Source organism: Acidovorax sp., assembly GCF_027492855.1.
GTDB lineage: Bacteria > Pseudomonadota > Gammaproteobacteria > Burkholderiales > Burkholderiaceae_C > Acidovorax.
In genome coordinates this window covers 1-340,272 of record NZ_JAPUDY010000008.1, presented here as the reverse complement: position 1 = coordinate 340,272, position 340,272 = coordinate 1, and the positions used below count along the sequence as shown (strand labels likewise).

Sequence of the window (340,272 nt, the reverse complement as noted above, 5' to 3'; positions counted from 1 at the left end):
AGGGCGTGAACCCATTTCTATTCACCTACGTGCTGATCCTGGCGCTGCTGGTGGTGTTCCCGCAGATCGTGACTGCGCCCGTCCTGTGGATGAGGTGAGATGAAGCACCCCCTGAGTCGCTTCGCGCCTTCACCCCTCTCTCGCATTGCTGCGCAATGCGGGAGGGGGACGCCCCCAGCGCTGCGGGGCGGCCCTTGCGCGGGGGCACTGGCCTCGGCCGCGCCAGTACCGTCATCTATGCACTGTGATTCCTTTTCCGCTGTTCCTCACTTCCTCATCGCAATGGAGACAACCATGAAAACTTTCCGCCGTACCCTGCTGGCCGCCCTGTCGGTGGCTGCCGTCGCCTGCTCGTTCCAGGCCGCCGCGCAAGACTTCAAGCCGCGCATCATCCGCTTTGGCTACGGCCTCAACGAAATCTCCAACCAGGGCCGCGCCACCAAGCTGTTCGCCGAAGAGGTCGAAAAAGCCTCGGGCGGCAAGATGAAGGTGCGTGCCATCGGCGCCGCCGCGCTGGGCTCGGACGTGCAGATGCAGCAGGCGCTGATCGGCGGCGCACAGGAAATGATGGTCGGCTCCACCGCCACGCTGGTGGGCATCACCAAAGAGATGGCGATCTGGGACACACCTTTCCTGTTCAACAACGCCAAAGAGGCCGACGTGGTGCTGGACGGCCCCGTGGGCCAGAAGGTGATGGACAAGCTGCAGGAAAAAGGCCTGGTGGGCCTGGTGTACTGGGAGAACGGCTTTCGCAACCTCACCAACAGCAAGCGCCCGGTCAACAAGCTCGAAGACATGGACGGCATCAAGCTGCGCGTGATGCAGAACAACGTGTTCCTGGACAGCTTCAAGACACTGGGCGCCAACGCGGTGCCGCTGCCGTTCTCCGAACTCTTCACCGCGCTCGAAACCAAGACGGTGGACGGCCAGGAGAACCCCTACAACACCATCCTGTCGAGCAAGTTCTATGAGGTGCAGAAGTACCTCACCGTCACCAACCACGTCTACAGCCCCTGGATCGTGCTGGTGAGCAAGAAGTATTGGGACGGCCTCTCGAAGGCCGAGCAGAAGGTGCTGCTCGACGCCGCCAAGAAGAGCCGCGACTTCGAGCGCCAGGACACCCGCGCCGAGGCCGACAAGGCGCTGGCCGATTTGAAGGGCAAGGGCATGTTGGTGAACGAGTTGCCCGCCGCCGAGGCCAACCGCATGCGTGAAAAACTGGGCGCCGTGAACGCCAGCATCGCCGCCAACGTGGGTGAAAGCCTGTGGAAGGACGTGCAGGGTGCGGTGGCACAGGCGCGTGGCAAGTAACGCAAGGAGGGCGCCCTTTGCCCACAGCCTTTGGGCAGACTCAGGGCGGGCGGACCTTCAGGTAGCGATTTTGGGATGGTTTTAGGGCGCTACCGCTTGTCCCGTCTTCAATGGTGCTGCAAAAATAGTAGCAAAAAACAAAAAGCTCCCGAGGGAGCTTTTTGTTTGTGTGCCGTGCGGGGCAGATCAGCGCATGCCGAACTCGCCGCGGGCCAGCACGCCTGCGCGGGCGCCTTGTTCGGCCTGGGCGCTCACCATGCTGCGGTCGGCCGTGGATTGATACGTCGACACGCGCGAACCGGCGGGCTCAAGGCTGCGGGTCTGGGCTACGGTAGAGGCTTCGGCAACCACTTCAGCACGGGTGCGGTTGGTTTCAAACTTCGTCGCGAACTGTGAGCCATCGGCTTCGTCAGCCATGGCGCCAAAGGAAGCGAAAGCAGCCACAGCGGCGAGCGAGAGGAAACGTGCGGTCTTGTTCATGGTGATACTCCAGTGAAATTCAAAAAATAGGGTTCTTCAACTCAACAGTCAGAGGGCAAAGGGCTTAGCCCAGCTCACCCGAAGGAATCTGGCCCGTGCGCACGGCTTCGGCAGCCTGGGCACGCACAGCAGAGCGGTCGGCCGTGGATTGATACGTCGTCACACGCGAACCAGCAGGCTCCTGGCTGCGGGTCTGGGCCACGGTAGAGGCTTCGACAGCCACTTCAGCGCGGGTGCGGTTGGTGTCGAACTGCAGGGCAAATTGCGAGCCATCGGCTTCATCGGCCATAGCGCCAAAAGAAGCGAAAGCAGCCACAGCGGCGAGCGAGAGGAAACGTGCGGTCTTGTTCATGGTGATACTCCAGTGAAATTCAAAAAATAGGGTTCTTCAACTCAACAGTCAGAGGGCAAAGGGCTTAGCCCAGCTCACCCGAAGGAATCTGGCCCGTGCGCACGGCTTCGGCAGCCTGGGCACGCACGGCAGAGCGGTCAGCCGTGGATTGGTATGTCGTCACACGCGAACCGGCTGGCTCGATGGAGCGGGTCTGGGCGACGGTAGAAGCTTCGGCAGCCACTTCAGCGCGGGTGCGGTTGGTTTCAAACTGGGTAGCGAATTGCGAGCCATCGGCTTCGTCAGCGTAGGCACCGAAAGAAGCGAAAGCGGCAACAGCGGCGATGGAGAGGAAACGTGCGGTCGTGTTCATGATCAAAGTCCTTAAAGTTAAAAAAGCGTCTCAAAAAAACCAGGGGCAAACCAACTAAGAAAACTGCCTCAACCCTGGGTTCGGTGAGTCGCCTTGCGGGTTCGGCTCATCGATGGGTTGAACTGTACGCCGATGGAGTTCAGAGAAAAACCATGGAGTCGCAAACTAACTGTTCCAGTATTGGAAACAATCCGTGCGCCGACTTCCTGCGTGGCTCCAAGGGCCTGGAAGGTGGGTGGAGGGTTTTTACCAATTGCGTTGAACATGGGCTCTATGGTGCCCAGCCGAAATCTGTGCGTCGTCTCGTCACCGTTTCGGTTCTTTTCAGTTTGTTTCGCGCCCCGCCCAATGCAACAGTGGCGAAACATAAACACCGCCCTCGTGACACAGCGCGCCAAAAAGCGTGGCAAATCGGGCTTGCGCGGGTTGCGCCCGCAGGGCTTATGGGCTGAAATCTCTCTGTGCCCGTTTGTGTTGTTCCCGCAGTTTTCTTGTCCCGAGGGAGGTTCCAATGACCGTAGTTGCCAAGATTCTTCAATCCAAGTCCGATGCCACCGTCCACACCATTGCCCCCGATGCGCTGGTGTTCGACGCCCTCAAGCTCATGGCCGACAAGGGCATCGGCGCCCTGATCGTGAAGGAGGGGGGGCGCATCGTGGGCATCTTCACCGAGCGCGACTACGCGCGAAAGATCGCGCTGATGGGCCGCACCTCGTCGGTGACGCTGGTGCGGGACGTGATGACCACCGCCGTGTTGTTCGTGCGGCCCGATCAGACCAGCGAGCAGTGCATGCAGCTCATGAGCAACAACCGCCTGCGCCACCTGCCCGTGGTGGAGGGCGAGGCGCTGGTGGGCATGATCTCCATTGGCGACTTGGTCAAGGACATCATCTCCGAGCAGAAATTCATCATCGAGCAACTGGAGCAGTACATCAGCGGCGGCGTGCGCTGATTGCGCGATGAGCAAAAAAGGGCTCTGACCTAGCCGGTCAGAGCCCTTTTGCTTTGTTGCCGTGTGTATGGGTATGGGTGCGAATGCGGGGCGTTCAGGCCGCCTTTTCCACATGCCCCTGGCGGGTGTACAGAAAGTCGATCACAGCCTTGCGGCATTGCAGGTAGCGGGGGTCTTCGGCCAGTTCCACGCGGCGGCGAGGGCGGGGCAGGCCGACCTGCAGCACCTCGCCAATGGTGGCGGCGGGGCCGTTGGTCATCATCACGATCTTGTCGGACAGCAGCACGGCCTCGTCCACGTCGTGCGTCACCACTACCACGGTGCTTTGTGTGCGCGCCACGATCTCCAGCAGCTCATCCTGCAGCTTGGCGCGGGTCAGGGCGTCGAGCGCGCCGAAGGGCTCGTCCATCAGCAGCACCTGGGGTTCCATGGAGAGGGCGCGGGCAATGCCCACGCGCTGCTTCATGCCGCCCGAGATTTCTCCGGGGCGCTTTTGCGCGGCATGGGTCAGGCCCACCAGCGCCAGGGCGGCGTCGGTGCGGGCCTTGAGCTGGGCCTTGCTCTCCCTTGCGCCAAACACGCGTTCCACCGCGAGGTGGATGTTGTCAAAACAGGTGAGCCAGGGCAGCAGCGAGTGGTTCTGAAACACCACGGCGCGTTCGGGGCCGGGGCCCTTGATCTCCTTGTTGGCGCACAACAGGGCGCCTTGGGTGGGAGTGGTCAGGCCCGCGATCAGGTTGAGCAGCGTGGACTTGCCGCAGCCCGAGTGGCCGATCAGCGCCACGAACTCGCCCTTGGCGATGGTGAGGTTGATATTGCGCAGCGCCGGGAACAGGCCCTTGGCCGTCTTGAAGGTCTGCTCGATGCCCTGGACCTCGATGAACTTGGAGGTCAGCGATGGGTTGTTGTTCATGATTTCACCTCTTCGAACGTGAATGCGGTGGCCAGTTGGATGAGCGCAAACTCCAGCGCCAGCCCCACGATGCCGATCACGAAGATCGCGATGATGATGTTCTTGACGTTGAGGTTGTTCCACTCGTCCCACACCCAAAAGCCGATGCCCACGCCGCCGGTCAGCATCTCGGCGGCCACGATCACGAGCCAGGCGGTGCCCACGGCCAGGCGCACGCCGGTCAGCATGTAGGGCAGCACGGCGGGGAAGAGGATCTTGGTAGCGATCTTCCACTCCGAGAGGTTGAGCACGCGGGCCACGTTCATGTAGTCCTGCGGCACGCGCTGCACGCCCACGGCGGTGTTGATGACCATGGGCCAGATGGAGCAGATGAAGATGGTCCAGATGGCGGCCGGGTTGGCGCCCTTGAACACCAAAAGGCCAATCGGCAGCCAGGCCAGCGGCGACACCGGGCGCAGCAGGCTGATGAGCGGGTTGAACATGCGCGACAAGAAGTTGAAGCGCCCGATCACGAAGCCCGCCGGAATGCCCACCAGTGCCGCCATGCCAAAGCCGATGGCCACGCGCTGCAGGCTCATCAACACGTTCCAGCCCACGCCCTGGTCGTTGGGGCCGTTGCGGTAGAAGGGGTCGCTGAAGATCTCCAGCGCCTGCTTCCAGGTTTCGAGCGGGCCGGGGATGCTGTTGCCCGTGGTGGTGGACACCACGGCCCACAGGCCGATGAGCAGCCCCAGGCCACACAGGGGCGGCAGCACGGCCATCCAGAAGCCGCGTGACAGGGCAGCCCAGTCGCGGCCCGCGGGCGTGGCTGCGGGGGTCAAGGTTTTTGGTGCTCTAGCGCTTGTTGCGTGGGCATTTATTGCTTCACTATTCATAGCATTCGGAGCAGCGCCAAGGGCGGCTGCATCGAGCGGAGAGTGGAAGACGGCACTGACCATGGTTTTCTCCTGTGAACAAACAAACGGGCAGGGGATCAGGCTTTGATCTTGAAACCGTCGGCGTATTTGGCGGGGTCTTTGCCGTCCCACACCACGCCGTCGATCAGCTTGCTGGTGCGCATCGGATCTTTGGGCACATTGATCTTCATGGCGCTGGCCACTGATTTGTAGAGGTCGATCTGGTTGATTTGTTTGGCCACGCCCAGGTAGTCGGGGTGGTCTTTCAGCAGGCCCCAGCGCTTGTGCTGGGTGAGGAACCACATGCCGTCCGATAGGTAGGGGAAGTTCACCGCGCCGTCGTTGAAGAACTTCATGTGGTTGGGGTCGTCCCAGGTCTTGCCCATGCCGTTTTGGTAGCGGCCCAGGATGCGCTGGTTGATGGCGTCCACGCTGGTGTTGATGTAGGCCTTCTGCGCCACGGTTTCGGCCATCTTCATCTTGTTGGACAGGTTGGCGTCGATCCACTGGCTGGCTTCGAGCACGGCCATCATCACGGCGCGTGTGGTGTTGGGGTGCTTCTTGACGAACTCGGCGGACGTGCCCAGCACCTTTTCGGGGTGGTCTTTCCAGATGTCTTGTGTGGTGTTGGCGGTGACGCCGATGCCGTCCATGATGGCGCGGTGGTTCCAGGGCTCGCCCACACAAAAGCCGTCCATGTTGCCCACACGCATGTTGGCCACCATCTGCGGCGGCGGCACGGTGATGAGCTTGGCGCCCGACACCGGGTTGATGCCTGCCGCCGCCAGCCAGTAGTGCATCCACATGGCGTGGGTGCCTGTGGGGAAGGTGCCTGCAAAGGTGTATTCGCGCTTTTCCTTGGCCATGAGCTTGGCGAGCGAAGGGCCGTCCACCGCGCCCTTGTCGGCCAGTGCTTTTGAGAGGCTGATCGCCTGGCCGTTGTTGTTCAGGCTCATCAGCACCGCCATGTCCTTCTTGGGGCCTGCGGTGCCCAGGTGTACGCCATAGACCAGGCCGTAGAGCACGTGGGCGAAGTCGAGCTCGCCGTTCACCAGCTTGTCGCGCACCCCGGCCCAACTGGCCTCTTTGGTGGGGATGATGGTGACGCCGTACTTCCTGTCGAAGCCCAGCACCGAGGCCATCACCACGCTGGCGCAGTCGGTGAGCGGGATGAAACCGATCCGGACTTCCTTCTTCTCGGGTGCGTCCGAGCCCTGGGCGTGGACCAGTGCACGCAGCGCGGGGCTGACGCCCACGGCGCCCACGGTGGCGGCTTGCAGCACGGTGCGGCGGGTGGGGCTGGTTTTGAGCAGATCGGTCATGGGGTATTTCCTCCTGGCGTTAAAACAAAAAAGGCGTCCTTCCCCAGCCCGGCTGCATGCGCACGCCGGGCTGGGGGAGGGACGCCTTTGTCCATGGCAAAACCCTTTGGGGGTTTTGTTTTGTGCCAGCACCAGCCCGCCGTTGGGCCCGTGCTGTCGGGGTGGGACCGTCATGGGTCTTGCCAGGTCTAACGCAAGCGGCGTGCCAGCCTGAATTGTGTAAATTGGGTGCTCTGTTTGCTATCTTTTTAATAGCTGCTTGCGCTTGATGAATAGGCGCTAGAGGCCGATTTGTTATTGAAATGTGCCGTGCGGGTGCACCAAGGACGCTGCACTGCGTTTGTGCGGTGCACCATTTGGGGCGATGCGGTGAAATTGGACGCGACCCAGGCGCGGGATGCCAAGCAAGGGCCGCCTCGCAGCGAGGGGGGAGGCGCGCAGCGCCTCAGGGGGATGTTGTCACTGGTTCAGCCCAGCAAGTCCATCACGTCGAGCATGCGCTGGGCCACGTCTGCGAGCTTGAGGCCCTTGTCCATGGCGGTCTTGCGCAGCTTGTCGTAGGCGGCTTGCTCGGTCAGGCCCTGGCGCTGCATCAGCAGGCCCTTGGCGCGGTCGATGGTCTTGCGGTCTTTCAGCTCGGTCTTGGCATCGGCCAACTGGGCGCGCAGGGCTTCTTCATGCTGAAAACGCGCCATCGCCACATGAAGAATGGGGCGGATGCGCTGCGGCGCCAGGCCCGCCACGATGTAGGCGCATACGCCCGCCGCCACCGCGTCCTTCACGTGCGAGGTGTCCTCGTCGTTGGTGAACATCACGATGGGGCGGCGCTCGTCGCGTGTGGCCATCACCACGTGCTCCAGCGCATCGCGTGCCTCGCTTTCGGCGTCCACGATGATGAGATCGGGCTGGAGCTGCGCGATGCGCTCGCTCAGGAACACATCAGAGGGCAGCGTGGCCACCAGATTGAAGTTGTTCTCCAGCAGCCCGATGCGCAGCGCGCGCGAGCGCTCCGCCTGGAGCACGGCGTCCTCGTCGTACGGGTCGGCGACCGCCAGATCCGGGGCGACCACCACGATGCGCAAAGCCTCATTCATGGGATAGGGTGAAAGCAATTTCCATACCCCAAATGCACCCTTGTGCGCACTGAAGCGGTGCGCACGGCGGTTTGGCGTTGGATGGGGTGGGTGTGATGCAGGTCAAGGGCCGCGCGCTGTGGGTCGGTCACATAGGAGACATGGAGTGATTCTTTGTCAATTAAAGGTCAATCTAACGGTGGTTGAAAGTTGCTAATACAAGGGGGCCGCAGGCGGTGCAGGAGGGCATACCCGGTAGCTCCTCAGGGCTGGGCCACATATACCTCCGTCACTTTGATCTTTTGATATGGAGCTTATTGCATGAACAAGCACATTGACCGGCGCAGCTTCCCTGGCCGCCTGACCTGGGCAGCCCTGGTGGCCGCCGCACTCCTTGGTGGGTGTGGCAAGGTGCCGGACACCATCAAAATTGGTGTCGCCCAACCTCTGAGCGGCCCGCTGGGCGCCTTGGGGCAAGACCTGCTCAACGGCGTGAACCTGGCGGTGGACGAGCTCAACAAATCCGGCTACACGGTGGATGGCAAGAAGGTGACGCTGGAGGTGGTGGCGGTGGACGACAAGGCCGACTCCGCCACCGGCAAGGCCGTGGCCCAGCAACTGGTGGACGCGGGTGTGGTGGCCGTGATCGGGCACCTGAACTCGGGCGTGAGCATCGACACCGCGCCCATCTACGCCGCCAAGGACATTGCGCAGATCGCCATCTCCACCAACCCCAAGTTCACGCAACTGGGGTACTCCACCACGTTCCGCATGGTCGCCAACGACACGCTGCAGGCCCGCGCCATCGGCTCGTTTGCTGCCACGCAGCTCGGCTCTGCCCGCTATGCGGCGCTGGACGATGGCACCCCCTATGGCAAGGGCCTGGCCGACGGTGCCGCCGAGCAGCTCAAGGCCGAGAAGAAAGAAGTGGTGGTGCGCAAGTCGTTCGACGACAAGACCACGGCCTTCGACGCACTGGCTGCCGAGCTCAAGGCCGCCAAGGTGGAGGTGATCGTCTCCACGCTCAACGACTTCCAGGCCCTGGCGCTGCTCAAGGCGCTGGGCAAGGTCGACCACACCAAGGTCAGCCTGCTGGGCGGCGACACCATCAAGACCACCGACATGGCCAAGGGCATGGGCCTGGTGCAGGGCATCTACGCCACATCGCCCGTGCTCGAAGCCAAAGAGTTCACCACCGGCAAGCCCTTCCTCGAAAAATACATCGCCGCCTACAAGAAGCCGCCCGCCTACGGCGGCCACTACAGCTACGACAGCATGTACGTGCTCTCGGCCGCCATCCAGAAAGCCAAGTCGGCCGACCCCAAGGACATCACCAAGGCCATGCACAGCATCAATGGCTACGCACCGGTGATCGGCACCATGACCTGGGATGACAAAGGCGAGCAGCGCTACGGCGCCGTGGGTGTGTACGAGCTGCGCAGCGGCAACTGGGATCTGCGCATGCGTTCGGACCGCTGGTAGGTAGCGCTGACAGGCCTTCTGCTGTTGTTGCTTCTGCGCGGGGCGCGAAGGGTCTTTGGGCCCCGGGTTTTACACTCGGGGCATGAGTTTGCTGATCCTCGGTATTGAATCCTCGTGCGACGAAACCGGCGTGGCCCTGGTGCGCTCCACGGGCGATGCCGCCGTCCCCACCCTGCTGTCCCATGCGCTGCACAGCCAGATCGACATGCACCAGGCCTACGGCGGCGTGGTGCCCGAGCTGGCCAGCCGCGACCACATCCGCCGCGTGCTGCCACTGGCCACGGAGGTGTTGAAGGAGTCCGGCCTGGCCCTGACCGACGTGGACGTAGTGGCCTACACACGCGGCCCAGGCCTTGCGGGCGCACTGCTGGTGGGCGCGGGCGTAGCCTGCGCGCTGGGCGCGGCGCTGAACAAGCCGGTGCTGGGCGTGCACCATCTGGAGGGGCATCTGCTGTCGCCCTTCCTGAGCGCCGACCCGCCCGAGTTCCCCTTCGTGGCCCTGCTCGTCTCTGGCGGCCACACCCAGTTGATGCGCGTGGACGGCGTGGGCCGCTACGAGATCTTGGGCGAGACCATCGACGACGCCGCCGGTGAGGCGTTCGATAAATCCGCCAAGCTCATGGGCCTGGGCTACCCCGGCGGCCCTGCACTATCGCGCCTGGCGGAGCAGGGCAGCGCCACCGCGTTCAAGCTGCCCCGGCCTTTGCTGCACAGCGGTGATCTGGATTTTTCTTTTGCAGGCCTCAAGACGGCGGTGCTCACACAGGCCAAGAAGCTGGGCGACGAGCTGGAGGCGCGCAAGGCCGACCTGGCTGCCAGCACCGAGGCCGCCATCGTGGATGTGCTGGTGAAAAAGACGCTGGCCGCGTTGAAGCAAACGGGCTTGAAGCGGGTGGTGGTGGCGGGGGGCGTGGGGGCCAATCGCCATTTGCGGGCGCAACTGAATGCCGCCTGCGCTGCGGCCAAGGTGCGGGTGCATTACCCGGAGTTGCATTTGTGCACGGACAACGGCGCGATGATTGCCATGGCGGCGGCGATGCGCTTGCAGGCGGGGCAGCAGGAGGCGAACACCGACTACGCGTTTGACGTGAAGCCGCGGTGGCCGTTGGATGCGATTGTTGTTGCCGATGCTGCTGCTGTCTGATTTTTGATGGGAAATGGCTGGTGGTGCCTATCTATCAAGCACTTGATGCTGCTATTTTTATAGCAAAAACCTTTCCCCCCACCGTTTGATCTGAGCCTGTTGACGCCTGGGTATTCCCCCACCCGTTCGGGCTGAGCTTGTCGAAGCCAGGGCTTGTGGGTTGATCTGGACGCATGCCTAGGCCGAGGGCGGGAGCCGGGTTATCGCCCCGGCGGGCGACTCACTTTTCTTTGCTTCGCCAAAGAAAAGTAAGCAAAAGAAAGGCGACCCACAGTCTGCGACCCCTGCGCTTCGCTACGGGGCAAACCTGCGTCGGGGCGGTTGCGGGGTGCGCCGTGGAACTCGCTTTGCGCTGCGCGCGCCGCTCGGACAACCACGGCGAGTCAGTTCACGAAGCATGGGCGCTTCGACGCCCATGCCACCCCGCAACCGCCCCGCCGCAGGCGCCGCCAGATGGGGTGGGAGCCAAACATCCAAACAGCCACACGGGCCATCGCTGCGCTCGGCCCCGCCTGCGCAGCGCGTGGCGCTTGCGCCCGCGAGATGGGGCCGAGCGCAGCGATGGCCCGTGTGGATGTCCGATTCGTGGGTCCCTTCTGTATGCGCCTGGGGCGCGCAGGGCGGGGGGTGGCACGCGCGTCGGAGCGCGCGTGCTTCGTGAACTGACTCACCGCAGTTGTCCGAACGTAGCTGCGTAGCAGCGAAGTGAGTTCTGCGGTGCACCCCGTGACCGAGCACCCCAGGTTGCCCCGCAGCGCAGCGAAGGGGTCGCAGACAGCAGGGTCGCCTTTTCTTTGGTGACTTTCTTTTGGCGAAGCAAAAGAAAGCCACTGCGCCGCCGGGCGCACACCCCGGCTCCCGCCCTGAACCCAGGCACACCGCCCAAACCAGCCAACGAGCCCTGGCTTCGACAGGCTCAGCCCGAACGGATGGGGGAGCGCACGGCTTCGACAAGCTCGGCCCGAACGGTGGGAGGAGAGGTTTTGCTATGAAAACAATAGCTATTAGCGCTTGATGAATAAGCGCCATGCCTCATTTTCATTCGCAATATTCAGAACGGATAGTGCCGTGGCGTCGTCTGCACCGTCACCCATCGCAGCTCTGTGAACTCGCGCACCCCCGCCATTCCCCCAAACCGCCCCCAGCCCGAATTCTTCACGCCGCCAAACGGCATCTGGCCCTCGTCGTGCACCGTGGGGCCGTTGACGTGGCAGATGCCTGATTCGATGCGGGCGGCCACGTTCCAGGCGCGGGCCACGTCGCGGCCGAAGACGGCGGCGGAGAGGCCGAACTCGTTGTCGTTGGCGCAGGCAATTGCTTCCTCCACCCCGTTCACGCGCACGATGGGCTTGAGCGGGCCAAAAGATTCCTCGCGATAGACGTCCATGGCGGGCGTGACGTGGTCGAGGATGGTGGCGGCCATCAGCGTGTTCTCGCTTTTGCCGCCGCACACCAGCTTGGCGCCCTTGGCCAGCGCGTCGTCGATCAGCGCGTTGCAGCGCGCCACGGTGGCTAGGTCCACCACCGAGCCAAGCACCACCGGGCCCTTGCGTGGATCGCCCAGTGGCAGGGCTTGCGCGCGCGCGGCAAAGCGGGCCACGAAGTCGTCGGCGACGGCGGCGTCCACCACGATGCGCTCGGTAGACATGCAGATCTGGCCCGAGTTGGCGAACGAGCCGAACACGGCGGCATCCACGGCCGCCCCCACGTCCGCATCGTCCAGCACCACCAGGGGGGCCTTGCCGCCCAGCTCCAGCACCGTGGGCTTGAGGTATTTGGCGCAGGTCTGCGCCACGATGCGGCCCACCTTGGTGGAGCCCGTGAAGTTGACGCGGCGCACCGCCGGGTGGGCCACGATGGCCTCGACCACGGCCCCGGCATCGGCGGGTGCATTGGTCACGAAGTTCACTACGCCAGGCGGCAGGCCGGCCTCTTGCAGCGCCTCGATGATGAGGCCGTGTGTGGCGGGGCTCAGCTCTGAGCCTTTCAGGATCACCGTGTTGCCGCAGGCCAGCGGCGTGGCGATGGCGCGCACACCCAGGATGATGGGCGCGTTCCACGGCGCGATGCCCAGCACCACGCCTGCGGGCTGGCGCACGCCCATGGCCAGGCTGCCGGGCACGTCGGAGGGGATCACCTCACCAGCGATTTGTGTGGTGAGCGCGGCGGCCTCTTGCAGCAGGCCTGCGGCCAGGTGCACGTTGAACCCGGCCCACAGGCCCGAGGCGCCGGTTTCGGCGGCCATGGCAGCGGCAAAAGCGTCGCCCTTGGCTTCGAGCGCGTGGGCGGCCTTGAGTAGCAGCGCGCGCCGCGCATTGGGCCCCAGGGCCGACCAGGCGGGGAAGGCCTTGGCGGCGGCGTCGGCGGCAGCTTTGGCATCGGCCACGGTGGCGGCGGGGGCGGTGGTGGCCACCGAACCGTCGAGCGGATTGCGGCGCTCGAACGTGGCACCGCCGGTGGCCTGCATGCGTTCGCCGTTGATCAGCATGGAAATGGCAGTCATGGAAACAATCTCCTGAACGAGAGGGAATAGGGAAAGAAGAAGGAAGAAGGAAGAAGGAAGAAGGAAGAAGGAAGAAGGAAGAAGGAAGAAGGAAAAGACTCAGGCCACGCCCAGGTAGGCCTGCCGCACCGCATCGGACTGCAGCAAGGTGGCGGCATCGCCAGACGCCACGATGCGCCCGCGTTCCAGCACATAGCCGCGCTGGGCCACCTGCAGCGCCTTGCGCACGTTCTGCTCCACCATGAGCACGGTGACGCCCTGCGCCGCGATGCGCTGCACGATGGCGAGCAGTTCATCGACCATGCGCGGCGCCAGGCCCAGCGAGGGCTCGTCCAGCATCAACAGGCGCGGGCCGCTCATCATGGCGCGGGCCACGGCCACCATCTGCTGCTCGCCGCCGCTCATGGTGCCCGCGAGTTGCTGCGCGCGCTCCCTGAGACGCGGAAAGTCCTCGAACGCCTGGGCCAGCCGCTCGGCGCGTGCGCGTGCGGGCACCAGCCAGCCGCCCAGCTCCAGGTTTTCAGTCACCGTCATCTGTGGGAACAACTGGCGGCCTTCCGCCACCAGTGTCAGACCGCGTTGCACGCAGGCCGTGGCGTTCATTGCGGGCACGGGCTGGCCGTCCAGCAGCACCTGGCCCTGGCGCGGCAGCAGGCCCGCCAGCGCCTTGAGTAGCGTGGTTTTGCCCGCGCCGTTGGGGCCGACGATGACGGTGATGCCGGGCGTGGCCGTGAGCGACAAGTCCTGCAGCACCTGAAAGCCGTGGTAGCCCGTGGCGAGGCCCTGAACCGAAAGCTGTGCGCCGCTCATGCCGTGGCTCCTTGTGCGGCGGTGGTGGCCGGTGTGGTCATTTCATCTCCCAGATAGGCTTCGATCACCTGCGGGTCGCGCACCACCTCAGCGGGTGTGCCATCGGCGATCTTGCGGCCCTGGTGCAGCACCAGCACGCGCTCCACGTACCTGAGCAGCGTGGTCACCGCGTGCTCGATCCACACCACCGTCAGGCCCCAGTCATCGCGCAGGCGGCGAATGCGCTGGGCCATGGCATCGACCTCGGCCTCGGTCAGGCCCGCAGCCACCTCGTCGAGCAGCAAGAGGCGCGGTCGGGTGCCCAGGGCCATGCCGATCTCCAGCAGGCGCTGCTGCGAAGGCGTCACGTCGGCGGCGGGCCGATCGGCCAGGTGCGCCAGGCCCAGCATGGCCAGGATCTCGTCTTCGGTGCGCAGCCCCTCGGGCCCCTGGCGGTGGCGCCCCGCGAACTGCATGCCAAAGCGCACGTTGTCGCGCACCGTCATGTCGGGGAACACGCGCGGCGTCTGGAAGGTGCGCGCGATGCCGTGGGCCGCATAGTGGTGCGGCCCTTTGCCGGTGAGGTTGTCAGTGCCGCAGACAAGCGTGCCCGAGGTGGGCGGCAACACCCCCGAGATGGCGTTGAAGAACGTGGTCTTGCCCGCGCCATTGGGGCCGATGATGCCCACGAGCTCGCCCGCGTGCAGCTTGGCGCTCACGCCGTCCACGGCGGTCAGGCCGCCAAAACGCACGGTCACGGCGTCGATGGTCAGAAGGGCTTCAGCCATGGCTTGCCTCCTTCGCCACGCCGCTGCGGCGCTGCCACAACGTGGCCAGGCCATTGGGCAGATACATCACGCACAGAATCAACAGCAGGCCCAGCACCATCATGTAGCCATAGGGCAGTTGCAGGCGTAGTGTTTCGGCCAGCAGGCTGAACACGATGGCTGCGAGCACCGGGCCGCCAATGCTGGCCGCGCCGCCGATCAGCGCGATCAGCACGGTCTGAAAGCCGATGAAGGGGCTGAACACGGCGGCAGGCTCGATGTACGTCCAGCGCACGGCCATGGCCGCGCCCACGGCACCTGCGAACGCGGCGGTGATGCCAAAGCCTGCGATCTTGGCCAGGCGCGTATCCACGCCCAGCGTCTGCGCGCGCTGCTCGTCGGCGCCAATGCCCGCCAGCGCCAGGCCAAAGCGGCTGCGCTGCACCGCGATGGATGTACCGATGGCGGCGGCTGCGATCAGCAGCACCGTGATGTACACCGTCTCGTTGCTGGGCACCACGGTGAGCACGCGGCCCACCGTGCCCGAGACCTGCTTTTCGACAAAGGTCACGGCGTGGCGGATCAGCTCCGTCATGCCGAAGGTCAGCACGGCAAAGTAGGTGCCGCGCAGGTGCAGCACGGCCGCACCCATGATGATGGCGACGATGGCCGCGATCAGTGCGCCCGACAGGATCACTAGCGGCCAGGGCAGCGTGCCCAGCAGCGTGGCGCTGGCATAGGCCCCGATGCCGAAGAAGGCCGAGGTGGCCAGCGACAGGTAGCGCGTGGCGCCGCAGAACAGCGACCAGCTGGTGGCCAGCGCGATGTACATCAGGCAGCTCAGCAGCACCGAGGCCATGAAGTCGGAGACCAGCCAGGGCAGCGTGCCGACCACGGCCGTGCCCGCGGCCAGCGCCAGCCAGGGCTTGTTGGAATGTAGGGGGGTCATTTTTTAGAGAAGAGTCCGTTGGGGCGCCAGATCAGCACGCCGATGAACACGGCGTAGCTCAGCAGCATCTTGAGAGAGGGGCTGCTGAAGTGCATGCCCAGGGCTTCGACCACTCCCAGCAGCAGGCCACCGGCCAGGCTGCCCGCCAGACTGCCGAAGCCGCCCAGGGTGATCACGATCAACGCCGTCACCGTGTAGGGCTCGCCCATCGACGGGGAGATTTCGTAGGTCATCGACAAGAGCGCACCGGCCACGCCCGACAGGCCCAGGCCAATGCCGAACATCATCGGGTGCAGGCGCCGCGTGTTGATGCCCACCAGCTGTGCCCCGGTGGGCGACTGCATCAGCGCCCGCACGGCCTTGCCCAGCAGCGTGAACCGCAGCAGCGCGATCAGCGCCGCCGACAGCGCCAGCGCCACGCCGAACAGCACCAGCTTGTTCTCGGTGAAGCGCATGCCCGCGATCTGCACCGGGTCGGCCAGGTATTCGTAGCCACGCAGGTCGCCGCCCCAGATCAAGAGGGCGGTGTTCTGCACCAGAAACATCAGGCCAAAGCCCACCATCAGGCTGCGCGCCTCAAACACATCCACGTTGGGCGCGCGCGCCGCCAGGCGCTTGAAGCACAGCGCATGCACCGCCACGCCCAGCGCGAACAGGGCGATGAAGGCAATGGGCATCAGCACCAGCGGCGACCAGCCCCAGGTGGTGTGTGCCCACCAGGTCAGAAAGGCGCCGAGCATCAAAAACTCGCCATGCGAGATGTTCATGATGCGCATCAGCCCATATTGCAGATTGAGGCCCATGGCCACCAGCGCATAGATGCCGCCGGTAATGAGGCCACTGGCGACCAGTTCGGCCCAGGAGGTCAAAGACACAGCGTTACTTCCAGGCAGGTTTGTTGGTGTTGAGTGCTGCGGTGGCGCGGTCCTTGGGCCACACCACCTCGAAGTCGCTGCCCTGCCACTGGCTCACCGTGCCGGGGATGGATGCGTTCTCGCTGCCCGCGAAGCGGATGCCGCCCAGAATGGTCTTGAACTCGTTCTTGGCGATGTGCTCGCGCAGCGCCTTGCGGTCCAGCCCCACCTTCTCCACCGCCTGCTGCAGGATCTGCAGGCCGGCCCAGGCATGGCCGCTGGCCCAGCGGTCGGGCTCTTTGTTGAACTTCTTCACGTGGGCGTCGAAATACGTCTTGGCCTCGGGGCTGGTCTTCACGCTCCAAGATCCCATGCCGATCACGCCTTCGGTGTTGGCCTGCATCACGTTTTTGTACAGCTGGAAGGCCGTGCCCACCGATGCGTAGAAGAACTTGGGGTTCAGCCCCACCTCGCGCGCCTGGCGGCTGGCCAGGATGGTGTCGGGTGGGTAGGTGATGCCGATGAAGGCGTCGGGGTTCAGGTCCTTGATGCCACGCAGCACGGGCGCCAGATCCTTCACGCCCAGCGGGTAGCTTTTGCGCTCCAGCACCTGGATGTTGGTTTTCTTGAGCGCGTTGTTCAGCGCCGCGAAGTTCTCGAGGCCGAACAGGTCGTCCATGTAGACGATGGCGACCGATTTGACGCCGTTGGCCACCAGCATGTCCACCAGCGCGCCCATCATCTTGTCGGGCTGCTGCAAGAGCGAGAAGAAGTAGGGCAGGTTCATGTCGATCAGCTTGCGCGACAGCGCCGTGGGCGCCAGAAGTGGGTAGCCGAAGCGGTTGGCCAGCGGGGCGATGGCGAAGTTGGCGCCCGAACCCCAAGGCGGCAGGATCAGGTCCACCTTGTCGCTGCCCATGAGCTTTTCAAACGTGCGCACGCAGGTTTCGGTTTCGCTGCGGTCGTCGTAGCCGATGAGCTCGATGGGGCGTTTGGCGCCCTTGATGTTCAGGCCGCCCGCTGCGTTGACCTGCTCGGCCCACAGCAGGTAGTTGGGCTCCTGGCTGACCTGGGCGCCTGCGGCCCAGGGGCCGGTGCGGGCGATGGCGTAGCCGATGCGCACGGGGCTGCTGCTGCTACTGCCTTGGGCCCATAGCTGCGGTGCCACGGCCAGTGTGCCGACGGTGGCGGCAGCGTCCTTGATCCATTGGCGCTTGGAGGGTTGATGGGTTGTCGTCATGTCGTGTCTCCTCGGGTGGAGGCCCACGTGGTGCAGGCCGTCGCCAGATCGTAAAAAACAAGGGCCCGGCGTGCTGCGCTGTGCGTGCACAAAAGCCTTGTCTTTGCGTGCAGGTTGCAGCGGGTTTACCCGGATTTCCGTGCAGATACGGGGAATAAGGGGGCGGCCGATAATTCGGCGACAACCACACGGCATCGCCTGTACGACGATTGGAGACACCCATGGCACACACCCTGACCGAGGTATCGACCGACACCGTGGCACCGCGCGACCGCCTGCACCTGTGGGGCGATGCCGTGTGGCGCCTGATTGGCGGCCTGGAATCCGATGCCTTCGGTGACGATGCGTTTGCCGGGCACATCACCTCGGGCCAGGCGGGCTACGTGAACCTGTGCCAGCTCGACGTGAGCCGTCACCGCGTGGTGCGCACCCCCAGCCTCATCCGGGCCAGCGACCGGGCCTACATCAAGGTGGTGGCGCAACTTGAAGGCCGCGCCTGCTTTGAGCAAAACGGCCGCCAGGTGTGGCTTTCGCCGGGCGAGTGGAGCGTGTACGACACCACGCGCGCCTATGCGGTCAGCAACCCCGAGTCCGTGCGCCAGATGGTGCTGATGATTCCCAAGGAACAACTGCCCGAGCGCAGGCTCAAGCTCGACGACCTGATGGTGCAGCGCTTTTCAGGCACCACGGGGGTTTCGCGCCTGGCGTGGGACACCATGCGGGCCGCGTTCTCCGAGCTGCCCACCATGTCCGACGCAGCGGCCGACGGCGTGGCCGATGTGATCACGCACCTGGTGCAGCTATCGCTGCTGGAGCGCAATGGACAAGAGAGCGCCGTGTCGCAGCGCGAGGCGCTGCGCGACCGCATCGGCCAGTACATCGACCGCCACCTGGGCGACCCCGAACTCACCATCGACCGCATTGCGCAGGCGCTCAACTGCAGCAAACGCCACCTGTACAACGCGGTGGCCGATGAAGAGGACACCCTGGCCGCCATGATCCAGCGCCGCCGCCTGGAGGCTTGCCTGCGCGACCTGCGCAGCAGCGCGCAGGCGCAGCGCTCGGTGACGGACATCGCGCTGTCTTGGGGCTTCAGCAACAGCGCCCATTTCAGCCGCGTGTTCCGCGCGCATGTGGGCTGCAGCCCCAGCGCCTACCGGGCGCGGTCTGCTGAGGCCCTTACGCACTGATATTGGTGAAAGCCCATGAAAAAGCGCCCCTGCCGTTTGCGGCAGGGGCGCTTTTTATTCAATGAGCAAAACGGAGTGAAAGAGCGGAACGGAATAGAACAAAACCGTTCACGCTGAGCCTGTCGAAGCGCCGCGCAGGGCTTCGACAGGCTCAGCCCGAACGGTTCTTGGGTTCTTGTTCTGGGTGCTTATCTTGTTTGTGAAATGCGCGCGGCTGTCAGTGAATCGCGAGCGTGGTGGCCTTGCTCACGGGTTCCAGCTTGGCCAGGGTTAGCGTGAGCACGCCGTTTTCCAGTTGGGCGCTGCTGTTGGCGGCGTCGATGTCGGCGGCCAGTTCCCAGGCGCGCTGCACCTGGCGCGGGGCGCCTTCCACGCTGGAGATGCGCACCACATTGCCTTCAATGCTGATCGAGAGTTGCTCGCGGGTCAGGCCCGGCACATCGAGCTGCAAGGTGGTGGTTTTTTCATCCTGGGTGACGTTGCAGCCCGCAGAGCGTGCGGCAACGGGCTCTGCGAGCGCGCCCATCAGAAAACGCTGCAATGCCAGGTCGGCGGAACGGGGAGCCTGGGCGTAGGCGGCGCGGCGGATCACAGGGGTGAAGATCATGAGGGTAACTCCTATACACTGCGCGGCTCTCGACGTGGTTGCCGCATGCCAAGGAGTTGTGTACGGCCACGTGGCTTTTCAAGGGAAGAAGTGGCATGAATAAATTGCAATCCGTGGGCTTGAAATCAGGCGCAGCGGCATTACGTCGGACCGTTTGGGTCGCTGCTGTGGCAGCACTGGCCGGTGCTCTGGCCCCCGTGTCCGCCAGCTGGGCACAGGCCTCGGCGCCTGTTGCGGCGGTGGCACAGGCCAAGCCCATCAAGATTGCCCTCATCGAGAGCCTGTCGGGCCCATTTGCCAACACGGGCGAGGCGGTTTTCCGCAACGTGCATTGGGCGCTGGAGCGCGTGAACGCGCGGGGCGGTGTGCAACTGCCCGCCGCCGTGGGCGGCCCCCGCCCGCTGGCACTAGAGCGCTACGACAGCAAGGGCCAGAACGAAGAGGCCTTGTCGGCATTGCGTGCCGCCATTGATGATGGCGCGCAGGTCATCCTGCAGGGCAACTCGTCGGCCACCGCAGCGGTGCTGATCGAGGCCATCAACAAGCACAACGAGCGTGATCCGAACAAGCGCGTGCTCTTTCTGAACTACTCGGCGGGGGACCCGATCCTCACCAACGAGAAGTGCAGCTTCTGGCACTTCCGCTTTGACGCCCATGCCGACATGCGCATGGCCGCGCTCATGGAGGTGATGCGCGAGGACAAGGCGCTCAAGAACGTGTATCTCATCGGCCAGGACTACAGCTTTGGCCAGGCCGTGCTGCGTGAGGCCAAGAAGCAGTTCGCCGCCCAGCGCCCCGACGTGACCGTGGTGGGCGAAGAGCTGCACCCCGTCGGCCGCGTGAAGGATTTTGCGCCCTACGCCGTCAAGATCAAGAGCAGCGGCGCGCAGGCCGTGGTCACGGGCAACTGGGGGAACGATCTGACCTTGCTGGTCAAGGCCGCGCGGGACGTGGGCTACGAGGGCAGCTTCTACACCTTCTATGGCAATGCGCTGGGCGCGCCTGCGGCCATCGGCGACGCGGGCATTGGCAAGGTGGTGGCCGTGGCCGATTGGCTGCCCAACGTGCCGGGTGCGCAGAGCGAGGCGTTCTACCAGTCGTTCCGCACACGTTTCCCCAAGCCGCAAGACGACTACGTGCACATGCGCATGCAGCTCATGGTGGAGGCGCTTGCGCAGGCCGTCGAGCGCGCGGGCAGCACCGACATCGTGGCCATCGCACGGCAGATGGAAAGCGCCAACGTGCAGCTCTCGGGCCAGGGCGGCAGCATGCGCGCGGCGGACCACCAGTTCCAGCAGGCGCTGGTGGTGGGCGTGATGGACAGGAAGGGCGCGCCGGGCGTCAAGTTCGATGTGGAAGGCTCGGGCTACGGTTTTCGCGTGGTGCGCCAGATCACGGCCGCCAAGGCGCAGCAGCCGCACAGCTGTGTGATGCAGCGGCCTTGATGGGCTGCCGCACCGGCCTGTTTTATTGGGCCGCGTTGCGCGCTGCCGCTACCTCGCGCCCCAAATCGATCACCGCCATTGCGTAGTAGCTTGACCAGTTGTAGCGCGTGATGGCGTAGAAGTTTTCGGTGCCTGCCACGTAGCTGGCTGCATCGTTGCCGTTTTGCAGCTCCACCAGTGCCAGCGGGCCGGTGTGCTGCGTGCCTGCTGTGTCGAGCACGGCGCCCTTGGCCAACATACTGGCGGCGCTGAAGGTGGGTAGGATGTCGGGGGCCAGCAGTTCATCGAGCTGCAGGCGCGTGGCATCGAACTGCACGCCAAAGTGTGTGGGCATGCCCGGCGTCCAGCCGTGGCCCCGGAAGTAGTTGGCCACCGAGCCGATGGCGTCGGTCGGGCTTTTGAACAAATCCACGCGGCCGTCGCCGTCAAAGTCCACCGCATAGCGCACCCAGCTTGATGGCATGAATTGCCCCAGGCCCATGGCGCCCGCGTAGCTGCCGCGCGGCTCGAAGGGGTCGGTGTTGCTGCGGTTGGTAAGGCTCAAAAACTGCTCGAGTTCGCGGCGGAAGAACTCGGTGCGCTCCTTGGCGCGCGGGTGGGCCGAGGGGAAGTCGAACGCCAGTGTGGCCAGCGCGTCCATCACGCGGAAGGTTCCCATTTGCTGGCCGTAGATGGTCTCCACGCCGATGATGCCCACGATGATCTCGGCGGGCACGCCGTATTCGCGCTCGGCGCGCTCCAGCGCAGGCTGGTTTTGCTGCCAAAAGCGCAAGCCCGCGCGGATGCGGATGGGTTCGACGAAGCGGCTGCGGTACACGGCCCAGTTTTTGGCCGTGCCCTTGGGCGGCGGGAGCATGAGCTTGGGCACCTGGGGCAGAAACCGCGCCTGGCCGATGGCCTGGCGCACCCATTCGCGGTCCAGATCGCGGCGCGCGGCCAGGTCGTCGGCGAACTGTAGGGCCTCGGGGCGCGATGCGTAGAGCACGGCGGGCTGCTTGGCAGTCGCGGCTGTTTTTGAGGATTTTTCGGGCTTTGCGCTTACTGGTAAAGCGCAAGCAGCTATCAATATTGAAGCAATGATGGCAAGAGGGTGGAGGGTCTTCGGCATGTCCGGGGGTCAAGGTTTGGGCTTGGAAGGCCAGTGCAGTGTGCGGAACTCGCGCTGCAAGTCGTTCAGGGCGGCTTCGGGGTGGGGGGCGTAGCGCAGGCGCTCCAGGCGCAGCAGCCAGTCGGCCACGGCGGCGGCGGGTTCGCCAAATTGTGCCTGCACGCGCTCGGCCATGGCGCGGGGCGGCAGGGTGGGGGGCAGCGCCAGCCCGGCGCGCGCCAGGCGCTGGCGCGTGCGGGCCAGCAGGCGCAGCCAGGGGTCGTGCTGGCTGCGCTCCCACAGGCTCCAGGCCATGCCGCCCAGGGCGGCGGCGATAACCAGGATGCCGAGCACCGTGGTCAGGTCCTGCCAGCTGGGGGATTCAAAGCCCAGCGCCTTGAGCAGGTCGAGCTGGCGGCTTTGGGTGTAGTTGAGCACCCACTGGTTCCAGCCGTTGTTGACGGCCTCCCACACCGCGCGCAGGTTCTGCGCCAGGCCGGGGCTGATGACGGTGCCCATGGCGGCGGCCAGCGCGCCTTGCGGGGCCCGCAGCCGCTGGAATGCGCCGGTGCGCCCTGGGGCCACGGCGCCCGTGGGGTCCACGCGCACCCATCCGCGTCCGGCGATCCAGACCTCGGCCCAGGCGTGGGCATCGCTCTGGCGCACGGTCCAGAGGTTGTCCACTGGGTTGCGGTCGCCGCCCTGGTAGCCGGTGACGATGCGCGCCGGAACATCGAGCGCGCGCATCAACACCACGAAGGCCGAGGCGATGTGTTCGCAAAAGCCTTCCTTGCGGTCGAACCAGAACTCGTCGGCGGTGTGCTGGCCGTACACGCCGGGGTCCAGCGTGTAGGTGTAGCCGCCGGAGCGCAGGCGCGTGAGCGCGGCGTTGACCAGGGCCTCGGCGTGGTTTGCCGACGGGTTGGCTGTGAGCTGCGGGTCGCTCTGCATCTGCTGCGCCAGCGCCAGCGTGCGCGGGTTGAAGCCGGAGGGGAGCTCGGTGTAGGCACGCAGACTGGAGTCGGGCGTGCTGGGACCGTGGGTGAAGTTGGGGTAGCTTTCGGCCTTGTAGCGCACCACCTCAGTGATGGGGCGGCTGCTGAACCACTGCAGGTCCTGCGTCATGAACGCGGACATGCCTGCGATGGCGGGCTTGTCCACGGCGGCGTCGAGCAGCAGCAGCCAGGGGTGCTTGTGGGGCTCCATGGTCACTTCGTAGCGCACTGGTTCGCCGCGCACCTGCAGGTTGGCAGATGCGCCTGGGCGTGACACAGGGATGTCGCCCTGTCGGGCCGAGAGCGGATGCCATTCGCTACCGTCAAAGGTGCCGAACACGGGGCCGCGAAAATACAGCGCGCTTTGCGGCGGGGCGGCGCCATCGGGGGTGTCGAAGCGCACGCGCAGGGCCACGCTGTCATCAAGCGCCAGCTCGGCGATGTTGCCGATCTTCATCACGCCCGACAGCCCGCTGCGCCCTGCCGTGGTGTCGCTGGGCATGCCCCACAGCGGCGCCATGCGCGGAAACAGCATGAACAGCGCCACCATGACGGGTGCGCCCAGCAAAGCCATGGTGCCGGCCGTGCGCAGCGTTTGCGCAAGCGGCGGGCGGCCCACCGGCATGTGGGCGTTGACCAGGGCAGTGAGCAGCCCGAGCAGCGCCACCAGCATGGCAGCGGCGGTGAACAGCGACTGCGAGAAGAAGAAGTTGCTGAGCATCGTGAAGAAGCCCAGGAAGAACACCACCAGCGCGTCGCGCCGCCCGCGCAGCTCCAGCGTCTTGAGCGCCAGCAGCATCACGATCAGCGTCACGCCCGCGTCGCGGCCCAGGATGGTGCGGTGCGTGTACAGCGTGCCCGCCACCGCCAGCACCAGCAGGGCGGCCAGCACCCAGCGCGATGGCAGGGCGCGGCCCTTGTAGGCCAGCCAGCCGCGCCACAGCAGCAAAGCTCCCGCGAGCAGGCTGGCCCACACCGGCAGCACGTTCACCTGCGGCGCGATCACCCAGGCGATCACGCACAGCAGGAACAGCGTGTCGCGCGCGTCGCGGGGCAGGGCTTGGAGGGTTTGGCGCAGGGTCATTGCCGAACCTTGTTGGTGATATGCCTCAGACTTCGCGCCCATGATCCGTTCGGGCTGAGCCTGTCGAAGCCATGTAGGCACGCGGCAAGCCCTGGCTTCGACAGGCTCAGCCCGAACGGATGGGGCGGTATCTGAGGGATGTAGCTAGCCAGGTGACCACGCGAGGCTCGCCAGCGAGGGATAGGTGATTTGCTACCAAAAATATAGCTATTAGCGCTTGTTGAATAAGCGCTAGAGTTCATTTTGATGCTTGAACGGTTCATGGGCAGTGTTAACACAGGGCCAGTGCCTCCAGGCAGCGCCTGCGGTGGGCGGCGCCGGTGTCGGGGGCGATCTCGGCCCCTGGCAGGCGCAGGCCATAGTCCAGGCCCAGCCGGTCGGCCTGCAGCACCCAGGCCGTCAGGCGCGAGACGCGGGCTTCGTGGTCGGGCAGGGCGGCGTGGGCCAGGTCCAGCCACAGCTCATGGCGCTGGGCTTGCTGGGCGTCGCGGCTTACCAGGTCGTCGGTGCCGGTGGCCAGCGACTTGGCGGCTTTTTTCCACACCACCAGCTTGAGCGGGTCGCCGCGCCGGTAGGCCCGCACGCCGTCGAACTCGCCAATGCCCTGCGATGGCGCGCTGCCGGTGCCGCCCGCGCGGGGCTCGCCAGGGGGCAGCGGGGGCGGGGGCACCTCGGGCGTGGGGTAGACCAGCACCTCGGCAGCGGGGCGCCAGTAGGTCCAGACGCGGAAGGTGCCCAGCGGGTACCGCGTCTCGGCGGTGAGTGTGGGCACGCGGTGCAGGCCCCGGCGCGTGGGCTTGAAAGCCACCTGCACGCTGGCCTGGCCCTGGGCGGGCACGTCCGTCCACGCCCAGTGGTGCGGGGCCTTGCCGGTGCCGTGCACCGACAGCGCGATGCCGTAGCGCGGCGACTTGCGTTCGCTGGACAGCTGCAGCTCAAACGCGGTGCTGGTGCCCATGAAGTGTGGCTCGGGCGCCTTCAGGTGCAGCGTGAGGCCCCGCAGGTTGGCGTGGCAGATGTGCATGCCCGCCACCGCGCTGCCCGCCAGCAGGAAGGTGAGCAAATAGCCCAGGTTGAGCTGGTAGTTGATGGACGCCACCAGCAGCACCAGCAGCGTGAGCGCCAGCATCCAGCCCGCGCCCGTGGGCAGGATGTACACGTTGCGCTGGGTGAGCAGCAGCGTGTCGTTGAGCGGCAGCCGGGCCTGCCACCAGCGCTGAAAGCGCCTGCGCATCGACGCCAGCGGGTTCAGCCGTGCCAGGGCCGCGCGCCAGGGGGCAGCGGGGTGGGTGGAGGCGGATGTCATTTCAGTGGTTCATGGTGCTGCGTGTCGTCAGCAGCCATCGAAACCGGCGCAGTCTCGGCGAGGGACGCCGAGCAAGGGCCGCCCCGCAGCGAGGGCGTCGTCCCCCTTGGGGGAAGGCGCGAAGCGACTCAGGGGGGCTTCCTTCATGGCAACGGCACGGCGTCGATCATGGCGCGCACCTGCTCCACCGCACCGCGCCCGGCGTCGCCCACGGGCACCAGGCGGTGGGCAATGGTCTGCGGCAGGATGGCCTGCACATCGTCGGGCGCCACGTAGTCGCGCCCTTCGATGAGCGCCTGGGCCTTGGCCGCGCGCAGCATCGCAATGCCCGCACGGGGCGACAGCCCCTGCAGAAACCAGCGGCCCGAGCGCGTGGCGGCGATCAAATCTTGCACATAGTTGAGCAGCGGCTCGGCCGCGTGCACCGCCTGCACCTGGCGCTGTAGATCGATCAGCTCGTCGCCCGACAGCAGCGGCAGCAGGCTGCTCACCATGTCGCGCCGGTCGGCACCGGCCAGCAGCAGGCGCTCGGCCGCGCGGTCGGGGTAGCCGATGGAGATGCGCATCAAAAAGCGGTCGAGCTGCGACTCGGGCAGCGCAAACGTGCCCAACTGGTCGTGTGGGTTCTGCGTGGCGATCACGAAGAAGGGGTGGGGCAGGGCGCGGGTTTCGCCCTCCACCGACACCTGCTTTTCCTCCATGGCTTCGAGCAGGGCGCTTTGCGTCTTGGGGCTGGCGCGGTTGATCTCGTCGGCCAGCAGCACCTGGGCGAACACCGGGCCGGGGTGGAACACGAAGGCCTCCTTGCCGCGTTCGTACACCGAAACGCCGGTCAGGTCGCTGGGCATCAGGTCGGCGGTGAACTGCACGCGCGCGAACTGCAGGCCAAAGGTGTGCGACAGCGCATGCGCCAGCGTGGTCTTGCCCACGCCCGGAACGTCCTCGATGAGCAGGTGGCCGCCCGCGAGCAGGCAGGCCACGCAGTCCTGTACCTGGGCCTGTTTGCCCACAATCACCGTGTTAAGCTGATCCAGAAGCGATTTGATCTTGTGCTGTGCATTCATGGCACTGACGTTATCCGAAAAATCACGAAAAATGCGACGCGCGGGGACAAGACAGTGAGCAAGACGGGCTATTTCACCCACCGGGATTGTTGGATGCACGAGATGGGCCCAGGGCACCCCGAGTGCCCTGAACGGCTCGACGCCATCGAAGACCGCCTGCTGATCACCGGCGTGGCCGACGCGCTGGAGCGCTACGAGGCCCCTGAGGCCCCGCTGGCCGACGTCGAGCTGGCGCACGGCCGCATGCACATCGCGGCGCTGCGCGGGCTGTCTGACCGGCTCAACGAAGAACTGATGGCCGGTGGCCCCAGCTACGCGCAGATCGACACCGACACCTCCATCAACGCCCACACCTGGAAAGCCTCGCTGCGCGCCGCCGGGGCTGCATTGGCCGCCACGGATGCCGTGATGGCGGGCGAGGTCGAGAACGCGTTTTGCAGCGTGCGCCCTCCCGGCCACCACGCCTGCCGCGACAAGGCCATGGGCTTTTGTTTCTTCAACAACGTGGCCGTGGCCGTCAAATATGCGCTGCAGCGCTACAACCTGCAGCGCGTGGCGGTGGTGGATTTCGACGTGCACCACGGCAATGGCACCGAAGACATCCTGGCCAATGACCCCAGGGCGCTGATGGTCAGCATCTTCCAGCACCCGTTCTACCCCTACAGCGGCGACCACGACCCGGCCCCCAACATGGTCAACGTGCCTGTGCCCGCCTACACGCGGGGCATGGACATCCGCGAAATCATCGAAATGATGTGGATGCCCCGGCTCGAAGCCTTCAAGCCCGAGATGATCTTCATCAGCGCGGGCTTCGACGGCCACCGCGAGGACGACATGGGCCAGCTTGGCCTGACCGAACAGGACTACGCCTGGATCACCCAGCGCGTGAAGGACGTGGCGCGCCGCTATTCCAAGGGCCGCATCGTCTCGTGCCTGGAGGGCGGCTACGTGATGGGCCCGCTGGCGCGCAGCGTGGAGACGCATTTGCGGGTTCTTGCGGACTTGTGACAATCTCCGCCTTGCCACTTCGGGCCTTTCACCGGGTCCCGCATTCGAGTACGTCCCCATCCGTTCACGCTGAGCCTGTCGAAGCGCCGCTCAAGGCTTTGACGGGCTCAGCCCGAACGGTTACTGCCTGCTGGCCGTTGATTGGTTTGAGGAGCCGATGACATGATGAATTCAGACAGTGTGTTGCAGACCACCCGCGACACGCGCGGCGTGGTCACCCTGACCCTGAACGACCCCACCCGTTTCAACGCACTGGGCAGCGAGATGCTGGCCGCGTTGCAGCAGGCACTGGACGGCGCGGGCCGCGACGACGCGGTGCGCGTGGTGGTGCTGGCGGCAGCGGGCAAGGCCTTTTGTGCGGGCCACAACCTCAAGGACATGGCCGCCAACCCCGGTCTGGCGTACTACCAGAAGCTGTTTGCGCAGTGCAGCCGCATGATGCTCACCATCCACAAGCTCAGTGTGCCGGTGATCGCGCGCGTGCAGGGCATGGCCACGGCGGCGGGTTGCCAACTGGTGGCGCAGTGCGACCTGGCCGTGGCGGCCGACAGCGCCAGTTTTGCCACCAGCGGCATCCACTACGGCCTGTTCTGCGCCACGCCCAGCGTGCCGCTGGTGCGCAACGTGCCCGCCAAGCGGGCCATGGAGATGCTGCTCACCGGGGATTTCATCGACGCGCCCACCGCACTCGCGCAAGGGCTGGTGAACCGTGTGGTGCCCGCCGACGCGCTGGATGCCGAAGTGGAGCAACTGGTGCAGGCCATCCTGCAAAAGCCCCGCGTGGCCGTGGCCATGGGCAAGGCCCTGGTGTACCAGCAGCGCGAGCTGGGCATCGATGGCGCCTATCAACTGGCGGGCCAGGCCATGGCCACCAACATGATGGACGAGGCGGCCCAGGAGGGCGCGCGCGCCTTCGCTGAAAAACGCCAGCCCGCCTGGAAACGTTGAGGCACACCACGATGGACAAACCGATGCTGGACAACCTGGACCTGTGGGTACAGTCATTTTTGAGCCCCACCGTGCTGGTGGAGCTGGCGGCCCTGGCGGTCTGCACGGTTTTGGCCTGGGGGCTGGTGGCGCTGCTGCGGCGCAGCCTGCACAAGGGCGACCCGCGCTCCATCCTGTTTGGTGCGCGCATCGTGGACGGCGCCCTGTTTCCGCTGTTGTTGCTGAGCCTGGCCTATGTGGCACGCACGCTGCTGCACCATTGGATGGAGCTGGCGGCCTTCCACCTCGTCATACCGGTGCTGGTGGCGCTGGTGGTGATCCGCATTGGCGTGAAAGTGTTGCAGGCCGCCTACCCGGACTCTGCCTGGGTGCGGCCCATCGAGCGATCCATTTCCTGGATCGCTTGGCTGGCCATGGTGCTCTGGGTGACCGGGCTCTTGCCGCTCATCCTGAACGAGCTGGACCAGATCCGCTGGAAGGTTGGGGGCACCATGCTGTCGGTGCGCACCATGATCGAAGGGGCTTTGACGGCGGGTGCCGTGCTGCTGATCGCGCTGTGGATTTCCGCCGTGATCGAGGCGCGCCTGCTGCGTTCGGCCACCGGGGCCGAGCTGTCGCTGCGCATGGCTGTGAGCAACGCCGTGCGCGCGCTGCTGGTTTTTGTGGGGCTGATGTTCGCCCTGTCGGCCGTGGGCATCGACCTCACGGCGCTCTCGGTGCTGGGCGGCGCGGTAGGCGTTGGTATCGGCTTCGGCCTGCAAAAGCTCGCGGCCAACTATGTGAGCGGCTTCGTCATCCTGGCCGAGCGCAGCATGCGCATCGGCGACAACGTGCGCGTGGATGGCTTTGAGGGCCGCATCACCAACATCAATGCGCGCTACACCGTGGTGCGCTCGGCCGTGGGCCGCGAGTCCATCGTGCCCAACGAGATGCTGATCACCCAGCGGGTGGAAAACCTGTCGCTGGCCGACCCCCGCGTGTGGCTGTCCACCGTGGTGAGCGTGGGCTACGACAGCAACGTGGAACTGGTGACCCAGTTGCTCACCGAGGCTGCCAACGTCAACAGCCGCGTGCTGCGCGACCCCGCTCCCAGTGTGGCGCTGTCGGCGTTTGGTGCCGACGGGCTGGAGTTCACCGTGGGTTTCTGGATCGCCGACCCCGAAAACGGCACGCTGGGCCTGCGCTCGGACATCAACCGCGCCATCCTGACGGCTCTGCGCGCGAACAAGATCGATATTCCGTATCCCCAGCGGGTTGTGCATGTGCAGGTGGATGGGGGCGCGCCACTGGCCCCGCTGGCGCCTGGCATGCCTGCCACCCCGGTGTCCGCACCTGCATCCTCGGGGTAGGCCGCCCCACAAGGTGCAGGGCATGGGTATCCCTTGCGACAAAAACCGCTGGACAGCGACCCGGCGCCCTGGCCTATAATCCATAAAAAGCACGATCGTTCTTTTTTGATCGTGCAATATCTGTGTTCCGGCCATGTAGCACTTTCGCTGCAGTGCGGCATAGAATGTTCTAGTTTACGTAAACGTCAATTCAACCAACTCTAGGAGCCGCAGCAATGAAGGTCTTGGTCCCTGTCAAGCGCGTGGTGGACTACAACGTGAAGGTCCGCGTCAAGTCGGACAACACGGGTGTGGACATCGCCAACGTGAAGATGAGCATGAATCCCTTTGACGAAATCGCCGTCGAAGAGGCCGTGCGCCTGAAAGAAAAAGGCCTGGTGACCGAAGTCATCGCAGTCTCTTGCGGCGTGGCCCAGTGCCAGGAAACCCTGCGCACCGCCATGGCCATCGGCGCCGACCGCGCCATCCTGGTGGAAACGCCTGCCGACCTCGACCTGCAGCCCCTGGCCGTGGCCAAGCTGCTCAAGGCCCTGGTGGACAAGGAACAGCCTTCGCTCGTCATCCTGGGCAAGCAGGCCATCGACGACGACGCCAACCAGGTCGGCCAGATGCTGGCTGCCCTGGCCGATCTGCCCCAGGCCACGTTTGCCAGCAAGGTCGAACTGGCTGCCGACAAAGTCAGCGTGACCCGTGAAATCGACGGCGGCCTGGAAACCCTGGCCCTGTCGCTGCCCGCCGTGATCACCACCGACCTGCGCCTGAACGAGCCCCGCTACGTCACCTTGCCCAACATCATGAAGGCCAAGAAAAAGCAGCTCGACACCGTCAAGCCCGAAGACCTCGGCGTGGACGTCACGCCCCGCCTCAAGACCCTCAAGGTCAGCGAACCCGCCAAACGCGGTGCCGGTGTCAAGGTGGCCGACGTGGCCGCCCTGGTCGAAAAACTCAAGAACGAAGCGAAGGTGATCTAAATGTCGGTACTCGTTATTGCTGAACACGACAACGCGTCCATCAAGGGCGCCACGCTCAACACCGTGACCGCGGCTGCCGCTTGTGGTGGCGACGTGCACGTGCTGGTGGCTGGCCACAACGCTGGTGGCGCTGCCGCCGCTGCGGCACAGATCGCCGGTGTCTCCAAGGTCATCCACGCCGACGCTGCGGGCCTGGCCCACGGCCTGGCCGAGAACGTTGCAGCCCAAGTGCTCGCCATTGCTGGCAACTACAGCCACATCCTGTTCCCCGCCACTGCTGGCGGCAAGAACGTGGCGCCCCGCGTGGCTGCCAAGCTCGACGTGGCCCAGATCAGCGACATCACCAAGGTGGTGAGCGCCGACACCTTCGAGCGCCCCATCTATGCGGGCAATGCCGTCGCCACCGTGCAAAGCGGCGACAGCGTGAAGGTTGTCACCGTGCGCACCACGGGCTTTGACGCCGCAGCCGCCACCGGTGGCTCCGCTGCCGTTGAAACCGCAGCCGCAACCGCCGATGCGGGCAAGAGCACCTACGTGGGCAGCGAGATCGCCAAGAACGACCGCCCCGAGCTGACCGCCGCCAAGATCATCGTCTCCGGTGGCCGCGCATTGGGCAGCAAAGAGAAGTTCGACGAAGTCATGACCCCCCTGGCCGACAAGCTGGGTGCTGCCATCGGCGCCAGCCGCGCTGCTGTGGACGCGGGCTACGCACCGAACGACCTGCAAGTGGGCCAGACGGGCAAGATCGTGGCGCCTCAGCTGTACATCGCGGCCGGTATCTCGGGCGCCATCCAGCATTTGGCCGGCATGAAGGACTCCAAGGTGATCGTAGCGATCAACAAGGACCCTGAGGCTCCGATCTTCAGCGTGGCTGACTATGGCCTCGAAGCTGACCTGTTCACGGCAGTGCCTGAGCTGGTCAAGGCGCTGTAAGGCGGCGCAACGGCATCAAGGCCCCAAAAGGCATCGCTTGCGATGCCTTTTTTTTGACGAAATTTCGCTTTTTCGGAGACACCCATGAGTTACACCGCCCCCGTCAAGGACATGTTGTTCGGCATCGAGCACCTGGCTCGCATCGAACAGATCGCCCAAATCCCCGGCTTTGAAGATGCAGGCCTCGATACGGCCGCCGCCGTGCTGGAAGAGTGCGCCAAGTTCAACGAGGGCGTGCTGGCTCCGCTCAATTTCGAAGGCGACAAGAACCCATCGAGCTGGAAAGATGGCGTGGTCACCACCACCCCCGGCTTCAAGGACGCCTTCCGCCAGTACGGTGAAGGCGGCTGGCAGGGCCTGCAGCACCCGGCGGACTTCGGCGGCCAGGGCCTGCCCAAAACCATCGGCGCGGCCTGCATCGAGATGAGCAACAGCGCCAACATGAGCTTTGCGCTGTGCCCGCTGCTGACCGATGGCGCCATCGAGGCACTGCTCACGGCGGGCAGCGATGAATTGAAGGCCACCTACCTCGAAAAACTGGTCACTGGCCAATGGACCGGCACCATGAACCTGACCGAGCCCCAGGCGGGCTCCGACCTGGCCCTGGTGCGCTCGCGCGCCGAGCCTCAGCCCGACGGTACCTACAAAATCTTCGGCACCAAGATCTTCATCACCTATGGTGAGCACGACATGGCCGAGAACATCGTGCACCTGGTGCTGGCCCGCGTGGCGGGTGCGCCCGAGGGCGTGAAGGGCATCAGCCTGTTTGTGGTGCCCAAGTTCATGGTGAACAAGGACGGCACGCTGGGCGCGCGCAACGACGCGCACTGCGTGAGCATCGAGCACAAGCTGGGCATCAAGGCATCGCCCACCGCCGTGCTGCAGTTTGGCGACAACGGCGGTGCCGTGGGCTACCTGGTCGGCCAGGAAAACCGGGGCCTCGAATACATGTTCATCATGATGAACGCCGCCCGCTACGCCGTGGGCATGCAGGGCATCGCGATCTCCGAGCGCGCTTACCAAAAGGCCGTGCAGTACGCCAAAGACCGCGTGCAAAGCCGCCCCGTGGACGGCAGCATCAACGCCAGCGCCGCCATCATCCACCACCCCGACGTCAAGCGCATGCTCATGACCATGCGCGCCACCGTGGAAGGCTGCCGCGCCATGGCCACAGTGGCCGCTGCTGCGTTTGACGCCGCGCACCACCACCCCGATGCCGAGACGCGCAAGCAGAACCAGGCGTTCTATGAGTTCATGGTGCCGCTGGTCAAGGGCTACAGCACCGAGACCAGCCTGGAAGTGACCAGCCTGGGCGTGCAGGTGCATGGCGGCATGGGCTTTATCGAAGAAACCGGTGCCGCGCAGTACTACCGCGACGCCAAGATTTTGACCATCTACGAAGGCACCACCGCCATCCAGGCCAACGACCTGGTGGGCCGCAAAACGGCGCGCGACGGCGGCCAGACGGCCAAGGGCATTGCCGCGCAGATCGAGAAAACAGAAGCCGACCTGTTGGCCAGCGGCACGCCCGCCGCCCTGGCCGTGGCCAAGCGCCTCACCGCAGCGCGCAAGGCGCTGCTCGACGTGATCGACTTCGTGGCCGGTGGCACCAAGGCCCACCCCAACGCTGTGTTTGCGGGCAGCGTGCCTTACCTGATGCTGGCGGGCAATGTGGTGGCGGGCTGGCAACTGGCGCGCAGCCTGCTGGTGGCGCAGGACCTGTTGCAAAAGGGACAGGACGAAGCCTTCATGCGCGCAAAAATCACCACGGCCCAGTTTTATGCCGAGCACATCCTCGTAAAGGCTCCTGGCCTGCGCGACAGCATCGTGGAAGGCGCCGCCAGCGTGACCGAGCTGGCGCTGGAATCCTTCTGACGCGGATGTGTATTCACAAATACAAATCCGTTCACGCTGGGCCTGTCGAAGCGCCGCGCGAGGCTTCGACAAGCTCAGCCCGAACGGGTCTGGTTGATCGATTGAACCCGATCCGCATCGCAAGGGATCTTGCTATAAAAAAGATAGCTGTTTGCGCTTGATGAATAAGCGCTAGAGCCCTATTTGATCTAAAATTTTTCAGGAAGTCGTTGCCATGTCCAAACTGCCTCCCGTGTTGCAAAACCTGTCGCTGCCCGTCATCGGCTCGCCGCTGTTCATCATCAGCAACCCCAAGCTCGTGATCGAGCAGTGCAAGGCCGGTGTGGTGGGCTCCATGCCCGCGCTCAACGCGCGCCCCGCTGAGCTGCTTGAAGAATGGCTGGCCGAGATCACCGAAACCCTGGCGGCCTACAACAAGGCCAACCCCGACAAGCCCGCTGCGCCTTTTGCCATCAACCAGATCGTGCACAAGAGCAACGACCGGCTGGAGCACGACATGCAGGTCTGCGCCAAGTACAAGGTGCCGATCATCATCACCAGCCTGGGCGCCCGCGAGGACGTGAACCAGGCCGTGCATGCCTGGGGCGGTGTGGTGCTGCACGACATCATCAACAACAAGTTTGCCCACAAGGCGATTGAAAAAGGCGCCGACGGCCTGATCGCCGTGGCGGCCGGTGCTGGCGGCCATGCGGGCGTGAAGAGCCCGTTCGCGCTGATCCAGGAAATCCGCCAGTGGTTCGACGGCCCCGTCGCGCTCAGCGGCTCCATCGCCAGCGGCGACGCGGTGCTGGCGGCGCAGGCCATGGGCGCCGACTTTGGCTACATCGGCTCGGCCTTCATCGCCACGCACGAGGCGCGCGCGAGCGACGCCTACAAACAAGGCATCGTGGACGGCAACTCGGACGACATCGTCTACAGCAACCTGTTCACCGGCGTGCACGGCAACTACCTGGCGTCCTCGATCCGTGCAGCGGGCATGGACCCCGACAACCTGCCCGAGTCCGACCCGAGCAAGATGAACTTTGGCGGCGACGCCAAGAAGGCCTGGAAGGACATCTGGGGCTGCGGCCAGGGCATCGGCGCCATCAACGCGGTGACCAGCACGGCCGAGCTGGTGGCCAAGCTGCGCCGCGAGTACGAGGCGGCGCGCGCACGCCTCAAGCTGTAAGCGGACGCAGGCCCTGACGCTTGCGATTTGCTATCTAATTAATAGCTTCTTGCGCAATACCATCAAGCGGCAGGGCCTGTTTTGTTTCAATGCTGCGGGCCACTCACAGCCCGTAGGTCAGCTCCCGCGCCTTGCCCCAGAACACGCGGTACATGAAGATCGTGTAGATGATGATCGCGGGCAGCGTGATAGCCACGCCCACGCCGATCACGATCAGCGACTCGGTGGCGCTGGCCGCCTGCCAGACGGTCAGGCGGTCGATCACGATGTAGGGGTACAGGCTGTACGCCAGCCCGAAAAAGGCCAGCACGAAGATCACCACGGTGGCCACGAACACGATCCACCCATAGCCCGCCTCCACCACGCGGGGCGAGCCCAGCACGTGGCGGATGGCGAAGAACGCCGCCACGCAGGCCAGCGGAATGGGCAGCAGGGCAAACAGCTCGGGCAGCACGAACCACTTGGCGAACACGGTGTGGCTGACCAGGGGCGACGCCAGCGAGATGCCCATGAGCGCGAACCCCATGGGCCAGAGCACGCCCTGGCCCCAGCGCATGGCCTTGCGCTGCAGCTCGCCATCGGTCTTCATGAGCAGCCAGCCCGCGCCCAGCATGGCGTAGGCGGCGGGCAGGGTGATGGCGATGCCCGCTGAAAACAGCAGGCCCCAGGTGTCGTTCTTGAAGCCGGTGATGTAGGCGCCCAGCATCCAGCCCTGCGCCAGGGTGGTGACGAGCGAGCCCGCCGCGAACAGGCGGTTCCAGGTGGTCTTGTGCGTGTCGCGCGCCTTCACGCGGAAGTCGAATGCCACGCCGCGCACGATCAGGCCGATCAGCATCACCGTGGCGGGCAGGTACAGCGCCGACAGCACCACGCCGTGCGCCATGGGAAAACAGATCAGCAGCACCCCCACGCCCAGCACCAGCCAGGTTTCGTTGGCGTCCCAGAAGGGGCCGATGCTGGACACCATCACGTCCTTTTCCGCATCGGTGGCAAAGGGCAGCAGGATGCCCACGCCCAGGTCGTAGCCGTCCAGGATCACATAGGCCAGCAAGGCCAGGCCCATGATGGCCATGAAGATCAGCGGAAGGGCCGTGGTCCAGAAGCTCATGTCCATGTCTCTCTCCTTAGATGGGGCGCGGTGCCTGGGGTGCCACTGGCGCGGCTGGGGCTGCGGGCACGGCCGAGTGCTCGGCCATGTACTTGATCACGCCGACATAGGCCAGCAACAGCAGCACATACACGGTGAGGTAGGCAGCCAGCGTGCCGGCCACCATGCCCGGCGGGTGCTGGGCCACGGCCTCGGAGGTGCGGAACACGCCATAGACCAGGAAGGGCTGGCGGCCGATCTCCGTCACGTACCACCCGGCCAGCGTGGCCACCCAGCCCGAGAACGTCATGCTCACCAGGGTGAACAGCAGCAGGCGTGGCAGCGGGGCGGTGGCGCCTTGCTTGCGGCGGCGAAACAGCACAAAGGCGCCCCACCATGCCACGGCCAGCATCAGCATGCCCATGCCCACCATCACGCGAAAGCCCCAGAACACGGGCGCGACGGGCGGGTGCGCGTTGGGAAACTCGTTGAGGCCCTTGAGCTCGGCGTCGATGTCGTGCGCCAGGATCAGGCTCGCGGCCTTGGGGATCTGGATGGCGTAGTCGGTGCGGCCTTCCTTCTCGTTGGGCAGGCCGAACAGTGTGAGCGGCGCGCCCTTTTCGGTGTGCCAGATGCCTTCGATGGCGGCGATCTTGGCGGGCTGGTGTTTAAGGGTGTTGAGGCCGTGCAGGTCGCCCATGAAGATCTGCAGCGGAATGGCGATGGCCACGGCCGTGACGGCGGTGCGCAGCGCCTTGCGCGTGCCCTCGTTCGCCGTGCCTTTGATGAGCTGCCAGGCGCTCACCCCCGCGATCAAAAAGCCCGCCGTGAGGGCCGAAGCCAGCAGCTTGTGGCCCAGGCGGTAGGGGAATGAGGGGTTGAACACGATGGCCAGCCAGTCCACCGCGTGGAACTTGCCGTCGATGATTTCATAGCCCACGGGCGTCTGCATCCACGAGTTCAGGCTCAGGATCCAGAACGCCGACAGCGTGGTGCCGATGGCCACCATCAGCGTGGCGATGAGGTGCACGCGCTCGGACACCCGCCCCCGGCCGAACAGCATCACACCCAGAAAGGTGGCCTCGAGGAAGAACGCCGTGAGCACTTCATAACCGAGCAGCGGCCCGGCGATGTTGCCCACATGCTCCATGAAGCCCGGCCAGTTGGTGCCGAACTGAAAGCTCATGGTGATGCCCGAGACCACGCCCATGGCAAAGGTCAGCGCGAACACCTTGGTCCAGAAGTAATAGGCCTGCCCCCAACCCTCGGCGGCCGGTGTGCCGCGCGTGGCCGAGTGGCGCAGCCTGAAGAACACCAGGAACCAGCACATCGCGATCGTGATGGTCGGAAACAGGATGTGGAAACTGATGTTGGCCGCGAACTGAATGCGCGACAGCATGAAGGTGTCCATGGTCAAACTCCGTGGTTATTCAGACCGAGATGCGTTTAAAAATACAAATCCGTTCACGCTGAGCCTGTCGAAGCGCTGCGCGAGACTTCGACAGGCTCAGTCCGAACGGTTCTTGTCTATTGAGCGCAAACTGGTATCAGTGATCTTTTTGGCTGCGCTGCCTTTTCCGGTCAGTCTGTCCTTCAATTCGAGCACCCGCGTCACGGCTGTGCCCATGCCCATCAGTTGCATCGCCGTCTCGGGTGCGAGGCGCTGCACGTCGTCAAACCAGGTCATGAGCCGGTCGATCAGCTCGTGCATGTCGCGCATGCGTTCCTGGGCATAGCGCTCCTCGTCCGAGGTGGGCTCCTCCAACAGCGCCATGCGCAGCATCGACAGCGTGGGCTCGATCTCGCGGCGGCGGCGCTCCTCGGCCAGCACGCGGAAGATCTCCCACACGTCCTTGGGCGCCTCAAAGTATTCGCGCCGGTCGCCCGGCTGGTGGCTGAGCTTGACCAAGCGCCAGGCCTGCAGCTCCTTGAGCCCCATGCTCACGTTGGAGCGCGAGAACTCCAGCGTCTCGGCAATCTCGTCGGCGTTGACCGGGCGCGGCGACAAAAAGATGAGCGCATACATCTGGCCCACGGTGCGGTTGATGCCCCAGCGACTACCCATTTCTCCAAAATGCGCCACGAATTGACGGTTCAAGGGAGGAAGTGTCTTGATGTAAGTCATGGAAGTGTATTGTGCTCTCTTTTTTCTGAGTTTTCAGTAAATGCTGAAAATTCAGAACCCATTGGTGCATGCATAGGAACCGCAGAGACACCATGGCGACACGGCGGCTGCACGATAGGCATGCAGAAATTGCGCTGGCGACGGACAATACCCGGTTCGCCCCTGGGGGATTACCACCTCCTGACCGGTTGATTCCACCCAGAACAATATGCCCTCCACCACCATCCGCACGCCGCTGATCGACATGGCCAAGGGCCTCGCGTGCGCCGCCATCGTCTGGCACCACCTGGCCTTCTACGGCCCGATGTCGGACATCGCCCAGCCATTGGCTCCCGTGCTGATGGCCTGGCTGTACGACTACGGGCGCATGGCTGTGCAGGTGTTTCTGGTGCTGGGCGGCTACCTGGCAGCGAGCAGCCTGGCGCCGCAGGGCGTGGCACGTTTCGACCATGCGGGCAATGCCATCGCCAAGCGGTTTGTGCGGCTGGTGGTGCCGTATGCCGTGGCGCTGCTGCTGTCGGTGGTGGTGTCGGCGCTGGTGCGCGCATGGATGGAACACCCTTCGGTGCCCGAGCAGCCCACCTTGTCCCAACTGCTGGCCAACGCCCTGCTGCTGCAGGACATCGTGGGCGAGGGCGCCTTGTCGGCCGGGGTTTGGTATGTGGCGATCGACTTTCAACTGTTTGCACTGAGCGTGTTGCTGCTGGCGGGTGTGAAGGCGCTGCCGGGGACGTGGGCGCAGCGGCATGCGGGCCTGCTGGCGCAGGTGCTTGTGGTGGCAGGCGTAGCGGCCTCGCTGTGGGGGTTCAACCGCATGGGCCACCTCGACATGTGGGCGCTGTATTTTTTTGGCTCCTACGGGCTGGGCATGATGGCCTGCTGGGCCGTGCGTTCGCCCCCACTGCGCCAGGGGCACCAGGCGCTGGGCTGGTTGGCGGCCATCGTGCTGCTGGGCGGCATGGCGCTTGCCATTGATTTCCGGGGCCGCATCGTTGTGTCCACGGTCACGGCGCTGTGCCTGGTGCTGGCGCTGCGCAGCGAGCGCCTGCGGTCATGGTCCGGCATGGCGCCGTTGGTGCAACTGGGGCAGATGTCGTATTCGGTGTTTTTGGTGCACTTTGCGGTGTGCCTGCTCGCCAACGCCGTGGTCAGCCATCTGTGGCCGGATTCGCCGGTGCTCAACGCGTGGGGCATGCTGCTGGCTTTTGCACTCTCGCTGGCCGCCGGGCGGGTGCTGTATCTGCGGGTGGAGCGCCACGTACCTTCATGGACCACGGCGCTGCGCTGGCAGGTGGGGCTGGTGGGGACGGGCATGCTGGTGGCGGCGTCGAGCCACTGGGCATGAGGCCGAACAGCCTTTAAAAAACACACCACCGGGCTGCGCTGGGCTTCGACAGACCCGAACGGCATGGGCCGGTGCCTGGCCCCTTGTGTAGGTTTTACCCGAGCCGCTTGCGCTCCCGGCGCTTGCGCTGCCGGTCCAGAAACCAGGCCATGAAGGGCAGGATCAGCATCGATCCGGGGACCACCCAGATGAAAAGATAAGGACTCACGGATGACGCCGATCGCATCACCCCGCGCAGGTGGGCGCGTTCGTCGGCCGTCCAGTTGCCTTGGCGGCGCTGCTGCACCAGCCACACCACCGAGCCCTTCATCGTGGCCATCTCGCGCTGCAGGCGGCTTTTCTCGCGGCTGTTGCCCGCCAGGAACGAGCAAAACCACTCGGGCGCCCGCTCCATGCGGGTCTGGTAGGCGAGGGTGGAGTCCGGGTCGAACGCGCCGGTAGTGGTTGGGGGCGTTTCGGGCGGGGGCGGCGTGGTCATGGCGACCGCCATTGTCACTGCTGGGGCTCGCCACGCCAAGCCGCTTGTTGGGGGCCGTGCCTCAGCGGTGCAATTCGCCCGCGCTTTCGGGCTGGTAGAGGATGTCTTTCACCCGCACCGTCATCGGCTTGCCGCCCGGCCCAGGCCAGGCGAGTTCGTCGCCCACCGACAGGCCCAGCAGCGCGCTGCCCACGGGCGCGAAGATCGAGAGCCGGTCGGCGCTGCCGTCCGCGTCGCGCGGGTACACCAGGGTCAGGCAGAACTCCTTGCCCGTCTCCAGGATGGAAAACTGCACGGTGGAGTTCATGCTCACCACGTTGGGTGGCATTTCATCGGGTGCCACCACGTCTGCCCGGTCCAGCTCGGCCTGCAGATCGGCTTTGCCGGGGAAGACGCTGGCCGGGATGGCGGCCAGCAGGGCCTCGATGCGGTCAACATCGAGTGACGACAGGATGATCTGGGGCTTGCGCGCCATGGCGGTACCTCTGGGGTCAAAGCGCGGGACTGTAGTGCATCGCCAATCTCGCACTGCCACGCGCGGGCATTCGTTGCGCTGTCGAACGTCTGCATAAATCCTGCAATAACTGTATATTTATACAGTTATGAAATCGCACCCACCCGCATCCGAAGACATCCGCATCCCCCTGCACGCCATCCGTGGCCGGGGCGCTGCCACGGCCATGGCGCACCGGTTTGTGCGGGACCAGCGCGAGCCGGTGGACGATGGCTGGGGCTGCGGCGACGAGGGGCTGGAGGGCGGAACGCCCGCACCCGGCACCCGCGTGCACCTGGAGACCGCCCGCAGCGCCCTGTGCGCCAACGACTCGCCCGACATTTTTTTCGAACTCTCGGTGAACCCCTACCGGGGCTGCGAGCATGGCTGCATTTACTGCTATGCGCGGCCCACGCACAGCTACCTCAACCTGTCGCCGGGGCTGGACTTTGAGACCCAGATCATCGCCAAACACAACATCGCCGCCGTGCTGCGCGGCGAGCTTGCCCAGCCGCGTTATGTGCCCCGGCTGCTCAACATCGGCTCGGCCACCGACTGCTACCAGCCGGTGGAGCGCGAGCTGAAGCTCACCCGCAGCGTGATCGAGGTGATGCGCGATGCGCGCCATCCGTTTTCACTCATCACCAAGTCGAGCGGTGTGGAGCGCGACCTGGATCTTTTGGCCCCGCTGGCCGCGCAGCGCCTGGCAGCGGTGTACGTCACCATCACCACGCTCGACGCCACCCTGGCCCGCCGCATGGAGCCGCGCGCCGCCGCGCCGCACCGGCGCCTGCGCACCATCCGCACGCTGGCCGAGGCGGGCGTGCCCGTGGGCGTGAGCGTGGCGCCGCAAATCCCCTTCATCACCGAAGACATGGAGCAGGTGCTGGAGGCCGCGCGCGATGCGGGTGCGAAGAGCGCCTTCTACACCGTGCTGCGCCTGCCCTGGGAGCTGGATGTGCTGTTTCGCGAATGGCTCACGGTGCACTACCCGCAGCGCGCCGCCCGCGTAATGGCGCGTGTGCAGGACCTGCACAACCTCACCAGCGAAGAGCGCGGTGCAGGCAAAACCTATGACAGCGACTTTGCCCGCCGCATGAAGGGCAGCGGCCTGTGGGCCGACCTGCTGCGCCAGCGCTTTGCAGGCACCTGCCGCAGACTGGGCCTGAACCGGGAGCGGGTGGAACTGGACTTGACCCAGTTTCGCCCCGGTTTGCTGCGGGGGCAGAGCAGCTTGTTTTGATGTGCACCGGACGCGTACACAGCTCTACATGCATGCACATACGCAACCCATGGCAAAAAAATTGATTCAAATCGGTGCCTAGCGCTTATTCAACAAGCGCTATAAGCTATCAAATTGATAGTATTTGTACAAAACAAGCGGCAAGAGCGGGCAGTGTTGTTGCGCCCAGCGCGCTGATCACCCCAGCCACACCCGCTGCACCACCTGCGTGTACAGCGGAATGCCCAGCACGATGTTGAGCGGAAACGTCACCCCCAGCGACAGGCTCACATACAGCGATGGGTCGGCCTCGGGGATGGCATAACGCACCACGGCAGGCACAGCGATGTAGGACGCGCTGGCCGCCAGCACCATCAGCAGCACGGCGTCACCCATCGGCACGGCCACCAGCCATGCCAGCGCGAGCGCCAGGCTGGCATGCGCCAGCGGCCCCAGCACCGCATAGGCCACCAGCCAAGGCGATTGCTGGCGCACGGCGGGCAGGTTGCGCGCGGTGGCCAGCCCCATGTCCAGCAGAAACAGGCACAGCATGCCCTTGAACAGGTCGCCCGAAAACGGTTGCATCGCCGCCTGGCCCGCATCGCCTGTCACCAGCCCGATCACCATCGCACCCAGCAACAGCAACTGCGTGCCGTCGGTGAACGACTCGTGCAGGATCTTGCCCACAGACAGGCTGCGCCCCGGCGTGCCCGCCACGCCGCCAACGTTGCCCAGGGCAGGCGCACCGACGATGGCAGGTTGCCAGCCGCCAATGGCGGGTGCCGTGGCTTGCTGCGGCTGCCGCCGCAGCGCATTGGCCAGCATCACCGCCAGGATGATGGCGGGCGACTCCATCAGCGCCATCGCCGCCGCCATGTAGCCGCCGTAGGGCACCGATTGCGACTCCAGGTACTGCGTGGCCGTGACAAAAGTCACCGCGCTGACCGACCCATAGGTGGCTGCCACGGCTGCCGCGTTGAAGCCCGACAGCACGCGCCGCAGCAGCATATAGCCCACCAGCGGCACCACCACGGCCAGCAGCACCGCCAGCCCCAGGCTGCTGGCCACGTTGGGCGTAAAGCCCGACGCGGCCAGTGCGAAGCCACCCTTCAGGCCCAGCGCCATCAAGAGGTAGATCGACAAGAACTTCGAAATGGCCGCAGGCATCTCCAGGTTTGAGCGCACCAGGCCCGCAAACACCCCGAGGGCAAAAAAAAGGACCGCAGGGTCCAGCAGGCTTTGCATGATTCACTTCCTTTGCCGCCGATGCTAGGGGGCAAGCGGTGCAAAGTAAAATCGATTCGAATGCAGCTATCCATAGATAAAACTCTATGAACATCACTTTTCGCCAACTGCGGCTGTTCCTGGCGCTGGCCGAAACCGGCAGCGTCAGCGCAGCAGCCAAGGTCATGCATGTCACGCAGCCCACGGCCTCGATGCAACTGCGCGAGGTGACCCAGGCCGTGGGCATGCCACTGTACGAAGTGGTATCGCGCCGCGTGTACCTCACCGAGGCCGGGCTGGCCCTGGCCCGCACGGCGCGTGCTATTGCTGGCGAGTGGGATGCGTTTGAGCAGCGCGTGTCTGGCGCCAAGGGGCTCACCAGCGGCCGCCTCAGGGTGGCCTTGGTCAGCACCGCCAAGTACTTCATTCCCCGCTTGCTGGGCAGCTTTTGCAAGCTGCATCCGCAGATCGACATCTCGCTCGAAATCCTCAACCGCGACCATGTGATCACGCGGTTGCGCAGCAATCTGGACGACCTCTATGTCATGTCCATGCCGCCTGGTGATGTGCCGTTGGAGGACCAGATCCTCATGCCCAATCCGCTGGTGGTCATCGCCCCGGCGGGGCACCGGCTGGCGCATGGCAAGCGCGCCACGCTGGCGCAATTGCAGGGCGAACGCTTCATCCTGCGCGAAAAAGGCTCGGGCACCCGCATGGCCACCGACGCCCACTTGCGCCAGCTGGGTTTTGTGCCCAGTGCCGTGCTGGAGCTGGGTAGCAACGAGGCCATCAAGGAGTCTGTGGAGGGACAACTGGGCGTGTCCATCGTCTCCCGCCACGCCCTCGGCGCCCATCACGAGGGGTTGGCTGTCCTCAACGTGCGGGGTTTTCCTATCCAGTCGCAGTGGCACCTGGTCTGGCCCCGAGGCAAGCAGCTGTCACCGATCGCGGAGGTGTTCAGGGAGCACTTGCTCAGCGAGGCGAAGGGGTGGATGGGGGCGCAGTCGGCGTGAGCCGAGCTACACCAGCACGTCGCGGATGGCAGGGGTTTTGTCGAACTGCGCCTTGGCGAAGGGGCACAGCGGCAGAACCTTCGTGCCCGTGGCACGCGCCCATTCCACCAGCGCGTTGAGCAGCGCGCGCCCCACGCCTTGCCCGCTGAGGGATGCGTCCACGTCGGTGTGATCAACGATGATCATCGTGGCGTTGGTGCGGCTGTAGGTCATCTCGGCAAGACGCTGCCCGTCTTTCTCGACGTAGAAGATGCCTTTGGCATCGTTCTCCAGGTGCTTGATGGCGTGTTCCATGGCTTCAATGGGGGGAGAGAGGGAGGGCCCCATGTTAGAGCATGAGACTGCCCGCACATGGCACAAGCGGCGGGCCCAAACCCGCTGCCGCGTCAGCCCGCCATCTTGTCGGCGCCTGCTGTTTGTCTGCACCCGGCGAACATGTCCAGCCCCGCGTTGTAGGCGCCTGTTTGCACGTCCATCAGGCCCAGCACCGAGTGGAAGTAGTGGTCGTGGCTGATGCGCCGCTCGGCCAGGTCTTTTTGCAGGCAGCCGGTGGTCAGGTGGGTGCGCGCCTGCAGGGCGGGCGACAGCCAGGTGATCCAGGGCACGTGTTTTTGCACGTCGGGGGCGATGGCGTAGGGCAGGCCGTGCAGGTAGATGTTGTTCTCGCCCAGTGATTCGCCGTGGTCTGCTGCGTAAATCATAGCTGTTTGCGCTTGTTTGTCGCGCGCTGCAAGCCATTGGAGTACGGAATCCAGGAAGTGGTCTGTTTCGACGATGCTGTTGTCGTAGGCGTTCACTACCTGCTGGCGCTCGCACTTTTGTAATGAGGTAGAGGTGCATTCGGGGCCGAACTTCTTGTTCTCGGGCGCCGAGCGCTTGTAGTAGGCGGGGCCGTGGCTGCCCATCTGGTGCAGCACCACCACGGTGCCGCGCTGGCGCTGTTCGGCGGGCAGGGCGGCGATGCGGGCGTCCAGGTCTTTGAGCATCACGCGGTCCAGGCATTCGTTGCCGGTGCACAGCGCGGGGTCGTTGGTTTTGGTGGTGTTGACTTCTTCGACGCGGTCGCACACGCCCTTGCAGCCAGATTGGTTGTCCACCCAGAGCACGGCCAGGCCCGCGTGCTGCAGCACGTCCATCAGGCTTTCGAAGTTGGCTGACCGGGCTTCGTAGCCCGTGCGCCCCAGGTGCGAGAACATACACGGCACCGATGCAGCGGTGCTGGTGCCGCAGGACCAGGCATTGGGGGCGCTCACCAGTTGCTCTTTGCGGGCCGAGAGCCGGGGGGTGGTGTCGCGCTCATAGCCGTTGATGCCGAAGTTCACGCTGCGGCCGGTTTCGCCCAGCACCAGCACCAGCAGCGGCGGCTGGGCCTGCTGGGCGTAGCTTGCGCCCAGCTTGGCATCGCGCCCCAGGGGCAGCAGCTTGCTGGTGTCCATGCGCAGGGGCTTGGTGGCGATGTGGCCCAGCGCGTACACGCTGTTGAGCGGGTTGATCAGGTAGCGCAGCTTGGTGTGGTTGCGCATGGTGGAGGCGAAGTCCTGGAACACCAGCAGCAGGCACACCACGATGACCGCGATGGAGCCCGCCAACAGCAACCCGTTGTGCGTCACCTGGCGCAGCGCGGTCAGGCGGCGAACGGGTTGGCGGTACAGCCACAGCAGCGGGGGCGCGGCCAGGGCCAGCACGGTGCCCAGCATGCGGGCGTTGAGCAGGTCGCCTGCTTCGCCTACGTCGGTCTGCAGCACGTTGGTGAGCATGCTGGCGTCGATGACGACGCCGTAGGCCATCATGAAATACGCACCGAAGGCCGCCATCAGCACCAGCACGACAACAGCGGGCTTGAGCGTCCAGCGCCAGGCCAGCAGGCTCAAGATGCCTGCATTGCCCGCCGCGATGATGGCTGCAAAGGCCAGTGCAAACCCCCAGCCGCGCAGGCTGCTTTGGCCAGACAGCCGGGCCACTTCTTGCCACAGGGGCAGGTTGCAGACGGTGGCCAGCCAGATGCTGATTGCCACCACCACCCAGGCGGGGTGCAGGGAGCGGGCGGAGTGATTTGCAGTGGGCGAGGGGCTTGAGCGCGAGGCCGAAGCGAAGGGCAGCAGGCGCCGCAGAGTCAGAAACATGGCGCGCAGTGTGCCGCCAGTTGCTTAAATCTGCATTAATTTGTTTCCGCAAGTCCCTTCGCGTGGTGGGCCATATGGTCGGCCATGAAGCTTTGCACGAAGTAATAGCCATGGTCATAGCCCGCGTGGCTGCGCAGCGTGAGCGGCTGGCCGATGGCCGCACAGGCGGCTTCCAGCAGATGCGGGTGGAGCTGGTCGGGCAAGAATTTGTCGGCCAGGCCCTGGTCGATCAGGATGCCCGCCGGGTAGGGCGCGATGGGCTGGTGCTGCATGAGCACGGTGGCGTCGTGCTCGATCCAGGTGCCGTGGTCCGCGCCCAGGTAGCCCGTGAAGGCTTTTTCGCCCCAGGGGCACTGGGCGGGCGCGCAGATGGGAGCAAAGGCCGACACCGTCTTGAACCGGCCGGGGTGGCGCAGCGCGAGTGTGAGCGCGCCATGCCCGCCCATCGAATGGCCCGTGATGCCAAGGCGCGTGCCGTCGATGGGCAATTGGGCGGCCACCAGGGGGAGCAGTTCTTTCAGCAGATAGCTTTCCATGCGCCAGTGGGTGCGCCATGGCGCCTGCGTGGCGTCCAGGTAGAAGCCCGCGCCCACGCCGAAGTCCCAGCTGTCTGCTTCGCCGGGCACATTGGCGCCGCGCGGGCTGGTATCGGGCGCGATCAGGGCCAGGCCCAGTTCGGCCGCCAGGTGCTGAGCGCCGGCCTTGACCATGAAAGTCTCTTCGGTGCAGGTCAGGCCCGCCAGGTACAGCACGGCGGGCACGGGGCCTTGGCTTGCCAGTGGCGGCAGGTACACCGAGAACTTCATGGGCAGGCCGATCTCGGCGGAGGCGTGCTGGTAGAAGCGCTGCTCGCCGCCGAAGCAGGTGTGGCTGCTGAGCAGTTCGAGGGGAGTGGTCATGTGAGTTGGCTCAAAAATGATAGCTATTGGCGATTGATAGACGGGCGGTAGAGGCTGTTTTTGCTTGATTGCGGACGCCTTATGCATCACACCCATGATCCGTTCGGGCTGAGCCTGTCGAAGCCTTGCGCGCACGCGGCAAGCCCTGGCTTCGACAGGCTCAGCCCGAACGGGTGGGGGTGGTGCGGTCGTTCGTTCGTTCGGGTGCTGAAAGCTGGCCGCTTGCTTTGCGCTGTGGGTGCCTTCAGCGCCGGTCTGCCGTGTGGGGTCACGCTGCGTACTTGACCACTGAGCGGATCGACTTGCCCTCGTGCATCAAATCAAAGGCTTCGTTGATGTCGGCAAGGCCCATGGTGTGGGTCACGAAAGGCTTCAGTTGGATCTTGCCCGCCATCGCGTCTTCGACCATACCCGGCAGCTCGCTGCGGCCCTTGACGCCGCCGAATGCCGTGCCCAACCACTTGCGGCCGGTGACGAGCTGGAAGGGGCGGGTGCTGATCTCTTGCCCTGCACCTGCCACGCCGATGATCACGCTCTGGCCCCAGCCCCGGTGCGCGCATTCGAGTGCGGCACGCATCACGTTGACGTTGCCGATGCATTCAAACGAGTGGTCTACGCCCCAGGTGGTCATCTCCACGATGACCTGCTGGATGGGCTTGTCGAAGTCCTTGGGGTTGATGCAGTCGGTGGCGCCGAAGGTCTTGGCGAGGTCGAACTTGGAGGGGTTGGTGTCCACCGCGATGATGCGCCCGGCCTTGGCTAGTTTTGCCCCCTGGATCACCGCCAGGCCAATGCCACCCAGGCCAAAAACGGCCACGGTGTCGCCCTCTTGCACCTTGGCGGTGTTCTTCACGGCGCCCAGGCCCGTGGTCACGCCGCAGCCCAGCAGGCAGACCTGCTCGGGGTTGGCGTCGGGGTTGACCTTGGCAAGCGACACCTCGGCCACCACGGTGTATTCGCTGAAGGTGCTGCAGCCCATGTAGTGGTAGATGGGCTGGCCGTTGTAGCTGAAGCGTGTGGTGCCGTCGGGCATCACGCCCTTGCCCTGCGTGGCGCGCACGGCCACGCACAGGTTGGTCTTGCCGCTTTTGCAGAACAGGCACTCGCCGCATTCGGCGGTGTAGAGCGGGATCACGTGGTCGCCGGGCTTCACGCTGGTCACGCCTTCGCCCACTTCCACCACGATGCCTGCGCCTTCATGGCCCAGCACCACGGGGAACAGGCCTTCGGGGTCGTCGCCGCTCAGCGTGAAGGCATCGGTGTGGCAGACGCCGGTGTCGGTGATGCGGATGAGCACTTCGCCCTTTTTCGGCGGGGCCACGTCGATTTCGACGATCTGCAGGGGTTCTCCGGCTTTGAAGGCAACGGCGGCACGGGATTTCATGGGGGTCCTTTCAGGCAATAAACAGTGACGGAAACGTCGTCCAACCAAATATCCAAATATCGATTTCGCTCACCGTTGGCGGTCGACTGCAATGGTGGCTTGACTTTCAGCGAGCTCTCCTCAAGCGTTTACGTCTCATGGAGATTGCTGCGACGAACGCGATCAGTGCGCACGCCCAGCAAGCCACGGGGTTCCCGTAGATGCCGAGCCAAGCAAACAATAGATGTTCAATCAAAGCGTTGCGGCCGTGAAAAGGTGGATACGACGGTTCAATGAGGAGAAAAAAACCGAAGACTGCGAAAACACCGGATGCAACGAAAAGAGCAAGTTCACGAGCAGATGCGCCGGGATCGAAACCTTGTTTCATCTCCGAACGACGAAGAGGCTTCTTGGCTGTCCGGTGTCGTGGCCATGCTTCCCAAAGAATAAAGATGGCCAGAGCGCCGAGGCTTACGAAAACGAAAATTGCGCCAGACATTGGAGTGAAAGTTACCCGTTGTTTATTTCAAGTACGAACGCAGCAGCGCCAGCGTTTCGTCGATGGCTTGTTGCGACGGCGCAGGCTTTTCGGCCAGCGTCTCGCGCACATGGCTGTCGAGCAGGTCTGCCATCAGCCCGTGCACGGCCCCGCGCATGGCGGCCAGTTGCTGCAGGATGGGGGCGCATTCGCTGCCTGCCTCCACGGCGCGCTCCAGCGCCTCGGCCTGGCCTTTGATGCGGCGCAGGCGGGTGATGGCGCGTTGCTTGTCTTCGGCGGAATGGGGCATGGGAAGGCACGGCGGCCAGCGTGCAAAAACGATGGCCAGCAGTCCCGTGTGGGTTGATACTGGGATCTAGTATAAAAGGCTAGCGCTTATTGATAAAGCGCTAGGGGTATAAAAAGTGATTTTACTAGGGGGGAGTATCTATGGATTTTAGCCTTGTAGACTCAGATTGGCTTTGTGCGCGGCCATGAAAAAAGCCCGCAGGCAAGGCCTGCGGGCTTTGGAGGGGGTGAAGCGGCGCGGGGCGCCGCTTCGGGTCAGCGCTTGGCCAGTGGGGGCACGTCGCGGCGTGCCGAGCCGGTATACAGCTGGCGGGGGCGGCCGATCTTGTACTCGGGGTCGCCGATCATTTCGTTGAGCTGGGCGATCCAGCCCACGGTGCGGGCCAGCGCGAAGATGCCGGTGAACAGGTTCACTGGGATGCCGATGGCGCGCTGCACGATGCCGGAGTAGAAGTCCACGTTCGGGTAGAGCTTGCGCTGCACGAAGTAGTCGTCTTCCAGGGCGATCTTTTCCAATTCCTTGGCCAGCTTGAACAGGGGGTCGTTTTGCAGGCCCAGCTCTTGCAGCACTTCGTTGCAGGTTTCCTGCATGAGCTTGGCGCGGGGGTCGTAGTTCTTGTACACGCGGTGGCCAAAGCCCATGAGCTTGACGCCGGAGTTCTTGTCCTTGACCTGCTTGATGAACTCGCCGATCTTTTCCACGCCGCCCTGGGCCTGGATGTCGTGCAGCATGTTCAGTGCAGCTTCGTTGGCGCCACCGTGGGCAGGGCCCCACAGGCAGGCCACGCCAGCGGCGATGGCGGCAAACGGGTTGGTGCCCGACGAACCGCACAGGCGCACGGTGGAGGTGGAGGCGTTTTGCTCGTGGTCTGCGTGCAGGATGAAGATGCGGTCCAGCGCGCGTTCGAGCACGGGGTTGACCTTGTACTCTTCGCAGGGCGTGCCGAACATCATGCGCAGGAAGTTACCTGCGTAGGAGAGGTTGTTCTGCGGGTACATGTAGGGCTGGCCCATGCCGTACTTGTAGGCCATGGCGACCAGCGTGGGCATCTTGGCGATCAGGCGGATGGCGGCGATCTCGCGGTGCTGCGGATTGTTGATGTCCGTGCTGTCGTGGTAGAAGGCCGACAGGGCGCCCACCAGGCCGGTCAGCACGGCCATGGGGTGCGCGTCGCGGCGGAAACCGCGCAGGAAGAACTGCATCTGCTCGTTGACCATGGTGTGGTTGGTCACGCGGCTGGTGAAGTCGACCTTTTGTGCTGCGTTCGGCAGATCCCCGTACAGCAACAGGTGGCAGGTTTCCAGGAAGTCGCAGTTCACCGCCAACTGCTCAATGGGGTAGCCGCGGTACAGCAGCTCGCCCTTGTCGCCATCGATGTAGGTGATGGCCGACTGGGTTGCTGCCGTTGACAGGAAGCCTGGGTCATAGGTGAACATGCCCGTCTGCGCATACAGCTTGCGGATGTCGATGACATCCGGGCCAATGGTGCCTTGGTAGACCGGCAGGTCCACGCTGGGGCTGCCATTGCTGAAGGACAGGGTGGCTTTGTTGTCAGCTAGCTTCATTGTTACTTTCCTTGGGTAGGTTGCCGATAGTGATCCGGTCTTTGGCTTGCTGGGGGGCGCCTTGAGGCTTTCAGGCCCGCGCCGCTACTTTGTCTCAGCATGCCGAGCACTTCACGTGCTTCTTCTGTGTCTTGTTCTCCCGATGGCTCGCGCCGCGCAAGCAGCAGGTCCAGGAGATCGTTGTCTGCCAGGTCCATCAGCGCACGCATGCCCTGCGCGTGGCGCTGGGTCAGCGTCGATTCGTAGCGGGTGAAGAACTGTTCGATGAACAGATCGTTCTCCAGCAAACCGCGCCGGCAGCGCCAGTGCAGCTTGCTCAGTTCCCGCTCGTCCAGCAGCGGCGATGCCGCCCCTGGCGTGGTGGAGATGGTGGATGGAGATTCCATGGCCTGCGGCGTGGGGGGATGGATGATCCGGGTCAGACGGCGCGGCGCACCATCAGTTCCTTGATCTTGCCGATCGCCTTGGTGGGGTTCAGGCCCTTGGGGCACACGTCCACGCAGTTCATGATGGTGTGGCAGCGGAACAGGCGGTACGGGTCTTCCAGGTTGTCCAGGCGCTCGCCGGTGGCGTCGTCGCGGCTGTCGGCGATGAAGCGGTAGGCCTGCAGCAGACCGGCGGGGCCCACGAACTTGTCGGGGTTCCACCAGAAGCTGGGGCAGCTCGTCGAGCAGCTCGCGCACAGAATGCACTCGTACAGGCCGTTGAGCTCGTCGCGCTCTTCAGGGCTTTGCAGGCGTTCGCGGTCGGGGGGCAGGCTTTCGTTGATCAGGTAGGGCTTGATCGAGTTGTACTGCTTGAAGAACTGCGTCATGTCCACGATCAGGTCGCGGATCACGGGCAGGCCCGGCAGGGGCTTCAGAACGATGGTGCCCTGGAGGGTGTTCATGTTCGTGAGGCAGGCCAGGCCGTTCTTGCCATTGATGTTCATGGCGTCGGAGCCACAAACGCCTTCGCGGCAGGAGCGGCGGAACGACAGGGTGGGGTCTTGTTCCTTGAGCTTGACCAAGGCGTCCAGCAGCATGCGCTCGTGGCCGTCGAGTTCGATCTCGATGGTCTGCATGTAGGGCTTGGCGTCCTTGTCCGGATCGTAGCGGTAGATTTGGAATGTGCGCTTTTGCATGGTTCTGCTCTCGTGGGGCTACTTACTGTTTAGAACGTCCGGACCTTGGGGGGAACGCTGTCCACCGTCAGGGGCTTGAGGTTCACCGGCTTGTAGGTCAGGCTGTTGTCGGCGCTGTGCCAGAGGGTGTGTTTCATCCACTCTGCATCGTTGCGGCCGAGCGGTGCCGTGGGGTGGTCGGCGGGGTGTTCGTAGTCGTACACCGTGTGCGCGCCGCGGCATTCCTTGCGGGCGGCTGCCGACACCATGGTGGCCTGGGCCACTTCGATCAGGTTGTCCACTTCCAGCGCTTCGATGCGTGCCGTGTTGAACACCTTGGACTTGTCCTGCAGCGTGACGCCGCCCACGCGGCTGCGCAGTTCGGCGATCTTCTTGACGCCTTCGTCCATGCTGGCCTGGGTGCGGAACACGCCTGCGTGCTGCTGCATCGTGGCGCGGATGTCGCCCGCCAGGGCCTGCGAGTAGATGCCGCCCGTGGAGTTGTCGAGCTGGTTCAGGCGCTCCAGCGTGCGGTCGGCCGCATCGGCTGGCAGTGGCTTGTGCTCCTTGTGCTTGTGGTTGAACTCGACAATGTGGCGGCCAGCGGCCTTGCCGAACACCAGCAGATCGAGCAGCGAGTTGGTGCCCAGGCGGTTGGCGCCGTGCACGCTCACGCAGGAGCATTCGCCCACGGCGTACAGACCGTTGACGACCTTGTTGCCCGTGCCGTCATGGGTGACGACCTGGCCGTTGATGTTGGTGGGCACGCCGCCCATCTGGTAGTGGATGGTGGGCACCACGGGGATTGGTTCCTTGGTGATGTCCACGTTGGCGAAGTTGACGCCGATCTCGTACACCGAAGGCAGGCGCTTGTGGATGGTGTCTGCGCCCAGGTGGTCAAGCTTGAGCAGCACGTAGTCTTTGTTGGGGCCGCAGCCACGGCCTTCCTTGATTTCCTGGTCCATCGAGCGGGACACGAAGTCACGCGGGGCCAGGTCCTTCAGCGTGGGCGCATAGCGCTCCATGAAGCGTTCGCCATTGCTGTTGAGCAAGATGGCGCCTTCGCCGCGGCAGCCTTCGGTCAGCAGCACGCCCGCGCCAGCCACGCCGGTGGGGTGGAACTGCCAGAACTCCATGTCCTGCAGCGGGATGCCAGCGCGTGCTGCCATGCCCAGGCCGTCGCCGGTGTTGATGAAGGCGTTGGTCGAGGCGGCGAAGATGCGGCCCGCACCGCCGGTGGCCAGCAGCACGGTCTTGGCTTCCAGGATGTACAGGTCACCGGTTTCCATTTCGATGGCAGTCACGCCCACCACGTCGCCGTCGGCGTCGCGGATCAGGTCCAGGGCCATCCATTCGACGAAGAAGTTCGTCTTGGCCTTCACGTTCTGCTGGTACAGCGTGTGCAGCATGGCGTGGCCGGTGCGGTCGGCGGCGGCGCAAGCGCGTTGCACGGGCTTCTCGCCGTAGTTGGCGGTGTGGCCGCCGAAGGGGCGCTGGTAGATGGTGCCGTCGGGGTTGCGGTCGAACGGCATGCCGAAGTGCTCCAGCTCATACACCACGTTGGGTGCTTCGCGGCACATGAACTCGATGGCGTCCTGGTCGCCCAGCCAGTCAGAACCCTTGATGGTGTCGTAGAAGTGGTAGTGCCAGTTGTCCTCGCTCATGTTGCCCAGCGAGGCGCTCACGCCGCCTTGGGCTGCCACGGTGTGCGAGCGGGTGGGGAACACCTTGGACAGCGAGGCCACGTTTAGGCCTGCACGGGAGAGTTCGAGGGCGGCGCGCATGCCGGAACCGCCGGCACCGACGATGACAACGTCAAACTTGCGCTTGGTGATGTTGGCTTTTGTATAGCTCATTGTGTACCTTCAATCGCGGGAATCAGAGACGCCACAGAACCTGGATGCCCCAGCCGGCGCAGCCGACCAGCCAGACGATGGCAAAGACCTGCAGTGCCAGGCGCAGCCCCACGGGCTTGATGTAATCCATCAGGATTTCGCGCAGGCCGATCCAGGCGTGCCAGGCCAGTGCAATGATCACGGAGAAGGTCAGCACCTTCATCCACTGGGCCGAGAAGATGCCGGCCCATTTGTCGTAGCCGATGGGGCCCTTGGAAAAAATGACCTGGGCGAGCAGCGCCAGGGTGAACAGGGCCATCAGGACTGCTGTGACGCGCTGGCTGAGCCAGTCGCGCAGGCCGTAGTGGGCGCCGACGACGACGCGCTTGGAACCGTAATTGACGGACATGGGAATTTCCTCTTGTTCTTCGGCGGGCGCTGTCTGGCAGCAGCCGCCGCTTTGATGGGTTGATCGATCAGTACAGGCCGAAGAGCTTGGCGCCCAGCACCAGGGCCAGCGCGATGCTCACCACGAAAACAGCGATGGCCGAGGTCTTGCCGAATTCCTTGTTCACCGCGCTGTGGCTCACATCCATCCACAGGTGGCGCAGGCCCGCCGTGAAGTGGTGCAGGTACGACCAGATCAGCGCCAGGGCCACCAGCTTGATGAACCAGCCGGGCACCAAGCCGATGCCGATGTTGAAGGCCGCCGTGAACTTGGCGAACGAGATTTCGGACGACACCGAGGTGTCGAACATCCAGATGATGAAAGGCAACAGCAGGAACATGATCAGCCCGCTGGCGCGGTGCAGGATCGAAACCCACGCTGCAGGTGTCATGCGGTAGGTGGTGAGATCCTTGAAGGCGTTGATGTTGCGGAATTCAGGCCTTTTTTTGGCTAGTTCGGTCATGTCTGGTGCTTTCGTGGGTGTAACTACTTTGTAACTTGAAGATGCAAAGAACACAAAATTCTATTGCAACGCAACAATGAAGGGTTTGACCCGGTCGGAATTTTCGACGTTATTGCTCAAATGCCAGCGAATTGTCAGTTCAATTCGTTACGGTAGTGGTGGGTGTCGGTCAGATAGAGCCCACGGCGTAACTCCATGGGAACATCGTTATAGGTGTAAGCAATCCGCTCCACGCTCAAAAGCGGCGTGGCGGTGGTGATCTGCAGCAGCTGCGCCTGTTCCGCGTCGGGCAGCACGGCGCGGATCTTCTCTTCGGCGCGCACCATGCGCACGCCAAAATCCATCTCGAACATGGCGTAGGTGGGGCCCTGGTAGTTGGCGAGCTGCTCGGCGGTGAGGCCCTTGAAAGCCTGTCCGGGCAGCCAGATGTCTTCAAGAATGGTGGGCACCCCGGCAAACGACAGGATGCGCCGGGCCTGCATGGCGGCATCCCCGCTGCGCAATGCCAGGGCGCGGGCCACGTCGGCGCTGGCACGCACCCGGCGGCACTCGATCACGCGGCGCTGGGCCGGGCCTTCGACCCTGGCGTCGCCCGTATCGGGCTGCAGCTTCAGAAAACGGTACTGCACATGCTGTTCGGCATGGGTGGCCACGAAAGTGCCCTTGCCCTGGCGGCGCATCACCAGGTTTTCAGCGGCCAACTCGTCGATGGCCTTGCGCACCGTGCCCTGGCTCACCCGAAAGCGTGCGGCCAGGTCCATCTCGCTGGGGATGGCTTCGCCGGGCTTCCATTCGCCTTGCTGGAGGCTCTGCAGGATCAGCCCCTTGATCTGCTGGTACAGCGGGCTGAACGCCGGCGTGGTGGCGCCCGCAGCGCCGGGGGGCGTGGCGGGAGTGTCGGCGGCGAACGGCAGGGAAGACATGGTGGCTTGGGTGCGTGGGTTGTGGTGTGGCGCAGCGGTTGCCACATGACAATCGGACGACAAACGGGGTGCAATCATATCTTATATAAGACATAAGACAAATTGACCGGGGTGTCGAATCGGGGGTAAACTCCAAGGCTGTTTTGCGGGGCACGGGCTGCTGGTAACAGGCGCTGGTGCTTGCGTTGCACACACACCTGTTTTCCTCACTTCCCTGGAGTTTTCATCATGAGCAAGAAGCCTGTTCGCGTAGCCGTCACCGGTGCCGCTGGTCAAATCGGTTACGCCCTGCTGTTCCGTATCGCCTCCGGCGAAATGCTGGGCAAGGACCAGCCAGTCATCCTGCAATTGCTGGAAATCCCGGACGAGAAGGCACAAAAGGCGCTCAAGGGCGTGATGATGGAGCTGGACGACTGCGCATTCCCCCTGCTGGTCGAAATGACAGCCCATGGCGACCCCATGACCGCCTTCAAGGACGCCGACTACGCCCTGCTGGTCGGTTCGCGCCCACGCGGCCCCGGTATGGAACGTGCCGAGCTGCTGGCTGTCAATGGCGCCATCTTCACGGCACAGGGCAAGGCGCTGAACGCCGTGGCTTCGCGCAACGTGAAGGTGCTGGTGGTGGGCAACCCCGCCAACACCAACGCCTACATCGCCATGAAGTCGGCCCCTGACCTGCCACGCAAGAACTTCACCGCCATGCTGCGCCTGGACCACAACCGCGCTGCCAGCCAGATCGCTGCCAAGACCGGCAAGCCAGTGGCTGCCATCGAAAAGCTGACCGTCTGGGGCAACCACTCGCCCACGATGTACGCCGACTACCGTTTCGCCACCATCAACGGCGAAAGCGTCGCCAAGATGATCAACGACCAGGAATGGAACGCCAACACCTTCCTGCCCACCGTGGGCAAGCGCGGCGCCGCCATCATCGAAGCCCGTGGCCTCTCGTCGGCTGCCTCGGCTGCCAACGCCGCCATCGACCACATGCGCGACTGGGCCCTGGGCACCAACGGCAAGTGGGTCACCATGGGCATTCCTTCGGACGGCCAGTACGGCATTCCCAAGGACGTCATGTTCGGTTTCCCCGTGACCTGCGAAAACGGCGAATACAAGATCGTTGAAGGTCTGGACATCGACGCTTTCTCGCAAGAGCGCATCAACATCACGCTGGCTGAGCTGCAAGGCGAGCAAGACGGCGTCAAGCACCTGCTGTAATCCGGCCAGGCCAACGCACGCCATGCAGCCGACGCCACAGGCATCGGGCCTTCGGGCCGCCCAGTCCCCCACGCAGGGGGAGGGCGCTGCACACTCTTTAGCGCATTCCGGCGCACATCCTCGTGATGTGCTGCTGGGAGCGCAGGCGCAAACCGGATTTTTACCGGTATGCGACCACTACAGCGGCGTGGAAGCGCGCATGCGCAAAAGCCTGCAGTTGCAGGCCGAGATGGCGCAGGAGTTCGGTACCTGCGTCTTTGATGTCACCCTTGATTGCGAAGACGGTGCCCCTGTCGGCTTCGAGTCCGAGCACGCGCGGCTTGTGGCCCGCCTTGCGCTGGATGCCGCGCCCACGGCCCGTGTAGCGGCCCGCGTGCATGCGGTGGACCACCCGGCGTTTGCCAACGATGTCGCCACGATTGCGGGCGAAGCAGGCCACAGGCTCTGCCACATCATGGTGCCCAAGGTCGAGTCCGTGGACGATGTGCTGCAGGTGGAGCGCGCGCTGGAGCGCGCATCGGCCGCAGAGCTTCCCATCCATGTGCTCATCGAATCCCCCGCGGCCGTGCACCGGGCCTTTGATATCGCCGCCCACCCCAGGGTGCAGAGCCTGAGCTTTGGTCTCATGGATTTTGTGTCGGCCCACGGTGGCGCGATCCCTGCGCAGGGCATGACATCGGCCGGACAGTTCGCCCACCCGCTCGTGGTGCGGGCCAAGCTCGACATCGCCGCAGCCTGCCATGCCCATGGCAAGGTGCCTTCGCACTGCGTGGTGACCGAGTTCACCGACGTGGCCGCCATGCAGGGCGCAGCCAGCCGCGCCGCGCGCGAGTTGGGCTACACCCGCATGTGGAGCATCCATCCCGCCCAGATACGCCCCATCCTGCAGGCCTTTGCGCCCCAGCAGGATGATATTGAAATCGCTTCAAAAATAATAGCTGCTGCCGCACAGGCTGATTGGGCTCCCATCAGTTTTGAGGGCGTTTTGCATGACCGCGCCAGCTACCGTTTTTACTGGCAGATTCTTGAACGCGCCCATCGCACCGGGCGCGCACTTCCCTCGCCGGTGCGCCCATGGTTTGGTGCATCGGTGGCCGTTCCATCGTGAATTTTTCGGCTTTTTCCCACGCAGGACCTTCCATGAAATCCTTCATCGCCTCCGCCCTCATGCTGTTGGCTCCGGCCGTTGTCCTGGCGCAAGGAGCGCCTGCGGCCAAACCCGAAGCCAAGGCCGCCACCACAAAGCCCGCGGCCAAACCAGCGCCCAAAACGACGGCAAAGTCTGAAAAGAAGACCACCCAGCCCGCCGCCAAGAAGACCAACGTAGCCAAGGCCGAAGCCACCAGCAGCCGCACCCAGCTCAAGAGCGCCACCAGCCAGGTGGCAGCGGGCATCATTGCCGCGGAGGCGGCCCTGTCGCCTGCCGAGTTGGCCATTGCCGAGCGCGTGCACGTGGGCCGCATGCCCTGTGAGCTGGGCGCGTTTGTCACGGTGACGGCGGATGCGGCCACGCCGGGCCACTTTCATGTTGAAGGCAAGGGCTTCAAGTACTACATGTCGCCTGTGGCCACGTCCACGGGAACGGTGCGTCTGGAAGACCAGAAGGGTGGCGCCGTTTGGCTGCAGATTGCCAACAAATCCATGTTGATGAACCAGAAGCTTGGCCAGCGCCTGGCGGATGAATGCATGAGCGCCGAGCAGGTGGTGGTGGCCGAAGCCATCAAGAAGAACCCTCCCGTGAGCGTTCTGGAACCCCTGCCTGCCGCGAAGTAACCCATGGGCCGTTGGCCACCAGCCCAGCGGCCCCGAAGAACCAACGAAACCCTTGTGCGTGCCAGCGCGATGGCCCTTGAGGCCCCCGCAGCCAGGCATGCCGCCCCACTTTAGAACGCAACCGGAGAAAAATGATGTTGAAAGCCTACCGTGACCACGTGGCCGAGCGCGCTGCCCTGGGCATCCCACCGCTGCCGCTGGAAGCCAAGCAAGTCGCTGAACTGATCGAGCTGATCAAGAACCCGCCCGCTGGCGAAGACGCCTTCCTGCTGGACTTGCTCACGCACCGCGTGCCGCCTGGCGTGGACGATGCCGCCAAGGTCAAGGCGAGCTTTTTGGCTGCCGTGGCGCACGGCGACATCAAGGTTGGCCTCATTTCCAAAGCCAAGGCCACTGAGTTGCTGGGCACCATGGTGGGTGGCTACAACGTGCACCCCCTGATCGAGTTGCTGGACGATGCCGAAGTGGCTGGTGTGGCCGCTGAAGGCCTGAAGAAGACCTTGCTGATGTTCGACTTCTTCAACGACGTGGCCACCAAGGCCAAGGCGGGCAACACCAAGGCCCAGGAAGTCGTCAAGAGCTGGGCCGATGCCGAGTGGTTCACCACCCGCCCTGAAGTCGAGAAGAAGATCACCGTCACCGTGTTCAAGGTGCCTGGCGAAACCAACACCGACGACCTGTCGCCCGCGCCCGACGCCTGGAGCCGTCCTGACATTCCGCTGCACTACCTGGCCATGCTCAAGAACACCCGCGAAGGCGCGGCGTTCAAGCCCGAAGAAGACGGCAAGCGCGGCCCCATGCAGTTCATCGAAGACCTGAAGAAGAAGGGCCACCTGGTGGCCTACGTGGGCGACGTGGTGGGCACGGGCTCCAGCCGCAAGTCGGCGACCAACAGCGTGATCTGGGCCACGGGCCAGGACATCCCCTTCGTGCCAAACAAGCGCTTCGGTGGTGTGACGCTGGGTGGCAAGATCGCCCCCATCTTCTTCAACACCCAGGAAGACTCGGGCTCGCTGCCTATCGAAGTCGACGTTTCCAAGCTCGAAATGGGCGACGTGGTCGACATCCTGCCCTACGACGGCAAGATCGTGAAGAACGGCGCAACCGTGGTTGAGTTCAAGCTCAAGAGCGACGTGCTGTTTGACGAAGTGCGCGCTGGCGGCCGTATCAACCTGATCATCGGCCGCTCGCTCACCGCCAAGGCCCGTGAGTTCCTGGGTTTGCCTGCCTCCACACTGTTCCGCCTGCCACAAGCGCCGGTCGCAACCAATGCCGGTTTCACACTGGCCCAAAAGATGGTGGGCCGCGCCGTGGGCCTGCCCGAAGGCCAGGGCGTGCGCCCCGGTACCTACTGCGAACCCAAGATGACCACCGTGGGCTCGCAAGACACCACCGGCCCCATGACCCGCGACGAGTTGAAGGACCTGGCCTGCCTGGGCTTCTCGGCCGACCTGGTGATGCAGTCTTTCTGCCACACGGCTGCTTACCCCAAGACCGTGGACGTGAAGACACACCGCGAACTGCCTGCCTTCATCAGCAACCGTGGCGGCGTGGCCCTGCGTCCTGGCGACGGCGTGATCCACAGCTGGCTCAATCGCCTGCTGCTGCCTGATACCGTTGGCACTGGCGGCGATTCGCACACGCGTTTCCCCATCGGCATTTCCTTCCCTGCGGGCTCCGGACTGGTGGCTTTTGGTGCCGCCACGGGCGTGATGCCCCTCGATATGCCTGAGTCCGTGTTGGTGCGCTTCAAGGGCGAACTGCAGCCCGGCGTGACCCTGCGCGACCTCGTGCACGCGATCCCGTTGTATGCCATCAAGGCCGGTCTGCTCACCGTGGCCAAGGCGGGCAAGAAGAACATGTTCTCGGGCAAGATTCTTGAAATCGAAGGCCTGCCAGACCTGAAGGTGGAGCAAGCCTTTGAGCTGTCCGACGCCTCGGCTGAGCGCTCCGCCGCTGGCTGCACGATCAAGCTCAACCCCGAGCCGATCAAGGAATACCTGACGTCGAACATCGTTCTGATGAAGAACATGATCGCCGACGGTTATGCCGATGCCAAGACGCTGCAGCGCCGCATCGAAAAGGTCGAAGCCTGGCTGGCCAAGCCCGATCTGCTCGAAGCCGACAAGGACGCCGAGTACGCCGCCGTGATCGAGATCGATCTGGCCGACATCAAGGAGCCCATCGTCTGCTGCCCCAACGACCCGGACGATGCCAAGTTCCTGTCCGAAGTGGCGGGCACCAAGATCGACGAAGCCTTCATTGGCTCGTGCATGACCAATATCGGCCACTTCCGCGCAGCTGCCAAGCTGCTGGGCGGCCAGCGCGACATCCCCGTCAAGCTGTGGGTGGCCCCGCCCACCAAGATGGACGAGAGCGAGCTGATCAAGGAAGGCCACTACGCGGCTTTCGGCACGGCCGGTGCACGCACCGAAATGCCGGGCTGCTCGCTGTGCATGGGCAACCAGGCGCAGGTGCGCGAAGGCGCCACGGTGATCTCCACCTCCACCCGCAACTTCCCCAACCGCCTGGGCAAGAACACCAACGTGTTCCTGGGCTCGGCCGAACTCGCCGCCATCGCCTCGCGCCTGGGCTATCTGCCTTCGCGTGAGGAGTACCTCAAGGAAATGGGTGTGATCGACGCCGACAAGGCCAGCGTGTACCGCTACATGAACTTCGACCAGATCGAGGAATACGCAGAAACCGCCAAGTCGGTGCCTGTGGCGGTTTGATGGTCTTTTGATCTGTGCACCAAGGGGTTGAACCCCTTGTCAGAGCGGCCCTTCGGGGCCGCTTTTTTTTTGTGATCTTCTCGGTGCTGAAGCTATCGGACCTGCTTCTTGTCGAGCTTGCGCATGAGTGTGCGCCGGTGCATGCCCAAGCGCCGGGCGGCTTCCGAGAGGTTGAAGCCGGTTTCGGCCAGCACCTCGTTGATGCGCTCCCACTCCAGCGTCTTGATGGAGCTGGAACGGTTGGTCAGTTCGACTTCAGTGTTGCCGTCCTTGAGTCCGAAGGCCGCCTCGATGTCGTCGGTGTTGGAGGGCTTGGCCAGGTAGTGGCAGGCACCCAGCTTCACGGCCTCCACGGCAGTGGCAATGCTGGCAAAGCCGGTCAGGACCACGATGAGCATGTCTGCGCTGGCCGCATTGAGTTTTTGCACGCAAGCCAGGCCTGAAGCCTCGCCCTTGAGCTTCAAATCCACCACCGCATAGCCAGGCGTGTGCTGGGTGAGCAGTGCCTCGACCTCGGACAGGCTGGTGGCCTGCAGCACGCGGTAGCCGCGCCGCTCGAACGAGCGCGTCAGGGTGCGCGCAAAGGCCTCGTCGTCTTCCACGATCAACAGCAGGCGTTGTTGTTGCTCTTCTCCCGTATCCATTGGCATCAGGCTTTGGTTCCAGACAGTGCGATGGCCGCCAGGGGCAGCGTGATGGTGACTTCGGCACCCCCTTCGGGTCGGTTGCGAGCCTCGACGCTGCCGCCCAGCGTGCGCGCCACATTGAGCACCAGGTACAGGCCCAGCCCACCGCCCGGGCGGTCTTTCGAGGACTGGTACGGCGTGCCCAGCTTGGCCAGCATGCTGGGGGCAAAGCCGGGGCCTGTGTCGGTCACGGTGATACACAGCGTGTCCTCGTGGCGCGTGACGGCCAGGCGCACCCAGCCGGGCGAGGCATCGCGCGCATTGTCCAGCACATTAAAAACCATTTGCTTGAGCGTGGTGTCCGACACCATGGGCGTATCGGTACCGAAGTCGTTGTCATAGACGAACTGCGGCATGGAGCGGGTGCTGCGCCACTCCTCGGCCAGGGCATCGACGAAGGTGCGCACGGTGGTCTGCACCGACTCTTCGCCGCGTGTCTCGCCCGCCGACAGCAGGATGCCGCTCACGATGCTTTTGCAGCGCTGCACCTGGGTCTGCATCTCGTGGATGTCTTCCTGCAGCGCAGGATTGGCCGCCAGGCGTTTGTCATGCTGCCAGTCGCCCAGGATCACGGCCAGCGTGGACAGCGGGGTGCCCAGCTCGTGTGCGGCGCCCGAAGCCAGCAGGCCCATGCGAACGATGTGCTCCTCTTCCACCCGGCGCCTGCGCGCAGCCGCCAGGCGCGCATCGCGCTCGCGCAGGTTCAGGTTGATGCGCGTGATGAAGACCATTACCAGCGTGGCGTTCAGCACAAAGCAGACCAGCAGACCTTGCACGTACAGGCTAGACAGGCCTTGGTGCAGGTCCTGCGGCAGCGCCAGGGGCTGGTGGTACATGGCCAGCGCGCCAAAGCACAGGGCCGTGATGACCACGATGGACCAGATGTAGGCGCCGCGCAGCAACACGGCGCCCAGCGTGATCTGTAGCAGGTACAGGAACACGAACGGGTTGCTGGTGCCCCCGCTCAAGTAGAGCTGAACGGTGAGCACGGCCACGTCGATCAACAGGGCCAGGAACAGCTCCACGCTGCGCACTGCACGGCCCGTGCGCAGGCGCAGCAGGCTCACCACATTGAAAACGGCAAGGCAGGCCACTACCACCAGCATCTCGCGCAGTGGCAGCGCCAGGTTGAGGCTGTAGTGCGCCAGCTCGATGGTGAGCACCTGCCCGACCACGGCAATCCAGCGCAGCTCGATCAATTGCCGCAGGTTCTTGATACCGGCAGCGGTGTCGGCCGAGTGCGTGCTGCGCTGCGGCGGGGAGGCGCTGGTCTCAGTGCGAAGGGCGTTGTTGTTCATGGAAGGTGGTGTGGCGGGCCAGGCGGCTCAGGCGGCGCTCGTAGCGTGCCACATACCAGCCAGCACCCGCAACCATGAGCGCCAGGCCATACCAGGTCAGCGCATACACCAGGTGGCTGTTGTGAAACTGGATCACCGTCATGCCCGCGCGGGGCCAGGAGGTGGCGGTGGATGGATGACGGGTTGGCAGCCCAGCGTCCACGAAGAAAGGCGCGGCCTGGGTCAACTGCAGGGCCTGGCTGATGGCTGCCACGTCGCGCGAGTACCAACGCTGCTGCGTGGGGTCATTGCCGCGCAGAAAGCCGCCGTCCGGCTCCGTCATGCGCAGCAGGCCCTGCACCGTTGCAGTGTCAGGTGTAGAGGCTTGCATTGGAGAGGTAAGCCATTGGCTGCGCTGCGCCTGGGGCACAAAGCCCCGGTTCACCAGCACCTGGGTGCCATCGTCCTGCTGCAGGGGCGTCATCACCCAGAAGCCTGCGCCCAGCTCGGTCACGGCCTGTGCCAGCACGGTCTTGTCGGCGAGCCATCGGCCCTGGAGGCTGACGGGCAGGTACTCGTGGTTGGCGGCATTCACCTGCGGCCATTGGCTGGCAGGCAGAACGGGTGTGGGGGCGGCATGCACGCGTTGCTCCACCCGCTCCATGAGCGTGAGCTTCCACGCGCGGCGCTGCACCTGCCAGGTGCCGAGGGCGAGGAACCCCAAAAACAAAGCGATGCCCACGAGCGTGAGCACCGCTTGGCGAAACCGCCGGGCAGGGGCGCCCGGGGCGGCAGAGGGTGCGGCAGGTGTCAAGGCGTGGTGTGCCTCGGCGCCTCAAGCGCCGCCGATGTGGGCGCTGGGTGATCGGGCATCATGTTGGTGTTCATATGGAACATCACCCACAGCGTGCCCGCGATGGCAATGGCCACGAAGACCACGGTGAAGATGGTGGACAGCAAGGTCCAGCCGCCTTCGACCTTGCCGTTCATGTGCAGGAAGCAGACCATGTGCACCAGGATCTGCACCACGGCAAAGCCCCCTAACACCAGCACGGCGGTGTTGCGGTCGGAAATCACCTTGGCCATGACCAGCCAGAAGGGAATGGCCGTGAGGATGATGGACAGCACAAAGCCGGTCATGTAGCCCGAAAAGCTGCTGTGCGGGCCGTCGTCGCCATGATGGTCTTCATGGTGATCGTGTGTGGTGTGTGCAGCGGTGTGTTGTGCGGCGCTCATTTACAGCACTCCCATCAGATAGACAAAGGTGAACACACCGATCCAGACCACGTCCAGAAAGTGCCAGAACATCGACAAGCACATCAGGCGGCGCGTGTTGGCAGGGATCAAACCGTGTTTGCCGATCTGCACCATCAGCACCACGAGCCAGATGAGGCCGAAGGTGACGTGCAGGCCGTGCGTGCCCACCAGCGTGAAGAAGGCCGACAGGAAGGCGCTGCGCTGGGGCGTGGCGCCCTGGTGGATCAGGTGGGCGAACTCATAAAGTTCGAGGCCCAGAAAACACAGGCCGAAGAAGCCCGTGACGGCCAGCCACAGCAGCGTGCCTTTGACATCGCCGCGTTGCTTGCGCAGCATGGCAAAGCCGAAGGTGATGGACGACAGCAGCAGAAAGGCCGTGTTGATGGCCACCAGCGTCAAATCGAACAACTGTGCGCCCGTGGGGCCCGCCGCATAGCTGCGGCCCAGCACGCCGTAGGTGGCAAACAGCGCGGCAAAGATGAGGCAGTCGCTCATCAGGTAGAGCCAGAAGCCCAAGGCCGTGCCGTTTTCGGGATGGGGCTCGTGCGCGAGGTGGTACGCGCGCGGGGCCAGGGCGCCAGCGGCGCCTGCTTGGATGCGGAGTTCAGACATGGCGTGCGAGTTGAAGTGTGCGGGCGTTTTCGGTGTCAATCACTTGGGACGCCGGGATGTAGAAGTCACGCTTGTAGTTGAACGTGTGGATGATCGAAGCCAGCAGCAACGCCGCGAACGACAGGCCCGCCAGCAGCCACATGTGCCAGATCAGCGCAAAGCCGAACACCAGCGACAGGGCCGATATCACTGCACCCGAGCCCGTGTTGGCCGGCATGTGGATGGGCGCAAAGCCGGTGAGCGGGCGCTGGTAGCCGTGTTTCTTCATGTCCCACCAGGCGTCGATCTCGTGCACCACGGGCGTGAAGGCAAAGTTGTAGTCGGGCGGGGGTGAGGACGTGGCCCATTCCAGCGTGCGCGCATCCCAGGGGTCGCCCGTGTGGTCGCGCAGCTCTTCGCGCTTCAAGTAGCTCACCACGATCTGGATCAGGAAACAGGCAATACCGGCCGCGATCATGGCCGCGCCGATGGCGGCGATCACGAACCAGATCTGCAGCGACTGGTCTTCAAAGTGGTTGGCACGGCGGGTCACGCCCATCAGGCCCAGCACATACAGCGGGCCGAAGGCCACCCAGAATCCCACCACCCACAGCCAGAAGGAGCGCACGCCCCAGGTGCGGTCGAGCTTGTAGCCAAAGGCCTTGGGGTACCAGTAGTTGATGCCCGCGAACAGGCCAAACAGCACGCCGCCGATGATCACGTTGTGGAAGTGGGCGATCAGGAACAGGCTGTTGTGCAGCACGAAGTCGGCCGGGGGCACGGCCAGCAGCACGCCAGTCATGCCGCCAATGGCGAAGGTAATCATGAAGGCCACGGTCCACATCATGGGCAGCTCGAAGCGGATGCGGCCCTTGTACATGGTGAACAGCCAGTTGAAGATCTTCGCCCCAGTGGGGATCGAGATGATCATCGTCGTGATGCCGAAGAAGGTGTTCACGCTGGCGCCGGAGCCCATGGTGAAGAAGTGGTGCAGCCACACCAGGTACGACAGGATGGTGATCACCACCGTGGCGTAGACCATCGAGGTGTAGCCGAACAGGCGCTTCTTGCAGAAGGTGGCCACCACCTCGGAGAAGATGCCGAAGCAGGGCAGGATCAGGATGTAGACCTCGGGGTGGCCCCAGATCCAGATCAGGTTCACATAGAGCATGGGGTTGCCGCCCAGCTCATTCGTGAAGAAATTGGTGCCCACATAGCGGTCCAGCGACATCAGCACCAGCGCGGCCGTCAGCACGGGGAAGGACGCCACGATGAGCGCGTTGGTGCACAGAGCGGTCCAGGTGAATACGGGCATCTTCATCAGGCTCATGCCCGGCGCGCGCATTTTGATGATGGTGACGATCAGATTGATGCCCGAGAGCGTGGTGCCCACCCCGGCAATCTGTAGCGCCCAGATGTAGTAATCGAGCCCGGTGCTCGGGCTCTGCGCCCCCAGGTTCGACAACGCCAGCCAGCCCGAGGTGGAGAACTCGCCCAGGAACAGCGACACCATCACCAGCACGGCGCCAGCGGTGGTCATCCAGAAGCTGAAGTTGTTGAGGAACGGGAACGACACGTCGCGCGCGCCGATTTGCAGTGGCACGAGGTAGTTCATCAGCCCCGTGACCAGCGGCATGGCCACGAAGAAGATCATGATCACGCCGTGGGCGGTGAAGATCTGGTCGTAGTGGTGCGGCGGCAGGTAACCCATGTTGTCGCCAAAGGCCATGGCCTGTTGCAGGCGCATCATCACGGCGTCGGCAAAGCCGCGCAGCAGCATCACCAGGCCCAGGATCATGTACATGATCCCGATCTTCTTGTGGTCGATGCTGCAGATCCAGTCGCGCCACAGCGGGCCCCACAGACGGAACTTGGTGATGCCCGCCATGACGGCGATGCCGCCCAGCACAACGGCGATGAAGGTCCACAGCACGATGGGCTCATGCGCCATCGGCACGGCGTCCCAGTTGAGCCGGCCAAGGGCCCAGTGGGAGGGAGAAACGGTTTCGGAGGACATAGGGAGACTCATTGGCGGATGCTGGCGCTTTGTGCGGGGGCGGGTGTGTTGCGGGCGTCCAGCGCGGCCACCACCTGGGCGGCGTTCTGTACGGTGCACACGTCCTGGGGCAGGTTCAGGCCCATGGCGCGCACATAGGCATCGCCACCGTTGGCATCGATGGCCATCATGTGGTGCATGCACATCTTCCCGTCTTCCACGCAGCGGTTGAGCACCTTGTCATACAGGCCTTCTTCCACTGAGGCAAAGCGCTGCACGGGGTCGCGTTCGCTGGGCTTGACCAGGTTCAGGTAGGTGCCTTTGTCCAGGGGCTTGCCCTCGGTCTTGGCTTTTTGCACCCACTGGGCAAAGTCACTGTCGCTCAGGCCGTGGAACTTGAAGGTCATGCCCGAAAAGCCTGCACCGCTGTAGTGCGACGACATGCCCTGGAACACGCCGGGCTTGTTGATCACGGCATTGAGCTCGGTCTGCATGCCGGGCATGGCGTAGATCATGCCGGCCAGATCGGGCACGTAGAACGCGTTCATCGTGGACGTGGCGGTGAGCTTGAACAGGATGGGGCGGTCCACCGGCGCGGCCAGTTCGTTCACCGTGGCGATGCCCAGCTCGGGGTAGAAGAACAGCCACTTCCAGTCCATGGCCACCACCTGTACCTCCATCGGCTTGACGTTGGCGTCCAGCGGGCGCTGGGCGTCGATGCGGTCCAGCGGCCGGTAGGGGTCGAGCTTGTGGGTGCCGATCCAGGTCAGCGCCCCCAGGGCGATGATGATGAGCAGCGGCACCGTCCAGATCACCAGCTCCAGCGAGGTGGAGTGGTGCCATTCGGGGTCGTAGTCGGCCTCGGTGTTGGCCGGGTTGCCCTGGCGGTACTTCCAGGCGAAGAACAGGGTGAGGGCGATGACCGGCACGATGATGATCAGCATCAGCAAGGTGGCGGTGATGACCATCTGGCCCTGTTGGGCGGCGATGTCACCGGCTGGGTTGAGGACAACAGCCTTGCTGCAGCCGGCAAGGCTGCCCAGGGCCGCGATGGCGGCCAGCCAGGTGGGCCCGCGAAGTTGGGGGAGTTGGTGCATGTGGTGAGAACGGCCAGGGCGCTTAATTAAGGGTAAACGCGGATAACGGGATGCCCGCGAATGTAATTGCGCTAGCTTTTTTGTCCATTGGACATTTTGTCCAGGGTCAAAGATTTGCCCTCTGGATGGGGCTGGCGACATGGTCTGAAAAACCTCTGTCCCATCCGCGACATGGTGAAAGCTCACTTGCCGACGATTGCACTTGGGTGTAGAACGAAGCTGTCTTTTCTACACCACGATTAGGAGCCTTGTTCATGAGCAGCCCCGCCTCTGCCACTTACCCTGCGGCCGGTTTTGCAGAAAGCCCCGCCTCTCTCTCGCGGGCTGATACGCATGAAGACGTCACCCCCAGTGAAATCGCTGTGGGCGTGATCATCGGACGCTCGTCCGAGTATTTCGACTTCTTCGTTTTCGGGATCGCCTGCGTTCTTGTCTTCCCGTCCTTCCTGTTTCCGTTCCTGTCGCGCCTGGATGGCACGCTGATGTCGTTTGCCCTACTGGCTGCGGCCTTTGTGGTCCGGCCCGTGGGCACTGCCATCTCCATGGCCATTCAGCGGCGCTGGGGGCGGGGCACCAAGCTGACGATCGCGCTGTTCCTGTTGGGCGTGTGTACGGTCGGCATGGCCTTTTTGCCGGGGTACAAGGATGTGGGCGTAACTGCCGTGGTCGCGCTGCTGGTTCTGCGCATCGGGCAGGGGCTCGCGCTGGGTGGTTCGTGGGACGGCCTGCCGTCGCTGCTGGCCATGTCGGCGCCCAAGGAGCGCCGAGGCTGGTACGCCATGATCGGCCAATTGGGCGCCCCAGTGGGTTTCGTGCTGGCGGCCAGCCTGTTCGCCTACCTGTATGCAAGCCTCAGCACACAGGAGTTTCTGGCCTGGGGCTGGCGCTATCCGTTCTTCGTGGCCTTTGCCGTGAACGTGGTGGCTCTGTTCGCCCGTCTGCGCCTGGTGGTGGGGCAGTCGTACTCCGAGCTATTGCAAGACCGTGAGCTGCAGCCCGTGCCCGTGAACCGGGTGATGCGCGACGAAGGCGGCAATGTGCTGCTGGGGGCGTTTGCCGCGCTGGCCAGTTTTGCGCTGTTCCATCTGGTCACGGTGTTCCCGCTGTCGTGGATCACGCTGTACTCCGACCAGCCGGTCACCCAGATCCTGGGGGTGCAGATCGTCGGTGCTTTCCTCGCGGCGGGGGCCATCATGGTTTCGGGCTGGCTGTCTGACCACCTGGGCCGCCGCAAACTGCTTGGGAGCATGGCCGTGCTGATTGGCGTGTTCAGCTTCATGGCACCCGTGCTGCTCAATTCTGGCGAGGTGGGCAGCACCATGTTCCTACTGCTGGGTTTTGTGCTGCTGGGCTTGTCGTACGGCCAGGCATCCGGCACCGTCACGGCCAACTTCTCGCCGCAATACCGTTACACGGGCGCGGCCCTGTCGGCCGACTTGGCCTGGATCATCGGCGCCGCTTTTGCGCCCCTGGTGGCCTTGTACCTGTCGGCGCAGTTTGGGCTGCTGGCGGTGACGGTGTACCTGCTGTCAGGCGTGGCCTGCACGCTGGGCGCTTTGAACCTGAACCGGCGCATGGAGCGCCGCGACCGTTAAACGCCTGGGAAACTGTCTGCAAAAACCCGGTGGTTGCTGAGGCGGCCACCGGGTTTTTCTATGGGCGGCTACTGCGCTGCAGCCAGCCTTTTTAAGCGCCGTTAAACGGGTCCCGTGTATTCGCCGCGTGCGGGGTAGTTGTTCTTGATCACGAAGTCCAGGGCCTGGACCATCTCGGCGAAGGCTGGCCGCACGAACGGCATGGACTGCACAGACACGTAGTAGATCGACTGGTCCGGGCGGACGAGGTACACGGCCGGTTCTGAGAACAGCGCGGGCTCCTCGATGCCGATCGAGGTTTTGCCACGGCCGCTCGAAATGTAGAGCCCCCAGTTGCGCGCCACGTCGAGCGACAGGCCGTAACCGATGCGCAGGTTGGTGGCACCGATCTTGTCAGCCATGGCCTGGGCCCGCTCTTGTTCGTCGGAGCTGACGGCGATGGTGGTCACGCCCCGCTCTGCAAACGCTGGCACCAGGCGTTCCAGCTCCTTGAGGTAGGTGGCGCACAGGGGGCAGTGCAGCCCGCGGTAGAAGGTGACGAGCGTGAAATGCGCCGGATTTTCATCGGCCAGTCGGAAGAGGTCGCCCTTGAGGGTCGGGAATTCCAGCGCTGGGGCTGTTTGGCGTGGCATGAGCATGGTGATGGTTTCCTGGTTGCCTGCAGATGGATTTGCTTGCAGGACTCTAGTGTTGCAAAATTAGAGCTATGCAAAATGCAGAAAACATGACTCAAAGTACCGGATTGGAGAAAAAAGACCGGCTTGCCGCCTTCATGGGGTCATTCAAGCTGAGTGCCGTGGTCGTTGCTTCTGCCCGCGAAGCGCGGGGGCCTTGCCTGCAGTTGTGTGGTGTGCCTGGCACGCCTGGGCACCGGATCGTCTTGCGCATGTCGGGTGGCAACCCCCCGCCTCCTGACCTGTGTGTCACCGTGGCGATCGACTTTGACAATGCCACCAACCCCCTGATGGCGGCGATCCCGGACGAGGTGACCGTGTTGCTGGAGCATGCCCACGCCCTGCGCCTGACTGCCGGGGCGTTCTGGCAGGAGGTGGGGGGCGAGCGCTGTGGCCGTGCCGCAGCCCTTGATCGGCTGGCTGAAGTGATGGTGCTGATGGTGCTGCGCCAGGTCATCGAGCAAGGCGCCAGCCAGCCGGGGTTGTTTGCCGCGCTGGCCCATCCCAGCCTGCACCGTGCGGTGGTGTCCATGCATGACGAGCCTGCCCGGCCCTGGTCCATCGATCAACTGGCAGACAGCGCAGCGATGTCGCGCACCCAGTTCATGGCCACCTTTCGCCGCGTGGTTGGCATGACGCCCATGGCCTACCTGGGCGCGTGGCGCTTGATTCTGGCCCGCAGGCATCTGGAGGCGGGCCTGTCAGTGAAGGCGGCGGCGCGGCGCGTTGGCTTCAACAGCGTCGAAGGGTTTTCGCGCTCGTTCTCGCGCTCTTTTGGCTATCCGCCCGTGATGGCCAAGCAGGCAGGTTGAGGAAGTGCGGCGGGGCTCAATCCTGCGGACGGAAGCCGATGGTCAGCGATGACGGTACGCGCCCGTCCACATCGCGTGGCAGGGTTTCGGTCTTGTCCAGCGCGCGCAACACAGCGTCGTCCCAGGCCTTGTTGCCGCTGGATTGCACGAGGCGCTTGCCCACGATGGTGCCGTCGGGTGACAGGCGCACCTCCACCTCAGCGCGCGGGTTGCCAGAGATCATGTCGGGGTACACGATGTTGGGCTTGACCTTGGCGGCCACCTTGCCGCCGTAGCTGCCAGATGGACCCGCGTTGCGCAATGCAGTGCCCGTGGCATTCGCTCCCCCCGTGGCCCCTGCCAGGCCCTGGATGCGGCGCAGGTTGGCTTCGCGCTGTTCTGCCAGTTGCTTGGCTTCGGCTTCGGCCTTGCGTTTGTCTTCGGCCAGTTTCTTCTGCTTTTCCTGCTCGGCCTTCTTCTTTTGTTCGGCCTGCTGCTTCTCGCGCTGTTCCTTTTCCCGTTCCTTTTGCAGGCGTTCCTTTTTCTCCTGCTCTAGGCGGTCGCGGCGTTCTTCTTCCTTGCGTTCGCGCTCACGCTTCTCGCGTTCCTGCTGTTGCTCGCGGGCCTTTTTTTCCTGCTCCAGGCGTTTCTTCTCGCGCTCAATGGCGATGTCGGCCTCGCGCGTGTCGGGCGGCTGCACGGTGCGCACGGGTGGGGCTGGAGGAGGAGGAGTTGGCACCGGTGTGGGTGGCGGCGGTGGGGGGTCCACGGCACGTGGTGCGGCTTGGGTGGGCACGGCGGCCCACAGTTCGGCCTCTACTGCGGGCCGATCTGCGGTGCTTTTCCAGTTCACGCCCCAGGTCAGTGCACCGATCAGCACGGCATGCGTCAGCAGCGCCAGCGTGATGGCGCGCAGGCGCGCGGGCGGGCGGGGCGGGTAAAACTGGTCGCGGTCGTCGAGGGCGTGCATGGGCGTCTGAGCAGGGCCGGGTGGTTTCGGTTCAACCACCGCCTTGTTTGACGGACAGGCCCACGCGCTGCACACCCGCCTTTTGTAGTGCATCCATGGCCTTCACCACGGTTTCGTACTGCACGCCCTTGTCAGCGCTGATGACCACGGCACTCTCGGCGCCCTGGCCCTTTTGCCAGCGGCTGGCGGCTTCGCCGATCTCGCGCTGGTTCAGGCTGCGCGTGGCGTCGGGGGTTTTGAACTGGAGCGATCCATCCTTGTTCACGATGACCTGCGCCACCACCTTGGGCGGGTTCTTGCTTTTGCCCACGCTGGGCACGTCGATCATGCCGGGCGTGAGCATGGGCGCCGTCACCATGAAGATGATGAGCAGCACCAGCATCACGTCGATGAACGGGACCATGTTGATCTCGTTGATGGTGCGGCGGCCCCGGCCGCGGGATGCCATGGCGGGCATGGTGTCAGTGCCCCGAGGCCGTGTGGCCCGTGGCGGTTGGCTGCGCGCCCAGGTTGCGCTGCAGGATGTTGGAGAACTCTTCGATGAAGGTCTCCTGTTGCGTGGCCACGCGGTCGATGTCGCGGGCGAAGCGGTTGTAGGCGATCACGGCGGGGATGGCGGCGAACAGGCCGATGGCGGTGGCGACCAGGGCCTCGGCAATTCCGGGCGCCACGGTGGCCAGCGTGACCTGCTCCATGCCCGCAAAGCCGGTGAAGGCGTGCATGATGCCCCACACCGTGCCGAACAGGCCCACGTAGGGCGACACCGAGCCCACCGAGGCAAGGAAGGACAGGCTGGATTCGACCACGTCCATCTCGCGCTGGAAGCTCGCGCGCATGGCGCGGCGTGCGCCATCAAGCAGGGTGCCGGGGTCTGCAATGCGGCGTTCGCGCAGCTTCTGGTATTCGCGCATGCCGCTGGCGAAGATGCGTTCCATGGGCCCGGCCTGCTTGGAGTTCTGGGCTGCGCTGGCGTACAGGTCGTTGAGGCTGGTGCCCGACCAGAACTCGCGCTCGAAATCCTCGTTCAAGGTTTTTACGCGCTTCAAGGCGAACAGCTTGCGGAAGATGGCCGCCCAGCTGGCCACCGACACGCCCAGCAGCAGCAGCATCACGAGTTGCACCACCCAGCTGGCGTGCAGCACCAGGGAGATGATGGACATGTTTTGGGAGTTCATGGTGTGAGTTGTTCCAGAAGGGTGCTCGGAATTCTTGCGGGGCGCAGGGTGGCGGAGTCCACCCACCCGATGCGGATGGTGCCTTCGGTCAGCAACTGAGGGGACAGGTCGGTCATCTGCTCTGATTTTAAGAGCGCTTGCTGCACTATTGTCAACGATGCCCGGCCTTTGTCTTGCAGGGCGGCGGTAACAATGAGTTCGTCGTCCAGCCGCGCGGGGCGGTGGTAGCGAAGCTGCGCACCGGTTACGACAAACATGCCGCCGGTTTGTTCCCGCAATCGCTGCTGGCCCACGCCGAGCGAGCGCAGCCATTCGGTGCGTGCGCGCTCAAAGAACTTGAGGTAGTTGGCGTAGAACACGATGCCGCCTGCATCGGTGTCCTCCCAGTAAACCCGGATCGGAAATTCAAACGCCATGCCGTGTTACCCAAGCAGCGTGCGCAGCCGCGCCACCGACTCCTGCAGTTGCGCCATCGAATTGGCGGTGGAGAAGCGGATGAAGCGCTCGGGCTCTGCCGTGCCAAAGTCGCGCCCCGGCGTCACTGCGATGTGGGCGCGGCGCATGACCTCGAACGCAAAGTCCCAGCTGCAGTTCTTGCCCGAGGGGACGCCCAGGCGCTGTGCGGCCTCTGTGCAGTCGGCCCAGGCGTAGAAGGCGCCGTCGGGCATCACCGGTACCGTGAGGCCCAGCGACTGCAGGGCTGGGATGAAAAAGTCGCGCCGGGCCTTGAACTCGGCGCGGCGGCGTTCGTACTCGGCAATGCTCTCGGCCTCGAAGCAGGCCAGCGCGGCATGCTGCGACACAGTGCTGGCGCAGATGAACAGGTTTTGCGCCAGACGCTCCACCACGGGCACCATGGCCTCGGGCACCACCATCCAGCCCAGGCGCCAGCCCGTCATGTTGAAGTATTTGCTGAAGCTGTTGATGCTGATGATGTTGTCGTCGATGGCCAATGCCGTGTGGCCGAACTCTTCTTCGTACGACAGGCCCAGGTAGATCTCATCGATCATCGTGATGCCGCCCTTCGCGCGCACCACGTCATGGATGCGGCGCAACTCGTCGGGCGCGATCGACGTGCCCGTGGGGTTGGACGGCGAAGCCAACAGCACGCCACGGGTCTTGTCCGTCCAGGCCGCGCGCACCTTGTCGGCGCTGAGTTGGTAGCGCTCGGCCGCCGTGGTGGGCAACAGCACGGCCTTGCCTTCTGCGGCGCTCACGAAGTGGCGGTTGCAAGGGTAGCTCGGGTCGGGCATGAGGATTTCGTCGCCCGATTCGATGAGTGCCAGGCACGCGAGCTGTAGCGCGGCCGATGCGCCCGCCGTCACCGCGATACGGCGCGCAGGCACGTTCACGCCAAATCGGCTCTGATACCAGCCGCTGATGCGCTCGCGCAGTGCATCGAGGCCCAGGGCATTGGTGTATTGCGTGGCGCCGCTGTGCACGGCGCGCGCGGCGGCTTCCTGCACCAGGGGCGGTGCGGTGAAGTCCGGCTCACCGATGTTCAAAAAGATCATCGGCTCACGCGTGCCCGCCACCTCGCGGGCCAGGGCCTGTGCGGCCTTGGCCACTTCCATCACATAGAACGGTTCGATGCGCTCGGCGCGCGTGGAAAACTTCATGGAAAGGCATCCTGCCCGCTCGGGGCGGCGTGGAAGGAAAAAGAAGCGAAACGGCCCCGGCCACGCAGGCGGGGCCCTGCCATCTTCAGGCGGCGCCCGAGGTTGCAGCCTTGTCGGCAGCCACTTCCACAGCGCGCAGTTGGGGCGCCAGGCCGTTGAGCACGGCGTTCACGTACTTGTGGCCGTCGGTGCCGCCAAACTCCTTGGCGAGTTCGATACATTCATTGAGCACCACGCGCCAGGGCACGTCGAGGCAGTGCTGGAACTCGTACACGCCGATCCACATGGTGGCGCGCTCGATGGGCGAGATCTCGGCCATCTTGCGGTCCAGCAGCGGGGTGATCAGCGCGTCCATCTCGGCCGCGTTTGTTATGCAGCCGTGCAGCAACGCGTCGTAGTGCACCGAGTCGGCTTTGTGAAAACCCGCCAGGTCGCGGGTGAATGTGTCGATGGCCGATGCCTCGTTGCCGCCCACCAGGTGCTGGTACAGCGCCTGCAGCGCGAACTCGCGTGCGCGGCTGCGGTTGGACTTGGAGGCCGCCTTGCGCGTGCCCGTGCTCTTGAGGCCGGTGCGGGCCTGCTTGGGAGGGCGGGGCGAAGAGGGCGTGGTGGGGGTGTTTTCGCTCATGACAGCTCGTCCAGCAGGTTGGCCATTTCCACTGCCACGCGGGCCGCATCGGTGCCCTTCTCGGTCTGGCGGGCAATTGCCTGTTCGAGGTTTTCGGTGGTGATGATGGCGTTGGCAATGGGGATCTGGTAGTCCAGCGCCAGGCGGGTCACGCCCGCGCCGGATTCGTTGGCCACCAGTTCGAAGTGGTAGGTCTCGCCACGGATGATGCAGCCCAGCGCAATCAGTGCGTCGAACTCATCGCTTTCGGCCATGGCCTGCAGGGCCACGGGCACTTCGAGCGCGCCAGGCACCAGCACGTGTTTGATGTTCTTTTCTTGCACGCCCAGGGCCAGCAGCTCTGCGCGGCAGGCGGCCGCCAGGGTGTTGGTGATGCCCTCGTTGAAGCGGGCCTGCACGATGCCGATGTGCAGCTTCTTGCCGTCCAGCTTGTCCGCCGTTCCTTTTTCTGCGCCAAACATAATTTATTTACTCTTTCGGAATGAAGCCGGTGATCTCGAGGCCATAGCCCGCCATGCTGGGCATGCGGCGGGGCTGGCCCATGAGGGCCATCTTGTGCACGCCACATTCGCGCAGGATCTGTGCGCCTACGCCGTAGGTGCGCAAGTCCATGCGGCCACGCTCGGGGGCTTGCGCCGCGCGGGCCGTGCCTTCGAACTGGGCCAGCAGCTGGGCGGCGCTTTCGCCGCAGTTGAGCAGCACCGCCACGCCCTGGCCTTGTTTGGCGAGGTACTGCAGGCTGGTGTCCAGCCCCCAGGAGTGCATGGAGCGGTTGATTTCGAGTGCGTCAAGCACCGACAGTGGCTCGTGCACGCGCACGGGCACCACATCGTCGGCGCCCCATTGGCCCTTGACCAGTGCCAGATGCACGGCCTGGCTGGGTTTGTCGCGGAAGGCGTGGGCGGTGAACTCGCCGTAGGCCGTTTGCAGTGTGCGCGTGCCGACCTTTTCGACCAGCGACTCGTTGCGGCTGCGGTATTCGATGAGGTCGGCAATGGTGCCGATCTTGAGGCCGTGCTCGGCGGCAAACAGCTGCAAATCGGGCAGGCGGGCCATGGTGCCGTCGTCCTTCATGATCTCGCAGATCACCGATGCGGGGCTGCAACCGGCCATGGCGGCCAGGTCACAACCGGCTTCGGTATGGCCTGCACGCATCAGCACGCCGCCATCCACCGCCTGCAGCGGGAAGATGTGGCCGGGCTGCACCAAATCAGTGGGCTGGCTGCTGCGGTTCACGGCCACCTGCACGGTGCGGGCGCGGTCGGCGGCCGAGATGCCGGTGGTAACGCCCTCTGCCGCTTCGATGGAGACGGTGAAGGCGGTGCTGTACACGGTGCCGTTGCGCGCGGTCATGGGCGGCAGCTTGAGGAACTCGCAGCGCTCGCGGGACAGCGTCAGGCAGATCAGGCCTCGGCCGAATCGGGCCATGAAGTTGATGGCCTCGGGCGTGACATGGTCGGCGGCCAGGACGAGGTCGCCTTCGTTTTCGCGGTCTTCTTCATCCACCAGGATGACGATGCGCCCGGCGCGCATCTCAGCCACGATGTCCTCGACAGGCGAGATCGGCACGGGGGTGTGAGGGGAGGTCATGGAAGGCTGGGGCTTTCTCTTGGGGCTGCTGGCGGCGTGTTGCAGCACAGGTTCCCGTGGCCGAAGGCAGCGACTACTGCGCCTCCAAGAAACCGCCCCAAAGAACATGCGATGCGGCGCTGCCGCACGTCAAAGGAGCATCTTGCTCCCGAAGGCACGGATTTTAGTGCACTGGGCCCCGGTTCGTATTCAAACGGGGCGGTGCCTGACGCAGATCAGATGGCGCTGCCCTGCAGAACGACATCCGAGGTGGGATAGGCCACACAGGGCAGCACGCAGCCTTCTTCCTTTTCTTCGGCCGTGAGGCCGGGCCATTCGATGGCATAGCGCACCGTGCCCTCCACCAATTGGCCCAGGCAGGTGCGGCAGGTGCCGTTGCGGCAGGAGCTGGGCCAGTCGATGCCGCCTTGCTCCAGCGACAGCAGCAGGGGCTGCTCGGGCCAGGCGTCGCATTGCTGGCCGTCGGGCTCGACCTTGGCGATGAAGAAGGGGGCGGTGGTCGGAGTGTTCATGGACAGTGGTGCTTCAGGGGTTGTGGGGGGCGTGTGCCCACACCAGCAGCAGGTTGTTGGCGGGCAGGGCGTGCCGGGCGGCCAGGTGCAGGCCGGATGCGGCGGCCACCGCCGCGACGTCTTCGATGCGGCGGATGCCCCAGCGGGCGTCTTGTGCGCGCAAGCTGGCATCGAACGCGAGGTTGCCGGGGGCGGTGGGCACTCCGTCCTCCAGATACGGCCCGTAGGTGACGAGGTGCCCGCCCGGCGCCAGGTGGCGGGCGGCGCCCTGCATCAGCCCTGCGCAGCAGGCCCAGGGGGCGATGTGCAGCATGTTGGCGCAGTAGATCAGCTCGAACGATGCGGCGGCGAACGCGGGGCCGTCGCTGGGCCAGGGGTTTTGCAGCACATCGAGCCGCAGCGGCGCGCGCACGTTGTGGGCACCCGCCTGGGCGGCCCAGCCGGTGATGGAGCCGAAGTGGGTGGCCTGCAGGTCGGTGGGCTGCCAGCTCCAGTCGGGCAGGGCGGCGGCAAAGTGCGCGGCATGTTGGCCGGTGCCGCTGGCAATCTCCAGCGCGGCGCCCGTGGGCGCCAGCAGCGCCAACAACTGGGCCAGGATGGGGCCTTGGTTGCGTTCTGCGGCGGGGCTGTGCTGGAGGGGTGGGTTGGACATGGGTATTTTTGGGCTCTGGCGCTTATCTATCAAGCGCTAGGAGCTATCAAATTTATAGTGAATCAGGGAGGGCCGACGTGCAATGTACCGCAGATGGCATGTCCGGACGGGTTGCCTGTTTTTTGAGCGGTGCAAGGAATTCTCTTGTAAATCAAACACTTAAACTCGTCATACAAGGCTTGTTCAGAGTTATCCACAAGATTGTCCAGCGCACACTGGGATAACAAGGCGGTGAAGGGCCTGAAGGAGGCTTGTGGCGAAGGGGCGCACACGGTGGCTGCCAGGGGGTTTCTGCTTGCCTATTGTTTGGGCAATGCAAGGATATCCCTTTTTAATCAATGGCTTAGATGCCTCATACAAGGCTTGTTCAAGGTTATCCACATGATTGTCCAGTGTTGCAAGGGATAACCGTTGCCATGATCGGCAGCATTGCCTAAAAAAGATGCAATGCAGGGCTTTCCGTGACAAATCAAGGACTTGGAGTTGTCATACAGGGCTTGCCAAAACTTATCCACATGATTGTCCAGCGCTGGCAGGGATAACCCGCGGGCCGTGGCTCAGTCCGACACCTTGACGCCTTTCCAGAACGCCACTCGGCCTCGGACCTGTTCGGCCTCGGGCTTGGGGTCTGCGTAGAACCAGGCGGCATCGGCGTTCATCTCGCCATTGACCAGCAGCGACAGGTAGCTGGCTTGGCCTTTCCAGGCGCAGGTGGTCTTGTGGTTGCTGAAGGTGAAGAACTCGCGCTGGAGCGCGCTCTCGGGAAAGTAGTGGTTGCCTTCAACCACCACGGTGTCGTCGCTCTCGGCAACGACCACTCCGTTCCAGACTGCTTTCATAGGGGGTCCTTGGTAAACCTGCCTGACTAGTCACACGCCTCGGCAGCCTGTTGACGCTGACGTTCCCTCTCGCAAAGACCGCTGCGCAGCCTCTGAGAGTTTGTAAACATGCTCCTGATAGATAAGCATTACCAATCTTCATTCACTATGTAGAGACTCACATCACTGCATCTGCCGGCAGGCGCTGCAGCATGGCCAGGCTGTTGGCGATGGTGTTGCGCAGCTCGCGGCGGTCGCAGATGAAATCTACGGCGCCCTTGGTCTGCAGGAATTCGGCGCGTTGGAAGCCCTCGGGCAACGTTACGCGCACGGTGGATTCGATCACGCGGGGGCCGGCAAAGCCGATCAGGGCCTTGGGTTCGGCGATCACGATGTCGCCCACGAAGGCAAAGCCCGCGCTCACGCCGCCCATGGTCGGGTCGGTGAGCACGCTGACGTAGGGCAGGCCCTTCTTGGCCAGGCGGGTGAGGGCCGCGTTGGTTTTGGCCATCTGCATGAGCGACAGCAGGCCTTCTTGCATGCGCGCGCCGCCGGTGGCGGTGAAGCAGATGAAGGGCACTTTCTGCTCGATGGCGGTTTCCACGCCGCGCACGAAGCGTTCGCCCACCACCGAGCCCATGGAGCCGCCCATGAAGTCGAACTCGAAGCAGGCGGCCACCACGTTGATGCTTTTGACCGCGCCGCCCATGACGATGAGGGCATCGGTTTCGCCGGTATTTTCCAGCGCTTCTTTCAGGCGTTCGGGGTATTTGCGGCTGTCCTTGAATTTGAGGGCGTCCACGGGCAGCACCTCTTGGCCGATCTCGTAGCGGCCTTCGGCGTCCAGAAACGAGTCGAGCCGTGCGCGTGCACCGATGCGGTGGTGGTGGCTGCAGTTCGGACAGACGTTCTGGTTGTGTTCCAGATCGGCCTTGTAGAGCACCGTTTCGCAGCTCGGGCACTTGATCCACAGGCCTTCGGGCACCTGGCGGCGCTCGGTGGGGTCGGTTTGCTGGATCTTGGAGGGCAGAAGTTTTTCGAGCCAGGACATGGTGTTCTCCTCTTCAGGGGCTCGGCATGCCGGGCGTTTGGGGCGCTACATGGCATGCCGGATTGAATCTATGGCGTCCCGCACCCGGTTGGGTGCAAGACGCAGGGCAGCATTATGCGTCTACGTGTCCAGCGCCTTGCGGATACCGCGCAGGAAGTCGATGGTGATTGGGACCACCTTGGCGTGTTCCTGGTCTTCGATGAGCTGGATGATGCGGCTGCCGATGACCACGGCGTCCGACACCTTGCCGATGGCCTGCGCCGTGGCCGCGTCGCGGATACCGAAGCCCACGCCCACGGGGATCGTTACATGCTGGCGGATGCGGGGCAGCATCTGCTCGACGGCGGAGGTATCGAGCGCGCCCGAGCCCGTCACGCCCTTGAGCGACACGTAATACACATAACCGCTGGCCACGCGCGCCACCTGGGCCATGCGCTCATCGGTGCTGGTAGGGGCCAGCAGGAAGATCAGGTCCATGCCGTTCGCGCGCAGGTTGGCGGCAAAGGCCTCGCATTCTTCGGGCGGGTAGTCCACGATGAGCACGCCATCGACACCGGCCTCGGCGGCGTCGCGCACAAAGGCGTCCGCGCCGTGGATCTGGTCGTAGCGCTCCACGGGGTTCGCGTAGCCCATCAGCACCACGGGCGTGGTGCTGTTGCGCTTGCGGAACTCACGCACGTGGTCGAGCACCTGCACCAGGCCGATGCCCAGTGCCAGCGCTTTCTCGCCCGCCTTCTGGATGACGGGGCCGTCGGCCATGGGGTCGGAGAAGGGCACGCCCAGCTCGATCACGTCGGCACCGGCCTCCACCATGCCGTGCATCAGTGCGGGCGTGATGTCGGCAAACGGGAAACCCGCCGTGACGTAGGGGATCAGCGCCTTGCGGCCCTGGGCTTTGAGTTGTTCAAAAGTGGTGCTGATGCGGCTCATGGCTTGGCGTCTCCTGCGCCCTTGACGGTGAGACCGCGCATGGAGGGGCGGTCGTAGAAGTCTTCATCCGAGAGGTCGGCCACGGTGCCGATGTCCTTGTCGCCCCGGCCCGAGAGGTTGACCAGAATGGATTGGTCGGGCCGCATGGTGGGGGCGAGCTTTAGGGCATGGGCAAAGGCGTGGCTCGATTCGAGCGCGGGGATGATGCCCTCGGTGCGGCACAGGTGGTGGAAGGCCGCCAGCGCCTCCTTGTCGGTGATGCCCACGTATTCGGCGCGGCCAATGTCCTGCAGCCAGGCATGCTCGGGGCCGACGCCGGGGTAATCCAGGCCCGCGCTGATGCTGTGTGTTTCGGTGATCTGGCCGTTGGCGTCCTGCAGGATGTAGGTGCGGTTGCCGTGCAGCACGCCGCTGGAGCCGCGCTGCAGGCTGGCGGAGTGTTTGCCGCTGTCCAGGCCCTCGCCGGCCGCCTCCACGCCGATCAGGCGCGTATTGGCGAACGGAATGTAGGGGTGGAAGATGCCCATGGCGTTGCTACCGCCGCCCACGCAGGCGATCACGGCATCCGGCTGCGCGGCCGCGATTTTCTGTTCGGCCAGCATGGGGGGCATCTGCTCGATGGCTTCCTTGCCGATCACGCTCTGGAAGTCGCGCACCATCACGGGGTAGGGGTGCGGGCCCGCCACGGTGCCAATGATGTAGAAGGTGTTGTCCACATTGGCCACCCAGTCGCGCATGGCTTCATTCAGAGCGTCCTTGAGCGTCTTGCTGCCGGACTCGACCGGCACCACGGTGGCGCCCAGCAGCTTCATGCGGTAGACGTTGGGGCTTTGGCGCTTCACATCTTCGCTGCCCATGTAGACCACGCATTCAAGGCCGTAGCGTGCGCAGATGGTGGCGGTGGCTACGCCGTGCTGGCCCGCGCCGGTTTCGGCGATCACGCGCGGCTTGCCCATGCGGCGTGCCAGCATGGCCTGGCCGATCACGTTGTTGATCTTGTGGGCGCCGGTGTGGTTGAGGTCTTCGCGCTTGAGGTAGATCTGCGCACCGCCCAGCTCGCGGCTGGTGCGCGCAGCGTGGTAGACGGGTGAGGGGCGGCCCACGAAGTGCTTGAGCTCGTAGTGGAATTCGGCGAGGAAATCCGGGTCGTTCTGGTAGCGGGCGTAGGCTTCGCGCAGTTCCTGGATCGCGTGGGTCAGCGTCTCGCTGACGAAGCTGCCGCCATAGGGGCCGAAATGGCCTGAGGAATCAGGTTGCTGATAGGAATTCATGAGGGTTCTTTGCAAGTTGGGCATCGGCCGCGCGCACGGCGGCGATGAACCGTTGGATTTTTCCGGCGTCCTTGATGCCCTTCAGGGATTGGCCATCGGGGCTGGTCGGGTCTGTGGCCTCGACGCCGGAGCTGACATCAACCGCCAGCGTCTTGCAACGCGGGCGGACTTGCAAAATGCCATCGGTCACGTTTGCAGGCGTGAGTCCACCAGACAAAACGAGGTGAGAGCTGACGCTTGGTGGAAGGAGTGACCAATTGAATGCCTTGCCGCTGCCACCATAACCTTCGACATGGGCGTCGAGCAGGATGGCTTGGGCGTGAGAATAATCGTGGGCGTATTTTACGAGGTCAAAGCGTGCCGCGCCATCGCCGAGGGGAATGCGTGCGGCGCGCAGATAGGGTCGCGCGCCCTGGCCGGTGGCGGCTAGGCAGTCCTGGGGCGTTTCATCACCATGAAATTGAATGGTAGCGCCCGCAATTAAAGCGCTAGCAGCTATCACATTGGTAGCACTCTCGTTCACGAAAAGCAGCACGGGTGTGACGAAGGGTGGCAGGCGCCGGGCCAGTTGTGCCGCCCGCTCTGGCGTCACGGCGCGTGGGCTCGGGGCATACAGCACGAACCCGACGGCATCGGCACCCGCAGCCACGGCGGCATCCACGTCCTGTTCGCGGGTCAGGCCGCAGATCTTGATGCGGGTGCGTGCCGGGGGGAGGGGGGCAATGGCTTGGACTTTCATGGCAGCCAATCATACGCAGCCGTGCGCTGGGGCAAGCCCCAGCGGGCGTCGTAGATCGGGCCCTGGAAATACAAACCGTTGGGGGAGAAGGTTGGTGCCGCTGCATCGCGCGATCGGGCGGCCAGCACCTGTGCCATCCATTCGGGGGGCTGGTCGCCCTGGCCCACGGCAATCAGGCAGCCCATGATGTTGCGGATCATGTGGTGCAGGAATGCGTTGGCCTCGAACTCGAAACGCCAGTAGCAAGGGCTCCAGCCCAGCTCCGGGTGTGGGTCGCTCAGGCCCCGGCGGGTGATGTCGATGCGTTGCAGGGTTTTGACAGGGGATTTGGCCTGGCAGGCCGACGCGCGAAAGGAGGTGAAGTCGTGTTCGCCCAACAGGATGTCTGCGGCCTGCCGCATGGCGTCGTGGTTCAGCGGGCGATAGACCCAGCCCACGCGGCCTGCATCCACGCTGGGGCGCACGGGGGACTGCAGCAGCACATAGGCGTAGCGCCGCGCCACCGCACTGGCGCGGGCGTGAAAATCAAGGGACACGGACTGTGCCCACTGCACGGCAATGTCGGCGGGCAAAAAGGTATTGGTGCCGCGCACCCAAGACGACGCGGGCCGCTCAAGCGGGGTGTCGAAGTGCACCACCTGCATCAGTCCATGCACCCCGGCATCGGTGCGGCCAGCGCACAACGTGCTGACGGGGTGCGTAGCAAAGCGGCCCAGGGCCGCTTCGAGTTTGTCTTGAACCGTGTTGCCAGACAGCTGGCTTTGCCAGCCGCTGTAGGCCTGGCCGTTGTAGCCGACGCCCAGAGCCACCCTCGTCATGGAGTGGCCTGGGGACGGGGTGGGTGGGGATGCGCCTGTCGGTGCGGGTTGTTGCATCAGCCCAGATCGGCCAGCATGCGCTGGGCACGGGCCTTGAGCACGCCGCTGGATTCCGCCACCACTTCTTCAATCAGCGTGCGGGCGCCGTCGGTGTCGCCAATGGCGTTGAACTCTTCGGCCAGCGCCAGCTTGGTGGCCAGTGGGTCGTCTTGCGCGGCCGCCGAGCCATCGTCGGCGAAATCGGGGGCTGGAGCGGGTGCGGCTTTGGCGGCGGGTGCGGCCATGGGCCTGGACGGTGTGTTCAGGTCCAGCGACAGGTCGCCCAGATCGAATTCCATGGGGCTCGCGTCTTTGCCATCGGCACCCGTTAACGGAGCCATTCCCGACGGTGCCATGCTCAGATCATCCGCGCTTGGGAAGTCGATCTGGGCCGTGGGTGGGGAGGGCATGACGGGGGTGGGCGCCGTTTCCTGGGCACTCCACGCCGGTGGTGCTGCAGCAGCAGGGAGGTCTGGCAAATCGAGTTCAGGGCGCAGCGTTGGGGGCTCATCCTCACCAGGCGCTGAATGGAGAGCACTGGCGGTTGCGGCCGCTGCTGCGGCGGCGAAGCCACCAGGCGCAGCGGGTGGCGCATCGGTCAGGGCATCATCGGGCAGGTCCAGGTCGAGATCCAGGTCAAGGTCCGGAGGCAAGGCTGCTGCCGCTGCGGCAGCGGCGTTTCCTGCCCCCGTGAAGGTGCTGGGGAAACCGCCTGGGGGCAGCGATGGAGACTCATCCTCGCCCATGCCGGGGCGGCCACCGGGCTGGTACAGACGGTTTTCGGGGTCCAGATCACGGCCCAGCTCGGCAATGCGCGCCCAATCCGGGCCTTCGCCCTGCGTCAGCTTGAAGACTTCTCCTGCAACAGCCTCCAGGGCCTTGCGGTCCTGGCGTTTTGCATAGATTTCGCCGAGCTTCACATGCACGGAGACGCGGCCTGGGTTATGGCGCACGGCTTCTTTCAGGATTTCTTCAGCTTGCAGGTCGCGGCCATAGGCCAGGTACACATCGGCCTCGGCCACCGGGTCCACATCGCCACCTGCGTCCAACTGGCTGGGCGAATAGGCCATGGAGGAGCCTGTGCTCACATCACTGTTGGCCGTGTCCACGCGCTGGCCGCCACTGGCGCCAAAGAACGAGTCGGGCTGGATGCGGCTTTCGAGGAAGGAGCTGTCCACACCGCCATGCTGGCGGCGGCGCTGCACGACGCGGTATGCGCCAAATCCGAGCAAGCCCGCAATCAGAATACCGCCGCCAATGGGCAACAGGGGGTCGGCCATGAGCCCCTCGAGGAACCCTGGTTCTTCGACAGGCGCCGGGGCAGGCGCTGCTGGCTTGGCAGCAGCAGCGGGGGCTGGTGCGGGCGCTTCTGCTGCGGGCGCAGAGGCAGCAGCTTCGGCAGGCACCGAGGCTTCTGCGGGGGCGCTGGCGGCGGGTGCGGGTGCCGGGGCTTCAGGGGCGGTGGGTGTGGCGGGAACAGCAGGCACTTGCACGGCCACGCCAGCCGGGGCACTGGCCGCGCCTGCGGCTGCAGGGGCAGCGCCGCCAGCTGCGGTAGAGGCTGCGCCCAGCTTGTTGAGGTCGGTGATGTTCTTGGACAGCTCGGCCATCCGTGCGGCAGCGTCGCTCGCCTGCTTGTCCTTGATGACCTGCTCTTCTGCGGCCTTCTGGCCCTTCACGGAGCCCTTGGACAGTGTGAGCTTGTCGGGTGCGGCCGTGGCAGGTTTCTTGTCTTCTACCTGTGCCTGCACGGTGCCAGACGCTGAACGTTGCGCGGCGGCGACTTCGGTGGTGGGCGCAGCGCCCGCAAGCTTGCGGCGGAAATCGTTGAAATCGCGTGCCTGTGCCGAAAGGATTTGGCGCGCCTCGGGGGCCGTGGTGGACTGGGCGGTTGCCTGGTCAGGCATTTGCAGGACGGCGCCTGCCTTGAGAAGGTTGACGTTGCCGTGGATAAACGCTTCGGGGTTGGCACGAAGCATGGCCACCAGCATCTGGTCCAGCGAAACACCTGCGGGCTTGTATGCGCTGGCAATGCGGCCAGCGGTATCACCGGCATGCACGGTTACGCCATCGGCGGGCGCGGCGCGCGGCGCTGCAGCGGCCGGGCGAGGTGCTGCTGGGGCAGCCGCCGCCGTGGGTTCTGCTGCGCGTGGCACGGCGGGTGCGCGCACAGCAGGCGCGGGGGCTGCGGGCGAAATCTGTGGCGAGGCCGTGACCGCAGGCGCCGGACGGCGCATCGTGGGCGGATCAAACAGCATGGTGTAGCTGCGCACGATGCGGCCAGACCCCCAGTTGGCGTCCAGCACCAGGTCGAGGAAAGGCTCGTTCACGGGGCGGTCACTCGACAGGCGCAATACCGCCGTGCCATCGGGCCGACGCTGCAGCTGGATCCGCAGGTTGTTCATCGTGTTCGTGTATTCCATGCCCTGGGCACGGAAGACTTCGGGGGCTGCCGCCGTGGCGCGCAGCGTGTCGGCTTCGGCGGGCGTGATCTGGGGCAGGTCGATCTCTGCGCGCAAGGGTTCACCCAGGGCAGACTGCACGGTGATGCGCCCCAGTGCCAAAGCAGATGCATCGCTGGCGTAGAAGCCAGAGCAAGCTACGGCCGCGGCCGCCAAGACAGAAAATTTCCAACGATGCATGTTTGCCAACAACTGATGAGGATTTTTTGCGGCTCGGGCGAGCGTTGCTTTTTTTGTCATGGTCTGGTCCCCGTCCCGGAGCGTGAAAATATGTAAAAAGCACCATAGCATCAATGTTTTGCACTGACAAGCTGAGGTGGCGCCGAAGCTTTGGGCGGAAGGTTGTCGCACTAATTTGGTGCGTCAAGTTGTTGCCAATTGCCAACGCGCCGTAACCGAGTGTGACGGAACGCTGGGCGCAAAAAAGCGCGCGTGGCGGGTGCCGCGCGCGCTTGTCAAAGGTGCCAGATCAGGCGTCGAGCAGGATGCGCAGCATGCGGCGCAGGGGCTCGGCGGCACCCCACAGCAGTTGGTCGCCGATGGTGAAGGCGCCAACGTACTCGGGGCCCATGGCCAGCTTGCGGATGCGGCCCACGGGGATGGTCATGGTGCCGGTCACGGCCACGGGCGTCAGGTCCTTGATGGTAGCTTCGCGGGTGTTGGGCACGACCTTGGCCCATGCGTTGTCGGCAGCAATCATGGCCTCGATGTCGGCCACGGGCACGTCCTTCTTGAGCTTGAAGGTCAGCGCCTGGCTGTGGCAGCGCATGGCGCCCACACGCACGCAGAAGCCATCGACGGGAATGGCGGCGGAGTCGAAGCCCTCGCCCATGCCGAGGATCTTGTTCGTCTCGGCCATGCCCTTCCACTCTTCCTTGGACATGCCCCAGCCAGGCTCGTCCTGGCTTTTGCCAATACCGAGGTCCTTGTCGATCCAGGGGATGAGCGAGCCGCCCAGCGGCACGCCGAAGTTGATGGTTTCAGCGGCGCTCAGGCTGCGCTGCTTGGCGATAACCTTGCGGTCGATCTCCAGGATGGCGCTCTTGGGGTCGTCCAGCAGCGATCGCACTTCGGCGTTCAGTGTGCCGTACTGCGTGAGCAGCTCGCGCATGTGTTGGGCGCCGCCACCCGATGCTGCCTGGTAGGTCTGGGTGCTCATCCATTCGACCAGGCCTGCCTTGTACAGCGCGCCCACGCCCATCAGCATGCAGCTCACGGTGCAGTTGCCGCCGATCCAGTCCTTGCCGCCGTGGGCCAGGGCGTTCTTGATGACCGGCATGTTGACCGGGTCGAGCACGATGACGGCATTCTTTTCCATGCGCAGGGAGGATGCGGCGTCGATCCAGTGGCCGTTCCAGCCTGCGGCGCGCAGCTTGGGGTACACCTCGTTGGTGTAGTCGCCGCCCTGGGCGGTGATGATGATTTCGCAGCGCTTCAGGGCGTCGATGTTGAAGGCGTCTTGCAGGGTGGTTTCGTTCTTGGCCTGCGCAGGGGCCTTGCCGCCCGCGTTGGATGTGGAGAAGAACAATGGCTCGATCAGGTCGAAGTCTTTTTCTTCGACCATGCGGTCCATCAACACCGAGCCGACCATGCCGCGCCAGCCGACCAAACCTACCAACTTGTTGCTCATTTCAACGCCCTTTCAAATAAAACAGTGCTAGACCAGACTGTTTGCCCCGGCTCGTCTGGCCAGGGAGGGCGCACGACGATTCCGGAGCTGGATCAGCCCTTAATGGTCGTGGTTTTGGTGGTGATTGCGCGCGCAGCCACACCGGCCATGGCGGCGGGTGTGATGTTCAGGGCGAACGGGCGGGCGGCAAACATAGCGCAAGATTGTAGCGGATGCGGCCCGGCGCGCGCAGGCCAAATGGCGGCGGGTGCCAGAAAAGCACAAGGGCGGCACGGGGCCGCCCTTGTCTGCGGCAATGCCCGGTTGGGGGCACCGCCGAATGACGTTAGGTTATGCCAGTGCCTTCACCACCGCATCCCCCATCTGCGCCGTGCCCACCTTGGTTGTGCCTTCGCTGTAGATGTCGGGCGTGCGCAGGCCCTGGGCCAGCACTTTTTGCACGGCGGCTTCGATGCGGCGGGCGGCTTCTTCCTGGTTCAGGCTGAAGCGCAGCATCATTGCAGCGCTCAAGATGGTGGCCAGCGGGTTGGCCACGCCCTTGCCTGCGATGTCGGGGGCGCTGCCGTGGCTGGGTTCGTACAGGCCCTGGTTGCTGCTGTTCAAGCTAGCCGAGGGCAGCATGCCGATGGAGCCGGTGAGCATGGAGGCTTCGTCCGAGAGGATGTCGCCGAACATGTTGCCCGTGACGACCACGTCGAACGCCTTGGGCGCCTTCACCAGTTGCATGGCGGCGTTGTCCACGTACATGTGCTGCAGCTCGACGTCGGGATATTCCTTGTGCACGTCGGTGACCACGTCCTTCCAGAACTGGAAGGTTTCGAGCACGTTGGCCTTGTCCACGCTGGTGACCTTCTTGCTGCGCTTGCGTGCGGCCTGGAAGGCGACGTGGGCGATGCGCTCAATCTCGGGGCGGCTGTAGCGCATGGTGTCGAAGGCTTCTTCGGCACCGGGGAAGTGGCCGTCCACCGCCGTGCGGCGGCCGCGCGGCTGGCCGAAGTAGATGTCGCCGGTCAGCTCGCGGATGATGAGGATGTCGAGGCCCGCGATCAGCTCGGGCTTGAGGCTGGATGCGCCCACCAATTGCTCGTAGCAGATGGCGGGGCGGAAGTTGGCGAACAGGCCCAGGTTCTTGCGCAGGCCCAGGATGGCTTGCTCGGGGCGCAGGGGGCGGTCGAGTGTGTCGTACTTCCAGTCGCCCACGGCGCCAAACAGGATGGCGTTGGCTTCCTTGGCGAGCTTGAGCGTGGACTCGGGCAGCGGGTGGCCATGGGCGTCATACGCCACGCCGCCGACCAGGGCGGATTCCATCTCGAACGGGAGCTCCAGCGCTTCCAGAACCTTCACGGCTTCGGAGACGATTTCGGTGCCAATGCCGTCACCCGGCAGAACTGCGATTTTCATTGATTGCTCTTAATTTGATAGCTTTTAGCGCTTATTCATCAAGCGCCAGGTGCCAATTTGACTAATATTTCAGGACACCATGGTGTGTGCGAGCCAGGGCTTGGTGGCCAGGCGCTGGGCCTCGAAGGCTTTGATCTTGTCGGACTGGCGCAGGGTCAGGCCGATGTCGTCAAAGCCGTTGAGCAGGCAGTATTTGCGAAAGGCGATCACGTCGAACGGGATCTCTTCGCCCTGGGGGCGCACGATGACTTGGCGTTCGAGGTCAATGGTGAGTTGGTAGCCGGGGAAGGCCGCCACTTCGTCGAACAACTGGGCCACGGTGGTCTCGGGCAGCACGATGGGCAAGAGGCCGTTCTTGAAGCAGTTGTTGAAGAAGATGTCGGCAAAGCTCGGTGCGATCACGGCGCGAAAGCCGTATTGGTCGAGCGCCCAGGGGGCGTGTTCGCGGCTGGAGCCGCAGCCGAAGTTCTTGCGCGCCAGCAGCACGGAGGCGCCTGCGTAGCGCGGCTGGTTCAGCACGAAGTCGGGGTTGGGCTTGCGGCTGGCGGGGTCTTGGCCGGGCTCGCCGTGGTCCAGGTAGCGCCATTCGTCGAACAGGTTCACGCCAAAGCCGGTCTTCTTGATCGACTTGAGAAACTGCTTGGGGATGATGGCGTCGGTATCGACGTTCTCGCGGTCCATCGGGGCCACCAGGCCCTTGTGCACGGTGAATTTCTGCATGGCTGCCTTGTCTGTCTTACTTGTTGGCGGCGCGCTCAAGCGCGCCCCCGGCCCGTTGGACGTCCTGGCCCACGCCCTTGACGGTGTTGCATCCGGCCAGCAGCAGGGCGGCGGACAGTGCGATGAGGGTTGCGGCAATTTTCTTCATGGCGGGCTCCTTCAGGCGAATTGGCGGATGTCGACGAAATGGCCGTGCACGGCGGCGGCGGCGGCCATGGCGGGGCTGACGAGATGGGTGCGGCCACCGGCGCCCTGGCGGCCTTCGAAGTTGCGGTTGCTGGTGCTGGCGCAGCGCTCGCCAGGCTCCAGGCGGTCAGCGTTCATGGCCAGGCACATGCTACAGCCTGGTTCGCGCCATTCAAAGCCTGCGGCCTTGAAGATCTGGTCCAGGCCCTCGCGCTCGGCCTGTTCCTTGACCAGGCCCGAGCCGGGCACCACCATGGCCAGCTTCACGTTGCTGGCCACCTTGCGACCCAGGTTCTTCACCACGGCGGCGGCTTCGCGCATGTCTTCGATGCGGCTGTTGGTGCACGAGCCGATGAACACCTTGTCGATGGTGATGTCGTTGATGGGCTTGCCCGGTTGCAGGCCCATGTAAGTGAGTGCGCGCTCGATGGCGCCGCGTTTGTTGGCGTCTTTTTCCTTGTCGGGGTCGGGCACGCGGGCGTCCACGCCCAGCACCATCTCGGGCGAGGTGCCCCAGGTGACCTGCGGCAGGATATCGGCAGCGTCGAGCTTGACCACGGTGTCGAACTTCGCATCGGCATCGGAATGCAGCGTTTTCCAGTACGCCACGGCCTGGTCCCATTCCACCCCGGTGGGCGACAGGGGGCGGCCCTTGACGTATTCGATGGTTTTGTCGTCCACCGCCACCAGGCCTGCGCGTGCGCCGCCTTCGATGGCCATGTTGCACACGGTCATGCGGCCTTCCATGCTCATGGCGCGGAAGACGGAGCCCGCGAACTCGATGGTGTAGCCCGTGCCGCCCGCCGTGCCAATTTTGCCGATGATGGCCAGCACCACGTCCTTGGGTGTCACGCCTTTGGCCAGAGTGCCGTCCACCTGCACCAGCATGTTCTTGGCCTTCTTGGCCAGCAGGGTCTGCGTGGCCATCACGTGCTCGACCTCGGAGGTGCCGATGCCGTGGGCCAGCGCGCCGAAAGCGCCGTGGGTGCTGGTGTGGCTGTCGCCGCACACCACCGTCATGCCGGGCAAGGTGGCGCCGTTTTCAGGGCCGATCACGTGCACGATGCCTTGGCGCTTGTGCATGAAGGGGAAGAACGCGGCGGGCGAGATTGTCGCCATGTTGTCGTTCAGCGTGGTGATCTGCTCTTTGCTGATCGGATCGGTGATGCCGTCGTAGCCGTTTTCCCAGCCCGTGGTGGGCGTGTTGTGGTCGGCGGTACCCACGATGGAGCTCATGCGCCAGACCTTGCGGCCCGCCTCGCGCAGGCCCTCGAACGCCTGCGGGCTGGTGACTTCGTGCACCAGGTGGCGGTCGATGTAAAGGATGGAGGTGCCGTCCTCTTCGGTGTGGACGACATGCTCGTCCCAGATCTTGTCGTACAGGGTGCGTCCCATGGCGTGGCTTTCTTTCTGCTTTCAGGTGGGTGATTGGATTTTAGTGTCGGGGGTCGCGGCGGGCGCGGCAGGCGCGGCCTCTTGTGCGTTGCGGGGTGCCAGGTGCTCGACCAGCAGGCGCGCGGTGACCGGCAGGGCGTCAAAGTCGCGGGCCACCACCCGCAGTTCGCGGTGGGCCCAGGCGTCGGTCAGCGGGATGGCCTGCAGGTTGCCCACGCCGCGCATCAGGGCAAAAGCGCGGTCGGGCAGCAGGCCCACGCCCAGGCCGTTGTCGATCATGCGGCACATGGCATCGAGCCCCGTGACCTGGATACGCTGGCGCAGCGGGCGCCCGGCGGCCGCTGCGGCTGCGCGCATGGCCAGGCTGATGCTGCTGTTGGCATGCAGGCCCACAATGTCCCAGTCGAGAACTTCATCAAAATTGATAGCTGCTTGCGCTGACAGGGCGTGCGCTAGCGGCACAACAAGCACCAAACGGTCTGAGCGGTACGGGCGGCTTTGCAAGCCGGGGCTGCCGCCTGTGTTGACTGTGCCGATGTTGCAAATGCCCAGGTCGGCGGCGCCCTCCTGCACTGCGTTCAGCACGTCGCTGGAGAGGTGCTCTTGCAGGTCGATCTTGATCTGGCTGTGCTCGCGTGCAAACGCGCCCAGGTCTTCGGGCAAAAACTGGAAGATGGCCGAGATGTTGGCGTGCATGCGCACATGGCCGCGCACGCCGTCGGCGTATTCGCTGAGCTCACCCTGCATGCGTTCGAGGCCAAACAGCACCGTGCGCGCATGGTGCAGCAGGCTCTCGCCCGCGGGTGTGAGGGTCACGCCCCGGCTGTGGCGGTAGAGCAGGGCGGTATCTACAGCGGTTTCCAGATCCGACAGGCGCTTGCTGACGGCCGATGCGGCAATGAACTCGCGCTCGGCCGCGCGGCCGATGCTGCCGAGCTCGCACACCGCCACAAACAGTTGCAGCGAGGTGAGGTCGATTCGGCGCGCAAAACTGCGCTCGGAGCTTTTCATGGGTTTTTGTGTTCTGCCACTTCTCGTTTCGAGAAGGTGATGGGTTATTTTCTTATAAAAGACCTTGCATTGCCATCGCCAACCGCGATGTCGTCCATCGCGTGTGCGGTCTTCTTGGTGCGCGCAGACATGAAAAAACCGCACGGGCTTTTCAGCACCGTGCGGTTGTCAGGAGGGGGCGGCAGGCGGTCAGCTGAAGAAGTTCTTCAGTCGGTCCGTCCAGCTCTCGCCGCTGGGCGAGTGGCGTGCGCCACCCTTTTTGAGCGAATCTTCCAGCTCGCGCAGCAGCTTGCGCTGGTGCTCGGTGAGCTTGACCGGCGTTTCCACCGCGATATGGCAGTACAGGTCGCCAGGGTAGCTGGCGCGCACACCCTTGATGCCCTTGCCGCGCAGGCGAAACTGCTTGCCGGCCTGGGTGCCTTCGGGGATGTCGATGGCCGCTTTGCCAGCCAGCGTGGGCACCTCGATCTCGCCACCCAGGGCGGCGGTGATGAAGCTCACAGGCACCTGGCAGTGCAGGTCGTCGCCGTCGCGCTCGAAGATGTCGTGTTTCTTCAGGCGGATTTCGATGTACAGGTCGCCCGGCGGGCCGCCATTGGTGCCTGGCTCGCCGTTGCCCGTGCTGCGGATGCGCATGCCGTCGTCGATGCCCGCAGGGATCTTCACTTCCAGCGTCTTTTGCTTCTTGAGCTTGCCCTGGCCGTGGCAGGTGGTGCAGGGCTCGGGAATGATCTTGCCCGTGCCGCGGCAGTGCGGGCAGGTCTGCTGCACGCTGAAAAAGCCCTGGCGCATCTGCACCGTGCCGGAGCCCGCGCAGGTCGTGCAGGTTTTTGCGCTGGTGCCGGGCTTGGCGCCGCTGCCGTGGCAGGTGTCGCAGCTCTCCCACGATGGGATGCGGATCTGCGCGTCCTTGCCGCGTGCGGCCTCTTCCAGGGTGATCTCCATGGCGTAGCTGAGGTCGCTGCCCCGGTACACCTGGCGGCCGCCCGCACCGCGCCCACGCCCGCCTTGCTGGCCGAACATGTCGCCAAAGATGTCGCCAAAGGCCTCGGCAAAGCCGCCAAAACCTTCCGCACCCGCGCCGGGGCCGCGCATGTTAGGGTCCACCCCGGCGTGGCCGTACTGGTCGTAGGCCGCGCGTTTTTGCGGGTCGGAGAGCATCTCGTAGGCCTCCTTGGCCTCCTTGAACTTCTCTTCGGCAGGTTTGGCCGCATCCCCCTGATTGCGGTCAGGGTGGTGCTTCATCGCCAGCTTGCGATAGGCCTTCTTGATTTCATCGTCCGAGGCGTTCTTGGGAACGCCCAGGATTTCGTAAAAGTCTCTTTTGGACATGGTTCTCCGCCAGGGGAAAAGGGGAACGCCGCGCCGCCTCCGGGGTGAGAGGCAGGGCGCGGCGGCTCAGGGGGAGGGCTGGATCAGCCCTTCTTGACTTCCTTCACTTCGGCGTCGACCACGTTGTCGTCGTCTGCGGGCTTGGCCGACGAGGATGCAGAGGCCGAAGCACCTGCGGCATCGGCGCCGCCTGGGGCCTGGGCGGCTTGTGCTGCCTGGGACTCGGCGTACATCTTCTCGCCCAGCTTCTGGCTGGCGGCCATCAGGGCTGTGGTCTTCTCGTCGATGGCGGCCTTGTCCTCGCCCTTGAGGGCTTCTTCCAAGGTTTTCACCGCGGCGGTGATCGCGTCCTTCTCGGCTGCGTCAAGCTTGTCGCCATGCTCGGCCAGGCTCTTGTTGACGCTGTGCACGGCGGCTTCGCCCTGGTTCTTGGCCTGCACCAGCTCCAGCTTCTTCTTGTCGTCGGCAGCGTTGAGCTCGGCGTCCTTCACCATCTGCTGGATTTCTTCTTCCGACAGGCCCGAGTTGGCCTTGATGGTGATCTTGTTTTCCTTGCCGGTGCCCTTGTCCTTGGCGCCCACGTGCAAGATGCCGTTGGCGTCGATGTCGAACGACACCTCGATTTGTGGCGTGCCGCGCGATGCGGGCGGGATGCCTTCGAGGTTGAACTCGCCCAGCAGCTTGTTGCCGGTGGCCATTTCGCGCTCGCCCTGGAACACCTTGATCGTCACGGCGGGCTGGTTGTCGTCGGCCGTCGAGAAGGTCTGTGCGAACTTCGTCGGGATCGTGGTGTTCTTGGTGATCATCTTGGTCATGACGCCGCCCAGGGTTTCGATGCCCAGGGACAGGGGGGTCACGTCCAGCAGCAGCACGTCCTTGCGGTCGCCCGACAGCACCTGGCCCTGGATGGCAGCACCCACGGCCACGGCTTCGTCGGGGTTCACGTCCTTGCGGGGCTCGCGGCCGAAGAATTCCTTGACCTTCTCTTGCACCTTGGGCATGCGGGTCATGCCGCCCACCAGGATCACGTCATGGATGTCGGACACGGACACGCCAGCGTCCTTGATGGCCGTGCGGCAAGGGGCGATGGTGCGCTCGATCAGCTCTTCGACCAGGGCTTCCAGCTTGGCGCGGGTCAGCTTGATGTTCAGGTGCTTGGGGCCCGAAGCGTCGGCCGTGATGTAGGGCAGGTTGATGTCGGTGGAGGCCGAGTTCGACAGCTCGATCTTGGCCTTTTCGGCGGCTTCCTTCAGGCGCTGCAGGGCCAGCACGTCCTTGGACAGGTCCACGCCCTGTTCCTTCTTGAACTCGCTGATGATGAAATCGATGATGCGCTGGTCGAAGTCTTCGCCGCCCAGGAAGGTGTCGCCGTTGGTGGACAGCACTTCGAACTGCTTTTCGCCATCGACGTCGGCGATTTCGATGATGGACACGTCGAACGTGCCGCCGCCCAGGTCATACACGGCGATCTTGCGGTCGCCCTTTTCCTGCTTGTCCAGGCCGAAGGCCAGGGCTGCAGCGGTGGGTTCGTTGATGATGCGCTTGACGTCGAGGCCCGCGATGCGGCCGGCGTCCTTGGTGGCCTGGCGCTGAGCGTCGTTGAAGTACGCGGGCACGGTGATCACGGCCTCGGTCACAGGCTCGCCCAGGTAGTCTTCGGCGGTCTTCTTCATCTTGCGCAGGATGTCGGCAGACACCTGCTGGGCCGACAGCTTGTTGCCGCGCACTTCGATCCATGCGTCGCCGTTGTCGGCGGGCACGATCTTGTAGGGCATCAGGTCGATGTCCTTTTGCACTTCTTTCTCAGTGAACTTGCGGCCGATCAGGCGCTTCACCGCATACAGCGTGTTCTTGGGGTTGGTGACGGCCTGGCGCTTGGCCGAGGCGCCGACGAGGATCTCGCCGTCTTCCTGGTACGCCACGATGGAGGGCGTGGTGCGGGCACCTTCGCTGTTCTCGATCACGCGCGTGGTGTTGCCTTCCATGATGGACACGCAGCTGTTGGTGGTACCCAGGTCAATGCCGATGATTTTTCCCATGATTTCTCTCCGAATGTTTGATTGGTTTGGATGGCTAGTAACTTGTGGATAACTTTTGGTGCTTCAAGTCATCCGCGCTGATTTATTTGGGGATTTACTTTGGGGCCGTGACGGTGACCAGGGCCGGACGCAGCACGCGCTCGGCGATCACATAGCCCTTTTGCAGCACGCTCACCACGGTGTTGGGTTCCTGGTCGGCAGGCACCACGCTGATGGCCTGGTGCTGGTGCGGGTCGAACTTGGCGCCTGCGGTGGGGTTGATGGCCAGCACCTTGTTGCGCTCCAGGGCCGAGGTCAACTGGCGCAGGGTGGCGTCGGCGCCTTCGCGCAGTTGCTCGGGCGTGGCTTCCTTGATGGCCAGGGCAGCATCCAGGCTGTCGGCCACGGGCAGCAGGCTTTCGGCAAAGCTCTCGATGCCGAATTTGCGGGCCTTGGCCACTTCGTCATCGGCACGGCGGCGGGCGTTTTCGGCCTCGGCCTTGGCGCGCAGGAACTGGTCGGCCAGATCGGCGCTTTTGGCCTTCAGCTCGGCCAGCTCGCCCTGCAGGCGTGCCAGCTCATCGGAGGCGTGGGCAGCCATGGCGGCTTCGACTTCTTCGGGGGCGGGGGCGCTCTGGGATGCGGTGGTTTGGCTGTGGTCTGACATGTCTGGTCTGAAAGTAAATAAACAGGACGCGCGAGAGTTGGGGGCGTTTGGCCACAAATCAAGGCCTGCGGCAGGGGTATGTCCTTGTGGGCCCCAGGTGCAACGCGCTTTGTAGTAAGGCATGTCGGCCCGGTCCCTTGGTTTTGCAAGGGGCCGGGCGTCCATCCGGCATCATTTTGGGGTGCCCTGGATGGGGCTGCGATGCACTAAGTGTACAAGCGGCGAAGGCCGGGCTATAATCGCAGGCTTTCCCTTGCCACACCGCACAACCCAGGAGGGTTGGGACGCAACGGGTGGTCTTACCCAAAAGGAGTATGCATGCGTCATTACGAAATCATTTTGTTGATCCATCCGGATCAAAGCGAACAAGTTCCAGCCATGCTGGAGCGCTACAAGGGCATGATCACCGCTGGCGGTGGCAAGGTGCACCGCGTGGAAGACTGGGGCCGCCGTCAACTGGCGTACCTGATCAACAAGCTGGCCAAGGCCCACTATCTGTGCGTGAACATCGAAGCCGACCAGGCCGTGATGGCTGAACTGGAGCACGCCTTCAAGTTCAACGACGCCGTGCTGCGCCACCTGACGGTTCAGAAGAAGAAGGCCGATACGGGCCCATCTTCGATGATGAAGACCGTCGAGCGCGAAGAAGCCCGCAAGGCCAGCCAAGCGGAATACGCAGCTGCCGGCGGCGAGCGCGGCGAGCGCTGATCCATCCTCGTTGGAGTGGAGAACCGCGTCGTCTTGACCGCATGTATCGCTGAGGCTGAGGCCCTGCGCTACACGCCCGCTGGATTGCCCGCCCTCACGCTGCGGCTCGAACACGAGTCACAGCAAACCGAGGCAGACCATCCCCGCGAAGTCAAGGCCGCCATGAAAGCCGTTGCCTTTGGTGCAATGGCCGAGCGTCTGGCAAGGCAGAACATCGGAAGTCTCTGGACTTTTCATGGATTTCTGGCCAGCCCGCGCAATGGCAAGACCGCAGTGCTTCATATCCAGGATATTCAACAAAATTAATTTTCCAAGGGGTCCGCAATGGCCACGTTCAAGAAGTTCAACAAAGATAAGCGCCCAAAGCGCAACACCCAATCCCTGCTGTTCAAGCGCAAGCGCTTTTGCCGCTTCACGGTGACGGGCGTTGAAGAAATCGACTACAAGGATGTCGACACGCTGCGCGATTTCATCGCCGAAAACGGCAAGATCATCCCCGCACGCCTGACCGGCACGCGCGCCATCTTCCAGCGTCAGCTGAACACCGCCATCAAGCGCGCTCGCTTCCTGGCCCTGGTGCCTTACAGCGACCAGCACAAGATCTAAGGAGCACAACCCATGCAAATCATCCTGCTCGACAAGGTTGTGAACCTCGGCAACCTCGGTGAAATCGTCAAGGTCAAAGACGGCTACGCCCGCAACTTCCTGATCCCCGCTGGCCGCGCCCGTCGCGCCACGGAAGCCGCCAAGGCAGAGTTCGAAGCCAAGCGCGCTGAACTCGAAAAGGCTGCCGCTGCCAAGCTGGCCGAAGCCCAAGCCCAAGGCGAAAAGCTGGCTGGCACCACCGTCAAGCTGACCCAAAAGGCTGGCGTGGACGGCCGTCTGTTTGGTTCCGTGACCAACCACGACATCGCCGAAGAGCTGAACAAGCAAGGCTACAAGATCGTCAAGGCGCAGGTTCGCCTGCCCAACGGCCCGATCAAGGTCGTGAGCGAAAGCACGGTGAACGTTGCTCTGCACACGGACGTGGTCGTGGAAGTGACCGTTTCGGTGTACGGCGAAACCGCCTGAGGCACCTCGGTGTTTCACCAGAAGCCGCCCTCGGGCGGCTTTTGTCTTTGGGTTCGCGGTATTTGTACATGATTGCCCACCGGTAATCCACGGATTACCCACAGGCTTGTCCCCCTGGCTGCTGCTTTGATGCGGCAGATCCAGGGAATGCATTTCATCAGGCTCTGCTCGGAGAAACTTTATGTCTGCTGTCTTTCCCCCGCTGGATGACCAAGGCTTTGCTTCGCCGCCCGACCGTGAGATCGCCCAGTTGCGCACGCCGCCGCACTCCATCGAGGCCGAGTCCAGCGTGCTCGGTGGCCTGCTGCTGGACAACAACGCCTGGGACCGCGTGGGCGACCTGCTGGTGGAGAGCCATTTCTACCGGCATGAGCACCAGATGGTCTATGCGGCCATTGGTGCGCTGATCAACGCCAGCAAGCCTGCTGACGTGATCACGGTGTTCGAGCACCTGAAGAACCAGGGCAAGGCGCAGGATGTGGGCGGGCTGGCCTATCTGAACAACCTGGCGCAATACGTTCCGAGCGCCAGCAACATCCGCCGCTATGCGGAAATCGTGCGCGAGCGCGCCATCCTGCGCAAGCTGGTCACGGCCAGCGATGAGATCTCGACCAACGCCTTCAACCCGCAAGGCAAAACGGTCGAGCGCATTCTGGACGAGGCCGAGGCCAAGATTTTTGCCATTGGCGAAGAGGGCTCGCGCACCAAACAGGGTTTCCAGTCCCTCGACAACCTGGTGATCGACCTGCTCGACAAGGTGCAGGAGATGGCTGACAACCCGGTGGACGTGACTGGCGTGCCCACCGGCTTTGCCGACCTCGACCGCATGACCAGCGGCTTGCAGGCGGGCGACATGGTGGTGCTGGCGGCGCGCCCATCCATGGGCAAGACCTCGTTTGCGGTGAACATCGCAGAGCATGTGGCGCTCAACGAAGGCCTGCCGGTCGCCATCTTCTCGATGGAAATGGGCGCCGCCCAACTGGCGGTGCGTATCGTGGGCTCTATCGGCCGCGTGAACCAGGGCAACCTGCGCACCGGCAAGCTCACTGACGACGAATGGCCGCGCCTGACCGAGGCGATTGAAAAGTTGCGCACGGTGTCGCTGCACATCGACGAGACGCCGGGCCTTACGCCGGGCGAGTTGCGCGCCAACGCGCGCCGCCTGGCGCGCCAGTGCGGCAAGCTCGGCTTGATCGTGGTCGATTATTTGCAGCTCATGAGCGGCTCGGGCTCATCCAGTTCGGACAACCGCGCCACCGAGCTGGGCGAAATCTCCCGGGGCCTGAAGATGCTGGCCAAGGAACTGCAATGCCCGGTGATCGCGCTGTCGCAGCTCAACCGCTCGGTGGAGCAGCGCACCGACAAGCGCCCCATGATGTCCGACCTGCGCGAATCGGGCGCCATCGAGCAGGACGCAGACATCATCATGTTCATCTACCGCGACGACTACTACAACAAGGACTCCAAGGAGCCCAACGTGGCCGAGGTCATCATCGGCAAGCAGCGTAACGGCCCCACCGGCACGGTCAAGCTGTTCTTCCAGAAGAACCAGACGCGCTTCGAAAATCTGGCGATGGGCTCGGGCGACGATTACTGAGTGTCGCCAGCGGAAGGTGTCGTATTTTTCCAAGATGGCCCTGGCGTAATCGATCAAACTGCAGGCAACCAAGGAGTTTTCATGCAGTTTGGATACACGATTCTTTATGTGCCTGACGTACGTGCCACCTTGCAGTTTTACGAGCGGGCATTTGGTTTTTCCACCCGTTTCCTGCACGAAGCCGGCGATTGGGGCGAGCTGGAGACAGGCCCCACCAAGCTGGCGTTCTGCTCGGTGAGCATGCTGGCCCAGATGGGCAAGAAGACAGGGGTGCCCGACCCCGAGCGCCCATGCTCCGAAGTGGCGCTGCTGACGCAGGATGTATCTGCCGCCTACCAGCAAGCGCTGGCCCAAGGGGCGGCGCCGTTGCAGGAACCCACGCAAATGCCTTGGGGCCAGACGGTGGCCTATGTCCGCGACCTCAATGGCTTTTGGGTGGAGCTGTGCACGCCCATGGGAGACGCGGGCTGATTCCATTGCTAAATCAACCGATCACTTTGTCGGCTTCGTTTGCCGTGCGTGATCGATTGAGAAATGGAATGGCTTGCAGCTACGCGTAGCCCTCGGCGCCAAGCAGGGCCAGGCGCTCGGGGTGCGCGCGAAGCTGGCGGGGGGTGCACCCAAGCCAGTGCTGGAAAGACAGATTCATGTGCGACTGGTCTGCATAACCGTGCAGTGCCGCCACTTCCGCCAATGCCATTGTGCTTGCCAGGCTGTGGCAGGTTTGGCGCATGCGGGCCAGGCTGCGCCAGAACTGGGGCGGGTGGTGCGTGGCGCTGCGCAGCAGGCGCTCCAGCGTGCGCACGCCCACACCCAGCTCCCGGGCGGCTTGCCGGACGGATGGGGTGTGCGCCAGCGCGGTCAGGGCGTCCTGCACGCGCGCGTCGCAGTGCGTGGCTTCCAGCAGCCGTGCGCGAATGTCCTCTTCATCTTCCAGTGTGTCGGCAGCGCCTATGCGCGCCAGCAGCGCCTGGTCGATCTGCACCCCGGGGCGCAGCCGGTAGCCGCGCATGGCAGTGCCAGGCTGCAACTGTGCGGTTTCGGCCCGGTGGGCCAAGGTGAACAGGTGCCAATCCACACGCCCATCCGGCATGCGCACGCCGATCCAATCCTGGCAGCCGTCAGGAGGGATCCATGCTTGCAGCGCAGCGGGATCGCCGTCTTCGGGTGCGGCGTAGTCCCACGCGCAGAGGATGGGGTCTGGCGGGTTCAGAGCACCTCGCTCGCAAAGTCTGCCAGGCGCGAGCGCTCGCCGCGTGCCAGCGTGATGTGGCCGCTGTGCGGCCAACCCTTGAAGCGGTCCACCGCGTAGGTCAGGCCTGACGAACCCTCGGTGAGGTAGGGCGTGTCGATCTGCGCCAGGTTGCCCATGCAGATGATCTTGGTGCCGGGGCCCGCGCGGGTGATCAGGGTTTTCATCTGCTTGGGCGTGAGGTTCTGCGCCTCGTCGATGATCACGTACTTGTTCAAAAAGGTGCGCCCGCGCATGAAGTTCATGCTCTTGATCTTGATGCGGCTGCGGATGAGTTCGTTGGTGGCGGCGCGGCCCCATTCGCCTGCGTTGCCGCCGTCGCCCTTGGCCAGAAATTCGAGGTTGTCGTCCAGCGCACCCATCCAGGGGCCCATTTTTTCCTCTTCAGTGCCGGGCAGAAAGCCGATGTCTTCGCCTACGCTCACGGTGGCGCGGGTCATGATGATTTCGGTGTAGCGGCGGTCGTCCAGCACCTGGGTGAGGCCTGCTGCCAGGGCCAGCAGGGTTTTGCCGGTGCCTGCGGTGCCGGTGAGCGTGACAAAGTCGATCTCTGGGTCCATGAGCAGGTTCATGGCGTAGTTCTGCTCGCGGTTGCGCGTGGTCACGCCCCATACGGCGTTCTTGGCCGAGCCGTAGTCCTTGAGGGTCTGCAGCACCGCCGTTTTTTCGCGGATCTCGCTGACGCGCGCGAACAGGCTGGGCTCGCCGGGCGCCTCGAAGTACACGAACTGGTTGATCATCAGCTGCGGCACGATGGGGCCGCCGATGCGGTAGTAGGTGTGTGCGCCGCTTTGCCAGCTCTCCACGTTCTTGCCGCTCTTGGCCCAGAAGTCGGGCGGCAGGGCCAGCACGCCTGCGTACAGCAGGTCGCCGTCTTCCAGCGTCTTGTCGTTCTGGTAGTCCTCGGCGTTCAGGCCCAGGGCGCGCGCCTTGACGCGCATGTTGATGTCCTTGGACACCAGCACCACTTCACGCCCGGTCGGGTGTGACCCTCCCTCAGCGCGTGGCGCATGCAACTTGCTCAGGGCTTCGACCACGCCCAGGATCTGGTTGTCGGCCTTGCCTTGGGGCAGGCTGGTGGGCAGGCTGTAGTCGAGCGGCGCTGTCTGGAAGAACAAATGACCGCCCGCTGCGCGCTGGCCCGTGGAGTCGAGCTTGAGGCCCTTGGCCATGTCGGCGCCCTGGGCGGCGGCGAGCGCGTCGAGTGTGCGGCTGGCCTGTCGGCCGTTGCGGGCCACTTCGGTCATGCCCTTCTTGTGGCCGTCCAACTCCTCCAGCACGATCATGGGCAGGAAGATGTCGTGTTCTTCAAACCGGAACAGGCTGGTGGGGTCGTGCAGCAGCACGTTGGTGTCCAGCACGAAGAGCTTGGTCGGGCCTTGCGCGGCCGATTTTTTGCTGCGCGTGGTGGATGAGGTGGCTGGCGCAGCGCTGGCCGTCGCCGGGGCGGCGCTGGTCGTGCGCGCCTTGCGCCCACCGGCGGCGCGAGCGGTGGTGGGGGCTGGTGCCGCCGCAGGCTCGGGTGTGCGGGCGCGGGTTTCGACCTGGATGAGAGGTGGGGCGCTGGTCAACACGGCAGGTGTGGGTGTTGCGCCATCTGCCTTGCGCCCGGAGCGGGCCGAAGACGTTGTTGCGCGCGCGGGCGTGGCAACAACGGGCTCGTTGGCGGATGCCTGCGACACCCGGGGACGGGCCGTGACTTCAAAGGCTTCTGGCGCGAGGAGTGCAGCGCGCCGGCTGGGGGCGGGGGGCAGGGGCATGGTGGCAGGGCCTCGGTCGGTAAAGAGAGAAAGACGGGTCAGAAAGCAAAAAGCCGCCTGGAGGCCAAGGCGGCTTTTTGGAGTGGGGCAAACGTCGCGGAAACCAGGAGCATCAACCCATTATGCATACTCCGAGCGCCTTGCCGTGGCAAAACGAGCGGGGTGTCGCGCCGATGCTCCAGTGTACGAATCCGTGCGTGCCGGGGCGGGCGGTCAGGCGGCCTTTTTCAGGGTCTTGATGGACTTGACGGTCTTGAGGACCTCGTCCACGTGACCGGGCACCTTGAGGCCGCGCCACTCTTGCACCAGAAGGCCATCGGGGCCGACCAGGAAGGTGCTGCGCTCGATGCCCTTGACCTTTTTGCCGTACATGATCTTGTTCTTGACCACGCCGAACATGTGGCACATTTTCTCTTCGGTGTCGGCGATGAGCTCGAAGGGCAGCTCCAGCTTTTCCTTGAACTCGTCATGCGACTTCATGTTGTCGCGGGACACGCCGAACACGGCGGCGCCAGCTTTCACGAAGTCCTTGTACTTGTCGCGAAACTGCATGGCCTCCGTGGTGCAGCCAGGGGTGTTGTCCTTGGGATAGAAGTAGAGAACCAGAATTTGGCCAAGGTGGGAGGTGTTGGAGACCTTGATTCCACCAGTTGCGTTGGCTTCAAATTCAGGGAGGGGTTTGTTGACAACGATCGCCATATCACTTCAATCTCTCAGGATGTAGTCGTTGATAAGCCGGGGGAATGGGGTGTGTTATTGCTCTTGGTGGTGCCCCCGACCGCAACCGTTGATTTTACCCTGAAATCATCTTCTGGCCAAATGTAAGACAGTGTGTCGGAGTCGGGTGCTGCGCACTTCGGCAAGGCCGTGCATAGGTGCAAGCGGCCCGGTTGTGGCTTGCCGTGGCGCCTTGCCAGCCCTTTGTTCAGGCTTCAAGGATCAAGGCCGCCACCACGTTGCGGCCTTCGCTGGCGAGGATGTTGTAGGTGCGGCAGGCGGCGGGCGTGTCCATGGCCTCCAGCCCCAGTCGGCGGGCGAAAAGCGGGGCCAGCCAGGCCGGTGGCGGAAAGCGGTTGCGCGCGCCGCTGCCAAAGATCACGAGCTCAGCTTCCAGCGTGGCCAGTTGTGCAAAGTGCTCGGCCGTCAGGTCCTCGAAGCGCGCGCAGGGCCATGCCTGGCGCAGCCCCCCGGAGCCGATGATGACGCTGTGGGTGATCTTGTCCGCGTCGATGCCGATCCAGCCGGGGCCGTAGCCGCTGATGGTTTGTGCGTTGGATCGGTCGGGCTGGAATTTCATGGGCGTGGGAATGGGGGGCGAGGCGGGTGCAGCGGAGCGCTGCCGCCAGGGGAACACTTCTGTTCTGTGGTCAAATTATAGGTTTCGCCCAGATGCCAGCCGCCCTGGCTGCCATTGGGTTGTTTCCCGGCCTTATTGCTCCACCGTCAGCGCATGAAAACCGTCCAAAAATCCGCCAAGCTTGCCAACGTCTGCTACGACATCCGGGGGCCGATCATGGACGCGGCCAAGAAGATGGAGGAAGACGGCCACAAGATCATCAAGCTCAACATCGGCAACCTGGCGGTGTTCGGCTTCGATGCGCCTGAGGAAATCCAGCTCGACATGATCCGCAACCTGCCCAACTCGGCGGGTTACTCGGACAGCAAGGGCATCTTCGCGGCGCGCAAGGCCGTGATGCACGAGACCCAGAAGCAGGGCATCAAGGGCGTCACGCTGGACGACATCTATCTGGGCAACGGCGCCAGCGAACTCATCGTGATGGCCACGAATGCGCTGCTGGACACGGGCGACGAGCTGCTGTTGCCTTCGCCGGACTACCCGCTGTGGACGGCCGCCGCCAGCCTGTCGGGCGGCTCGCCGGTGCACTACCTGTGCGACGAGGCCAACGGCTGGATGCCCGACCTGGCCGACATCCGCGCCAAGATCACGCCCCGCACCAAGGGCATCGTGGTCATCAACCCCAACAATCCCACGGGCGCGTTGTATTCGGACGATCTGCTTCGGGGCATTGTCGCCATCGCGCGCGAGCATGGCCTGGTGATTTTTGCCGACGAGGTGTACGACAAGGTGCTGTATGACGGCGCCACCCACACGGCCATTGGCTCGCTGAGCGAGGACGTGCTCACGCTCACCTTCAACTCCTTGTCCAAGAGCTACCGCTCCTGCGGCTACCGCGCGGGCTGGCTGGTGGTGTCGGGCGACAAAAAACCCGCCAAAGACTACATCGAGGGCCTGAACATGCTCTCGAACATGCGCCTGTGCTCCAACGTGCCCGGCCAGTGGGCGGTGCAGACCGCGCTGGGCGGCTACCAGAGCATCAACGAGCTGGTCTGCGAAGGCGGGCGCCTGCGCAAGCAGCGCGACCTGGCGTACGAGCTCATCACCGCCATCCCCGGCGTGACCTGCGTGAAGCCGCGTGCGGCGCTCTACATGTTTCCGCGCCTGGACCCGGCCATCTACCCGATCAAGGACGACCAGCAGTTCTTCCTGGCGCTGCTGCAGGAGACCAAGGTCATGCTGGTGCAGGGCACAGGCTTCAACTGGGCGGCGCCCGACCATTTCCGCATCGTGTTCCTGCCGCATGAGGACGACCTGCGCGACGCCATTGGCCGCGTGGCGCGGTTCCTGGAGCAGTACCGCAAGCGCTGCGGCACGGCCTGACCTCTTTGCCTCCTGAGGTTGCTATATTTTTAATAGCTGCTTGCGCTTGATAAATAAGCGCTACAGCCCATTTTGACTGGTAATTACCCCATGAAACCCATCCAAGTAGGCCTGCTGGGCATCGGCACTGTCGGCAGCGGCGTGTTCAACGTGCTCACGCGCAACCAGGACGAGATCAGCCGCCGCGCTGGCCGTGGCATCGAGATCACCATGGTGGCCGACCTGGACGTGGAGCGCGCCAAGGCGGTGGTGGGCGACGGCATCCAGGTCGTCAACGACGCCCGCGCCATCATCGCCAACCCCGACATCGACATCGTGATCGAGCTCATCGGCGGCTACGGCATCGCCCGTGGCCTGGTGCTGGAGGCCATCGCTGCAGGCAAGCATGTGGTCACCGCCAACAAGGCACTCTTGGCCGTGCACGGTACCGAGATCTTCGCCGCGGCCTCGGCCAAGGGCGTGATGGTGGCCTTCGAAGCCGCCGTGGCCGGTGGCATCCCCATCATCAAGGCGCTGCGCGAAGGCCTCACGGCCAACCGCATCCAGTGGATCGCGGGCATCATCAACGGCACCACCAACTTCATCCTGTCCGAGATGCGCAGCAAGGGCCTGGATTTTGACGTGGTGCTGAAAGAAGCCCAACGCCTGGGCTACGCCGAGGCCGACCCCACCTTCGACATCGAAGGCGTGGACGCCGCGCACAAGGTCACGCTGATGAGCGCCATCGCGTTTGGCATCCCCGTTCAGTTCGACAAGGCGTATGTGGAAGGCATCACCAAGCTCGGCGCGGCCGACATCAAGTACGCCGAACAACTGGGCTACCGCATCAAGCTGCTGGGCATCACCAAGCGTGCCGACAAGGGCATCGAGCTGCGCGTGCACCCCAGCCTGGTGCCATCCAAGCGCCTGATCGCCAATGTGGAAGGCGCCATGAACGCCGTGGTGGTGCAGGGCGATGCCGTGGGCACCACGCTGTACTACGGCAAGGGCGCGGGCAGTGAGCCCACGGCCAGCGCCGTGATCGCCGATCTGGTGGACATTGCCCGCCTGCACACCGCCGACCCCGAGCACCGCGTGCCGCACCTGGCCTTCCAGGCCAACACACTGGCAGACGCCATGGGCACGCTGCCCGTGTTGCCCATGAGCGAAATCACCACCAGCTACTACCTGCGCCTGCGCGTGGCCGACCAGGCTGGCGTGCTCGCCAAGGTCACCGGCCTGCTGGCCGAAGCCGGTGTGAGCATCGACGCCGTGCTGCAGCGCGAGGCCGATGAAGTGGGCGGCGAAGGATCGACACAAACCGACCTCATCATCCTGACCCACGACACCCGCGAAGGCACCATGGACGCCGTGATCGCCCAGATGCAGGCCCTGCCCACTGTGCTGGCCCCCATCACGCGCATCCGCAAGGAGGAGCTGAACTGATGCTGTACGTCTCCACACGCGGCCATGCCGACCGCAAGCATTTCTGCGACATCCTGCTCGAAGGCCTGGCGCCCGACGGCGGCCTGTACCTGCCCGAGCACTACCCCAAGGTCGATGCTCGGGCCCTGACCCGCCTGCGCAAGGCCTACCACGAGCAAGGCTACGCCGAGCTGGCCTTCCAGATCCTGTCGCTCTACATCGACGACATCCCTGCCGCCGACCTCAAGGCCCTGTGCGCCAAGACCTACACCGCCGAGGTGTTCGGCACGGGCGAAATCGTGCCCCTGCGCCACCTTGAAGACGGCCTGTGGCTTGAAGGCCTGTCCAACGGCCCCACGCTGGCCTTCAAGGACATGGCCATGCAGTTGCTGGGCAACCTGTTCGAATACGAATTGAAGCGCCGTGGCGAGCAGCTCAACATCCTGGGCGCTACCAGTGGCGACACCGGCAGCGCGGCCGAATACGCCATGCGCGGCAAAGAGGGCGTGCGCGTCTTCATGACCAGCCCGCATGGCCGGATGAGCGCCTTCCAGCAGGCGCAGATGTTCAGCCTGCAGGACGAGAACATCCACAACATCGCCATCGAGGGCGTGTTCGACGACTGCCAGGACATCGTCAAGGCCGTGAGCAACGACCACGCCTTCAAGGCGAAGTACAAGATCGGCACCGTCAACTCCATCAACTGGGCGCGCCTTCTGGCGCAGGTGGTGTACTACTTCGCGGGCTACATCCAGGCCACCGAAACCAATAGCCAGAAGGTCAGCTTCACCGTGCCATCGGGCAACTTCGGCAACGTTTGCGCGGGCCATGTGGCACGCATGATGGGCCTGCCGATTGCCAAGCTGGTGGTGGCGACGAACGAAAACGACGTGCTCGACGAGTTCTTTCGCACCGGTGCGTACCGCGTGCGCGGCGCGGCCGACACGCACGAGACGTCCAGCCCCAGCATGGACATCAGTAAGGCCAGCAATTTCGAGCGTTTCATTTTTGACCTGCTGGGCCGCAACGGCCAGCGCACCAAGGCCCTGTTCAGCGCCGCGCTGCAAACCTACGGCCGGTTCGATTTGAGCGCCGAGCCGCTGTTTGCCGATGCGGCGGGCAAGTACGGCTTTGAAAGCGGCAAGAGCACCCATGCCGACCGCCTGGCCACCATCCGCGACAACTACGAGCGCCACGGCGTCACCATCGACACCCACACCGCCGACGGCGTGAAGGTGGCCCGAGAGCACCACAAGGATGCCAAGGTGCCCATGATCGTGTTGGAGACCGCACTGCCCATCAAGTTTGCCGAGACCATTGTCGAAGCCCTGGGCCATGCGCCCGAGCGGCCCGCCAAGTTCGCAGGCATCGAAGACCTGCCCAAGCGCGTGCAGGTGATGCCCGCCGACGTGGAACTGGTCAAAGCCTACATCGAGCGCCACTGCGCCCCCGCCGCGCTGGGGTGACGGTGAAGGTGCGGGGGGTAATTTGTATAAAAATTGCCCCTAGCGCTTATCTGGCAAGCGCTAGCAGCTATAAATTGAATAGCTAACCAAGGATGTGCGAATGAAGGTTGTCGGTTTCGCCGGGTTCTCCGGCAGTGGCAAGACCACGCTGGTCGAGCAGTTGATCCCCGAGCTGCGGCTGCGGGGGCTGCGCGTGTCGGTGGTCAAGCATGCGCACCACAGTTTCGACATCGACCACCCCGGCAAAGACACCTACCGCCACCGCGAGGCCGGGGCTTTTGAGGTGGTGGCTGCGTCGGACAAGCGCCTCATGCTGGTGCGCGAGTTCGAGCAGCCCGCCACGCTCAGCGTGCACCACCTGCTGGCCGAGCTGTACCAGGGCGTGGACTGGGTGCTGGTGGAGGGGTTTAAGGATAGCGATCTGCTCAAGGTCGAGGTGTGGCGCGCGCCCGAACCCGGCCAGGCGGCCAAGACCGTGCGTTACCCCGAAGACGACTTCGTGGTGGCCGTGGCCACCGACGCCCCCGAAAGCCTGCCCGTGCCCACACAACTGCCTGTGCTGGACCTGAACGCCCCTGCCCAGGTGGTGGACTGGCTGATCCAGTACGAATACCGCTTTGAGTACAACTGGGAACTGCACGGAGGGCTGCTGCCATGCGCCCCCCAATGAAACCCCTGAAGCCCCTGGCCGACGCGCTGGCTGACCTGCTCGTGCAGGCCACGCCCTTGCCAGGCACCGACACGGTGATCACCTTTGATGCCGATGGCCGCGTGTTGGCGCAGGACTGCGTTTCGGCCCTGCAGGTGCCGCCAGAAGACAACAGCTCCATGGACGGCTACGCCGTGCGTTGTGCCGATGTGGCGGCTGTGGGCGTGGTGCTGCCCGTGTCGCAGCGGATTGCAGCGGGCAGTGCCGGAGAGCCGCTCGTGCCCGGCACCGCCGCCCGCATCTTCACCGGCGCGCCCGTACCCGCAGGCGCCGACGCCATCCTGATGCAGGAAGACTGCGAGGCCTTGGCCGCAGGCGAAGGCCTGGGCCAGGTGCGCATCAACGCTGTGCCAAGGCCCGGCCAGTGGATCCGCAGCGCAGGCGAAGACATCACGCGCGGCGCCGTGGTGCTGTCGGCTGGCACGCGCCTTTCTCCCGCCGAACTGGGTCTGGCCGCCAGCATCGGCTTGCACCAATTGCAAGTGGCTCGCCGCCCGCGCGTGGCGCTGTTCTCCACGGGCGACGAACTCGTCATGCCCGGCGAGGTGCCGCCCGAGCAGATGCGCGCAGGCAGCATCTACAACAGCAACCGCTTCTTCTTGCGCGCCATGTTGTTGCGCCTGGGCTGCGAGGTCACCGACTTCGGCATCGTGCCCGACCGGCGCGACGCCACCATCACCGCCCTGCGCGATGCCAGTGCCGCGCACGACCTCATCTTGACCAGTGGCGGCGTGAGTGTGGGCGAGGAAGACCACATCAAGCCTGCCGTGGAGACGTTGGGCACGCTGGACCTGTGGCAGATCGCCATGAAGCCCGGCAAGCCCTTTGCCTACGGCCAGATTCCGCGAGAGGGTGGGGCGGCGCACTTCATGGGCCTGCCCGGCAACCCGGTGTCTAGCTTCCTGACCTTTGCACTGCTGGTGCGGCCCTTCCTGCTGCGGTTGCAGGGCGTGAAGGACGTTGCTCCTCAATCCATAGCGGCTACCGCTCATTTCACGTGGCCCAAGGCCGATAAACGCCGTGAATTTTTGCGCGTGCGCCACAACGCGGCAGGCGGGCTGGAGCTGTTCAACAACCAAAGCTCGGGCGTGCTCACCTCGGCCGCCTGGGGCGATGGCGTGGTGGACAACCCGGCCGGCCAGACGATTGCGCAGGGCGATACCGTGCGGTACATCGCGTTCTCGGAGCTGCTGTCATGAGAGTGTCGGTGCGGTACTTCGCATCCATTCGCGAAGCCATTGGTGAGGGCAGCGAGGCGGTCGACACCACTGCGGCCACGCTGGGTGCGCTGCGCGACGAACTCATCGCACGCGGCGGCGCCCATGCCAGCAGCCTCGCACGTGGCAGGGCTGTGCGCATGGCGCTCAACCAGACGTTGAGCGACGAATCAGCCACCCTGGCCGATGGTGCCGAGGTGGCGTTTTTCCCACCGGTGACAGGGGGATAAGACCGCCCCCTAGGCAATGCGCGGCATAGCAGCCATGGGCGTCAGTTCATCCTTGAGGTGGAAGGCAGACACGGCCTGGACCAGTTGCTGGGCTTGTGTCTGCAGGCTGCCCGCCGCAGCGGTGGCTTCTTCGACGAGTGCGGAGTTCTGCTGGGTGAACTGCTCCATCTGGCCGATGGTATCGACCACCCTTTGAATGCTTCCGCTTTGTTCCACGGTGGCGGAGGTGATTTCGGAGACGATACCGCTCACGCGCCCGATGGATCCGACGATCTCTTCCATGGTCTGACCCGCGCGGTCCACCAGGGCCGTGCCTTGTCCCACTTGCTCGACGTTGCGGGTGATCAGCGTTTTGATCTCCTTGGCAGCGCTTGCGCTGCGCTGTGCCAGGGTTCGCACCTCGCTGGCCACCACGGCGAACCCGCGCCCTTGCTCGCCTGCGCGAGCGGCTTCGACGGCCGCGTTGAGCGCCAGAATGTTGGTCTGGAAGGCGATGCCATCAATCACGCTGGTGATGTCGCCAATCTTGCGGCTGCTGTCGCTGATGTTTTGCATGGTGGAGACCACCTGGCCGACCACCTCGCCGCCTTGTGCCGCGACGCTGGCCGCAGTCTGGGCGAGTTGATTGGCATGTTTGGCGTTCTCGGCGTTGTTGCGCACCGTGCTGTTGAGCTGCTCCATGGTGGCTGTGGTGTCTTGTAGCGCGCTGGCCTGCTGTTCCGTGCGGACGCTCAGGTCTTGATTGCCTTGGGCGATTTCGGAGCTTGCGGTGGCCACACTGTCGGCACCGCTGCGGATGGTGCCCACCAAGGAGGCCAAACTCGCCTGCATTTGCCCCATCGATTGCAAGAGTTTCCCTTCTTCGCCGGGCTCATCATCGCGGATGGACCGGTTGAGATACCCCTCCGCAATGGCCGTGGCACTCCGGCGGGTCTCATCCAGAATCGAGGCGGTGCGATGCCGCAAATGCAGCAAGCCGCTGAACAGAGCGACGACAAGCACGACGGATGCGCCGGCCGTGACGCTCACCCAGAATTTGTTGGCCGCTTCGGCGTTGGCCACTTCGGCCGCTGTGCGCTGGTCCAGCGCGGCAAGAAATTCATCCACCGGCTTCATGATCTTGGCCTTGTTTTGATGGTAGGCCAGGTCGTGCATCATCTCCCGGGCTTTGTCCTTGTCGGGTTCCGCCTGCCGGGTAAAGCCGCCTTTGCCATCGTCGTACAGGCCTTTGACCATGTTCATGGCAATCGTCTCGGTGCGTACAAGCCCATCGGAGTTGGCTTGCGCCTCTTGCAGCTTCGCCAGTTCCAGCTCAGAGAATCCGGCCTTCTTCATCAGGTCCAGAAGTGCCACCGTATTGCCAGATGACGGAGCTGCCGGGGCGTCTGCCGCCCTGAAATCCCAGTAGATGCGCTCGTAGTTCTGGGGGCGCGGAAGTTTGCCGTTGCGGATGTCCAGGATCTCGAAATACTGCTTTTCCCATTTGGGGTCGCCACTGATCACGTAGGTCCTGGCCAGCCGGGTCAAGTCGTCGGAGCTTTGGCGCAACTCGTCCGCCAAAAGGTAGGACTGGAGCCGCCTGGCGGCGGCTTCGGTGGCCAATGCACTGCTGCGGCTGCTCATGAAAGCCGCTGCGATGGTGATGAGCCCCATCACCAGCAGGATTGCCATGCCAATGGTGTACAAACTTTTGATTTGAATCTTCATGGCAGCCTCACGAGTAAATGTAATAAATTGATACTCATGGTAGTTAAATCCATTGAATTGGCAAGGAGGTAAGCGGCAATCTTCAGAGGCCCTGGCGTGTTGTGTAATTTCCTTTTTACGCGTCTGCGTGGGTTTGCTGGACCAGTGATCGCAGGCGCTGCTCCAGACCGGGCGACGCGGGCATCATCGGTGCCCGCAGCTCGTTGTGCATCTCGCCCGCCTGGGCCAGCACGGCCTTGAGTGCTGCGGGGTTGGGCTCGGCAAAACAGGCCTCCACCCAGGGTTGCAGGGCCAGCCATACGCGGCGGGCCTCGGGGAGGTTGCTCGCTCGCATCCATTCCATCAGTTCCACGAAACGCGGTGTCTGCCAGTGTGCGCAGGCCGAGATGGCGCCCGCGCCGCCCATGGCCAGTGTGTGGAAGATTTGTGCGTCTTCGCCCGTCAGCACCTGCAGGCGGCCATCGGCGATCAGGGCCTGCGTCTTGGCGGGGTTTCCGCCGCAGTCCTTGATGGCCACTATGCGCGGGTGCGCCGCCAGCGCCAGCAGTGTCTCGGTGGTGAGCGTGGCGCCGGTGCGGTACGGAATGTCGTAGATGACCAGGGGCGCCGCGCTGGCGTCGGCCAGGGTGCGAAACCAGTGCAGCAGGCCCTCTTGCGAGGGGCGGATGTAGTGCGGCGCGGACACCAGCAGGCCCGCCAGCGGGTAGCGCGCAAGGGACTGCACCTGCTCCAGCACCTGGCCCTGGTGGTAGCCCGAAACACCCATCGCCACGGGCAGGCCCTGGGCGGCGCTGAGCACTGTCTCCAGCACCTGCAGTTGCTCGGCCTTGTCCAGCGCGGCGGCCTCGCCGGTGGAGCCGCAGGCCACGAAGCCAGACACCCCTTCGGCACGCAGCCGGGCGGTGAGGGCGGCCAGGGCCGGGTGGTCTACGGCGCCGTCCTTGAACGGCGTGACCAGGGCAATCCAGAGCCCGCTGAACAGCGGCTGGCGGGGGGGAGGGGTAACAACGGTGGCGGCAGACATGCGAAACATCCTTTCAGGGTTCGACCAGGGGAAGAACCGTCCGAAGGGAGCGCGCGCGGAATGCCAGGGAGGGAAAAGAGAAAAAGAAAAAAGGGGATTTCTCTACCAGGTGGTTCCGTCGCTCATCCGGACGGAACCACAGCTCCGGTCAGATGAGCTCTGGTTTTTTGGCTTTGACCACGCACTGCAATGCCACCGCGGGTGCGGCAGTCATGGCGAAGGAGGTGTGCGTGGGCATGGTGCGCAGTATAGCGAAGCGGCTGGCGGGCAGGTGCTCAGGGGTTGCCGGGGGCCGGTTCCTGGGGGTCCAGCAGTTCGGGGCACGGCCACACCAGCAGCTCAGCCAGGCGCGTGGTGATCCAGGTGGCCTCGGGCACCGAGACGCCTGATTCCGCCGTGCACAGCCCCGCATGGATGCGCCGCAGGATCTCGGCTTCGGATGGGGCCTGTACGTGATAGAGCGTCTGCGCGTGCTCCACCAAGTGGCCCGCGAGGTCTTCGCACAGCTCGTAGCGGGTGCGCACGCCGTTCGCTTTTTCGGTGAGCCGTCCGCGGGCGTCGGTGTACACCGCCATGAACGAGGGCGGGACGTGGATCTGATTGTCGTCGTCCATGGGCGTTCGTCAGTCGGGCGTGAACAGGCGCTCGAATTTGGCCTGGTCGGGGGCCAGCTCGAAGCTGACCAACTGGCCCATCTTCATGTCCGACAGGCGGCAGGCGGCGAACAGCGTGGTCTTGCCCGCCAGCGCCATCACATCAAGGTCGATGATGGCGTAGGGGTAGGGCACAAAAACCTGGTGCTCGAAAACCTCCTTGTGCGTGTTGCGGGGCGAGGGATAGAGCTTGTACTGGTCGGTGGTGATGGTTTGCGTGGCCATGGCGGAAAAAAGGGGGGCTGCGATGCTGGAGGGGCTGCGGTGCGGGTACAGTGCGGGCGAATCGTACAGTTACTTTATTGAAGCACTCCATGGCACGACCCAAAAGCGAATGGCCGGGCAAGGTCCTGGCGCTGGTACAGGGCGGCAACCTTCCTGCCGCCATCGCACAGATCAAGGTGGCACCGTCGGTGTCCGACGTGACGCGCCTGCAGGCCCTGTTGATCAAGCTACCGTCCTCTCCAGCGCTCACCCAGTTGAACAAAGTGGTGGAAGAAGAACTCGCACTCCTGTCGGCGCCCCGGCTGCACCGTTCGCCATGAACGCGCAGCGCCCCCAGCCTGAATCCACCGATACCATGCCATTGCCCCGCGTTTCCATCCAGACCGAGGACTTCGACCTGTCTGCAGAGATCGCCGCCCTGCGCCTTGAGAACAAGGGCGTGGGCGCGGTGTGCAGTTTTGTGGGCACGGTGCGCGACCGCAACGAGGGCGATACCGTCTCGTCCATGGAGCTGGAGCACTACCCCGGCATGACCGAGAAATCCATCGAAGCCATGGTGGATGAAGCCTTTGGCCGCTTCAACATTCTGGGCGCCCGCGTGGTCCACCGCGTAGGGTTGCTGCAGCCGCTCGACCAGATCGTGCTGGTGGCGGTGACCAGCGCCCACCGGGGCCAGAGCTTTCAAGCCTGCGAGTTCTTGATGGACTACCTCAAGACCCAGGCGCCGTTCTGGAAAAAAGAAGAAACCGCCCAGGGCGCGCGCTGGGTGGACGCCCGCGTGAGCGACGACGCCGCGCTGGCGCGCTGGGGCATCGTGGCATCCAACGCCTGACCGGGGAGGGCCTAACCGTGCGGACGGCCTGGGGCCGCCTCCAACGGTGAGCCGCAGCAGGGCGGGACGGCTCCACCGCCGCCTCTGCGGATGCGCGCTACGTTGCGATTCATCCAATTGCGCACCAGGGTCTGGAACAACCAGCGCTTGAGGCCACCGAGGTTCACGCCGTGCTGGGCGTAGAAGGCGTCGGGGTCGTTGAACACGCCGAAGTCGTGGTTGATACCGTCCTTCTGGATATAGGTGTTGCCACCGCGCCATTCCACCTCGGGGCGCTGCAAGTCGGGCGTGGCGGCGCCGTAGCCGCAAAACGCCCCCCGGTGCGCGGCAAAGCGCTGCTGTAGCGCGCGCAGGTAGGGGGTGTCGAGGATGAAGCCCTCCAGCTCCAGCCAGCGGCCTTCAAACCATACCTCCACCCAACTGTGCACGATGCTGCGCGGCGCCAGGTGGTAGGCGATGCCTGTGATGGCCCCCTTTTGCAGCGCCTTGTCGATGGTGAAGCCGTGCAAGCGGCAGGGGATGCCGCAGGCGCGCAGCAAGGCCATGAACAACGTGCCCTTGGTGTTGCATTGCCCGATGCCGTCTTCGAGAACACGCGAGGCGGGCAGGTCGTCCGCGAGGTTGTAGCCAAAGGCGATTTCGTCGCGCACGAAGTCGTAAATGGCGCCGATGCGCTCGCGTTCAGGCAAGGCCCTCCAGCCGCGGGTTTGGATCAGCGCCTGGATGCTGGGGTGCGTGTGGTCGAGGATGGGCGTTTGGCGCAGCAGGCCAAGGGTATCGAGGGCGGGCATGAAGAAGGGCTCCATCAAAAAAAGGTCAAGCCGCCATTGAAAACTTTGAAGTAACTTTAAGGTCAAGAAAAATCTAGTGAGAGCCACCTTTCCAGCGCGGCACGCAGTTGAAAAAATATGTCCTGGGCCTAAGCTTTAGGGGAATAGGAGAAACACACCCATGCGTCTCGACAAATTCACCACCAAGTTCCAGGAAGCCCTGAGCGATGCGCAGAGCATTGCGCTGGGCCATGACAACGCCTACATCGAACCCGTGCATGTGCTCTTGGCCATGCTGCAGCAGGACGATGGCCCCAAGGCGCTGCTGCAGCGCGCGGGCGCCAATGTGCCCGGCTTGCTGACGGCGGCCGAGGCGGCCGTCAAGCGCTTGCCCCAAGTGCAGGGCAATGACCAGGTGCAGGGCGGCCCCGAGCTGGGCCGCGTGCTGCAGGCCACCGAGAAGGAGGCCATCAAACGCGGCGACCCCTTTATCGCAAGCGAGCTGTTTTTGCTGGCCGTGATCGACAGCAAGGGCGACGCCGCCAAAATCGCCAAGGAAAACGGCCTCACGCGCAAGAGCCTGGAGGCCGCCATCGACGCCGTGCGCGGCGGCCAGAAGGTGGACAGCGCCGATGCAGAGGGCCAGCGTGGCGCCCTGGCCAAATACTGCCTCGATCTGACCGAGCGCGCCCGCCTGGGCAAGCTCGACCCCGTGATTGGCCGCGACGATGAAATTCGCCGCGCCATCCAGGTGCTGCAGCGCCGTACCAAAAACAACCCCGTGCTCATCGGTGAGCCTGGCGTGGGCAAGACCGCCATCGTGGAAGGCCTGGCCCAGCGCATCGTGGCCGGTGAGGTGCCCGAGTCACTGAAAAACAAACGCGTGCTGAGCTTGGATATGGCTGCGCTGCTGGCGGGCGCCAAATACCGTGGTGAGTTCGAGGAGCGCCTGAAGGCCGTGCTCAACGAACTGGCCAAGGACGAAGGCCAGACCATCGTTTTCATCGACGAGCTGCACACCATGGTGGGCGCTGGCAAGGGTGAGGGCGCCATGGACGCAGGCAACATGCTCAAGCCGGCCCTCGCGCGTGGCGAGCTGCACTGCGTGGGCGCGACCACGCTCGACGAATACCGCAAGTACATTGAGAAGGACGCGGCGCTGGAGCGGCGCTTTCAGAAGATTCTGGTGGGCGAGCCCAGCGTGGAGGCGACCATTGCCATCCTGCGCGGCCTGCAGGAAAAATACGAAGTGCACCATGGCGTGGACATCACCGATCCGGCCATCGTGGCTGCGGCCGAGCTGTCCAACCGCTACATCACCGACCGCTTTTTGCCCGACAAGGCGATCGACCTCATCGACGAGGCTGCCTCCAAGATCAAGATCGAAATGGACTCCAAGCCCGAGGTGATGGACAAACTCGACCGCCGCCTGATTCAGCTGCAGATCGAGCGCGAAGCCGTGCGGCGCGAGAAGGATGAGTCCTCGCAAAAGCGTTTTGCGCTCATCGAGGAAGAGATCACCAAGCTGCAAAAGGAGATCGCCGACTACGACGAGATCTGGCAGTCCGAAAAAGCCCAGGCGCAGGGCAGTGCCCATGTGCGCGAGGCCATCGACAAGCTCAAATTTCAGATCGAGGAGTTCACCCGCAAGGGCGACTTCAACAAAGTGGCCGAGCTGCAATACGGCAAGCTGCCCGATCTAGAAAAGCAACTCAAGGAAGCCCAGGCGCAAGAAGCCGGCAAGGACGGCGCACCCGCCGCCCACCGTCTGCTGCGCACGCAAGTGGGCGCTGAGGAGATCGCCGAGGTGGTGAGCCGCGCCACGGGCATCCCCGTGGCCAAGATGATGCAGGGCGAAAAGGACAAGCTCTTGCACATGGAGACCAAGCTGCATGAGCGTGTGGTGGGCCAGGATGAAGCGATTGCCGCCGTGGCTAATGCCATCCGCCGCTCGCGCTCGGGTCTGTCCGACCCCAACCGCCCCACGGGCTCGTTTCTGTTCCTCGGCCCCACCGGTGTGGGCAAGACCGAGCTGTGCAAGGCGCTGGCGGGCTTTTTGTTCGACAGCGAGGACCACCTGATCCGCATCGACATGAGCGAGTTCATGGAGAAGCACTCGGTAGCCCGCCTGATCGGCGCGCCGCCCGGCTATGTGGGCTACGAGGAGGGCGGCTACCTGACCGAAGCCGTGCGCCGCAAGCCCTACAGCGTGCTGCTGCTTGACGAGGTGGAAAAGGCCCACCCCGACGTGTTCAACGTGCTGCTGCAGGTGCTCGACGACGGCCGCCTGACCGACGGCCAGGGCCGCACCGTGGACTTCAAGAACACGGTGATCGTGATGACGAGCAACATCGGTTCGCACCTGATCCAGGCCATGGTGGGGCAGGATTCGGACGACATCAAGGAAGCGGTGTGGGGTGAGCTCAAGAACCACTTCCGGCCTGAGTTCCTGAACCGGATCGACGAGACCGTGGTGTTCCACGCGCTCGATGCGCAGCACATCGCTTCGATCGCCAAGATCCAGTTGCAGTTGCTCGAATCCCGCCTGGCGAAGATGGATTTGCAGTTGCAGGTGTCGGACGCGGCCTTGGCAGAATTGGCCAAGGTGGGGTTCGATCCGGTGTTTGGTGCGCGGCCGCTCAAGCGGGCGATCCAGCAGCGCATCGAGAATCCGCTGTCCAAGCTGCTGCTGGAAGGGCGTTTCCCGCCCAAGAGCGTGATCCCGGTCACCGTGAACCCGGTGCTGGAGCCGGGCGTGTTCCAGTTCGGTGTGCCCGAGCGGGAGTGAGCCCGGTGGGGGAAAGGGTGATCAGCCCTTTCCCCAAGATGTGAAGGAGAGGTGTCGTTTGAATGAATTCGTTGCGGGCGTTGTGCGCCTGTTTTTGCGTGTGGTGGTGATCGCCATGGGGCTGGTGCTGTTTGCCAGCTTGCTGGTGGCGGTCATGGTGTTGGCACTGGTCTGGGTGCTGCGCGCTGGCTGGGCGCGCCTGACCGGCCGGCCGGTGACCCCGTGGGTCATGCGCATGGACCCTCGCACCGGTTTCAGCACCGTGTACCGCTCCACTGAGCGCTGGTCGTCTGGCCGCCGTGGCGCGGCTGCTGCCTCTGCACCTGAAAACGCGCGGGAGGAGGCCCCTGCATCGCGCCGTGGTGGCATCCTGCCCGGCGCTGCCGAGGTCACGGACGTCGAGGCGCGCGAGGTGCGCTGACGGGCCGCCGCGCTGCGTGAATGGGCGCGAGGGCATTGACATGGGGCGCATGCCCTGGCGCTGCTCCGGCTTTTTCCGTGACGCGTTTGTTGGGGCGTCTTCTATGATCGGTCCATGACCCCTGACGATATCCGCGCCCATTTTGATCTTCAACACCAGGCCAGCCGGGCACAGGTAGATGTGCCGCTGCTGGTGCGCCGCGAGCGCCTGCTGCGCATCGCCAAGATGCTGGACGAGCATGGCACGGTGCTGGCAGCGGCTGTGCAGGCCGACTTTGGCATGCGATCGCCGCGCCTGACCGAGGTGGCCGATTTTTTCGTGCTGCGCACCCTGCTGTCACACACACTGAGCCATCTGGCCAAGTGGATGAAGCCCCGAAAGGTGCGCACCCCGATTTACCTGCAGCCTGCCCATGCTTTCATCCAGCGCCAGCCGCTTGGTGTGGTGGGCGTGATTGCCCCGTGGAACTACCCGGTGCAACTGGCGCTGGCACCCGCCATCACGGCGCTGGCTGCGGGCAACCGCGTGATGCTCAAGCCCAGCGAACTCACGCCCCACACCTCGGCCCAACTCGCGTTGCTGGTGGCGCAGTTCTTCGCACCCGATGAGTTCTGTGTGGTGCAGGGCGACGCCAATCTGTCGGCGCTGTTTGCATCGCTGCCGTTTGACCACCTAGTGTTCACCGGCTCCACCGCCGTGGGGCGCAAGGTGGCGCAGGCGGCGGCGCAGCACCTCACGCCCACCACGCTGGAGCTGGGCGGCAAGTCGCCCTGCATCATCGACGGCCACTGCGACATGGCGGATGCGGCGCTCAAGATCGCCCACGGCAAGCTACTCAATGCGGGGCAGACCTGCATCGCCCCCGACTACGTGCTGCTGCCCCGAGGCCGGGAGGGCGAGTTTGCGCAGGCCTACCGGGCGGCGGTGGCGCGCCTGTTCCCCACCATCGAGGGCAACCCCGACTACGCCTCCATCATCACGCCGCGCCACCATGCGCGCCTGCGCACCATGCTGCAGCAGGCGCAGACGCAGGGGGCGGAGGTGCAGACCATCGACCCCGCCGCCGACAAACCCGTGGTTCACACCATGGGCACGCTGGGCGACGGCGCCAGCCGCCAGATGCTGCCTGTGCTGGTGTTCGGAGCCACGTCCCAGATGCAGCTCATGCAGGATGAGATTTTTGGCCCCATCCTGCCGGTGATCTCGTACGAACGCCTGGACGACGCCATCGCCCACATCAACGCCGGGCCGCGTCCGTTGGCGCTGTACTGGTTTGGCCAGAGCGAGGCCGTGCGTGACGATGTGCTGAACCGCACCGTGAGCGGCGGCGTGACGGTGAACGACACGCTGATGCACATCGCACACGACAACCTGCCTTTTGGCGGCGTGGGTGACAGCGGCTGGGGTGCCTACCACGGTGAGCAGGGTTTTCTGCGCTTTTGCCACCAGAAGTCAGTGCTGGTGCAGTCGCGCTGGGCCATGGGCTCGCTGTTCTATCCGCCCTATGGGCCCCGGTTCGACAAGGTCATGGGCTTGTTGCGCCGCTGGCTGTAGCGGCGGCGTCTTCTTGCCGCAGTTCCACCGGCTCTGCCGCTTCGGGCTCGCTGTCCAGTAGGACAACGGGGGGCTGCGGGCGCGTAATGAGCTGCACCATCGCGTCGCGCAATTGGCTGGTGGAGACGGGTTTGTGCAGCAGCAGTGCCGAGGTGGACTGCGCATCGCGCAGGCGCTGGGGTGAGGTGTCGCCCGTCATGATGATGGCGGGCACAGGCGTGCCCAGGTAGGTGCGCAGCGCCTGCAGCACCTGTTTGCCGGTTTCCTGGTGGCGCAGGCGGAAGTCGGTGATGATGATGTCGGGAGTGACATCTTCGAGCGCCTCCAGGGCATCGATGCTGGATTCAGCCGTGAGGCAATGGCAGCCCCAGCTTTGCAGCAGAGACTGCATGCCCAGACGCACGGCTTCATCGTCATCGATGGCCAGCACTTTCAACCCCACCAGGCTGATGGTGGCGTCGGGCGCAGAGGGCGCATCGTCCTCCAGCGCTCCCTGCCAGCGGTCCAGCCACAGCCGAAAGACCGAGCCTCGGCCAGGGAGCGAGCGCAGCTCCACCGCGGTTTTCATCTCGCGTGCCAGCCGCTGCACGATGGCCAGGCCCAGGCCCAGCCCTTTGCGGCGGTCGCGTTCGGGGTTTCCGAGCTGGTGGAACTCCTTGAAGATGTCCTCCCACTGGTGCAGCGGAATGCCGGCCCCGGTGTCCCACACCTCCAGCGCCAGCCGCTTGCCACGTGTGCGGCAGGCGATCAGCACGCCGCCCTTGGCGGTGTAGCGCAAAGCGTTGGAAATGAAGTTGTGCATCACCAGTCCGACCAGCGCGCGGTCGGCAAAAGCGGCTGCAGAGGTTTCGCGGGTGCGGTAAACCAGCCCTGTCGTGTCGGCCTGCGCGCCAAACTCCTGCTCCAAGGCCGTCAGCAGCGGCTGCACCGCGAACGCGGCAGGACGCACCTTCACCACGCCTGCCTCCAGCCGCGAGTAGTCGAGCAAGGTGGTAAGCATCTCGGCGGCTGCATTGGAGGCCGCGTGCGCGTGTTTGAGCACCGTGCGTTGGTGGTCGTTGAGGGGGCTGCGCTCCAGCGATTCCAGAAAAAGCCCCATGGCATGCAGTGGCTGGCGCAGGTCGTGGCTGGCCGTCGCCAGAAAGCGGGATTTGTCGCGATCGGCCTGCTCGGCCGCCTCCTGGGCGGCCAGTGCGCGCTGCGATTCGGCGCGCAGTTGGCTGACCAGGCGATCGTTTTCGAGTTTGAGCGCGATGCTGCGCCGCGTGGCCCGGTCGGCCGTGCGGGCTTGCAGGCAGGTCAGCGCGTAGTACACGCTGGTGAGGAACAGTGCGGGCCACATCGCAGGCCCCCCGGCCAGCGCCACGGCCATCATCACCCCGCCGATGGCACAGGTGAGGTAGGTGACGTAGGCCCGGTACAGCGGCGCCCCCAGGCCCAGCGCCCCCGAAGACACCGTGCTGATGATGCCGATGGCGTAGATCACGCTGTCGGGTGTGCCCCAGTACAGCACCACATAGCCCAGGCTGCCCCAGCTCAGCCCCATGGCGGCCATGCAGGCGATCAGCTTGCGCGCCGCATGCGGCGCGGGGTCGGTGAAGGGCGCAATGCTGCACAGTGCGAGGTACACCCCGCCAATCACCAGGGCATGTGTTGCCAGCCACACGGCGATGGCCTGGGTGTCTGCCACGCTGTCCATCACCCACAGGGTGCCCAGGGCGGTGGCCAGCGACGCCAGCAGCGTCATCGGAAAGTTTTGCCGCAGCAAGGCGACCTGCTCGCGCAGCACTTCGTCGCGCTCCCACACCGGCCAGCCCCAGCGGGTGGGGGGTGGGGCGTGGCGGGGCTGTGGCGGGGCCTTAGAGGGGGGCATGAAGCTGCGGCATGGACAGGCCCAGGCGCTGGGCTGCCAGCAAGGCGGCACTTCGGCTGTTGACACCCAACTGGGCAAAGATGGCGGCCACATGCACGCGCACGGTGTTCTCGCTCAGCCCCAGGTCGCGAGCAATCACCTTGTTGGGCTTGCCGGTGCACAGCAGCGCGAGCACGTCGAGTTGCCGCGCCGTGAGCGAAGGTGCGCTGGGCCCACGCGGGGCGGCGCTGTTGCCGCTGTGGGCGGGAAAGCAGGGCTGGCCCGTCAGCGCGCGGGTGATGACTTCCAGGATGTCTTCGGCATTCGCCGATTTGGGCAGGAACCCGTCGGCGCCCCGGGTGCGGGCCTCATGGACGGCGTCGGGCGCCATGCTGGCGGACACCAGCACGATGCGGGCCTTGGGGCAAGCCTGGCGCAGCAGGCGCAGCCCATCCAGGCCGCTCATGCCGGGCAACTGGATGTCGAGCAGCACCAGGTCGATGTCGGCTTGCTGCAGGGCGCAGGCTTCGGCGATGGAACCTGCCTCCGCAATCGTGCCCACGCTGGGGTGGTCTTGCACGATGAGGCGAAGCCCTGTGCGAAATAGGGAATGGTCATCTACGAGTAAGAGTCGGGCACTCAAATCGGCACTCATCGAGCAAGTATCACGCACAACGCGGTGTTGCGGGCTAGTCCATTTGTGCGATGGACGCACCGTTGTGCACTTTCTAGACTTTCCGTCAAGCATTGAAAAGCACGTTGGGTGCGCACCAGTCAATGCGCACAACTTCGTTTTCATACTTCGTTTTCATAGGGGCTTCTATGACCGCCAATGCCTTGACACACGGTTCCACCTCCGCAGACGTTGCCCGCCGGGGGGGCGAGCGACGGTCGGCTGCCGCTGCTGCTTCTGGCACAGGTCTCGGGGGTAACACGATGGCACACATCGTGGAGGAAAACTGCGCTGACTTGTCGGCCGCTGCCGGTGTGATGATCGAACACCTGGATGCCCAGGCAGGGACCTGGCAATTTTCTGCCGACCAGGGAAAAACCTGGCGTGCGATCCGCACCGATCTGATCAATCGCACAGGTAATCTGGGGTTGGCGTTGGACAGCGATGCGCGCCTGCGCGTGTTGCCTTTTGGCGGCCACCGGGCCACGGGCGCTCGCGTGGCGTTCCATACCGTGCAGCGCAGCCATGGGCAGAGCAGCGGCAGCTATCTGGCCTATGCCTCGGAGGAGCGTGAAACGGGTTCGCGCACGGTGACCCTGGTGCTCAGCCTTGCGGCCATCAATGGCGAGCCGCCCGCCGTGCATGTGCCGCGCCTGCGCAACAAGCGGGCCCTGGCACGGCAGGCCGCGGCTTCTTCTGCGGAGGTAACGCAGCCCCCGCCCCAGGGCCAGATGGCGCTGGCCTGACAGGTGCGCGCCCTGGCCCTGCTGGCCCGTGCAGGGGGCGAAAAGAAGCTGGCGGGCGGTGGGAATGCGATGAAAAGGGGCTGTCGGTAACTGCCCGGACAGGCGGAAAACCTGTTTGCGGCGACAATGCCGGTCCTTTCGTTTTTTCATTCCCTGTTTTCGTTCGGTTTTTTTCATGTCCAGTATCCAGGTTCGTCCCGCCACGCTTCGCGATGCCAAAGCCATTGCCCAGATCCACACCGTTGCTGCCCAAGAGGTCTACAAAGGGTTGGTGCCAGACGAGCAATTGAAATCCATGTCTTCCGTCGATAAGCGCCAGGCCTACTGGCGCGAAGCCATCGAATATTGCGAGCCCCAGGTGCAGGTGGCGATCGATGGCGAGAAGATCGTCGGTTTTGTCGGCTATGACCGTTCGCGCGATGAGAAGTCCCGCCCCACCACCGGCGAAATCTGGGCCATCTACGCAGCGCCCACCCATTGGAACCAAGGCGTTGGCCTGGCACTGTGGGACGCCGCCCGTGACGGTCTCCAGGAAGAAGGCTGCACCAACGTGACCGCCTGGGTGCCGCTGCGCAACGAACGCGCCATTCGTTTTCACGAACTGGCGGGCTTCAAGCAAGAGCTCTCCACCGCCAAGACCGCCGTGATCGGCGGCGTGAAGATCGAAGAAGTGCGCCTGAAGCGCCCCATCAACGCATAGTCCACCAGCCGTCCCAATTCATGATCACTTGGAGCCATCAGGGCCAGCCCCAACAAGCCCGGTGGCGCTCCGAGAGCGGGGCTTTGGCCCCGCGCCGGGTAGTGACCGCCGACGACACCCTGGCGGCCGACACGGCCTACCGCATGGCCTGCGAGGGCACCGGCCTGCTGTGGCAGGGCGATTTTCAGAACGCGCGCATGTTGCTGCAGGCACTCATGCGGCGCACCGATTCCAAGACCGGCAAACACCGCCGTTCGGCCGCCAAGGCCGCCCAGAAAGCGGCCGCTGCCACACCCTCCGAGGCTTTTCACCTGCACCGCCAGGCGCAGGCACAGCGGGCGCGGGTGTTGGCCTCGGTGCTGATCCCGCTGGAGGGCGACTACCAGATTGCGCTGCGCCGCGCGCCCGATTGGCGCGAGGCCTGCACGCAAGCCTGGGGCCCGGCCACCGGGGAGCGCACGGTGGCCACGCTGCGTGAGTTGTTGGGCTTGGTTGGTGCCTACGAGTGGCGCAAGAAGGGGGTGGAGGTGCCTGCACTGGGCGCACCACCGCGCAACCGGATTCACCCGCACTATGGCGTTTTTTCGCCAGTGCGCGGCGAATATGTGGGCTTGGTAGCGGCAGCAGAGCTGCCCGGCAAGCCTGCCCTGGCGTTTGACATCGGTGTGGGCACCGGGGTGCTGTCTGCCGTGCTTGTGCGCCGTGGCGTGCAGCGGGTAGTGGCCACCGACCAGGACCCACGCGCCCTGGCTTGCGCGCACGACAACCTGCAGCGCCTGGGCGTGTCGTCTCAGGTCGAGCTGCTGCAGGTCGATTTGTTTCCGCCCGGCCGCGCGCCGCTGGTGGTGTGCAACCCGCCCTGGGTGCCAGCGCGTGCCAGCTCGCCCATCGAGCAAGCGGTGTACGACGAGGGCAGCCGCATGCTGCGCGGTTTTCTGGCGGGCCTGGCCGAACATCTGGAGCCCGGTGGCGAGGGCTGGCTGATCCTGTCGGACCTGGCCGAGCACCTGGGTCTGCGCCCGCGCGAGCAACTGCTGGGCTGGATCGCCGAGGCGGGCCTGGTGGTTCGTGGGCGGCAGGACGTGCGGCCGGTTCATGCCAAGGTGGCCGATGCCGGTGATGCGTTGCACGCGGCACGGGCGGCAGAGGTCACTTCGCTCTGGCGCCTGGCGGCTGCGGACTGAGGTCGCATACAACACCCCGTGGGGGCCGCGTCAGTCCAGCAGCGCTGGCTGCGTCAAGGCAAAAACGGCGGACAGGGAGTCGGGGGCGTGGGGCAGCAATTGCTCCAGCCGCTGGCGCAGGCTGGCGGCGCGCTCTGCACCTGCAGCCAGGGCCACTTCCTCCAGCATGGCGTCGCCCACATCCAGCATGCTCCAGCGGTCCTTGGCGGCACGCAGGGCCTCGCGAAAATGCTGCGCCAGCACCGGGTCGCGCCGCACGAACAACCGCTCGCAGGTATCGAACAGGTACATGCGCGCACCGGCCAGCGAGCGCAGGGATTCGCCTGGCTCCGGCCGCTGGACGGACGGGCTGGATGGCGGGGTGTGCGCGGGCACATCGGCGGGCCCTGTGAGGTAGCCCTGGCGCATGAGGTTGTCCACGATCTGTGCGCCAATGCCGTTGTACATGGCCTGCAGGTCGGACAGCGGCTTGCCATCGGCCAGCAACAGCAGGGAGCGCTCGCGCAGGCTCAGGGTGCGCACGCCGGGCGAGAGCTCCAGGCGGGCTTTGTCGGTTTTTTGCAGCAGCATGGATAGGGACTCCGGTCTCGGGCGAATGCACGCGATTGCAGCAGCCCGCTGTGACGCCGTGATGACCCTTTGCCGCACAATCCCGTGTGGCCTGCGCCCGTGTTTTGCGGGTGGATAGTGGTTGCTATATTGTTGATAGCTGTTTGCGCTTATTTATCAAGCGCTAGCGCCTGTTTTTATTCATATTTCTGCTGCTTGGCCTTGCTTGCGCATGGCCCTGCAATGCACCCTTGACTGCGATGACCTTGTTGCTTGCCCCCATGGAGGGGCTTCTGGATTTTGTGCTGCGCGATGTGCTGACCCGTGTGGGGGGCGTGGACCGTTGCGTCTCTGAGTTCATCCGCATCACGGGCTCGTTGCTGCCCGACAAGGTCTTTCTGCGCTACGTGCCCGAGCTGCAGCATGGTGGCCGCACGCTGGCGGGCGTGCCCGTGCGGGCGCAGTTGCTGGGGTCCGACCCGGTCTGCATGGCCGAGAATGCCGCGCGCCTGGCCATGCTGGGCCCCGAGGGGATCGACCTGAACTTTGGCTGCCCGGCCAAGGTGGTCAACCGCCACGGCGGCGGTGCCGCGCTGCTGCAGGAGCCGGAGCGCATCGCGGCCATCGTGACAGCAGTGCGCCGTGCCGTGCCCGCGCACTTGCCGGTGTCGGCCAAGATGCGCCTGGGGTTCAACGACACGCACTTGATGCGCGAATGCGCGCAGGCCATGCAGGCCGGCGGGGCGGCCGAGCTGGTGGTGCATGCGCGCACCAAGGCCGACGGCTACCGCCCGCCCGCGTATTGGGAGCAGATTCCTGTCATCCGCGCGGCCGTGACCATTCCGGTGGTGGCCAATGGCGAGATCTGGACGGTGGCCGATGCGCAGCGCTGCCGCGAGGTGTCGGGCTGTGATGCACTGATGCTGGGGCGCGGCATCGTGGCCGATCCGGGGCTGGCCCGTGCCATCCGCGCTGCCGATGCCGGGCAGCCCGGCACCGACACCGTGGTGTGGGCCGATCTGCTGCCCCATCTGGCGGCTTTTTGGCAACTGGTGTGCGACGACCTGGAGCCGCGCCAGCGCGCCGGGCGGCTCAAGCAGTGGCTCAACCTGCTGCGCAGACGCTTTACAGAGGCCGAGGTGGCCTACCAACATGTGCGCACGATGACGGACCAGCGCGCCATCACCGCCTGGGTGGCCGGGCTCGCTGGTGCAGCTGCGTCAGAGTAGATGGTCTGGCGCCAGCGGCCCCAGCAGGTGCAGCATCAGGCGCAGCGGGGCGCTGGCATCTGGCTCGGTGCGGCTATCGGTGCGGTCGCTGCCCGCAGGGGCGCGCCAGATCAACTCGCCTTGTTCGTCCAGCTCGACGCGCCAGGTGGCGTCTTGCAAGCCCGTCTCCAGCCGCGTAAGGGCCTGATGGGATAGTTCGTCGCTGCCGATCAGCAAGGCGATCTCGGTGTTGTGCTTTTGTGATCGCATGTCCAGGTTCATCGAGCCCACCACCAGCAGGCGGCTATCCACGATCAAGAACTTGGAGTGCAGCATGGCGCGCGAGCTGCCGCTGGAGCCTGCCCCCGATGCCAGTGCGCTGCGCAGGCCTGCGAGTTCGCTGCGCATCTCGTACAGCTCCACACCCATGCGCAGCAGCTCGGGCCGGTGGCGCGCGTAGCCCGCGTGGGCAATGGGCGCGTCGTTGGATGCGAGCGAGTTGGTGAGCACACGCACCCGCACGCCGCGTTCGCGGGCCAGGGTGAAGGCCTGTTTCATGTCGGGGCCGGGCACGAAGTAGGGCGAGACGATGAGCAGATCCTGCTGCGCGTGCGCCATGATCTGCAGCAGCCCATCGACCACGCTGTCGTCATCAGGTACAGCCGCCGCGGCTATGGCAGGGGCTTGTTTGGGCGCGTGCTGTTGGGCCAGGGCCTGCAATTGCTGCGAGGGTGAGGGCAGGGGGGCAGATGCCGTGTCCGCAGGAGGCAAGGCGGGGTTTGCGGGAATCTTGGTGGGAAGGTCCGCTAGCACCCCGGCGGGCGCCCACACCCAGGGCAGGGTGTCCAAAGGCAAGGGCTTCTCGTTCCAGGCCTTGGCATTCTGGGCGTTGCGCGTGGGGCTGGCGGCGGGCTTGGTGGTGGGTGCACCGCTCTCGCCATTCGCCGATGGCTTGGCGGGTGCGGGCACGGCGCCGCTGGCCTGCATCGACTCTTTGAGCGTGCGCAACTCGCGGCGGCTGATGAGAGACTGCACCGGATAGGCCAGAGCGTTGTTCCAGTAGCTGTCGAAGCTGCGCGACAGGTCGAGCACTACCGGCCCGGCGGCCAGTACATCCAGGTCCACAAAATTGCCCGCCTCGGCCTGGCCAAAGTAGGCATCGCCCAGGTTGCGTCCACCCGCGATGCCGAGCTGGTTATCGGCGATGAAGAGCTTGTTGTGCATGCGCTTTTGGGCGCGGTCAAAATCACTGAGCATGCCCACCATGCGCCCCAACTGCCAGCCGCGCGGACCGGTGACGGGGTTGAACAGGCGCATCTCCACGTTGGGCACAAAAGCCAGTCGCAGCACCTGCGCGTCTTGGCCGGTGGAGTGAAAGTCATCCAGCAGCACACGCACCCGCACGCCGCGCCGTGCGGCAGCGGCCACATCGGTGAGCAGCCGCGAGGTGCTGGCGTCGGCGTGGATGGCGTAATACTGCAAATCCAGGCTGCGCGTGGCCGCCTGCACCAGGGCCAACCGCCCGCCGTAGGCCTCTTGAGGCCCGCTCAGCAACACAAAGCCAGACTGCGCCTGGGCTTTTGCGGCGCTGCGCTGCTGGGCCACCATTTGCGCCAGGGGCGTGGTGCTGGTGTCGGTCAATGCATGGGACATGGGGCGCTCCACATCAGTGGGCAGACCCGTGCAACTGCATGCCAGGCCGACAACGGCCACGCACAAAACCACCAAAGCCGCCCAGCGGGCCTTGGGGTTGAATCGGGAGAAAGCAGGCATAGAGGGCGCGGTGCTGCGGTTGGGGAATAAGCACTGATATATAGCGCACCGCGCCGCGCTTGTGTGTGAGACAAGGCCACCAAGGGCGTAAACCTTTGTGGCAGGCCCCAGCGAGGAACCGGTGATTTACCAGCTCACCTCGCGATCGGGGGTGGCACTGATCTTGTGGATGGAGAGATCGGCGCCGTCAAATTCTTCCTCTTGCGACAGGCGCAGGCCCACCGTGGCCTTGAGGATGCCGTACACCACCATACCACCCAGCACGGCCCAGGCCACGCCCAGCGTGGTGCCGATCAGCTGGGCGCCAAAGCTCACCCCGCCCAGGCCACCCAGCGCCTTGCTGCCGAAGATGCCTGCCGCCAACCCGCCCCAGGTGCCGCACAGACCATGCAGGGGCCAGACGCCCAGCACGTCGTCGATCTTCCACTTGTTCTGGGTGAGTGTGAACATCAGCACAAAGATGGCGCCGGCCACAGCCCCCACCACCAACGCGCCCAGGGGGTGCATCAGGTCCGAGCCCGCGCACACGGCCACCAGGCCTGCCAGCGGGCCGTTGTGCACAAAGCCGGGGTCGTTTTTGCCCAGCACCAGCGCGGCCAGCGTGCCGCCTACCATCGCCATGAGCGAATTGACCGCCACCAGGCCCGAGAGTTTGTCCACGGTTTGTGCGCTCATCACGTTGAACCCAAACCAGCCCACCACCAGCACCCAGGCGCCCAGCGCCAAAAAGGGGATGTTGGAGGGCGGGTGGGCCGAGATTGCGCCGTCCTTGCGGTAGCGGTTGGCGCGCGAGCCCAGCAAGATGACTGCAGGCAGGGCGATCCAGCCGCCCATGGCATGCACCACCACAGAGCCTGCAAAGTCGTGGAACTCTTCACCCGTGACTGCCTTGATCCAGGCCTGGACGCCGAAATGCTGGTTCCAGGCGATGCCTTCAAAAAACGGGTACACAAAACCCACGATGACCGCCGTGGCCATGAGCTGCGGCCAGAACTTGGCTCGCTCGGCAATCCCCCCGGACACGATGGCCGGAATCGCGGCCGCAAACGTGAGCAGAAAGAAGAACTTGACCAGCGCATAGCCGCTTTGCTGCACCAGCGACTCTGCCCCCACAAAGAAGTGCGTGCCATACGCCACGCTGTAGCCCACCACAAAATAAACGACGGTGGACACCGAAAAATCCACCAGGATCTTCACCAGCGCATTCACCTGGTTCTTTTTGCGGACCGTGCCCAGCTCCAGAAAGGCAAAACCGGCGTGCATGGCCAACACCATGATTGCACCGAGCAGAATGAACAAGGCATCCGTGCCCTGTTTGAGTGCTTCCATAACATCCTCGCGCTAGTAGATTGATCTGTTCTGGTGCGCTTGAGGCCCATGCACCAGCTTTGCACCAAGTTGCAGCAAAAGCCGTGCCAATTTTTGGTGCGATATCGTGCACTGAGTTGGGGCGGAGCGGCAGCGCGATGGCCCGGATAGGTAAAAGAAGGCGGAATCCGTGCACCGAGTTGGGGGGGACTTTGGCTCACTGGCCCGCTTTCCGGTGGGTTTACTGCGGCAACAGATTCTTTCTAAGCCAATGGGAAGAGAGTCCCTTGCGCTGCCGCGATACCTTGCGGGCGGCGGAAGATGATGGCGCACCGTGAGCTGCACCATTTCCATGCGATGGAGGTAATTAGATGATCGGGGGAAGGCCCGTACCTGTGCCGAAAGCAGCTGTCAGAAAGCGTCGCGCCCAGGCACCCTGGCCACGATGCGAAGGTCCGGTCCAACCTTGTCCACCGACAGAAAATTCAGTGCCAACCCTTGAGAGAGTGCATCAAACGGCCCGACATTCGCCATTCCAAGACCGGGGCCCAGCAGCCTCGGCGCCACATACACCAGCATCTCGTCCACCAGCCCTTCGCGAACCAACGAGCCATTGAGCTTGTGGCCTGCCTCCACATGCAATTCGTTGACGCCACGGGAAGCCAGATCGCGGAGCATCGCCGCCAAATCTACCTTGCCTTGGGCGTTGGGCAGATGAATCACGGTGGCACCGCGCGCCTCCAGGGCCGCCTTTTTTTCATCATTTTTAGCTGCCGCGTAGATGTAGCAAGCGCGACCAGCTATGAAAAAATGAGCGTCCAGCGGCGTTTGCAACTGACTGTCCACAATCACCACATGGGGTTGGCGAGGAGTAGCCACCTCGCGCACATCCAGGCGCGGGTTGTCGTCGAGCACCGTGCCAATGCCGGTCAGCACCGCGCAGGCGCGCGCACGCCAGGCGTGCCCGTCAGCGCGTGCGGCTGGTGAGGTGATCCATTGACTGGCGCCGTTGAGCAGCGCCGTGGTGCCATCTAATGAGGCTGCAGTCTTGAGGCGCACCCAGGGTGTGCCTCGCACCATCCTGCTGAAAAACCCAATATTCAGTTCGCGCGATTCAGCGGCTCCGGGGCCCACTTCCACCGCCACCCCCGCCGCGCGCAAGCGGGCAAAGCCTTGGCCAGCCACCAAGGGATTTGGATCAGTGATGGACGCCACCACCTTGGCAATCCCCGCAGCAGCCAGCGCATCGCAGCAAGGCCCCGTGCGCCCTTGGTGCGCGCAAGGCTCCAGCGTGACGTAAGCAGTAGCGCCTCGTACATCGTGCCCGGCCTCCTGTGCCGCACGAAGTGCCATCACCTCAGCATGGGGGCCGCCAGCTTGCTGGGTATGTCCGTGGCCTATTTCTCGCCCGTCCGGCGCCACCAGCACGCAACCAACGCGCGGGTTGGGGTTGGAAACAAAAAGCGCCTGGGCGGCGAGACCAAGCGCTTTATTTATCATCAACTCGTCAGTGCATTGCATTGGCAAATGCTACTGCATGCGTCAACGGGTGATGATGAGCAATTGAGGCGTTACTTGTTCCAGCATTCGGTCATTAAGGGCAACGCCCCGGAGGCAGCTCCTCGGACGCCAGTGTGCGTCAATGTGTAGTTGCCGCATCTGTCCCCCACCTGTGCTCCTGCGGGTGTGGCTGTCAGTGTGTAGGTAGTTCCCGACGCAGTGCCCGCTGATGGTGATGTCGCTGCAATGGTGTACCGACCAGACTGAATCGTAGTAAGCGTTGCGGGAAACGCCGCCGTCAACGGATAGGTACCAGTCGCCGTAGCAGCCCGTTCCATCCATTGAGATGCTTGAAGTAAGGCTGCACGCGCTTCTGCACGGTGCCCGCGTCGTACATATTCGGAATAATTGGGAAGCGCAATGGCGGTGAGAATAGCCACGATGGCGACCACAATCATGACTTCAATCAGGGTGAAGCCTCGGTGCTGCTGATTCATCTGAAATCCATTTTAAATATTAGAAAATCACTGTAGCTGCCGCCAATTGATGGCAGAAGTCGGTTTTGCCAATTGCTTAGTTTTTGCGGGCGGAATGCCAAGCTTAATGATGTCGCCTTTGCCTTTCAAAGAGATACCATGGGGAGACGTGGTTGTACGATTGGTATCGTTGTCTTGTGCAGCTGCGGCTTGATAGAGTCCATCACCATTAGCATCAAGAATTTGTTGCGTGGGTTTCAAACCGAACTGAACGCCCAAGAATGTCCTGTAACCTCGAGTGGGAGTGGAGGTGGGCTGACATGTTTCTCCAGAAGTGTTACCGCCAGATGCGGGAACAATACTGAGAAGGTCAATCACGTCGCTACCATCATAGAAGGTGGGAATGCTCAAAATCCGTTCCCCTGCAATCGGCAGTTCAAAATACCAGCCCTTTTGGGTTCCAGCAAGGGTGTAATTCAAAGCTGCCTGAGTGGTCGGCATGCGCCAGAAGCTTTCCGTGCTGTTGACTCCTTGTCCTGCGATGACCGATGTGCCGAACACCCGTTCTGCAAGCGTAGTGTCTCGCCCGTTCGTTCCAATGACTGTTGGAGTAACTGTCGATGTGTCTATTAGCACTTTACCCATATTAGGGCCAGCAATGGTATCTAACTTGTAGCGTGTGTTATCTAATATCGAGTATAGCGTTTGCACCGTTACATCAGTTCGGTCGCTTTCTGTCACATTTCTGCCCGTTCCAAAAACGACCATCATGCCACCAATGATATTATTGGGCTTAAGATTAGGAGCTGCAGTAATGGGCTGACGATTTGCGGTATTTGCTTTTTCTACGGCAGTGTAAAAAGGAGTACATGCAGTACAACCGGCCGAAGAGAATGCTACTTTCCAGTTGTTGGAATCTACATTTGAGACATCAAATTTCCAGATATTGCCACGCAAATCCCCTGCATAAATCATGTCCACTGTGCCGTCACCATTAACATCCAGCAGCCGTGGTGTGGAAAGCCCATTTGCTGAAGATTCTGTGCCCGTGCTGGCGGCGTTAATTTTTTTGATAGACTTATCTCCATCAAGATATTGAATCAAAAGAACAGGATCTTCGCTACTGCTGTTGTACCCATTGCCTAGGACCACCGCCCAGCGGCCATTGTTCATGCGCGTGATCTGAGTCGCAATTTGTGAATTCGCTTCAGATGTGACGGGATCTCCAAAAATATTCCCAATATCACTATCTGTACCATCAGTTTTATCCATCACGACAAGCGAAGATGCATTGCCGGCTAAAAAATTGGATGTTTCCGACCCCCCCGTGTATCCAGGACGAGTGACGTCCAAAACATAATAACCTTTGCCACCAGCACCCAATGTGCCAACCAACATTGTTTTCCAAGATGGAAGTGCACTGGTCCCCGTATTAACGTCACCCGTGAAAGGCGAGCCATCAACAAAGTAACGGTGACTGTAATTTTGCTTGGACAGTTGCGAGAGACTATTTATGACTCCCTGAGGAATGTAGGAAATTTTTTCGACACCGTCTGCGGCCGAAAAACCGTGCAACATGCCATCATTGCCTCCAACATAAAGCATTGGCATGCGATAGCGTTGAGCATTCGCAAAGGTTCGATATCCATCCGCTGAAAGGCCGTTATTTGGGGGGCCTACGTACCACAGCGTGGAGTTGGCAATGTCACCTTGCCGGGATCGACGGACCCTGAAGGGCTCTGTTACGGTCGTTCCCTCTTTGGTTCTATCGCCTCGAATGTAGTTAAGTCGATCCTGTCCCAATGTATCGACTACGGCATCGACGGTGTTTAACAGATTTTTTTGAGTCGTACTGAGATTGTTCCAGGTAAATGTCGTACCGGCCGCTGTTGTGTCATTGTAGGTCAGAATAAGCCTAGAAGATATGTCGGTTGCCGATAGCTCGTCTAGTTTATCTCCTGTAGTTTTCCCTCGTGCGGGTAGGGTCGAAGTTGTACCCCATGCTGCATTGTCGGAGAGCGCTCCAGTTGCGGCAGCGACTGTTTTTGAACCAATACCACCAATCCAGCCGTCTGCTTCATACGTTGAGAAAAAAGCGGTGGTTCCCTGGTTGCTGATAGAACTGGAGGAGCTCGAAAAACCAGTAATAGGTCTTGTGGAATCTGCAATAATGGTACCAACAATGTCTTTAAAAGCATCAACCAGATCTTGGGATGTCTGTGCGGGGTAAAATTTACCTCTGCTATTAATTGCAGTGTGCCAAAGCTCCTCCTGTCGTCCGGTTTCATTCGTCGTCAATGGATCGCGCCAAAATCTGGTTCCAACAATAGCGCGCGAAAAATCCCCGCCATACATGCCTTGCGCAACGTTGAACATGGGGTTGGTGGCAATGTCAGGCCATGCAGCTGCACCATTATACCCAATGGTATAGGTCACCATGTGTTGCCAGTTTGCAGGGTTATTCTTTGGGTTCCAATATTGCGGAATTGTTGCGGTGGTGGCACCATCTGCAAATGTTTCTGAGCCCGATTTTTTTATGAGTGGAACAACTTGATTGGAAATACCCGATTGGAGATCATGCCTCCAGTAGTAAAATGCCATGTCAGACAATGTGGAAACTCTGGCTGTTCCCCAGTCATCTCTGTAAATGCGGGTTTCTGGTGCTGTTACGTCGTATGATGTACCATCCGGAAATACATGGTTTACTCCATCATCATTGTTGATGGTGTTTGCTGGGTTATTGTTCCAGCCGCCATCTGTCATTAGAATATTGTATGAGCGGCGGCAGGTATGTATGGGGGCTTCGGTAGTTCCGGGATCAAAATTATATGGATTATCGATTCCTGTAGTTTTTAAATATTCGCCTGCAACGCCTTGCATGCGATGTGTGGGAGTATTTCCGCCCGCGACTAGCGTGTTAACCCATTTAATAAAATTTCCACGATGACTGTCGTCGGTAGGATCATCAAGACCGCGCAGCGCTTTCATTGAGTTTTTGCTATTGCAGCTCGCATGGGCGCTAGGTATTGCGTTACAACCCCATAGAGACTGGTAGGCGAGTCGAATGGAGTCGTCTGGCACATTGGCGGGCCTGAAGGTTTCTTTTAGCGCATCTTTCAGTGCTGTAATACCGGTTACACCCATGCTGCCAGAATTGTCAACTGACACGATGATATTAGGCGCAGGCTCTCTGCTCGCTGATCCTGCCGGGTATTGGACAAGATTCAGAAAGTCACCGGCAAGACCTATTTGAGGAAAGCCAATCGTGCCAATAATTACAGCAATGGTAGTTTTCTGAAAGTTATGATTAATTCTCATGTTGTTTCCTGGTGTTGCCGTGATTTATATTACTCGCCAGAGATTGATGGGAATGCTATAATGTTCTGTAAAACTACCTGCGTACTTGGTTTGAGGCCGCGAGCAATTGCCGTAATGCGGAACATGATATTGGCCTTTACCATTTCTGGTTCTGCCCCTGTCAATATGCCGGGGCCTGTTTCCTTAGGGTCATATTTTATGACCTCCACCCAATACCACCCCCCCCTACCGGTCGAAGTGTCGGCCAAAATCGGATTACTCGAGGCTCCTGCGCTTGCTCCTGTGTATTGGCCATATCTGGCACCGATATTGGCTGCAATCATGGCACTCATCATCGTGGAGTCATTCCAAAAATCCTGCGCACTAGTACGAAATTGGCAGATGCCGTTGAAACACTTGGTAGTCTGGGCGTCCAGGGTGAAGGTTAGTGAGTCTAGTTCTATGTGTTCGGTTGGATAAAAAGTTGTACTAACAGCTGCTCGTTGATTTGTGCCCGTTTCAGTGCCTTGGCGTATGTCAATTTCTGCATCTTGCAGCAGAACTTGTGCGGCCTCAAATGCTCTCTGATAATCCGTATCATTTCCCACGATAAGCTCGTTGAAAAACGCTGTTCGCGATGCCCATAGGGCCAGTAGCATCGACATCAGTACCAGTATGATAACGATGAAGAGCGATACACCTTGTTGGTTTTTGCGTGTTCTCATGACTGACTTACGATATGGCCTTCGGCCAGGCATGGTTGCGAATGTGGAATATATTTTTGAAAACCATTCGCAACTTGTTTCCTCGGACTGCAGTTGTGCCATCACATTTGGTATAGCTTGTACCAATGGTGTCAATTATTTGATCGCCCTCTAATTCAAGGCACACTTCAATGCCATGAACTTCCGGCCAATCTGTGGTACCCAAGTTTGCTGCAGAGGCGTAGCGAAATTGAGGCTGGCTATCTGCCACACTCAGTCGCTGTTGAAGATAGCGAATTTTCAGATCTACCAAGTTGCTAACGATTGGCTGCACATTACCAATACTGTTAGAGCATTCTAGGTCAGTTCCATTTTTTCGAAGCTGGCTGAGTATAATAGGGGCTGATGCAATCCCCGGATTACTGCCTATGCAATCACTTGTCAGAAACCCTGTTATTGGTGTGGAGGCGGGGGGAGGGGGGTAAATGAACTCGCTTGCATTGACATACCGTAAAGAGATTGCAAACTGGCTGGCAGTAGGGGTATCCAATCCTGCAATAGGTGGGGTGCTAGAAAGTGAAACGGTGCCTGGTTGTACGAATGTGGCGGCATCGCGAGGGTCTGCCGCCATGTTGAGTGGTCTTCCGCCAGCTTGGCGCAATTGTTGCCCAATTACTCTGAAGGCGTAAGATGCTTGTTGTTGTAGAGTTGTAGTATCGCTAACGGTTGCTGTCACTCCTCGTGAGACCATAATCGCCCCCAAACCGACACTGATTGTGAGCAGGCCAATCGTCAATCCTACAAGTAACTCTATAAGCGTAACGCCTCGTTCATTATTCCGCATACGAGGCAATGATGATGAAGAGGCAGTGCCATGCGCTGTTGAATTGGCGTGGATCATAAGGGCGTTCAAATTTCTGAGCAAAAGACCAGTGTGCCGCTCGGAATGCAGCGCTGGGTGAGATTAATGTATTGCAAATGACATATTTTCCCTGCTGGACAGGCTACAGGGCCAGAGGTTGAGGTGCCTGTTACGGAGAAAATCGCCTTGTATGCGGAAGTTTCTGCCAGGGAGTCCCCTTCTCGGGCACGTTCATTTTCTCGCCATGCCAGCATCACTCCTAGCTGCCTGGCATCACTTCCAGAAATAAAGATGGTTGCATCACCAACTGGCAGGTTCGCTCTTACGCTGCGCAGCCAGCGATCTAAATCATAGGTGGCTAGTTGAGTTGCCGTGCAACTTGTGCCGGGAAACCCTGAGCTGATTGCGCAAACTGGAGGGGTTCCCAAGCTGGATGCCCACGCAATTGAGTAGCTCCCTGCATTCCCTATTGCATTTGGGTTGGCTCTGACTCGCTCGCTGAGATCTTCGACCAGTTTGACGGCTTGGGCACGCCTGACGCCTGTTTGAGTATCAGCCAGCGTGCGCATTTGTATGCCAACAATGCCAAGCAAACCGAGCGCCATTACCACAATTGCAACAAGGGACTCGAGAAGTGTGATGCCTTTTTGAAGACCAGCGGGCCTGCTGCAAGGATCGTTAGCTAACATGAGACGCTTTCTTTGACTGTACGGATTCGTCCGCCTGCCGATACACAAACCGCTGTAGCGGCGGGAGACGCGGCGCCGGTTGATCGAGGAGTAATGGCAAAGCTAGCGGCTCCGAAGCTATTGGCCCGTCCCCAGCGGTCTAGATGAAATGAGGCTGTATTTTCCAAATTCATGACATCCACATTTGGTGGCATCTGAAAGGTTTGAAGAATTTCTTCGCCAGCATCTAAGTTTTGATCATTATTCAGATCAACAAAAATAATCCATCCGCAACTCCATTCTTGATTGTTGGGTGCGAATGTGCAGCCGCCGGTGTTGTTAGCGATTTTGCGAACACTCACTCTGCCACCGCGTTTGATCGCTTCTGAACGAGCTGCATAAAACGTACTAGTCATATTGTTGACGGCTTGACTGGTGCGCCACTGGTCAATTAAGGGGTTGAAGCTTGGCCCTGCCAAGGCCAAAAGTACGGCCAAAATTGTGATGACCACCATCAATTCGATAGCGGTGAAGCCTGTGACCTGATGTCGCATTTGGCGAACTGTATGAGCGCGACGGTGGGAAGTTGCATGCATGCACAGCATCATATTTGGAGTTCGCCAAGTGTGAGGAGGGGGCGGACAGGTGGTTTGATGAGGTAGATGAATGGCGTTCGTGCTGGGCTGGACTGCTCCCGAACTCGATTGCAAGGACTCTATCAACTCTTGCAGGACCGCCCTGGCCATGAAGAGTGGGTAGCGCTTAGAGGGAACCTCTCAATACCCCGACATCCCGCCAACTACTGAACAGATGCACCCTTTGCAGACGCAGATGGCCCGATCCAGCACCTTGAGCATCTCTTGTCTGCGCCTTGAGGGGTAGGCTTTGTCGGCGTACACGTCCCGGCCCGTGTTGTGCTCATCCAGCACCTCTTCGAAGTGGTGTCCATCGTGCTCGCTGGCCGTGCCGGTGGCGATGTTGTGGATGAAGCCGTGCTTGAGATCGACGCTCACGCTGAGCTTGTAGCCAAAGTAGCTCTTGCCGTGTTTCTTGGTATGGGTGGCATCCAGATCCTTTTGCCTGCGCTTGGCATCGCTTCAGTCAGGCGCCTGGCCTTGCGCCAGTCGTTCCTTGTCTTCCTTGCCGATGTGCTGGCGTGGTGCGGGCACCAGCGTGGCGTCAATGGCCTGCCCACCCCGGGCAATGTAGCCATGGCGCTGCAACTGGGCATCCACGCCTTGCAGCAGTGCTGCAGCACCGTCGATTCCGATGCGCTGGGCAAAGCGCCAGATGGTGTTGCGAACTTCAGGGTGCTGCGGGGCGTGATCATGCGGTGGCTGGGACGAGGGTCAGGGACTCAAGGTGGAGTGCGTGGGTTTGAGAGGTTCCCCATTAGTGAATCACTCCATCCCGGTGTAGCACCTTTCGCGTAGTGCGCAGCAGGATACGCAGATCCAATGCTAATGAACGGTGTTGTAAGTACCAAAATTCCAATGCGACTTTCTGGTCAATCGGTAGCTCATCACGGCCATTAATTTGAGCCCAGCCTGTCAGGCCAGGATACAGATGGTGCACACCGTGAGAAGTACGCTGGGCAATTAGGTCGTGTTGATTGTGCAGTGCGGGGCGAGGGCCAACAAAGCTCATTTCTCCCGTTAAGATATTCCAAAGTTGAGGCAGTTCGTCTAAGCTACTGCGGCGTAGAAAACTGCCCGCAGGGGTGAGCCATTGCTCGGGGCTCACCAGCAAATGGGTTGCCACTTCGGGCGTATCGATACGCATGCTGCGAAATTTGGGCATGGCGAACAGCCGGTTGTTGCGGCCGACTCGCTGTGACCAGTACAACACTGGACCAGGAGAAGTGGCTTTGATCCACAACGCCAACAGCAGAAGTGGCAGGATTAATAACATGCTGGCAACCACTGCCAAAAATATATCGATTAATCGCTTCATAAATTCAAGGTGGGTGAAAGAGCTTTGTATAATCCCTCAATTGGAGTGACCTTTGGCTTCCACTTCAATAGCGTGCGAGCCTTATGTATATTGACCTGCAACGTCGATGTTAGTTGGTGCAACATGTCTTGTTTGCGGAGGCAGGCGGCGCCACATTTTAAAAAAATCAATGGTACTGGTACTAGTCGCACTGGTTTTTGCATTGCGGCACACATGTTTTGAATAAGGACTGGGGTTGAAATGTCTTTATCATCGCTGATTAAAAAATCTTGATTTGCTGCGGCTGGATGTAGCATGCAATGTTGAATAAAGTCCACAAGATTATCGATTGCTACAAGGCTACGTAGATTTTGTATACTGCCCAGCGGCAATGGCACTCCGCACCGCACAATGGTGGCCAATCGAGAAAAATTGCCCGGTGCATCGGATCCATAAACTAAGGGTGGTCGAATTACTACGACGTCCATGCCGCTATGTGAAGCTAAATTCAGTAGACCATATTCTGCATCGAGTTTGGATTTTGCATATGGTCCTTGGGGGGCTGGGTTATCGGTCTCAAGAAATGGGTGATTTTGACTGATGCCATGAATGCCAACAGTGCTTATAAAAATAAAACGCTTCACTCCTGCTATTGCAGCTTGGTGTGCCAGCCGCAGTGTGCCTTCGGTATTTGTGCGACGATACTGCATCGAGGCACTAGCGGCAGTGTCATTCAGCATATGCACACGGGCTGCCGCGTGTACTACCAGATCCACGTTTTGCAGTAGGGCGGACCAGTCGGTGCGGCCATCGATATCGCCAACAGTGTGAAATGCGGCTCCCGTGGAGTCACGTAACCGGGTGACGTCGCGACTTACCAGTCTAAGTTGCCATGGGTTTTGAGCTTTTTGGATCGAATGAGTGAGATGTCTTCCGATAAATCCAGATGCGCCAGTAATCAAACAGGTCCTCATGGGGTTTTTCCGCGTCCGGGTAAGAAAAAGGCCATCCAGAGACACATCAGAAAGAACAACACCTGATCGCGTCGCCGTCGTCTACAGTGACTGGCATTCAGTGCCAGTCGTAACAAACCGATCCGTTGACCTCGGCGCCAAGATGCGACAAATGGATGCGTCTCTAGCCCTATTAGCTGCGCAATGAGGCTGGCTTGCCCTAACCCCCAGCCGTTGGCGATGTACGTCGCTCGCAGTAAAATTGCGCGTAGGCCTGTGTTGGCGCCGATCTGGTTGGTGGAATGTTGGCGATAGTGCATATGCGGGTGCACATCAATCATCCACATATACCCCTGCGCGCGCGTCCAAGCATAAATCAGCCAGTCATGAAAGCCTATCGGTTGTATCGCTTTGGCGTGGTCGCGTATCCATGTTTGCAGTTCCAGTGCGAGTTGCCGTGTCAGCACAAAGGTGCAGCCAGGTCCGGCGCCCTCAAATAGAAAATCCCATGCTTGCTGCGGCTGGGCTTTGTCGATCACCGCTTCTTTGCCATTGGACCAAAAGGCGATCACGTTACTTGAATAGCCAGCAGCGCCTGTATGCTGGAGTTGCTGGCAGGCTCGGGCCAGCTTGTTTGGGTGCCAAAGATCATCTTGGTCGGCAAGCGCCACATAGTTAAAGCTGGCTGGGTCAGCATCACGAATGAGCCGGAAAAAATTGGGGGCAGCACTGCCAAAAACTCCTGCGGCGGGTAGAACGGACACTCGCGGATCCCGCTGCGTCATTTGCATTGCCCAGGCTTCGGTTCCGTCGTTGGAGCGGTCGATGCTCAGAACTATGTGCACATTGACGGCATTCTGCTTGAGAATTGATGCTATCTGTTCGGGTAAGAACGCTGCTCCGTTAAATGCAGCCAAGAGAACGAGTATGCGGGGGCGGGGCGTGCTCACGGCGAAGGTCATGCCAGAGTCTTTTGGCCCATGCGATTGCATAGGCCGTCCCAAAGTCCAGTCAATGTGGCTCGTAAGTGCTTGCGCTTTTCGCTCGGCGCTATCTGTGGAAAAATAAGTGTCCAAGCCAATGCCTTAGAAAATATCTCTAGACGAATGGGTACCGTTGCAGCGCGGGAATACAGAGCAATATGAACGGCGTTACGGACCATGTAATAGTGCCGCAGAGGAGAGCGAATGCTCACCTTCTTACCTAGGAATTGAACTGACCCGTCGCCCATCGTGTGTTCAATCACCACATCTCCAGTGCAGATCGTGTGGTAGCCATATTGTTTTTTTGCACGCCAACACCATTCTAAATCAACCCAGTCAATAAATAAACTTTCTTGCATTAGACCGATTTCTCGCAGTGCACTGGAAATTATTAAAGTTCCAGAAGCAATTGCATGCGATACGTGGTGTAGCCCGGGTTGGGGAGTAAAGAATTGGGTGAATGGTGAATGTCTTACAAAGGCTTGTAATGCACCTTTATTTGTATCGAAGTAAGTTGGTGCAATGGCGCCCAATTTAGTGCCTTGTGCTTGACAGGAGTGTAGTGCGGCTAGCATGTCAACCAGGAAGTTTGTAGGGTATATAGTGTCTTGATCACTAAGCCAAATTACGTCAGCTTCTTGCTCTAATGCCTTGCGAATTCCAATGTTTTGTGCGGCTGCAATGCCTATATTTTTACCAAGGGCGATATGCTGAATATTTTCTGGGCTGGGAGTCGTTTTTTTTGAAATGGGTGTGTTGTCTACCTGAATGATATTGGATGTTTGCTGCGCGATGCTTGCTAGTGCAAGCTTGAGATGTTTGATATCGGGACAGTAAGTGACAACGATGCAGAAGATTTTATATTCAGACATGGCGATGCCGATTAGGATTTTTCAGGTAGCGATGATGGTATAAAAATTAGCGCTGCTGGCCGTGTAAAGAGCAGTGCTTAAAAAGAGGCCATATGATCATCCGAGATGCTATAGATAGGTGGTGATTTGGTGATCAAGTCCTGGTTGCAATCCAGATGGTGGTCAACGCACCTGCCAATCCACAGAGGGTGACGCCTAAGAAAAAGCGGCGCCAAGACGGAAATATCTGAGATGCACAAATAAAAAGTAGTCCCATATCGATGCTAACGCGTAGAGACCACAATATTGCCGCGCCAACAACGCCGTAGTGGTTTAGGGCCCACCACAAGCCGACACCGTATGGGAGCAGCTCAAGCAAGTGTATTTTTGCAATGATATCGGTGCGCCCAGCACTTTGTAGCATGGTGAATGGCAAGTGTGCCAATCCGTTGACCAGCACGCCGATAGCCAGCCAGCGCCAAATTGGTGTACTGGCCTGAGACATTTCTGCGCCGACCCACCACTCCAGAAAGAGCGGCCCTGTCCAAGCTATTAACACCATGCCTGGAATCCAGCAAATCAGTAGCAGGATTACTGTTCTCCTAGCAGTTGGGTTGTGATCGTTGGTACTGTGGGTGGTTTGGTTGGCCTGCGCTAACAATGGCAATAACACGGCCATGACGGCAATCGGCACCATGGGCAGGCGTGAGAGCACGTCAAAGGGCACGGTGTAGTGCGTAACGGCAGTTACGGTTGCCAAGGCGGCTATGGCGAAGCGGTCGAAGTAGGACATCAGTGGTCCGACCAGATTGCTCAGCGTCATCCAGCCGCCAAACCGCAGCAACTCTGTGATACTTTTGGTGGGCCAGTGCGATGTGGCATGGAAAAATTCAGGCTTTGCCCACAAGGCCATGCTGGCGGCGCTAACTAAGCGCCCGCCCAATATGCTCCCGATCACCCAGGATAAATCAGTGGTGAACATGGACACGAACCAAGGCAAAAGAAAATTGCCTACCCCTGCAGGAATGCGCACGCTGTTGACCGCGCCAAAGCGACTTCGCGCCTCAAGTACGCCCGCGCTGCAGGTAAACCACATGGTGAAGGGCACTGCCAGTGCCAGCAGCGGTATGGCAGCGAGGACTTGCGCATGCAAATCTGCGGACATCTGAACAAAACTGGCTAGCCAAGGCAGTAGTAACCATAGCAGCAGCGCCCAAAAAAGGGAGAAACCACCTAGCAGACGCCTTGCAGCGCAGGCTAAGGTGGCTTGCTCCTCGCGTGAGGTGCCAGCTTTTTCTGCCGATGCCAGATGCTGGGTCAGTGCCCGTCCTATGCCCAAATCGAGAAAGCCAAAGTAACCCACTAGTGCCCAACTCAGCGCAAGGATTCCGAATCGTTCCTGACCCAAACGGTGCAGAAGACCGGGTACCGTCAGCGCGCCCGCTAGCATGGGCAATACCATTCCCGCGACGTTTAGCCCAATATTGAAGGCATGGTTGCGGCTGTGCATCAGACGTTTTGTTGGCAGTAACCTGGCACGAGTTGGTGCAACAGTGTTTTGATGGCTAGTTCATTAGAATTGCGTGCTGCGCTGTGCAGGGAATGCAGTGATTCATTCAATTCAATCCAGGGGCGATATTCCTCTCGCGCCCGCAAGATGCGCGGATGCACCGTGGGCAGAGGGTGATCGCAAATGAGCAATTCTTCGTAGAGTTTTTCTCCGGGGCGCAGGCCGCTGAATTTGATGACGATATCGCCACTTGGGTGTTGTTCATCACGTATGGTCAATCCCGAAAGTGCGACCATCCTCCGGGCCAGATCCAAGATTTTGATCGGCTCACCCATGTCTAGCAAAAAAACATCTCCTCCCTCGGCCATTGCGCCTGCCTGCAGCACGAGTTGGGCTGCTTCAGGGATAGTCATGAAATAGCGTGTGACTTCCGGGTGTGTGACCGTGATGGGACCACCTGCGGCGATTTGACTGCGAAATAGCGGAATGACGCTACCACTGGAGTTCAGTACATTGCCAAAGCGCACCATCGAGAACCGCGTTGGGGACTGCCATTTTCCGGGTGAGGAAGGCGGAGGCTGGGCAAACGGGTCCTGGGTCGCAACCGTGATTGCCTGGAGAATCATTTCAGACATGCGTTTGCTCGCGCCCATCACATTTGTAGGGCGCACGGCCTTGTCCGTGGAAATGAGTACGAAATGTTCTACCTGATATTCAATGGCGGCTCGTACCATGTTGAGCGTGCCAAATACATTATTGAGAATGCCTTCGCCCATGTTGGCTTCTACCATGGGGACATGTTTGTAAGCGGCCGCATGGTAGATGGATGTAGGGCGATAGATGCGGCAAATTTCGGCTATTCGATCAGGGTTGGAGACGCTTGCCAGCAAGGGATGTAGGGTGCAAGGTATTGCTCTTTGTTGCAGAATTACCTGCAGTTCCTGATGGATGTTGTAGAGTGCAAATTCACTGTGGTCCAATAGCAGCAATTGGCTGGGGTTTTCAGTCGCGATTTGTCTGCACAACTCGCTGCCAATGCTACCTCCGGCGCCTGTTACCAGAATCACCCTGCCTGTCAAATTGCGACTTAGTAGGTCGGGATTGGCGGCTACGGGTTCACGACCGAGGAGGTCCTCAGCATCAAGGTCTTGAAAGTCTGTGACGGTGACTTTGCCACTGGCTAAGTCGGTAAGCCCTGGCAGGGTATGGATACGTACAGGCAGTTCTCGCAGATCTTCAATGATTTGACGCCTGCGTTGGCGTGTTGCACTGGGGATTGCCAAAAGTACGTCAGTTATCTCAAGGTGTTTGACGAGGCTCGATAGCGCCTGAGGGGCGTAGACGGGAATGCTGTTGATGCTTCGTCCGATTTTAGCGTCGTCGTCGTCGATAAATCCGAGCAACTGGTATTGGCGCATTCCTCCGAGTCCCGCTGCTGTTTGTGCCCCGGCGCTTCCTGCTCCATAGACAATTAGCCGGTGTGGCGCCGTGCTTGAATACCCTCTGAGCCAACGCCAACCAAGAGCGCGGCTGGCACTAAGCATTAACAAAAAAATCAGCGGTTGAAGAATGCCGACGCTTCTTGGAACGCCTTCCCACTGCGCGCCCAAGAGGATGGACAGAAGGACGATGCCGTATATAACTACTGCTTTGCCCGTGGTGATCAGTGAAGTGATGCCGGTGTAACGAAATATGGCGCGATATAGTCCTTGGATCAACAGAATGGGGAGCGCTAGCGTCGGCGCCAGGATATACAAAAACCATTGTCGGCCCTCGGGCCAATGCAGGATATCCAGCCGCAAACTGAACGCCATCCACATGGCTAGTATTCCCATACATACATCGATGGCAACGACAAATAACCGTTTGACGGGGCGCGGCCAATCTAAAATGTGATTGAGAAAATATGGAACTTGGGGCATGGGACTATAGAGGCGCAATCCCTGCCCGCTCCAACACATCCCCCACCAATTCCAGTCGCACCAGCGGGTTGTCTAGCTCCATCAGTCGTTGTTTGAGCTCCAGCGGTACAGGGAGCAGTTCGCACCAGCGATTGGCCACCCAGCCGCAGTCATCTAGTTGCGCAGCGGTTGGCGTGATGACATTGAGTGTTTCTGGATCGCGCTGCTGCAGCGTGTGCAGCACTTGAGCTAGTGCATTGGATATCTTTTGGAGGTCTTGTGGCACAGGGACGGTCAGGTCCTGATCAACTTGATCCACATTGGCAATCCACAAGCTTTGCGACAACTGGCTGCGCTGGGTGATCCGAAAACGCTGGCTGCCGTGGCACTGCAAGGTGATCAACCCGGGCCGTGGGTAGTCGATATGCTCGATGACGGCCAATGTTCCGATGTCGTGAAAGCGCTCTTCCGGTGCGCCTGCCTGGCGCACTTCATGGCCTTGGGTGAGTGCGACCACACCGAAGGGGGCGCCAGCTTGGTGGCATTTGCGCACCATGTCCAGGTACCGTACCTCGAAGACGCGCAGCGCGAGCGCGCCTCCCGGGAATAGGACGGAGCTCAGGGGGAAAAGCGGCAGGGATGACAGAGTGAGGAGCCGTGTCATGACAGGGAAATACCTTGGGCCGCTATCATCCCATGACACCGTCGGCTTTCGCTGCGCTCTATTGCTTTTGTCTCATCCATGCTTTACCAGATCGCCTCTTTCCTGCTCGATGTTATCGGTGGGCTGCTCACGGGGGCCTGCCTCTTGCGTCTGTATATGCAGTGGCAGCGCATTTCTTTCTCCAATCCGGTGGGGGGGCTGGTCTTTGCGCTCACGGACTGGCTTATTCTGCCGCTGCGCAAGGTGATAGTGCCCGTGGGGCGTTGGGATGTATCGAGCCTGGTGGCTGCTGCGCTGCTGCAATTGGCGCAGTATTTGCTGCTGACCCTGCTCATGGGGGCTGCATCGGCGTGGGCTTGGTTGCCCTGGTTGGCTTTGTTCGGGCTGGCGCGGGTGGCCGTGTCGGGGCTGATCGGCCTTTTGATTGTCTATGCCGTGATGTCGTGGGTGCAGGCGCGGTCGCCGCTCGCGGATGTCATTGCCCGGCTGTGCGAGCCAGTGCTGCGGCCATTTCGTCGCATCATTCCGCTGGTGGGGGGGATTGATCTGTCACCCCTGGCCGTGCTGGTGCTACTCCAAGTGGTGATGATAGTGCTGGGGCATCTGCAGGCCGGCGTGATGCGGTAGCCCGAAAACCACTGTTGGTTGCCGCATTCAGGACGATCATATCGCCGCTTGTGGAGTAGCGGCGGGCGCATCTTTGAGCGCCCAACAAATCGGGAAATGGCTTGAATGCGGGCCGACTTGGTACGGATGAGGACTAAGCGCGACACTTTGAGAGAGGCGACGGCCTACTTCGCAAAGGCATCGAACTGAAGTTCGCCTTCATCCAGGGGCATTGCTGGGTATGAACGATTTTGGCGCAGCGCCGGATGCTGCTGCAGATGTGTGGCGTGCTACTTCACCCATTGCCAGCTTCGCTAGATTTTCTTAATTTTGGGTTCATGGTGAGCTGGCTAGCCAGACTCTGTTTGGGTGGGGCAGCATCGTCCACGTTGTCGCCGACGTGGTATGGATGTTTCTGGTGGTCGTGATGCGATCGGTTTGGGTTGCGGCGCCGCGAATTTGGTGAGTTGCCAGGCCAAGGATGAAATCTTGGTCTGGCTGTTCTGATGCAACAGCGCCCGGCTGCATTCGAATTTGAGCTAATTCAACACGGTGCAGCTTGAGAAAAATTGGCTTGCGGCTCAGCCCAGCAAGCCAATTTGTGGCTTGGCCAGGAAGGGGGCTGGGTCAGATTGTGTCAATTCAGCGTCATGTATACCCCGAGCACGCCCCCGCATTCGGCCGCCCTTTGCATTCCCTATATAAACGCCGATCGCGTTCGGCGGCGCTTTCTTCTGACGGGCTGCGGTGATGCTTTACCTTGGCGGAGCCCTTTTTCTTGGGCGATGCGTTGGTTGTCGTCTTGACGGTGTCTTTTTGGGGCGCGCTCCGCGCTTCTTCGGAAATAGCCATCAGGCCCAATGCAATGCATACGCAAGGGATGGCCGCGAACCATCGGCGAAGTGAGGCGGTCTTGTTGTTAGTTGCAGGCATGGGTTCTTCGGGGTTTGTGTATATAGCTTTGGGCTTGGCTGCATGGCATCTCGTACGATGTACCGCGTTGCTCCCTCATCTGTCAACTCACATCCTGTCATGCGCCAAGCCCTCCTTAACCTCGAAGAATCCCGCATCCGTGAAATCGCCAATGCGGGCATGGGGCGCAGCGACGTGCTGGCGTTCTGGTTTGGCGAGAGCGACGAGGGTACGCCCGATGTGGTTCGTCAAGCGGCAGCTGATTCGTTGCTGCGGGGCGAAACGTTTTATACGCACAACCTCGGGCTACCGGAGTTGCGTGAGGGGCTGGCCGCCTATGTCAGCCAGCTTCATCGGCCTGTGGGTGCTGATCGCATTGCTGTGACTTCGGGTGGCGTTAATGCGTTGATGCTGGCCGTGCAGGCGCTGGTCGATCCGGGTGATGAGGTGGTGGCGGTGACGCCCGTGTGGCCGAATCTGACGGCGCAACCGCGGATCATGGGGGCAAATTTGCGCTGTGTGTCGCTGCGCCCCCAGGTGGGCGGCGCCTGGGGGCTGGATCTGCAGGAGCTGTTGGCGGCCATTACACCCCGCACGCGGCTGCTGGTGGTGAATGCGCCCAACAACCCGACGGGCTGGACCCTTTCGGTCGATGAACAGCGCGCCATTTTGGCCCGCTGCCGTGAAACGGGCACCTGGATTCTGGCGGACGAGGTGTACGAGCGCCTGTATTACGAGGCGACCCCTAATGGCTGTGCGCCCAGTTTTCTGGATCTGGCGGAGCCTGAGGACCGCCTGGTTGTGGTGTACAGCTTTTCCAAGAGCTTTCTGATGACGGGTTGGCGCCTGGGTTGGCTGGTCATGCCGCCGTCCATGACTCTGCATATGGGCAAGCTGATCGAGTTCAACACCTCGTGCGCCAGCGTTTTCACCCAGCGTGCTGGCGTGGCAGCGTTGGCACATGCGGATGACATCACACCGCGGGTGGTAGCGCATTTGAAGCATTGCCGAGACACCTTGGTCCCCCTGTTGCGGGCGGTGCCGGGCGTGGAAGTGGCTGCCGCACAAGGGGGCATGTACGCCTTTTTCCGCATTGCGGGGCAGGGGGACTCTCTGGAGGTGGCCAAACGGTTGGTGGCAGAGGCGGGGCTGGGTCTGGCACCCGGCAATGCGTTCGGCCCACAGGCCCAGGGTTGGCTGCGCTGGTGCTTTGCCTCCAAAGACCCTGAGCGGTTGGTGCAGGGGGTAGGGCGGCTAAAAACCTGGCTCGGGGTATAATTCGAGGGTTTTGCATGGTGCAAGACGCACGCCAGTGGCCGTTCCAGCTGCTGGCGCAAGTAAAAACCATGGTCCTCCGCTGCTCGTGGTGGGCCACATTCAAGGAAAAACATGATCGCATCCTCCATCAAGGCCGAAGTCGTCAAGGCAAACGCCCGTGCTGCCAATGACACTGGTAGCCCAGAAGTGCAAGTGGCCCTGCTGACCGCCCGCATCAACGAACTGACCCCCCACTTCAAGACGCACGCCAAGGACCACCACGGTCGCCGTGGCCTGCTGCGCATGGTGAGCCGTCGTCGCAAGCTGCTGGACTATCTGAAGGCCAAGGACGCTGACCGTTACACCGCGCTGATCGCCAAGTTGGGTCTGCGCAAGTAATTTTCATTGCATGCGAAAACGCCTGGGTTAGTCCGCTAGCTCAGGCGTTTTTTACTTCGGAGTCGCAAAACAGAGCGAAGCTGTGTCATTCCAATGGAGTTGCCGCCACCGGCTGGTAGGCAGCTTCACTGGAATGGCATCGTGTTCTGAATTGCCCTCCAGACCAATCTGGTAGTGCGCTACCAGCTATTAAAACAGGAGCTGAACATGAGCATTTTCAACAAAGTCACCAAGTCTTTCCAATGGGGTGACAAGACCGTCATCATGGAAACGGGCGAAATCGCCCGCCAGGCCTCCGGCGCTGTGCTGGTGAACATCGATGACACCGTGGTGCTGGCCACCGTGGTGGCATCCAAGGGCGCCAAGCCCGGTCAGGACTTCTTTCCCCTGACGGTGGATTACATCGAGAAGACCTACGCCGCAGGCAAGATCCCTGGCAGCTTCTTCAAGCGCGAAGCCAAGCCCAGCGAACACGAAACGCTGACCAGCCGTCTGATCGACCGCCCAATCCGCCCGCTGTTCCCTGAAGGCTTCTTCAACGAAGTGCATGTGGTGATCCACACGGTGTCGCTGAACCCCGAAGTGGACGCTGACATCGCCGCTTTGATCGCCACCAGCGCTGCCCTGGCCATCTCGGGCATTCCGTTCAACGGCCCCATCGGCGCCGCGCGCGTGGGCTACATCAATGGCGAATACGTCCTCAACCCCGGCCAGACCGCCCGCAAGAACTCGCAGATGGATTTGGTGGTGGCGGGCACTGAAGCCGCTGTGTTGATGGTCGAATCCGAAGCCCAGCAACTGTCCGAAGAAATCATGCTCGGCGCCGTGGTGTTCGGCCATGAGCAAGGCAATGTGGCCATCAACGCCATCCACGAGTTGGTGCGCGATGCGGGCAAGCCCGTGTGGCAGTGGGAAGCTCCTGCCAAGGATGAAGCCCTGATCGCCAAGGTGGTGGCGCTGGCCGACGACAAGCTGCGCGCTGCCTATCAGATCCGCAACAAGCAGGCCCGCACGCAGGCTTGCCGCGAAGCCTATGCGGCTGTGATGGCTGCACTGAAGGCCGATGGCGTCGAATTTGATGCGGTCAAGGTTGAAGGCATGCTGTTCGACATCGAAGCCGGCATCGTGCGCAGCCAGATTCTGGCGGGCGAGCCCCGCATCGACGGCCGCGACACGCGCACCGTGCGTCCCATCGAAATCCGTGGCAGCGTGCTGCCCCGTGCCCACGGCTCATCGCTGTTCACGCGTGGCGAAACCCAGGCGCTGGTGGTGACCACGCTGGGCACCGAGCGCGATGCGCAGCGCATCGACGCGCTGGCGGGTGAGTACGAAGACCGCTTCATGATGCACTACAACATGCCTCCCTTTGCCACGGGCGAAGTGGGCCGCATGGGCTCGACCAAGCGCCGTGAAATCGGCCACGGCCGCCTGGCCAAGCGTGCTCTGATTGCTGTCCTGCCGACCAAGGAAGAATTCCCCTACACGATGCGTGTGGTGTCGGAAATCACCGAATCCAACGGCTCCTCGTCGATGGCATCGGTGTGCGGCGGTTGCCTGTCGATGATGGACGCTGGCGTGCCCATGAAGGCGCATGTGGCTGGTATCGCCATGGGCCTGATCAAGGATGCAAACCGCTTTGCCGTGTTGACCGATATCTTGGGCGACGAAGATCACCTGGGCGACATGGACTTCAAGGTGGCTGGTACCACGGGTGGCATCACGGCGCTGCAGATGGACATCAAGATCCAGGGCATCACCAAGGAAATCATGCAGGTTGCGCTGGCGCAGGCCAAGGAAGCGCGCATGCACATCCTCGGCAAAATGCAGGAAGCCATGGGCGAAGCCAAGACCGAAGTGTCCAACTTCGCGCCCAAGCTCTACACGATGAAGATCAACCCCGAGAAGATCCGTGACGTGATCGGCAAGGGTGGCTCCGTGATCCGCGCGCTGACCGAAGAGACCGGCTGCCAGATCAACATCGAGGAAGACGGCACTATCACCATCGCCGCCACCGATGCAGCCAAGGCCGACGAGGCCAAGCGCCGCATCGAGCAGATCACGGCCGAAGTCGAGATCGGCAAGATCTACGAAGGCCCTGTGACCAAGATCCTGGACTTCGGCGCGCTGATCAATCTGCTGCCCGGCAAGGACGGCCTGTTGCACATCAGCCAGATCGCCCACGAGCGTGTCGAGAAGGTGTCTGACTACCTGACCGAAGGCCAGATCGTCAAGGTCAAAGTCATGGAAACCGATGAAAAGGGCCGTATCAAGCTGTCGATGAAGGTGCTGGCCGAGCGCCCCGCTGGTGGCAGTGACCGTCCGGCCCCGGCCGAGCGCGGTGACCGCGAGCCACGTCGTGACCATGGTCGCGATGGTGGCCGTGACGGCAACCGTCAGCCCGCTGAACAGCAGCAACAGCAATCCCTGCTGTCGGACGGTGCGTCTGAGCAGGTGGTTGGTTAATCGATTTGAATGCTATTGATTTTGTAGCTGCTAGCGCTTGTCAATAAAGCGCTAGCAGCCAAAATCACTTGAATTCTACTTTCTATGGATCGCAATATGCGTGCAGTTGAGATCACGTCTTTTGGCGGACCAGAGGTGTTGTGCCTGGGTGAGCGTCCTGCGCCGCAAGCGGGTGCGGGCGAGTTGTTGATTCGTGTCCGCGCCAGTGGCATCAACCGCCCTGATGTGCTGCAGCGGCTGGGGCACTATGCCCCTCCCGCGGGCACATCGGATCTGCCGGGGCTGGAGGTGGCTGGCGTGGTGGAGTCGGGTGACGCTTTGGCCATGGCCGAAGCAGGCATCCGGGTCGGTGACCGCGTTTGCGCTTTGGTGGCCGGTGGTGGCTATGCCGAATGGTGCGTTGCCCCGGTCGCGCAGTGCCTGCCGGTGCCCGAGGGCATGAGTGATGTCGAAGCCGCATCGCTGCCCGAGACCTTCTTCACAGTGTGGAGCAATGTCTTTGACCGTGGCCGCCTGCAGGCGGGTGAAGCCCTGCTGGTGCAGGGCGGCACCAGCGGCATTGGTGTCACGGCCATTCAGTTGGCCCGTGCCTTCGGGGCGGTGGTCATCGCCACGGCGGGCAGCGACGACAAGTGCGCCGCCTGCCTGACGCTGGGTGCGCACCATGCCATTAACTACAAGTCGCAAGACTTTGTGGCCGAGGCCAAGCGCATCACGCAAGGGCGGGGTGTGGACGTGGTGCTCGACATGGTCGCTGGCGACTATGTGGCGCGCGAAGTGGAGTGCCTGGCGGAAGATGGTCGCATCGTGATCATCGCAGTGCAGGGCGGTGCCAAGAGCGATTTCAATGCGGGGCTGGTGTTGCGGCGTCGGCTCACCATCACGGGCTCTACGCTGCGCCCGCGTCCTGTCGCGTTCAAGGGAGCGATTGCGCGTGCTCTGCGTGAGCATGTGTGGCCTCTGTTGGCGGCGGGCAAGGTGCGCCCGGTCATCCACAGCACGTTTGCAGCAGCGGATGCATCGCAAGCCCATGCCTTGATGGAGTCGAACCAGCATATCGGCAAGATTGTTTTGACGTGGTAACCATGAACAGCAACAAAAAACTCATCGCAGGCAACTGGAAGATGAATGGCGGTCTGACCGCCAACGAGGCCTTGTTGAAAGCCCTCATTGCGGGTTTGGGCGACGTGGCGTGCGACGTTGCCGTGGCCGTGCCCACGCCCTATCTGGCGCAGGTGCAGGTGCTGGCGGCAGGCACAGCGGTCGCTGTGGCGGCGCAGGATGTGTCCCGGCACGAGTCGGGCGCTTACACCGGCGAGGTTTCCGTGGGCATGCTCAAGGACTTCGGTGTGCGTTATGCGCTGGTTGGGCATTCGGAGCGTCGCCAATACCACGGCGAAACGGATGTGGCCGTGGCCGAGAAGGCGCAGCGCGCATTGGCTGCGGGCGTCACGCCCATCGTTTGTGTGGGTGAAACGCTGCAAGAGCGCGAGGCGGGGCAGACCGAGGCCGTGGTCAAGCGCCAACTGGCGGCTGTGATTCACCTCAACGGTCATTGCATCAGCGAAATCGTGGTGGCGTACGAGCCCGTCTGGGCTATCGGCACGGGGCGAACGGCATCGCCAGAGCAGGCGCAGGCGGTGCATGCGGTGCTGCGTGCGCAGCTCTCGGCGGCCAGCGAGCATGCAGACCGCATCCGCTTGTTGTATGGCGGCAGCATGAACGCGGCCAATGCCGCGCAGTTGCTGGCGCAACCAGATATCGATGGTGGATTGGTGGGTGGTGCCTCGCTGAAGGCGCCCGACTTTTTGCAAATCATTGCGGCAGCCCGTTGAGGCTGCGGCGAGCTATTCAATCAGGAGTGAACAGAGAATGAGCATGATCGTGAACGTGATTTTGGCGGTGCAGATGTTGGCGGCCCTGGTGATGATCGGCCTGATCCTCATCCAGCATGGCAAGGGGGCTGACATGGGTGCGGCCTTTGGTAGCGGCAGCTCTGGCAGCCTGTTTGGCGCCAGCGGCAGCGCCAACTTCCTCTCGCGCACCACGGGGGTGTTGGCGGCGGTGTTTTTCGTCTCCACGCTGGCCTTGGCCTATTTCGGCAATGCCCGTCCTGCCAGCTCTGGCAGCGTGCTGGAGACGCCTGCTGCGGTGGTGCCGTCGAGCGCGCCTGCCACAACTGCCTCGGATGCCGCCGTGGCTCCAGCGACGCCTGCTTCGGGCGCAGCGCAGATTCCGACCAAATAATCTGCACTAATTTGGACCTTGAAGGCTGAGGCAGGGTTTTTCCGGAGTAGAATTCCGGATTGTCTGGAAAGCCAAAGCCGCAAGGTTCCTCATGCCATCCAGATACAAAAAACAGCCGTCGTGGTGAAATTGGTAGACACGCTATCTTGAGGGGGTAGTGGCGAAAGCTGTGCGAGTTCGAGTCTCGCCGACGGCACCAAAACAAAGGCCTCCCCCGCATGACCCGCCCTGGGTCCTGTCGGGCAAGGCCACAGCGGTGAGCACATCCTCAAGATGAACCTCGATCAGTACCTCCCCGTCCTTTTGTTCATCCTGGTCGGCATTGCCGTCGGTGTTGTCCCTCTTGTGCTCGGTTACATACTGGGCCCAAATCGCCCGGATGCCGCGAAGAACTCCCCTTACGAGTGCGGCTTTGAAGCCTTCGAGGATGCGCGCATGAAGTTCGATGTGCGCTACTACCTCGTGGCCATTCTCTTCATTCTGTTCGACCTCGAAATCGCATTCCTGTTCCCCTGGGCGGTAACGCTGCACGAGGTGGGCATGGCGGGCTTCGTGGCAGTCGTGATTTTCCTGACCATTCTGGTTGTGGGCTTTGTCTACGAGTGGAAAAAAGGCGCCCTGGACTGGGAATGAGCGGGCTTCAATAAGGACTGATGCAATGATTGAAGGCGTGATGAAGGAAGGCTTCATCACCACGAGTTACGACTCTGTGGTGAACTGGGCCAAGACCGGTTCCCTGTGGCCGATGACGTTTGGTCTGGCCTGCTGTGCTGTCGAGATGATGCACGCGGCGGCCGCGCGTTACGACATTGGCCGTTTTGGCGCGGAAGTGTTCCGTGCCAGCCCGCGCCAATCGGACTTGATGATTGTTGCCGGCACGCTGTGCAACAAGATGGCGCCCGCTTTGCGCAAGGTGTACGACCAGATGTCCGAACCCCGCTGGGTGCTGTCGATGGGGTCCTGCGCCAATGGCGGTGGCTATTACCACTACAGCTATTCCGTGGTGCGCGGCTGCGATCGCATCGTGCCTGTGGATGTGTATGTGCCGGGCTGCCCGCCCACGGCGGAAGCGCTGATCTACGGGATCATCCAGTTGCAGCAGAAGATTCGCCGCACCAACACCATTGCTCGTGTCTGAAGGGTTGATGATGACTGCTGTTGCCATTCGGCCTGAGAAACTCAAAGACAACATCGCGGCGGCACTGGGTGCGAAAGTGCGTCAGATCACAGTGGCTCTGGATGAGGTGACAGTAGTTGTCTCTGCGGCTGACTACCTGGAATCCATGCGCCTGCTGCGCGATGCCGAGGGTTGCCGCTTCGAGCAACTGATCGATCTGTGCGGTGTGGATTACTCCGCATATGCAGATGCCGTGAACGAGGGGGCCCGCTATTGCGTGGTGTCGCACCTGCTGTCCGTCAGTCTGAATCAGCGCGTGCGTGTGAAGGTGTTCTGCACCGACGACGACTTCCCGGTGGTGGATTCGGTTTCCGACCTGTGGAACTCGGCCAACTGGTATGAGCGCGAGGCGTTCGACCTGTTTGGCATCGTGTTCGATGGCCACAACGACCTGCGCCGCATCCTGACCGACTACGGTTTCATCGGCCACCCCTTCCGCAAGGACTTCCCGCTGTCCGGCCATGTCGAGATGCGTTACGACGCAGAACGCCGCCGGGTGGTCTATGAGCCTGTGTCGATCGAGCCGCGCGAGATCACGCCGCGCATCATCCGCGAAGACAAGTACGGAGGCCTGCACTAAGGCGCCCCGCGCCCCACGTGATCTACCATGGCTGAAATCAAGAACTATTCCCTGAACTTTGGGCCGCAGCACCCTGCCGCGCACGGTGTGTTGCGCCTGGTGTTGGAGCTCGACGGTGAAGTCGTCCAGCGCGCCGACCCGCACATTGGTCTCTTGCACCGCGCCACAGAAAAGCTGGCCGAGCACAAGACCTACATCCAGTCGCTGCCCTACATGGATCGTCTGGACTACGTGTCCATGATGTGCAACGAGCACGCTTACTGCCTGGCCATCGAAAAACTGCTGGGCCTGGAAGTGCCTGAGCGCGCGCAGTACATCCGCGTGATGTTCTCCGAGATCACACGCCTGCTGAACCACCTGATGTGGCTGGGTTCGCACGGCAACGACTGCGGCAGCTCCACCATTCTGATCTACACCTTCCGTGAGCGCGAAGACCTGTTTGACATGTACGAAGCCGTCTCCGGCGCGCGCATGCACGCAGCGTACTTCCGTCCGGGCGGCGTGTACCGCGATCTGCCCGACAGCATGCCGCAGTACAAGGTCAGCAAGATCAAGAACGCCAAGGCACTCGAGGCAATGAACAAGAACCGCCAGGGTTCGTTGCTCGACTTCATTGACGACTTCACCAAGCGCTTCCCAGGCTGTGTGGACGAGTACGAAACCTTGCTCACCGACAACCGCATCTGGAAGCAGCGCACTGTGGGCATCGGCGTGGTGCCGCCCGAGCGCGCTCTGAACCTGGGCATGACCGGGCCCATGATCCGTGGCTCCGGCATTGCGTGGGACTTGCGCAAGACCCAGCCATACGATGTGTATGACCGTATGGATTTTGATGTGCCGGTGGGCAAGACGGGCGACTGCTACGACCGCTACCTGGTGCGTGTGCAGGAAATGCGCGAATCCAACCGCATCATCAAGCAATGTGTGGACTGGCTGCGCGCCAATCCAGGTCCGGTGATTACCGACAACCACAAGGTGGCTGCTCCCGATCGCGAATCCATGAAATCCAACATGGAAGAGCTGATTCACCATTTCAAGCTGTTCACCGAAGGTTTCCATGTGCCCGAAGGTGAGGCCTATGCGGCCGTCGAGCACCCCAAGGGCGAGTTCGGCATCTACCTGGTGAGCGACGGTGCCAACAAGCCCTACCGCCTGAAGATTCGTGCGCCTGGTTTCGCGCACCTGGCCACGCTCGATGAAATGGCCCGTGGTCACATGATCGCCGACGCCGTGGCCATCATCGGCACCATGGATATCGTGTTCGGGGAGATTGACCGATGAGTAGTACCGAATCGAAGAACCAGACCGCTGTCATCACCGAGGCCACGCTGGCTCGGTTTGCGCGCGAAGTAGCCAAATATCCACCCGAACAGGCGCAGTCCGCCGTGATGGCCTGTTTGTCTATCGTGCAGCAAGAGCTGGGCTGGGTCAGTGTCGAGAGCGAGGCCGTGATCGCAGACTATCTGGGTATGCCCCAGATCGCGGTGCACGAAGTCACCACGTTCTACAACATGTACAACCAGCAACCGACTGGCAAGTACAAGCTCAATGTCTGTACCAACCTACCTTGCCAGTTGCGCGATGGCCAGAAAGCGCTGCACCATCTCGAAAAGAAGCTGGGTGTGAGCATGGGCGAGACCACGCAGGACGGCCTGTTCACTCTGCAGCAGTGCGAGTGTCTGGGGGCCTGTGCCGATGCACCCGTGATGTTGGTCAACGACCGCACCATGTGCAGTTTCATGGACAACGACAAGCTCGACCAGTTGGTGGACGGGCTTCGCGCTGCGGAAGGACAAGCATGACCAGCGCTGCACAGATCCTCTCGCAGTTCCAAGCCACGGGCGTTCAGACCTGCTTCCACGACCGCCATATCAACCCGCAGATCGTTGCAGGCCTGGACGGCACGAACTGGAGCATCAAAGACTATGAAGCGCGTGGCGGCTACGCCGCGCTGCGCAAGATCCTGGCGCAGGGTGAAGGCGAAGGCCTCACCCAGGACCAGGTGATCGCCACCGTCAAGGAATCGGGCCTGCGCGGTCGCGGCGGTGCGGGCTTCCCCACCGGCCTCAAGTGGAGCTTCATGCCCCGCTCGTTTCCTGGTCAGAAATACCTGGTGTGCAACTCCGACGAGGGCGAGCCGGGCACCTGCAAGGACCGCGACATCCTGCAGTTCAACCCGCACATCGTCATCGAAGGCATGATCATCGCGGCCTATGCGATGGGCATCTCCGTGGGCTACAACTACATCCACGGTGAGATCTTCCAGACCTACGATCGCTTTGAAGCCGCACTGGAAGAAGCGCGCGCTGCGGGCTACCTGGGCGACAAAATCCTGGGCAGCAACTTCAGTTTCCAGCTGCACGCGGCGCACGGCTTCGGCGCATACATTTGCGGCGAAGAGACTGCGCTGCTCGAATCGCTGGAGGGTAAGAAGGGCCAGCCGCGCTTCAAGCCGCCATTTCCGGCAAGTTTTGGCCTTTACGGCAAGCCCACCACCATCAACAACACCGAGACCTTTGCCGCGGTGCCATGGATCATTCGCAATGGTGGCGCTGCCTACCTCGAATGCGGCAAGCCCAACAACGGTGGTACCAAGATTTTCTCGGTCTCCGGCGACGTGGAAAAGCCCGGCAACTACGAGATCCCGCTCGGTACGCCGTTTTCCAAGCTGCTCGAATTGGCCGGTGGCGTGCGCAAGGGCCGCCAGCTTAAGGCAGTGATCCCTGGCGGCTCGTCTGCCCCGGTGCTGCCAGCGTCCATCATCATGGAATGCACGATGGACTACGATTCCATCGCCAAGGCGGGCTCCATGCTGGGTTCTGGCGCTGTCATCGTGATGGATGACTCCCGCAGCATGGTCGAGAGCCTGCTGCGCCTGTCGTACTTCTATTCGCACGAATCCTGTGGCCAATGCACGCCGTGTCGCGAAGGCACGGGCTGGATGTGGCGCGTCATTGATCGGATCCAGCATGGCCAGGGGCGCGATGGCGACCTGAACTTGCTCAACTCGGTGGCAGACAACATTCAGGGGCGCACCATTTGTGCGCTGGGTGACGCAGCGGCCATGCCGGTGCGCGCCATGATCAAGCACTTCCGTCCCGAATTCGAAGCGCTGATCCGCCAAGAGAAGACCCCTCAGGCGTCCACCCCTGCCTGATCGCGAGAAACGCATATGGTTGAAATCGAACTCGACGGGCAGAAGGTAGAAGTCGCTGAAGGCTGCATGGTGATGCATGCAGCCGAAAAGGCCGGCACCTACATTCCCCATTTCTGCTACCACAAGAAGCTTTCCATCGCCGCCAACTGCCGCATGTGCCTGGTGGACGTGGAAAAGGCCCCCAAACCTATGCCTGCCTGCGCCACCCCTGTGACGCAGGGCATGATCGTGCGCACCAAGAGCGACAAGGCCATCAAGGCCCAGCAGTCGGTCATGGAATTCCTGCTGATCAACCACCCGCTGGACTGCCCCATCTGCGACCAGGGTGGTGAGTGCCAGTTGCAGGATTTGGCTGTGGGCTATGGCGGCTCTTCTTCGCGCTACGAAGAAGAAAAGCGCGTGGTGCCTGTCAAGGACGTGGGTCCGCTGATTTCCATGCAGGAAATGAGCCGCTGCATCCACTGCACCCGCTGCGTGCGCTTTGGCCAGGAAGTGGCCGGTGTGATGGAGCTCGGGATGATCCATCGTGGCGAGCACTCCGAGATCACCACGGTCACGGGCGATACGGTGGATTCCGAGCTGTCGGGCAACATGATCGACATCTGCCCCGTCGGTGCCCTGACCAGCAAGCCTTTCCGCTACAGCGCCCGCACTTGGGAGTTGTCGCGCCGCCGCTCGGTGAGCCCGCACGACTCGACCGGCTCCAACCTGATTGTCCAGGTCAAGAACCACAAGGTGATGCGCGTGGTTCCCTTGGAAAACGAAGCCGTCAACGAATGCTGGATCGCCGACCGCGACCGCTTCTCTTATGAAGCGCTCAATGGCGAAGACCGACTGACGCAGCCCATGCTCAAGCAGGGCGGTGTGTGGAAGGAAGTCGATTGGCAGACTGCGCTGGAGTACGTGGCCAACGGTCTGAAGAACATCAAGAACGACCACGGTGCCAACAGCATCGGAGCCCTGGTCAGCCCGCACAGCACGCTTGAAGAGCTGTACCTGGCGGCTGCGCTGGTGCGCGGTATCGGTAGCGACAACATTGACTACCGCCTGCGTAACGCTGAATTTGTGGCCCCTGAAGGTATCCGTTGGTTGGGTACGTCGATCGCTTCGCTGTCCACGCTGCAACGTGTGCTGGTGGTGGGTTCCAACTTGCGCAAGGACCATCCGTTGTTCGCCCAGCGCATTCGCCAGGCTGCACGCCATGGCTGCCAGGTCAATGCAGTGGATTCCAATGTCCATGACTGGGCGCTGCCGGTCCAGCAATGGGTGACGCAGCCTGTCGGACAGTGGGTTCATGCACTGGGTGGTATCGCTTCCGCTGTGGCCCAGGAAAAAGGCATTGCCGCACCCGAGGGCGCAGCTCCAGCGGACGAGGCCGCACAGGCCATTGCACGTTCGCTGCTGGGTGGTGAGCGCAAGGCCGTGTTGCTGGGCAATGCCGCGGCGCACCATGCGCATGCCACACAATTGCTGGCGCTTGCCAACTGGATCGCCGAGAACACCGGCGCGACCGTTGGTTATCTGACGGAAGCTGCCAACACCGTGGGCGCACAGTTTGTGGGCGCCCACCCTGTCAACGGTGGCCTGAATGCAGGTCAAATGCTCTCCGGTGGTTTGAAGGCGGCCTTGTTGCTCAACACCGAGCCGGTTGACGATTCGGCGGCTGGTGCCAAAGCCGCAGCGGCCCTGGCTGGTGCAGAGATGGTGGTCACTTTGAGCCCCTTCAAGGCCAACATGGAGTTCAGTGACGTCTTGTTGCCAATTGCCCCATTCACCGAAACATCGGGCAGTTTCATCAACGCCGAAGGCCGTCTGCAGAGCTTCCATGCCGTGGTGCGCCCCCTGGGTGATACCCGCCCCGCGTGGAAGGTTCTGCGCGTGCTGGCCAACCTGTTGGGTGTGTCTGGTTTCGATTTCGATGCCTCGCAGGATGTGCTGGCTCGTGCCACGAATGCGCCAGCAGGCACCGTCACGCAATTGCCTGCCGAACAGTTGTCCAACGCTGTGAAGGCGGCGGCGCCTGCTGCGGTGGTGGTGGTCGGCGAGCCCGTGGTCGCATCCATTTATCAACTCGACGGCCTGGTGCGCCGTTCCACGTCGCTGCAGCTCACAGCCGACGCGCGCATGGCACGTGAAGGAGAGGCCGCATGATCGACGCGATCTATAACGCGGGCCTGAACCTGCTTTCCTTTGGCTGGTGGACCGCCATCGTCTGGCCGGTGCTCTGGATTTTGATCAAGATCGTCTGCATTCTGGCTCCCCTGATGGGTGCAGTGGCCTACCTCACGTTGTGGGAGCGCAAGCTGCTGGGCTTCATGCAAGTGCGCCACGGCCCCAATCGTGTAGGACCGCTGGGTCTGCTGCAGCCCATTGCCGATGCGCTGAAGCTGCTGACCAAGGAAATCATCCAGCCCACCGCTGCGAGCAAGGGGCTGTTTGTTCTCGGCCCTGTGATGGCCATCATGCCCGCACTGGCCGCCTGGGTGGCGATTCCCTTTGGTCCCGATGTAGCCCTTGCCAATGTCAACGCCGGTTTGTTGCTGGTGATGGCCATTACCTCGATTGAGGTGTACGGTGTGATCATCGCGGGCTGGGCATCGAACTCCAAGTACGCCTTCCTGGGCGCTCTGCGTGCATCCGCCCAGATGGTGAGCTACGAAATCGCCATGGGCTTCTGTTTCCTCGTCGTGATCATGGTGTCGGGTAGCATGAACCTGACCGAGATCGTGATGGGGCAGGGCCGTGGCATGGCTGCCGACAAGGGGCTGACCTTCCTGTCGTGGAACTGGCTGCCGCTGTTGCCCATCTTCCTGGTGTACCTGATCTCCGGCGTGGCCGAAACCAACCGCCACCCGTTCGACGTGGTGGAAGGCGAGGCCGAAATCGTGGCTGGCCACATGGTCGAGTATTCGGGCATGGGTTTCGCGATCTTCTTTCTGGCCGAATACGCCAGCATGTGGCTCGTGTCCATTCTGGCCGCGCTCATGTTCCTGGGCGGCTGGCTCTCGCCCATCGACAGCGCCGTGTTCAACTGGATTCCGGGCTGGATCTGGCTGGGCCTCAAGACCTTCCTCGTGGTGTCCATGTTCATCTGGATCCGGGCGACTTTCCCCCGGTTCCGTTATGACCAGATCATGCGCCTGGGCTGGAAGATCTTCATCCCGGTCACGCTGGTGTATTTGCTGTTTGTCGGCGGGTGGTTGCTCTCGCCTTGGAATATCTGGAAATAAGCGGGGACACCACAAATGACTGCTGCTGTTGCTGCCGCACCTTTTTCGTTCAAGGATTTCTTCAAGAGCTTCATGCTCGTGGAGCTGCTCAAGGGCATGGCCCTCACGGGCCGCTATGCCTTTCGCCGCAAGGTGACCGTGCAGTTTCCTGAAGAAAAGACACCCCTGTCGCCGCGTTTTCGTGGTCTGCATGCCCTGCGCCGTTATGACAATGGCGAAGAGCGTTGTATTGCCTGCAAACTGTGCGAGGCGGTGTGCCCCGCCATGGCCATCACGATTGAATCGGATGTGCGCGCTGACGGCTCCCGCCGCACCACGCGCTACGACATCGACCTGACCAAATGCATCTTCTGCGGATTCTGCGAAGAGAGCTGCCCGGTGGACTCCATCGTCGAGACGCACATCTTCGAATACCACGGTGAAAAGCGTGGCGACCTGTATTTCACGAAGGACATGCTGTTGGCCGTTGGCGACCGGTATGAAGGCGAAATTGCGGCGGCCAAGGCTGCGGATGCCAAATACCGCTGAGCGGTGGTAACCCCTGCCTCTTTGCCAGACTTTCTATAAAGACCCGATTCATGGACGCCAAGACTGGTTTCTTCTATCTCTTCTCGGTGGTGCTGCTGTTTGCGGCCTTCCGGGTGATCACTGCGCGCAACCCTGTGCATGCGGTGCTCTATCTCATCCTCGCGTTCTCGCAGGCGGCGGCCGTGTGGTTGCTGCTCAAGGCCGAGTTCCTGGCCATTGCCCTGGTGCTGGTGTATCTGGGCGCGGTGATGGTGCTTTTCCTGTTCGTGGTGATGATGCTGGACATCCATATCGACACCGTGCGCAAGGGCTTCTGGAAGCACTTTCCCCTGGCTGCAACCGTGGGTGCACTGATCGCCCTCGAAATGGCCGCTGTGCTGATGAGCGGCTTCCGAGGCATGGACGAGCCCAAGGCGGTCGCCGTGGTGGTGGATGCGGCAGGGCAGGTGGTCCAGTATTCGAACACCAAGGCGCTGGGCAAGCTGCTTTACACCCAGTACCTGTATCCCGTGGAAATCGCTGCGGTGATTCTGCTGGTTGCGATGATTGCCGCCATTGCGTTGACGCTGCGCCAGCGCAAGGACAGCAAGGCCATCAATCCTTCGCAGCAGGTCCGCGTGCGCGCCAGCGATCGCCTGGAGGTGGTGAAGGTGGCTGTAACCCAGAAGGCTGCGCCTGAGGTGCCCGCAGAACCTGTTGCCGAGGAGAAAAAAGCATGACGCTGACTTTGGGCCATTTTCTCTCCCTGGGTGCGATGCTGTTCGCGCTGGCAGTGATCGGGATCTTTCTCAATCGCAAGAACCTGATCGTGCTGCTGATGGCGATCGAGTTGATGCTGCTGGCCGTGAACATGAATTTCGTGGCGTTTTCCCACTACCTGGGTGACATGCACGGCCAGGTGTTCGTGTTCTTCATCCTGACGGTGGCGGCTGCCGAGTCCGCCATCGGTCTGGCCATCCTGGTGCTGCTGTTCCGCAACAAGTCCAGCATCAACGCGGAAGACCTCAACACCCTCAAGGGCTGATGAGTCACCAGTATTCCCAAGGTTCTCAAGAATGAGTCAAACCCTCTCTGCTTCAACGCTCCTGGCCGTGCCGCTGGCTCCGCTGGCGGGCGCCTTGCTGGCCGGTATCTTTGGTACGACCTTTGGTGGTAACTGGATTGGCCGCCGCCTGAGCCACACCCTCACGATCCTTGGGGTGCTGGTGGCCTTCATCCTGTCGGCCATGACGCTCAAGAGCGTGGCCCTGGATGGCGCCCGCTTCAATGAGACGCTCTACACCTGGATGGTGGTGGGCGGCCTGAAAATGGAAGTGGGCTTCATGGTGGACAGCCTCACCGCCATGATGATGGTGGTGGTGACCTTCGTGTCGCTGATGGTGCACATCTACACCATCGGCTACATGGAAGAGGACGACGGCTACAACCGCTTCTTCTCCTACATCTCGCTGTTCACGTTCTCCATGCTCATGCTGGTGATGAGCAACAACCTGCTGCAGCTGTTCTTCGGCTGGGAAGCCGTGGGCCTGGTGTCTTATCTGCTGATCGGTTTCTGGTTCAACAAGCCCACGGCCATCTTTGCCAACATGAAGGCCTTCCTGGTCAACCGTGTGGGTGACTTCGGTTTCATTCTGGGCATTGGCCTGATTGCCGCCTACACCGGCACGCTGAACTACAGCGAAATTTTCGCCAAGTCGGGTGAGTTGGGCGGCCTGCCATTCCCCGGCACCGACTGGATGTTGATCACCGTTATCTGCATCTGCCTGTTCATCGGCGCCATGGGCAAATCCGCCCAGTTCCCGCTGCACGTCTGGCTGCCTGATTCGATGGAAGGCCCGACCCCCATCTCGGCGCTGATCCACGCAGCCACCATGGTGACTGCCGGTATCTTCATGGTGTCGCGCATGTCGCCGCTGTTCGAGCTGTCGGACACCGCGCTCAACTTCATCCTGGTGATCGGTGCCATCACGGCGCTGTTCATGGGTTTCCTGGGCATCATCCAGAACGACATCAAGCGCGTGGTGGCTTATTCCACGCTGTCGCAGCTGGGCTACATGACCGTGGCGCTGGGTGCTTCGGCCTACTCGGTCGCGGTGTTCCACCTGATGACTCACGCTTTCTTCAAGGCGCTGTTGTTCCTCGGTGCCGGCTCCGTCATCATGGGCATGCACCACAACCAGGACATCCGGTGGATGGGCGGCGTGCGCAAGTACATGCCTATCACGTGGATCACTTCGCTACTCGGTTCGCTCGCACTGATCGGCACGCCCCTGTTCTCGGGTTTCTACTCCAAGGACAGCATCATCGAGGCCGTGCACTTCAGCCACTTGCCTGCAGCTGGTTTTGCGCACTTTGCCGTGTTGGCTGGCGTGTTCATCACGGCGTTCTATTCGTTCCGCATGTACTTCCTGGTTTTCCACGGCAAGGAGCGCTACGACCAGAATCCAGACGCACACCACGATGATCACCATGGTCACGGCCACGATGACCACCACGAACCGCATGAATCGCCGTGGGTGGTGACGGTGCCTCTGGTGCTGTTGGCGATCCCTTCGGTGGTGGTGGGTTTCATGTTCATCCAGCCCATGTTGTTTGGCGATTTCTTCAAGGACGTGATCTTTGTCGATGCCGCAAAGCACCCTGCGATGGCGAAGCTGGCCGAAATATTCCACGGCCCGGTGGCCATGGCGCTGCACGGTCTTCAGACCGCACCGTTTTGGCTGGCGGTGGCTGGCGTGGCCCTGTCGTACTACATGTACATGGTGAATCCGGCGCTGCCTGCGGCTATCAAGCGCGCCTGCATGCCGATCTATACGCTGCTCGAGAACAAGTACTACCTTGACTGGATCAACGAGAACATCCTGGCCCGTGGTGCCCGGGCGCTGGGCGTTGGTCTCTGGAAGGGCGGCGATCAGGCCATCATCGATGGTGCTCTGGTCAATGGCTCCTGGAAGCTGGTACGCGGAGTTTCCGGCGTCGTCCGTTGGCTGCAGTCTGGTTTTATCTTCCACTACGCGTTGGTGATGATCCTGGGTGTCTTCGTGCTGATGACCTGGTTTGTCTGGGGCGACGCTTTCATGCAGCTCATCAAATAAGGAAAACAACAAATGGGTCTGTTGAGTCTTGCAATCTGGACACCGATTGCCTTCGGTGTGCTGCTGCTTGCCATTGGGCGGGATGAGCATGCACGTGCCGTGCGTTGGCTGGCTTTGCTGGGTGCGCTGATCGGTTTTCTGGTCACGCTGCCTTTGTACGATGGCTTCAAGCTGGGCACTGCCGCCATGCAGTTTGTCGAGAAAGCAGCCTGGATCGAACGCTTCAACGTGCACTACCACCTGGGCGTGGACGGCATTTCGTTCTGGTTCGTGCCGCTCACGGCCTTCATCACTGTGATCGTGGTGATCGCTTCGTGGGAGTCCATTACCGAACGCGTGAATCAGTACATGGGTGCGTTCCTGATTCTTTCGGGTCTGATGATCGGCGTGTTCAGCGCGCTCGACGGCATTCTGTTCTACGTGTTCTTCGAGGCCACGCTGATCCCGATGTACCTGATCATCGGTATCTGGGGCGGCCCCAACAAGATCTACGCGGCGTTCAAGTTCTTCCTGTACACGCTGCTTGGCTCGCTTCTCATGCTGATCGCGCTGATCTACCTGTACAACCAGTCGGGCGGTAGTTTCGACATCGCCACCTGGCACCAACTGCCGCTGAGCGGCCGCGCCCAGACGATGTTGTTCTTCGCCTTCTTCGCGGCTTTTGCGGTGAAGGTGCCGATGTGGCCTGTGCACACTTGGCTGCCCGATGTGCACGTGGAAGCGCCTACCGGTGGCTCGGCCGTGCTGGCCGCCATCATGCTCAAGCTCGGTGCCTACGGTTTCTTGCGCTTCTCCATGCCCATTGCCCCTGATGCGGCACGCGAATGGGCCTGGCTGATGATCGCGCTGTCGCTGATCGCAGTGATCTATGTCGGCTTGGTGGCCATGGTGCAAAAGGACATGAAGAAGCTGGTGGCTTATTCGTCCGTGGCGCACATGGGCTTCGTGACCCTGGGCTTCTTCATCTTCAATGACCTCGGCGTCTCTGGCGGTCTGGTGCAGATGATTGCCCACGGCTTTGTGTCGGGCGCGATGTTCCTGTCCATCGGCGTGCTTTATGACCGCGTGCATTCCCGTGAGATCGCGGCCTACGGTGGCGTGGTCAACACCATGCCCAACTTCACGGCCTTTGCGCTGCTGTTCGCCATGGCCAACTGCGGCCTGCCGGGCACTGCCGGTTTTGTGGGCGAGTGGATGGTGATTCTGGGCGCAACCAAGGCCAACTTCTGGATCGGCCTGGCCTCTGCCACGGCACTGATCTTCGGCGCCGCCTATACCCTGTGGATGTTCAAGCGCGTGTACCTGGGCCCCGTAGCCAATGACCACGTCAAGGAACTCACCGACATCAACAGCCGCGAATTCCTCGTGATGTCGCTGCTGGCGATTGCCGTGCTGGCCATGGGCCTGTATCCACGCCCCTTCACGGACGTGATGGACACTTCGGTCGCGGAACTGCTCAAGCATGTCGCCATATCGAAGTTGAACTGACCAGACTGAACTGAGAGATTCGAGATGATTGACAACATCAGCTGGCTAGTGATTTACCCCGAAATCGTGCTGTTGACCATGGCCTGCGTCATCGCGCTGGTCGATCTGGGTGTCCACAGCGCACGCCGCACCGGCACCTATGTGCTGACCATGCTCACGCTGGCCGTGGTGGCCGCCTTGCAGGCCATGTACGCCAGCAGCGGCAACACCTTCTACGGCTTTGGCAACATGGTGGTCAGCGATGCCATGGGCAACTGGCTCAAGTGTTTTGCCACCGTGGCCATGATGGTCACGCTGGTCTATGGCCGTCCCTATGCGGCCGATCGCGACATGATGCGCGGCGGCGAGATGTTCACCTTGTCGATGTTTGCGCTGCTGGGCATGTTCATCATGATCTCTGGCAACAACTTCCTGGTGATCTACCTGGGCCTGGAACTGCTCACGCTGTCGAGCTACGCGCTGGTGGCCCTGCGCCGCGACAATGCCACGGCCACCGAAGCCGCTATGAAGTACTTTGTGCTTGGCGCCATGGCCAGCGGCTTTCTGCTCTATGGCCTGTCCATGGTTTACGGTGCCACGGGCTCGCTCGATATCGGCCAGGTGTTCAAGGCCGTCAATACCGGCCAGATCAAGCACCAGGTGCTGGTGTTCGGCCTCGTGTTTGTGGTGGCGGGCCTTGCATTCAAGCTGGGTGTGGTTCCCTTCCACATGTGGATCCCTGACGTGTACCAGGGCGCTCCCACGGCCGTCACGCTGATGATCGGCGGCGCGCCCAAGCTGGCCGCCTTTGCCATCACCATCCGTCTGCTGGTGGATGGCCTGCTACCGCTTGCGATCGATTGGCAGCAGATGCTGGCGGTGCTGGCCATTGGCTCGCTGCTGGTGGGTAACCTGGCGGCCATCGCTCAGACCAACCTCAAGCGCATGTTGGCGTATTCGACGATTTCCCAGATGGGCTTCGTGCTGCTCGGCCTGATGTCGGGCGTGGTGAATGGCAACGTCGATGCCACGGCGGTCGAAAACGCCTATAGCGCCTCGATGTTCTACGTCATCACCTACGTGTTGACCACCCTGGCCGCGTTTGGCGTGATCCTGCTGCTGGCACGTGAAGGCTTCGAGAGTGAAGAGATCTCTGACTTCGCTGGCCTGAACCAGCGCAGCCCGCTGTATGCCGCCGTCATGGCGGTGTGTCTGTTCTCGATGGCAGGTATCCCTCCTATGGTGGGCTTCTATGCCAAGCTTTCGGTTCTGCAGGCCCTGTTGGCCTCTGGCCAGGGCTTGTACATCGCCATGGCCGTCTTCGCGGTCATCATGTCGCTCATCGGGGCCTTCTACTACCTGCGCGTGGTCAAGGTCATGTACTTTGATGCGCCTCTGACAGCCTCGAATGTGTCTGCCCCTGTGGATGTGCGCGTGGTGTTGACCATCAACGGTGCCCTGGTTCTGGTGCTGGGCTTGCTGCCCGGTGGCCTGATGGCGCTGTGCGCGGACGCCGTGGTGCGCGCGCTGGCGACCTGACCTTTTCTGCTGCTGATCGTTTCAAGGGCTCGTTTCGCCTGTGTCTCTTACCGGTTCTGTCTGGCTCGTCATCGTGGCGGCCTTTATTGCTGCCAATCTGCCTTTCGTCAACCAACGCTGGCTGGTGGCGGGGCCCGCGGCGGCTGTGGGTAAAAAGCCGTTGATAGGGCGGATCGCGGAATTGGTGGTGCTGTACTTTGTAGTGGGAGCCATGGCGCTGTTGCTGGAGCGCAGGGCTGGCCAGATCGCACCGCAGGGGTGGGAGTTCTACGCCATCACTGGGACGATGTTCTTGACCTTCGCGTTTCCCGGTTTTGTCTATCGCTATCTGCTGCGGCGCCACGGCTAAGCCTGGCGGCGCACGATTGTTGCCATGAAGGTGCTGGACCTCCAATGTCGGGAAGGCCATGTCTTTGAAGGCTGGTTCGGCTCCGAAGACGACTTTCAGAGCCAGAAGCAGCGCGGCCTTGTCCAATGCCCCCTTTGCGCGGACGATCACATTGAAAAGCGATTGAGTGCGCCGCGCCTGAACTTTGGTGCACGGGAGCCATCTGCGGTGACTGCAGAAGCATCGACATCGGCACATCCCGCTACAACGTCCTCAGCTGCCCCGGCTTCGTTCGACACTGCGGCGCTTCCTCCGGCCCTGCAAGCCGCCTGGCTGGAGTTGGCCCGCAAGGTGGTTGCGAGCACAGAGGATGTGGGCCCACGTTTTGCCGAAGAAGCACGGCGGATGCACCATGGCGAAATGCCGGAGCGAGCCATTCGCGGCCAAGCCACCGCCAGCGAGGCCGTGGAACTGCTGGAGGAGGGCATTGCCGTGATGCCCTTGCCGCTGCCTGTGGCGGCCAAGGAAACCCTGCAGTAGCCGTTTGTTTCTTTTTTGGGGCGGATGGGCTACCGCCAATGTTTGAGCATTTTTGGGCTCTAGCGCTTATAAATCAAGCGCAAGCAGCTATCGTTTTGATAGTGAATGCCGTAGCTCGCTGGCAGTAAAAAATCCCTTCTTCTCGTCTCACGCGGTGAATTGAAGCGCCGCGAGGCGCGCATAGACACCGCCTTGCGCCAGCAGCGCCGCATGGGTGCCTTGTTCCACGATGCGCCCGTGTTCCAGCACCACAATGCGGTCCGCGTTCTGTACGGTGGCAAGCCGGTGCGCAATCACCAGCGTGGTCCGTCTGCCCGTGTGGCGCTGCATGGCCGTGTCGAGCGCGGCTTGCACCATGCGCTCGCTTTCGGCGTCCAGGGCGCTGGTGGCTTCATCCAACAGAAGCAGCGGCGGGTTCTTGAGCATGGCCCGTGCGATCGCGATGCGTTGGCGCTGGCCGCCCGACAGCCGTACGCCGCGTTCACCAAGGAAGGTGGCATAGCCCTCGGGCAGCGCCATGAGGAAGTCGTGCGCAAACGCAGCGCGGGTGGCGGCCATCACTTCCTCATCCGTGGCCTCGGGGCGCCCGTAGCGGATGTTGTCCATGGCAGATGCCGAAAAGATCACAGCGTCTTGTGGCACCGTTCCGGTGTGTTCCCGCAGCGTATCGAGTGTCATGTCGCGGATGTCCACACCGTTGAGCAGAATACGTCCGGTCCCGGAATGTGGTGCGCCGGAGGCGCTCCGGTCTACATCGTAAAAACGCTGCAGCAGTTGAAACACAGTGGTCTTGCCTGCGCCACTGGCACCCACCAGAGCCACGGTTTCGCCGGGGGCGAGGTGCAGCGAGAAATCATGCAATGCGGGTTGCTCGGGGCGCGAGGGGTAGTGGAACTGCACGTTCTCAAACCGCACCTCCAGGCCCTGATCCGAGGTGGGCAACGCCTTGGGCACGGCCGGGTCTGCCACGGGCGAGCGGCTGGACAACAACTCCATCAGCCGTTCGGTAGCACCTGCCGCACGCAGCAAATCGCCATACACCTCGCCGAGCACGGCCACAGCGCCCGCGAGCAAGATCACATAGACCACGGTCTGCCCTAAATGGCCCGCGCTCATCTGACCCGCCAGCACGGCCTCAGTGCCGCGATAGAGTCCCCACAGCAGTAACCCCGCATTGGCGATGATGATGAAGGCGACCAGCACTGCACGCGCGCGTGTGCGCTTGATGGCCGTCAGGAAAGCGTTTTCCGTGGCCTGCGTGAAGCGCGCCGTCTCGCGCGGCTCTGCCGTGTAGCTTTGCACCACTGGCACGGCGTTCAGCACCTCGGCGGCGATGGCGCTGGAATCGGCCACGCGGTCCTGGCTGTCCCGCGATAGCCGCCGCACACGCCGGCCGATCCACATGGTGGGCAGCACCACTAGCACCACTGCTATCAGCACCACCGACATCACGTAGGGATTGGTCCACACCAGCATGGCCAGGGCACCAATGCCCATGACGGCGTTGCGCAACCCCATCGACAGCGAAGAGCCAACCACGGTTTGCACGAGGGTGGTATCGGCCGTCAGGCGAGACAGCACTTCACCGGTCTGCGTGGTTTCAAAAAACTGCGGGCTTTGCCGCAACACATGGCTGTACACCGCGTTGCGCAGGTCCGCGGTCACGCGCTCGCCGAGCCAGCTCACCATGTAAAAGCGTGCCGCAGAAAAGACACCCAGCGCAATCGCCACGGCGAACAAGGCCTCGAAATGTCCACGCAATGCCATGGTCTGTGCGCCCTTGTCGCTGTCGCTCGCACCACTCACCAAGCCACCATCGATGAGGCTGCGCAAGGCCATTGGAAACGCCAGCGTGGCCAGCGCTGCGAGCACGAGGAACAGCACAGACAGCGCTATATGAGCGCGATAGGGCCGCAGAAAAGGGAGCAGGCCAGTCAGTGAACGGGGTGCTCCGCGAGCGGGTGTGTGAGGTGCAGAAGTGGATGCCATGACGGCAGTTTAGGGCCGACCGTCAGAGGCGTCTTGTATCGCTGCTTCACCCTTCGTTCTACGTGTTTCGGTATTGCGGGGGTGAAAATATTTCAGGCGTCAGTAAACGGTCAGTGAATTACTCTCGGGGCTGTGGTTCGCTTCTTGCGTCGACTCGATGGCACAAATCGAGTGCTGGCTTGGGATGCGAGCCCATTGCATGGTGTGAGCCATTGTTGCTGCCTGCGGGTACGTAGGCATTTATACATAGGCATTAGTCCCAGTACCTGCGAAAGGGTGGTGAGACATACCATGCGTGGCGATTCAATACACACGGAGACCTTGCTGCAAGGCTCCATTTTTCAGCACCCTACGGAGCGGCCAAGGCGCAATGAGCGACGTCATTCTTGAAACCAAAAGCCTGACCAAAGAGTTCAAAGGCTTCACTGCCGTGAGCGATGTGAACCTGGCTGTCCGCCGGGGCTCCATTCATGCGCTGATCGGCCCCAATGGCGCAGGCAAGACAACCTGCTTTAACCTGCTGACCAAGTTCCTGGAGCCCACTTCCGGTGTGATCCGGTTCAATGGGCATGACATCACCCGCGAACAACCGGCGCAGATTGCCCGGCGCGGTGTGATCCGCTCATTCCAGATCTCGGCCGTGTTCCCGCACCTCACGCTGATGGAGAACGTGCGCCTGGGGCTGCAGCGCAAGCTGGGCACCTCGTTTCACTTCTGGCGCAGCGAGAGCACCTTGCATAAGCTCGATGACCGGGCCATGCAATTGCTGACTGAAGTGGGTCTGGAAGACCTGGCTGACGAAGTCACCGTGAACCTGCCTTATGGCCGCAAGCGTGCACTAGAGATCGCCACCACGCTGGCCATGGAGCCCGAGTTGATGCTGCTTGACGAGCCCACCCAGGGCATGGGCCACGAGGATGTGGACCGCGTCACGCAGCTCATCAAGAAGGTCTCTGCGGGCCGCACTATTTTGATGGTCGAGCACAACATGAAGGTGGTCTCCACCATCGCAGACTGCATCACGGTGCTGCAGCGTGGCGCCGTACTGGCCGAAGGGCCCTACGAAGAAGTTTCGAACAACCCGCAAGTGATGGAAGCCTACATGGGTACGACAGACGGCCAACTGCAGGGAGCGCATTGAGATGGCGACCACAGCATCCAAGACACCTGCGCTTGAAATCAAAAACCTGGAAGCCTGGTACGGCGAATCGCATGTGCTGCATGGCGTGGACATCGTCGTGCAGCCTGGTGAGGTCGTCACGCTGCTGGGCCGCAATGGCGCGGGCCGCACCACCACCATGCGGGCCATCATGGGCCTGACCGGCGCACGCAAAGGTTCGGTCAAGATCAACGGCGTGGAAACCGTGAACATGCCCACGCACCGCATCGCCCACCTGGGCGTGGGCTATTGCCCCGAAGAGCGCGGCATTTTCTCCAGCCTGTCGTGCGAAGAGAATTTGTTGTTGCCTCCCGCACTCAAGACCGGTACGCCCGGCATGTCGGTGCAAGAGATCTATGCCATGTTCCCCAACCTGGCCGAACGCAAGAACAGCCAGGGCACGCGCCTGTCGGGCGGCGAGCAGCAGATGCTCGCCGTTGCCCGCATCCTGCGCACGGGGGCCAACCTGCTGCTGCTTGATGAGATTTCCGAAGGCCTGGCGCCTGTGATCGTGCAGGCGCTGGCACGCATGATCACCATGCTGCGTGAGAAGGGCTACACCGTTGTCATGGTCGAGCAGAACTTCCGTTTTGCTGCACCACTGGCCGACCGTTTCTACGTGATGGAGCATGGCCGCATCGTCGAGAAATTCGGCGCGGCTGAGCTCGATGAAAAGATGCCTGTGCTCAATGAGCTTCTGGGCGTCTGACGCGGACTCGCAAAGTCCATTTTTCCTTTCATCCTCGTTTTTTTCCACCACACCTACAGGAGACATATCCATGAAGAAGCAACTCAAAGTGTTGGCACTGATGCTGGGCGCCGCAGGCCTGGCCACCTCGGCTGCGCATGCGCAAGACAAGGTCAAGATCGGTTTCATCACCGACATGTCCAGCTTGTATGCCGACGTGGAAGGCAAGAACGGCGCGGTGGCCATTCAGATGGCTATTGATGATTTCGGCGGCAAGGTGCTGGGCATGCCCATCGAGTTGCTCACCGCAGACCACCAGAACAAGGCCGACATCGCAGCCTCGAAGGCCCGCGAGTGGATCGACACCCAAGGCCTGACCATGCTGTTTGGCGGCACCAACTCCGGCACGGCACTGGCATCGGCCAAGGTGGCTGCCGAGAAAAAACGCGTGTACATCAACAACGGCGCCGCCAGCTCTGCGCTCACCAACGACCAGTGCACACCTTACACCGTGCACTATGCATATGACACAGTGTCTCTGGCCAAGGGCACGGGCTCGGCCATTGTGGATACCGGTGGCAAGAACTGGTACTTCCTGACGGCAGACTACGCCTTCGGCCACGCCCTCGAAGCCGACACCAGCACAGTGGTCAAGGCCAAGGGTGGCACCGTGGTGGGCAACGTGCGCCACCCACTGAACGCGTCTGACTTCTCGTCCTTCCTGCTGCAGGCGCAGAACTCCAAGGCTCAGATCCTGGGCCTGGCCAACGCGGGCGGTGACACCATCAACGCCATCAAGGCCGCCAAGGAATTCGGCATCGGCAAGACCATGAAGCTCGCCGGCCTGCTGATCTTCATCAGCGACGTGCACAGCCTGGGCCTGCGCAACACCGAAGGCCTGCAGTTCACCACCAGCTGGTACTGGGACCTGAACGACGATACGCGTAAGTTTGCAGCGAAGTTCTTCGAGAAGACCAAGCGCATGCCCACTGAAATCCAGGCGGCTGACTACTCCGCCACCATGAACTACCTGAAGGCCGTGGAAGCCGCCAAGACGGTAGATGCCGACAAGGTGATGGCAACGTGGAAGGGCACGAAGATGAACGACTTCTTCGGTTCGGGCCAGATCCGCGCCGACGGCCGTTACGTGCACGACATGTACTTGATGGAAGTGAAGAAGCCTTCCGAATCCACCAAGCCTTGGGACTACTACAAGCTCGTCAAGAAGCTGCCCGGCGACACGGTGTTCACCACCAAAGCCGAGAGCAAGTGCGCGCTCTGGAAGTAAATCCCTGAGATGGCATCCACGCACCAGGCCGCCGCTGCAAGGGCCGGCCTGGTGTGCTGGCACCGTCTGATCTGAATCCACTCCACCTGTTGCTTCCCATGGAAATCTTTGGTGTCTCATTGCCGGGCCTGTTGAGCCAGCTCCTTTTGGGGCTGGTCAACGGATCGTTTTATGCAATCCTCAGTCTTGGCCTGGCTGTGATCTTCGGCCTGCTCAACGTCATTAACTTCGCACACGGTGCGCTGTTCATGACCGGTGCCCTGATCACCTGGATGGCCATGAATTACTTCGGCATCAACTACTGGTGGATGCTGATTCTGGCGCCGCTGGTGGTGGGGTTGTTCGGGGTCTTGATCGAGCGCCTGTTGCTGCGCTGGATCTACAAGCTCGATCACCTTTACGGGCTGCTGCTCACGCTGGGCCTCACGCTGCTGATCGAAGGCGTGTTCCGTTCCATCTACGGTGTGTCGGGCCTGGGCTACGACACGCCTGAGCTGCTCGAAGGCGCGACCAATCTCGGCTTCATGATCATGCCCAATTACCGGGCCTGGGTCGTGGTCGCCTCGATCGTCGTGTGTTTGGCTACCTGGTACGTGATCGAGAAAACCAAGCTGGGCGCCTACCTGCGTGCTGGTACCGAGAACCCGCGCCTGGTTGAGGCCTTTGGTATCAACGTGCCGGTGATGGTGACGCTGACCTACGCCTTTGGCGCTGCGCTGGCTGCCTTTGCCGGTGTACTGGCCGCGCCTGTCTATCAGGTCACGCCGCTGATGGGCCAGAACCTCATCATCGTGGTGTTTGCCGTGGTGGTGATCGGCGGGATGGGCTCCATCATGGGCTCCATCCTGACCGGGCTGGGCCTGGGTGTCATTGAAGGCTTCACCAAGGTGTTCTACCCTGAAGCTTCCTCTACCGTGGTGTTCGTCATCATGGTCATCGTTCTCCTCATTCGCCCCGCCGGCCTGTTCGGCAAAGAAAAATAAGGGGCTGCCAGCATGAATTCCAAGAACCTCACCCTCATTGGTTATGGCCTGCTGTTGCTGGCCCTGATTGCTGCCCCGTTCCTCGGCGCCTATCCCGTCTTCGTGATGAAGCTCATGTGCTTTGCACTGTTTGCTTCGGCGTTCAATCTGCTGCTGGGCTACACCGGCCTGCTGTCCTTCGGCCATGCGGCCTTCCTGGGCGGTGCGGCTTACGTGGCCGGGCATGCCATCAAGGTTTGGGGGCTCACCCCTGAAGTTGGCCTGCTGCTGGGCACGGCTGGTGGCGCCTTGTTGGGGCTGCTGTTTGGTTGGTTGGCCATCCGTCGCCAGGGCATCTACTTTTCGATGATCACACTGGCGCTGGCGCAGATGTTGTTCTTCGCCTGTCTGCAGGCACCCTTCACCGGTGGTGAAGACGGCCTGCAAGGCGTGCCGCGCGGCAAGCTGTTTGGCGTGATCGACCTCAAGAGCGACCTGGTCATGTACTACGTTGCCCTGGTGATTGTGGCGCTGGCCTTCCTGCTCATCGTGCGCACCATTCACTCGCCGTTTGGCCAGGTGCTCAAGGGCATCAAGGAGAACGAACCCCGCGCCATCTCGCTGGGCTATGACACCCACCGCTTCAAGCTGCTGGCTTTTGTGCTGTCGGCTGCGCTGGCAGGCCTGGCCGGTTCGCTCAAAACCCTGGTGCTGGGCTTTGCCACGCTGTCGGATGTGCACTGGACGGCCTCGGGCCAGGTCATTCTGATGACGCTGGTGGGTGGCCTGGGCACGCTGTCGGGTCCGCTGATCGGCTCTGCCGTGGTGGTGCTGCTCGAAAACAAGATCGGCGAATTCGGCAACCTGCTGGCCGCCCTGACCAGCGTGGAATGGTTCAAGACCCTGGGCGAGTCGGTCACCATGGTCACGGGCTTGATCTTCGTGATCTGCGTGCTGGCCTTCCGTCGCGGCATCATGGGCGAGATCATTGCGTGGCTGGCACAGCGCCGTGCGGGCGGCTCTGCGGCAAAGCACTAACGCGATTGTTGCCACTCGCTCACGGCGGCTGGCTTCTACACCTCAAACCGCTGCTGCCTTCACAGGCGCAGCGGTTTTGCGTATCCAGTCATCTCCAGGTAGCCCCGGCCCACGGGCTTGCCGGTGCTGTCCACCAGGTCGGACAGCCCTTCCCAGTAGATTGCGCCAGTCGATCCGCTGCTGTCCAACTCCTGGTTGTCCAGCAAGGCGCGCACTTCAAAGTGGCCCACAGGCGTCTGCACCCGCCACTGCACGGGGTAGCGTGCGCCGCTCTCCGGGCTGGCCCAGATGCGCTGGGGCGTGAACACCACGGCCTGCGCGCCAAACACCTGCACAGGCTGGCCCGGTGCGCGCCATGAGCCCCCAGCCCACAGCGTCGAGCCGTCCGCGCGCCGCAGGCGGAATGCGGTGAGCGCGCTGCCATCGTGCAGATTCATGCCGATCCAGTCCCAGCCCTGGGCCTCGGGGTGCAGCAGGGCCTCGCTCCACTCATGGTCCATCCACGCGCGGCCTGTGCCTGGGGCCACGGCCATGCGCTTGCCCCCTACCGTGAGGGTACCGCTCACGGCCAGTTGTGGCTGGCTGTAGTAATAGCTGGCCTGCGCGGCATCCGGCCCCTTGCGCGACAGCCCTTGCTGACCCTGCAGCAGCACGGGCTGGGCGCTGTCGAATTGCAGGTTCAAACCGAAATCGCTGCCGACAATCCGGGCGGTGTATCGGCTGGTCATGAAATCTGGCTTCCCGTGCGCGGTGTCGTGGCGTTCCAGCGTCCAGTCGTGCAGGCGGATTTGGGTGTCTGCCTCGCTGGCCTGCGCCACGCCAAAACCCGCGCGCGCAATGCGCTGGTCATGCAGCAGGCGCTGACCTTGCACATCGGTGATGGCCGCATGTGCAAACAGCAACTGCTTGGCCGCAAACGCCGACTGCAGGCCTTGTGCGGCATCCACCCGCGAGCGAAAAAACGTGAGCTGAAACCCCCAGGGCTGGCCCTGCGCCTGTGCATGGCCGGTGATGTACCACCACTCGGTGCGCAGCTCCGGGTGGCTGCCATGGTCGCGCGGAAAACTCAGCGTGCGCGCAGGCAACGCTTGCGCCGTGCCCGGCCACAACGTACCCAGCCCGGCGGCCTGCAGGCTGGCCCACATCAGCCACTGGCGGCGTGGGGCGCTGTGCATGGTGATCGAATCGGCGTCGTGGGTGGCGTTCAGCCGATCAACGCATCCACCTTCTGCTGCGCGGCCGAGCAGTCGCCAAACGTTTGGTCTACCCACCCGGTGTCGAAATACGTGGGCAGGTACCGCTCGCCCGCATCACACAGCAGCGACAGGATGGAGCCGCGTTCGCCCCGCTCGCGCATCTCGCTGGCCAGCGTGAGCATCGCCACAAAATTGGTGCCGGTGGACGGCCCCACACGCCGCCCCAGCAACTGCGACAGCGCACGCATCGCGGCAACAGATTCGCAATCCGCCACGTCGATCATGCGGTCCACCAGCGTGCGGATAAAGCTCGGCTCCACACGCGGGCGGCCAATGCCCTCGATGCGCGAGCCCGGCGCCGTGAGCTGCGCATCGCCCGTGCGGTGGTAGGCGCTGAACACCGAGCCCGCCGGGTCGGCCACGCACACCCCTGTGGCATGCCGCTGGTAGCGCACATAACGGCCAATCGTGGCGCTGGTGCCGCCCGTGCCCGCGCCCACCACAATCCAGCGCGGCACCGGGTGCGGCTCGCGCGCCATCTGCGTGAACATGCTCTCGGCAATGTTGTTGTTGCCGCGCCAGTCGGTGGCGCGCTCGGCATAGGTGAACTGGTCCATGTAGTGGCCGCCCGTCTCCTCGGCAATCGCGCGCGCAGCGTCATACACCGCACCCGCACTGTCCACAAAATGGCAGCGCCCGCCATGGAACTCGATCTGCGCGATCTTCTCGGGCGAGGTGCTGCGCGGCATCACCGCCACAAACGGCAGCCCCAGCAGCCGCGCAAAGTAGGCCTCGCTCACCGCCGTGGAGCCGCTGGACGATTCGACGATGGTCGAGCCCTCGCGCACCCAGCCATTGCACAGCGCATACAAAAACAGCGACCGCGCCAGCCGGTGTTTGAGGCTGCCCGTGGGGTGGGTGGATTCGTCCTTGAGGTACAGGTCGATGCCATGCGCCGCAAATGCGGGCAGCCGCAGCGGGATCAGGTGCGTGTCGGCACTGCGCTGGTAGTCGGCTTCAATGCGGGCGATGGCTTCATGGAGCCAGGGGGAGGGGAGGGTCATGGGGGAATTGTCGTCAATGAGGTGGACCCGACTACGGATGATTTAGAAATGGAATGAGGCGTCACGTTGTATCTCGAGTGGAAACTCTACGCCTTGATCACTGTGGCATGTATCTCGACCAATTGGTCCGTGTACCCCAGCCTTGCCACGCCCAACAACGTGGCTGGAGGAACCTGTCCATCGAACGATTCTGCGACGGCTTTCCAGGCCGCTGAGAGATTGGCTTGTTCCCCGACAACGTAGACGACAAGGTGGCGAACATCAGAAGCTGAGAAACCGTGAACAGCCAGAACGGCGTTCAGGTTGCTTAAGCACTGGAGAGCTTGGGCACTCGGGTCTTCCAGGCCCACCACCTGCCCGTGGCGGTCATGGGGCACTTGACCCGCTATAAACAACTGATTACCTACGCGCTGTGCGTATTGATACTGGGCGGTGGATGGCAGCCCTGCGGCAAGTTCGGCTTCGTTCATGGGTGTGACGCCCAACGTTCGACGTAAGGGGCTGGCCGCAGGCCAGTCCCCTTGACGGAGGGGTTAGGCGCCATGGTATTCACGGCCGCGAGCCCATTCAAGATGGCTACGAAAGTAGAGGCTCAGATGCTGCTGCAGCATTGCCCTTCTTGCCTCGGCCTCTCCACCTTTCTTGTACGCTTTTCGTACTGCGTCCATTTCAACTTTCAGCAATGCCTCTTCCTCTACGGTCGGGCCAACGCGGAGCGGACTGACTAGAACAGGCAATTGGGCAATTAGATCTCGAACCTCGCAGAGCAACGTCCAGTGTTCGGCAAGGTCAACGGCGACGCCTTCTCCACTGGAAGCGGCATGAGCCAGGTCGATAACTGCAGTTCCATGTGGGAGCGTCGGTCTTAGGCGTTGAAGATGTACAACGTAGCTGGACCGTGGAGCGAGAGCCGCCAGCCAAGCCCCCCAATTGGCCTCCCGCCAACCATACGAGAAAAGCAGATCTTGAAGGAGCTCTTCATCCAGTGTGCATGCTGCTCTCCGGAAGAGGTAGAGAAGATCCAGCGGGGCGCAGAGCACTGCAGGGTACTGCGACAAATGCTTCTCATACCCTCGACTGCCGGCGCAGAGCGACCTCAGCCGTGCAAGAACACTCTTGTTGGACAGCTGGAGATAGAAGGGACCATCGGCTCGGTTGAACAGGTGCAGACTGTCCACGGCCCAGTAGTGAGGGCGGCGAGTTGCTTGCATGGAGCCTAACTTTGATGTAGTCGGCAATTCACCGTACATGCCAGTGCTCCTGCTGGATAACATAGCTCGCCCGTATTGAAAAAATCGTTGTAAATCATCGAGTTAGCCAATATTTCTGAATGAACGTACAGGTATAACAAAATCGACAAAGTCGCCGCCTCTCGCGTACTGGGGCTGAGGCGTTGGGAGTATGACAGACGACTATTTGTGCGGCGCGGATCAGTGTCTTCGTTGGATCGGGCGCGGTTGCCAACCACCCCTGATCGAACGATAGGACACGGAACGCGCAAAGGCTTGCCGTACCGTCTTGGCCTTTCTGCCTACCTACCAATCCTCCTTCACCGCCATCACCGCATCCCTCCCCGCTGCCGCTCGCCCCGCTAACCATGCAGTCACGGTGCCCGACACAATAACCGCAGCGCACAACCCCATCAGCCTCCCCCCAGGCACCGCCAAATCCATCGTCCAGTGAAAACTCTGCGGGTTGACCACATGCACCAGCACCACCGACACCGCCAGCCCCAGCAGCACGCCCGCTGCCGCACCCACCGCTGTCCAGGCAGCGCCTTCGCCAGCCACCACGGTCAGGATCTGCCGCCGCGTGAGGCCCAGGTGGGCGAGCAGGCCGAACTCCTTGCGCCGCGCCAGCACCTGGGCGCTGAAGCTGGCGGCCACGCCGAACAGGCCGATGGCGATGGCCACGGCCTGCAGCCAGTAGGTGACGGCAAAGCTGCGGTCAAAGATGCGCAGCGAGCGCTCGCGGATGGCGCCGGAGGATACGAACTCCACCAGCGCCTCCTTTCCGTCCTCCGCACTCATTGCATCGGTTGACGGCGCGTGGCCCGCCTGCGCCGCCGCCAGTGCGCGGATGGATGCTTGCAGCGCCAGGGTGTTCGCCCCATCGCGCGGCCACAGCGCCAGGTCGCTGGTGCGGGCATCGCCGGTCAGGCGCAGCCAGGCGGCGCGGTCCATCACCACGGCGCCCGATTGGCGGGCATAGTCACGCCATATGCCTGCTATAAAAAATGTAGCTGCTTGCGCTTGTTCATCAAGCGCTAGGGGGCTAAAAGCCTTGTAAAGCTCGGGCCAAGCCATGCCAGGGCGCAGGCCGTACAGGTCCACCACCGCCTCGCTGATGTAGATGCCCGTGTGACCCGTGGGCACCGGCAGGGCCTCGCCCACCAGGGGCAGTTGCCGTGCGGGGTCGTCACCCAGCGGACGGCTCAGCACCGTGAGGGCGGGGCGGGTGGGCGACAACTGCAGCAGGCTGGCGCGTTGGGCTTGCACGCGCGCCAGGCCCGGCAACTGGGCCACGGCCTCGGCAAAACCGGCGGGCAGCAGTGCGGCCTCGGTGCCTGCGGCGCCGACGGCCGAGCGCACATACAGCGGCGACGGCAGCACGGCGTCCAGCCACTGCGTCACCGATCCGCGAAAGCTCGACACCATTACCGTCAGCGCCACCGCCAGGCTCAGGCTGGCCACCACGCCGCCCACGGCGATGGCCGCGCTACCGCGCATGCGCCGTGCGCGCTCCAGCGCCAGCAGCGGCAGTGTGTGGCGTGCCGCCAAAGGCTGTAGCGCCGCCAGCAGCCGTGCCATGCCCCAGGGCAGCAAGGCGATGCCACCTACCAGCAGCAGGCCGATGGCCGCATAGGCTGCCAATGGGATACCAAAAACGGATGGAGCGCTTGCCAATAAAGCGCTAGCAGCTATCAAAACGATACCAACCCAACCATTGCTCGCCTGGCTGGCGGTGGTGTCCAGGCCCTTCAAGGTCTGGGCGGGGGGCAGCGCCTGCGCAGCACGGGCGGGCCACCAGCCGCCTGCCAGCGCAGCGGCCACGCCGAGTGCGCCGTACGCCAGCGCGGCGGGGGCGCTCCATTGCAGCGCGGGCTGCACGCCCGCAAAGTAGCCGCCGCCCAGGTCGCCACCCAGCAGTTGCAGCGCGGTGGCGGCCAGGGCCGTGCCCAGCGCAATGCCCGCCGCGCCGCCCACCAGCCCCAGCACGGCCGATTCGGCCAGCACCAGTGCCAGGCGCTGGCGCGGCGTGGCGCCCAGCACGGCCAGCAGCGCAAACTGCGGCCCGCGCTGCGCCACGCTGAGCGCCAGCACCGAGAACACCAGAAAAGCCCCGGTGAACAGCGCCACCAGCGCCAGCACGGTCAGGTTGACGCGGTAGGCGCGCGACAGGTTGCTGATGCGCTGGGCGGCATCGCCCGGTTGCGCCAGTACCAGGTTGGTGGGCCAGCCAGGCTGGGCGCGCAGGGCGCGCTCCCACGCGCTGCGGTCGGTGCCGGGCTGCAGTTGCAGGTCGATGCGGCTGAGTTCGCCCGCGCGGCCAAACAGGTCTTGCGCGGCGCCGATGTCCATCACCGCCAGCGGTGCACCGCCCGCCGCCACAGTGCCCGCCACTTGCACCGAAAGGGGCTGCTGCTGCAAGCCGGTGTGCAGCGTGAGCCTGGGCAAGGCATGCGGTGCGGCCGTGGGCAGGCCCAGCGCCTGCAGCGCCGCCGTGTTGAGGAACACCGTGGCCGGGGCGAAGAGGGCAAAGCGGTCTGCGCCCTCCCAGGGGCGCGGCATGAGCGCAGGCGCCATGGCAGGCAGCAGCAGCGCGTCGGCGCCCAGCACGCGCAGCGGGACGCGGGTGGCGGGCCTGTCCCCTGCCACCTGCGCCGTTGCCGACAACTCCAGCAACGGGCTGGAGCGCGCCACCTCTGGGTGGGTGGCCAGGCGCTCGTACAGCGCCTCGGGCAGGTTGCCCTGCATGGCGCGCAGTTCCAGGTCGGGCTGGCCGTTGACGGCGCGCACGGCCTGCGAGAACTCGTCCAGCGCTGATGCATTGATCACATGCACCGCAAATGCCAGCGCCACGCCCAGCATCACGGCCACCACCGCTGCTGCGCTGCGCCAAGGGTGGTGGCGCAGGTCCTGCCAAGAGAAGGTGCGAAGCAGCGCAAGCATGGGCTGCATTGTGCGGCCTGCAAAAAACAAAAGCGCCCCAGGGTTGGGGCGCTTTGTGGGTAAGGCAGAGGCTAAGAATCAGTCCTTGCGCAGCTTGGCGAGCCAGTGCTCCAGCAGCTTGCCCGCCGCCTCGCGCCCGCCCAGTCCAAAGGCCAGCGCCACAGCCACGGCGATGGAGCCCAGCGTGAGGCCAAAGGCCAGTTGCACGATCTCGTTGGCGATGCCCATGGCGCGCAGGCCCATGGCGATCACCAGGCCCAAAATGGCGAAGCGCGCCACGTTGGCGGGCAGGTTGCCGCCCTCGGGGCTGGCACGGCGGATGGCCGTGGCGGCCACGCCCGAGAGCCAGAAGCCCACCACCAGGATGGCGCTGCCCAGCAGAATGTCGCCGCTGAAGGCGATGAACGTGGTCACCACCTCGCTCACCTGGTGGAAGCCCAGTTGCGATGCCGCTTCGACGGCGCCGAACAGCAGCGCAAAGAACAGCACCACCGTGCCCGCCAGGCGCGAGGGGCTAGTGGCACCCGACAGCGCGTGCGACAGGCCCAGCTTGGCGGGCAGGCTGTCGAAGCCCGCGCTCTCCAGCAGCTTGGTGAGCAGCCCGGCAGCGAACTTGGCCACGTACCAGGTCAGCAGCAAGATGACGGCGGCGGCAATGATGTGTGGCACGGCCGACAAAAGCTGGTGCAGCACCGCCGTGGCAGGGCCCGAGATCGCGTCGATCTTGAGTGCATCCAGCGCCGCGATCAGCGAAGGCACAAACACCAGGATGAACACCAGCGTGCCGCCCAGGCGCGAGATTTGTACGGATGGGTCCAGGCCCACGCGCGCGTTGATGCGGTCGCTGCCCGCCGCAGACAGCAGGTTGGTGACCAGCCCGCGCAGCACGCGCGCCACCACATAGCCCGCAATGGCAATCGCCGCCGCGCCGAAGATGCCGGGCACAAAGGCCAGCAGCCGCGCGAGCAGATCGCGCACAGGGTCCAGCACGCCGTTGAGCTTGAGCGCCGCCAAGATGGCGGGCAGGAAGAACAGGATCACCAGCCAGAACAGCACATTGCCCGCGCTTTTGCTGATGGGGGCCATGCCCGCTTCTTCCGACAGGCGCTCGTCCAGCGTCGTCGCGCCAAGCGCCCGTGTGGTCAGCGCACGCAGCACCGTGGCCAGCAGCCAGGCTGCCAGCGTCAGCACCGCGCCTGCCACCAAGTGGGGCACGTAGCTCACCACGTCTTGCACCAGGCTGGCGAAGGGGGCGGACAGCAGGGTCAGGTCCAGCGTGTTGAGCACGGCCACCAGCGTGGCCATCAGCACCAGCCAGAACACGGCGGTGGCGGCGGGCGTCTCGGCGTCGATGGGCGTGGCCGCGCTCTCGCCAATGCGCTGGTTCACCCGCGCCAGCCGCAACAGCCGCCGCGCGCCCGCACGCGCCATGACGGCCAGCAGCCAACCCAGTACAAGGATGGCCAGCGCACCGAGGATTTGAGGAATGTGCGCGCCCAGCGATTGCTGCAGCGCGGTCGAGAAGGTGTTGAGATCCATTTTTCCCTCTGTTTCCAATTGATAGCGGGGTCATTGTGAAGGTCTGAGCGCTCAGCGCAACCCCTGGGCCATGACCTGCGGATCGATTGGTTTTTTCTTGACATTTGTTTACAGCTGGGGGCTTTTAGCGGATTTGAGCGATTGGAGGTGTCGCTGCGCTGCGCTGCAGCCCCTGCTGGCAGCTGTATCGCCCCCGGCTTTTTGAGAAGGCCCAACACTCTGAGAGGATGGATCTTCGCAAGGCAAGTTAGCCGGCTATGGCCATTCCCTGCGCGCTCAGCCGCAACACCCGGTCTGCCCGCGCCGCCGCCGTATCTGAATGCGTGACCAGCACCAGCGACGCCCCATGCTCGCGCGTTTGCGCCAGCAGCAGGTCCATCACGCGGGCTGCGGTGGTGGGGTCGAGGTTGCCGGTGGGCTCGTCGGCCAGCAGCAGGGCGGGGCGGTGCACCAGGGCGCGGGCGATGGCCACGCGCTGCAGCTGGCCGCCGCTGAGCTGTTGGGGCAGGCGTGCGCCCAACTCGGCCAGGCCCACGGCGGCCAGCATGTGCTGCACGCGGGCGGCGTCGTTCTGGCCCAGCAGCATCAGCGGCAGGGCGATGTTCTGGGCCACGTCCAGGTGCGGCAGCACGTGGAAGGCCTGGAACACAAAGCCCACGTGTGCACGCCGCCATAGGGCGCGGGCGGTGTCGTCCAACTGGCCCAGGTCGGTAGTGCCATGGGTGATGCGGCCGGTGTCCCAGGTGTCCAGGCCCGCCAGGCAGTTGAGCAGGGTGGATTTGCCCACGCCCGAGTCGCCCACGATGGCCACGAACTCGCCGGGCGCCACGCTGAAGTCCACGTTGCTGAATACCGGTGTGGAGCCGTAGTGTTTGCCGAGGCCTTCCACGCGCAGCAGCGTCATGGTGTGCGTAACTCCAGCCGCTGCAGCACGGCCTGCACCAGATGCGCCACGGCGTGGGGCTGGTCGCAGGCGATGGACTGGCGCTGCGGCATGCTGCGCAGCCAGGTGATCTGGCGCTTGGCCAACTGGCGCGTGGCGGCGACGCCGCGTTCGCGCAGCAGGCCCATGTTCATGGGGCGGCCGGGCGCTTGCGCGGCCAGAAAGTCCAGTTCGTCCCACACCTGGCGGTAGCCCACGCAACGCATGGAGGGCAGGTCGGGGTGCAGGTCACCGCGTGCGCGCAGGGCCTGTACCTCGTCGATAAAGCCGCCAGACAACATGGCGTCAAAGCGCTGGGCGATGCGCTCGTGCAGCCAGGCGCGGTTGTCGGGCTCCAAAGAAAAAAGGGCGCTAGCGCTTGCTGGTAAAGCGCTACCAGCTCCTTTTTTTGTAGTGTGAAAGCTCGACAGCGGCTGGCCCGACACATGCCACACCTCCAGCGCGCGCTGGATACGCTGGCTGTCGCCGGGCGCCAGGCGGGCGGCGGTGGCGGGGTCCACGCGCGCCAGCTCGGCGTGCAGCGCGGGCCAGCCTTGCTCGGCGGCCTGCGCCTCCAGCCGTGCACGCACCTCGGGGTCGGCGGCGGGCATGTCGTCGATGCCGTCGAACAGCGCCTTGAAGTACAGCATGGTGCCGCCCACCAGCAGCGGCAGGGCGCCGCGTGCGCGGATCTCAGCGATGAGCCGGGTGGCGTCTTGTACGAACTCGGCGGCGCTGTAGGCCTGCAGCGGGTCGCGGATGTCGATGAGGTGGTGCGGGACAAAGGCGCGCTCGTCCGGCGTGGGTTTGGCGGTGCCAATGTCCATGCCCTGGTACACCAGGGCCGAATCCACGCTGATGATCTCCACCGGCAGGCCCTGTTTGCCCAGCACGGCGGCCAGGGCCAGGGCACCGGCGGTTTTGCCGGACGCGGTGGGGCCCGCGAGGGCGATGACTGGCAGTGCGTTAGGCGTGCTCACGGGCGGCTCCAAACTTTTGCACCAGCGTCCACGAAATCACTGCCAGCACCACCGACCAGAACCAGATGCCATTGACCAGCGGCCACACCGTGCCATCGAGCCGCATGCCCAGCCAGCCCCCAATCGCAAAGGCCGCCAGCATCATCATGAAACCGTTGAGCGCCGATGCCACGCCCGCCGCTTTGGGAAACGGCCCCACCGCGCCGCTTTGCCCGCAGGGCTGGTGGATGCCATGGGCCACCATGAACAGGTAAAACGGCAGCGTCAGGGCCCAGGGCTGTTGCCAGCCCAGCCAGGCCACCAGCGCCATCAGCGTGCCACCGGCCACGCTCAAGCCCCCGGCAATGGCCACCGTGCGCTGCAGGCCATGGCGGGCCAGCAGGCGGCGACACAGAAAGGTGCCAGCAAAGTAGGCCGCGCAGGCCGATGCCATCGCCCAGCCGTATTGCGTGCGTGTGAGGCCCAGCACGTCGATATAAACAAACGAGGACGCCGCCAGAAAGGTGAACAGCCCGCCATAGGTGGCCGTGGTCTGCAGCGAAAACGCCCAAAAGGTGGGGTTGCGTAGCACCTGCAGCCAGGTGCCAGCCAGCGCGCGCGGTTGCAGGGCCTGGGGGTTGCGCTGCGCCAGGGTCTCGGGCATGCGCAAGGCCACCAGGGCCAGCGTGACCACGGCGTACACCGTAAGGGCCAGCAGCGCCGCGCGCCAGCCCAGCCATTCGCTGAGCAGGCCGCCCAGGGGCGCGCAGATGCAGGCCACGATGCCAAGGCCCGTGAGCGCCTTGGACATGGAGCGCGCGCCTTCGAGCGGTGTGTACAGGTCGCGCACGATGGCGCGTGCGCACATCACCACCGCGCCCATGGCGGCGCCCTGGGCAATGCGCCAGGTGATCAGCAGTGCCATGGTGGGCGCAAACGCGCTGCCCAGCGAGGCCACGGTGTAGATGGCGAGGCCAGCGAGCAGGATAGGGCGGCGGCCAAAGCGGTCAGACAGCGGCCCCCACACCATCTGCGAGCAACCAAACGCCAGCAGCAGGCCGCTGAGCGTGAGTTGTGCCGCCGCCATGGGCGCGCCCAGGCTGCGCGTGAGGGCGGGCAGGGCGGGCAGGTAGAGGTCGGTGGTGACGGGCTGGATGGAGAGCAGCAAGGCCAGCACCAGGATGGCCAGGCCGGGGTTGATCGAGACAGGGGAAGCCGCTGGGACGGCAGTGGCGGAAGGGGCAGACATATATGTCTGAGAGTACCAGAAGGGGCATTGCCTTCCGGACTGGGCGCAGCGGCCGCCGCAACACGCGAAGCGCTCTTTACCTCAGCTTGAACAACGATGCCACGGCCTCGCGGTAGAGGCCTCGGCCCACGGCATTGGTGTTGTGGTGCGAGCCGCCCTCCACCAGCACGAAGCGCTTGGGCTCAGCCGCTGCCTCGTACAGCTTGCGGCCCAGGCTGGGCTGGATCAGGCTGTCCTGGCTGCCATGCACCACCAGCAGGGGCGAGCCGATCTCGGACACCTTGCGCACCGAATCAAAACGCTGGGTGATCAGCCCTGACACGGGCAGCCAGCCCCATTTGAAGGTGCTGACCACCTCGGGAATGCTGGTGAAGGTGCCTTCAACGATGGTGCCTTGTTCGTCGGGCACCTGGCGCGCCAGGTCAATGGCGATGGCGCCGCCCAGCGAATGGCCGAAGATGTAGCGGGGCTTATTGGGCTTTGTCTGCGCCAGCCAGTCCCAGGCCGCGCGCGCGTCCTCGGCGGCGGTCTCCTCGGACGGCAGGCCTGCGCTGCTCTGGCCAAACCCCCGGTAATCGATGGCCAGCACCGAAAACCCCAGCGCCTGCATGCGCCGGATGCGGCCTGCGGAGCCTGTGACGTTCCAGCGCGCGCCGTGCAGGTACAGCAGCACCGGCGCATCGGCCTGGCCGACCTGGTCATGAGGCAGCCACAGCCCATGCAGCCGCTCGGCCTTGCCACTGGCGCTGGACTGGAAGTCGATCCACACGTCCTCCATGTCCTCGGTGGATTGCGCGCCGCCCCAACTGCGGTCGCTGGGCTGGAAGATCCATTCGCGCTGCTTGGTATCCAGCGTGGCGCACCCTGCGGTGACCGCAATGGCCAACGCCAGGCAGATGAAAAAGGACGTGCGTTTCATGCAGGGGGCATGACTCCGCTTTGCCACAAAAGTTCTGGCAAGGCGACTCTGCCCCAGCGGGTTTACACCACGCCCTGCGCCAGCATCGCGTCCGCCACCTTCACAAAACCGGCGATGTTGGCGCCGTCGATGTAGCTCACGCTGCCATCGGGGCGTTTGCCGTATTGCAGGCAGGCGGCGTGGATGCCTTGCATGATCTGCAGCAGGCGGGCGTCCACCTCTTCGCGGGGCCAGGACATGCGCTCGGCGTTCTGGCTCATCTCCAGGCCCGAGGTGGCCACGCCCCCTGCATTGCTGGCCTTGCCGGGCGCATACAGCACACCGGCCGCCTCGAAGGCCTTGGCGGCTTCGATGGTCGATGGCATGTTGGCGCCTTCGGCCACGCAAAGCACGCCGTTGCGGATGAGGGTGGCAGCGTCGTTCGCGTCCAGCTCGTTTTGGGTGGCGCAGGGCAGGGCCACGTCCACCTTCACGTGCCAGGGGCGCACACCGGCTTCAAAATGCGCGCCAGTGCGCTTGGCGTAGTCGCTCACACGGCCATAGTGGTGGTTTTTCACGTCCATCAGGATGGCGAGCTTTTCAGGGGTGAAGCCGTCCTCGTCCACGATGGTGCCGCTCGAATCCGACACGGTAACCACCTTGGCGCCCAGCTCCATGGCCTTTTCTACCGCGTACTGCGCCACGTTGCCCGAGCCCGACACCGACACGCGCAGGCCGTCGAACGAGCGGCCGCGTGTTTTGAGCATCTCTTGCGCGAAGTACACGGTGCCGTAGCCCGTGGCCTCGGGGCGGATCAGCGAGCCGCCGAACGACAGGCCCTTGCCGGTGAACACGCAGTCCGAGCGGTTGCTGAGTTTTTTGTACATACCGGCCATGTAGCCCACCTCGCGGCCACCCACGCCGATGTCGCCCGCTGGCACATCGGTGTCGGCGCCCACGTGGCGGAACAGCTCGGACACGAAAGCCTGGCAAAAACGCATGACTTCGCCGGGGCTCTTGCCCTTGGGGTCGAAGTCGCTGCCGCCCTTGCCGCCGCCCATGGGCAGCGTGGTCAGCGCGTTCTTGAAGGTCTGCTCAAACGCCAGAAACTTCAGCACCGACAGGTTCACCGAGGGGTGAAAACGCAGCCCGCCCTTGTAGGGGCCAATCGCCATGCTGTGCTGGATGCGGTAGCCGCGGTTGACCTGCACCGTGCCGTGGTCGTCCACCCACGACACGCGGAACATCACGATGCGCTCGGGCTCCACCAGCCGCTCCAGCAGGCCGTGCTCTGCATAACGGGGGTGCTGGGCAATGAAGGGCCACAGGCTCTCCATGACTTCTGTGACCGCCTGCAGAAACTCGGGCTGGCCGGGGTTGCGAAGGGCCACTTGGGAGAGAAAACTTTCAGCGGACGCGTGTTTCATGGTTCAAAAGACTTTCTGCATCAAAAGGACAAACAACAACGGACAACGGCAGGCGTGCAATGGCGCACTGCAGCATGACATTATGTTCAAAAGTCATACGACTACGCACAATAGTGGGGAATGCAAGGGATTCATGTCATATGTTGGTGCGTTTTTTTGCGCTGGCCCGCCGCAGTTGTCACAAAATGGTGCAAAAAAAGTCATGGCGCTGTCACGGGGTGGCCCCATAGTTCAACGGTTGGTTCTTACAAACAAACGACATAGCGAGGAGAAGAACATGCTGCACATTTCTGGTGCGAAATTGGGCGCGCTGGCCCTGGTGGCCCTGTTGGCCGCTTGTGGTGGCAACGATGAATATCCCACCCTGAGCGGCGACAAGCCGTTGGTCATTGGCCACCGGGGAGCCGCTGGCTACCTGCCCGACCACACCATGGAGGGCTACAAGCTTGCGATCGAGATGGGCGCCGACTTCATCGAGCCCGACCTCGTCGCCACCAAGGACGGCGTGCTGGTGGCCCGCCACGAGCCCAACATCACCGGCACCACCGACGTGTCCACCCGCGCCGAATTCGCCAGCCGCAAGACCAAGAAGGTGGTGGACGGCGTGGAAGAAGAAGGTTGGTTCGCCAGCGACTTCACCCTGGCCGAAATCAAGACCCTGCGCGCCGTGCAGCCCCTGGCCGACCGCGACCAGTCGCACAACGGCAAATACCAGATCCCCACGCTCGAAGAAGTGCTGGACCTCGCCAAGACCGAAGGCGCCAAGGCCGGCCGCACCGTGGGCGTGTACCCCGAAACCAAGCACCCCACCTACCACGTCAACCTGGGCCTCAAGCTGGAAGACCGCCTGCTTGCCGTGCTGGCCAAGTACGGCTACACCACCAAGACCTCGCCGGTCATCGTGCAGTCGTTCGAAGTGTCCAACCTCAAGTACCTGCGCACCAAGACGCAAATTCGCCTGGTGCAACTGGTGGACGCGGACGACGTGAACCCCGACGGCACCATGTCGCTGGTGGCCCCCTACGACAAGCCCTACGACTTTGCCGTGGCCGGAGACAAGCGCACCTTCGCTAGCCTGCTGACCCCGGCAGGCCTGAAAGAGGTCAAGACGTACGCCGACGGCATCGGCCCCTGGAAGCCTTACCTCATTCCCTCCAAACAAGTGGATGCCAACAAGGATGGCAAGCCCGACGACCTGAACGGCGACGGCAAGATCGACGAACGCGACCGCGTGATGATGGCCCCCACCGACGTGGTGAAGAACGCCCACGCCGAAGGCCTGCTGGTGCATGCCTACACCTTCCGCAACGAAGCCAAGCGCCTGGCCTCGGACTACAAGGGCGACCCCAAGGCCGAGTACAAGCGGTTCTACGAGCTGGGCGTGGACGGCGTATTCAGCGACTTCGCTGATACGGCCAAGACGGCGCGGGACAAGTGATGGCCCCCGCCTTTTGGCGGGTAGCCCGACGTCAAAGCCCGCAATTGCGGGCTTTTTTACTGGCGAGGCGGCTCAGTCCGTGGGGGCGTGGATATGGCTTGCGTGCCCCATGCGGCCTATCGTTCAGAACCCCAGCGCAAACCCCATGCTCAACAAGGTGCGGCCTTGCTGCCGCCCCACGGTGGCGTCGATTTGACGGCCCTGCGCCCATTCCCAGCGCACGCCGGTTTGAAAGGTGGGTGCGCTGTGCCGGGTGCCAAAGGCCTCCAGGTGTGGGGTGATGGCGCCCCAGCTGTGTTCCACCGAGGCGCCCCAGGTGGGGCGCCAGGGCTGGGCGGGTTCGCGCTGGGTGCCCAGGTTGGCGTTGACGGTGCCCCAGGGCGCCGCGCAGGTGCCGATGAGGTTGAGCGCCACCAGATTGCCTGGGCTCCGGTGGCGGTGCAGGATGCCTGCGGTGCTGGCCGTGTTGCAGCCCTGGTCTTGGGAGGGGCTCCACAGCCACTTGACCTGCAGGCCTTGTAGCGTCTGGCGCTCGCCCAAGTCGCGCGCCAGCAGTGCGGCCAGTTCCAGCCCTTCGATGGGGGTGAAGGCCGGGGCGGCGTAGGTGGTGCCCCGCTGGCCGCGCTGGCCCTCCCACCACACCTCGATGTGGCCGCGGCCCACTTCGTCTACCCCGGCGTCGTCCACCGACAGAGGGCGCCCCGCATGTGCGGGCCAAGCCAGGCACAGCAGGGTTGCTGCGGCGCCCAGCAGGCGCAGGGGGTGGATGGGCGCGAGGTGCTTCGTCATGGTGCGGGCCGGTGGTTGTGGGCAGTGGCTGGAGGCGGAGGGGGGGCTCTGGCGGGGTCGCAAGCGATGGGGTGGGTCCGCTAGCGGCCGCGCAGGAAGAGCGCGTCCAGCTCTTTCATCGACAGTTGCCGCCAGGTGGGCCGCCCGTGGTTGCATTGGTCGCTGCGGTCCGTGGTTTCCATCTGTCGCAGCAGGGCGTTCATCTCGTCGATGGTGAGCCTGCGGTTGGCGCGCACGGCGCCGTGGCAGGCCATGGTGCCCAGGATTTCATTGCGCGCGCGCTGCACCACGGTGGTGGCGTCGTGGGCGGCCAACTCGGCCAGCACGCTGCGGGCCAGCTCCACGGCGTCGCCCTGCGCCAGCGTGGTGGGCACGGCGCGCACGGCCAGGGTTTTGGGGGAGAAGGGCACCACCTCCATGCCCAGCGTGGCCAGCACGTCGGCCGATTCTTCGGCGGTGGCCACCTCTTGTGGCGTGGCGGCAAAGGTGGCGGGGATCAAGAGCGGTTGGCTGGCGATGCGGGCGCCGCTGTCCACCTGGGTTTTGAGGCGTTCATAGACGATGCGTTCGTGCGCGGCGTGCATGTCCACGATGACCATGCCCTGGGCGTTCTCGGCCAGGATATAGACGCCGTGCAATTGGGCCACGGCGCGGCCCAGCGGCCAGGCCACCTCGGTGTCCAAAGGGCTGGTGGCGGCTGGTGTGCGGCCGATCGGCGCCGCCGATGCAGCAGGGGCCTGGGCCTGGGCCGATGGCGCCCACATGTCACCCACTTCTGCGGCGGGTGCCTCACTGGGCGTGTTCGGTGGTGTATCGCGTGGCCCCCACAGCGCCTGCAGGTCGGCCACGCGGTGGCCGCGTTCTTCAAATTTGATAGCTGCTTGCGCTTGCCAATTGGGCGCTAGAGGCTGTTTTTGCTTGAAATCTTCGGTGCCATCCGCCAAGGAAGCGTCTGGGGTGGCCGTGGGAGTGGCTGAGGCGGCGGCCAGTGCGGCGGCGCGGGGGGCGGCCAGCGCGTTTTCTACCGCATGGCGCACGGCCTGGTGCACCTCGCGGCTGTCCCGAAAGCGCACCTCGATCTTGGTGGGGTGCACGTTCACGTCCACGCGGGCCGGGTCGATCTCGATGTAGAGCGCGTAGATGGGCTGCTTGTGGCCGTGCAGCACGTCTTCATAGGCGCTGCGGGCTGCGTGGGTGAGCACCTTGTCGCGCACGAAGCGGCCGTTGACGTAGCAGTATTGGTGGTCGGGGCGCGAGCGGGCGGCGTCGGGCAGGCCTGCGCGGCCGGTCACGGTGACGGGGCCCACGCGGTGCTGCACGGCCACGGATTGGGTGACGAAGTCTTCTCCCAGCACGTCCGACAGGCGGCGGGCGAGCGCATCCTGGGCATCGCCCTGGCCGGGCACGAAGGTGGCGCGCCATTGCTCCACCAGCTTGCCTTCGTGCCAGATGGCAAAACCCACGTCGGGCCGCGCCAGCGCGTGGCGGCGCACCGATTCGATGCAGTGGGCCAGCTCGGTGGCGTCAGTCTTCAAAAACTTGCGGCGTGCGGGGGTGGAGAAGAACAGCTCCTTCACCTCCACCGTGGTGCCGGTGTTGCGGGCGGCGGGGCGCAGCTCGCCGCTGCGGGCGTCCAGCAAAAAGGCGCTGGCCTGGGCGGCGGGGCGCGAGAGCAGCGACATCTCCGACACCGAGGCGATGGCTGCCAGCGCCTCGCCCCGAAAGCCCATGGTGGCCACGGTTTCCAGGTCGTTCAGGTTGGTGATCTTGCTGGTGGCGTGGCGGCGCAGGGCCACGGGCAGCTCTGCTTGCGGAATGCCGCCGCCGTCGTCTTCCACAGTGATCAGCCGCACGCCACCCGCCGACAGGCGCACGGTGATCTGCGTGGCACCCGCGTCGAGCGCGTTGTCCACCAGCTCGCGCACCACCGAGGCGGGGCGCTCCACCACCTCGCCTGCGGCGATCTGGCTGATCAGCTCGTCGGGCAGGTCGCGGATGGGGCGGCGGGCGGTGGTGGTGATTGGGGCGGGCTGCGCCGCTGCGGGGAGGGTGGTGGTGTCGTCGTTCACCCGGCAGATTTTAGGGCGGGGCTGCGCAGGGGTATCCGGGAGCGGCATAGGTCGACAGGGATAATGCCCGCTGTTTTTTCAACGCCCGGTCCGCCGCCGGCCATCCCATGGAACTGGTCACCTTTCTGATTGACTTCATCCTGCACATCGACAAGTACCTCGAAGCTTTTGTGCAGGCCTACGGCCCCTGGGTGTATGCGCTGCTGTTCCTGATCGTGTTTGTCGAGACGGGCGTGGTGGTCATGCCGTTTTTGCCGGGCGATTCGCTGCTGTTCATCGTGGGTGCGCTGTGTGGGGCGGGGATGATGAGTTTTCCGCTGGCCTGTGCCGTGCTTATTGCGGCGGCCATCCTGGGCGACCAGTGCAACTACTCGATTGGCCGCTTCTTCGGACCAAAGGTGTTCCAGTGGGAAGACTCGCGCTGGTTCAACCGCCGTGCGTTCGACCAGGCACACAACTTCTATGAAAAATACGGCGGCATCACCATCGTCATCGCGCGTTTCATGCCCTTCATCCGCACCTTCGCACCCTTTGTGGCGGGTGTGGCCGAAATGGGCCGCGCCAAGTTCACGGCCTACAACGTGGGCGGCGCACTGCTGTGGGTGCTGGGCATCTGCACGGCGGGCTACTTCTTTGGCAACTTTGCCTGGGTGAAGGAGAACCTGGACAAGATCATCTGGGCGATGATTTTCATCCCAGGCCTGATCGCCATCTTTGGCGCCTGGCGCGCAGGGCGCCAGGTCAAAGCGGTTTGAAATTTTCCTGTTGATGCTATAAAAATAGGAGCTTCTAGCGCTTGATGAATGGGCGCTAGAGGCTTATTTCTTTTGAAATCAACGGCGGTAGCGGCGGCGCTGGTCGCGGTCTTCGCCGATCTCATGCCCCATGAGGGCACTGGCGACATGCCCCCGTTTCAGCGCTCGGCACTCTCAGCCTTCAGCGTTGAGCCCTCAGCGCTATTCCCCAGGCTGCAGGCACAGCGTGAGCAGCAGCGAGGCGGGCTGCACGGCCGTGATCGCATGCAGCGCGCGTGGCGCCAGGTGCACGAAGTCGCCGGGGTGCAACTGCTGCACCACGCCATCGCTGGCGAACTCCACCACGCCTTCGATGCATTGCACGGTGGCTTCGCCCGGCGTTTGGTGCTCTTTCAGGGATTTGCCAACGGGCAGGACGACGCGGATGACTTCGAGCTGGCCTGCTTTCAGGATGGCGGTGGTGATGGCTTCGGGCAGGCGCTCGCCCAGGGGGCGCACGCTGACGATTTGGCCGGATTGGGCGTGGGGCAGTGCCATGGTTTGTCTCCTTGGGTCACTATCGTTCGTCGCCTACTGTGCGCCCACTTGGCGGCCTGCGCAAGGCAGGGAACCACGCAGGCAGGCAGAGGCCGCTCTACACCGAGCGGCTGCGCGCCAGCGGCGGGTTCTTGGCGAAGTAGCGCGTGATGCCGCGCATCAGCGCATCGGCCAGTTGCTCTTGGTAGGCGCTGCTGCGCAGGCGCCGCTCTTCCTCGGGGTTGCTGATGAAGGCGGTTTCGACCAGCACGCTCGGAATGTCGGGCGCCTTGAGCACGGCAAAACCCGCTTGCTCCACACGCGGCTTGTGCAGCTTGGCCATGCCGCCGATCTCGCCCAGCAGCACGGAGCCGAGCTTGAGGCTGTCGTTGATCTGCGCGGTGGTGCTCATGTCCAGCAGCGCGCGCTGCACGGCCTGGTCTTTGGACTGCACGTTGATCCCACCCACCAGGTCGGCCTGGTTCTCTTTGTTGGCCAGCCAGCGCGCGGCGGTGCTGGAGGCGCCGCTCTGGCTGAGCGCGAACACGCTGGCGCCGCGCGCGGCCGGGGTGGTGAAGGCGTCGGCGTGGATGCTCACGAACAGGTCGGCCTGCACGCGGCGGGCCTTTTGCACGCGCACGCCCAGCGGCACAAAGTAGTCGCCGTCGCGCGTGAGGTAGGCGCGCATGGGGTTGCCGCCCACGGTGGTGGCGTTGATGCGGTCGCGCAGCAGGTGGGCCACGCGCAGCACCACGTCTTTCTCGCGGGTGCCTGCGGGGCCGATGGCGCCGGGGTCTTCGCCGCCGTGGCCGGGGTCCAGCGCCACGATGATGATGCGGTCGGTTTCGGTGGCCGTGGCGCGGTTGCCGGGGCGGGCGGGGGCTGCTGGGGCAGGCGCGGGCGCGGCGGCTATCGCGTCGGCGGCGCGCTGCGCGATCAGGTCACCCAGCGGGTCGGCACCGGGATGTATGGGCGCGGGCGCTGGTGTGCGGGCCGCCACGGCCGGGGTTGTGCGGGCAGGGGGCACTGAAGGCGTTGAAGGTGCAGAAGGCGCATCCCGCAGGCGTTCGGCGATCAGGGCCTCCAATGGGTCCACCGGCGCTTCGGGGTACAGGTCGAACACCAACCGGTGCTGGTAGGCCGCCACCGGGGGCAGGGTGAACACCTGGGGCATGGCGGCCTGTTTCAAGTCCACCACCAGGCGCACCACGCCGGGCGCGTTCTGGCCCACGCGGATGCCTGCGATGTTGGGGTCGTCGGGCTTGACCTTGGCCACCAGCTCGCGCAGCGCGGGGCTGAGGTCGATGCCTTCGATGTCCACCGCCAGGCGCGGCGGCGTGGTCACGAAGAACTGCTTGGCCACCAGCGCGCCGTCGGACTCGATGGTTACGCGTGAATATTCGGGCGCGGGCCACACGCGCACCGCCAGGATGGTGGCGCCCCTTGCGATCTGCTGCGTGCCCAGCAGCAGCACCAGGCTGCCCGCCTGCAGCACAGCGCGGCGCGATGGCGTTCTGGCGGGGTGGGCGGGCGTGTCGGGTGCGTTCACAGCGTCTCAGAGTCCTTGCAGCAGGCTGCGCCCTCTGGGGGTGTGGGCGTGCAGCGTGACTTTCCTTTCGGTGTCGTCTATTGCTTCAATGTGGATAGCAAGGTCCGCAAGCGGGGTCAGCGTTGCGGCCTTTTCCGGCCATTCTGCCACCTTGAGGCCCTGGTTGGCAAAAATGTCTCTAAAACCCGCGTCTTCCCACTCGCGCGGATCGTCGAAGCGGTAGAAGTCAAAGTGCCAGATCGCCAGCCCTGCGGGCGCCTCGTGGGGCTCGACCACGGCATAGGTGGGGCTCTTGATGCGGCCTTGCACACCCAGGGCGCGCAGCAGGTGGCGCACCAGCGTGGTTTTGCCGGCGCCCAGGTCGCCGTGCAGGGTCAGGTAGGCGTTGGCCAAGAGCGGTTGGCGGGCCAGTTGCTGGGCAAAGGCGGCGGTGTCTTCTTCGCTGTGCCAGGTGAAATGGCGCGTGATTGGGCCTGCGGTGGCGTCGCCGCTTTCTACAATCTGGCCGGTATGTGGTGCAACAGTCAACTCGTTCCTCAAATGCAGGAGTGGGCCCGCGAGCTGGGATTTTCCCAAATCGGCGTGGCGGGGGTGGACTTGTCCGCCGCAGAGCCCGGTCTTTCGGCCTGGCTGGCGCAGGGGTTCCATGGCGAGATGCATTACATGGCATCGCATGGCCTCAAACGCGCCCGCCCGGCCGAGCTGGTGCCCGGCACGGTGAGCGTGATCACGGCGCGCATGGATTATTTGCCCAGGGACACGGGCCAGGGCACCGAGCAAGGCTGGCAGGCGCACGAGCTGGCGCGGCTTGCGCGGCCACACGAGGCCATCGTGTCGGTGTATGCCAGAGGGCGCGACTACCACAAGGTGCTGCGCGCGCGGCTGCAAAAGTTGAGCGACCGGATCGCCGAGGCCATTGGCCCCTTCGGCCACCGCGTGTTCACCGATTCTGCCCCGGTGCTGGAGGCCGAACTGGCCGCGCGCAGCGGCCAGGGCTGGCGCGGCAAGCACACGCTGGTGCTGAACCGCGAGGCGGGGTCGATGTTCTTTTTGGGCGAAATCTACGTGGACATGGCGCTGCCCGCCAGCGAGCCCGTCACCGCGCACTGCGGCAGTTGCAGCGCCTGTATCGACGTGTGTCCCACGCAGGCCATCATTGCGCCGCACCGCATCGACGCGCGGCGCTGCATCTCGTACCTCACCATCGAGCATGCGGGGCCCATCCCGCTGGAGCTGCGGCCCCTGCTGGGCAACCGCATCTACGGCTGCGATGACTGCCAGCTCATCTGCCCCTGGAACAAATTCGCCCAGGTCAGCCGACTGCCGGATTTTGATGAGCGCAAGGGCTTGTCGGGCCAGCAGCTCACGCACCTGTTTGCGTGGGATGAAGCCACTTTTCTGCGCATGACCGAGGGTGGCCCCATCCGCCGCATTGGCCACGAGCGCTGGCTGCGCAACGTGGCCGTGGCGCTGGGCAACGCGCTTGCGGCCACGGGTGACGATGCGCTGCGCGCCGCCCTGCAGTCGCGTGCCGAGGACGACAGCCCGCTGGTGCGCGAGCATGTGGCCTGGGCGCTGGGTTTGAGTGAAATTGGCGCCTAGCGCTTGATACATAAGCGCAAGCAGCTATCAAAAATATAGTGATAGAGGCGGCTACCGTGCAAGCAGCCCGGTGTCCTTGAGCGTGTCCACCAGCCCTTGTGCGAACCGCGCATACCCTGCGGCATTGGCATGGATCTGGTCGGAGCGCAGGCTGGCATCGGCCAGCACACTGGACCAGCCGTTGGCATGCAGCGGCAGCTTCAACTCGTCGGCGATCTCTTCGTACAGCGCATGGTCGTTCAGCTTGCCTACGGCGGCCATCAGCGACAGCTCGGGCACGGCCACCAGCAGCACCTGGGCGCCGCTGGTGCGTGCCTGGGCGCAGATGCTCAGGATGTTGGCGCGGGTGGCTGCGGTGTTCTGGCGGCGCAGAAAGTCGTTGCCGCCGATGCTCACGATCACCAGCGCGGGCCGGTGTTTTTGCAGCAGGCCCGAGAGGCGATCCAGCGCCTGGGCCGAGGTGTCGCCCGAGACACCGCCGTTGACCACCTCCCAGCCCGTCAGCCGCTGCAGCACGGCGGGGTAGGCCGTGTCGGCCGAGGCGCCCACGCCCGAGGTGAGCGAATCGCCCAGCGCCAGCACCGTGGCGCCGGGCGGCACGGCCTGGGCATGCACGGGCTTGCGGCCGCAGGCGGCCAGCGGCGCCAGGCTGGCTGCCAGCGGCATCAGCAACAGCAGGCGACGGCGGTGTTGCAGGGGCGGTGTGCTTCTCATCGCAAAAACCCCAATGCAAAAGGCAAGCTCAGCATGCCCAGCAGGGTAGACAGAGTCACCAGCCCGGCCACATAGGGCCCGTTGTAGCCCATGCGGGCCGCCAGCACATAGCAGGTCGAGGCGGTGGGCAGGGCCGAGAAGGCCAGCAGCACCGTGGTCTGCAGAGCGTCCAGCCCAAAGAGCCGCGCCAGCGCGAACGCCAGCAGGGGCTGCACCAGGTGGCGGATGGCCAGCACCGACACGCTCAGCGCCTTGCCCCGCGTGAGCAGGCCAAACTGCAGCCCGGCCCCGGCGGCCATCAGCCCCAGCGCCAGCGACGCCGAGCTGATGCGGCTGACCGTGGGCACGGCCCATTCCGGTATCTGAAAACCCAGCAGATTGGCCGCCAGGCCCGATGCGGTGGCGATGATCAGCGGGTTGCGAATCAGCTCGCGCGCAAAGCTGTGGTGGCCGTGCCGCGCCATGGGCCACACTGCCGCCACGTTGAACAGGGGCACACACACACCGATCAGCACGGCAATCATCAAGAGGCCTTGTGTGCCCGCCAGCCGTTCGGCAATCGCAAGGCCAATGAAGGAGTTGAAGCGGAACGCCACCTGTGCGCTGGCGGCATGGTCGCGCACATCCAGGCGCTTGCCCAGCCAGGGCCAGTAAGGCAGGCTGTAGGCCAGCGCAATGCCGATCACGCCCGACAACATGCCCGCGGCAATCAGCCCCGAGGCGGCGCTCACGTCCATCGGGCTTTTGACGATGGACTGGAACAGCAGCACCGGAAAGAGCAGGTAATAGACCAGGCTTTCCACCGGCTGCCAGACCGAGCGGTTGAGGGCGGTGTAGCGGCAGATGAGGTAGCCGCACAGGATGAGCGAGAAATCGGGGAGCAGGAGCTGGACGTAGTTCACATGCCAAGAATACTGGATGTGCGTCAAGTCGTTCGGGTTAGCCCTTATGTGGAATCCGCAGGGTGGGTTGCCGCCCATTGCGCATACCATCGGCGCTGTTTGTCACCCGTATGAAGGAGAACTCAATGCATCGTCGTCAATGGCTCGCGCTGACCGCACTGGCTGCCGCCGCAGGTACCGCTGCCGCCCAGGGCTACCCCAACAAGGTGATCAAGCTGCAGGTGCCTTTTGCACCCGGCGGCACCACCGACATCATTGCGCGCGTGATCGCCGACCCCCTGGGCAAGGCCCTGGGCCAGAACGTCATCGTGGAGAACAAGTCCGGTGGCGGCGGTATTGTGGGCGCGTCAGAAACCGCGCGTTCGGCACCCGACGGCTACACGCTGGGCGTGGCCACGGTGTCCACCACCGCAGCCAACCCCGCCATCAACCCCAAGACGCCGTACAACCCGTTGACGGACTTCACGCCCATCATCAACATCGCGGCCACGCCCAACATCATCGCGGTGCACCCCAGCTTCCCGGCCAAGGACTACAAGTCGTTCGTGGCCGAGGTCAAGAAGTCGCCCGGCAAGTATTCGTTCGCATCGTCCGGCACGGGCGGCATCGGCCACCTTCAGATGGAGCTGTACAAGAGCCTCACGAACCTGTTTGTGACGCACATCCCCTACCGTGGCGCAGGCCCCGCGCTGAACGACACGGTGGCGGGCCAGGTGCCGATGATTTTCGACAACCTGCCTTCGGCCCTTCCTTTCATCAAGGAAAACCGCCTGGTGCCTATCGTGGTGGCCGCGCCCCAGCGCGTGGCAGCACTGCCCAATGTGCCCACCTTCAAGGAACTGGGCCTGGAGCCTGTGAACCGCATGGCTTACTACGGCATCCTGGGCCCCAAGGGCCTGCCCAAGGACGTGGTGGACAAGATCAACGCCGCCGTGCGCACGGCACTGCAAGACCCGGCCGTGAAAAAGCGCATCGAAGACACGGGCTCGATCGTGATCGGCAACACCCCCGAGCAGTTTGCCGAGCAGATCAAGGCCGAGTTCAGTGTGTACAAGGACGTCGTGGCCAAGCAGAAGCTCTCGCTGGAGTAAGCGCGCCGCTTGCGTTTCGCACCCTACAAAGCCGCCCCTGACCGGGCGGCTTTTTTACGTGCTATCGTTTTTGTATGCTTGCCACCAGCCTGAACGCGATCGATGCCTTTGTGGATGCCCTGTGGCTGGAGGACGGCCTTTCGCGCAACACGCTGGCCGCGTACCGGCGGGACCTCACACTGTACGCACAGTGGCTGGCCGCCCAGCCGCCCGCCCTGGCGCTCGACGGCACGGAGGAGCAACACATCAACGCCTACTTCGCCGCCCGCCATGGCGAGACCCGTGCCACCTCGGCCAACCGGCGGCTCACGGTGTTGCGCCGCTACTTTCACTGGGCGCTGCGCGAGCGGCGCATCACGGCCGACCCCACGGTGCGGTTGCAGGCCGCGCGCCAGCCCTTGCGCGTGCCCAAAACCTTGTCACAGGCCCAGGTGGAGGCGTTGCTCAACGCGCCCGACCTGGGCAACCCCCTGGGCCTGCGCGACCGCACCATGCTGGAGCTGATGTACGCCAGCGGCCTGCGCGTGACCGAGCTGGTCACGCTCAAGACCTTTCAACTGGGCTTGAACGAAGGTGTACTGCGGGTGATGGGCAAGGGCAGCAAGGAGCGCCTGGTGCCCTTTGGCGAAGAGGCCCGCGTCTGGCTGGAGCGCTACCTGCAGGAGGCACGCGGCCCCATCCTGGCGGGGCAGCAGACGGACGATTTGTTCGTGACCCAGCGCGGCAGCGGCATGACGCGCGCGATGTTCTGGGTCATCGTCAAAAAATGGGCGCAGGTGGCGGGCATCACCGCGCCGCTGTCGCCACACACGCTGCGGCACGCATTTGCCACCCATCTGCTCAACCACGGCGCCGATCTGCGCGTGGTGCAGCTGCTGCTGGGGCATGCCGACATCTCCACCACCACCATCTACACCCACGTGGCGCGCGAACGGCTCAAGGCCTTGCATGCGCACCACCACCCGCGCGGGTAGCGGGTGGGGCGGGTGAACGCGGGGCTGCGATTACCCTTCGTTCAGAGTTTCTGCCCAGGTCAGGGCTTGCAGGTGGGCCCAGTTGACCTGGCGGTTGGACAGGTGCAGCGCATCGGCGTTTTTGGCAAAGGCCACTTCGTCGCCGCTTTCGCAGGCAATGGTCAGCTCCAGGAAGGGCGCGAACACGCCGGTGCGGCGCAGCAGGGCGTCCATCACGGGTTCGGGCAGGGCCACGGAGTCGAGGGCTTTTTCGAGCGGCACACCCAGCATGGTGTCCAGCAGCGAGAACACGCCCACCACAAAGGCGTTGTCGCATTCTTCGGGCGGCAGCAGCTCGGCGGCCAGCAGCTCCATCAGGCGGCCGCGCACCACGGCGGTCTGGCCCACGGCCGGTGGCGCACCACCGGCGCGCGAGGTGGTCATCAAAAGGGCTGCCCAGCGGAACAGCTTTTTCAGGCCCAGGATCATCACCGCGTGGCGGAACGAGGTGATCTCGCACGACAGGCCGAACCCCGATGAGTTGATGAAACGCAGCAGGTTGAAAGACAGCGTGGGGTCTTTCTTGAGCAGGTCTTCGATCTCGGCCGTGCTGGCCTGTTTGCGCACCAGGTTGATGAGCTGGATGATGGTGGCCTGCGAGGGGCGGATGGTGGTGGCCTTGACCAGCGCGGGGTGGGCGAACCAGTAGCCCTGGAACAGCTTCACGCCCAGATCGCGCATCTGTTCGTACTGTTCGGCGGTTTCCACTTTTTCAGCGACCAGCGTGGCCTTGCTGTGTGTGGTGGCAAATTTGACCAGCGGCGCTGCCAGTTCGGGCTTGAAGGCCAGCATGTCCAGCTTGACGAAGGCGGCCAGCGGCAGCCAGCTGGTGTAGGACCGGCGCAGCGCCTGTTGGTCGAACGCCAGGCGGAAACCACGCGCGCGCAGGGCTTCGAGTGTGGGAATGCGGCCTTCGATCTCCGCTTGTGTGGCGCTTTCGGGCAGGGGCGGGACTTCCAGCACCACCTTGTCGGGGTGGATCAGCTCCAGGTGGCCGCCCGAGAGGCTGTCATGCGTGCAGTTGATGAAGACGGTTTTTTTGCCCACCAGGGCTTCGGTGCCAGCGTAGGAGAGGGCATTGAACAGCAGCGCGGCGTCGCTGGCGGCGGTGTGCGAGTCAGAGGCGGTGGAGCGGTCGAACAATTCGTAGCCATAGACGGCACGGTTCTCGTCCACGATGGCCTGGCGAGCGATGATGGCGAGGTTTTCGTCGACGGGGTCCACCGCAGGGGATGTCGCTTCGGTGGAGGCTTGTTCAGGTGTGATCGACATGAGGTCTTCTATAGTGACGGGCTAGGCGCTGCCTTGATTTTTGTCTTGGTTTTCGTCTTGATTCTAGACCCGCAAGCCCTGTCGCGCACTTTGTTTACTGGTCAGTCGACCATATGGTCGGCCCAGGCGAGCGCTTGCAGGTGCGCCAGGTTGATTTGCTGGCTGGTCAGGTGCAGCAGGTTGGCCGTGCGGTCGAACACCGCGTCGTCGCTGGATTCGCAGGCTTCGGCCAGGGTGAGCAGATCGCCCAGGAAGCCCTCGCGCCGCAGCAGTGCCGCCGCCACGGGCTCGGGCACGTTGAGCAGGCCGATGGCCGACTCCATGGGCATGGAAAGCATCACATCAAGCAGCGAGAAGATGCCCACCACGAAGGCCTGGTCGGCGTCTTCGGGCGGCAGGGTTTGCAGGGCCAGCAGCTCCATGAGGCGCCCCCGCTCCACGGCGGTCTGGCCCACGGAGGACGGCGTGCCCCCCGAGCGTGCGGCGGTGAGCAGCAGCGCCGCCCAGCGGAACAGCTTTTTGAGGCCCATGAGCATCACAGCCTGGCGGAAGGACGTGACCTCGCGTTTGAGGCCAAAACCGGCCGAGTTGATAAGGCGCATCAGGTTGAAGGCCAGGCCAGCGTCCTTCTTGAGGGTTTCCTCGATGTCGTCGGTGCTGGCCTGTTTGCGCACCTGGTTGATGAGCTCAATGATGCTGGCCTGCGTGGGTGTGAGCAGCTTGGTCTCGACCAGCGCGGGGCGGGCGAACCAGTAGCCCTGGAACAGTTGCACACCCTGGCTGGACACCATGTCGTACTGCTGGGCGGTTTCGACCTTCTCTGCAATCAGCTCGGCCTGGGAGTTGCGCCCGGCGTAGCTGATGAGCACGGCCAACTGGTCTGGCGCCAGCACCGACAGGTCGAGCTTGATGTAGTCGGCCAGCGGCAGCCAGGGCGCGTAGGCCGATTGCAGCACCGTGTGGTTGAACGCCAGGTGAAAACCCCTCTCGCGCAGTCCGGCCAGGATGGGCATGCGGGTAGCGACCTCTTCGGCGGCCGTGTGGCCCAGGGGCGGGATCTCCAGCACCATCTTTTCGGGGTCCACCAGCTCCAGGTGGCCGCCTGAGAGGCTTTCGTGGGTGCAATTGACGAAGATGAGCTTTTTGCCCACCAGCTCCTCGGTGCCCGCGTGCGAGAGCGCCGTGAAAACCAGGATCACGTCGGTGGCCGCCGTGTGCGCCGCGCCGCTGCGCGAGCGGTTGAACAGCTCGTAGCCGACCACCACCTGCTGCGCGTTCACGATCGCCTGCCGCGCAATCATGGCGACCGACGACTGGTTGCTGGAAGGCGGGGGCGTGAGGGGGGCCTCGGGGGTGGTGGATGAAGTCATGGTGAGAGTATGGAAGAAAGAGGCGCCCGTGTCAGCGGCAGTCTGCAATGGGCTGCCGTGGTCTGTGGCAACCAGCGCGGCGGATTGTAGGAGCCGCTGCCGGGCGCGCTGTAACCAGAAGCTCAGAGTTGCTGGAGCCAGCGCAGTTCGTTGTCGGTGAACCCGGCCTTGCGGCGGGCGGCTTCGTTGAACGGCGGTTTCAGGCGCGGCGCTTCGTATTGGGTGACCAGGGTGCCGTAGTGGGTTTCCGGGTCATGCCCCGCGCGCTCGCACAGCCAGCGGTACCAGTGGTTGCCGATGGCCACGTGGCCGACCTCGTCGCGCAGGATGGTGTCCAGGATGTCCACGGCGGCCAGCGCGTCGGGCGTACCCACCTGGCGCAGCTTGGCCTGGATCTGCGGCGTGGCGTCCAGCCCACGCGCCTCCAGCGTGCGCGGCACCAGGGCCATGCGAGCCAGGATGTCGTGGCTGGTCTTCTCGCACATCGTCCACAGGCCCTGGTGGGCCGGAAAGTCGCCGTAGTCATGGCCCTGGCTGCGCAGGTGGTTGCGCAGCAGCCGGAAATGCCGCGCTTCCTCGGCGGCCACCAGCATCCAGTCGAGGTAATAAGCCTGCGGCATGCCGCCAAAGCGCCAAACGGCGTCGAGCGCGAGGTTGATGGCGTTGAACTCGATGTGCGCAATGGCGTGGATGAGCACGGCGCGGCCCTCGGGGGTGGCGGGCGAGCGCCGGGCCATGTCGGTGTGGCGCCGCAGTTCCGGCCGTGCGGGGCGGCCGGGCAGGTCGCTGGCGCTGTCGGGCAGTGCCGGGGTATCGTTTGCTATTAAAAGCGTAGCTGCTTGCGCTTGTAAATCAAGAGCTGCAGCCGCTTTTTGTTCAGGGTCTGCAAGGCACAAGACCTGCAATGCACGTTGGCGAAGCTCCATCCTTACAATTCTAGGCCTTGCTTTCTCTGCGCCGCGCCATCGACTGGCGCTTCCCACATTCCAAAACGCAGGCCCCGATGCCTGCCCCCACGGAGACTTTGACATGGCGATTTACGAACTCGACGGCGTGGCGCCCCAGGTACCGGCTTCGGCCTGGGTGGCAGACAGCGCGCAGGTGATGGGCAACGTGGTGCTGGGCGAAGACGCCAGCGTGTGGTTTGGCACCGTGGTTCGGGGCGATACCGAGAGCATCACCATCGGCGCGGGCTCCAACATCCAGGACGCCAGCGTGCTGCATGCCGACTTCGGCAAGCCCCTGGTGGTGGGCGAGCGCGTGACGGTGGGCCACCAGGTCATGCTGCACGGCTGCACCATCGGCGACGAATCGCTGATCGGCATCGGCGCTGTGGTACTCAACGGCGCCAAAATCGGCAAAAACTGCCTGGTGGGCGCGGGCGCGTTGGTCACCGAGGGCAAGGAGTTTCCCGATGGCTCCATGATCATCGGCAGCCCCGCCAAGGCGGTGCGCGAGCTGACCCCCGAGCAGATCGAAGGCCTGCGCCAAAGCGCCCAACACTACATCGACAACGCGCGCCGTTTCCGAAGCGGCTTGCGCAAGATCGGCTGAGCGCGGCATTGCTGCTGCCTGCCACCTTATTTATCCTGGAATCCCTGCGTGTCTGAACTCCACAAGTTTCTTTTTGATGGCCTGCCCGTGCGCGGCATGATCGTGCGCTTGACCGATGCCTGGACCGAGATCCTGCGCCGCCGCGCGGGCAACACGGCCACCGGCGCCTACCCGGCCCCCGTGAGCGAGCTGCTGGGCGAGATGGCGGCGGCTGGCGTGCTCATGCAGTCCAACATCAAGTTCAACGGCGCGCTGGTGCTGCAGGTGTTTGGCGACGGCCCGGTCAAGCTGGCCGTGGCCGAGGTGCAGTCTGACCTGAGCCTGCGCGCCACGGCCTCCATCAATGGCGAGGTGCCCGAGGGCGCGCTGTTGTCGCAGATGGTCAACGTGGGCGGCGGTGGCCGCTGCGCCATCACGCTCGACCCCAAGGACCGCCACCCCGGCCAGCAGCCCTACCAGGGTGTGGTGCCGCTGCACGGTGACCACCACGAAAAGCTCGAGCGCCTGTCGGACGTGCTGCAGCACTACATGCTGCAGTCCGAGCAGCTCGACACCATCCTGGTGCTGGGCGCGAACGAGCAGGTGGCTGCGGGCCTCTTGATCCAGCGCATGCCCATCAAGGGCGAGGGCAACCTGGCTTCGGGCCTCACGCACCGCGAGAACGAAGACCAGATCGGCCACAACGAGGACTACAACCGCATCGCCCACCTGGCCGCCAGCCTGACGCGTGAAGAGCTGCTGACCCTGGACGTGGACACCATCCTGCGCCGTTTGTTCTGGGAGGAAAAGCTGCTGCGTTTTGCGCCGCAGCAGGGCGCCAGCGGCCCGCGTTTTGCCTGCACCTGCAGCCGCGAGCGTGTGAGCAACATGCTGCGCAACCTGGGCGTCGAAGAAGCCGAGAGCATCCTGGCCGAGCGCGACGACATCGAGGTGGGCTGCGAGTTCTGCGGCCAGCAATACCGGTTTGATGCGGTGGATGCGGCGCAGATTTTTGTCGCCCCTGCCGCCAGCCAGCCGCCGGGGCCCACGGGGATTCAGTAAGAGCGTTACTACAACACGCTCTTGCTCCATTTCTCAAGCATCCTCGTCGTTATTGCTTTGCTTTGCTTTGCCTTGCCGCGCTGCACGTGTTGCAGCACTGCCTGCGGCTTCGCATCTGGGCGCCCATGGTTTGAAAATGTAATAAGCCGCAGCACTTGTGAAATCCTGGTGCGGCTGACCATCGTTAACACTCAGCCCGCTTCTCTCTGCCTAAGATTCGTTGGCCTTTGCGCGGTTTCGGCTCCGGCCGCAGCGCGGGGCAGGGGCGCACTGTGCGCCGTGGCAGCGGCACCGAGTCGCAAGAATCTGGTCAGAGAGTGTCATGGAGTTTTTACGCCGCATTCTGGGCGCCCAACGTGAAGGCGCGCTTGCTAGGCCTTCACAACTGTTGTTCGAAAGCACCGCGGCGATGGATGCGCGCCGTGGCGACAGCGTGATTGCGACCCTGGACATCGATGCGGCCATCAACGCCCATGAGCGCTGGAAAGACCGGCTCATGGACTACCTGGAGGGCCGAAGCACCGTGGGGCTGGACCCGGCCCTGGTCCGCCGTACCGACCATAGCGTGGTGGGTCGCTGGTTGCATGGTGAGGGGGGTGAGGTGCTGGGTGATCAGCCCGTCTTTCCGGTACTGATGGCGCGTTACCAGTATTTTCACGAGCAGGCGGCCGTTCTGGTGGAGCTGGCCCAGCAAGGCGAATGGGACCGGGCGGTGCAGGTGCTCAACGGCAGGTACCGCCATGGCTCCAGCCAGGTGGTGTGGTTGCTCAAGGAGCTGCAGCGCGGGCTGGTGCGTTCACTCGCCAAAAAAGGGCGCTAGGTCAGTCCGAACGCGCCGACCGGTGGCTCACCAGGCTGGTGAAGAGGCGGTGCTCGCATTCGGGATCACTGCATTTTTCGCAGTCCCAGGCGCGCAGGCGCGTGGTTGGAGGACGATTTTCCATATCAAATACGGCGCTAGCGCTTATTGGTTGTTCGCTAATAGCTATATTTTTTATAGCATTCAATGCGTTGGCGATACGCCTCTCGCCCTGGCCATACACCACCTGGTACGGCACACCCGCGCGCTCCAGCGTTGCACGCAGCCGCGCGTCGAAGGCTTCCTGTGCGGTGCGTTCCTCGGCGGGGCAGGGCAGGTCCAGTCCCATCAGCAGTGTGAGTGTGGCGGATAGAGGCTCATCAGGCAGGGCCTCCTCGATCTGCGCCGAGCCTGGGGCAATGCGCTGTCGCAACGCCAGCACCAACTCCGGGATGCCCGTGTAAGGGGCTCCCAGCAAGGCGATCAAGGGTGGGGTAGGCACAGAAAAAACAGGGCAGCGCGGGCCGGAGCCCTCGCGCCGCCGGTCGGTCAGCGCGGGGTGAACTGCACGTACACCTCGTTGGGCCTGACCATGCCCAGCTCGCTGCGTGCTTTTTCTTCCACCATATCGAGCCCCTCCTTGAGGTCGTGCACCTCGGAGGTCAGGCGTGCATTGCTCTGGCGCGCCTGGTCATTGGCCGCCTTTTGCAGGTCGATCTGCCGCTGCATCTCGTTGACACGCGGCACACTACCCCGCCCCAGCCAGAGCTGGGCGTGCAACGTCCCCAGCAAGGCCAGCAAGATGATGGGGACGATGCGGGAAGCCAAGGCAGGGCTCGCTCAGGCCAGGGTAGCGGGATCAGCGCAGGTTGTAGAACGCCGCGCGGCCGGGGTACTGAGCGATTTCACCCAGATCTTCTTCGATGCGCAGCAGTTGGTTGTACTTGGCGATGCGGTCCGAGCGCGACAGCGAGCCGGTCTTGATCTGGCCAGCGTTGGTGCCCACAGCGATGTCGGCAATCGTGCTGTCCTCGGTTTCGCCCGAGCGGTGCGAGATCACGGCGGTGTAGCCAGCGCGCTTGGCCATCTCGATGGCGGCGAAGGTTTCGGTCAGCGTGCCGATCTGGTTGATCTTGATGAGGATCGAGTTGGCGATGCGCTTGTCGATGCCTTCCTTCAGGATCTTGGTGTTGGTCACGAACAGGTCGTCACCCACCAGCTGCACCTTGTCGCCCAGGCGTTCGGTCAGGTGCTTCCAGCCGTCCCAGTCGCCTTCGTGCATGCCGTCTTCGATGCTGATGATGGGGTACTTGTCCACCCAGGCAGCCAGCATGTCGGTCCACTGCTGGGCGGTGAGCTTGAGGCCGCCTTCGCCTTCCAGCACGTACATGCCGTCCTTGTAGAACTCGCTGGCGGCGCAATCGAGGCCCAGGGCGATCTGCTCGCCTGCCGTGTAGCCTGCGGCTTCAATGGCCTGCAGGATGAGGCGGATGGCCGCTTCGTGGTTCTCGACGCTGGGGGCAAAGCCACCTTCGTCGCCCACGGCGGTGCTCATGCCCTTGTCGTGGAGGATCTTCTTGAGTGCGTGGAACACTTCGGCGCCCCAGCGCACGGCTTCGCGGAACGTGGGCGCGCCCACGGGGATGATCATGAACTCCTGCAGATCAAGGCTGTTGTTGGCATGTGCGCCGCCGTTGATCACGTTCATCATGGGCACGGGCAGTTGCACGCTGCCCATGCCACCCAGGTAGCGGTACAGCGGCAGGCCGGACTCTTCGGCGGCAGCGCGGGCCACGGCCATGGAGACGGCCAGCATGGCATTGGCGCCCAGGCGGCTCTTGTTCTCAGTGCCATCGAGGTCGATCAGGGTCTTGTCGAGGAAGGCCTGCTCGGATGCGTCCAGGCCCAGCACGGCTTCGCTGATCTCGGTGTTGATGTGCTCAACAGCCTTGAGCACGCCCTTGCCCAGGTAGCGGCTCTTGTCGCCATCGCGCATTTCAATGGCTTCGCGGCTGCCGGTGGAGGCACCCGAGGGCACGGCGGCGCGGCCCATCACGCCCGATTCCAGCAGCACGTCGCATTCGACGGTGGGGTTGCCGCGGCTGTCCAGTACTTCGCGGCCTACGATGTCAACGATTGCACTCATATAAATTCATTCTCCAAGGTTTATTGATTTTTGAGAGGTGTGCCGTTGAGTTCACCTGATTGCAGAACTCTGGGTTCACCATTGTTGAAATCGCGACGTATCACTAGGCTGCGATGCCACCATTCGGTTGTGCCGTTGACCTCATAGCGGCACGCTGTAAAGGTACCGGCGGGCATTGTGATGCGTTCCACCCCAACGAATTTGATTTGATTCTCCTGCGTAAAAGTCACAGGTCCTGGGCGAAACATGTCGTCGCGTATTCCTTGGCCAACGAACGTGCGTGTTTGGCCCACGGCCAGTTCCGCGCGTCGATCTTCATAAGGCGAGCCGTAAGTCGTGGTAATAAACGAGACGGCTCCCAGAGCGGCTTTGGTTCCATAAAGGGCCGCGATTCCTGGGGCCAACGGTTTCAGATATTGAGTGACACTGCTGGTCACCGTAGTCTCCGTTCGTGTCAGAAACTCAATCAGATTGGAGGCTCCGTTGAAATTGGCATTGGTCGAAAGTACGGAACCGGAAACAACAAGGTTCCCTGCACCTTCCTTGAAGTTTAGTTTGTAGGAAGCACCAAGGGCGTAAACACTGTTGTCGAAACAGAGTTCCTTGCTCAATTCGCTAGACGTCGGAGTGTCGTTGCCGCCACCGCAACCGATGAGAGTAAGAGCTGTCGCAACTGTTATGAGTAGAGGCGAGAGGCGTTGAAAGCGCGGCATTCAATTCTCCTTTGTAGTTTTAACAGGCGTTCAACTAAACGCCTTCCACGCACACCATGCGCATGACAGCCGCGCCTTCGCGGGCTGCCTTGGCTTTCTGGTATTCGGGTGTGTCGTAGAAGGCCCGCGCGGCCTCGAAGCTCGGGAACTTCAGGATCACGGTGCGGCCGGGATTCCAGTCGCCCTCCAGCACTTCGACCTTGCCGCCGCGCACGCACACTTCGGCGCCATGGGCCTGCATGGCCAGCGTGCTCCACTTGCGGTACTCCTCGTACTGCGTGGGGTTGGTGACGGTGACGGATGCGATGACGTAACCACTGCTCATGATGTCTCAGGCTCCAAAGTTGTTTTCGAGAAAACCGTTTTTCTTGGTGATGTCGTCGAGCGCCACCAGCGTTTCGAGCAACGCCTTCATGTGCTTGAGTGGCACGGCATTGGGTCCGTCCGACCACGCCTCGGCGGGCTTGGGATGGGTTTCCATGAACAGGCCCGCCACGCCTACGGCCACGCCAGCACGGGCCAGCACAGGCACCATGTCGCGCGCGCCGCCGCTCACGGCGCCCAGGCCGCCGGGCTTTTGCACCGAGTGGGTCACGTCAAACACCACCGGGGCGCCAGAGTTGCGCATCTCGGCCAGGCTGGTCATATCGGCCACAAGGTTGTTGTAGCCAAAGCTCACACCGCGCTCGCAGGCCAGAAAGCGGTCTTCCGAAAGACCGACTTCCTGCGCGGCAGCGCGGGCCTTGTCGATGACATTCTTCATGTCCCAGGGTGCGAGGAACTGGCCCTTTTTGATGTTCACCGGCTTGCCCGACTGCGCCACGGCGCGGATGAAATCCGTCTGGCGGCACAGGAAGGCGGGCGTTTGCAGTACGTCCACCACGCTGGCCACCTCGGCGATGTGCGAGGTGTCGTGCACGTCGGTCAGGATGGGTAATTGCAACTGGCGGCGCACTTCATCAAGGATCTTGAGGCCCGCATCCAGCCCCACGCCGCGCTGGCTGGTGCCGGATGAACGGTTGGCCTTGTCGAACGAGCCCTTGTAGATCAGCGAAATGCCCAAGGCGGTGCAGGTCTCCTTGAGCTGGCCTGCCACGTCGAGCGATATCTGCAAGCCTTCGATGGAGCAGGTGCCCGCGATCAGAAAGAAGCGTTGGTCGAGGCCGGCGTTGAATCCGCACAGTTGCATGGAGTGGCTCCTCAGGCTTTCGCCGCTTGCTGCTTGTGTTCAACCGCCGCCTTGATGAAGGCGTTGAACAGCGGGTGGCCGTCCCAGGGCGTGGACTTGAACTCGGGGTGGAACTGTACGCCGATGAACCAGGGGTGCACGTTGTGTGGCAGCTCCACGATTTCGGTGAGCTGCTCGCGTTGCGTCAGCGCCGAGATCACAAGGCCTGCCTTGCGCAACTGGTCCAGGTAGTTCACGTTGGCTTCGTAGCGGTGGCGGTGGCGCTCGGTCACCACGTCGCCATAGATGCCATGGGCCAGGGTGTTGGCCGACACGTCGGAGCTTTGGGCGCCCAGGCGCATGGTGCCGCCCAGGTCGGAGTTCTCGTCGCGCTTCTTGATGGTGCCATCGGCATCCTTCCACTCGGTGATCAGCGCGATCACGGGGTGGGGCGTGGTGGCGTCGAACTCGGTGCTGTTGGCGTTGGCCAGGCCCGCTACGTGGCGCGCGTATTCGATGGTGGCCACCTGCATGCCTAAGCAGATGCCCAGGTAGGGCACCTTGCGCTCGCGGGCAAACTGGGCGGTGGCGATTTTGCCTTCCACGCCGCGCGCACCGAACCCACCGGGCACCAGAATGGCGTCGTATTGGGCCAGCTTGGCCACCGCATCGGCGCTGTCGATGGTTTCGGAGTCGACATGGTCGATCTTCACGCGCACATGGTTGCGCATGCCCGCGTGGCGCAGCGCTTCGTTCACCGATTTGTAGCTGTCCGACAGATCCACATACTTGCCCACCATGGCGATGGTGACTTCGCCTTGCGGGTGCTCGGTTTCATACACCAGGTCGTCCCAGCGCTTGAGGCTGGTGGGGGGCGTGTTCAGGCGCAGCTTGTCGCAGATCAGGCCATCGAGGCCCTGCTCGTGCAGCATGCGGGGCACCTTGTAGATGGTGTCCACGTCCCACATGCTGATCACGCCCCATTCGGGAACGTTGGTGAATAGCGAGATCTTGGCGCGTTCTTCTTCGGGAATGCGGCGGTCGGCGCGGCACAGCAGGGCGTCGGCCTGAATGCCGATTTCGCGCAGCTTCTGCACGGTGTGCTGGGTGGGCTTGGTTTTGAGCTCGCCCGCTGCCGCAATCCAGGGCAGGTAGGTCAGGTGCACAAAGGCCGCGTTGTTCGGGCCCATGCGCAGGCTCATCTGGCGCACGGCTTCGAGGAAGGGCAGCGACTCGATGTCACCCACCGTGCCGCCGATTTCGACAATGGCCACATCCACGGCATCGGGCGTGCCGATACCGGCGCCGCGCTTGATGAATTCCTGGATTTCGTTGGTGACGTGGGGAATGACCTGCACGGTCTTGCCCAGGTAGTCGCCGCGGCGTTCCTTCTCCAGCACGGACTGGTAAATCTTGCCCGTGGTGAAGTTGTTGGTTTTTTTCATGCGCGTTTCGATGAAACGCTCATAGTGGCCCAGGTCGAGGTCGGTTTCTGCGCCGTCGTCGGTCACAAAAACCTCGCCGTGCTGGAACGGCGACATGGTGCCCGGATCTACGTTGATGTAGGGGTCAAGCTTGATGAGGGTGACTTTGAGTCCCCGCGATTCGAGGATCGCGGCAAGGGAGGCTGAGGCGATTCCCTTACCGAGGGAAGACACCACACCGCCGGTGACGAAGACAAATTTGGTCATGTCTTTTTTGGTGGTGGGAAATTGGGATTATAGATGGCACCCCGGAGATACCCCGGCCGGCGGGGTCACCCCCGTCTGCTAAATTCGCCCCATGAATGAGCTTGCTGGCAAACACATTGTTCTGGGTCTGAGCGGGGGCGTGGCTTGCTACAAGGCGGCCGACCTATGCCGCCAGCTCATCAAAGAGGGCGCCACCGTGCAGGTGGTGATGACCGAGGCGGCCGAGCGATTCATCACGCCGGTCACCATGCAGGCCTTGTCCGGCCGACCGGTGTATGGCTCGCAATGGGACGCTCGCGAGCCCAACAACATGCCCCACATCAACCTGAGCCGTGAGGCCGATGTGGTCCTGATCGCACCCTGTAGCGCCGATTTCATTGCGCGTCTGGTGCAGGGGCGGGCGGACGAACTGCTCAGCCTGTTGTGCCTGGCCCGCCCTGCGCAGCAGGTGCCTTTGCTGCTGGCGCCCGCCATGAACCGCGAAATGTGGGCCCATCCCGCCACCCGGCGCAACCTGGTCCAGGTGGCGCAAGATGGCGCCGTGGTGCTGGGTGTGGGCAACGGCGACCAAGCCTGTGGCGAAACGGGTGATGGCCGCATGCTGGAGCCTGCGGAACTGCTGGAAGAACTGATTGCCTTCTTTGCGCCCAAGGCCCTGGCGGGGCGCAAGGTGCTGGTGACGGCGGGGCCGACCTTCGAGGCCATCGACCCCGTTCGGGGCATCACCAATCTGTCGAGCGGAAAAATGGGTTTTGCTATTGCCCGTGCAGCCCGCGAAGCCGGTGCCGATGTCACCTTGGTGGCGGGGCCCGTGCATGTACCCACCCCGCGCGGGGTGCGCCGTGTGGATGTGCAGTCAGCCCAAGAGATGTTGACGGCGGTGGAGCGGCATGTGCAGGCGGCTTCGGTGTTCATCGCCACGGCTGCCGTGGCCGATTGGCGGCCCGCCAGCCAATCCTCCCAGAAGATCAAGAAGGACGGCTCGGGCCAGACGCCGACCCTGGACTTCGTGGAGAACCCTGACATTCTGGCCACGGTGGCCCGGTCGCCGCATGCCTTGCAGGGCGATCTGTTCTGCGTGGGGTTTGCGGCCGAGAGCCATGATTTGCTGGCCCACGCCACGGCCAAACGCGCGCGCAAAGGTGTGCCACTGCTGGTGGGCAATATCGGCCCGGCCACCTTCGGGCAGGACGACAATGCCCTGCTGCTGGTGGATGCTCAGGGGCACCGCGAATTGCCCCGTGCGTCCAAGCGGGTGCTGGCCCAACAGCTTGTGGCAGAGATTGCCGCACGTTTGCCGCCCGCGCGTTCCTGACGTCTGTCGTTGAGGGGAGGTGCTATGAATCCTGGTTCCATCAAGCCCGAATGGGACACTCCGCCCAACGGAGATTTTGCAAGCTATGTAGAACGCTTGACAGCGCCCAAGCCCGTGCGTGCTGCTCCCTCTGCCGCTTTGTTGGAGGCCGCAGTCCCGCCGCGCACCGCACAGAACAGGCCGGTGGCGAAGGGGCAGCAGGCGCTGCCGCCTGATCTGGGGCAAGTTTTGGCCCCATGGATGGGTGGTTTGCGCATCGTACGCGTCGTGTTGCTGGTTTTGATGGGGCTGCAGGGCGTGGCCTTGGCTCTGTGGGGGCGGGGCTCCATTGGTGGCTTGGTATTCGTTGGAATGGTGTGGTGGGTGCTTGGGTGGTTGCTGAATACGGCACCCAAGGTCCTCCAGATGCCAGGAGCCGCTGCCCGCACGGGGGCGGAATCCATTCAAGAGCGGCTGCGGCCAGCGGGCCAGCAGCGCAACACAGAGAGAAAGAAGAACTAAGTGATGAAGATTGACGTCAAGATTCTGGATGCGCGCATGGCGGATCAGTTGCCGACCTATGCCACACCGGGTAGCGCGGGCCTGGACCTGCGGGCCTGCCTCGATGCACCTTTGACCTTGCAGCCCAATGCATGGCAATTGGTGCCCACCGGTATTTCGGTTTTCATCAAGGACCCGGGCTACGCCGCGCTGATCCTGCCGCGCTCGGGCCTGGGCCACAAACACGGCATTGTGTTGGGCAACCTGGTGGGCCTGATCGACAGCGACTACCAAGGCCAGCTCATGGTGAGCGCCTGGAACCGCAGCGGCGTGGCCTTCACGCTGGAGCCCATGGAGCGCCTGGCCCAATTGGTCATCGTGCCGGTGGTGCAGGCGCAGTTCAATGTTGTTACCGAGTTTGCAGCCACGGAGCGGGGTGAGGGCGGGTACGGCTCGACAGGCAAGGCCTGAAGTGGAGCGTGGGGCCAGTTTGTAAGACGGCGCTTACCGTTCTGCGGGATTGTTACCGGCACGGTGTTGGCCAGTGTGTCTACGCGGCTGCACCCTTGCGCGTTGTTCCAATCAAGGTACAGGTACTGAGGCGCGTTCCTGCCCGCCTGGTGCTCTCCCTTCAAACTGGTCCTTGTGGCCAGCTCTCATGACTTCAGGAGATTGAAAATGCAGCGATTCACCCGTGCTTTTGCCGTAGCTGGCGTTGTGGTTCTGGCTGGTTCCTTGGCCGCATGCGGCCACAACCGGTCGGCGCCAGCGCCACAGTATTCCGGGGGCTATTCCGGTGGATACCAGACGGCGCCCGCTTACCCCAACAGCCCGGCAGGGACGGAGTACGGCCGCGTGTCCAACATCGAAGTACTGCAAGGACGCTCCGAGGGGCGCACGTCAGGTGCTGGCGCCGTGTTGGGCGCGGTGGTCGGTGGGGTTCTGGGCAACCAGGTGGGCAAGGGCTCGGGCCGTGTTGCCGCCACGGCGGTGGGCGCCATCGGCGGCGCCGTGGCAGGCAATGCCATCGAGGGGCGCAATAACCACGAATATGAGCAGGGCTATCGCCTGTCCATTCAATTGGACCACGGCGGCTACCGCGTGTACGACGTGAGCAGCCCTGGCGATTTGCGCATTGGCGACCGTGTGCGCCTGTACAACGGCCAGATTTCGCGGCTGTGACCTGAATAGCCGCGCTGCGACGGCTTGTGCGGGCGCTCTGATTTTGGTCAGAGCGCCCGTTTTTGCGTTGAAGGCTCAGTGCAGCAGCGAGTTGCCGGGCGCCTGGGGCTGCACGCGAAAGAAACCGGTGCCGGCTGTGCCACGGCCAATTTCTTCCTCGGTGGCTTCGCGCACGGCCTGCACCGTCAGTTGCAGGCGCAGCGCGATGCCCGCCAGCGGGTGGTTCCCGTCCAGCACCACATGCTCGGGGTAGATCTCGGCCACGGTGTACAGGGCGGTGCGCGGGGCGTCCGGGTTGCAGCCTTCGGGCAAGGCCATGCCGTCAAACGTCATACCCTCTTCGATTTCTGCGGGGAACAGCGTGCGCGGCTCCAGAAACAGCAATTGGTCGTTGAAGTCGCCAAAGGCATCCTCGGGCTCCAGGTGCAGCGCCAGCGTGGCGCCGGGGCCGTGGCCCTGCAGGGCCTCCTCGATGCGGGGCAGGAGATCATCGCCACCGACCAGGAATTCCACGGGCTCGTCGAGCACGTCAAGCTCCTCGCCCAGCGTGTCTTTCAAGACCCAGGTCAAAGCAACCACACATTGTTCAGTAATTTCCATAGGAGAATTGTCGCAGTTCGACCAACAGCCCTGCAAACGGGCAAAGTTTTTTCTCATGGATACCCAGCAACCCCTTACCCTGCTCGGCGGCCTAACCCCCGCGCAATTCATGCGCCGCCACTGGCAGAAGAAACCCCTGCTGGTGCGCCAGGCCATCCCGCAGTTTGCGCCGCCCGTGTTGCGATCCGAGCTGTTTGCGCTGGCGGCTGAGGAGGGGGTGGAGTCGCGGCTGGTGCAGTTGGTCAAAGGTGCGTGGAAACTGCGCCACGGGCCTTTCAGCCGCCGTGCGCTGCCCGCGTTGCAGCAGCCGGACTGGACCTTGCTGGTACAGGGCGTGGACCTGCACAACGACGCCGTGCATGCGCTGATGCAGCAGTTCCGTTTTGTGCCCGAGGCCCGGCTGGACGATCTCATGATCAGCTACGCCACCAACGGCGGCGGTGTGGGGCCACATTTCGACAGTTACGATGTCTTTTTGCTGCAGGCCCATGGCAAGCGGCGCTGGCGCATCGGCCGCCAGAAAGACCTGACGCTGCGCGACGATATTCCTCTGAAGGTGCTGGCGCAGTTCGAGCCTGAAGAAGAGCATGTGCTGGAGCCGGGCGACATGTTGTACTTGCCGCCGGGCTATGCCCACGACGGGATCGCCGAAGGCGAGTGCATGACGTATTCCATCGGCTTCAAGGTTCCGTCGCGCGCGGAGCTGGCACAAGAGCTACTGGTGCGTCTGGCGGAAGACGCGGGCGATGACGACAAGCCCTTGCTGTACCGCGACGCTGGCCAGGAGGCGGTGGCGCACCCGGCCGCTATTCCTGCAAAGCTGCACGGCTTTGCCCGCGAAGCACTCGCCCGTGCGCTGGCGCAACCCCTGGTGCTGGAGCGTGCACTGGGTGAATACCTCACCGAGCCCAAGTCGAACGTGTGGTTCGCGCCTGGCGATGCCGGGGTGATGCTGGAGGGCGTGCGCCTGGACCGCAAGAGCCGCATGATGTATGACGCGCAACACATCTTCATCAACGGCGAAAGTTATCGAGCATCAGGGCGCGACGCCACTCTGATGCGGCGCCTGGCCGACGAGCGCCAACTGACAGCGCGCGAGCTGGCCCGCGCCAGCGACGATGCGCTGGAGTTGCTTTCCTCGTGGTGCGACGCGGGCTGGGCCCATGTATGGGCAGACCGGGGCTGATCAGGAGACCGTGATGACTGACCTGGCCGCCGCCCCTGCCGAACCGTTGCGCAGTTTGCCCACCGGACGTTTTAGCGGTCGGGAAGTGTTTCAGCAGATGGTGCGTGATGCTTTTGCCACGGCTGCCAGAGACGGGTGGCAGGAGATATTCATCAGCGACGCCCATTTCCATGATTGGCCGCTGGGTGAGCGCGCTGTGGCCGAGGCGTTGCAGGACTGGGCCCGCAGTGGCCGACGGCTCACTATGCTGGCTTGCAGCTATGACGATGTGATTCGACGACACGCGCGGTTTGTGCGTTGGCGTGGCACCTGGGACCACATCATCACCTGCCGCCGCAGCCCGTCGGCCGACCCGCTGGACCTGCCCAGCGCGTTTTGGTCACCCCAATGGGTGATGCACCGGCTGGATCCGGAGCGCTGCGTGGGGGTGACGGGCAGCGAGCCCGATCGCAGGGTGCTGCTGCGTGAATCGCTCGATGAATGGGTGCGCAGCAAAAGCACGCCCGGTTTTCCCTCGACCACGCTGGGCCTGTAGCTGCTCACCTGTTCGCTGTCTGCGCGCCTGTGTTCGCCTGTGTGGCATGAGCAACATGTCATTGCACGCTTTGCGCAAAGCAAGCAGGTGTAAAGCTTTCGTCAGTGTTAGTCAGTATTGACTAAATATCAATATAATCCGCAGTTGCGCCAAAAACAGGTGCAAACCAAGTGCATTGTGCCAATGCGTATCTGGGCTTCGGTAAGCCTGACGCCGTGGCTTTTCAAGATTCTGTTGTCTCTCCAAATAGGAAAATCGAAATGAAGAACTCTCTCGTTCTGGCCGCCCTGATCGCTGCTGCTGCACTCGCCGCTTGTGGCAAGAAGGAAGAACCCGCTCCAGCACCAGCTCCCGCACCTGTGGAAGCCCCTGCCGCAGCCCCCGCTCCTGCAGAACCCGCCGCTCCTACTGCCTCCGACGCAACGGCTCCCGCCGCCGCGCCTGCTGCTGACGCTGCCGCTCCAGTTGTTGACGCCGCCAAGGCTGCTGCTGACGCAGCTGCCGCAGCCGCTACCGGCGCTGCTTCCGCGGCCAAGTAATTTGCTGCACGCCCTGGGTCGGTGTTCAGCCGGCCCATGCCAAGGCCCCGTACCGCAAGGTCGGGGCTTTTTTCATGGTGCATCCGGTAAGGGAGAAGCTTGCACTCTGCGCAAGGGCGTCAGCCCATGCGGGCAGGTGCAACAGCGCGTAGCACCCCGCGCTGCACTCCAATGAGTTTCACGCTCGCCCCATCGTGGAGTCCCAAAAGACTGACCACGACGGGCGGTGATTCAGGGAGAGGAAATTACTTCCAGAGCGCGCACTTGCTCTCGGCTTTGGTGGTGAACACCTGGTCGCCGGGCAGCTTCTTGACGAGCTTGTAGTAGTCCCAAGGCTTGGTGGATTCGGAAGGCTTCTTCACTTCCATCAAGTACATGTCGTGCACGTAACGGCCGTCGGCGCGGATCTGGCCCGAACCGAAGAAGTCGTCCATCTTCATGCCGCGCCAGGTGGCCATGACCTTGTCGGCGTCCACCGTCTTGGCGGCTTCCACGGCCTTGAGGTAGTTCATGGCGGCGGAGTAGTCAGCCGCCTGAATTTCGGAAGGCATGCGCTTGGTCTTCTCGAAGAAGCGGGCCGCGAACTTGCGGGTTTCGTCATTCAGATCCCAGTACCAGCTGGTGGTGAACTGAAGGCCTTCGGTGCTGCGCAGGCCCAGGCTGTGCACGTCGGTGATGAAGACCAGCAGGCCGGTGACCCTCATGCTCTTGTTGATGCCGAATTCCTTGGCGGCCTTGATGGCGTTGATGGTGTCACCACCGGCGGTGGCCAGACCCAGCACCTGTGCCTTGGAGCTTTGTGCCTGCAACAGGAAGGACGAGAAGTCAGACGCATTCAGCGGATGGCGCACGGAGCCCAACACGGTGCCGCCCTTGGCCTTGACCACTGCACTGGTGTCGGCTTCGAGGGCGTGGCCGAAGGCGTAGTCTGCAGTCAGGAAGTACCAGCTTTTGCCGCCGGTATCCACAACCGCCGAGCCCGTGCCCTTGGCCAGTGCGACGGTATCGTAGGCGTAGTGCACGGTGTAGGGCGTGCATTGCTCGTTGGTCAATGCCGAGCTGGCTGCTGCATTGTTGATGTAGATGCGCTTCTTCTCGGCAGCCACCTTCACAGACGCCAGCGCCGTGCCGGAGTTGGAGCCGCCAAACAGCAGGGTCACCCCTTGGGTGTCGATCCACTCGCGGGCCTTCGAGGCTGCAATGTCGGCCTTGTTTTGATGGTCAGCGGTGAGCAGTTCGATGGGCATGCCCAGCACTTTGCCGCCGAAATCGTCAATGGCCATCTGAATGGCCACGGCGCCGTTTTTGCCTTCTACGTCGGCATACAGGCTGGACATGTCGGTGATGAACCCGATCTTGAGTTTGTCCTGTGCGTGCGCAGCCGAGGTGGCCAGGCCCGCGGCGCCCAGCATCAGCGCCAGTGCTTTGAGTTGTTTCTTCATGGGTTTGTCTCCTGAGGGTGTCGTGAAAGAAAACGAAGGAAAACGAACATTGCCGACTGGATAGGCCCGCCCTAGTCGCACGGCAACCCATTGGGTATGAGCGGTGTGGCTGCGATGTCCAGCGTGCTGACTGCCCTGGGGCAGATGTTCAACGCCACCTCAGCCAGCAGCTGTATGGCGCTCAAGGCAGTCAAGCCCCTGCTTTTTTTGGTTTGACTTGTGGTCTCCAAAATGACGTCGCTCATAAGACTGGAATCTCTCGGCAAGAGGTGTACGGGGTTCTCCATCCACCGTTCATTGCGTACGCGCAAGGAACAGCGGCAAGGGAATCCTATCGACGCTGGAGGATTGATTCGTGAATTCTTGTGGCTTGCATGATTTCGAAAATCATGAGAAAAGAAGGGGCACTTGGGTATTCGCGGGACGTTGCGTGAGAGAGGTGCAAGCGGGTCGCGCGCTTGCATCGCAAAGGCATTGGCGCGTTGCAGATAGTTGGGTGGACCGGGCTGTGCCCCGGTCTGACATCAAGGCTGCGCGCGGCCTTGGCGCAGGCCTCATACGCAATCTGGCATCTCTGCAGACAAGCGCGAAAAAATATCCGAGTCAGTGCCCGTTCACACGTTGCCAGTTCGTGCCATGGACTGGATCGGCCACGGCGATGGCCTCTAATGCCCACCCCAGTGCGTCTGCCAGGGCCTGTTGCGCCAGGCTCGGGGTGTTGTTCCTGGCGCTCAGGTGCGCTGCCACCACATGCCGCAGGCCTGCGTGCTGCACGGCCCGCAGAATCTCTGCCGTGGCTGCATTGGCGAGGTGACCATAAGGGCCTGCGACCCGGCGTTTGAGAAATGGCGGGTAGCGTGAGGCCTGCAGCATGTTGGGGTCGTGATTGGCCTCGATCATGAGCGCGTGGCAGCCATGCAGTTGTTGCAACACATGGGTGCTGGCATGCCCGAGGTCAGTCAGGACGGCCAGGTGGGCCGCCCCATCGGAACACCGCAGTTGCAGGGGCTCTCGTGCATCGTGCGGCACCGTGAAGGGCAGTGCCTGGAAGGTGCCCAGATCAATGCCTTGCATGTCGTGCGCCATGCGCAGCAGCCCGTCAAAATCAGGGGCGCCCAGGGCGGCATGGGTGCCTTCGCTCATCCACACAGGGATGCGGTAGCGCACCGCCAGCGCCTGTGCGCAGCCGATGTGGTCGGAATGCTCGTGGGTGATGAAGACGGCGTCGAGGTCTTCGGGCTGTAGCTCGGCCTTAGCCAGCCGGGCTTGCAGTTGGCGGACGCCGAAGCCACAGTCGATCAGCAGTCGGTGCACCTGTGTGCCGCTGCGGCCTTCGACGATGGTGGCGTTGCCCGTGCTGCCACTGCCCAGATTCTTGAAGCGCAGCATGGAATGGTGGCAGCCGGAAAAAACACACCCTGCCGGGGGCTTGGAGCCCTGGGCAGGGTGGTGTGCTGGCGTTTTGCCTGTTCTCTTTGGCTGTTACTTCAGGTCGTCGGTGATCACGCGCACGATGCGTTCGGCGTTGGCCGATGCTTCGGGGGCTCCGGCTTCGTTGAGCACCGATACCGTGGTGGACTGGCCTTCGCTGCGCACGACGATGCGGTACTTCAGCGGTGGCGTTGCGGCCGCAGAGCTGTTGAACAGCTTGCCGAAGAAACCAGGCTCCTTCTTGTCGGTATTGGGGGCCACGTAGCGCACAAAGTAGGTGCCTTCGTTGCGGTTGCGGTCTTCCACCGTGAAGCCGGTGCGGTCCAGCGCCAGGCCTACGCGGCGCCATGCGCGGTCAAAGCCCTCGTCGATCTGGACCACGGGCACGTTGTTGACCGTGGCCATGCGGGCCGTTTGCGCGCGTGGGGCGGGGACGGCGGCGATGGCCTTGGATTGCTCCTGGCTCACGCCCAGCTTGACCATGAGGCGGCGCAGGAATTCGGTTTCCAGCTCGGGGTCGGAGGGGCGGGGTTGCCAGACCGTGCTGTCCTTGGACACATTGCCGTAAACCTCGATCAGCCCGCGGTGGGTGATGTAGATCTCGGTGCCGCCATTGGCATTGCGCTCCAGGCGGGTGCGGAACTTGTCGCGCTCACCGGTGGAGTACAGCGAATCCAGGAGCTTGCCGACGGTGGCACGGATGAAGTCCTGCGGCAGTTTGGCGCGGTTCTCGGCCCAGTCGGTTTCCATGATGCCCACGTTGACCTCGGCCTGGGCCAGGTTGAATCCGTTTTCCTGCCAGAAGTCGCGCACGGGCTCCCACAGTTTGTCGGCGGGGCGGTTGACCACCAGCCAGCGCTGGTTGCCGTCGCGCTCGATGCGCACGTCGCCCAGTTGCACGGCAGCGGCATTGGCCGTGCTCGACGGCTGGGCCGCCTGGCCGGCCTGCATGGCGGCGGCCGAAACGGTGCCCCCAGGGACGGTGTAGCGGGAGTCGCGCGAGAGTTGGGTCAGGTCCGGAGGGACTTCCAGGGTCGAGCCCTTGGCGGCGCTCTTGTAGTCGATCTTGTCGCCTTCCAGGGTGGAGCAGGCAGACAGGGCCATGGCGAGGGCCAACAGGCTCAGGCGGGTGGTAGCAGCTTTCACGCGGAAATCCTCGAAGTGTCTCAGGGAGCCGGGCGCGGCCCGGATTAGATCAGGCCGCTGGTGCGCAGCGCGGATTCGACGATGGCTTCATTGCCGCTGGACAGCGGTGTCATGGGCAGGCGCATGGTGCCGCCACACAGGCCCATGCGGGCCATGGCCCACTTGACCGGGATGGGGTTGGCTTCGACGAACAGGTTTTTGTGCACGGGCATCAGTTGGAACTGGATGTCCATGGCGCGGCGGGTATCACCCGCCAGGGCGGCCACGCACAGCTCATGCATCAGGCGCGGGGCCACGTTGGCCGTCACGCTGATGTTGCCGTGGCCGCCGCACAGCATCAAGGCGATGGCGGTCGGGTCATCGCCCGAGTACACGGCGAAGCCCTTGGGCACGTCGCGGATGAGCCATTGGGCGCGTTCGATGTTGCCGGTGGCTTCTTTGATGCCGATCACGCCGGGCACCTGGGCCAGGCGCAGCACGGTGTCGTGCTGCATATCGGCCACTGAGCGGCCGGGCACGTTGTAGAGCACGACGGGCAGGTCGCCCGTGGCTTCCGCAATGGCCTTGAAGTGTTGGTACTGGCCCTCTTGTGTGGGCTTGTTGTAGTAGGGCACGACCTGGAGCTGGCTGTCAGCCCCCACGCCGCGCGCGAACTTGGCCAGCTCGATGGCCTCGGCCGTGGAGTTGGCGCCGCAGCCGGCCATGATGGGCACGCGCTTGGCCGATTGCTCGACCGCCACGCGGATGATCTCGCAGTGTTCTTCGACGTTGACCGTGGGCGACTCGCCCGTGGTGCCCACCACGCCGATGCAGTCGGTGCCTTCGGCGATATGCCAGTCGATCAGTTTGCGCAGGGCGGGGTAGTCCACGCTACCGTCCTCGTGCATGGGGGTGACGAGGGCGACGATGCTGCCGGTAAGGGGCACGGAAGAAGAGGTCATGTCCGCAGTGATAAACGGTAAAAGAGCATTCTAACTAGCCGCGATGGACAAAAGATGCCGTGAGGGCCCACCAGGCTGCGAGAGTTCCCGCACGGCCGTGATGCGTTGCACGAAACGCGCGGGTTCGTCCAGGAACCCGTCCTCGTAGGCCACCACCCGCAGGCCCTGGCAGGCAGCCAGCAATTCACCGGGCGCGAGCAGGAATTCAGGGCGCGCGGGGCGCCCCACGGTTTCGTTGCCCTGGGCAAAGGTTTCGTAGATCAGCACGCCGCCGGGCGCCACGCTGGCCACGATGGTGGGCAGCAGCGGGCGCCACAGGTAGTGGGTGACCACCACGGCGCCGAACTGCTGGCCGGCAAAAGGCCAGGGGCCGTTCTCGATGTCGGCGCAGACCATCTCGCCCAGCCCGGCGCAGGCCGCAATGGCTTCGGCCGAGCGGTCGACGCCCACCACCGGGTGCCCCTGGCCGTGCAGCCAGCGCAAATGGCGGCCCGCGCCACAGGCCACGTCCAGCGCGGTGCTGCCAGGGGGGATCAGGTGGGTCCAGCGGCGGACCCATTCGGAAGGGGCTTCGGTTCCATGCATGATGCTATTAAATATATAGCTGCTAGCGCTTATTCATCAAGCGCTAGAGGCCAAAAAAGGCTTGAAAACCTGATGGGAGGGTCAGAAACACGCCCACATCTGGTCGGCCAGCATCACCATGAACTCGGGCACCGTGTACATGCCAAACACCACCAGGCACAGCAGCACGGCCACGGCCCAGCCCAGCCAGCGCAGGGCGCGTGGCACGGGTTTGGGGGGCCGGGGGCTGCTGGGGTGCATGGCGGGTGGGTCAGGCAGGCTGCGGTGTTTTGCGGGAGATGGGGTTTTCCTTGACGGGCAGGTTCACCAGCCCGGCAAACACGCCCAGGCCGATGGCGATGTACCAGACGATATCGTAATTGCCCGTGGCGTCATACAGATACCCGCCCAGCCACACGCCCAGGAAGCTGCCGATCTGGTGGCTGAAGAACACGAAGCCGCCCAGCATCGAGAGGTGCTGCACGCCAAAAATCTGCGCAATGGTTGCGTTGGTGGGCGGGATGGTGGACAGCCACAGCGTGCCCATCACCGCCGAGAAGACGTACACCGACAGTGGCGACAGCGGCACGATCAAAAACACGGTGATCGCTACGGCGCGGGCAAAGTAGATGAACGCCAGGATGTACCGCTTGGGCATGCGCTGGCCCAGCGTGCCCGCAAAGTAGGTGCCGAACACGTTGAACAGGCCGATCAGCGCCAGCGCATAGCTGGCCACCTGGGGCGAGAGACCATGGTCCTTGAGGTAGCTGGGCATGTGCACCCCGATGAACACCACCTGGAAGCCGCACACAAAATAGCCCGCCATCAGCAGGTTGAAGCTGGGGTAGCGGAACGCCTCGCCGAGTGCCTGCACCACGGTCTGCTCGCGCTTGGGCGGCGCGGCGCCCTTGAACCCCGGCTCGCGCAGGCCAAAGGCCAGGGGCACGATCAGCAGCACCGCCATCGACAGCGCCAAAAGCGCCTGCTGCCAGCCCAGGCCCGCAATGAGCCAGCCTTCCACCGGCACCATCAAAAACTGGCCGAACGAGCCCGCGGCCGCCGCCACCCCCATGGCCCAGGAGCGGCGCTCGGGCGCAATCTGCCGCCCCAGCACGCCGTAGATCACGGCATAGGTGGTGCCCGCCTGCGCAGCGCCGATGAGCACGCCCGCCGTCAGTGCAAACAGCGTGGGCGTGGGCGACAGCGCCATGCCCGCCAGGCCCAGGCCGTAGAGCACCGCGCAGCCGATGAGCACGCGGAAAGCGCCGAACCGGTCGGCCACCATGCCCGCAAAGATCCCGATCAGGCCCCAGGAGAGGTTCTGGATGGCGATGGCCAGCGCGAACGACTGGCGCGTCCAGCCCATCTCTTGTGTGATGGGCAGCAGCCACAGGCCAAAGCCGTGGCGAATGCCCATGGACAGGGTCACGATGGCGGCGCCACACGCAAGCACCTGGAACATGGACAGTTTGGGGGAATTCGTATGCATGCGCAGGAATGTAGCGAGATTGCATGAAACGCGCTGATACACAGGTGACCAATACAGTTGCCAGCAGGGGCAGCCTTGTGGGGCTGGTTATATATCCAGCTATTGCTGCGCTGCCGCACTACAATCCGCCGCTATGTCTGCCAAACCGTCTTCTGCTTCCGTCAGTAGTGAATATTCCGAAGGCTCGATCCGCGTGCTCAAGGGCCTGGAGCCCGTCAAGCAGCGCCCGGGCATGTACACCCGCACCGACAACCCCCTGCACATCATCCAGGAGGTGCTCGACAACGCTGCCGACGAGGCGCTGGCCGGGTACGGCAAAAAAATCCGCGTCACGCTGCACGCCGACGGCTCGGTAGGCGTGGAGGACGACGGGCGCGGCATTCCATTTGGTATGCACCCCGAAGAGAACGCGCCGGTGATCGAACTGGTCTTCACCCGCCTGCACGCGGGCGGCAAGTTCGACAAAGGCAAGGGCGGTGCCTACAGCTTCTCGGGCGGCTTGCACGGCGTGGGCGTGAGCGTGACCAACGCCCTGGCCACACGGCTGGAGGCCACCAGCTACCGCGAGGGCAAGGTGGCGCGGCTCGTGTTCTCGGCGGGCGATGTGATCGAGCCGTTGGTGGCCCGCCCCTTGGAGGCAGGTGAGCGCAAGCAGGGCACCTCGGTGCGCGTGTGGCCCGACGCCAAGTATTTCGAGTCGAGCGCGCTGCCCATGGGCGAGCTCACCCACCTGCTGCGCAGCAAGGCCGTGCTCATGCCGGGCGTGACGGTGCAGCTCGTCAACGAAAAGACCCGCGACGCGCAGACCTGGCAGTACAAGGGCGGCCTGCGCGACTACCTGATGCAGACGCTCAACGGCGACCCGGTGATCCCGCTGTTTGAAGGCGAGGGTTTTGCCGACCGCAACAACGAGAGTTTTGCCGAGGGCGAGGGCGCATCGTGGTGTGTGGCCTTCACCGAAGACGGCCAGCCCGTGCGCGAAAGTTATGTCAACCTGATCCCCACCAGTGCGGGCGGCACCCACGAAAGTGGCCTGCGCGACGGCCTGTTCAACGCCGTCAAGAGCTTTATCGAGCTGCACAGTCTTTTACCGAAGGGCGTGAAGCTGCTGCCCGAGGACGTGTTCGCGCGCGCCAGCTATGTCCTTTCCGCCAAGGTGCTCGACCCGCAGTTCCAGGGCCAGATCAAGGAGCGCCTGAACTCGCGCGACGCGGTGCGGCTGGTCAGCGGCTTTGTGCGCCCCGCGCTTGAACTCTGGCTCAACCAGCATGTCGAATACGGCAAGAAGCTGGCCGAGCTGGCCATCAAGGCCGCCCAGACCCGCCAGAAAGCCGGGCAGAAGGTTGAAAAGCGCAAGGGCTCGGGCGTGGCCGTGCTGCCTGGCAAGCTCACTGACTGCGAAAGCAAGGACATCGCCCATAACGAAGTCTTTTTGGTCGAAGGCGACTCCGCCGGCGGCAGCGCCAAGATGGGCCGCGACAAGGAAAGCCAGGCCATCCTGCCGCTGCGCGGCAAGGTGCTCAACACCTGGGAGGTGGAGCGTGACCGCCTGTTCGCCAACAACGAAATCCACGACATCTCGGTGGCCATCGGCGTCGATCCGCATGGCCCCAACGACACGCCGGATCTGAGCGGCCTGCGCTACGGCAAGGTCTGCATCCTGTCCGACGCCGACGTGGACGGCTCACACATCCAGGTGCTGCTGCTCACGCTGTTTTTCCGCCATTTCCCCAAACTCATCGAGGCCGGCCATATCTATGTGGCGCGCCCGCCGCTGTTCCGCGTGGATGTGCCCGCGCGTGGCAAGAAGCCCGCCGCCAAGATGTATGCGTTGGACGATGGCGAGCTGACCGCCATCCTCGATAAATGCGCCAAGGACGGCGTGCCCAAAGAGAAGTGCCAGATCAGCCGCTTCAAGGGCCTGGGCGAGATGAACGCCGAGCAACTGTGGGAAACCACGCTCAACCCCGACACCCGCCGCCTGCTGCCCGTGCAACTGGGCGACATGGACTTTGCCGCCACCGAAGGCCTCATCACCAAGCTCATGGGCAAGGGCGAAGCCGCCGCGCGTCGCGAGCTGATGGAACTGCACGGCGATGCGGTGGAGATCGACATCTAAGCTATGCAGAAAAAAGGCGGCTGGCGCTTATCCTTTATTGGTTTGCTGCTATGTTTTGTGCAGCAAGGTGCCCGTGCGGACCTGTGGGCCCATGTGGACGAGCGCGGGGTGACACATTTTGCTGCCGAGCAGGTGGACGCGCGCTATCAGCTGTTTTTCAGGGGCAACGACTTCGACTCCACCCGTGAACCGGCCCATGCCGCGCCCAGGCCCTACGCGCTGCCTGCGGCGGGTGCGCGCCTGCTGGCCTTTTTCGACATTGCGCCTGACTACAAGCGCGTCAAGCACCACCTGCGCGCGGCCTCCAGCCAACATGGTGTGGACTATGAATTGCTGCAGGCCGTGATCGCCACCGAATCCGGCTTTGACGCCACTGCCGTGTCGCCCAAGGGCGCCGTGGGTCTGATGCAGGTGATGCCCGCCACGGCCAACCGATTTGGCGTGAGCGCGGACGCCAGGCGCACGGTGGAGCAAAAACTGGCCGACCCGGCCGTGAACGTGCCCACCGGCACCCGCTACCTGCGCTACCTGATCGACCTGTTTCCCGGCCGCCTGGACCTGGCCGTGGCGGCCTACAACGCCGGTGAGGGCGCGGTGCAGCGCGCGGGCAACCAGATTCCGGCCTTCAAGGAAACGCAAAACTACGTGCGCACCGTGATGGGCCTGTACACCCAACTCAAGCCGCCTGCCCCCGTGCTGGCGCAGCGCGCCGTGCCCGGCCGCGTGCGCATGGAGCTGTCGGGCGGTGCGCAGAACCGGGGCAACCTGCCGCCCACCCGCGTGGCGCAGACAAGCACACCGGGCGCCCCCCAGAACGCGAATCAAGAAACCGTAAGCAACGAATGAGCGACCAACCCACTCTCGATTTCACTACCGCAGGCGATGACGGGGGCGATTCCCTGGGCCTGGCGGGTTATGCCCAGCGCGCCTACCTCGAATATGCGCTGTCGGTCGTCAAGGGCCGTGCGCTGCCCGATGTGTGCGATGGCCTCAAACCCGTGCAGCGGCGCATTCTGTATTCGATGGAGCGCATGGGCCTGTCCTACAGCGGCCCTACACGCAACACGGCGGCCAAGCCCGTCAAGAGCGCCCGCGTGGTGGGCGATGTTCTTGGCAAGTACCACCCGCACGGCGACACCGCCGCCTATGACGCAATGGTGCGCATGGCGCAAGACTTTGCCCAGCGCTACCCGCTGATCGACGGCCAGGGCAACTTCGGCAGCCGCGACGGCGACGGCGCCGCCGCCATGCGGTACACCGAGGCGCGCCTGTCGCGCATCACCAGCCTGCTGCTCGACGAGATCGACGAGGGCACGGTCGACTTTATCCCTAACTACGACGGTTCCGAACAGGAACCGCGCCAGTTGCCCGCGCGCCTGCCGTTTGCGCTGCTCAACGGCGCCAGCGGCATCGCCGTGGGCCTGGCCACCGAAATCCCCAGCCACAACCTGCGCGAGATCGCCGATGCCTGCGTGGCGCTGATCAAGACGCCCTCGCTGAGCCAGGAAGACCTGCTGGCCCTGGTGCCCGGCCCGGACTACCCCGGCGGCGGTCAGATCATCAGCAGCCCCGGCGATATTGCCGACGCCTATCGCACGGGCCGGGGCAGCCTCAAGGTGCGCGCGCGCTGGAAGATCGAAGAACTCGCACGCGGCCAGTGGCAACTGGTGGTCAACGAACTGCCACCGGGCGTGAGCACGCAGAGGGTGCTGGAGGAGATCGAAGAGATCACCAACCCCAAGGTCAAGGCGGGCAAGAAGGCGCTCTCGCAAGACCAGACGCAACTGAAGGCCAGCATGCTGGCCGTGCTGGACGTGGTGCGCGATGAATCCAGCAAGGATGCGCCCGTGCGCCTGGTGTTCGAGCCCAAAACGGGCAAGACCCCGCAGCAGGAGCTGATCACCGCGCTGCTGGCCCACACCAGCCTGGAGACCTCGGCGCCGATCAACCTCACCATGGTGGGCCTGGATGGCAAGCCCACGCAGAAGTCGCTGCGGCTGATGCTGGAGGAGTGGATCGCCTTCCGCCAGACCACCATCACCCGCCGCACGCAGCATCGTCTGAACAAGGTGCTGGACCGCATCCACATCCTCGAAGGGCGGCAGTTAGTGCTGCTCAACATCGACGAGGTGATCGCCATCATCCGCCAGGCCGAAGAGCCCAAGGCGGCGCTGATTGCGCGCTTCAACCTCAGCGACCGGCAGGCCGAAGACATCCTCGAAATCCGCCTGCGCCAACTGGCGCGCCTTGAAGCGATCAAGATCGAGCAAGAACTGAAGGACCTGCGCGAGAGCCAGGGCAAGCTCGAAGACATTTTGAACAACCCCGGCTCGTTGCGTCGCACCATGGTCAAGGAGATCGAGGCCGATGCCAAGACCTTTGCCGATGCGCGCCGCACGCTGATCCAGGCCGAGAAAAAGGCCGTGGCCGAAGTCAAGGTGGTGGACGAACCCGTCACGGTGATCGTCTCGGAAAAAGGCTGGGTGCGTGCCCGTACCGGCCATGGCCACGAGGCCGCCAGCTTTGCCTTCAAGGCGGGCGACGGCCTGTATGGCACGTTCGAGTGCCGCACGGTCGATACCCTGCTGGCCTTTGGCAGCAACGGCCGCGTCTATTCGGTGGCCGTGTCGCTGTTGCCCGGCGCGCGCGGCGACGGCCAGCCGGTGACCACGCTCATTGAGCTGGAAGCAGGCACGCAGTTGCTGCACTACTTTGCAGGCCCGGCCAATGCCACGCTGTTGTTGTCCAACTCGGGGGGCTACGGCTTTCTGGCGGCGGTCGAGAACATGGTGTCGCGCCAGAAGGGCGGCAAGGCCTTTCTTACGCTGGGTGAGGGCGAAACCGTGTGTGTGCCTTCGCACGCCGCGGGCACCACGGGCAGCAAGCCGGTGCCGCCTGCCACGCATGTGGCCTGTGCGTCCACGGGCGGGCGCATTCTCACGTTCGAGATTGCCGAGCTCAAAACCATGGCCAATGGCGGCCGGGGGCTGATGCTGATCGACCTGGAGGACAAGGACCAGCTCGCGGGCGCTGCCGCTTACACGCGCAGCATTTGCCTCGACGGAGTTGGCCGGGGTGGCAAGGTTCGTGATGAGACGCTGGAGATCCGCTCGCTCAACAATGCCCGCGCCGCGCGGGGCCGCAAGGGCAAGGCGGCGGATCTGGGCTTCAAGCCCAATGCGGTGACGCGGGTGGAGTAAAAAAGACGGGAGGGGCTGGCGGGGCTATTTGCCCGCCGCCCCGAGGCGGTCAACCGCCCCAGACCATGCCAAGGGTGTCTTGCGCAGAGCAGAAGACATCGAACCGATCAGCAGCGGTTCGCAGCCTTGTTCAGCGCGTTGCATGAGGCCGCTGCGGCAGCGGGTGTTGCGCCCTTACCGACCATGGGCGTGCAGATGGCGTCCGAATTTGGCGTCTGGCCGAACGTCATGGCTTTTTGGAACCCTGTTGCCGAGTACATGTAGCACTGGTAGGTGACGCCGTCGGTGGTGTTGGCGGTGTAGTTGATGCGCCCGCCGGTTTCGGTGCTCTTGTTGGCAATGGTGAAGGCGCCCACAGCGCGGCCAATGGCCACCGAGGTGCGCTGCTCCAGGCCCTCCTGGGTGATGGTGGCTGCGCAACCGGACAGGCCCAGTGCGATAAGAACGGTGGCGCCAAGGAGCTTGCGGTGGAGCGTGCGAGTGGTCATGCGATGCGTGCCTTTGAAAAATGGATGCCCGCCAGTGTCATGGCTTCGCCGTTGCCTGAGAACCCGACCAAAGGAGGGTGTCGCTGATGCGCGCATGGCGGGCAGAGAACGGCAGTAGGGGCACTATTTCGACAAGGCTCTGCGCCCGTGCGCCGACCGGCTTTGAGAGGGCGGGGTCGCCAACGTGACGCCTTTACGAAGCCTCGGGGCTGCCGGCAATAGGGTCATCCCCGAGCTTTGCATTGAAATTTGTGCATTGGGGGGAAAATGTCAGAAACATTTATTCACAAACCCAAGACTTCAGGAGGCAACGATGCCCAACAATCTTCGGATGGCCCACAAGCTCTGGATGGCCGTGATTCTGATCGTGGCCATGCTGGTGGCGGTGGTGGGTTTTGCCGCATACCGGTCGGCCAAGGTGCAGGCCGAGTCCGATGCAGCCTCCAAGGAGATGGAGTCGCACGTGCAAGCGGCGCTGCGTTGGTCCGGCCTGACCGAAACCAACGCGGCGAGAACCCAGGCGCTCATCGTCAGCAACGACCCGGCGGTGGAGGCCGAGTTCAAAGACGACATCGCAGCCACGTCGGCCCAGATCAGCGAGGTGCAGAAGTCGCTGGAGGCCATGGTCCTGTCGGAGGCCGACAGGCAGCAGATGGCCAAGATCGCCGCAGCGCGCAAGACGATGATCGACCTGCGTGGCGAGGCCCGCAAACTCAAGAGCGACGGGCAGCACGAGCAGGCAGTGACGCTGATTGACCAGAAGTACAACCCGTCGGTGGCGGCTTATATCGGCACGCTGCGCGATTTTGTGCAGCAACAGCGGCAAGGCGCTGAAGACCTCCAAAAGCGCATGGCTGCCGAGCGCTTGTTCACGGTCAAGATTGCAGCCACCGCCGTGGGGCTGTTGCTGCTGGCGATCATTGTGGGGGCCTACTACCTGATCGACAGCATCCGGCGGCCGCTTGCGCAGGCCAACGAACTGGCCGAGCGCATTGCGGGCGGTGATTTGAGCATGCAGGGGGCGGTGACACGGGGTGACGAGTTCGGTGACCTCTTGCGCTCGCTGTACGGCATGAGCGGCGCGCTGGGCCGCATGGTGCACCAGGTGCGGCAGAGCACAGACAGCATCGCCATCGCCAGCGCCGAGATCGCCACCGGCAACCACGACCTGTCGGCGCGCACCGAGCAGACGTCCAGCAATCTGCAGGAGACGGCCGCCGCCATGGAGGAGTTCACCAGCACCATCCAGCAAAGCGCGGGCAGTGCCCAGCAGGCCAGCAGCCTGGCGGCGAGCGCCACCGGGGTTGCGCGCCGGGGTGGCGAGGTGGTGACCAAAGTGGTGGCCACGATGGAAGACATCAACCACAGCAGCAAGAAGATCGCCGACATCATCGGTGTGATCGACAGCATTGCGTTTCAGACCAACATCCTGGCGCTCAATGCCGCCGTGGAGGCCGCGCGCGCGGGCGAGCAAGGCCGTGGGTTTGCGGTGGTTGCGTCCGAGGTGCGCAGCCTGGCCCAGCGCAGCGCAGAAGCTGCCAAGGAGATCAAGCAACTCATCAGCGCTTCGGTCGAGAAGGTTGAAGTCGGTTCGCGGCTGGTGTCGGATGCGGGCGCCACCATGACGGACATCGTACAGTCGGTGCAACGGGTGACCGACATGATCAGCGAAATCACCACTGCTTCGTCCGAGCAAAGCGCGGGGGTGTCCCAGGTCAATCAGGCCATTGGCAATCTGGACCAGATGACCCAGCAAAACGCCGCGTTGGTCGAAGAAAGCGCAGCCGCCGCGCAAAGCCTGCGGGAGCAGGCGGACCACCTTGCGCAGGTGGTGGCGATGTTCAAGGTCAACGCGGCCGCCAGTCGCGGATCTGCTCAGGTCGCCATTGGGATGGCAGGCAGCGCCTAGGCACGGTAAAAAAGAAAGGCATCCGCTGCGGGTGCCGCTTCTTCAGCGCCAACAAAAACGCCCCGCAAGCGCAAGCCTGCGGGGCGTTTTTGATAGGGATGGAGCGGGGTTGTTCAGGCCAGCTCAGCGATCAGTTCGATCTCCACACAGGCTCCCATGGGGATCTGCGCTACGCCGAAGGCGCTGCGGGCGTGCACGCCCTTGTCGCCAAACACCTGGCCCAGCAGTTCGCTGGCGCCGTTGGTCACCAGGTGCTGCTCGGTGAAGTCGCCGGTGGAGTTGACGAGGCTCATCACCTTCACGATGCGCTGGATGCGGTTCAGGTCACCGCCGGTGGCTGCATGCAGCGTGCCCAGCAGGTCGATGGCCACGGCGCGTGCGGCCAGCTTGCCTTCTTCGGTGGCGATGTTCTTGCCGAATTGCGCCGCCCAGGGCTTGCCGTCCTTGCGGGCGATGTGGCCGGAGAGGAACACCAGGTTGCCCGTTTGCACATAGGGCACGTAGGCGGCGGCAGGCACCGACACGGGGGGCAGGGTAATGTTGAGTTCTTTCAACTTGTCGTAAACGCTCATGGTCTTCCTCGGAATGAATGGGGGATGGATGGCGGGGCACAACACGGATGCGGTCGGCCCCTCAGCCGGGTGGGGATAAGTGTTACACAGCAGTGTGCGCCGAATCCATCCACCCTCCATGCCAGCGCCGCATTAGCATCAGCCCATGCCCGCCATAAGCGCTCCTAATGCCGCCACGCTGTCCGGCGCTCCGGCGATGGCGCCTCTGGCGTCTTGGCAAGTGCCTGCCGTGCTGCTGGGGGTGGTTGCGGGGGCAGCGCTGCAGTTGCAGCAGCCTGCGCTGTGGAGCACAGAGGTGTATGCCGCCCTGCTGTGCGCGGCGTTGGTGGTGGGCTGCTGTGCGATGGCGCTTGCACGGCCACGCTGGGCATGGCGCTGGGCCCGCTGGGCGGTGGCCGTCACGACCGCATTGGCGCTGGGCGCTGGCGCCCTGGCCATGTTCGCGGCCAGCGGCCTGCGGGCGGTGGCCTACCTGCAGCAGCGCCTGGACCCTGTGCTGGAAGGGCAAGACATCCGCGTGACCGGGGTCGTGTCGGCCATGCCGCAGTCCAACGAAGCGGGCACCCGGCTGCGCCTGGCGGTGCAGGCGGCGCACCTGAAAGGCGCGCCTGTTGATGTGCCACCCCAGATCGAGGTGGCCTGGTACGGCGGGGCATTTCGCGACGCGGGCGATGCGCTTGATCTGCAGCGCCTGCCGCCCCCCATGCGGGCGGGCGAGCGCTGGAGCCTGACGGTGCGCCTGAAGGCGCCGCACGGCCTGCGCAACCCCCATGGGTTCGACTTTGAGCTGTGGGCGTGGGAGCAGGGCGTTCAGGCCAACGGCTATGTGCGCGCAGGCCCCAAGGACGAACCCCCGGTGCGCCTGGCCACCACCTGGCAGCACCCGGTGGAGCAATGGCGCCAGGCTGTGCGCGATGCCATTCTGGACCGGCTCGGGCGCGGTGCTCAGGATGCCGACGACCCAGGGCGTGCGCGCATCGCGGGCGTGGTGGCGGCCTTGGTCACGGGCGACCAACGCGCCATCGACCGGGCGGACTGGGATGTGTTTCGCGCCACGGGCGTGGCCCACCTCATGAGTATTTCCGGCTTGCATATCACGCTGTTTGCCTGGCTGGCGGCCTGGGTAGTGCGCAGCCTGTGGCGGCGCTCTGCACGCCTGTGCCTGGCAGTGCCCGCGCCGTCGGCCGCGCTGGTGGCTGGGGTGGTGCTGGCGGCGGCCTATGCGTTCTTCAGCGGCTGGGGTGTGCCTGCACAGCGCACCGTCACCATGCTGGGCGTGGTGGCCTTGCTGCAGCTGAGCGGGCGGCGCTGGCCCTGGCCCCAGGTGTGGCTGCTGGCCTGCGCGGCCGTGGTGGTGCTGGACCCCTGGGCTCTGGCGCAGGCGGGCTTCTGGCTGAGCTTTGTGGCCGTGGGGGTGTTGTTTGCTACTAATCCGATAGCTGGTAGCGCTTATGGATCAAGCGCTAGAGGCCATTTTTACTCTTTGCTTCGTGAGCAATGGGTGGTGACCCTTGCGCTCACGCCCCTGGGGTTGTTGCTGTTTGGCCAGGTATCGCTGGTGGGTTTTGTGGCCAACCTGGTGGCGATCCCCTGGGTCACGCTGGTGGTCACGCCGCTGGCGCTGGGTGGTGTGTTGTGGGCCCCGCTGTGGAGCCTGGCGGCGCTCAGCCTGCAGCCATTGGCGGCGCTGCTGCAATGGCTGGCCCAGTGGCCTTGGGCGGTGGTTTTTTTGCCCGCAGCGCCTTTGTGGGCCGGGGTGGCAGCCGTGGCCGGTGGTGCGCTGCTGGCCATGCGGCTGCCGTGGCGCGTGCGGCTGCTGGCGCTGCCTTTGTTGTTGCCTGTGTTCTGGTGGCAGCCTGCGCGGCCTGCCGTGGGGCAGTTCGAGTTGTTGGCGGCCGACATCGGCCAGGGCAATGCGGTGCTGGTGCGTACGGTCACCCACACGCTGCTGTACGACGCGGGCCCGCGCTTCAGCCGCGAGAGCGATGCGGGCCACCGCGTGTTGGTGCCGCTCTTGCGTGCGCTGGGCGAGCGGGTGGATGTGCTCATGCTCAGCCACCGTGACGCCGACCACACGGGCGGCGCGGCGGCGGTGCTGGCCCAGCAGCCCCAGGCCACGCTCACCGGCTCCATCGAGGCAGAACACGCCCTGCAGGCTTTGCGCCCGGCCAAGCCCTGCCTGGCCGGGCAGCGCTGGGAGTGGGACGGCGTGGCCTTTGAAGTGCTGCACCCCATGGCGGGCGACGACGCCCCGGCGCCCCGTGCGCCACGGCCCAATGCCTTGAGCTGCGTGCTGCGCATCGTGGCGGCCGGGCCCGGTGCGCCGGTGGCTTTGCTGGTGGGAGACATCGAGGCCCCGCAGGAGCAGGCCCTGGTGGCGCGGGGCGCTGCGTTGCAGGCAGATTGGCTGCTGGTGCCGCACCACGGCAGCAAGACATCTTCATCGCCCGCGCTGCTGGAGGCTGTGCGGCCGCGCACTGCTTTGGTGCAGGCCGGGTACCGCAACCGGTTCGGACACCCGGCCCCCGAGGTATTGCAGCGCTACCGCGAGCGTGGCATCCAGGTCGTGGAGTCTTCACGCTGCGGGGCGGCCACCTGGTCTTCGTTGCAGCCAGCAGCGGTGGGGTGCGAGCGCGACACCCGCCGACGGTACTGGCAGCACAGCATGGTGCCACGGAGCGATTGAGTTGGGGCGGATGGCGCAGTGCTCTCAGGGGCTGTTGCGAAATGGGCGGGCGCGCAACTTGCTATCCTGTCTGCAGGAGGCACGTTCATGCAGAAATTTGACGAGATGTACGCCATGCTGCCTTTCGATGGCAGCGATGTGCGTGAACACTACAAGCGCTATGCGCAGTGGTTGAGCAAACAGCCCCCTGACGTGATGCAGGCCCGCCGGGCCGAGGCCGAGATGATCTTTCGGCGCGTTGGCATCACCTTTGCCGTCTATGGCGCCAAGGACGAGGGCGGCGCGGGCAACGAGCGGCTGATCCCGTTCGACCTGATCCCGCGCATCATCCCGGCCCACGAATGGAGCAGCATGCAGCAGGGCCTGGTGCAACGGGTTACGGCGCTCAACCGCTTCATCCACGACGTTTACCACGGACAGGACATCATCCGCGCAGGCATCGTGCCTTCCGACCTCATCCTCAACAACGCGCAGTACCGCCCCGAAATGGCGGGGGTGGATGTGCCGAAGAACATTTACGCACACATTGCGGGCATCGACATCGTGCGCGCCCCCAACGCGCAGGGCGAAGGCGAGTATTACGTGCTGGAGGACAACCTGCGCGTGCCCAGCGGCGTGAGCTACATGCTGGAAAACCGCAAGATGATGATGCGGCTTTTTCCCGAGCTGTTCAGCCTGCACAAGGTGGCGCCCGTGGCGCACTACCCCGACATGCTGCTCGAAACCCTGCGCGCCAGCGCCCCCGGCACGGCCGATGAGCCCACGGTGGTGGTGCTTACGCCCGGCATGCACAACAGCGCGTACTTCGAGCACGCCTTTCTTGCGCAGCAGATGGGGGTGGAGCTGGTCGAGGGACAGGATCTGATCGTCAAGGACAAGTTCGTCTATATGCGCACCACGCGTGGCCTGCAGCGGGTGGACGTGATTTACCGCCGTGTGGACGACGACTTCCTCGACCCGCAGGTTTTTCGCCGCAACTCCACGCTGGGCTGCCACGGCCTGATGGACGCCTATCGCGCGGGCAACGTGGGTATCTGCAACGCTGTGGGCACGGGTGTGGCCGACGATAAATCGGTCTACCCCTACGTGCCCGAGATGATCCGCTTCTACCTGGGCGAGGAGCCCATCCTCAAGAACGTGCCCACCTGGATGTGCCGCAAGCAGGACGACCTGCAGCATGTGCTGGCCAACCTGAAAGACCTGGTGGTCAAGGAGGTGCATGGCGCGGGCGGCTACGGCATGCTCATCGGCCCGGCGGCCACGCAGGCCGAGATCGAGGACTTCCGCCGCGCGCTGATCGCCAACCCGGCGGGCTACATCGCCCAGCCCACGCTGAGCCTGTCGAGCTGCCCTACCTATGTGGACGCTGGTATCGCCCCGCGCCACATCGACCTGCGCCCCTTCGTGCTCAGTGGGCGCGAGGTGCAGATGGCCGCAGGCGGCCTCACGCGCGTGGCGCTGCAGGAGGGCTCTCTGGTGGTCAACTCATCGCAGGGCGGTGGTACCAAGGACACCTGGGTGTTGGGCGAGGGCGCACAGCGAGTGCAGCCGCCTTCGCAGACCTTCTCGCAATCGCAGTCGATGGGCGGAATGACGCAAACACAGGAAGGATTTTGAGATGTTGAGCCGCACCGCCGATCATCTGTTTTGGATGTCCCGCTACACCGAGCGGGCTGAGAACACCGCCCGCATGCTCAACGTGAGCTACGAAACATCACTGCTGCCGCAGGCCGCCGACGTAGCGCAAAAAGGCTGGGAGGGGTTGCTGTCCATCAGCGAGCTGATCCCCGCCTACACCGCCAAGCACGGCGAGGTGATGCCCGCGCGCGTGCTCGAATTCATGGTGCGCGATGGCACCAACCCTTCATCCATCCTGTCATGCCTGCGTGCCGCGCGCGAGAACGCCCGTGCGGTGCGTGGGGCGCTGACCACCGAGGTGTGGGAGACGCAGAACCAGACCTGGCTGGAGCTGCACCGGCAGCTCGAAGGCGGCGCCTTCGAGCGCGACCCCGGCCAGTTCTTTGAATGGGTGAAATACCGCTCGCATCTCTCGCGCGGCGTGGTGCTGGGCACCATGCTGCAGGACGAGGCTTTCCACTTCCTGCGCATGGGCACCTTTCTGGAGCGCGCCGACAACACGGCGCGCCTGCTGGATGTGAAGTTCCACGCGGTTGAGCACGACTTTTTTGGCCGTGCCAGCGAGCGCAACCAGGAGAGCGACTTCTACCACTGGAGCTCCATCCTGCGCAGCGTCTCGGCGTTCGAGGTGTACCGCAAGGTCTATCGCGACGTGATCACGCCGGGCCGCGTGGCCGACCTGCTCATCCTGCGCCGCGACATGCCGCGCTCGCTGCATGCCTGCATGCGCGAAGTGGTGGACAACCTGGCGGTGCTGGCCAATGGGCAGTCGGCAGAAACGAGTCGCCGGGCGGGGCGCCTGCTGTCCGACCTGCAGTACGGCCGCATTGACGAAATTTTGGCGACGGGGCTGCACGCGTTTCTCACGCAGTTCCTCGACCGCGTCAACGACCTGGGTGGCGGTATCAGCCGCAACTTCCTGGTGACTGCGGGGGATTGATACGGATTCACGTTCGATCCATAAAAAACCCCCGTTCACGCTGAGCGTGAACGGGGGTTTTTATGTCTGAATGCGTATTGCTATGAGGGGCTGCAGGCAGCGAGTTACTCCAGCCCGTTGCGCTTTTGATCGCGCAGCATGAAGAGGTAAAGGCTTTCGACCTTCTCGCGCGCCCATGGCGTCTTGCGCAAAAACTTGAGGCTGGAGCCCACGCTGGGGTCGCTTTGAAAGCAGCGGATGGGGATCTGTCGGCCCAGTTCGTCCCAGCCAAAATAGTCTGCCAGCGCCACCACCATGGCTTCCAGGGTCACGCCGTGCAGCGGGTTGCGCGGTTGTTTGGCCGGAGTGTGTGGCGCCGGGGGGGCATCTGTTGGCTGCGGGGCGGTGCTCGCAAGGTCTGCAGCGGAGGCGGGTGTGGGCTCGGTGGCGTTCATGGGTGCCAAGCATAAAGCCGCGCGGCGTTGGGGGCGGGCTTGGCCGTGTCAGCCCACCTCTGGCGCACGGCTTTTGCGCTGAAACAGTTCGGCGACCCAGTCCACGAACGCGCGCACCTTTGCGCTCAGGTGCCGATTGGGGGGGTACACCACGTACACAGGCAGCGGCGGCTGGTTCCAATCGGGCAGCAGTTGCACCAGCGTGCCACGTTTCAGGTGGCGTTCTGCCTGCACGTCTGCAATCTGCCCAATGCCCAGCCCCGCCACCACCGAGGCCACATAGGCATTGGCTTCGTTCACGCTCAATTGGTAGGGGCCCGAGATGTCGATGGACTCGGCGCCCTGGCGGAACTCCAGCGGGTAGTGCCGGCCGGTGTGCGGAGAGAAAAAAAGCAGGCTGACGTGTTTGTCCTCGATCTCCAGCGGGTGCGCGGGCGTGCCTTTGCGCGCCAGGTAGGTCGGCGAGGCCACGGTGATGAATTTCAGGTTGCCGATGCGCCGCGCAACCAGCGATTGGTCGTTGAGCTCGCCGACGCGGATCACGCAGTCCACGTTGTCGCCGATCAGGTCCACGATGCGGTCGCTGACACCCAGGTCCACCTGGATGTCGGGGTAGAGCTCGTGAAACTCCGCCAGATTCGGAATGATGAGCAACTGGGCCATCGAGGTGCCCACATCGATGCGCAGGCGCCCGCGTGGGTTGGCGCGCGCGTTGGTCACGCTGGCCTCAATATCGTCCAGATCGGTCAACAGGCGCACCGTGCGGTCGTAGTAGGCGGCGCCGTCGGGTGTCACCGTCACGCGGCGCGTGGTGCGGTTGAGCAGCTTCACGCGCAGGCGCGCCTCCAGCGCCTGCACATGCTTGGTGACCGTGGCTTTGGGCAATGACAACGAATCGGCCGCCCTGGTGAACGTGCCGGCCTCCACCACCCGCACGAATATGCGCATGGCCTGTATCTGGTCCATGGCGTCTCTCCTTGAATTTGAAACTCCGGGGCATTCTCACATGGCCAAACCATTTGATTGTTGGAGTTTTGGAAACAATGCGGTGATGTTTGGCCTGTTTATCCCAGAGGGTCAAGCCACTACCATTTAGTCCATCGTTCATTCATTGGGTACATGCCATGCAGCCCGTCCGCACACACTCACCAGCCTCCACCGCTTCGCCCGCGATTGCATCCGCCCAGGTATCGAAGGCGCCTCCGGTCTGCTCCGACTGCACCATTGAGATGGCCAATGGGCAGAAGGTGGCCGTGCGCGTGTATGGCCGCAAGAAGGCCGGGCAGGTGTCTCCTGTGGTTGTGCATTTTCATGGCGGCGCATTCGTGTCGGGTGATCTGGACAACGGTTGCGCCGTGGCCTCGCTGCTGGAAGGCGTGGGCGCGGTTGTGGTCTCGGTGGCGTACCCGCTCACACCGTTTCCCCAGCCTGTGGATGCAGGGTATGAAGTGCTCAAGTGGGTGCACCGCAACCGCACCAAGCTGGGCGGGCAGGGCGCTTTGGTCTATCTCGCGGGCGAAGAAGCGGGTGGCAACCTGGCTGCCGCGGTAGGCCTGATGGCTCGCGACCAATTGCACCCGCCGCTGGCTGGGCAGATTTTGCTGTCTCCCATGCTCGACCCCTGCGCGGGCACGGCCTCGCTGCGCGAGGCCACGGGCGATGCCACCGGTTGCAAATGGGCGGAAGGCTGGCGCAATTTTCTGCGCCACCCGCGCGATGCGGAGCACCCCTACGCCGTGCCTGCGGGCGCACTCCGTCTGGCGGGCCTGCCGCCCACGCTGGTGCTGGTGGGCGACACCGACCCCATGCACGATGAGGCGCTGGCCTATGCCGCCCGCCTGGAATCGGCTGGCTTGCGGGTCACATGCCATGTGTTTTCGAAAACGGCGCAGTGGCCTGATGCCCTGCTGCAGACCGGCAAGCGCGAATGCCCATGTGCCGATGGCACGCAGGAGCAGTTCCGCCTCTTCTTCGCCGCCACCCGAAGCCCTGCGCAGTCTTGAGCGCGTTCAAGGCCAGCGAGGGCCCCGCGGGCTTGCAACAAAGCGGGCGCCAGTGGCAGAGCGGTGATCGTTGGCAACCCTTCGCCAGCCGTCACCGGCCAAGACATAGCCAACCCGCATGGCGAGGCATTCCAGACCTTGGCCTGCGGGCCTGCGCGCTGGCGCCTATAGTGTGTGGTTTGCGTCTGGTCTGGCCAGGCGTTGCCCGCTTTACCGTTCGTCATCAGGAGCCTTTTGCATGAGCAGCTATCCCAGCACCCAACTTTTCATCGCCGGTCAGTGGCAGGACGCCGCCGATGGCAAAACCATCGCCGTGTTCAACCCCGCCACCGGCAAGGAAATCGGCCGCGTGGCCCACGCCAGCAAGGTGGATCTGGACCTGGCGCTTGCTGCCGCCCAAAAGGGCTTTGAAGCTTGGCGCGACATCCCCGCCGCCGAGCGCGCCAAGACCATGCGCCGCGCCGCTGCGCTGATGCGCGAACGCGCCGAGGCGATTGCCGCCGTCATGGTTCAGGAGCAGGGCAAGCCCCTGGCTGAAGCCAAGGTCGAGACCATGGCATCGGCCGACATCATCGAATGGTTCGCCGACGAATCCCTGCGCGTGTATGGCCGCATCGTGCCATCGCGCAACCTCAAGGCCCAGCAGATGGTGCTGAAGGACCCCGTGGGCCCCGTGGCAGCATTCACGCCCTGGAACTTCCCCATCAACCAGGTGGTGCGCAAGCTGGCCGCCGCGCTGGCTGCAGGCTGCTCCATCCTGGTGAAGGCGCCGGAAGAAACCCCCGCCAGCCCGGCTGAGCTGATCCGCGCGTTTGCCGATGCGGGCGTGCCCGCAGGCACCGTGGGGCTGGTGTATGGCGACCCGGCAGAAATCTCCAACTACCTCATCCCGCACCCCGTCATCCGCAAGGTCACCTTCACCGGCTCCACCCCTGTTGGCAAGCAACTGGCGGCCCTGGCTGGCAAACACATGAAGCGCGTGACCATGGAACTGGGCGGCCATGCCCCCGTGATCATTGCGGAAGACGCCGACCTGGAGCTGGCCATCAAGATCGCAAGCGGCGCCAAGTTCCGCAACGCGGGCCAGGTCTGCATCTCGCCCACCCGCTACCTGGTGCATGAGAGCATCCGCGCCGACTTCGTGGCGGCCTTTGCCAAATATGCGCAGGGCCTGAAGGTGGGCGACGGCCTGACCGCTGGCACGCAGATGGGCCCCCTGGCCAACCCCCGCCGTATCACCGCCATGGCCGACCTGTTGGTCGATGCCGTGCAGCAGGGTGCGCAACTGGTGACGGGCGGCGAACGCATCGGCACCGAAGGCAACTTCTTCCAGCCCACCGTGCTCAACGATGTGCCCCTGTCGGCTCGCATCGTCAATGAAGAACCCTTCGGCCCCGTGGCCGCCGTGCGCGGGTTCGAGAAGATCGAAGACGCGATTGCCGAAGCCAACCGCCTGCCGTTCGGCCTGGCGGGCTATGCCTTCACCCGCTCGCTGAAAAATGCACACCTGCTGGCCCAGCGCCTGGAAGTGGGCATGTTGTGGATCAACCAGGCCGCAGCCCCTGCCGCCGAGCTGCCGTTTGGTGGCTTGAAGGACTCGGGCTATGGCTCCGAAGGTGGCCCTGAAGCCATCGAGGCGCACATGAACACGCGCCTGGTGTCGATCATGAACGTGTGACGGGTTTGTTGCCGCAGTGGACGGACGAGGCCGGGGCTTTTGTCTGCGGCGCAATCCATCTCGCGCAGGGCAGTGATGGTGCGGCACGCGTGTAGCCGGTAGCCCTGGCGCCCGTGCCTCCAGTGGGTGCCCGTGCGGCACCCTCGGGCATCGCATTACCGGCCCCGGCCATCCTGTTCACCACATGGGTGGGTGAAAGCCCTGATTGTGATTTTGGTCACCATGCCCGGAAATAGGGGTATGGACTGCCCATCTTCACGTGACGCCTGTGTGTCCTTCCGCGGCGGTGTGCAACTCGCCAGCAAGCGCATGGCGCAGGCCATGCGCAACCGCGTTGAACTCGATGCGCTGCTGCTGGCATTCGGGTTGCAGAGTGACACGCGCACTGAAACGCTGCTCACCATGAGCGGCCATGTGCTGGTATGCACCCTCGCGCGCGACGCGGCGCAACGCTGGGCGCCTGAGCATGACACGCTGGACCTGCATCTGCGGGTACAAGAGACCTGGGTGGGCCTGGACGGGCCGCAGGCATTGGAGCGCGAGATCTTGATCGCGCTGCTCGCTTCGCCCGTAGGCTTTGGTTATCCCAGCGTGGATGCCCTCATGTCTCAGGTGCGGGTGCGCCGGAACATCGCCTTGGCTGCGCGCAAGACGGCGCTGGCATTCAAGACCGAGGCTGCCGAGCGGCCCGAGGCCTATTGGCACTACGACGAAGACAACGGCTTCCTGCTCCGCCGTGGTAGCCCGCTGATTGAGGCGCTGGTTTGTGCCACCCAGCCCGAGGCAACGGGCAAGCTCTACGATTTCTCGTGCTACCGCGCCACCGAATACGTGATCCTGCTGGGTATTGCAGAGGAGGTGGCCGAGCACCATCCACGCATGCTCGAGCAACTGCAGGTTCGCAACGAACAGCACGCCATACGGTCTGCACTGTTTCATGACGTCTTCCTGGTCGAGTACGGCAGCATGGAGCAGCCGCTTCCCGCACGCTACTACGTACCCGGCGACCGCCTGTGGTTTCGCAACCCTGATGAGCGCTCTTCGGATGTGACGGGCTACGAGGGTTCCTGGGTCATCTACATGGGCGGTGGTCTGTTCAGTAACTTCTGGCAGCGTGACCGGCCTTTCACGCTGGAGTCCAAGTGCCTTGAAATCTACCACTGGCGCCATGGTGTGGTGATGGATAACGCGGGTGAGTTGCAGATGGACGAGGCGCTGGTTGAGGCGTGCCTGCGGCGCACGCAGGCTGAGGCCGAGGCCTCGCAGCAAGTGTTGCAGCAGATGATGCGCATGCGCGATGCCCAGGGCGTCTATGCCGACGGTGGTTGCATTGACTGCACACGCGAATACCCGCGCGGAGTGGCGTCCAGCGCCTGCGAACTGGTGTTGCCGCCGTTGCCCCGGGCGTCCGTGGATGCCCCGTCCTCGCCCGCGCCGCAGTTTGCCGCCGTGGCAAGGGCTTTCCGCTGAGCCGGCGCGCCGGCTCAGGAAACTAACTGCAACGAAAAAGAACGGTGCTGCCTGCGCATTCCCGTGGGCGGTAGGGTCGGATTTGGTCAGAACGTATAGTCCTGCGACACCTGCAGGTTGCGTGGCTGGCCGGTCATGCCTTCACCACGCTGGGCATCAGAAAACAAAAGGCCTCTCTCGTGACCTCCGTCTCTCAACACTACGCCGGTTTTCTCGCGCCAATTTACGTCTGGATGGCCGGCGGCCTGGAGCATGCTTTTGCTTTGGGCGCGAGCGATGTTTCAGAATTCTTGGGCTCCGCTCGCTATGCCGTTGATTTGGGCGCGGGATTCGGAATGCACACGATTCCTCTGGCCCGGGCAGGAACATCCGTCCTGGCCGTGGACACGTCACAAGAGCTGCTTTCCCACCTCGCACTGTGCAGCCCAGGCCAGGCGGTGCAAATGGTTCAGGCGGACCTGCTCGACTTTCCATCCCACTTGCGCGACAGCCCCGACCTGATTCTGTGCATGGGAGATACGCTGACCCACCTTCCCACCCAGAGTCACGTCGAACAACTGATTCGTGCGGTTGCTGCCTCTCTGCGGCCCGGCGGCACGTTCCTCGCCACGTTTCGCGACTACCGAACCCTGCCAACAGGAGACAACAGGTTCATTCCGGTGCGCAGCGACGACTGCCGCATTCACACCTGCTATCTTGAAGAACTGCCCGAGCATGTGCTGGTCCACGACATTGTTCACGAACGTGACGGAGACCATTGGCGTATGCGGGTCAGCAGCTATCAGAAATGCCGCTTATACCCAGGGGCGATTGTTGCCATGGCCACGGATCTGGGTCTAACGTGCAGCGTTGAGCCTGGGCCAAGAGGAATGCTGAAGCTGCGCGCCGATGCCTGAGTGGTGTACATGGGTTTCGGCTGGTTCGGCGGAGAGCTAAAACTCCCACTAAGGATTCTCTGCACGAATCCTCAACGTCTGTGCTTGGTGAGTCCCCAAGCCCGGACAATACAGGCATGAAGCAAAGCAGCCTGGGCCTGAGCAACACCACCAAGCGCACCCGCAAGCGCGAATTTCTCGATTCGATGGAACTGGTGGTTCCCTGGGCTGAACTGGTCTCGCTGATCGAGCCCTACGCGCCCGAGAGCGGGCGCCGGGGCCAGCAGCCTTTTGCAGTGCAAACCTTGCTGCGCATCCACTTTATGCAGCAATGGTTCAAGCTCAGTGACCCGGCGATGGAAGAAGCCCTGCACGACGTGCCAGCCTTTCGGGACTTCGCAGGCCTGTCCCGCTGGGACGAACACATCCCCAGTGAATCGAGCATCCTGCGCTTTAGGCACATGCTGGAGCGCCACAAGCTGGCAGATCAGATCCTGGACACGGTCAATGCCGTACTACAAGCCAAAGGGCTGCAGCTCAAAGCAGGCACGGTGGTGGATGCCACGCTGATTGCCGCTCCCAGTTCCACCAAGAACCAAAGCGGCGAGCGCGATCCAGAGATGCACCAAAGCAAGAAGGGCAACCAATGGTACTTTGGGATGAAGGCCCACATTGGTGTGGATGCAGACTCAGGCCTGGTGCATACGGTGCGGGGCACCAGTGGCAACGTGGGTGACGTGGTGCAAGCCAACAGCCTGCTACACGGGCAGGAGACAGACGCCTTTGGTGATGCGGGCTACCAGGGGGCGGACAAGCGGCCTGACGCCACAGAGGACGTACGCTGGCACATTGCCATGAAGCGCAGCAAGCGCCAGGCACTGGACAAAGACAACGCAGTGGATGCCTTGATCGAGCAGCACGAGAAGATCAAGGCCAGCATTCGGGCCAAGGTGGAACATCCCTTCAGAGTGCTCAAGCAGCAATTCGGGTACGTGAAGGTGCGTTACCGGGGGCTCAAGAAGAACACGGCGCAGATCGTCACGCTGTTTGCGCTCTCAAACCTGTGGATGGCAAGGCACAAGTTGATGGCGATGGGGCAGGTGCGCGTCCAAGGGGCGTAAGACCCCAAGACCGAGGGCAAATGGCCCCTGCGCGGCACCCGCACGGGTGCTGAGCCCACCGAATTACGCAAGGCGAACGCAGTTTTAGCTCGGGCTCCGTGGTGGCACAGTCACAACCGATTCGTGAAGAGCTTCCCTAAGGCGTACGCATAGCCAGAAAAACCCGGTTCACAATCAAACCGTGGCTTGGAGCTTGCTCCTGTTTTGATAGCTTCTTGCGCTTATCTAATAAGCGCAAGAGCCCATTCTGGCTTGAAGTTCTTCAGGCCAGAATCTTCCAACCACTTCAGAACCGGTACGTCGACGTCAGCGTGTACGTTCGCGCCTGCCCATAGAAACAATCACCCCGCGCCAGGCACTGGGTGATGTGCACCTTGTCCGTCAGGTTGACCACGTTGAAGGCCACGCGCCAGTCGCCTGCGTCGTAGGCGACCATGGCGTCGGCCAGGGTGGCGGCGGGCGTGCTGATGGCGCTGGTGCCGCTCCATTGCGAGCCGGTGTGGCGTACGCCCGCGCCCACTGTCCAGCCGCCGCGGCCCGTGCTGGCAAAGCGGTGGCTCAGCCAGGCCGATGCGGTGTGTTTGGGCACGCTGGCCACGGGCAGGCCCTGGTCGCCCGCGTTGCTGCGGCTGATTTTGGCGTCGGTGAAGGCGTAGCCTACGGTGAAGTCCCACTGGCGCGCCAGGCTGGCTTGCACCTCAGCCTCGAAGCCCTTGACCTTGACCTCGCCGATCTGCAGGCTGTTGAGCGGGTTGGTTGGGTCGGAGGTCTTGCGGTTCTTCTCGCGCAGTTGGTACACGGCGGCGAAGGCGCTGATGCCTTGGCCGGGCGGCTGCCACTTCACGCCCGCCTCCCATTGCTCGCCGCGCTGGGGCTTGAAGGGGGTGCCGTAAGCGTTGGCGCCGCCCAGCGGCTGGAAGGATTCGGAGTAGCCTGCATAGGGCGCCCAGCCACCGTCCATCTGGTAGGTGACGCCAGCGCGTTTACTCCAGGCTTTGTCGCTCACCGCTGAAGCGGGGCGGCCTTCCGTGTCGCTCTTGGCGTTGTCGTGGCGCAGGCCCAGGGTGGCCGTGAAGCGGCCCCACTTGATCTGGTCCTGGGCGTAGAAGCCCAACTGGCGCTGCGCCACGCTGGGCAAACGTGCCAGGGCGGATGCCGACGGCGCTGTGAAGTTGCCGTACACGGGGTTGTAGACGTCGATGGCGGGCGCCACTGACCGCCAGTTTTGCTGGCCCCAGTGGTTGCGCTGCACGTCCAGGCCACCGAGCACGGTGTGTTCGGTGTCACCCCAGCGCAGCTTGCCCTCGACCTGTGTATCGACCAGCAGCATGCGCGCGTTGCCCAGCGTCCACGAGGCATCGCGCAGCACGGTGCGGTTGTCGGCGTTGAATACGGGGCGGCTGGGGCGGCCCTGAGCGGCATTGGCCGTAAAGCTGGTGTACAGCGTGCGGTAGTCCACGTTGCTTACGCTGCGGCGCAGGTTCTGACGCACGGTCCAGGCGCTGTCGATCTGGTGGCTGAAAAGGTAGCCCCAGGACGTGCCTTCGGAGTTGTAGCGGTCCCAGCCTGGCTCGCTGATGAAGGTGGAAGTAGGAATCTGCCCAAAGCGGTTGGGCAACTGCGTGCCCTGCCAGGGGAAGAAGCCGATCAGCGATCCGCTCTTGTCCTTTTGGTGCGTGAGCTGCAGCGTGAGCGACGTGGCTGCGCTGGGTTTCCAGGTCACGGTGGGGGCGATCACCACACGGTCGTCGCGCACATGGTCTACCTGCGTGTCGCTGTCGCGGCCCACGGCGACCAGGCGGTAGAGCCATTCGCCATCCTGCGTGAGCTTGCCGGTCATATCGGTGGCGATTTGTTTGCGTGCGTTGCTGCCCAGTTGCACCTGCACTTCACGCAGGGTTTCGGCCTGTGGGCGTTTGCTGGTGAGGTTGAGCACGCCACCCACGCTGCCCTGGCCATACAGCACCGACGAGGGGCCGCGCAGGAACTCGACACGCTCCAGCGTGTACGGGTCAGGCCGGGTGTCGTTCCAGTAGCCGATGAAGCGCACCATGCCATCGAGGTATTGCGTTACGTCGCCGCCGCGTGCCTTGAAGCTGTCCTGGCGGCTGTCGAAATAGTTCGACACCGCCCCTGCCGTGTACGCCGTGACCTGGCGCAGCGTTTGCACGCCCTGGGCTTCCATCTGGTCGCGGGTGATTACGCTGATGGCCTGCGGGGTTTCGATGAGGGGCGTGTCGGTTTTGGTGGCCGACAGCGCGCGCTTGGCTACAAAACCTGTGACGGGGGCGGTGGGGCTTTCGCGCTCGTTGCCCGCACTCACGGTGACGGGTGCCAGGGCTTTTTCGGCGGTGGGGGCTGCGGTGCCCGCGGGCGTGGCTTGTTGTGCCTGTGCGGCGCCGCACAGTGTAAGCAGTGCCGCGTGCGCGATGGCGGTGCGGCAGGCGGTGAGGCCAGGTTTCATGGCGCTATCTTTCCGAGGGTTAGAAAAAGAAAAAAGGGGCAGTGGCTGGGCGCGTGCGCTGTCATCAGAACGTGTAGTCCAGCGACACCTGCAGGCTGCGCGGTTGGCCGGGCGAGACGGAACCAAAGCCTGCGGCGGTGGCGGAGCCGTCGATGTAGTAGCGGCGGTTGCCAGCGTTTTTGAGGTTGGCCTGCAGCCGCACGCCGCCCGCAAACTGGTAGCCCACGGCCAGGTCCACCACGGTGTAGCCGGGCAGGCGCCACTTGTTGTCGTTGGCGGTGAACTTGTCGCCCTGGTGCACCAGGCCGCCGCCCACCCACAGGCCGGGCAGTTGCGGCACGCGGTATTGCGTCCACAGCGATGCAGTGCGGCGCGTGGCTCTCTCGACGCGGTTGCCCACGTTGGTGCCCGCCGTGGTGTCGGCCAGCACCTTGGGGTCGTGGAAGCTGGTTTGGGCGGTCACCGTCCAGCCGGGGGTGATGCGGCCTTGCAGCTCCAGCTCGATGCCCTTGACGCGCTGGCGCGCCGTGAGCACCGAGTAGCCGGGGTGCGCCGGGTCGTTGGCGGGGGCGTTGGTCAACTCCAGGTCGAAGGCCGACACGGTGGTCATCAGGCGCTGGTTCAGCCATTCTTGCTTCCAGCCCACTTCAAACTGCTTGCCCTCTGACGGCGGCGCGGCGCGGTCGCCCCAGAGCAAGGTGCCGGAGTTGGCCTGGAACGAGCGCGCATGGCTTGCATAGAACATGCTGCCTGCGCGGGGCTCCCAACTGAGCGCTGCGCTGGGCTGGGTCTTGTTGACGTCGGTGGCGGGCTTTGTGTAGGCGTCCTTGAGGCGGTCATGGCGCAGGCCCAGCAGCAAACCGAAGTCGCCCAGCACCATGCGGTCTTGCACGAACACGCCGGTGTTGCGTGCGTCCGATGCCAGCCGAGGCACGCCGGTGGCGGCCACGGGCGGCACCCGGCCCGCGACGGGGTTGTACAGGTCGATGGGGCCCAGGTTGCCGGTGGCGCGCGCGCCGTAGATGCCCTGGATACTGCGCCAGTCCATGCCCGCCAGCAGCGTGTGCTGCACCGGGCCGGTCTGCACCTTGGCCCGCAGCTCGGCCAGTGCGGTGTCGGACGGATATTCTTGCCCTGGCGCGATAAAGTAGCCGCGCGCTACCTTGCCGTTGGTCACGGGGCCTATGGGCGATGGCAGTTTCACGTTGCGGTGGGTCTCGTTGCGCGAGAGGTACACCCGGCCTTCCAGCCCGTTGGCAAAGCGGTGCTGCAGTTCGGTGGAATAAAAGCGCAGATTGCCGTCGGTGGTCAGCCAGCGTTCGCCGTAGAAGGCGCCCACGGGCAGCGTGTCGGCGCTGCGCGGGTTCTTGGGGTCGGGCACCGCCAGGCCTGCGACGGAAATGCCTTCAATGCTTTGGGTCTCGGCCTGTGCGCGCCAGACGGTGTCGGGCGTGACCTGCCACTCCAGGCTGCCCGCCACGCCTTGTTTGCGCGGTGTGTTGCCATCCACAAAACTGCCGCCCCGGCTGGCGCCGCCGTCCAGCCGGTAGCGCAGCGTGCGATCGGCATTGAGCGGGCCGGTCAGGTCGAACTCGGCACTGCGCCAGCCGTAACTGCCTGCGCCCATCTTCACGGTGCGCAGCGGATCGGCCTGGGGCCGCTTGCTCACATAGTTGACGAGGCCGCCGGGGGCCACCTGGCCGAACTCCAGTGCGGCCGGGCCTTTGATGACTTCCACACGCTCGATGTTGAACAGCGGTGGGTCGAGCAGGTGAACGAACTTGGCGCCGTCGCGCAGGTAGTTGTAGGTGTTGTTGGCCCACAGCCCCCGAATGGCGAACTGCGAATACGAGCCGAAATACTCGCTGCGCGAGGACACGCCTGAGGCGTTGCGCAGCACGTCGCGCTCGGTGGTGGCCATTTGCTGCTCCAGCAGTGCGCCGTCGATCACGCTCACCGAGCGCGGCGTCTCCAGCACCGACAGGCCCAGGCGCGAGCTGCTTTGCGCGCGGCGCGCAGGCGTGGCAGCCGCGCCAGCGGTGGAATCGACGACATCCACCTGCCGCAGCGAGGGGGCGGGCGTTGTGGTTGCTGTTGCTGACGTGTCGGTGGGGGTTGGCGCTGCGCTGGTTTGCGCCAGTGCGCTGCCGCACACAGCAAGCAGTGCGGCCTGGGCAACGGCAGTGCGCAGGAGATTGGGTTGGATCATTTTGCTATCTATTTGGTAGCTATCTGCGCTCTTCTATCAAGCGCCAGATGCCGATGAGAGCTGATTGGCTACATGTCTCAGAGACCCCAGCATCCGTTCGGGCTGAGCCCGTCGAAGCCAGGGCTTGCCCCGAGCGTGCAAGGCTTCGACAAGCTCAGCCCGAACGGATAAAGGGACATGACGTCTGAGGCAAGTCGCCAATCAGGCGATGGGATGCATAAAGTAATCAGCGTGACCGTGCCACCCCCGCCGCAGGCGCCAGCCAGCAAAGGGGCGGGCAGCGGCCCAGGCGCTCAGTGGCCCTGGGGTGCGGGCGGCAGCGCGGGTGATGCCATGCCGTCGGCCAGCACAAAAGTCAGCGTGGTCACGTAGCTGGCCTCGCCGTATTTCTCGCCCTGCAATTCGCCGGGCGTCTTATCGCTGTGCTTCACCTCGGCCACGTACTGGCCCTTCCAGGGGGTGACGAAGCTCACGGTGCCGTCTTCGGCCGTGTCGGCTTCGCGCGTCCAGCCCGAGGGGGCGGCGAGCTGCACCTTGGCCTTGGCCAGGGGCGCGCCCTTGAACACCACCTTGAACTGGCCGGGCTTGCCCGTGGGCACCAGGTCGAGCGGGGCGGTGGGGGCCACAGGCTGCGCCAGGCTGGCCACCCAGCGGGCCGAAGGCTGCCAGTGCATGGTGGCCAGGTTGCGCTTGCTGCGGTCGACCAGCGGGTAGGTGGCGGCGGCGAACAGCGTGTCGGGTGTGCCGGTCACGGTGTAGTGAAAACCGTCCTTGCGCAGTTGGCCATCCACGCGCTGGGCTGTGGTGCCGGTGCGCTGCTCCAGCGCAGGCACGCCCTTGAACTGGTCCAGGCGGCCAGGCGAGGCTTCGCGCAGGTTCTCGTTGAACTCGCCAAAGTGCAGACGCGCCTGGCCTGCGGTGTTCTCCAGCCACACCTGGTGGGCGTGGGCGGTGAGCGAGGCGCAGGCGAGCAGGGTGGCGAGCACTGGTGCTTTGAGGTGCAGGGACGATGGCATGGTGGTTTTCCTTTCGGTGGTTTCAGTCAACAATAAAAAGAGGCAAGCGCGCAGAGCTTCGCCCCCGCATGTGGCGGGGCGGCATGCGCTGCGGTGAGGTGTTGGCTGCCTGCGCCCGGTGGTCAGGCGCTGGGTGGCTGGGGGTGCGTCAGGAATCGACGCTGGTGCTGTGGAACGGCCCGCGCGGCCAGCAGTACCAGCCCATCACCGCCACCGGAATGCCCAGGCCCACCCAAGACCACCAGTCGCCCCAGGTGTCGGACACCAGGGCCGTGATGAGGCCGGTGGTGGTCAGCACAGCCATGGCGATGGGCCCGCCCCACAGCGACCAGAATGGGTTCGGCTTCATGCGCGGCCCTCGGTGCGGGGCAGCGGGCCGCTGGTGCGCGCAGCAGCTGTTGTGGGCAGGCTGGGGCCTTGCACGGTGGCGGTAGGCGTGGCGATGGTGTTGTTGCTGGCGCTGTTGGCCTGTACGCCTTTGCGCAGCCACAGGTACAGCCCGCTGCCCAGCACCACGATGGTGGCAATGTCGAGCAGTGCCCACAGGATCTTCATCGGCATGCCGCCGTAGTCGCCAAAGTGCAGTGGCTGCGACACCAACAGTGCCGTCAGGTACCACGGCAACTGGGGCGTGGCCGTGACCTCGGCCGTGCGCGCATCCACCAGCACTGGCTTGAGCAAGCGCGAGGTGAGCGGCTCGTTGCCACGCAGGAAAAACGTGTTGTGGTGCGGGCTGGAGAATGCCGTGCCCGGAAACGCAATGAACGACAGCTTGGTGCCCGGCGCCTGGGCCTGTGCCACCTCCAGCGCCTGCTGCAGCGGGCCGCGCTCTGCGGTGGGCACGGTGGGTTGGCCTTCGTAGGGTTTCAGCAGCGCCGAGAGCTGGTCGTACTGCCAGTATTTGATGAGCAGATCGGCCCACGTGTTGATCATGCCCGTGCCACCCACCACAAACGCCCACACCAGCGTGACGATGCCCAGCAGGTTGTGCAGGTCCAGCCATTTCACACGCGTGGAGCGATCACGCCGCACCTCGCCAAACGCCAGCTTGCGCATAAAAGGCGCGTACAGCACCATCCCCGTGACGATGGCCACCAGCAGCAGCAAGCCCATGAACCCCAGAAACAACTTGCCCGGCAGGCCCGCGAACAGGTCCACATGCAGCTTGAACATCACGTACATGAAGCCTTCGTCAAAACGCGGCTGACCCAGCACCAGGGCCGTGCGCGCATCTACCGCAACGGACTTGAAGTCTTCGGTGGGTGCGGGCGTGGGCGTGAGGGTGACGAACCAGAGCTTGTCGTCGTCTTCGGGCTGCGATGCGAACTGCACCACACGCTCGGGGTGCAGCGCCTGCGCGGCCGCCAGCACCTTGTCGAGGCTGGCGCGCGGCGTGTCGGCAGGCATGTGAGGCGCCTCGACCTCGGTGCCCAGTAGGTGTCCGATTTCGTGGTGAAAAATCAGCGGCAGGCCGGTGATACACAGCAGCAGCATGAAGACGGTGCAGACCAGGCTGGACCACTTGTGGGTCCAGCTCCAACGGCGCAGGGCGGTGGGGCTCAGCATGGGGCGAGGGTGGGGTCGCAAAGGTTGAACCGACGCACACCCACACGACCACCACCCCACTGCGCGGGAGCGGCAATGGAGGCAGCAGAAGGTGCAAAGAAATAGGAGTGGTTCAAGCCAGACAACCCGAAAACATCGAAGTGGACGGTGGGTGCTGGCTACAGCCTGAGAACAAGGCTAGGAGAGAGGCTGTGGCTTGCGAATATTTGATTTTACATTGCAAATGGGAATTGTTTGTATTTGCGATTGTCCTGTGGTTTAAAAAATTGAGACAACACCCCAAAGCGATGCAAAAGGGGACTCGAGAGACCTGATGGAGCTCTTTGCAGATCTGGTGGTCTGTTGCTCCTGCGCAAAGGCTAAAGTGCTACGTTTGGTCAGATCTGAGCACCAGATACTTCCGCCCGATCCTCAGTGGAGCTATGCACTTAAACGAAATTTCACGACCGGAGCTCGAACGGAGGCTTGTTGCAATGGTGTGCTCTTCAAGCCACTTGATGGCAGCGCTATCGGCAGTCCGTTCCCTTGGGTTGAAATCCTGGTGCATCGGCGCGGGCGCTGTGCGGTCTCTCGTGTGGGACACCCTCCATGGATTTGAAACCCCTTCAGTGCTTGAAGACGTAGATGTTGTTCACTTCGATGGCGGAGTTCCCGGTCCGGAGGAAGATGCTTGCCTCGAAAGCCGCCTGCGCTCGCTCATGCCGACGTTGCAATGGGAGGTCACCAATCAGGCCACGGTGCATCATTGGTTTGTCAGCAGTCTTGGGCAGGTGGTGTTTCCCCTTGGCTCCCTCGAAGAAGGCGTGTCAACGTGGCCAGAGTTTGCGACCTGCGTCGGCGTCTACCTGGACGATGACGGGTCAATAGGTGTGATTGCCCCACATGGACTTGACGATCTGTTTGCGCTTCGCGTTCGGCACAACTCACTCAGAGCGAGCTTCGCGGTCTATCGGCAACGTGTGGAATCGAAGCGGTTTAGAGAACGATGGCCGCTGCTTTCTATTGACGCATGTTGAAGGCAATGCGGCTAGGGCGCTCATGAAGACCAGTGCACTAATCTCGCGCAAACAAACCGACTCCGTATCGTGGTGTCAGCCACAGGTGCCTACGCTACGCCAGCGCAAGCCCGCCACCCCGCTGCGGGGCGGTTTAACCCTGCCGATAGGCACCTACAGCTTTTAGCCCTATGCTTATTTCTGGCCGCTTCCAACTCCGTCCCTTCGTTGAATCCGATCTCCCTTCCTTCGTCGAGGCAGTTCTGGAGTCCGTCGACACCGTCGGGCAGTGGATGTCATGGGCCCATGCCAACTGCACAACCGCCGATGCTGCATCCTGGTTTGCGCATTGCGAGGCCGAGCGGGAGAGCGGTTCCAGCTACGCGTTCGGCATTTTCGACGCCGACTCACATGCCCTTGTGGGCGGCTGCGGTCTCAATCAATTCAACTTACTCAACGGCTTCTGCAACCTCGGTTATTGGGTCCGCCAGTCATGGCAACGTCAAGGCGCTGCGCTCGCCGCCGTTCAGGCGCTCAGCCGGTTCGCATTTGCAGAACTCCAGCTAGGCCGCGTTGAAATCGTCGTGGCCCAGCACAACACGCCCAGTCTTCGCCTGGCTGAGCGGTCGGGCGCGGTGCGAGAGTGCCTCGCGCGAAATCGGCTCAAGGTGCATGGCAACTTCACCGATGCCTATGTTTTTTCCCTCATTCCGCCAGGCGTTTGAAGTCTCCACCAAGGCGCAAGCCGCCCCCACGCCCAAAGTTTGCTCTATGAACACAATTGCACAGCCGTTGGAAGTTCGTCGTCTCGGTGTACATGACGCCGCTGTGTTTTCGGCTTTACGACAAGAGGTCACGCGAGAAAATCCCGTGCCCATGGGTTTGACGTTCGAGGAAGAACTCACGCGCACGTTGGATGGTTTTCGAGCGCAGCTCTCTTCACCCCTCCCCAACGCTGTGTTTGGCTGTTTTGTGGAGGGTGAACTTGCTGCAACAGCCGCCGTGAGCCGTGCAGGCCTGTTTCCTTCTTCGCATCACAAGATGGTGATGTGGGGCGTATTCACGTCCCCTCGGCACCGTCGCCGAGGACTCGGCCGACAGATCGTAGACGCAGCGCTTCAACACGCCTTTGGTAGCGGCGTGCATCGTGTGAACCTGCAGGTGTACGTGCCCAATGAGCCAGCGATTGCGCTTTACAAGGCGCTGGGCTTCGTGGAGTACGGCACTGAATCCGAGGCAGTGTGTCTTGATGGTCAGTATCACGACGGCGTTCATATGACGCTTGTGAAAGACCGGTAGGGTGATATTTTGCTATTAAATATATAGCAAAATATCTTTTCCCATCAGACGGTAGAGGCCAAATTAATTCTGAATATTTTGGCTATTTGACCTCTGCCGCCCCCCCACCCTCAGAACCTCGTCCGCAGCGTCACCTGCAGCGCGCGCGGCGAGCCGGGCAGGATCAGGCCGTCGGTGCTGCCGTGTGATGACACGTAGAACTTGCGGTTGGTGAGGTTCTTGATGTTCACGTCCACATCCCACTGGCCCAGCGTGTACTGCAGCGCGGCGTCGAGCGTGGTGTAGGCGGGCAGGGTGACCCGGTTGCTGAGCGAGGTGAAGCGTGCGCCCACGTGGTTCACGCCGCCGCCCAGGCGCAGGCCGTGGCCCAGGTCTTTCATGGCCCACAGGAAGGCCGAGTTGCGCGGGGTGAGCGCGGCGACCTGGCCTTGCACCGCGATGGAGGTGGTGGGCAACTGGGCGGTGTTGACCTTGGCCAGCGACTTCGTCATGCGGCCGTCGAGCCATGCGTAGCCCGCGCTCACGTCCCAGCGGCCGGGCAGGCGGCCGCTGGTGGTCAGCTCCAGGCCGTTGGTGCGCTGCGTGCCCACGTTGATCTGGCGCGAAGGGTTGGTCGGGTCGGTGTTCTTGATGTTGGTGCGTTCCAGGTTGAACAGCGCACCGGTGATGTTCAGGCGGCCATCGAGCAGGTCGAGCTTGACGCCGATTTCCTTGTTCTGCGTGATCTCGGGCTCGGCGCCCGTGTTGCTGGCCGACAGTGCAAAGGTTTCAGCCGAGGGCTGGAACGATTTGCTGTACGACACGTAGTAAGACACCGCATCGCTGGGCTGCCAGACCAGGCCCGCGCGGGGGCTGAATTTTTTGTCGGTGCGCGACAGCGAAGAGAGCTTGCGGTCGAACGCGGTCTGCTGCTTGTACACGTCGTAGCGTGCCCCCACCAGCGCCTTCCACTGTGGTGCCAGCGTGATCTGGTCTTGCCAGTACAGCGCGGCTGTGTCTTGTGTGGTGTGGCTGGGGATGGCGCTGTCGGCGGTGTAGCCGGAGGCTGGAATCACCGGTGCGGCCACGCCTGCAGGGTTGAGGATGGAGACGCGGTCTGCGCCGCCCGACACCGACTGGACCCGCTTTTTCTGCTGGCCCAGCTCCATGCCCATCAGCCATTCCTGCTTGAAGCCGCCGAGCTGGTTGCGCCAGGTCACGTCGGTCTGGTTGAAGAGGCCTTTCTCGTCGCGCAGGATGAACGAGTGCGTGCGGCCCACCGTCATGTCCACGGGGTTGACGGAGCCTCCGGGCACGGTGTTGTAGCGGTCCAGCGTGTAGTCGTAGGCGCGCGTCACGTTGCGCACCGACCACGCGTCGTTGAAGCGGTGGTTGAGTGTGGCGGCCAGCGACTGCATGGTGCTGGTGGAGGTGTCGTCTTGCGCGGCGTTGCGCGAGCCGTAGTAGGTGCTGGCGGCCACATTCACGGGGCGGCCGTTCAGGGCCGGGATGCCGAAGTCGGTCACGCGCTTGTCGCGCGCGTTGGTGTATTGCAGCAGCAGATCGGTTTGTGCCGCGAGCTTGAGTGCGAGCGATGGCGCGAAGTTGTGGCGCTTGACGAACTGCTGGTCGCGGTAGCTGCCCGAGTCTTCGACGGCAGCGTTGATGCGGAAGGCGGCGGTGTCGCTGATGCCCACGTTCACGTCGGCCGTGGCGCGGCGAAAGTCAAAGCTGCCCAGGCCCAGGCTGGCTTCGCCCCCGGTCTGGCCGAATTTCGGCTTCTTGGTCACGCGGTTGATCAGCCCGCCCGACGAGCCACGTCCATACAACACGGCGGCCGGGCCCTTGAGCACTTCGATGCGTTCGATGTCGGCCAGGTCGCGGAAGTAGAGCGCATCGTCGCGCACGCCGTCGACAAACTGGTCGGCGATTGCGCTGAAGCCCCGGATCACCACCTGGTCACGCTGGCCATCGCCGTGGCTCATGGCCACGCCGGGCACGTTGCGCAGCGCGTCTTCCATCGATCGCGCGCCCTGGTCGCGCAGCAACTGGCCGGGCACTACGTTCACGGATTGGGGCACGTCGCGCAGCGGCGCGCTGCCCTTGGTGGCTGTGCTGGTGGCGGCGGGCGAATAGCCGTCATCCGCGCCGGACGATTGCACGGTGACCTCACCCAGGGTTTGGGTTTGTTGTGCGTTGGCCAGGCTGGCCATCATCAAAGAGGCCGCCAGGGCCATTGGGTGCATACGCATGGTTTTCTTCTCCTCGGTTTTGAAATTTATGCTATCAAATTAGTAGCTGTTAGCGCTTATGAATAGGGCGCTAGAAGCCTAAATTGCTTGATTTATGGCAGCAGAAGGGGCAGGCCGCTGACTGCAGCGTGCTCAGCCTGAACGGATCGGTGTGAAGGAAGGGGTGTCTGGGGCCGTCACCAGCCCCCGGCCCAGGCAGCCAGGCCTGCGGCCAGTGCCACACCGGCGAGCAGGGGCGTGCGCTGGGGTTGCCAGGTGACGGCGGCGGTCACGGCCACGGCGGCAATAGACAGTGCAACCGTCCATGCGGCCACGCCCAGCGAGGCCGGTGCGCTGCCCGCCGGGCGGGCTGCCAGCCACAGCGAAAAACCCAGCAGCAACCACCCTGCGCGGCGCAGGTGCAGCAGGTGGCGCGCCGTGCCTTCGCGGCCCAACGCATCCTCGTGGTGGCGGTCCATGCCGAGTGCTATGGCCGACCAGGCGGCAAAACAAAGAAGAAAGGCAGACATGGTGGATTAGGCCCCCGAAGTCGAAACATCTGGCGCAGCGGGCAATGCCGCTGCCGGGGCTGCGCGTTGTGCCTTGGCCGCCGCAGCTTTGCCCCGGTGCACGCGGCCTGGGCGCAGCCGCCACGACAGCCAGCCCAGCAGCAAGCCGGTGAACAGGAAAGCCAGGTCCATACTGGCCCATATCCATTCGCCCGCAGGCAGCGTGATGCCCAGGTGGGTGTGGGTGGTCAGCGCATTGATCACCGGGAGCAGGGTCCACACCAGGCCCGCCGCACCCAGCGGCACCGACCAGCCCATGCGGTTCTCCCGCACCAGGGTGCTGGCCAGGGCCCACAGCAATGTGAGGCCCCAGGCGCTGAAGAACCAGGCCAGCTCGGTGTCGGCACGGTCTTCGATGCCCACGGGGATGAGCCGGTTGGAGGCCAGAAAAACCCCGCAGGCCAGCGGCAGCCCGGCCAGCGTGGCAATGTTGATACCGACCACCAGGCGCTCGCCAAATGGCGTTTTGACCGGTGCCGTTGCCGTGGCGGCGGCGCCCTTGCGCTGGGCCTGGGTTTGCGACTTGGCGCTGCGCTTGACCGACCACAGCACCATGCCCGTGGCGATCATCAGGCTGCCCAGCAGGCCAAAGCCGAACAGTGCCCAGCGCAGGCCCACATCGGCGAAGCGCGCCACATGCAGGCCAAACAGCACCCCGTAGGTTTTGGCGGCGGGGCCGGTGGCATCGGACTGGTCCAGCCACTGGCCGGTGCTGGCGTCAAACAGCAGGCGCGGCGGGCGGTATTGCAGGCGGTCGCCTTCGTGGCGCGTCACCTCGACCACGGCACGGCCATTGGCGTCGCGGCGTGCTTGCACGCGGTCAATGCGCCCGCCGTCCCAGCGGGTGCGGGCGGCCTCCAAAATGGGTTGCAGCGCGATGGCGGGCAGGGGCTCTGCCTTGTCGCCAGCGCCACGGCGGGGGCGGTTTTCGGCCTTTTCGCCCTGCAGGTCGGCAAGGTAGGCGTTGGAGTCAACGCCTTTCTCGTTTTTGTAAACGGTGGCGATGCCCGCAGGCATGTACAGCGTGTGAAAGAGCATCAGCCCGCTGAAGGTGATCATCAGATAAAACGGCAGCACCAGCACGCCGGTGACGTTGTGTGCGTCCAGCCAGGCGCGTTGTCCACCCTTGGTGGGGCGGAAGGTGAAGAAGTCCTTGAAGATGCGGCGGTGCGTGATCACGCCGGAGATGAGCGCGACGAACATCATCATCGTGGCCACGCCTACCACCCAGCGGCCCTCCTGGGTCCAGCGCCCCTTTTGGGCCGTGCGCAGCTCGAAGTGAAAGCGGTAGAAGAAGTCGCCGCCCATGGTCTGGCGCGTCTCGATGGCCTCGCCGGTCTGCGGGTTCATGCGCTGGCTCTCGAAGCGGCTGCTGCCGGCGGCGCGCCACTGCATGTTCACGGCCGGGTCGCGTTCATCGGGCAGGCGCAGATTCCATTGCGTGACATCAGGCGCCTTGCGTGCGAGTGCGTCCAGCGACTTCTGTGCGACCTGTGCCATCTGCGCATCCGCCATATCGACGCGGGGCAGGCCGTGCATCTCGGGGCGCATCCACAGGCTGAACTCGTTTTTGAAGAACGACAGCGTGCCCGTGAGAAAAATCGCGAACAGCAGCCAGCCCAGGACCAGCCCCGCCCAGGTGTGCAGCCACGACATGGCCTGGCGAAAGCCCTCGCGGTCGTTGGGCGCCTTGGGCGTGCGTGCGGTGGTGTGGGTGTTCATGCAGCGGCTTTCATCCATTGCGGGGCCATGGCGCAGGCGCCCAGCACCAGTGCGGGCAGCAGCGTGCCGCCCCAGGCGCCCCAGGCGGTGCGCGCGTAAAACGCCCAACCCGCGGCCATGACATAAACCACCCAGGCGAGCATGGTGGCGGTGAGCACGGCTTCGACACGCGGCATGAACGGCACCAGTGCAAGCGACAGCGCTGCGGTGAAACCGGCAGCCAGCGCATAGCCGCCACCCACGGCGGCCACGGCACGGGAGGCAATGGCCAGGCGGTAGCGCCAGTCGATGCGGGCCGCCTTCATGGCCGTGCCGCCGCCGCTGCACTGGGGGCGGCGCTGCGGTCAGAAAGTGAAGGAGGCAGAGGCCCCGCAAGGCGGCAGGGGCTGGCGGCGCGGCGCAGCATCAACAAAGGCTCCAGACAGGGTTAGGGTACAAAAACGTACTAACGCTGGCTGCAGCAGGCGGCGGGCCTGGTTGACTGGCTGGCTAGGAATCGATCAGGAAATCGCTGCGCCCAAAACAACATGTGCAACACATGGTGTGTGCTCAAGACCTGCTTCAGGTGGGCGGCAAAAAGGGCGAGTGCCGATCGCAGGCGTGCATTCTACTTTTGTTGAGAAGCATTCGCATTTATAAATAAAGAAATCTGCTCGCTTTGATGTGCGTTTGCAACAAACTGTGAGACAAGGGCCTGGTTGAGCGGCGCGGGAGCGACTGCGCAGTCCAGGCCTGTACGTTTTGCGGGCACAAAAAAACGGGCCGAAGCCCGTTTTTTTGATTTCTTCTACTTTGCTTTTTTCGTGGAGCGCTCTGGAGAACTCTTTTTTGCCGGAACTCAGTCTGCGTCGCCCATCTGGGACTGCAGGTAGTTTGGCAGGCCGACCTTGTCGATCAGGTCGATCTGGGTTTCAAGGAAGTCGATGTGCTCTTCAGTGTCGTCCAGAATCTTTTGCAGCAGGTCGCGTGAGACATAGTCGCGCGCCGTTTCGCAGTAGGCAATGCCTTCCTTGATGGTGGCCTGGGCGCCTTGCTCCGAGCGCAGATCGCATGCCAGGATTTCGGGCACGTCCTCACCCACTTGCAGCTTGGCCAGGTCCTGCAGGTTGGGCAGGCCGTCGAGCATGAAGATGCGGTCCATCAGCCAGTCGGCATGTTTCATCTCGCCGATCGACTCGGAGTATTCCTTCTTGGCCAGCTTGTCGAAGCCCCAGTGCTTGAGCATGCGGTAGTGCAAGAAGTACTGGTTGATGGCCGTGAGTTCGTTCTTGAGCTGGGCCTGCAGATGGCCAATGACTTGTGCGTCGCCTTGCATGGGGGACTCCTCGTTTGTTTGTTTGTTGTTTGTGCTGGTTCGGCCCCGATTGTCGTGACCCGAATCAACGGGCGCAAGGCAATCCCCTGTGAAAGCGCAATGGCTGCGTTTGATGTTGAGTTGTGTTCGCGTTCACAGTGATGGGCGGGCGTCTTTTATAGTCATGGACAATTGAATTCATTAAATCAATTAATTGGATTGATTTCTTTGAAGCGCCTAAACTTTGGCCCCGTCTAGTTAACCAACCATAAGGAAGCAGCAATGTCCCTGATCAATACGCAAGTTCAGCCCTTCAAAACCACCGCTTACGTCAACCGTGACGGCAAGGGTGAATTCATCGAAGTGTCGGAAGCCAGCCTCAAGGGCAAGTGGTCCGTGCTGATCTTCATGCCTGCAGCTTTCACCTTCAACTGCCCCACCGAAATCGAAGACGCTGCCGACAACTATGCTGAGTTCCAGAAGGCCGGTGCCGAGGTGTACATCGTGACCACCGACACGCACTTCTCGCACAAGGTGTGGCACGAGACCTCCGACGCCGTGGGCAAGGCCAAGTTCCCCCTGGTCGGCGACCCTACGCACCAGTTGACCAACGCTTTCGGCGTGCACATCCCTGAAGAAGGCCTGGCACTGCGCGGCACCTTCGTGATCAACCCCGACGGCGTGATCAAGACCCTGGAAATCCACTCCAACGAAATCGCCCGCGACGTGTCGGAAACTTTGCGCAAGCTCAAGGCTGCCCAGTTCACCGCCGCCAACCCCGGCCAGGTGTGTCCCGCCAAGTGGAAGGAAGGCGCCAAGACGTTGACGCCTTCGCTGGACCTGGTCGGCAAAATCTGATCGACTGACTTCTTCGGCAGAGCCTCTTCGGGGGCTCCCCAGCCGGACAGCGTCGTGGCGCGTGTGCGCCATGCCGTCCGGCTTTTTTACGCCCGCAATTCGGGGCGGGGTTGCCACGAGCGGCCTCAGCCCCCATCTACAACAACACTAAATTCAAAGGACACCACCATGCTCGACGAACAACTCAAGACCCAGCTTTCCGCCTACCTGGAGCGCGTGCAGCAGCCGTTTGAGCTGGTGGCATCCCTGGACGACAGCGACACCGCCCGCGAAATGCGCGAGCTGCTGACGACCATCCAATCCCTGCGCAGCGACAAGATCACGCTGCGCACCGACGGCAACGATGCGCGCAAGCCCTCGTTCAGCCTGCAGCGCGTGGGCGCCACCAACAGCCTGCGTTTTGCCGGCCTGCCCCTGGGCCACGAGTTCACCTCGCTGGTGCTGGCCCTCTTGTGGACCGGCGGCCACCCGCCCAAGGTCGAGCAGGACGTGATCGACTCCATCAAGGCCCTGGAAGGCGACTTCAACTTCGAGGTCTATATGAGCCTGAGCTGCCACAACTGCCCGGACGTGGTGCAGGCGCTGTCGCTCATGGCCGTCGTCAACCCCCACATCAAGACCACGGTGATCGAAGGCGGCGCTTTCCAGCAGGAAGTGACCGAGCGCGAGATCATGGCCGTGCCCATGGTGTTCATGAACGGCCAGGTCTTCGGCTCGGGCCGCATGTCGGTCGAAGAAATCGTGGCCAAGCTCGACACCGGCGCTGCCGCCCGTGATGCCGCCAAGCTCAGCGCCAAGGCGCCCTATGACGTGCTCATCGTTGGTGGTGGCCCTGCGGGCGCAGCAGCGGCCGTGTATGCAGCCCGCAAGGGCATCCGCACCGGCGTGGCGGCTGAGCGCTTTGGCGGCCAGGTCAACGACACGCTGGCCATCGAGAACTACATCTCGGTGTTGGAGACCGACGGCCCCAAGTTTGCCGCCGCACTCGAAGCCCACACCCGCGCTTATGACGTGGACATCATGAACCTGCAGCGCGCCGACAAGCTGATCCCCGCCGCCGAGCCCGGTGGCCTGGTCGGCGTGCAACTGGCCAACGGCGCCACGCTGCAGTCCAAGACGGTGATCCTCTCTACCGGCGCCCGCTGGCGCAACGTCAACGTGCCTGGCGAGGCCGAGTACAAGAACAAGGGCGTGGCCTATTGCCCGCACTGCGATGGCCCGTTGTTCAAGGGCAAGCGCGTGTCCGTCATCGGTGGCGGCAATTCGGGTGTCGAGGCCGCCATTGATCTGGCGGGCATCGTGCAGCACGTCACGCTGGTCGAGTTCGCCGACCAGCTCAAGGCCGACGCCGTGCTGGTTGCCAAGCTCAAGAGCTTGCCCAACGTGACCATCCACACCAACGCGCAGACCACCGAGATCACCGGTGCCGACGGCAAGGTCAATGGCCTTAAATACAAGGACCGCGCCACGAACGTGGAACACCTGGTGGCGCTGGAAGGCGTGTTCGTGCAGATCGGTCTGGTGCCCAACACCGAATGGCTCAAGGGCACGGTGGAGCTGTCCCGTTTCGGCGAGATCATCGTGGACGCGCACGGCCGCACCAACCTGCCCGGCGTGTTCGCGGCGGGCGACTGCACTACGGTGCCGTTCAAGCAGATCGTGATCGCAGCGGGCGAAGGGTCGAAGGCCGCGCTGAGCGCGTTCGACCATCTGATCCGCATACCCGTGCCTGCCTCGGTGCAGGAGCCAGCCTTGGCTTGATTTGTATAAAAAATGGCTCTCGCGCTTATCCATTAAGCGCTAGTTGCTATCAATATAATAGCATTCAATCCGCCCAGGCGAGGCGGCCGCTTTTTCTGGGGAAAAGGGTTTTGAGGCCCGTCGCTCTTCGTTGTTCGCCATGAAGTAGGCGCATTCAAATGCGTTGCATGGGGGTATTTGTGGATTTGTATTGAGAATTATTCTCATATAAAATCAGCCTCCATGCATTCATGCCAGCCAAAGCTGGCCCACCACAGTCGCGTGCGGCCATGCTTGGAGCCAGCGCTAGCTTGCCGAATCGACCGCAGAAGAAGGGCTCCGCCGTGGCGTATCCATCCGTATCTCTTTAGCCTCGCTTCGCGGTTTGGCTTGTCGCCAGCATCCGGCCTTCCGCGCAGGCTGGACGCTCATTTCTGATCGTTTCTTCCTGCTTCACGGAGACCCCCATGAGCCATGCTTCCAACGCCGCCCCTCGTGATGAGGAATACAGCCTGCCTTGCGCCGAAGCCCTGTTGGCGGGCACTCTGGCGCTGATGACGGGCTATGTGCAGGTCTGCTGTGATGGCCACCGCGAGGCCATGGGGCGCAAGATCGTCAACAACCTGGAAATGTTGGGGCAGCTCGAATCACTCACGCCGCATTTCCGCGCCATGCTGGGCAACCTGCAGGGCCGCTGGGTGCTGCAATGCCAGGTGGCGGGCGCCGAGGCAGAGCCCACCAGCGCGCTGACCGCTGCCGAGCAGCGCCGCGCCCTGTGGGTGGCAGCGCCAGAGGCTCTGCAGTAAACGCCCGCGCCACGTTGGACGCGTTTTTCACGCCTCCGCTCTCAATACACCAGCTTCTCCGGCCTGACTTCCTGCAGGATCGTGGTGGCGATTTCCTCGATGCTCTTGGTGGTGGTGGACAACCAGCGGATGCCTGAGCGCCGCATCATGGCCTCGGCCTCGGAGACTTCCATGCGGCAGTTTTCCAGGCTGGCGTAGCGTGAATTGGGGCGGCGCTCGTTGCGGATCTCGGACAGGCGCTCGGGCTGGATGGTCAGGCCAAAAATCTTTTTGCGATGGGGCTCCAACGCGGGCGGCAACTGGCGGCGCTCGAAGTCCTCGGGGATCAGCGGGTAGTTGGCGGCTTTCAGACCACATTGCATGGCCAGATACAGGCTGGTGGGGGTTTTGCCGCTACGGCTCACGCCCACCAGGATCACGTCGGCACCGGCCAGGTCGCGGTTGCTCTGGCCGTCGTCGTGCGCCAGGCTGAAGTTGATGGCTTCGATGCGGTCGGTGTATTCCTTGCTGCGGCTCACGTCACTGAAGCGGCCCACGCGGTGGTGGGATTTGATGCCCAGCTCTTTCTCCAGCGGGTGCACGAAGGTGCCGAACATGTCCAGCAGCATGCCCTTGCAGCCTTCCTGGATGACCTTGAGCACTTCCATGTTGACCAGGGTGGTGAAGACCACGGGCTTTTTGCCTTCGACTTCGCCGGTGTGGTTGATCTGCCGCACGGCCTGGTGGGCTTTGTCCACGGTGTCGATGAAGGGCAGGCGCACATGGCGCGGCTTCATTTCGAACTGGGCCAGGATGGCATTGCCGAAGGTTTCGGCGGTGATGCCGGTGCCGTCAGAGACAAAAAATACGGTGCGCGTGTGCATGGAGCCCCTTTTTTTGGATAGAACTTGCGCAAACAGGGTTGCCGCCCGAAGTAGGGGGCTATACCCCGTTCTGTGTCAGTCGCGGGAAAGCGTCAGCCCGCTGCCAGAAGCCCGGGCCTACAATTGTCACAATTATCCAATTCTCACCATGCACTTCGTCGGCCTACAACCACAACGACAAAGCCGCTGCCCGTGCATGGCCGCTCGCCCGTTGCTCCCTGAGGGCAGGCGCGCAGACCCGGTTTCAACTTCTGGAGCTTTCCCATGTCTGCACTTTTCAGCCCGACCGCCCTGGTCGTACCGTTTGAAAACCTGAGAATGACCGATGTCGAGGCGGTAGGCGGTAAAAACGCCAGCCTCGGCGAGATGATCTCCCAACTGCCGCAGGGCGTGCGCGTGCCCACGGGCTTTGCAACCACGGCGCATGCGTTCCGCCAGTTTCTGGCCCACGATGGCTTGGCTGACAAGATCAGCGCCAAACTCAAGACACTGGACACGGAAGACGTGCGCGCGCTCGCCGCTGTGGGCGCCGAGATCCGTGCCATGGTCGAGGCCCAGCCTTTCCCGGCCGACCTGCAAAAGGCCATTGCCGACGCATTTGCCCAGCTCAGCGCGGGCAACCCCAGCGCCTCGTTTGCCGTGCGCTCGTCCGCCACGGCCGAGGATTTGCCCGACGCATCGTTTGCCGGGCAGCAGGAAACCTTCCTGAACGTGGTGGGCATTGACGACGTGCTGCACAAGATGAAGGAAGTGTTCGCGTCGCTGTACAACGACCGCGCCATCTCCTACCGCGTGCACAAGGGTTTCGAGCACGACGTGGTGGCCCTTTCGGCTGGTGTGCAGCGCATGGTGCGCTCCGACCTGGGCGCCGCAGGCGTAATGTTCACCATCGACACCGAATCCGGCTTCGAAGAAGTCGTCTTCATCACCAGCAGCTACGGCCTGGGCGAGACGGTGGTGCAGGGCGCGGTGAACCCCGACGAGTTTTATGTGCACAAACCCATGCTCAAGGCGGGCAAAAAGGCGCTGATCCGCCGCAACCTGGGCAGCAAGCTGATTCAGATGGTGTTCTCCACGCCCGAAGAAAAAGCCGCCAGCGGCAAACTTGTCAAGACGGTGGACGTGCCCACCGAGCAGCGCAACCGCTACTCGCTGACCGACGCCGACGTGGAGCAACTGGCGCGCTACGCGCTGGTGATCGAGCAGCACTACGGCCGCCCCATGGACATCGAATGGGGCAAGGACGGCACCGACGGCCAGCTCTACATCCTGCAGGCCCGCCCCGAGACGGTGAAGAGCCAATCCAAGGGCCAGGCCGAGCTGCGCTACAAGCTCAAGGGCCAGGGCACCGTGCTGGCCGAAGGCCGCGCGATTGGCCAGAAGATCGGCACCGGCCCCGTGCGCCTGGTGCACAGCATTACCGAGATGGACAAGGTCCAGCCCGGCGATGTGCTGGTGACCGACATGACCGATCCCAACTGGGAGCCGGTGATGAAGCGCGCCAGCGCCATCGTTACCAACCGGGGGGGCCGCACCTGCCACGCCGCCATCATTGCGCGCGAGCTGGGCATCCCGGCCGTGGTGGGCTGTGGTGACGCGACCGACCTGCTGAAAGACGGCACGCTGGTCACGGTGAGCTGCTCCGAGGGCGACACGGGTCGCATCTATGACGGCCTGCTCGAAACCGAGGTCACCGAAGTCCAGCGTGGCGCCATGCCTCCCATCAAGACCAAGATCATGATGAACGTGGGCAACCCCCAACTGGCATTCGACTTTGCCCAGTTGCCCAATGAGGGCGTGGGCCTGGCGCGCCTGGAGTTCATCATCAACAACAACATTGGTGTGCACCCCAAGGCGATCCTGGACTACCCCCAGATCGATGCCGACCTGAAGAAGGCGGTGGAATCCGTGGCCCGTGGCCATGCCAGCCCGCGTGCTTTCTACGTGGACAAGGTGGCAGAAGGTGTGGCCACCATTGCCGCAGCCTTCTGGCCCAAGCCCGTCATCGTGCGCCTGTCGGACTTCAAGTCCAACGAATACCGCAAACTCATTGGCGGCAGCCGCTACGAGCCCGAGGAAGAAAACCCGATGCTGGGCTTCCGTGGCGCGGCACGCTACATCAGCGAAGACTTCGGCGAGGCCTTTGCGATGGAGTGCGAGGCGCTCAAGCGCGTGCGCAACGACATGGGCCTGACCAACGTGCAGGTGATGGTGCCTTTTGTGCGCACGCTGGGCCAGGCCGAGCGCGTGACCAAGCTGTTGGCCACCCACGGCCTCTCGCGCGGCAAGGACGACCTCAAGGTCATCATGATGTGCGAGGTGCCGAGCAACGCCATCCTGGCCGAGCGTTTTCTCGAATTTTTCGACGGCTTCTCCATCGGCTCCAACGACCTGACCCAGCTCACCCTGGGCCTGGACCGCGACTCGGGCCTGGAGCTGCTGGCGCAGGATTTCGACGAGCGCGACCCCGCCGTGGAGGCGCTGATCCACCAGGCCATCAAGGCCTGCCTGGCGCAGGGCAAGTACATCGGCATCTGCGGCCAGGGCCCCAGCGACCACCCAGATTTTGCGCAGTGGCTGGCCAAAGAGGGCATCTCGTCGATCTCGCTCAACCCTGACAGCGTGATCGCCACCTGGCAGCAACTGGCGGGCTGACGCACCAGAGCCGAGGGCTGCATGTTCCATCCGCACTCGCACCACCTGCCTCAGCGCCCTTGATGCCGTGTCCGTGATGCAGCCCCCGCCTCCTCCTCCACCCCGGCGCCCTGCGGACGTTGAGATGGCGGGGCCGTTTCCGCCGGATCTGCACGACGTGCGCCACCTGTGGCTCAAAGCAGTGCTGCTGCTGCTGTGGGCCCTGGTGTCGTTTGGCACCACCTACTTCGCCAGAGACCTGCAGGTGCTGGTGTTCGGCGGCTGGCCTCTGGGTTACTGGATTGCAGCCCAGGGCGCCGTGCTGGTGTTCATCGGCATCGTGGTGGCCTACGGCTGGGCCATGAACCATTTCGAGCGGCAGGACCTAGCCCGCCGCGAAGCGCTGGAAACTCCGCCCGCCAGCGCCACAGACCGCAGCCATGGCTGAGCAAAAGCCAGGCAGTGCCGACTCCGACCGCGCCTATCTGTGGCGGTTGCATCGCATCCTGGCGTTGTATGTGGTGGGGGTGCTGGGTTTTCTGGCCCTGATGACCTGGGCCGAGCGCCAGGGCTTGTCGCGCCACTGGATCGGCCCGATTTTTTTGTTTCTCACCGTGATGGTCTATGCCGGCATCGGCGTGTATGGCCGCACCACGGACCCCGAGGACTACTACGTGGCGGGGCGGCGCATTCCGCCCATGTACAACGGCATGGCCACGGCGGCCGACTGGATGAGTGCCGCGTCCTTCATCAGCCTGTCAGGGGCGCTGTACCTGCAAGGCTTCTCGGGCACGCCAGGGCAGGCCGGTGGCCTGGCCTACCTGCTGGGCTGGACTGGCGGGTTTTGCCTGGTGGCGATGCTGATTGCGCCGCACCTTCGGGCCATGGGGCTGTACACCGTGCCCGACTTCTTTCACGTGCGTTTTGGCGGCCGCTGGCCGCGCATGATTGCCGCGCTGGCGGCGGTGCTGTGCTCTTTCACCTACGTGGTGGCGCAGATCTATGGCGTGGGGCTGATCGCCTCGCGCCTGACCGGTGTGCAGTTCGAGATCGGCATCATGCTGGGCCTGGGGGGCGTGCTGCTGTGCTCGTTCCTCGGGGGCATGCGTGCCATCACTTGGACGCAGGTGGCGCAGTACGTGGTGCTGTTGCTGGCGTTCATGATCCCGGTATCGTGGCTGGCTTACAAGCAGTTGGGCAACCCATTGGCACCGCTGGTATATGGCGAGCAGATCAGCAAGATTGCCGACCTAGAGGCCCAGTTGCTGGATTCCCCCGCCGAGCACCAGGTGGTGCAGGCCTATCTGCAGCGTGCCAAGGATTTCGAGGCGCGCCTGGAGGATGTTGAAGGAGCGTTGGAGCGCGAACGCGAGAAGGGGCGGGAGCGTGTGCGTGCCCTGCGTGCCCAGAATGCCGATGTGGGCCTGATCGTCTCGGCCAGCCGCGAATTGGCCGCGCTGCCGCGCGATGCCGTAACCGCCCGCGAACGCTGGACCCGCGAAATGCGCGAAAATTACGAGCGCGCCCGTCCCCTGGGCGGGTTGCCGCCGCAAAGCCAAGCTTATGTGGGCGACCCCAACGGCACCCCGCAAGAGCAGAGCGATTACGAGCTCACGCGCCGTAACTTCCTGGCGCTCATGTTCTGCCTGATGGTCGGCACGGCAGGTTTACCGCATTTGTTGACCCGCTATTACACGTCGCCCTCGGTATCGGCAGCGCGCGCATCGGTGGGTTGGTCGCTGTTTTTTATCGCCTTGTTGTACCTGAGCGCACCCGCACTGGCCGTGCTTGTGAAATTCGAAGTCATGCAGAACCTGGTGGGCAGCAGTTTCGAAACCTTGCCCAATTGGATGGCGCAGTGGGCGCGAGTGGATAGCTCTTTGTTGTCGGTGGAAGACGTGAACGGCGACGGCTTGGTGCAGTTCGGCGAGATCCGGCTGGGTGCCGATCTCATCATGCTCGCCACGCCCGAGCTGGGCGGACTGCCGTATGTGGTGTCAGGGCTCGTGGCAGCCGGGGGCTTGGCGGCGGCGCTGTCCACCGCCGATGGCTTGCTGCTCACCATCAGCAATGCGCTGGTGCGTGACTTGTACTTCCAGGGCACGCGGCGCCGGGCCTCACCTGAGCAGCGGGTGATTCTGACCAAGTTCACCTTGCTCGCTGTCGCTCTGTCGGCCGCCTTCGTGGCCGCGCTCAAGCCGTCCGAAATTCTGCCCATGGTGTCCGCATCGTTCTCGCTGGCGGCGTCGGCCTTCGTGCCCGCCATGGTGCTGGGTATTTTTTGGCGCGGCACCACACGGCAGGGCGCGGTGGCAGGCATGCTCGGCGGGCTGGCGGTCACGGTGTACTACATGCTGTCCCATGTGTCCGCCCTGCAGGTGCTTCCCCGCTGGTTGTTGGCTGACGGGCTCTGGTTCGGCATCCAGCCGATCTCCGCAGGCGTGTTTGGCGTGCCGTGTGGTTTGCTGCTCACGCTGGTCGTGAGCTGGCTGACACGGCCTGCGCCAGCGCTGCCACGTATCCGGTCTGAGATGTGAGCAGGATCAAAGTTAAATTCGAAATGTCATTTATTTGTGTGTAAACCCCGATTTCCATAGGGGTCAAAACATGGGATTCTGGTTTGCATGCGGTGTCCATTTGCTACAAGGGCGCCGCAGCCAATGCAACAACCAGGAGAGGCATGGTTCTCGTCAAAACCCAGGCTGGACAGGATGCACTCAAGAATCGCCATGGCAGTTTGAGTTCGCGCCAGCGTTCGGCCTTCATTCTTTTTGATGGCAAACGCAGCACGGGTGAAGTCCTGGCTGCCACCGCTGCCATGGGGATTACGCAGGACGATGTGGACCTGATGATTGCGCAGGGCCTTCTTGGACCACAGTCAGGCCAGCCCCTTGCAGTTGCTGCAGTTGCCACCGTGGAGGCCGCTGCCACCGATCTGGGAACCATTGCTTCTTCCGAAGAAGGTTCTGGGCGTTCTCCCAAAGAGCGCTACCAAGCGGCTTACCCGGTGGCCACTGAACTGACGGCGAGCTTGGGCCTGCGTGGCTTTCGCCTCAATCTGGCGGTGGAAGGGGCGGGTAGTTTCGAAGACCTGGCAGCTTTGGCGCCCAAGATCCGCGAAGCGGTGGGCGATGCCAAGTTCGAGCGATTGGACAAGGCATTGTTCGACTGACCCGCACTCGGCGGTCGAGGGCCTGACCCCGCCGCACCAGCGCTTCTTTTCCCTTCATCGTTTCTGGCAAATACACATGCCGGAGTTGTTTTGCGCCAGATCGTCGCCATCGGGGCGCTAGGCGCTGGCTGAACGCCTCAATACTGGCGGTTCCGGCCCTACGCATTCACCGGGAACACCCTAGGGCCGCTGCGGCCCTGCGCCGATAATCTTCAGCCATCAACACCCTGCGGGGCCAGGAGACCAAGGAATGACAGGGATGAATGTCAGTCAGCGCATTGCCGCCAGTTTTGCGTTGATCATTGCCGTGATGCTGGGCATGGCCGCCACGTTCTATGTCCGGGCTGAGGCAAATCAGATAAGGGCGCAGCGGGTCAAGCAATTCGATCTGGAGGGCGTTGTCGTGGCTGCGCGTCTGCGCTCGGCCATCAACGAGCACCATTTGATATCGCAGGATCTGGTCTTCAACAGCATCGGTCGCGATGTGCGCCAGAACGGTAGCTTCAAAGTGGCCAGCGAGAAGCTTGCGGCGGCAGCCGATGAAATCAAAAAAGGCTTGGAAGCTTATGTACCGACCATCTCCCTAAGCGAAGACAGGGATACATTCCGAGAACTGCAAGCTGATTGGAAAATCTACCTTGAGCGCCAGCAGCAGTTGATGGCGCTTCTTGAGAGCGGTCAACAAGCTTCGGCACTGCAGCTTTCCAGGCAAGAGGTCGAACCCGCTTGGCGCAAGCTGCGCGGAGACTTGATGAACATGGTTGATCTGAACCAGCGGGAAATCGTCAAGGCCATGGATCAGGTGGAGCAGATTTCCACCGACAACAAGCGCTTGGCCCTGTGGGCGTTGTTGCTGGCTGTGGGTCTTGCCGTTGTCTGTGGTGTGCTTCTGAGCCGCTCCATACGGGAGCCCATCCAGGACATTCTCGCTGGCATGAAGCAGCTGGGCAGCGGCGACCTTTCGGGCCGCCTGAACCATGGCCGTCGCGATGAATTCGCGCGCATCGAGGAAGGTTTCAACGCCATGGCCGATTCGCTGCGTGACCTGGTCTCGCAGACGCAGCGCTCGGCAGTGCAGTTGACGACCTCGATCACCGAAATCGCGGCAACCTCCAAACAGCAGCAAGCCACCGTCACCGAAACAGCGGCCACAACCAGCGAGATTGGCGCCACTTCGCGCGAAATCTCTGCGACTTCGCGAGAGCTGGGGCGGACGATGCGCGAGGTTTCTGCGGCCACCGAGCAGACCGCGACGGTGGCCGGTGCCGGTCAGATGGGTGTGGCACGGATGGCCGAGGTGATGCATCAGCTGACCGGCGCCGCCGAACTGGTGAGTGCCAAGCTGGCGCTGCTCAACGAGAAGGCTGGTGGCATCAACCAGGTGGTCACCACCATTGTGAAGGTGGCAGACCAGACCAATCTGCTGTCGCTGAACGCAGCGATTGAGGCGGAAAAGGCCGGTGAATATGGCCGCGGGTTCTCTGTGGTGGCGACCGAGGTGCGCCGCCTTGCCGACCAGACGGCAGTGGCGACCTACGACATCGAGCAGATGGTGCGTGAAATCCAGTCTGCGGTGTCGGCTGGCGTGATGGGCATGGACAAATTCTCTGAAGAGGTGCGCCGAGGTAATGCCGAGATGGGCCAGGTGGGAGAGCAACTCTCGGAGATCATCCAGCAGATCCAGGCCCTGGCACCGCGCGTGCAATTGGTCAGCGAGGGCATGCAGGCTCAGTCCGGTGGCGCCGAACAAATCGAGCAGGCGCTGAGCCAACTCAGCGAGGCCAGTACCCAGACGGTCGATTCGTTGCACCAGGCGGGCCTTGCGATTGATGGCATGAACGATGTTGCGCACGCCCTTCGCCAGGGTGTCATTCGCTTCAAGGTCTGATTCATGAACGAGCGCGCTGGCGGCGAATTGCATCTGCTGTTCAGCCTGGGGGCTGACCGCTATGCACTGCCTGCGTCTGATGTGGACGAGGTGCTGCCGCTGCAGCGACTGAAACAATTGCCTGAGGCGCCGGCCTGGGTAGCGGGCTTGCTCGCTTGTCGTGGTGAGATGGTTCCGGTGCTGGATCTGTGCCAGCGCGTGCTGGGACGACCTGCCAGCGCGCGCACCAGCACGCGGCTGGTTGTGGTTCAGCACCCTGAGGCTTTCCGTGGGTGCAGGCTCGGTCTTTTGCTAGAACAGGCCAGCCGGTTGCATAGGTTGCAGCGCGAAGACGCCAAGCCGGTGGATCTCGCAGGCCAGCCCGACTATCTGGGGGCTGTGCAGGCATCCGCACCACATGGTTTGGTGCAGCGCATCCGCGTTGCCGGCTTGTTGCCGCCCGACGTGGCGGAATTTCTGTTGAACGCCGATGGTTGAACGCATCGAACAACTGCTGAAGATGCTGATCGGCCTCGATGTCGATGCGATCGGCCGCAGCGCGTTGGAGCGCGCGCTGCGTGAACGCTTGGCGGCCAGCCAGCTCGACCCGGCGGGCTACTGGGATCTGCTAGAACGCTCGACAGCCGAGCAGCAAGCGTTGATCGAGGCCGTCGTTGTGCCCGAGACCTGGTTCTTCCGCTATCCAGAGGCCTTTGCACTGCTGGTTGAGCGCGCCCGCGCGCTGCGTGCGGCGCGTGGTGCGCAGCAGCCGCTGCGCATTCTTAGCCTGCCCTGCTCGACCGGCGAGGAGCCCTATTCGATTGCGATATGCCTGCTGGACGCGGGCTTTGCGCCGTCCGAACTGCACGTTGATGCTTTCGACGTGAGCCTGCGTGCGCTCGACATCGCCGCCGTGGCACGTTATGGCGCCAACGCCTTTCGCAGTGCCGACCTGGGTTTTCGCGAACGGCATTTTCGTGCCGAGGACCGTAGCCACCTGCTGCTCGACCCCGCGCGGTCTCTGGTGAACTTTCGATCTGGCAACCTGCTCGATGTGGGCCTAGCGCTGGAAGCGCAGAGCTACGATTTTGTGTTTTGCCGCAATTTGTTGATTTATTTCGACCGGGAGACGCAGCTGCGGGCACTGGCGCGGCTTGAGCGTTGGATGGCGCCGGAGGGGTTGCTTTTTGTTGGCCCCGCCGAGGCAGGCATGATCAGGCAACAAGGCATGCTGGCGGTGGACCGCGCGCACAGTTTCGCTTTCAACAAGCGCCGTGAGATGGCCGTGGCACCGCCACCGGCGCAGCGGCCTGCAGACCGCCCCGTGGCGGCCGTGCGGCCGCCAGTGCGCGTGGCCGCAGCCGCCGTGCGACGGGCGCCAGTCCCGGCTGAGAAGGTGGCCACCGCCTTGCCAGATCCCGCCGCACAGACCGGCTTGGCGCAGATTGAGCGCTTGGCAAACACTGGGCGGGTGGCGGAGGCGTTGGCAGCCTGTGCCCAGCAATTGCAGCGTTTCGGCCCTTCGGCCTCGCTGTTTTATTGGTGGGGCCTGCTCTGCGACAGCGACCATCGTGCCGCTGAAGCGGAGCGCTATTACCGCAAGGCGCTGTACCTGGAGCCACACCATCCCGAAGCTTTGGCCCATCTGGCTGCGTTGCAGGCAGCGCGTGGTGACCAAGCGGGTGCGCTGCGCTTGAAGCAGCGGCTGACTCCTTCACCGAGAGGGCGCCATGCAAACCGCTGAAGCCCAGGATTTTGATGCCTGCTGGCAGCGCATTGGTGTGCAGGGCGACCGCACTTGCGAGAGGTTGGCCGTGCATGTGCACTGCCGCAATTGTGAGCGCCATGCCGAAGCGGCGGTGCTGCTGCTTGATCGCTACACGTTGCAGCTGCAAGACGCTGGCGGAGGACAGGCTGAGGCCGCTTCGGCGGCTGCGGTTCGCCCGGCGCTGCTGTTTCGGGTCGGCCAGGATTGGCTGGCGCTCGATCCGGCCCGTTTGATGGAGGTGGCGCCAACCAGCGCCATCCACAGCCTGCCACACCGCCACAACCGCGCGTTGCTGGGTGTCTGCAATGTGCGCGGCGTATTGGTGCCCGCGCTGGCCCTGGGCCCCTTGCTGGGCCTGGAGGCGGCAACCGCCGCGGCCGCGCCCGGCGCGCGGCCGCGCCATTTGATCCTGGATGCTGCCGGGGGAGCGTTGGTGCTGCCGGTGGATGAGGTTGATGGCGTGTTGGCCATCCCCGAAGACCTGCTGATGCCGGCCCACAAGAACAGCAGCCTGGCAGTGAGCCGGTTGGCATTGCATGTCTTTCAGTGGCGGCAGGGAAGCGTTACCTGGCTTGATGCGCAGCGTCTCGTGCAGGCCATGCAGGAGAGCCTGGGATGAGTCTGGAGGAGTACAAAGACCATTCGATGCTGGAGCTGTTCCACATGGAGGCCGAGGCGCAGACCGAGGTGCTCAATGCGGGCCTGATGGCGCTGGAGCGCGAGCCCTCGGATCCTGCGTCGCTGGAGGCCTGCATGCGGGCGGCGCATTCGCTCAAGGGCGCGGCACGCATTGTGGGGCTGGACGCTGCGGTGCAGTTGTCCCACCGGATGGAAGATATTCTGGTGGCAGCCCAGCAGGGCGATCTGCACCTGAATCCAGAGCGCATCGATGCCCTGCTGCGCGGTGCCGACATGCTCTTGCGCCTGAGCGGCGGCGAGGCGGCCGATGGGTTGCCGGGCCTGTTGGCGCACCTGGAGGGCACGGGTGCGCCAACGCAGACCGAGGTGAGTCCGCCGGGGGGGGAGGCGCCCCCTGCAGCCGCTGCTGGAGAATTGCCGGAGCCTGCCGAGATGGCGCCGGAGCAGCGTGAGCGCGTCCTGCGTGTTTCGGCCGAGCGGCTTGACTTGCTGCTCGACCTGGCTGGCCGGTCGCTGGTGGCCGTGCAGCGGGCGCAGCCACTGGGCGAGCGGTTGACGCGGCTGCGCAGACAGCAGCAGCAGGTCGGCCAGTCGCTGAGCGGGCTGCGCGAGGCGCTGTTGGGCCACGCGCTGCCGCCAGCGGCGCAGGCGCTGCTGTCCAGCGCCCGCAACGGGCTGTTGGAAGCCGAGGCCCAGTTGCAACGCCTCAGCACCGAACTTGACAACTTCACCTGGGATTTTGGCCAGCGCAGCCACCGGCTCTACGACGCTGCGCTGGCGTCGCGCATGCGCCCCTGCGCTGACCTGATGGCCGGCAAGGCGCGCATGGTGCGTGACCTGGGCCGCCAGCTCGGCAAGCAGGTGCGGCTTGAATTGGATGGCGAGGGTACGCAGGCCGATCGCGACGTGTTGGAGCGGCTGGAGGCACCGTTGATCCACCTGCTGCGCAATGCCGTGGACCACGGCATTGAACCCCCAAACGAGCGAGTGGCGCTGGGCAAGCCCGCTGAAGGGCGGGTGCGGCTGCGCGCGCGACATTTTGCCGGGCGCTTGTTGCTGGAGCTGGAGGACGATGGCCGAGGGGTCGACCTGGAGCAGGTGCGCGCGGCTGTGTGCAAGCGCGGCCTGGCCAGCGCCGAGATGGCCGAGCGGCTGGGTGAGGACGAATTGTTGGCCTTCCTCTTTCTGCCCGGCTTCAGCATGAGCGAGGTGCTCAGCGAGGTGTCGGGCCGGGGCGTTGGCCTGGACGCCGTTCAGCACGAGCTGCGCAGCCTGCGCGGCAGCGTGCGTCTGCGCCAGCGCGCGGGGCAGGGCAGCCTTTTCCAGTTGGAGTTGCCGCTGACGCTGTCGGTGCTGCGCAGCCTGGTCGTTGAGGTGGGCGGCGAAGCCTATGCGTTGCCACTGGCCAAAGTGGAGCGTGTGCTGAGCGTGGCCCCGGAGGCGATCACCCTGATCGAAGGCCAGCAACACATTTGGCACGAAGGCCGCCACATTGGTCTGCTGGCGGCAAGCCAATTGCTGCAGGTGCCAGGCGTGCCGCGCGACGCGCCAAATCTGCCTGTGGTGTTGTTGCCCGGGCTGGACACCTGCCACGCCGTGGCCGTGGAGCGCGTGGTGGGCGAGCAAAACCTGGCGGTAACGCCCATCGACCCCCGGCTGGGCAGGGTGCGGGGCCTGGCCGCTGGGGCACTGCTGGACGATGGGGCGCCCGTGCTGATTTTGGATGTGGACGAGCTGCTGCACTCGGCGGGCAAGCTACTCGGCGGAGGGCAGGTGGAGCGCGTAGCGAGGCCCGAAGGCCAGGCCGCGTTGGTGCGCAAGCGGGTGTTGGTGGTGGATGACTCGCTGACCGTGCGCGAGCTGGAGCGCAAGCTGCTGAGCAGCCGTGGTTACGAGGTGAGCGTGGCGGTGGATGGCATGGACGGCTGGAATGCACTGCGCGGCAGCAACTTCGACCTGTTGGTCACCGACATCGACATGCCGCGCATGGACGGTATCGAACTCGTCACCCTGCTGCGCAGCGACCCACGCCTGCAGTCATTGCCGGTGATCGTGGTGTCGTACAAAGACCGGGAGGAAGACCGCCGCCGTGGCCTGGAAGCCGGTGCAGACCACTACCTGACCAAGTCGAGCTTCCACGACGAAAGCCTGCTCGACGCGGTGCACATGCTGGTGGGGGACGCACACCCATGAAACTCGCCATCATGGCCGACAGCCCCAGCCTGACCCAGGCCTTGCGCCGCCTGATCGAGCCGCTGCACCAGCAGGCATGGCAGGCGCTCAGCCTTGACGAGGCCAGCCAGCACCTCAGTGCGGAGGAGCCGCCAGATCTGCTGCTTCAGCAGCTCGATAGCGAGGCAGACCTTGAGTGCGTGCGCCGCCTGCAGGCCATCATGCCCTGTCCCGTCCTGCTCTTTACTACCTTGGCGGAACCGCGTGCGGACCTGGTGTTTGCTGCGCTGGGGCTTGGTGCCCGCGACGTGGTGGACCTTCCCGGCCTGGGCGCCAGATCTGACATGGACAGCGAGCGTCTGTTGCGCCGCATCCGCAACATCGGTCTGCTCAGCGGCAGTTTCATGGCAAGCACCGACGCGGCGACGGCATCGGCGCCCTTGCAGGCGTCTGCACCACGTGCCATGGCCGAGCCATGGCCCACCTTGGTGGCGATTGGCGCTTCGGCGGGCGGGCCTGCCACGATCAACACGCTCTTGGGCAACCTGCGCGCCAACTGCCGCTGCGCCATCGTTCTGGTGCAGCATCTGGACGACAGATTCTCAGCCGGCATGGCCGAATGGCTGGCGCGCGAATGTGCGCTGCCGGTGCGGCTGGCACGGGCCCGCGAGGCGCCGCAGCCGGGCGCTGTGTTGCTGGCGAGCGGTAACAGCCATTTGTGTCTGGAGCATGGTGGCGAGTTGGTCTATTCCGACGAACCGGCCGGGTTGCCGTACCGGCCATCGGTCGATGTCTTCATGCACAGCGTGGCCAGGTATTGGCGTGGGCCTGCCGTTGGCGTGCTGCTGACGGGCATGGGTAACGATGGTGCGCAGGGGCTCAAGGCCATGCGTGAACGAGGCTTCACCACCATTGCCCAGGACCGGGCCAGCAGCGCTGTCTGGGGCATGCCCAAGGCGGCGGTCGAAATCAATGCAGCGACAGAGGTGTTGCCGCTGTCGCGTATCGCAGGGCGCCTGCAGGAGCTGTGCCCGTGAACAAGAAACTTGAGGAGAATGCGATGACGACAGGTATCGATTCGAAGCCTGATCGCCCGGCAGGTGCTGACGTTGGTGACGTGATGGTGCTGCTGGTCGATGACCAGGCCATGATTGGCGAGGCGGTGCGGCGCATGCTGGCTGGCGAGGCTGGTATTGATTTCCACTACTGCAACGCCCCCGGCGATGCCCTGGCCGTGGCCGAACGTATCCGTCCGGCGGTCATCCTGCAGGACCTTGTGATGCCGGGTGTGGATGGGCTGGACCTGGTGCGTGGCTACCGCGCTCTCGACACCCTGGCCGACACACCCATCATCGTGCTGTCGTCCAGGGAGGACGCCCGGGTGAAGAGCCAGGCCTTTGCGGCCGGGGCCAACGACTACCTCGTCAAGCTCCCCGACGCCATCGAGCTGATTGCGCGCATCCGCTACCACGCACGTGCCTACATGGCGCTCAAGCAGCGCGACGAGGCCAACCGCGCGCTGCGCCTGAGCCAGCAGCAATTGCAGGAAACCAACCTGGCGTTGCAGCAACTGATGAAGTCCGATGGCCTCACGGGGCTGTCCAATCGCCGCCATTTCGATGAGTTTCTGGAAACCGAATGGCTGCGCGGCCGCCGCTTGCGCAGCGAGTTGTCGCTGCTGCTGATCGATGTGGATCAGTTCAAGCTGTACAACGACCACTACGGCCACGTGATGGGCGATGACACCTTGTGCGCGGTGGCGGGAGTGCTCTCCGAAGTGCGCCGGCGTGCCACGGACCTTGCGGCCCGCTATGGCGGCGAGGAGTTTGCACTGGTGCTGCCGGAGACATCGCTCAACGGCGCACTGCTGCTGGCCGAGAACCTGCGGCAGGCCATCGAGGCACTGGCAATACCGCACCAGGTGCAGCCAGGGGGTTCCGTGGTAACCGTCTCGGTGGGGGTCGCCATGCTGGTGCCGAGCGAAGCCCACGAGCCGGTTGAATTGGTCGAGCGGGCCGACCGCGCGCTCTATCAGGCCAAGAACAATGGGCGCAACCGTGTCGAGGTGGCCCCGGAATAGGCAATGGTCAGTTCGCGCGGCCCCTGCAAGGCGCCGCGGCAGGTTTTCCGGGGCAGCGGCGGACACAAAAAAAGGCCCGAAGGCCTTGTTTTGGTGAGCAAGCTCAAGTAGTTGCTGGTGGGCAGCGGCTCAGCGGCCGACCTTCAGCAGTTCCACGTCGAACTTCAGCGTGGCGTTCGGTGGGATCACGCCACCGGCGCCACGGGCGCCGTAGCCCAGGGCGGCGGGGATGATCAGCGTGCGCTGGCCGCCGATCTTCATGCCCTGCACGCCTTCGTCCCAGCCCTTGATGACCATGCCAGCGCCCAGCGAAAACTCGAAGGGGTCGTTGCGGTCGCGGCTGGAGTCGAACTTGGCGCCTTGCTCGCCGTTGTTGTGGAGCCAGCCGGTGTAATGCACCGACACGTTCTGGCCCTTGGTGGCTTCGGTGCCTTCGCCAACGACGGTGTCTTCGTATTGCAGGCCGGATGCGGTGGTGGTCAGTGCCATGGGGAAATTCCTTGAATGCTATTAAAAATATAGCTTCTAGCGCTTGTGTATAGAGCGCTAGAAGCCAATTCGACCCCTATTTTAGCGAATGCCCCGCGTATGCAGGGGCAGGCGCCATGTGGGCCAGCGAAAGAGGAGGGGCTTAAGCCTTCTTGGCGCGGCCTGCCACCCAGCGGGTGGCAAAGGCCTGCACGTCCGACAGGCGCTTGAGCAGGTCGGCGCCCGAGGGGGTGACGGTGTAGCCGTCGCTGCCGTGGTCCACAAAACCGGCTTCACGCAGCTCTTTGATGCGGGTGTTGAGGGTGTTGGGCGTGATGCCGCCCACGCTGTCTTGCAGCAGGCGGAAGGTCTGGGGGTGGCCGTCTTTCAGTGCCCACAGCACGCGCAGCGCATAACGGCATTCGAGTTTTTCGAAAAGCTGGTTGATGGACGCATTTTCTTTGGAGCTCATGGACGCTTCTCCTCGCGCAAATATTGAATTCAGGTTCGGTGCGGGGGGCTGCTTGCCGGACCCGCTGATGCGCTGAGACTATAGCGCGGAACCCATTTTGCTACAAGTTTAGTAGCTCCGAACGCACGGTACATATGCGCTAAGGGCGAAAAATACGATGTTGCGTATCAAACTGTTGCGACGGGGCCACGGTTTTGGGGCGGTGCTACCCGTGCCCCAGCCCCGCCAGATGACCCACCAGCAATTGAGCGGCTGGAGGAAGGAATTGGGCGCTGCGGTAGCAGATGGCAAACCGCCGCTGGGCCCAGGCGTCACTCAGCGGCACGATGCGCACGGGCGCCAATTGGGCAAACGGCTCCGCCACTTCACGCGGCACCACGCTGATGGCGAGGTTGGCGCGCACCACCCGCAGGGCTGCGTCAAAGTTGGACACCAGCACCCTGTGGGCCAGCGTTCTACCCTCTACAGCGGCCGCGCGCGCCAGCAGCACCTGCACCGCACTCAGGGCGGGCATGCTGACGAACTCATGCTCCAGCACATCGGCAAAGCGCACGCTGTCTAGCTGTGCCACGGGATGCGAGGTATGGGCCACCACGGCCAGGTGGTCGCTGCGGTAGGCACTGGTTTCCAGGCCCGAGAGGTCGGCTGCGTCCCAGCAGATACCAATGGACGCGCTGCCGTCGCGCACGCCCTGCACCACGTCGGGGCTTACGCGCTCTTCCAGGCTCACCTGGATATCGCGGTGCGCGGGGTCTTGCAGAAAAGCCGCTACGTCGTCGGCCAGCGACTCGGCCATGACGGATGCGGTGACTAGCATGCGCACATGGCCGCGCGTGCCGGTGGCATAGGCCGCCATGTCGCGCTCGATCTGCCCCATGCTGGCCAGCATGGTGCGCGCATGCTCCAGCAGGGTTTCGCCCGCCGGTGTGGGCACCACGCCCCGGCGCTTGCGCAGCAGCAGGGGCGTGCCCACCGTGTCTTCGAGCTGCGCCAGCCGTTTGCTGATGGCCGAACCCACGATGGACTCCTGCTCGGCCACACGCGCAATGCTGCGCTGCTCGCACACGGCGGCAAACAGGCGCAGGGTTTGCAGGTCCAGGTCGCGCATGCTGTTGTCTTCAGGTCTTTGGTGTTCCTTTTTGGAATCATATGGCTTCCTAAATGTATTTTCTGATTCTGTTGGGAATTTCTAAAATCCACGGCAGACCTCCACCAGAAAGAGACATCCTGTGAGCACCTTGCCGATTCAGCCAGACCTGCCGCGTGCCGTGGTCCGCGAAGTGGGCCTGCGCGACGGCCTGCAAAGCATTGCCACCGTGGTGCCTACCGCGCACAAGATCGAATGGATCAACGCTGCCTACGCCGCAGGCATGCGCGAGATCGAGGTCGGCTCCTTCGTGCCCGCCCGCCTGTTGCCCCAGCTGGCCGACACGGCCGAGGTGCTGGCCCACGCCAAAACCCTGCCGGGCCTGATCGCCTCGGTGCTCGTGCCCAACTACAAAGGTGCCGAGCGTGCGCTTGAATGCGGCGCCGACCTGATGGTCGTGCCCTTGTCAGCCAGCCACGCCCACAGCCTGGCCAATCTGCGCAAGACGCCTGACGAGGTCGTCGCCGAGGTGGCGCGCATTCGCGCCGCGCGTGATGCCAGCGGCAGCCGCACCCTGATCGAGGGCGGTGTGGGCACGGCCTTTGGCTGCACCCTGCAGGGCGAGGTCGCTGAGAGCGAAGTGCTGCGCCTGATGGTGGCCTTGCTGGATGCGGGTGCCGACCGCGTGAGCCTGGCTGATACCGTGGGTTATGCCGACCCGGCATCAGTGGCCCGCCTGTTTGAAAAAGCGCGTGCGCTGGTGGGGGATCGCCTGGCCTGCGCTCACTTTCACGACACGCGTGGCATGGGCCTGGCCAATGTTTATGCGGCTTGGCAGGCGGGCATCACGCGCTTCGACGCCTGCCTGGCCGGTATTGGTGGTTGCCCGCACGCGCCGGGCGCCAGCGGCAACGTCACGACCGAGGACTTGGTGTTCATGCTGGAGCGCATGGGCGTGGCCACAGGCATCGGCGTGGGTGCGCTGCTGGCGCTGCGCCAGCGCGTGGCGGGCTGGCTGGAGGGCGAGACCCTGCACGGCACGCTGTGGCAGGCAGGGCTGCCGCAGAATGCCGCACCCGCTGCGCTGCGCGAAGCCGCAACCGCAACAGCCTGATCTTCTTATCCATTCTCCGAACATGAACGACACACCAACCGCACCATCGTCCCCCCGCCTGCCGCTCGAAGGCCTGCGCGTGGTGGAGTTCACCCACATGGTCATGGGCCCCACCTGCGGCATGGTGCTGGCCGACCTGGGGGCCGAGGTCATCAAGGTCGAGCCCGTGGACGGCGACCGCACGCGCCACCTGCTGGGTGCGGGCGCGGGCTTCTTCCCCATGTTCAACCGCAACAAAAAGAGTATCGCGCTGGACCTGCGCAGCCCAAAGGGCCTGGAAGTCGCGCGCAAACTGGCCGCCTCGGCCGATGTGGTGGCGCAGAACTTCAAGCCCGGCGTAATGACGAAATACGGGCTGGACTACGCAGCGCTGAGCCAGCTCAACCCGCGCCTCATCTACGTGAACCACACCGGCTTTTTGCCTGGCCCCTACGAGCACCGCACGGCACTCGACGAGGTGGTGCAGATGATGGGTGGCCTGGCCTACATGACTGGGCGCCCCGGCGACCCGCTGCGCGCGGGCAGCAGTGTGAACGACATCATGGGCGGCATGTTTGGCGCCATCGGCGCCATGGCGGCGCTGATGCAGCGCGGCATCACCGGGCGCGGGCAGGAGGTGGACTCGGCGCTGTTCGAGAACAACGTGTTCCTGGTCGGCCAGCACATGATGCAGTACGCCGTAACGGGCCAGCCCGCCGCCCCCATGCCCGACCGCATCTCGTCCTGGGCCGTGTACGACGTGTTCAGCGTGAAGGACGGTGGGCAGATTTTTCTGGCCGCTGTGAGCGACGCGCAGTGGCAGACCTTTTGCGACGCCATGGGCTATGCCGACCTGAAGGCCGACGCCAGCCTGGCCACCAACAACAACCGCGTGCGCGCCCGCCCCACGCTGATGCCCGTGCTGCGCGAGCGTTTGGCCGCACACACGGCGGATGAACTTGCTGCGATCTTCGAACGCCACGGTCTGCCGTTCGCACCCATCCGCCGGCCCGAAGAATTGTTTGACGACCCGCACCTGCAGGCTACGGGCGGTCTGGCCGACATCACGCTGCCCGATGGCGAGCGTGCGGGCCAGACGGCGCAGATCACGCTCATGCCGCTGCGCATGGCGGGCGAGCGGCTCGACGTGCGATGCGACCCGCCCCGCCTGGGCCAGCACACGGCCGAGCTGCTGCAATCCCTGGGCTACACGCCCGAGGATGTGACGGCGCTGCAGGCATCCGGCGCCGTAGCCTGACCTTTTCACCATGCGGCGCAGACCGCAGCCCTGGATTCCATGACAACGACCGGAGACAACACCATGCAAAAAATCACCCCCACCATTGCTTCACCCCGCGCCGTGGGGCTCCTCTCGCGCCGCCAGGCCCTGGCCACCGGCGCGATGGTGCTGGGTGCTGCGACCTGGGGCCTGCCCCGCAGTGCCCGCGCTCAGGGTGACGGCAAGCCGCTGCGCGTGATCATGCCGGTGTCGGCAGGTTCGGGTGCTGATGGCGCCATGCGTGCCATCAGCAACAGCCTGGCCAAGGCGCTGGGCCAGCCGGTGGTCATCGAGAACCTGCCGGGTGCGGGCGGCATCACCGGCACCACGCAGATCGTGCGGGCACCCAAGGACGGCTCTGTGATCGGCGTGGTGTCCAACAACCATGTGGTCAACCCCAGCGTCTATAAGAACATCCCGTTCGACTCGCTGGCCGACATCACACCCATCACTATCCTGGGCGCCACGCCCTTCGTGCTGGTGGCGCATCCCTCGGTGCCTGCCAAAACGGTGCAGGAGCTGATCGCCCTGGCCAAGGCGAAACCCGGCGTGCTCAACTACGGTTCGTCGGGCAACGGCACCATCCTGCACCTGGGCGCGGCCATGTTTGTTGACCAGGCCAGGCTCGACATCAAGCACATTCCCTACCGGGGCATGGGCCCGCTGATGAACGACATCCTGGGCGGCCAGGTGCAATTGGGCGTGGTTGCGGTGGCGCCAGCCGCAGCGCACATCAAGTCGGGTGCATTGCGCGCGCTGGGCGTGACCACGGCCAGCCGGGTGGCGGCACTGCCCGGCGTGCCCACCATCGCCGAGCAAGGCCTGCCGGGCTTCGAGCTCGACGGCTGGATCGCCCCCGTGGCACCCACCGGTCTGCCCAAGGCCGAGTTGGCCCGCCTGTACAACGGCTTCAAGTCCGCGATGGAGATGCCCGAGGCGCGTGATGCGCTGATTGCCCAGGGCTACGAGATCCGGCTCACACCGCCCGAGCCCGCCGCCGCGTTCTTCCGCAGCGAAGCGGCCCGCATGGCGCAGGTGGTGAAGAACGCCAATGTCAAGATCGACTGAGCTGGATCGCCTCGGCATTTCTAGACACTTTTCATCTGGACCATCCGATGTCACATGCCTTGATGGGCTCCCGTGCTCTGAATGCGCCTACCTCGCGGGGATTCGCCCGCGAAACGCCGAAACACGCGCCGGAACGCTGCTGGATCGGCATAACCCACGCGAGTCGCGACTTCGTCGACCGAGACGTTGCTGGTTTCCAGCATGTGCGTCGCATGCGAGACGCGCAATCGCTGAACAAGTTCGTTGGGGGTCATGCCCAGTCCGGCATGCACGCGCCGAGCCAGGGTTCGGGATGAAACTGCTGCAACATTGGCCAGTTCCGCCAGCGTAATTTGTCGGTCCAGGTTGTCGATGATGAAACGCTCAACCTTTTGAAGGGCTGGATCAGACACGCGCAGATGTTCCATCACCATGTAGCGTGCCTGTGAGGGCCGGTTGTCAAGTACGAGGTAGCGGGCTACCCACTGCGCCAGCGAAGGACCTGCGATGCGGGCGATGATCGCCAACATCAGGTCAGCATGGGCAAAGGCCGAACCTGCTGTCAGTGCACCAGGCGCTTCGACCACCATTCGGTCCGCCGCCAATGAGACGGCAGGAAACCGGCGAGCGAATGCAGCGGCGAGCCACCAAGTTGTGGTTGCCCGCTGGCCGTCTAACGCCCCCGTTTCGGCCAACAAAAACGTGGCCGAGCAAGACGCTGCGAGCATGACTCCTTTGCTCGCCGCGCGCCCCAGGGCCGCAGCGCCACGCTGGGTATCGTTTTGGGACAGCAGCCGTTCGATCGAAGTTTCGGTAGCGGAAAACCACCCTGGCACCACAAGGACATCCGATGCCCCCATGCCGCGCAAGCTGAATGCGCCATCAACAGCAATGGTGCGATTTGCCCCGGATTGCACCGGCTGGCCATCAAGCGACACCACGCGCTGGCGCAGCAGCTTGGCCGCGTGCGGCGCATCAACCACGCCACTGGCAGCCAAACGCGCTGCCGAACCCACGATGTCGATTCCCACGCCCAGAGAGCTTTCCGCCACACCGTCGAATATCAGATGGGTAATCATTGTGGCAATTATGGACCTAACATAGTCATTTATGCCACTTCCCGAAATTTGATCGACCGCTACGCTTGCGGGTATGACTACCTTTGATGCGAATGCGCGCCTTGCCCAAATCCATGAAGCCTCCACGCCCGGAGCGCAAATAGGACTGGACTCCTCGTGGTGGGGGTTCGGTGGTCTCCATGGTGGATTGGCGCTGAGCTTGTTGACAGCCGCGATGCGTGACAGATCACCGGGGCGCGTATTGCAGCAGTTCAGTCTCGGGGCGATTCCGACATGCCCTGCGCAAGCCATTCATGCTGGACGTATCGGAGTCTTCTGCGGGAAAAACAGTGTCCTGGCTGGACGCGAACGCAACCGAAGAAAGTCGCGTTGCTCTATCGGCCAGCGCGTTATTCGCTGTCCCTGGCCCAGAGAGCGGGAAGGCCATCGCGCCACGGATGCCCGTTGTGCCACCCCCATCGCAGTGCCCGGTTTTCACAGTACCCAACGAATTCGTGCCGTTTGCACGCCACACCGAGATCCGGCCCGTAGGCAAGGTTCGACCGTTCAGCGGCGCCGTTGAACCCGAACTTATCGCTTGGCTGCGCTTGGTCGATGACGACCTCCCGCCCGATGACGCCCGGCTGATTGTGCTGATGGACGGGCTTGCGCCGTCTTACGCAGCGGTACTCCATGCGCCCGTGGCCCTGCCTACCGTCACGTTCACTGTGACGCCGGGCAGCGGTCTGGCCCTGGCTTCGTCGCCCTGGGTGCTGCTGCACGCGCGCACTGATGTTTGCCGAAGGGACGGCTGGTTGTTGGAGCGCCTGGACGCGTGGACACCCGATGGCGCGCACCTCGGTTCGGCCGAGCAGTTGCGGGTCGTTATGAGCAGAACCTGAAACCACTGAGTCACGCAAGGAGAATACCCATGGACAGCTACATCATCGGCGCAGCGCGCACGCCGCGCGGTAAGGGCAAGATCGGTAAGGGCGCGCTGACCGGCGTTCACCCGCAGGAACTGCTCGCGAGCGTTCTGAGGGCGCTGCCCGACAAAGCTGGTTTCGACGTGCGCGATGTGGACGACGCTGTGATCGGTGCCGTCTCCCAGATCGGAGCGCAGGGAGCGAACATTGCACGTAACGCGGTGCTGGCCGCTGGGTGGCCGCAGGAGATTGGCGGCGTCTCGCTGAATCGCTTCTGTGGCTCGGGCTTGCAGGCTATTCATTTCGCGGCCATGGGTGTAGCCTCCGGCGCGCAACAACTGGTGGTGGCGGGCGGTGTGGAGAGCATGTCGCAGTTCGGCCTAGGCGCCGACGGCGGCGGCCAGGATGGCGGCAACATCAAGTTGCGCGAGCGCGTGTTCCAGGTACCGCAGGGCATAAGTGCCGACCTCATTGCCACCCTGGAGGGCTTTAGCCGGGAAGAACTCGACGCCTGGGCATTGCGCTCGCAGCGCCGTGCCACACTCGCCATAGAAGAGGGGCGCTTCGCTCTCTCGCTCGTTCCCGTCCATGATCCGCTGACGGGAACTTTGTTGCTGGCGCGCGATGAGTTTCCGCGCCCGGATAGCACGGCGCAAGGGCTGGCGGCGCTACCGGCTTCCTTCGTGGCGCTGGGCGGGGCGGCTGTCGGTGCGAGGGGCGAAACCCTCGACCAGATTGCCCTGGCCGCCTACCCGCAGGCGCAGACGATTCACCACGTTCACACGGCGGGCAATTCCAGCGGCATCGTCGATGGGGCGGCTGCCGTCGCCGTGGCATCAAGTGACTACGTCAAGGCCCACGGCCTGCGGCCGCGCGCCCGCATCCGCGCCGTATCCTCCATCGGCAGCGAACCGCTGATCATGCTGACGGCGCCTGCGGCGGCGAGCGAGAAGGCGCTGAAGGCGGCAAACCTGCAGGCCGGTGACATCGATCTGTGGGAAATCAACGAAGCCTTCGCTGGCATCGTGCTGCAGACAGTGCGCCGGCTCGGCATCGATCCAGACCGCGTGAACGTCAATGGTGGCGCTATTGCTCTGGGCCACCCGCTGGGAGCCACGGGTGCCATCTTGATCGGCACGGTGCTCGACGAACTGGAACGCCGCAATGCATCGACCGCCGTGGTCGCCATGTGCATTGGCGGCGGCCAAGGGGTCGCTACGGTCATCGAGCGTATGTAGTTCTAGACAGCGGCCCACGGCACCACAAACCCATCCAGCGAAGAGCGCCGTTCTCGGCGTTTTGGTTTGCCTTGCCGCTGGAGTGGCTGATTGTGGGCTACGTGATCTGGTGGCTGGGCGTCTGCGCGCCGTCGATACTCTGAAGAGCGGCTGTCTCTGGTGGCCGCGCTGAAACCCGAAACAACTTTGGGGATCAAGCCTTCAGCTTGAGCAGATACACCATCACCCGTGCGGTGGTCAGGTCCAGCTCCATGAACTCCGTCAAATCCTTGCCGGTGAGCCAGGAGGGCTCCCACCGATTTTGCTTGAGCGTGCGCGACCAGGACTCGTGCTGGGTGGCCGCTTCGACGGCCGCCGCCATCTCTGCCATGCGTGCGGGCGTGATGCCCTTGCCTGTGAACACGCCGCGCCAGTTGGCCATGACGGCGTCCAGACCTTGTTCGCGGAACGAGGGCAGGCCAAAGGCGCTGCGGCGGGATGACACGCCAATGGCCCGCAGCTTGCCCGCCGCAATGGCATCGCTGAACTCGCTGTAGCCCGACAAGCCCATGGCGGCGCTGCCGGATGTGATGGCTTCGACCACATCTGCGCCGCCTGGGAACGGCTTGTACACCAGGTTTTCGGTGCTGGCCTTGGTGGCGCGGGCCAGCACACCCGCAAAAATATGGTCCACGCCGCCAGCCGACCCTCCGGCCACGGGCACGGCCTTCAGGTCTGCCCGCATGGCGGCGGCGAGGTCCTTGGTGTTCTTGATGGGCGACTTGGCCGCCACGGCAGCCACCAGGTAGTCGCTGGTCAGGCGCGCAATGGGCTGTATCTGGCTCATGTCTACAGCGGGTTTTTGCAGCGCCACCGCTCCCACCATCACCATGCCGCCCATCAGCAAGGTGTTGGCATCATTGCCATATTTCTCCGCATATTTGGCCAGGCCGATGGTGCCGCCCTTGCCGCCAATGTTCTCGTACTCCACTTGGTCGGCCGCGCCCACGGCGGTCAGCGCGGCGCCCAATGCCCGGCCGGTCTGGTCCCAGCCGCCGCCAGGGTTGGCGGGGATCACGATGCGCAGCGTGGAGGCGAGCTTTGGGGCTTTGGCGGGTGCGTTGCGCGCTGCCGCCTGGGCCCAGGCGGAGGTGGTCAATGGGGCAACACCGAGCGCACCGATGGTTGCGCGGGCAAGAATTTGGCGGCGGTTGATGGGGGTCATGCGGTGGCGGAAAGAATGGGAAGGCAGATCGTTGCGATGGCCTGTGCTGCTATGCAAAAAGGGGCAAGCCCTTGTGCTGGAGATTGCCGAACTGCACCGCAATCTCTTTGTGCCATATGGCAATGGTCGCTACCCAAACTGTCAGTCCGCTGTCGGTAGCATCGGGGAAAACGCGGGGTGGTGGTGGTGTCTGCTTGCCGCCTCTGCCATGAAAAACGCCCTGCGCCGCAGTTGCGGGGCAGGGCGTTGATGGCCTGCGGCCTGGGCAGGCCGCAGTGCTGAGGTGCCGTTTACAGCGAGTCGATGAAGCTGCGCAGCTTGTCCGAACGGCTGGGGTGCTTCAACTTGCGCAGCGCCTTGGCTTCGATCTGGCGGATGCGTTCGCGCGTTACGTCGAACTGCTTGCCCACTTCTTCCAGCGTGTGGTCGCTGGTCATCTCGATGCCGAAGCGCATGCGCAGCACCTTGGCTTCGCGCGGCGTGAGGCCGTCGAGGATGTCCTTGACCACGTCGCGCAGGCCGGCCTGCATGGCGGCTTCGATGGGGGCGGTGTTGGCGCCGTCCTCGATGAAGTCGCCCAGATGGCTGTCGTCGTCGTCGCCGATGGGGGTTTCCATCGAGATCGGCTCCTTGGCGATCTTCATGATCTTGCGGATCTTGTCCTCGGGAATCTCCATCTTGGCCGCCAGGATGGACGCATCGGGCTCGAAGCCGAACTCTTGCAAGTGCTGGCGGCTGATGCGGTTCATCTTGTTGATCGTCTCGATCATGTGCACCGGGATACGGATGGTGCGCGCCTGGTCGGCGATCGAGCGGGTGATGGCCTGGCGAATCCACCAGGTGGCGTAAGTCGAGAACTTGTAGCCACGGCGGTATTCGAACTTGTCCACCGCCTTCATCAGGCCGATGTTGCCTTCCTGGATCAGGTCCAGGAACTGCAGGCCGCGGTTGGTGTACTTCTTGGCGATGGAGATCACGAGGCGCAGGTTGGCCTCGATCATTTCCTTCTTGGCATCGCGCGAGGTGGCTTCACCTTCGTTCATGCGCTTGTTGATGCCCTTGAGCTCGGTCAGCGGAACGACCACGCGCGACTGCAGGTCCATCAGTTTTTGTTGCAGGTCCTGGATCGGGGGAATGTTGCGCCCGATCACGACCGACCAGGACTTGCCCGCAGCGGCCTGCTTTTCGACCCACTGCAGGTTCAGCAGATTGGGCGGGAAGTCCTTGATGAAGGTTTCCTGCGGCATGCCGCACTTGTCCACGATGATGCGGCGCAGCTCGCGCTCCTTCTTGCGCACGTCGTCCACCTGGCCGCGCACCATGTCGCACAGCTTCTCGATGGTCTTGGCGGTGAAGCGGATGGTCATCAGCTCGGCCGACAGGGCGTTCTGCGCCTTCACATAGGCAGGCGTGCCATAGCCTTCCTTGTCGTAGACCTTGTGCACTTTTTCAAACAGCTCGCGCAGCTTGTCAAAGCGCTCCAGCGCCTGCTTCTTGAGTTCCTCGAGCTTCTTGGTCAGCGCCTTGCTGCCGCCCTTGCCGTCGTCGTCATCGGCTTCGTCGAATTCGTCGAAGTCTTCTTCGGCCACATAGTCGTCGGCCTCGTTGGGGTTGGAGAAGCCGTCCACGATGGTCGAGATGACGACCTTGCCTTCGCGGATTTCTTCGCCCATGTTCAGGATTTCGGCGATGGTGGCGGGCGATGCACTGATCGCCTCCATCATGGCCATCAAGCCGCCTTCAATGCGCTTGGCGATTTCGATTTCGCCTTCGCGTGTGAGCAGCTCCACCGTGCCCATTTCGCGCATGTACATGCGCACGGGGTCGGTGGTGCGGCCGAATTCCGAGTCCACGGTGGACAGGGCGGCTTCGGCGGCTTCTTCGGCTTCTTCTTCGGTGGCGCCTGCGGGGGCGTTGTCGGTGATGATCAGCGCCTCGGCGTCGGGCGTCTGTTCGTACACGGCCACGCCCAGGTCGTTCAGCGTGGTGATGACGGCTTCAAGGGTTTCGGCATCGACCAGCTTGTCGGGCAAGTGGTCGTTGATTTCAACGTGTGTGAGGTAGCCGCGCGTCTTGCCCAGCTTGATCAGGGCTTTCAGGCGCTGGCGGCGCTTTTGCATGTCTTCTTCGGATAGGACGGTTTCGTCCAGGCCGAACTCCTTCATCAAGGCGCGTTCCTTGGCCTTGCTGATTTTCATGCGCAGCGGCTTGACCTTTTCGACGGCGGCGACCGTTTCAGTGGTCTCCTCGACTTCGCCTTCCAGGTCCGATTCGATGTCGGACAGGTCGGTGTCATCGCTGTTGTCGTCGCCAGCAGAAGCCTTGGGCTTGCGGCCACGCTTGGCGGGGGCCTTGGCTTCAGCGGCGCCTGCGGCCTTGGCAGGGCGGCCGGGGCGCTTCTTGGGGGTTTCTTCTTCGTCGGCGGCAGCGGCGACAGCCTTGGCGCGGGCAGGTTTTTTCTTCAGCAGCTCATCGGCGGCTTTGATCAGCTCGGCGGTACTTTTCACGGGCACGGTTTTGACTTTCTTGGCCGCTGGGGCAGGCGCGGGCGCGGACTTTTTGGCCGCAGCCTTTGCAGGTGCCTTGGCAGCAGTGGTGGAAACAGCCTTGGCGGCAGTGCCTGGAGCAGACTTGGGCGGCTTCGCGGACTTTTGAGCGGGCATGGAACAACCTCAAAATCAAAAACGGACACAAAGAAATCGCAAGCGCCACAGATCCCGGCGCGGGTGGCAACGCGAAGCTGAAAACAGGCTTCGCGTTTTGAGGGGAGGCCCTCAGCGGCAAGATGTCTGGGCGATCATTTGGTGTGCAGTCCTTGCGATAAGTGGGCCCATACACGCAGTAGTGCGCGTTTGTCACGGTGGCCCGGCTCGGAGGTGCTGCTGTCGCTCTTGCCAATAACTAACCCTACATTATACCGTCGGCGCGAATTTCAAGCGGCTTTGGCCCCCGCGCCCTGTAAAGCGTTGCGCTTTTGTTCCAGCACGCGGTAGCGCTCCAGCGCCGTGGGGTCTTGCGCCACCTGCAAGACGAGCAGCTTTTGCTGCTCCTTGATGTCTTCGATCTGCATGCGGTTGAGCAGGTCGCGCAGCTCCAGCCGCAGTTCCTGCAGGTCGCCCTCCGTCTGGGCGTGGGAGCCGGTCATCACCTTGACGGCCAGGGCCTCGCATTCGTGCTCGCGCAGGTTTTCGCGCAGCACGGCCCAGGCCAGTGGGCCCTGTTCGTGGAACAGCGCCTCCAGCCAGGTGAACAGCGGGCCGTGGGGCGATGGCTGGGCGCATAGGGTGGCGTGGTCGTCATGGGTCAGCTCTTCCAAAAACGCCATGTGCGACAGCAGCAGCCGGGCTGCGTGGTCCGCGCGGCTGGCCGCCGGAGTGCGCGGCAGGCGCGGCTGGGGTGGCCAGGGGGCGTCTTTGTCGCGTTTTTTCCAGCCGCCGCCGCTTTTCCAGTCGCCTCCCTTGCGAAACGAAGAGGAGCTTGGGCCGCTGTAGTGCTGCTCATAGCCACCACCGGGGGGCTCGCTGGCAGAGGGCCAGTGGTCCCCATCCGGGGGGCTGTTGTGGTCCCAGGCGGGGGCGTCGTCCGGGTGAGGCTGGGGGCGGGCGTTTTGGCGCTGGGGGTTGCCCGCGTGGGCCGGCCGTGCGCCCTCGCGGGCCGAGCCCTGGCTCCACAGGTCCGACAGATCCCGTGCATCGAGCTGGGTTTGCTCGGCCAGCTCGCTCAGCAGTTGACGCTTGAGAACGCCGTCCGGCAGGGCTGTCCACAAGGGGCGGGCGTTGCTGGCCATGTGGGCGCGGCCCTCGGCAGTGGAGAGGTCGCAGCCCTCGCTGGCGGCATCGACGAGGAAGCGGCTCAGCGGCACGGCATCACCGACCTGCTGGGCAAAGGCGTCGGCGCCGTGGGCGCGGATGAAGCTGTCGGGGTCGTGCTCTGCGGGCAGAAACAAGAACTTGATGCTGCGCGTGTCGGTGGCGTGGGGCAGGGCGCCGTCGAGTGCCTTGCGGGCGGCGCGCCGCCCGGCGTTGTCGCCGTCGAAGCTGAAAACCACCGCGTCGGTAAAACGCAGCAGTTTTTGCACATGTTCGGGCGTGCAGGCCGTGCCCAGCGTGGCCACCGCGTTCGGAAACCCGAGCTGCGCCAGCGCCACCACGTCCATATAACCCTCGGTGACCAGGGCGTAGCCTGCCTCGCGGACGGCGGTGCGGGCCTCGAACAGGCCATACAGCTCGCGCCCCTTGTGGAAGACCGGTGTTTCAGGCGAATTGAGGTACTTGGGTTTTTCGTCGCCCAGCACCCGCCCGCCAAAGCCGATGCATTCGCCTTTGACGTTGCGGATGGGGAACATGACCCGTTCGCGAAAGCGGTCATAGCGCTTGCCGCCGTCCTCGTCATTCGCGATGACCAGCCCGCTTTCTTCGAGCAGCGGGTCGTCGTACTGAGGGAACACGCTGGCCAGGCTGCGCCAGCCCTCGGGCGCATAACCCAGGCCGTAGCGCTTGGCCACGGTGCCCGAAACGCCCCGGCCCTTGAAGTATTGGATGGCCCGCTGCGACTCGCGCAACTGGCGGCGGTAGGCATCTGCCGCTTTTTCGAGCACATCGCTCAGCGTGGCCTGCTTTTGGCGGGCGGCGGCGGCTCGTTCGCGCTCCTGGGGGGAGACGTCGTCGTCAGGGACTTGCAATCCCACACCCTGGGCCAGGTCTTGCACGGCCTCGACAAAGCCCATGCCTGCGTGCTCCATCAGAAAGCTGATGGCGTTGCCATTTTTTCCGCAGCCAAAGCAGTGATAGAACTGTTTGGCGGGGCTGACGCTGAACGAAGGGGACTTTTCGCCGTGGAAGGGGCACAACCCCATGAAATTGGCGCCGCCTTTCTTGAGCTGCACGTAGCGGCCCACGATGTCAACCACGTCGACACGGGCAAGCAGCTCCTGAATGAAAGACTGAGGGATCGTCACGCGGTGTATTGTCCGCGTAAACTGTTCGTTACTAGATATTGCAGGATGGGCGTTCGGCATGGCATTCATGGCGTGGCGACAGGCAGCGGGTATTGGGGCGCAGCGGAAGTGGCGTGGCGGTGTGGCTGCGGTTCTGCTGGCGATGGCCCTGGGGATGTTGTTGGTGCCCCGCCTGGCGCAGGCAACCACGGTTTTGCGGGTGCTGTCATGGCCTGGGTATGCCGACCCTGACGTGGTCGCTGTTTTCGAGAAGCGCCATGGGGTCAAGGTCGAGATCACCACGGTGGCGTCCGATGAGGTTCTGCGGGCCCAATTGGCCAGCCCCAACGGCGCCGGGTTTGATCTGGTGGCCGCCAACACCGCTGAAATTGCTCGGTTGGTGGGTCAGGACATGCTGGTCCCGCTCGCCGTTGGAAACATCCCGAACGCCGCACGCCAACTGCCTCGGTTTCGCCAACTGCAATCCATCGCGGGCATCACCCAGCGTGGCGAGGTGTATGCGATGCCTTACACGTACTCCGAGATGGGACTGGTGTACGACCGCCAGCAGTTCAGCACGCCGCCGCAGTCGATTGCCGCGCTGTGGGACCCGCGCTGGCAGGGCAAGGTGTTGATGTTTGATGGCAGCAGCCACGGGTTTTCGCTGGCCGCCATGTACCGGGGCCTGGCGCCGTTTCGCATCGATGACGCTCGTTTCAGCCCGCTGGCCAAAGACCTGGTGGCCCTGCGCCGCAACGTTCGCTCGTTCTACAGCCTGCCCGAGGAATCGGTGGAGCTGTTTCGCAAGCACAAGGTGGCCGTGATGCACGCCAACTACGGCCAGCAGCAGCTCAAGCAGTTGCGTGATGCGGGGCTGGACGTGGGCTATGTGGTGCCCAAAGAGGGCGCGCTAGCATGGCTCGATTGCTGGGCCATTACCCGCCGTTCCACCAAGGTGGCCCTGGCCACGGAGTGGATCAACTACATGCTCGACCCGGCTGTGAGCCGCGAGTTCACGCGGCGCCAGGGGCTGGCCAATACGCTGGATGAGCCGCCCGCGCTGTCGGGTGATGTTCCCATGGGGCCCATCATCTGGCTGGAGCCGGTGGAGAACGAAGCCCGGCGCGCGCAGTTGTGGCAGCGCATTGTGTCGGGCGACCGGCCCGAAAGGTTCTGACGGATGAAGAACGGGATGCGCATGAAATGGGGCATGGCGCTGCGCCTGGGGGCGTTGCTGGCTTCGTTCAGTGTTTTTGCCGCCATTCTTGCCAGTTACTACACCTTTGATTCGAGCCGGGAGCGCTTGCAGGGTCGGGCGGAGAGCTCCCTGATGGCCACCACGCAGGTGCTTGCGCGCCACATGCAGGCCGGCTTTGGCACGGTGGCGATCGACACTTCATTTTTGGCCAACGTGGCGGCGGTGGAGCTGGACCGGGAGCACTTGGCCGCAGTGTTCAAGGCCCGCCTGGCGGCCCATCCCAGCTACCTGCAGGTGCGTTTGATCAGTGCGGACGACCATGGGCTGGAGTTGGTGCGCATCGATCGCCGAGACGGTGTGCCGGTGCGCATAGGCGACGAGGCCCTTCAGGAAAAAGCGCATTTCCCGTTCGTTTTCGAAGCGCTGGGGCTGGCGGTAGGCCAGGTGTATGTGTCTGAATTCGGTATCAACCACGAAGGCGCGTCCGAGGAGGACGCCTTGCCGGTGTTCAACATGGCATCCCCCGTGGTGCAGGACGGGCGGGTGCGGGCGGTGGTGGTGGTGCGCGTGGCGGCAGAGCCGTTTTTGAAGAACTTCAAAGCCGCGCTCCCTGCGACCTACCAGTTTTTCCTTAGCAACCGGTGGGGCGACTTTCTGGTGCACCCCGACGTGGCCCAGACCTTTGGTTTTGACCGGGGGCAGCGCATCTTGATCCAGGACGCGTTTGCCCCGGTGACTGCGCTGGTCCAGGGGCACGTGCAAGAGGTAGTGCACAGCCAGTCGGGCCCCGAGGACGAGGATGCCCGTGTTTTTTCGTTTGTCCGCATGCCTTTTGGCAGCGAGGACGAAGGGCGTTTCATGGTGGTGGGCCTCTCGCAGCCCTTGGCGGCCGTGCAGGGCGAGGTGGTGGAGCTGGGCCGCAGCATCCTCAAAATTTTGCTGGTGCTCTGTTTGGTGGGGGTGGCCTTGGCCGCCTGGGTGTCGCGTGTGGTGACCCAGCCTTTGCAGGCGATGGCGGCGGCTACACAGGCGTTTTCGCGGGGGGTTTCGCATGGAGCGCTGCCCGTGCAGCGAAAGGATGAAGTGGGCGAGCTGGCCCGCAGCTTCCACGACATGGAGCAGCAGATCAGCCGCCAGATCACCGAGCTGAACGCCAGCCGCGACGCCATGGCCCATCTTGCGCACCACGATGCGCTCACCGGCCTGCCCAACCGCCGCATGTTCGAGCAGCGCCTGACGCAGGTGCTTGAAATCTCTCGCCGCAGTGGCCGGGGCTGTGTCCTGCTGTTTGTGGATCTGGACGATTTCAAGGCCATCAACGACTCGCATGGCCATGCCATGGGCGACCTGGTACTGCAGGCCGTGGCCCGCACCATCACCGGGGCCGTGCGCCAGGTCGACTCCGTGGCCCGGCTCGCGGGCGACGAATTTACCGTGTTGTGTGAGAACGTGGACTCCGAAGAAATTGCGCTGCAGATCGCCGCCAAGCTGGAGCAGGCCTTTGCGCCACCGCTTGACATCGACGGCCAGCCCTTTGCGGTGCGCGCCAGCGTGGGCATGAGCCTGTTTCCGCGCGATGCCCAGGATGCCGGCAAGCTGCTGGCCAGCGCCGACGCGGCGATGTACCGTGTCAAACAAAGCCACCGGCGAAGGGTTTGAGTCAGCCTGCGGCCGTAGGCTGCGTTCCGTGTCCCGTTCATCCCAACCCGCGACCCGTTGCCCATGACCTCCATCTTTGACCAGCACCTGCCCCGCACCGAAGCCAACTTCGCCGCCCTGTCTCCGCTGTCGTTCATCGAACGCACAGCCGAGGTCTACCCCGACCGCCTGGCCATCGTGCATGGCGCGCTGCGCCAGACCTGGGCGCAGACCTACACCCGCTGCCGCCAGCTCGCCAGCGCCCTGGTGCAGGCAGGCATTGGCAAGAACGACACCGTGGCCGTGATGCTGCCCAACACCCCGCCCATGGTGGAGGCGCACTTTGGCGTGCCCATGGCGGGTGCTGTGCTCAACACCCTGAACACCCGGCTTGATGCCGAGGCGATTGCCTTCATGCTCGACCACGGCGAGGCCAAGGCAGTGATCGTGGACCCAGAATTCACCGGCACCATGGCCAAGGCACTGGCCCTGCGCACCGCCGCCACGCCCATCCGCGTGATCGAGGTGCAAGACGCGCTTTATGGCCCTGCCGTGCAAAGCCTGGGCGGCACCAACTACGAGGATTTTTTGGCCACGGGCGATGCAGCGTTTGCCTGGAGCCTGCCCGCCGACGAGTGGGATGCGATTGCACTCAACTACACATCCGGCACCACCGGCAACCCCAAGGGCGTGGTCTACCACCACCGGGGCGCGGCCACCAATGCCATCAGCAACGTGCTCGAGTGGGACATGCCCAAGCACGCGGTGTATCTGTGGACGTTGCCCATGTTCCACTGCAATGGCTGGTGTTTTCCGTGGACCATCGCGGCCCGCGCGGCGGTCAACGTGTGCCTGCGACGTGTGGACGCGCAGGCCATCTTCGACGCTATCCGCCAGCACGGCGTCACCCACTACTGCGGTGCGCCCATCGTGCACGGCCTGCTGGTCAACGCGCCCGACGCGATGAAGGCCAACGTGCCCGCAGGCATCAAGGCCATGGTGGCGGGCGCTGCGCCCCCGGCGTCGATGATCGAAGGCATGGAGAAGATGGGCTTCGATTTGACCCATGTTTATGGCCTGACCGAGGTGTATGGCCCCGCCACCGTGTGCGCCAAACACGCGGCCTGGGACACACTCGACATCGGCGAGCGCGCCCGCCTCAACGCGCGCCAGGGCGTGCGCTACCACCTGGAGCGCGACGTACGCGTGCTCGACCCCGAGACCATGCTGCCCGTGCCGCAGGACGGCGAAACCATGGGCGAGATCATGTTCAAGGGCAACATCGCCATGAAGGGTTACTTGAAGAACCCCAAGGCCACCGAAGAAGCCTTTGCAGGCGGCTGGTTCCACAGCGGCGACCTGGCCGTGCAGTACCCCGACGGCTACATCAAGATCAAGGACCGCAGCAAAGACATCATCATCTCGGGCGGCGAGAACATCTCGTCCATCGAGGTGGAAGACGTGCTCTACCGCCACTCCGACGTGCTGGCCGCAGCCGTGGTCGCCAAGCCCGATGCGAAGTGGGGCGAGACGCCTTGTGCGTTTGTGGAGCTGAAAGCCGGTGCCCAGACCACGCCCGAAGACATCGTGGCGCACTGCAAAAAACACCTCGCAGGCTTCAAGGTGCCGCGCGCCGTGGTGTTTGGCGAGCTGCCCAAAACCAGCACGGGCAAGATCCAGAAGTTCGAGCTGCGCAAGCTGGCAGGGTCCGCGGCGGCTATCAGCGTTTGATGCGAAAGCGCCCTCATGCCCTTCATTCCAATGCACAAAGAAAACTGCGCACACTGAGCTGGCCGAAGCGCTGAGCGGGGCGTTGACGGGCTCTGCCCGAAAGGTTGTGTGGCACGATTGTTTTGCTATATTTATGATAGCTGATGCCGCTTGCTAATCAAGCGCTAGGACCGTATTTCCAAACCTTAGCCCCGCAAAAGCCGTGCACGCTGAGCCTGGCGAAGCGTCGCGCAAGGCTTAGGCAGGCGCAGCCCGAACGGCTGTGTTGTTTGGTTGTTTGCTATATTTACGATAGCATTTGACGCTTTTAAATAAAGCGCTGGAGCCGTATTTAATCCAAAAAAGAACCAGCACAGCGCTGGCTCAGGTGCATGTCAGCGCTCCTGCGCTTCCACCTCCCGCCAGGCCCGCGCCGATACGCCCAGCTTTTGCGCAAACACCCGCGACAGTGCCGAAGGGTTGGCATAGCCCAGCTCGTGGGCAATCGACTTGAGCGAGCGGCCGCTCTTGAGGTGTGACTGCGCCAGCGTCAGCCGCCAGTGCGCCAGGTAATCCGCCGGGGTGTCGCCCACTACCGCTTTGAAGCGTGCGGCAAACGCGCTGCGCGACATGCCCGCCTGCTGCGCCATCTGTGCCAGGCTCCAGGCTTGGCCCGGTGCCTCGTGCAAGGCCGTCAGCGCGCGCGCCAGCGACGGATCGGCCAGGCCCGTGAGCAGGCCGGGTGGCATCCGCGCCTGCTGCGGGTGGTCCAGCAGCCAGCGCAGCAGTTGCAGCAGCACCACCTCGAACAGCCGGTCCGCCAGCACACGGTGGCCGCAGCGCAGGCGGTCGGTTTCGGCAAACAGCAGCGCCAGGGACTGCTCCAGCCCATCCACCCCACTCAGGGGCAGCACCACCAGCGGCGGCAGGGCGCGGGCCAGCGGGTGGCTGCTGCCGCCGTCAAAGTCCAGCGCAGCGCAGGTGAAGTCCGAGCCCTCGGCGGGGGCGTTGTGAAAAAAATGCCCCAGCGGGCGGGGGTAGAACAACAGGCTGGGCTCAGTCACCTCCAGCCGCTCGGGCGGGCCGGCCTGCGGCTGGTGGGTCACCACCATCTCGCCGCGCCGCAGCACATGCAAAAAACCCCGCCCTGGCACGGCCGCAAAGTGCGTCACGCCACACAGCGGGCCGGTGTGAAACAAATGCGCCCGCACCCGAAAGCGCTCCAGCAGCGACGACAGGCGGTCAAACGGGGTTGATGTGGGTGTGACCGGTGGGGAAGGGCTGTCTGCGGCTTTCATACGGGCTTTGGATGATTTGGTATGAATGGTGGATTATTGGTGCCCAATGGTATCGACTATCGGCAGACACTGCCCATGTGCTGTGAAGCGCACCGGCGCCTGCCAGTGGCGGGCGCCACCTCTCACCCCATCCATCCACCACTGGCTTTCAAGGAAAACACCATGACCACCATCACCGCCCGCATCCCCCTTGTTGATCGCTCCACCGCCAGCGGCCCAGCCCGCGCCGTGCTTGATCAGATCCACAGCGCTTTCGGCACCACGCCCAACATGTTCCGCGCCGTGGCCAACTCCCCCGCCGCGCTGCAAAGCATGTGGGGCTCGTTCGGCGCGTTGGGCGGCGGCACCCTGGGCGCCGCACTGGGCGAGCAGATCGCCGTGGCGGTAGCTAACCGCAATGGCTGCGAATATTGCCTGGCCGCCCACACCGCGCTGGGTCGTATGGCGGGCGTGGGCGACGACGCACTGGCCGCAGCGCAGTCGGGTGAATCCGCCGACCCACGCACCGCCGCCGTGCTGCGCTTTGCCTTGAAGCTGGTGAACGAACGCGGCCAGGTGGACGCTGCCGACGTGCAAGCGCTGCGCGCCCAGGGCCTGAGCGACGAGCACATCGTCGAGATCGTGGCCCACGTGGCGCTGAACCTGTTCACCAACTACGTGAATGTGGCGCTGGCCGTGCCGGTGGACTTCCCTGCCGTCAAGCTGCGCCCTGGGCGCTGAACCCCTGTGAGCGCACCGGGCCTGCCTGGGCGCCACCACCACACGCCACCCTTGCAGCATGAGGCTGATGAATCCCCCGGCTGGAGGCCAACACCCCCAATAATGCAGCCCATGCCGTAAAGCAGCGAAGAAGTTGCGAAATGGAGTGCAGTCCAACCGGGGGAGTCAATGGATTCTGTGCTGTGGGTGGTGGCCCTGGGCGCCGTGGTGGCAGGCTTTGTACAAGGCCTTGCGGGCTTCGGCTTTGGCATGGTGGCCATGTCCTTTTGGGCCTGGACGCTGGAGCCGCGCCTTGGCGCCGTGCTCACGGTGTGTGGCGCACTCACGGGCCAACTGGTGGCGGCTGCCACCGTGCGCCGGGGTTTTGACCGCGTGCGGCTGCTGCCCTTCGTGTTGGGCGGCCTGGCGGGCATCCCCATCGGCGTGGCCGTGCTGCCAAGGCTGGACATGGACGCCTTCAAACTGGTGCTGGGCACACTCTTGGTGCTGTGGTGCCCGGCCATGCTGATGGCCAAACAGCTGCCCCGCATCGCCCGCGGCGGGCGCGTGGCCGACGCGCTGGTGGGCATGGCTGGTGGCGTGATGGGCGGCCTGGGCGGCTTCACCGGCGTGCTGCCCACCCTGTGGTGCACCCTGCGCGGCCTCAACAAAGACATGCAGCGCGCCATCATCCAGAACTTCAACCTGGCCATGCTGCTGGTGACCTTTGTCACTTACCTCGCCACCGGCCTCATCACCCGCCAGGCCCTGCCCCTGCTGGCCATTGTGATTCCCGCCATGCTGGTGCCTGCGTTGCTGGGCACCCGGCTGTACCACGGCATCAGCGAGGCGAGGTTTAGACAGATCGTGCTCTCGCTGCTGACGCTGTCGGGGGTGGCGATGTTGGTGTCAGGGGTGCCCAGGGTGTTGGCACAGTTGGGGTAAATTTGCTCATCTATTGATAGCTGCTTGCGCTTTATAGATAAGCGGTAGAGGCTAATTTGGCAAGAAATTTTGCTCTTTGCGCTCAGCGCAGCGATTGGTCACTCAGCCTCCGTACGCCATCGCATCCAACGGGCTGACGGTGCCACCTGCGGCCACCTTCAGCACATGGGTGTAGATCATGGTGGTGGAAACGTCCGAGTGGCCCAGCAGTTCCTGCACCGTACGAATATCGGTGCCAGATTGCAGCAAATGCGTGGCAAAGCTGTGGCGCAAGGTATGAACAGTTGCATGTTTGGCAATGCCAGCCTGTGTACAAGCCTGCTTGAGCTGACGTGACAAGCGCTCTTCGTACAGATGGTGACGCCGCTCGACCCCCGTGCGCGGGTCAATGGACAGCTTGGGCGACGGAAACACCCAGTGCCATGCCCAACTTTGGCCAGCGCGGGGGTACTTTTCATCCAGAGCATGCGGCAGATGCACCCCACTGCGGCCGGCAGCACGGTCAGCCGCCCAAAGGGCGCGTGAAGCCGCCAACTGGTCGCGCATGGCCGTCACCAAAGAGCGCGGCAGCATCACTACCCGGTCTTTGTCTCCTTTGCCGCTGCGCACAACGATCACGTGGCGATCAAAGTCCACATCTTTCACGCGCAGGGAAAGCCCTTCGGCCAAGCGCATGCCCGTACCGTAAAGCAGGCGCGCCAGCAAGCCTTCACAGCCCTGGACCAACCCCAATATCAACTGCACCTCCGTGGCGGAAAGAACTACCGGAATGCGCTTGCGCTCTGGCGGGCGGCCAATCTGCTGCATCCAGGGCAAGTCCATGCTCAATACATCGCGGTACATGAACAACAAGGCATTCAGCGCCTGTCGATGCGTGGCGGGCGACACTTGCCGCTCGTTGGCAAGCATGGTGAGAAATGCCTGCACTTCAATAGAGCCCATGTCCTTGGGGTGCCTCATGCTGCTTTGTTGGGCCGACCACAGGATGAAAAAGCGTGCCCAATACAGATAGGCCTTCTCGGTCTTAAGGCTATAGTGCATATAGCGAATGCGCTCGCGCACTTGATCGAGTAGCCGCTTGGATGCTAGAGGCGGGGCGGCGGCTTTGTCGATTTTGTTATACCTGTTCATTCATCCAGTATCTTGATCTAACTTCATGATGTCAAACGGTTTTTTTGCAAGAACTGATCGATGTTATCCGCCGGGGGCTTGGTCATATCCGGCAGTTTGCCGACTACATCAAAGTTAGGCATCACAGGGCCCACGGCGGTTGTACTCGACCTATCTGCCCCCGCTTGGACACCGACACATGATCATCACCGCCGCTACGCCGCAGGAACTAGTCAACTGGTTTCACACACGCCAGGAGGAACAGCGCGTCCTTTGCGTAATGCTTGCTCCTGCGCAGGACGATCAGCGCAAAGTTTCCCAGTTGATCGCCGAGTTGTTCGAGGCTGACGCTGCCTTAGGTGAAGAAGTTGCCTTCTTACTCATTCACCCAACCGCCAATACTCCACTTGGTCTCGACAAGGGTTACGGTAGTTTTGCAACGCTCCGCGGAAGCGCGTTTCCCTCTCACACAGGGCGACGCGGACTTGCTTACTCTCTAAGAGACGCCGAAGTCTTTCGAGACATGAGCAACGAGGGTGCGCCATATCGACAAGAGGTCGCCGACAAGTCTGCGCGGGCTATGGCCTTGTTCGTCCCGGAATTCATGAAACTGTTCGGTGTTTCACAACGCGACCTCCCTGCCATGTGCGTCCTGGTGAAGGGACTTGATGAGTCAATCATCCTCCCCCTCGGCAAAGAGTGGACGAGAGAATCGCTCCTTGAACTGCTCGGACGTATCCGAGACGTTGGTGATGCGTTGCCCAACTTTCTTAACGAGTATCAGTCACTTGCAGACGCGGTGCCCGCAAAGCTCCTTTCGGCCTCCGAGGCGAAGCGAGAGATTGATGCGAAGATCTCACACATTGTTGAGATCCTCGAACGGCTCGCGCGTCGCCATCGGGGCACCGAAGGGGATAGGACTTTGATCGCTGACTTTGTTGCGCGAGGCTGCCCAAGCGCTAAGCAACTGCAAGACGTTCTCGGGCGTCTCTCATTCTGCTCGACTGATCGATACCTGAAGGATGGACAGGTCGGAAAGGCTCTGGCTTTGATGAGCAAAGTCGATGCAGTGCGCGATGGACTGAGCCAAGACCTCCAAGCTCGGAGATATGTCCTTTCAATCGCAGATAGAGCCAGGCAACTTGTTGAAAGGCGAGAGCAATTGTTCTTTGCAATCAATGATCTGCGCAACGCCCGCATTGCAACCACGTCGGCGGCCGGTTCCGGATCATTGGGTCGCGTGCGATCAACCCTTGAAGGAGTAAATCTCACGGGAGACCTGGGCGAAAAGTTGTTTGCAGCTATTGACTGGGTCCGAAAGCTTGTAGGCGCATAGGCAGACGCACGGTGATGCCTAACCCATCACTCAAGCGGGACGCGCCTTAGCTTCACGTTAGGCATCACAAACGAGAACATTAGGTGCTCCATCCTCCGAAATACACCGTGCGCAGACTCCAACCCACTGACGCTCCTTCCTTCTACGCGGCAGTACGGGAGTCGATCGACGAACTCACCTACTGGATGCCGTGGTGCTCAAAGGACTACTCCCTGTCCGACGCCGAGGCCTGGATGCAAACAACCAGAGACATGTGGGCCGCTGGTGCCGAGTACCCTCTCGGAATCTTCGACGCCAATACCGGCGCAGTTGTCGGTGGAACTGGCGTGAATCACATCAATCGTGCCTACCGCATCGGAAACATCGGGTACTGGGTCAGCTCAAAGCGAACCGGGCAAGGAGTCGCAAGGTTCGCGGCACATCAGTCTGCAGTTCTCGGCTTCGGGGACCTTGGCCTTACTCGCCTGGAGATAGTGGTTCTCACGCACAACAAGGCAAGTCAGCGTGTTGCCGAGACAGTTGGCGCAAAGCTCGAATGCGAAGCGAGAAACCGCTTGTACTTTCAGGGGACGCCCCAAAGCGCCTTCGTCTACTCACTCGTGCCTGAGGACCTCCGGTGATGCCTAACCCGTCGCTCAACCGGACCCGCAACGGCATGCCACCTACGGGCCTCATTTCATTCTGGCCCTCCGGCGTCCTGCCGTCGCGGGCCGGTTAGCTCGAACTACAAGGGCTTCCCCATAAAAGTCAAACGGATTACCGCGTTTGCCAGACAACCGGTAAGGCACCACGAACTTGGGCGCCATCAGGCGAACGGTGTGGCCAAACTTCTGGAACTCGCGCGCCCGGTGATGGGCGCCGGAGCAGGCCTCTACGCCGATGAGGCACGGCGGCAAAGCGGCGAGAAGCTCAAGCAACTTGGCGCGCGGCACGCTGGGGCGCACCAGCGCGGGCTGGCCTGTGGCATCAACGCCATGAACAGCAAAGACGTTCTTGGCGAGATCGATGCCGATAGTGACAATGGCAGACATGGACTTCCCCTTCCAACAAACGAGTGAGTTGATGAGAGATTGCACTTCCCATCGTGGCACTTTGATGCCGTACTCCGCAATTGCGCGGATCACTCGGGACGGGGAAGTCCCTTTCATTCGTTAGACCTTTACCCCATGAAAAAATTTGCCCTCGGCTTTCTTAGTTGCCTAATTGTTGTTGCTGGTATTGCCATCCCATACTTTTGGCCCCCTGAGCTTTCGCTTGTGTTTAACAGCGTGTTCTGGTCCTCACTGCTAATGCTCGCGAATTCTGGTTTGTTGGTTGGGTATCTTTATCTTCGTGGCGGCTCCTCGCAGGGAACACATTTCTTCTTCGCGCTATTGCTAATTCTGTCCGCCTCTCTTATGTACACAGGCTTTGAACAGATTGCTGCCAACACAGCGAAATGGGAGCCATTAATGCGGACTAACTATCCCACCTTGTTCGTTCTTCTTCTTCAATTCATCAGCTACACGAAAAACATCGTTGCATTTGGGTTTGCAGCCCTTGGGGCGAGTGTTGCTGCAAATGTTATTACCGCCAGGTTCAAACCCAAGGTCTAACATGGCGCTCAACCTCGCTCCCTTCGGTCGCTGGACGCTGCGCGATAAAGCCGCGCAGCGCCGGTTAGCTCTACTACAAGGGCTTCCCCATAAAAGTCAAACGGATTTCCAACCGTGATGCATCGCGCAGCGATGGATCACGGAATGTGTTCTTGACTTGATTTCATCGCCACCTTCTGCGCCAGCCCTGCGTTGCCCAATCGAGCAAAGGATGCGGACAGCGAAACTACAAACGGTCATTGATGCTGCTTGTCGCAGCGGACCCTGATGAAAGACGCGCGCGGGGGACCCATTCGTTAGCCGAGGATGCACCATGAGCTGGCCTTGCTGCTCGATGCTTTTGACGGGCACAAAGCGCATGTGGGGACGGGTGACGGCTTCGCAAATGGCAGCGGCGTCTGCCGCATCGTTCTTAGCGCGTTTGCCAGACAACCGGTAAGGCACCACGAACTTGGGCGCCATCAGGCGAACGGTGTGGCCAAACTTCTGGAACTCGCGCGCCCGGTGATGGGCGCCGGAGCAGGCCTCTACGCCGATGAGGCACGGCGGCAAAGCGGCGAGAAGCTCAAGCAACTTGGCGCGCGGCACGCTGGGGCGCACCAGCGCGGGCTGGCCTGTGGCATCAACGCCATGAACAGCAAAGACGTTCTTGGCGAGATCGATGCCGATAGTGACAATGGCAGACATGGACTTCCCCTTCCAACAAACGAGTGAGTTGATGAGAGATTGCACTTCCCATCGTGGCACTTTGATGCCGTACTCCGCAATTGCGCGGATCACTCGGGACGGGGAAGTCCCTTTCATTCGTTAGAGCCCACAAGTCATGATCTTCTTGCGAACTCTCTTGTCAATTGGCTGGCTGGCGCTCGGAGCTTGGTTTGGGCATTACATCTGGCTCCAGGCGAAGCTGGCTGGTGGATCTGGGTACCTTGTGCACGTCGGAATTGGGCGGCAGGTCTTCTTCGAGGCAGGCTGCGCCACTGTTTCGGTCATTGCCGCTTTTTGTGTTTTAGTGCCAAAGACAGCCCGTAGAATCTCTCGATGGCTGGCTGTTGCGAGTGGCTCTATCTACTCGCTTCTGTTGGTGGGAATTTTGCTTGGGTTATATCCCTTGGTACACCTTCTCTTGCCAGGTTCGTTCGCAACGGAATCCGGCCCTATGTTGTTAGGTGTCGTCCTTTCAGCAATCACTTGGGTAGTAAGTAGGGATGGGCTCTAACAAGTTGGTCAACCGGACACGCTCTGGTCGGCTTCGCCTCCCGGCGCGTGCCGGTTACCTCCGGCGTTGGGCTTTTGGTTGCCTTCAATCAGCAATGTTGCAAAGTCTCATGAAACTAAGGATCCTCTGCACGGATCGGGCGGAAAGTGTGCGCTGCGGATCGGGGTGGGCTGCAAGGCGCAAAGCGCAGCAATGGCCGTAGCTATTGCGAGCATTTGCAACGCGGCAGACCGCCCGAGGCCGCAGATGCACACGGCGCGGTGATTTATGCCGAGGATCCCAAGCCTTTCATAGAAAAACGCTGCCGACAAGCCGAGCAGCGTCCTCTCATGTCAAATGTTCAATGGCAGAGAGTGAGTGAATGAATGAAAAGGGGTCGGGCGGATAGCCCCGCCTCAATCTCCCATCACCACCCCCTCACGCCGTGGGTCTGCCCCACCCAACCACAGCTTCTTGCCATGCGCGTTCCCACGCGTGATGGCCTGCAGCCCGCTCGTCATGTTCATCTCGCGCACTTCGGCGCCACGGGCGCGCAGGGCTTCGACGGTGGCGGGCGGGAAGCGCTTTTCCTCCAGCAGCGTGGGGCCGTTCATCGAGCCGAAGTTGGGCAGGTTGATGGCTTGCTGGGGCAGCAGGCCCCAGTTGAAGACGCCGTACACCGTTTTGGCGGTGTAGTGGATGATGGCCGCGCCGCCGGGGCTGCCGCCGCTCATCAGGAGCTCGCCGGTGGCTTTGTCGAACACCAAGGTGGGCGCCATGGATGAGCGGGGGCGTTTGCCGGGTTGCACGCGGTTGGCGATGGGCTGGCCTTGGGCGTCGGTGGGGGCAAAGCTGAAGTCGGTGAGCTCGTTGTTGAGCAAAAAGCCTTTGACCATTTGCCGCGCGCCGAACTGGTCTTCGATGGTGGTCGTCATGGCCACGGCGTTGCCGTAGGCGTCGACGATGCTGATGTGGCTGGTGCCATATTCGGGCTGGTCGGGCATGGGGGCGTAGCTGGTTTTGGCTGCGCCGGGGTTGCCGGGTTGGGCGACCTTCATGCTTTGTGTGCCGATGAGCTTGGCGCGCTCGGCCAGGTAGGCGGGGGCGAGCAGGCTGCTCCAGCTACCGGCGGGGGGCTTTACAAAATCGGGGTCGGCCACGTAGAGGGCGCGGTCGGCAAAGGCCAGGCGCGCGGCTTCGGTGTACAGGTGTAGCCAGTCGGCACCTGGTGCTGGTCCTTGCAAGCCGTCTTGCAGCGGCTTGGCGGCGGCGTCGGTGTTTTTGAGGATGCCCAGGATCTGGCCGATGGCGATGGCGCCCGAGCTGGGTGGCGGGAAGCCGCACACGCGGAAGTTCTGGGTTTGGACCTGGTAGTCGTGGCACAGCGCCTCGCGCTTTTTGGGCTGGTAGCCGGCCAGGTCCGCCATGCTGAGCTTGCCGGGGTTGGTGGAGTGTTTTTGCACTTTGTCGACGATGGCCTGGGCGATTTCGCCTTCGTGCAGGGCCTTGCTGCCTTCGGTGGCGATTTTGCGCAGCACGGCGGCCAGCTCGGGGTTGCGCAGGTTAAAGCCCACGTCGCGGGCGTCGCCGTTGGGTTTGTAGAAGTAGGCGGCGGCCACCGGGTCTTTCTTGAGGTGGGCGTCGGCCTTGGCCAAGGTGTTGAGCCGCGCGCTGACCTTGAAGCCGCCTTCGGCCAGGGTGATGGCGGGCTGGAACAGCGTGGCCCAGGGCAGCTTGCCGTGCTGTTTGTGCGCCATCTCCAGCATGCGCACGGTGCCGGGCACGCCGACGGACCGGCCGCCCACCACGCCGTCGTAGAACGGCACGGGCTTGCCGTCAGCGCCGAGGAAGAGTTTTTCGTCGGCTGCGGCGGGCGCGGTTTCGCGGCCGTCATAGGCCTCCACCGCCTTGCCGTTGCTGTGCAGCAAAAAGGCGCCGCCGCCGATGCCGCTTGATTGCGGCTCGACCAGCGTAAGCACCATTTGCACTGCGATGGCGGCATCCACCGCCGTGCCACCGGCTTTGAGGATTTGGTAGCCCGCGTCGGTGGCCAACGGGTTGGCGGCGGCCACGGCGAACTTCTCGGTGGCCCAGCCGGGTTTTTCGGTGTAGCCCGAAGCGCCTTCGGGCTGGGCGGGCACGGTGTAGGCGGACTGTGACGGGGCGCTGGCACAGCCCGCCAGCAGCGCGGCGAGCGCGATGCTGGTCATGAGCGGAGCGGGGCTGAGCTTGCGGGTGGGCGGAAGGGCGGATGTGGTTGTCGTGGACATGGGCGTCTTCTCCTTCGTGGTGGCAAACAATCGGCCATCGTACGGGGTGAGGCCGGGGTTGGGGAGGCGGGGTTACATGGGGCTACAGACCCGGATTTAGAGTATTTTTAGGCTCTAACGCTTGTTGAATAAGCGCAAGCAGCTATCGAAATAATAGCATTTTGGCGGATGCTGTGTGCGCACCCCGGGTGTGCAGCGGAGCTCAGGCGGGCACGGGGCCTGCCTGGCCGTCTTGCACCACGAAGCGGGCGAGGGTGCTGGCGCCGCTGTCGGCGCGCAGGGGGTCGTCGAGCACGCGCAGGGTGGTGGTCCAGCGTTTGGGGGTGATGTCCGCCAGGCCGTAGCCGCGCTGGTCGCAGCGGGCCAGCAGCACATGGGGGTTGTGGCGCATCACGGCGTTGACCTTGTCTTGCGTGGTGCCCGAGCGCGAGCTGATGGAGGTGCCGCAGAACTCGCTGGCGATGATGGGCGAATCGGGCCGCTCGGTGTTGGCGTGCACGCGGCACACGTAGTTCTGGTGGATGTCGCCGCCCAGCAGCACGGTGTTGCGCGGCGCATGGCGCGCCACGGCCTGCAGCAGGCGGGTGCGGCTGGCGGGGTAGCCGTCCCAGTTGTCGGTGGAGGCGGTGCCCGAGGGGTAGTGGCGTGGCGAGAACAGCGTTTGTTGCGCGATCACACTCCAGCGCGTGGCGCCGTGGGCGGCGGCATCGGCGGCCAGGCCGGTGTCCAGCCATTGTTCTTGCGCCGCGCCCAGCAGGGTGCGGGTGGGGTTGGCCAGTTCGGCGCAGTCGCGCACGGCCCCGGCGCTGGCGGATTCGGGGGCGCGGCAGGCCTGCCAACTGCGGTACTGGCGGTTGTCGAGCAGGTGGATGTGCGCCAGTTGGCCCCAGCGCAGGCGGCGGTAGATTTGCAGCGTGTCCCAGCGAGTGTTGGGGGCGGCGCGGCCCAGGCTGGCCGCGCGCAGGGGCATGTTCTCGTAGAAGGCCTGCCAGGCGGCGCCGCGCATTGGCAGGAAGTCGGCAGCGTCGCCCCGGCCCGCATGCCCGGTGCCTGCGGCGTAGTCGTTTTGCACCTCGTGGTCGTCCCAGGTCACAGCCCAGGGGCAGGCGGCATGGGCGGCCTGCAGGGCGGGGTCGCTTTTGTGCAGGGCGTAGCGGTCGCGGTAGTCGGCCAGCGTGCTGGCGTGGCGCAGGCCGTGGGTGCGTGCCAGGTCGGTGGTGTTCTTGGGCGTGGCGTATTCGTAGATGTAGTCGCCCAGAAAAAGCACCAGGTCCGGCTGGTCGGCAACCAGGTGGCGCCAGGCGGCGTAGTGGCCGTGCTCCCAGCGCTGGCAAGAGGCAAAGGCGATGCGCAGCGTATCGGGCAGTTCGCCTGCCGCTGGCGCGGTGCGCGTGCGGCCCACCGTGCTCACGGCGTCGCCCAGCATGAAGCGGTAGTGGTACCAGCGCCCTGGCGCCAAGCTGCGCAGCTCCACATGCACGCTGTGCCCAAGCTGCGGCAGCGCGGGGGCTTCGCCTTTTTGCACGATCTGCGCAAAGCGGGCATCGTGCGCCACCTCCCACCGCACGGTGTGGGCGGCTTGCATCTGCGCAGGCTGGGTCAGCACCAGGCGCGTCCAGAGCACCATGCCATCGGGCGCCGGGTCGCCGCTGGCGACGCCGAGGGCGAAGGGGTTGGATGGCAGCGACGGCGGGTTGCTCCACGCCCAGCGGGGCAGTGTGGTGGCGGTGGCGGCCACTGCCGTGTACCGCAAGAAGGTTCGCCTCTGTTCTGGAGTCATTGCCGCGGTCCTTGGCGCTGGGCGCTGCCTGCAGCAACTGGCGCGGCCCAGGCAAGGGGCGCTGAGCAAAGACCGCCCCGCAGTGAGGGTGTCGTCCCCCTTCTTGAGGGTGAAGGCGCGGAGCGACCCAGGGGGGAGACAGTCAAGCCGCCATCACCCGGTTTTTGCCCGACCGCTTGGCCAGGTACATGGCCTGGTCGGCGCGGCGGATCGCGTCGGCGCTGCTTTCGGTTTCACCCAGCTGGGCCACACCGGCGCTGAAGGTGATGAGGACCTTCTCGGCCCCTTGCAAAAAGAAGCGTGTGGTCAGCTCGCGCTGCAGCCGCGTCATGGCGGCCACGCCGCTTTCCACCGCCGTGTCGGGCAACACGATCACGAATTCCTCGCCGCCATAGCGGGCCAACAGGTCTTGTGGCCGCATCACGTCGCGCGTGACCTGGGCCAGGTGCACCAGTGCCGCGTCGCCGCCAGAGTGGCCGAGCCGGTCGTTGATGGTCTTGAAGTTGTCGATGTCCAACAGCGCCAGGCACAGCGGCGAGCCCAGGCGGCGGGTGCGGGCGATCTCGCGCTCCATGGCCTCGTCCAGGCCTTTGCGGTTGAGTGAGCCCGTCAGCGGGTCGTGGCGGGCCTGGGCGCTGGCGCGGTCGAGTTCTTCTTGCAGCTTGGCGACTTCGGCGCGTTTGGCCTCGGTGCGCTCGCGCAGGTCCTGCAGTTCGTCGTGCGTCACGCGGCTGTCCAGCGCCATGGCGCGGGTGGCGCTCATCACCTCCTGCAGCACCGGGGCGATGTCTTGCAGCGTGCTGGCCTTGCCGATCAGGTCCGCGCAGCGCTCCATCGTGCTTTGGTAGGTGGTGCTGGAGGCCGTGATTTTGACCAGCCGTTCGATGAACGTGGCCAGCATGTCCTTCATCTGCTCCTGGGCTTCCATGGAGCGGGCCTTGGCCTCTGTCTGCTTGAAGATCACGTCCTTGAGCCGCCGCTGCACATCGTCCAGCCGCCGCAGCGTGAGCGGCGGGGTGGATGCCGTCATCAGCGCCTCAGCCTGGCCGTGCAGCCACTGGTCGTCCACGCTGAGCACGGAGATGTTTTCGAACACCATGTGCAAAAGCTCTAGCAGGCATGCGCGGATGGCAGCCTGGTCTTCGGTGGCGAACGACAGCCGGTAGGCGAAGCTGCCCATCATCTGCTGGGCCGTGGCGACCTGGGGGGTGGGTTCGCGCAGAAAGGTGACGAGCTGCCGCGCCATCTCGATCACCTTGGCGTCGTCTTCTCCCAGCGCTGGCACGGTGTTGTCGATGAGGCGGGCCAGCGTCTCGGCAAACTCTGGCGGCAGCTCGCCCAGGGCTGTGGGCGCATCGGCGGTTTCGATGGGGGTGGCCGTGGTGGCGGTGCGGCCCAGGTTGGCATAACCTACCATCACGCTTTGCAGCGAGGTCCAGTCCTTGGTGATGATGGCCCGCTCGAACTGGCTCAGCAGCCGCTTCTGGGCCGGGGTCTGGGCGGGGAGCACCCGCTGGATGTTGCTCAGCGGCCCCTCGGGAAAGGGCTGCGGGCTGTGGGTGCCTGCAATTTCGTCGTACAGCGCCAGGTACTTGTCGGGGGTGGGTTGCAACCGGCGCGCGGCCAGTTGCTTGAGCGTCTCGCGTGCGATCTCGGAAGGTGGTCGGTCGGCCATGTGAGGGCACCAGTGTCAGGGGCAGGGATGCGCAAGTGTGACACAGCAGACGGCTTTTTTGTGCAGGGCGACGCGGTGCGCTTGGCGCCGCCTGCTGGGGCTGGCCGGTGGCTTAGTTGACCATCACGAGCTTGCCCATCACCCCGCGCGAGCCCATGTGGGCGTAGGCGGCGGGCAGCTCGGCCATGGGCATGGTGCGGTCGATCACGGGTTTGATCTTGCCTTGGGCATACCACTGTGCCAGCTCGCCCATCATGGCGGCGTTGGCCTTGGGTTCGCGCTTGGCGAAATCGCCCCAGAAAACGCCCACGATGGATGCGCCCTTGAGCAATGCCAAGTTGAAGGGCAACGCCGGAATAGGCCCCGAGGCAAAACCCACCACCAGGTAGCGCCCGCGCCAGGCGATGGAGCGGAAGGCGGGCTCGGCAAAGTCGCCGCCCACGGGGTCATAGATCACATCCGGGCCTTTGCCGTCGGTGAGCGCCTTGATGGCATCGCGCAGGTTGTCTTTGCTGTAGTTGATGGTTGCATCGGCCCCGATGGAGGTGCACAGCGCACATTTTTCATCGCTGGAGGCGGCGGCAATCACCCGCGCGCCCATGGCCTTGGCGATTTGGATGGCCGCAGTGCCAACGCCCCCGGCGGCGCCCAGCACCAACACGGTTTCGCCCGCCTTGAGCTGCGCGCGGTCCACCAGCGCGTGGTGCGAGGTGGCATAGATCATGATGAATGCGGCGGCATCCACATACGAGAACCCATCGGGCAGCGGCATGCACAGGGCGGCGGGCGCCAGGGTGTGGGTGCCAAAGCCGCCGGTGCCTGACAGGCAGGCCACGTTCTGGCCCACCTTGAGGTGCGTGACGCCTTCGCCCACGGCTGCGACCACTCCGGCATATTCAGAGCCCGGCACAAAGGGCAGCGGGGGCTTGATCTGGTATTTGTTCTGCACGATCAGCAGATCGGGGAAGTTCAGGCTCGCAGCCTTGATCTCGATGAGCACCTCGCCCGCCTTGGGCGTGGGGGTGGGCAGTTCGGTCCAGGTGAGCGCCTCAACGCCGGTGGGGTTGGTGCAGAGCCAAGCGTGCATGGGGAAAGTCTCCTGTCTATCTGTCTTGCCGATGAATGCACCGCATGATAGGTGGGGCTGCGGCAGGCGGGATGTCCCACGAGCGACGGGCAGGTGGCCTGCCAGGCGAGAGTAGGGGAGATGAGAGGGCGCGGACACCACGCCCCACCTACAATCCTTTGCAACCGCCTTACCGTGACCATGAAAATTCTGATTTCCAACGACGATGGCTACCAGGCCCCCGGCATCGTGGCGCTGCATGACGCGCTCAAGACCCTGGAGGGCGTGGAGGTGGATGTCATCGCCCCCGAGCACAACAACAGTGCCAAGTCGAACGCGCTGACCCTGCATTCGCCCTTGTACGTCCACAAGGCCGCCAATGGCTTTCGCTATGTGAATGGAACGCCCGCCGACTGCGTGAACATTGCCCTCACCGGGCTGCTGGGCTATCGGCCCGACCTGGTGGTGTCTGGCATCAACAACGGCGCCAACATGGGCGACGACACCATCTATTCCGGTACGGTGGGCGCGGCCATGGAGGGGTATCTGTTCGGTATCCCCGCCATTGCGTTCTCGCAGGTGGACAAGGGCTGGGGCGAGCTGGAAGCCGCCGCCGCCAAGGCCCGCGAGATCGTGGCGCATATGCGCGCCCAAAGCCTGGTGGGCGGAGCCCCCTGGTTGCTGAATGTAAACATTCCGAACATGCCGCTGGATGCGCTGCGGCCCGTCAAACTGTGCCGCCTGGGGCGCCGCCACGCGGCTGAGCGCGTGATCGTGCAGGAGAGCCCCCGGGGCGAGGCGATGTACTGGATTGGCGGCGCCGGGGACGCCAAGGACGATGCCGAGGGCACGGATTTTCACGCTACGGCGCAGGGCCATGTGTCCATCACGCCGCTGAAGGTGGACCTGACCGACCACGACAACCTTGGCCAGTGGGCGAAGGCTGCGTCCTATATGGCAGCTGCAGGGGCGGCCCCCGCCCCCGGCGTGTGATGCAGCAGCGCCGCCCAGGGTTTCCGGCCAGGTTGCCGGGCGCTGGCAACGCCACGGGCAAGCCCGCAGCACCGGTGTCTGGGCCCGCGCCTGCCGCTGCGGTGCGTAAGCCTGTGGCCATTGCTCCGGTGGGCGTGGGGCTGGATTCTTCTGCCATCCGTGCCCGCATGGTGCAAAAGCTCGCTGCGGGCGGCGTTACCTCGGCACCCGTGCTGCAGGCCATGGGTGCGGTGGAGCGCCACCGGTTCGTGGACAGCGCGCTGGTCAACCAGGCCTATGAAGACACCAGCCTGCCCATCGGGCTGGGTCAGACCATCTCGAAACCCAGCGTGGTGGCGCGCATGTGCGAGCTGTTGCTCGGCGCCGAGGGCGCGCGCGCGGCCGGCCTGGGCCGGGTGCTGGAGATTGGCACGGGCTGCGGCTACCAGGCGGCGGTGTTGAGCCTGCTGGCGCGCGAGGTTTATACGCTGGAGCGGCTGCGCGGCCTGCACGACAAGGCGCGCGACAACCTGCGCCCGTTTCGGCTGGCCAACGTCCACTTGCTGTTTGGTGACGGCATGCTGGGCTATGCCAAAGGCGCGCCTTACGCGGCCATCATTGCAGCGGCCGGCGGCGATGCCGTGCCCCAGGCCTGGTGCGATCAGTTGGCCGTGGGCGGACGGCTGGTGGCGCCCATTGCGCTGTCTGCCGGGCAGCAAATGTTGTTGGTTATCGACAAAACTCCGCACGGATTGAAACAAAGCGTGCTCGAGCCGGTTCACTTTGTCCCTCTAAAATCGGGGATTGCGTAAAGGGAATTGCTTATGTTCGTATCGCGTGGTCTTGTGGTGGGGTTTACCGTGGCAGTGGCGGGGCTGGTGCTCTCCGGCTGCGGTACCAGCATGAACAAGGCTCCTGTGGAAGATCGGGGCACCTCCTCATCCTCCGCGCCAGCGTCGGCGGCACAGCCCGGCGTGGTGGTTGGCACCCCTATCAAGCCATTGCCTGGGGCTGAAAATGCAGGCAAACCGGGCTACTACACGGTCAAGCCGGGGGATACCCTGATTCGCATCGGGCTGGAGTCCGGCCAGAGCTGGAAGGATATCGCCCGCTGGAACAACCTTGAAAACGCCAATCTGATCGAAGTGGGGCAGGTGCTGCGCGTGGCGACGCCCGTTGCAGCGGCTACCGCCGTAGCGTCCGACACCGGCGTGGTGACACGGCCCGTGACCTCTTCGGCCGTGGCGCCCAGCGCGCCTGCGCCTGCATCTGCTGCCAGCGCTGCCAAGCCAGTGCCCCCCGCTGCGTCGGGCGTGGTGGTGGCTGTGGCGCCCGCCACGCCAGCGCCTGCTGCAGCGCCTGCGGGAGAAGATGACCTCGCCTTCATCTGGCCTGCTCCAGGTTCACTGATTGCAGGTTTTGACGAGGTGCGCAACAAGGGCTATGACATCGCAGGCAAGGCGGGTGATCCCGTGCTGGCTGCTGCTGATGGCCGTGTGGTCTATGCCGGTGCGGGCTTGCGTGGCTATGGCAATCTGGTGATCTTGAAGCACAACAACACCTTTTTGACGGCTTACGCGCACAACCAGTCGCTGCTGGTCAAGGAAGACCAGAGCGTGCGCAAGGGGCAGAAGATTGCCGAAATGGGCAACACCGATGCAGACCGCGTCAAGCTGCATTTCGAGATCCGCCGGCAAGGCAAGCCCGTGGACCCTTCGCGCTATCTGCCCGCCCGTTGATCCCGATGGTGGCTGATCTGCCGCAGGGCGGCGAGGATCTGCTCGCCGATGAGTCGGAGGCGCTGGCCGACACCAGCAGCGAGTTGCGCCACATGCTGGTGGGGGCGCAGCAGCATGCCGCCCGGCTGGACAAGGCACTTGTGGACCTGGTGCCCGAGTTCTCCCGCAGCTACCTGCAGCAGTTGCTGGCGCAGGGGCTGGTCAGCCTCAATGGCAAGCCGGTGCAGAAGGCCGCCGCCCGCGTCAAGGCGGGGGACCAACTGGTGCTGGAAATGCGGCCAACGCTGCAAAGCCAGGCCTTCCGCCCCGAGCCCATGGCCATTGACGTGGTCTATGAAGATGCGCACCTGCTTGTGGTGAACAAGCCTGCGGGCCTGGTGGTGCACCCGGCGCCAGGCAACTGGAGCGGGACCTTGCTCAACGGTTTGCTGGCCCGCGACGACAAGGCCCTGCTGGTTCCGCGCGCTGGCATCGTGCACCGGCTCGACAAGGACACCAGCGGCCTCATGGTGGTGGCCCGCGACCGTGCCACCATGGATGCCTTGGTAGCGCTGATTGCCGAACGCAAGGTCAAGCGGCAGTACCTCGCCATAGCGCATGGGGCCTGGACAGGCGCCAAGAGCCGTTCGGTCGATGCCCCCATCGGGCGCGACCCGCGCAACCGGCTTCGGATGGCTGTGGTGGACCTGGCGCTCCATGCGGGCAAGTCCGCGCGGACCGATGTGTTGTGGCTGGACGGAGCCGACCAGGGTTGCTGGGTGCAATGCACCTTGCACACAGGGCGGACGCATCAGATCCGGGTGCACATGGCGTTGCTCAAGCACCCGCTTGTCGGGGACAGCCTGTATGGCGGAAACCCCCTGGGGGCCATGCAGCGCCAGGCGCTGCATGCGTACCGGTTGGCGTTCGTGCACCCGATGACCGGCGATGCGATGGAGTTCCATGCGCCGGTGCCTGAGGACATGCGGCAGGCGCTGTCTTCTTGGGGCCTGGGCTACAATGCGCCCTGATTGCCAAACCGGCCTCTAGCCCGAAGACGGAATCCCGCCGGGCTCTTGCGTTGCGCCAACGTCTTTGCGCGACGCTCCATTTTGATTGTCCCCTGCTGTTGATGTGACACCCGTTGCAACGCGTGGCACTTTTCCAGGAATCGCTGAACCATGAACACGGTGGATGCCAAAAGGGTCCTCGAAACTGCGCTGATCTGCGCGCAACAGCCCGTGCCCGTGCGCGAGCTGCGGGTGCTTTTCAACGACGCGCTCGGGTCCGACACGCTCAAAGTTCTGCTGCAAGAGTTGCAGCTCGACTGGGCACAACGGGGGGTGGAGTTGGTGCAGGTGGCCACAGGCTGGCGCTTTCAGAGCCGCCCGGAAATGCGCGAATACCTGGACAGGCTGCACCCCGAGAAACCGCCGCGCTATACGCGGGCGACCATGGAGACCCTGGCCATCATTGCTTATCGCCAGCCGGTGACCCGTGGCGATATCGAAGACATTCGCGGTGTGACGGTCAACAGCCTGATCATCAAGCAACTGGAAGACCGGGGCTGGGTGGAAGTCATCGGCCACCGGGAAACGGTGGGGCGCCCCGCGCTGTTCGCAACCACGCGCCAGTTTTTGGACGATATGGGCTTGCAGTCGCTCGATCAGTTGCCGGTGCTGGATGACCCGACGGGCAACGCCAATGTGCTGGAGGCCATGGCAGCAGCGGCCCAGGGCGTGATCGAGCCCGAGCTGGAGCCTGAAGCGGAACCCGTGGCTGCCGGGCTGGTGGACGGGGCGGCAGATGAGGCTGTGGTTGAAATGGAAAGTGTGCCAGAGCCCGCGCTGGCATCTTCCGCGCCGCAGAGCGGCGGTCTGCCGCTGGTAGATGATTTTTTTCAGGACGCGGAGACGGATCTCCGTGACGATGACGCTGATACCCCGGACGGTATCCAGGAAAACAATTGATGAACGACTCGACCCACGAAAATCCGGACGCTGTGCCGGAGGCTGACCCTGCCGACCCTGCGCCGGTTGCCAAGAAACCGGCCGCCAAGCGTGCGCCGCGCAAGAAGGCTGCGCCAGTGGTTGCCGATGCAGCCACGGCCGAGCCTGAAACGGCTGCAGCGGTAGCAGCAGCACCAGAGCCATCGCCAGCAGTGGCCGCAGAGCCCGTGGCTCCTGCCGTTGCCGATGCAGATGCTTCCGAAGCCGAACGTGCAGCGCCCCGCAGCGAGGGGCGGCATTCTTCTGGTGAGCCCAGGGGGCGTTCGCCCCGCCCGCAGGACGCTGGCCGCGACAAGCGCAAGGCTGCTGCGCCGGTAGAGGGTTATCAGTTTGAGGATGTGGTGTCGGGCCGCTTCGATGAGGATGATGCCTCGGCGGACGCCGTGCCTGCCAAGCGGGTGCTGCTGCCCCAGGTCGAAACGCCCAAGCTCCACAAGGTGCTGGCTCAGGCGGGGCTGGGCTCGCGGCTGGAGATGGAGCAGCTCATCCTGGAGGGGCGCATCTCGGTGAACAACGAGCCCGCCCATATCGGTCAGCGCATCCAGTTCGGCGACCAGGTCAAGGTCAACGGCAAGCCAATTCGTTACCGCATCGACCCGCCGCCTGCGCGCGTGATCGCGTACCACAAGCCCGTGGGCGAGGTGGTGACACATGACGATCCGCAAAACCGGCCCACCGTTTTTCGCAAGCTGCCGCGGTTGATGCAGGGCAAGTGGCAGTCCGTGGGGCGGCTCGATCTGAACACCGAAGGGCTGCTGCTGTTCACCAGCTCGGGTGAGTTGGCCAACAAGCTCATGCACCCCCGCTTCGGCCTGGAGCGCGAGTATGCGGTCCGCGTGCTGGGCGCGCTCAGCAACGAAGAGAAACAGAAGTTGCTGGACGGCGTGCGCCTGGACGACGGCATGGCCTCTTTTGGCTCCATCGAAGATGGTGGCGGTGAGGGCTCCAACTGCTGGTACCGGGTCACTATTTCAGAAGGCCGCAACCGCGAGGTGCGCCGCATGCTGGAGTCGGTAGGGCATGCCGTGAGCCGACTGATCCGCATCCGCTACGGCGCCATGGTGCTGCCACGGGGGCTCAAGCGCGGTGCCTGGCTGGAGCTGGATGAAAGCGATATTCGGGCCCTGGTTCAGGCGGCAGGCGCTGGGCGCTCTGAGTCTGCGGAAGGGCGTGCGGACGCAGGCCCTGGGGCGGGACGCGGCGGCAATGGCAATGCGCGCAACCGGGGCCGCAACGGTCCCCGTGCAGGAGATGGCCCCCGGCGGGACATGTCCCAGGGCGGCGGCGGTGCGGGCCCTCGTGGCCAGAAGCCCCGGCGTGACGGTGGCGGTGGGCAAGGGCAGGGCGCACGTGGCAACAGTGCCCAAGGTGGTGACCGTCAGCGGGGCTCAGCCCAGCCCGATCCCATGAAAACCTCCGTGGGCTACATCGGCATGGACAGTCTGTCGCGGCATCGCCAGGACAAACGCCGCCCTGGTGGCGGCGGTGGCGGCCCCCGGCGCGGTGGCGGGCGCTGAGCCAGCGCCAGGCTTCCACGGTTAGAATCGAGGGCTTTGTCCGGTGGACAAACGAATCACAGCAACATTCATATTCAGGAAAATCAACATGGCTATCGAACGCACTCTCTCCATCATCAAGCCCGACGCAGTGGCCAAGAACGTCATCGGTCAAATCTATGCACGCTTTGAAGCCGCTGGCCTCAAGGTGGTGGCTGCACGCATGGCCCACCTGTCGCGCCTGGAAGCCGAACAGTTCTACGCCGTGCACAAGGCACGTCCTTTCTTCAAGGATCTGGTGGACTTCATGATCTCCGGCCCCGTGATGATCCAGGCCCTGGAAGGCGAAAACGCAATTTTGAAGAACCGCGAACTGATGGGCGCCACCGACCCCAAGAAGGCAGAAGCCGGCACCATCCGCGCCGATTTCGCTGACAGCATCGATGCCAACGCAGTGCACGGCTCCGACGCTGCCGAAACGGCTGCCGTGGAAGTGGCTTTCTTCTTCCCTGGCCTGAACATCTACTCGCGTTGATATGGTGATCCCCATGCCTGTTCCCGCAACTGTGGGATGTCTGCGCCATGGGGACGGTTGTGTCCGGCCCATCGAAAGGCTGGCGCAATGACCACCAACCTGCTGGAGTTCGACCTCGACGGTCTCGCTGCTTTTTGTGAGCAACTGGGGGAAAAGCGGTTTCGCGCCACCCAGTTGTTCCGCTGGATTCACCAGCGAGGCGCGAGCAATTTCGACGCCATGAGCGACCTGGCCAAGGCCTTGCGCGACAAGCTCAAGGGCTGTGCGAAGGTTGAGGCCTTGCCGGTCATTTCCGAACATGTTTCGTCGGATGGCACGGTGAAGTGGCTGTTTGACGTGGGTGATGGCAACGCGGTCGAGGCCGTATTCATCCCCGAGGACGATCGCGGAACGCTCTGCGTGTCATCCCAGGCTGGGTGCGCGGTGGGGTGCCGGTTTTGCTCCACGGGGCACCAGGGCTTCAGCCGCAATCTGACCACGGGCGAGATTCTTGCCCAGTTGTGGTTTGCCGAACACTCCTTGCGCAAGCGTTTTGCCACTGAAGACCGCGTGATCTCCAACGTGGTCATGATGGGCATGGGGGAGCCGCTGCAGAACTATTCAGCCTTGGTGCCCGCCTTGCGCGTGATGCTGGACGACCACGGCTATGGCCTGTCGCGTCGGCGCGTAACGGTGTCGACATCGGGTGTTGTTCCCATGATGGACCGGCTTTCCCAGGATTGCCCTGTGGCCTTGGCGGTGTCGTTGCATGCCCCGAACGACCCCTTGCGCGACAACCTGGTCCCGCTCAATCGCAAGTACCCGATCCACGAGTTGTTGGAGGCCTGTGGCCGCTACCTGGCGCATGCCCCCCGTGACTTCATCACGTTTGAATACTGCATGCTCGATGGCGTCAACGACCAGTTGGAGCACGCGCAGCAACTGATCGAACTGGTCAAGCGCACCGGGATTCGCTGCAAGTTCAATCTGATTCCGTTCAATCCATTCCCTGCGTCGGGGCTCTTGCGCTCGGCGCAAAATCAGGTCGTTGCCTTTGCCAGGGCGCTGAGCGATGCAGGGATTGTCACGACGGTGCGCAAGACACGGGGCGATGACATTGATGCGGCCTGTGGGCAATTGGCGGGCGATGTCAAGGACCGCACACGTGCCGCGGAGCGCATGGCAAAGCAGCGCACAATCGTGCTCAAACCGGTGACTTGATCAGACGACGATCGATAAACTTCAAGGAGGCTCTACATGGCGGGATTGGTTGGACGCTGGCGGCATTTTGGTCGCTGGACACTCACGGCATGTAGTGCGGTGGTTTGTATGGTGGTGCTTCAAGGATGTGCAACCAACAATTCTGCCGCCATCAGCGATGCGGATGCCGGTTTGGTGACACCCTCCGACGAGCCAGAAACAAGGCGCCGCGCGCGCATTCGCCTGGAGCTGGCGGCCAATTATTTCGAACTGGGTCAGACGACTGTTGCGCTGGATGAAGTCAAGCAGGCGCTCGCGGCAGACCCCAGCTACGCCGATGCCTTGAACCTGCGTGGCCTGATCTTCATGCGGTTGAATGATTTCCCGCAGGCGGAGGACAGTTTTCGCCGTGCGTTGGCGCTGCGGGGCAATGACCCCAATGTGCTGCACAACTATGGCTGGCTGCTGTGCCAGCAGCAGAAATATGCAGAAGCCGACACATATTTTGGCCGGGCGATTGCCAACCCGACCTATACGGCGCGTGGCAAGACGCTGATGGCGCGTGGACTGTGCCAGTCGGGTGCAGGCCAGTTTGCAGAAGCCGAGCAGTCTTTTCAGAAGGCGTATGAGCTGGATGCGGGCAATCCGGTGGTGGGCTACCACCTGGCCGCCTTGTTGTTGCGGCGCAATGAGCTGACCCGGTCGCAGTTTTATATTCGACGGCTCAACAACAGCGAGTTTGCCAACTCCGAATCGTTGTGGCTGGGTATTAAGGTGGAGCGTGCTTTGGGCGACTCCGTGGCAATGAGGCAACTGGCGAGTCAGTTGCGCAAGCGGTTCCCGGATTCGCGGGAGTTGGGTGCTTACGAACGCGGGGCTTTCAATGAGTGAGGCAGTGGAGAGTGGTGGTGGTTTGACGGCGGGTGGTTTGCTTCGCGAAGCCCGCCTGGCATCTGGAATGCACATAGCGGCGCTGGCGGTAGCGCTGAAGGTTCCTGTCAGCAAGCTGGAAGCCCTGGAGGCAGACAATTTTGCGGTGTTGCCCGACACCGTGTTCGTGCGGGCTTTGGCGTCCAGCGTGTGCCGGACTCTCAAGGTAGACCCCGCGCCCATCCTGGCGCTGTTGCCGCAAAGCCCTAGTCCCAGCCTGTCCGCCGACAGTGCCGGGATCAACGCGCCGGTCAAGGGCAGTGCGGGCAAGTCTTCTATGCCTTCGGCTTCGTTCTCTAGTGGCAGCGGCGGCTCTGCCTCCCGGCCCGTGGTTTTTGTGGTGCTGGCGTTGTTGGTGGGCGCATTGGCCTTGTATTTCTTTCCTGGGCAGCAGGAGGGCGCTTCATCACCGGATGCGCCATTGGCAGCGGCGCCTGACGCGGTTCCCCAGGGAACCGAAGCGCAGGCGGTTGCTGTTGCCCCGCCCCCCGCAGAGCGCCCTGCGGAGCTGGTTTCGACAGCCGTTCTGGCTGTTCCTGCTGCGGCTGCTTCTGCCACCAATGTGGCGCCGTTGGTGGTCCCTGCCGCTGCGGCGCTGGCCTCGGCTTCGGCACCTGCTGCGGTGGCAAGCGCTGCGGCGTCTGCAGACGCGCCCACTGGCGCGTTGGTGTTGCGCGCGCGCGGCGAATCCTGGGTGCAGGTGAAGGATGCGGCGGGCGCGGTGGTTTTGCAGCGCAATCTGACGGCCGGAGAGGCGGTGTCGGTATCGGCGCCGCCCCCGCTGGCGGTTGTTGTGGGGCGCGCTGATGCCACAGAGGTGACCGTGCGTGGCAAGCCGTTCGATTTGACGGCGGTGTCGCGCGAGAACGTTGCACGTTTCGAGGTGAAGTAAGTGCTGAAGCCTTTGCATGATTTTGGCCCGGTAGCGGTCGCAGCCCCTTTGCCCCGCCGGTCGCGCCAGGCAAAGGTTGTCTGGGGCTCCCGGATCGTCACGGTGGGTGGAGATGCCCCTGTGCGCGTGCAGTCCATGACCAATACCGACACCGTGGATGCCATTGGCACCGCGATCCAGGTCAAGGAGTTGGCCCAGGCTGGGTCTGAGTTTGTCCGTATCACCGTCAACACCCCCGAAGCGGCAGCAGCGGTGCCCTATATCCGCGAGCAGTTGGATCGGATGGGCGAGAGCGTGCCGCTGGTGGGCGATTTCCACTACAACGGACACCGTCTTCTCACCGATTTCCCCGACTGCGCGCAGGCACTCTCCAAGTACCGCATCAACCCCGGCAACGTGGGCAAAGGCGACAAGAAGGACAAGCAGTTCGGCCAGATGATCGAAGCGGCCGTGCGCTGGGACAAGGCCGTGCGCATTGGCGTGAACTGGGGCAGTCTCGACCAGGATTTGCTCGCCAGCCTGATGGACGCCAACAGCCGACGCGCCCAGCCTTGGGAGGCGCGGCAGGTGATGTATGAGGCGCTGATTACATCGGCCATCGAGTCCGCCCGGTTGGCTGAAACCATGGGCCTGAGCGGCGACCAGATCATTCTCTCGTGCAAAGTCAGCGGTGTGCAGGACCTGATCGCCGTTTACCGCGAGTTGGCGCGCCGCTGCGACTACGCGCTGCACCTGGGCCTGACCGAGGCGGGTATGGGCACCAAGGGAACGGTGGCGTCCAGCACGGCACTGGGTATCCTGCTGCAGGAAGGCATTGGCGACACCATTCGCGTATCGCTCACGCCGCAGCCCGGCGAGGCGCGCACCCAAGAGGTGGTGGTCGCGTCCGAGATTCTGCAATCGCTGGGCCTGCGCGTGTTCGTGCCCAGCGTCACGGCCTGCCCCGGCTGCGGGCGCACCACCAGCACCACGTTCCAGGAGCTGGCCAAACAGATCGACGACTACCTGCGTGCGCAAATGCCCGTGTGGCGCGTGCGCTATCCGGGCGTGGAGGGTATGAAGGTGGCGGTGATGGGTTGCATCGTCAATGGCCCTGGCGAGAGCAAACATGCTGACATCGGCATCAGCCTGCCCGGCACGGGCGAAGCCCCGGCGGCACCTGTGTTCATCGACGGTGAAAAGGCCTTGACGCTACGCGGTGAGCGCATTGCGCAAGAGTTTCACGCCATCGTCGAGCAGTATGTCGAGCGGCGCTACGGCAGTCATTGATTTGCTATAAAAATTATAGCTGTTGGCGCATGTTTTTAGAGCGCTAGAGCCTCATTTCATTCAAATATTCAGGAAATCCCCGCAGTGAGCAAAGTGCAGAAGCTGAGCGCCGTCAAAGGCATGAACGACATCCTGCCCGCCTCGGTGCCGCGCACCGAGAAGCTGCCGACCTCCGCACGCTGGCAGTGGTTCGAGGCGGCGGTGCGCAAGGTGCTGGCCCGCTACGGCTACCAGTACCTGCTGACGCCCATCGTCGAGCCCACGGCGTTGTTCGTGCGCGGGCTGGGTGAGGTGACGGACATCGTCGAGAAGGAGATGTATTCCTTTACCGACTCCATGAATGGCGACAAGCTCACCCTGCGCCCCGAGGCCACCGCTGGTATCGTGCGCGCCATGGTGGAGCACAACGCGCTCTACAACGGCCCGCTGCGCGTGTGGACGCAGGGCCCCATGTTCCGCCACGAGCGTCCGCAAAAGGGCCGCTACCGCCAGTTCAACCAACTGGACGTGGAGGCACTGGGTTTTGCCGGGCCGGATGTGGATGCGGAAATCATCCTGGTGGCCCGCGCACTGTGGCGCGAGCTGGGCCTGGTCGAAGGCCAGCATGTGCGGCTGGAGATCAACAGCCTGGGCCAGAGCGCCGAGCGCCGCGAGCACCGCGAGGCACTGATCCGCTACTTCGAGCAGCACCAGGACCAGCTCGACGAAGAAGCGCGCCGCCGCCTGCACAGCAACCCGCTGCGCATTCTGGACAGCAAGAACCCGGCGATGCAGGCATTGATCGAAGCCGCCCCTAAGCTCATGGATTTTCTGGGCGAGGCCTCGCGCGCCCACTTCGACGCCGTGCGCGCCGTACTGGAGGCCGTGGGCCTGGAGTACCGCGTCAACCCGCGCCTGGTGCGTGGCATGGACTATTACAACCTGACCGTGTTCGAATGGGTAACCGACCAGTTGGGCTCGCAAGGCACGGTGTGTGGCGGCGGGCGCTACGACGGCCTCATTGAGCAACTGGGCGGCAAGGCTGCCCCCGCCGTGGGCTTTGGCCTAGGGATAGAGCGGCTGTTGTTGCTGGCCGATGAGCTGAATCTGCCCATGCCCTCTACGGCGGCTGATGTCTATGCCATCGTGCCTCCCGGCACCGCGTTGGCCCCCGTGATCGTCACGCTGGAGGCATTGCGTGCTGCCGGGCTGAATGTGGTGCAACATGCGGGCGGCGCGGAAGGCGCGGGCAGCATGAAATCCCAGTTCAAGAAGGCCGACGCCAGTGGCGCGCGCCATGCACTCATCTTCGGTGAAGACGAGCTCGCGCGCGGCCAGGTCACCGTCAAGGCCTTGCGCGACGGCAGCGGCGCCCAGGCCGAGCACTCCCTGGCCGACGTGGCGCAATGGGCCGCCACCCTACAATCCAACGCTTAATTTGAAACGCTGATTTTTATGGCCAAACATCTCGATCTTGAAGAACAAGAGCAACTTGACCAGCTCAAGCATTTCTGGAACACCTGGGGCACGCTGATCAGCTCGGTGGTGCTGGTGGTCGCGGGCTCCGTTGCCGCATGGAACGGCTACCAGTACTGGCAGAACCGGCAGGCCACCCAGGCGGCCGCACTTTTTGATGCGGTGGACGTGGCCGCTAAATCGGGTGAGAAGGCGCGCCTTGAGCAGGCCTTTGGCGATCTGAAATCCAAGTATGCAGGCACCACACAAGCCGGGCAGGCGGGCTTGCTGGTCGCCAAGTCTATGCAGGATGCCGGTAATTCCGATGGCGCGAAAGACGCATTGACCTGGGTGGCAGAACAGTCGAAAGATGAAGGTCTGAAGGCGCTGGCGCAGTTGCGTCTGGCCAGCGTGCTGATGGAGCAGAAGAACTATGACGAGGCCCTCAAGCAGGTGTCCGGCAGCTTCCCTCCCGAGTTCGCGTCTGTCGTGGCGGATCGCAAGGGTGATGTTCTGCAGTTGCAAGACAAGCGCCAGGAAGCCATTGCCGAATACACCAAGGCCTACAAGGGTCTCGAAGAGGGTGTCGAATACCGTCGCCTGGTCGAAATCAAGCTCAATGCGCTGGGTGTTTCGCCACAAGGCGCAACAGTGATTGCGGCCACCAACTCCCCTGTGGAAGCCAAGTAAACATGACATTGACTCCAAATGCGGTGTCTGGCCGCCCATCCTTCATGCGCGCCACGGCTGTGGCCATGCTTGTTGTGGCACTGACCGGGTGCTCGTTGTGGAGTGGCGGCAGCAAAAAACCCGTGCCCGCCGACTTGGGGGCGAATGTCGCTGTGCTGGGTGTTCGGCAGGCGTGGACTGCCCGCGTGGGCAATGTGGCCGGTTTGCCGCTGGAGGCGCATGTTGCAGGCCATGTGGTGACGGTGGCCTCTGCCGATGGCGTGGTCGCCGCCATTGATGCCCGCACCGGTGGTGATATCTGGCGCACGGCGCTGGGCACGCCGTTGTCGGCCGCAGTCGGAAGCGATGGCAAGTCGGCGGCTGTGGTGTCGCGCGATAACGCGCTGATCATGGTGGACTCTGGCCGCGAACGGTGGCGCGAAACGCTCGCCGCCCAGGTCTTTACGCCGCCCCTGGTGGCTGGTGGGCGTGTGTTCGTGTTGGCCGCAGACCGTTCGGTATCCGCCTATGACGGAGCCACCGGGCGTAAGCTGTGGGCTCAGCAGCGCCCCGGTGAGGCGCTGGTTTTGCGGCAGGCAGGCGTGCTCTTGGCGGTGGGCGATACCCTGGTGGTGGGGCTGTCTGGCCGACTTGTGGGCCTGAACCCCGACAACGGAAGCGTGCGTTGGGAAGCACCCATCGCCAGCGCGCGTGGCACCAACGATGTAGAGCGCCTGGTGGAGCTGGTTGGACGCACCAGCAAGGTTGACGACAGCGTGTGCGCACGGTCATTCCAAGCCGCTGTGGGTTGTGTGAATGCGGGTCGGGGAACTGTCGCGTGGACGCAGCCCGCCAACGGTGCCGAGGGGGTCCACGGCGATGCCGAGGCGCTTTTCGGAGTCGAGAGCAATGGCACGGTGGCCGCCTGGCGCCGAAGCGATGGCTCGCGTTTGTGGGGGAGCGACAGGCTCAAGCACCGCCAACTGACGGCCCCGCTGTTGCTCGGACGTTCCGTGGTGATTGGTGACAACACAGGCTTGGTGCATTTGTTGTCCCGCACGGACGGCTCGCCACTCAATCGCATTGCCACGGATGGTTCCGGCATTGCGGCAGCACCCGTCATGGCGGCAGACACTTTGGTGGTTGTGACCCGCAACGGCAGTATTTACGGATTCCGTCCGGATTGATCGGTCTTATTCAATGAAGCCAGTTATCGCCCTCGTGGGGCGTCCGAATGTCGGTAAATCCACGCTTTTCAACCGTCTGACCAAGTCCCGCGATGCCATCGTGGCTGACTTTGCCGGGCTTACGCGTGACCGGCATTACGGCAATGGCAAGCAGGGCAAGCACGAGTACATCGTCATCGACACCGGTGGCTTTGAGCCTGATGCCTCCAGCGGCATTTACCGTGAAATGGCCAAGCAGACCCAGCAGGCGGTGGCCGAGGCCGATGTCGTCATCTTTGTGGTTGATGCCCGCGCAGGCGTGTCCGCCCAAGACCACGACATCGCCAACTATCTGCGTCGCCTGGGCAAGCCTTGCGTGCTGGTCGCCAACAAGGCCGAAGGCATGCTGCAAGGCGTGCAACTGGCCGAGTTTTACGAGTTGGGGCTGGGCGAGGTCTATCCGGTGTCCGCAGCGCACGGCCAGGGTATCCGCAGTCTGGTGGATATTGCCCTGGAGCCGCTGCACCTGCCCGAGCCCGAAGAGTCGGACGCCGATGCGGACAAAGGCGTCATCAAGCTGGCCGTGGCGGGCCGCCCCAATGTGGGCAAGTCCACGCTGATCAACACCTGGCTGGGTGAGGAGCGGCTGGTTGCGTTTGACATGCCAGGAACGACCCGTGATGCGATCACGGTGCCGTTTGAGCGCAATGGCCAGCGTTTTGAGTTGGTGGATACGGCGGGTTTGCGTCGCAAGGGCAAAGTCTTCGAGGCGATTGAGAAGTTCTCGGTGGTCAAGACGCTGCAGGCGATTGAGTCTGCCAGCGTGGTGCTGCTTTTGCTGGATGCGACCCAGGGCGTGACGGACCAGGATGCCCATATCGCTGGCTATATTCTGGAGAGCGGCCGCGCCGTGGTGTTGGCCGTGAACAAGTGGGACGCGGTGGACGACTACCAGCGCCAGTTGTTGGAGCGCTCTATCGAGACCCGGTTGGCTTTCTTGAAGTTTGCTTCAATGCATTTCATCTCGGCCAAGAAGCGCCAAGGCCTTGGCCCCCTCTGGACATCCATCGCCCAGGCGCACCGGGCGGCTACCTGCAAGATGTCCACGCCCGTGCTCACCCGTCTGCTGCTGGAGGCGGTGCAGTTCCAAAGCCCGAAGCGGGCGGGCATGTTCCGCCCCAAGATGCGCTATGCACACCAGGGCGGCATGAACCCCCCTGTGATTGTCATTCACGGGAATTCTTTGGAGCATGTGACCGACGCCTACAAGCGTTTTCTGGAAGGGCGCTTTCGCAAGGAGTTCGATTTGGTGGGAACGCCCCTTCGAATCGAGATGAAGACCTCCCACAACCCGTTTGCCGACAAGGAAGAGGGTTAAGACAAAGTCACGAGTCAAGAAGGGACATGCTGAAAACCGGCCGGGGCAGGCCCTGGGCTGTGGTAAGGTGCTGGTTTACAACAACATTTTGAACACGGAGAATATCGTGAGCAATAAAGGCCAGCTTTTGCAAGACCCCTTCCTGAACGCATTGCGTCGGGAGCATGTTCCAGTGTCCATTTATTTGGTCAATGGCATCAAGCTGCAGGGGCAGATTGAATCGTTTGACCAATATGTGGTTTTGCTGCGCAACACAGTGACCCAGATGGTTTACAAGCATGCGATCTCTACGATCGTTCCAGGCCGGGCAGTCAACTTTTCCACGGCAGATACGCCTGATGCAGACAGCGGCAACGCTTGAGTTGTTGCTGTCTGACCGGTCTTTAATTCTGAATCAGGTGGGACCAGAGGGCGGTTTGCTTTGAGTTCGGCTACGCCCCTTCAGGCAAACATCGCCCCCGTCTTGTTGGTGGGGGTGGACTTTGGACTCCCTCACTTTGACGGCGAACTGGAAGAACTGGGTTTGCTGGCGCAGACGGCCGGCATGCAACCGGTTGCTCGTATCACCTGTAAGCGCAAAGCACCCGATGCTGCGCTGTTTGTGGGTAGTGGCAAGGCCGACGAAATTCGCACCCTGGCCCAGATGCATGGTGCTGTGGAGGTGCTGTTCGACCAATCCCTCAGTCCCGCCCAGCAGCGCAATCTTGAGCGCCACATAGAGCTTCCCGTCAACGACCGCACGTTGTTGATCCTGGAGATCTTTGCCCAGCGCGCGCGCAGCCATGAGGGGAAGTTGCAGGTGGAGCTTGCCAAGCTTCAGTATGTGAGCACCCGGCTGGTTCGGCGTTGGTCGCACTTGGAGCGCCAGACAGGTGGTATTGGCGCTCGTGGTGGCCCAGGCGAAAAGCAGATCGAGTTGGATCGCCGCATGATTGGTGATGCCATCAAGCGTACCAAGGAGCGTTTGGTCAAGGTCAAGCGACAACGATCAACACAGCGACGGCAGCGAGAACGGCGGGATACCTTCAATATCTCGCTGGTGGGCTACACCAACGCAGGCAAATCGACGCTGTTTAACGCCTTGGTCAAGGCCCGCGCCTATGCGGCCGACCAGTTGTTTGCCACGCTCGACACCACAACCCGGCAGCTGTACCTTGCCGATGCGGGCCGATCTGTTTCGCTGTCTGACACGGTGGGCTTCATTCGTGATCTGCCACACGGTTTGGTGGATGCTTTCCAGGCGACGCTGCAGGAGGCGATTGATGCGGATCTGCTGCTCCATGTGGTGGATGCGTCCAACGCGGATTTCCCGGAGCAAATGGCGCAGGTCGAGCGTGTATTGCATGAGATTGGCGCGGCCGATATTCCCCAGATACTGGTGTTCAATAAGCTCGATGCGCTCGCCAGTGAGCGACGCCCGCCAGATTTGCAGGATCAGTACGAGGTTGCCGGACATTTGCTTCCCCGGTTGTTCGTGAGTGCCCGGTCGGGCGAGGGGCTGGAAAATCTGCGCCATGCGCTCTCGGAAAAAGTGCTTGCCACGCAGTTGGACATGACCCCAGGTGACGCCATTGAATTGCCGGATGTGATGCCTTGATTGGGCACAATGACGGATTGACTGATGCCATCAGAGAACCAGAGACTTCGCGCATGAATTTTCAGAATCGAACCCTACGCTGGGCTTCACTGCCAGACCGTATTCGGGGCATGTTCAACCTGAATGACCCCCGTTGGGGTCGCGGTGATGACAAGCCGGATGAGGGCGCTCGTCCTGACGATCGGCCCGCGGCTCCACCACCCGGTCCCCGGGGAGGTGATCAGCGTCCCAACAACGGGCAGCAGCCCCCGGATCTCGATGAACTCTGGCGCGACCTCAATCGCAAGCTGGGGGGGCTGTTTGGCGGCAAGAATGGTGGGGGCCGTGGCACCGGCAATGGCGGTTCAGGCGGTGGATTCCAGCCTGACATGAAGAGTGCTGGCGTGGGTGTCGGTCTGATTGCTGGCATCGTCTTCGTGATCTGGATGGGAACGGGTTTCTTCATCGTTCAGGAAGGCCAGCAGGCCGTCATTACCCAGTTCGGAAAGTACAAGAGCACTGTGGGGGCTGGCTTCAATTGGCGCCTGCCGTACCCTATCGAGCGTCACGAGTTGGTTTTCGTCACCCAGATCCGCTCCGCAGATGTGGGCCGCGACACTGTCATCAAGAGCACGGGCTTGCGAGAGTCCGCCATGCTCACCGAAGACGAAAACATCGTTGAAATCAAGTTCGCAGTGCAATATCGCCTGAGCGATGCGCGGGCTTGGCTGTTCGAAAGCAAGAACCCGTCAGATGCCGTCGTGCAAGCTGCAGAAACGGCAGTGCGTGAAGTGGTGGGCAAGATGCGCATGGACACGGCGCTGGCCGAAGAGCGCGACCAGATCGCTCCGCGTGTTCGCACGCTGATGCAGACGATCCTCGATCGCTACAAGGTGGGTGTAGAGGTGGTTGGCATCAATCTGCAGCAAGGGGGCGTTCGCCCGCCGGAGCAGGTGCAGGCCTCGTTTGACGATGTCCTGAAAGCGGGACAGGAGCGCGAGCGTGCCAAGAACGAAGCGCAGGCATACGCCAACGACGTCATTCCACGCGCAGTCGGTTCGGCCTCTCGTCTGAACGAAGAGGCTGCGGCCTACAAGGCGCGTATCGTGGCCCAGGCGCAAGGCGATGCGCAGCGGTTTTCTTCGGTTCTGGCCGAGTATCAGAAGGCGCCGCAAGTCACGCGGGACCGGATGTACCTGGACACGATGCAGCAAATCTACGGCAATGTCACTAAGGTCCTGGTGGAGTCGCGCCAAGGCTCGAACCTGCTGTATTTGCCGCTCGACAAGATCATGCAGAACGTTGCGAGTGGGGCAGGGTCTTTGGATGCACCTGCTGCCGGTGCCGCCCCTGCGGCTGCGCCCACAGTGCCTGCGGCCAATCTTTCCAATGATCCCCGGGCACGAGACTCCAATCGCACCCGTGAACGTGAATCTCGCTAGGAGCAGTCTGTGAACAGAGTCGGATTTATTGCATCCACTTTTCTGGTGGTGCTTGCGCTCATGAGCTCCATGCTTTTTGTTGTGGATCAACGGCAGTTTGGTGTGCTTTATGCCCTGGGGCAGATCAAAGAGGTGATTACCGAACCAGGTCTCAACTTCAAGTTGCCTCCGCCGTTCCAGAACGTGACGTACATCGACAAGCGTCTTCTGACATTGGACAGCACGGACACTGAGCCGATGCTGACCGCCGAGAAACAACGTGTTGTGATCGACTGGTATGTCCGTTGGCGCATCTCCGAGCCCACGGAGTACATCCGGAATGTGGGCCTGGATGAGAGTGCTGGTGCCATGCAGCTCAACCGTGTGGTTCGAAATGCCTTTCAGGAAGAGATCAACAAGCGCACCGTCAAGGAGCTTCTTTCGGTCAAGCGTGAGGCGTTGATGGCTGATGTCAAGCGCGAAGTACTCGATACCGTGCGCGGCGCCAAACCTTGGGGCGTGGATGTCGTCGATGTCCGCATCACCCGCGTCGACTATGTGGATGCGATCACGGAATCCGTGTACCGGCGCATGGAGGCAGAGCGTAAGCGTGTAGCGAACGAGCTGCGTTCCACGGGTGCCGCCGAAGGTGAAAAGATACGCGCTGACGCGGACCGCCAGCGTGAAATCACCATTGCCAACGCATACCGTGACGCGCAGAAGGTCAAGGGCGAGGGAGATGCCGAGGCTGCCCGTATTTACGCAGAAGCCTTTGGGCGGGATCCGCAATTTGCGCAGTTCTATCGCAGTCTTGATGCCTACAAGTTGAGCTTCAACAAGAAGAGTGACGTCATGGTGCTCGACCCTTCTTCATCGGATTTCTTCAAGGTCTTCCGTGGCGGCACGCCAACTGCTGCGCAGGCAGCTCCCCGCAAGTAAGCCCAGGTTGACTCGTTTCTCCTTGGGTTTGTGAATGACGTGGGACAGTCTTTGGGGCGCGTTGGCCTTGGTTCTATTGATTGAAGGGCTGCTGCCTTTTCTTTCTCCGCAAGGCTGGCGACGCACCGTATTGCAGATTGCTCAGTTGCAGGATGGCCAGATACGCTTTTTCGCGTTGTTGGCCATTCTGGCGGGTACAGCAATGCTGCTTTGGCTTTGACGGCCGCCATGGCGTCGCCAGGAGATTCCTTGGGGACTCTTCGCCGGTGCCGGTAGAATCACGGTTTTAACAGCCTCCCCTTTTCTCCATGTCTGCTTGGGTCCTTCCGGATCACATTGCCGATGTCTTGCCGTCCGAAGCGCGGCACATCGAAGAATTGCGTCGCGGGCTGCTTGATACAGCGCGCTGTTACGGCTATGAGCTGGTCATGCCGCCGCTGATGGAGCACCTTGAGTCGCTTCTGACCGGCACCGGCGAAGCGCTCGACCTCCAGACCTTCAAGCTGGTGGATCAGCTCTCAGGCCGTTCTTTGGGGCTGAGGGCTGACACTACGCCCCAGGTTGCCCGCATCGACGCGCATCTGCTCAATCGCAAGGGGGTCACACGCCTGTGCTACTGCGGGCCAGTGCTGCACACCCGCCCCGACCGCCCCCATGCCACCCGCGAACCACTCCAGTTTGGTGCTGAGATCTATGGCCATGCTGGGGTTGAGGCGGACTTGGAGGCCTTGCAGCTTGCCAGGGAGTGCCTGCGTGTTGCCGATGTCCGTGACACTACTATTGATCTGGCCGACGTGCGCATTGTCAGGAGCCTTCTGGCAGGCGTGGCGGTCAGTCCGCAACTGCTGAGTGCCATTCATGCAGCTTTGGCCGCCAAGGATGCCCAGGAACTGGCGGGGCTGACCCGTGACTTTCCAGCGGCTTCCAGGGAAGGTCTTCTCGCGCTGCTGCAGCTCTATGGAGACGCATCGATTTTGGTCGAGGCTGAAAAGACTCTCAGGCGCACGCCTGGTGTGCCAGAAGTGCTATCGAATTTGAAGTGGCTGGCCTCCCGCCTGGAGGGGGCCGCAGTGACCTTCGATCTGGCCGATTTGCGCGGGTATGCCTATTACAGCGGTGCCCGTTTCGCGATCTATGCCAATGGGGCCAGCGACGCCTTGGTCCGTGGTGGCCGATATGACGAAGTTGGTGCCGTTTTTGGACGCAATCGTCCCGCCGCTGGGTTCAGTCTGGATATCAAGCAAGTCGTGAGCGTGGTGTCGCCGCGCGCATTGAAGGCCGCCATTCGCGCCCCCTGGGGTGAAGCTGCGGACGTCAATGCTGCCATTGCCCAATTGCGTGCTGCAGGCGAGACGGTGGTATGTGTTTTGCCGGGGCACGAAAGCGAAGTGGATGAGTTCCACTGCGACCGTGAACTGGTTCAGGTTGCGGGCCAATGGGTCGTGCAGGCTGTTTGAGCAATTGTCATTTGAATTGGGTTTGAGATGAAAGCAACCAAAGGTCGCAACGTAGTGGTGGTCGGTACCCAGTGGGGCGACGAAGGCAAAGGCAAGTTGGTCGATTGGCTGACGGAAAGCGCGCAAGGAGTCGTCCGATTCCAGGGAGGGCATAACGCAGGCCATACGCTGGTGATCAACGGAGTGAAAACTGCGCTGCACCTGATCCCCAGCGGCATCATGCGCCCAGGGGTCAAGTGCTACATCGGTAACGGCGTGGTTCTGTCGGCCGCCAAACTGTTCGAGGAAATCGAAGGTCTTGAAAAGGCCGGTGTCGAAGTGCGTTCACGCCTGCGCATCAGTGAGGCCTGTCCTCTGATCCTGCCGTTCCATGCGGCCATCGATGTGGCCCGCGAGGCCGCACGTGAGCAGGGGGGCGCCGAGAAGATTGGCACCACGGGTCGTGGCATTGGCCCGGCTTATGAGGACAAGATTGCCCGCCGCGCTTTGCGCGTACAGGATCTGAAGTACCCTGAACGTTTTGCCGCCAAGTTGCGTGAGTTGCTGGATCTGCACAACCACATGCTCACCACCTATCTGGGCTCGGCGAAGTTCGTGTTTGGTGATGCACTGAAGCCCTACATCCAAGATGGCAAGGTTCAGTTCGACGTGGTGTATGCCGAAGCCATGCGCCATGCGGAATTGCTCAAGCCCATGATGGCGGACGTATCGTGCGAGCTGAATGAGGCCCATCGCGCTGGCGCCAATCTTCTGTTCGAAGGCGCCCAAGGCACGTTGCTGGATGTCGATCACGGCACCTATCCCTATGTCACGTCGAGCAACTGCGTCGCCGGTAATGCGGCAGCGGGCTCCGGCGTTGGGCCAGGAATGCTTCACTACATCCTGGGCATCACCAAGGCCTATTGCACCCGTGTGGGCGGCGGCCCCTTCCCGACGGAGCTAGATTGGGAGGTGCCCGGCACCCCCGGTTACCACATGAGCACAGTGGGTGCTGAAAAGGGTGTGACCACGGGCCGCAGCCGACGCTGTGGCTGGTTCGATGCTGCATTGCTCAAGCGCAGCGCGCAGGTCAATGGTCTCTCGGGCCTTTGTATCACGAAGCTGGATGTACTGGATGGATTGACCGAGTTGATGCTGTGCACGGGCTACGAACTGGATGGCGAGCGTATCGAATTGCTGCCGATGGGCGCGGAAGACATCGCTCGCTGCACGCCCATCTATGAAACGCTGCCAGGGTGGAGTGAATCCACCGTGGGCGTGACCGATTACGCGAAATTGCCAGAAAGCGCACGCCGTTATCTGGAGCGCATTGAGCAGGTAACGGGGGTGCCGATCGACATGATCTCCACCAGCCCTGATCGCGATCACACCATCATGATGCGCCATCCCTATGTTGCGGATTGAGCATCGCCTTCATCGCATCGTTGCTGCAGCGCCAAAAGCCTTTTATTCAGGAGCCATTCCATGTTGACCGAAGACGGAAAACATCTTTATGTCAGTTACGACGAGTACCACAGCCTCATAGAGAAACTGGCACTCAAAGTACACCAATCGGGGTGGGCGTTCGATACGATTCTTTGCCTTGCCCGGGGTGGATTGCGTCCGGGCGACATCCTGAGCCGTATTTTCGACAAGCCTCTGGCCATCATGTCCACAAGCTCCTACCGTGCCGAGGCTGGCACTGTGCAGGGCCATCTCGACATCGCGCGCTTCATCACCACGCCAAAGGGCGAGATCGCTGGCAAGGTGCTGCTGGTTGATGATCTTGCCGACTCAGGCCACACGCTGCATGCGGTGATCGACATGCTGAAGACCAACTATGCACCCATCACGGAGTTGCGCAGTGCGGTGATCTGGACCAAGGGCCTGTCAACCTTCACTCCTGACTACTCAGTGGAGTTTTTGCCCACAAACCCATGGATTCATCAGCCGTTCGAAGGCTACGACAGCCTTGGCCCAGAGAAGTTGCTGGAGAAGTGGCGGGTTTGAAGAGAGAAAGATGGAGATTTTTCTAAATCTCCATCTTTCGCTTTGAAAGCCATGCTATAGTCGAGGGCTTCGCTTCTGAGAGTCGCTGGCCCGGTTTGCTGGGTTGCGCAGCTGATGGTTGCGAAGTGGTTTGAGAAAG

The 340,272-nt window shown here is 63.4% G+C and carries 315 protein-coding genes, 1 tRNA gene and 3 pseudogenes; 152 read left to right on the top strand and 167 right to left on the bottom strand.

Features of this window, described 5'->3' with window-relative positions; all coding sequences use genetic code 11:
• The first annotated feature begins 294 nt into the window (after positions 1 to 294).
• Complete coding sequence (locus Q0105_RS02500) at positions 295 to 1,311, top strand: TRAP transporter substrate-binding protein (protein ID WP_298208377.1); 1,017 nt, start codon at positions 295 to 297, stop codon at positions 1,309 to 1,311.
• Between the two features lie 186 nt (positions 1,312 to 1,497).
• Here the strand turns inward: Q0105_RS02500 and Q0105_RS02495 are convergent, their stop codons facing one another.
• From Q0105_RS02495 to Q0105_RS02485, 3 genes are all read right to left on the bottom strand, one after another.
• Positions 1,498 to 1,791: a DUF4148 domain-containing protein gene (locus Q0105_RS02495; RefSeq protein ID WP_298208375.1), complete on the bottom strand. Its 294-nt coding sequence runs from the start codon at positions 1,789 to 1,791 to the stop codon at positions 1,498 to 1,500.
• A gap of 64 nt (positions 1,792 to 1,855) precedes the next feature.
• Positions 1,856 to 2,143 carry a DUF4148 domain-containing protein gene (locus Q0105_RS02490; protein ID WP_298208373.1) on the bottom strand — a complete coding sequence of 96 codons (288 nt, stop codon included), beginning with the start codon at positions 2,141 to 2,143 and terminating at the stop codon, positions 1,856 to 1,858.
• A gap of 64 nt (positions 2,144 to 2,207) precedes the next feature.
• On the bottom strand, positions 2,208 to 2,495 hold the full coding sequence (locus Q0105_RS02485; protein ID WP_298207743.1) for a DUF4148 domain-containing protein: 288 nt from the start codon (positions 2,493 to 2,495) through the stop codon (positions 2,208 to 2,210).
• Between the two features lie 511 nt (positions 2,496 to 3,006).
• On the opposite strand from Q0105_RS02485, the gene Q0105_RS02480 reads away from it, so the two are divergent.
• Positions 3,007 to 3,447 (top strand): CBS domain-containing protein, encoded by a 441-nt coding sequence (locus Q0105_RS02480; protein ID WP_298208370.1) that lies wholly within the window; start codon positions 3,007 to 3,009, stop codon positions 3,445 to 3,447.
• Positions 3,448 to 3,541: 94 nt separating this feature from the next.
• Here Q0105_RS02480 and Q0105_RS02475 read toward each other — a convergent pair whose 3' ends face one another.
• The 4 genes from Q0105_RS02475 to Q0105_RS02460 all read right to left on the bottom strand — a co-directional run bounded on the left by Q0105_RS02475 (position 3,542) and on the right by Q0105_RS02460 (position 7,672).
• Entirely contained in the window at positions 3,542 to 4,360 is an 819-nt protein-coding gene (locus Q0105_RS02475; RefSeq protein ID WP_298208368.1) for an ABC transporter ATP-binding protein, read from the bottom strand.
• Complete coding sequence (gene ntrB, locus Q0105_RS02470; protein WP_298208366.1) at positions 4,357 to 5,298, bottom strand: nitrate ABC transporter permease; 942 nt, start codon at positions 5,296 to 5,298, stop codon at positions 4,357 to 4,359. The genes Q0105_RS02475 and ntrB overlap by 4 nt, the downstream gene beginning before the upstream one ends.
• Before the next feature lie 35 nt (positions 5,299 to 5,333).
• Entirely contained in the window at positions 5,334 to 6,578 is a 1,245-nt protein-coding gene (locus tag Q0105_RS02465) for a CmpA/NrtA family ABC transporter substrate-binding protein (protein ID WP_298208364.1), read from the bottom strand.
• Positions 6,579 to 7,045: 467 nt separating this feature from the next.
• The gene (locus Q0105_RS02460; protein ID WP_298208362.1) at positions 7,046 to 7,672 is read right to left on the bottom strand and encodes an ANTAR domain-containing protein; all 627 of its coding nucleotides are present in this window, start codon (positions 7,670 to 7,672) and stop codon (positions 7,046 to 7,048) included.
• 300 nt (positions 7,673 to 7,972) lie between these two features.
• On the opposite strand from Q0105_RS02460, the gene Q0105_RS02455 reads away from it, so the two are divergent.
• Positions 7,973 to 9,133, top strand: a complete 1,161-nt coding sequence (locus tag Q0105_RS02455) for a branched-chain amino acid ABC transporter substrate-binding protein (protein ID WP_298208360.1) — start codon at positions 7,973 to 7,975, stop codon at positions 9,131 to 9,133.
• An 82-nt stretch (positions 9,134 to 9,215) separates the two neighbouring features.
• Positions 9,216 to 10,277 carry a tRNA (adenosine(37)-N6)-threonylcarbamoyltransferase complex transferase subunit TsaD gene (tsaD, locus tag Q0105_RS02450; protein WP_298208358.1) on the top strand — a complete coding sequence of 354 codons (1,062 nt, stop codon included), beginning with the start codon at positions 9,216 to 9,218 and terminating at the stop codon, positions 10,275 to 10,277.
• Positions 10,278 to 11,328: 1,051 nt separating this feature from the next.
• Here the strand turns inward: tsaD and Q0105_RS02445 are convergent.
• The 6 genes from Q0105_RS02445 to Q0105_RS02420 all read right to left on the bottom strand — a co-directional run bounded on the left by Q0105_RS02445 (position 11,329) and on the right by Q0105_RS02420 (position 17,379).
• A complete protein-coding gene (locus Q0105_RS02445) occupies positions 11,329 to 12,780 on the bottom strand; it encodes an aldehyde dehydrogenase (protein WP_298208356.1) in 1,452 nt (483 codons plus the stop codon).
• 99 nt (positions 12,781 to 12,879) lie between these two features.
• The gene (locus Q0105_RS02440; protein ID WP_298208354.1) at positions 12,880 to 13,590 is read right to left on the bottom strand and encodes an ABC transporter ATP-binding protein; all 711 of its coding nucleotides are present in this window, start codon (positions 13,588 to 13,590) and stop codon (positions 12,880 to 12,882) included.
• Positions 13,587 to 14,357, bottom strand: coding sequence for an ABC transporter ATP-binding protein (locus Q0105_RS02435; RefSeq protein ID WP_298208352.1), 771 nt, complete (start codon positions 14,355 to 14,357; stop codon positions 13,587 to 13,589). Before Q0105_RS02435 ends, Q0105_RS02440 begins: the two co-directional genes overlap by 4 nt.
• Positions 14,350 to 15,285, bottom strand: a complete 936-nt coding sequence (locus Q0105_RS02430; RefSeq protein ID WP_298208350.1) for a branched-chain amino acid ABC transporter permease — start codon at positions 15,283 to 15,285, stop codon at positions 14,350 to 14,352. The genes Q0105_RS02435 and Q0105_RS02430 overlap by 8 nt, the downstream gene beginning before the upstream one ends.
• Positions 15,282 to 16,160, bottom strand: a complete 879-nt coding sequence (locus tag Q0105_RS02425; protein WP_298208348.1) for a branched-chain amino acid ABC transporter permease — start codon at positions 16,158 to 16,160, stop codon at positions 15,282 to 15,284. Before Q0105_RS02425 ends, Q0105_RS02430 begins: the two co-directional genes overlap by 4 nt.
• A gap of 4 nt (positions 16,161 to 16,164) precedes the next feature.
• Positions 16,165 to 17,379: an amino acid ABC transporter substrate-binding protein gene (locus Q0105_RS02420; RefSeq protein WP_298208346.1), complete on the bottom strand. Its 1,215-nt coding sequence runs from the start codon at positions 17,377 to 17,379 to the stop codon at positions 16,165 to 16,167.
• 221 nt (positions 17,380 to 17,600) lie between these two features.
• Between Q0105_RS02420 and Q0105_RS02415 the strand changes: the two genes are divergently transcribed.
• The gene (locus Q0105_RS02415) at positions 17,601 to 18,569 is read left to right on the top strand and encodes a helix-turn-helix domain-containing protein (protein ID WP_298208344.1); all 969 of its coding nucleotides are present in this window, start codon (positions 17,601 to 17,603) and stop codon (positions 18,567 to 18,569) included.
• Between the two features lie 217 nt (positions 18,570 to 18,786).
• On the opposite strand, the gene Q0105_RS02410 is transcribed toward Q0105_RS02415, so the two are convergent.
• Entirely contained in the window at positions 18,787 to 19,176 is a 390-nt protein-coding gene (locus Q0105_RS02410; protein WP_298208342.1) for an Hsp20/alpha crystallin family protein, read from the bottom strand.
• A gap of 95 nt (positions 19,177 to 19,271) precedes the next feature.
• Here Q0105_RS02410 and Q0105_RS02405 point away from each other — a divergent pair, with 95 nt between their 5' ends.
• The gene (locus tag Q0105_RS02405; RefSeq protein WP_298208340.1) at positions 19,272 to 20,621 is read left to right on the top strand and encodes a branched-chain amino acid ABC transporter substrate-binding protein; all 1,350 of its coding nucleotides are present in this window, start codon (positions 19,272 to 19,274) and stop codon (positions 20,619 to 20,621) included.
• A gap of 22 nt (positions 20,622 to 20,643) precedes the next feature.
• Here the strand turns inward: Q0105_RS02405 and mltB are convergent, their stop codons facing one another.
• The 4 genes from mltB to Q0105_RS02385 form a co-directional block, all read right to left on the bottom strand.
• On the bottom strand, positions 20,644 to 21,606 hold the full coding sequence (gene mltB, locus Q0105_RS02400) for a lytic murein transglycosylase B (RefSeq protein ID WP_298208338.1): 963 nt from the start codon (positions 21,604 to 21,606) through the stop codon (positions 20,644 to 20,646).
• 132 nt (positions 21,607 to 21,738) lie between these two features.
• Positions 21,739 to 23,787, bottom strand: a complete 2,049-nt coding sequence (locus Q0105_RS02395; RefSeq protein WP_298208336.1) for a DUF3488 and transglutaminase-like domain-containing protein — start codon at positions 23,785 to 23,787, stop codon at positions 21,739 to 21,741.
• 271 nt (positions 23,788 to 24,058) lie between these two features.
• Entirely contained in the window at positions 24,059 to 25,093 is a 1,035-nt protein-coding gene (locus Q0105_RS02390; RefSeq protein WP_298208335.1) for a DUF58 domain-containing protein, read from the bottom strand.
• Between the two features lie 143 nt (positions 25,094 to 25,236).
• A complete protein-coding gene (locus Q0105_RS02385; RefSeq protein WP_298208333.1) occupies positions 25,237 to 26,157 on the bottom strand; it encodes a MoxR family ATPase in 921 nt (306 codons plus the stop codon).
• 102 nt (positions 26,158 to 26,259) lie between these two features.
• On the opposite strand from Q0105_RS02385, the gene Q0105_RS02380 reads away from it, so the two are divergent.
• From Q0105_RS02380 to Q0105_RS02350, 7 genes are all read left to right on the top strand, one after another.
• Positions 26,260 to 27,165: a histone deacetylase family protein gene (locus Q0105_RS02380; RefSeq protein ID WP_298208410.1), complete on the top strand. Its 906-nt coding sequence runs from the start codon at positions 26,260 to 26,262 to the stop codon at positions 27,163 to 27,165.
• Positions 27,166 to 27,327: 162 nt separating this feature from the next.
• Complete coding sequence (locus Q0105_RS02375) at positions 27,328 to 28,113, top strand: enoyl-CoA hydratase (protein WP_298208331.1); 786 nt, start codon at positions 27,328 to 27,330, stop codon at positions 28,111 to 28,113.
• A gap of 11 nt (positions 28,114 to 28,124) precedes the next feature.
• On the top strand, positions 28,125 to 29,462 hold the full coding sequence (locus Q0105_RS02370; protein ID WP_298208329.1) for a mechanosensitive ion channel domain-containing protein: 1,338 nt from the start codon (positions 28,125 to 28,127) through the stop codon (positions 29,460 to 29,462).
• 215 nt (positions 29,463 to 29,677) lie between these two features.
• A complete protein-coding gene (locus Q0105_RS02365) occupies positions 29,678 to 30,433 on the top strand; it encodes an electron transfer flavoprotein subunit beta/FixA family protein (protein ID WP_298208327.1) in 756 nt (251 codons plus the stop codon).
• Positions 30,434 to 31,366 (top strand): FAD-binding protein, encoded by a 933-nt coding sequence (locus tag Q0105_RS02360; protein ID WP_298208325.1) that lies wholly within the window; start codon positions 30,434 to 30,436, stop codon positions 31,364 to 31,366.
• Positions 31,367 to 31,450: 84 nt separating this feature from the next.
• The gene (locus Q0105_RS02355) at positions 31,451 to 33,241 is read left to right on the top strand and encodes an acyl-CoA dehydrogenase (RefSeq protein ID WP_298208323.1); all 1,791 of its coding nucleotides are present in this window, start codon (positions 31,451 to 31,453) and stop codon (positions 33,239 to 33,241) included.
• A 214-nt stretch (positions 33,242 to 33,455) separates the two neighbouring features.
• A complete protein-coding gene (locus Q0105_RS02350; RefSeq protein ID WP_298208321.1) occupies positions 33,456 to 34,409 on the top strand; it encodes a nitronate monooxygenase family protein in 954 nt (317 codons plus the stop codon).
• 103 nt (positions 34,410 to 34,512) lie between these two features.
• Here Q0105_RS02350 and Q0105_RS02345 read toward each other — a convergent pair whose 3' ends face one another.
• From Q0105_RS02345 to Q0105_RS02335, 3 genes are all read right to left on the bottom strand, one after another.
• On the bottom strand, positions 34,513 to 35,523 hold the full coding sequence (locus Q0105_RS02345; protein WP_298208319.1) for a cytochrome d ubiquinol oxidase subunit II: 1,011 nt from the start codon (positions 35,521 to 35,523) through the stop codon (positions 34,513 to 34,515).
• Between the two features lie 10 nt (positions 35,524 to 35,533).
• Positions 35,534 to 36,907, bottom strand: a complete 1,374-nt coding sequence (locus Q0105_RS02340) for a cytochrome ubiquinol oxidase subunit I (RefSeq protein WP_298208317.1) — start codon at positions 36,905 to 36,907, stop codon at positions 35,534 to 35,536.
• Positions 36,908 to 37,003: 96 nt separating this feature from the next.
• Positions 37,004 to 37,621, bottom strand: coding sequence for a GbsR/MarR family transcriptional regulator (locus tag Q0105_RS02335; RefSeq protein ID WP_298208315.1), 618 nt, complete (start codon positions 37,619 to 37,621; stop codon positions 37,004 to 37,006).
• Positions 37,622 to 37,829: 208 nt separating this feature from the next.
• Here Q0105_RS02335 and Q0105_RS02330 point away from each other — a divergent pair, with 208 nt between their 5' ends.
• Positions 37,830 to 38,966 carry an acyltransferase gene (locus tag Q0105_RS02330; protein ID WP_298208313.1) on the top strand — a complete coding sequence of 379 codons (1,137 nt, stop codon included), beginning with the start codon at positions 37,830 to 37,832 and terminating at the stop codon, positions 38,964 to 38,966.
• Positions 38,967 to 39,060: 94 nt separating this feature from the next.
• Here Q0105_RS02330 and Q0105_RS02325 read toward each other — a convergent pair whose 3' ends face one another.
• Positions 39,061 to 39,444, bottom strand: a complete 384-nt coding sequence (locus Q0105_RS02325; protein ID WP_298208311.1) for a hypothetical protein — start codon at positions 39,442 to 39,444, stop codon at positions 39,061 to 39,063.
• 61 nt (positions 39,445 to 39,505) lie between these two features.
• Positions 39,506 to 39,919 carry a nucleoside diphosphate kinase regulator gene (gene rnk / locus Q0105_RS02320; RefSeq protein ID WP_298208309.1) on the bottom strand — a complete coding sequence of 138 codons (414 nt, stop codon included), beginning with the start codon at positions 39,917 to 39,919 and terminating at the stop codon, positions 39,506 to 39,508.
• 127 nt (positions 39,920 to 40,046) lie between these two features.
• On the opposite strand from rnk, the gene Q0105_RS02315 reads away from it, so the two are divergent.
• Positions 40,047 to 41,180, top strand: coding sequence for a PA0069 family radical SAM protein (locus Q0105_RS02315; RefSeq protein ID WP_298208307.1), 1,134 nt, complete (start codon positions 40,047 to 40,049; stop codon positions 41,178 to 41,180).
• A 177-nt stretch (positions 41,181 to 41,357) separates the two neighbouring features.
• Here Q0105_RS02315 and Q0105_RS02310 read toward each other — a convergent pair whose 3' ends face one another.
• Positions 41,358 to 42,404: a sodium-dependent bicarbonate transport family permease gene (locus Q0105_RS02310; RefSeq protein ID WP_298208305.1), complete on the bottom strand. Its 1,047-nt coding sequence runs from the start codon at positions 42,402 to 42,404 to the stop codon at positions 41,358 to 41,360.
• Positions 42,405 to 42,490: 86 nt separating this feature from the next.
• Between Q0105_RS02310 and Q0105_RS02305 the strand changes: the two genes are divergently transcribed.
• Positions 42,491 to 43,396 (top strand): LysR family transcriptional regulator, encoded by a 906-nt coding sequence (locus Q0105_RS02305; protein WP_298208303.1) that lies wholly within the window; start codon positions 42,491 to 42,493, stop codon positions 43,394 to 43,396.
• 6 nt (positions 43,397 to 43,402) lie between these two features.
• On the opposite strand, the gene Q0105_RS02300 is transcribed toward Q0105_RS02305, so the two are convergent.
• The 13 genes from Q0105_RS02300 to Q0105_RS02240 form a co-directional block, all read right to left on the bottom strand.
• Positions 43,403 to 43,690: a GNAT family N-acetyltransferase gene (locus Q0105_RS02300; protein ID WP_298208301.1), complete on the bottom strand. Its 288-nt coding sequence runs from the start codon at positions 43,688 to 43,690 to the stop codon at positions 43,403 to 43,405.
• 92 nt (positions 43,691 to 43,782) lie between these two features.
• A complete protein-coding gene (locus Q0105_RS02295; protein WP_298208299.1) occupies positions 43,783 to 45,519 on the bottom strand; it encodes a phosphoethanolamine--lipid A transferase in 1,737 nt (578 codons plus the stop codon).
• Positions 45,520 to 45,554: 35 nt separating this feature from the next.
• Positions 45,555 to 46,418: an S-formylglutathione hydrolase gene (fghA, locus tag Q0105_RS02290; RefSeq protein WP_298208297.1), complete on the bottom strand. Its 864-nt coding sequence runs from the start codon at positions 46,416 to 46,418 to the stop codon at positions 45,555 to 45,557.
• 268 nt (positions 46,419 to 46,686) lie between these two features.
• Positions 46,687 to 47,802, bottom strand: coding sequence for an S-(hydroxymethyl)glutathione dehydrogenase/class III alcohol dehydrogenase (locus Q0105_RS02285; protein WP_298208295.1), 1,116 nt, complete (start codon positions 47,800 to 47,802; stop codon positions 46,687 to 46,689).
• A gap of 106 nt (positions 47,803 to 47,908) precedes the next feature.
• On the bottom strand, positions 47,909 to 48,280 hold the full coding sequence (locus Q0105_RS02280; protein ID WP_298208293.1) for a hypothetical protein: 372 nt from the start codon (positions 48,278 to 48,280) through the stop codon (positions 47,909 to 47,911).
• A gap of 22 nt (positions 48,281 to 48,302) precedes the next feature.
• Positions 48,303 to 48,569 carry a metal/formaldehyde-sensitive transcriptional repressor gene (locus Q0105_RS02275; protein ID WP_298208291.1) on the bottom strand — a complete coding sequence of 89 codons (267 nt, stop codon included), beginning with the start codon at positions 48,567 to 48,569 and terminating at the stop codon, positions 48,303 to 48,305.
• A 254-nt stretch (positions 48,570 to 48,823) separates the two neighbouring features.
• Positions 48,824 to 50,134 (bottom strand): citrate synthase, encoded by a 1,311-nt coding sequence (locus Q0105_RS02270; protein WP_298208288.1) that lies wholly within the window; start codon positions 50,132 to 50,134, stop codon positions 48,824 to 48,826.
• Between the two features lie 2 nt (positions 50,135 to 50,136).
• Entirely contained in the window at positions 50,137 to 50,520 is a 384-nt protein-coding gene (locus Q0105_RS02265; RefSeq protein ID WP_298208286.1) for a succinate dehydrogenase assembly factor 2, read from the bottom strand.
• Positions 50,521 to 50,552: 32 nt separating this feature from the next.
• A complete protein-coding gene (locus tag Q0105_RS02260) occupies positions 50,553 to 51,257 on the bottom strand; it encodes a succinate dehydrogenase iron-sulfur subunit (protein ID WP_298208284.1) in 705 nt (234 codons plus the stop codon).
• 29 nt (positions 51,258 to 51,286) lie between these two features.
• Positions 51,287 to 53,092 (bottom strand): succinate dehydrogenase flavoprotein subunit, encoded by a 1,806-nt coding sequence (gene sdhA / locus Q0105_RS02255; RefSeq protein WP_298208281.1) that lies wholly within the window; start codon positions 53,090 to 53,092, stop codon positions 51,287 to 51,289.
• A 22-nt stretch (positions 53,093 to 53,114) separates the two neighbouring features.
• A complete protein-coding gene (sdhD, locus tag Q0105_RS02250; protein WP_298208279.1) occupies positions 53,115 to 53,480 on the bottom strand; it encodes a succinate dehydrogenase, hydrophobic membrane anchor protein in 366 nt (121 codons plus the stop codon).
• A gap of 67 nt (positions 53,481 to 53,547) precedes the next feature.
• Complete coding sequence (gene sdhC, locus Q0105_RS02245) at positions 53,548 to 53,982, bottom strand: succinate dehydrogenase, cytochrome b556 subunit (RefSeq protein ID WP_298208277.1); 435 nt, start codon at positions 53,980 to 53,982, stop codon at positions 53,548 to 53,550.
• Between the two features lie 134 nt (positions 53,983 to 54,116).
• The gene (locus Q0105_RS02240; protein ID WP_298208275.1) at positions 54,117 to 54,905 is read right to left on the bottom strand and encodes a GntR family transcriptional regulator; all 789 of its coding nucleotides are present in this window, start codon (positions 54,903 to 54,905) and stop codon (positions 54,117 to 54,119) included.
• A gap of 228 nt (positions 54,906 to 55,133) precedes the next feature.
• Here Q0105_RS02240 and Q0105_RS02235 point away from each other — a divergent pair, with 228 nt between their 5' ends.
• From Q0105_RS02235 to acnB, 4 genes are all read left to right on the top strand, one after another.
• A complete protein-coding gene (locus Q0105_RS02235; RefSeq protein ID WP_298208273.1) occupies positions 55,134 to 56,120 on the top strand; it encodes a malate dehydrogenase in 987 nt (328 codons plus the stop codon).
• Positions 56,121 to 56,142: 22 nt separating this feature from the next.
• Complete coding sequence (locus Q0105_RS02230; RefSeq protein WP_298208271.1) at positions 56,143 to 57,228, top strand: aldolase/citrate lyase family protein; 1,086 nt, start codon at positions 56,143 to 56,145, stop codon at positions 57,226 to 57,228.
• A 32-nt stretch (positions 57,229 to 57,260) separates the two neighbouring features.
• A complete protein-coding gene (locus Q0105_RS02225; protein WP_298208269.1) occupies positions 57,261 to 57,893 on the top strand; it encodes a hypothetical protein in 633 nt (210 codons plus the stop codon).
• Between the two features lie 134 nt (positions 57,894 to 58,027).
• Positions 58,028 to 60,625, top strand: coding sequence for a bifunctional aconitate hydratase 2/2-methylisocitrate dehydratase (acnB, locus tag Q0105_RS02220; RefSeq protein WP_298208267.1), 2,598 nt, complete (start codon positions 58,028 to 58,030; stop codon positions 60,623 to 60,625).
• A 92-nt stretch (positions 60,626 to 60,717) separates the two neighbouring features.
• On the opposite strand, the gene Q0105_RS02215 is transcribed toward acnB, so the two are convergent.
• From Q0105_RS02215 to cyoA, 7 genes are read right to left on the bottom strand one after another with little or no spacing between them, the layout of a single operon-like run.
• Entirely contained in the window at positions 60,718 to 61,269 is a 552-nt protein-coding gene (locus Q0105_RS02215) for a response regulator transcription factor (protein WP_298208265.1), read from the bottom strand.
• A 5-nt stretch (positions 61,270 to 61,274) separates the two neighbouring features.
• On the bottom strand, positions 61,275 to 62,609 hold the full coding sequence (locus Q0105_RS02210; RefSeq protein WP_298208263.1) for an ATP-binding protein: 1,335 nt from the start codon (positions 62,607 to 62,609) through the stop codon (positions 61,275 to 61,277).
• Positions 62,584 to 63,402, bottom strand: a complete 819-nt coding sequence (locus Q0105_RS02205) for an SURF1 family protein (protein ID WP_298208259.1) — start codon at positions 63,400 to 63,402, stop codon at positions 62,584 to 62,586. The genes Q0105_RS02210 and Q0105_RS02205 overlap by 26 nt, the downstream gene beginning before the upstream one ends.
• Positions 63,399 to 63,824 (bottom strand): cytochrome o ubiquinol oxidase subunit IV, encoded by a 426-nt coding sequence (cyoD, locus tag Q0105_RS02200; protein WP_298208258.1) that lies wholly within the window; start codon positions 63,822 to 63,824, stop codon positions 63,399 to 63,401. The genes Q0105_RS02205 and cyoD overlap by 4 nt, the downstream gene beginning before the upstream one ends.
• The gene (gene cyoC, locus Q0105_RS02195; RefSeq protein ID WP_298208257.1) at positions 63,825 to 64,457 is read right to left on the bottom strand and encodes a cytochrome o ubiquinol oxidase subunit III; all 633 of its coding nucleotides are present in this window, start codon (positions 64,455 to 64,457) and stop codon (positions 63,825 to 63,827) included.
• Positions 64,450 to 66,453 (bottom strand): cytochrome o ubiquinol oxidase subunit I, encoded by a 2,004-nt coding sequence (gene cyoB, locus Q0105_RS02190; RefSeq protein WP_298208256.1) that lies wholly within the window; start codon positions 66,451 to 66,453, stop codon positions 64,450 to 64,452. Before cyoB ends, cyoC begins: the two co-directional genes overlap by 8 nt.
• An 8-nt stretch (positions 66,454 to 66,461) precedes the next feature.
• On the bottom strand, positions 66,462 to 67,529 hold the full coding sequence (gene cyoA / locus Q0105_RS02185) for a ubiquinol oxidase subunit II (protein WP_298208255.1): 1,068 nt from the start codon (positions 67,527 to 67,529) through the stop codon (positions 66,462 to 66,464).
• A gap of 254 nt (positions 67,530 to 67,783) precedes the next feature.
• On the opposite strand from cyoA, the gene Q0105_RS02180 reads away from it, so the two are divergent.
• Entirely contained in the window at positions 67,784 to 69,124 is a 1,341-nt protein-coding gene (locus Q0105_RS02180) for an MFS transporter (protein WP_298208254.1), read from the top strand.
• A gap of 101 nt (positions 69,125 to 69,225) precedes the next feature.
• Here Q0105_RS02180 and Q0105_RS02175 read toward each other — a convergent pair whose 3' ends face one another.
• Positions 69,226 to 69,762: a peroxiredoxin-like family protein gene (locus Q0105_RS02175; protein WP_298208253.1), complete on the bottom strand. Its 537-nt coding sequence runs from the start codon at positions 69,760 to 69,762 to the stop codon at positions 69,226 to 69,228.
• 86 nt (positions 69,763 to 69,848) lie between these two features.
• Between Q0105_RS02175 and Q0105_RS02170 the strand changes: the two genes are divergently transcribed.
• Positions 69,849 to 70,610, top strand: coding sequence for a helix-turn-helix domain-containing protein (locus Q0105_RS02170; RefSeq protein ID WP_298208251.1), 762 nt, complete (start codon positions 69,849 to 69,851; stop codon positions 70,608 to 70,610).
• A gap of 16 nt (positions 70,611 to 70,626) precedes the next feature.
• On the opposite strand, the gene tolA is transcribed toward Q0105_RS02170, so the two are convergent.
• The 26 genes from tolA to grpE form a co-directional block, all read right to left on the bottom strand.
• Positions 70,627 to 71,559: a cell envelope integrity protein TolA gene (gene tolA, locus Q0105_RS02165; protein WP_298208249.1), complete on the bottom strand. Its 933-nt coding sequence runs from the start codon at positions 71,557 to 71,559 to the stop codon at positions 70,627 to 70,629.
• A gap of 31 nt (positions 71,560 to 71,590) precedes the next feature.
• A complete protein-coding gene (locus Q0105_RS02160; protein ID WP_298208247.1) occupies positions 71,591 to 72,016 on the bottom strand; it encodes an ExbD/TolR family protein in 426 nt (141 codons plus the stop codon).
• 4 nt (positions 72,017 to 72,020) lie between these two features.
• Complete coding sequence (gene tolQ / locus Q0105_RS02155; RefSeq protein ID WP_298208245.1) at positions 72,021 to 72,734, bottom strand: protein TolQ; 714 nt, start codon at positions 72,732 to 72,734, stop codon at positions 72,021 to 72,023.
• Positions 72,731 to 73,150 carry a tol-pal system-associated acyl-CoA thioesterase gene (gene ybgC, locus Q0105_RS02150; RefSeq protein WP_298208243.1) on the bottom strand — a complete coding sequence of 140 codons (420 nt, stop codon included), beginning with the start codon at positions 73,148 to 73,150 and terminating at the stop codon, positions 72,731 to 72,733. The genes tolQ and ybgC overlap by 4 nt, the downstream gene beginning before the upstream one ends.
• 6 nt (positions 73,151 to 73,156) lie before the next feature.
• Positions 73,157 to 74,353, bottom strand: a complete 1,197-nt coding sequence (locus Q0105_RS02145) for a pyridoxal phosphate-dependent aminotransferase (RefSeq protein ID WP_298208241.1) — start codon at positions 74,351 to 74,353, stop codon at positions 73,157 to 73,159.
• A gap of 85 nt (positions 74,354 to 74,438) precedes the next feature.
• A complete protein-coding gene (nusB, locus tag Q0105_RS02140; protein ID WP_298208239.1) occupies positions 74,439 to 74,981 on the bottom strand; it encodes a transcription antitermination factor NusB in 543 nt (180 codons plus the stop codon).
• Positions 74,978 to 75,442 (bottom strand): 6,7-dimethyl-8-ribityllumazine synthase, encoded by a 465-nt coding sequence (ribH, locus tag Q0105_RS02135; RefSeq protein ID WP_298208237.1) that lies wholly within the window; start codon positions 75,440 to 75,442, stop codon positions 74,978 to 74,980. Before ribH ends, nusB begins: the two co-directional genes overlap by 4 nt.
• 7 nt (positions 75,443 to 75,449) lie before the next feature.
• Positions 75,450 to 76,571 (bottom strand): bifunctional 3,4-dihydroxy-2-butanone-4-phosphate synthase/GTP cyclohydrolase II, encoded by a 1,122-nt coding sequence (gene ribBA / locus Q0105_RS02130; protein ID WP_298208235.1) that lies wholly within the window; start codon positions 76,569 to 76,571, stop codon positions 75,450 to 75,452.
• Between the two features lie 215 nt (positions 76,572 to 76,786).
• On the bottom strand, positions 76,787 to 77,083 hold the full coding sequence (locus Q0105_RS02125) for a 2Fe-2S iron-sulfur cluster-binding protein (protein ID WP_298208233.1): 297 nt from the start codon (positions 77,081 to 77,083) through the stop codon (positions 76,787 to 76,789).
• Between the two features lie 13 nt (positions 77,084 to 77,096).
• Positions 77,097 to 77,735: a DUF938 domain-containing protein gene (locus tag Q0105_RS02120; RefSeq protein ID WP_298208231.1), complete on the bottom strand. Its 639-nt coding sequence runs from the start codon at positions 77,733 to 77,735 to the stop codon at positions 77,097 to 77,099.
• Between the two features lie 557 nt (positions 77,736 to 78,292).
• Positions 78,293 to 78,574: a DUF427 domain-containing protein gene (locus Q0105_RS02115; protein ID WP_298208229.1), complete on the bottom strand. Its 282-nt coding sequence runs from the start codon at positions 78,572 to 78,574 to the stop codon at positions 78,293 to 78,295.
• A gap of 157 nt (positions 78,575 to 78,731) precedes the next feature.
• Entirely contained in the window at positions 78,732 to 79,604 is an 873-nt protein-coding gene (gene accD / locus Q0105_RS02110; protein WP_298208227.1) for an acetyl-CoA carboxylase, carboxyltransferase subunit beta, read from the bottom strand.
• A 120-nt stretch (positions 79,605 to 79,724) separates the two neighbouring features.
• Complete coding sequence (trpA, locus tag Q0105_RS02105) at positions 79,725 to 80,534, bottom strand: tryptophan synthase subunit alpha (protein WP_298208225.1); 810 nt, start codon at positions 80,532 to 80,534, stop codon at positions 79,725 to 79,727.
• Positions 80,531 to 81,805, bottom strand: coding sequence for a tryptophan synthase subunit beta (gene trpB, locus Q0105_RS02100; RefSeq protein ID WP_298208222.1), 1,275 nt, complete (start codon positions 81,803 to 81,805; stop codon positions 80,531 to 80,533). Before trpB ends, trpA begins: the two co-directional genes overlap by 4 nt.
• Entirely contained in the window at positions 81,783 to 82,544 is a 762-nt protein-coding gene (locus Q0105_RS02095; protein WP_298208221.1) for a phosphoribosylanthranilate isomerase, read from the bottom strand. The genes trpB and Q0105_RS02095 overlap by 23 nt, the downstream gene beginning before the upstream one ends.
• Complete coding sequence (gene truA, locus Q0105_RS02090; protein ID WP_298208219.1) at positions 82,541 to 83,362, bottom strand: tRNA pseudouridine(38-40) synthase TruA; 822 nt, start codon at positions 83,360 to 83,362, stop codon at positions 82,541 to 82,543. The genes Q0105_RS02095 and truA overlap by 4 nt, the downstream gene beginning before the upstream one ends.
• A 56-nt stretch (positions 83,363 to 83,418) precedes the next feature.
• On the bottom strand, positions 83,419 to 86,043 hold the full coding sequence (locus tag Q0105_RS02085; RefSeq protein WP_298208217.1) for a FimV/HubP family polar landmark protein: 2,625 nt from the start codon (positions 86,041 to 86,043) through the stop codon (positions 83,419 to 83,421).
• Positions 86,044 to 86,332: 289 nt separating this feature from the next.
• Positions 86,333 to 87,493 (bottom strand): aspartate-semialdehyde dehydrogenase, encoded by a 1,161-nt coding sequence (gene asd / locus Q0105_RS02080; protein WP_298208215.1) that lies wholly within the window; start codon positions 87,491 to 87,493, stop codon positions 86,333 to 86,335.
• A gap of 330 nt (positions 87,494 to 87,823) precedes the next feature.
• Entirely contained in the window at positions 87,824 to 88,894 is a 1,071-nt protein-coding gene (leuB, locus tag Q0105_RS02075) for a 3-isopropylmalate dehydrogenase (protein WP_298208214.1), read from the bottom strand.
• A gap of 69 nt (positions 88,895 to 88,963) precedes the next feature.
• The gene (gene leuD, locus Q0105_RS02070) at positions 88,964 to 89,614 is read right to left on the bottom strand and encodes a 3-isopropylmalate dehydratase small subunit (protein ID WP_298208212.1); all 651 of its coding nucleotides are present in this window, start codon (positions 89,612 to 89,614) and stop codon (positions 88,964 to 88,966) included.
• A 16-nt stretch (positions 89,615 to 89,630) separates the two neighbouring features.
• Complete coding sequence (locus Q0105_RS02065) at positions 89,631 to 89,762, bottom strand: entericidin A/B family lipoprotein (RefSeq protein WP_063461163.1); 132 nt, start codon at positions 89,760 to 89,762, stop codon at positions 89,631 to 89,633.
• A gap of 11 nt (positions 89,763 to 89,773) precedes the next feature.
• The gene (gene leuC / locus Q0105_RS02060) at positions 89,774 to 91,195 is read right to left on the bottom strand and encodes a 3-isopropylmalate dehydratase large subunit (RefSeq protein ID WP_298208208.1); all 1,422 of its coding nucleotides are present in this window, start codon (positions 91,193 to 91,195) and stop codon (positions 89,774 to 89,776) included.
• A gap of 21 nt (positions 91,196 to 91,216) precedes the next feature.
• The gene (locus Q0105_RS02055; protein WP_298208206.1) at positions 91,217 to 92,206 is read right to left on the bottom strand and encodes a LysR family transcriptional regulator; all 990 of its coding nucleotides are present in this window, start codon (positions 92,204 to 92,206) and stop codon (positions 91,217 to 91,219) included.
• A gap of 189 nt (positions 92,207 to 92,395) precedes the next feature.
• Positions 92,396 to 93,538: a molecular chaperone DnaJ gene (gene dnaJ / locus Q0105_RS02050; RefSeq protein WP_298208204.1), complete on the bottom strand. Its 1,143-nt coding sequence runs from the start codon at positions 93,536 to 93,538 to the stop codon at positions 92,396 to 92,398.
• Positions 93,539 to 93,621: 83 nt separating this feature from the next.
• On the bottom strand, positions 93,622 to 95,577 hold the full coding sequence (gene dnaK / locus Q0105_RS02045) for a molecular chaperone DnaK (RefSeq protein WP_298208202.1): 1,956 nt from the start codon (positions 95,575 to 95,577) through the stop codon (positions 93,622 to 93,624).
• A 94-nt stretch (positions 95,578 to 95,671) separates the two neighbouring features.
• Complete coding sequence (grpE, locus tag Q0105_RS02040) at positions 95,672 to 96,223, bottom strand: nucleotide exchange factor GrpE (protein WP_298208200.1); 552 nt, start codon at positions 96,221 to 96,223, stop codon at positions 95,672 to 95,674.
• 318 nt (positions 96,224 to 96,541) lie between these two features.
• Here grpE and rpsF point away from each other — a divergent pair, with 318 nt between their 5' ends.
• The 6 genes from rpsF to Q0105_RS02010 all read left to right on the top strand — a co-directional run bounded on the left by rpsF (position 96,542) and on the right by Q0105_RS02010 (position 100,070).
• Complete coding sequence (gene rpsF, locus Q0105_RS02035) at positions 96,542 to 96,931, top strand: 30S ribosomal protein S6 (protein WP_094285575.1); 390 nt, start codon at positions 96,542 to 96,544, stop codon at positions 96,929 to 96,931.
• Positions 96,932 to 96,946: 15 nt separating this feature from the next.
• On the top strand, positions 96,947 to 97,237 hold the full coding sequence (priB, locus tag Q0105_RS02030) for a primosomal replication protein N (protein WP_298208197.1): 291 nt from the start codon (positions 96,947 to 96,949) through the stop codon (positions 97,235 to 97,237).
• Positions 97,238 to 97,255: 18 nt separating this feature from the next.
• Positions 97,256 to 97,537 carry a 30S ribosomal protein S18 gene (gene rpsR, locus Q0105_RS02025; RefSeq protein WP_005795932.1) on the top strand — a complete coding sequence of 94 codons (282 nt, stop codon included), beginning with the start codon at positions 97,256 to 97,258 and terminating at the stop codon, positions 97,535 to 97,537.
• A gap of 12 nt (positions 97,538 to 97,549) precedes the next feature.
• A complete protein-coding gene (gene rplI, locus Q0105_RS02020; RefSeq protein ID WP_298208195.1) occupies positions 97,550 to 98,002 on the top strand; it encodes a 50S ribosomal protein L9 in 453 nt (150 codons plus the stop codon).
• Positions 98,003 to 98,183: 181 nt separating this feature from the next.
• Positions 98,184 to 99,599, top strand: coding sequence for a replicative DNA helicase (gene dnaB / locus Q0105_RS02015; RefSeq protein WP_298208193.1), 1,416 nt, complete (start codon positions 98,184 to 98,186; stop codon positions 99,597 to 99,599).
• 81 nt (positions 99,600 to 99,680) lie between these two features.
• Positions 99,681 to 100,070 carry a VOC family protein gene (locus Q0105_RS02010; RefSeq protein ID WP_298208191.1) on the top strand — a complete coding sequence of 130 codons (390 nt, stop codon included), beginning with the start codon at positions 99,681 to 99,683 and terminating at the stop codon, positions 100,068 to 100,070.
• Between the two features lie 79 nt (positions 100,071 to 100,149).
• Here the strand turns inward: Q0105_RS02010 and Q0105_RS02005 are convergent, their stop codons facing one another.
• The 4 genes from Q0105_RS02005 to Q0105_RS01990 form a co-directional block, all read right to left on the bottom strand.
• On the bottom strand, positions 100,150 to 100,692 hold the full coding sequence (locus tag Q0105_RS02005; RefSeq protein WP_298208408.1) for a helix-turn-helix transcriptional regulator: 543 nt from the start codon (positions 100,690 to 100,692) through the stop codon (positions 100,150 to 100,152).
• A 116-nt stretch (positions 100,693 to 100,808) separates the two neighbouring features.
• The gene (locus Q0105_RS02000; protein WP_298208189.1) at positions 100,809 to 102,611 is read right to left on the bottom strand and encodes a PhoH family protein; all 1,803 of its coding nucleotides are present in this window, start codon (positions 102,609 to 102,611) and stop codon (positions 100,809 to 100,811) included.
• Positions 102,612 to 102,824: 213 nt separating this feature from the next.
• Positions 102,825 to 103,310 (bottom strand): peroxiredoxin, encoded by a 486-nt coding sequence (locus tag Q0105_RS01995; protein ID WP_298208187.1) that lies wholly within the window; start codon positions 103,308 to 103,310, stop codon positions 102,825 to 102,827.
• Between the two features lie 226 nt (positions 103,311 to 103,536).
• Positions 103,537 to 103,908 carry an Mth938-like domain-containing protein gene (locus tag Q0105_RS01990; protein WP_298208185.1) on the bottom strand — a complete coding sequence of 124 codons (372 nt, stop codon included), beginning with the start codon at positions 103,906 to 103,908 and terminating at the stop codon, positions 103,537 to 103,539.
• A gap of 153 nt (positions 103,909 to 104,061) precedes the next feature.
• On the opposite strand from Q0105_RS01990, the gene Q0105_RS01985 reads away from it, so the two are divergent.
• From Q0105_RS01985 to moaD, 6 genes are all read left to right on the top strand, one after another.
• Positions 104,062 to 105,291, top strand: coding sequence for a pyridoxal phosphate-dependent aminotransferase (locus Q0105_RS01985; protein ID WP_298208183.1), 1,230 nt, complete (start codon positions 104,062 to 104,064; stop codon positions 105,289 to 105,291).
• 90 nt (positions 105,292 to 105,381) lie between these two features.
• Positions 105,382 to 106,716 carry a homoserine dehydrogenase gene (locus Q0105_RS01980; RefSeq protein ID WP_298208182.1) on the top strand — a complete coding sequence of 445 codons (1,335 nt, stop codon included), beginning with the start codon at positions 105,382 to 105,384 and terminating at the stop codon, positions 106,714 to 106,716.
• On the top strand, positions 106,716 to 108,161 hold the full coding sequence (thrC, locus tag Q0105_RS01975; RefSeq protein WP_298208180.1) for a threonine synthase: 1,446 nt from the start codon (positions 106,716 to 106,718) through the stop codon (positions 108,159 to 108,161). Before Q0105_RS01980 ends, thrC begins: the two co-directional genes overlap by 1 nt.
• 100 nt (positions 108,162 to 108,261) lie before the next feature.
• On the top strand, positions 108,262 to 108,831 hold the full coding sequence (mobB, locus tag Q0105_RS01970; RefSeq protein ID WP_298208178.1) for a molybdopterin-guanine dinucleotide biosynthesis protein B: 570 nt from the start codon (positions 108,262 to 108,264) through the stop codon (positions 108,829 to 108,831).
• Positions 108,816 to 110,069 (top strand): gephyrin-like molybdotransferase Glp, encoded by a 1,254-nt coding sequence (gene glp, locus Q0105_RS01965; RefSeq protein ID WP_298208175.1) that lies wholly within the window; start codon positions 108,816 to 108,818, stop codon positions 110,067 to 110,069. Before mobB ends, glp begins: the two co-directional genes overlap by 16 nt.
• The gene (moaD, locus tag Q0105_RS01960) at positions 110,066 to 110,317 is read left to right on the top strand and encodes a molybdopterin converting factor subunit 1 (RefSeq protein WP_298208173.1); all 252 of its coding nucleotides are present in this window, start codon (positions 110,066 to 110,068) and stop codon (positions 110,315 to 110,317) included. The genes glp and moaD overlap by 4 nt, the downstream gene beginning before the upstream one ends.
• A 9-nt stretch (positions 110,318 to 110,326) precedes the next feature.
• Here moaD and Q0105_RS01955 read toward each other — a convergent pair whose 3' ends face one another.
• The 4 genes from Q0105_RS01955 to Q0105_RS01940 all read right to left on the bottom strand — a co-directional run bounded on the left by Q0105_RS01955 (position 110,327) and on the right by Q0105_RS01940 (position 113,926).
• Positions 110,327 to 112,024, bottom strand: coding sequence for a methyl-accepting chemotaxis protein (locus Q0105_RS01955; RefSeq protein ID WP_298208171.1), 1,698 nt, complete (start codon positions 112,022 to 112,024; stop codon positions 110,327 to 110,329).
• Between the two features lie 115 nt (positions 112,025 to 112,139).
• Complete coding sequence (gene dapA / locus Q0105_RS01950) at positions 112,140 to 113,048, bottom strand: 4-hydroxy-tetrahydrodipicolinate synthase (protein ID WP_298208169.1); 909 nt, start codon at positions 113,046 to 113,048, stop codon at positions 112,140 to 112,142.
• Between the two features lie 275 nt (positions 113,049 to 113,323).
• On the bottom strand, positions 113,324 to 113,662 hold the full coding sequence (locus tag Q0105_RS01945) for a hypothetical protein (protein ID WP_298208167.1): 339 nt from the start codon (positions 113,660 to 113,662) through the stop codon (positions 113,324 to 113,326).
• A gap of 9 nt (positions 113,663 to 113,671) precedes the next feature.
• A complete protein-coding gene (locus tag Q0105_RS01940; RefSeq protein ID WP_298208165.1) occupies positions 113,672 to 113,926 on the bottom strand; it encodes a hypothetical protein in 255 nt (84 codons plus the stop codon).
• 89 nt (positions 113,927 to 114,015) lie between these two features.
• On the opposite strand from Q0105_RS01940, the gene Q0105_RS01935 reads away from it, so the two are divergent.
• Both Q0105_RS01935 and Q0105_RS01930 read left to right on the top strand, forming a co-directional pair.
• Positions 114,016 to 114,246, top strand: coding sequence for a hypothetical protein (locus Q0105_RS01935; protein ID WP_298208163.1), 231 nt, complete (start codon positions 114,016 to 114,018; stop codon positions 114,244 to 114,246).
• A gap of 35 nt (positions 114,247 to 114,281) precedes the next feature.
• Positions 114,282 to 114,758 carry a molybdenum cofactor biosynthesis protein MoaE gene (locus Q0105_RS01930; protein WP_298208406.1) on the top strand — a complete coding sequence of 159 codons (477 nt, stop codon included), beginning with the start codon at positions 114,282 to 114,284 and terminating at the stop codon, positions 114,756 to 114,758.
• Positions 114,759 to 114,769: 11 nt separating this feature from the next.
• Here Q0105_RS01930 and Q0105_RS01925 read toward each other — a convergent pair whose 3' ends face one another.
• Complete coding sequence (locus tag Q0105_RS01925) at positions 114,770 to 115,549, bottom strand: transglutaminase-like domain-containing protein (RefSeq protein WP_298208161.1); 780 nt, start codon at positions 115,547 to 115,549, stop codon at positions 114,770 to 114,772.
• Between the two features lie 160 nt (positions 115,550 to 115,709).
• Here Q0105_RS01925 and clpB point away from each other — a divergent pair, with 160 nt between their 5' ends.
• From clpB to Q0105_RS01910, 3 genes are all read left to right on the top strand, one after another.
• Entirely contained in the window at positions 115,710 to 118,316 is a 2,607-nt protein-coding gene (gene clpB, locus Q0105_RS01920) for an ATP-dependent chaperone ClpB (RefSeq protein WP_298208159.1), read from the top strand.
• A gap of 58 nt (positions 118,317 to 118,374) precedes the next feature.
• Complete coding sequence (locus Q0105_RS01915) at positions 118,375 to 118,737, top strand: hypothetical protein (RefSeq protein WP_298208157.1); 363 nt, start codon at positions 118,375 to 118,377, stop codon at positions 118,735 to 118,737.
• Positions 118,738 to 118,851: 114 nt separating this feature from the next.
• Positions 118,852 to 120,291, top strand: a complete 1,440-nt coding sequence (locus Q0105_RS01910) for a coniferyl aldehyde dehydrogenase (protein WP_298208155.1) — start codon at positions 118,852 to 118,854, stop codon at positions 120,289 to 120,291.
• Here the strand turns inward: Q0105_RS01910 and Q0105_RS01905 are convergent.
• Positions 120,263 to 122,164 (bottom strand): hybrid sensor histidine kinase/response regulator, encoded by a 1,902-nt coding sequence (locus tag Q0105_RS01905; protein WP_298208153.1) that lies wholly within the window; start codon positions 122,162 to 122,164, stop codon positions 120,263 to 120,265. The two genes, Q0105_RS01910 and Q0105_RS01905, sit on opposite strands and share 29 nt — an antisense overlap.
• Entirely contained in the window at positions 122,151 to 122,786 is a 636-nt protein-coding gene (locus tag Q0105_RS01900) for a response regulator transcription factor (protein ID WP_298208151.1), read from the bottom strand. Before Q0105_RS01900 ends, Q0105_RS01905 begins: the two co-directional genes overlap by 14 nt.
• Before the next feature lie 293 nt (positions 122,787 to 123,079).
• Here Q0105_RS01900 and Q0105_RS01895 point away from each other — a divergent pair, with 293 nt between their 5' ends.
• The 3 genes from Q0105_RS01895 (at position 123,080) to Q0105_RS01885 (ending at position 125,446) form a co-directional block, all read left to right on the top strand.
• A complete protein-coding gene (locus Q0105_RS01895) occupies positions 123,080 to 123,562 on the top strand; it encodes a hypothetical protein (RefSeq protein WP_298208149.1) in 483 nt (160 codons plus the stop codon).
• Between the two features lie 175 nt (positions 123,563 to 123,737).
• On the top strand, positions 123,738 to 124,262 hold the full coding sequence (locus tag Q0105_RS01890; protein ID WP_298208147.1) for a GNAT family N-acetyltransferase: 525 nt from the start codon (positions 123,738 to 123,740) through the stop codon (positions 124,260 to 124,262).
• 20 nt (positions 124,263 to 124,282) lie between these two features.
• Positions 124,283 to 125,446, top strand: a complete 1,164-nt coding sequence (locus tag Q0105_RS01885; protein ID WP_298208145.1) for a class I SAM-dependent methyltransferase — start codon at positions 124,283 to 124,285, stop codon at positions 125,444 to 125,446.
• A gap of 30 nt (positions 125,447 to 125,476) precedes the next feature.
• Here the strand turns inward: Q0105_RS01885 and Q0105_RS01880 are convergent, their stop codons facing one another.
• Positions 125,477 to 126,016 carry a hypothetical protein gene (locus Q0105_RS01880; protein ID WP_298208143.1) on the bottom strand — a complete coding sequence of 180 codons (540 nt, stop codon included), beginning with the start codon at positions 126,014 to 126,016 and terminating at the stop codon, positions 125,477 to 125,479.
• Positions 126,017 to 126,255: 239 nt separating this feature from the next.
• Between Q0105_RS01880 and Q0105_RS01875 the strand changes: the two genes are divergently transcribed.
• A complete protein-coding gene (locus Q0105_RS01875) occupies positions 126,256 to 127,224 on the top strand; it encodes a tRNA-dihydrouridine synthase (RefSeq protein WP_298208141.1) in 969 nt (322 codons plus the stop codon).
• On the opposite strand, the gene Q0105_RS01870 is transcribed toward Q0105_RS01875, so the two are convergent.
• The 17 genes and pseudogenes from Q0105_RS01870 to Q0105_RS01790 form a co-directional block, all read right to left on the bottom strand.
• Positions 127,216 to 128,856 (bottom strand): phospholipase D-like domain-containing protein, encoded by a 1,641-nt coding sequence (locus Q0105_RS01870; RefSeq protein WP_298208139.1) that lies wholly within the window; start codon positions 128,854 to 128,856, stop codon positions 127,216 to 127,218. The two genes, Q0105_RS01875 and Q0105_RS01870, sit on opposite strands and share 9 nt — an antisense overlap.
• A gap of 246 nt (positions 128,857 to 129,102) precedes the next feature.
• Positions 129,103 to 130,305, bottom strand: coding sequence for an ammonium transporter (locus Q0105_RS01865; RefSeq protein ID WP_298208137.1), 1,203 nt, complete (start codon positions 130,303 to 130,305; stop codon positions 129,103 to 129,105).
• A 390-nt stretch (positions 130,306 to 130,695) separates the two neighbouring features.
• Positions 130,696 to 131,805 carry a bifunctional diaminohydroxyphosphoribosylaminopyrimidine deaminase/5-amino-6-(5-phosphoribosylamino)uracil reductase RibD gene (gene ribD, locus Q0105_RS01860; protein ID WP_298208136.1) on the bottom strand — a complete coding sequence of 370 codons (1,110 nt, stop codon included), beginning with the start codon at positions 131,803 to 131,805 and terminating at the stop codon, positions 130,696 to 130,698.
• Between the two features lie 50 nt (positions 131,806 to 131,855).
• Positions 131,856 to 132,281: a type IV pilin protein gene (locus Q0105_RS01855; RefSeq protein ID WP_298208134.1), complete on the bottom strand. Its 426-nt coding sequence runs from the start codon at positions 132,279 to 132,281 to the stop codon at positions 131,856 to 131,858.
• 27 nt (positions 132,282 to 132,308) lie between these two features.
• On the bottom strand, positions 132,309 to 135,578 hold the full coding sequence (locus Q0105_RS01850; protein ID WP_298208132.1) for a PilC/PilY family type IV pilus protein: 3,270 nt from the start codon (positions 135,576 to 135,578) through the stop codon (positions 132,309 to 132,311).
• Positions 135,579 to 135,607: 29 nt separating this feature from the next.
• Entirely contained in the window at positions 135,608 to 136,282 is a 675-nt protein-coding gene (locus Q0105_RS01845; RefSeq protein ID WP_298208130.1) for a PilX N-terminal domain-containing pilus assembly protein, read from the bottom strand.
• A gap of 7 nt (positions 136,283 to 136,289) precedes the next feature.
• The gene (locus Q0105_RS01840) at positions 136,290 to 137,162 is read right to left on the bottom strand and encodes a prepilin-type N-terminal cleavage/methylation domain-containing protein (RefSeq protein WP_298208128.1); all 873 of its coding nucleotides are present in this window, start codon (positions 137,160 to 137,162) and stop codon (positions 136,290 to 136,292) included.
• A gap of 8 nt (positions 137,163 to 137,170) precedes the next feature.
• Entirely contained in the window at positions 137,171 to 137,812 is a 642-nt protein-coding gene (gene pilV, locus Q0105_RS01835) for a type IV pilus modification protein PilV (protein WP_298208126.1), read from the bottom strand.
• Positions 137,806 to 138,387: a GspH/FimT family pseudopilin gene (locus tag Q0105_RS01830; RefSeq protein WP_298208124.1), complete on the bottom strand. Its 582-nt coding sequence runs from the start codon at positions 138,385 to 138,387 to the stop codon at positions 137,806 to 137,808. The genes pilV and Q0105_RS01830 overlap by 7 nt, the downstream gene beginning before the upstream one ends.
• A gap of 252 nt (positions 138,388 to 138,639) precedes the next feature.
• Positions 138,640 to 139,101 (bottom strand): annotated as a pseudogene (locus tag Q0105_RS01825) (transposase); the annotation flags it as partial.
• A gap of 82 nt (positions 139,102 to 139,183) precedes the next feature.
• Entirely contained in the window at positions 139,184 to 139,744 is a 561-nt protein-coding gene (locus Q0105_RS01820) for a sugar transferase (RefSeq protein ID WP_298208122.1), read from the bottom strand.
• Positions 139,741 to 140,685 (bottom strand): NAD-dependent epimerase/dehydratase family protein, encoded by a 945-nt coding sequence (locus tag Q0105_RS01815; protein ID WP_298208120.1) that lies wholly within the window; start codon positions 140,683 to 140,685, stop codon positions 139,741 to 139,743. The genes Q0105_RS01820 and Q0105_RS01815 overlap by 4 nt, the downstream gene beginning before the upstream one ends.
• 8 nt (positions 140,686 to 140,693) lie before the next feature.
• A complete protein-coding gene (locus Q0105_RS01810) occupies positions 140,694 to 141,638 on the bottom strand; it encodes a glycosyltransferase (RefSeq protein WP_298208118.1) in 945 nt (314 codons plus the stop codon).
• Complete coding sequence (locus Q0105_RS01805; protein ID WP_298208116.1) at positions 141,635 to 142,531, bottom strand: glycosyltransferase family 2 protein; 897 nt, start codon at positions 142,529 to 142,531, stop codon at positions 141,635 to 141,637. The genes Q0105_RS01810 and Q0105_RS01805 overlap by 4 nt, the downstream gene beginning before the upstream one ends.
• A 133-nt stretch (positions 142,532 to 142,664) precedes the next feature.
• Complete coding sequence (locus Q0105_RS01800) at positions 142,665 to 144,020, bottom strand: oligosaccharide flippase family protein (protein WP_298208114.1); 1,356 nt, start codon at positions 144,018 to 144,020, stop codon at positions 142,665 to 142,667.
• Positions 144,020 to 145,942 carry a nucleoside-diphosphate sugar epimerase/dehydratase gene (locus tag Q0105_RS01795; protein ID WP_298208112.1) on the bottom strand — a complete coding sequence of 641 codons (1,923 nt, stop codon included), beginning with the start codon at positions 145,940 to 145,942 and terminating at the stop codon, positions 144,020 to 144,022. The genes Q0105_RS01800 and Q0105_RS01795 overlap by 1 nt, the downstream gene beginning before the upstream one ends.
• Positions 145,943 to 145,946: 4 nt before the next feature.
• Positions 145,947 to 146,585: an LON peptidase substrate-binding domain-containing protein gene (locus tag Q0105_RS01790; protein WP_298208110.1), complete on the bottom strand. Its 639-nt coding sequence runs from the start codon at positions 146,583 to 146,585 to the stop codon at positions 145,947 to 145,949.
• Positions 146,586 to 146,663: 78 nt separating this feature from the next.
• On the opposite strand from Q0105_RS01790, the gene Q0105_RS01785 reads away from it, so the two are divergent.
• Positions 146,664 to 147,212, top strand: a complete 549-nt coding sequence (locus Q0105_RS01785; RefSeq protein ID WP_298208108.1) for a YggT family protein — start codon at positions 146,664 to 146,666, stop codon at positions 147,210 to 147,212.
• Between the two features lie 627 nt (positions 147,213 to 147,839).
• Here Q0105_RS01785 and Q0105_RS01780 read toward each other — a convergent pair.
• Positions 147,840 to 148,124 (bottom strand): hypothetical protein, encoded by a 285-nt coding sequence (locus tag Q0105_RS01780; protein WP_298208106.1) that lies wholly within the window; start codon positions 148,122 to 148,124, stop codon positions 147,840 to 147,842.
• A gap of 57 nt (positions 148,125 to 148,181) precedes the next feature.
• Between Q0105_RS01780 and Q0105_RS01775 the strand changes: the two genes are divergently transcribed.
• The 23 genes from Q0105_RS01775 (at position 148,182) to Q0105_RS01665 (ending at position 170,110) form a co-directional block, all read left to right on the top strand.
• A complete protein-coding gene (locus tag Q0105_RS01775; protein WP_298208404.1) occupies positions 148,182 to 149,381 on the top strand; it encodes a pyridoxal phosphate-dependent aminotransferase in 1,200 nt (399 codons plus the stop codon).
• 111 nt (positions 149,382 to 149,492) lie between these two features.
• Positions 149,493 to 149,759 carry a 30S ribosomal protein S15 gene (gene rpsO, locus Q0105_RS01770; RefSeq protein ID WP_005793232.1) on the top strand — a complete coding sequence of 89 codons (267 nt, stop codon included), beginning with the start codon at positions 149,493 to 149,495 and terminating at the stop codon, positions 149,757 to 149,759.
• Between the two features lie 207 nt (positions 149,760 to 149,966).
• Complete coding sequence (gene pnp / locus Q0105_RS01765; protein WP_298208103.1) at positions 149,967 to 152,222, top strand: polyribonucleotide nucleotidyltransferase; 2,256 nt, start codon at positions 149,967 to 149,969, stop codon at positions 152,220 to 152,222.
• 96 nt (positions 152,223 to 152,318) lie between these two features.
• Complete coding sequence (locus Q0105_RS01760) at positions 152,319 to 153,305, top strand: NAD(P)H-quinone oxidoreductase (protein ID WP_298208101.1); 987 nt, start codon at positions 152,319 to 152,321, stop codon at positions 153,303 to 153,305.
• A gap of 2 nt (positions 153,306 to 153,307) precedes the next feature.
• On the top strand, positions 153,308 to 154,057 hold the full coding sequence (gene tpiA, locus Q0105_RS01755) for a triose-phosphate isomerase (protein WP_298208099.1): 750 nt from the start codon (positions 153,308 to 153,310) through the stop codon (positions 154,055 to 154,057).
• A gap of 37 nt (positions 154,058 to 154,094) precedes the next feature.
• The gene (gene secG, locus Q0105_RS01750) at positions 154,095 to 154,469 is read left to right on the top strand and encodes a preprotein translocase subunit SecG (protein ID WP_298208097.1); all 375 of its coding nucleotides are present in this window, start codon (positions 154,095 to 154,097) and stop codon (positions 154,467 to 154,469) included.
• 114 nt (positions 154,470 to 154,583) lie between these two features.
• A tRNA-Leu gene (locus Q0105_RS01745) sits at positions 154,584 to 154,668 on the top strand.
• Between the two features lie 74 nt (positions 154,669 to 154,742).
• Complete coding sequence (locus Q0105_RS01740) at positions 154,743 to 155,102, top strand: NADH-quinone oxidoreductase subunit A (RefSeq protein WP_298208095.1); 360 nt, start codon at positions 154,743 to 154,745, stop codon at positions 155,100 to 155,102.
• Positions 155,103 to 155,127: 25 nt separating this feature from the next.
• Positions 155,128 to 155,607 carry an NADH-quinone oxidoreductase subunit B gene (locus Q0105_RS01735; protein WP_007849129.1) on the top strand — a complete coding sequence of 160 codons (480 nt, stop codon included), beginning with the start codon at positions 155,128 to 155,130 and terminating at the stop codon, positions 155,605 to 155,607.
• Positions 155,608 to 155,617: 10 nt separating this feature from the next.
• Positions 155,618 to 156,226: an NADH-quinone oxidoreductase subunit C gene (locus Q0105_RS01730; protein ID WP_298208092.1), complete on the top strand. Its 609-nt coding sequence runs from the start codon at positions 155,618 to 155,620 to the stop codon at positions 156,224 to 156,226.
• 27 nt (positions 156,227 to 156,253) lie between these two features.
• Positions 156,254 to 157,507, top strand: a complete 1,254-nt coding sequence (locus Q0105_RS01725) for an NADH-quinone oxidoreductase subunit D (protein ID WP_298208090.1) — start codon at positions 156,254 to 156,256, stop codon at positions 157,505 to 157,507.
• Positions 157,504 to 158,028: an NADH-quinone oxidoreductase subunit NuoE gene (nuoE, locus tag Q0105_RS01720; protein ID WP_298208088.1), complete on the top strand. Its 525-nt coding sequence runs from the start codon at positions 157,504 to 157,506 to the stop codon at positions 158,026 to 158,028. Before Q0105_RS01725 ends, nuoE begins: the two co-directional genes overlap by 4 nt.
• Complete coding sequence (gene nuoF / locus Q0105_RS01715) at positions 158,025 to 159,383, top strand: NADH-quinone oxidoreductase subunit NuoF (protein WP_298208086.1); 1,359 nt, start codon at positions 158,025 to 158,027, stop codon at positions 159,381 to 159,383. The genes nuoE and nuoF overlap by 4 nt, the downstream gene beginning before the upstream one ends.
• Before the next feature lie 15 nt (positions 159,384 to 159,398).
• Positions 159,399 to 161,534 carry an NADH-quinone oxidoreductase subunit NuoG gene (gene nuoG, locus Q0105_RS01710; RefSeq protein ID WP_298208084.1) on the top strand — a complete coding sequence of 712 codons (2,136 nt, stop codon included), beginning with the start codon at positions 159,399 to 159,401 and terminating at the stop codon, positions 161,532 to 161,534.
• Entirely contained in the window at positions 161,531 to 162,613 is a 1,083-nt protein-coding gene (gene nuoH / locus Q0105_RS01705) for an NADH-quinone oxidoreductase subunit NuoH (protein WP_298208082.1), read from the top strand. Before nuoG ends, nuoH begins: the two co-directional genes overlap by 4 nt.
• 15 nt (positions 162,614 to 162,628) lie before the next feature.
• Positions 162,629 to 163,141 carry an NADH-quinone oxidoreductase subunit NuoI gene (gene nuoI / locus Q0105_RS01700; RefSeq protein ID WP_298208080.1) on the top strand — a complete coding sequence of 171 codons (513 nt, stop codon included), beginning with the start codon at positions 162,629 to 162,631 and terminating at the stop codon, positions 163,139 to 163,141.
• 50 nt (positions 163,142 to 163,191) lie between these two features.
• Entirely contained in the window at positions 163,192 to 163,860 is a 669-nt protein-coding gene (locus Q0105_RS01695; RefSeq protein ID WP_298208078.1) for an NADH-quinone oxidoreductase subunit J, read from the top strand.
• Positions 163,857 to 164,165, top strand: a complete 309-nt coding sequence (gene nuoK, locus Q0105_RS01690; protein WP_005793248.1) for an NADH-quinone oxidoreductase subunit NuoK — start codon at positions 163,857 to 163,859, stop codon at positions 164,163 to 164,165. The genes Q0105_RS01695 and nuoK overlap by 4 nt, the downstream gene beginning before the upstream one ends.
• A 31-nt stretch (positions 164,166 to 164,196) precedes the next feature.
• Positions 164,197 to 166,236, top strand: coding sequence for an NADH-quinone oxidoreductase subunit L (gene nuoL / locus Q0105_RS01685; protein WP_298208076.1), 2,040 nt, complete (start codon positions 164,197 to 164,199; stop codon positions 166,234 to 166,236).
• A gap of 12 nt (positions 166,237 to 166,248) precedes the next feature.
• On the top strand, positions 166,249 to 167,724 hold the full coding sequence (locus Q0105_RS01680) for an NADH-quinone oxidoreductase subunit M (protein WP_298208074.1): 1,476 nt from the start codon (positions 166,249 to 166,251) through the stop codon (positions 167,722 to 167,724).
• Positions 167,725 to 167,748: 24 nt separating this feature from the next.
• Positions 167,749 to 169,242 (top strand): NADH-quinone oxidoreductase subunit NuoN, encoded by a 1,494-nt coding sequence (gene nuoN / locus Q0105_RS01675; protein ID WP_298208072.1) that lies wholly within the window; start codon positions 167,749 to 167,751, stop codon positions 169,240 to 169,242.
• A gap of 40 nt (positions 169,243 to 169,282) precedes the next feature.
• Positions 169,283 to 169,591 carry a DUF2818 family protein gene (locus Q0105_RS01670; RefSeq protein WP_298208070.1) on the top strand — a complete coding sequence of 103 codons (309 nt, stop codon included), beginning with the start codon at positions 169,283 to 169,285 and terminating at the stop codon, positions 169,589 to 169,591.
• A 24-nt stretch (positions 169,592 to 169,615) separates the two neighbouring features.
• The gene (locus tag Q0105_RS01665; RefSeq protein WP_298208068.1) at positions 169,616 to 170,110 is read left to right on the top strand and encodes a DUF1178 family protein; all 495 of its coding nucleotides are present in this window, start codon (positions 169,616 to 169,618) and stop codon (positions 170,108 to 170,110) included.
• Positions 170,111 to 170,257: 147 nt separating this feature from the next.
• Here Q0105_RS01665 and Q0105_RS01660 read toward each other — a convergent pair whose 3' ends face one another.
• Positions 170,258 to 172,099 (bottom strand): ABC transporter transmembrane domain-containing protein, encoded by a 1,842-nt coding sequence (locus Q0105_RS01660; protein ID WP_298208067.1) that lies wholly within the window; start codon positions 172,097 to 172,099, stop codon positions 170,258 to 170,260.
• Between the two features lie 370 nt (positions 172,100 to 172,469).
• On the opposite strand from Q0105_RS01660, the gene Q0105_RS01655 reads away from it, so the two are divergent.
• The 5 genes from Q0105_RS01655 (at position 172,470) to Q0105_RS01635 (ending at position 177,234) form a co-directional block, all read left to right on the top strand.
• Complete coding sequence (locus Q0105_RS01655; RefSeq protein ID WP_298208065.1) at positions 172,470 to 173,240, top strand: ABC transporter ATP-binding protein; 771 nt, start codon at positions 172,470 to 172,472, stop codon at positions 173,238 to 173,240.
• A gap of 1 nt (position 173,241) precedes the next feature.
• The gene (locus Q0105_RS01650; protein WP_298208064.1) at positions 173,242 to 173,967 is read left to right on the top strand and encodes an ABC transporter ATP-binding protein; all 726 of its coding nucleotides are present in this window, start codon (positions 173,242 to 173,244) and stop codon (positions 173,965 to 173,967) included.
• Between the two features lie 70 nt (positions 173,968 to 174,037).
• Positions 174,038 to 175,234, top strand: a complete 1,197-nt coding sequence (locus Q0105_RS01645) for an ABC transporter substrate-binding protein (protein ID WP_298208062.1) — start codon at positions 174,038 to 174,040, stop codon at positions 175,232 to 175,234.
• Positions 175,235 to 175,332: 98 nt separating this feature from the next.
• A complete protein-coding gene (locus Q0105_RS01640; protein ID WP_298208060.1) occupies positions 175,333 to 176,217 on the top strand; it encodes a branched-chain amino acid ABC transporter permease in 885 nt (294 codons plus the stop codon).
• A 12-nt stretch (positions 176,218 to 176,229) separates the two neighbouring features.
• Complete coding sequence (locus tag Q0105_RS01635) at positions 176,230 to 177,234, top strand: branched-chain amino acid ABC transporter permease (protein WP_298208058.1); 1,005 nt, start codon at positions 176,230 to 176,232, stop codon at positions 177,232 to 177,234.
• 59 nt (positions 177,235 to 177,293) lie between these two features.
• Here the strand turns inward: Q0105_RS01635 and Q0105_RS01630 are convergent, their stop codons facing one another.
• From Q0105_RS01630 to gdhA, 10 genes are all read right to left on the bottom strand, one after another.
• A complete protein-coding gene (locus Q0105_RS01630; protein WP_298208402.1) occupies positions 177,294 to 178,379 on the bottom strand; it encodes a carotenoid 1,2-hydratase in 1,086 nt (361 codons plus the stop codon).
• 59 nt (positions 178,380 to 178,438) lie between these two features.
• On the bottom strand, positions 178,439 to 179,494 hold the full coding sequence (locus tag Q0105_RS01625; protein ID WP_298208056.1) for a PLP-dependent cysteine synthase family protein: 1,056 nt from the start codon (positions 179,492 to 179,494) through the stop codon (positions 178,439 to 178,441).
• Positions 179,495 to 179,580: 86 nt separating this feature from the next.
• A complete protein-coding gene (locus Q0105_RS01620) occupies positions 179,581 to 179,964 on the bottom strand; it encodes a RidA family protein (RefSeq protein ID WP_298208054.1) in 384 nt (127 codons plus the stop codon).
• A gap of 1,065 nt (positions 179,965 to 181,029) precedes the next feature.
• Complete coding sequence (locus tag Q0105_RS01615) at positions 181,030 to 183,675, bottom strand: ABC transporter permease (RefSeq protein ID WP_298208052.1); 2,646 nt, start codon at positions 183,673 to 183,675, stop codon at positions 181,030 to 181,032.
• Positions 183,676 to 183,744: 69 nt separating this feature from the next.
• Positions 183,745 to 185,205, bottom strand: coding sequence for a mechanosensitive ion channel (locus tag Q0105_RS01610; protein ID WP_298208050.1), 1,461 nt, complete (start codon positions 185,203 to 185,205; stop codon positions 183,745 to 183,747).
• A gap of 247 nt (positions 185,206 to 185,452) precedes the next feature.
• Positions 185,453 to 186,109, bottom strand: coding sequence for an ABC transporter ATP-binding protein (locus tag Q0105_RS01605; RefSeq protein WP_298208048.1), 657 nt, complete (start codon positions 186,107 to 186,109; stop codon positions 185,453 to 185,455).
• Complete coding sequence (gene miaA, locus Q0105_RS01600) at positions 186,106 to 187,107, bottom strand: tRNA (adenosine(37)-N6)-dimethylallyltransferase MiaA (protein ID WP_298208046.1); 1,002 nt, start codon at positions 187,105 to 187,107, stop codon at positions 186,106 to 186,108. Before miaA ends, Q0105_RS01605 begins: the two co-directional genes overlap by 4 nt.
• Complete coding sequence (locus Q0105_RS01595) at positions 187,094 to 188,335, bottom strand: multidrug effflux MFS transporter (RefSeq protein ID WP_298208044.1); 1,242 nt, start codon at positions 188,333 to 188,335, stop codon at positions 187,094 to 187,096. Before Q0105_RS01595 ends, miaA begins: the two co-directional genes overlap by 14 nt.
• 76 nt (positions 188,336 to 188,411) lie before the next feature.
• Positions 188,412 to 189,254, bottom strand: a complete 843-nt coding sequence (locus Q0105_RS01590) for an alpha/beta fold hydrolase (protein WP_298208042.1) — start codon at positions 189,252 to 189,254, stop codon at positions 188,412 to 188,414.
• A 62-nt stretch (positions 189,255 to 189,316) separates the two neighbouring features.
• Positions 189,317 to 190,660 (bottom strand): NADP-specific glutamate dehydrogenase, encoded by a 1,344-nt coding sequence (gene gdhA / locus Q0105_RS01585; RefSeq protein ID WP_298208040.1) that lies wholly within the window; start codon positions 190,658 to 190,660, stop codon positions 189,317 to 189,319.
• Positions 190,661 to 190,937: 277 nt separating this feature from the next.
• Here gdhA and Q0105_RS01580 point away from each other — a divergent pair, with 277 nt between their 5' ends.
• Positions 190,938 to 192,098, top strand: a complete 1,161-nt coding sequence (locus Q0105_RS01580; RefSeq protein ID WP_298208038.1) for a glycerophosphodiester phosphodiesterase — start codon at positions 190,938 to 190,940, stop codon at positions 192,096 to 192,098.
• Positions 192,099 to 192,221: 123 nt separating this feature from the next.
• Here the strand turns inward: Q0105_RS01580 and Q0105_RS01575 are convergent, their stop codons facing one another.
• Together Q0105_RS01575 and mutL are read right to left on the bottom strand one after the other, a co-directional pair.
• Positions 192,222 to 192,887 (bottom strand): hypothetical protein, encoded by a 666-nt coding sequence (locus Q0105_RS01575; protein ID WP_298208036.1) that lies wholly within the window; start codon positions 192,885 to 192,887, stop codon positions 192,222 to 192,224.
• Between the two features lie 80 nt (positions 192,888 to 192,967).
• A complete protein-coding gene (gene mutL, locus Q0105_RS01570) occupies positions 192,968 to 194,956 on the bottom strand; it encodes a DNA mismatch repair endonuclease MutL (protein ID WP_298208034.1) in 1,989 nt (662 codons plus the stop codon).
• Positions 194,957 to 195,063: 107 nt separating this feature from the next.
• Here mutL and Q0105_RS01565 point away from each other — a divergent pair, with 107 nt between their 5' ends.
• On the top strand, positions 195,064 to 195,711 hold the full coding sequence (locus tag Q0105_RS01565) for a DedA family protein (protein WP_298208033.1): 648 nt from the start codon (positions 195,064 to 195,066) through the stop codon (positions 195,709 to 195,711).
• A gap of 201 nt (positions 195,712 to 195,912) precedes the next feature.
• Here the strand turns inward: Q0105_RS01565 and Q0105_RS01560 are convergent, their stop codons facing one another.
• The 3 genes from Q0105_RS01560 to tsaE all read right to left on the bottom strand — a co-directional run bounded on the left by Q0105_RS01560 (position 195,913) and on the right by tsaE (position 198,304).
• Complete coding sequence (locus Q0105_RS01560) at positions 195,913 to 196,248, bottom strand: cupin domain-containing protein (protein ID WP_298208029.1); 336 nt, start codon at positions 196,246 to 196,248, stop codon at positions 195,913 to 195,915.
• A gap of 97 nt (positions 196,249 to 196,345) precedes the next feature.
• Complete coding sequence (locus tag Q0105_RS01555) at positions 196,346 to 197,776, bottom strand: N-acetylmuramoyl-L-alanine amidase (RefSeq protein WP_298208027.1); 1,431 nt, start codon at positions 197,774 to 197,776, stop codon at positions 196,346 to 196,348.
• Positions 197,777 to 197,782: 6 nt separating this feature from the next.
• Positions 197,783 to 198,304: a tRNA (adenosine(37)-N6)-threonylcarbamoyltransferase complex ATPase subunit type 1 TsaE gene (tsaE, locus tag Q0105_RS01550; RefSeq protein WP_298208025.1), complete on the bottom strand. Its 522-nt coding sequence runs from the start codon at positions 198,302 to 198,304 to the stop codon at positions 197,783 to 197,785.
• A 12-nt stretch (positions 198,305 to 198,316) separates the two neighbouring features.
• Between tsaE and queG the strand changes: the two genes are divergently transcribed.
• Positions 198,317 to 199,378 (top strand): tRNA epoxyqueuosine(34) reductase QueG, encoded by a 1,062-nt coding sequence (gene queG / locus Q0105_RS01545; protein WP_298208023.1) that lies wholly within the window; start codon positions 198,317 to 198,319, stop codon positions 199,376 to 199,378.
• Positions 199,379 to 199,429: 51 nt separating this feature from the next.
• Here queG and Q0105_RS01540 read toward each other — a convergent pair whose 3' ends face one another.
• Positions 199,430 to 200,092, bottom strand: coding sequence for a GDSL-type esterase/lipase family protein (locus Q0105_RS01540; RefSeq protein WP_366145901.1), 663 nt, complete (start codon positions 200,090 to 200,092; stop codon positions 199,430 to 199,432).
• On the bottom strand, positions 200,089 to 200,994 hold the full coding sequence (locus Q0105_RS01535) for an AEC family transporter (protein ID WP_298208020.1): 906 nt from the start codon (positions 200,992 to 200,994) through the stop codon (positions 200,089 to 200,091). Before Q0105_RS01535 ends, Q0105_RS01540 begins: the two co-directional genes overlap by 4 nt.
• Before the next feature lie 125 nt (positions 200,995 to 201,119).
• On the opposite strand from Q0105_RS01535, the gene Q0105_RS01530 reads away from it, so the two are divergent.
• Both Q0105_RS01530 and xerD read left to right on the top strand, forming a co-directional pair.
• Positions 201,120 to 202,085: a tripartite tricarboxylate transporter substrate binding protein BugE gene (locus tag Q0105_RS01530; protein WP_298208018.1), complete on the top strand. Its 966-nt coding sequence runs from the start codon at positions 201,120 to 201,122 to the stop codon at positions 202,083 to 202,085.
• Positions 202,086 to 202,159: 74 nt separating this feature from the next.
• Positions 202,160 to 203,059: a site-specific tyrosine recombinase XerD gene (gene xerD / locus Q0105_RS01525; protein WP_298208016.1), complete on the top strand. Its 900-nt coding sequence runs from the start codon at positions 202,160 to 202,162 to the stop codon at positions 203,057 to 203,059.
• A 30-nt stretch (positions 203,060 to 203,089) separates the two neighbouring features.
• Here xerD and Q0105_RS01520 read toward each other — a convergent pair whose 3' ends face one another.
• The 3 genes from Q0105_RS01520 to Q0105_RS01510 form a co-directional block, all read right to left on the bottom strand.
• Complete coding sequence (locus tag Q0105_RS01520) at positions 203,090 to 204,370, bottom strand: HDOD domain-containing protein (RefSeq protein WP_298208013.1); 1,281 nt, start codon at positions 204,368 to 204,370, stop codon at positions 203,090 to 203,092.
• 101 nt (positions 204,371 to 204,471) lie between these two features.
• Entirely contained in the window at positions 204,472 to 205,740 is a 1,269-nt protein-coding gene (locus Q0105_RS01515) for an HDOD domain-containing protein (RefSeq protein ID WP_298208011.1), read from the bottom strand.
• 122 nt (positions 205,741 to 205,862) lie between these two features.
• The gene (locus tag Q0105_RS01510) at positions 205,863 to 206,666 is read right to left on the bottom strand and encodes a ferritin-like domain-containing protein (RefSeq protein WP_298208009.1); all 804 of its coding nucleotides are present in this window, start codon (positions 206,664 to 206,666) and stop codon (positions 205,863 to 205,865) included.
• A gap of 103 nt (positions 206,667 to 206,769) precedes the next feature.
• On the opposite strand from Q0105_RS01510, the gene Q0105_RS01505 reads away from it, so the two are divergent.
• The 3 genes from Q0105_RS01505 (at position 206,770) to Q0105_RS01495 (ending at position 209,155) form a co-directional block, all read left to right on the top strand.
• A complete protein-coding gene (locus Q0105_RS01505) occupies positions 206,770 to 207,294 on the top strand; it encodes a gamma carbonic anhydrase family protein (RefSeq protein WP_298208007.1) in 525 nt (174 codons plus the stop codon).
• Between the two features lie 48 nt (positions 207,295 to 207,342).
• Positions 207,343 to 208,335: an Hsp33 family molecular chaperone HslO gene (locus Q0105_RS01500; protein WP_298208005.1), complete on the top strand. Its 993-nt coding sequence runs from the start codon at positions 207,343 to 207,345 to the stop codon at positions 208,333 to 208,335.
• Between the two features lie 388 nt (positions 208,336 to 208,723).
• The gene (locus Q0105_RS01495) at positions 208,724 to 209,155 is read left to right on the top strand and encodes a hypothetical protein (RefSeq protein ID WP_298208003.1); all 432 of its coding nucleotides are present in this window, start codon (positions 208,724 to 208,726) and stop codon (positions 209,153 to 209,155) included.
• A 1-nt stretch (position 209,156) separates the two neighbouring features.
• On the opposite strand, the gene Q0105_RS01490 is transcribed toward Q0105_RS01495, so the two are convergent.
• Genes Q0105_RS01490 through Q0105_RS01460 form a run of 7 tightly spaced genes read right to left on the bottom strand, consistent with a single transcriptional unit; the run spans position 209,157 to position 214,852 of the window.
• Positions 209,157 to 209,636, bottom strand: a complete 480-nt coding sequence (locus Q0105_RS01490) for a hypothetical protein (protein ID WP_298208001.1) — start codon at positions 209,634 to 209,636, stop codon at positions 209,157 to 209,159.
• A 47-nt stretch (positions 209,637 to 209,683) separates the two neighbouring features.
• A complete protein-coding gene (locus Q0105_RS01485; RefSeq protein WP_298207999.1) occupies positions 209,684 to 209,962 on the bottom strand; it encodes a septum formation initiator family protein in 279 nt (92 codons plus the stop codon).
• Positions 209,963 to 209,993: 31 nt separating this feature from the next.
• Complete coding sequence (gene eno, locus Q0105_RS01480) at positions 209,994 to 211,280, bottom strand: phosphopyruvate hydratase (protein WP_298207997.1); 1,287 nt, start codon at positions 211,278 to 211,280, stop codon at positions 209,994 to 209,996.
• 20 nt (positions 211,281 to 211,300) lie between these two features.
• Positions 211,301 to 211,993 carry a hypothetical protein gene (locus Q0105_RS01475; protein WP_298207995.1) on the bottom strand — a complete coding sequence of 231 codons (693 nt, stop codon included), beginning with the start codon at positions 211,991 to 211,993 and terminating at the stop codon, positions 211,301 to 211,303.
• Between the two features lie 34 nt (positions 211,994 to 212,027).
• Positions 212,028 to 212,318 (bottom strand): DUF1330 domain-containing protein, encoded by a 291-nt coding sequence (locus tag Q0105_RS01470; RefSeq protein WP_298207993.1) that lies wholly within the window; start codon positions 212,316 to 212,318, stop codon positions 212,028 to 212,030.
• 6 nt (positions 212,319 to 212,324) lie between these two features.
• Positions 212,325 to 213,182, bottom strand: coding sequence for a 3-deoxy-8-phosphooctulonate synthase (gene kdsA, locus Q0105_RS01465; protein WP_298207990.1), 858 nt, complete (start codon positions 213,180 to 213,182; stop codon positions 212,325 to 212,327).
• Between the two features lie 11 nt (positions 213,183 to 213,193).
• Positions 213,194 to 214,852 carry a CTP synthase gene (locus tag Q0105_RS01460; protein WP_298207988.1) on the bottom strand — a complete coding sequence of 553 codons (1,659 nt, stop codon included), beginning with the start codon at positions 214,850 to 214,852 and terminating at the stop codon, positions 213,194 to 213,196.
• A gap of 91 nt (positions 214,853 to 214,943) precedes the next feature.
• Here Q0105_RS01460 and coaBC point away from each other — a divergent pair, with 91 nt between their 5' ends.
• From coaBC to Q0105_RS01440, 4 genes are all read left to right on the top strand, one after another.
• A complete protein-coding gene (gene coaBC / locus Q0105_RS01455) occupies positions 214,944 to 216,167 on the top strand; it encodes a bifunctional phosphopantothenoylcysteine decarboxylase/phosphopantothenate--cysteine ligase CoaBC (RefSeq protein WP_298207986.1) in 1,224 nt (407 codons plus the stop codon).
• Positions 216,168 to 216,191: 24 nt separating this feature from the next.
• Positions 216,192 to 216,668, top strand: coding sequence for a hypothetical protein (locus Q0105_RS01450; RefSeq protein ID WP_298207984.1), 477 nt, complete (start codon positions 216,192 to 216,194; stop codon positions 216,666 to 216,668).
• A gap of 3 nt (positions 216,669 to 216,671) precedes the next feature.
• Positions 216,672 to 217,118, top strand: a complete 447-nt coding sequence (gene dut / locus Q0105_RS01445) for a dUTP diphosphatase (protein WP_298207982.1) — start codon at positions 216,672 to 216,674, stop codon at positions 217,116 to 217,118.
• A gap of 207 nt (positions 217,119 to 217,325) precedes the next feature.
• Positions 217,326 to 217,829 (top strand): glycine zipper 2TM domain-containing protein, encoded by a 504-nt coding sequence (locus Q0105_RS01440; RefSeq protein ID WP_298207980.1) that lies wholly within the window; start codon positions 217,326 to 217,328, stop codon positions 217,827 to 217,829.
• A 75-nt stretch (positions 217,830 to 217,904) separates the two neighbouring features.
• Here Q0105_RS01440 and Q0105_RS01435 read toward each other — a convergent pair whose 3' ends face one another.
• Positions 217,905 to 218,429, bottom strand: coding sequence for a peptidylprolyl isomerase (locus Q0105_RS01435; protein ID WP_298207978.1), 525 nt, complete (start codon positions 218,427 to 218,429; stop codon positions 217,905 to 217,907).
• Positions 218,430 to 218,484: 55 nt separating this feature from the next.
• On the opposite strand from Q0105_RS01435, the gene Q0105_RS01430 reads away from it, so the two are divergent.
• The 3 genes from Q0105_RS01430 to Q0105_RS01420 all read left to right on the top strand — a co-directional run bounded on the left by Q0105_RS01430 (position 218,485) and on the right by Q0105_RS01420 (position 220,689).
• The gene (locus Q0105_RS01430) at positions 218,485 to 219,615 is read left to right on the top strand and encodes a cupin domain-containing protein (RefSeq protein ID WP_298207977.1); all 1,131 of its coding nucleotides are present in this window, start codon (positions 218,485 to 218,487) and stop codon (positions 219,613 to 219,615) included.
• Between the two features lie 13 nt (positions 219,616 to 219,628).
• Positions 219,629 to 220,150, top strand: coding sequence for a hypothetical protein (locus tag Q0105_RS01425; protein WP_298207974.1), 522 nt, complete (start codon positions 219,629 to 219,631; stop codon positions 220,148 to 220,150).
• A 260-nt stretch (positions 220,151 to 220,410) separates the two neighbouring features.
• A complete protein-coding gene (locus Q0105_RS01420) occupies positions 220,411 to 220,689 on the top strand; it encodes a hypothetical protein (RefSeq protein ID WP_298207972.1) in 279 nt (92 codons plus the stop codon).
• Between the two features lie 245 nt (positions 220,690 to 220,934).
• On the opposite strand, the gene Q0105_RS01415 is transcribed toward Q0105_RS01420, so the two are convergent.
• The 7 genes from Q0105_RS01415 to Q0105_RS01385 form a co-directional block, all read right to left on the bottom strand.
• The gene (locus Q0105_RS01415) at positions 220,935 to 222,131 is read right to left on the bottom strand and encodes an ABC transporter substrate-binding protein (protein WP_298207970.1); all 1,197 of its coding nucleotides are present in this window, start codon (positions 222,129 to 222,131) and stop codon (positions 220,935 to 220,937) included.
• A gap of 603 nt (positions 222,132 to 222,734) precedes the next feature.
• The gene (locus tag Q0105_RS01410; protein WP_298207968.1) at positions 222,735 to 223,520 is read right to left on the bottom strand and encodes an MBL fold metallo-hydrolase; all 786 of its coding nucleotides are present in this window, start codon (positions 223,518 to 223,520) and stop codon (positions 222,735 to 222,737) included.
• A gap of 93 nt (positions 223,521 to 223,613) precedes the next feature.
• Complete coding sequence (bamC, locus tag Q0105_RS01405; RefSeq protein WP_298207966.1) at positions 223,614 to 224,708, bottom strand: outer membrane protein assembly factor BamC; 1,095 nt, start codon at positions 224,706 to 224,708, stop codon at positions 223,614 to 223,616.
• Between the two features lie 44 nt (positions 224,709 to 224,752).
• Entirely contained in the window at positions 224,753 to 225,649 is an 897-nt protein-coding gene (gene dapA / locus Q0105_RS01400) for a 4-hydroxy-tetrahydrodipicolinate synthase (protein WP_298207964.1), read from the bottom strand.
• Positions 225,650 to 225,679: 30 nt separating this feature from the next.
• Positions 225,680 to 226,234 (bottom strand): class I SAM-dependent methyltransferase, encoded by a 555-nt coding sequence (locus tag Q0105_RS01395; protein WP_298207962.1) that lies wholly within the window; start codon positions 226,232 to 226,234, stop codon positions 225,680 to 225,682.
• Positions 226,235 to 226,315: 81 nt separating this feature from the next.
• A complete protein-coding gene (locus Q0105_RS01390; RefSeq protein WP_298207959.1) occupies positions 226,316 to 226,474 on the bottom strand; it encodes a hypothetical protein in 159 nt (52 codons plus the stop codon).
• Positions 226,475 to 226,484: 10 nt separating this feature from the next.
• Positions 226,485 to 227,702, bottom strand: coding sequence for an MFS transporter (locus tag Q0105_RS01385; protein WP_298207957.1), 1,218 nt, complete (start codon positions 227,700 to 227,702; stop codon positions 226,485 to 226,487).
• 133 nt (positions 227,703 to 227,835) lie between these two features.
• Between Q0105_RS01385 and Q0105_RS01380 the strand changes: the two genes are divergently transcribed.
• Genes Q0105_RS01380 through parC form a run of 3 tightly spaced genes read left to right on the top strand, consistent with a single transcriptional unit; the run spans position 227,836 to position 233,021 of the window.
• A complete protein-coding gene (locus Q0105_RS01380) occupies positions 227,836 to 229,821 on the top strand; it encodes a DNA topoisomerase IV subunit B (protein ID WP_298207954.1) in 1,986 nt (661 codons plus the stop codon).
• A gap of 3 nt (positions 229,822 to 229,824) precedes the next feature.
• On the top strand, positions 229,825 to 230,667 hold the full coding sequence (locus Q0105_RS01375) for a lytic transglycosylase domain-containing protein (RefSeq protein ID WP_298207952.1): 843 nt from the start codon (positions 229,825 to 229,827) through the stop codon (positions 230,665 to 230,667).
• The gene (gene parC, locus Q0105_RS01370) at positions 230,664 to 233,021 is read left to right on the top strand and encodes a DNA topoisomerase IV subunit A (protein ID WP_298207950.1); all 2,358 of its coding nucleotides are present in this window, start codon (positions 230,664 to 230,666) and stop codon (positions 233,019 to 233,021) included. The genes Q0105_RS01375 and parC overlap by 4 nt, the downstream gene beginning before the upstream one ends.
• 107 nt (positions 233,022 to 233,128) lie before the next feature.
• Here parC and Q0105_RS01365 read toward each other — a convergent pair whose 3' ends face one another.
• Positions 233,129 to 233,509 (bottom strand): hypothetical protein, encoded by a 381-nt coding sequence (locus Q0105_RS01365; protein ID WP_298207948.1) that lies wholly within the window; start codon positions 233,507 to 233,509, stop codon positions 233,129 to 233,131.
• A gap of 313 nt (positions 233,510 to 233,822) precedes the next feature.
• Here Q0105_RS01365 and Q0105_RS01360 point away from each other — a divergent pair, with 313 nt between their 5' ends.
• Positions 233,823 to 235,418: a methyl-accepting chemotaxis protein gene (locus tag Q0105_RS01360; protein ID WP_298207946.1), complete on the top strand. Its 1,596-nt coding sequence runs from the start codon at positions 233,823 to 233,825 to the stop codon at positions 235,416 to 235,418.
• A 113-nt stretch (positions 235,419 to 235,531) separates the two neighbouring features.
• Here the strand turns inward: Q0105_RS01360 and Q0105_RS01355 are convergent, their stop codons facing one another.
• Positions 235,532 to 235,990: a RidA family protein gene (locus tag Q0105_RS01355; protein WP_298207944.1), complete on the bottom strand. Its 459-nt coding sequence runs from the start codon at positions 235,988 to 235,990 to the stop codon at positions 235,532 to 235,534.
• 196 nt (positions 235,991 to 236,186) lie between these two features.
• Between Q0105_RS01355 and Q0105_RS01350 the strand changes: the two genes are divergently transcribed.
• The 3 genes from Q0105_RS01350 (at position 236,187) to Q0105_RS01340 (ending at position 241,254) form a co-directional block, all read left to right on the top strand.
• Positions 236,187 to 238,676: a DNA internalization-related competence protein ComEC/Rec2 gene (locus Q0105_RS01350; RefSeq protein WP_298208398.1), complete on the top strand. Its 2,490-nt coding sequence runs from the start codon at positions 236,187 to 236,189 to the stop codon at positions 238,674 to 238,676.
• Between the two features lie 87 nt (positions 238,677 to 238,763).
• Complete coding sequence (locus tag Q0105_RS01345) at positions 238,764 to 240,293, top strand: circularly permuted type 2 ATP-grasp protein (protein WP_298207942.1); 1,530 nt, start codon at positions 238,764 to 238,766, stop codon at positions 240,291 to 240,293.
• 1 nt (position 240,294) lies between these two features.
• A complete protein-coding gene (locus Q0105_RS01340; protein WP_298207940.1) occupies positions 240,295 to 241,254 on the top strand; it encodes an alpha-E domain-containing protein in 960 nt (319 codons plus the stop codon).
• Between the two features lie 104 nt (positions 241,255 to 241,358).
• Here the strand turns inward: Q0105_RS01340 and Q0105_RS01335 are convergent, their stop codons facing one another.
• Positions 241,359 to 241,688: a VF530 family protein gene (locus Q0105_RS01335; protein ID WP_298207938.1), complete on the bottom strand. Its 330-nt coding sequence runs from the start codon at positions 241,686 to 241,688 to the stop codon at positions 241,359 to 241,361.
• 48 nt (positions 241,689 to 241,736) lie between these two features.
• Entirely contained in the window at positions 241,737 to 242,654 is a 918-nt protein-coding gene (locus Q0105_RS01330) for a LysR family transcriptional regulator (RefSeq protein ID WP_298207936.1), read from the bottom strand.
• 158 nt (positions 242,655 to 242,812) lie between these two features.
• Here Q0105_RS01330 and Q0105_RS01325 point away from each other — a divergent pair, with 158 nt between their 5' ends.
• From Q0105_RS01325 to Q0105_RS01305, 5 genes are all read left to right on the top strand, one after another.
• Positions 242,813 to 243,691: an alpha/beta hydrolase gene (locus Q0105_RS01325; RefSeq protein WP_298207934.1), complete on the top strand. Its 879-nt coding sequence runs from the start codon at positions 242,813 to 242,815 to the stop codon at positions 243,689 to 243,691.
• Positions 243,692 to 243,929: 238 nt separating this feature from the next.
• Positions 243,930 to 245,369: an NAD-dependent succinate-semialdehyde dehydrogenase gene (locus Q0105_RS01320; protein WP_298207932.1), complete on the top strand. Its 1,440-nt coding sequence runs from the start codon at positions 243,930 to 243,932 to the stop codon at positions 245,367 to 245,369.
• 240 nt (positions 245,370 to 245,609) lie between these two features.
• Entirely contained in the window at positions 245,610 to 246,839 is a 1,230-nt protein-coding gene (locus Q0105_RS01315; protein ID WP_298207930.1) for a hypothetical protein, read from the top strand.
• 179 nt (positions 246,840 to 247,018) lie between these two features.
• Positions 247,019 to 247,735 (top strand): class I SAM-dependent methyltransferase, encoded by a 717-nt coding sequence (locus tag Q0105_RS01310; protein ID WP_298207928.1) that lies wholly within the window; start codon positions 247,019 to 247,021, stop codon positions 247,733 to 247,735.
• Positions 247,736 to 247,851: 116 nt separating this feature from the next.
• Positions 247,852 to 248,835, top strand: coding sequence for an IS5 family transposase (locus tag Q0105_RS01305; protein WP_298207926.1), 984 nt, complete (start codon positions 247,852 to 247,854; stop codon positions 248,833 to 248,835).
• Positions 248,836 to 249,121: 286 nt separating this feature from the next.
• Here Q0105_RS01305 and Q0105_RS01300 read toward each other — a convergent pair whose 3' ends face one another.
• The 5 genes from Q0105_RS01300 to Q0105_RS01280 form a co-directional block, all read right to left on the bottom strand.
• On the bottom strand, positions 249,122 to 251,299 hold the full coding sequence (locus Q0105_RS01300) for a TonB-dependent siderophore receptor (protein WP_298207924.1): 2,178 nt from the start codon (positions 251,297 to 251,299) through the stop codon (positions 249,122 to 249,124).
• Between the two features lie 64 nt (positions 251,300 to 251,363).
• A complete protein-coding gene (locus Q0105_RS01295; protein ID WP_298207922.1) occupies positions 251,364 to 253,508 on the bottom strand; it encodes a TonB-dependent siderophore receptor in 2,145 nt (714 codons plus the stop codon).
• Positions 253,509 to 253,801: 293 nt separating this feature from the next.
• On the bottom strand, positions 253,802 to 254,524 hold the full coding sequence (locus Q0105_RS01290; RefSeq protein ID WP_298207920.1) for a TonB-dependent receptor: 723 nt from the start codon (positions 254,522 to 254,524) through the stop codon (positions 253,802 to 253,804).
• A gap of 148 nt (positions 254,525 to 254,672) precedes the next feature.
• Complete coding sequence (locus Q0105_RS01285) at positions 254,673 to 254,873, bottom strand: hypothetical protein (RefSeq protein WP_298207918.1); 201 nt, start codon at positions 254,871 to 254,873, stop codon at positions 254,673 to 254,675.
• A complete protein-coding gene (locus tag Q0105_RS01280) occupies positions 254,870 to 256,090 on the bottom strand; it encodes a PepSY-associated TM helix domain-containing protein (protein WP_298207916.1) in 1,221 nt (406 codons plus the stop codon). Before Q0105_RS01280 ends, Q0105_RS01285 begins: the two co-directional genes overlap by 4 nt.
• Positions 256,091 to 256,512: 422 nt before the next feature.
• On the opposite strand from Q0105_RS01280, the gene Q0105_RS01275 reads away from it, so the two are divergent.
• The 3 genes from Q0105_RS01275 (at position 256,513) to Q0105_RS01265 (ending at position 258,384) form a co-directional block, all read left to right on the top strand.
• Positions 256,513 to 257,106, top strand: coding sequence for a nucleotidyltransferase family protein (locus Q0105_RS01275; protein ID WP_366145900.1), 594 nt, complete (start codon positions 256,513 to 256,515; stop codon positions 257,104 to 257,106).
• A gap of 170 nt (positions 257,107 to 257,276) precedes the next feature.
• Positions 257,277 to 257,810, top strand: coding sequence for a GNAT family N-acetyltransferase (locus Q0105_RS01270; protein WP_298207913.1), 534 nt, complete (start codon positions 257,277 to 257,279; stop codon positions 257,808 to 257,810).
• A 46-nt stretch (positions 257,811 to 257,856) separates the two neighbouring features.
• A complete protein-coding gene (locus tag Q0105_RS01265; protein ID WP_298207911.1) occupies positions 257,857 to 258,384 on the top strand; it encodes a GNAT family N-acetyltransferase in 528 nt (175 codons plus the stop codon).
• Positions 258,385 to 258,494: 110 nt separating this feature from the next.
• On the opposite strand, the gene Q0105_RS01260 is transcribed toward Q0105_RS01265, so the two are convergent.
• The 5 genes from Q0105_RS01260 to bfr form a co-directional block, all read right to left on the bottom strand.
• Positions 258,495 to 260,600: a TonB-dependent siderophore receptor gene (locus tag Q0105_RS01260; protein ID WP_298208393.1), complete on the bottom strand. Its 2,106-nt coding sequence runs from the start codon at positions 260,598 to 260,600 to the stop codon at positions 258,495 to 258,497.
• A gap of 191 nt (positions 260,601 to 260,791) precedes the next feature.
• Complete coding sequence (locus Q0105_RS01255; RefSeq protein ID WP_298207909.1) at positions 260,792 to 261,124, bottom strand: DUF3325 domain-containing protein; 333 nt, start codon at positions 261,122 to 261,124, stop codon at positions 260,792 to 260,794.
• Positions 261,125 to 261,130: 6 nt separating this feature from the next.
• A complete protein-coding gene (locus Q0105_RS01250) occupies positions 261,131 to 262,885 on the bottom strand; it encodes a PepSY-associated TM helix domain-containing protein (RefSeq protein WP_298207907.1) in 1,755 nt (584 codons plus the stop codon).
• The gene (locus Q0105_RS01245; RefSeq protein WP_298207905.1) at positions 262,882 to 263,190 is read right to left on the bottom strand and encodes a DUF3649 domain-containing protein; all 309 of its coding nucleotides are present in this window, start codon (positions 263,188 to 263,190) and stop codon (positions 262,882 to 262,884) included. The genes Q0105_RS01250 and Q0105_RS01245 overlap by 4 nt, the downstream gene beginning before the upstream one ends.
• A 533-nt stretch (positions 263,191 to 263,723) precedes the next feature.
• Complete coding sequence (gene bfr / locus Q0105_RS01240) at positions 263,724 to 264,200, bottom strand: bacterioferritin (RefSeq protein WP_298207903.1); 477 nt, start codon at positions 264,198 to 264,200, stop codon at positions 263,724 to 263,726.
• Positions 264,201 to 264,461: 261 nt separating this feature from the next.
• On the opposite strand from bfr, the gene ahpC reads away from it, so the two are divergent.
• From ahpC to Q0105_RS01225, 3 genes are all read left to right on the top strand, one after another.
• Positions 264,462 to 265,037, top strand: a complete 576-nt coding sequence (gene ahpC / locus Q0105_RS01235; RefSeq protein WP_298207901.1) for an alkyl hydroperoxide reductase subunit C — start codon at positions 264,462 to 264,464, stop codon at positions 265,035 to 265,037.
• A 168-nt stretch (positions 265,038 to 265,205) separates the two neighbouring features.
• Positions 265,206 to 266,798 carry an alkyl hydroperoxide reductase subunit F gene (gene ahpF / locus Q0105_RS01230; RefSeq protein ID WP_298207899.1) on the top strand — a complete coding sequence of 531 codons (1,593 nt, stop codon included), beginning with the start codon at positions 265,206 to 265,208 and terminating at the stop codon, positions 266,796 to 266,798.
• Between the two features lie 446 nt (positions 266,799 to 267,244).
• Positions 267,245 to 267,583, top strand: a complete 339-nt coding sequence (locus tag Q0105_RS01225) for a hypothetical protein (protein WP_298207897.1) — start codon at positions 267,245 to 267,247, stop codon at positions 267,581 to 267,583.
• A gap of 41 nt (positions 267,584 to 267,624) precedes the next feature.
• On the opposite strand, the gene Q0105_RS01220 is transcribed toward Q0105_RS01225, so the two are convergent.
• Entirely contained in the window at positions 267,625 to 268,446 is an 822-nt protein-coding gene (locus tag Q0105_RS01220) for a pyruvate, water dikinase regulatory protein (protein WP_298207895.1), read from the bottom strand.
• 264 nt (positions 268,447 to 268,710) lie between these two features.
• On the opposite strand from Q0105_RS01220, the gene ppsA reads away from it, so the two are divergent.
• From ppsA to Q0105_RS01165, 11 genes are all read left to right on the top strand, one after another.
• Positions 268,711 to 271,101, top strand: coding sequence for a phosphoenolpyruvate synthase (gene ppsA / locus Q0105_RS01215; protein ID WP_298207893.1), 2,391 nt, complete (start codon positions 268,711 to 268,713; stop codon positions 271,099 to 271,101).
• A 76-nt stretch (positions 271,102 to 271,177) separates the two neighbouring features.
• Positions 271,178 to 271,528 carry a sodium/substrate symporter small subunit gene (locus Q0105_RS01210; protein ID WP_298207891.1) on the top strand — a complete coding sequence of 117 codons (351 nt, stop codon included), beginning with the start codon at positions 271,178 to 271,180 and terminating at the stop codon, positions 271,526 to 271,528.
• The gene (locus Q0105_RS01205) at positions 271,521 to 273,617 is read left to right on the top strand and encodes a VC_2705 family sodium/solute symporter (RefSeq protein WP_298207889.1); all 2,097 of its coding nucleotides are present in this window, start codon (positions 271,521 to 271,523) and stop codon (positions 273,615 to 273,617) included. The genes Q0105_RS01210 and Q0105_RS01205 overlap by 8 nt, the downstream gene beginning before the upstream one ends.
• Positions 273,618 to 273,760: 143 nt before the next feature.
• The gene (locus tag Q0105_RS01200; RefSeq protein ID WP_298207887.1) at positions 273,761 to 274,252 is read left to right on the top strand and encodes a hypothetical protein; all 492 of its coding nucleotides are present in this window, start codon (positions 273,761 to 273,763) and stop codon (positions 274,250 to 274,252) included.
• Positions 274,253 to 274,502: 250 nt separating this feature from the next.
• Positions 274,503 to 276,140 (top strand): methyl-accepting chemotaxis protein, encoded by a 1,638-nt coding sequence (locus Q0105_RS01195; RefSeq protein WP_298207885.1) that lies wholly within the window; start codon positions 274,503 to 274,505, stop codon positions 276,138 to 276,140.
• Between the two features lie 3 nt (positions 276,141 to 276,143).
• A complete protein-coding gene (locus tag Q0105_RS01190) occupies positions 276,144 to 276,617 on the top strand; it encodes a chemotaxis protein CheW (protein ID WP_298207883.1) in 474 nt (157 codons plus the stop codon).
• The gene (locus Q0105_RS01185; RefSeq protein WP_298207881.1) at positions 276,610 to 277,863 is read left to right on the top strand and encodes a protein-glutamate O-methyltransferase CheR; all 1,254 of its coding nucleotides are present in this window, start codon (positions 276,610 to 276,612) and stop codon (positions 277,861 to 277,863) included. Before Q0105_RS01190 ends, Q0105_RS01185 begins: the two co-directional genes overlap by 8 nt.
• A complete protein-coding gene (locus tag Q0105_RS01180) occupies positions 277,850 to 278,506 on the top strand; it encodes a chemotaxis protein CheW (protein ID WP_298207879.1) in 657 nt (218 codons plus the stop codon). Before Q0105_RS01185 ends, Q0105_RS01180 begins: the two co-directional genes overlap by 14 nt.
• Positions 278,503 to 280,719, top strand: coding sequence for a hybrid sensor histidine kinase/response regulator (locus tag Q0105_RS01175; protein ID WP_298207877.1), 2,217 nt, complete (start codon positions 278,503 to 278,505; stop codon positions 280,717 to 280,719). Before Q0105_RS01180 ends, Q0105_RS01175 begins: the two co-directional genes overlap by 4 nt.
• Positions 280,716 to 281,735: a chemotaxis-specific protein-glutamate methyltransferase CheB gene (cheB, locus tag Q0105_RS01170; RefSeq protein WP_298207875.1), complete on the top strand. Its 1,020-nt coding sequence runs from the start codon at positions 280,716 to 280,718 to the stop codon at positions 281,733 to 281,735. The genes Q0105_RS01175 and cheB overlap by 4 nt, the downstream gene beginning before the upstream one ends.
• A gap of 23 nt (positions 281,736 to 281,758) precedes the next feature.
• Positions 281,759 to 282,778, top strand: coding sequence for a diguanylate cyclase (locus Q0105_RS01165; protein WP_298208391.1), 1,020 nt, complete (start codon positions 281,759 to 281,761; stop codon positions 282,776 to 282,778).
• A 129-nt stretch (positions 282,779 to 282,907) separates the two neighbouring features.
• Here the strand turns inward: Q0105_RS01165 and Q0105_RS01160 are convergent, their stop codons facing one another.
• The 3 genes from Q0105_RS01160 to Q0105_RS01150 all read right to left on the bottom strand — a co-directional run bounded on the left by Q0105_RS01160 (position 282,908) and on the right by Q0105_RS01150 (position 284,826).
• Positions 282,908 to 283,267 (bottom strand): FKBP-type peptidyl-prolyl cis-trans isomerase, encoded by a 360-nt coding sequence (locus Q0105_RS01160; RefSeq protein WP_298207873.1) that lies wholly within the window; start codon positions 283,265 to 283,267, stop codon positions 282,908 to 282,910.
• 142 nt (positions 283,268 to 283,409) lie between these two features.
• Entirely contained in the window at positions 283,410 to 283,718 is a 309-nt protein-coding gene (locus Q0105_RS01155; protein ID WP_015013381.1) for a winged helix-turn-helix transcriptional regulator, read from the bottom strand.
• Positions 283,719 to 283,923: 205 nt separating this feature from the next.
• Positions 283,924 to 284,826 carry a LysR family transcriptional regulator gene (locus Q0105_RS01150; RefSeq protein ID WP_298207871.1) on the bottom strand — a complete coding sequence of 301 codons (903 nt, stop codon included), beginning with the start codon at positions 284,824 to 284,826 and terminating at the stop codon, positions 283,924 to 283,926.
• A gap of 121 nt (positions 284,827 to 284,947) precedes the next feature.
• Here Q0105_RS01150 and Q0105_RS01145 point away from each other — a divergent pair, with 121 nt between their 5' ends.
• The 3 genes from Q0105_RS01145 to Q0105_RS01135 all read left to right on the top strand — a co-directional run bounded on the left by Q0105_RS01145 (position 284,948) and on the right by Q0105_RS01135 (position 288,245).
• The gene (locus tag Q0105_RS01145; RefSeq protein ID WP_298207870.1) at positions 284,948 to 285,919 is read left to right on the top strand and encodes a hydroxymethylglutaryl-CoA lyase; all 972 of its coding nucleotides are present in this window, start codon (positions 284,948 to 284,950) and stop codon (positions 285,917 to 285,919) included.
• A 22-nt stretch (positions 285,920 to 285,941) separates the two neighbouring features.
• The gene (locus Q0105_RS01140) at positions 285,942 to 287,156 is read left to right on the top strand and encodes a CaiB/BaiF CoA-transferase family protein (protein WP_298207867.1); all 1,215 of its coding nucleotides are present in this window, start codon (positions 285,942 to 285,944) and stop codon (positions 287,154 to 287,156) included.
• A 144-nt stretch (positions 287,157 to 287,300) separates the two neighbouring features.
• Complete coding sequence (locus tag Q0105_RS01135; RefSeq protein WP_298208389.1) at positions 287,301 to 288,245, top strand: tripartite tricarboxylate transporter substrate binding protein; 945 nt, start codon at positions 287,301 to 287,303, stop codon at positions 288,243 to 288,245.
• Between the two features lie 50 nt (positions 288,246 to 288,295).
• Here Q0105_RS01135 and Q0105_RS01130 read toward each other — a convergent pair whose 3' ends face one another.
• Positions 288,296 to 289,303, bottom strand: a complete 1,008-nt coding sequence (locus Q0105_RS01130; RefSeq protein WP_298207865.1) for a helix-turn-helix domain-containing protein — start codon at positions 289,301 to 289,303, stop codon at positions 288,296 to 288,298.
• A 293-nt stretch (positions 289,304 to 289,596) separates the two neighbouring features.
• Between Q0105_RS01130 and Q0105_RS01125 the strand changes: the two genes are divergently transcribed.
• Both Q0105_RS01125 and Q0105_RS01120 read left to right on the top strand, forming a co-directional pair.
• Positions 289,597 to 290,184 (top strand): hypothetical protein, encoded by a 588-nt coding sequence (locus Q0105_RS01125; protein WP_366145898.1) that lies wholly within the window; start codon positions 289,597 to 289,599, stop codon positions 290,182 to 290,184.
• Positions 290,185 to 290,207: 23 nt separating this feature from the next.
• Entirely contained in the window at positions 290,208 to 291,446 is a 1,239-nt protein-coding gene (locus tag Q0105_RS01120) for an acetyl-CoA C-acetyltransferase (RefSeq protein WP_366145903.1), read from the top strand.
• A gap of 193 nt (positions 291,447 to 291,639) precedes the next feature.
• On the opposite strand, the gene Q0105_RS01115 is transcribed toward Q0105_RS01120, so the two are convergent.
• The 3 genes from Q0105_RS01115 to dnaG all read right to left on the bottom strand — a co-directional run bounded on the left by Q0105_RS01115 (position 291,640) and on the right by dnaG (position 297,607).
• Positions 291,640 to 292,650, bottom strand: coding sequence for a tripartite tricarboxylate transporter substrate binding protein (locus tag Q0105_RS01115; RefSeq protein ID WP_298207859.1), 1,011 nt, complete (start codon positions 292,648 to 292,650; stop codon positions 291,640 to 291,642).
• 290 nt (positions 292,651 to 292,940) lie between these two features.
• Positions 292,941 to 295,313, bottom strand: coding sequence for an RNA polymerase sigma factor RpoD (rpoD, locus tag Q0105_RS01110; RefSeq protein ID WP_298207857.1), 2,373 nt, complete (start codon positions 295,311 to 295,313; stop codon positions 292,941 to 292,943).
• Positions 295,314 to 295,582: 269 nt separating this feature from the next.
• Complete coding sequence (gene dnaG / locus Q0105_RS01105; protein ID WP_298207854.1) at positions 295,583 to 297,607, bottom strand: DNA primase; 2,025 nt, start codon at positions 297,605 to 297,607, stop codon at positions 295,583 to 295,585.
• A 142-nt stretch (positions 297,608 to 297,749) separates the two neighbouring features.
• Between dnaG and Q0105_RS01100 the strand changes: the two genes are divergently transcribed.
• The 3 genes from Q0105_RS01100 to Q0105_RS01090 all read left to right on the top strand — a co-directional run bounded on the left by Q0105_RS01100 (position 297,750) and on the right by Q0105_RS01090 (position 302,153).
• Positions 297,750 to 298,763 (top strand): extracellular solute-binding protein, encoded by a 1,014-nt coding sequence (locus tag Q0105_RS01100; protein WP_298208387.1) that lies wholly within the window; start codon positions 297,750 to 297,752, stop codon positions 298,761 to 298,763.
• Positions 298,764 to 298,778: 15 nt separating this feature from the next.
• Entirely contained in the window at positions 298,779 to 300,443 is a 1,665-nt protein-coding gene (locus Q0105_RS01095; RefSeq protein ID WP_298207852.1) for a diguanylate cyclase, read from the top strand.
• Positions 300,444 to 300,506: 63 nt separating this feature from the next.
• A complete protein-coding gene (locus Q0105_RS01090; RefSeq protein ID WP_298207850.1) occupies positions 300,507 to 302,153 on the top strand; it encodes an acyl-CoA synthetase in 1,647 nt (548 codons plus the stop codon).
• Positions 302,154 to 302,527: 374 nt separating this feature from the next.
• On the opposite strand, the gene Q0105_RS01085 is transcribed toward Q0105_RS01090, so the two are convergent.
• A complete protein-coding gene (locus tag Q0105_RS01085; protein ID WP_298207848.1) occupies positions 302,528 to 303,430 on the bottom strand; it encodes an AraC family transcriptional regulator in 903 nt (300 codons plus the stop codon).
• Between the two features lie 162 nt (positions 303,431 to 303,592).
• Here Q0105_RS01085 and Q0105_RS01080 point away from each other — a divergent pair, with 162 nt between their 5' ends.
• Positions 303,593 to 304,150, top strand: a complete 558-nt coding sequence (locus Q0105_RS01080; RefSeq protein WP_298207846.1) for a peroxidase-related enzyme — start codon at positions 303,593 to 303,595, stop codon at positions 304,148 to 304,150.
• Between the two features lie 168 nt (positions 304,151 to 304,318).
• Positions 304,319 to 305,074, top strand: a complete 756-nt coding sequence (locus Q0105_RS01075; protein WP_298207844.1) for a sulfite exporter TauE/SafE family protein — start codon at positions 304,319 to 304,321, stop codon at positions 305,072 to 305,074.
• A gap of 102 nt (positions 305,075 to 305,176) precedes the next feature.
• On the opposite strand, the gene Q0105_RS01070 is transcribed toward Q0105_RS01075, so the two are convergent.
• A complete protein-coding gene (locus tag Q0105_RS01070) occupies positions 305,177 to 306,205 on the bottom strand; it encodes an integron integrase (protein WP_298207842.1) in 1,029 nt (342 codons plus the stop codon).
• A 178-nt stretch (positions 306,206 to 306,383) separates the two neighbouring features.
• Between Q0105_RS01070 and Q0105_RS01065 the strand changes: the two genes are divergently transcribed.
• Both Q0105_RS01065 and Q0105_RS01060 read left to right on the top strand, forming a co-directional pair.
• A complete protein-coding gene (locus tag Q0105_RS01065) occupies positions 306,384 to 307,520 on the top strand; it encodes a hypothetical protein (RefSeq protein ID WP_298207840.1) in 1,137 nt (378 codons plus the stop codon).
• Positions 307,521 to 307,627: 107 nt separating this feature from the next.
• A complete protein-coding gene (locus tag Q0105_RS01060; protein ID WP_298207838.1) occupies positions 307,628 to 308,140 on the top strand; it encodes a GNAT family N-acetyltransferase in 513 nt (170 codons plus the stop codon).
• A 138-nt stretch (positions 308,141 to 308,278) separates the two neighbouring features.
• Here the strand turns inward: Q0105_RS01060 and Q0105_RS01055 are convergent.
• Positions 308,279 to 308,551: pseudogene (locus Q0105_RS01055) on the bottom strand (IS110 family transposase); the annotation flags it as partial.
• A 135-nt stretch (positions 308,552 to 308,686) separates the two neighbouring features.
• Here Q0105_RS01055 and Q0105_RS01050 point away from each other — a divergent pair.
• A complete protein-coding gene (locus Q0105_RS01050; protein ID WP_298207836.1) occupies positions 308,687 to 309,115 on the top strand; it encodes a hypothetical protein in 429 nt (142 codons plus the stop codon).
• A 339-nt stretch (positions 309,116 to 309,454) separates the two neighbouring features.
• Here the strand turns inward: Q0105_RS01050 and Q0105_RS01045 are convergent.
• The 5 genes and pseudogenes from Q0105_RS01045 to Q0105_RS01025 all read right to left on the bottom strand — a co-directional run.
• Positions 309,455 to 309,802: pseudogene (locus Q0105_RS01045) on the bottom strand (transposase); the annotation flags it as partial.
• Positions 309,803 to 310,729: 927 nt separating this feature from the next.
• The gene (locus tag Q0105_RS01040) at positions 310,730 to 312,523 is read right to left on the bottom strand and encodes a gamma-glutamyltransferase family protein (protein WP_298208385.1); all 1,794 of its coding nucleotides are present in this window, start codon (positions 312,521 to 312,523) and stop codon (positions 310,730 to 310,732) included.
• Positions 312,524 to 312,785: 262 nt separating this feature from the next.
• Positions 312,786 to 314,363, bottom strand: coding sequence for an alkaline phosphatase D family protein (locus tag Q0105_RS01035; protein ID WP_298207834.1), 1,578 nt, complete (start codon positions 314,361 to 314,363; stop codon positions 312,786 to 312,788).
• Positions 314,364 to 314,505: 142 nt separating this feature from the next.
• Positions 314,506 to 316,038: a GGDEF domain-containing protein gene (locus Q0105_RS01030; protein ID WP_298207832.1), complete on the bottom strand. Its 1,533-nt coding sequence runs from the start codon at positions 316,036 to 316,038 to the stop codon at positions 314,506 to 314,508.
• A 112-nt stretch (positions 316,039 to 316,150) separates the two neighbouring features.
• Entirely contained in the window at positions 316,151 to 317,125 is a 975-nt protein-coding gene (locus tag Q0105_RS01025) for an NADPH:quinone oxidoreductase family protein (protein WP_298207830.1), read from the bottom strand.
• Positions 317,126 to 317,305: 180 nt separating this feature from the next.
• On the opposite strand from Q0105_RS01025, the gene surE reads away from it, so the two are divergent.
• The 23 genes from surE to Q0105_RS00910 all read left to right on the top strand — a co-directional run bounded on the left by surE (position 317,306) and on the right by Q0105_RS00910 (position 340,133).
• Positions 317,306 to 318,097, top strand: a complete 792-nt coding sequence (gene surE, locus Q0105_RS01020) for a 5'/3'-nucleotidase SurE (protein WP_298207828.1) — start codon at positions 317,306 to 317,308, stop codon at positions 318,095 to 318,097.
• Entirely contained in the window at positions 318,097 to 318,888 is a 792-nt protein-coding gene (locus tag Q0105_RS01015) for a protein-L-isoaspartate(D-aspartate) O-methyltransferase (protein WP_298207826.1), read from the top strand. Before surE ends, Q0105_RS01015 begins: the two co-directional genes overlap by 1 nt.
• A 12-nt stretch (positions 318,889 to 318,900) precedes the next feature.
• A complete protein-coding gene (locus Q0105_RS01010) occupies positions 318,901 to 319,815 on the top strand; it encodes a peptidoglycan DD-metalloendopeptidase family protein (RefSeq protein ID WP_298207824.1) in 915 nt (304 codons plus the stop codon).
• A gap of 5 nt (positions 319,816 to 319,820) precedes the next feature.
• Positions 319,821 to 320,825, top strand: a complete 1,005-nt coding sequence (locus Q0105_RS01005; protein WP_298207822.1) for an RluA family pseudouridine synthase — start codon at positions 319,821 to 319,823, stop codon at positions 320,823 to 320,825.
• Positions 320,826 to 320,975: 150 nt separating this feature from the next.
• Positions 320,976 to 321,764: an SMC-Scp complex subunit ScpB gene (scpB, locus tag Q0105_RS01000; protein WP_298207820.1), complete on the top strand. Its 789-nt coding sequence runs from the start codon at positions 320,976 to 320,978 to the stop codon at positions 321,762 to 321,764.
• Positions 321,764 to 323,320 carry a pseudouridine synthase gene (locus Q0105_RS00995; RefSeq protein ID WP_298207818.1) on the top strand — a complete coding sequence of 519 codons (1,557 nt, stop codon included), beginning with the start codon at positions 321,764 to 321,766 and terminating at the stop codon, positions 323,318 to 323,320. The genes scpB and Q0105_RS00995 overlap by 1 nt, the downstream gene beginning before the upstream one ends.
• Before the next feature lie 88 nt (positions 323,321 to 323,408).
• Complete coding sequence (gene ndk / locus Q0105_RS00990; protein ID WP_298207816.1) at positions 323,409 to 323,834, top strand: nucleoside-diphosphate kinase; 426 nt, start codon at positions 323,409 to 323,411, stop codon at positions 323,832 to 323,834.
• 87 nt (positions 323,835 to 323,921) lie between these two features.
• The gene (rlmN, locus tag Q0105_RS00985; protein ID WP_298207814.1) at positions 323,922 to 325,034 is read left to right on the top strand and encodes a 23S rRNA (adenine(2503)-C(2))-methyltransferase RlmN; all 1,113 of its coding nucleotides are present in this window, start codon (positions 323,922 to 323,924) and stop codon (positions 325,032 to 325,034) included.
• Between the two features lie 36 nt (positions 325,035 to 325,070).
• Entirely contained in the window at positions 325,071 to 325,904 is an 834-nt protein-coding gene (gene pilW, locus Q0105_RS00980) for a type IV pilus biogenesis/stability protein PilW (protein WP_298207812.1), read from the top strand.
• Positions 325,897 to 326,835 (top strand): RodZ domain-containing protein, encoded by a 939-nt coding sequence (locus Q0105_RS00975; protein ID WP_298207810.1) that lies wholly within the window; start codon positions 325,897 to 325,899, stop codon positions 326,833 to 326,835. The genes pilW and Q0105_RS00975 overlap by 8 nt, the downstream gene beginning before the upstream one ends.
• 3 nt (positions 326,836 to 326,838) lie before the next feature.
• Complete coding sequence (gene ispG / locus Q0105_RS00970) at positions 326,839 to 328,104, top strand: flavodoxin-dependent (E)-4-hydroxy-3-methylbut-2-enyl-diphosphate synthase (RefSeq protein ID WP_298208383.1); 1,266 nt, start codon at positions 326,839 to 326,841, stop codon at positions 328,102 to 328,104.
• 120 nt (positions 328,105 to 328,224) lie between these two features.
• Positions 328,225 to 329,520, top strand: a complete 1,296-nt coding sequence (gene hisS, locus Q0105_RS00965) for a histidine--tRNA ligase (protein ID WP_298208381.1) — start codon at positions 328,225 to 328,227, stop codon at positions 329,518 to 329,520.
• Between the two features lie 18 nt (positions 329,521 to 329,538).
• Entirely contained in the window at positions 329,539 to 330,228 is a 690-nt protein-coding gene (locus tag Q0105_RS00960) for a tetratricopeptide repeat protein (RefSeq protein ID WP_298207808.1), read from the top strand.
• Positions 330,229 to 330,272: 44 nt separating this feature from the next.
• On the top strand, positions 330,273 to 331,394 hold the full coding sequence (bamB, locus tag Q0105_RS00955; protein WP_298208379.1) for an outer membrane protein assembly factor BamB: 1,122 nt from the start codon (positions 330,273 to 330,275) through the stop codon (positions 331,392 to 331,394).
• Positions 331,395 to 331,407: 13 nt separating this feature from the next.
• Positions 331,408 to 332,751 carry a ribosome biogenesis GTPase Der gene (gene der, locus Q0105_RS00950; RefSeq protein WP_298207806.1) on the top strand — a complete coding sequence of 448 codons (1,344 nt, stop codon included), beginning with the start codon at positions 331,408 to 331,410 and terminating at the stop codon, positions 332,749 to 332,751.
• 106 nt (positions 332,752 to 332,857) lie between these two features.
• Positions 332,858 to 333,112 (top strand): RNA chaperone Hfq, encoded by a 255-nt coding sequence (hfq, locus tag Q0105_RS00945; RefSeq protein ID WP_298207804.1) that lies wholly within the window; start codon positions 332,858 to 332,860, stop codon positions 333,110 to 333,112.
• Between the two features lie 60 nt (positions 333,113 to 333,172).
• Positions 333,173 to 334,348, top strand: a complete 1,176-nt coding sequence (gene hflX, locus Q0105_RS00940; RefSeq protein WP_298207803.1) for a GTPase HflX — start codon at positions 333,173 to 333,175, stop codon at positions 334,346 to 334,348.
• Between the two features lie 53 nt (positions 334,349 to 334,401).
• Positions 334,402 to 335,769 (top strand): FtsH protease activity modulator HflK, encoded by a 1,368-nt coding sequence (hflK, locus tag Q0105_RS00935; RefSeq protein WP_298207802.1) that lies wholly within the window; start codon positions 334,402 to 334,404, stop codon positions 335,767 to 335,769.
• Between the two features lie 9 nt (positions 335,770 to 335,778).
• Positions 335,779 to 336,687 carry a protease modulator HflC gene (gene hflC / locus Q0105_RS00930; protein ID WP_298207801.1) on the top strand — a complete coding sequence of 303 codons (909 nt, stop codon included), beginning with the start codon at positions 335,779 to 335,781 and terminating at the stop codon, positions 336,685 to 336,687.
• A 34-nt stretch (positions 336,688 to 336,721) separates the two neighbouring features.
• Positions 336,722 to 336,907, top strand: coding sequence for a DUF2065 domain-containing protein (locus Q0105_RS00925; RefSeq protein WP_298207800.1), 186 nt, complete (start codon positions 336,722 to 336,724; stop codon positions 336,905 to 336,907).
• 88 nt (positions 336,908 to 336,995) lie between these two features.
• A complete protein-coding gene (locus Q0105_RS00920; RefSeq protein ID WP_298207799.1) occupies positions 336,996 to 338,144 on the top strand; it encodes an ATP phosphoribosyltransferase regulatory subunit in 1,149 nt (382 codons plus the stop codon).
• 27 nt (positions 338,145 to 338,171) lie between these two features.
• Positions 338,172 to 339,548: an adenylosuccinate synthase gene (locus tag Q0105_RS00915; RefSeq protein WP_298207798.1), complete on the top strand. Its 1,377-nt coding sequence runs from the start codon at positions 338,172 to 338,174 to the stop codon at positions 339,546 to 339,548.
• 60 nt (positions 339,549 to 339,608) lie between these two features.
• A complete protein-coding gene (locus Q0105_RS00910; protein WP_063463243.1) occupies positions 339,609 to 340,133 on the top strand; it encodes a phosphoribosyltransferase in 525 nt (174 codons plus the stop codon).
• Positions 340,134 to 340,272: the final 139 nt, after the last annotated feature.

Excerpts from the sequence above, each read along its gene's own strand:
- Q0105_RS01010 (WP_298207824.1), top strand. The coding sequence starts at position 318,901 with ATGTTCGTATCGCGTGGTCTTGTGGTGGGGTTTACCGTGGCAGTGGCG.
- nuoK (WP_005793248.1), top strand. The coding sequence starts at position 163,857 with ATGACGCTGACTTTGGGCCATTTTCTCTCCCTGGGTGCGATGCTGTTC.
- tsaD (WP_298208358.1), top strand. The coding sequence starts at position 9,216 with ATGAGTTTGCTGATCCTCGGTATTGAATCCTCGTGCGACGAAACCGGC.
- Q0105_RS01505 (WP_298208007.1), top strand. The coding sequence starts at position 206,770 with ATGGCGATTTACGAACTCGACGGCGTGGCGCCCCAGGTACCGGCTTCG.
- Q0105_RS02330 (WP_298208313.1), top strand. The coding sequence starts at position 37,830 with ATGCCCTCCACCACCATCCGCACGCCGCTGATCGACATGGCCAAGGGC.
- Q0105_RS02285 (WP_298208295.1), bottom strand. The coding sequence starts at position 47,802 with ATGAAATCCCGTGCCGCCGTTGCCTTCAAAGCCGGAGAACCCCTGCAG.
- Q0105_RS01225 (WP_298207897.1), top strand. The coding sequence starts at position 267,245 with ATGAGCCATGCTTCCAACGCCGCCCCTCGTGATGAGGAATACAGCCTG.
- moaD (WP_298208173.1), top strand. The coding sequence starts at position 110,066 with ATGAGAGTGTCGGTGCGGTACTTCGCATCCATTCGCGAAGCCATTGGT.
- cyoD (WP_298208258.1), bottom strand. The coding sequence starts at position 63,824 with ATGAGCGCCGCACAACACACCGCTGCACACACCACACACGATCACCAT.
- Q0105_RS01220 (WP_298207895.1), bottom strand. The coding sequence starts at position 268,446 with ATGCACACGCGCACCGTATTTTTTGTCTCTGACGGCACCGGCATCACC.
- Q0105_RS01180 (WP_298207879.1), top strand. The coding sequence starts at position 277,850 with ATGCAAACCGCTGAAGCCCAGGATTTTGATGCCTGCTGGCAGCGCATT.
- Q0105_RS01665 (WP_298208068.1), top strand. The coding sequence starts at position 169,616 with ATGAAGGTGCTGGACCTCCAATGTCGGGAAGGCCATGTCTTTGAAGGC.
- Q0105_RS01305 (WP_298207926.1), top strand. The coding sequence starts at position 247,852 with ATGAAGCAAAGCAGCCTGGGCCTGAGCAACACCACCAAGCGCACCCGC.
- Q0105_RS02210 (WP_298208263.1), bottom strand. The coding sequence starts at position 62,609 with ATGAACAACAACGCCCTTCGCACTGAGACCAGCGCCTCCCCGCCGCAG.
- glp (WP_298208175.1), top strand. The coding sequence starts at position 108,816 with ATGCGCCCCCCAATGAAACCCCTGAAGCCCCTGGCCGACGCGCTGGCT.
- thrC (WP_298208180.1), top strand. The coding sequence starts at position 106,716 with ATGCTGTACGTCTCCACACGCGGCCATGCCGACCGCAAGCATTTCTGC.
- Q0105_RS01190 (WP_298207883.1), top strand. The coding sequence starts at position 276,144 with ATGAACGAGCGCGCTGGCGGCGAATTGCATCTGCTGTTCAGCCTGGGG.
- Q0105_RS02230 (WP_298208271.1), top strand. The coding sequence starts at position 56,143 with ATGCAGCCGACGCCACAGGCATCGGGCCTTCGGGCCGCCCAGTCCCCC.
- Q0105_RS02000 (WP_298208189.1), bottom strand. The coding sequence starts at position 102,611 with ATGCCCCTGCCCCCCGCCCCCAGCCGGCGCGCTGCACTCCTCGCGCCA.
- pilV (WP_298208126.1), bottom strand. The coding sequence starts at position 137,812 with ATGTTAGCTAACGATCCTTGCAGCAGGCCCGCTGGTCTTCAAAAAGGC.
- Q0105_RS01205 (WP_298207889.1), top strand. The coding sequence starts at position 271,521 with ATGGCTGAGCAAAAGCCAGGCAGTGCCGACTCCGACCGCGCCTATCTG.
- scpB (WP_298207820.1), top strand. The coding sequence starts at position 320,976 with ATGAACACGGTGGATGCCAAAAGGGTCCTCGAAACTGCGCTGATCTGC.
- cyoC (WP_298208257.1), bottom strand. The coding sequence starts at position 64,457 with ATGTCTGAACTCCGCATCCAAGCAGGCGCCGCTGGCGCCCTGGCCCCG.
- Q0105_RS01985 (WP_298208183.1), top strand. The coding sequence starts at position 104,062 with ATGAAAACCGTCCAAAAATCCGCCAAGCTTGCCAACGTCTGCTACGAC.
- cyoA (WP_298208255.1), bottom strand. The coding sequence starts at position 67,529 with ATGCACCAACTCCCCCAACTTCGCGGGCCCACCTGGCTGGCCGCCATC.
- leuD (WP_298208212.1), bottom strand. The coding sequence starts at position 89,614 with ATGCAGAAATTCACCGTGCACAAGGGCCTGGTGGCCCCGATGGACCGC.
- Q0105_RS02380 (WP_298208410.1), top strand. The coding sequence starts at position 26,260 with ATGGGCCCAGGGCACCCCGAGTGCCCTGAACGGCTCGACGCCATCGAA.
- Q0105_RS01885 (WP_298208145.1), top strand. The coding sequence starts at position 124,283 with ATGATCACTTGGAGCCATCAGGGCCAGCCCCAACAAGCCCGGTGGCGC.
- Q0105_RS01175 (WP_298207877.1), top strand. The coding sequence starts at position 278,503 with ATGAGTCTGGAGGAGTACAAAGACCATTCGATGCTGGAGCTGTTCCAC.
- rpsO (WP_005793232.1), top strand. The coding sequence starts at position 149,493 with ATGATCGCATCCTCCATCAAGGCCGAAGTCGTCAAGGCAAACGCCCGT.
- dnaB (WP_298208193.1), top strand. The coding sequence starts at position 98,184 with ATGTCTGCTGTCTTTCCCCCGCTGGATGACCAAGGCTTTGCTTCGCCG.
- Q0105_RS00920 (WP_298207799.1), top strand. The coding sequence starts at position 336,996 with ATGTCTGCTTGGGTCCTTCCGGATCACATTGCCGATGTCTTGCCGTCC.
- Q0105_RS02375 (WP_298208331.1), top strand. The coding sequence starts at position 27,328 with ATGATGAATTCAGACAGTGTGTTGCAGACCACCCGCGACACGCGCGGC.
- Q0105_RS02455 (WP_298208360.1), top strand. The coding sequence starts at position 7,973 with ATGAACAAGCACATTGACCGGCGCAGCTTCCCTGGCCGCCTGACCTGG.
- Q0105_RS02270 (WP_298208288.1), bottom strand. The coding sequence starts at position 50,134 with ATGAAGCTAGCTGACAACAAAGCCACCCTGTCCTTCAGCAATGGCAGC.
- Q0105_RS01735 (WP_007849129.1), top strand. The coding sequence starts at position 155,128 with ATGATTGAAGGCGTGATGAAGGAAGGCTTCATCACCACGAGTTACGAC.
- pnp (WP_298208103.1), top strand. The coding sequence starts at position 149,967 with ATGAGCATTTTCAACAAAGTCACCAAGTCTTTCCAATGGGGTGACAAG.
- Q0105_RS01050 (WP_298207836.1), top strand. The coding sequence starts at position 308,687 with ATGAAAAAATTTGCCCTCGGCTTTCTTAGTTGCCTAATTGTTGTTGCT.
- Q0105_RS02465 (WP_298208364.1), bottom strand. The coding sequence starts at position 6,578 with ATGACCGATCTGCTCAAAACCAGCCCCACCCGCCGCACCGTGCTGCAA.
- Q0105_RS00925 (WP_298207800.1), top strand. The coding sequence starts at position 336,722 with ATGACGTGGGACAGTCTTTGGGGCGCGTTGGCCTTGGTTCTATTGATT.
- rnk (WP_298208309.1), bottom strand. The coding sequence starts at position 39,919 with ATGGCGCGCAAGCCCCAGATCATCCTGTCGTCACTCGATGTTGACCGC.
- Q0105_RS01655 (WP_298208065.1), top strand. The coding sequence starts at position 172,470 with ATGAGCGACGTCATTCTTGAAACCAAAAGCCTGACCAAAGAGTTCAAA.
- Q0105_RS01595 (WP_298208044.1), bottom strand. The coding sequence starts at position 188,335 with ATGTCTGCCCCTTCCGCCACTGCCGTCCCAGCGGCTTCCCCTGTCTCG.
- Q0105_RS01250 (WP_298207907.1), bottom strand. The coding sequence starts at position 262,885 with ATGAACACCCACACCACCGCACGCACGCCCAAGGCGCCCAACGACCGC.
- Q0105_RS01210 (WP_298207891.1), top strand. The coding sequence starts at position 271,178 with ATGCAGCCCCCGCCTCCTCCTCCACCCCGGCGCCCTGCGGACGTTGAG.
- parC (WP_298207950.1), top strand. The coding sequence starts at position 230,664 with ATGAGCGACCAACCCACTCTCGATTTCACTACCGCAGGCGATGACGGG.
- Q0105_RS02445 (WP_298208356.1), bottom strand. The coding sequence starts at position 12,780 with ATGACTGCCATTTCCATGCTGATCAACGGCGAACGCATGCAGGCCACC.
- Q0105_RS01910 (WP_298208155.1), top strand. The coding sequence starts at position 118,852 with ATGACCCCTGACGATATCCGCGCCCATTTTGATCTTCAACACCAGGCC.
- Q0105_RS00910 (WP_063463243.1), top strand. The coding sequence starts at position 339,609 with ATGTTGACCGAAGACGGAAAACATCTTTATGTCAGTTACGACGAGTAC.
- der (WP_298207806.1), top strand. The coding sequence starts at position 331,408 with ATGAAGCCAGTTATCGCCCTCGTGGGGCGTCCGAATGTCGGTAAATCC.
- Q0105_RS02460 (WP_298208362.1), bottom strand. The coding sequence starts at position 7,672 with ATGAATGAGGCTTTGCGCATCGTGGTGGTCGCCCCGGATCTGGCGGTC.
- Q0105_RS01695 (WP_298208078.1), top strand. The coding sequence starts at position 163,192 with ATGGACGCCAAGACTGGTTTCTTCTATCTCTTCTCGGTGGTGCTGCTG.
- Q0105_RS01355 (WP_298207944.1), bottom strand. The coding sequence starts at position 235,990 with ATGAGCGTTTACGACAAGTTGAAAGAACTCAACATTACCCTGCCCCCC.
- Q0105_RS01100 (WP_298208387.1), top strand. The coding sequence starts at position 297,750 with ATGGCCCTGGGGATGTTGTTGGTGCCCCGCCTGGCGCAGGCAACCACG.
- Q0105_RS01905 (WP_298208153.1), bottom strand. The coding sequence starts at position 122,164 with ATGCCCCCCTCTAAGGCCCCGCCACAGCCCCGCCACGCCCCACCCCCC.
- Q0105_RS02415 (WP_298208344.1), top strand. The coding sequence starts at position 17,601 with ATGGCACACACCCTGACCGAGGTATCGACCGACACCGTGGCACCGCGC.
- Q0105_RS00960 (WP_298207808.1), top strand. The coding sequence starts at position 329,539 with ATGGCCAAACATCTCGATCTTGAAGAACAAGAGCAACTTGACCAGCTC.
- Q0105_RS02120 (WP_298208231.1), bottom strand. The coding sequence starts at position 77,735 with ATGTCCAACCCACCCCTCCAGCACAGCCCCGCCGCAGAACGCAACCAA.
- Q0105_RS02405 (WP_298208340.1), top strand. The coding sequence starts at position 19,272 with ATGAATAAATTGCAATCCGTGGGCTTGAAATCAGGCGCAGCGGCATTA.
- Q0105_RS02345 (WP_298208319.1), bottom strand. The coding sequence starts at position 35,523 with ATGGACATGAGCTTCTGGACCACGGCCCTTCCGCTGATCTTCATGGCC.
- Q0105_RS01775 (WP_298208404.1), top strand. The coding sequence starts at position 148,182 with ATGTACCGCGTTGCTCCCTCATCTGTCAACTCACATCCTGTCATGCGC.
- Q0105_RS01385 (WP_298207957.1), bottom strand. The coding sequence starts at position 227,702 with ATGCATACGAATTCCCCCAAACTGTCCATGTTCCAGGTGCTTGCGTGT.
- Q0105_RS01095 (WP_298207852.1), top strand. The coding sequence starts at position 298,779 with ATGCGCATGAAATGGGGCATGGCGCTGCGCCTGGGGGCGTTGCTGGCT.
- Q0105_RS02420 (WP_298208346.1), bottom strand. The coding sequence starts at position 17,379 with ATGACGACAACCCATCAACCCTCCAAGCGCCAATGGATCAAGGACGCT.
- Q0105_RS01610 (WP_298208050.1), bottom strand. The coding sequence starts at position 185,205 with ATGGATCTCAACACCTTCTCGACCGCGCTGCAGCAATCGCTGGGCGCG.
- Q0105_RS01440 (WP_298207980.1), top strand. The coding sequence starts at position 217,326 with ATGCAGCGATTCACCCGTGCTTTTGCCGTAGCTGGCGTTGTGGTTCTG.
- Q0105_RS01285 (WP_298207918.1), bottom strand. The coding sequence starts at position 254,873 with ATGAAGCCGAACCCATTCTGGTCGCTGTGGGGCGGGCCCATCGCCATG.
- acnB (WP_298208267.1), top strand. The coding sequence starts at position 58,028 with ATGTTGAAAGCCTACCGTGACCACGTGGCCGAGCGCGCTGCCCTGGGC.
- Q0105_RS01450 (WP_298207984.1), top strand. The coding sequence starts at position 216,192 with ATGAATCCTGGTTCCATCAAGCCCGAATGGGACACTCCGCCCAACGGA.
- Q0105_RS01740 (WP_298208095.1), top strand. The coding sequence starts at position 154,743 with ATGAACCTCGATCAGTACCTCCCCGTCCTTTTGTTCATCCTGGTCGGC.
- nuoN (WP_298208072.1), top strand. The coding sequence starts at position 167,749 with ATGATTGACAACATCAGCTGGCTAGTGATTTACCCCGAAATCGTGCTG.
- Q0105_RS01780 (WP_298208106.1), bottom strand. The coding sequence starts at position 148,124 with ATGCCTGCAACTAACAACAAGACCGCCTCACTTCGCCGATGGTTCGCG.
- Q0105_RS01135 (WP_298208389.1), top strand. The coding sequence starts at position 287,301 with ATGGTGCTGGGTGCTGCGACCTGGGGCCTGCCCCGCAGTGCCCGCGCT.
- ahpC (WP_298207901.1), top strand. The coding sequence starts at position 264,462 with ATGTCCCTGATCAATACGCAAGTTCAGCCCTTCAAAACCACCGCTTAC.
- Q0105_RS02215 (WP_298208265.1), bottom strand. The coding sequence starts at position 61,269 with ATGGATACGGGAGAAGAGCAACAACAACGCCTGCTGTTGATCGTGGAA.
- Q0105_RS01005 (WP_298207822.1), top strand. The coding sequence starts at position 319,821 with ATGGTGGCTGATCTGCCGCAGGGCGGCGAGGATCTGCTCGCCGATGAG.
- Q0105_RS02395 (WP_298208336.1), bottom strand. The coding sequence starts at position 23,787 with ATGACCCTGCGCCAAACCCTCCAAGCCCTGCCCCGCGACGCGCGCGAC.
- Q0105_RS02490 (WP_298208373.1), bottom strand. The coding sequence starts at position 2,143 with ATGAACAAGACCGCACGTTTCCTCTCGCTCGCCGCTGTGGCTGCTTTC.
- Q0105_RS01075 (WP_298207844.1), top strand. The coding sequence starts at position 304,319 with ATGGATTCTGTGCTGTGGGTGGTGGCCCTGGGCGCCGTGGTGGCAGGC.
- Q0105_RS01435 (WP_298207978.1), bottom strand. The coding sequence starts at position 218,429 with ATGGAAATTACTGAACAATGTGTGGTTGCTTTGACCTGGGTCTTGAAA.
- Q0105_RS01065 (WP_298207840.1), top strand. The coding sequence starts at position 306,384 with ATGATCATCACCGCCGCTACGCCGCAGGAACTAGTCAACTGGTTTCAC.
- Q0105_RS02335 (WP_298208315.1), bottom strand. The coding sequence starts at position 37,621 with ATGACTTACATCAAGACACTTCCTCCCTTGAACCGTCAATTCGTGGCG.
- Q0105_RS02500 (WP_298208377.1), top strand. The coding sequence starts at position 295 with ATGAAAACTTTCCGCCGTACCCTGCTGGCCGCCCTGTCGGTGGCTGCC.
- Q0105_RS01265 (WP_298207911.1), top strand. The coding sequence starts at position 257,857 with ATGAACACAATTGCACAGCCGTTGGAAGTTCGTCGTCTCGGTGTACAT.
- Q0105_RS02315 (WP_298208307.1), top strand. The coding sequence starts at position 40,047 with ATGAAATCGCACCCACCCGCATCCGAAGACATCCGCATCCCCCTGCAC.
- queG (WP_298208023.1), top strand. The coding sequence starts at position 198,317 with ATGCAGGAGTGGGCCCGCGAGCTGGGATTTTCCCAAATCGGCGTGGCG.
- Q0105_RS02180 (WP_298208254.1), top strand. The coding sequence starts at position 67,784 with ATGAGCAGCCCCGCCTCTGCCACTTACCCTGCGGCCGGTTTTGCAGAA.
- Q0105_RS02005 (WP_298208408.1), bottom strand. The coding sequence starts at position 100,692 with ATGCCGGATGGGCGTGTGGATTGGCACCTGTTCACCTTGGCCCACCGG.
- Q0105_RS02360 (WP_298208325.1), top strand. The coding sequence starts at position 30,434 with ATGTCGGTACTCGTTATTGCTGAACACGACAACGCGTCCATCAAGGGC.
- tolA (WP_298208249.1), bottom strand. The coding sequence starts at position 71,559 with ATGCACGCCCTCGACGACCGCGACCAGTTTTACCCGCCCCGCCCGCCC.
- ndk (WP_298207816.1), top strand. The coding sequence starts at position 323,409 with ATGGCTATCGAACGCACTCTCTCCATCATCAAGCCCGACGCAGTGGCC.
- secG (WP_298208097.1), top strand. The coding sequence starts at position 154,095 with ATGAGCATGATCGTGAACGTGATTTTGGCGGTGCAGATGTTGGCGGCC.
- trpA (WP_298208225.1), bottom strand. The coding sequence starts at position 80,534 with ATGAGCCGCATCAGCACCACTTTTGAACAACTCAAAGCCCAGGGCCGC.
- Q0105_RS01195 (WP_298207885.1), top strand. The coding sequence starts at position 274,503 with ATGACAGGGATGAATGTCAGTCAGCGCATTGCCGCCAGTTTTGCGTTG.
- Q0105_RS01945 (WP_298208167.1), bottom strand. The coding sequence starts at position 113,662 with ATGGACGACGACAATCAGATCCACGTCCCGCCCTCGTTCATGGCGGTG.
- Q0105_RS01380 (WP_298207954.1), top strand. The coding sequence starts at position 227,836 with ATGTCTGCCAAACCGTCTTCTGCTTCCGTCAGTAGTGAATATTCCGAA.
- Q0105_RS02305 (WP_298208303.1), top strand. The coding sequence starts at position 42,491 with ATGAACATCACTTTTCGCCAACTGCGGCTGTTCCTGGCGCTGGCCGAA.
- hisS (WP_298208381.1), top strand. The coding sequence starts at position 328,225 with ATGAACGACATCCTGCCCGCCTCGGTGCCGCGCACCGAGAAGCTGCCG.
- Q0105_RS01830 (WP_298208124.1), bottom strand. The coding sequence starts at position 138,387 with ATGCATGCAACTTCCCACCGTCGCGCTCATACAGTTCGCCAAATGCGA.
- Q0105_RS02265 (WP_298208286.1), bottom strand. The coding sequence starts at position 50,520 with ATGGAATCTCCATCCACCATCTCCACCACGCCAGGGGCGGCATCGCCG.
- dapA (WP_298207964.1), bottom strand. The coding sequence starts at position 225,649 with ATGACCTCTTCTTCCGTGCCCCTTACCGGCAGCATCGTCGCCCTCGTC.
- Q0105_RS02160 (WP_298208247.1), bottom strand. The coding sequence starts at position 72,016 with ATGCCCGCCATGGCATCCCGCGGCCGGGGCCGCCGCACCATCAACGAG.
- Q0105_RS02260 (WP_298208284.1), bottom strand. The coding sequence starts at position 51,257 with ATGCAAAAGCGCACATTCCAAATCTACCGCTACGATCCGGACAAGGAC.
- Q0105_RS02240 (WP_298208275.1), bottom strand. The coding sequence starts at position 54,905 with ATGTCTTCCCTGCCGTTCGCCGCCGACACTCCCGCCACGCCCCCCGGC.
- Q0105_RS01330 (WP_298207936.1), bottom strand. The coding sequence starts at position 242,654 with ATGGACCAGATACAGGCCATGCGCATATTCGTGCGGGTGGTGGAGGCC.
- leuC (WP_298208208.1), bottom strand. The coding sequence starts at position 91,195 with ATGGGACGCACCCTGTACGACAAGATCTGGGACGAGCATGTCGTCCAC.
- truA (WP_298208219.1), bottom strand. The coding sequence starts at position 83,362 with ATGACGAGGGTGGCTCTGGGCGTCGGCTACAACGGCCAGGCCTACAGC.
- nuoG (WP_298208084.1), top strand. The coding sequence starts at position 159,399 with ATGGTTGAAATCGAACTCGACGGGCAGAAGGTAGAAGTCGCTGAAGGC.
- Q0105_RS02475 (WP_298208368.1), bottom strand. The coding sequence starts at position 4,360 with ATGAACAACAACCCATCGCTGACCTCCAAGTTCATCGAGGTCCAGGGC.
- Q0105_RS02340 (WP_298208317.1), bottom strand. The coding sequence starts at position 36,907 with ATGGACACCTTCATGCTGTCGCGCATTCAGTTCGCGGCCAACATCAGT.
- Q0105_RS02390 (WP_298208335.1), bottom strand. The coding sequence starts at position 25,093 with ATGACATCCGCCTCCACCCACCCCGCTGCCCCCTGGCGCGCGGCCCTG.
- Q0105_RS02485 (WP_298207743.1), bottom strand. The coding sequence starts at position 2,495 with ATGAACACGACCGCACGTTTCCTCTCCATCGCCGCTGTTGCCGCTTTC.
- Q0105_RS01680 (WP_298208074.1), top strand. The coding sequence starts at position 166,249 with ATGGGTCTGTTGAGTCTTGCAATCTGGACACCGATTGCCTTCGGTGTG.
- Q0105_RS01630 (WP_298208402.1), bottom strand. The coding sequence starts at position 178,379 with ATGTGGGCCAGCCTGCAGGCCGCCGGGCTGGGTACGTTGTGGCCGGGC.
- asd (WP_298208215.1), bottom strand. The coding sequence starts at position 87,493 with ATGAGCAACAAGTTGGTAGGTTTGGTCGGCTGGCGCGGCATGGTCGGC.
- Q0105_RS01855 (WP_298208134.1), bottom strand. The coding sequence starts at position 132,281 with ATGAATCAGCAGCACCGAGGCTTCACCCTGATTGAAGTCATGATTGTG.
- Q0105_RS01635 (WP_298208058.1), top strand. The coding sequence starts at position 176,230 with ATGAATTCCAAGAACCTCACCCTCATTGGTTATGGCCTGCTGTTGCTG.
- Q0105_RS01425 (WP_298207974.1), top strand. The coding sequence starts at position 219,629 with ATGACTGACCTGGCCGCCGCCCCTGCCGAACCGTTGCGCAGTTTGCCC.
- Q0105_RS01115 (WP_298207859.1), bottom strand. The coding sequence starts at position 292,650 with ATGACCCCCATCAACCGCCGCCAAATTCTTGCCCGCGCAACCATCGGT.
- Q0105_RS01430 (WP_298207977.1), top strand. The coding sequence starts at position 218,485 with ATGGATACCCAGCAACCCCTTACCCTGCTCGGCGGCCTAACCCCCGCG.
- Q0105_RS01725 (WP_298208090.1), top strand. The coding sequence starts at position 156,254 with ATGGCTGAAATCAAGAACTATTCCCTGAACTTTGGGCCGCAGCACCCT.
- Q0105_RS01350 (WP_298208398.1), top strand. The coding sequence starts at position 236,187 with ATGGCGCCTCTGGCGTCTTGGCAAGTGCCTGCCGTGCTGCTGGGGGTG.
- Q0105_RS01565 (WP_298208033.1), top strand. The coding sequence starts at position 195,064 with ATGGAACTGGTCACCTTTCTGATTGACTTCATCCTGCACATCGACAAG.
- Q0105_RS01150 (WP_298207871.1), bottom strand. The coding sequence starts at position 284,826 with ATGCGCGACCTGGACCTGCAAACCCTGCGCCTGTTTGCCGCCGTGTGC.
- Q0105_RS01580 (WP_298208038.1), top strand. The coding sequence starts at position 190,938 with ATGCTGCACATTTCTGGTGCGAAATTGGGCGCGCTGGCCCTGGTGGCC.
- Q0105_RS02065 (WP_063461163.1), bottom strand. The coding sequence starts at position 89,762 with ATGAAGAAAATTGCCGCAACCCTCATCGCACTGTCCGCCGCCCTGCTG.
- rlmN (WP_298207814.1), top strand. The coding sequence starts at position 323,922 with ATGACCACCAACCTGCTGGAGTTCGACCTCGACGGTCTCGCTGCTTTT.
- Q0105_RS02410 (WP_298208342.1), bottom strand. The coding sequence starts at position 19,176 with ATGATCTTCACCCCTGTGATCCGCCGCGCCGCCTACGCCCAGGCTCCC.
- Q0105_RS01625 (WP_298208056.1), bottom strand. The coding sequence starts at position 179,494 with ATGACCCTCCCCTCCCCCTGGCTCCATGAAGCCATCGCCCGCATTGAA.
- Q0105_RS01605 (WP_298208048.1), bottom strand. The coding sequence starts at position 186,109 with ATGACGCTGCTGCGCGTGGAAGGCCTCGGCAAACACTACGGCTCCACA.
- Q0105_RS02055 (WP_298208206.1), bottom strand. The coding sequence starts at position 92,206 with ATGAAAAGCTCCGAGCGCAGTTTTGCGCGCCGAATCGACCTCACCTCG.
- Q0105_RS01620 (WP_298208054.1), bottom strand. The coding sequence starts at position 179,964 with ATGAACGAAGCCGAACTTGCCGCAGGGCTGCCATCCACCGCCCAGTAT.
- nuoI (WP_298208080.1), top strand. The coding sequence starts at position 162,629 with ATGACTGCTGCTGTTGCTGCCGCACCTTTTTCGTTCAAGGATTTCTTC.
- Q0105_RS02295 (WP_298208299.1), bottom strand. The coding sequence starts at position 45,519 with ATGTTTCTGACTCTGCGGCGCCTGCTGCCCTTCGCTTCGGCCTCGCGC.
- Q0105_RS01295 (WP_298207922.1), bottom strand. The coding sequence starts at position 253,508 with ATGATCCAACCCAATCTCCTGCGCACTGCCGTTGCCCAGGCCGCACTG.
- cyoB (WP_298208256.1), bottom strand. The coding sequence starts at position 66,453 with ATGTCCTCCGAAACCGTTTCTCCCTCCCACTGGGCCCTTGGCCGGCTC.
- Q0105_RS00995 (WP_298207818.1), top strand. The coding sequence starts at position 321,764 with ATGAACGACTCGACCCACGAAAATCCGGACGCTGTGCCGGAGGCTGAC.
- rpsF (WP_094285575.1), top strand. The coding sequence starts at position 96,542 with ATGCGTCATTACGAAATCATTTTGTTGATCCATCCGGATCAAAGCGAA.
- Q0105_RS01085 (WP_298207848.1), bottom strand. The coding sequence starts at position 303,430 with ATGAAAGCCGCAGACAGCCCTTCCCCACCGGTCACACCCACATCAACC.
- Q0105_RS01880 (WP_298208143.1), bottom strand. The coding sequence starts at position 126,016 with ATGCTGCTGCAAAAAACCGACAAAGCCCGCCTGGAGCTCTCGCCCGGC.
- ribBA (WP_298208235.1), bottom strand. The coding sequence starts at position 76,571 with ATGACCTCCCCTCACACCCCCGTGCCGATCTCGCCTGTCGAGGACATC.
- fghA (WP_298208297.1), bottom strand. The coding sequence starts at position 46,418 with ATGACCACTCCCCTCGAACTGCTCAGCAGCCACACCTGCTTCGGCGGC.
- xerD (WP_298208016.1), top strand. The coding sequence starts at position 202,160 with ATGCTTGCCACCAGCCTGAACGCGATCGATGCCTTTGTGGATGCCCTG.
- hflK (WP_298207802.1), top strand. The coding sequence starts at position 334,402 with ATGAATTTTCAGAATCGAACCCTACGCTGGGCTTCACTGCCAGACCGT.
- Q0105_RS01520 (WP_298208013.1), bottom strand. The coding sequence starts at position 204,370 with ATGTCGATCACACCTGAACAAGCCTCCACCGAAGCGACATCCCCTGCG.
- Q0105_RS01255 (WP_298207909.1), bottom strand. The coding sequence starts at position 261,124 with ATGTCTGCCTTTCTTCTTTGTTTTGCCGCCTGGTCGGCCATAGCACTC.
- Q0105_RS01130 (WP_298207865.1), bottom strand. The coding sequence starts at position 289,303 with ATGATTACCCATCTGATATTCGACGGTGTGGCGGAAAGCTCTCTGGGC.
- Q0105_RS01415 (WP_298207970.1), bottom strand. The coding sequence starts at position 222,131 with ATGAAGAAACAACTCAAAGCACTGGCGCTGATGCTGGGCGCCGCGGGC.
- Q0105_RS02385 (WP_298208333.1), bottom strand. The coding sequence starts at position 26,157 with ATGAATGCACAGCACAAGATCAAATCGCTTCTGGATCAGCTTAACACG.
- Q0105_RS01850 (WP_298208132.1), bottom strand. The coding sequence starts at position 135,578 with ATGAGAATTAATCATAACTTTCAGAAAACTACCATTGCTGTAATTATT.
- Q0105_RS01955 (WP_298208171.1), bottom strand. The coding sequence starts at position 112,024 with ATGAAGATTCAAATCAAAAGTTTGTACACCATTGGCATGGCAATCCTG.
- Q0105_RS02115 (WP_298208229.1), bottom strand. The coding sequence starts at position 78,574 with ATGAAAGCAGTCTGGAACGGAGTGGTCGTTGCCGAGAGCGACGACACC.
- Q0105_RS01870 (WP_298208139.1), bottom strand. The coding sequence starts at position 128,856 with ATGTCCCATGCATTGACCGACACCAGCACCACGCCCCTGGCGCAAATG.
- ahpF (WP_298207899.1), top strand. The coding sequence starts at position 265,206 with ATGCTCGACGAACAACTCAAGACCCAGCTTTCCGCCTACCTGGAGCGC.
- Q0105_RS01395 (WP_298207962.1), bottom strand. The coding sequence starts at position 226,234 with ATGCATGGAACCGAAGCCCCTTCCGAATGGGTCCGCCGCTGGACCCAC.
- eno (WP_298207997.1), bottom strand. The coding sequence starts at position 211,280 with ATGAGTGCAATCGTTGACATCGTAGGCCGCGAAGTACTGGACAGCCGC.
- Q0105_RS01820 (WP_298208122.1), bottom strand. The coding sequence starts at position 139,744 with ATGAAGCGATTAATCGATATATTTTTGGCAGTGGTTGCCAGCATGTTA.
- Q0105_RS01260 (WP_298208393.1), bottom strand. The coding sequence starts at position 260,600 with ATGGCCCTGGCGGCCTCTTTGATGATGGCCAGCCTGGCCAACGCACAA.
- clpB (WP_298208159.1), top strand. The coding sequence starts at position 115,710 with ATGCGTCTCGACAAATTCACCACCAAGTTCCAGGAAGCCCTGAGCGAT.
- Q0105_RS01035 (WP_298207834.1), bottom strand. The coding sequence starts at position 314,363 with ATGACTCCAGAACAGAGGCGAACCTTCTTGCGGTACACGGCAGTGGCC.
- Q0105_RS01515 (WP_298208011.1), bottom strand. The coding sequence starts at position 205,740 with ATGACTTCATCCACCACCCCCGAGGCCCCCCTCACGCCCCCGCCTTCC.
- Q0105_RS00915 (WP_298207798.1), top strand. The coding sequence starts at position 338,172 with ATGAAAGCAACCAAAGGTCGCAACGTAGTGGTGGTCGGTACCCAGTGG.
- dnaK (WP_298208202.1), bottom strand. The coding sequence starts at position 95,577 with ATGGGAAAAATCATCGGCATTGACCTGGGTACCACCAACAGCTGCGTG.
- sdhC (WP_298208277.1), bottom strand. The coding sequence starts at position 53,982 with ATGACCGAACTAGCCAAAAAAAGGCCTGAATTCCGCAACATCAACGCC.
- Q0105_RS01660 (WP_298208067.1), bottom strand. The coding sequence starts at position 172,099 with ATGGCATCCACTTCTGCACCTCACACACCCGCTCGCGGAGCACCCCGT.
- Q0105_RS01640 (WP_298208060.1), top strand. The coding sequence starts at position 175,333 with ATGGAAATCTTTGGTGTCTCATTGCCGGGCCTGTTGAGCCAGCTCCTT.
- ntrB (WP_298208366.1), bottom strand. The coding sequence starts at position 5,298 with ATGGTCAGTGCCGTCTTCCACTCTCCGCTCGATGCAGCCGCCCTTGGC.
- Q0105_RS01590 (WP_298208042.1), bottom strand. The coding sequence starts at position 189,254 with ATGAAACGCACGTCCTTTTTCATCTGCCTGGCGTTGGCCATTGCGGTC.
- rpoD (WP_298207857.1), bottom strand. The coding sequence starts at position 295,313 with ATGCCCGCTCAAAAGTCCGCGAAGCCGCCCAAGTCTGCTCCAGGCACT.
- Q0105_RS01800 (WP_298208114.1), bottom strand. The coding sequence starts at position 144,020 with ATGCACAGCCGCAACCATGCCTTCAATATTGGGCTAAACGTCGCGGGA.
- sdhA (WP_298208281.1), bottom strand. The coding sequence starts at position 53,092 with ATGAGCTATACAAAAGCCAACATCACCAAGCGCAAGTTTGACGTTGTC.
- Q0105_RS01025 (WP_298207830.1), bottom strand. The coding sequence starts at position 317,125 with ATGCACGCTTGGCTCTGCACCAACCCCACCGGCGTTGAGGCGCTCACC.
- Q0105_RS01470 (WP_298207993.1), bottom strand. The coding sequence starts at position 212,318 with ATGAGCAGTGGTTACGTCATCGCATCCGTCACCGTCACCAACCCCACG.
- Q0105_RS02095 (WP_298208221.1), bottom strand. The coding sequence starts at position 82,544 with ATGAAAGTCCAAGCCATTGCCCCCCTCCCCCCGGCACGCACCCGCATC.
- Q0105_RS01935 (WP_298208163.1), top strand. The coding sequence starts at position 114,016 with ATGGCACGACCCAAAAGCGAATGGCCGGGCAAGGTCCTGGCGCTGGTA.
- Q0105_RS01460 (WP_298207988.1), bottom strand. The coding sequence starts at position 214,852 with ATGACCAAATTTGTCTTCGTCACCGGCGGTGTGGTGTCTTCCCTCGGT.
- ppsA (WP_298207893.1), top strand. The coding sequence starts at position 268,711 with ATGTCTGCACTTTTCAGCCCGACCGCCCTGGTCGTACCGTTTGAAAAC.
- ribD (WP_298208136.1), bottom strand. The coding sequence starts at position 131,805 with ATGCAATGCACTGACGAGTTGATGATAAATAAAGCGCTTGGTCTCGCC.
- ybgC (WP_298208243.1), bottom strand. The coding sequence starts at position 73,150 with ATGGCGTTTGAATTTCCGATCCGGGTTTACTGGGAGGACACCGATGCA.
- Q0105_RS01995 (WP_298208187.1), bottom strand. The coding sequence starts at position 103,310 with ATGGCGATCGTTGTCAACAAACCCCTCCCTGAATTTGAAGCCAACGCA.
- Q0105_RS01560 (WP_298208029.1), bottom strand. The coding sequence starts at position 196,248 with ATGGCACTGCCCCACGCCCAATCCGGCCAAATCGTCAGCGTGCGCCCC.
- Q0105_RS01270 (WP_298207913.1), top strand. The coding sequence starts at position 257,277 with ATGCTTATTTCTGGCCGCTTCCAACTCCGTCCCTTCGTTGAATCCGAT.
- Q0105_RS01650 (WP_298208064.1), top strand. The coding sequence starts at position 173,242 with ATGGCGACCACAGCATCCAAGACACCTGCGCTTGAAATCAAAAACCTG.
- Q0105_RS02175 (WP_298208253.1), bottom strand. The coding sequence starts at position 69,762 with ATGCTCATGCCACGCCAAACAGCCCCAGCGCTGGAATTCCCGACCCTC.
- rplI (WP_298208195.1), top strand. The coding sequence starts at position 97,550 with ATGCAAATCATCCTGCTCGACAAGGTTGTGAACCTCGGCAACCTCGGT.
- Q0105_RS01320 (WP_298207932.1), top strand. The coding sequence starts at position 243,930 with ATGAGCAGCTATCCCAGCACCCAACTTTTCATCGCCGGTCAGTGGCAG.
- dut (WP_298207982.1), top strand. The coding sequence starts at position 216,672 with ATGAAGATTGACGTCAAGATTCTGGATGCGCGCATGGCGGATCAGTTG.
- leuB (WP_298208214.1), bottom strand. The coding sequence starts at position 88,894 with ATGAAAATCGCAGTTCTGCCGGGTGACGGCATTGGCACCGAAATCGTC.
- Q0105_RS01615 (WP_298208052.1), bottom strand. The coding sequence starts at position 183,675 with ATGCAGCCCATGCTTGCGCTGCTTCGCACCTTCTCTTGGCAGGACCTG.
- Q0105_RS01325 (WP_298207934.1), top strand. The coding sequence starts at position 242,813 with ATGCAGCCCGTCCGCACACACTCACCAGCCTCCACCGCTTCGCCCGCG.
- cheB (WP_298207875.1), top strand. The coding sequence starts at position 280,716 with ATGAAACTCGCCATCATGGCCGACAGCCCCAGCCTGACCCAGGCCTTG.
- bamB (WP_298208379.1), top strand. The coding sequence starts at position 330,273 with ATGCGCGCCACGGCTGTGGCCATGCTTGTTGTGGCACTGACCGGGTGC.
- grpE (WP_298208200.1), bottom strand. The coding sequence starts at position 96,223 with ATGTCAGACCACAGCCAAACCACCGCATCCCAGAGCGCCCCCGCCCCC.
- Q0105_RS01345 (WP_298207942.1), top strand. The coding sequence starts at position 238,764 with ATGCAGAAATTTGACGAGATGTACGCCATGCTGCCTTTCGATGGCAGC.
- Q0105_RS01315 (WP_298207930.1), top strand. The coding sequence starts at position 245,610 with ATGGACTGCCCATCTTCACGTGACGCCTGTGTGTCCTTCCGCGGCGGT.
- Q0105_RS02300 (WP_298208301.1), bottom strand. The coding sequence starts at position 43,690 with ATGGAACACGCCATCAAGCACCTGGAGAACGATGCCAAAGGCATCTTC.
- nuoE (WP_298208088.1), top strand. The coding sequence starts at position 157,504 with ATGAGTAGTACCGAATCGAAGAACCAGACCGCTGTCATCACCGAGGCC.
- gdhA (WP_298208040.1), bottom strand. The coding sequence starts at position 190,660 with ATGAAACACGCGTCCGCTGAAAGTTTTCTCTCCCAAGTGGCCCTTCGC.
- bfr (WP_298207903.1), bottom strand. The coding sequence starts at position 264,200 with ATGCAAGGCGACGCACAAGTCATTGGCCATCTGCAGGCCCAGCTCAAG.
- kdsA (WP_298207990.1), bottom strand. The coding sequence starts at position 213,182 with ATGCAACTGTGCGGATTCAACGCCGGCCTCGACCAACGCTTCTTTCTG.
- Q0105_RS02480 (WP_298208370.1), top strand. The coding sequence starts at position 3,007 with ATGACCGTAGTTGCCAAGATTCTTCAATCCAAGTCCGATGCCACCGTC.
- Q0105_RS01140 (WP_298207867.1), top strand. The coding sequence starts at position 285,942 with ATGAACGACACACCAACCGCACCATCGTCCCCCCGCCTGCCGCTCGAA.
- dnaJ (WP_298208204.1), bottom strand. The coding sequence starts at position 93,538 with ATGTCCAAAAGAGACTTTTACGAAATCCTGGGCGTTCCCAAGAACGCC.
- Q0105_RS01575 (WP_298208036.1), bottom strand. The coding sequence starts at position 192,887 with ATGACGAAGCACCTCGCGCCCATCCACCCCCTGCGCCTGCTGGGCGCC.
- Q0105_RS01940 (WP_298208165.1), bottom strand. The coding sequence starts at position 113,926 with ATGGCCACGCAAACCATCACCACCGACCAGTACAAGCTCTATCCCTCG.
- Q0105_RS01070 (WP_298207842.1), bottom strand. The coding sequence starts at position 306,205 with ATGAACAGGTATAACAAAATCGACAAAGCCGCCGCCCCGCCTCTAGCA.
- Q0105_RS02370 (WP_298208329.1), top strand. The coding sequence starts at position 28,125 with ATGGACAAACCGATGCTGGACAACCTGGACCTGTGGGTACAGTCATTT.
- Q0105_RS02325 (WP_298208311.1), bottom strand. The coding sequence starts at position 39,444 with ATGACCACGCCGCCCCCGCCCGAAACGCCCCCAACCACTACCGGCGCG.
- Q0105_RS01420 (WP_298207972.1), top strand. The coding sequence starts at position 220,411 with ATGAAGAACTCTCTCGTTCTGGCCGCCCTGATCGCTGCTGCTGCACTC.
- Q0105_RS02440 (WP_298208354.1), bottom strand. The coding sequence starts at position 13,590 with ATGAGCGGCGCACAGCTTTCGGTTCAGGGCCTCGCCACGGGCTACCAC.
- Q0105_RS01930 (WP_298208406.1), top strand. The coding sequence starts at position 114,282 with ATGCCATTGCCCCGCGTTTCCATCCAGACCGAGGACTTCGACCTGTCT.
- Q0105_RS01895 (WP_298208149.1), top strand. The coding sequence starts at position 123,080 with ATGGCACACATCGTGGAGGAAAACTGCGCTGACTTGTCGGCCGCTGCC.
- Q0105_RS01280 (WP_298207916.1), bottom strand. The coding sequence starts at position 256,090 with ATGCTGAGCCCCACCGCCCTGCGCCGTTGGAGCTGGACCCACAAGTGG.
- Q0105_RS01300 (WP_298207924.1), bottom strand. The coding sequence starts at position 251,299 with ATGAAACCTGGCCTCACCGCCTGCCGCACCGCCATCGCGCACGCGGCA.
- Q0105_RS01410 (WP_298207968.1), bottom strand. The coding sequence starts at position 223,520 with ATGCTGCGCTTCAAGAATCTGGGCAGTGGCAGCACGGGCAACGCCACC.
- Q0105_RS01015 (WP_298207826.1), top strand. The coding sequence starts at position 318,097 with ATGCAGCAGCGCCGCCCAGGGTTTCCGGCCAGGTTGCCGGGCGCTGGC.
- Q0105_RS01875 (WP_298208141.1), top strand. The coding sequence starts at position 126,256 with ATGACCTTGTTGCTTGCCCCCATGGAGGGGCTTCTGGATTTTGTGCTG.
- Q0105_RS01340 (WP_298207940.1), top strand. The coding sequence starts at position 240,295 with ATGTTGAGCCGCACCGCCGATCATCTGTTTTGGATGTCCCGCTACACC.
- Q0105_RS01865 (WP_298208137.1), bottom strand. The coding sequence starts at position 130,305 with ATGGAAGCACTCAAACAGGGCACGGATGCCTTGTTCATTCTGCTCGGT.
- Q0105_RS01200 (WP_298207887.1), top strand. The coding sequence starts at position 273,761 with ATGGTTCTCGTCAAAACCCAGGCTGGACAGGATGCACTCAAGAATCGC.
- dapA (WP_298208169.1), bottom strand. The coding sequence starts at position 113,048 with ATGTCTGCCGCCACCGTTGTTACCCCTCCCCCCCGCCAGCCGCTGTTC.
- Q0105_RS01840 (WP_298208128.1), bottom strand. The coding sequence starts at position 137,162 with ATGATCCACGCCAATTCAACAGCGCATGGCACTGCCTCTTCATCATCA.
- Q0105_RS01760 (WP_298208101.1), top strand. The coding sequence starts at position 152,319 with ATGCGTGCAGTTGAGATCACGTCTTTTGGCGGACCAGAGGTGTTGTGC.
- Q0105_RS01245 (WP_298207905.1), bottom strand. The coding sequence starts at position 263,190 with ATGAAGGCGGCCCGCATCGACTGGCGCTACCGCCTGGCCATTGCCTCC.
- Q0105_RS02495 (WP_298208375.1), bottom strand. The coding sequence starts at position 1,791 with ATGAACAAGACCGCACGTTTCCTCTCGCTCGCCGCTGTGGCTGCTTTC.
- Q0105_RS02435 (WP_298208352.1), bottom strand. The coding sequence starts at position 14,357 with ATGGCTGAAGCCCTTCTGACCATCGACGCCGTGACCGTGCGTTTTGGC.
- Q0105_RS02010 (WP_298208191.1), top strand. The coding sequence starts at position 99,681 with ATGCAGTTTGGATACACGATTCTTTATGTGCCTGACGTACGTGCCACC.
- Q0105_RS01980 (WP_298208182.1), top strand. The coding sequence starts at position 105,382 with ATGAAACCCATCCAAGTAGGCCTGCTGGGCATCGGCACTGTCGGCAGC.
- Q0105_RS01990 (WP_298208185.1), bottom strand. The coding sequence starts at position 103,908 with ATGAAATTCCAGCCCGACCGATCCAACGCACAAACCATCAGCGGCTAC.
- Q0105_RS01510 (WP_298208009.1), bottom strand. The coding sequence starts at position 206,666 with ATGGAGCTTCGCCAACGTGCATTGCAGGTCTTGTGCCTTGCAGACCCT.
- Q0105_RS01365 (WP_298207948.1), bottom strand. The coding sequence starts at position 233,509 with ATGACCACTCGCACGCTCCACCGCAAGCTCCTTGGCGCCACCGTTCTT.
- rpsR (WP_005795932.1), top strand. The coding sequence starts at position 97,256 with ATGGCCACGTTCAAGAAGTTCAACAAAGATAAGCGCCCAAAGCGCAAC.
- Q0105_RS01390 (WP_298207959.1), bottom strand. The coding sequence starts at position 226,474 with ATGCACCCCAGCAGCCCCCGGCCCCCCAAACCCGTGCCACGCGCCCTG.
- Q0105_RS01160 (WP_298207873.1), bottom strand. The coding sequence starts at position 283,267 with ATGGCACTGACCACCACCGCATCCGGCCTGCAATACGAAGACACCGTC.
- Q0105_RS01040 (WP_298208385.1), bottom strand. The coding sequence starts at position 312,523 with ATGACCAGCATCGCGCTCGCCGCGCTGCTGGCGGGCTGTGCCAGCGCC.
- Q0105_RS01645 (WP_298208062.1), top strand. The coding sequence starts at position 174,038 with ATGAAGAAGCAACTCAAAGTGTTGGCACTGATGCTGGGCGCCGCAGGC.
- Q0105_RS00975 (WP_298207810.1), top strand. The coding sequence starts at position 325,897 with ATGAGTGAGGCAGTGGAGAGTGGTGGTGGTTTGACGGCGGGTGGTTTG.
- pilW (WP_298207812.1), top strand. The coding sequence starts at position 325,071 with ATGGCGGGATTGGTTGGACGCTGGCGGCATTTTGGTCGCTGGACACTC.
- trpB (WP_298208222.1), bottom strand. The coding sequence starts at position 81,805 with ATGAATTCCTATCAGCAACCTGATTCCTCAGGCCATTTCGGCCCCTAT.
- Q0105_RS01090 (WP_298207850.1), top strand. The coding sequence starts at position 300,507 with ATGACCTCCATCTTTGACCAGCACCTGCCCCGCACCGAAGCCAACTTC.
- Q0105_RS01155 (WP_015013381.1), bottom strand. The coding sequence starts at position 283,718 with ATGAGCTCCAAAGAAAATGCGTCCATCAACCAGCTTTTCGAAAAACTC.
- Q0105_RS01530 (WP_298208018.1), top strand. The coding sequence starts at position 201,120 with ATGCATCGTCGTCAATGGCTCGCGCTGACCGCACTGGCTGCCGCCGCA.
- Q0105_RS01335 (WP_298207938.1), bottom strand. The coding sequence starts at position 241,688 with ATGAACGCCACCGAGCCCACACCCGCCTCCGCTGCAGACCTTGCGAGC.
- Q0105_RS02310 (WP_298208305.1), bottom strand. The coding sequence starts at position 42,404 with ATGCAAAGCCTGCTGGACCCTGCGGTCCTTTTTTTTGCCCTCGGGGTG.
- Q0105_RS01275 (WP_366145900.1), top strand. The coding sequence starts at position 256,513 with ATGCACTTAAACGAAATTTCACGACCGGAGCTCGAACGGAGGCTTGTT.
- Q0105_RS01810 (WP_298208118.1), bottom strand. The coding sequence starts at position 141,638 with ATGACCTTCGCCGTGAGCACGCCCCGCCCCCGCATACTCGTTCTCTTG.
- Q0105_RS01795 (WP_298208112.1), bottom strand. The coding sequence starts at position 145,942 with ATGCCCCAAGTTCCATATTTTCTCAATCACATTTTAGATTGGCCGCGC.
- Q0105_RS02225 (WP_298208269.1), top strand. The coding sequence starts at position 57,261 with ATGAAATCCTTCATCGCCTCCGCCCTCATGCTGTTGGCTCCGGCCGTT.
- Q0105_RS01845 (WP_298208130.1), bottom strand. The coding sequence starts at position 136,282 with ATGAGAACACGCAAAAACCAACAAGGTGTATCGCTCTTCATCGTTATC.
- Q0105_RS02280 (WP_298208293.1), bottom strand. The coding sequence starts at position 48,280 with ATGTCTGGCGCAATTTTCGTTTTCGTAAGCCTCGGCGCTCTGGCCATC.
- Q0105_RS01125 (WP_366145898.1), top strand. The coding sequence starts at position 289,597 with ATGCTGGACGTATCGGAGTCTTCTGCGGGAAAAACAGTGTCCTGGCTG.
- mobB (WP_298208178.1), top strand. The coding sequence starts at position 108,262 with ATGAAGGTTGTCGGTTTCGCCGGGTTCTCCGGCAGTGGCAAGACCACG.
- surE (WP_298207828.1), top strand. The coding sequence starts at position 317,306 with ATGAAAATTCTGATTTCCAACGACGATGGCTACCAGGCCCCCGGCATC.
- Q0105_RS01730 (WP_298208092.1), top strand. The coding sequence starts at position 155,618 with ATGACTGCTGTTGCCATTCGGCCTGAGAAACTCAAAGACAACATCGCG.
- sdhD (WP_298208279.1), bottom strand. The coding sequence starts at position 53,480 with ATGTCCGTCAATTACGGTTCCAAGCGCGTCGTCGTCGGCGCCCACTAC.
- Q0105_RS02170 (WP_298208251.1), top strand. The coding sequence starts at position 69,849 with ATGACTCAAAGTACCGGATTGGAGAAAAAAGACCGGCTTGCCGCCTTC.
- Q0105_RS01080 (WP_298207846.1), top strand. The coding sequence starts at position 303,593 with ATGACCACCATCACCGCCCGCATCCCCCTTGTTGATCGCTCCACCGCC.
- Q0105_RS02145 (WP_298208241.1), bottom strand. The coding sequence starts at position 74,353 with ATGAAGTTTTCCACGCGCGCCGAGCGCATCGAACCGTTCTATGTGATG.
- tpiA (WP_298208099.1), top strand. The coding sequence starts at position 153,308 with ATGAACAGCAACAAAAAACTCATCGCAGGCAACTGGAAGATGAATGGC.
- accD (WP_298208227.1), bottom strand. The coding sequence starts at position 79,604 with ATGTCCTGGCTCGAAAAACTTCTGCCCTCCAAGATCCAGCAAACCGAC.
- Q0105_RS01540 (WP_366145901.1), bottom strand. The coding sequence starts at position 200,092 with ATGAGAAGCACACCGCCCCTGCAACACCGCCGTCGCCTGCTGTTGCTG.
- Q0105_RS01475 (WP_298207995.1), bottom strand. The coding sequence starts at position 211,993 with ATGCCGCGCTTTCAACGCCTCTCGCCTCTACTCATAACAGTTGCGACA.
- coaBC (WP_298207986.1), top strand. The coding sequence starts at position 214,944 with ATGAATGAGCTTGCTGGCAAACACATTGTTCTGGGTCTGAGCGGGGGC.
- nusB (WP_298208239.1), bottom strand. The coding sequence starts at position 74,981 with ATGAGCGAAAACACCCCCACCACGCCCTCTTCGCCCCGCCCTCCCAAG.
- Q0105_RS02355 (WP_298208323.1), top strand. The coding sequence starts at position 31,451 with ATGAGTTACACCGCCCCCGTCAAGGACATGTTGTTCGGCATCGAGCAC.
- nuoL (WP_298208076.1), top strand. The coding sequence starts at position 164,197 with ATGAGTCAAACCCTCTCTGCTTCAACGCTCCTGGCCGTGCCGCTGGCT.
- Q0105_RS02235 (WP_298208273.1), top strand. The coding sequence starts at position 55,134 with ATGAGCAAGAAGCCTGTTCGCGTAGCCGTCACCGGTGCCGCTGGTCAA.
- nuoF (WP_298208086.1), top strand. The coding sequence starts at position 158,025 with ATGACCAGCGCTGCACAGATCCTCTCGCAGTTCCAAGCCACGGGCGTT.
- Q0105_RS01805 (WP_298208116.1), bottom strand. The coding sequence starts at position 142,531 with ATGTCTGAATATAAAATCTTCTGCATCGTTGTCACTTACTGTCCCGAT.
- Q0105_RS01375 (WP_298207952.1), top strand. The coding sequence starts at position 229,825 with ATGCAGAAAAAAGGCGGCTGGCGCTTATCCTTTATTGGTTTGCTGCTA.
- Q0105_RS01185 (WP_298207881.1), top strand. The coding sequence starts at position 276,610 with ATGGTTGAACGCATCGAACAACTGCTGAAGATGCTGATCGGCCTCGAT.
- Q0105_RS02275 (WP_298208291.1), bottom strand. The coding sequence starts at position 48,569 with ATGCCCCATTCCGCCGAAGACAAGCAACGCGCCATCACCCGCCTGCGC.
- ribH (WP_298208237.1), bottom strand. The coding sequence starts at position 75,442 with ATGTTTGGCGCAGAAAAAGGAACGGCGGACAAGCTGGACGGCAAGAAG.
- Q0105_RS01890 (WP_298208147.1), top strand. The coding sequence starts at position 123,738 with ATGTCCAGTATCCAGGTTCGTCCCGCCACGCTTCGCGATGCCAAAGCC.
- Q0105_RS02085 (WP_298208217.1), bottom strand. The coding sequence starts at position 86,043 with ATGCATCGTTGGAAATTTTCTGTCTTGGCGGCCGCGGCCGTAGCTTGC.
- Q0105_RS02125 (WP_298208233.1), bottom strand. The coding sequence starts at position 77,083 with ATGAACACTCCGACCACCGCCCCCTTCTTCATCGCCAAGGTCGAGCCC.
- nuoH (WP_298208082.1), top strand. The coding sequence starts at position 161,531 with ATGATCGACGCGATCTATAACGCGGGCCTGAACCTGCTTTCCTTTGGC.
- Q0105_RS02430 (WP_298208350.1), bottom strand. The coding sequence starts at position 15,285 with ATGACCCCCCTACATTCCAACAAGCCCTGGCTGGCGCTGGCCGCGGGC.
- Q0105_RS01790 (WP_298208110.1), bottom strand. The coding sequence starts at position 146,585 with ATGACACGGCTCCTCACTCTGTCATCCCTGCCGCTTTTCCCCCTGAGC.
- Q0105_RS01030 (WP_298207832.1), bottom strand. The coding sequence starts at position 316,038 with ATGGCCGACCGACCACCTTCCGAGATCGCACGCGAGACGCTCAAGCAA.
- Q0105_RS01785 (WP_298208108.1), top strand. The coding sequence starts at position 146,664 with ATGCTTTACCAGATCGCCTCTTTCCTGCTCGATGTTATCGGTGGGCTG.
- Q0105_RS01925 (WP_298208161.1), bottom strand. The coding sequence starts at position 115,549 with ATGCCCGCCCTCGATACCCTTGGCCTGCTGCGCCAAACGCCCATCCTC.
- Q0105_RS02350 (WP_298208321.1), top strand. The coding sequence starts at position 33,456 with ATGTCCAAACTGCCTCCCGTGTTGCAAAACCTGTCGCTGCCCGTCATC.
- tolQ (WP_298208245.1), bottom strand. The coding sequence starts at position 72,734 with ATGAACTCCCAAAACATGTCCATCATCTCCCTGGTGCTGCACGCCAGC.
- Q0105_RS01360 (WP_298207946.1), top strand. The coding sequence starts at position 233,823 with ATGCCCAACAATCTTCGGATGGCCCACAAGCTCTGGATGGCCGTGATT.
- Q0105_RS02365 (WP_298208327.1), top strand. The coding sequence starts at position 29,678 with ATGAAGGTCTTGGTCCCTGTCAAGCGCGTGGTGGACTACAACGTGAAG.
- Q0105_RS01165 (WP_298208391.1), top strand. The coding sequence starts at position 281,759 with ATGACGACAGGTATCGATTCGAAGCCTGATCGCCCGGCAGGTGCTGAC.
- Q0105_RS01290 (WP_298207920.1), bottom strand. The coding sequence starts at position 254,524 with ATGCCATCGTCCCTGCACCTCAAAGCACCAGTGCTCGCCACCCTGCTC.